Source organism: Nocardioides okcheonensis, from assembly GCF_020991065.1.
GTDB classification, from domain to species: Bacteria; Actinomycetota; Actinomycetes; order Propionibacteriales; family Nocardioidaceae; genus Nocardioides; species Nocardioides okcheonensis.
The window spans coordinates 1081549-1536451 of record NZ_CP087710.1 but is presented as its reverse complement, the minus strand read 5'-3'; the positions used below and the strand labels follow the sequence as shown (position 1 = coordinate 1536451).

The window sequence follows — 454903 nt, the reverse complement described above, 5'->3', positions numbered from 1 at the left end:
CCATCGACACCCGCAAGGCCGGCTGGTGGGCGATGACGATGAAGGAGTCGCAGGACGACACCGCCATCGCCCCGCCGTCGCAGGTCTTCGACCCGGCCGTCACCCCGCCGAGCCAGTGCAAGCGGGCCTGACCCCGAGCTGACCGGGGCATGATGCTCCCGTGCCCGCCTACGTCGCCTTCCTCCGCGCGATCAACCTCGGCGCGACCCGGAAGTTCCCGAAGGCCGCGATCGTCGCCGCGACCGAGGCCGCCGGCGGTCGCGACGTCGAGACCTACATCAACACCGGAAACGTCCGGCTGACCCACTCCGCGCGCTCGGTGGCGAAGGTGCAGGCCGCGCTCGAGGAGGCCTACGCCGCCGAGGCCGGCTTCGAGGTCCCGACGGTCGTCTTCACGACGTCGGACCTCGCGGCTCTCACCGCGCGCGCCGAGGAGCTGCACGCCGAGCACGAGCCGTCGGGCCAGCACTACGTCACCCTCTACGCCACCGCGCCGACCGCCGCGGCCGCGGAGGCCGTGCACGCGCTCGCGCACCCCGGCGAGACCGCGGTGGTCGACGGACGCGCCGCCCACGCCCTGCTCGACGGCGACATCCACACCTCGCGGCTCCTGTCGGGCAAGGAGTTCAAGGCGCTCGGCCAGGGCACCGCGCGCACCGTCAAGGTGCTGCGGACGGTCACCGGGAAGTGGTGCTGAGGCCGCCGACCGTCAGGCGATCTCCACGCCCGCACCGGTCATCTCGGTGATCGCGGCCGCGGTCGTCTCCTGCGCGACGCCCGCGCACAGCGCCGTCAGCACCCGCGTGTCGAAGCCCTCCCGGACGGCGTCGAGCGCGGTCGCCCGGACGCAGTGGTCGGTGGCGATCCCGCAGACGTCGACCTCGTCGACCCCACGACGGCGCAGCCACGCCGCCAACGCCTCGCCGGACTGGGTGTGCCCCTCGAACCCCGAGTAGGCCGCCGCGTGGGCGCCCTTGTAGAAGACCTCGGCGAACGGCTGCGGGTCGAGGTTGGGGTGGAAGGCCGCGCCCTCGGTGCCGACCTTGCAGTGCACCGGCCAGGAGTCGACGAAGTCGGGCTTGAACGACCAGTGGTCGCCGGGGTCGACGTGGTGGTCCTTGGTCGCGACGACGACGTCGTAGGCCGGCGCGCCGTCCGCCCCGGACGACCACCGGTGCAGCACCTCGTTGATGTCCGCCGCCACGCGGGCGCCACCGGCCACCGCGAGGGACCCGCCCTCGCAGAAGTCGTTCTGGACGTCGACCACGATCAGTGCCCGTGCCATGGCCTCAGGCTAGCGGTGCGGGCCCCGCCGTCTCAGCCCTCGACGTCCGGGCCCTCGACGAAGCGGGTCGGGACGACCGGCTCGCCGGCCGACATCATCGTCACCGCCCGGGGCAGCTCGGCGACGGACGCGCGGTGCCGCGCGCGGGCCGCGTCGAGCGGCTCGCGGCCGACGACCTCGCCGCCCTCGACCAGCCGGACCAGCAGCGCCCGGTCGTCCCCGTCGTCGGCGGGCGGGGTGCCGATGCCGACCACCTCCGCCTCGGCGACCCCCGCCGCGCTGCGCCGGCGCAGGGCGTACTTCCGGCCGCCGACGGACACCTTGTCGGTCGACCGCTTGGCGACCGAGACCATCTCTCCGTCGTCGCCCTCGCGCGCCACCAGCTTGTAGACGAACCCGCACGTCGGGTGGCCGGAGCCGGTGACGAGCTGGGTGCCGACGCCGTAGGCGTCGACCGGGGCGGCCGCCAGCGCGGCGATCGCGTGCTCGTCGAGGTCGCTGGTGACCACGATCCGGGTCGCGGTCGCGCCGAGGTCGTCGAGCTGGCGGCGCACCTCGCGGGCGACCAGCCCGAGGTCGCCGGAGTCCAGGCGCACCGCGCCCAGCGACGTGCCGGCGACCTCGACGGCGAGCCGGACCGCCTCGGCGACGTCGTAGGTGTCGACGAGCAGGGTGGTGCCGACGCCGAGGGTCTCGACCTGGGCGGTGAACGCCTGGCGCTCGGAGTCGTGCAGCAGGGTGAAGGAGTGGGCCGCGGTGCCGGTGCTCGGCACGCCGTGCAGCCGGCGCGCGGCCAGGTTGCTGGTGGCGTCGAACCCGGCGACGTACGCCGCCCGCGCCGCCGCGACCGCCGCCTGCTCGTGGGTGCGGCGCGAGCCCATCTCGATGCACGGGCGACCGGCGGCGGCCAGCACCATCCGGGACGCGGCCGAGGCGATCGCCGAGTCGTGGTTGTAGATCGACAGCAGCACGGTCTCCAGCAGCACCGCCTCGGCGAACGTGCCCTCGACGACCAGCACGGGGGAGTGGGGGAGGTAGACCTCGCCCTCGGGGTAGCCCCAGACGTCGCCGGAGAAGCGGTACGACGCGAGCCACTCGAGCGTGTCGGGGCCGACCACGCCCTCCAGCGAGGCCACCGCTGCGGGGTCGAACCGGAAGGACTCGATCGCGTCGAGCGCCCGGCCGACGCCCGCGACGACGCCGTAGCGGCGCCCTTCGGGGAGCCGGCGCGGGAACAGCTCGAAGACCGAGCGTCGCCCGGCCGTGCCGGCGTGCAGCGCGGCCTGCACCATGGTGAGCTCGTAGTGGTCGGTCAGCAGCGCCGTCGAGGGACGCGAGGGGCTCGTCACGACCGACACTGTGCCACCATGGCCCCGTGTCAGCGCCCAGCCCCGTCGAGGTCGAACCGACCCGTGCGCCGGACGAGATCACCTTCTTGTCCAAGCCCTGGGTGACCCTGGTCTGGGACGACCCGGTCAACCTCATGTCCTACGTCTCCTACGTCTTCCAGAAGTACTTCGGCTACGACAAGGCCAAGGCCGAGAAGCTGATGCTCGAGGTGCACACCGAGGGCAGGTCGGTGGTGTCCACCGGCACCCGCGAGGAGATGGAGCGCGACGTGCAGGCGATGCACGAGTACGGGTTGTGGGCCACGATGGAGAAGGCGTCCTGACGATGAGCGGGTTCGAGCGCGACACGCGGACCGCCCGCGTGGTCGCCACCTTCACGGGCTTCGAGGCCGACCTCCTGCGGTCGCTGGCCTCGCAGATGGTCGAGCTCCTGCGCAACGAGCGCGCCGAGCCCGCCGCGCCGGCCGACGACCCGTTCGAGGCGATGATGTCGGAGTTCTCCGGAGCGACGACCATCCCCGAGGACCCGGTCCTGGCCCGGCTCTTCCCGACCGCCTACACCGACGACGAGGAGGCGGCCGGCGACTTCCGGCGGTTCACCGAGAGCCGGCTGCGCGACGGCAAGGCGGCAGCCGCCGGCCTGGTCATCGACACCCTCGAGGATGGCGGGCTCCCGCCCGAGCTCACCGAGGACGGGCTGGTGATCGACGTCGAGCTCGACGCCGCGTCCGCCGAGACGTGGATGCGCGCGTTCACCGACATCCGCCTCGCCCTCGCGACCCGGCTCGGCGTCGAGGCCGACGACGAGCACTACTGGCACTCGCTGCCCGACGAGGACCCGCGGGCGCAGGCCCACGACATCTACGAGTGGGTCGGCTACCTCCAGGAGACGCTGGTCGAGGCCCTGATGCGATGACGCCGGTCCCCGACTTCGTCCTCGCCCTGCGCGACAAGGTCGGCCCCGACCACCTGCTCTGGCTCCCGGGCGTGACCGCCGTGGTGCGCCGCGGCGACCAGGTCCTGCTGGTGCGGCGCTCGGACGACGGGCAGTGGACGCCCGTCACCGGCATCGTCGACCCCGGCGAGGAGCCGGCCGTCGCCGCGGCCCGGGAGGCGCTGGAGGAGGCCGGTGTCCGGATCCGCGTCGACCGGCTGGTCTCGACCTCCGCCCACGGCGAGGTGGTCCACGCCAACGGCGACCGCGCGGCGTACCTCGACCTCACCTTCGCCTGCACGTGGGTCGACGGCGACGCCCACGTCGCCGACGACGAGTCCACCGACGTGCGGTGGTTCCCGGCGGGGTCGCTGCCGCCGATGAGCGCGGTGATGGTCTCCCGGGTCGAGGCCGCGCTGCGCGACGAGCCGGCCGCCCGCTTCGTGGCCCCTCCCGACGACCTCCCCGAGCCGCCGCCCGTGCTCGTCCCGCCCGCCCCCGTGCTCGGGGTCGACGCGTGCCCCGCCGGGTGGGTGGGCGTCGTGCTCGACACCGACCTGCGGCCGTCGGTGCACGTCGCCCCCGACATCGTCGGCCTGGTCGGGCTGGTCCGCGAGCGGCACGCGGTCCCGGTGGTCGCGATCGACATCCCGATCGGCCTCCCCGACGCGGGGGGCCGCCGCGCCGACGCCGAGGCCCGCCGCGAGCTGGTGGGCAAGGCGTCGTCCCTCTTCTCCACCCCCACCCGCGCGGCGCTCGAGGCGGAGACCTACGCCGACGCCCGCGAGGCCAACCTGGCCGCGACCGGCGGCCGGACCAGCGTCAGCGCGCAGGCCTACGCCCTGCGGGCGAAGGTGCTGCAGGTCGACGCGTGGGTGCGCGGTCGTCCGGGCACGACGGTGATCGAGGTGCACCCCGAGCTGTGCTTCGCCCGGATGACCGGCGCGCCCGTCGCCGCGTCGAAGAAGGACCCCGCCGGAGCCGCCGCCCGCCGCGAGGCGCTCGCCGCGCACGGCATCGTCGCACCGCCGTGGTTCCGCGGCGCCGGCTTCGGCGAGGACGACCTCCTCGACGCCTGCGCCGCCGCCTGGTCGGCCGTGCGGCACGCGCTCGGCCGCACCGAGGCGTACCCCGCGGAGCCCGAGGTCTTCTCCGACGGCATCCCGGCCGCGATCCGCGTCTGACCCGGCCCGCCCCGCCCTCGCGCCCTCCGCCCCTTCGTCCACACCCCCCTTCGTCCACACCCCCCTCCGTCCACACCCCTCCAGGTAGTCCGCTGCGAACGGCCGGTCGGCGGGCGCGGATCACCGGCCGATCGCAGCGGACTATCGGGGAAGGTGTGGACGGAGGAGGAGTCAGCCGGAGTGGGTGAGCACGCCGTAGCGCTCGCGGCTGGCGAGCGCCCAGCGCGAGACCGGCACCGACGCGAGCGCGATGGTGAGCATCAGCCCGGCCAGCACCAGCCAGCCGGCCTCGCCGAGGTCGACGCAGAGGTAGGTCACGACGGGCGGGCCGATCACCGCGACGACGCTGAAGCCGAGTCCGGCGAAGCCCTGGTACTGGCCCTGCTTCTCGTGCGGGGCCAGGCCCATCTGCAGGCCCCACTGGCCGCCGGACCCGATCATCTCGCCGACGACGTGGACCAGCGAGCCGATCACCAGCACGACGATGGCGAAGGTGGCGTCGCCGCGGTCGGCGAGCGCGACGATGGCGAAGCCGGCGGCGATCCAGACGGCGCCGCGCACGAGGGCCTTCGCGCCCGCCTCGACCGAGTCCGCGCGCTGCGAGAGCCGGACCTGGAAGAGCGCGACCACCGCGGTGTTCACGATGAGCAGGATCGCGACCATCACCGGGGGCGCCTCGGTGCGCTGGGAGATGTAGAGCGCGAGACCGATGTCCATGACGAAGAAGTGCAGGGCGAACAGGCCGGTGATCGCGGTCACCACGACGTAGGGCACGTCGCGGAGCACGGCGAGGCGGGGCTCGCCCTCGATCCGCACGTACGGCGGCAGCTCGGGCAGCCGTGTGGTGTTCCAGGCGGCGAAGGCGGTGAAGACCGCGTTGAGCACGAAGACCGAGACGTAGGCCCACGGCTCGTCGATCACCAGGGCCGCGCCACCGAAGACCGACCCTAGGCCGATCGCGGTGTTGGTGACCGCGCGCAGGTACGCCTTGAACAGCACGCCGCGCCCGCCGGTCGCGAGCTGGGCGATGACGCCCTGCTGCACCGATCCTGCCGACCGCTCGAACAGCGCGAGCAGGCCCAGCAGCAGCGCGAGCTGCCACGGCGAGCGGGCCAGCACCGGCAGTGCGCTGGTCGCCGCGGCGCCGACCATGCACCACGTCAGCACCCGCCGGGGGCCGCGCGTGTCGCCGAGGTGCCCGGCGGGCACCTGGACCACGATCCCCACGATCGCGGCCACCGACATCGCGAGCGCCACCTCGGCGGCGGAGAACCCGACCTGGCGGGTGAAGTAGAGCGCGCTGGTGGTCATCACCGCCCCGGCGCCGAACCGGTTGGCGAAGGACCCGAGCGCCAGCACCCGGAGGTCGCGCTCGAGCGGGATGCCACGCCGGGTCAGGGGCGGAGGCGGGACGACGGACATGCATACCCCCAGATCTCTTGATGTCGAGATTTATCCCGTGGGACGGGGCCGGGTCAAGTCGGTGTCGCGACCTACACTCGCCGCGTGCTGACCATCCCCCAGGACATCCACGACGCCATCGTGGCGCACGCCCGCCGCGACCACCCCGACGAGGCCTGCGGCGTCGTCGCGGGCCCCGAGGGCAGCGACCGTCCCGAGCGCTTCATCCCCATGGTCAACGCCGCCGGCAGCCCGACGTTCTACGAGTTCGACTCCACCGAGCTGCTCGCGCTCTACAAGGAGATGGACGCGCGCGACGAGGAGCCGGTCGTGGTCTACCACTCCCACACCGCCACCGAGGCCTACCCGAGCCGCACCGACATCGGCCTGGCCAGCGAGCCCCACGCGCACTACGTGCTCGTCAGCACACGCGAGCACGGGAATAGTGAGGGCCCGGTGGAGTTCAGGTCCTACAGAATCATCGACGGAGTCGTGACCGAAGAGGACGTCACGATCACGCCTACAGAGAAGAGCACCCCCTGATGGCCATCGAGGTCCGCATCCCCACCATCCTCCGCACCTACACCGACGGCGCGAAGTCGGTCGAGGCGTCGGGCGCGACCCTGACCGCCCTGATCGACGACCTGGACGGCAACCACCCCGGCATCAAGGACCGCCTCGTCGACAACGGCGACCTGCGCCGGTTCGTCAACGTCTACGTCAACGACGAGGACGTCCGCTTCATCGGCGGCCTCGACGCCGAGCTCAGCGACGGTGACCAGGTCGTCGTGCTCCCGGCGGTTGCCGGCGGGGCGTGACCCCCGTCCGATGACCCGCTACGACAGCCTCCTCGCCTCGGTCGGTGGCACGCCGCTCGTCGGACTGCCGCGGCTCTCGCCGAGCCCGGACGTACGCCTGTGGGCCAAGCTCGAGGACCGCAACCCCACCGGCTCCATCAAGGACCGCCCGGCGCTGAGGATGATCGAGCAGGCGGAGAAGGACGGCACGCTCCGTCCCGGCTGCACCATCCTCGAGCCGACCAGCGGCAACACCGGCATCTCGCTGGCGATGGCCGCCAAGCTCAAGGGCTACCGCATCGTGTGCGTGATGCCGGAGAACACCTCCGAGGAGCGGCGCCAGCTGCTGCGGATGTGGGGCGCCGAGATCGTCTCCTCGCCCGCGGCGGGCGGGTCCAACGAAGCGGTCCGGGTGGCCAAGAAGATCGCCGGTGAGCACCCCGACTGGGTGATGCTCTACCAGTACGGCAACGAGGCCAACGCCCTCGCGCACGAGGAGGGCACCGGCCCCGAGCTGCTCGCCGACCTCCCCGGGATCACCCACTTCGTCGCCGGCCTCGGCACCACCGGCACCCTCATGGGCGTCTCGCGCTTCTTCCGCCGGGCCAGGCCTGAGGTGCGGATCGTGGCGGCCGAGCCGCGCTACGGCGAGCTGGTCTACGGCCTGCGCAACCTCGACGAGGGGTTCGTCCCCGAGCTCTACGACGCCTCGCTCATCGACTCGCGCTTCAGCGTCGGCCCGCGCGACGCCGTGCGCCGGGTGCGCGAGCTGCTCGAGCTCGAGGGCATCTTCGCCGGCATCTCCACCGGCGCGATCCTCCACGCCGCGCTCGGCCAGGCCGCGAAGGCGGTCAAGGCCGGCGAGCGGGCCGACATCGCGTTCGTCGTCTGCGACGGCGGGTGGAAGTACCTCTCCACCGGCGCCTACGAGGGCACCGTCGACGACGCCGAGGACCGTCTCGACGGCCAGCTCTGGGCCTAGGAGCCGACCGCCCCGACCCCTACGCTCGCCCCATGACCCGCGCTCCCCGGGCGGTCCTGGTGCTGGCCGCGCTCGTCCTGTCCGTCCTGTCCGTCCTGTCCACCCTCCCGGGCGCCGCCGTGGCCGGCGCGTCCGACCAGCGCGGCGCGTCCGACCGGCGTACGACCGTGGAGGAGCCGCACAGCGGCGAGGGATACGGCCAGCCGGTCCGCCGCCGGGTGACCTACTCCGTGACCACGCGCGGGCGGATCACCACCTCGCTCGCGGAGTTCCGGCGCCAGGCCCAGCAGACCTTCGACGACCCGCGCGGCTGGCGGTGGGCGGGCGTCGAGTTCCGCCGCGTGCCGCGCGGCGGCGACTTCACGCTCGTGCTGTCGGCGGCGGCGCTCGTGCCGTCGTTCTCGTCGGGCTGCTCGTCGACCTGGTCGTGCCGGGTCGGCCGCTTCGTGATCATCAACCAGGAGCGCTGGAAGCACGCCTCACCGGCGTGGAACGCCGCACGCCGCTCGTTGCGCGACTACCGCCACATGGTCGTCAACCACGAGACCGGTCACTGGCTCGGTCGCGGGCACGCGTCCTGCCCGCCCGGGGGCGGGCCCGCACCGGTGATGATGCAGCAGTCGAAGGGCACCGGCGCCTGCCGGTTCAACCCCTGGCCGCTGGACGGGGAGGCGGCGGCCGTCAGGGGGCGGCGGTGAGCCGCAGGTCCTGGTCGACGTCGTGCTCGCTGTCGGGCACGGGCGGCAGGTCGAGCAGGTCGAGGGCGAGGTTGGCGACCATCCCGTTGCGCACCGGCTGGCGGCGCTGGGCGTAGGTCGTGCGACGCTTGCCGGGGTTCTTGTAGGCCGGGTTGATCTGGTAGAGGTCGACGCCCCGGTCGACGGCGGAGCCGCGCGCCATGAAGACGATGCGGTAGTTGTCGGGCTCGCGCACGTCGCTGTGCGACGGACCGTGGCCGCCGTGGTCGCTGGTCAGGATGATCGTGGTTCCGGCCCTGCGGTCGGGGTCGGCGTTGACGGCCTTCACGACGCGGCCCACGAGCCTGTCGGACCGGCGTACGGCGCGGAGGTACTGCGGGGACATCCAGCCGTGGTCGTGGCCCGCGGCGTCGGGCGGGGAGAGGTGCAGGAACCGGAAGTCGCGCTCGGTGGCGAGGTCGTCGACGAGCTGGTCGACCAGGGCCGAGTTGTCGAGGTCGATGACGGTGCGGTCGATCGCGTCCGGCCACGAGCGCTGCCACAGGCTGAACTTCGTCTTGGCCGCGAACAGCGCGGTGGAGCCGCCCGCGTCGTGGACGGCGGTGAAGACCGACCCGACGTCGTGCCCGGCCGCGGCCTGCACGGTCGCCGGGGTGAGGCGGTCGTCGTTCCAGGTCACGCCGTGGCCCCCGGTGGCCGCCTCGATGCGACGGCCGGTGACCATGCCGGTGTGGTTGGGCAGGGTGACGGTCATCTCCCGCTCGGTGCGGGCGTTCGTCGTCGACGCACCGGCGCGCATGAAGCGGTAGAGGTTGGGCAGCTGCTTGCGCCCGAGCTTCTGGACCGCGGCCACGCTCATGCCGTCGATGGAGATCGCGAGCACCGAGTCGGAGTCGCCGACCAGGTCGCGCGGGGCCGGCTGGCCCGCGCTCACGGCGGGTCGGTGCTCGGCCCGGTCGTCGGCGTCGCTGGAGGCGGGACCGCCCACCAGGACGACGCCGGCTCCGGCCAGCAGGGAGAGGGCGGTCGTGGCCACGAGGTGTCGACGGTTCACCGTTCGACCCTAACCCGACGCCGCCCCCGCCTCGCGCGATGTGACCGGACCGACGCCCGTGACTGCGTGACCGGGGCCCGGCCGTTCGCCTAGCCTCTGACCTGTGCCGACCGCCCCTGCCGATGCCGACGCCCCGATCGGCATCTTCGACTCCGGGTTCGGCGGCCTGACGGTCGCCCGCTCCGTGATCGACCAGCTGCCCCACGAGTCGGTGGTCTACCTCGGCGACACCGCGCGCCAGCCCTACGGCCAGAAGCCGATCGGCGAGGTGCGCGAGTACGCGCTCGAGTGCCTCGACCACCTCTACGACCAGGGCGTCAAGGCGCTCGTGATCGCCTGCAACTCCGCCAGCGCCGCGATGCTCCGCGACGCCCGCGAGCGCTACGACGTGCCGGTCGTCGAGGTGATCCTCCCCGCCGCCCGGCGCGCCGCCGCCGCGACCCGCACCAGCCGGGTCGGGGTGATCTGCACCCGCGCGACCGCCAGCTCGATGGCCTACGACGACGCGTTCGCCGCCGCGCCCCAGATCGACCTCCACATCCGGGCCTGCCCGAGCTTCGTGGACTTCGTCGAGCAGGGCGTGACCGGCGGTGACGAGCTGCTGGCCGCCGCCCACGAGTACCTCGACCCGCTGGTCGAGGCCGGCGTGGACACCCTGGTCCTCGGCTGCACCCACTACCCGCTGCTCACCGGCGTCATCTCCTACGTGATGGGCGACTCGGTCACGCTCGTCAGCTCGGCCGAGGAGAGCGCCAAGGACGTCTACAAGATGCTCGTCCGGACGGGTCTGATGCGCGAGGGCGGCGACCCGGCCTACACCTTCTCCACCACCGGCAGCCCGGAGGACTTCGCCACCATCGGACGCCGCTTCCTGGGCTCCGAGCTGCTGAGCGCCACGCAGTTCGCCGGGGGGCTGCGGTGAGCGCGCCCGGGCTCCGGCTGACCGTGGTCGGCTGCTCCGGCTCCTACCCCGGCCCGGAGTCGCCGGCGAGCTGCTACCTGCTGGAGGCCGACCACACCGACGCCGCGGGGGAGACCCGGACCTGGCGGGTGCTGGTCGACCTCGGCAACGGCGCGCTGGGCCAGCTGCACCGCTACGTCGACCCGCTCGTCGTCGACGCCGTGCTCGTGAGCCACCTGCACGCCGACCACTGCCTCGACCTCTGCGGCTACTACGTGATGCGCAAGTACCACCCCACCGGCCCGCAGCCGCGGATCCCGGTCTGGGGCCCCGCGGGCACCGCGGAGCGGATGGCGCGGGCCTACGACCTGCCGGTCGACCCCGGCATGACCGAGGAGTTCGACTTCCGCGACCACCCCGACGCCTCGACGGGCGTCGAGATCGGTCCGTTCCGCGTCGAGGCCCACGAGGTGGTGCACCCGGTGACGGCGTACGCCCTGCGGATCAGCGCGAACGGCCGCACCCTCACCTACTCCGGCGACACCGGTCCGTGCCCCGCGCTCGACCGCGCCGCCCGGGGCGCCGACCTGCTGCTGGCCGAGGCGTCCTTCGAGTCGCGCGCCGACAACCCGCCCGACCTGCACCTGACGGGGACGGACTGCGGGCGGACCGCCGCCGCGGCGGGAGTCGGACGCCTGGTGCTGACCCACGTGCCGCCGTGGCACGACCCCGCGGTCGCCGAGGCCGAGGCGAGCGCCGCCTGGGACGGCCCGGTCGGGCTGGCCAGCGCGGGCGCGACGTACGACGTGTGAGGGCGCGCCGGCTCAGACCAGGCCGGCGTCGTGGACCACCATCGCCACCTGCACCCGGTTGGTGCAGTCGAGCTTGGTGAGCAGCCGCGAGACGTGCGACTTGACCGTGGGGATCGACAGGTAGAGCTCCGTCGCGATCTCGGAGTTGCTGAGCCCGCGGCCCACGCACACCGCCACCTCGAGCTCGCGCTCGGTGAGGACGGTCAGACGCTGGGCCGCGGCCGCCGACCGGTCGGTGGACGAGCCACGCCGCAGCCGGGAGACCAGGCTGCGGGTGGCCGACGGCGACATCATCGCGTCACCGGCGGCGACGGTCCGGATCGCGCCGACGATGTCGCCCGGCGGGGTGTCCTTGAGCAGGAAGCCGTCGGCCCCCGAGGCGACGGCACTGACCACGTGCTCGTCGGCGTCGAACGTCGTGAGCACCACGACCGACGGCGGCGACTCGCGCGCGTGGATGTGCCGGGTCGCCTCCAGCCCGTCCATGCCGGGCATCCGGATGTCCATCAGCACGACGTCCGGGTCGAGCGCGGCCACCAGGTCGACGCCGGTCTGGCCGTCGCCGGCCTCGCCGACGACCTCGATGTCCGACTGGCCGCCCAGCATCAGGGACAGCGCCGAGCGCACGAGGGGGTCGTCGTCGACGAGCAGGACCCGGATCACGCCGCCCACGGTAACCACGCCTCCAGCACGAAGGTGGACCCGTCGGAGTGCTGGTCGAGCCGGCCGCCGCGCAGCTCGGCCCGCTCGCGCAGCCCGACCAGGCCGAGCCCGGCCCCCGGGGCGGCGGAGGTGCGGTGCGCGACGGCGTTGGCCAGCCGCACCGTGATCCCCGACCGGGGGTCGCCGCTGGACCGGATCGCGACCACGCTGCCCGGTGCGTGCTTGCGGGCGTTGGTGATGCCCTCCTGCACGATCCGGTAGACCGTGCGCCCGGTGGCGGGCGGCACCGGCGTGGACGGGTCGACGTCGTCGGCGAAGTCGACGTCGAGGCCGAGCGTCCGCGCCTCCGCGACGAGCGCCGTGATGTCGCAGTACGTCGGCTGCGGCTGGGCGGGCTGCGAGCCGTGGCCGTCCTCGCGCAGCACGCCGAGCACGTCGCGCAGCTCGCGCAGGGCGTCGTTGGCCTGGCCCTGGATCTGCTCGAGGCCGGCCCGGAGGCGGGTGCCGTCGAGGTCGTCGCGGAACGCCAGCGCGCCGGCGTGCATCGACACCTGCGTGATCCGGTGGGCCAGCACGTCGTGCATCTCGCGCGCGATCCGCGCGCGCTCGGTGGTCCGCGCCTGCGCGAGCCGCAGGTCCTGCTCGGTCTCGGCCCGCTCGGCGCGGCTGCGCAGGTTCCACATGAGCTCGCGCCGCGAGCCGAGGTAGAGGCCCCAGCCCATCATCGCGGCGTTGACCGCGAGCACGACGAGCACGCTGATGGTGGGGTCGACCCGCGCGAAGGGCGCGACCATGGCGTAGGTCTGCGCGGCGACCACGTTGACCACGCCCACGAGGGCGACCTGCCACACCACGCGGCGGGTGGCCACGGACACCGCGGCGAGGGTGGCCGGGCCCGCGGCGATGCCGGACAGGGCGCTCATCACCGCGACCGCCACCGCGACCGGCACCGGGGCGCTGCGCCGGAACCAGACGGCGACGTAGGCGGCGACGCCGAGGGCGACCTCGACGGTGAACAGGCCGGGCTGCTCGCGCCACTCGACCGCCGCGACCGGCCCCCACACGACGCCCGAGATCACCAGGCACGACGCGTAGCGCCAGGCGTGCGACAGAGCGGTCAGCTCGGGCTGCGTCTCGGTCGGTCCGGGGCGGGGGTCCACCGCGAAAGCGTAACCATCGGATTTCCTACTTTCGTCTGATCCGTCCGCATCGCAAGGACGATGCGCGCCGGCCGGGGCGCGGCGCAGGGTGGGAGGCACCGCGTGGGAGGGAGCTCGCGCGGCGTGGGGCCGCGCACCTCTGGTCCCGCACGGGGTAGGGACCTGCAGCGCCGGGTCCGGTGGCTCACGGGGGTTACCGGGCCCGGTCGGCTGCCCGGCAACCTCTAGGGTCGTGCCATGACCTCCGGACCCGCCCCCACCCCCCGCGCCGACGGTCGTGCCGACGACGAGCTGCGGCCGATCACCCTCACCCGCCACTGGCTCGACCACGCCGCGGGCTCGGTCCTCGTGGAGTTCGGCGGCACCAAGGTGCTGTGCGCCGCCTCGGCGTCCGAGGGCGTGCCGCGGTGGCGCAAGGGCTCGGGCCTGGGCTGGGTCACCGCCGAGTACGCGATGCTCCCCGCCGCCACCAACACCCGCTCCGACCGCGAGTCGGTCAAGGGCCGCATCGGCGGCCGCACCCACGAGATCTCCCGGCTGATCGGCCGCTCGCTGCGCGCCGTGATCGACTACCAGGCGCTCGGCGAGAACACGATCGTGCTCGACTGCGACGTGCTGCAGGCCGACGGCGGCACCCGCACCGCGGCCATCACCGGGGCGTACGTCGCGCTCGCCGACGCGGTCGCCCACCTCCGCTCGACCGGAGCGCTCGCCGGCGAGCCGCTCACCGGGTCGGTGGCCGCGGTCAGCGTCGGCATCATCGACGGCACTCCGCGCCTCGACCTGCCCTACGTCGAGGACGTGCGGGCCGAGACCGACATGAACGTCGTGATGACCGGCGACGGCAAGTTCGTCGAGGTGCAGGGCACCGCCGAGGGCGCCGCGTTCGACCGCACCGAGCTCGACGCGCTGCTCGCCCTGGCCGAGAAGGGCTGCGCCGACCTCACCCGGATGCAGCAGGAGGCGCTCGCGCGATGAAGGTGTTCCTCGCCTCCGGCAACGCCAAGAAGATCGGCGAGATGCAGCGGATCCTCGCCGAGCACGTCCCCGACGTCGAGGTCCTCGGCGTCCGCGACGTCGAGGGCTACGTCGAGCCGGTCGAGGACCAGCCCACCTTCGAGGGCAACGCCCTGCTCAAGGCCCGGGCCGGGGTCGCTGCGACCGGCCTGCCGTCGGTCGCCGACGACAGCGGGCTGTGCGTCGACGCGCTCAACGGCATGCCGGGCGTGCTGTCGGCCCGCTGGTCGGGCCAACCCACCCTTCGAGACGGCTCGTCCCTCGCCTCCTCAGGGACCGAGGGGGTCTCGCTCCGCTCGAGCCAGGACGAGCGCAACAACGCGCTGCTGCTCGACCAGCTCCACGACGTCCCCGACGAGCGTCGCGGCGCGCACTTCACGTGCGCGATCGCGTGGGTGATGCCGGACGGGCGCGAGCGCGTCGTGGAGGGCCGGATGGACGGCCGGATCATCCGTGAGGTGCGGGGGAGCGGCGGTTTCGGCTACGACGTGCTCTTCGTGGCCGACGAGCACGCCGCCGACAACAACGGGCTGGGCCTCACGTCCGCCGAGCTCGACCCGGCCGAGAAGGACCGGATCTCGCACCGCGGCCGCGCGCTGCGCGAGCTCGCGCCGCACGTCGCGGCCGACCTGTCAGCCGGCTGACACCGGCTCGCGCTCGGTGACCCGGCGCGAGACCCAGGAGCCCCACAGGGCCGCGAAGGCGAACATGATCAGCGAGTAGACCGCCGCCGGCACGGAGACCTCCACCTCGTCGAGCACCTCGACGGCGACGAAGATGGCGAGCGTCGCGTTGTGCACCCCGACCTCCATCGAGGAGGCGATCGCCTGCGGCCCGGTCACCCCGAACGCCTTCGGGACGACGTAGCCCACGACGAGGCTGATCGCGCAGAAGAGGGCCGCGATCAGGCCCACGTCGGCGAGGTAGTCGCCCGCGTTCTCGCGCTGGTCGAGCAGGATGCCGAGCACCAGGACGGCGAGGATCACCGCCGAACCGATCCGCACGGGCCTGTCCATCCGCCGCGCGAACGACGGCGCGCGCCGGTTGACGAGCATGCCGATGCCGACCGGCAGCAGGATCAGCGCGAAGACCTTGACGATCTCCACCAGCGGCATCGAGACGTCGTCGCTGCGGTCGTACCAGGCGATCGCCAGCCCGGTGATGAGCGGCAGCGTCACGACGGCGATCACCGTGTTGATCGCCGTGAGGGTGATGTTGAGCGCGACGTCGCCGCGGAACAGGTGGCTGAAGAGGTTGGCGGTGGTGCCGCCCGGCGAGGCGGCCAGCAGCAGCATGCCGATGCCGAGCAGCGAGGGGAGGTCGAAGAGCAGCACCAGGCCGAAGCAGACGGCCGGCAGCAGCACGACCTGGCAGGCCAGGGCGACGGCGACGGCCCGGGGCGCGCGACCCACGCGCCGGAAGTCGGCGACGGTCAGGTCGAGGCCCAGGCCGAACATGATGATCGCGAGGGCGAGCGGCAGTCCGACGGTGGTCAGCGCGGAGTCCATGCGCGGACCCTAGTGGTGACCGGCGTCACACGGGAGGGACGCGCGGGGCGACTGCGTGCGCTCGGAGAGATTCGAACTCTCACTGGCCGCGACCTAAACGCGGTGCCTCTGCCGTTGGGCTACGAGCGCGGAGGGCCCATCCTCACACGTGCGGCGGTCGTGGCCCTCGCGACGTACGTCCCGGGGGCCAGGTCCGCCGCACGTGCGGGCGGGTGGTTCGGGGGCGTCAGTCGAGCCCGAGGTCGCGGCGCAGCTTGGCGACGTGGCCGGTGGCCTTGACGTTGTACTGCGCGAGCTCGACGGCGCCGTCCTCGCCGATGACGAACGTCGAGCGGATCACGCCCTCGACCTCCTTGCCGTAGAGCTTCTTCGTCCCGAAGGCGCCGTAGGCGCGGTGCACCGCGAGGTCCTCGTCGGAGAGCAGCGTCAGCGTCAGGGCGTCACGCTCGCGGAACTTCGCCAGCTTGGCGGGCTTGTCCTTCGACACCCCGAGCACCTCGAAGCCCGCGCCCCGGAGCGAGTCGAGCGACTCGGAGAAGTCGCAGGCCTGCTTGGTGCAGCCGGGGGTCATCGCCGCCGGGTAGAAGTACACGATCACCTTCTTGCCGCGCAGGTCGGAGAGGCTGACCTGCTCCTCGGTGTCGCTGGTGAGCGTGAAGTCGGGGGCGGCGTCGCCGGGGGAGAGGCGCTCGGACATGCGGTGCTCCTTCCCGGCCCTCGTGCTGGGCCGGAGTGGTTGTTGCAAGACGGTTGCAATAGTCTGGTGGTCGCGCCGGCCCGCTTCGGGGGATCCGGGTCGGCCACCAGACATCCAACCAGTCCCTGCCAGCCCCAGGAGATGACGACGTGCACGTGCCCGACGGCTTCCTCGACGCACCGACCTCGGTCGCGACCGGCGTCGTCGCGGCGGCGGCGGTGGCGGTGTCGCTGCGGGCCGCCCGCCGCGAGCTCGACGACCGGACCGCGCCCATGGCGGGGCTCGTCGCGACCTTCGTGTTCGCCGCCCAGATGATCAACTTCCCCGTGGGCGCCGGCACCAGCGGGCACCTCATGGGCGGTGCCCTCGCCGCCGTGCTGGTCGGGCCCTGGACCGCGGTGCTGTGCCTGTCGGTGGTGCTGCTCGTCCAGGCGCTGCTGATGGCCGACGGAGGCATCACCGCGCTCGGCACCAACGTCACGCTGATCGGGATCACGACGGTCGTGGTCGGCTGGGGCGTCTTCGTGCTGCTGCGCCGCGTGCTGCCGTCGCGGGCCTCGATGGTGGCGCCCGCCGCCGCCGTCGGCGCGTTCGTCAGCGTCCCGGCGGCCGCCCTGGTCTTCACCGGCCTGTTCGCGGTCGGCGGCCAGGCGCCGGTCGACCTCGGCGCGGTGCTGACCGCGATGCTCGGCTGGCACGTGCTCATCGGCCTCGGCGAGGCCGCCGTCACCGGCCTGGTCGTGGGCAGCGTCGTCGCCTCGCGACCCGACCTCGTCCACGGCGCCCGCCCGCTGCTCGCCCGCCGCGAGCTCGAGACCCGGAAGGTCGTCCCGCAGTGACCACCCGCCGCTTCTTCGCCGTCGCCCTGCTGGTGAGCCTGCTCGTCGCGGGCGTCGCCAGCTACTACGCCAGCTCCCACCCCGACGGCCTGGAGTACGTCGCCGGCAAGACCGGCTTCATCGACTCCGCCGAGGACTCCGCCACCGCCGACAGCCCGCTCGCCGACTACCAGACCTCGGGCATCGACGACGCCCGGCTCAGCGGCGGTGTCGCCGGGGTGGTCGGTGTCGTGGTGATGCTCGCGCTGAGCACCGGCCTGTTCTGGGTGCTCCGACGCCGCGGTGAGGGTGACGCCGCCGAGCCACGCGAGCGCCACGACGCGGAGGTCTGATGGGAGCCGGGCACGGCCACCGGCTCCACTTCCACGGGCACAGCCCCGTCCACCGGGCGCCGGCCCACCTCAAGCTGCTGGGTCTGCTGGTCTTCATGCTGGTCGTCGTCGCGACCCCGCGCCAGGCGTACGCCGTCCTCGCCGCCGAGGCGGCCGCGCTGCTCGGCGTCGTGCTGCTGTCGCGGGTGCCGCTGCGCTACCTGCTGCCCCGCATGGTGGTCGAGGTGCCGTTCGCGGTCTTCGCGCTGCTGATGCCCTTCATCTCCCACGGCCCGCGCACCGAGGTGCTGGGGCTGACGGTGTCCGAGCCCGGCCTGCACGCGGGCGTCGCGCTGCTGGTCAAGGGCAGCATCGGCGTGCTCGCCTCGCTGACCCTCGCCGCCACCACCGAGCCGCAGGACCTGCTCCGCGGGCTCCAGCGGCTGCGGATGCCGGAGCTGGTCGTCCAGATCATGGGCTTCATGATCCGCTACCTCGACGTCGTGACCGGCGAGCTCGCCCGGATGCTGACGGCGATGCGCTCGCGCGGCTTCGACCCGCGCTCGCCGCGGCACTGGCCGGTGCTGGCGCGCTCGCTGGGCGCGCTGTTCATCCGCTCCTACGAGCGTGGCGAGCGGGTCCACCTGGCGATGCTGTCGCGCGGCTACGACGGTAGGTTGCCCGGGTGAGCGACCCCGTGCTGGACGTCCGCGACCTGGCGTACGCCTACCCCGACGGGCACCAGGCGCTCTTCGGCGTCGACCTGCACGTCCATCGCGGCGAGCGCGTCGCGCTGCTCGGGCCGAACGGCGCCGGCAAGACGACGCTGGTCCTGCACCTCAACGGGATCCTCGGTGCCGGATCGGGTGGGGCGGGTCGCGGGTCGGTCGCCGTCAGTGGGCTGCCCGTGGACAAGAAGAACATGTTGGAGGTCCGCCGACGGGTCGGCGTGGTCTTCCAGGACCCCGACGACCAGCTCTTCCTCGGCACCGTGCGCCAGGACGTCGCCTTCGGGCCGGCCAACATGGGCGTGAAGGGGGCCGAGCTCGACCGTCGGGTCATGGCCGCGCTCGACCGGGTCGGCATGGCCGACTTCGCTGACCGGCCGCCGCACCACCTGTCCTACGGCCAGCGCCGCCGCGTCGCGGTCGCCACCGTGCTGGCGATGGAGCCAGAGGTGCTGGTGCTCGACGAGCCGTCGTCGAACCTCGACCCGGCCTCGCGCCGCGAGCTCGCCGACATCCTGCGCAGCCTCGACGTGACGGTGCTGATGGTCACCCACGACCTGCCCTACGCCCTCGAGCTGTGCCCGCGCAGCGTCGTGCTCAGCGAGGGAGTCGTGGTCGCCGACCGACCCACCTTCGACGTCCTCACCGACGAGCCGCTGATGGCCGCCCACCGCCTCGAGCTGCCGTGGGGGTTCGACCCGCGGCGCATTGATAGCCTTCCGGCGTGACCCAGGACATGAGCGCGCTCGAGCGCGAGATCGAGGAGACCCGCCAGCGGCTCGCCTCGACCATCGACCAGCTCGCCCACCGCGCCCACCCCAAGACCATCGTCGGGCGGCAGGTGGAGAGCGTGAAGTCGCACTTCGTCGAGCTGGAGTCCGGCGAGCCGCGCACCGACAACATCCTCAAGGCCGCCGGCGCGGTCGTGGGCGTCCTCGTGCTGCTCGCCGTCGTCCGCAAGGTCGCGCGCTGAGCGCCGTGCCTGGCATGACCGGGGGCAGCGCCCCCATCAAGATGCTGCACGACCGGCTCCTGGTCGAGGTCGACAAGGAGGCCGGCGAGCGTCGCTCCACCGGAGGCATCGTGATCCCGGCGACCGCGGCGATGGGCGCACGCCGGCTCGCCTGGTCGCGGGTCATCGCCGTCGGCCCGCACGCCCGGGCCGTCGAGGTCGGCGACCGGGTGCTGTTCGACCCCGAGGACAAGGCGGAGGTCGAGGTGCACGGCGAGGTCTACGTCGTGATGCGCGAGCGCGACGTCCACGCGGTCGCCGCCGAGCGCCTCGCGGCCGGCTCCACCGGGCTCTACCTCTGAGTCACGACCGGCAGCGACAGGGGACACGACCGATGGGATACCTCGTCAGGCAGTCCGACCGCGTCGCGCCGGTGACCGCACCCGTCCCGGTCGACGAGTCGCTGCCGCGGGCGTGCGTGATCGGGGCCGGGTCGTCCGGGATCGCCGCCGCCAAGCACCTGTTCCTCGCCGGGGTGCCGTTCGACTGCTTCGAGATGGGGCACGACATCGGTGGCACGTGGGTGATGGACAACTCCAACGGCCGCTCCGCCTGCTACGACACCCTCGAGATCAACACCTCCTGCCCGCGGATGGCGTACTCGGACTTCCCGATGCCGGATGACTACCCGCCCTACGCGCGCCACGACCAGGTCGCGGCCTACTTCCAGCAGTACGTCGACCACTTCGGCTTCCGCGACGCGATCACCTTCGACACCACCGTCGAGCGCGTCACCCCGACCGGCGACGGCCGGTGGGACGTGACGGTCACCGGTCCCGGGGGGACCGAGACCCGCACCTACGACGCGGTGCTGGTCGCCAACGGCCACCACTGGGACCCGCGCTGGCCGGACCCGGCCTACCCGGGCACCTTCGACGGCGAGCAGGTCCACTCCCACGACTACCGCTCCGCGGACCAGCTCGAGGGACGTGACGTCGTGGTCGTCGGCGCCGGGAACTCCGCCATGGACATCGCGGTGGAGGCGTCACTGCGGGCCCGCACGACCACCTGGTCGGTGCGTCGCCCGGAGTGGGTGCTGCGCAAGTTCTTCCTCGGCAAGCCCTCCGACCAGGGCCTGCTCCCGCCCGGCTGGGTGCCGTGGTGGGTGACCGCGCTGCGCCTGCGGATCGGGGCGACAGCCGCCGGCGGGAGCCTCACGGCGTACGGCCTGCCTGCCCCGGCCCACCGGCCCGGCCAGTCCCACCCCGTCCAGTCCGAGCGGATCCGCGAGCGGCTGGCGGCCGGGGCGGTCACCGCACGACCCGGGATCCAGCGGCTCGACGGCGACCGGGTGGTCTTCGTCGACGGCAGCTCGGCGCCTGCCGACCTCATCGTGTGGGCCACCGGCTACCACGTCAGCTTCCCGTTCCTCGACGCCGCGCTCGTCGCAGCGCCCGGCAACGACCTGCCGCTGTGGAAGCGGACCGTGCACCCGGACCTGCCGGGGCTGTACTTCCTCGGCCTGCTCCAGCCGCTCGGGGCGGTGATGCCGCTCGCGGAGGCGCAGGCGGCATGGATCACCGAGACCCTCACCGGGGCCTACGCCCCGCCACCGGACACCGTGGTCCGTCGCCAGATGGCGGCCGAGCACGCGCGCGACACGAGGCGGTTCTACGCCTCGCCTCGCCACACCATGGAGGTCGACTTCGACCGCTACCTCTGGGACCTCGCGCGCGAGCGCAGGAAGGGACGTGCCCGTGCTGCGACCTAGGATCGCCGGCCTCGTGCTCCGTGCCGTGCGCTGGAAGACCGTCGGGGAGGTGCCGCAGCGCGGCGTCCTCGTCGGCGCCCCGCACACGTCGAACTGGGACTGGGTGCTGACCATGCTCCTGGCGTGGCGCTACGGCATCACGATCCGCCTGCTGGTCAAGCAGGAGCTGTTCGTCGGGCCGCTGGGCTGGCTGCTGCGCCGCACCGGCGCCGTCGAGCTCGACCGCCGCAACCCGGCGGCGACCATCAAGGAGCTCCTCGTCGAGTCCGAGGGCGACGCCCCCTGGCTGATCGGCATCGCCGCCGAGGGCACCCGCTCGCGGGGGGAGTACTGGAAGTCCGGGTTCTACCGGATCGCCCAGCAGACCGGGCTCCCGGTCACCCTGGCGTTCCTCGACGCACCGTCGCGCACCGTCGGCTGGGGCCCGACCTTCCACCCCAGCGGCGACGTCAGCGCCGACATGGACGTGCTGCGCGAGTTCTACGCCGACAAGACCGGCTTCAAGCCGGAGAACTTCACCCCGCCGCGCCTGCGCGAGGAGGGCTGAGCCGGCCTGAGCCGGGCACGTCGTGAAACGCCGAGAGCCGGTCCCGAAGGACCGGCTCTCGGCTTCTGTACGCCATCAGGGACTCGAACCCCGAACCCGCTGATTAAGAGTCAGCTGCTCTGCCAATTGAGCTAATGGCGCGTGCGGTGAAGCGAGTAGAACTCTACCGCGTCACCTCCGACAGGCGAAATCGAGGTCACAGCTCGGCCAGGACCGCCTGCGCCGCGTTGTGGCCACCGAGCCCGGACACCGCGCCACCGCGGCGCGCACCGGAGCCGCAGACCAGCACGGAGTCGTGCTCGGTCTGCACGCCCCACTGCTGGGCGGGGGTGTCGAGGCGGGCCCGGTTGGGCGCCCACGGCCACTCGAGGTCGCCGTGGAAGATGTGGCCGCCGGGCATCGCGAGGTCGCGCTCGACGTCCTGGGGGACCTTGGCCTCGATGCAGGGACGGCCCTCGGCGTCGGTCGCCAGGCAGCCCTCGACCGGCTCGGCGAGCACGGCGTCGAGGGAGGCGATCGCGCGCTCGACCGCGCGGTCCTTCGCGGACGGGTCGGCGTCGAAGAGACCGGCCGGCGTGTGCAGCCCGAAGTAGGTGAGCGTGTGGGCCGCCCCGGCCCGGTCGCCGAGGATCGAGGGGTCGGTGAGGCTGTGGCAGTAGACCTCGCCCGGCATCGGGTCGGGCACCTCGCCGCTCGCCGCGGCGTCGTAGGCCCGCTCGAGCTGCGTGTAGTCCTCGGCGAGGTGCAGCGTGCCCGCGAAGGCCACCTCGGGGTCCGCGCCGGAGCGGAGCGCGGGCAGCCGGTCGAGCAGGAAGTTGATCTTCAGCTGCGAGCCCGACGGCTTGGTCTCGGGGTCCTCGCCCTCGCCGAGCAGGATCCGCAGCACCCACGGCGCCACGCCGGACAGGACCCGTCGCCCGGTCACCGAGCGCTCCCGGGACCCGTCGTGGAAGCGCACCTCGGCGCCGTCGGCACCCGGCACGATCGCGCTCACGCCCGCGCCGGTGACGATCTCCGCCCCGGCCTCGACGGCCGCGCGGGCGAGCGCGTCGGTGACGGCACCCATGCCGCCTACCGGCACCCGCCACTCGCCCGTCCCGTTGCCGATCAGGTGGTAGAGGAAGCAGCGGTTCTGCACCAGGGACGGGTCGTCGAGGGAGGCGAACGTCCCGATCAGCGCGTCGGTGGCGACGACCCCGCGGACCGTGTCGTCGGCGAAGCGCGCGGTGATCGCGCGCCCCAGCGGCTCGGCGACGACCTCCGACCAGATGCGCTCGTCGACCAGCGCGCGGACGTCGCGCTCGAGGGGGAGCGGCTGCATGAGCGTGGGGGAGACGGCCTCGGCGAGCCGGCCGACCTCGGCGTAGAACGCCTGCCACGCGGCGTACTCGTCGTCGCCGCCGGTCAGGTCGCGGAAGGACGCGCGCGTGGCCTCGCCCTCGGGGCGCTCGACCAGCAGGCCGCCGGAGCGGTCGCCGCGCACCCACGGGGTGTACGACGCGGTGGTCCGCGAGGCGAGCCGGACGTCGAGGCCCAGGTCGGCCATCAGCTGCTCGGGCATCAGGCTGACCAGGTAGGAGTAGCGCGACAGGCGGGCCGGCTGGCCGGCGAAGGGCTCCACCGAGACGGCGGCGCCCCCGGTGCGGTCGAGCCGCTCGAGCACGACGACGCTGAGCCCGGCGCGCGCGAGATAGGCCGCGCTCACCAGGGCGTTGTGCCCGCCGCCGACCACGACGACGTCATAGCTGCTGCTGCCGGGAGTCATCCGGACAAGGTAGACCCTGGCCCGGTGCCGGGGGCCGCCCGGCGCGCCACCGCGGGCCGAGGGCTGCGGCTGCGGGCCGGCATCAGGGGTCGCTCGGCGCGCCACCCCGGGCCGTTGGTCCCTATGGCGTACGTCACGCCGGGGCGCAGCGTTGGCGCCGAGGCCCCACACGGGGGGCACCACAGCCAGGAGGCCGTCATGATCGAGCAAGCCGTCCACGAGCCGTTCCCCGCGGCCCCTCCCGTCGTCGTCGGCGTCGGCACCGAGACGGTCGACGCGGCCCTGAGGTACGCCGTCGACGAGGCGTTGCGGGCCGGGTGCGCCCTGCACCTCGTGCACGTGGTCCCGGTCGTGCCGCTGGGGTCGGAGTCCGCCCTCGCGTCGGCCGAGGAGCTCGACAAGATCGGGGCCGAGACCCTCGCCCTGGCGGCCGAGCGCGCCGAGGAGCTGGCGGACGGCTGCCTGGCCGTCGTCGAGGAGCTGCGCCGCGGGTCCGTCGTCAGCGGCCTGGTCGCCGCGGCGCGCTCGGCCCGGATGGTCGTGCTCGAGCACGGGCACCCGGTCGCCGACGGACGCCCCGTCACCCGGACGGTCGCCGGAGGCGTGGCGGCCCAGACGCTGGCTCCCGTCGTGGCGGTCCCGAGCGGGTGGGTGGCCGCGGACGCCGAGCAGGTCGTGGTCGCCGGGGTCGACGCCCCGATCCGGGCCGGCGAGGTGCTGCGCGCCGCGGTCGCCCGCGCGCGCGAGCTCCGGGCGGGGCTGCGGGTGATCCACGCGTGGTCGCTGCCCGAGCCCTACGAGAGCCTGCACGCCGACACCGCGGAGGACCGGCGGTGGGGGCAGCGTGCACGGGCCGAGATCCGGGCCGCCCTGGAGGAGATCGCCGACGGTGGGCCGTCGGTGCCCGCCGACGTCCTGGCCCACCGCGGCCGCGAGATCGACGCGCTGCTCGCGGCCAGCGAGGGTGCCGCGCTGCTGGTGATCGGTCGTCACGACCCGGTCGTGCCGGTCGGGTCGCACATCGGCCCGGTGGCCCGGGAGGTGCTGCGCCAGGCGACCTGCCCGGTGCTGCTCGCCGCGCCCCGCGGCCGGCGCTGAGGCCCGCCCCCGGGGCCGTCGTCCCTCGAGGGTGGCCCGGCCTCGAGGGGTGGTCCGGCCTCGAGGGGTGGTCCGGGCGGGGCGGGACGCCCGTAGGGTCGACCGGGTGTGGCAGGACATGAGGACCCGGATCGACGACCGCCTCGGTGACCCGATCTGGTGGAACGAGGTGCTCCAGCTCGCCAAGACGGTGCTGGCCGCCGTCATCGCGTGGGTGGTGGCGGACAGCCTCCTCGACCTGCCGCAGCCGTTCCTCGCGCCGTGGGCCGCGCTCCTGGTGGTGCACGCCACCGTCTACCGCACCTTCTCCCGCGGCGCCCAGCAGGTCGCGGCGACGTTCGTCGCCGTGCTCCTCGCGACCGGGGTGGGCGAGGCGTTCGGGCTCACCACCGCGTCGATCGCCCTGCTGCTGGTCGTCGCGCTGGTCCTGGGCGCCCTCCCGTGGCTGGGCATCGAGGCCACCACGATCGCGACGACCGGTCTGGTGGTGCTGACCACCGGCTTCGAGGACGACGTGGTGCTGGTCTCGCGCCTCGTCGACACGGCCATCGGCGTCGCGGTCGGACTGGCCGTCAACGTCCTGGTCTGGCCGCCGCTGCGCCGGAGCACCGCCGTGGAGGCGATGGACCGCATCGACGACGCGATCGGCGAGCTGCTCGTCGACATCGCCGGTGGCCTCGGCGACGGGTGCCAGGACGAGGACGTGCGGGCCTGGATCGATCGCACCCGCGACCTCGACGGCGACCTCGACCGGGCCTGGGGGCTGGTGCGCCAGGCGCAGGAGAGCGCCCGGATGAACCCCCGCCGCTCGGCCCGGTCGTTGCGCGACCCGCAGGAGTGGCACGGGCTGCTGCGCCGGATGGAGCAGGCGGTGGCCGAGGCCCGGAGCCTGGCCCGCACGCTCGGCGGCCAGAGCGCCCACCGCGAGACGTGGGGCCCGCAGTTCGCCGACGCGTGGATCGAGATGCTGGCCGACGCCGGTCGCGCGGCGAGCGCGGCGGACCCGGAGGCCATGGACGACGTACGCCGTCGGCTCACGACGTTGAGCGACGACCTGCGGGCCACGGAGCGGTCGGCGGAGTGGCCCGTCTACGGCGCGCTGATCATCAACCTGCGCAACATCGTCGACGCGATGTCACAGGTCGCCGCGGCCAACCCCCTGGGCGGCAACCGGCTGCCGCTGCGGCTGCCGTCGAGGGCCGTCCGGGCCGAGTGACGCCCCGGCCGGCGGCGCTGTCGGCGGCGCTGTCGGTGGCCGTCGGCACGATCGACCGCATGGGATGGATCGGCGAGCGGGTGCGGGACGTGGGCGTGCGGGACGCCTACGCCGAGGTCGAGGGCCTGGCGTCGTGGTCGGACTGGGTGCCGCTCGCCGACGCGGCCGTGGGCGCGCCGCGCGAGCCGGGTGTGTACCTCTTCCGCGAGCCCGCGACGCAGCGGATCGTGCACGCGGCCGTGGCGGGGGAGCGGGCCGGGACCGGGGTGGTCCCGGGGTTGCGCGGGCGGCTGGCGGGGTTCCGGAGGCCGGCCGGGGCGCTCGGCGGGTTCGGCGAGGCCGCGCTCGACCGTGCGCTGGCCGATCCGGCGTGGGTGGAGGGCCAGCTCGACCGGCTGCGCCGCGACGGGCCGCGACGCGCGCGGGACTGGGCGGTCGACGCCGTGGCGCGGCTCGCCCCCGAGGTGTCGTGGGCGGTCCGCCCGGAGCGGGCCGACGCGGTGCACCTCGAGCAGCGCGTGCTGCTGGTGCTGGCCCCGTGCGACCTCTGGGTCCGCTGAGGGGGGTGGAGACGGACCGAGCCCCCGACCTGGTCCAGGTCGGGGGCTCGGTCTGCTTGGGGTGAGTAACGGGACTTGAACCCGCGACATCCGCCACCACAAGGCGGCGCTCTACCAGCTGAGCTATACCCACCATGTCTGCTCGCCGTGTCAGCGAGGACGACGAGAAGTGTAGGGCACTCAGTGCGTGGAGTCGGAATCGGCACCCGTGTCGGGCCCGAGGCCGGTCAGGGTGCCGCCGTGGCGGGCGGCGATGTCGCGCGCGCGGGCGCTGTCCGGGCCGGGGTGCGGGACGAAGACGGCCTCGCGGTAGTAGCGCAGCTCCTCGATGCTCTCCTGGATGTCGGCCAGGGCGCGGTGGTTCCCGCGCTTGGTGGGCGCGGCGAAGTAGGCGCGCGGGTACCAGCGACGCGAGAGCTCCTTGATCGAGGAGACGTCGACGATGCGGTAGTGGAGGAACGACTCGAGGTCGGGCATGTCGCGGGCCAGGAACGCGCGGTCCGTGGCCACCGTGTTGCCGGCGAGCGGCGGGCGGCTGCCGTCGGGGCAGTGCTCCTTGATGTAGGCCAGCACCTGCTCCTCGGCGTCCGCCAGGGTGGTGCCGCCGTCGAGCTCCTCGAGCAGCCCGGACTTCTCGTGCATGTCACGGACGAACTCGACCATCTGGTCGAGCGCCTCCTGCGACGGCTTGACGACGATGTCGACGCCCTCGCCGAGCACGTTCAGCTCGAAGTCGGTGACGAGGGCCGCCACCTCGATCAGCGCGTCCGCACCGAGGTCGAGGCCGGTCATCTCGCAGTCGATCCACACCAGTCTGTCGTTCACGACCGGCCACCCTACCGAGCCGCCGGGACGGCGCACCCGCGGCGGTCCGTGCGGCTCTCTCAGGCACGACTCAGGCTCGTCTCCTAGGGTCGTGACCGTGAAGGACTGGATCGGCCTCCTCGCGCGGCTCGTCACCGGGAGCGTGTGGATCGTCGCGGGGGTGCTCAAGCTCCCCGACCCCAGTGAGAGCGTGCGCGCCGTGCGGGCCTACGACCTGCTCCCGGAGGCGGTGGTCCCGACCGTCGGGCACCTGCTCCCGGTGCTGGAGGTCGTCGTCGGGCTGCTGCTGGTGCTCGGCGTGCTGACCCGGCCGGTCGCCGTGGTGTCGTCGCTGCTCTTCGTCGCCTTCATCGTCGGCATCTCCTCCGCCTGGGCCCGCGGGCTGCAGATCGACTGCGGCTGCTTCGGCGGTGGTGGCTACGACGCCGACGCCACGTCCACGTACCCCTGGGAGATCGCCCGCGACGCGGGGCTTCTGGCCCTGTCTGCCTGGCTGGTCGTCAGGCCACGCTCGCGTTGGGCGCTCGACCCTGTGCTGTTCGGCAGCAGCCACACCACCGACTCTGCCGAGACGAACGAGAGGAACCCGCATGTCGAAGAACACGCCTGAGCGGCGCGAGGCCCGCAAGCAGAGGGCAGCCGAGGCGTTGCGCCAGAAGCAGGCCGAGGAGCGCCGCCGCCGGCTCGTGACGATCGGCGCGGTGGTGGCGGCCGTGGTGGTGATCGTCGGTGGCCTGACCTGGTGGCAGAGCACCCGCGACACGACCGGAGAGGCCGCGGACGTCGTGCCCTCCGTCGCGGCCGGCGCGGAGGCCGACGGCACCCCCGGCGAGATCGACGGCTACGGCATCGTCATCGGCCAGGCGGACGCCCCGACCACCGTGACCATCTACGAGGACCTCCAGTGCCCCGCGTGCGCCAACCTCGAGGCCCAGCTCGGTGAGCCGCTCGCCGCTGCGGTCGACGCCGGCGACGTGCGCCTGGACTACCGGATGATCTCGTTCCTCGACCGCGCCTCCACCAACGAGTACTCCTCGCGTGCGCTCAACGCGGCGCTCGCGGTGCTCGACACCGCCGGCGTCGACGCGTTCCGGGCCTTCCACGACGACCTCTACGCCAACCAGCCCGAGGAGGGCGGTCCGGGCTTCGAGGACGACGAGCTGATCGACCGCGCCGTCGCGGCCGGCGCGACCGAGTCCGAGATCCGCCCGCAGGTCGAGGACAAGGTCTACGAGCAGTGGATCGAGAACGCCACCGACGAGATGTCCCAGGCCGGCTACAACAGCACGCCGACGATCCTCATCGACGGCGAGGACGCCGACGCCCAGCAGCTCGCCGAGCTGCTCCAGTAGGCCGCTCCGGCGGCCCGGTCCGGACCGGGCCGCCGGGAATTGGTCCGGCCGAGCGTGGCGCTGCCACACTCGGCCGGATGAGCCTCCAGAACTTCGTCGCCGGCCTGCCCAAGGCCGAGCTGCACGTGCACCACGTGGGGTCCGCCTCCCCGCGGATCGTCTCCGAGCTCGCCGCCCGGCACCCCGACGCGGGGGTGCCGAGCGACCTGGAGGGGCTCCGCGAGTTCTTCACCTTCCGCGACTTCGCCCACTTCGTGGAGGTCTACCTCTCGGTGGTCGACCTGATCCGCACGCCGGAGGACATCCGGCTGCTGACCTACGAGGTCGCCCGCGAGATGGCCGAGGGCCAGAACCTGCGCTACGCCGAGCTGACCTGCACGCCGTACACGTCGGTCATCCGCGGGATCCCGATCCAGGCCTACACGGAGGCCATCGAGGACGCCCGCGTGGCGGCCGAGCGCGACTTCGGCCTCGTCCTCCGCTGGATCTACGACATCCCGGGAGAGTCCGGGCTGCCCGCCGCCGACGCGACGCTGGAGTACGCCCTGCAGCACCGCACCGACGCCCTGGTCGGCTTCGGGCTCGGGGGCCCGGAGATCGGCGTCCCGCGCCCGCAGTTCCAGCCGCACTTCGAGGCCGCCCGCGCGGCGGGCCTGCACTCGGTGCCGCACGCGGGTGAGACGACCGGCCCCGAGACCGTGTGGGACTCGCTGCGCCTGCTCGGCGCCGAGCGGATCGGGCACGGCACGTCGAGCGCCCAGGACCCGGACCTGCTCGCGCACCTCGCCGACACCGGCGTCGTGCTCGAGGTCTGCCCGACCTCCAACGTCGCCACCCGCGCGGTCGACCGGATCGAGGAGCACCCGCTGCGCGCGTTCGTCGAGGCGGGCGTCACGGTGACGATCAACTCCGACGACCCGCCCATGTTCGCCACGACGCTCAACCACGACTACGAGGTGGCCGCGGGCCTGCTCGGCCTCGACGAGCGCGGCGTGGCGGACCTGGCCAAGGTCGCGGTCACCGCGTCCTACGCCCCCGACGACGTCAAGGCACGGGTCACCGCCGAGATCGACGCCTACGCCGCCGGCGCCTGAGAAGCGTTCGGCCCCGTCACCTCATACGTGGCGGGGCCTGGCACGATCTTCGCGGGTGGGGCCGGCTCGCTCGGGGAGGCCGGACGGCGTGTCGTGGCGCCCCCGGCAGGACTCGAACCTGCAACCCACGGATTAGAAGGCCGTTGCGCTATCCGTTGCGCCACGGGGGCCTGCGGCCAGTATCCCAGCCGCGCACCGACACGCGGCACGGTCCCCAGGGTGCGGCCGGCGCCCGACGGGCAGGATGTGCCGCGTGAGCGACCACGGATCCGCGCCCCCACCCGGTGTCACCGTGCTCGACGGCGGGGGAGCGCCCGACGTGCGCACCGTGCTGGGCCGGGTACGCACGGTGGTGTCCGGCCTGCTCGGGCTCGGGGCGGCGCTCGGGATCGCGGCGTCGGCGGTCGTCGCCCTGTCGGTCCAGCACGCCTTCGACGACGAGCACCCGTGGGCGTGGGCGAGCGTGGTGCTCACGGTCCCGCAGGTCCGCGAGGAGATCGCCGACGAGGTCCTGGGCGACCTCGAGGAGGAGTCCGCCGTCCCGTTCTCGCCGGCCGAGCGGGCCGGGCTGCAGCGCTCGCTCGAGGACGTGCTGGGGTCCACCGGACTGCGCCGGGAGCTGGCGGACCTGGCGGTCGTCGACGGCCGCGTCGACGGCGACCGCGTCATCGACGCGGCCGTCCGCGGGCTGGAGGACCGTGCCGCCAGCGGGTCGCCCCGCGAGCGAGAGGTCCTGACGCAGTACGCCGCGAGCCTGCGCGAGGCGACCGAGCGGGAGGGCACGGTGGCGGACGTCGAGGACGAGGGGACCGCGCTGCGCGACGTGCGCGGCTTCGGGCGGCTCGTGGCCGGCCTGCTGCTGGTGCCCGCCGCGGTGTGTGGCGCGATCGCGCTGGCGGTCGCCAGGCGTCGTGGCGTGACCGCGGTGGCGATGGTGTCGGGCGGGCTGGTGCTGGCGGCGGTGCTGCTGTCGCCGGGGCGCTTCGTGCTCGACCACCTCGGCGGGCCGCTGGCGCTCCCCGGTGCGGTGCTGTCCGCGCTCGGTGCGCTGGTGGGCGCCGGCTGGCTGTGGACGCTCGTGCTGCTGGCGCTCGTCCCGCCCGCCGTGTGGTGGGCGGTGCGCTCGGTGCGCGGTGCCGGGAACGCCGACGAGGGCGCCGGGCCCCACTGGGTGCCCTGACGCCCTCGTCGGTGTCAGTCGGTCAGGCCTGCGCGCTCATCGGCGAGCGCGGGGGTCTGCCTTGGTGCGCTGGAAGGCGGTGATCCGGTCGCCGACCAGCGGCGAGTAGGCACCGGCGGTGCTGTTCCAGGCGAGGCCGAACCACAGCTCGGGCGTCGACAGGATCGACTCGCCGGCCTCGGCCACGGCCTGCGCGGTGTGGCCGTTGTACTCACCGAGCCCGAGGGGCTTGTTCGGGTGGCCGACCGAGTCCATCCACGAGGCGAGCAGCGGGACGGCGCGGGCCGGCAGCAGGTCGCCGGGCGCTGCGGCGGTGCCGTTCTGGTACGAGTCCACCGCGACGAACTCCCACTTGTTGAGCAGCGTGGCGTCGGTGAAGGCGGCGAAGTCGCTGACCCGACGGTCGAGCAGCCAGCCGTTCAGGATCGGGCCCACCGCGATCGACGGCGCGTCGACCAGGTTGAAGAACTTCAGGCTGGCGGCGCGGAACACGGCCGGGTCCATGTCGCCGTTGGGCTCGTGCCAGAAGGTCGCGGTCACGGGGGCGCCGAGGCCGGTGAGCTGCGAGCGCAGCGTGGACAGCCAGGTGTCGTAGGAGCCGTTGGCCAGGGCGGCCGGGTCCGGCACCTTGTAGGAGATGACCGGCATCATGCCGTCGGCGATGGTCTCGCGGATCAGCGGCAGCTGGCTGGAGCCGCTGGCCGAGAGGTCGGCGAAGATGCGGCGGGCGGTCACGCCCTGCGCGCCGACCTCCTGGATCCGCTGCGCCCACAGGTTGGTCGGGGCGCTCATGCCGATGACCTTCGGCATCACCGGCGTGGCCGGCGGGAAGGAGGTCGGGTTCGGCGTCGGGGTGGGCGTCGGCGTCGGGGTGGGCCTGCTGGCCGTGCTCACCCGGAGCTCCGGGCGGGACGAGGCCGTGCGGGCCTCGCTCGAGGAGAAGGTGAGCGCCTTCCTGGCCGAGGTCTCGATGCGCACGCTCAGCACCTCGCCGGGCGTCAGCTTGGACGCGTCGAGCGCGATCGACTCGACGGTCCCGGCGGCGAGCGCACCGGAGGTGCCGAGCCTGACGGTGGTCGAGGGACGCGAGGACCAGGTGACGTTGCCCTCGGTCCAGCCGTTGCCGGCACGGACGACGGTGACCCCGGTGGAGGAGTCCACGGTCGGCCGGAGCCGCAGGGTGACGGAGTCCAGCGTCTCGCCGGCGGCGACGTCGGGGACGGTGAACTTGAGGAACGCCTGCTGGGTGCGGTTGGTCCGGCCGTCGACCGTCAGGGTCGAGCTCGAGCCGAAGTTGGTGCCGGGCTGCGCGGAGCTGACGGAGGAGTCGACCGTCGCAGTCGTGTCGGTGGTGGTGGCGCCGGCGGGCGAGGAAGCGATCGCGACGCCTGCCAGGCCGGTGACGAAGACCAGCGCGGACGCCGTTCTCGTGATCGTGTGTGACATTGTTCTGAGCTTTCCTGTGGGGGGTGCTGGCCGTGCGGGGGTTCACGGCCAGGTGCACCTCACGCCGGGGTTCGTCCGACGTCGGGGCGCGCGGTCCCGTCGGACGACGCAGCGTCCGGGAGACCGAGACCTCCGGAGGGCCCGAGACGCTCCGGAGGAACGGACGGCGTCGGCGTCACCCGGGTGAGGGGAGCTCGGTCGCGTCCGTTGTGGAGTTGTTCGCGATCAAGGATCACAGTGGTCTCATCGGCCGTACTGCGACGTACCTTCGATCTTTCTTGACGGTAACTTGATGAAAGATCGATGTACCAATCGGCGCGAATCGGGGCCGAACGGCCCTGGACGGAAGCGGCGCCGATGTGCATCGGGGCCCCGGGACGCGACGAACGGCCGGGCGCTGGGAGCGCCCGGCCGTCCGGGTGGGGTGGTGCGGCGGTGTGGCTCAGCCGCGGAGGGGGTGTCGCCGGGTCAGGCGGCGGCTCCCGCGGGCTCGCGGTCCGCGGCCGGCTCGGCCTCCTCGCGCCACGGCGTACGACCCCGCGGGGCGTCGTAGGTCTCGCGGTCGAGGATGCCCTCGCGCTTCGCGACGATCGTCGGGACCAGGGCCTGGCCGGTCACGTTGACCGCGGTGCGGCCCATGTCGAGGATCGGGTCGATCGCCAGCAGCAGGCCGACGCCCTCGAGCGGGAGGCCCAGCGTGGACAGGGTGAGCGTCAGCATCACGGTCGCGCCGGTGACGCCGGCGGTGGCCGCCGAGCCGATGACCGACACGAAGGCGATCAGCACGTAGTCGGTGACGGAGAGGTCCAGCCCGAAGAACTGGGCGACGAAGATCGCGGAGATCGCCGGGTAGATCGAGGCGCAGCCGTCCATCTTGGTCGTCGCACCCAGCGGCACGGCGAACGAGGCGTAGGACCGGGGGACGCCGAGGTTGCGCTCGGTCACGCTCTGGGTGAGCGGCATGGTGCCGACCGAGGAGCGGGAGACGAAGGCCAGCGACATGGCCGGCCACGCGCCGGAGAAGAACTGGCGCACCGAGAGCCCGTTGAGCTTGAGCAGCGCCGGGTAGACCCCCAGCAGCACGATCGCCAGGCCGGCGTAGATCGCGACCGTGAAGGTGCCGAGCGAGCCCAGCGCGTCCCAGCCGTAGCTGGCCACGGCGTTGCCGAGCAGGCCGACGGTCGCGATCGGGGCGAGCAGGATGATCCACCACAGCACCTTCTGGACCACGGCGAGCGCGGAGCGGACGAAGGCGAGGAACGGGTCGGCCGCCTCGCCGACCTTGAGGGTGGCGATGCCGACGGCGATCGCGACCACGAGGATCTGCAGCACGTTGAAGGAGAAGCCGACGCTGCCGTCACCGTTGTCGTAGCCCTCGAGGCCGAGCACGTTGGCCGGGACCAGGCCGGTGAGGAAGTCGAGCCACGAGCCGCTCGACGACGGCGCGGACGCGGCGTCCGACGTCACGCTGGTGTGGTCGCCCGGCTGGAGGACCAGGCCGAGCGCGATGCCGATCGTCACCGCGATCAGGGCGGTGATGGCGAACCACGAGAGCGTCTTCCAGGCCAGGCGGGCGGCGTTCGTGACCTCGCGCAGGTTCGCGATCGAGGCGACGATCGCGAGGAACACCAGCGGCGGGACGACCGCGCGCAGCAGCGTGACGAACGTGCCGCCGACGGTGCTGAGCGTCTCGGTCAGCCAGTTCGGGTCGACCTCGCCGGTCGCGGAGTCGACGCCGTCCGCGCCCATCGAGCGCGCGACGAGGCCGAGGACCACGCCGAGCACCAGGCCGGTCAGGACCTGGACGCCGAACGACGGGAGCCGGAGGCGCGAGCGCTTTGCCGGCGCCTCAACTGAAGTATTCATACTGAAAAGATAACCTTTCGGAGCGGCACCTCGACCACGCGGGTGCCGAGGACGCAACGGGGTCAGTCGGCGGTCGGGCGACGACACAGCGCGCTGCCGGTGCGCACGAGGTCCACCGCGCGGCGCTGCGTCAGCAGGTCGCCGACGGTCGCGGGGGCGGACTCGGAAAGGTGCACGACAGGCCCAACCGACCCGTCCGGCCGCTGATTCCGTGGTTCGCCTCACACGTCAGGAGCGGCCTGACTAGGGTTCCGCCCATGTCACTGCGACCCGTCGCGCGGCTCGTCGCCGCCCTCGTCCCTGCCCTCCTCCTCCTGCCCGCAGTCGCCCACGCCGAGACCGTGACGGTCGAGGACGGCGCCGGCGACGCTCGGGCGCTCAACTTCGGCTCCGACCTCGGCGGGTTCCTGTTCGGCGAGAGCAGCGAGGAGGAGCAGCCGCTGTTCCTCCACGCGCCGGCCGAGGTGGCCACCGACGTCGTCCGCACCACCGTGCAGCACGCGAGGCGCATCACGGTCACGACGCAGTTCCGTGACCTGGTCGACACGATGGACCACTCGCTGGACATGCTCGTGGTCACGCCCGACGGTCGCTTCTCCCTCCTGGCCGACAAGGGACCGGACGGGACCGGCTACGGGCTGCTCATGCCTCCGCGGTTCTCCGGGGAGGGCAAGCGTCCGCGCTTCTGCCGCACCGTGCGCGTGCGCTACGACTACGTCGCCGACACGGTCACGGCCTCGTTCCCCGCCGCGTGTGTCGGGGACCCGCGCTGGATCCAGCTCGGCTCCTATGCCACGAGGCTGCAGGTCACTCCCCTCGGTGACGGATCGGTCAACGTCGCCGGCTGGGTCGACGACGCCTTCCGCGCCCACGTCAGCGAGCGCAGCCGCGGCAAGAGCCCGCGCGTGCACCGCGGCTGACGAGACCGACCCCTCCGACCGGAACAGGAACCGACATGTCCTCCCTCCGTCGCGCGCGCGTCGTCGCCGCGCTCGTACCCGCCGTCCTCCTGCTCGCCGCTCCGGCGCACGCCGAGAAGGTGGTGACCGACGACGCCGTGGGAGACGTGCAGCAGGCCGACCTGTTCGCCGACGACCTCGAGTTCCTCCCCGCCCCCGACGAGGGGTCCACCGACATCGTGCGCACGGTCGCCGCGTACGGGACGACCCGCGTGGCGGTCACGGTCCACTTCCGAGACCTGCTCAACACGCGGTACCAGGAGACCATCGTCGAGCTTCGCACCCCGCGCGACGCCTTCTACGTGGTCGCCTCGAAGGAGCCCGGATCGCGGGTCCGGACCCTGATGGCGCACCGTCGGGGCGAAGACGCCTACTGCCGTGGGCTGCGCGTCCGCTTCGACGGTGGCGCCGACACGGTCTCGCTCTCGATCCCCGCCGCGTGCCTCGACGACCCGCGCTGGGTGCAGCTCGGCGTCGCGGCGGCCGGTTTCGCGCTGTTCCCGCAGGAGGCCACCACCGCTCCGTTCTACGGCGACGACGGCCACCGCGGGACGATCCGCGACACGAGCCTGGGCAAGGGCCCGCGTATCCACCGCGGCTGACCGACGACGCACGCACGACTGGAGACCCGATGACCCGCCACCTCGGCCGCACCCTGCTGCCCCTCCTGCTGTCCGCCGTCCTCCTGCTCGCCGCCCCGGCCCACGCCGAGCGTGCAGCGGTCGACGACGTCGCCGGTGACGTCGTGGCGTTCCCCGGCTATGCCGGGCCGTCCGACAGCGAGCTCGTCGTCCCGGCACCGGACCAGACGACCGTCGACGTCCTGGGGACCGTGGTCGTCCACCGTCGCAGCGCCGTCTCCGTGACGGTGTCGGTCCGTGACCTGGACCGCACGGACCTCTCCCAGCAGCTGCTCGCACGGATTCGCACCCCGCGGACCTCGTGGATGCTGATGGCCGAGCGCGCCAACGGCCAGGTGGTCTCCCGGCTGGAGGGCCGGCGCTCGGCGCCCGCCTGCCCGGGCCTGCGGACCACGTTCGACGGGCCCACGGACGTGATCGTCCTCCGCGTGCCCACCCGGTGCATCGGCGACCCGGCATGGGTGCAGGTCGGGCTCGCCCTGGTCGCGCTCGACGTCGTGCACGACCCGGCCACCGGGGACAGCCCGACGGCCCACGTCGACGTGGCCGGCACCGACGGCTACTCCGACCGTCCCCTCGTCCTCGGGCCGCGCGTGCACCGCGGCTGAACCCCACCATCCCGCCCCTAGATCGGACCTCACTCGTGCCCTCCTCCGCACCCGCGCGCCTGCTCGGCGCACTCCTGTCCGCCGGGCTGCTCGTCGCCGTCGCCGGCCCGGCCGCCCACGCGGAGCGGGAGGTGGTGCGCGACGCGTCCCGCGACGCGGTCTCCTTCGACCTGGAGGCGTCGGACGCCACCGGCCAGGAGGTCGTCGTGCCGGCCCGCGGCGACGCCACGACCGACATCACACGCGTCGTGGTCGACCACCGCGCCGACGCGCTCCGGGTGGTCGTCCACGTGCGGTCGCTGCGTGACGCGCACATCGACCGGACGTTTGTGGCGCTGCGTTCGAAGCAGCGGCTCTGGGGCGTCATGGTGGGACGCTCCGGTCGCGAGACCTTCACGAGCCTCACCCGCGGACACCGTGAGACGCCGCGCCAGTGCGGGGGACTGATCTCCGAGGTCAACCCGGCCGCCGACCGCCTGACGATCACCGTCCCCACCGTGTGCATCGAGGACCCCCGGTGGGTCCGCGTCGGCGTCGCCCGGCTGACCGGCCGGGTCCCCGGTGGGTCCGGCACGGAGGACGACCTCGTGCTGGCGTGGGACGAGGCGGGCGTGACCGGCTACGAGGACGACAGCGTCGAGGTCCGCGGCCCGAAGGTCCACCGCGGCTGAGCGCAGGTCGCGACTCAGCGCGCGAGCAGCACCATCACCTCGTAGTGGGTGGTGTGCGGGAACATGTCGAGCACCCGCGCCTCGACGGGCCGCAGCGACGGCATCAGCGCGAGGTCGCGGGCGAGCGACTCGGCGTTGCACGACGAGTAGACGACGTGGCGCACACCCGACGTCTCGAGCCAGCCAGCGAGGTCCGCGCCGATCCCGCGCCGCGGCGGGTTGACCACGACCAGGTCCGGTGCGCCCGGCTGGGCGAGCGCCCAGGCCGTCGCGTCGGCGGCGACGAAGCGGGCGGCCACGCCGAGCCCGGCAGCCGTCGCGCCTGCGGCGGCGATCGCGTCGGGGGAGACCTCCACGCCGAGCACGTCGCGCCCCGGCGCCGCGAGGTGCAGCGCGAAGCCGCCCACCCCGCAGTAGAGGTCCCACGCGGAACGCACCTCGTCGAGCGCGCCGACCCACGTGCGCGCCTGCTCGTAGAGCGCCTCGGCCACCCTCGTGTTGGTCTGGAAGAACGACCGCGGCCCCAGCCGCAGGGTGACGCCGGTGGCGAGGCGCATCGGCAGCGTCGCCTCGTCGGTGAGCACGACCTCGCGCTCTCCCTCCAGCACCGCCTTGTGCTCGGGCTGGACGTTGATCGTCGCGACCCGTAGCGCCGGCAGGGTCTCGTGCAGGGCGGGCAGCCGCGACCGCACGCGGGCCTCCAGCGCCGTCGACCGCATCACCAGCCGCAGCATCAGCTCGTCGTCGGGTGACTCGGTCAGCAGCACGTGCTTGAGCTCGCCGGCCCGCGCGCGTACGTCGTAGGGCGTGAGGCCGGCCTCGCCGACCCAGCCGGAGACCCGGTCGAGGGCCGCGCGCAGCCCGGGGGAGTGCAGGCCGCAGTCGCGCAGGTCGATCCCCGCGAGGCCGCGGTCGAGGATCCCGAGGGTCGGCACCGCGACGGTGCCGCCGACGACCATCTTCGCCTTGTTGCGGAACCCGGCGTCAGCGCCGGCGACCGTCGGCAGCCACACGGGCGCGTCGACGAGCGAGCGGGCGTGCGCCTCCTTGTCGGCGACCTGTCGCACGCGCGGCACCTCGAGGAGCGTGCAGGAGCGGCACCGCCCGGCGTCGAAGTGGTGGCAGCGCAGGTCGCCGCCCTCGACGGTGAGGCTGGACGCCGGCGACGCGTCAGGCACCGATGCGGGACCCCATCCACTCCTCGACGTCGGCGGACGTGCGCGGGAGCGAGGCCGAGAGGTTCCGGTGGCCGTCGGCGGTGACGAGGATGTCGTCCTCGATCCGGATGCCGATGCCGCGGAGCTCCTCGGGGACGAGCAGGTCGTCCTCCTGGAAGTACAGACCGGGCTCGACGGTCAGCACCATGCCCTCGGCGAGGTCGCCCTTGGGGTAGATGTCGACCGACGTGCGACCACAGTCGTGGACGTCCATGCCGAGCATGTGCGAGGTGCCGTGCAGGGTCCAGCGGGCGTAGACCTTCGACTCAGGGTCGAGCGCCTCCTGCGCGGAGACCGGCAGCAGGCCGAGGTCCTCGAGGCCGTGGGCCAGCACCTCCATCGCGGCGTTGTGGGCGGCGAGGAACGCGGCGCCGGGACGCACGGCCTGGATCCCCGCTTCCTGCGCCTGCTGGACCAGGTCGTAGAGGTCGCGCTGCAGCGGGGTGAACCGGCCGTCGACCGGGAGGGTGCGGGTGACGTCGGCGGTGTAGAGGTTGCGGCCCTCGACGCCCATGTCGAGCAGGACCAGCTTGCCGGGCTCGATCGGCCCGGTGTTGTCGATCCAGTGCAGCGTGGTCGCGTGCGACCCGCCGGCGCAGATCGAGTCGTAGCCGATGTCGTTGCCCATCGCACGGGCGCGACGGAAGAAGGTGCCCTCGATCCAGCGCTCGCCGAACTCCCGCACGCGGTCCCACTCGCGCACGGAGTCCTCGAAGCCGAGCGCGGTGATGTCGCACGCCTCTTGAAGCTCGCCGACCTCCCACTCGTCCTTGACCAGGCGCAGCTCGTCGGCCACCCGCGCGAGGTCCTCGTCGCGGGTCAGGTCGCGGGTCTTGCGGTCGTCGTCGAAGGACGGGAGGTCCTTGACGTGGCGCACCTCGATGCCGAGGGAGTCCGAGATCTCCTGGGCCGACGGCCGGCGGCCGGCCCACAGCTCGCCGTACTGCCGGTCGCGGAAGAACTCGTCGGTGTCGCGCTCGGAGCGGGGCCGGGCGTAGAGGACCGCCTCGCCGTCGTCGAGCACCAGCACCGCGTCGGAGGTCTGGTTGCCGGTGAAGTAGGTGTGGGCGGTGTCGGGGCGGAAGCGGTAGTCGGTGTCGTTGGAGCGCACCTTGAAGGTCCCGGCGGGCAGCACCAGGCGCTCGCCCGGGAACGCCTCGGCCAGCTTGGCGCGCCGCGCCGCTGCGCGGTCGGCGACCGGGTGGCGGGGCAGGTCGAGGTCGCGGTTGCCCCAGCCCTCGCGCATGAAGGCGGCGTAGGCCGCGGGCACCGCCGGGTCGTGCGACTCGGTCTTCGGCTGGGCGTCCTCGGTGCCCTCGGGGGCTCCGGCGGCGGTCTCGGCAGGGGTCTCGGCAGTCGGCTCGCTCACGCGGTCACTCTACGACGGTGGTCGACCGGCCGCCTGTGCGAGCGGCCTCGTTCACCGACCGTACGGTGCCGGTTCATCCGTCACGTGTGGGGTTCGACCATGCCGTCCGTCAGGTCGTTCTTGACCCCTGCCCTCCGTGGCCTCGCACCCGCCGTCCTCGCTGCCGGAGCCGCGCTCCTCGCCTCTCCGGCCCACTCCGAGCCGGCCGCGCCGGCGCCGCCGGCCGTCTTCGTGTCGGAGGTGCTGCCGGACAACGGCACCCACACCTTCACCGACCCGGGCGGCGTGACCCGCACCAGCACGCAGGACAACTTCGAGTTCATCGAGGTCGCCAACCCGACCGACGCCGACGTCGACCTCGCCGACGTCACGCTCGTCTACCACGGCACGGCCACGCTCACGCTCGGCGCGGGCTCGCCCCGCACCGTCCCCGCGGGCGGCGCCCTCGCACTCTGGCTGCAGTACGGCACGGGCGACGGGTGGAGCGCCAGCAGCCCCAACTCGTCACTCTTCACCGATGCCGACTTCCGGCGCCACCACGGCATGGACCCAGACACGCCGGTCGGCCACGTCACCGGCCAGGCCGGGCTGGCCAACAGCGGCACGAGGAACGTGGAGGTCCGCGACGCGTCGGGGGTGCTCAGCCGCTCGACCTACGTCGCGTCGAGCGACGTCGGGCCCGGGCAGGCGGCGCACTACGCGACGCCAGCCGTCGGTGCGGTCGACGCGCCCGTGTTCGCCTCCAAGGCCGCGCCGAGCCCCGGTCGACTCGACCCGGGCCAGGGCGTCACGGCACCTCCGCCGGACACCGGCGTCCCGACCCAGCCGCCGGCGCCCCCGACCGACCCGGACCTGCGAGCCCCGATCCTGCAGGTCACGGAGGTCGCGCCGGACACAGCCAACGTCGACGGGAGCGACGCCTACGAGTTCGTCGAGGTGTACAACGCCTCCGACCGGCCGGTGGACTTCCGCGACTTCACCCTCTCCTACCTCTACATCGACGCCAACGCAGTCGTCACCAACCAGGCGTTGTGGCCCGCCACGCCGCGTGACCCCGTCATCGAGCCCGGTCGGACCCTGGTGCTGTGGGTCCGCAACGCGGCCAACCAGGCGCTCGGCCAAGACGACTTCAACGCCGCCTACGACGCCGACCTGACCCTGGGCGAGGACCTCGTCGGGGTGCGCTCCTCCGGCATGGCCAACGGCGGGCTGCGCGGCATCCAGGTGATGACGAACACCGGGATCGACACGAGCACCACCTACTACTTCGACGACGCCCAGACGACGGCGACGACCGCCCTGCAGTACGCCTGGAACCCCGCGGCGTCCCCTGACCACCTGTGGGTCCCGCAGCCGAGCGACGGAACGGTGCAGACCCTCACCGGGCTGGCGACGCCGACCCCCGGCTACACCCGTCCCGCGCAGGTGCCGGACGGCCTGGTGCAGACGCCCACCGTCGACGCGGCCCCGGTCATCGACGACCTGACCGGCGGCCCCCTGCTGCCGCAGACCGACGACCTCACCCTGGGCTTCGACGTGCAGGACGACCACCAGGTCCGCACGGCGGAGCTCACCCTCGCGACCGACGTCGGGGACCCGGTCACCCGGTCCCTCCGCTTCGAGTCCCCGGGCCGGTTCGTCCACACGGTCGCGTCGGTCGACCTCTACGGCAAGCGATGGGTCGACTACACCCTCGAGGTGTCCGACGGCACCCACACCACGACCCTCGGACCGGTGCGGGTCGACCTCGCCCCGGGGCCGCAGGCGCCGGTGCGGCTGAACCACGCCGACGGCGACTTCCTGGTCGGGACCGCGCCGCTCACCGCGACCACGGACGGCGACCCGGCGGACCTTTCGCTGGCCGTCGACGGCGAGGCGATCGGCGACGCGGTGCCGTCGCTCGAGGCGTCGCCGCGCTTCGCCTTCGAGGCGACCAACACCGACGCGTTCTTCCGCAACGGCGTGAAGATCGGCGACGAGGTCCTCGGGATCTTCGACGAGGGCTTCTACGAGCGCACCGAGACCGTCGCCGCCGACGTACCGCTCGAGGACGTGGCGCGCGGACGGCAGGTGACCGTGGGCATCTACGCGGGCACCAAGGCGTGGCCGGACCCCGACCCGGACGAGAACAACGACGACTTCACCGCCATGGACCCGCGCCTCGCGCTGCCCGACGGGCGCGTCCTGCGCCCGGTCGCGTGCGCCGCCGCGGGCGAGGGCCAGGACCCCAGCCCGCGGGCGTGCCCGGACCCGGGGACCGGGATCGCGTTCTCCGACGCCTCGCAGGTCTACTTCCTCGCGACCTTCGACGTCCCGGACGACGCGTTCGACTCCGTGCTGCACCAGTGGGACACCGCGGCCGTCGCCGACGGTCCGCACGAGGTGACCGCGACCTCGGCCGCGGGTGCGGCCCGTCGCACCGTCGTGGTCGACAACTCCGCCCCGGAGATCACCTCGTCGATCGCGGACGGCGCGAAGATGCGCGGGTCCTTCGACGTCGACGCCTCGGCGACCGACGCGGGCTCGGGCCTGGAGTCGCTGGTCGCCACGCTGGACGGCGAGGAGGTGACCCTCCCGCACCCGACCTCCTCGGTCGACCTCGAGCCGGGCGCCCACGTCGTCGAGCTCACCGCGGTGGACGCGCTCGGCAACGCCCGCACCCGCACGATCGGCTTCACCACGCCCGAGGAGCAGCCGTCGGCCGCGCTGATCGCCCCCGCGGACGGCGCCGAGCTCGAGACGGGGGACGTCACGCTCGAGGCCACGCCGACCGACCCCGAGGGTGACGTCCTCGACGTGGAGCTGCGTCGCGGTTTCCACCTCGATGCCGACGACGAGGGCGTGACCGCCAGCGCGGGCACCACCCACGACGCAGGCAGCGTCGTCCGCGACGGTGCCACGCTCCTCACGGCCGAGGAGCTCGAGGCGATCGGCACCGCCGATGGGCTCGCGGCGACGACCAGGTCCGACGACCTCTTCCCCTTCCAGCTCTACACCGTGGAGGTGCCCGAGGATGCGGGCGACGACTTCACCGCCCGCATCCACTGGTCCGGCTCGGCCAACGCCGAGGCGCGGATCGGGCTCCACGTGCTGGACGTCACCCGGGGCGTGTGGGACGAGGTGGACGAGCACCTCACGACGGGTGGGGCGCCGACCGAGTTCGTGCTCGAGGCACTCGTGCCGGCCGCGGACCACGTCGAGGACGGGCGGATCACCGTGCTGGTGCAGCACTCCGAGGGCTTCACGACTCCCGGCCAGAGCGACCGCGGCGACCAGGTGACGCCCTACTCCGCCAAGGGCGTGACGCCCCGCGGCCAGTACGACTTCACGGTCGCCTGGGAGTCGGACACGCAGTACTACAACCAGAACCCGGACTTCCACCGGCACCAGAGGGCGATCCACGACTTCCTCGTGCGCCAGCGGTCCGGCCTCGACCTGCAGTACCTCATGCACACCGGCGACATCGTCAACGACTGGGACCAGCCGGCCCAGTGGGAGCGCGCCGACGCGGCCTACCGCGACCTCGACGAGGCCGCGATCCCCTACGGCGTCCTCGCCGGCAACCACGACGTCGGGAACCAGCGCAACGACTACGGCCCCTACGGTCGGTGGTTCGGCGAGGCCCGCTACGCCGCGAACCCCTGGTACGGCGGATCGCACGAGGACAACCGTGGCCACTACGACCTCGTCAGCGCGGACGGTGTCGACCTGATGGTCGTGTCGATGGGATGGGGCGCCGGCGACCCGCAGGTCCGCTGGATGAACCGGGTGATCCGCGAGCACCCCGAGCGCAAGGTGATCCTCAACCTGCACGAGTTCATGCTGACCACCGGTGGGCTCGGGCCCGTGCCCCAGCGGATCATGGACGAGGTGGTCGCGCCGAACCCCAACGTCATCGCCGTCGGCTCCGGTCACTACCACGACGCCTACACCCGCACCGACGAGATGGACGACGACGGCGACGGCGTCGCGGACCGCACGGTCTACTCGATGCTGTTCGACTACCAGGGGCTGCCCGAGGGCGGTCTCGGCTACCTCCGCCTCCTGCACTTCGACAACGAGGGCGGCCGCATCGTCGTCCGCACCTACTCGCCGTCCCTCGACGACTTCGACTCCGACGACCCGTCCCTCGACCAGGTGCACCAGGAGTTCGAGATCCCCTACGCGGCCTCGGGCCTGCAGGCGCGGACGAAGCAGCTCGCGACCGACGAGCTCAGCATCGACATCCTCACTGCGGAGCCGGTCGCGTCCTTCGACGACGTCGCGAGCGGCACCCCGCTCGAGACGACGTGGAACGTCGAGGCGGGCCGCCACGGCTGGTACGTCCGGACGGCCGACCCGCACGGCGCCGTCGACCACTCGGCCGTCCACTCGTTCACGGTCGCGGAGCCGACCGTCCCGACCCCGACCCCGACGCCGACCCCGACGCCGACCCCGGTGCCGACGGCCACCCCGACCCCGGTGCCGGGAGCCGTGGTGCCGGGGACCCCTCGGCTGTCCGGCACGGCCCGGGTGGGCGAGACCCTGACCGTCGACCCCGGCTCCTGGGCACCCGGCACCACGTTGGCGTACGCCTGGTACGCGGACGGCGAACTGCTGGCCGGGGAGCGCGCTCAGACGCTCGACCTGCGCGCGCGGCACCGTGACCTGCAGATCAGCGTGACCGTCAGCGGAGCGGCCGCCGGGCTCTCGTCGAGCGCTGCCTCCGTGGTCGACGACCGGCGCGTGCGGCCGGGGCGGCTCGCGGCGAGCAGGCCGCGGATCACCGGCGTGCCGGTGGTCGGTCGGGTGCTGCGGGTCGATGTGGGGGAGTGGACCGACGGGGCCCGGCTACGCGTCGTCTGGCTCACTGCCGACGGGAGGAGGGTCGGCGCCGGTGCACGGCTCGCCCTGCGCCCCGCGCTGAGGGACGAGCGGATCAGGGTGCGGGTCGTCGGTCGCCTGCGCGGGCACACGACCGTGAGGCGGACGAGCGCCCCCACGCCCGAGGTGCGTGCTCGCTGAGGAGAGGCGCCCTGCCACCCCTCCGAGGGTGGCAGGGGTGCGCCGATCGCGGGGGCGTCGGCCCTGCTCCGTTAGGGTCGGGGCCATGCACCGGGCCCGCCGCGACAGTGTCGCCTTCACCATCCTGGTGGGCACGCTCGTGCTGCTCGGCGGCATCGCGATGGCCATCGTGGTCGGGCTCTCCGGCGCACCCGGTTCACTCGCGCTCGCGGCGGTGCTGGCGGCGGTGCCGGTCGGCCCGCTGGTCGGCTGCTTCATGTGGCTCGACCGCTACGAGCCCGAGCCCCGGAGCCTGCTGGTCGCGGGCCTGCTGTGGGGCGCGTTCGTGGCCACGGCCGCGGCCCTCGTCTTCCAGGGCATCGGCATCGCCGGCGGCACGAGCGAGCGCGACAGCCTCGCGGTCGTCGCCCCGGTCACCGAGGAGGCCACCAAGGGTGCGTTCCTGCTGCTGCTCCTGTGGTGGCGGCGCCACGAGCTCGACGGGGTGCTCGACGGCATCGTCTACGCCGGCATGGTGGGCGTCGGCTTCGCCTTCACCGAGAACATCCTCTACCTCGCGGCCGCCTACGACGGCACCGACGGGCTCGGCCCGGGCGGCACCACCGCGCTCACCGTCACCTTCGTGCTGCGCTGCCTGATCAGCCCGTTCGCGCACCCCTTCTTCACCGCGTTCATCGGCATCGGCGTCGGCCTCGCGATCGCGTCGAGGCGCACCTGGGTGCGCCTGCTCGCCCCGCCCGCCGGCTTCGCCGCGGCGGCCGGGCTGCACTCGGCGTGGAACACCTCGACGCTCTCCGGCACCGGTCACTTCTTCGTCGTCTACGGCACCCTGATGCTGCCCGCGTTCGTCGCCGTCGTGGCGTTCGCGGTCTACCGGCGCCGCTCGGAGCGCCCGCTGCTCGCCGCCGCGCTCCAGGACGCCGCGGACCGCGGCCTGCTGCCGGCCACCGACATCCCCTGGCTGGTCGACCTGCGCGCCCGGCGCCACGCCCGTCGGTGGGCCCGGCACCAGGGTGGCCCCCAGGCCGAGCGCGCGATGCGCGCCTACCAGGCCGCGGCGATCGAGCTCGGCTACCTCCACCACCGCTACCTCCGCGGCACCGCCCCCTCCGACTTCGCGGTCCGGGGCCAGGAGCACGTCGTGGAGCTGCGGACCATCCGCCCCTACATCTCCTTCCCCGGACAGGTGGTTCCGACCCGATGAGCGACTCCGACGCGGACCAGACCTCCGACCAGACCCCGTTCCCCGGTCGCCGCACGCCCGACTCGACGACCGCGATGGTGACCGCGCTGGTGCGGCTGCGCGGCTCGCTGCAGGAGGCCCGGCTGCCGCTCGACCTGCCGGGCGCCGAGGAGCAGCGCACGGCCCGCGCCGAGATGGTCGACCAGCTCGAGGACTACGTGATCCCGCGCCTGATGACGCTGGACGCGCCGTTGCTCGCGGTGGTCGGCGGCTCCACCGGCGCCGGCAAGTCGACCCTGGTGAACTCGCTGGTCGGCACCCGCGTGACCATCCCCGGCGTGCTCCGGCCCACCACCCGCTCGCCCGTCCTGGTGCACCACCCCGACGACGCCAAGTGGTTCGGCCAGGACCGGCTGCTCCCCGAGCTCGAGCGGGTCACCCGCCAGACCAACGACCCCGACGCGCTCCAGCTGGTCGCGTCCCCGGCGATGACGCCCGGCCTCGCGATCCTCGACGCCCCCGACATCGACTCGGTGGAGGAGCGCAACCGGATCCTGGCCGCCCAGCTCCTCGCAGCCGCCGACCTGTGGCTGTTCGTGACCTCCGCCGCCCGCTACGCCGACCAGGTCCCGTGGGAGTTCCTGCGCAAGGCCGCCGAGCGGTCCGCGGCGGTCGCGATCGTGCTCGACCGGACGCCGCCCGAGGCGGTCGACACCGTCGCCGCCCACCTCGCCCGGATGCTCGCCAGCCGCGGGCTCAAGGACTCGCCGCTCTTCACCGTGCGCGAGGGCGAGGTCTCCGAGATGGGCCTGCTCCCGTCGTCCGCGGTCGTGGAGATCCGCTCCTGGCTGCAGGCGCTCGCCGACGACCAGGACGCCCGCGCCGCGGTGGTGCAGCAGACCCTCGACGGCGCGGTCCGCACGCTCGCACGGCGTACGCACTCGGTCGCCGACGCCGCGACCGAGCAGACGGACGCGGTCCGCCGGCTCCGCGAGGACGCCAACGCGGCCTACGACCGCGCCGTGGCCGCGATCACCGAGGCCTCCGCCGACGGCACCCTGCTGCGCGGCGAGGTGCTCGCGCGCTGGCAGGAGTTCGTCGGCACCGGTGAGCTGCTGAAGTCGCTGGAGACCCGGGTCGGCTGGATCCGCGACCGGGTCGTCAACGCCGTCAAGGGCAAGCCGCAGCAGGCCGAGCGGGTCACCGTCGCGGTCGAGTCCGGCCTCGAGACGCTGGTCCTCGAGCACGCCGAGGCGGCCGCCGAGCGGGCCGAGGCGTCGTGGCGCTCGACCGCCGCCGGCCAGGCGCTGCTCGCGGACGCGGGCGAGGACCTCGGCCGCGCCTCGCGCGACTTCCGCCGCCGGACCGAGCGCGCCGTGCGCGACTGGCAGGGCGACGTGCTGGAGATGGTGCGCGCCGAGGGCTCCGACAAGCGGTCCACGGCCCGATTCCTCGCCTTCGGCGTCAACGGCCTCGCGGTGGCCCTCATGGTGGTGGTCTTCGCCCACACCGGTGGCGTGCTCGTGGGCGCCGAGGCCGGCATCGCGGGCGGGTCGGCCGTCCTGGGCCAGAAGCTGCTGGAGGCCGTCTTCGGCGACCAGGCGGTGCGCTCGCTCGCCGAGCGGGCACGGCAGCGGCTGGAGGCGTCGGTGACCGACCTGCTCGACGCCGAGCGGCGCCGCTACACCGACCTCCTCGACAGCCTGGACGTCCAGCCGGAGGCGCCGGAGCGGATGCGTTCGGCCGCCCGCAAGGTCGACGACCTGCGCTATGCCGCAACCCACACCCCCTCGGGTTCGGACACGGGTGGCGACGCCCCCTAGGGTTGAGGGAAGCAAAGTCCACCGGGTGCAGTGAGGGAGTCATGACGTCGTTGCTCGAAGGGGCCAAGAAGCTGGTCACCAGGAGCTCGGACGTCGGCGCCCGGGTCGACGGGCTCGAGCGCGCCGCCGCCGCCTCCCGCGGGCGCGTGGACGACGCCGTCGTCGACGCCGCGCAGGCGGTCGCGGACCGTGCGGCCAGCCGGCTGCGGCTCTCCGCCGACCACACGGTCGTGGCGCTGGCCGGGGCCACCGGGTCCGGCAAGTCCTCGACCTTCAACGCGCTCACCCAGCTCGAGCTCTCCGCGGTCGGCGTCCGTCGCCCGACGACCTCCTGGGCCACCGCCTGCGTGTGGGGCAAGGAGGGCGCCGAGGAGCTCCTGGAGTGGCTCGGCATCCCCGCCCGACACCAGGTCACCCGCGACTCGATGCTGTCGAAGGCCGACGAGGACGTCGAGATGCGCGGGGTGGTCCTGCTCGACCTCCCCGACCACGACTCCACCGAGGTCTCGCACCACCTCGAGGTCGAGCGGCTGGTCCAGCTCGCCGACCTGATGGTCTGGGTCCTCGACCCGCAGAAGTACGCCGACGCCGCCATCCACGACCGGTTCCTCAAGCCCCTCGCCGGGCACAGCGAGGTGATGCTGGTGGTGCTCAACCACATCGACACCGTCCCGGAGGACCGTCGCCCGTCGATGGTCGAGGACGTACGCCGCCTGCTCGAGGCCGACGGCCTCGCCGGCGTGCCGGTCGTCCCGGTGAGCGCGCGCAACGGCTGGGGCGTCGACGAGCTCCGCGCGATGATCGTCAAGCGGGTGGCGGAGAAGAAGGTCACCCGGTCGCGCCTCGAGGCCGACGTCCGCACCGCCGCCGAGCGGCTCCAGGAGGCCGTCGGCACGGGCAAGCCGCCGACCCTGTCGAAGGAGCGCGTCGCGGCGCTCGACGACGCGCTCAGCGAGGCCGCGGGCGTGCCCACGGTCGTCCGGGCCGTCGCCGACTCCACCCGCCTGCGCGCCAACCGCGCCACCGGCTGGCCGGTGACCGCCTGGTTCTCGCGGCTCAAGCCCGACCCGCTCAAGCGGCTCCACCTCGACCTCGGGTCCGCCGGCAAGGAGCTGACCGGCGCGGCGCGCACGTCGGTGCCGAAGGCCACCGGCGTCCAGCGCGCCCGGGTCGACACCGAGGTGCGGGCGCTCGCCGACCAGGTGGGCGAGGGGATGGCGCCGTCGTGGGCGAACGCGGTGCGCTCGGCGTCCGTGTCGCGCCTGCCCGACCTCACCGACCGCCTCGACCGGGCGGTGGCCTCCACCGACCTCGGGGCCGACCGGATCCCGGCGTGGGCCGGCGCGGTGCGGGTCCTGCAGTACGTCCTGATCCTGTCGGCGATCGTCGGGGCCGGCTGGCTGGCGCTGCTGTCCCTCGGCTCCTACGCGCGCCTCCCCGAGCCGCCGACCCCCGACGTGGGTGCCTTCCCGCTGCCCACCCTGCTGCTCGTCGGCGGCATCGTGCTGGGGCTGCTGCTCGCGCTGGTCTGCCGCTGGCTGGTGTCGCTGACCGCGCGTGCGCGGGCCCGCGCCGCCGACAAGCGGCTGCGCGACGCGATCTCGGCCGTGTCGGACGAGGTCGTCGTCGCGCCGGTCCGGGCCGAGCTGGCGTCCTACGCCGAGGTGCGCGAGGCGCTGGCCACCGCGCTGCGCTGACGCGGCTGCGCGGCCGTCGTCCCGGACGCCGCGGTCCCGGCCTGCGCTGTCGGCCTGCGCTGCTGGCCTGCGCTGCTGGCCTGCTCTCCCTGCCTGCTCTCCCTGCCGGCGCTCTCTGCCTGCTCCCAGAGAACTGCGGCCGGACGACACCCTCGGACCGGCCTGGGTGGTCGTACCGCCGCAGTTCTCCTCGCGCCCCCGTCGCTGGCCAGGGCGCGCGACCGAGGTGAGCGTGCGCCGGCGCCGACGCGGGGCGGGCCGCGGGCCGGGCCACCGGGCGTCCACAGCCGCGCCTCCGGACACCCTGTCCACAGGCGGTAGGCCCTCCGCCCACCCCGTGTCGGCGAGCGCGGCCAACCTTGTCCCATCGCGGCGGACCGGCCGCCGCCGAGACGAGGAGACCGCCCATGTTCGACGACACCCAGATCACCCTCACCGGCCTGGTGGGAGGTCACGTCACGCTGCACGAGCTCTCCGGGGACCGCTGCGTGGCGTCGTTCCGGGTCGCGTGCACGCCCTCCTACTTCCGCGACGGGGCGTGGGTGCGCGGCGCCGTGACGTGGCACACCGTCAAGGCCTGGAACCGGCTCGCCCGCAACGTCGCCGCGTCGGTGCGCAGCGGTGAGCCGGTGATCGTCCACGGCCGCCTGGTCGCCGACTCCTGGGAGCGCGAGGGCCGGCCGCAGACGTCCGTCGAGGTCGTCGCCACCTCCGTCGGCCACGACCTCACCCAGGGGACGACGGTCCTCGTGCGGCCCGGGCAGCAGGCCGCCACCGCACCGACCTCCCAGGAGACCTCCCAGGAGACCTCCGAGGAGGCCTCGCAGGAGATGTCCGCAGGGGCGGACGAGCCCCGGGCTGCCTGACGCGTCGGCCCGCGGGTCGTGCAGGTCTCAGCCGGCGGTCGGGGGTCGCGGTGCGATTGTCGGTGCGGGTGCGCCGCACCGTAGGCTCGCCCGCATGGCTGAGTACGTCTTCACGCTGCGCAACGTGCGCAAGGCCCACGGTGACAAGGTCGTCCTCGACAACGTCACCCTCTCCTTCCTCCACGGCGCCAAGATCGGCGTCGTCGGACCCAACGGTGCCGGAAAGTCCACGCTCTTCAAGATCATGGCGGGCCTCGAGCACGCCAACAACGGCGACGCGATCAAGGACCCCGAGGCCACGGTCGGCATGCTCCAGCAGGAGCCGCCGCTGACCGAGGGCAAGACCGTCCTCGAGAACGTCGAGGAGGCCGTCTCCGAGCTCAAGGGCAAGATGAAGCGCCTCGAGGAGGCGTACATGGAGATGGGCGAGCCCGACGCCGACCAGGACGCCCTGATGCAGGAGACCGGCGACCTCCAGACCGAGCTCGACAACGCCAACGCGTGGGACCTCGACAGCCGCCTCGACCAGGCCATGGACGCGCTTCGCTGCCCGCCGCCGGACGTGCTCGTCGACAACCTCTCCGGTGGTGAGCGCCGCCGCGTCGCGCTCTGCAAGCTGCTGCTCGAGCAGCCCGACCTGCTGCTCCTCGACGAGCCCACCAACCACCTCGACGCCGAGTCGGTCCAGTGGCTCGAGGGCCACCTCAAGACCTACCCCGGCGCCGTCATGGCGATCACCCACGACCGGTACTTCCTCGACAACGTCGCCGAGTGGATCGCCGAGGTCGACCGCGGCCAGATCCACGGCTACGAGGGCAACTACTCCACCTACCTCGAGACCAAGCGCGACCGGCTCAAGGTCGAGGGGCAGAAGGACGCCAAGCGCGCCAAGATGCTCGAGAAGGAGCTGGAGTGGGTCCGCTCCAACGCCAAGGCCCGCCAGACCAAGAGCCGCTCGCGACTCGCGCGCTACGAGGAGATGGCGGCCGAGGCCGACCGGATGCGCAAGATCGACACCTCCGAGATCAACATCCCCGCGGGCCCGCGACTCGGTGACATCGTGCTCGAGGCCGACGACCTGGAGAAGGGCTTCGAGGGCCGCACCCTCATGCACGACCTGTCGTTCAAGCTCCCGCGCGCCGGCATCGTCGGCGTGATCGGCCCCAACGGTGTCGGCAAGACCACGCTCTTCCGGATGATCACCGGCCAGGAGGAGCCCGACGCGGGCGACCTCAAGGTCGGCCAGACCGTGAAGATCTCCTACGTCGACCAGACCCGCGGCGGCATCGACCCCAACAAGAACGTCTGGGAGGTCGTCTCCGACGGCCTCGACTTCATCAAGGTCGCCAACTTCGAGATGAACAGCCGCGCCTACGTCGCGTCGTTCGGCTTCAAGGGCCCCGACCAGCAGAAGAAGGCCGGCGTGCTCTCCGGTGGTGAGCGCAACCGCCTCAACCTCGCGCTGACGCTGAAGATGGGCGGCAACATGCTGCTCCTCGACGAGCCCACCAACGACCTCGACGTGGAGACGCTGTCCTCGCTCGAGGACGCGCTGCTCGACTTCCCCGGCTGCGCCGTGGTCACCTCCCACGACCGGTGGTTCCTCGACCGGGTCGCGACCCACATCCTCGCGTGGGAGGGCGACGACCAGGACCCCGCCAAGTGGTTCTGGTTCGAGGGCAACTTCGCGTCCTACGAGGAGAACAAGATCGAGCGACTCGGCATCGACGCCGCGCGGCCGCACCGGGTCACGCACCGCCGCCTGACCCGCGACTGACGCACGCGGACGACCGCCCGAGAAGAACTGCGGCCGCACGACACCTCCGAGCCTGGCTCGGACGTCGTGCGGCCGCAGTTCTCTCCCCGTCGGTCGAGGAGGGACGAAGTCCCGGGGACCGGCTAGCGGATCTCCGACTCGGGGTGCCGGGCGACGAGGTGGTCGGCGATCCGGTCGAAGACCCGGCCCACGGCGGCGAAGTCCTCGCCCGGCACCAGGTCGACGACGTTGCGGCGCACGCTCTCCACGTGGCACGGCGCGGCGCGGACCAGCAGGTCGTAGCCCGCCTCGGTCATCGTGGCCACGACGCCGCGACCGTCCTCGGGCGTCGTGCCCCGGGTGACGTAGCCGGCGCCCTCCATCCGCGCGATCGTGTGGGTCACGCGGCTGCGGGAGTGGGCCATCGCGTCGGCCAGCTGGGCCATCCGCATCGCCCGCCCGGGACGCTCGGAGAGCCGGACGAGCACCTCGTACTCGGTCAGCGACATCCCGAACTCCCGGCTCAGGTCGTCGTCGAGACGCTCCATCAGCAGCGTCATCCCCATCATCAGCGCACGCCACGAGCGCTGCTGGTCGGCGTCGAGCCAGCGGGGCTCACCCTCGGAGGTCATGCGTCCGAGCCTAGTGTCAGGACATGCGCTCGAGGATGAGCGCCATGCCCTGGCCGCCGCCGACGCACATCGTGATGAGGCCGGTGGACTTGTCGTGCCAGTCGAGGCTGTTGAGCATCGTGTTCTGCAGGCGGGCGCCGGTCATGCCGAACGGGTGGCCGACCGCGATGGCGCCACCGTTGACGTTGAGCCGGTCGAGGTCGATGCCGAGGTCCTGGTAGGACGGCACGACCTGGGCGGCGAAGGCCTCGTTGATCTCGACGAGGTCGATGTCGCCGATGCTCATGCCGGCGTGCTTGAGGGCGTTCCTCGTCGCCTCGACCGGACCGAGGCCCATGATCTCCGGCGAGAGGCCGGAGACGCCGGTCGACACGATGCGCGCCAGCGGGGTGAGGCCGAGCTCGGCGGCCTTGGTGTCGGACATGACCACGACGGCGGCGGCGCCGTCGTTGAGGGCGCAGCAGTTGCCGGCGGTGACGACGCCGTCGGGGCGGAAGACGGGGTCGAGGCCGGCGATGCCCTCGTAGGTCACGCCCGCGCGGGGGCCGTCGTCCTTCGACACGACCGTGCCGTCGGGCGTCGTGACCGGGGTGATCTCGCGGGCCCAGAAGCCGTCGGCGATGGCCTTCTCGGCGAGGTTCTGCGACCGCACGGCGAACTCGTCGAGCTCCTTGCGGTCGAGGCCGCGCAGGCGGGCGACGTTCTCGGCCGTCTGGCCCATCGCGATGTAGATGTCGGGGAGGTTGCCGTCCTCGCGGGGGTCGTGCCAGTCCTGGCCGCCCCGGGCGAGCTCGTCCGTACGGGCGCCGGCGGCCTCGAAGAGCGGGTTGCGGGTGCCGGGGAGGTGGTCGGAGGTGCCCTTGGCGAAGCGGGACACCGTCTCGACGCCGGCCGAGACGAAGATGTCGCCCTCGCCGGCCTTGATGGCGTGGAAGGCCATCCGGGTGGTCTGCACCGAGGAGGAGCAGTAGCGGGTGACGGTGGCGCCGGGGACCTCGAGGCCGAGGAGGGTGGTCACGACGCGGGCCATGTTGTTGCCGGACTCGCCGCCGGGCAGGCCGCAGCCGAGGAGCAGGTCCTCGATGGTGGTGGGGTCGAGCGCGGGGATCTTGTCGAGCGCGGCCTGCACCACGAGCGCGGTGAGGTCGTCGGGCCGGAAGTCCTTCAGCGAGCCCTTGTTGGCGCGGCCGATGGGGGAGCGCGCTGCGGAAACGATCACTGCCTCGGGCATGGGGAACTCCGGTTACTGGTCGGTCGGGAACGGTCCTCCCGGCACCCTAGTCCGCGATCCCGCACGCGGGGACGCGCCCCCGTGTGGCCGATCTCACGTCGCCGCTGCGTCGCCGCCCAGGCCCGTCAGCAGCTGCTCGACGCTGTCGTCGACGAAGGCCCGTCGGTGCGACGCCGGCTGCAGCAGCGAGGCCAGCAGCACCCCGTCGAGCGCGGCCACGAGGGTCTCGGCGGACGCCGGGCCCTCCTTGCCGGCCTCCGCCATCACCGCGTCCACCGTGCGGACCAGGTCGGCGCGCCACACGGCGAACCGCTCGGCCAGGCCCGGGTCGCGGATCGCGGCGACGCTCAGCTCGAGCCGTGCGGCGAGCAGGTCGGGCTGGTCGAGCCACCGGGAGAACAGCTGCGAGACCTCGACCACGGCACGCTCGTGCTCGCCCGGACAGCCCGCGAGCCGGGCGCCGAGCGCCTCGACGTCGGCGGCGAGCCGGTCGGCGACGAAGTCGCCCAGGGCGTTGACCAGCGCCTCGCGGGTGCGGAAGTACGACGACGAGCTGCCTTCGGGTAGCCCCGCCTCGCGGTCCACCGCGCGGTGCGTCAGCCCGCGGTTGCCCTGCCGGGCCAGCACGGTCGTGGCAGCGGCGAGGATCTCGCGCCGGCGGGGCGTCAGCCGGTCGGTGGCGGGACTCATCGGCTCCTCGGGACGGGGTGGGTCGGTCGTGGCGCAGGACACTACCGCCGCGACTTGCCCTACAGGCGTAGAAGAGTACGCTTCTACATAAGTAGTAACTACATCCGTAGAAAGGAACCGATCATGCAGCTCATCGACCCCGCCGCAGCCATCACCCTCCTCGTCGTCGTCGGCATCGCCGCCGTGGCCGCCATCGCGATGGCCGCGGTCGTCCTTCCCGCCACGCTCCGCGTCACCCGCGAGGACCGTCGCGCCCGTCGCGAGTCCATCCCGGCCTACTACGGCCGGCTGCACTTCGCCCACTGATCCCCGGCCGGCCGGTCGACCCGTGTCCACCGACCGCCCTCCCGACCCACGCCCCGGTCCGCACTCTGCGACGATCGGGGCGTGCGTCATCTCTACCGCTGTCCGCTGAGGTGGGCCGACCTCGACCTGCTCGGCCACGTCAACAACGTCACCTACGTCGACTACCTCCAGGAGGCGCGGGTCGACCTGTTCCGCACCCACGCGCCGGACAGTCGTGCCGACGACCTGGCCGAGGGCGTCGTCGTGGTGCGCCACGAGGTCACCTACGTGTCCTCGCTGACCTTCAGCCCGGAGCCGGTCTCGGTCGAGTGCTGGGTCACCGAGATCCGCGCGGCGAGCTTCACCATGGCCTACGAGGTCTTCACCGAGGACCCCGCGGGTGAGCGCACGGTCTACCTCCGTGCCCGCACCGTCCTCACGCCGTACGTCTTCGCCACCGAGCGTCCCCGTCGGCTGCACGACTCCGAGCGCGCGTCCCTCGGCAGGCTGCTGGAGCCCGACGAGCCGGTGCGGCCGACGCCGGTCCCGGAGGTCGTCGACGTGCCCGGCGGCCACTACCCGGTGCAGGTGCGGTTCAGCGACGTCGACGTCTACGGCCACGTCAACAACGTGAAGTACTTCGAGTACTTCCAGGAGGCGCGGATCCAGCTGCTGACCGCGCGCGGCGGCGACCTGGGGGAGGGGTTCCACCTGGTCGTGGCGCAGACCGACGTCGACTACCGGCGCCCGATCCTGTTCCGGCCCGAGCCCTACGACTGCCGGACGTGGGTCTCGCGCATCGGCACCACGTCGCTGGTGTTCGAGTCGGTCGTCCGCGACGGTGAGGAGCTGCTCGCCCGCGCCCGCGTCGTCGGCGTCTGCATCGACAACGCGACCGGACGCCCGGCGCCGGTCCCCGAGGAGTTCCGGGCCGTCACTCCAGGGTGTTGACCATGAACTGCGCGGCGTGCGTGACGTAGTCCCAGAAGCGCTCGTCCTGCTCCGGGGTCAGGTCGGCCGCGTCGAGGCCGGCGCGGAAGTGCACCAGCCAGCGCTCGGCGGCCGCGGGCGTGACCCGGAACGGCGCGTGCCGCATCCGCAGGCGCGGGTGCCCCCGCGTGTCGGAGTACGTCGTGGGGCCGCCCCAGTACTGCTGGAGGAACAGCCGGAAGCGCTCCTCGGCCGGACCGAGGTCCTCCTCGGGGTACAGCGGCCGCAGCACGTCGTCGGTCGCGACCCCCTCGTAGAACCGGTGGACGATCGTGCGGATCGTCTCCTCGCCGCCGATCTCCTCGAAGAACGTGGTGGTCACAGGTCTCCCTCCGCCTGCGCGGGCCCGGAGGCCGCCGGCTGCTGGTCCTCGGCCGAGCGCTGCCGGTCCGGCCGCTCGTCGTCACGCATCCACACCACCTGCTGGGCGAAGGGGACCTCGAAGCCCTCGAGGTCGAAGCGCGCCTTGATCCGCTGGCGCATCTCGCGGGCGACCGCCCACTGCTCCAGCGGCGCGGTCTTGAGCGCGACCCGCACCACGACCGAGTCGGGCGCCAGCTCCTGCACGCCCCACACCGAGGGCTCCTCGATCACGCGCCCCCGGAAGTCCTCGTCCTCCCACAGGTCGTGGGCGATGTCGGCGAGCACCCGCTGGACGCGGGCCAGGTCCTCGCCGTAGGCGACCCGCACGTCGAGCACGGTCCGCGCCCAGTTCTGGCTCATGTTGCCGACGCGCAGGATCTCGCCGTTGCGGACGTACCAGACCGTGCCGTTGACGTCGCGCAGCCGCGTCACCCGCAGGCTCACGGCCTCGACGGTGCCGCTGGCCTCGCCGAGGTCGACCTCGTCGCCCACGCCGTACTGGTCCTCGAAGATCATGAAGATGCCGGACAGGAAGTCCTTGACCAGCGCCTGCGAGCCGAAGCCGATCGCGACGCCGATGATGCCGGCGCTCGCGATCAGGGGAGCGATGTCGTAGCCGAGCTCGGCGATGAACATCAGCGCGACGACGGTGATGACGACCCCGGTGACGATGCTCTTGAGCAGGGTCCCCATCGTCGCCGCCCGCTGCACGCGCCGGGTGTACGCCGGGTCCTCGCGCAGGTTGAGCGCGGCGCCCATCTTGCCGCCGGTGATCGCCCGGCTGACCCGGTTGGGCAGCATGCCGACCTCGGCACGCTTGATCACCCGGTCGATGAGCCGGTGGAGCACCCAGCGGACGACCAGCCCGATCAGGATCAGCCCGACGAGGGCGCTCGGCTTGCCGACGACCCAGTCGGCCGCGTCTGCCAGCCCGGAGTTGGAGGTCTGCTCGAACACCCAGTCACAGATGTTCTCGCCGTCCTCGCAGGGACTGGACGCCGCGGAGGTGACGGCGCTCCCGGAGCTCTCGGCCGCGGCGATGGTCGTGGTCGTGAGGGGGTGAGGCATGCCCGCCAGTATGGGCGATACCCTTCTACCCGTGAGCACCCCCGTCAGCCCCTCCCGTCCCGCAGGACGCCGCGGCCACCGCCGCGCCGGCCGTCTGGTCGCCCTCGCCGCCGCGCCCGCGCTGGCGCTGCTGGCGTTCCCCGCGCAGGCCGACGTGCCCGAGGGCTGGGACGGCCAGACGTCGGAGTTCCAGATCGACGGGCTGAACGCGCTGCTGCTGCTGCTCGGTGCCCCGCTGCTGCTGTTCGTGGTGATCGCACTGCTCGTCTTCCTGCCCGCGATGGTGCGCGGCGAGAAGCTCCTTCCGGACCACTCCGGTGTCGAGGGCCAGTGGATCGGCGGCCCGCGTCAGGGCGTCGCCGAGCTGCCCGCCCCCGACGGCGAGGACTCCCGAGCGGGTGGCGCCAGTGGCGGCTGGTGAGCTGCTGAGCGAGGCCGACCGCCTCGCCCTGGACCGTTCGATCCGGCTCGCCGAGCAGTCCTGCCGCTTCGAGTTCTCGGTCTACGTCGGCCCCAGTGAGGGCGACGACACCCGGGCGTGGGCCACGCGCCTGCACAACCGCCTGGTCGCGCCCGCACGCAGCGTGCTGGTGCTGGTCGACCCGCGCCGCCGCGTGGTCGAGGTCGTCACCGGCGGCGAGGTGCGCCGCCACCTCACCGACGCCGAGGTCGAGCTCGCCGTCCTGGCGATGTCGTCGGAGTTCGCCTCCGGCAGCCTGCTCGCCGGCCTGCAGCGCGGCATCGCGATGCTCGCCGACCACGCGCGCCCGCAGAACACCCTCCACGCCTGAGCCTCGACCCGCAGCGAGCCGCACCCGGCCCGCTTGGTCCCGGCCGGTCCCGGCAGCGAAGAGCCCCCCACCGCCGCAGCGGTGAGGGGCTCTCGTGCCTCGGTCAGCGGGCGTCGCAGGCCTGGGCGGTGAGGGCCCGGGCGATCTCCGCGCGCGCCTCGCCGATGTAGCGCTGCGCGCCCTTGGGGGCGTCGTTGTCGACGAGCCAGGCGTCGAGCCGGGCGAGCGTGGCCTCGGACCCCAGCGGCTTCGGGAAGCCGTACTCCAGGACGGTCGAGGCCTTGTGGAAGCCCAGCGTGTCGATCAGCGTGCTCGCGGCGTCGAGGAACTTCTCGAGGTAGGGCTCGAGGACGTCCTCCTGGCCGAAGCGGAAGATCGACATCGCCATCTCGCGCGAGGTCTCGTTGGGGGTGGCGGGGTCGACGATCGCGGCCCAGCCGGCCTCCTTGGCCTCGGCGGTCGGCTGCGCGACGCGCGCGGCGGCTGCCTGCTCCTTGCCGGAGATGGTCCGGTCGACCTCGAGCTCGGCGTCGATCTCGGCGTCACCGAAGCGGCCCGACTTCGCGAGCGCGGTGATCAGGCCCCAGCGCAGGTCCTGGTCGACCGCGAGCCCCTCGACGACGAACGAGCCGTCGAGCAGCCCGATCAGGTCGTCGAGCGCGTCGTCGCGGTGGGCGGCGCCGGCGTAGGTCCGGGCGAAGGTGAGCTGGTGGTCGCTGCCCGGCTCGGCGGCCAGCAGCAGCTCGCGCAGCCCCGACTCCCACGTCGCGCGCAGCTCGGAGCGGTGGGCGGGGTCGGAGTAGAAGTTGACCGCCAGCGCCGTCGACGCCGGGATCCGGGTGACGGCCCACGCGTCGGTCTCGTGACCGATGTTGGCCAGCACCAGGTCGACCCAGTCGCGGGTGCGCATCTCGCCGTCGCGGGTCATGTCCCAGGCCGCACCCCACACGAGGGCGCGGGGGAGGGAGTCCTCGAAGGAGGCGAGCGAGGAGATCGCCGTCGCCATCGAGCGCTCGTCGAGGCGGATCTTGGCGTAGGCGTGGTCCTCGTCGTTGAGCAGCAGCAGCGCGGGCTGCGCGACACCCACGAGCTCGGGCACCTCGGTCGAGGCCCCCTCGACGTCGATCTCGACGTACTGGCGGCGCACCAGGCGGCCGTCGACGGAGTCGTAGAGGCCGATGCCGAGGCGGTGGCGACGCAGGGTCGGCCAGTCGGGGTGGGCGCTCTGGGCGACCGAGAAGGAGGAGTACGTGCCGTCCTCGGCCAGCTCGAAGGCCGGGGCGAGGGTGTTGACGCCGGCGGTCTGCAGCCACTCCTGGGCCCAGCCCTGCAGGTCGCGGCCGGACTCCTTCTCGAGGGTGGCGAGCAGGTCCTTGAACTCCGGGTTGCCGTACTCCCACTCCTTGAAGTAGGCGCGCAGGCCCTGGAGGAACGGCTCGATGCCGACCCACGCGACGAGCTGCTTGAGCACCGAGGCGCCCTTGGCGTAGGTGATCATGTCGAAGTTGACCTCGACCGCGTGCAGGTCGACGTTGTCGGCCGCGATCGGGTGGGTCGAGGGCAGCTGGTCGGCGCGGTAGCCGGTCTGCTTGCGGGCGTTGGCGAAGCCGGTCCAGGCGTCGTCGAACTCGGTGGCGTTGGCCTCGCACCAGTAGCAGGCCCACTCCGCGAACGACTCGTTGAGCCAGAGGTCGTCCCACCACTTCATCGTGACGAGGTCGCCGAACCACATGTGCGCCATCTCGTGGGTGATGACGGAGGCGCGGAACTCGAAGAACGAGCGCGGCTGGCGGCTGCGGGGGAGGTACTCGTCGCGCAGCGTCACGCAGCCGGCGTTCTCCATCGCGCCGGCGTTGTACTCCGGGACGTAGAGCTGGTCGTACTTGCCGAACGGGTACGGGTAGTCGAACTGCTCCTCGAACCACGCGAAGCTCTGCTTGGTCAGCTTGACCAGCTCGGCGGTGTCCATGTGCTCCTTGAGCGACTGGCGGCAGTAGTGGCCCAGCGGGATGGTGCCGAACTTGCCCTCGTAGGTGTCGAACTCGCCGTGGTACTCGCCGGCGACGATCGCGGTGATGTAGGTCGACATCCGCTTCGTGGTCGGGAAGCTCCAGGTCGCGACGCCGTCAGCCACGGGGGTGGGCTCCGGGGTCGCGGCGTTCGAGACCACGACCCAGTGCGAGGGCGCGGTGACGGTGAAGGTGAAGACCGACTTGAGGTCGGGCTGCTCGAAGGTGGTGAACACGCGACGCGCGTCCGGGACCTCGAACTGGCTGTAGAGGTAGACCTTGTCGTCGACCGGGTCGACGAAGCGGTGCAGGCCCTCGCCGGTGTTGGAGTAGGCGCAGTCGGCGACGACGACGAGCGTGTTGGTCGCCTCGAGGTCGTCGAGGGCGATCCGGCTGTCGGCGTAGGCCGTCGCGGGGTCCAGGGAGCGTCCGTTGAGGGTGATCTCGCGGACGGTGGGCGCGACCAGGTCGGCGAAGGTGCTCGACCCCGGCTCCCGGCAGGTGAACTCCAGGGTGGTGGTGGAGGCGAAGGTCGTGTCGCCGGTCGTGAGGTCCAGGGTGACGGCGTACGACGTGACGTCCAGGAGGGCGGCGCGGGTGGCGGCTTCGTCCCGGGTGAGGTTGGTTCCAGGCATGAGCGCATCCTGCCACCGGGATGTGTCCCGCCCCACACCGGCCGGGAATAGCCCGGGCGCCTCCGGGATTGGGGTGGACATGGCTACCGCTGACCTCTGGTTCGACCCGCTCTGCCCGTTCGCCTGGATCACCTCGCGCTGGATCCGCGAGGTCGAGCAGGTGCGTGACATCGACGTGCAGTGGCACGTGATGTCCCTGGCGTACCTCAACAAGGACAAGGACATCCCCGCGGAGTACCGCGAGATGCTCCAGGGCACCGAGAAGCCCGTCCGCGTGGCGATCAGGATCGCCCAGGAGCACGACAACGCGACCCTCGGCGACTGGTACACCGCCGTCGGCACCCGACGCCACAACAACGGCGAGGAGCTCACCCGGGAGACCGTGGCCGCGTCGCTGGCCGACGTCGGGCTGCCGGCCGAGCTGATCGAGGCGTGGGACGACGCGTCGCTCGACGAGGCGGTGGCGAAGAGCCACCACGAGGGGATGGACCCGGTCGGCGACGACGTCGGCACCCCGACGATCCACATCAACGGGTCGGCGTTCTTCGGTCCCGTGCTCTCGAAGATCCCGCGCGGCGAGGAAGCCGGCGAGCTGTGGGACGGCGCGGTCGCCGTCGCGAAGTTCCCGTACTTCTACGAGCTCAAGCGCTCGCGCACCGGGGACCTGGACTTCTCCTGAGCCTCCCCGACGCCGCCGGTGTCCGTGGCCGCCACCCGGGGAAACCGGGTGGCGGCCGGTCACTAGGCTTGCGCCCATGACTCGTGTCCTGTCCGCCGTCGCCTGGCCGTACACCAACGGCCCGCGCCACATCGGCCACGTGGCCGGTTTCGGCGTGCCCTCCGACGTGTTCAGCCGGTACATGCGGATGGCGGGCCACGACGTGCTCATGGTCAGCGGCACCGACGAGCACGGCACCCCGATCCTCGTGCTCGCCGACAACGAGGGGCTGCCCCCGCGCGAGCTGGTCGACAAGTACAACCAGGTGATCGTCGACGACCTCGTCGGCCTGGGCCTGTCCTACGACCTCTTCACCCGCACCACGACCGGCAACCACTACGCGGTCGTGCAGGAGATGTTCGAGACCTGCCGCCGCAACGGCTACATGGTCGAGGAGACCACGAAGACCGCGATCAGCCCGTCCACGGGCCGCACGCTGCCGGACCGCTACATCGAGGGCACCTGCCCGATCTGCAAGTACGCCGACGCGCGCGGCGACCAGTGCGACAACTGCGGCAACCAGCTCGACCCGACCGACCTGATCGACCCGCGGTCGAAGATCAACGGCGAGACGCCCGAGTTCCGCGACACCCAGCACTGGTTCCTCGACCTGCCTGCGCTCGCCGACGCCCTCGGCGCGTGGCTCGACCAGCGCGAGGCCACCGGCCTGTGGCGCCCCAACGTCATCAAGTTCAGCCAGAACATCCTCAAGGAGATCCGGCCGCGCGCGATGACGCGCGACATCGACTGGGGCATCCCGGTGCCGGGCTGGGAGGACCAGCCGACCAAGCGGCTCTACGTCTGGTTCGACGCGGTCATCGGCTACCTCTCGTCCTCGATCGAGTGGGCGCGGCGCCTCGGCGAGCCCGAGAAGTGGCGCGAGTGGTGGAACGACTCGGACGCGGAGTCCTACTACTTCATGGGCAAGGACAACATCGTCTTCCACTCCCAGATCTGGCCCGCGGAGCTGCTGGCCTACAACGGCGCGGGGGAGCGGGGCGGCGAGCCCGGCACGTTCGGCACGCTCAACCTGCCGACCGAGGTCGTCTCCAGCGAGTTCCTCACCTTCGGCGACTCGCAGTTCTCCAGCAGCCGCGGCAACGTGATCTACGTCGGCGACTTCCTCGCCCGCTACGGCGCCGACGCGCTGCGCTACTACATCTGCGCGGCCGGCCCGGAGACCTCCGACGCCGCCTTCACCTGGGCCGACTTCGTGACCCGCAACAACTCCGAGCTCGTGGCCGGCTGGGGCAACCTGGTCAACCGCACCGCCACGATGGTCGCCAAGAGCTTCGGCGAGGTCCCCGCGGCCGGCGAGCTCGAGGACGTCGACCAGCAGGTGCTGGCCGCCGTCCGCGACGGGTTCACCTCCGTCGGAGGGCTGATCGAGAAGCACCGCCTGCGCGCCGCGGTCGCCGAGGCGATGCGCGTCGTCGGCGAGGTGAACAAGTACCTCACCGTCACCGAGCCCTACAAGATGAAGGACGAGTCGCAGCGCGAGCGCCTCGCCACCGTCCTGCACGTGGCGGTCCAGTGCGTGAGCGACTGCAACACGCTGCTCTCGCCGTTCCTCCCGCACGCCGCCAACGCGGTCCACGCCGTGCTCGGCGGCGAGGGCACCTTCATGCCGATGCCGCGCGTCGAGCAGGTCGACGAGCTCGAGCCCGGCAACGGTGCCGGGCACGTGTCGTACTCGGTGATCACCGGCGAGTACTCCACCACCCCGCGCTGGGAGTCGCGCCCGGTGACCGTCGGTGCCCCCGTCGCGAAGCCGACCCCCGTGTTCACCAAGCTGGACCCGTCGATCATCGAGGAGGAGCTCGCGCGATGAGTGCCGAGATGTACGTGCCGCACTTCGTGGTGAAGCAGAAGCTCACCATGATGGTCAACCGCTACGAGGTGTCGGAGGCCGACGCCTCCGGCAACCCGACGCGGCTGATGGCGTTCGCGGAGCAGAAGCGGATGGCGTTCAAGGAGCAGGTCACCTTCTTCACCGACGCCAGCCGGTCGCGGCCGGTCTTCGGCTTCAAGGCGCGCAAGACCATCGACCTCAGCTCGGGCTACGACATCACCGACGAGGCCGGCGCCCAGATCGGCTTCTTCCGCAAGGACTTCGGGGCCTCCCTGCTGCGCTCGACCTTCCACGTGGAGGGCCCGGGCTACGCCGGCACCGGCCAGGAGCGCAACCAGGTCGTCGGCCTGCTGCGCCGCTTCACCGACCTGGCCTTCCTGCCGGTCCACTTCGACTTCGTCGACGCGTCGGGGCAGCCGCTGTTCTCCGTCCAGCGGGCCATGTCGCTGGGCGACCGCTACACCGTCGACGTCCCCGACCCGCGCGTCGACTTCCGGGTCGCCGCAGCGATCGCCGTCGGCCTCGACGCACTCATGTCACGCTGACGCAGGAGGGACCGACCATGCAGATCGCAGTCCTCGGCACCGGGACGGTCGGTCGTGCGCTCGCGGCCCGCCTCGCCGAGCTCGGGCACCACGTGGTGCTCGGCACCCGCGACCCGGCCGCCACGCGGTCCCGCGAGGACTGGGCCGAGGTGCCCGGCGTCGAGCTGGGGACCTTCGCGGCCGCGGCCGAGGGCGCCGAGGTCGTCGTCCACGCCGGCAACGGCGCCGCCGCGCTCGACCTGCTGGGCGCCGCGGGCGACCTCGCCGGGAAGGTGCTGGTCGACGTCTCCAACCCCCTCGACTTCTCCGCCGGCTTCCCGCCCACCCTCTCGGTCAAGGACACCGACTCGCTGGGCGAGCAGGTCCAGCGCGCCTTCCCCGACGCGCGGGTCGTCAAGACGCTCAACACCCTCACGGCCGACCTGATGGTGCACCCCGAGCGGCTGCCGGAGCCGACCAGCGTGTTCGTCAGCGGCGACGACGCCGCTGCCAAGGACGTGGTCACCGGGCTGCTCACCGCCATGGGGCACCGCGACGTCATCGACCTCGGCGGGATCGAGACGTCCCGCGGCGTCGAGATGTGGCTGCCGCTCTGGCTGCGGCTGATGGGCACGTTCGGCACCGCTGACTTCAACCTCAAGGTGGTGCGCGGCTCGTGATGTACCCCGAGGTGCGGGCCGCCGTGGCCGCCGACACCAGCCCCGTGCTCAGCGCGCCGGGCTTCGACGTCGCGGCCCACCGCGAGGAGGTGCGGCAGGCCAACCTGGCGCTGCCGCGCGAGGACGTCGCGGCCGTCGAGGAGGTCGACGCCGACGGCGTGCGCTGTCGGCTCTTCACGCCGGCCGACGCGCTGCCCGGTCTGGTCGTCCACGCCCACGGCGGCGGCTTCGTGCTCAACGACATCGACGTGCACGACGCGATCTGCCGCCGGATGGCCAACCGCGGGAGGCGCGCGGTGCTGAGCGTGGACTACCGCCGTCCGCCCGAGCACCCGTTCCCTGCCGCGCCCGACGACCTCGACACGGTCGTGGCGTGGCTGCGCCGCGAGGGACCCGGCGACCGCGGCCTGGCCGGGCCGTACGCCGCGCACGGTGACTCCGCGGGCGCCAACCTCGCCCTGGTCGCGGCGCTCCGCAACCCCGGCTTCTTCGCCGTCGTCGGCCTGGTCTACCCCTTCCTCGACCCGCGCGGGACCTTCCCGTCCTACGCCGAGGGCGCGCCGTCGGGCTTCGACCCGGCCGAGGCCCGGTGGTACTGGGCGCAGTACGCCCGCACCGACGCCGACCTCGACGACCCGGACCTCGCCCCGCTGCGCTCCGACCGGCTGCACACCCTGCCGCCGACCTTCGTCGCCACCGCCGAGCACGATCCGCTGCGCGACGAGGGCGAGGAGCTCGCCCGGCTGGTCGCGGAGACCGGCGTGGAGACCGTCGGCGTGCGCTGCCTCGGCCAGACCCACGGCTTCTGGCGGCACGCCGCCTTCGCCGCCTCCGAGCCGCTGGTGCGCCAGGTGGCCGGCTGGTTCGACCAGCACCTGGCCTGACCCGGCCCAGACCGGTTGACCGGCCGCCCGGCCCGCTCTGGGAGACTTGTCCCATGCGCGTTCACCTGGGATCCGACCACGCCGGCCTCGAGCTCAAGGACCACCTGATGGCCTGGCTGGTCGACCACGAGCACGAGGTCGTGGACCACGGACCGTTCGTCCACGACCCGCTCGACGACTACCCCGTCTTCTGCCTGCGGGCCGCCGAGGGCGTGGCGCAGGACCGCGCCGAGGGGCTGGACAGCCTCGGCGTCGTCATCGGCGGCTCGGGCAACGGCGAGCAGATCGCGGCCAACAAGGTCACGGGCATCCGGTGCGCGCTGGCGTGGTCGGAGGAGACCGCGTCGCTGGCCCGCGAGCACAACGACGCCAACGTCGTCTCGGTCGGCGGCCGGATGCACCCGGTCGAGGACATGACCCGCTTCGTGGAGGTCTTCCTGACCACCCCGTTCTCCGGCGACGAGCGCCACGTGCGCCGCATCGGGCAGCTGTCGACCTACGACGAGACCCGCGAGCTCCCGCCGCTCCCCGAGTCGGCCCTGCGCGGACCGGCGGATGCCTGAGGGGCACACCCTCCGCAAGCTGGCCGACGACCTCGCCGCGGGGTTCGCCGGCCGCCGTGTCCGCGCGACCTCGCCGCAGGGCCGGTTCGGCGCCGACGCGGCGCTGCTCGACGGCTCGCGGGTCGTGGGCGCCGACTCCGCCGGCAAGCACCTGTTCCTCGCCTTCGAGGGCGAGGTGTTCGTGCACGTCCACCTCGGGCTGATCGGGCAGTTCGACGTCCACACCGGGCTCGCCGGGCCCGCCGACGTGCCCGTGCCGGTGGGTGCGGTGCGGCTGCGCCTGGTGACCGCCGACGACGACCCGCGCGGCACGGCGTACGCCGACCTGCGGGGCGCCATCGTGTGCGACCTCATCGGGCCGGAGAAGCGTGACGCGGTGCTCGCCGGGCTCGGGCCCGACCCGCTGCGGCCCGACGCCGACCCCGACCGGGCGTGGCGGCGGATCCAGCGCAGCGACCGCTCGATCGGCGACCTGCTGATGGACCAGAAGGTGCTCGCGGGCGTGGGCAACGTCTACCGGGCCGAGGTGCTCTTCCGCCACCGCATCCACCCGCTGCGCCCCGGGCGCACGCTCCGGGTGGGCCAGTGGCGCGCGATGTGGGCCGACCTGGTCGAGCTGATGGGGGAGGGCGTGCGGTCCGGCCGGATCGACACGGTGCGCCCCGAGCACACGCCGGAGGCGATGGGCCGCGACCCGCGCCGCGACGACCACGGGGGCGAGGTCTACGTCTACCGGCGCACCGCGCAGCCCTGCCACGTCTGCGGGGCGGGGGTCCGCACCGCCGACCTCGCCGGACGAAACGTGTTCTGGTGCCCGAAGTGTCAGCCGGTGTTTCGCTCGCGCGCGGCCGTACGCTCGGCCCACCAGCACACCGACCCGTCGCGAGGAGCTCGACCATGAGTTCTTCCGGTGAGCGCCGACCCGGCCCCCGCGCACTGCTGTCGGACGTCCTCGGACGGCTGGTGCCGCGCGGCAGCCGGCTGCTCGTCACGCTCGGCGCGGTCACGGTGGCCCTCGGCGCCGCGATCCTGGCGTTCCAGGACACCGTCCCGCTGGTCTCGCTGCTCGTCCCGCTGGTGGTCTCCAGCCTGATGCTCAGCCCGCGGCAGCTGCCGTGGTTCGTGGTCTTCCTGCTCCTCGTGCTCGCGCTGGTGGTGCCGGCGCAGGACGACCTCAACGTCCGCATCGGCGTCACCGTGGTGATCATGTACGGCCTGGGATTCCTGGTCCTGCTCTCGTCGTTCCGTCGCTCGCGGCTCGGCGTGGCCGGCCTGCAGGGCGAGCAGATGTTCGTCGACCTGCGGGACCGGATCCTGCGCCAGGGCGGCATCCCGGCGCTCCCGCCGGAGTGGTACGTCGCGGCCGAGCTCCGGTCCGCCGGCGGCACCCCGTTCGCCGGCGACTTCGTGGTCGCGGCCCGGGTCGGGGAACGGCTCGAGGTCGCCGTCGTCGACGTGTCGGGCAAGGGCGAGGGCGCCGGCACCCGCGCGCTCCTGCTCTCGGGCGCCCTCGGCGGGCTGCTCAGCGCCCTGCCGCCGAGCGAGTTCCTCGACGCGGCGAACACCTACCTGCTCCGCCAGGAGTGGGACGAGGGCTTCGCGACCGCGATCCACCTGTCGCTCGACCTGACGACCGGCCACTACGAGCTGCGGTGCGCCGGCCACCCCCCGGCCGCGCTGCGGCACGCGGGCTCCGGCCGCTGGGAGGTGATCGAGGCGGAGGGCCCGATCCTGGGCGTGCTCGACGCCGCGCACTACGCCGCCACGGCCGGCGAGATGCGTCCCGGCGACGCCCTGCTGCTCTACACCGACGGCATGGTCGAGACCCGCACCCGCGACATCAGCCTCGGCATCGACAAGATGCTCGGCCAGGCCGAGCGGCTGCTGCGCGGCGACTTCGAGGGCGGCGCCGCGCGGCTGGTCGACGCCATCGGCTCGCGCAACGACGACCGCGCGCTGCTGCTGGTCCACCGGCGCTGAGCCGGTTGCGGCGGGGGCCGCGCGGTGTGGCACCATGACTCCCGCACCGGCGGCGAGAGCCGACCGGGACGCGCGGATGTAGCTCAATGGTAGAGCCCCAGTCTTCCAAACTGGCTACGCGGGTTCGATTCCCGTCATCCGCTCCCAGCAGGTCCCCGCTCCGCCGTCCCGCACCGGGGCGACGGGCGCGGAGCCCCGTTGGGCGGGGCGTAGCGTAGTGGCTAGCGCGCCTGCTTTGGGAGCAGGAGACCGCAGGTTCGAGTCCTGTCGCCCCGACGTGGACCACCGAGCCGACCCCTTCGCGCGCTGGGCGCGCGCGGGCGTGCTCGCGGCGGTGGTGGTGCTCGTCGGCTCCCTCGCCCACGCCTCCGCGGGCGGGTTGCTGCCCGGTGCCGCGTCGATGCTCGCCCTCCTGGCCGCGGTCGCCGCCGGGTGCGCGCTGCTGCTCGGGCGCGTGGCGTCCGCCCCGCTCCTGGTGACCCTCACGGTCGCCGGCCAGCTCGTCGTCCACGGCGCCCTGTCGGCGATGGCCGGCCACCAGCCGCCCGCGTCGCACGGCGCGATGTCGGACCTGCACCACGCGGCCGACGCCCCGGCGGCGCCCGGGTGGGCCGTCCACGCGCTCCAGGACCTCGTCGAGCGACCGGGTATGGCCGCGGCCCACCTCGCGGCGTCCGCGCTGGTGGGTCTCTGGCTCGCGCTCGGTGAGCGGGCGCTCTGGTCCCTCGTGGCGCTCGCCCGCTGCGGCGCGAGGCGCGCCCTGCGCCACGCCGTCGCGGCGCTGCGGGTCGTGGCGAGCCTGGTCCACGTCGTGCGGCGCGCCGTCGTCGTACGCCCCTCGCGCGACGAGCCGCTGCCCCAGCTCCCGCTGTGGTCGCGGGGGCCGGCCCGGCGCGGGCCACCGGCGGTGCAGCCGACCCGCTGAGCCGTCCGCGCGCGCGTGGACCCCTCGGCGGGCACCGTCCTGCCTGCACCGCCCGGTCGTCGACCCGGGGCGGTGCGGGTCGTCCCGTCTGCTCGAGGAGAACACCATGAGCACCCTCACCGACGACGCCGCTGCCGGCGACGGGGCGTCCGCGACGCCCCCCGCCCGCGCCGGCTCGAGGAACCCCCGAGGCCGGCCGGTGCCGGCCGGCCTGTTCCGCGCCTTCTGGCGCTGGCACTTCTACGCATCCTTCGTGGTGATCCCGGTCTTCGCCGTGCTGGCGGTGACCGGGCTCATCTACCTGTTCCGCTTCCAGGTCGAGCCGCTGCTGCACGCCGACGTCATGCGCGTCGAGCAGCCGGCCGGCCAGGAGCTCCCGTACGTCCTCTCCGACCAGCTCGCGCTGGTCGAGGAGGCCTACCCCGACGCCGAGGTCGGTCTGGTCCGCGAGGGCCGCGAGGCCGACGACGCCACCGCGTTCGCCGTGACGAAGGACGACGGCAGCGTCGTCGACGTGTTCGTCGATCCGTGGCGCGGCGAGGTCCTCGGCGAGCTCGACCCCGACACCACCCTGTCGGGCTACGCCGTCCGCCTGCACGCCGACCTGATGGGCGGCGTGCTGGGGGACCGGTTCATCGAGGTCGCCGTGTGCTGGGCGATCGTCATGGCCCTGACCGGCTACTACCTCTTCTTCTCCGGTCGCCGGGCGCGGGTGCGACGACGGCAGAAGCGGGCGTCGGGCGCACGCCTGCGGAGCACGCACGCCCTCGTCGGCTCGGTCGCCGGCGTGGGGCTGCTGATGATGGTGGTCACGGGGCTGCCGTGGACCGGCTTCTGGGGCGCGAAGGTCCAGGAGCTCGCGACCGCGCAGGGCACGTCCCTGTGGAGCCTGGACCACGGCGCGGAGTCGAAGCCCGGCTCACGCCTCGACGAGTCGCTGCCGCACAGCCACGCCGAGCGCGAGGTCCCGTGGGCCCAGGGCGCCACCGAGGTGCCGTCGTCCGACCCGGACGGGGAGGACCGTACGTCGGTGGCGAACCTCGACACGGCGGTGTTCGTCGCCGAGCGGGAGGGCCTCGCCCACCCGATGACGATCGCCCTGCCCGGCGACGACGGCGGCGTCTTCTCGGTGATCGGGGACGCGTTCCACGACCCGAGCCGGGAGCGGACCGTCCACGTCGACCAGTACTCGGGCGAGGTCCGCTCGCAGTACGGCTTCGAGGACTACCCGCTCGCGGCCAAGGCCGTCGCCCAGGGCATCGGCCTGCACGAGGGACGCAGCCTCGGGCTGGTCAGCTTCTGGGGCGCCGCGCTGTTCTGCGTGGCGATCCTCTTCCTGTGCGCCACCGGCCCGCTGATGTGGTGGCGCCGGCGGCCGTCGGGATCGGGATCGGTCGGCGCGCCGCGGGGACGCATGCCCGTACGGGCGACGTGGTGGCTGGCCGGCGCGCTCGTCGTGCTCGGCGTGGTCCTGCCGCTGTTCGGGATCACGCTGCTCGCGGTGCTGCTGCTCGACCGGTTCGTGCTGCGCCGGGTGCCCCGCCTGCGCGCGGCGTTCGACACGGTGGACTGACCGGGAGGGGGCCGGCGGTCGGTCGGCGGCGTGGGCGTGATTCGGCATGCGTCCACGCCGTCGATAGACTGGTCGGGTTTGCGGGGGCGGCGCATGGCGCGCCCCCGTACGACGTACCCATGACCTTCAGCATCAGGAGACATTTGTGAAGAGCGCCGTCGAGACCTTGAGCCCCACCCGGGCCAAGCTGACCGTCGAGGTGCCCTTCGAGGAGCTCAAGCCGAGCCTCGACGCGGCCTACCAGAAGATCGCGAAGCAGATCAACGTCCCGGGCTTCCGTCGGGGCAAGGTCCCGCCGGCCGTCATCGACCGCCAGATCGGCCGGGGTCCGGTGCTCGACGAGGCGATCAACGCCGTCGTCCCGCAGCAGTACATGGCCGCCCTGCAGGAGCACGACCTCGAGCCGCTCGCGCAGCCCGAGATCGAGGTGACCAAGTTCGAGGACAACGAGTCGCTCGAGTTCACCGCCGAGGTCGACGTCAAGCCCGACTTCGAGCTGCCCGCCTACGACGGCCTCGAGGCCAGCGTCGAGGACATCGAGATCACCGACGCCGACGTCGACGAGCAGGTCGAGGCGCTGCGCGAGCGCTTCGGCACCCTCGTCCCGGTCGAGCGCGCGGCCGCCGACGGCGACTTCGTGACCATCGACCTGGTGGCTGCCAAGGACGGCGAGGCCGTCGAGGGCGGCGAGGTCACGGGCATGTCCTACAAGGTCGGCCGCGGCGGCATGATCGACGGCCTCGACGAGGCGCTCGTCGGCCTGTCCGCCGACGAGGAGAAGACCTTCGACTCCGAGCTCGTCGGTGGCGACCTGGTCGGCGAGCCGGTCCAGGTGACCGTCAAGGTGACCGCCGTCCAGGAGCAGCAGCTCCCCGACTACGACGACGAGTTCGCCCAGCTCGCCTCCGAGTTCGACACCGCGGAGGAGCTCACCGCCGACGTGCGCGAGCGCCTCGGCCGCGGCAAGCGCCTCGAGCAGGCCGCCGCCGCGCGCGACGCCGTGCTCGAGGCCCTGCTGGAGAAGGTGACGATCCCGCTGCCCGAGGTCATGGTGACCGACGAGCTCAACGCCCGCCGCCAGAACGTCGAGCAGCAGCTCGGCTTCGCCGGCATCACCATGGAGAAGTACCTCGAGGACGAGGGCCAGACCCAGGAGGAGTTCGAGGCCGACCTCGAGCGCCGGGTCCGCGACGCCGTCGCCGCCCAGTTCATCCTCGACAAGATCGCGAAGAAGGAGGAGTTCGGCATCGACCAGGCCGAGCTCTCCGAGCACCTCGTGCGCCGCGCCCAGCAGTCCGGGCAGGACCCGCAGGAGTTCGCGAACCACATGTTCGAGCACAACCACATCCCCGAGCTCGTGCAGGAGATCCTGCGCGGCAAGGCGCTCGCCACCATCGTGGAGGCCGCGACCGTCAAGGACGCCTCGGGCAACGTGGTGGAGCTGAAGAACCTGCGCCCCGACGGCACCATCGGCGAGCCGGTCGACGAGACCGCTGCCGAGGAGTCCGGCGAGGCCGAGGCCGCCGAGGAGACCGAGGACTCCGAGAAGGCCTGACCCCCAGCACCACGCGCGACGGCGCCCGTCCCTCCGGGGCGGGCGCCGTTCGTCGTCGGGGGACGGCTCGTCAGCCGTCCGTCGCGGCCAGGACGTCGAGGGAGTAGCGCGCGATCCCGGCGCGCTGACGGGCCCAGTGGTCGAGGGTGGCGAGGGAGTCGGCGTCGACGCCGCCGGCCTCCTCGCGGGCGGCGTGCTCCCAGAGCATCTCGGTCGGCAGGGCGGTCAGTCCGTTGAACAGCATCAGGCTCAGCGCGTGGCCGCGCCGGACCTCCTCGAACGGCACGTCGAGGCCCTCGTCGGCGAGGCCGGCGGCGTACGCCTCGAGGCAGGCCGCGGCGCGCTCGGGCAGGTCGGCGACGTCCTGGCGTCCGACCTGGATGTCGCCCACGAGCAGCTGTGAGAGGTCGAAGCCCACCGGCTGCGGCCGCCAGAAGCCGAAGTCGATCAGCGTGAAGGCCTCCTCGCCCTCGCGGCGCAGCAGGTTGTTGGGGCAGGCGTCGCCGTGGGCGGCGAGGTGGCGGCACGCGGCGAACTCGGCGGCCAGCGCGTCGACCCGGCGCACCGCGTCCTCGAGGTCGGACCGGAGCGCACCGAAGTGCTCGGCCACCACCGGGTGCTGCCAGGTCGCGTCGTCGCGGACCTGCGGCAGCACGGTGTGGCCGAGGCGACCGGCCACGAAGCTGTCGACGTGCCACGGCTGCGGGTCGATCGCGGCCAGCGGTGCCACCCGCTCGCTGGCGGCGAGCCGGCCGAGCAGCCGCGCGGCCCGCGCGCTGTCGGTCGGGGTCCAGGGGACGGGGTCGCACACGACCTCCTCCAGCCAGAGCACGGCCGTCTCGTCGGGCCGCACCTCGACCCGCAGCGCGCGCGGCATGGTCAGGCCGTCGGGGAGCCGGGTGGCGAGGTCGGAGCCGTAGACGAGCGGCTCGGCCCGCCACGGCACGGTCGAGGCCGCCCAGTCGCGGACCTCGGCGGGCACGAAGGCGAACGCGGGGGAGTGCCGCCACGCGTGCACCCGCTTGACGAAGAGGGTGAACGCGCGGGGCCCCTCGCCCGCGTCCGCCTCGCCGTGCACCCACGTGCGTGCGCCGGTGAGGATCGAGGGGACGTCGTAGTCGACCGGCTCGGCCCAGGAGTCGACCAGCGTCGCCCCGGGCACTCGCCAGAGGTCGGCGACCATGGTGGCGAGCGCGGCGTCGTCGACGTCGTCGGCCCCGAGCAGGTCGCCGCGGGGCACCCTCTCCGACGTCGCGAAAGCCGCTTTCATGCATGACAAGGTAAGTTGCTTTCATGACTGACGTCAAGGGTCGACGCCCCGTCGTCGAGCCCCACCTGCCGATGCTGATGGGCCTGGTCTTCGGGCAGCTGCGCGAGCAGCTCGCGCTGGACGTGCCCGAGCTGCGCCCCTCGCAGCTGCGGGTGCTGGAGTGGCTCCCGCCGGAGGGGCTCACCATCAGCGAGCTCGCGGAGTGCGTGGACATGACCACCCAGGGGTGCGGGCAGTTCGTGCGCCAGCTCGAGGGCCTGGGCATGGTCGAGGTGGCGGTCGCCGACCACGACGCCCGCGCCCGGGTCGTCCGGGCCACCGACCGGGGGAGCGAGGCGGTGGCGCGCTCGGCCGCCGTGCTGGCCCGCTGCGACGCGACGTGGGCCGAGCGCGTCGGCCCGGAGCGCTACCGCGTGTTCCGGGAGGTGCTGGGGGAGCTCGCGCTCGGGTGATCGACGAGGCGGCGTGACCTCACCCCGCGCCGCTAGGGTGCTGGGCATGCTGGAGCCCTCCGCCGACCGCGAGCTGCGGGCCGAGCGCCTCGTCGCGGCACCACCGTCCGTGGTCTGGGCGGCCCTGACCGATCTGACGCGGATGCCGGACTGGAGCCCCGAGCTGGTCCGGATGGTGGCGCTGCGACCCGGCGGCCTCCGCGTCGGGCAGCAGTACCTCGGCATCAACCGGCGCAAGGGCGTCGTGTGGCCCACCCGCAGCGTGGTCGCCGTGCTCGAGGAGGGCGTGACCCTCGCGTGGGACACCCGGACGAGCGGGTCTCGGTGGATCTACGAGCTGGTGCCGGAGGGTCACGGCACCCGCGTGGTGCACCGACGCCCGGTCCCGCGGCGGCTCACCCGTTCGGGTCGGGTGTTCGCCGCGCTGGCCCTCGGTGGTGCCGGGCCGCACGCCGGCGAGCTCGAGGCGGGCATGGCCCGGACCCTGGCGGGCCTCGCCGCCGCCGTGGAGCGCTGAGTCTGCTGTGGGCGAACAGAGGGGGTCTTCGCGTGGAAGTGTCCGTCCTTGCGGCTAGTGTCGCCAGCGTGAACCAGAACTCCAGCCCAGCCCTCTCGCCGGAGATGAACGGCGCCGGTGGGATGTATGGCCTCGACGACCACATCTACCAGCGCCTCCTCCGCGAGCGCATCGTCTTCCTCGGCTCGGAGGTGCGCGACCAGAACGCCAACGCGATCTGCGCCCAGCTCCTCCTGCTGTCGGCGGAGGACCCGGAGGCGGACATCTTCCTCCACATCAACAGCCCCGGCGGCTCGGTGGACGCCGGCATGGCGATCTACGACACGATGAACTACATCCCCAACGACGTGGCGACCGTCGGCATGGGCCTGGCGGCCTCGATGGGCCAGTTCCTGCTGTGCGCCGGCACCAAGGGCAAGCGCTACGCCCTGCCGCACGCGCGGATCATGATGCACCAGCCCTCCTCGGGCATGGGCGGCTCCGCCTCGGACATCAAGATCCAGGCGCAGCAGTCGCTCCACATCAAGAAGGTGCTGCTCGACCTCATCGCCGAGCACACCGGCCAGAGCGTCGAGCAGGTCGTCGCCGACGCCGACCGTGACCGCTGGTTCACCGCGGACCAGGCGGTCGAGTACGGCCTGGTCGACCTGGTGATCACCAGTGCCCGCGAGGCAGCCGACGAGGGTCGCCCGGCCCGCCACTCCGGTTCGACCCAGAAGGACTGACCATGAACTACTACATTCCCCAGTGGGAAGAGCGGACCTCCTACGGCTTCCGCCGCATCGACCCCTACGCCAAGCTGTTCGAGGAGCGCATCATCTACCTCGGCACGCCGATCAGCGACGACGTGGCCAACGCGGTCATCGCCCAGCTGATGTGCCTGGAGACGATGAACCCCGACACCGACATCAGCATCTACATCAACAGCCCCGGCGGCTCCTTCACGGCGCTCACCGCGATCTACGACACGATGCGGTTCATCAAGCCCGACGTGCAGACCGTGTGCCTGGGCCAGGCGGCCTCGGCGGCGGCGATCCTGCTCGGCGCCGGCGCGAAGGGCAAGCGGATGGCGCTGCCCAACAGCCGCATCCTGATCCACCAGCCCTACACCGAGGGCACCTTCGGCCAGACCTCGGACATCGAGATCCAGGCCAACGAGATCCTGCGGATGCGCGAGCTGCTCGAGCGGATGATCGCCGACTCCAGCGGCAAGGACATCGACCAGGTGAGCGCCGACATCGAGCGTGACAAGATCCTGACCGCGGAGCAGGCCGTCGAGTACGGCCTGATCGATGCGGTCATCGAGTCCCGCAAGGGTGCTCCCGCGCTCGTCTGAGCGCACAATTGCGGCTCACGACATCCCGTGTCCGGCCCCCGTCGGGGGCCGGCACGGGGTACCGTCGAGGAGCCTGATTTCCAAGGTGTGGAAGGCCGGGAACCTCCCGGTGGGACTGGAGGACACGACTCGTGGCACGTATCGGTGACGGCGGCGACCTGCTGAAGTGCAACTTCTGTGGCAAGAGCCAGAAGCAGGTCAAGAAGCTCATCGCTGGCCCCAACGTCTACATCTGCGACGAGTGCATCGAGCTCTGCAACGAGATCATCGAGGAGGAGCTGGCCGAGGGCGCCGAGGTCAACCTCGAGGAGCTCCCCAAGCCGCGCGAGATCTTCGAGTTCCTCAACTCCTACGTCATCGGCCAGGAGCACGCGAAGAAGTCGCTCGCGGTGGCGGTCTACAACCACTACAAGCGCGTGCAGGCCGGCCTCCAGCCGGTCAGCGGCAAGGTCAAGGACGACGTCGTCGAGGTCGCCAAGTCCAACATCCTGGTCATCGGCCCGACGGGCTGCGGCAAGACCTACCTCGCCCAGACGCTCGCGCGGATGCTCAACGTGCCGTTCGCCATCGCCGACGCCACCGCCCTCACCGAGGCCGGCTACGTCGGCGAGGACGTCGAGAACATCCTCCTCAAGCTGATCCAGGCCGCCGACTACGACGTCAAGAAGGCCGAGACCGGGATCATCTACATCGACGAGATCGACAAGGTGGCCCGCAAGGCGGAGAACCCCTCGATCACGCGCGACGTCTCCGGCGAGGGCGTCCAGCAGGCGCTGCTGAAGATGCTCGAGGGGACCACCGCGTCGGTGCCCCCGCAGGGCGGGCGCAAGCACCCGCACCAGGAGTTCATCCAGATCGACACCACCAACATCCTGTTCATCGTCGGCGGGGCCTTCGCCGGGCTCGAGCAGATCATCGAGCAGCGGGTGGGCAAGAAGTCGCTGGGCTTCACCGCCGAGGTGCGCGGCGCGGCCGAGCGCGAGGCCGACGACCTGCTCGCGCAGGTCCGTCCCGAGGACCTCACCAAGTTCGGCCTGATCCCCGAGTTCATCGGTCGCCTGCCGCTGATCGCCAGCGTGAGCAAGCTCGACCGCGAGGCGCTCGTCCAGATCCTCACCGAGCCGCGCAACGCGCTCGTCAAGCAGTACCAGAAGCTCTTCGACCTCGACGGCGTCGAGCTCGAGTTCACCGAGGAGGCCATCGACTCGATCGCCGACGCGGCGCTCGAGCGCGGCACCGGTGCGCGCGGTCTCCGCGCGATCATCGAGGAGGTCCTCCTCTACGTGATGTACGACGTCCCGTCGCGCGGCGACGTCGCCAAGGTCGTGGTGACCCGCGAGGTCGTCGAGGACGACGTCGCGCCCACCCTCGTCCTGCGCGAGCCCGAGGCGAAGAAGAAGAAGTCGGCCTGACCGACCGGCCGACGTAGTCCGAACGGACTACGTCGCCCTGGTCCTCCCGGGTGGTCCCGGGCCATCGAGGGTGGCCCGACCGTCCGGTCCCACGAGAATCCACGCGACAGCCTGCGTGGAGAGGGGACCGGTGAAGAGCGAGCAGTGGCGACCGCTCGTCGCGTTCGCGTTCGTGTCGGTGCTGTGCGCCGTGCTGATGACGGTGTCCGCGACCGGCGGCTTCGGTGCCGACCTCTTCCGCCCCGGCCGGCCGATCGCCGCGCCGCGCGTCGCCGAAGCGCCCGCGGCCCGCGCGACCCCCGCGACCCGCGCGCCGATCATGGTGCCCGCCGAGCTGAGCGCCGTCGCGCCGAGCGTCGGTGCGTCGACCCGCGAGGCCCCGCAGCAGCCCTCCTCCGGGGCGTCCTGGACGGCCGCGGGCGCGGTCGACACCCCGGAGTCGGGCGGCCGTGGCAGCGCGGCCCAGCCGACGTCGCCGACCCCCACCACCGAGCCCACCACGGAACCGACGGCCGTGCCCACCGTCGAGCCGACCACCGAACCGACCGCCGTGCCCACCGCCGAGCCGGGCCGCGACGCGGAGAAGGCCCAGCGCGAGGCGGAGCGGGAGGCCGCGAAGGCAGCACGGGACGCCGAGCGGGAGGCGGAGAAGGCGCAGCGCGAGGCCGAGCGGGCGGCCGCGGAGGCGGCGCGGGAGGCGGAGAAGGCGCAGCGCGAGGCCGAGCGAGCGGCCGCGAAGGCGGCGCGGGAGGCGGAGAAGGCGCAGCGCGAGGCGGAGCGGGACGCGGCGCAGGCGGCTCGCGAGGCGGAGAAGGCGCAGCGAGAGGCCGAGCGGGACGCCGCGAAGGGCGGTTCCGGGGGCGACCGGGGCTGACCGACCGGCACCCTCGGACGGGGCCGCGCAGCGCCGGTCGGAGCCGGTCCAGACCAGGTCCGGTCGTTCGGCGTCATGACCCGCGGGGTGCGCCGTCTCTCAGGTGTGTGGGATGCAGACCAGGCCGGCGTCGACCGGGTGCGGCCGTTCGTGGGGTTCGCCCTGGCGGCCGTGCTGTGCGCGGTGCTGACCGGGGCCGCGGCCAACGGCGTCAGCCTCGGGGACCTGTTCCACCCGGCTCGGCCGATCGCTGGTGCGGATGGGGCACCGGCAGGACGCGCGGACCGGGTCGTCGGGGACCTCGACGACGCACCGAGCGTGGTGCGGCTGCCGGCCGAGCTCGCCGCACGCCAGCCGGGGACGACGGTCCCCGACGCCGACCGGGAGTCCACAGGGGAGTCCGCCCGGTCGGTGCGCGCGTGGTCGACCTCCTCGCGGCGGGACCTCCCGCCGCGAGGGGCCGACCTCGTCAGTCCTCGGTCGGGGCCAGCTCGGCGCTGACCCGCAGGTCGCCGGCCGACTCGTCGGCGACGAACTCGAGGTCACCCACGATGGTGCCCACCGCGCGCAGGTCGTCCTGCGCCTCGCGGGCGGCGTCGACGAGCGCTTGCGGGCCCGTGACGACCACGCGCGACAGCGGGGCGCGCATCTTGGCCTTGGCCTGCGACTTGGCGCCGCGGATGCCGGTCAGCGCGGCCGCGACCGCGTCGAGGACCAGCGGCTGGGACGCCGCGGCCGAGCCGAGGTCCGCGGCCGTCGGCCACGACGCGTGGTGGATCGAGCCCTCCTGCCACCACGACCAGACCTCCTCGGTCGCGTAGGGCAGGAAGGGCGCGAGCAGCCGCAGCTGGACGTGCAGCGCGATCGCCAGCGTGGCGCGGGCGGAGGCGGTGCCGGCGCCGCCCTCGGTGGCGTACGCCCGCTCCTTGACCAGCTCGAGGTAGTCGTCGCAGAACTCCCAGAAGAACTTCTCGGTGACCTCGAGCGCGGTGGTGTAGTCGTAGGCGTCGAACGCCTCCGTCGCGCGGCGCACGACGACCTCGAGGCGGCCGAGCAGCGCGCAGTCGACCGGCGCGCTGACCGACGCCGGGCTGAGCTCGGTGGCGCCCACGTTGCCGAGGACGAACTTCGAGGCGTTGAGGACCTTCATCGCCAGCCGGCGGCCGACCTTCATCTGCGACTCGTCGAACGGCGAGTCCAGGCCCGGGCGGCCGATCGCGGCGCGCCAGCGGACGGCGTCGGCGCCGTACTTGTCGAGGATGTCGGTCGGCACGACGACGTTGCCCTTCGACTTCGACATCTTCTTGCGGTCGGGGTCGACGATGAAGCCGGAGATCATCGCGTGCGACCACGGCACGACCTGGTGCTCGTAGTCGGCGCGGACCACGCGGGAGAACAGCCAGGTGCGGATGATGTCGTGCGCCTGGGTGGCGAGGTCGTAGGGGAAGACCCGCGAGAACAGGTCGTCGTCGACCTCCCACTGGCCCGCGATCTGCGGGGTGAGGGACGAGGTCGCCCAGGTGTCCATGACGTCCGGGTCACCGATGAAGCCGCCGGGCTTGCCGCGCTGGTCCTCGGTGTAGCCCTCCGGCGCTTGCGTGGACGGGTCGACCGGCAGCTGCGCCTCGGCCGGCATCAGCGGGTGGTCGTGGTCGGGCTCGCCGTCGGCGTCGAGCGGGTACCAGACCGGGAACGGGATGCCGAAGAACCGCTGGCGCGAGATCAGCCAGTCGCCGTTGAGGCCACCGACCCAGTTGTCGTAGCGGTGCTTCATGTGGGCGGGGATCCAGGTGATCTCCTCGCCGCGGACCAGCATCTCCTTGCGGAGCGCGGCATCGCGCCCGCCGTTCTTGATGTACCACTGGCGGGTGGCGATGATCTCGAGCGGCTTGTCGCCCTTCTCGTAGAAGTTCGCCATCCGCTGCGTCGGCTTCGGCTCGCCGTCGAGGTCGCCGGACTCCCGCAGCAGCGCGACCATCGCCTCGCGGGCGCTGAACGTCGTCTTGCCGGCGAGGTCGGCGTAGGCCGTCGCGGCGGCCTCGGCCGACAGCCACTCGGGCGTCTCGCGGGTGAGCCGGCCGTCGCGGCCGACGACCGTGCGGACCGGGAGGTCGAGCTCGCGCCACCACATGACGTCGGTGAGGTCACCGAAGGTGCAGCACATCGCGATGCCGGCGCCCTTGTCGGGCTCGGCGGCGGGGTGGGCGAGGACCGGGATCTCGACGCCGAAGACCGGCGAGGTGACCGTGGTCCCGAAGACGTCCTGGTAGCGCTCGTCGTCGGGGTGCGCGATCAGCGCGACCACGCTCGGGATCAGCTCGGGGCGGGTGGTCTCGATGTGGATCGGGGAGCCGTCCGGGCGGTGGAAGGCCACGCGGTGGTAGGCGCCCGGGTAGTCGCGCGCCTCGAGCTCGGCCTGTGCGACGGCGGTCTGGAACGTGACGTCCCACAGGGTCGGCGCCTCGGAGAGGTACGCCTCGCCGCGGGCGAAGTTGCGCAGGAACGCGCGCTGGCTGACGGTGCGGGAGTGGTCGCCGATCGTGGTGTAGGTCGGGTTCCACTGCACCGACAGGCCGAGCTGGCGCCAGAGCGCCTCGAAGGCCTTCTCGTCCTCGACGACGAGCTGCTCGCACAGCTCGATGAAGTTCGGCCGGCTGACCGGGACCTGCTTCTTCGCGTCGGGCTTCTCGGGCGGCGTGAAGTCCGGGTCGTAGGGCAGGGTCGGGTCGCAGCGCACGCCGAAGTAGTTCTGGACGCGGCGCTCGGTCGGCAGGCCGTTGTCGTCCCAGCCGATCGGGTAGAAGACGGCCTTGCCCTGCATCCGCTGGTAGCGCGCGATCAGGTCGGTGTGGCTGTAGGAGTAGACGTGGCCGACGTGCAGCGACCCGCTGACGGTCGGCGGCGGGGTGTCGATGGAGTAGACGTTCTCCCGCGGCTGCGTGCGGTCGAAGGCGTAGGTGTCGTTGTCGGCCCACGCGCGCGACCACTTCTCCTCCAGGCCCTCCAGCGCCGGGCGGTCCGGTACGACGACGGCACGCTGGTCGGTGCTCGTCGTCGTGACCGGGTCGGTGCCCGGGACCTGGGTGCTGGGGTTCTCAGTCATGCCGGAAGTCTATTGAGGGCACTCCTGCCTGCGAAAACGAGTATCGCTCCGGCGCGTGCGAACTACCGTGGCGCCATGGACGACCTCGGCGCCGGCCCCTTCGCCCTCGAGTTCTTCGACGAGCCCGAGGCCTTCCTCCTCTCCGCCGAGGAGGTGCTCGCCCGTGAGCCCGTGCTGGGCAGCGTGATCGCCTCCGTCACGACCCGCACCGCGCGCGAGCTCGCCGACGGGCAGGACTCGTGGGCCGAGGTCGGCGCGCCCTTCGACCGGTGGTGGCTCGTCGTGCGCGACGACGCCGGCCGGGTGGTCAGCGCGGCGATGCGGACCGCGCCGTTCCGGCCCCACCCGACCTTCGCGATGCCGATGCCGGAGGCCGCCGCCCGTGAGCTCGCGGTCGTCCTCCACGCCCGTGGCGAGCTGCTCGGGGGTGCGAACGGCGCCCTGCCGGGCGCCGAGGTGCTGGCCCGCGAGACCGCCCGGCTGTGGGGCGGTGAGCTGGTCGTCGCGAAGGGCAGCCGGCTGTGGGAGGCGGTGTCGGTCGAGGTGCCGCCCGCCCCCGAGGGGCGACTGCGCCGGGCGACCGAGGACGACGCCGCGACCGTGCTCGCCTGGTTCCGCGAGTTCCACGTCGAGGCCGACCAGCAGGCCGGGCGCGAGCCCGACCCGGCGTCGGGGGAGCACAACACCATGGACAGCGTCCTGGGGCGGATCCGCGAGGGCGTCGAGTGGGTGTGGGAGCTGCCCGACGGGACGCTCGCCCACCTCAGCGGGTCGGGCGTCCCGGCCTACGGCGTCGCCCGGGTCGGCCCGGTCTACACCCCGCAGGAGTTCCGCGGCCGCGGCATCGCGTCGTACGTCGTGGGCGAGCTGACCCGGCGCGGGCTCGACGCGGGCGTGCGGATGTGCCTGTTCACCGACACCGCCAACCCGACGTCGAACAAGATCTACGCCGGGCTCGGCTACCGCCCGGTGGTCGACATGGCCGAGCACCTCGTCAGGCTGCCGGCCAGCCCCTAGGCTCCCGGGGGTGCGGCGCCTCCTCGTCCTGCTCCTGTCCCTCGTGGCCACCGCGACCGCCTCGGCCCCGGTCGTGGCCGGCGCCGTGCCGACGGGGGAGCGGCGCGCGGCGGTGCACACCGTCGGCGGCTGCGCGGTGTTCCCGGCCGACAACCCGTGGAACCGACGCATCGACCACCGACCGGTCTGGCGGTGGTCGCAGGCGATCGTGCGACGCCAGGCCGCCGGGCACGACCTGCACCTCGACCTCGGCACCACCGAGGAGTACTACGGCATCCCGGTCACCGTCGTCGACGCCGACCAGCCGCTCCTGCCCCTGCAGTTCGGCACCGACGGCGAGGACTACGGCGACGAGAGCGACCGCGGGCCCGTGCCGGTCCCGGCCGACGCCGCGATCGAGGGAGGCAGCACCGTCGACCCCGACCCCGCCGAGGGCGACCGCCACGTGATCACCGTGCGGCGCGGCACCTGCGACCTCGTCGAGCTCTACGCCGCCGAGCGGGTCCGCGACGCGTCCGGGGCCGTGGTGGGGTGGCGCGCCGCGGCGGCCGCCCGCTGGGACCTCTCCTCCAACCGGCTGCGCCCCGCCGGATGGACCTCCGCCGACGCCGCCGGCCTGCCGATCCTCCCCGGCCTGCTGTCCTACGACGAGGCCGCGTCGGGCCGGATCACCCACGCGCTGCGCTTCACGCTGCCCGTCGCCCGCAGCGCGTACACGTGGCCGGCCCGGCACTGCGGCCCGCGCGGCAACACGGCCCGCACGCTCCCGGCGTACGGGATGCGGTTCCGGCTCCCGCGGTCGTTCCCGGCCCGGCGCTACACGGGCGTCGCGCGGACCATCGTGGTGGCGATGAAGCGCTACGGGCTGGTCTACGCCGACCAGGGGTCGTCGATGTTCGTCACCGGCACCGCCGACCCGCGGTGGGAGGACGCGCTCGACCAGTTCCGCGCGCGACCGCTGGACGGGCGCTCGCTGCAGGTCGTGGAGCCCTGGCGGCGGGTCGTCTCCTGCGGGTGACCCCTCAGGGGCAGCGGGTCAGGGGCGCAGGGCGAGCTTGCCGCCGGGGTGCCCGGCCATGAGGAACCGGGCCGCCTCGACGGCCTCGGTGAGGGCGAAGGTGCGCGCGACCGGCACCACGAGCCGGCCCTCGGCGGCCAGCCGGACCAGGCCGGCGCGCGCCGCGTCGCGGAACGCGGCGCTCGCGGGCATCGCCCCGGCGATGGCGCGGAAGCCCTCGGCCCGCGCCCGGTCGGCGGCGGCGATGGTGACGACGCGGTCGCGGTCGGCGACCAGCGCGAGCGAGGTGTCGACGGCCTCGTCGGTGCCGACGCAGTCCAGCGCCGCGACGACGCCGCCGGGCGCGAGGTCGCGGACCCGCTGCTCCAGCCCCGGGCCGTACGCCACCGGCGTGCCGCCGAAGCGCGCCACCGAGTCGAAGCTGTGCGGCCCGGCCGTGCCGACGACCCGGGCGCCCAGGAGGGCGGCCTGCTGCAGCAGGCTCACGCCCACTGCGCCGGAGGCGCCGTGCACGAGGACGGTGTCGCCCTCGGCCACACCGGTCACGTGGAGCATCTCGGCGGCGGTGGTGCCGGCCAGGAGCAGGTTGGCCGCCTCGTCGAAGGACAGCGCCTCGGGCTTGGCGAACACGTCGCCCGCGGGCACGGTGAGCTCGCTGGCCCAGCCGCCGACGACCCGGAAGGCGAGGACCTCGTCGCCCACGGCGACGTCGCCCGAGGCGATGGTCGTCCCGGGTCCGACCGCGGACACGACACCGGCCACCTCGTAGCCGACCGGTCGCGGGAAGTCCTCGGCCCGCCCGCGCGACACGTGCTTGGCGTCGGCCGGGTTCATCCCCGCCGCACGCACCTCGATGGTCACCTCGCCGGCTGCGGGCGCGGGCACGTCGCGCTCCTCCAGCACCAGCACGTCGAGGTCTCCGGGACGGGTCGCGATCCACTGCAGGGCCATGCGTCCCAGCCTGCCAGCCGCTCGTCTGGGACTCCTCGCCCCGGGTCAATAGACTCGGGGCGCCATGACTGACGCCCCCGCAGACTCCCCGCGCCTCGCGCAGACCTTCGACGAGGTCGAGGACGCCCTCCTGTCCCGCTGGCCCGAGACCCGGCTCGAGCCGAGCCTCGACCGGATCGAGGCCTTCACCGAGCTGCTGGGGGAGCCACAGCGCTCGTTCCGTGCGATCCACCTGACCGGCACCAACGGCAAGACCAGCACCAGCCGGATGATCGAGACCCTGCTGCGGGCGCTCGACCTGCGCACCGGGCGCTTCACCTCGCCGCACCTCGAGCGGATGAGCGAGCGGATCTCCGTCGACGGTGAACCGCTCGACGACGAGGCCTTCGTGCGTGCCTTCAACGACGTCGCGCCCTACACGCACCTCGTCGACGCCGAGCAGGACCACCCGCTGAGCTTCTTCGAGACGATGGTCGGCATGGCCTACGCCGCCTTCGCGGACGCCCCGGTCGACGTGGCGGTCGTCGAGGTCGGCATGGGCGGCAGCTGGGACGCGACCAACGTCCTCGACGCCGACGTCGCGGTGGTGCTGCCGATCGCGGTCGACCACGCGAAGTACCTCGGCGACGACCCGGCCACGATCGCGGTCGAGAAGGCCGGGATCATCAAGCCCGGGTCGGTGGCCGTGCTGGCCGAGCAGACCCCCGAGGTCGCCGCCGTGCTGCTCGAGCGCGCCACCGAGGTGGGCGCCACCGTCGCCCGCGAGGGCATGGAGTTCGGCGTCGTCTCGCGCACCCCCGCCGTCGGCGGCCAGGTCGTGACGCTGCGCGGGTTGCGGGCGACGTACGAGGACGTGTTCCTGCCGCTCTACGGTGCCCACCAGGCGCAGAACGCCGCCGCTGCGCTCGCCGCCGTCGAGGCCTTCGGCAGCGGTGAGCTCGACGACGCCCTGGTGCGGGCCGCGTTCGCCGAGGTCACCTCGCCCGGTCGCCTCGAGATCATCCGGCGCAGCCCGACCATCGTGCTCGACGCGGCCCACAACCCGCACGGCGCCGAGGCCGTCGGCGCGGCGCTCGACGACTCGTTCTCCTTCAGCCCGCTGGTGGGGGTCGTCGGCGTGATGGAGGACAAGGACGCCGACGGCCTGCTGTCGGTGCTGGAGCCGCACCTCGCCCACGTCGTCTGCACCCAGAACTCCACCCCGCGGTCGATGTCGGCCGCTGCGCTGGGTCGGGTGGCCGCCGAGGTGTTCGGCGAGGACCGCGTGTCCGTGGTCGCCGACCTCGCCGAAGCGATCGACCGCGCCGCGACCCTGGCCGAGGCGCAGGAGGCGATCGACGTCTCGATCGGCGCCGGTGCCGTGCTGGTCACCGGTTCGGTGGTGACCGTCGGCGAGGCCCGCTCGCTGCTGAAGGGACGGCGATGAGCGAGGAGCAGCCCACCGCGGACGTCCCCGCGGCCCCTGCCGAGCGCTCGCCGCGGCGCGGGATGGCGGCCGCGGTGCTGAGCCTGGAGGCGATCACGCTCGGCCTCACGACCCCGGTGATGATCACCATCGCCGACGTCGACACCGGCCTCGCGCTGGCCGTCGGGCTCGGGCTCGCGGTGGTCTGCGTGCTGCTCGCCGGGATGCTGCGCGCGGAGTGGGCCTACACCGCCGGCTACGTCGTGCAGGTCGCCGCGGTCGCGCTCGGCTTCGTCCTGCCGGTGATGTTCGGGCTCGGCGCGATCTTCGCCGTGCTCTGGACCACCGCCGACCTGCTCGGGCGCCGGATCGAGCGCGAGCGTGCCGCCGCGTGGGCGGCCTGGCGAGAGGAGCAGCAGTGACCTTCACGACCACCGTCGGCGAGGGCGACCCGGCGCTCGACCAGCGGCTGTCCGATGAGCTCGACGCCGTCAACGCCGCCGCCATGGCGCACGCGGGGGAGCAGCGCGAGCTCACCGTCCGGATCGAGGACGGCGAGGGCCTCGCCGCCGGCATCAGCGGCTGGACGTGGGGCCAGGCGGCCGGGATCGCGATGACGTGGGCGCGCGCCGACGTCCGCGGCGCCGGCCTCGGGGCCCGGCTGCTGGAGGCCTTCGAGGCGGAGGCGGCGCGCCGCGGCGTACGGCACGTGTTCGTCACGTCGTTCACCTTCCAGGCGCCCGCGTTCTACGAGCGCCACGGCTACGTCGAGCTGGCCCGCTGGGAGTCGCTCCCGGTGCCCGGCGAGGCCGACGTGCACCTGCGCAAGGAGCTCGCCGGCCCCGCTCGCTAGGCTGCGGTCATGACCGACGTCCAGCGCTCCCTCGTCCTCGTCAAGCCCGACGGCGTCCGCCGCGGCCTGTCCGGCGAGATCCTCCGGCGGATCGAGGCCAAGGGCTACGGGCTCGTGGCCGTCGAGCTGCGCACCGCGACCGCCGAGGTCCTCGCCGAGCACTACGCCGAGCACGAGGGCAAGCCGTTCTACGGCCCGCTCGTCGACTTCATGCTCTCCGGCCCGGTCCTCGCCGTCGTGATCGAGGGCGAGCGCTGCATCGAGGGCTTCCGCTCCCTCGCCGGCGCCACGGACCCGACCGTCGCCGCCCCGGGCACCATCCGCGGCGACCTCGGCCGCGACTGGGGCCTGTCCGTCCAGCAGAACCTGGTCCACGGCTCCGACGCCCCCGAGTCCGCCGCGCGCGAGATCGGCATCTGGTTCCCCGAGCTCGCGGACTGACGCGAGCTCGCTCGCGGTCAGTTCGCGAGCGAGGCATCTTTCACCTCAGCGCCAAGCGTGCGCGCGCCACGCGCTGAGCGAGGCATCCTTCACCCCAGCCCGAGCAGGCGCGGTCAGTCCGCGAGCGAGGCATCTCCCACCCCAGACCCGAGCAGGCGGACGCGCCCACCGGACGTACTTGTCAGGCTCTCGCTGAACTTGTCGGCCCGTGCATGCCCTGACAAGTTCAGCGATCCCCGGTCAGCCGGGGATCACTGGAGCGACATCGAGTTCACCCCAGTCACACACGCCCCGCGCGTGTCCTGCCGGGATCGCCCGCCCGCGCTCCTTAACCTGAGCGTGGGTCGGCTGGGACAGGTCGGCCCGTCTTCCCCACCACCCGACCTGCAAGGGCTCCAGCGGCATGGCACTGAATGGCAAGACAGCGGGCCTCGTCGGCCGCGACATGGCCGTCGACCTCGGCACCGCCAACACGCTGGTCTACGTCCGCGGCAGGGGCGTGGTGCTCGACGAGCCGTCGGTCGTCGCGATGAACACCACCACCGGCGAGGTGCTCGCGGTCGGCCACGAGGCCAAGCGGATGATCGGCCGCACGCCCGACAACATCGTCGCCATCCGGCCGCTCAAGGACGGCGTGATCGCCGACTTCGAGGCGACCGAGCAGATGCTGCGCTACTTCATCCACCAGGTGCACCGTCGCCGCTACTTCGCCAAGCCGCGGATGGTCATCTGCGTGCCGAGCGGGATCACCGCGGTCGAGCAGCGCGCGGTCAAGGAGGCCGGCTACCAGGCCGGCGCCCGCAAGGTCTACATCGTCGAGGAGCCGATGGCCGCGGCGATCGGCGCCGGGCTCCCGGTGCACGAGGCGACCGGCAACATGGTCGTCGACGTCGGCGGCGGCACCACCGAGGTGGCGGTGATCAGCCTCGGCGGCATCGTCACCAGCCTGTCGATCCGCACGGCGGGCGACGACCTCGACCAGGCGATCATCGCGTGGATGAAGAAGGAGTACTCCCTCATGCTGGGGGAGCGCACCGCCGAGGAGATGAAGATGACCCTCGGGTCGGCCTTCCCGCTGCCCACCGAGCCCGACGCCGAGATCCGCGGCCGCGACATGGTCTCCGGCCTGCCCCGCACCGTCGTGGTGTCGAGCGCCGAGCTGCGCCAGGCGCTCGAGGAGCCGCTGCACAACATCATCGACGCGGTCCGGACGACGCTCGACCAGACCCCGCCCGAGCTCGCCGGCGACATCATGGACCGCGGCATCGTCCTCACCGGCGGCGGTGCCATGCTGCGCGGCCTCGACGAGCGGCTGCGCCACGAGACCGGCATGCCGGTCCACGTCGCCGAGGAGCCGCTCTCGTCGGTCGCCTACGGCGCCGGCAAGTGCGTCGAGGAGTTCGAGGCCCTCCAGCAGGTCCTCGTCTCGGACCCGCGGCGGTTCTGATGGCCGGTCTGGGGGGACACGACGGACGCGAGCGCCGTTGGCGCGGCACCGCCGAGCTCGAGTCGCGCAACCGTCCGCCGCGCTCGCTGCTCGTCGCGCTGGTGCTCGCCAGCATCACGCTGGTGACGCTCGACGTGTCGGGCGGGGGGTCGTCGCCGCTGGAGCCCGCGCGCCGTGCCGTCGGCGAGGCGTTCGGGCCCGCCGAGTCGGCCGCGGCGGCCGCCGTGCGCCCGTTCACCGCGGTGCCCGACTGGTTCCGCTCCAAGGACGACCTGTCCGACCGGGTCCGCGCGCTCGAGGCCAGCAACGCCGAGCTCCGCGGCCAGGTCGAGCTCGCCGGGTTCGACCGCAACCGGCTCGAGCAGTACGACGGCCTGACCTCCGCCGCCGAGGACCTCGGCTCCGCGCTGGTCCCGGCCCGCGTCGTCGCGATCGGCCCGCGGCAGTCGCAGAGCTTCACCGTCACCATCGACGCCGGCTCGGAGGCCGGCGTCGGTCCCGACATGACTGTGGTCAACAACGACGGACTGGTCGGCCGGGTGCTGCGGGTGACCCGCGGCACCGCGACCGTGCTGCTGGTGATCGACCCCGACTCGACCGTGGGCGGACGGGTCGGCTCGAGCATGGAGATCGGCTTCGTCACCGGCAGCGGCTCGCTCGACCAGGACGCCGGGCTCGACCTGCGGCTGGTCGACGACACGACGGTGCCGGCCCGGGACGACACGGTCGTCACCTGGGGCAGCGACACCGGCCCGTACGCCCCCGGCGTGCCGATCGGCACGATCACCGAGGTCTACAGCTCGGTGCGCGAGGCTACCCAGCGCGCGGTCGTGAAGCCGTTCGTCGACTTCTCCGCGCTCGACGTCGTGGGCGTGATGGTGCCGAGCGGCACGGAGAGCGACCGCGCGGTCGTCGAGGCCGACGGGAGCCTCCGGTGAAGGGCCTGCGCACCGGCGTCGCGGTGCTCGCCGTCGTCGTCGCCCTCGTTGTGCAGGTGTCGCTGTTCCCGCACCTGGCGTGGCACGGCATCGTGCCGAACCTGTGCCTGCTGGTCGTGGTCGCGGCCGCGCTGACCGTCGAGGCGCCGTTCGCGATGGTGCTCGGCTTCACCGCCGGCCTCGCCCTCGACCTCGCCCCGCCCGCCGACCACGTCGCCGGCCGCTGGGCACTGGCGCTGACGGTCGTTGCGTTCCTGGCCGCGCGGGTGCGGCAGGACCAGAAGCCGAGCGCACTCGCGGTCGTCGGCACGGTCGCCGCGGCGTCGTTCGTCGCGACCTCGCTCTTCGCCCTCACCGGCGTGCTCCTCCAGGACCCCGCGATGTCGGTGTCGGGCCTGCTCGAGGTGGTCCTGGTCGCGGTCGTGTGGGACGTGCTGCTGACGCCGTTCGTGCTGCCGCCCCTCATGCGGCTCTTCACCCGCCTCAGCCCGCAGTGGGCGACCTCGTGAGGCGCCCGTCGACCACCGGGCGGATGCGCCTGGTCGTGGTCCAGGTGCTGGCGTTCTCGCTGTTCGCGACGCTGTTCGTCCGGCTCTACTACCTCCAGGTGATCGGCGGTGACGCCTACCAGGCGCAGGCCGCCAACCAGTCGGTGCGCGACATCGTCGTCCAGCCCCAGCGCGGCCTGATCGTCGACAGCCAGGGCCGGCCGCTGGTCGCCAACCGCACGTCGTGGGTGATCTCGGTCGACCGGACCCTGCTCGGCAAGCTCGGCGAGGGCCAGCGCACCGAGCTGGTCCGCCGGGTCGCCGACGTGGTCAGCGCGACGCCCGAGGACGTCGAGGCCCGCCTGGTCACCTGCGGCGACCCGGGCAGCGTGCGCGACGTGTGCTGGAACGGCTCGCCCTACCAGCCGGTGCCGGTGGCGACCGACGTCCCGAAGAAGGTCGCGCTGCGGGTGCTGGAGCAGCCGGAGGACTACCCCGGCGTGCTCGCCGAGCAGCAGAACGTCCGGTCCTACCCCCGCCCGTTCGGCATCAACCTCGCCCACGTGCTCGGCTACCTCAGCCCGGTCACCGAGGACGAGTACGACGCAGCCGCCGCGCGCGACGACCGCTCGCTCAACGGCGCCTCCGTCGTCGGCCGGGCCGGCGTGGAGAAGCAGTACGACGAGTGGCTGCGCGGGCTCCCCGGCTACCGCCGCGTCGCGGTCGACTCGATGGGCCGCGTGCTCGGCGACGACTCGATGGTCGAGAGCACCCCCGGCGACACCCTCGTCACCTCCATCGACGCCAAGGTGCAGGCGGTGGTGGAGCGGCAGCTCGCCGAGCGGATCAAGGTCCAGCGGGCCACGTTCGACAAGGTCACTGGGCGCAACTACGAGGCCGACTCGGGCGCCGCCGTGGTGCTCGACGCGAAGACCGGCCGGGTGATCGCGATGGCGAGCCAGCCGACCTACGACCCCGACGTGTGGACCGGTGGCATCAGCGAGGACCAGCTCGCCCGGCTCTACTCCGAGAAGGCCGGCACGCCGCTGCTCTCGCGTGCCACCCAGGGCCAGTTCGCGCCCGGCTCGACGTGGAAGCCGTTCATGACCGCGGGTGCGCTCACCAACGGGTACTCGATGGACACCACGCTGCCGTGCTCCTCGGGCTTCCAGGTCGGCAACCGGGTCTTCCGCAACCACGAGTCCGGCGCCTACGGCACGATCGGCTTCGCCCAGGCGCTCGAGGTCTCGTGCAACACGTTCTTCTACCGGATCGGCTACGACTTCTGGCAGCGCTTCGGCAGCGACCCGGCTGACATCGACGCCAGGGACCCGCTGGTCGAGGAGGCCAAGGACTTCGGCTTCGGCTCGCGCACCGGCGTCGACCTGCCCGGCGAGGCGCCCGGCCGGATCGCCGACCGGCACTGGAAGCAGGCCTACTACGAGTCGCAGAAGGACTACTACTGCGACCTGGCCGGCAAGCCGCAGACGGCCGACACCAGCGACTTCGTCTACACGTTCGCGCGCGAGTTCTGCCTCGAGGGCAACCTGTACCGCGCCGGCGACGCCGTGAACTTCTCGATCGGCCAGGGCGACACCATCGTCACGCCGCTCCAGCTGGCCCGTGCCTATGCGGCGCTCTCCAACGGAGGCACGCTGTTCGCGCCGACGGTCGCGAAGGCGCTGGTCAGCCCCGAGGGCGAGGTGCTGCGTCGGATCACCCCGAAGAAGGTCGCCCACGTCGACGTCCCGCAGAAGTACCTCGACTTCATCGACCAGGCGCTCCAGGGCGTCACGCGCACGGGCACGATGGCGTGGAAGATGATCGACTTCCCGCTCGACCAGGTCACGGTCCGCGCCAAGACCGGCTCGGCGGAGGTCTACGGCAAGCAGTCGACCGGCTGGGTCGCGTCCTACACCGAGGACTACGTCGTGGTGATGATGATCAGCCAGGCCGGCACCGGCTCCGGGTCGACCGGCGACGGCATCCGCAAGATCTGGGAGGCGCTCTACGGCATCGACGGCACCGACGTCCGCGCGGCGAACGCGGCCACGCCCGGCACCGTGCCTCCGGCGTCGCTGCCGCAGTTCCTCGACGACGGCTCGATCATGCCGCCCGTCGTGAAGGCAGGGGAGTGACCCGGTGACCGTGCTGTCCGTACGCCCCTCGCGGCAGTCCCGCCCGACCCGCCCGGGGCAGCCGACCAGCCTCCGCGCACCCGGTCTCGACTGGCTGCTGCTGCTCGCCGCGCTCGGGCTCGTCGTCCTCGGCACGCTGCTGGTGTGGTCCGCGACGTCGACCCGCGCCGACCTGACCGGCGACGACCCCGACGCCTACCTGCGCAAGCAGCTCGTCAACGTCGCGATCGGGCTGGTGCTGATGGTCGCGGTGCTCGCCACCGACCACCGCTGGGTCCGCATCCTGGCGCCGGTGGCCTACCTCGCGAGCGTCGCCGGGCTGGTCATGGTGCTCGTCGCCGGTTCGACGATCAACGGCTCCCGCTCCTGGATCCAGCTCGGCGGGATGTCGATCCAGCCCTCGGAGCTGGCCAAGCTCGCCGTGGTGATCGGGATGGCGCTCGTCGTCGCCGAACGCACCGAGCGCCGGTGGGGCCGCAGGGTGGGCAGCCTGGAGGTGCTGGCGATGCTCGCCATCGCGGGCGTGCCGGCCGTGCTGATCCTGCTGCAGCCCGACCTCGGGACCATGCTCGTGCTGTCCGCGACGGTCTTCGGCGTGCTGGCCGTCGCCGGTGCCGGGAGGCGCTGGCTCCTCGGCCTGACGCTCGGGGCCGTCGTCGGTGCGGCCGGCGCCGTCGCGATGGGCGTGCTGAAGCCCTACCAGGTCGACCGGTTCATGGCCTTCACCAACCCCGGCCTCGACCCCCGCGGCGCGGGCTACAACACCGAGCAGGCGCGCATCGCCGTCGGCAACGGCGGGCTCTTCGGCCAGGGCCTCTTCGGCGGCTCGCAGACCCGCTCGGGCTTCGTGCCCGAGCAGCACACCGACTTCATCTTCACCGTCGCCGGCGAGGAGCTCGGCCTGGTCGGCGCGGGCGTGCTGATCGCGCTGGTCGCGGTCGTGGTGTGGCGCGCCCTGGCGATCTCCGCGGCCGCGGGCGACCTGTTCGGCCGCGTCGCCGCCGCCGGCATCGCCTGCTGGTGGGGATTCCAGGCCTTCCAGAACATCGGCATGTGCCTGGGCATCATGCCGGTCACCGGCGTGCCGCTGCCGTTCGTGTCCTACGGCGGCAGCTCGATGTTCGCCGGGATGCTCGCGCTGGGCCTGCTGCAGAACATCCACCTGCGCTCGCCCCGCGGCCCGCTCTCACGGTGACGGGGTCGCCGAGCCGCAGGTGTCGGGCGGCGTGAGCCGCAGGTCGGCCCAGAGCCGGTCGTGGTCCGAGGCGCCGGACTCCTCGACCCGGCTCACCAGCGGGCGCAGGCCGCGGGCGAAGAGGTAGTCGATCTTCCGCCCGCCCCGGCTCGTGGCGGCCCGCCCCTCTCCGGCGGCCTGCCAGGTGTCGGTGAGCTCGCTGCCGATCGCGGCGACGGCGGCCGAGCCGGGCCAGGCGTTGAGGTCACCGCCGAGCACGGTGGGGACGTCGTCGCCGGCGACCACGCCCGCGACCTGCCGCGCCTGCGCGAGGCGTACGTCCGGGCGCGTGGCGTCGAGGTGGGTGTTGTAGACCCGCAGCGCCTGGCCCGAGACCTCCAGCGTCACCCACTGCAGGCCCCGGCCCTCGGCGCGCGGGCTGCGGACGAGCTGGATCCGGCCCTGCTGCACGATCGGGAAGCGGCTGAGGATGAGGGTGCCGTAGCCGCCCGTCCCGCGGACCAGGTTGGTGCTGAAGGAACCGTCCATGCCGACGGCCTCCGCGAGCAGCTCGGCCTGGTCGACGCCGCCGGTGCGGATCATCTCGCGGTCGACCTCCTGGAGCAGCACGACGTCGGGGTCGACCTCGAGGATCTCGCGGGCGACGGCGTCGAGGCTGCCGGTGGAGCGGTGGGTGTTGAACGACAGCACGCGCAGCCGCACCGACTGCCGGAACTGCTCGCACACCAGCTCGTCGAGGCCCGGGGGCGGCGACGGGACGGTCTCGGACGCGCCGGCGGTGGGAGAGGGCGTGCCCGCCGAGGTCACGTCGCGGACGTCGTCGGTCGCGGTCGGCACCGACGGCCCGGGGTCGTCGACCCGTTCGGGCCCGTCCTGCTGGTCGCGCAGGAACAGCACCGCGATGACCGCGACCAGGACGACCACGACGCCGATGCGCAGCCACTCCTCGCGTCGACCCATCCCGCGTCCCCCTCGCTGGATCCGTCGCCGGTGCGGTGGCCGGATCCGTGGTTAGGCCGCACCGGTCGCGGCGGCGTACCCTTGATGATCGCGCACCGGGCCAACGGCCCGCCCGTCCGGCCCCTCCACACCCGGCTCCCCGCCGGTCGTCGATCTCCCTCAGGTAGGTGTTCCCCAGCATGTCCGTCGCGTCGGTGTTCCCGCGCCTGGAGGCCAGGCTTCCGTCGGTGCAGAAGCCCATCCAGTACGTCGGTGGCGAGCTGAACTCGGTCGTCAAGGACTGGGACTGCGCCGAGACGTCCGAGACCGGCGGCCCGACGGTCCGCTGGGCGCTGATGTACCCCGACGCCTACGAGGTCGGCCTGCCCAACCAGGGCGTGCAGATCCTGTACGAGGTGCTCAACGAGCGCGACTGGATCCTGGCCGAGCGCACCTACTCGGTGTGGCCGGACATGGAGCAGGTGATGCGTGCCGGCGACGAGCACGGCCCGATCCCGCAGTTCACCGTCGACAGCCACCGCCCGGTCGGCGCGTTCGACCTGTTCGGCCTGAGCTTCTCCACCGAGCTCGGCTACACCAACATGCTCAACGCCCTCGACCTGGCCGGCATCCCGCTGCACGCGGCCGACCGCGGCGAGGACGACCCGGTCGTGATCGCCGGCGGCCACGCGGCCTTCAACCCCGAGCCGATCGCCGACTTCGTCGACGCGGCCGTGCTCGGCGACGGCGAGGAGGTCGTGCTCGCGATCTCCGACGTGGTCCGCGAGTGGAAGTCCGAGGACCGCCCCGGCGGCCGCGAGGAGCTGCTGCGCCGGCTCGCCGTCACCGGCAACATCTACGTCCCGCGCTTCTACGACGTCGCCTACGCCGCCGACGGCTCGATCGAGGCGGTCGTGCCGAACCGGCCCGGCATCCCGTTCCGGGTGCGCAAGCACACCCTGATGGACCTCGACCAGTGGCCGTACCCGCAGAACCCGCTGGTGCCGCTCGCCGAGACCGTCCACGAGCGCTTCTCCGTCGAGATCTTCCGCGGCTGCACCCGCGGCTGCCGCTTCTGCCAGGCCGGCATGATCACCCGCCCGGTCCGCGAGCGCTCGATCAAGACGATCGGCGACATGGTCGAGAACGGCATCCGCAAGTCGGGCTTCGAGGAGGTCGGCCTGCTCTCGCTCTCCAGCGCCGACCACACCGAGATCGGCGAGGTCGCCAAGGGGCTCGCCGACCGCTACGAGGGCTCCAACGTGTCGCTGTCGCTGCCCAGCACGCGCGTCGACGCCTTCAACATCACCCTCGCCAACGAGTTCTCCCGCAACGGTCGCCGCTCGGGCCTGACGTTCGCGCCCGAGGGCGGCTCCGAGCGGATGCGCAAGGTCATCAACAAGATGGTCAGCGAGGACGACCTGATCCGCACCGTCGCGACGGCGTACTCCCACGGCTGGCGCCAGGTGAAGCTCTACTTCATGGTCGGCCTGCCCACCGAGACCGACGAGGACGTGCTGCAGGTCGCCGACCTCGCCAAGCGCGTGATCGCGAAGGGCCGCGAGGTCACCGGGCGCAACGACATCCGCTGCACGGTGTCGATCGGCGGCTTCGTGCCGAAGCCGCACACGCCGTTCCAGTGGGCCGCACAGCTCGACCACGAGGCCACCGACGACCGGCTCAAGAAGCTGCGCGACGTGGTGCGCGAGGACAAGAAGTTCGCTCGCGCGATCGGCTTCCGCTACCACGACGGCAAGCCCGGCATCGTCGAGGGACTGCTCTCGCGCGGCGACCGCCGCGTCGGCCGGGTCATCGAGGAGGTGTGGCGCGACGGCGGTCGGTTCGACGGCTGGAGCGAGCACTTCTCCTACGACCGCTGGATGGAGTCCGCCGAGCGCGGCCTCGCCGGCACCGGGGTCGACGTCGACTGGTACACCACGCGCGAGCGCGACTACGACGAGGTGCTGCCGTGGGAGCACCTCGACTCCGGCCTCGACAAGGACTGGCTGTGGGGTGACTGGGAGGACGCCCTCGCGGCCGCCGACGGCGCCGACATCGAGATCGAGGACTGCCGCTGGACGCCGTGCTACGACTGCGGCGTGTGCCCGGAGATGGGCACCGAGATCCAGGTCGGCCCGACCGGGCAGAAGCTGCTCCCGCTCTCGGTGGTCTGACCGGCCGCGAACGCCGGTGCGGCGGCGCGCGCCGTGGCATAGTCGCGGCTCGTGCTGCACCTCCTCGACCTCGGGACCCGGAAGTTCTGGCGGCTGACCGGACGTCCGGTCGACCTCGACGGGGCCGAGCGGTGGCTGGACGCCCCGATGAGCGGGTCGTCGCGGGTCGGCGCGGGCTGGGTCGCGGACGAGTCGGCCCGGCACGGCGGCCCACCCGCCGTGGTCGAGGACGGCGCCGGCCTGCTGCCGTCGATGTCCGCGCTCGACGGCCCGGGCTTCGACGCGTCCCGCCTGCGCCCGGAGGTCCGTGACTTCTACGAGCACACGTCCGCGTGGCAGATGGAGGTGTGGACCGGCTGGTCGCCGCTGTTCTGGCCGGGCGGCGAGGTCGTCTCCCGGCTCTGGGGGCGCCGGGTGGAGCAGCTCGCGCTGCCGATGCGCCCGCTCGACGTGGCGCGCGGCATGGACAGCCGGATCACGCCGATCCGCGACGCGGCCGGCACGCAGGTCGCCGCCGCGTGGACGCGTACGCTGCGCGCCGACGGGCGACCGGTCTTCAGCGGGGCCTACTCCGCCGGCTCCGTCCCTGGGTCGCCCGGCCCGAGCGTGCACGTCGCGTTCCCGCTCGAGTCCGGCAACGTGCAGGTGTTCCTCCGACCGACGGTCACCGACGACGGCGGCCTCCTCCTCGAGTCGCCGTCCGGCCGGTTCGGCGACGACGGCGCCTACGTCGTGGTCCGCGACGGGGGCGGCACCCACGCCGCGCGGGTGCCGCTGCACGAGACCTTCCACGTCTTCCCCGACGACCACGGCGTGCTGCGCACCGACCACGAGCTGCGGCTCTGGGGTGCGTCCGCGGTCCGCCTGCACTACCGGCTGGACCGCGCCCGGTGAGCGTCCACTCCTTCCACCTCGCGGAGGTGCCGCGGCACGTCGGTGCGCGGGCGCTGCTGGGTCCGGCGCCGGGCGTCGCCGGGCTCGACCACGCGGAGTGCCTGTCGCTGATGCGGCTCGGCGCGCCCACCGTGTCGCCCGACCGGCTCCAGCTGAGCCGGCTCGCGGTCTTCGCCCAGTGGCGCGACGAGGACGCCCTCGACGCCTTCCTCGACCGCGACCCGCTCGGGCGGCGGCTCGCGGGCGGCTGGCACGTACGCCTCGAGTTCCTGCGCCGCTGGTCGACGCTCGAGGCGCTGCCGGGTCTGCCGGTGCGCGCCGGTGCGTGGGACCAGGACGAGCCCGTCGTGGCCGTGACGCTGGCGCGGATGCGGCTGCCCGAGGTGCCGCGGTTCCTGCGCCACGGCAAGCCGGTCGAGCGGCTGGTGCGCGACCACCCGGGCACCACGCTGGCGCTCGCGGCCGCACGCCCGCCGCGCACGATCTCGACCTTCTCGGTGTGGCGCAGCGTGCAGGAGATGGAGGACATGGTCCACGGCCGCTCGCGGGTGGCCGCGCCGGCGCGCCACGCGTCGGCGATGGCCGAACGCGAGCGGCGCGACTTCCACCACGAGTTCGCGACCTACCGGTTCCGCCCGCTGGCCGAGCACGGGGAGTGGCAGGGCCGCAGGGGCATCGTCCCGGGTCGATAGAGTGCGGCGCGTGAGCGAGCCGGACCCCGAGACCCTGCGCGACGAGGTGGAGCTGCTGCGCCGCGAGCTCGCCGCGGCGCGCGCCGACCAGGAGACCTGGGGCGAGCGCGAGGCGCGGCTGCGCAAGTCGCGCGACCGTGCGGCGAAGGCCGCCGACGTGCTGTCCGAGCTGCTCGCCGAGCGGCTGCGCGGCGAGACCGCGGTCGCCGGCGCGGGGGAGCGCTCGTGGTGGCGCCGCGGGTCGACGTCCGTGACGGCCGAGGAGGCCGGCCAGCTCGAGCTGATCCGCCAGTCGCCGCTCTTCGACGCGGCGTTCTACCTGCGCACCCACCTCGACGTCGCCCGCCGCGGCGAGGACCCGGGCGTGCACTTCCTGCGCCACTGGGACCACCCGTTCCGCAAGCCCAGCGAGTCCTTCGACATCGCGCAGTACGTCCTCGACCACCCCGAGGTGATCGTCGAGCGGGTCAACCCACTGGTGCACTTCTTGGCCTCGGACGAGGCCGAGGGCGCTGACTCCTACCCCCCGGCCAGCCGGTGACCGGCGCGTCGACGCCGGGGCTCGACGCGCGGCTGCAGGAGCGACGCGACCGCCTCGCCGACTTCCACGCCCGCTGGGCGGCGTTCGCGCGCCGCTGGCGACGCGCCGCCAGCGAGGGGCCGGAGGCCGCCGCCGCGCTGGTCGAGCAGGCGCTGCGCGAGGGCCTGCCCGAGGCGTCGGGTGACGCGGCCGCCCCGGCGGAGCGGGTGTCGCTCGCCGCGGCCCGCGCGGTCGTCGCGGCCAGCGGTTACCTCGACGCCGACGCGTACGCCGTCCGCCACCGGCTCAAGCGCGGCACCGACCCCTACCGCCACCACGTCGAGACCGGCTGGCGGCTGCTGCAGAACCCCAGCCCCCGCTTCGACCTGTGGAGCTACTGGGCCGACCACCTCGACCCGACGCAGGAGGGCGCCGACCCGCTGCTGCACTGGCTGGTGGTGGGTCGCCACGACGGCCTCCCGCCCGTGCCGCCGTCCGTGCCGGTGCGCCCGGCTCAGGGCCTCGGCGCCTCGCCCCGCCGGATCTGCCTGTTCGCGGCCCACGACAAGGACGGGATCGTCGACGACTACGTCGTGACCTACCTGCGCGAGCTGTCCCGGCACGCCGACGTCCACTACCTCGCCGACGGCGTCCTCGAGCCGGGCGAGCTCGACAAGCTGGCCGACGTGACCGTCGGCGCGTGGAGCGTCCCGCACGGCGGCTACGACTTCGGGTCGTTCTCGATGCTGGCGCGCGACCTCGTCGGCTGGGACGTGGTGGACACCTACGACGAGCTGCTGCTGGCCAACGACTCCTGCTTCCTGCTGCACCCGCTCGACGAGGTGTTCGCGACGATGGACGCCCGTGCGTGCGACTGGTGGAGCCTGCAGGCCACCTCGATGGAGCACGACGAGAACTACTTCCGCGACGACTCGCCGATCCCGCTGGCCGAGGCCAAGCGGCGCTTCGTGGGGCAGCGGCACTTCAGCGACGTGCGCTACCTCCACCTCAGCTCGTACTTCCTCGCCTTCCGGCGGCCGGTGGTCGGCGACCCCGGCTTCCGCTGGCGCCTCGACACGGTGGTGCCGCAGGAGGCGAAGGGCCTGGTCGTGCACAAGTACGAGGTCGGGCTCAGCCGCCACCTGACCGACCTCGGGTTCGACTTCGACACCTGGCTGCCGGACCTCCAGCCGTTCCACCCGCTCTACTCCCGGCACGTGTTCGACCTCGTGGGGCAGGGGTTCCCGCTCGCCAAGCGCAACTTCCTCGGCGAGAACCCGCGCCGGGCGCCGGGTGTGGGGGAGTGGCGCGAGCGCCTCGCGACCCTCGCGCCCTCGGCGCGCACCGACGAGATGGCCGCCAACATCGCGCGGGTCACCGACCCCGCGCGGATCCACGACGCGTACGACGTGGTGCTCGACGAGGCGACCGGGAGGCGCACGGTGCGGACCTCCGCGCTGGCCGGCCACCCCTTCCGCCGGATGGACCGCGAGACGCCGTCGTTCGGCCACTGGTGGGCCTTCGCCGCCGGTCCGAGCGGCCGGCTCGACCCGGGCGTGCGCGCGGTCCTCGAGGCCGTGCGCCACGACCCGAGCATCCGTAAGGTCTTGCTGACCCGCGCCCGCCCGCTGCTCGACGACGTCGCCGGCGACGGCGTGACGGTGGTCCCCGTCGCCACCCTGGAGGGACAGGAGACGCTGGTGCGCTGCGGCGTGCTGGTCGTCGCCGACCCGCTCGACGCGGCGCTGCCGCACGCGCCGCTGCCGGCCCGCCACCGGATCCTCCACGTCGGCGCCCCCTTCGACGACGCCCGCCCCGCACCGGACCTCGGGGCCGTCGACGCGGTCGCGGTCGCGTCGCGCTGCGAGGCCGCGAGCCGCCGCGTCGCGAACCCGACGCTGGGCGAGGACGACGTGTGGCTCTCGGGCCTGCCACGGCACGACCTGCTGCTGCCCGGTGCGGTGCTGCCGCCCGACCTCGCCGCGGCCGAGGCGTCCCTGCGGGAGCGGCTCGACGCTCGCGCGCTCGTCCTGGTGACCGGCTCGGCCTCGGCCTGGTCGGCCGACGACGCCGTGCGCCTGCACGAGTGGGCGAGCGGCGCCGGTGCGGTGCTGGGAGTGCGCGAGGCGCGACCCGACGCGCCCGGCGGGCTCACCCGCCTGTTCGCGCCGGTGGCGCCGTTGGGGCTGAGCGACCGCTCGGTCGTGTCCGAGGCGGTCGTCCTGCGCGCCGCGTCCGTGGTGGTCTCCGACACGACCGCGCTGGCCCTCGACGCCCGCGCCGCCGGCCGTGCCCACCTCGTGCACGCTCCGGGTGGCACCGTCGACGACCTGCTCGCTCGGCTCGGTGCCCTCGCGGGCGCGGGCTGGTCGGCTCCCTCCGACGCCCCCGAGGGGACGGTCCCGCTCGACGGCGGTGCCGCGCGCCGGTTCGTGCGGCGCGTGCGGCTGCGCGAGCTCGCCCGGGGCTGAGCCCTCAGCGCCGGCGGCGTACACGTGTCCGAGATGCTGCCCTCGAGCTGGTGGGCGGAGGGCGACACGCCGGACACGTGTGGCCGAACGGCCAGCAGGCAGTGCCGGAGCACCTAGGATCCACCGAATGCTGACCCGCCACAGCCTCCGGCTCGCCATCGTCGCCCTTCCCCTCGTCGCCCTCCTGCCGTCGACGGCTCACGCCGATCGGATCGTGACCCGTGACCCGGCAGGCGACGCCCTCGTCACGTCCGAGGTGGACGGAGTGGAGCAGTCGGCCGTGGCGGCGGACCATCGCACCGTCGACATCGTCCGGACGGTGGTCGTCCACGACGCCGAGGTCGTGCGGGTGCGCACGCAGTTCCGGAGGCTCGCCTCGGATCCCCTCGTGTTCATCGGCGCCAGGCTGAAGCTGCCGAAGGGCAAGGTCGACGTGCTCGTCGAGCATCTCGGCGGCACGCCGATCGTGAGCGGTACGGCCGGCGGAGGCCGAGAGCTCGACTGCCCGGGGTTGGAGGCCCGCGTCCAGCGCACCACCCGGTCGATCACCCTCTCCGTGCCGACGTCGTGCCTGCGCGACCCACGCTGGGTCCGGGTCGGAGTGGTCGCCTTCGGCGGTGACCTGGACCAGGAGGACTCGACGACGGACGGGATCTACTCCGACGACGCGCACCGCGATGGCACGTTCGACGCGGACAAGCCGGCTCTCGGCCCACGGGTCCGCCGCGGGTGAGTGAGCGCGGGCTTCTCGAGCTCGCGGTCGCAGGCGTTCCTCTCCTCGGCCACCTGAGCGGCTTGTCGAAGCGATGACGACGCGAACGCGCAGGACGCTCCAGGTCGCGGTGGTGGCCCTTGGCGCCTTCTTCCTGATCGCGGAGCTGGCGGTTGACGGCGTGTCGCCGTGGGACTTCGTCCCGGTCGTCGGCGTCCTGCTCGGGCTGGTCGCCATCGAACAGGTGCACCGGAATCACGAGCGCCGGCTGTAGGTCGCACGGCATGGAGGGCACCCGGGGATCCGGGGATCCGGAGACCGGGATGGACGGGCACGTCGACCGAGGGGGAGGACGACGATGGGTCGAAGGTCGACCGCGAAGGCGGACACGCCGGCAGCGGGAGCAGTCTCGGGCAGTGGCAAGCGGCTCATTCCGCGGTGGTGGTCGACGACGGTGATCGTCGTGCTGACGGTCTTCACGCTGGTGATCGGACTGATCTCGGCCGTGGCCGGTGACGGGCTGGTGGACCTGTCGATGTTCGGGCTGGCCGTCGTCAGCGGACTCGTCCTGGTCTCCGCGATGTCGGCGTTCGTGCGTCCGCGTCGCCGGCGCGAGCCGAAGGTCCTCGCCGACGGGTCCCGGGTGTTCCGGGCGCCCGCGTTGACGACATGGCCACTCGTGGCCGCGTGGATCGTCGTGCTCGGGGTCGCGGCGGTGTGGGGGTGGGTGGTGGTCACCGACATCGGCGAGCTGGAGTCACCCGGGTTCTCGCTGGTCATGGTCGTCGGCGCGCTCGGGTCGCTGCCGGACTTCGCGCGCCTGGTGACCGGTCGGCTGCACCGCTGGACGCTCACCGTGGGGCCGGACGCGTTGACGTACCGCGGCTACCGCACCGACGTGACCGTCCCGTGGCGTGACGTGCGGGGAGCGCACGTCCACGAGCGCGGGCCGGCAGGGGTGCGCATCGACATGCGTGGCGCGCAGGCCAAGGACCCGATCGTCCCGATCGCGGCGTTCGACGTGCCGGCCGAGCAGCTGGTCGAAGAGGTCGCGGAGGCACGCAAGAACGCCCGCCGCTGAGACCGACCGGGCGTGAGCTCCTCGGCGCCGCCACCGGGCAGGACCAGCGGACCGCGGCAACATCCGGATCTGCCACAACGAGTGGTTGCCGCGATCACCGCGCCCTTCAGGTGCGAGCCGTCGTGAGCGGGGCCGCAGTCAGTCCGGCGGCGCTACTTCTTGGCCGTACGCGTTGCGCGACACCACACGGCGCGGGCCTCGTCGCAACCGCGGGGACTTGGCCGCAAAGAGCACGGCTGCCACGCCAACGACCAGGTGTACGACCTGAGGTCCGGCAGGATCCGGGTGCAAGGGGTTGACCGGCTCCCACGTCATCACCCCCCGATAGAAGAGCGGGAGCACGGGACTCGTGAAGCCCACGATGAACAGCACCGCGCGGGTGAAGGCACGCTCCCAGACGGACGCGACGAGGACCACCACGCTCAGCAGGCCGAGCAGGAGGAACGGGAAGCCCGGCTGCCACGTGCCCGCGCAGAAGGCGGGGTCGAAGTCCGGGTGTCCGTCACTGCAGTTCGCGGCGAAGCCCCGCAGGTAGATCGCGTTGAGCCAGAAGGTGCACCACAGCGCGGCGCAGGCCGCCACGAAGGCGACAGCGGACCGCAGCACCATCCACGCGTCACTGGAGAACCTCGTTGGCGAACCCTGACTCGGCATGGCGTACACAGTGTCGGGCTCGCAGGTGCGACGCGTGAGCGCTCGTACTCAGACCGTCTCGCCCGGAGCGTGGGGTGAGACCTGACCCGCATCTGCAGGCGCACTCACGGGCCGAGGTCGCTTCGAAGCTCGTCAATCGCTTCCAACGACACCGTTCGACCCCGAAGTGGCGGTGGCGTGTCGGCTCGCTCGAATGCTCCGTACTCCATCGACGGATGGTGGTGTGTGACCGTTGCCGAAGGACGTGTGCAGTTGATGGACCCGAGCGTCCGGACATGCGGCGTCGGGTGCGCGGATCTGGCGACGAGACGATCCGTGGAAGCTCGCGATCGGTTCGCCTCAGCCAGACGACAGCTCGCCGATGGGAGACGAATCTGCACCGACAGGGCAAGCCCAGACCGCGCGACCGTGTTCGATGACGGCTTGCCGGGGGTGGTTGTCAGGGTGGGCCGCGCAGATCGGCCAGTTGGTGGGTCGGCCGATCCTGGCGAGTTCCTCGACCACCCATTCCTGGACCTGGTCGGCCAGGTGGGCGAGAGCCTGATCGTCGGACAGCGTGAGGTCCAACCACACACCCGTTCCGCTGCTGTCGGCCCCGAGCAGCATCACGGACTCCGACGGTTCCCAGGTCTGCCACGTCGTCGGTTCGACGCGGGGCAGCGGCACGCCTCCGGCTGCCAGGTCGTCGAGAATGAGGTCGAGCACCTCGTCGATCGAACGCGTCACCCGGCCAGTGTTCCTCGAACGCGACCCACTCCGCCCGGATCTGCTGCGATGAGCGAACGTCCGCCGGTACCCCCGCCTACAGTCTGCTCATGTTCGACATCGGCGCACTGGAGCTGCTGGTCATCGCTGTGATCCTCGCCGCCTTGGTGGTGTATCTGCTCAGGAGTCGTCGAGGTCACTGACATCCGGGTCTGCCGCGACCCGTGCGTCCGCACCGACGAGCGTCCGTTCGTCGAGATGGCGGCGGCAGTGCTGTCGCCGGCGGATGCAGCCTTGGAGCGCACGTGCGGCGGATGTTGCCCCGCTTCGGCGCTTGGGTTCAGTGGGTGATCGCAACACCTGATCATCGAGGTGTTGGTGTGCAGGCACGTGGAGGGCGGCCGAGGCCGCCGGCCGAGACGGTTGCCCGGTTCTGGGCTGAGATTCGTCGAGGTTCGTCGCACGAAGATGCTGCGGTGGCTGTGGATGTGACGCGCAGGACGGGCAACAGGTGGTTCAACGAGCGTGGCGGCGTGATGCCCCCGATCGGCTCGGGTCGTCGCTCGAGGAGCTTGTCGTTCGCCGAGCGCGAGGAGATCGCGCTGCTACGCGTGCGCGGTGCGGGAGTGCGAGAGATCGCCCGAGAGCTCGATCGCTCGCCCTCGACGATCAGTCGCGAGCTGCGACGCGTCCAGCACCATGGCAAACGCCCCGCCCGACGTCGGCTGGAGTACCGGGCATCGACGGCACAGGCCGATGCCGATCGCTAGGCTCTGCGCCCGAAACAGGCGCGGCTGGCGACCAACGACCGGCTGCGCGACGAGGTGCAGTCCAGACTGGTCGATGACCACAGTCCCGAGCAGATCGCCCGACGACTGCGCGAGGACTTCCCCGACGATCCGGAGATGTGGGTGTCGCACGAGACGATCTACCAGTCGCTCTACGTCCAGAGCCGTGGTGCGCTCAAGCGCGAGCTGGCCAAGCACCTGCGCACCGGCAGGACTGTACGCAAGCCCCACCGCAAGAGTGACCTGCGGCGCGAACGGTTCGCCGAGATGGTGATGATCAGCGAACGCCCCGCCGAGGTCGAGGACCGCGCTGTGCCCGGGCACTGGGAAGGCGACCTGATCCTCGGCTCGGCCCAGTCGGGGTCGGCGGTGGGCACGCTGGTCGAACGGGCAACCCGGTTCGTGATGCTGCTCCACCTGCCTGGCGGCCACAGCGCCGACATCGTGCAGGAAGCGATGGTCGCGAAGATGGCGACGCTGCCTGAGCAGCTGCGAGTCTCGCTGACCTGGGACCAGGGCAGCGAGATGGCCAACCACGTCCAGATCGCCGAGGCGACCGGACTCGACATCTACTTCTGCGACCCACACTCGCCCTGGCAGCGAGGCAGCAACGAGAACACCAACGGGCTCCTGCGTCAGTACCTGCCCAAGGGCGCCGACCTGAGTTTCTACGGCCCCGGGATGCTCGACAACATCGCCGCTCAACTGAACCGCCGACCACGCAAGACCCTGAAGTGGCGCACTCCTGCCGAAACCCTCGACGCGCTACTGTCCGGAGAGTCCGAACCGCCTGGTGTTGCGACCACCGGCTGAATCCGCCGCGCCTGGACGGGCCAGAACCGCCACACGTGCGGACGCGCCCGGATCCGACCGGCCGACCTGCCGCGTCGGAGCAGCCGCACGGCTCGGGGAACGACACGCCGCCGGCCCAGGTCATGGCGCGAGACCAGGACCTCCGACGTCGTCCGGGTGCGCCCGAGCCACCTCGTACCGCGCCCAGGTGCTGCCGGCGTCGCCCCGGACGAGCCCGAACGGGCGGAGCGCCACCGCCCGGCCGCCCGGCCCCAGCGGGTCGCCGTCGAGGAACGACGGCGTGCCCAGGCCGCCGACCAGGGCGGGGAACATGACCACGTGGAGCTCGTCGACCAGCCCGGCGCGCAGCAGCGCGCCGTTGATCCCGCCGCCACCGTCGGCGACGACGACCGTGGCACCGAACGTCGCCGCGAGGCGCTGGAGGGCGAGCGCGAGGTCCACGGTCCGGTCGCCGACGACGAGATGGCCGATGCCCCGCTCCTCGAGGTCGTCGAGGTACGCCGCCGGGGTGGCCCGACAGGCGAGGACCACCAGCGACGTCTCGTCGTCACCGGTGTGGGTCCAGTCGACCCGACCGCGGCCGTCGACCACCGCGAAGACGCGCGGGGTCGACCTCGGCACGTGGTCGGGTCGCTCGGCTCCTGCCGGAGGGCCGGTCCACCGCGAGACGGCGTCGCGGCCCACGAAGGTGCCGCTGCCCTCGAGCACGACCGTCGGCGCGTGGTGTTCCCGGATCCAGCGCTCGCGCTGCTCGAGCAGCCCCTCGACGTCGGGCGGCCACGCGTCGCGCCAGCGCCGGGCGACGTCGGGCTGCAGCAGCCGCTCGGCCGGCGACAGCGTCACCCGACCATCGACGCTCGCCGTGGTGGTCATCACGACCCGGGGCCGGCTCCACAGGGGTGTGCTCATCGCTCGACCGTAGGGCGGACGACCGACAGCCCGGCGGGCTAGAGGGGACCGGTGACGGGCCCCAGCCCCCGCTCCTCGCGGGCGCGGTTGACGACCTCGGTCACGAACGCGCCCTTGCGTGCGGTGTAGTCGCCGGCCTCCCACGCCCCGTCGCGCAGGAGGCGGGCCTTCAGCGCCCCGTAGGCGTCGCGGTCCGCCGGGTGTCGGCGCAGCCAGTCCGGGAACAGGCGCACGTGCGCCTCGGGCCACTGCGCGGCGGTGAAGAGGTGCGCGATCGCCCGGCGTACGTCGCCGTCGAGCAGGAAGGTCGCGGCGTGGTCCCCCAGCGGTCGCGGCGCCGTCCAGCCCGCGGCGACGAACCGTGCGTCGTACGCGGCCGGGTCGGCGCCCTCGGGCGCCCGGATCGCGACGTCGATCACGGGCTTGGCGGCCAGCCCCGGCACCGACGTCGAGCCGACGTGCTCCAGCTCCCACCCCGGCCCCAGCCCGCGGCGCAGGTCGGTGGCGAGCGCCTCGTAGTCCTCGGCCCACCCGGCGGTCGACGGCACCAGCCCATCGGACGGGTACCGCGAGGACCAGGTCACCCGAGGTCCGCCGGGGCACGGTCCGGCGCAGGTACGCCGACGGGGTCCTGCCGCCGCAGCAGCATCCGTCGCTGCACCTCCCGCTCGGGGGACCCGTCGTCGGTGGTGTCGTTGCCGTCCGTCCCGACCAGCCACACCAGCCCGCGGCCGTGGCCCGGGTTCAGGAGCTCCTGCGCCGGGTCGTCGCGCACGAGCGCCACGGCGTAGGTCAGGGTGTCGCCCGCCCGTCGCTGGGCCCAGTCGATCACCTGGAGCACGTCGGCGCCGGTGATGTCGTAGGTGTCGGTCGACCCGGGCGTCGAGTCCGGGCCGCTGCCGTGCAGGTAGACCCGGAACCGGGGTGCGGGGTCCTCCCACGAGCTGTCCCGCTCGTCGACCTGCCGCACCTCCATCGACCGCCCCTGCGTGCTCATCGCGCCACCGTGGCGTCAGGCCCCCGCGCCGCCCTCCAGCGCGGCCTCCTCGGCCAGCCAGTCGTCGACCGGCTGGTAGGTGCGCTTGATCGCCAGCACCACGCGCTCGGCGGCGTGCCCGTCGCTGTGGACGTGCAGCGCGCGCCCCCACGACACGTAGGCCGGGTCGGGGCCGGCGCCGAGCGCCGCGTCGAGCGCCGCGACGAGGCCGTCGGAGCCGGTGGCCGGCAGCGGCACGTGCGCCGCGTCGTCCCCGGCCAGCAGGCTGACCGCGGGACGCTCGAGGACGGCCCAGTCGGCGAGGTCCGCCGCCGAGCCGGAGACCAGCGCGTCGGCGAGGCGCCACGCGGTCTCGGGGTGGACCGGCATCGGGGTCTGCGAGGTCCCCGACAGCAGCCGGTCGTCGGCGAGGTCGAGCAGCGGGTCGGGCAGGGGGGAGGTCTCGGCGGCCCCGCGGCGCAGGCCGACCGCGACGTCGGGGTGCGCCGCCGCCCACCGGGCGAGGCCGGACAGGTCGATCCGGGCGCCCCAGGGCTCGACGACGACCAGGCGGCGCCCGGCCAGCACCCGCCGCAGCCGGGCCAGCTCGCCGACGTGGGCCTTCGCCAGGTCTGCCTCGTCGCGGACGAGCAGGTCGATGCGCGGCGAGCCGAGGGCCCAGACCCCGCCGTCGTCGAGGCGCGGCAGGTCCGCGGCCGCGGCGGCGCCCTCCGGTCCCGCCACGACGGCGACCCGGGTGAGGGAGTCGTCGAGCCGTACGGCGCTGGTGTCGCGGGTGCCCCACGCGTCGCCGTCGCCGTCGAGCGCGACGGCCGGCGCCGCCAGACCGGTCGGGCGGCCGAGCTGGACGAAGCGGTGGTGGCGCTGCGAGAGCGGGTGGTTGACGTCGGAGCGCGGCCCGACGTGGGTGAGGATCGTGCCCATCCGCAGGGCGTACATCTGACCGGGCGGGCTCTCGGTGGGCGTCCGGACGACGTTCTGCCCCGACGCGTCGAGCCGGCGGGCTCCCTCGAGCACGATCTTCTTCACCGACGCGTCGTCGCGCACCGCGTCGAAGACCGCGCGGACGGCGCCGCTGAGCATCCCGGTGCGGGGGTCGGCGGGGAAGCCCCACCAGTGGTCGAACGACGGCACCCACCGGTCCTCGTCGGCGAAGGTCTGCGACCCCAGCGGCTGGGGCAGGTCGATCGTGCCGTCGGGGCGGGTGGTGATGGCGAAGCTGCGGTGCAGGCTCCACGCCGGCGCCACGCGCCGCAGGTTGCGCTCCATCGCCTCGACGTCGGCGCCGGGCGCCTTGTCCAGCACCCGCTGCTTCCAGTGCTTGAGGTCTGGCGCGGAGAACGGGTTCTCGTAGAGGAACTGCCGCTTCAGCAGCGGGAACCCGTCGTCCATCAGGTCGAACGCCGACTCCCGATAGACCGGGTGGTAGGGGAGGATCCCGTCGACGAAGGTGCCGAGGTGGAAGCCGCTCAGCACCAGGTGGCGGGAGAAGCCGATCTCGTACTTGAGGATGATGGCGGTCTTGTCGCGCTGCTTGGCGACCGTCTCGAGGCGGCGGCGGAAGCCGGCGTCCTGCACGACGCGGCGCCGGTAGACCAGGAAGTACGACCCGACGTGCAGGAAGTCGGAGTAGCGCCACAGGTCGGGCCGGCGCATCTGCTCCTCGAGCTCGTCGAGGTCGAGCCGACGCCCGAGCCGCTCGTGGTCGAGGACGGTGAAGTCCTCGTAGGTCGCCTGGAGGCCCCACCAGTCGCACGTGGTGGCGTCCATCTTGGCGAACACGCGGTCCAGCGGCTGCACGAGCCAGGCCGAGTCGTTGGCCAGCATCATCTCGTCGTACTGGTCGATCACGTCCCAGCCGACGAGCTCGGTGGCGAGCATCGCGTAGGAGCCGAAGTCGTAGCGTCCGTGCCGGATCGCCCAGGCGCCCTCGGTGTACGGCGCGAGCTTCTCCAGCTCGCCGTCCTCGAGCTCGCAGTCGGCGAGGTAGTAGACGTCGGCGAAGCGGCTGAGGTCGGCGAGGTAGGTCACGACGGTCGGGTCGATGATCCCGTCGACGTCGAAGCCCGCGAACAGGCACACCCGCCGCGGCGCGGCGACCGGCGGCTCCGGCGGCTCGAGCTCGTGGACGTCGGGCTGCACCGACAGGCCGTGGCGGCGCCCCTCGAGGGTGTGGTGGACCAGCGGGTTGACCTCGTCGGTCTCGGGGTCGAGGTGGGTGTAGGTGTAGTGCCAGAGGTCGAAGCCGGGGGAGGGGTGGCGCATCTCGTGCCAGCCGCGCTCGACGAAGTGGATCGCCTGCTCGGGGCTGAGGCAGAGGTTCCAGTGCAGGTCGGGGTTGTGCACGAGGTAGCCGAGCTCGTCGAACAGCCCGCTCGCGCGGACGACCGCGACCTCCGCCGCCACCACGTCGTCGGGGTCCGGCGGGTCGGCGTCGGCCGCGCCGGGACCGAGCGGCGGCAGGCCGTGCTCGATCACCTCGGCGAGCATCCGCTCCCGCTCCTCCGGGGATGCGGCGGCCCAGCCGGGCACGAAGGCGCGCCACCGCGCCGTGAACTCGGCCAGCGGCAGGGGCGTCCCCGGGGCGGTCGGTGCGGTCACAGGTGGACGTCGTGGGCCGGGGACGACGCGCCGTCGGCGTCGTCGGCGCGGTCGTGGAGGTGGCCGTGGCGCGCCGCGTGCAGCAGCGGCGGCAGGTCGCTCCCGGCGGCCTCGGGGTGCTCCTCGAGGTAGCGCTTGGTGGAGAACCGCGGCCCCGGGTCGAGGCGGGCGGCGTGGCGGACGTAGTGCAGCGCCGGGCTCAGGCCCGACCGGGCTGCCTTCGGGTGGGTGCGGACGTACCAGGCGCCGTCGAAGCGGTCGCTGGCCTCGACCTCGCGGACCAGGTCGGCCTCGGGGTCGGCGGACGCGCCGCGGCCGAGCAGCCGGCCCACGCCGGACGCGGACGGCCGCGAGGACCAGTACGCCTCGGACAGCGAGGTCGCGAGCGCCTCGGAGAGGACGTCGACCTGCTCGCGGAGCCGGGCCCGCTGGCGACGGGCGCGCTGGAGGTCCTCGGTGGTGTGCTCGAGCTCGATCTGCCACCACTTGAGCTCGCGCCCGGACTGGCGCAGCGCCTTCTCGGCCCGTGCCAGCCGGAGGCCGTCGTCGCCCTGGTCTCCCCGCTCGTCCACGGGGCAGCACCTTACCCGCAGCCCACCCCCGCCCCGGCCGGTACCTATGCTGTCGCCCGACCTCGCACCACCACGACCCACCGCGCCGGAGGACCCCCAGTGGCCGACACCTTTGACCACGTCGTCGTCGGCGGAGGCATCGTCGGCGCGGCGACCGCCTGGACGCTGAGCCGGCGCCACCCCGACCGCAGCGTGCTGCTGCTCGACAAGGAGCCCGAGTTCGGCCGGCACCAGACCGGCCACAACAGCGGCGTCATCCACTCGGGGATCTACTACCAGCCGGGCAGCCTCAAGGCCGAGCTGTGCCGGGCCGGCGCTGCCGCCACCGAGGCCTTCGCGGAGGAGCACGGCATCCCGTGGCGGCGCATCGGCAAGCTGCTCGTCGCGACCGACGAGCGCGAGCTCGCGGGGATGCGCGCGCTCGCCGAGCGGGCCGAGGTCAACCGGATCGACGCGACCGTGCTGTCGGCCGCCGAGCTGCGCGAGCGCGAGCCGCACGTGGCCGGCCTCGGCGCGCTGTTCGTCTCCGCCACCGGCATCACCGACTACGGCATGATCAACCGGCGCCTCGCGGAGCTGGTCGAGGCGTCCGGCGGGACCCTGATGCGCGACACCCGGGTGCTCGGCATCCGGGAGACCGCGCAGGAGGTCGTGCTGACCACCAGCCGCGGCGAGGTCCGCGGCGCGCACGTGGTGTTCTGCGCCGGCGTGCAGGCCGACCGGGTCGCGGCGATGGCCGGGATCGAGGTCGACTTCGCGATGGTCCCGTTCCGCGGCGAGTACTACGACGTGCGCCCCGAGCGCGCCGACCTGGTCGACACCCTCGTCTACCCGATCCCCGACCCGGAGCTGCCGTTCCTCGGCGTGCACCTGACGCCCACCGTCGACGGCGGGCTCAACGTCGGCCCGAACGCGGTGCTCGGGCTCGCCCGCGAGGGCTACCCGAAGTTCTCCTTCGACCGCCGCGACTTCCGCGACATCGTCACGTTCCCCGGCATGTGGCACGTCGCACGAGCCAACGTCCGCACCGGCGTGCGCGAGATGCGCAACTCGCTGTCCAAGCGCGGCTACCTGCGCCTGTGCCAGAAGTACTGCCCCGACCTGCGCCTCGAGGACCTGACGCCGCGCGAGGCGGGGATCCGGGCCCAGGCGGTCATGCGCGACGGGTCGTTCGTCCACGACTTCCTGCTGCGCGACACCCCGCGCACGCTGCACGTCGTCAACGCGCCGTCGCCGGCCGCGACGTCGGCGCTGCCGATCGCCGGGCTGATCGTGGACCGGGTCGACGGCATCGAGCGGCCGGACCTCGCGGGGGCCTGAGCCCGGGTCGACCGGCGTGCCTGGAGCGGGGCTCAGACCTCGTCGTCGTCGACGCCCTGGTCGTGCGGGATCGGGCCGAAGTGGCGCCGCTCCCACCAGCCCAGACCGGCGGCGGTCGCGGCCGTGACCACGTCGGCCACGATGATCAGCACCCGGGAGACCGCGGCGAGGGCGATGGCCTCGCCCGACCCGATCGTCGGGGCGAGGGCCGTCACGATGACCAGCTCGCGGACGCCGGCGCCCGAGGGGAGCAGGAAGAAGAACAGCCCCGAGATCATCGCGATCGCCATCGTCCCGATGCACACGAGCAGGAACGACGCGCTGCCGTCGACGTCGGAGACGCCGCGGACCAGCAGCCACAGGTGGACGCCGAAGAAGCAGTACGACGCCACGGCCGCCAGCAGGGACAGCGCGATCGCGCGCATCCGCACCGGGTGGTCGGGCTGAGGACGGCGCAGCACCTTGAACCCCACCGACACGATCCACTGCAGGATCCGCGGGTGGAGGCACACCAGGCCGACGGGCAGCAGCAGGTAGAGCCAGACCAGCCCGCGCAGCGCCTCGTAGTCGCGGACGAAGCCCGGCAGCACGAGCGAGCCGGCGAGCAGCGCGGCGACCACCGCCACCGCCAGGGAGAACAGCGTCGCCGTGAAGATCCGGGCGCGGGCGAGCCCGGCGCGCCGGCCGAGCTCGATCTGGAGGAGGTAGGCCCACACCGAGCCGGGGAGGTACTTGCCGAGCTGGCCGACCAGGAAGATCTGCGCGCCGCGCGCGACGCCGATCGGCTCGCCGAGCTCGTCGACGAGGAGCTGCCAGCTCCAGGTGGACAGCAGGATCGCCACCGGCAGGGCGACGAAGGAGGGCAGCCAGTCGTGCCAGGAGAGCTCCGCGAGCGTCTCCTGGACGACCTCGTGGTTGGACCACAGCGCGTAGCCGGCGGCCAGCACGACCGCGACCACGAGGAGGATGCGCGCCCAGTGGATCAGCCGGCCGCGCAGGGTGTGCGCGGACTGGACTTCGGCGGACGTGGCGGATCCTTTCGTCGGGCGGCCGCTCCCCGAGGGCTCACCGGTGGCGGACGCACGCGCGCAGGAGGCGGCGTCCGGACCGCCATCTTGCCCCACGGGGGCGCGATGCGGCCAAAACGAGGGCCGTCGATAAGGTGCGGGCCATGTCTGGAGCACTGCGCATCGCACTCGTCGGATCCGGGTCCATGGGACGCAACCACGCGCGGGTCATCGCCACCGGTCCCCGGACCGAGCTCGCCGCGGTCATCGACCCGCACGAGGAGAGCGGCCTCGCCGTCGCCGAGCAGTACGGCTCCGCCTGGCAGCCCGACCTCGACGGCGTCGGCGGCTTCGACGCCGTGGTCGTCGCCGCGGCCACGGAGGCCCACCACGACATCGCCGCCGAGGTCATCGCCGCCGGGCGGCCGCTGCTCGTCGAGAAGCCGCTGTGCCCGTCGCTGGAGCAGTCCGAGGACCTCGTGCGCGCCTCGGAGGCCGCCGGGACGCCGCTGATGTGCGGCTTCCTCGAGCGCTTCAACCCCGCGGTGATGACCGCGATGAAGATGATCGAGGCGCCGGTCTACGTCCGCGCCCAGCGGCACTCGCCCTACGCGCCGCGCATCAAGACCGGCGTCGCCTGGGACCTGCTGGTCCACGACGTCGACCTGGTCGTGCGGGCTTTCGGCGAGCAGCAGCCCGAGTCGTTCGACGTCAGCGTGGGCCAGTTCCACCCCAGCAGCGTGCCGGGCGCCGAGGACGTCGTCGAGGCGGGCGTGCGGTTCACCGGCGGCGGCATCGCGTCGGTGTCGGCCAGCCGGCTCGGCCAGGTCAAGGTCCGCTCGATGGTGATCCAGGAGCTCGACCGGATGATCGAGATCGACCTGCTGCGCCGCGGTCTCACCAGCTACCGCCACTCCAGCATCGAGCCCGACGACGCCTTCGTCGGCTTCCGCCAGTTCACCGAGATCGAGGTCCCGGAGATCGGTGGCGCCGAGCCGCTGGTCTCCCAGCTCGCGCACTTCGTCGACCTCGTCGACGGCACGGTCGACGCCGACACCGAGCGGGCGAGCATCCTGCCGGCCCACCGCGTGGTGGACGAGGTCCTCAGGACCCGGTGACGAACCTCGGGTCGGTCGGGTCGTCGAGGTCGACCCGACCGATCTGACGCGCCGGTACGCCGCCGACGATCGCCCGGGCGGGCACGTCGGCCGTGACGACCGCGCCGGCGCCCACGACGGCCTCGTCGCCGATCGTGACGCCCATGTTGACCACGGCACCGGCGCCGATGAAGACCCGGTCGCCGATCGTCACCGGCTGCCGCTCCACCTCGGCGAAGCGGCGTCCCGAGACGCACCGCTTCGCCGAGGAGTGGGTGTAGATGTGCACGCCGGAGGAGATGTCGCACCCCCGGCCGATCGTGAGGCCGCCGGACGCGTCGATCACCGTGAAGGCACCGATCCAGGTGCCCTCTCCGACGCTCGGCTCGCCCACCACCCAGGCGTGCTCGTTCCAGGGGTTGGGCGGCAGTCCGGCGCTCACGACGGGCTCACTGGCCCCGGATGAGCTCGGTCATGCCCGAGCGCACGTCGATCGTCGGCTCGAAGCCGAGGACCTCCTTGGCGCGGGTGGTGTCGGCCGCGCGGCGGCTCACCAGCACGTCGCGGGGGTTGAACTGGGGCTCCACGTCGGCGCCGACCGCGTCGATGAGGATCCGCGCGAGGTCGGCGATCGAGGTGTCGATGCCGGTGCCGATGTTGACCGGCACGTTGGCCTGCTCCGACTCCAGCGCCAGCACGACCGAGCGCGCGATGTCGTGGACGTGGATGAAGTCCATCGACTGCTCGCCCTTGCCGTCGATGACCGGCGGCTCGCCGTTCTTGATCCGGTTGACGAAGTGGTTGATCACCGAGGTGTAGTACGCGGTGGTCTTCTGGCCGGGGCCGTAGACGTTGAAGAACCGCAGCGCGACCCACGAGAGGTTCGCCCGACGCTGGTAGTAGGCCAGCAGGTCCTCGCCGGCACGCTTGGCGATGCAGTAGGGCGTGATCGGGAGGAGCTTGTCGTCCTCGTGCATCGGCAGCCGCTCCGGGTCGCCGTAGACCGACGCGGAGGAGCAGTAGACGAGGCGGTCCACGCCGTGGTCGGCCGCGGCCGCGAACACGTTGTGGTTGCCGATCATGTTGATGTCCATGGACTCGTACGGGTCGGCCTGGCTCTTGTTGATCGACACCGCTGCCGCGTGGATGACCTTGGAGCAGCCCTTCATCGCGGCGTGCACGGCACCGCCGTAGCGCACGTCCTGGTCGATGAGCTCGACGTCGTCACCGAGCTTGGCGACGGCGTCGCGGTCGCCGCGGAACATGTTGTCGAAGATGCGGACCTTGTAGTCCTTCTCGAGCAGCATGGGGACGACGTGCATGCCGATGAAGCCGGCACCGCCGGTGAAGAAGACGGTTTCCTTCGAGCTCATCTGGTGGTTCTCCTCAGGTGGGTGGTGCGGTGGGTTCTGGACGTGGGGTGCCGGTCAGCGGCGGGCGGCCTGGGGGGCCGGCGTCGCGCACAGCTCCTCCAGCACCTCGAGGTGGCGGTCGAGCACCCGCTCGAGCGCGAAGTGCTCGTCGACGATCGCCGCCGCCTTCTCGCCGACCACGCGGGTCGCCTCGGGGTCGTCGAGCGCCAGCGTGATCCGCTCGGCGAGGCCGGCGACGTCGCCGGGGCGGCACATGAAGATGTCGTCGCCGTCGACCATCGGGACGCCGGGGAAGTTGTCGATGCGGCCCCAGGCGACCACGGGGGTGCCGGCGGCCATCGACTCCAGGGTGGCGGTGCCGAGGCCGAGGCCCTGCTCGTGGGTCTCGACGGTCGCCGCGGCGAGCAGGTGCGGGATGTCGGCCTTGGGCATCGCGCCGAGGGCGGTCACGGCGTGCGCGACGCCGAGCTCCTCCGCGCGCTGCTGGAACAGGTCGTAGTAGACCCGGCCGACGACGACCAGCTTGGCATCGGGGTGGCGCTCCAGGACGGCGGGCAGCGCCTCGACGACGCCGAGCCGGTCCCGGACCGGGATCACGTGCCCGATGGAGAGGATGATCGGCGCGTCCGGCCCGACGCCCGCGAGCTCGCGGCCCCGTGCGGCGTCGCCGGCGCGCACCCACGCGGGGTCGACGCCGACGGGGATCGCCACCAGGTCGCGGTAGCGGCCGGCGTAGCGCTCCTTGATGTAGTCGTCCATGTAGGAGTCCATGACGACCAGCGAGGGGCGGTAGCGGCGCAGGCGCGGCGCGACGAGGGTGGCGTCGAGGAACCGGAACGCGTGCCGGTAGGCGGCCGCGGGGTTCTCGAGGCGGGTGTGGATGCTGAGCAGCACCGGGACGTCGTGGCGCCGGGCCCAGGCGCCGGTGGCCCAGGTGAGGTCCATGAACTGCCCGTGCTGGTGGATCACGTCGGGGCGGAACTCGTCGAGCAGGCGGGACAGGCGGCGGCGCAGGCTCGGGCGGGTGGCGAAGGAGATGTCGAACGACACCGCGAGCCGGCTCTCGGGGAGCACGAACGCGGGGAAGCGGACGACGCGGACGCCGTCGCGCCACTCCTCGGCCGGTGCGTCCTGGTAGGCCGCGGTGACGACGAGCACCTCGTGCCCGCGCGCCGCGTAGCCCCGGGCGAGGGCGTCGCTGAGGTGGGCGCTGCCCCCCACGCGCGGCGGGTAGAAGTTGTTGACCACGACGATGCGCACTCAAGGACCCCGATCGATTTTCTGCGCCGACAAACCGAACCACCATAACGAGGTCCGACACCCTCCTCCCAATCCGTCGGGGCGCGTCCCGGAGGCCGGGCGGGCCGTCCCCGTGCAGTAGCCTGACCGCCGCTCGGACGCAGACACGGGGAGGCCGTCATCACCAGCACGACATCGGAGCCGTCGGCTCCGCCCGAGCCGTCCGCGGATCCCGTCGCGACCACGGCGCCGTGGCGCCTGCGCGGTTCCTGGGCCGACCGGCTCGAGGTGCTGCTGCCGCTGCTCGCGTACGTCGTGATCACCCTCGGCGGGCTCACCACCTCCTCGCTCGGCCTGCTGTCCGTCGCCGGCGACGGCAGCGGCGCCGACCAGTGGGGCGACTCGCTGCCGATCCGCAGCGACGAGTGGCTGACCCAGGCGCCCATCGACCTCTCGGTGCTCGCCAACGGCTCGTCGAGCGCGCCCGCGCTCTCCCAGGACCCGGACCTGATCTACCAGATCTCCTCCGGCCAGGTCGTCGAGTCGGTGCTGTTCCACGAGGGCAACCTGCTGCGGCTGGGGGAGTGGCTGCCCGACACGATGCTCTTCGCGGCGTTCCGGGCCTGGCCGTGGCTGCTCCTCGTGCTCGCCCTGCCGCCCCTCCTGCGCCGCCTGGGTGCGTCCCGGCCGATGTCGTGGCTCGGCCTGGTGCTGGTCTTCCTCGCCCCGGCGTCGCTGTGGTGGTCGTTCATGCCGGTGCGGATCATGGCCTTCGCGGCCGCCGGCAGCTATGTCCTGTGGCTCGCGCGCGACCGGATGGTCGCCGGCAGACGGGTCACCGCGGTGCTCCAGGCCGCCGTCGCCGGGATCCTGCTGGCCCGCCTGGTGACCTACTACGTGCCGTGGTCGCTGACCCTCGGCGTGCCGCTCGTCGTGGCGACCGGCGTGTACCTCGTCGCCGACCGGCTGACCCGACGTCAGGCGCTGGTGACGGTCGGCGCCGGAGCCCTGGTCTCCCTCGCCGTCCTGGCGGGCACGCTGCTGGAGAACGCCGCCTCGCTGTCGGCCGAGCTCAACACCGTCTACCCCGGCCTGCGCCGGGTCACCGGCGCCACCCAGACCCCCGCCCAGCTGCTCGGCGGGCCGGGGCTGTTCGAGATGGAGACGGCCGGCAGCCCGACCATCCTCAACCAGAGCGAGATCTCCTCGGCGTTCCTGGTCTGCGGGCTGTGGGCCGTCGTGGTCTGGCGACGGGCGTGGTCGCGCGCGACCACCGCCCAGCGCGGCGCGATCGTCACCCTCGCGGCCGCCACCGGGCTGTGGAGCTCGTGGGCGATGTTCCCGTGGGGTGCCCTCGGCGAGCACCTGCCGTTGCTGAGCTCGGTGCTCCCGGTGCGGGCCGCCCAGACCGTCGGCTACCCCGCGGCCCTGCTGCTCGTCCTGCTCGCCTCCCGCCTCGAGGGCCCGACGGCGCGGCTGGCCGCGGGCTCGGCCGCCGTCACCGCGGCCGCGACGGCGTTCGGCGTGGGCGACCTGCAGCGGGTGCTGCCGACCGTGCCGACGTGGCAGGTCTGGGTGTCGGTCCTCGCCGTGGCCGCGGTGACCTACGCCGTGACCCGGTGGCCGGCCCGGGCGTGGCCGGTCGTCGGCACCCTGGTGGTGTGCCTGCTCGCCGGCGCCGACACCAACCCGGTCGTCCACGGTGTCGGCCAGCTGCGGACCAGCCCCGCCGCCGACGCCGCCCGTGCGCTGGTGGCGCGTGCCGAGGACGAGGGCGTGCTGGTCGCCGCGAGCTCGCCGGCCGGCAACGCGATCCTCGTCGCCAACGGCGCGCCGATGCTCAGCGGCTACCAGGTCACCGGCCCGGTCGAGTCCGCGTGGCGCGAGGTCGACCCCGACGGGCAGTACGAGGAGATCTGGAACCGCGGGGCGAGCTACCTCCTCGTCGCGGGCGACGGTCCCCGCGAGGAGCCGACCATCGAGGCGACGGCACCCGACGTCATCGTGGTCCACGCCCACCCCTGCTGGCTCGCGGCCAGCGACCTCGACGTCGGCTACCTGGTGTCGACCACCGAGCTCACCGGCCCGTGCGTCCGGGAGGTCCGCTCGTTCGCGTGGAGCGGCGGCCCGCAGTACGTCTACGCCCTCCGCGACCGCGGCTGACCCACCCGGGGGCCGCGGCGGCCGGACGCGACGAGCGGCCGGCACCCGCAGGGCGCCGGCCGCTCGGCCGAGGTGCTGGCGGGCGCTCAGGCGCCGGCGCGGACCGTGGTGTTGACCGCGGTCACGATCCGCTCGAGGTCGGCCTCGGTGAGCGAGGGGTGGACGGGGAGCGAGATGACCTCGCGCGCGACCTGCTGGGTCACCGGCAGCTCGAGGCCCTCGGCGTAGCGGGTCAGCGACGCGAGCTGGTGGTTCGGGATCGGGTAGTAGACGCCCGAGCCGACCTGGTGCTCCTCGCGCATCGCGGCGACGATCCGGTCGCGCTCGTCACCGTCGACCTTGATCGTGTACTGGTGGTAGACGTGGGTCGCGTCGGCGGCGACCGGCGGCACCACGACGCCCTCGAGGTGGCGGTCGAGGTAGGCCGCGTTGTCCTGGCGGACCTTGGTCCAGCCCTCGACCTTGGTGAGCTGGACCCGGCCGATGGCGGCGTGGATGTCGGTCATCCGGGCGTTGAACCCGACGACCTCGTTGGCGTACTGGCGCTCCATGCCCTGGTTGCGCAGCAGCCGCACCATGCGGGCGATCTCCTCGGTGGCGCAGGAGACCATGCCGCCCTCGCCCGAGGTCATGTTCTTGGTGGGGTAGAGGCTGAACATCGCGAAGTCGCCGAAGGTGCCGACCTGGGCGCCCTTCCACGTCGCGAGGTGCGCCTGCGCGGCGTCCTCGAAGAGGCGCAGGTCGTGCTCGTCGGCGACCGCCTTCAGCGCGTCGACGTCGGCCGGGTGGCCGTAGAGGTGCACCGGCATGATCGCAGCGGTGTTCTCGGTGACGGCGGCGCGGACGCTGTCGGCGTCGAGGCAGAAGAAGTCGGGCTCGACGTCCGCGAAGACCGGGGTGGCGCCGGTGAGCGCGACCGAGTTCGCGGTGGCCGCGAAGGTGAACGACGGCACGATGACCTCGTCGCCCGGGCCGATGCCCGCGGCCAGCAGCCCGAGGTGGAGCGCGGAGGTGCCGGAGTTGACCGCCACCGCCGTACGACCGCCGGTGACCGCGGCGCCGAACTCCTGCTCGAACGCGGCGACCTCGGGGCCCTGCGCGATCATGCCGGAGCGCATCACGCGGTCCACGGCGGCGCGCTCGTCGTCGCCGACGATCGGCTTGGCGGGCGGGATGAACGGGAGGGAGTCGGCGGACATGGGTTGCCTTTCGGTGCTGGCGTCTGCTGTCGGTGCGGGGGACTGGGGGCCGGCGTCAGCCGGAGGTGCGCTCGAGCCACGCCTCGACGGGCGCGCGCAGGGGCTCCTGGAGCCCCGAGGTGTCGCGCGAGCCCTCGAGCACGACGGCCGCGAGCGGCGCGTGCTGCTCGGCCGGAACGCCGAGGCGGTCGAGGCGGTAGGTGTTCAGGCGGGCGGGACGGGCCGGCACGCCCATGCTCACCACGAAGGGCGGCAGCTCGCGGGTGACGGCCGACTGCATGCCGATCATCGAGCCCTCGGGGACGGTCAGCCGCTGGTGGACGACGGTGCCGAGGCCCAGGTTGGCGCCGTCGCCGATCGTGACGTGGCCGGCGGCGACCACCATCGCGGAGAGCGTGACCTCGTCGCCGAGCCGGCAGTCGTGGTTGACGTGGGCCTTCGACATGAGGAACCCGTCGTCGCCGAGGGACGTCTCGTGCGCCCACCCGCCGCTGACGGTCACCATCTCCTTGAGCACGTTGCGCGAGCCGATGACGACCGGGTTGCCGTCGAACGGCTCCTCCCACGAGGCGGTCATGTCGTGGCCGCGGACCTCCGCTGCGCCGCCGACGACGACGTGGGAGGCGAGGTAGTTGCCGTCACCGAGGGTGACCCGGCCCTGCAGCACGCAGAAGGGTCCGACGACGTTGTCCTCACCGAGGGTGACCTCGGGGCCGATGACCGCGGTGGGGTGGATCCGGTTGCTCACGTCCGTGGTGCTCCTGTGCCCGCCGGTCAGCGGCGCACGGCCGGGTCGGCGAGGACGGCGCGCAGCTGCTCGGCGACGTAGTCGAGGTCGTCCTCGACCAGGTTGGCGTGCATCGGCAGCGCGAACTGCGAGGTGAACAGCCGCGCCGACACCGGGCACACGTCCGACGTGCCGTAGACCGGCTGGACGTGCGAGGCGTACGTGCCGAAGTTGCTGCCGACGCCGCGCTCGCGCAGCGCGACCACGACGGCGTCGCGGTCGACCGAGTCGTGGGTGGTGACCAGGTAGGACTGGTACGGGTGGGTGCGGTCGGCGCCGACGACCGGGAGGTCGATGCCCTCGACGTCGCCGAGCCGCTCGGCGTAGCCGGCGGCCGCGGCGACCCGCGCCGCGACCAGGTCCGGGAGCCGCTTGAGCTGCACGCGCATCATCGCGGCCTGCACGTCCGACATCCGGTAGTTGTAGCCCGCGGTGTCGAAGGACGGGACCGCCAGCGCGGCCGAGCCCTCGCGGCTCACGGCCGGCGCGATGCCGTAGGTGTGCAGCTTGCGGGCGAGGTCCATCTTCGCGGTGTCGTCGCCGACCAGCGCGCCGCCCTCGCCGGCGGTGATGCCCTTGCGGCCGTGGAAGCTGAAGGCGGCCAGGTCGGCCAGGCTGCCCGCGGGCCGGCCCTTGTAGGTCGCGCCCGCGGAGCACGCGGCGTCCTCGACGACCCACAGGCCGTGGCGGCGGGCGAGGGCGTTGAGCTCGTCGTAGTCGGCCGGCTGGCCGACCATGTCGACCGCGATGATGCCGACGGTGCGCTCGTTGACCAGCGCGGCGGCGGCGTCGACGTCGATGGTGCCGGTGTCGGGGCGCACGTCGGCGAAGCGCGGCGTCGCGCCGGTCCACACGACCGAGTGGCCGGTCGCGGGGAAGGTGTAGTCGGCGACGATCACCTCGTCGCCGGGGCCCGCGCCGAGCACCTGCAGCGCGAGGTGGAGGGAGGACCCGCAGTTGGAGGTGGCCAGCGCGTGCGCCGTGCCGGCGCTCGCCGCGAGCTCGCCCTCGAAGGCCACGCAGGTCGGACCGGCGCCGGAGAGCCAGCCGCTCGCGAACACCTCGCGGAGCGCCTCGATCTCCTCCTCGCCCACCGTGGGCTGTCCGAGTGCGACCTGACGGGTGGCGTTCATGCGGGACCTTCCGGGTTCGTGGCCGCGGGTGCGGGCCGGGTCTGGCGGACGTCCCAACCTAGACGCTCGCGAAGGGGGTTCGGAAAACGACGGGAGGTCACCACGCGGTCACGCACCAGGCGACGACGGCCACCGTGCTGACCGTCCCCAGGACGCGGGCGAACCACGGGTGGTCGCGCGCCAGCAGCAGCACCACGAGCACGAACAGCGGGGCGAGGGAGATCGAGTAGCGCGACACGACGGGGAAGTCGATGCCGACGTTGATCGCGTTGAGCAGGCGCAGCAGCGGCGGGTAGGCGAGCAGGCCCAGCACGGTCGAGACCGCCGCCAGCTGCAGCACCCGCACCGGGGCCGTCGCGGGTGCGGCGGCGGGGGAGCGACGGGCCGGGGCCGGGTCGCGGCGCCGGAGCACGCCGGTGGCGGCGGCCACCAGGCCGCCGGTGACGATCGCGGTGACCAGCAGCGGCATCCCGACGCCGGCCGAGCGGATCCACACGCGGACCGTCCCGAGGTCGGGTCGCACCAGGCTGCCGTCCTCGACCCACGGCAGGTGCGAGGCGAAGACCTCGGCCCAGACGCCGAGGGCGATCTTGTCCCAGCCGGTGGCGGCGTAGGCGGCGTAGATGACGTCGTTGCCGACGGTCGCCCGGGCGCTGATGAAGAACCCGAAGGCGAGGATCGGGCCGACGAGGAGGGCGGCCAGGACGCCCGCGTGCCACCAGCGGGGGTCCCACGCGCTGTTGAAGCGGCGTCCGCGCGCCTTGAGCACGAGGCCGAGCAGCACGGCGAGGAGGAACACGCCCGCCGGCAGGGACGCGGTCACCGCGACCGCGGCGCTCGCGGCGGTGGCGCCCGCGAGCCAGCCGAAGCCGCGGCCGGTCATCATCCAGCGCAGCCCCGCGCCGGCGACGAGGGCACCGCACAGCACCGCCGCCGACATCGGGTTGACCATGGTCGAGTAGACGAGCACCGACGGGGCGGCGACGGGGGTGAAGGCGGCGGCCACCTGGCCGGCCGGCCCGAGCCCGAGGCGGCGAGCGACCCACGCGCAGAGCGCCATGCCGGCCGCGGCGACGACCGCGGCGAACTGCCGGTAGGTGTCGATGTCCCAGCGCGGGTCCGGGGCGACGAGGTCGACCCCCCTGCGGAAGACCTCGCCAGCGACGAAGTAGGTCGGGTAGTGGATGTAGCCGGTGGTGAGGGCGCCGGACGACATCGGCAGCCGGTCGGCGCGGGCCTTCGGCGAGCCGCAGGGGGCCTTGAAGGTGATGCTCTGGTGGCCGGTGTAGCAGGTCCAGGTGTCGACCAGCGGCCGTCCGAACTCGGCGCCGCGGTACGGGTAGCTGCCGCGGTGCACCTTGAACGCGGTGTCGGCGTGGGCGACCTCGTCGACGGGGGAGAGCGGCTTGCCCTCGCTGGCGAGGCGCCAGGTGGTCACCAGGGTCAGCAGCAGCCCGGCGACGAGGACCCCGACCCCGAGGGCGGACGCCACGCGGGAGCGGAGCCGCCCGCGGGCGGAGGTGGCCGGCGCGCTCACCAGACCGCCAGTGCCACGCCGAGGACGCCGCCCACGCCGAGCAGCGCCAGCCCGCGCGCGAGCACGGGCCGGGTGGGCGACGTCAGCAGCACCAGCCACACGAGCAGCGGCGTGAAGGGCATCGCGTAGCGGGAGACGATCGGGTAGTCGAAGCCGACGTTGAGGGCGTTGCTGATCCGCATGGCGGGCGGGAACAGCAGCAGCGCGACGAGGGCGGAGATGACCAGGAGCGGCACGACCGCGATCGTACGAGCGCCGGTCCGCGGGGCGCGCGGCGCGGTCACCCCACGCGCCGCGGCGACGACGAGGCAGGCGAAGACGGCCAGCGTCAGCCACAGCGGGACGCCCTGCACCGCGGCGCGCAGCACGTGCTGCACCAGGGGCGCGTCCTCGGCCGCGGACAGCGAGGTCGTCTCGTACCACGGGGTGTGCAGGATCGAGAGCTCCCAGACCCCGCCCGCGATGATGTTGGAGAGGCCGTCGAGCGAGGCGAAGGCGTAGAGCTCGTCGTTGCTGATGGTGGCGCGCGAGGAGATGAACGCGCCGTAGCCGATGACGGGGCCGACCACGAGCACGCCGAGGACCGCCAGCTGCCACCAGCGCGGCTGCCACGTGCCGGCGACCTGCCAGCCGAGGCGGCGCAGCACCAGGACGGCGGCCATCGCGACCATGAACGCACCGGCGGGGAGGGAGTCGACCACGGCGAGGGACGCCCCGAGCGCGGTCGCCGCCGCCAGCGGCCAGAACCCGCCGCGACCCAGCGCCCAGCGCAGGCCGGCCCAGGCGATCAGCGCGCCGGTGAGGACGGCCGTCGACTGCGGGTTGGCGATGGTGCCGTAGAGCAGGATCCCGGCCGTCGCGGACGGGACGAAGGTCGCCGCCACCAGCGCTGCCCCGCGGAACCCGAGCCGTCGGCCGGCGAGGAGGCACGCCGCGACGCCGAGGACGCTCAGCAGTGTCGCGAAGTGGCGGTAGGTGTCGACGAAGGAGTCCGCGTCGTCGGTGCTGCTGACGGCGTCGACCGCCGTGCGATAGCCCTCGGCGGCGACGAAGTAGGTGGGGTAGTGGATGTAGCCGGAGCTGTGGATGCCCGACGGCAGCGAGTTCGGGCCGAGGTCGGGGTGGTCGCACGGCGCCATGGCGGCGCCCGCCTCGTGCCCGACGCCGCAGGCCCACTCGCGCACGACCTCCATGGTCATCAACGACCCGCGGTGCGGGAAGTCGCCGCGGTGCACGTGGGCGTGGGTGTCGAGGTGCATGTGCTCGTCGACGGCGCTCATCGGCCGGTCCGACCCGGCCTCGCGCCACAGCGCGGTCAGCAGCACCAACAAGGTCCCCGCCAGCACCACCGGCACCAGCCACGGGCGCGACGGTGTGTCCTTGCGCACGGATCTCTCCCCCTTCAGCGTCCGGCGACGGGCAGCACCTAACCACAGACCGCGGGCGACTACCGTTTCCCCTCGTGCCCCAGCAGCAGCCCGAGCAGCAGGCCCCGCCCGTCCAGCGCCTCCGCGTGCGCTACGCCAAGCGGGGTCGGCTTCGTTTCACCAGCCACCGCGACTTCAGCCGCGCGTTCGAGCGCGCGGTGTTCCGCGCCCGGGTGCCGATGGCGTACTCGTCGGGCTTCAACCCGCACCCGCGGATCTCCTACGCCGGCGCGGCGCCGACGGGGTCCGCGAGCGAGGCGGAGTACCTCGAGCTCGCGCTCGCCGAGGTGGTCGACCCGGCCGCGATCCACGCGGTGCTCGACGAGGCGCTCCCGCCCGGCCTCGACGTGCTCGAGGTCGTGGAGTCGCCCGGCGGGTCGCTCGCCGACCTGCTCGAGGCCAGCCGCTGGCGCATCGACGTGGCGGCCACCCCGGACGTCGCGTCCGCGGCGGCGGAGCGGTTCCTCGCCGCGGACGAGGCGCTCGTGGAGCGGATGACGAAGAAGGGGATGCGCGAGTTCGACGCGCGCGGTGCGGTGGTCGCGCTGGCGGTCCTGCCCGAGGCCCCCGCGAGCGGGCGTACGTCCCTCGACGTCGTGCTGCGCCACGGCACCCCGGCCGTCCGGCCCGACGACGTGCTGCGCGGCCTGGCGACGGTCGCGGGGCTCGACGCGGGGGAGGCACCGCTGATGACCCGCCTGGCCCAGGGGCCGCTGCTGGACTCCGGCGAGGTCGGCGACCCGCTGGCGGCTCGCGCATAGGGCGAGCCGGCCACGCGTGTGCGATACTCGCCACGTTCGACGCCCTGACGACCGTCAGGACCACGTCGAGCCGACGACGTTCTCGCCGGCCGCACCACGTGGCCGGCACCCCGGACGGGTGGACGTCACCGGACCGCGACGCGGCCCCAGGAGTCGGTGACAGCGACTCCCCCCGGGCCCGGCGACCGCGGCGGGTGGCGGAAGGCCTTCGGAGACGCATCCCGCGGAGGGGGTCGCCGCCACAGAAGCTTTGCGTCCCCGGGATCGCCGTGCGAGAGCGGTGGGCGCCGTATCGGCACCGTGAGGGTGCCCGAGGAGCACCGCATGCTCGATTCCGACCAGCCCGACAGCACCACCGAGACGCAGGCCGGCGAGGTGAGCGCGGCGCAGGACACGCCCGCGGCGCCGGTCGTGACCCGCCGGACCCGCGCCTCGCGTGCGAGGAAGTCCGCCCCCGCCGCGGCCGACGCCCGGCCGACGCTCCGGCCGACGCCGCCGAGGCCGCCGAGGCGGCCCCGGCGAAGAAGGCCGCCGCCAAGCGCGCGCCGGCCAAGAAGACGGCCGCCAAGCGGACCGCCAAGAAGAAGGCCCCGGCGCCAGCCCGCGACCGGGCCCGACGACGCCGCGGACGGCACCCCGGCCGACGCTCCGGCCGACGCCGCCGAGGCCGCCGAGGCGGCCCCGGCGAAGAAGGCCGCCGCCAAGCGCGCGCCGGCCAGGAAGACGGCCGCCAAGCGCACCACCAAGAAGGCGGCGGCCGCGCCGGCCGTCGACGACGCGCCCGCGGCCGACGCCCCCGACGAGGACTCCGAGACCGGGCACGCCGTGCTGTTCCAGGCGCCGGTCGTGACCACGACCCGACGCACCCGCAAGAAGGCCGCCCCCGCTCCCGCCGCGGTCGACGCCGGCGCGGACGCCGCGACCGACCCGGCGGACACCCCGGCGGACACCCCTGCCGCGGACGGGGCCTCCGGCGCCACGAAGCCCGGTGCGAAGTCCGGTGCCAGGAAGTCCGGCGGCAGGAAGTCGGGTGCGAAGAAGGCCGCCGCGGAGACCACCGCCGACGCCGCAGCCGGGACGACCGCGGGCGACACCGACCAGCAGGCGGCGTCCGGCCAGGAGCCCGCCGACGGCGCGGCCCCGCGCAGCCGCAAGCGGGGTGGCCGCAAGGCTGCCGCCGCGGCGGAGGCCACGGAGGTCGAGGAGGTCGAGGAGGTCGAGGCGACCGACGAGGACGAGACCGCCACCGACGCGGACGCCGTCGACGGGGACGCCACCGACGCGGACGCCGACGCGCAGGCCGACACCGACACCGACACCGACGCCGAGGACGGCGAGCAGTCCGACGACGCCACCGACGGCGAGGGCGGCTCGCCGCGCCGGCGCCGCCGCCGCGGCGGCCGCAGGCGCCGCAAGTCCTCCGACGCGTCCGGCGAGGGGTCCGAGGACGGCGACGGCGACGGCGGTGACGCCGAGGCGTCGGCCGGCTCCGACGACGCGTCCGAGGCCGGCTCGACCGGCCCCGACCAGTCCGACGCCGCCGACGGGTCCGGCGAGGGCTCCTCGCGCCGCCGCCGGCGCCGGCGCCGCGCCGGCGACGACGGAGGGGGCGACGACGACGACCCGAACACCGTCACGCGGGTCCGCAAGGGTCGCAGCGCCGAGGACCAGATCACCGCCGTGGCGGGGTCGACGCGCCTCGAGGCCAAGAAGCAGCGTCGCCGCGAGGGTCGCGAGGCCGGTCGCCGGCGCGCGCCGATCGTGAGCGAGGCCGAGTTCCTCGCCCGCCGCGAGTCGGTCGACCGCGTGATGGTCATCCGCCAGCGCGAGGACCTCACCCAGATCGGCGTCCTCGAGGACCGGGTGCTCGTCGAGCACTACGTGGCCCGCGAGTCGCAGACCTCCCTCATCGGCAACGTCTACCTCGGCCGGGTGCAGAACGTCCTCCCGTCGATGGAGGCCGCGTTCATCGACATCGGCAAGGGTCGCAACGCGGTCCTCTACGCCGGCGAGGTCAACTGGTCGGCGCTCGGCCACAAGGACGGCCAGCCCCGCAAGATCGAGTCGGTCCTCACCAGCGGCCAGATGGTGCTGGTGCAGGTCACCAAGGACCCGATCGGCCACAAGGGCGCCCGCCTGACCAGCCAGGTCAGCCTGGCCGGCCGGTTCCTCGTCTACGTGCCGGACGGCACCACGTCCGGGATCTCGCGCAAGCTGCCCGACACCGAGCGCAACCGGCTCAAGACCCTGCTCAAGGAGATCGTCCCCGACACGGCCGGCGTCATCGTGCGCACCGCGGCCGAGGGCGCGAGCGAGGAGGAGCTGACGCGCGACGTCGAGCGCCTCAAGTCGCGCTGGGAGGAGATCGAGAAGAAGGCGACCCACAAGGGCTCGGGCCCGCAGCTGCTCTACGGCGAGCCGGACCTCACGCTGAAGGTCGTCCGCGACCTGTTCACCGAGGACTTCTCCAAGCTCGTCATCGAGGGTGACGACGCCTGGGACACCGTCCGCGGCTACGTCGAGCAGGTCGCCCCCGACCTCGCCGAGCGCGTCGAGAAGTACCAGCGCAACGGCGCCGGCGACGTGTTCGCGACCTACCGGGTCGAGGAGCAGATCAGCAAGGGCCTCGACCGCAAGGTGTGGCTGCCCTCGGGTGGCTCGCTGATCATCGACCGCACCGAGGCGATGACGGTCGTCGACGTCAACACGGGCAAGTTCACCGGGTCCGGCGGCAACCTCGAGGAGACCGTCACCAAGAACAACCTGGAGGCCGCGGAGGAGATCGTCCGCCAGCTCCGGCTGCGCGACATCGGCGGCATCATCGTCGTCGACTTCATCGACATGGTCCTGGAGTCCAACCGCGACCTGGTGGTGCGCCGCCTCGTCGAGTGCCTGGGCCGCGACCGCACCCGGCACCAGGTCGCCGAGGTGACCTCGCTCGGCCTGGTCCAGATGACCCGCAAGCGGATCGGCACCGGGCTGCTCGAGGCGTTCAGCGAGAACTGCGAGCACTGCCACGGCCGCGGCGTCGTGGTCCGCGACCAGCCGGTCGACCCGCACCAGAAGGCCGAGGAGGGCGAGGGCCGTCGGGGCAGCCGCCGTCGCGGCCGTCGCGGCGCCGCCGGCGACAACGGCGACAACGGTGGCGAGCAGCGTCCGGCCGAGCAGTCGTCGGCCGCCCCGTCGCCCAAGGACGTCGCAGCCATGGCGCGCCACGAGAAGCCGGCCGACGAGCCGGCTGCCGAGGAGCCCACCGCAGACGTCGTCGAGCCCGTCGAGGCCGAGCCGGAGCAGTCCGAGCCCGCCCCGGCCGAGCTTGAGCAGGTGGAGCCGGAGCAGGTGGAGCCGGAGCAGTCCGAGCCGGAGCAGTCCGAGGCCGCCCCGGCCGAGCCCGAGCTGGTCGAGCCCGAGCGGCCGGAGCCCGAGCCGGCTCCGCAGGCCACCGAGCCCGAGCAGGCGCCCGGGCCGGAGAAGCCGCGGGTGGTGACGCGTACGCGCCGCCGCTCCGCGAGCCGACCGGCCGGCCCGCCGGCCGCGCTGCCCCTGGCGACGGCGACCTCCGGGGTCGCCGGCACCCTCCCGGAGTCCGGCCTGGTCGAGCCCGGCACCGCCGAGGTGGAGCCCGGCGCCACCACCGCGACCGACGGCTCCGTGGCGCCGGCCGCCGAGGCGTCGACGGTCGAGCACGTCCCGATCAAGCGGAAGGGTTCGCGCAAGCGCTGACCCCGGGCGGCGGCCGGGCCTCGTTTTGCCCGGTCGCCACCCGATCCCGTAGTCTTGTCCCTCGGTGTTCGACACACCGATTCTGCGCGCCCGTCACGTGGCGTACTCGCCCGGATTCCAGGCGGTGTCGTGCGCAGTCCCGCAATTTTCATCACCTGTAGTTCTGAGGAGAGTGACTCGCCGTGTACGCAGTCGTGCGCAGTGGCAGCAAGCAGCAGAAGGTTGCCGTCGGCGACGTCATCGAGATCGACGCGATGGCTGCCACCGGCGACACCCTGACCCTTCCGGTGGTCATGGTCGTCGACGGCGAGAAGGTCACCGCGACCGGTCTCGACAAGGCGAGCGTGACCGTCGAGGTCACCGGCCGCACCAAGGGCCCGAAGATCATCATCCAGAAGTACAAGAACAAGACCGGCTACAAGAAGCGCCAGGGTCACCGCCAGAAGTACACCCAGGTCAAGGTCACCGACATCTCCCTCTGAGCGCTCGCTCGAGGTCGACCAAGTCTCTTCAGAAGGACTGAACAATGGCTCACAAGAAGGGTGCCGCGAGCACCAAGAACGGTCGTGACTCCAACGCCCAGCGCCTCGGTGTGAAGCGCTTCGGCGGCCAGGTCGTGGGTGCCGGCGAGATCATCGTCCGCCAGCGCGGCACGCACTTCCACCCGGGCACCGGCGTGGGTCGCGGTGGCGACGACACGCTGTTCGCCCTGCAGGCCGGCGCCGTCGAGTTCGGCACCCGCCGCGGTCGTCGCGTGATCAACGTCGTTCCCGGCGAGTGACGCTCCCGCGACACTGAACGTCTTCACCGAAGGGCGCCCCTAGACTCGGGGCGCCCTTCGCCATTTCTGCAGCAGAAGGATTCGTCATGGCCATCCCCACGTTCGTCGACCAGGCCACGCTCCACCTCGCGGCCGGACGGGGTGGCAACGGCGTCGCCTCGGTCAAGCGGGAGAAGTTCAAGCCGCTCGGTGGCCCCGACGGCGGCAACGGCGGCCAGGGCGGATCGATCATCCTGCAGGTCGACACCAGCGTCACGACGCTCGTCGACTACCACCACAGCCCCAAGCGCCGCGCCGAGAACGGCGGCCAGGGCGCGGGCGACCACAAGAACGGCGGCAACGGCAAGGACCTCGTCCTGACCGTCCCCGACGGCACGCTGGTCAAGGACCAGGATGGCGAGGTCCTCGCCGACATGGTCGGCCACGGCACGACCCTCGTGGTCGCGCAGGGTGGTCGCGGCGGCCTCGGCAACGCCGCGCTCGCCTCGTCGAAGCGCAAGGCGCCCGGCTTCGCGCTGCTCGGCGAGCCCGGTGACGAGCTCGTCGTGCGCCTCGAGCTGAAGGTCGTCGCCGACATCGGCCTCGTCGGCTTCCCGAGCGCCGGCAAGTCGTCGCTGATCGCCGCGATCTCGCGGGCCCGGCCCAAGATCGCCGACTACCCCTTCACGACCCTGATCCCCAACCTCGGCGTGGTCACGGCCGGCGAGACCACCTTCGTGGTCGCCGACGTGCCCGGGCTGATCGAGGGCGCGGCCGACGGCCGCGGGCTCGGCCACGACTTCCTGCGCCACGTCGAGCGGTGCGCGGCGATCGTCCACGTGGTCGACACCGCGTCCATCGAGCCGGGCCGCAACCCCCTCGACGACCTCGAGGTCATCGAGCGCGAGCTGGCCCGCTACGGCGGCCTCGAGGACCGCCCGCGCCTGGTCGCGCTCAACAAGGTCGACGTCCCCGACGGCCAGGACATCGCGGACATGGTGGTCGAGGAGCTGCGCGGCCGCGGCCTGCGGGTCTTCGAGGTGAGCGCGGCGTCCGGCGCCGGCCTGCGCGAGCTCACCTTCGCGATGGCCGAGATCGTGGTCGCGGCTCGGGCCACCGCGCCGGCGGTCGAGCCCGAGCGGATCGTGATCCGCCCGCGGTCCGTCGACGGCGGCGACGACTTCGAGGTCGTCGGCACCGAGGACGGCTGGCGGGTGCGCGGCACGAAGCCCGAGCGGTGGGTGCGCCAGACCGACTTCAGCAACGAGGAGGCCGTCGGCTTCCTCGCCGACCGGCTCAACCGGCTGGGCGTCGAGGTCAGGCTCGCCCAGATGGGCGCCCAGGAGGGCGACACGGTCATCATCGGCCCCGAGCACAACTCGGTCGTCTTCGACTTCAAGCCCAGCATCGAGGCCGGTGCCGAGATGCTCGGCCGGCGCGGCGAGGACGAGCGGCTGCGCGAGGCCCGTCCGGCCCGCGACCGCCGCCGCGAGATCGCGGAGGGCATGGAGACCAAGGCCGAGGAGGAGGCCCGCGCGGACGTCGCGCGCCGCCTCGACGCCGAGCGCGCCAAGAAGGGCCCCAACCGCAGCACCGGCAGCTCCGGCGTCGGTCCGATGGCCTACGAGATCGGCACGAAGGACGACCCCGACTGGGACGGCAGTGACGACTGACGCCCCGACCGCCCGGGCCGACCTGGTGTCGGCCGCGCGGCGGATCGTGGTCAAGGTCGGCTCGTCGTCGCTCACCACCGCTGCCGGCGGCATCGACCCCGCGCGCGTACGCCGCCTCGTCGAGGTGCTCGCGGCCGCGCGCGACGGCGGCGCCGAGGTCGTCCTGGTGTCGTCCGGCGCGATCGCCGCGGGGCTGGCTCCGCTGGGCCTGTTCTCGCGGCCGCGTGCCCTCGCCGCCCAGCAGGCCGCCGCGTCGGTCGGCCAGGGCCTGCTGGCCCACCGCTACCAGGAGGAGTTCGCCCGGCACGGGATCGTCACCGGCCAGGTGCTGCTCACCGTCGACGACGTGATGCGGCGGGCGAGCTATCGCAACGCCCACCAGACCTTCGCCAAGCTGATCGAGCTCGGCGTGGTGCCGATCGTCAACGAGAACGACACGGTCGCCACCTCCGAGATCCGCTTCGGCGACAACGACCGGCTCGCGGCGCTCGTCGCCCACCTGGTCCACGCCGACCTGCTGGTCCTGCTCTCCGACGTCGACGGCCTCTACGACGGGCCGCCCTCGCGCCCGGGCTCGCGCCTGGTCCCGCTCGTGCGGTCGGAGGCCGACCTCGCCGCGGTGACCATCGGCGCGGCGGGCGCCGCCGGCGTCGGCACCGGAGGCATGACGACCAAGGTCGACGCCGCCAGCATCGCCACCGGCGCCGGCATCGACGTCCTGCTCACCTCCGCCGACCAGGCCGCCGCCGCGCTGGCCGGCACAGAGGTCGGGACGCTCTTCGAGGCCACCGGCAAGCGGCGCCCGACCCGGCTGCTGTGGCTGGCCCACGCCACGTCGGGGCAGGGCAGCCTGACCCTCGACGCCGGCGCGGTCCGAGCGGTCGTCGAGCGCGGCGCCTCGCTGCTGCCGGCCGGCATCACCGCCGTCGAGGGCTCGTTCGTGGCCGGCGACGCGGTCGACCTGCTCGGTCCGGACGGCGCGCTCGTCGGGCGCGGGCTGGTCGCCTTCGACGCCGACGAGGTGCCCGCGCTCCTCGGCCGGTCGACCGGTGAGCTCAAGGCGTCGCTCGGCGCGGCCTACGAGCGCGAGGTCGTGCACCGCGACGACCTGGTGCTGCTCTAGCCGGAGGATCCGCTCCCGCCGCACGTGCGGCCGCTCAGTCCTCCGCGGCGAGCGAGGCGTCGAGCTCGTCCATGGTCGAGGTGAAGGCCGCGGCGAGGTCGACGTCGTAGGCGTCGGCCAGCGTCATCACGCACCAAAGGCAGTCGGCCAGCTCGTGGGCGAGCGCCTCGTCGAGGTCCTCGCGCGGACGGACGCCGGCCTTGCCCTGCACGAGCTTGGCGAGGTCGCCCACGTCGCCGACGAAGCCGAGCATCACCTCCTCGGTCGTCCACGACCGGCCGTAGGCCGACGCCTCCACCTCGGCGTACCTCGCCCGGATGGCGCGCGCCCGCTCCCGCATCTGCTCGAAGTCCATGGGCCGATCCTGTCCCACGCGGGGCCGGAGGGCCTGAACCCAGCGACACAGTCGCGGGACGCGGCGTGTCGCGCCGGGAGCACGTGTCGCGGGCGGTTCCGGCGGGGAGCGGCCCCGACTAGCCTGCGGGGGTGCACTGGACGCCGAGCGAGGACGACGAGGCGGAGCAGGCCGCGTTCGAGCGGCTGTGGGGCGCGTGGCGGGCGCTGGACCCGGCGGGGCTGAAGGACTTCATGGCCGACTACGACCGGGAGTGGTGGGTGGTCGGCGGCTGGGCCATCGACGCCTTCACCGGGCAGCACCGCCCGCACGACGACATCGACGCGGTCATCTGGCGCCGCGACCTGCCCCGGCTGCGCGAGCTGGTGGGGGAGCGGCACCACGTCTGGGCGGCCGGCAGCGGGATGATCCGGCCCGTCACCGACGAGTGGCCGGAGCCGCACCCCGGGGCCGGGCAGGTGTGGCTGCGCGACCACGCGCTCGCGCCGTGGTTCCTCGACTGCCTGCTGTCCGAGGACATGGACGGCCTGTGGGTCTCGCGCCGCGACCCCGACCACGTGGCGCCGCTCGCGGACGTCACGTGGGTCGCCGACGACGGGATCCGCTACATGCGGCCCGAGGTGGTGCTGCACCACAAGGCACGGCCGTCGCGGACCAAGGACGCCGCCGACCTCGCCGTCGCCTGGCCCCTGCTGGGCGCGACCGAGCAGGACTGGCTGCGCGAGGCCGTGCGCCGCGAGCGCGCTGACCACCCGTGGCTGGAGCGGATGGCGTTGGCCGGCTAGGCCGAGCGGGCCCAGGCGAGGGCCTCGGCGACGAGGTCCCGGGTCGTGAGCCCGACCTCGGCGCGGACCAGGTCCTCCACGTCGCCGGGGAACAGCGCCTCCTGCCGGCGGAAGCTCTCCACGAGGTCCCACAGCACGTCCTCGCCGCGCGTGGCGGCGAGGTACGCGCAGGCGAGGTGGGCGAGGTCGTAGTTGAGCCGCGGGTCGCGCTGGTAGAAGTCGCGGCCGGTGGCGAGGCTGCGCGGCGTGGCCCCTGCGAGCGCTTCCGCGAGGACCCGGCGGCGGGTGACCTCGTCGTAGGCGGCGGCGTGGGCGACGTGCTCTGCCGCGCCCTCGGTCAGCCAGGTCGGGCTGCGGTCGTCGGCGTCCCCGAGGGCGACGTGGACCAGCTCGTGGCGGAACAGGATGCCGCGCCACTCCTCGCCCGCGGTGTGGACCGGGTTGACGGCGAAGCGGTAGGCGACGGACCGCTTGCTGCCCGGCCGGCGGGTCACCGGGAAGGCGACGCCGGCGGTGTCGTCGACCGTCATCGCGCTCATCTGGTCGATGGCGTCGACGTCGGAGATGTCGTAGGCGACCACCCGGCCGGACCACGGCGGGAGGAGCGGGCGGATGGCGTCGCGGGCGGCGACGACGTCGGCGTGCACCGGACCGGCGTCGGCCCGCGTCTCGTCGTCGAAGACGGCGAGGACGCCGTCGGACTCCTCGACCGTGATCGCGGTGACGTCCCACGGCGCCGGCACCCAGCCGGTGAACGCGTCGCTCTGGACGTTGCGGTCGCTGGTGAGGAGGACCTCGTCCTCGTCCCCGACGAACGTGTAGACCAGCGGCTGCGTGACGGCGCCCTCGTCGTAGCCGTCGAGGCGCATGGTGAAGTCGACCGGCAGCTGGAGGTCGCCGGCGCCCGAGATGCGCGTCATCACGCCCTCGTCCCCGAGCTCGAGCGCGAAGTCGGTCGCCGGGAGCTGGGCGACGTTGTCCCACCAGCGGGCCTGGGTGCGGGCGAAGTCCTCGGCCGCGGGGTCGACGGTGGCGAGGAACGCGTCGCGGTCGCCGTCGACCAGCGCCTGCTCGCGCCGCTCGACGAGGTCGAGCGCGGCGTCGCGCAGCGACTCGTCCATCCCCGCCGGCGCGGTGCGCTCGGGGGCGGGCGTCGGCTCGTCGCCGCCGGCCCGGCAGCCGGCGAGCGGGAGCAGCACGAGGGAGGCGAGCCAGGCCCGGGACGCACGCATGCGCCGGAGCCTAGGTGCTCGGCGGGGCACGCGGGGCGGGATCGCCGAGGTCACCCGCGTAGGCTTGGCAGGTCATGAGCGAGCGCATCGTCTACCTCGACCACGCCGCGACCACGCCGATGCTGCCGGTCGCGGTCGAGGCCATGACGCGCCACCTCTCCGGGGTCGGCAACGCCAGCTCGCTGCACGCCTCGGGCCGCGGCGCCCGACGGGTCGTGGAGGAGTCGCGCGAGGCGATCGCAGGAGTCGTCGGAGCCCGCCCCGGCGACATCGTCTTCACCTCGGGCGGCACCGAGTCCGACAACCTCGCGCTGAAGGGGATCTTCTGGGCGCGTCGCGCCGAGGACCCCCGTCGCACCCGCATCCTGTCCACCGCCGTCGAGCACCACGCCGTGCTCGACCCGCTGCACTGGCTGGCAGACAACGACCACGCCGAGGTCGAGCTGCTGCCCGTGTCGGGCGAGGGCGTGCTCGAGGTCGACGCGCTGCGGGCCTCGATCGAGCGCGACCCCGCCTCCGTCGCGCTGGTGTCGGTGATGTGGGCCAACAACGAGGTGGGCTCGCTCCAGCCGCTCGAGGAGGTCGTCGCGCTCGCCGCCGAGCACCGGATCCCGGTGCACACCGACGCTGTGCAGGCGCTCGGCCAGGTGCCGGTCGACTTCGCCGCCTCCGGCGTCGACGCGCTGACCTTCACCGGCCACAAGGTGGGCGGCCCGTACGGCGTCGGCGCGCTCGTGGTGCGCCGCGACCTGCCGGTCAGCGCGCTGGTGCACGGCGGCGGCCAGGAGCGCGACATCCGCAGCGGCACCCTCGACGTCCCGGCCATCGCGGGCCTCGCGGCCGCCGTCGAGGCGTCGGTCAAGGGCCAGCACGACCACGCGGCGCGCGTCGCGGCCCTGCGCGACGACCTCGTGCGCCGGGTGCTGGCGGCCGTGCCCGACGCGCACCTGCACGGTGCCCCCGTCGGACCCCGGCGGCTGCCCGGCAACGCCCACATCGGCTTCCCCGGCTGCGAGGGCGACTCGCTGCTGATGCTGCTCGACGCCCGCGGCATCGAGTGCTCGACCGGGTCGGCGTGCTCGGCCGGGGTGCCGCAGCCGTCCCACGTGCTGCTGGCGATGGGCTGCGACCCGGACCAGGCGCGGCACTCGCTGCGCTTCTCGCTCGGCCACACCACCACCCCCGCCGACGTCGACGCCCTCGTCGAGGCCATCGGTCCCGTCGTGGAGCGCGCCCGCTCCGCGCGGGCCCGCTGAGGGGGCGACCGGTGAGGGTGGTCGCCGCCATGTCGGGCGGGGTGGACTCGGCCGTGGCCGCCGCACGCGCGGTCGAGGCCGGGCACGACGTGACCGGCGTGCACCTCGCGCTCAGCCGCAACCCCGCGTCGTACCGCACCGGCGCCCGCGGCTGCTGCACCATCGAGGACAGCAACGACGCCCGCCGCGCCGCGGACGTCATCGGCATCCCGTTCTACGTCTGGGACCTCTCCGACCGCTTCCACTCCGACGTGGTCGAGGACTTCATGGACGAGTACGCCGCCGGCCGCACGCCGAACCCGTGCCTGCGGTGCAACGAGAAGATCAAGTTCGCCGCGGTGCTCGACCGCGCGCTCGCGCTGGGTTTCGACGCCGTGGCGACCGGGCACTACGCGCAGCTGCGGACCGGGGCCGACGGGCTGATCGAGATGCACCGCGCGGTGGACCACGGCAAGGACCAGTCCTACGTGCTCGGCGTCCTCGACCAGTCGCAGCTGCGCCACTCGCTCTTCCCGCTGGGCGACACCGACAAGCCGTCCGTGCGCCGTGAGGCCGAGGCGCGCGGCCTGCTGGTCGCCGACAAGCCCGACTCCCACGACATCTGCTTCGTCGCCGACGGCGACAACGCGGGCTGGCTGCGCGAGAAGCTCGGCGACCGCGCCCCCAACCACGGCGGCGAGATCGTCGACGTGACGACGGGGGAGACGGTCGGCAGCCACACCGGGACCTACGGCTTCACCATCGGCCAGCGTCGCGGGCTGCGCCTCGGCGTCCCCGCGCCGGACGGCAAGCCGCGGTTCGTCCTCGACATCGAGCCGGTCAGCGGCACCGTGACGGTCGGCCCGCGCGAGCGCCTCGCGGTCGACCACGTCTCCGGCATCCGGCCGCGCTGGTGCGGCACCGTCCCCGAGCGGGTCGACGGCACGGTCCAGCTGCGCGCCCACGGCGCCGAGCACCGCGCGGTGGTCGTGGTCGACGGCGACCGGGTGTCGATCGACCTGCTCGACCCCGCCGAGGGCATCGCGCCCGGCCAGGCCGCGGTGATCTACGACGGCACCCGCGTGGTCGGCTCCGCGACGATCGCGTCGACCCGCCCGGTGGTCGCCCCGTGACCGCGGCCACCGGCGTCGGGTCGATGCCCGGCACGACCGACGCCGAGCACGCCGAGGCCGTACGCCTCGTGCTGGGCGAGCTGCCCGACCTGCCGCACGTCCCCGAGCTGCCGGGACGAGGGGTGACCGCCGCGATGACCGGGCGGACGCTGGGCCTCGTCGACGGCATCGGGGCTGACCTGCAGCCCGCCGGCTGGCGGCTCACCGACACCAGCGGCGTCGACCACCGGCGGGCCCGGTCGCTCCTCGCGCAGGACCTCGACACCGTCGAGGAGGTCGCCCAGGGGTGGACCGGTGCCTTCAAGACCCAGGTCACCGGACCGTGGACGCTGGCCGCGACGGTCGAGAAGCCCCGGGGCGACAAGGTGCTGAGCGACCACGGCGCCCGCCGGGAGCTCGCCCAGGCGCTCGCGGAGGGGGTGCGCGACCACGTCGCGGACCTGCGGCGTCGCCTGCGCGGCGTCGACCGGCTCGTCGTCCAGGTCGACGAGCCGGCGCTGGCGGCCGTCCTCGCCGGCCAGGTGCCGACCGCGAGCGGCTTCGGCCGCCACCGCAGTGTCGACCTCCCCGAGGCCTCGGCCCACCTGGAGTGGGTGGTCGCCGCGATCACCGGTGCGGGGGCCGAGGCGTGGGTGCACTCCTGCGCCCCGCAGACCCCCTGGTCGCTGGTGGCCGGCACGGGCGTCACCGGTCTCTCGGCGGACCTCGCGATGCTCGGTCCCGCCGACCTCGACACCTTCGCCGAGGTGCTGGAGCAGGGACGCACGGCGGCGCTCGGCGTCGTGCCCTCGACCGACCCCGGCTCCCCGGTCTCCGACGCGCGCGTCGTGGAGCGGGTGCAGCGCTGGCTCGACATGCTCGGCCTCGACCCCGAGGAGGTGGGCGACCGCCTCGTGGTCACCCCGACCTGCGGGCTGGCGGGCGCGGGGTCGGCGTGGGCGTCACAGGCGCTGCGGCTCGCGACGGTGGTGGCGCGGAACCTGTGACCGGGCGGTCCGCGCGGTCGAGCCACACGGCGACCCGGGCGTCGCGCAGCACCCGCGCCGCGAGCAGGGTGGTGACCGCGACGACCACGGCCAGGGGCAGCACGTGGCCCGGCCGGTGCACGACGGCGTCGACGAACGCGTGGCGCCACCACACGTCGCGCACGGGGGAGTAGAGGTCGTCGGTGATCGCCCCGGTCGCGATCACCGTGACCTGCACGACGACCGCGGGCAGCACCCACCGGCGGGCTCGCGCGGAGAGGTGGGGCGTGGCCAGCGCGAGGGCCGGGGCCAGGCTGACGACCAGCTCGAGGCTGGTCCGGTAGCCGTAGAAGTGGTCGCCGCCGCTGAACCGGTTGAGCACGGCCTGGGTCACCGCGTAGGTCGCGCCGCCGGCGGCGAGCCAGCGGCTCCAGTCGGGGAGCGCGTGCCGGACCCGCCAGGCGGTCGGGCCGAGCACCACGAGGAGCGGGGCCCACCACAGCAGGCCCCGGTCGGCGGACACCACGAAGCCGAGCCAGTTGAGCGGGTCGAGCGCGTGGTCGAGGACGCCGCCGGTGAAGTCGCCGGCGCGGTAGCCCGACGACGGGTCCCACGAGCCGTACATCCACCGGGTCCAGGCCGACGACAGCGCGAGTGCGGCCGCCGCCGCCGCGCCCACGCGCAGCGCGATCCCCGGCTGCCGGCGCGTGCGGGCCAGGCCGAGGCCGACGACGGCGCAGATCACCGCCGCGTGCAGCCGGCCCCACAGCATCACGCCGCCGAACACCCCCACCAGCCACCACCGGCGGCGGTCGGCGGCCCACGCGGTGCCGAGGATGCCCAGGGTGGTGAGCGTGTGCGGCCAGACGGCGTCGGCCGCGACCGACCACACGGGCGTGCCGAGCGCGACGACCGCGGTCGCCGCGAGGGCGGTGCGGGTGCCGAGGTGGCGGCGCAGCACGAGGAGGAGCAGGACCATGGCCACGGCGGTGAGCAGCGCGGCCGTCAGCCCGCCCGGCAGCGGGTCGACCGTGCCGGGCCGGGCCAGGGCGTAGGCCGGCACGACGGCGGCGATCACGCCCGGCGCCCGTCCGACGGCCTCGCGCCCGTCGGCGGTCTCGACGATCCACGTCCCCCGGATGATGTTGTCGTCGAGGTAGGGGAACGACGCGATGTCCGGCACCGGGTCGCCGGTGAGCGCGACGTGGCGCGCGGCGAAGGCGGCGGTGCGGGCGTCGGGGCTCGGATCCGGGTTGCTGGTCGCGCCGTAGAGGGCGGCCAGCACGCCGAGCACGGCGAGCGGGACCAGCCACCGGGACATGCGCGCCATTGTCGTCGCGCCACCCGCGCGGGGCGAGGTCCGTGGCCGAGCGCTCTCCCAGCGTTCGCCCGCCGGACACCTGCCCGACCGTCCTGCGCCCCGGCGCGACCCTAGCGTCGCCGGCGTGAAGCTCGTGGTGCAGGTGCCGTGCCTCAACGAGGAGGAGACCCTCCCCCTCGTGCTGTCCTCGATCCCGGACCGGATCCCCGGGATCGACGAGATCGTCGTCGTCGTCGTCGACGACGGCAGCTCGGACCGGACCGTGGCGGTCGCGCGGTCCCACGGGGTGCGCGAGATCGTGCGCCACCATCGCAACCAGGGGCTGGCCCGCTCGTTCACCGACGGCGTCAACCACGCCCTCGCCATCGGCGCGGACATCGTGGTCAACACCGACGGCGACAACCAGTACCCGCAGGAGCGGATCGCGGACCTGGTCCAGCCGATCCTCCGGGGCGAGGCGGACATCGTGGTCGCCGACCGCCAGGTCCGCTCGATCGCGCACTTCTCGCCGGCGAAGAAGGCGCTCCAGCGCTGGGGCTCGCAGGTGGTCAACGTGGCGGCGCGCACCGAGCTGCCGGACGCGGCGAGCGGGTTCCGGGCGTACTCGCGCGAGTCGCTGATGCGGCTCAACACGGTGACCCGCTTCTCCTACTGCATGGAGACGATCATCCAGGCCGGCAACAAGAACCTCGCGATCACCAGCATCCCGGTCGTGACCAACGCGAAGACCCGCGAGTCGCGGCTGTTCTCCTCGACCCGCCAGCACGTCTTCCGCTCGGCGGCGGCGATCGTGCGGGCCTACGTGATGTACCGCCCGTACGTGATCTTCGGCGTGATGGCGCTGCTCTTCGGCCTGCTCGGGCTGGTGCCGTTCCTGCGCTACGCCGTCCTCGCCGCGACCGGCAACGGAGGCGGGCACGTGCAGTCGCTGCTGGTGGGCGCCGCGCTGGTCGTGGTGTCCTCGCTCTGCGTGATGCTGGGCATCGTCTCCGACCTGATCCGCACCAACCGGGCGCTCATCGAGGCCAACCTCGAGCACACCAAGCGGGCCCGCTACGACATCCTCCGGGTGCCGCCGGTGCCGGTCCTCGAGGCGCCGCCCGGGCCCCGGACCCCGCAGCGCGGGAGCGTCCGGTGAAGGGGCTCTACGTCCGGGCCGTCCGGCTGGTCGCGGCCCCGCTGCGCGCCCTCGGCGTCCTCGACCGGCTGCAGCGCCGCCACCCGCGCTCGCGGGCGGCGACCTGGGCGCTGTCGCTCCTCGCGATCCACGACGTCGACGGCCTGCACCGCCTCGACGTGCCGTGGTGGACCTTCGACTCCGCCGACCGGGTCGACGCCTGGCTGGGCGAGCACCCCGGCGCCCGGGTCTTCGAGTGGGGCTCCGGCGCCTCCACCCTGTGGCTCGCCGCCCGCGCCGCGTCCGTCCACTCGGTGGAGCACCACGCCGGCTGGGCGGACGTCATCGCGCCGCGCCTGCCCGACAACGTCACGCTCCGGGTCGTCGAGGCGCCGCGGGCCGCGGCGCCGGTCGTGCCGTCGGCGAAGCCCGGTCACGACGGCATGGACTTCGCCGACTACGTCGCCGCCATCGACGCGGTGCCCGGGGAGTTCGACGTCGTCGTCATCGACGGCCGGGCGCGCGAGGCCTGCCTGGCACGGGCCGTCGAGCGGCTCGCGCCCGGCGGCGTGATCGTCTTCGACAACGTCGACCGCCAGCGCTACCGGGAGGCCATCGACGCCGCCGTCGTCGCCACGGGCGACCGGATCGCGGTCACCATGACGCGCGGGCTCACGCCGGCCCTGCCGTACCCGACCCGCACCGCCCTGCTGCACGCGTCGCGGGTGCGCCCCGAGGTGGCGTGACCCGGCGCCGGGCGCTGGGCGCCGCCCGTCTCGTTTTCGTCCTGCTCACCCTGGCCTTCGCCTGGTGGGGCTTCCGCGGCCGGTGGGGCGAGATCGGTGCCGCCGCGTCGACGACCGGCCCGCTCCGGCTGGCCGGCGCCGTGGCCTGCGCTACCGCCGGGCTGGTGCTCACCGGCCTGCTGTGGCGGCTGCTGCTGCGCTGGCTCGGGTCGGACGTCGGCGTGCGCGACGCCGCGTCCGTCTTCTTCGTGGGCCAGCTCGGCAAGTACGTCCCCGGGTCGGTGTGGAGCATCGCCGTGCAGGCCCGGCTGGGCCGACGCCACGGCGTGCCCGCCCGATCCAGCGCCACCGCCTCGCTGGTCTTCCTGCTCGTCCACACCGCGACCGGCCTGCTGGCGGGCGGGTTGCTGGTGCTGCTGGGCGCGATCGACCTCGGCGCTCCTGGCCTGGACTACCCAGGTCCTCGCTGGCACCGCGCCCCGCCGCTGCTGACGGGTCGCCGACCGGCTGGCCGGACGAGGCGTGACGCGGTCCTCGGCGGGCCCGAGCTGGTGCGCGCCCTCGGGCTGATGGCCGCGGTGTGGGCGCTCCACGGCGCGTCGCTGCTGCTCCTCGTGCCGGGTGGCGGCGGCTCGCCCGGCCTCGCCGGCGCGGTGGCCGCCTTCGCGCTGGCCCACGCCGTCGGGGTGCTCGTCGTCCTCGCGCCGGCGGGCGTCGGCGCCCGCGAGGCGGTCCTGGTCGCGCTGCTCTCGCCGGTGGTCGGGGTGCCGGGTGCCGCCGCGGTCGCGCTCCTGTCGCGGGTCGCGCAGGCCCTCGCGGACTTCCTGGTCGCGGCGGGGGCCATCGGGTGTGCCCGGATCGGCCGGGTCCGCCCCGCCGCAGGGGCCGGGGCACGCGCATGAACGACCACCGTCCCTCCCGGGTCGGCGTGAGGCACCTGGTCGTGCTGGCCGTCGTGGTCGCGGTGGCGCTCGGCGTCCGGCTGGTCGGGATCCGGCACGGGCTGCCGTTCGCCTACAACCCCGACGAGGAGCTGCACTTCGTCCCCCCGGCGGCCCGCGCCGCCGAGGGCGACCTGGACCCGGGGTACTTCGAGAACCCGAGCGGCTTCACCTACGTCGTCGCCGTGGTGCTGCGTGCCGCGTTCCCCGGGCAGGACCTGCCGGCCCTCCTCGCGGACGACCCCGGGGCGGTGTTCCTCGTCGCCCGGGTCGTCTCCGCGGTGCTCGGCGCGCTCACCGTCGTCGCCGTCCACGCGGTCGGGCGCCGCGTCCTCGACCCCGCCGCCGGCCTGTGGGCCGCGGCCCTCCTCGCCGTCGCCTACCTCCCGGTCTTCTACGGCCACCAGGCGCTCAACGATGCGGCGACGCTGCTGCCGGTGGTCCTCGCGACCGGCGCCTGCGTCAGCCTCCACCGACGGGGCCGGTGGCGCGACGCCCTCGCCGCCGGGGCGCTCGTCGGGCTCGCGGCCGGGACCAAGTACCTCGCCGCGCCCATGGCGCTCGTGGTGGCCCTCGCCGTGGCGCTGCGGGTGGTCGCGGGCCGGCAGCCGGTCGGCCCGGCGCTCGCCCGCCTCGGCGGCGCGGCCGTCGCCTGCCTGGCCGGGGTGCTCGTGCTCAATCCCTACATCGCCCTCGCCGCGTCGCGGTTCTGGAGCGAGTTCCGCGGCCAGACCGGTCAGGCCTCGTCGGCCAAGCTCGGCCAGGACGGTTCGGCGTGGCTGGACTACCCGGTGTCGCTGCTGTGGGGCCTCGGCCTGGTGCCGGTCGTCCTGGCCGCGGCCGGCTTCGTGCTGCTCCTGCGCCGCGACCGGGGCACCGCCGTGCTGCTCGTGTGCTTCCCGGTGGTGCTCTACGTCAGCATGGCGGTCCAGGGCCGGTGGTTCGGCCGGTGGCTGCTGCCGGCCTACCCGGCGCTCGTCCTGCTCGCGGCCGTCGCGGCCCGCGAGCTCGCCGCGGTGGTGGCCCGCCGGGTCCCGGCCCCCGTCGCGACGGGTGTCGTGGGCCTGCTCGTCCTCGCCCAGCCGCTCGTCGACGTCGCCCGCAGCGACGTGCTGCTCACCCGCACCGACACCCGCCAGGTCGCGCTCGACGCCCTCCTCGCGCAGGTGCCGCCGGACAGCCGGCTCGTCGTCGAGCCCGCCCTGCCCCGGTCGTGGCTCGCCACCCTGCGCGACGCCCGGCTGGAGGTCCGCCCGGTCCCGCGGCCCCACCAGGCCTACGAGGCCCGGCTGGAGCCCGGCCTGCTCGACACCTACCGGTCCGAGGGCTGGTGCTGGGTGGTCGTGTCGGGCCAGCAGCGCGAGCGCGGCCTCGCCGCGGGGCTGCCGGGTGCGCTCGCCTACTACCGCGACCTCGAGGCGGAGGGGGACACGGTCGTGACGTCGTCGCCGTACGCCGACGGCGACCGCCCGCCGTTCTCCTTCGACTTCAGCTTCAACTACTACCCGCCCGCGCACCACCGACCGGGTCCGGTGATGGAGGTGCACCGCCTCCATGACTGCTGAGCCCGGCCACGTCCACGAGAGGGAGACCGTGATCACCACCATCCGTCGCAGCGCACGGTGGGTCGCCGACCGCCCGGACGCGGTGCCGCTGCTCATGGCCGGCCTGCTCCTCCTCGTCGGCGTGCAGGTCGCGCTGGTGTCCACGGTGCCGAGCTGGGCCAACGACGAGCCCGCCCACGTCGGCTACGTCGCCGCGCTCGCGGAGGGTCGGCTGCCGACCATCGAGACCGACATCGTCGACGACCCCGCCCGGTTCCCGCTGACGGCCGAGGAGTTCGCCGGTCGCGACGAGGAGCACGGCGACATCTGGACGGCCAACCACCCGCCGCTGTTCCACCTCGCGATGGTGCCGGTCTGGTGGGCCCTGTCCGACGTCAACCAGAGCGGCATGGTCATCACGATGCGGGTCGCGAACACGGCCGGCTTCGCGGTCTGGCTCTACCTCGTCGGCCTCCTCGCGCGGCAGCTCGTGCCCGGCCGGCCGGCCGTCGCGGCGCTGGCCGCGGTCGTCGCCGCCGCGCCGACCCTGGTGCTGCGCTCGTCCTACGCCCAGAACGACGGCTGGGCCGCCGCCTCCGCGGCGCTCCTGCTGCTGATGACGGTGCGTGTCCTGCGGGACGGGGCGACGTCCCACCGGGTCGTCGTCGCCGCGCTGGCGGGGACCGTGGCCGCCGGCACCCGCGCGCAGGGGGTGCTCCTGGTGGCCCTGTGCTCCGTGGTGCTGCTCGTGGTGCTGGTCCGCCGGTCGGGCTGGTCCGGGGCTGCGTGGCGGCGGGCCCTGGCGGTCGCCGCGCCGGTGGGTGGCCTGCCGGCCGCCGCCTGGGGCTGGTTCTACGTCCGCAACTACCGGCTCTACGGGGACTTCACGGGGCAGGACGCGCTGCTCGACAAGTTCGACCGGACCCCGGTCGCGCTCGACCGCCTCGGTGCGGTCCGGACGCTCGACCAGCCCGTGCTGGCCACCTCGCTGGTGCTGGTCGCGGCGCTGGTGCTGGTCCCGGTCGCCGTGATCGGCTCGGCCCGGCGCCACGGCGTCCGCTTCGACGCGGTGTGGATCCTGCTGTCCCTGCACACGCTGCTCACCGTGGTCAGCCTGGTCGGCTTCATGCGCGCCGGCGGCGGGTTCCACGACCGCTACCTCATGCAGGCGATGCCGCTGCTCGCCACCGTGACGGCGATCGGGATGGCCGGGGCCGGGCACTGGTGGCGGTCCGCCCCCCGGGGCACGCCGGCGGCCGACCGCCGGGACTGGTGGACCGCGACGGCGTGGGCCGTCGTGCTGCTCGCCTGGCTCGCCCGGACCCTCGTCTGGCTGGAGTACCGCCACGTCTTCGGCCACCAGGAGTTCTCGCCCGTCAACGGCCCGGTGCCGGACCTGCTCGCGACGATGGCCGCCGCGCTGGGGGTCGCGGTCGTCGGCGTGCTCGTGCGTCGCGCGCGGTCGGTGCACCGCCTCGACGACCTCGCCCACGAGGCGGCCCGGCTCGAGCCGGTCGACCGGCCGGGTCCGGTCGCCGACCGGGAGCTCGTCACTCGACGGGGTTGACCACCGGCGCGAGCACCTCGAGGGTCAGCCCGACGGCGACGTCGTGCCAGCGCTGCGACCCGCTGAGCATGTAGTGGCCGAGCGCGCCCATGTCGCGCAGGTCAGCGCTGTCGGCGACGCGGCGCGCGCGCTCGACGTAGCGCGTCGTCTCCTTGAATGAGGTGATCCGGTCGCGGCGGCCGTGGGCGGCGCGCAGCGTCCGACCGGCGAGCGTCGACACCGGGTCGTCGGCCGACCACCAGGGGGCGAGCCCGACGACGCCCACCACCGACGGGTCGTCGGCGACGTGGACCGCGACCCGGGCGCCCATGGAGTGACCGAGGAGCACCACCGGTACGTCGCCGTGCGCGGCGCGGAGCTCGTCGAGCGCCCGGCGGGCGTCCGCCACCCGGCCGTCCCCACCGTTCCAGCCGCGCTCGTCATAGCGGACCAGCCAGACGCCCGCGCCGGCGTCGGCCGCCCGGGGCGCCACCGACCGCGCGAGCCACGCAGCCCGGCGCCAGGACGCGCTGCGGCCGTCGACGGGCTGGCGCGAGCGGGGCTTGCCGCCGTGCAGGACGAGCACCATCGCGCTCGGGCGCTCGGGGCCGTCGTAGGTCGTCACGTGGAGGTCGGGCACGTCGGTCCTTCGGAGCCGGGGTCGTGGTGGATGGGATGCGGCGAGGGAGGACCCCGGCGTACCGGTGATCCTCCCTCGCGGCTGGTGAGCGGGTCAGTGGGCGACGACGCCCTCCGGGCCGTCGGTCGCGAGCTCCTCGTGCGGGACGTCGAGGAAGACCCAGATCACGATCGACGCGGCCAGCATGAGGAACGCGCCGACGAGGAACGCCTGCGTCGAGCCCTCGGTGAAGATCTGGTGCTGGGCGATGAGCTGGAGCTGCTGCACCTGCTCCGGGGGCGGCTGCGGTCCGCCGGCCTGGGCCGCGGCGGCGCCCGCCTCGGCGAACTCCTTGCCCCGGTCGGTGAACGTCTGCGTCGCCACGGTGGCCAGCACCGCGAGGCCGAGCGCGCCGCCGACCTGCTGGGCGGTGTTGAGCACGCCCGAGCCGATGCCCGACTCCTCGGAGCGCAGGTGGTGGACGGCGGTCAGGGTGACCGGGACGAACGTCAGGCCCATGCCGAAGGACATCATGACGATGAAGGGCAGGATGTCGGTGACGTAGGAGCCCGTCACCTCCCGGGCAGGGAACGTCGTGTCGTAGGGCAGCGTGGAGAACCCGAACAGCGCGCCCGCGGCGAACAGGGTGCCGACGCCGGAGATGAAGCGCGGGTCGATGCGGTTGACCAGGTTCGACGCCAGCCCGGCGCCCACGACGATGCCGACGGTGAAGGGGAGGAACGCCACGCCCGCCTTGAGCGGGCTGTAGCCCATCACGTTCTGGATGTACTGGCTGAGGAAGTAGAACATCGCGAACATCGCCGCCGGGGCGAGGAACATCGCGACGAAGCTCGACGCGCGGGTCCGGCTGGTGAAGATCCGGAACGGCAGGAGCGGGTGCTCGACCCGGCTCTCGACCAGGCCGAACACGACCAGGACGACGACGCCGACGACCAGGCTCGCGATGGTGAGCCCGTCGCCCCAGCCCTCGGTGCCGGCGCGCGAGAGGCCGTAGACCACACCGAGCAGACCCAGCGTGCCGGTGACGGCTCCGGGCAGGTCCAGCTGTCCGGGGTGTGACTCCGACTCGTTGAGGAAGCGGGGGGCGAGGGCCGCGGCGGCCAGGCCGATCGGCACGTTGATGAGGAACGTCAGGCGCCAGCCGTCGACGACGACGCCGAGCACCTCGGGGGAGGTGCCGGTGAGCCAGCCGCCGAGGATGAGGCCGACGGCGGCGCCGGCCCCGGACATCGCGGCGTAGACCGCGAACGCGCGGTTGCGGGCGGGACCCGCGGGGAAGGTGGTGGTGATCAGGGCCAGCGCCGCGGGCGAGGCGAGCGCGGCGCCGAGGCCCTGGAGGCCCCGGGCGGCGAGGAGCAGCGGCTCGGTGGTCGCCATGCCGCCGAGCAGCGAGGCGACGGCGAAGATGCCGAGGCCGGCCATGAACACCTTGCGGCGGCCGTAGAGGTCGCCCAGGCGGCCACCGAGCAGCAGCAGGCTGCCGAACGCGAGGGCGTAGCCGGTGACGACCCACTGGAGGTTGGCCTGGCTGATGGCCAGGTCCTTCTGGATGTAGGGCAGCGCGATGTTGGCGATGGTGGCGTCGAGCACCACCATCAGCTGGGCGATGGAGATGAGGACGAGCGCCCAGGTGAGGTTGAGCTCGCGAGGGGGAGTGGCCACCGCCTCGGGTGGCTGCGCGTTGCGGGAGACGTCGGTCATGGGAGGTCCTTCTCGGAGGTGTGGGTCGAGTCGAGCAGAGGGGTCTGACAGTGGGCGCGGGGGAGCGCGCCCGTGGACGGGCCGTGGAGGGCGGCGGGGAGGATCACCTCGTCGAGCACGCGCCCGACCAGGTGGGGGGTGACCTGCTCGCCGAGCAGGAAGGCGCGGTGCAGGACGATCCCGGCGAGGGACGGCGCGAGGACGTCGAGGTCGACGTCGGGGTGCACCTCGCCGCGGGCGCGGGCACGCTCGTAGATCGCGCGCGACGCGGCGACCTTGGGGCCGATGAACTCGCGTCGGTAGACCTCGGCGAACTCGGGGTCGCGGCCCATGGCGGTGACGACCGCGGCGAGCACCGACTGGGCGAGCGGGTCGTCGATGCCGCCCGCACCGCAGTACGCCTCCACCAGGTCGCCGCGCAGGGTGCCGGTGTCGGGGACGGTGGCCTCGCCCTTGTGCGCCATGATCGCGGCCACCACGAGCTCGGGCTTGCCGCGCCAGCGCCGGTAGAGCGTCGCCTTCGACGCCTTGGCGCGGGTCGCGACCGCGTCCATCGTGAGCAGGTCGTAGCCCACGTCGGCGAGCACCTCGAGGGTCGCCTCGAAGATCTCCATCTCGCGCTCGCCCACCACGCGGGGGCGGGTGCCGGCCTCGGTCGGGGTCATGGTGCCTCTCGGATCGATGAAACGAAACGGTTTCGTTTCGACCAACCGCGAGCATCGCAGGTCCATTCCCGACCTGCCGCATCTTTTCCGGACCGGTCCAGACCACCCGCCCCGGCGCGGCCGCGGAGCGTCGGCCACGGGTGTCGGCGGCAACCGGCAGACTGTGCCCCATGAGCACGACCGACGGGCCGCCCTCCTCCACGACCTCCTCCGCAGACGTCGCACCCGCGCCGCCCGAGGCGCGCGAGCGCCACCGCGCGCTCAGCGAGCAGGTGGAGGACGCCCGCTGGCGCTACTACGTGCTCGACGACCCGACCCTGTCGGACGCCGACTTCGACGTCCGGCTGCGCGAGATCGAGGCGCTGGAGGAGGAGTTCCCCGAGCTCCGCACCCCCGACTCGCCGACCCAGAAGGTCGGCGGCGCCGTCTCCACCGAGTTCACCGCCGTCGACCACCTCCAGCGGATGGAGTCGCTCGACAACGCCTTCTCCTTCGAGGAGCTCGGCGCCTGGCACGCCCGGATCCTGCGCGAGGGCATCGAGGCGCCGGCGCTGCTGTGCGAGCTCAAGGTCGACGGCCTCGCGATCAACCTGCTCTACGAGGACGGCCGCCTGGTCCGCGCGCTGACCCGCGGCGACGGCCGCACCGGCGAGGACGTCACCCCCAACGTCAAGACCATCGCGTCGGTCCCGCACCGGCTCACCGGCACCGACGAGCACCCGGTGCCCGCGCTGGTCGAGGTGCGCGGCGAGGTCTTCCTCACCACCGACGCCTTCGAGCGGCTCAACGCCTCGATGGCCGACGCCGGCAAGCCGATGTTCGCCAACCCCCGCAACGCCGCGGCGGGCTCCCTGCGCCAGAAGGACCCGCGCGTCACCGCCACCCGCGACCTCGGGATGGTCTGCCACGGCATCGGGGCGCGCGAGGGGTTCGACCCGCCGGCGCAGAGCGCGGCCTACGACGCCCTGCGGGCCTGGGGGCTCCCGACCTCCGAGGAGGTCCGCGTGGTCGACACCCTCGCCGAGGTCGAGGCGCGCATCGAGCACGTCGGCGCGCACCGCCACACCATCGTCGGCCACGAGATCGACGGCCTCGTCGTGAAGGTCGACGACGTCTCGCTCCAGCGCCGGCTCGGCTCCACCAGCCGGGCGCCCCGCTGGGCGATCGCCTACAAGTACCCGCCCGAGGAGGTCAACACCCTCCTGAGGTCGATCGAGGTCAACGTCGGCCGCACCGGCCGGGTCACCCCCTACGGCGTCATGGAGCCCACCAAGGTCGCCGGGTCCACCGTCGAGAACGCCACCCTCCACAACGCCCACGAGGTCCGCCGCAAGGACGTCCGCCCGGGCGACACGGTCATCCTCCGCAAGGCCGGCGACGTGATCCCGGAGATCCTCGGGCCGGTCCTCGCGCTGCGCCCTGAGGGCCTCGCGGAGTGGGTGATGCCGACCGAGTGCCCGGCCTGCGGCACGGCTCTCGCCCAGCAGAAGGAGGGCGACAAGGACCTGCGGTGCCCCAACCACGAGCGGTGCCCCGCCCAGGTGCGCGAGCGGGTCTTCCACGTCGCGGGCCGCGGCGCGTTCGACATCGAGGGCCTCGGCTACGAGGCGGCCGTCGCGCTCCTCGAGGCCGGTGTGATCGCCAACGAGGGCGACCTGTTCGACCTCGACGAGGCGGCCCTGCTGCGGGTGCCGCTGTTCACCCGGGCGCCGAAGAAGGACGAGAGCGGTCCGCAGCTCAGCGCCAACGGTGCCCGGCTCCTGGCCAACCTCCACGAGCGCAAGACGAAGGTGCCGCTGTGGCGGGTCCTGGTCGCGCTGTCGATCCGCCACGTCGGTCCGACCGCGGCGCGCGCCCTCGCGACCGAGCTCGGCTCGATGCAGGCGGTGCGGGAGGCCGACGAGGAGACGCTCGCGGCCACCGAGGGCGTCGGCCCGACGATCGCGGCCTCGGTGCGCGAGTGGTTCCACGGCTCCAGCGAGGGCGACGCCGAGACCGAGGAGATCGGCGACAACGCCGCCTGGCACGGCGAGATCGTCCGCAAGTGGGAGGCCGCGGGCGTCGCGATGGCCGACGAGCGCGACGAGTCGGTGCCGCGCACCCTCGAGGGCCTCACGATCGTCGCGACCGGGTCGCTCGACGGCTTCACCCGGGACTCGGTCAAGGAGGCGATCATCGTGCGCGGCGGCAAGGCGTCGGGCTCGGTGTCGAAGAAGACCGACTACGTCGTGGTCGGGGACAACGCCGGGTCCAAGGCCGACAAGGCCGAGCAGCTCGGGGTTCCGGTCCTCGACGAGGCGCAGTTCGTCCGCCTCCTCGAGGGCGGCCCCGACGCGCTGTCCTGACGCCCGGGACCACGCTCACGACCACAGCGGGGCCGGAGCCGACCGGCTCCGGCCCCGCTGCCGGGTGGTGCGTGGTCAGCCGTTCCAGGACGGCTGGGACTGCGGGTTGAGCTCACCCAGGCGGACCTTCTTCGCCTTCTTCGTCACCTTGTCGGTGAGGTCGATGACGTCGAGGCCCTTCTGGATGTCGTTGGAGTAGATGTAGCCGTTGTAGTAGTACGCCGACCACGAGCCGCCGACGAGGAGCCGGTCGGCGGCGACGGCGCCCCGGTCGAACCACGCGATCTCGCGCGGGTTGGCCGAGTCGGTGAAGTCGAACACCGAGATGCCGCCCTGGTACCACGCCTGGACCATGATGTCCTTGCCCTTCACCGGGATGAGCGAGCCGTTGTGGGCGACGCAGTTCTCGGTGTTGGCCTGGGTGCGGCTGATCTTGTAGTAGCTGCGGTGGACGAGCTTGCCGCCGACGATGTCGTAGATGCCGTCGGCGCCCTTGGTGTCACCCACGGTCGGGTTGCAGGTCGGCGCGCCGCCTCCGCCGAGCTCGTCGGTGAAGACCACCTTGCGGCCGTCGTTGTTGAAGGTGGCGGAGTGCCAGAACGCGAAGTTCTCGTTGTCGCGCACCCGCTCGGTCACGACCGGGTTCTCGCGGTCCGAGATGTCCATCAGGATGCCGTCGCCCATGCAGGCGCCCGCCGCGACGTCGCGCGAGGGGTAGGCGGTGATGTCGTGGCAGCCACTGGTGGTCGAGGAGTAGCCACCGCCCGGCTCGCCGCCGTCGGGGAAGAGGACCGGGGAGGACTTGAGGAACGCGGCGTCCGGCGAGCTGCGCGGCACCTTCACGATGCTGATCCGGTCGTGCGGGGGCTGGCAGTCCGGGTACTCCGCGCGCGGCGAGTACGACGAGACGTAGACGTAGAGGTTCTTCTGGTCCCGGCTCGGGGCGAGGGTGTGGGTGTGCGACCCGCACGGCGTCTCCACCGCGGCGACGTACTGCGGGGACGCGGGGTTGCTGATGTCGAAGACCCGCACGCCCTCCCACGACTCCTTGACCGTCGCGGACTGCGCGGTGCTGCTGCACGAGTCGTCGCTGCGGCTGGAGTCGACGCTCAGGACCAGCAGGTCCTTCCAGACCGACACGTCGTTCTGCGAGCCGGGGCACACGACCTGCGTGACGACCTTCGGCTGCGTGGGCTGGCTGATGTCGTAGACCATGAAGCCCTCGTAGTTGCCGGCGAAGGCGTAGTCGCCCTTGAACGCCAGGTCGCTGTTGAGGGCCGACTCGGTGTTGAACGCTCCCTGCTTGGGGATGTTCGCGACCAGGCCGATGTTGCCGCTGCTGGCCACGCCGCCCGGGGGCAGCACGGTGTCGCTGTCGTCGAGCGCGGCGAACCCGCCGCCGGCGACGTCGCAGCCGGTGCCGAAGCGGTCCTCGAGCGCGTCGAGCTGGGCCTGGAGCTCCGGCGGGCACTCCGCGGCCCGGCGCTCCGAGGTGGTGTCCTTCGCGCCCGACCCGTGGGCGTGCCCGCCCGTGTCGTGGGCGGAGGCGGGGACGAGGACGGCCGACAGGCCGACCGAGGTGGTGAGGGCCGCGGCGAGCGCGACCAGGGTGCGGGCGCGGGTGCGCCGGCGCAGGGGTTTCCGAGACATGCACGTGTCCTTCCGAGAACAGGGCGGTGCGAGGTGGCAGGTCACTGCCGTACGGTCATCACACCATGACTGTGAACTCTCGGGACAGTGTCCATCGTGGTGTCGGCCCGGCCGGCGCCCTGCGCGCGTGCGGCCTGCTGCTGGCCTGCCTCGCCCTCACCTCGTGCAGCGGCGGTGACGACGGTGCCGGACCTCCGGCCGCCGACGCGTCCGGCTCGCCGTCGCCGTCGGTCACCGTGCTCCAGCCCGGCTCGCCGGGCGAGGCGGCGACCACGGGCGGACCCGTGGAGCTGCCCGAGGGCAGCTTCAACCACTCCGACGTGGCGTTCGTGCAGATGATGGTCCCGCACCACGCGCAGGCGCTGGAGATGGCCGACCTCGCCGCCGACCGCGCGTCCAGCCGCCCGGTGCGGGTGCTCGCGTCGCGCATCCGGGCGGCCCAGGGCCCGGAGATCGTGATGATGTCGTCGTGGCTCGAGGAGCACGACCTCGACGTCCCGGCCCCCGACGACGACCCGATGGAGTTCGACCACTCCGCGCACGGCCACGACCCGATGATGGGGATGCTGACGCCGGCCCAGATGGACGACCTCGCCCAGGCGAGCGGGGCGCGCTTCGACCGGCTCTTCCTGCGCGGCATGGTCCAGCACCACCAGGGCGCGCTCGACATGGCCCAGACGGTCGCGGTCGACGGCGAGGACCTGCGGGTGGCCGAGATGGCCGCCGACATCGACGTGACCCAGCGGGTGGAGATCCAGCGGATGCAGGACCTGCTGGCCGGCTCGCGCTAGCCGTCGTCTGGACGGGTCCACGTCTGGCCCGGGCCGCATCGGGTAGGGGAGGGGCGGAACCTCGCGACAACCAACCGGCCGCCCGCGTGGTCCCACTGACGAGGTGCCGTCTCGGGCACTCACCACCGAAAGGTCGTCCGATGTCCCCCAGCGCACGCAGGTTGCTCTCCGTCACCGCCGTCGCGGTGGTGCTCGCCCCGCTCACCGGGCTCGTCGCGCCCGCCGAGGCGGCCCGTCCGACGTGCGGCGGCCTGCGGGCCACCATCGTCGGCAACGACCGGGCCAACACGATCACCGGCACCCCGCGGCGCGACGTCGTCGTCGCGCGCGGCGGCAACGACACCATCCGGGGGCTCGCCGGCAACGACGTCATCTGCGGAGGGGACGGCGCCGACCGGATCTTCGGCGGCGACGGCAACGACCGCCTCGACGGCGGCGCCGACCTGGTGCGCCTGGACCGGTTCGGCCGGGTGGTGAAGAAGGGCGACACCCTCACCGGCGGCGCCGGCAACGACACCATCGAGCTCGGCTACGACCCGCGCCCCGCGACGGCCGGCACCGCGACGATGCTCGACGGCGTGTCCTACGCCGACGCCCCCGCGCCGGTCGTCGTCGACTTCAGCTCGGGGCAGACCGTGGCGATCGCCGCCGACGGCAGCGACACCGTCTCCGGCGTGCTGGGCGGCATCCGGGTGGTCGGATCGGCGCTGGCCGACACGATCAAGGGCACCAACAAGGCCGACGTCCTCCTCGCCCGCGGCGGCGACGACACGATCTTCGGTCGCGGGGGCGACGACCAGGTCGCCAGCGACTCCGCGGGCGCGCCCGGCAACGACCGCGTCTACGGCGACGCCGGCGACGACCGGATCACCGGCAGCCTCGGCTCCGACCTGCTGGTGGGCGGCAGCGGGAGCGACGTGCTCACCTCCAGCTCGGAGCTGCACCAGTCCTTCCGCGGCGGCAGTGGCGCCGACACGATCACCTTCCCGCTGCCGATCGACTCCGGGTTCGTCGCCAAGGGACACGGCGGCCAGGACCGGCTGCGGCTGCTCCCGAGCTCCAACCCCGCGCTGAAGCCGTCGGTGCGCATCGACCAGCTGGGCCGGACGAAGATCCGCGACCTCCAGCCCTACACCCTCGAGGGCAGGATCACCGGCTTCAGCGACGTGCTGCTGCCGGCCCGGGCGACGTCGGTCTTCAAGGGCAGCAACGACTCCGAGGTCGTCACGGCGAACCCCGACTACCGCGCCGAGATCTACGGCCGCGGCGGCGCCGACGTCCTCACCGGCTCCGACGAGCCCGACCGGCTCGACGGCGGCAAGGGCTTCGACATCGTCCGGGGCCGCGGCGGCAACGACACGTGCAAGAACGCGGAGAAGCGCTCGAGCTGCTGATCCGCACCCGGTCCGGGGGGCGGGCGCGCCGACACTAGGATCAACCCCATGCCCGAGATCTCCCGCGACGAGGTGGCGCACCTGGCCACCCTCGCCCGCATCGACCTCTCCGACGCCGAGCTCGACCACCTCGCCCCGCAGCTGAGCGTGATCCTCGAGTCCGTCGCCTCCATCAACGGCGTGGCCGGGGACGACGTGCCGCCGACCTCGCACGCGCTGCCGCTGACCAACGTGTTCCGCGAGGACGTGGTGGTGCCCGGCCTGACCGCCGAGGAGGCGCTGTCCGGCGCCCCGGCGGTGGAGGAGCAGCGCTTCTCCGTCCCGCGGATCCTGGGCGAGGAGGCGTGATGAGCGACCTGACCCGACGCACCGCCGCCGACCTCGCGGACGCGCTCGCCTCCGGCGACGTGACCTCGGTCGAGCTGACCGAGGCCCACCTCGACCGCATCGCCGCGGTCGACACGGACGTCCACGCCTTCCTGCACGTCGACCGCGACGGCGCGCTGGCCGCCGCCGCCGAGTCCGACGCCCGCCGCGCCCGGGGCGAGGCCCGCGGTGCGCTCGACGGCGTGCCGATCGCGGTCAAGGACGTGCTCACCACCCGCGGCCTGCCCACCACCTGCGGCTCGAAGATCCTCGAGGGCTGGATCCCGCCCTACGACGCCACGGTGGTGACCCGCCTGCGCGAGGCCGGGCTGCCGATCCTCGGCAAGACCAACATGGACGAGTTCGCGATGGGCTCCTCCACCGAGCACTCGGCCTACGGCCCCACCCGCAACCCGTGGGACCTCGACCGGATCCCCGGCGGCTCCGGCGGCGGCTCGGCCGCGGCCGTCGCCGCGTTCGAGGCGCCGCTCGCCATCGGCACCGACACGGGCGGCTCGATCCGCCAGCCCGGCGCGGTGACCGGCACCGTCGGCGTGAAGCCGACCTACGGCGGCGTCTCGCGCTACGGCCTCGTCGCGCTCGCCAACAGCCTGGACCAGGCCGGCCCGGTGACCCGCACGGTCCTCGACTCGGCGATGCTGCACGACGTGATCGGCGGGCACGACCCGCGCGACTCGACGTCCATCGCGCAGGAGTGGCCCTCCTTCACCGAGGCGGCCCGCGCCGGCTCGACCGGCGACCTGTCCGGCGTGAAGATCGGCGTCATCACCGAGCTCGCGGGCAAGGGTTGGCAGCCGGGCGTGATGTCCCGCTTCCAGGAGTCCGTCGACCTCATGGTCCAGGCGGGCGCCGAGGTCGTCGAGGTCTCCTGCCCGTCGTTCGTGCACGCGCTGGCCGCCTACTACCTGATCCTCCCGGCGGAGGCGTCGAGCAACCTCGCGAAGTTCGACGCGATGCGCTTCGGCCTGCGGGTCACCCCCGAGGGCAGCCCGAGCGCCGAGGACGTCATGCGCGCGACCCGCGACGCCGGCTTCGGCGACGAGGTCAAGCGCCGGATCATCCTCGGCACCTACGCCCTGTCCTCCGGCTACTACGACGCCTACTACGGCCAGGCCCAGAAGATCCGCACGCTCATCAGCCGCGACTTCGACGCCGCGTTCGCCCAGGTCGACGTGCTGGTCTCGCCGACCGCGCCCACGACGGCCTTCCGGCTGGGGGAGAAGCTCGACGACCCGATGGCGATGTACCTCAACGACCTCGCCACCATCCCGGCCAACCTGGCCGGCGTCCCGGGCATCTCGGTGCCCAACGGCCTCGCCGCCGAGGACGGCCTGCCGGTCGGCCTCCAGGTCCTCGCCCCGGCGCTCGCCGACGACCGCGTCTACCGCGTCGGCGCCGCCCTGGAGGCCCTGCACGAGAAGACGTGGGGAGCCCCCCTCATCGAGAAGGCGCCCGCCCTGCCCACGAAGGAGTCGGACCGATGACCTCCGCCGCCACCAGCCACACCGACGCGGCCCTGGTGCCGTTCGACGACGTGCTCGCGTCCTACGACCCCGCGCTGGGCCTCGAGGTGCACGTCGAGCTCAACACGGCCTCGAAGATGTTCTGCGGCTGCCCGGCCGTCTTCGGCGGCGAGCCCAACGCGGGCGTGTGCCCGACCTGCCTCGGCCTGCCCGGCGCGATGCCCGTGGTCAACGCCAAGGCCGTCGAGTCGGCCATCCGGATCGGTCTCGCGCTCAACTGCGACATCGCGGAGTGGTGCCGGTTCGCCCGGAAGAACTACTTCTACCCGGACATGCCGAAGAACTTCCAGACCTCGCAGTACGACGAGCCGATCTGCTTCGACGGCTGGATGGACGTCGAGGTGGAGGGGGAGACCTTCCGCGTCGAGATCGAGCGCGCGCACATGGAGGAGGACACCGGCAAGTCGCTGCACGTCGGCGGCGCCACCGGTCGCATCCACGGTGCCGACTACTCGCTGGTCGACTACAACCGCGCCGGCATCCCGCTGATCGAGATCGTCACGCGGCCGATCGTCGGTGCCGGGGCGAAGGCACCCGAGGTCGCGAAGGCGTACGTCGCGCAGCTGCGCGAGCTGATCGTCGCGCTCGGTGTCTCCGAGGCGCGGATGGACCAGGGCAACCTGCGTGCCGACGTGAACCTGTCGCTCTCGCCGAAGGGCAGCGGCGTGCTCGGCACCCGCACCGAGACCAAGAACGTCAACTCCTTCCGCTCCGTGGAGCGGGCCGTGCGCTACGAGATGCAGCGCCACGCCGCGATCCTGGACGGCGGCGGCTCGATCCTCCAGGAGACCCGCCACTGGCACGAGGACACCGGCATCACCACGAGCGGCCGGGAGAAGTCCGACGCGGAGGACTACCGCTACTTCCCCGAGCCGGACCTCGTCCCCGTCGCGCCGAGCCGCGAGTGGGTGGAGGAGCTGCGCGGCACGCTGCCGGAGAACCCGACCGCACGCCGCGCCCGGCTGCAGGCCGAGTGGGGCTTCAGCGACATGGAGATGCGCGACACCGTCGGTGCCGGCGCGCTCGGGCTCGTCGAGGAGACCATCGCCGAGGGCGCGGCGCCGCAGGCCGCGCGGAAGTGGTGGCTCGGCGAGCTGGCGCGGCGCAGCAACGAGGACGGCGTCGACCTCGTCGACCTGCCGATCACGCCCGCCCAGGTCGCCCGGATCCAGGCGCTCGTCGAGGAGAAGGTCGTCAACGACAAGCTCGCCCGGCAGGTCTTCGAGGGCGTGCTGGCCGGCGAGGGCAGCCCCGACGAGGTCGTGGAGAAGCGCGGGCTCGCGGTCGTCTCGGACGACGGAGCCCTCGGCGCGGCCGTCGACAACGCCATCGCCGCCAACCCCGACGTGGCCGACAAGATCCGCGACGGGAAGGTCGCGGCGGCCGGCGCGCTCATCGGCGCGGTGATGAAGGAGATGCGCGGCCAGGCCGACGCGGGCCGGGTGCGCGAGCTGATCCTGGAAAAGTTGGCTGTCTAGACAACTTGTTAGGGTGCAAGCGAGTCACACAGGTCACATCACCAACCAACGCTCGCACCACGTGGGGGAGCGCAGGCGCCGGACCCGGCACCTGCTCCCGGCGAGCGGGAAGGAAAGCATGCGTCATCGCAACCGACCTCTCCGGACGGCCACCGCCGTCCTCGCGACCGCCGCCCTGGGGGCCGGCGTGCTCGGCACGTCGCCCGCCTCGGCGGACCCGTCGCCCGCACTCCGCTCGGCCAAGGCCGCGGTCAGCACCGACAGCACCCCGTCGACCATCGCCGCCGAGTGGATGGCCGGCGAGCTCGAGAACGGCCTGCTGATCAGCGGGACCAACCCCGACTTCGGCCTCACCATCGACACCGGCATGGCCCTGTCCACCGTGTCCAGCCAGGGCGGCACCGTCACGGCGATCAACAACACCCTCGAGCCCCGCATCGCCGAGTACGTCGGCAACGGGACAGCGGAGTCCTACGCCGGGGCGCTGGGCAAGGCCGCGGCGTTCGCCCGCGTCGCCAAGAAGAACCCGACGAGCTACGGCGGCATCAACCTGATCGCCCGCCTCGAGGAGCGCACGGCCGACGTCCCGGCGGACCCGGCCGCGGAGCCGCAGAAGGCCGCCATCGCCGGCCGGATCTTCGACAAGTCGGCGTCCGGCAACTTCGCCAACGTCGTCGGCCAGTCCTACGCCGTGCGCGCCCTCACCCTCGCGCAGTCGACCGAGGCGGCCACCGCCCGCGACTTCCTGCTCAAGCAGCAGTGCGCGTCGGGTGCGTTCCGCGCCGACTTCGCCAACGCCGACCTGCCGAACCAGTCGTGCACCGACGGCGTGGCCGGCAGCGAGGTCGACCCGGACGCCACCGCGCTCGCCGTGATCAACCTCGTCGAGTCGGGCGACAAGAGCGCCGCCGTCGTCGGCGCGCTGGCCAAGGCCGGCACCTGGCTCGCCGACCGCCAGCGCAACAGCGGGGCGTTCCGCGCCGCCGCGCCGGTGAGCAAGATCAACACCAACACCACGGCCCTCAGCGGCTACGCCCTCGGCCTGCTGAAGAACCGCGAGGCGTCCCAGAAGGCCGCGCTGTGGGTGCGCAAGAACCAGCCGGTCGACAAGTACAAGTGCCGCACCGCGCTGACCAAGGACACCGGCGCCGTCGCCTACCGCAAGGACCGGGTCAAGGCGTCCACCACGTCCGGCATCCCGGCCGAGGCCCGCGACGAGTGGCGCCGCGCCACCGCCCAGGCGATCCTCGGCCTGCAGTTCGCCCCCGCGAGCAAGGACAAGCTGCGCATCGTCTCGGTGCGCAAGCAGGCCCGCTCGGGCGAGCGCGTGCAGTTCCGCGTGTTCGGTCTCGCGCCCAGCGAGAGCGCCTGCATGCAGGTCAAGGGCGACTTCCTGCGCGTGAAGGGCAAGAAGTCCGGCGACAAGATCGTCCGCAAGCTCCAGCTTCCCGCCGGCAACCAGCGCCGGGTCGGCCTGGTGAAGACCTCGGACGACGAGGCCCGCACCTCGCTGCGCGTCTCGAACTGACGCACCGCACCACCTGAGCACCACCACCTCGGCCCGGCGTCCCGCACGCCGGGCCGAGGTGCGTCCGGGCGGGTGAGGGGGTTACGCTTCGCGAGCCGCGCCCGACCGGGTTCGGCACCACACACGCCCGAGCTGGGGAAAGCCGGTCCGAAACCGGCGCTGACCCGCAACCGTGGGCACGGGAGCGATCCCGTGCGAGCCGGAACACCCGCCTCGACGCGTCTTGACCACCATCGCTGTCGAGGAATGCAGCGGGGCTGGACCGGCGTACGGCCGTCTCCCTTCCCGTTGTTGCAGCGAGGAAGGAACCATGAAGCTCTCCCTGTCCCGCAGTGTCGTGCTCGGGGTGGCGGTCTCGCTCGGCACCTCCGTGCTCGCCCAGCCGCTCCTGTCCGCGCCGGCCACGGCCGCCCCCGCCGACCCGGCCTCCTCCGCGGCCCGCTCGGCCACCGGGTGGCTGGCCACCCAGCTCACCGACGGCCTGGTCATCAACCCGAACTACCCGGACTTCCCGGACTACGGCCTCACCGCGGACATCGCGCTGAGCATGGACGAGGTCGGCGGCGACCAGGCGCTCGTCCGCCAGATCCGCCAGGCGATGTCGTCGCGGGTCGCGAGCTACGCCACCGGTGTCGACTACGGCGTCCCCGGCGACCTCTACTCCGGGTCCTTCGCCAAGGCCCTCGTCTTCGCGCAGGTGTCCGGGGCCGACGCCCGCGCCTACGGTGGGTTCGACCTGGTCCAGCAGGTCGAGGACCGGGTCATCGCGTCCGGCCCCACCGCCGGGCGCCTCGCCGACCAGGTCGACGGGGGTGCCGACTACGCGAACACCTTCGGCCAGGTCTTCGCCGCCCGGGGCCTGTCCGCAGCCGGGTCGGCGAAGGCCGCGCCGGTGACCGACTTCCTGCTCCGGCAGCAGTGCACCTCGGGCTACTTCCGGGTGTTCTTCAGCGCCGCCGACGCCGCCGAGCAGTCGTGCGTCGAGGGCACCGACCCGACCGACACCGACACCACCGCCCTCGTGGTCTCCCAGCTGTCCGCGATCTCCCCGCGACCCGCGCGGGTCCAGGCCGCGATCGACCGCGCGGTCGCGTGGCTGGTCGCCAACCAGCGCACCGACGGCTCGTTCGTCGGCAGCGCGTTCACGCCCGACCCGAACTCCAACAGCACCGGTCTCGCGGCCGCCGCCCTCGCGTCGGCGGGTCGCTGCGAGCAGGCCGGCCGAGCCGCCGAGTGGGTCGAGGGCCGCCAGGTCGCCCCCGGTGCCGCCGCCCCGCTCGCCGGGGAGGACGGCGCGATCGCCTACGCCGACGACGCCCTCACCGCGGCCCGCGCCGACGGCATCACCGACGCCACCCGCGACCAGTGGTGGCGCGCGACGGTCCAGGCCGTCGCCGGCCTGACCCAGGCCCGCGGCGCGGTCTCCGGCCTCACCCTCACCACCACGCCCGCCGAGCCCGGCTCGGCCTCCACCCTCACGATCGCCGGCGGCCGCACGGGTGACCGCTACTGCCTCTCCGGTCCGGGCGTCACCGGCACCCGGACGCTCGTCGTCGGCGCCGACGGCACCACCACGGCGCGCGTCACGGTCCCGACCTCGGGCCAGCCCACCTGGACCGTGAGCGGTCGCGACGGCTCCCGCACCACCACCGTGGGCTCCGCCCGCGGCGCCGTCGGCGGGGTCCGCCTCGCCGGCCCGACCGGCTTCCACCGCGCGGGCGGCAGGGTGTCGCTCGACGTCACCGGCGCCGCCGCCGGCGCCCGCTACGTGCTCGAGGGCCCGGGCCTCACCGGGGTCACCGTCTACGCCGGCTCCGACGGCACGCTGACCCGCTCGGTCACCCTGCCCTCCGGCACGGGCGCCGCGACCTACACCCTCGTCGGTGCGGACGGCCGGGTCTCCGACGTCACCGACGTGCTCGGCAAGCGCCGGCTCAAGGTGACCACGCCGCGCGGCAAGGGCCCCCGTGCGCGGGTCCTGGTCCGGCGCCTGGCCGCCGGCGAGAAGGTGCGGCTGCTGGTCGGGGGCACCGTCGTCGCCAAGGGCCGCGCCAACGACAAGGGCCGCTTCGTCGGTCGCGTCGCCGTCCCGCAGGGTCGCGCCAAGGTCCGGGTGCGTGCGGTCGGCCAGTTCGCCGACCTCCGCTCGGGCTCGACCGTGCTGAAGGCGAAGACGCAGCGATGACGTCGGCCCGCGTCGTACGCCGCCTCGCCGCGGCCCTCGCCGTGCTGGTGGCCGGCCCGGGGCTCGCCCTCGGGTCGGCCCCGGCCGCGACCGCCGCGACCTGCACGTCGGCCGGCGGTGTCAGCGTGGTCGTCGACTACCGCGAGCTCGGCGGGGGCACCGTCACGGCCTGCGCCGCCGACGGCGGCGGCAGGAGCGCCGCCGCGATCTTCGCGTCCGTCGGCGTCTCCATCACCTACGCCACCCGCCAGCCGGGCTTCGTGTGCCGGGTCAACGGCGCCCCCACCAGCGACCCCTGCGTCAACACCTCGCCGGCCAACGCCTACTGGGGACTGTGGTGGGCCGACGGCAGCCGCGCGTCGTGGACCTACTCCAGCTATGGCGTCGGCAGCCTGACGGTCCCGGCCGGCGGCTCGGTCGGCTGGTCCTGGCAGCAGGACCGCACCGCCGGCACGAGCGTCCCCGGCCGTCGCGCCGCCGGCCACCGCCTCGGCCACGCCGAGCCCCACGCCGACCTCCGAGCCGGCGCCGAGCTCGTCGCCGAGCGCGACGCCGACGTCGGGCGGCGGCTCCGGCGGCGGCTCCGGCGGTGGCACGACCGGCGGCTCGCAGCCGTCCGGCGGCGGCTCCACCGGCTCCGGCGGCTCGGGCGGCTCGGGCGGTGGCGAGAACGGCGGCACGGGCGGCTCGACCTCACCGCAGCCGAGCCCGTCCTCCACCCCGTCGTCCGGATCGTCGGCGACGTCGTCGCCCTCCGCGAGCCCGTCCGGGGACGCCGGGTCCACGCCCGGCACGACCGAGGCCGCTCGCGGTCCGGCTCCGGCACGAAGGCGGACCCCAAGGCCGGCTCGGAGAAGGGCTCGAGGTCCGGCGGGCGCGACGACCGCGCCGGCGACCCGACCGACGACCCGACCGACGCGACCGACGCGACCGACGACCCGACGGTCGACCCGGCCGGGTCGGCCGACGCGGGGCGCCCACCTCCGGGACCCCGACGGCCGCCGCACCCGACCGCGTGCCCGCGGCCGTGACCTGGGGCGTCGTCGGGCTGCTCGCGACGGCGCTCGCCGGCGCCGCCCTGGTCGCGCGTCGGCGACGGGGGGCCTGACGCGCCGTGACCGGACCGGCCCTGCCGCGTGACCTGCACCCGATCGCCTGGTGGACCTGGGCGATCGGGCTGGCCACCGCGGCGTCGCTCACCACCAACCCGCTGCTGCTCCTCCTCGTGATGGGCACGGCGTCGGTGGTGGTCGTGGCACGCCGGTCCGGTCACCCCTTCGGCCGCTCGTTCCGCCTCTACGTCGCCCTCGCCGTCCTGACGGTCGTGCTGCGCGTCGTCTTCCGGATCGTCTTCGGTGGTCAGGAGGTCGGGCACGTGCTGCTCGACCTGCCCGAGGTGCCGCTGCCGGACTGGGCGGCGGGCATCCGCCTGCTCGGCCCGGTCACCAGCGAGGCACTGCTGGCCGGCCTCTACGACGGGATGCGGCTCGCCGCGATCATCGTGTGCGTGGGCGCCGCCAACTCGCTGGCCAACCCCAAGCGGCTGCTGGCCTCGGTGCCGCCCGCGCTCTACGAGATCGGCACCGCCCTCGTCGTCGCCGTGACGATCTTCCCCCAGCTCGCCGACAGCGCCCGACGGGTCCGGGCGGCACAGGCCCTGCGCGGGGGAGCGACCAAGGGGGTCGCCCGGCTGCGCCGCTTCCTGGTGCCGGTCCTCGAGGACGCGCTGGAGCGCTCCCTGGCGCTCGCCGCAGGGATGGACACCCGCGGCTACGGCCGCTCCGGGGGAGCGACCCCGCGCCAGCGGTGGACCACCGGCGCGCTGCTCATGCTCGCCCTCACCGGCATCTGCGTCGGGACCTACGCCTGGCTCGACCCGACCGCGCCGCGGGTGCTGGCGCTGCCGATGCTCGGGGCGGGCGTCCTGGTCGCGGTGGTCGGGCTGGTCAGCGCCGGCCGCCGGGTCGAGCGCACCCGCTACCGCCCCGACCCGTGGAACCCGCCCGAGCTGCTGACCGTCGGCGTCGGCGTCGCGGTCGCGGTGCTCGGCTGGCACCTCGGCCGCACCCAGGTGGTGGTCGCCTACCCGACCGTCGACGTGATGCCCTACCTCTCGCCGCTCGCGCTCGCCGTCGGCCTGCTCGGCCTGGTGCCCGCGGTCGCCACCCCGCTGCCCGCGACGACCCCGGTGCGGGCCGCGCGGGAGCCGGAGGCCGCGCCGGCCCCGGACCGCGTCGACCGGGAGGTGGCCGCATGATCGGGCGCGAGGTGGTCGAGCTGCGCGGGATCGGGCTGCGCTACGACCGTCACCACGTGCTGCGCAACGTCGACCTCACCCTCGAGGAGGGCGAGCTGGTCGTGGTCTCCGGGCGCACCGGCGTGGGGAAGTCGTCCCTGCTCGGGGTGGTCACCGGCCTCGTGCCGCGGTTCACCGGCGGCGAGCTGACCGGCGACGTGCTGCTCGACGGCCGCAGCATCCTCGACCAGCCGCCGCGGGAGCGGGCCCACCTCGTCGGCTACGTCGGCCAGGACCCGCTCGCCGGGTTCGTGACCGACACGGTCGAGGAGGAGCTCGCCTACGGCATGGAACAGCTCGGCGTGCCGCCGGAGACGATGCGCCGCCGGGTCGAGGAGACGCTCGACCTGCTCGGCATCGCCGACCTGCGCGCCCGTGACCTCCGCACGCTCTCGGGCGGGCAGCAGCAGCGGGTCGCGATCGGCTCGGTGCTGACCACCCACCCGCGCGTGCTGGTGCTGGACGAGCCCACCTCGGCGCTCGACCCCACGGCGGCCGAGGACGTCCTCGCCACGATCACCCGGCTGGTGCACGACCTCGGGCTGACCGTCCTGCTCGCCGAGCACCGCCTCGAGCGGGTGGTGCCGTTCGCCGACCGGATCTGCCTGGTGACCGGCGACGGCGGGATCCGCACGGCCGCGCCCGAGGTGGTGCTGGCCGACTCGCCCGTCGCCCCGCCGCTGGTCGACCTCGGTCGCCTCGCCGGGTGGGACCCGCTGCCGCTCACCGTCCGCGACGCCCGGCGCCACGCCCGGTCCCTGCCGGACCTGCCGCCGCCGGTGGACGTCGCGCTGCCCGCGACCGCCCCGCTGGTGCAGGCGCGCGACGTGAGCGTCGTGCACGGACGGACCGTGGCGGTGCGCGAGGTCGACCTGACCCTGTCGACCGGTCGGGTGACGGTGCTGATGGGCCGCAACGGCTCCGGCAAGTCCAGCCTGATCTGGGCGCTGCAGGGATCCGGCCGGCGACGCTCGGGGACCCTGTCGGTGGGTGGCGACGACCCCGCCACCCTGTCGGCCGCCGAGCGACGCGCCCACGTCGGGCTGGTGCCGCAGACCGCCGCCGACCTGCTCTACCTGGAGTCGGTGGCCGACGAGTGCGCCGCCGCCGACACCGGCGCCGACGCGGACCCGGGCACCTGCCGAGGCCTGCTCGGGCGGCTCGCGCCCGGCATCGACCCCACGACCCACCCCCGCGACCTCTCCGAGGGCCAGCGGCTCGCGCTCGCGCTCGCGGTCGTGCTGACCGCGCGGCCGCCCGTCGTGCTGCTCGACGAGCCGACGCGCGGCCTCGACTACGCCGGCAAGGCCGAGCTGGCGCGGATCGTCGCCGACCTCGCCGCCGACGGGCACGCCGTCCTGCTGGCCACCCACGACGTCGAGTTCGCCGCCCACGTCGCCGACGACGTGGTCGTCATGGCCGAGGGCGAGGTGGTCTCCAGCGGGCCGCCGCGGCGGGTGCTCGCCGAGTCGCCGTCGTTCGCCCCGCAGGTCACCAAGGTCCTCGGCGCGCCGTGGCTGGTCGTGGAGGAAGTCGCCGACGCCCTCGCCGGGGTGGCGCGATGAGCCTCCTGGAGCGCGCGACCTCCGCCCGGGCGCGTACCGTCCGCGACGACCGTCCCGGTGTCGCCCTGCCGATCGGGCCGCGCACGGCCGCGGTGCTCGTCCTCGCCTCGGTGGCCGGTCTGATGATGCTGTGCTGGCCGCTGCTGCTCGACGCCCAGCCGGGCCAGCGGGTCGAGCCGCCGTTCCTCTTCCTCGCCCTGCTGCCGCTGGTGATGGTCGTGGTCCTGGCCGAGATGGGCGAGGGCGGGATGGACTCCCGGGTGCTGGCGGTGCTCGGCGTGCTGTCCGCGATCAACGCCGTGATGCGCGGCCTCGGCGCCGGGACGGCCGGCATCGAGATGGTGTTCTTCCTGCTGGTGCTCGGCGGCCGCGTGTTCGGCGCGGGCTTCGGCTTCGTGCTCGGCTGCACCTCGCTCTTCGCCTCGGCGCTGCTCACCGCCGGCGTCGGTCCGTGGCTGCCGTTCCAGATGATCTGCGCCGCGTGGGTCGGCATGGGCGCCGGCCTGCTCCCGCGCCGCGTCGGCGGCCGCGCGGAGATCGCGATGCTGGTCGCCTACGCCGTCGTCGCGTCCTACCTCTACGGCCTGCTGATGAACCTCAGCTTCTGGCCCTTCACCCTCGGCATCGTGGTGCCGGGGCACGAGGGGTCGCTGGCCTACGTCGCGGGGGCGCCGGTGCTGGAGAACGCGCACCGCTTCCTCGTCTACACCCTGCTCACCTCGACCGGCGGCTGGGACACCGGCCGGGCGATCACGACGGGTGTGGCGATCGTGGTCCTCGGGCCGGCGATCCTCACCACGCTGCGTCGCGCGGCCCGGCGCGCGGTGGTCCGGCCGGCGCCCGCCCGGGGCTGACGCAACCGCTCACCTGCGGGCAGCCGGGACGTCACCCCGGCGACGCGCTCCGGTCAGGGACGCACGACAGCGTCGTCCCCCGTGGAGACCTCTCGGCGGGTGCTGCTGAAGGGTGGCTTCCTCGCCACCGGCGTCACGTTCCTCCCCGGCACGACCGGGCCCTCGCTCGACCTGCGGCCGTCCGCGGCGGCGCAGGTGCCGCACGACAACCCGTTCTCGCTCGGGGTCGCGAGCGGCGACCCGTCGCCCGACGGGTTCGTGCTCTGGACCCGCCTGGCCCGGCTGCCCCTCGACGACGACGGCCACGGCGGGATGGGCGACCGTGTCCACGAGGTCCGGTGGCAGGTCGCCACGGACCCGTCGTTCGCGCGGGTGGTGCGGCACGGGACGGTTCCGGTCGGGCCGGCGACGGGCCACTCGGTGCACCTCGAGCCCTCCGGGCTGGAGCCGGACCGCGACCACTGGTACCGCTTCCGGCTCGGGCGCCACCTCTCGCCCGTGGGGCGTACGCGCACCGCGCCGCGGCCCGCGTCGACCCCGGCGGCCCTCAGCGTGGCCGTCGCGTCCTGCGCGCAGTGGGAGCACGGCCACTTCACCGCCTACCGGCGCATCGCCGAGGACGAGCCGGACCTGGTCCTCCACCTCGGCGACTACCTCTACGAGTACGACCCCGGGTTCGAGCCGGCTCGGTCGGGCAACGTACGCGCGCACGAGGGTCCGGAGACGGTGACGCTCGCCGACTACCGGCGGCGCCACGCCCAGTACAAGACGGACCCCGACCTGCAGCGGCTGCACGCGGCGGCGCCGTGGGTCGCGGTCTTCGACGACCACGAGGTGAGCGACAACTGGGCCGACGACCGTCGCGGCACGACGACGGTGGGCGGCGACTTCGGGCTGCGCCGGGCCTCGGCGCTGCGGGCGTACTGGGAGAACATGCCGCTGCGCCGCTCGGCCTACCCGCAGGGCGCGGAGATGCGCGCGTTCCGGCGCTTCGGCTGGGGTCGGCTGGCGACGTTCCACATGCTCGACACCCGCCAGCACCGCGACCCGCAGGCGTGCGGTCCGGCCGCGATGGGCGCGTGCGACGAGACGTGGGAGCCCGACCGGACGATCCTCGGCACCGCGCAGGAGGCGTGGCTGGACCGGGGGCTGCGCGGGTCGGGCGCCACCTGGGACGTGCTGGGCCAGCAGGTGCCGATGGGCAGCCTCGAGCTGTCGCCGGTCGACGTCGGCCGGCAGTCGATGGACGGCTGGGACGGCTACCCGGCCTGCCGCGAGCGCGTGCTCGCCTCCCTGGCGGCCGCGGCGAACCCGGTGGTGCTGACCGGCGACGTGCACGACGCGTTCGCGACCGAGGTGTGGGCCGACCCCGACGACCCCGCCTCCGTCGTCGCCCCCGAGCTGATCTGCACGTCCGTCACGTCCAACGGCGACGGCGCCGACTCGCCCGACGGCAGCTATCGCTGGCAGGCAACCAACCCGCAGGTCCGGTTCTGGAACGACCTGCGCGGCTACGTGCGGGTCACGCTCACCCCGGGCGAGCTGAGCGCCGACTTCCGGAGCCTGCCGTTCGTGCGCGAGCCCGGCGCGCCGGCCTTCACGCGCGCGTCGTTCGCGGTGGCCGCCGGGTCGCCTGAGCTCCACCAGACCGGCGCGCTGCCGCTGGCCGAGCTGTGAGACGTCAGGGGCGCAGCACGACGACCCGGTCGTCGGCCGGGGTCGGCTGGCCGCGGCCGTCGCGGTTCGAGGTGGTCAGCCAGAGCCGTCCGTCGGGTGCGGCGACGACGGTGCGCAGCCGCCCGTAGTCCCCGGTGAGGAAGGCCTTCGGGGCCGACGCGGTGCCGTCGGCGGAGACGTCGATGCGCCACAGCCGCTGCCCGCGCAGCCCGGCCATCCAGAGCCGCCCGTCGGCGTACGCGAGTCCGCTGGGCGAGGCCTCCTCGACCGGCCAGACCAGCTGCGGGTCGATGAAGCGCCGACCGCCCCCGGCGCCCTCCACCTCGGGCCAGCCGTAGTTGCCGCCCTTCTCCACCAGGTTGAGCTCGTCCCACTCGGAGTCGCCGAACTCCGAGGCCCACAGCCGACCCTCGTCGTCCCAGGCGAGGCCCTGCACGTTGCGGTGCCCGAGCGACCAGACCGGCGACCCGGGGTCGGGGTTGCCGGGCGCGGGGTCGCCGTCGGCGGTGATCCGCAGGATCTTGCCGGCGAGGCTGTCGGGGTCCTGCGCGAGCGCGGGGTCGCCCGTCTCGCCGGTGGTGACGTAGAGGAAGCCGTCGGGCCCGAACGCGATCCGGCCGCCGTCGTGGATGAAGCCGCGGGGGATCCCCTGCAGCACGACCTGCGGCTCGCCCAGCGTGGTGCCGTCGAGGCGGGCGCGGACGACCCGGTTGTCGGTGCCGGTCGTGACGTAGAGGAACAGCGTCCGGTCGCGGTCGAAGTCCGGCGACACGGCCACGCCGAGCAGCCCGGCCTCGCCCTCGGGGACCGTCGCCGCGACGCCACCGAGCCGGCTCACCGCACCGTCGGCGTCGACGCCGAGGACCCGGCCGCTGATCCGCTCGGTGACCACGGCGCTGCCGTCGGGCAGGAAGGCCAGGCCCCACGGGACCTCGAGCTGGTCGACCAGCGTGCGCACCACCCGCGGCCCGCGCTGCGCGCCGCCGGGACCCTGCGACGACCCGCCCGTGGACTCGTCGTCCGGGGACGCCGTCGGCTGGCTCGGGAGGTCGGTGGGCTGGGTGACCCGCGGGATCGGCTGCTGCTCGTTGCCGGCGCACCCGGTGGCGGCGCCGAGCACGACCGCGAGCGAGGTGAGGGCGAGGCGCGATCTCATGCCGCGATTGTGCCGGGTGCGTCCTGACGCGCGGCCGGTCCGGACCCGGTGCGCGTGGCGCCGACCGACGCGGCGACGACGCACGCCACGGCGAGCCACTGGACCGGCGTCAGGGTCTCGTGGAGGACCACGATCGCGGCGAGCGCGGCGGCGGCCGGCTCCAGGCTCATCAGGATGCCGAAGACGGCCGGGCGCAGCGACCGCAGCGCGACCAGCTCGCAGCTGTAGGGGATCACCGAGCTCAGCAGGCCGACCAGCGCGCCCAGCAGCAGCACCCGCCCGTCGAACAGGCCCGACCCGGCGCTGACCAGCGCCGGGAGCGTCATCGCGACGGCCGCGACCAGGCTGGCGACGGCCAGCCCGTCGAACCCGGCCCAGCGTCGTCCGGTGCTGGAGGCGAGCAGGATGTAGGCCGCCCAGGCTGCGCCCGCGAGCAGGGCGAACAGCACGCCGGCGACGTCGAGGTCGGTGCGCTCGAGGCCGAGGAGGACGACGCCGACCGCGGCGAGCAGCACCCACACCAGGTCGCGGGCGCGCCGCGAGCCGAGCACCGCGAGGGTGAGCGGGCCGATGAACTCGATGGTGACCGCGATGCCGAGCGGGATGCGGGCGAAGGACTGGTAGATCGCCCAGTTCATCGTGGCCAGGCTCGCGCCGAAGCCGAGGACGACCAGCCAGTCGTGCCGCGTACGACCACCCAGCCGCGGCCGGGCGAGCGCCACCAGCACCACGGCGCTGGTGACCAGCCGCAGCCAGACCATCGCGGTCGGGGACACCTCGTCGAACAGCGCCTTGGCGATCGCCGCGCCCAGCTGGACCGACGCGATGCCGACCAGCACGAGGCCGACGGGGCCGAGCGCGGCACGGCTCGGTCGGTCGGTCACCGGGCCACCCTATGCAGTCGGCGGCCCGACCTCCGGTGCCGTCCCGTGCTCCGACAGGCTGTCGAGCGCGCGGCGGGTGTGCCGCTGCTCGGCGGCGAAGTAGTCGAGGCCCCAGTCCGCGACGATCGAGGGGAACCGGAACGGCTCGCCGGGCGCGTCCGCCCCGCGCAGGGCGTCGCGCACGTGGGTGAGGTCGGCGAGCGCGGTGTCGAGGTCGGCGAGGTAGTCGCGCAGCATCCGCCGGGTGTGGTCGGGCTCGGTGGCGTGGCCGACCAGCAGCCGCAGCAGGACGGTGTGCTTCAGCACGGGGAAGCCGGCCGGGGTCGCGTCCATCCACGTCCGCAGGGCCCGCTGGCCGGCCTCGGTGATGGCGTACGTCGTCACCTCGCGGCCGCCGTCGGCGCTGGTCGACCCCCGCACCAGCCCGTGGTCGGTGAGCCGGCGCAGCTCCGTGTAGACCTGGCTCATCGCGGGGGCGACCCAGTAGAAGCGCAGCGTCATGTCGGCGCGCTGCTTGACCTCGTAGCCGGTCAGCTCGTCGCCGAACGTGAGCAGCCCGAGGATCGCGTAGCCCGTGACGGGAAGGTCTTGACTCATCTCGCCACCAGAGTAGTGTTCCTAATCGGAATAGTCACGGAGGGGGACGCGGAGTGGCAGCAGAGCACGCGATCGAGGCCGAGGGCCTCGTCAAGCAGTTCGGGGAGACCCTCGCGGTCGACGACGTCAGCTTCGTCGTGCCCCGGGGCTCGGTGCTGGGGCTGCTCGGCCCCAACGGCGCCGGCAAGACGACCACCGTGCGGATGATGACGACGCTGACGCGTCCCACCCGCGGGACGGCCCGGGTGGCCGGGCACGACGTGCTGCGGGACCCGGCGGCCGTACGCCGCTCGATGGGGCTGACCGGGCAGTCCGCCACGGTCGACGAGCTGCTCACCGGGCGCGAGAACCTCTGGCTGGTCGGCAGCCTCTACGGCCTCGACCGGCGCACCATCGCCCGGGTCAGCGACGAGCTGCTCGAGCGGTTCTCCCTCACCGACGCCGCCGGCCGGGTCGTCAAGACGTACTCCGGGGGCATGCGCCGCCGGCTCGACCTCGCCGTGAGCCTGATCGCCACCCCGCCGGTGCTGTTCCTCGACGAGCCGACCACCGGCCTCGACCCGCGCAGCCGGGTCGAGCTGTGGGAGGTGCTGCGCGACCTCGTCGACGACGGCACCACGCTGCTGCTCACCACGCAGTACCTCGAGGAGGCCGACCAGCTCGCCGACGACATCGTCGTCATCGACCGCGGCACCGTGATCGCCCAGGGCACGCCGCTGCAGCTCAAGGACGCCTCCGGCAAGGCCTCCCTCGTCGTGACCGTCTCCCGCGCCGACGACCTCGCGGCCGCGGCGGAGCGGATCCGCGGCGCCGGGCTCGAGGTCCACGTGGAGACCTCCGCACGCAGGATCACCGCCCCCGCCGAGGGCCTGTCCGACATCACCCGGATCGCGGCGCTCTTCGACGGGAGCGGCATCGAGATCGACGACCTCGGGCTCCAGCGCCCCAGCCTCGACGACGTGTTCCTCAACCTCACCGGCCACCGGGCCGAGGAGGGCGGGGCCGCCGACCGGGACCCCGACGACGACCAGACCCTCGCGGAGGTGCGGGCATGAGCCAGCTCGACGAGACCAGCCGGACCGGCCACCACACCCACGGCGCCCTCGAACGGCCCGAGATCCGGCACACGTCCCTGTGGCACCAGTCGGTCACGATCTTCCGGCGCAACCTGATCCACATCAAGCGGATGCCGGAGATGCTGCTCGACGTCACCATCCAGCCGGTGATGTTCGTGCTGCTCTTCGCCTTCGTCTTCGGCGGGGCGATCACCGTGTCGTCGACCACCGGCTACCGCGAGTGGCTGCTCGGCGGGATCATGGGCCAGACCATCGCGTTCGCCTCGTTCATCGTCGCCATCGGGCTCACCGCCGACATCGACAAGGGGATCGTCGACCGGTTCCGGTCGCTGCCGATCAACCCCGCCGCCATCCTCGTCGGACGCAGCATGTCGAGCATCACCCACTCCTTCATCGGCATCATCGTGATGTCGCTGACCGGCCTGGTCGTCGGCTGGCGGATCCGTGGGTCGGTCCTCGAGGCGCTCGCGGCCTACGGCCTGCTGCTGCTCTGGGGCTTCGCGATGATCTGGGTCGGCATCCTCGTCGGCTCGGCGATGCGGTCGGTCGAGGCGGTCAACGGCGTCATGTTCACCACGATGTTCCCGCTGACGTTCCTCTCCAACGCGTTCGCGCCGTCCGAGGCGATGAGCCCGGTGCTGCGGGCGATCGCCGAGTGGAACCCGATCTCCGCGCTCGTCCAGGCCGTGCGCGAACTGTGGGGCAACACCGGGCCCGCGCCGGCCGACTCGCACCTGCCCATGCAGCACCCGGTGCTCTTCACGGTGCTCTGGACGGTCGCGATCACGGCCGTGATCGCGCCGCTCGCGCTCAAGGTCTTCCGCAACCGCACGCTGCAGTGACCGTCGCTGCCGGTCGAGCCCACGCCCAGGAGGAGAAGTCATGTCACGCACGCTGCTGATGGTCGGCACCCGCAAGGGCCTGTGGCTGGGGACCTCCGACGAGGGCCGCTCCGCGTGGTCCTGGACGGGCCCGCACTTCCCGATGGAGGAGGTCTACTCCGTCATGCTCGACACCCGCGTTGACGCGCCCCGGCTGCTGGCCGGCGCGTCGTCGAGCTGGCTCGGCCCGCAGGTGTGGCGCTCCGACGACCTCGGCGCCACCTGGGACGAGACCCCCAACGGCGCCGCCCGCTTCCCCGAGGACGCCGGCGCCACCCTGGCCCGCGTGTGGCAGCTGCAGCCCGGCCCGTCCGCGGACGGGGGCGACGGCGTCGTCTGGGCCGGCACCGAGCCCGGCGCGGTCTTCCGCTCGACCGACCGCGGCGAGACGTTCTCCCTCGTGCGCGGGCTCTGGGACCACCCGCACCGACCGGAGTGGAACGAGGGCTTCGGCGGGCAGGCGTTCCACACCGTCCTGCCACACCCGAGCGACCCGTCGCGGGTGCTCGCCGCGCTCTCGACCGGCGGCGTCTACGTCACCTCCGACGGCGGTGACACGTGGGCGCCGTCCAACACCGGCGTGAAGGCCGAGTTCTTCCCCGGCGACCGCCGCTACCCGGAGTTCGGCCAGTGCGTGCACAAGGTCGCCCGCGACGCCACCGACCCCGAGCGGCTCTACCTGCAGAACCACGGCGGGGTCTACCGCTCCGACGACGGTGGCGCGTCCTGGCAGGACATCGCCCCCGGGCTGCCCACCGAGTTCGGCTTCGCGATGGTGGCCCACCCGCACCGCGCGCAGACGGCGTACAGCTTCCCGATCACCGGCGCCGACGCCCGCTGGCCGGTCGACGGGAAGGCGCGGGTGTTCCGCACGACCGACGCGGGGGCGTCGTGGGAGCCGCTCGGCGAGGGGGCGCTGCCCGACGGCTACTTCACCGCGGTGATGCGCGACGCGATGTGCACCGACGACCACGAGCAGGCCGGGCTCTACTTCGGCGGGCGCAACGGCGGCGTGTGGGCCTCGCCCGACGAGGGCGCCACGTGGGCCGAGGTCCACAAGGACCTCCCCGACGTGCTGGTCGTCCGCGCGGCCCGGATCGACTGACGGCGCCGCGTCCCGGGTCTAGGGTGCCGCCATGGCTCGCTTCTCGCTCTCCCGCACCACCCGCGTCGAGGCCGGCCCGGTCCGGGTCCACGCGCTCGTCGACGACTTCCGCGAGTGGCAGAAGTGGTCGCCGTGGGAGGGCCTCGACCCCGCCCTGCACCGCGAGTACTCCGGCCCCGACCACGGCGTCGGCGCGACCTACCGCTGGTCGGGCAACAAGAAGGCGGGGGAGGGCCGGATGGAGGTCACCGGCTCCACGCCGACCTCCGTCGTGGTCGACCTCGAGTTCCTCAAGCCGTTCAGGGCCACCAACGTCACCACCTTCGCGCTCACACCGCTCGGTGACGCCACCGAGGTCACCTGGACGATGACGGGCGAGCGCAACGCCGCGATGTCGCTGCTGGGCCGGCTGTTCTTCGACAAGGCGGTCGGCCGGGACTTCGAGAAGGGCCTGGCCTCCCTCAAGGCCGAGGCCGAGCGACGCTGAGCCGGCCCGACGGCGAGCCGTCGCCGAGCGTTCACCCCGCGTCCGGACGGGGTTGTCCGCGGGCGGCTCCACTGCCGGCATGGAACTTTCTCGGACTCCTGTCTCCCGGCGCGCCCTCGCGCTGACCGCGGCCGCCACCGGCGCCGTCGCCGGCGCGACCTCCCTCGCCCTCCCGGACACCCGCGCGCACGCCGCGCCCCCGCTGCGCTCGGACCCGTTCACCCTCGGCGTCGCGTCCGGCGACCCGCTGCCCGACGGCTTCGTCATCTGGACCCGGCTCGCGCCCGACCCGCTCGCCGACGACGGCCTCGGCGGCATGCCCGGTCGCCGGTACGACGTCTCGTGGCAGGTCGCGACCGACCCCGGCTTCCGGCGGGTCGAGCAGGCGGGCCGGGTGCGGGCCGTCCCGGACGCCGCGCACGCCGTCCACGTCGAGGTCGCCGGCCTGCGCCCGGGCCGCGAGTACTGGTACCGCTTCCGCCTCGGCCGGCACGTCTCTCCGGTCGGCCGCGCGCTCACGGCTCCCGAGCCGTGGCGCACGCCCGCCGCGCTCGCGATGAGCTTCGTGTCGTGCTCCCAGCTCGAGCACGGCTTCTTCACCGCCTACCGCCGGCTCGCCGAGGACCACCCCGACCTGGTGCTGCACCTGGGCGACTACCAGTACGAGTACCGCGCCGGCGACTACACGGCGCCGGGCGGCAACGTGCGCGACCACCGGGGTCCCGAGACCACGACACTGGCCGGCTACCGCCAGCGGCACGCGCAGTACAAGACCGACGCCGACCTCCAGGCCGCCCACGCGGCCGCTCCCTGGGTCGTCGTGTGGGACGACCACGAGCTGGACAACAACTGGGCGGACGAGGTGCCGGAGAACCCGGCCGAGGCCGGGGCCGGCTTCCTCGCCCGGCGGGTCGCGGCGTTCCAGGCGTACTGGGAGAACATGCCGCTGCGGCGCACCTCGGTCCCGCGCGGGCTCGACATGCAGCTCTACCGGCGGGTCCACTGGGGCCAGCTGGCGACCTTCCACGTGCTCGACACCCGGCAGTACCGCGACGACCAGGCGTGCGGCGACGGCTACGACGACTGCCCGGCCGCCGACGACCCGGCCCGGACGCTGATGGGCGCCGAGCAGGAGGCGTGGCTGCAGGACGGCTTCCGCACCTCGACCGCCCGCTGGGACCTGCTCGGCCAGCAGGTCTTCTTCGCCCAGCGCGACTCCACGCCGACGCCCGACCTCACCGTGTCCATGGACGCGTGGGACGGCTACCGCGCCAACCGGCAGCGGGTGACCCAGGGATGGGTGGACGCAGGGGTGCGCAACCCCGTCGTGCTGACCGGCGACGTCCACACCCACTGGGCCTCGGAGATCAAGCTGGACCACGCCGACCCCGATGCCCCGTCGGTCGGCACCGAGCTGGTGTGCAGCTCGATCACCTCCGGGGGCAACGGTGCGGACTCCGCCGACGGGGTGCACCCGTGGTTCGCCCAGAACCCGCACCTGAAGTTCTGGAACAACCTGCGCGGCTACGTCAACACCCGCATCCAGCCCGACCGGGTCGACGTCGACTTCCGCTCGCTCGAGCGGGTGTCGGAGCCGGGACGCCCGGCGTTCACCCGGCGGTCCTACACGATCGTCGACGGCGACCGGCGCCTCCACCAGACGGCCGACAGCCCGACGGTGACCACCAGCGCGCTGCGCGGGACCAGTCCGGAGGAGCTGTCGCGGGAGACGATCCGCACCGAGACCGAGCGCCCGTGAGCGCGGCGGGCCGGTCGGGCGGGGAGTGAGACGTCGTACGGGCGGCGGCGGGGCGCGGACTAGCCTGCAGCCATGACCCATGCAGCCGACGGACCCGACATCAAGCCCCGCAGCCGCGACGTCACGGACGGCCTCGAGAAGGCCGCCGCGCGCGGCATGCTCCGCGCGGTGGGCATGGGCGACGACGACTGGGAGAAGCCGCAGATCGGCGTCGCGTCGAGCTGGAACGAGATCACGCCCTGCAACCTCTCGCTCGACCGGCTCGCCAAGGCGGTCAAGAACGGCGTGCACGCCGCCGGCGGCTACCCGCTCGAGTTCGGCACCATCTCGGTCTCGGACGGCATCTCGATGGGCCACGAGGGGATGCACTTCTCGCTGGTCAGCCGGGAGGTCATCGCCGACTCGGTCGAGACCGTGATGATGGCCGAGCGGCTCGACGGCTCGGTGCTGCTCGCCGGCTGCGACAAGTCGCTGCCCGGCATGCTGATGGCCGCGGCCCGGCTCGACCTGGCCAGCGTCTTCCTCTACGCCGGCTCGATCATGCCCGGCCAGGTCGATGGCCAGGACGTCACGATCATCGACGCCTTCGAGGCGGTCGGCGCGTGCCTCGCCGGCCGGATCACCGAGGACGAGGTGACCCGCATCGAGAAGGCGATCTGTCCCGGCGAGGGCGCGTGCGGCGGCATGTACACCGCCAACACGATGGCCAGCGTCGCCGAGGCGCTCGGCATGAGCCTGCCCGGCTCCGCGGCGCCGCCGGCCGTCGACCGGCGCCGCGACGGGTTCGCGCACCGCTCCGGCGAGGCGGTCGTCGGGATGCTGCGCAACGGCATCACCGCCCGCCAGATCATGACCAAGCCCGCCTTCGAGAACGCGATCGCCGTCGTGATGGCGCTCGGCGGCTCCACCAACGCCGTGCTCCACCTGCTCGCGATCGCCCGCGAGGCCGAGGTCGACCTCACCCTCGACGACTTCAACCGGATCGGCGAGAAGGTGCCGCACATCGGCGACCTGAAGCCGTTCGGGCGCTACGTGATGAACGACGTCGACAAGATCGGCGGCATCCCGGTGGTGATGAAGGCACTGCTCGACGCGGGCCTGATGCACGGCGACACCCTGACCGTCACCGGCCGCACCATGGCCGAGAACCTCGAGGCGCTCGCCCCCCAGCACGTCGACGGCGACGTCCTGCGCAACCTCGACGCCCCCATCCACGCCACCGGCGGCCTCACCATCCTCAAGGGCTCGATGGCCCCCGAGGGCGCGGTCGTCAAGAGCGCCGGCTTCGACGACTCGACCTTCACCGGCACCGCGCGGGTCTTCGACGGCGAGCGCGCGGCGCTCGACGCGCTCGCCGCGGGCGCCATCACCGCGGGTGACGTCGTGGTCATCCGCTACGAGGGCCCCAAGGGCGGTCCCGGCATGCGCGAGATGCTCGCCATCACCGGCGCGATCAAGGGCGCCGGGCTCGGCAAGGACGTCCTGCTGATCACCGACGGCCGGTTCTCCGGCGGAACCACCGGCCTCTGCGTCGGCCACATCGCGCCCGAGGCCGTCGACGCCGGGCCGATCGCGTTCGTCCGCGACGGCGACCCGATCACCCTCGACGTCGCCCACCGGACGCTGTCGCTCGACGTCGACCCCGCCGAGCTGGAGGCCCGCAAGGACGGCTGGGAGCCGCTGCCGCCGAAGTACACCCGCGGCGTGCTCGGCAAGTACGCCAAGGTCGTGCAGTCGGCGGCCCACGGCGCGGTCTGCGGCTGACCGGTAGGTTGCGGTCGTGACGACCGCAGCAGACCTCGACGCCGCCGACCCGCTCGCCCACCTCCGCGACCGCTTCGTCGGCGCCACCTCCGACCTCGTCTACTTCGACGGCAACTCGCTCGGTCGGCCCCTGCGCGCCACGGCCGAGCGGATCCGCTCGTTCGTCGAGGACGAGTGGGGCGGCCGGCTGATCCGCGGCTGGGACGAGCGGTGGTACGAGCAGCCGCTGGTGCTCGGCGACGAGATCGCGCGCGTGTGCCTCGGCGCCGCGGCCGGCCAGACCTTCGTCGGCGACTCCACCACGGTCCTGCTCTACAAGCTGATCCGCGCCGCGGTCGACGGAGCGCCCGGGGGCCGCGACGAGATCGTCATCGACGACGACAGCTTCCCCACCGACCGGTACCTCGTGGAGGGCATCGCCGCCGAGCGCGGGCTCACCGTCCGCTGGCTCGAGGTCGACCGCGCCGGCGGCCCGTCGCCCGAGGCCGTCGCCGCCGTGGTGGGGGAGCGGACCGCGCTCGTCGTGCTGTGCCACGTCGCGTACCGCTCGGGCTTCCTCGCCGACGTCCCGGCGATCACCCGAGTCGTCCACGACGCGGGCGGCCTGGTCCTGTGGGACCTGTGCCACTCCGCCGGCTCGGTGCCGACCGAGCTCGACGCGTGGGACGTCGACCTCGCCGTGGGCTGCACCTACAAGTACCTCAACGGCGGCCCCGGCTCGCCCGCCTTCGGCTACGTCGCCACCCGCCACCAGCACCTGCGCCAGCCGGTCCAGGGGTGGATGGGGCACGCCGACCCGTTCCTCATGGGCCCGGGCTACACGCCCGCCGACGGCGTGCGCCGCTACATCTCCGGCACCCCGCCGATCAGCGCGATGCTCGCGATGGCCGACATGGTGGCGCTCGTCGACGAGGCAGGGATCGACGCGGTCCGCGCCAAGTCCGTCGCGCTCACGTCGTACGCCGTCGAGCTGGCCGACGAGCTGCTCGCCGACCTCGGGGTCACCGTCGCCTCGCCGCGCGACCCCGAGCGCCGCGGTGGACACGTCACGCTGCACCACCCGCGGATGAAGGAGGTGGTCGCGGCGCTGTGGGAGCGCGACGTGATCCCCGACTACCGCGACCCCGGCGGCCTGCGGGTCGGGCTCTCGCCGCTGTCCACCTCGTTCGACGAGGTGCACCGCGGGATGGAGGCGATCCGGGACGCGCTCGCCGGCCTCGGGAGCGGCTCCTCGTAGGGTTGCCGGCGTGACGGTGAACCTCCCCTTCCCGAGCGCGCAGCGCCAGACCCCGCACGGCCAGCGCATCGGACGCGCCGTCGACTGGCACGGCGCCACCGCGCCGGCCCGGGACACGGTGCTCGAGGGCAAGGGCGTCCGGCTCGAGCCGATCAGGGCGCAGCACGTCGACGACCTGTTCGCCGCGCTGTGCCGGGAGTCCGACGACGCGCTGTGGACCTACTTCGTCTGGGAGCGCCCGCGCACGCGCGACGAGCTCGCCGCCATCGTCGACGACATGGTCGCGGCGCCCGGCGTCGTGTCGTTCGCCATCGTGCCCGTCGAGACCGGCCGCGCGGCGGGCTTCTGCTCCTACCTGCGCATCGACCCCGCGATGGGCTCGGTCGAGGTCGGCGGCATCCTGCTCGGCCGCCAGCTCCAGCGCAGCCGCGCCGCCACCGAGGCGATGGCGCTGCTGCTGCGCCACGCCTTCGACGACCTCGGCTACCGGCGCTACGAGTGGAAGTGCGACAGCCTCAACGCGCCCTCGCGCCGCGCCGCGATCCGCCTCGGCTTCATCTGGGAGGGCCGGTTCCGCAACGCGCTGGTCTACAAGGGCCGCAACCGCGACACCGACTGGTTCTCGATCACCGACCGCGAGTGGCCGCGGGTGCGGCGCGCGCTCGACGACTGGCTCGACGACGCCAACTTCGACGACGCCGGCCGCCAGCGCACCCGGCTGGCCGCCCGCCCGCCCGAGACCGCCCGGGAGCAGTGACGTGGACCAGCGCGTCAGCTTCGTCACCCTCGTCGTCACCGACCTCGAGGCCACGCGTCGCTTCTACGTCGACGGGCTCGGCTGGGAGCCCGAGGTGCACGTCACGGGCGAGGTGCTGATGTTCCGCGTCGCCGACAAGGTCGTGCTGAGCCTGTGGGCGGAGGCCGGCTTCGTCGCCGAGGTCGGGCACGCGCCGACGCGCGGCGGCACGCCGCCGATCACGCTGTCGCACAACCTCGCCACCACCGACGGCGTCGACACCGTGCTCGAGCAGGCCCGGGCCGCCGGGGCGTCGGAGGTGCTCGCCGCCGAGCAGCGCGAGTGGGGCGGCTACTCCGGCTACTTCGCCGACCCCGACGGCTTCCGGTGGGAAGTGGCCGTCAACCCCGGCGAGATCGGGCAGTCTGTGCTCCCGTGAGCACCGACCTGCCGACCGTCCCGGGCTGGGACGACTACTTCCTGGGCATCGCGACCGCCGTCGCCGCGCGCGCCAAGTGCACCCGCCGTCGCGTCGGGGCCGTGCTCACCATCGACCACCGGATCATCGCCACCGGCTACAACGGTGCCGCGCCCGGCGAGGACGACTGCCTCTCGGGCGCCTGCCCGCGCGGCCAGCTCGGCTACGACGAGGTGCCCGGGCTCGGCGACTACGACCGGCCCGGCGCACCCGGCTTCTGCATCGCCATCCACGCCGAGGTCAACGCGCTGCTGTTCGCGACCCGCGACACCAAGGGCGCGACGGCCTACATCACCGACCCGCCGTGCCCCGGCTGCCGCAAGGCGCTGGCCGCCGCCGGGGTGGTCCGCGCGGTGTGGCCCGACGGCGAGCACGACCGGGTCGGCCTCACCGCCTGGTAGGCCCTCAGCGGTCGGCGGACGCGTCCGCTGCCTGCTCGTCCGCGCTCCGGCGGCGCTCCTCGTCGGCCCGGCGGGCCTCCTCGGCCCTCCGGCGGCGCCTGACCTCGCCGCGCGCCACGACGAACGCGATCAGCACCGGCAGCGCGAGCTTGCGCACCGGCTCCACCCAGCCGGGGAGGTCGGGGAGGTCCGGCCAGGGGATCGACGGCAGCTGGACGTCCGGCCACGGGATCGCGGGCAGGTCGGGCCAGGGGATGGACGGCAGGTCCGGCCAGGGGACCGACGGCAGGTCGACGCTGGGCCACGGGACCCGGGCGAGCAGCCACAGCAGCAGGACCGGCACCGCGACACCGGCGGCGGCGAGCGCGGTCTGCCGCGCCGTGTGCAGGTGCGGGTGCGCGCCGATCCACTCGGCCCGTCGCGCCGCCCGCGACCCCGCCTCGGGCTCGAGGTCGGTGCCGCCGAGGCCGGTGTGCGCCTCGGCCTCCGAGCGGTGCAGCGTCACCCGCCGCACCGGCCCGACCAGGCCGCAGACCACGCGCACGGCGCCGTCGGCGCCGTCCGGGGCGAGGACCACCTTCTCGTCGGACGTCCGCTTGCGGCCGACCTCCACGCCGTCGCGCGACCACACGACCGTCCGGGTCAGCGCGGCGGGCTCGACGACGACCTCGTGGTCGACGTCCGCCACCACGAGGTGCCACCGTTCCGCCTCAGCCATGCGTGCAATACTAGAGCACGCACTCCATCAATGGAACGAGGACCATGGCGCGCACCGTCGACCCCGAGCGGCACCGCGAGCGTCGGCTGGTCATCATCGACGCGGCGCTCACCTGCTTCGCGGCCACCGGCTACGCCGGCACGTCGACCGCGGCGATCTGCCGGCAGGCCGGCATCGGGTCGGGCACCTTCTTCCACTACTTCCCGACCAAGCAGCAGCTGCTGCTCGCCATCCTCGAGCTCGGCACGACCGAGACCCGCGAGTGGTTCGCCGCGCGCCCGGCCGACGACGACCCGTTCGGGGTGGTCGAGGCCTACGTCGCCCACGCCGCGGACGAGATGTCGGACCCCAGGATGGCGGGGTTCGTCCGCGCGGTCGGAGCGGTGATGGGCGAGCCAGAGGTGGAGGCGGCGCTGGGGGCCGACACCCGTGCGCTGGAGGAGGGCCTCGCGCCCTGGCTGGCCCGCGCCAGGGAGGCCGGACAGGTCCGCGACGACGTGTCGGCCGCCGACCTCACCCAGTGGGTGATCGCCGTCGTCGACGGCTTCCTCGGCCGGCTGGCCGTCGAGGAGCGGTTCACCGCGGCGGGACAGCGCGCGATGCTGCTCGACGTGGTGCGTCGCCTGCTCGCTCCCGGCTGAGCCCGTCGCTCAGTGCGGCCGGACCCACACCAGCTCGTCGGCGTCCCACTTCGCCAGCGCCACCGGCACCAGCCGGGCCACCAGGTCGGCGGGGGAGAGGCCGGTGAGCTCGTCGGCGTGCCGGGTCCCGTACTCCTGCCCGACGGCGTTGTTGTGCTCGTCGACGCGCGAGTCCCGGGCGTTCGGGGTGCCCGACTCCTGGGCAGCGGCGATCGTGCGCGCGGCGTCGGTGCCGAAGCGAGCGGTGAGCGCGGCCTGCCACGTGAAGTGCCGCACCGCGTTGGTCCGGCCCGGCACCCCGCGGCCGTGCGTGGCCGCGGCGGCCAGCGAGGCCTGCGAGATGCGCAGCACCTCGAACGCCTCGGCGGGGGAGAGCCCCGCCCGCGTCGCGGCGACGTAGAGCCGGGGGACGCCGGTCCCCGCGTGGATGGCCTGGCGGGCGAGGTCGCCCCACCCCGATGACACAGAGCCCATGGACACAGCCTGACAGACTCGGCGCATGTCCACGCCCGTGCCTCCGACCCGCTACCCGCGCCTGTTGCGCCCCGGTGACCGGATCGGGGTGACCTCGCCGTCGGCCGGGGTGGTCGGCGCGGGGGCCGAGCGGATCGACTTCAGCGTCGAGTGGCTGCGCGCCCGCGGGTACGACGTCGTGGTGGGGGCGTGCATGGACGGCTCCGGCCTCACCTCCGCCCCCGCCGAGGTCCGCGCGGCCGAGCTGACCGGCATGCTGGCCGACCCCGACATCGCCTGCGTCGTGCCCCCGTGGGGCGGCGAGACCGCGATCGACCTCGTCGACCTGATCGACTGGGACCTGCTGGCCGCGAGCGAGCCGACCTGGCTGGTCGGCTTCTCGGACCTGTCGACCGTCCTGCTGCCGATCACGACCCGCCTCGGCTGGGCGACCGTGCACGGCGACAACCTCGCCGACACCCCCTACGCCGTGCCCGACGGCCTGCTGCACTGGCTCGACCTGGTGAGCGGCCCGGGTCCCTTCGTGCAGCGCGACTCCGGGGTGGTGACCGACTGGTGGCGCTTCGAGGAGGACACCCGCGCCACCACGTGGAAGCACGTCGGGCCGGGCGGCTGGGAGCTGCGCGGCGGCGGGACGCTCGACGTGACGGGCCGACTGGTCGGCGGGTGCATCGAGACGGTCGGGCCCCTCGCCGGCACGCCCTACGGCGACGTCCGGACCTGGGCCGAGCGCTTCGACGAGCCGACGGTCGTCTACCTCGAGGCCTGCGAGTCCGACGCCGTCGACATCTGCCGCCACCTCCACTCGATGCGGCTGGCCGGCTGGTTCGACCGCGCCGCTGCCGTGCTCATGGGGAGCACGCGCGCCCCGGACACCCCCGACCTCACCCAGCGCGGGGCCGTGGAGGACGCCCTCGGCCGCCTCGACCTGCCGGTCGTGTGGGACCTCGAGATCGGCCACGTCCCGCCCCACCTGCCGCTGGTCAACGGCGCGCTGGCGCGGGTGGTCGTCGACGGCGACCGCCACGAGGTCACCCAGACCCTGGCGTGAGCGGGTCGCGCCCGCCCGGAGGGGGTGGCCGCTGTCGGTGGGGCGTGGCAGGGTCGCCGGCATGAGCGACGCAGCCGCAGACCCGAAGAGGAAGCTCTCCGCCGAGGAGGTCCGCGAGGCCCCCGGCCTCGACGACTGGCGCCACCTCGCGAGCGGGATCCGGGCCCGCTTCCGCACCGGTGACTTCGCCACCGGGCTCGCCCTGGTCGACCGGATCGGTGCCGCCGCCGAGGAGGCGGACCACCACCCGGACATCACGCTGACCTACCCCGCCGTCGTCGTCACCCTTGCCAGCCACGACGTCGGCGGCATCACCAGCCGCGACCTCGACCTCGCGCGCCTGGTCAGCGGCTTCGCGGCCGAGGCCGGCGTCGGGGCCGACACCTCCGGGCTCGTCGAGCTCGAGGCGGCGCTCGACTCCACCGCGCCGCAGCACCTCGGCGACTTCTACGCAGCCCTGCTCGGCGGCGAGGTCGGCGAGAGCCGCGACTGGGTCGAGGCGACCGACCAGGTGCCGAGCCTGTGGTTCCAGTCCCCGCCCGGCCCGGACGACGAGCCCGGTGCCGAGCTCCCGCCGACCAACCCCGAGCAGCGCTGGCACCTCGACGTCTGGGTGCCCCACGACGAGGGCGAGCGCCGGCTGCAGGCCGTGCTCGACGCCGGGGGCACGCTGGTCAGCGACGCCGAGGCCCCGTCCTACTGGGTGGTCGCCGACGCCGACGGCAACCGTTCCTGCATCTGCACCCGGCTCGGCCGCTGACCCCGCAGATGGCTTCCCCGGACGAGGCCGGCGACCGCGCCCCGCTCACCTTCACCCAGGTGCAGGCCGAGGCGGGGCTCGACGACTGGCGGATGATGTTCCAGACCCTCGAGACCCGCTTCGCCACCGGCCGCTTCGAGGCCGGGCTCGCGCTGGTCGCCCGCATCGGCGAGGCCGCCGCCCGGGTGGGGCACGCCCCCGAGCTCGACCTGCGCCCGACCACCCTCCACGTCCGGCTGATCAGCCGTGACGTCTTCGGCGTCACCGGTCGCGACCTCGCCCTCGCCCGGGCGATCAGCGCCGTGGCGGCCGAGGCAGGCGTCGCGGCCGATCCCGGCGCCGTCGAGGTCGTCGAGATCGCCCTCGACACCCCCGACCACGCCGAGGTGAAGGCGTTCTGGCGCGCGGTGCTGGGCTACGACGACCACCCGCTCCACGACGGTGAGGTCCGCGACCTCGGCGGCACCGGTCCCGCCCTGTGGTTCCAGCGCACCGACCCGCACGACGTGCCCCGCCAGCGGTTCCACCTCGACGTCCGGGTCCCGCCGGAGGTCGTCGCGCCACGGGTGGAGGCCGCGCTCGCCGCCGGGGGCCGGCTGGTGAGCGACGCCCACGCGCCGGCGTTCACCGTCCTGGCCGACCCGCAGGGCAACCAGGTGTGCCTGACCACGGGGCTGGGCCGCGACAAAGGTGGGGCAAGCGGCCACATCGCGAGACTTCCGTTCCACATGTTGGGACGAGTGTCACACTTGCTTGACGCCGGCAGGGGCCGGCGACGACGGTTGTCGCATGCGCACCGAGATTCTTGTACGCACGCGACGCGTGGACTGAGGCCGACCGGCCGCAGGCACACGCGTCATCCCCTCGTCGCCCACCGGGCCGGGGGGTTTTTTGTTGGGCAGGCACCACTCGCTGGGAAGAGCAGGGAAGAGACGGACATGACGGAGCAGGGCGCACAGGTCGGCGGCACGGTCACGGGAGCCCAGAGCCTGGTGACGTCCCTCGAGGCAGCCGGCGTCACGGACATCTTCGGCATCCCGGGCGGGGCGATCCTCCCGGCCTACGACCCGCTGATGGACTCCACGCGGATCCGGCACATCCTGGTGCGCCACGAGCAGGCCGCCGGGCACGCGGCGCAGGGCTACGCCGCTGCGACCGGTCGGGTCGGTGTCTGCATGGCGACCTCGGGACCCGGCGCGACCAACCTGGTCACCCCGATCGCCGACGCCCACATGGACTCCGTGCCGATGGTCGCGGTCACCGGACAGGTCGGCGCCTCGATGATCGGCACCGACGCCTTCCAGGAGGCCGACATCCGCGGCATCACGATGCCGATCACCAAGCACAACTTCCTGGTCACCGACCCGGCCGACATCCCGCGCACCATCGCCGAGGCGTTCCACATCGCCTCCACCGGCCGGCCCGGCCCGGTGCTGGTCGACGTCGCCAAGTCCGCCCTGCAGGCCCAGACCACGTTCGCGTGGCCGAGCGAGCTGCACCTGCCGGGCTACCGCCCGGTGACCACGCCGCACGGCAAGCAGATCAAGGAGGCCGTGCGCCTCATCCGCGACGCGAAGCGACCGGTGCTCTACGTCGGCGGCGGCGTGATCCGCGCCGGCGCGTCGCGCGAGCTGGCCCGCCTCGCGGCGCTGACCGGCATCCCGGTCGTCACCACCCTGATGGCCCGCGGCGCGTTCCCCGACAGCAACCCGCAGCACCTCGGCATGCCCGGCATGCACGGCACCGTCGCCGCGGTCGCGGGCCTGCAGAAGAGCGACCTGATCATCAGCCTCGGCGCCCGCTTCGACGACCGCGTCACCGGCAACCTCGACTCGTTCGCCCCGAACGCGCTGGTCATCCACGCCGACATCGACCCGGCCGAGATCGGCAAGAACCGCCACGCCGACGTCCCGATCGTGGGCGACGCCAGGGAGGTCATCACCCAGCTGGTGGCGCGGCTCGAGGCCGAGGGCGCCGACGGCGACTACGAGGCGTGGGTGGCCTTCCTGGCGGGGCTCAAGAAGACCTACCCGCTGGGATACGACACGCCCGCCGACGGCTCGCTCGCCCCGCAGTACGTCATCGAGCGGCTCAGCGCGATCGCCGGGCCCGAGGCGATCTACTGCTCCGGCGTCGGGCAGCACCAGATGTGGGCCGCCCACTTCGTCGACTACGAGCACCCGGGCACGTGGATCAACTCCGGCGGCCTCGGCACGATGGGCTTCTCTGTCCCGGCCGCGATGGGCGCCAAGGTCGGCAAGCCGGACAGCACCGTGTGGTCCATCGACGGCGACGGGTGCTTCCAGATGACCAACCAGGAGCTCGCCACCTGCGCGATCAACGACATCCCGATCAAGGTCGCGGTGATCAACAACGAGTCGCTCGGCATGGTGCGCCAGTGGCAGACGCTGTTCTACAACGAGCGCTACTCCAACACCGACCTGCACTCCAAGCGCATCCCCGACTTCGTCAAGCTCGCCGACGCCTACGGCTGCGTCGGCCTGGCGTGCGACTCGCCCGACGAGGTGGACGCCACGATCGAGAAGGCGATGGCGATCGACGACCAGCCGGTGGTCATCGACTTCCGGGTCCACCGCGACGCGATGGTGTGGCCGATGGTGGCCGCCGGCAGCAGCAACGACGAGATCAAGTACGCGCGCGACCTCGCGCCCCAGTTCGACGAGGACGACATCTAGTGGACGAGCGAAGCGAGACCACCATCATGAACAGTGCCATGGGAGCCTCGTCGGCGCCCGGAGCGAAGCGAGGACGTCGATGAGCAGCGTCTCCCACAAGCACACGCTGAGCGTCCTGGTGGAGAACAAGCCCGGCGTCCTGGCCCGCATCGCCGGCCTGTTCTCCCGGCGCGGGTTCAACATCGACAGCCTCGCCGTCGGCCCGACCGAGCACCCCGAGGTCTCCCGGATGACCATCGTGGTCAACGTCGAGGAGTCCCCGCTCGAGCAGGTCACCAAGCAGCTCAACAAGCTGGTCGAGGTGATCAAGATCGTCGAGCTCGACGGTCCGGGCTCGGTCAACCGCGAGCTGCTGCTCGTCAAGGTCCGCGCCGACGCCGGCACGCGGGGCGCGGTGCTCGACGCCGTCCAGCTCTTCCGCGCCAAGGTGGTCGACGTGGCCCCCGACGCGATCACGGTCCAGGCCGTCGGCAACTCCGACAAGCTGGCCGACCTGCTGCGCGTGCTCGAGCCGTTCGGGATCCGCGAGCTCGTCCAGTCCGGCATGGTCGCGATCGGGCGCGGCTCGCGCTCGATCAGCGAGCGCTCGCAGCGTCCGGTCGCCGTGCCCGCCCCCGCGTCCGCCATCGCCTGACCCGCACCACCCGTTTTGCCCCACCGATTTCCAGCAGCACCAACCATGAAGGAGAGCCCCCGTGGCTGAGATGTTCTACGACGACGACGCCGACCTGAGCCTGATCCAGGGCAAGAACGTCGCGGTGATCGGCTACGGCAGCCAGGGCCACGCCCACGCGCTGTCGCTGCGCGACTCCGGCGTCGACGTCCGCATCGGCCTGCAGCCCGGCTCGAAGAGCCGCGACAAGGCCGAGGCCGAGGGCCTGCGCGTCCTCACCCCGCGCGAGGCGGCGGAGGAGTCCGACCTGATCGTGATCCTCGCCCCGGACCAGCACCAGAGGAAGCTCTACGCCGAGGAGATCGAGCCCGCGCTCACCCCCGGCGACACCCTCGTCTTCGGCCACGGTTTCAACATCCGCTTCGGCTACATCACCCCGCCCGAGGGCGTCGACGTCTTCATGGTCGCGCCCAAGGGCCCCGGCCACCTCGTGCGCCGCGAGTACGTCGACGGCCGCGGCGTCCCGGTCCTGGTCGCGGTGGAGAAGGACGAGTCCGGCAAGGCCTGGGACCTCGCGCTGTCCTACGCCAAGGCGATCGGCGGCCTGCGTGCCGGCGGCATCAAGACCACCTTCACCGAGGAGACCGAGACCGACCTGTTCGGCGAGCAGGCCGTGCTCTGCGGCGGCGCCTCGCAGCTCGTCCAGTACGGCTTCGAGGTGCTCACCGAGGCCGGCTACCAGCCGGAGGTGGCCTACTTCGAGTGCCTCCACGAGCTCAAGCTGATCGTCGACCTGATGTACGAGGGCGGCATCGCCAAGCAGCGCTGGTCGGTCTCCGACACCGCCGAGTTCGGCGACTACGTCTCCGGCCCCCGCGTGATCACTCCGGAGGTGAAGAAGAACATGGAGGACGTGCTCGCCGACATCAAGAACGGCGCGTTTGCCGAGCGCTTCATCACCGACATGGACAACGGCTCCCCGGAGTTCACCGCGTTCCGCCAGAAGGCGGAGTCGCACCCCATCGAGCAGACCGGTCGCGAGCTGCGCAAGCTGATGGCGTGGGTCAAGTCCCACGACACCGACTACGTCGAGGGCTCCTCGGCCCGCTGACCCACTCCGATCGCAAGGACGGCCTCGACGTGACGACGTACACCCACGGTCACGCCGAGGCCGTCCTGCGCTCGCACCGCTGGCGCACGGCCGCGAACTCCGCCGCCCACCTGCTGCCCCACCTGCGGGCGGGCCAGCGGCTGCTCGACGTCGGGTCGGGGCCGGGCACGATCACCGCAGACCTCGCCCGCCTGGTCGGGGAGGCCGGTGAGGTCGTGGCCCTCGAGGTCACCGAGGAGGCCGCCGCCCTGACCCGTGCCGAGCTGGACCGGCAGGGGATCGTCGCGCGGGTGGTGGTGGGCGACGTGCGCGCGCTCGACCTCGACGCGCTCGGCGGTCCGTTCGACGTGGTCCACGCCCACCAGGTGCTGCAGCACGTCGCGGACCCGGTCGGCGCCCTGCGGGAGATGCTCCGTGCCACCCGTCCCGGCGGCCTCGTGGCGGTGCGCGACAGCGACTACGGGCACTTCTCGTGGCACCCCGCGTCGGCGGGGCTCGACCGCTGGCTCGCGCTCTACGCCGCCGCCGCCCGCGCCAACGGGGGCGAGCCGGACGCCGGGCGGATGCTGCTGGCGTGGGCGCACGCCGCCGGCGCCACCGAGGTCGAGGCAGGCTCCTCGACCTGGTGCTTCGCCACGCCCGAGGACCGCGCCTGGTGGGGCGGCCTGTGGGCCGACCGGCTCACCTCGACCGCCCTGGCCCGCCAGCTGGTGGCGGAGGGCCGGGCGACCGAGGCGGACCTGGCCGAGGTCGCCGACGCCTGGCGCGCCTGGGCCGCGGACCCCGACGGCTGGTTCTCCGTCCTGCACGGCGAGGTGCTCCTCCGCGCCTGAGCGGTGTCCCACCCACACTTCCCGCGCACGAAAGGTGGCTGGCGCACCGCTCGTCCGCGCGCCGGCCCACGCCGCGCCCACTGGCGTACGCCGCGCCCACCGGCGGTGGCCCACCCACAGTTCCGGCTCGCAGAAGGTGGCTGGGACACCGCTGCCCCGGGTGCCCCGGTCGCCCTCAGCCGTGCGGTGCTTGGTGCGGAGCCGGTCGTGCGCGACGATGCGGGTATGACACAGCAGCAGACGCTCGAGCAGACCCGGCGGCTCGGCGTCGAGACCACGGGCATCGAGATCATCGAGGAGTCCGCGCGCACCGCCCGCCCGCGCGACCTGTTCTGGCCGTGGTTCGCGGCGAACGTGTCGGTCTTCGGGATCAGCTACGGCTCGTTCGTGCTCGGCTTCGGGATCTCGTTCCGGCAGGCGCTGGTCGTGTCGGTGGTCGGCATCGTCGTGTCGTTCGCGCTGTGCGGGATCATCGCGATCGCCGGCAAGCGGGGATCGGCGCCCACCATGGTGCTCAGCCGCGCGGCCTTCGGCGTCAACGGCCAGAAGCTGCCGGGCGTGATCTCCTGGCTGGTCTCGATCGGCTGGGAGACGTTCCTCGCCATCCTGGCCGTGCTCGCGACCGCCACGATCTTCGACCAGCTCGGCTGGGCCTCCGGCACCGGCACGAAGGTCGTCGCGACGCTCGTCGTGGCCGCGCTGATCGTCTCGGCGAGCGTCGCCGGCTACCACGTCATCATGCGGCTGCAGTCCTGGCTGACCTGGATCACCGGCATCGCCACCCTCGTCTACGTCGCGCTCACCCTCGACGAGATCGACTGGTCCGCGGTCAGCGCCGTCCCGGACGGGAGCGTGCAGCAGATGGTCGGTGCCCTCGTCATGGTGATGACCGGCTTCGGCCTCGGCTGGATCAACATCGCCGCCGACTGGTCGCGCTACCAGCGTCGTGACGCCGACGGCTCGGCGATCGTCCGCTGGAACACCTTCGGCGGCGCGGTGGCACCGGTCCTGCTCGTTGTCTTCGGCCTGCTGCTGGCCGGCTCGTCGCAGACCCTGTCTGCGGGCATCGTCGCCGACCCGATCGGCATGCTCGGCACGCTGCTGCCGACCTGGTTCCTGGTGCCGTTCCTGCTGGCCGCGATCCTGGCGCTGGTGAGCGGCGCCGTCCTCGGCATCTACTCCTCGGGCCTCACCCTGCTCTCGCTCGGCGTCCGGATCCCGCGGCCGGCGGCGGCCGGGGTCGACGGCACGATCCTCACCCTCGGCACGATCTGGGTGGTCTTCTTCGCCCAGGACTTCCTCGGCCCGTTCCAGAGCTTCCTCATCACGCTCGGCGTCCCGCTGGCGGCGTGGGCCGGGATCATGATCGCCGACATCGCGCTGCGCAGGCGCGACTACGACGACGAGGCGCTGTTCGACCCTGCCGGGCGCTACGGCTCCGTCGACAAGGTCTCGGTCGCCACCATGGTGGGCGCCTCGGTGCTGGGCTGGGGCCTGGTGGTCAACTCCTTCGCCGCCGACGCGTCGTGGAACAACTGGCAGGGCTTCCTCATCGAGCCGCTCGGCCTCGGCACCTTCGTCGACGACCCGCTGGGGGCCTACTGGGAGGGCCCGTGGGCCTACGCCAACCTCGGCGTGCTGCTCGCGCTCGTGCTCGGCTTCGGCGTCACCTACGCCGCGCGACGCGGCACGGTCCGCCGCCAGGAGTCCTGACCGGGAACACGACGGCCGGCCCCGGCGTTGGGGCGCACGTGAAGATCGAGATCTGGTCCGACGTCGTCTGCCCCTGGTGCTACATCGGCAAGCGCCGCATCGAGGAGGCGCTGGCCGCGTTCCCGCACGCCGACGAGGTCGAGGTGCACTGGCGCGCCTACCAGCTCGACCCGGGCGCGCCCACCGAGCCCACCACCGGCACCGCCGAGATGCTGGCGAAGAAGTACGGCCAGTCGCCCGCCGGCGTCCAGCAGATGCAGGACCGGGTCGAGGCGGTCGCGGCGGAGGTCGGGCTGGTCTACCGGCTCTCCGAGACCCTCCACCTCAACACCGTCGACGCCCACCGGCTGATCCACCTCGCCCACGAGCAGGGCGGCCACGACCTGCAGGGCCGGGTCAAGGAGGCGCTGCTCGCGGCCTACTTCACCGAGGCGCGCAACGTCGCCGACCACGCCGTCCTCCGCGACGTCGCGGTCGCGGCCGGCCTCGACGCCGACCGGGTCGACGCCGTGCTGGCGAGCCGCGAGTACGCCGCGGACGTGCAGGCCGACATCGACCAGGCGCAGGCCTACGGCGCCACCGGTGTGCCGTTCTTCGTCGTGGACCAGAAGTACGGCGTCTCCGGCGCCCAGCCCACCGAGGTCTTCACCCAGCTGCTCGAGCGGGCCTGGGCCGAGTCGCACCCCGGCCTGGAGATGGTGGACAGCGCGGTGCCGGCCGCCGGCGACGGGGACGTGTGCGGCCCCGACGGCTGCGCCGTCTGAGCCCCGACCTCACCGCGCCTTCTCGCCCCGCGCGGCCTTCTCGGCGCTCGCGAGGACCCGCGCCGCGCGGGTCTCGGGCCGCTTGGCCAGCACGATCCAGGTGAGGATCATCTTCTGCGCCGACGGCGACCACGAGTCCCAGTGCTCGCGGGAGCCGGGGTGGGCGTGGAACGCGGCCGCGAGGTCGTCGGGGACGACGCAGTCCTCGACGTCGTCCATCAGCGTCCACATCCCGGTCTCCTGCGCGAGCGCCACGGCGGCCGCACCAGCCGGCTCCATCAGCCCGGCGTCCTCGAGCCGGGCGACGCGACCCTTGTTGATGCGCGTCCACATGCTGCCGGGGCGACGCGGGGCGAACCACATCATCGTCCGGCGCTCGTCGACCGGTCGCACCGTGGAGTCGACCCACCCGAAGCGCAGCGCCTCGAGCACCGCCTCCTCGTAGGAGAACGGGCGCTCGGCGGCGCGACGGGGGCTGACCAGCCACACGCCGGTCGGTCGCCCGTGGTGCTCGCGCAGCCACGCGCTCCACTCCAGCACGGTCGCCGGGTCGAGCCGCTCCGCGTCGTCCATCACGCCCACCGGCCCAGCGTAGGCCCGGGCACCGACACCGCACGTCCACATGCGGGGACCGCGTCCCGGTCGCACGACCCGCGGGTACAGTGGGCGTCGCACAGCGTCGTGCAGTCCCGGACACATCCCCAGAACTTCTCGAGGACCCCGCTGTGAACGCTCCTGCCAAGCCTGTCGTGCTCATCGCCGAAGAGCTGAGCCCCGCCACCATCGAGGCGCTCGGGCCCGACTTCGAGATCCGCCACTGCAACGGCGCCGACCGTGCCGAGCTGATCCCGGCGATCGCCGACGTCGACGCGATCCTGGTCCGCTCCGCCACCAAGGTCGACGCCGAGGCGCTCGCCGCGGCCCAGCGGCTCAAGGTGGTCGCCCGCGCGGGTGTCGGCCTCGACAACGTCGACGTCAAGGCCGCGACCCAGGCCGGTGTGATGGTCGTCAACGCGCCGACCTCCAACATCGTCAGCGCCGCCGAGCTCGCCGTCGCGCTGATGCTCGCCGCCGCGCGCCACATCAGCCCCGCCCACGCCGCCCTGCGCGGCGGGGAGTGGAAGCGCTCGAAGTACACCGGCATCGAGCTCTACGAGAAGACCGTCGGCATCGTCGGCCTCGGCCGCATCGGCGTGCTCGTCGCCCAGCGGCTGAGCGCCTTCGGTATGAAGGTCATCGCCTACGACCCCTACGTCCAGGCCGGCCGCGCCGCGCAGATGGGCGTGCGCCTCGTCGACCTCGACACCCTGCTCGCCGAGTCCGACTTCATGAGCGTGCACCTGCCCAAGACGCCCGAGACCGTGGGCCTGATCGGCGCCGACCAGCTCGCCGCCGCCAAGCAGAGCCTGGTGCTCGTCAACGCCGCGCGCGGCGGCATCGTCGACGAGGCGGCGCTCCACGACGCCCTCAAGCGCGGCGAGATCGCCGCTGCCGGCCTCGACGTCTTCGCGAGCGAGCCGTGCACCGACAGCCCGCTGTTCGAGCTCGAGAACGTCGTCGCCACGCCCCACCTCGGCGCGTCGACCGACGAGGCCCAGGAGAAGGCCGGCATCGCCGTCGCGCGGTCGGTGCGCCTGGCGCTGAGCGGCGAGCTCGTCCCGGACGCGGTCAACGTCCAGGGCGGCGTGATCGCCGAGGACGTGCGTCCCGGCATCCCGCTCACCGAGAAGCTCGGCCGCGTCTTCACGGCCCTCGCCGGCGAGGTCGCGAGCGCGCTCGACGTCGAGGTGCGCGGCGAGATCACCGAGTACGACGTCAAGGTGCTCGAGCTCGCGGCGCTCAAGGGCGTCTTCGCCGACATCGTCGAGGAGCAGGTGTCCTACGTGAACGCGCCGCTGCTCGCGGCCGAGCGCGGCACCGAGGTGCGGCTGGTGACCGAGCCCGAGAGCCCCGACCACCGCAACCTGATCACGCTGCGCGGCACCCTGGCCGACGGCACCCAGGTCTCGGTCAGCGGCACCCTCATCGGCCTCTCCCAGAAGGAGCGGCTGGTCGAGGTCAACGGCTTCGACGTCGACATCGAGCCCACCACCCACCTCGCGTTCCTCACCTACGAGGACCGGCCGGGCATGGTCGGCACGGTCGGCGGCATCCTCGGCGACGCCCAGGTCAACATCGCCGGCATGCAGGTCTCGCGCCGCGAGCAGGGCGGTGCGGCGCTCGTGGCGCTCAGCGTCGACTCCGCCATCCCGGCCGAGACGCTCGCCGAGATCGAGTCCGCGATGCGGGCCACGGTGCGCGCGGTCGACCTGACCTGACCGACCCGACCCGGCCGGCCCGGCCCGGCCCGGGTCAGGCCACCATCACCCGGCCGGCGCCGGTCGACCCCCGTCGACCCGGCGTCGGCCGATCGGTGTCGGCCACGTGCTCCCAGGCGGCGGCGAGGCGTCGTACGGCCTCGGTGAGCGACTCCGGCGAGGACGTCCAGGGGATCCGGACGAAGCGGTCGAGGCCGCCCTCGACCGCGAAGACCGGCCCGGGAGCGAGGACCACGCCCCGCCGGGCCGCCTCCTCGGTGACGGCGGTCCCCAGCGGCGCGGGCAGCTCGCACCAGAGCGCCAGGCCTCCCTCGGGGACCCGGAAGCGCCACGACGGCAGGTGCTGGCGGACCGCCGCCACCACCGCCTCGCGCCCGGCGGCGAGCCGCGCCCGGTGCACGGGGAGCACCTCGTCCGCGTGGTCGAGCAGGTCGGCCAGCACCAGCTGCTCGAACACCGGGGCGCCCAGGTCGACGCCGACGCGGGCACGCAGCAGGCGGTCGACCTGGTCGAGCGGCGCGCGCACCCACCCGAGCCGCAGGCCGCCCCAGAACGACTTGCTGGCGCTGCCGATGGTGATCGCGTCACGCGCGTGGGCCGCGAACGGGCGCGGCATCGACGCGGCGAGCGCGGGGCTGTGCGCGAGCGCCTGGTGCGCCTCGTCGGCCACCGCCAGGGTCCGGGTCCGCGCCAGCGCCGCGGCGAGCTCCTCGCGCTGGGCGTCGTCCATCAGGTGCCCGGTGGGGTTCTGGAAGTCGGGGATCAGGTAGGCCAGCCGCGGCGCGCTCTGCCGCACCGTGGCCGCGAGGGCGTCGACGTCCCACCCGTCGGGGTCGACCGTCGCCGGGACCAGCCGCGCGCCGGAGCCGCGGAGCGCCTCGGTCGCGTTGGGATAGGTCGGTGACTCCACGAGCACCCGGTCGCCGGCGGCGGTGAACGCGCGGGCCACCACCGAGGCCGCGGCCAGCGCGCCCGCCGTCACCATCACCTGCTCCGGGGCGGTCGGCAGCCCCCGGGCGTCGTAGGTCGCGGCGATCCGGGCCTGCAGCGCGGGCATCCCCAGCGGGAAGTAGCCCGGGCCGCCGAGGTAGGCCGGGAGCTGCTCGGTGGCGCGCTGGTAGGCCTCGGCCAGGCCGGGCGGGGCCGAGTGCGCGGCGCAGTTGAGGTCGATGACGTCCTCGCCGCCGGCGCCGGGCATGAGCGCCTTGTCGTGCGCGCGCCGACGACCGCCCGGCACCCGGGTGAACGTGCCGGACCCGCGGCGGGCCTCGGCGTACCCGCTCTCCCGGAGCACGTCGTAGGCGCGGGTGACCGTCGTGCGCGAGACGTCGAGCGCGGCGGTGAGCTCGCGCTCACTGGGCAGGCGCACGCCCAGGCCGATCCGGCCGTCGCCGACGAGCACGCGGAGCCGGTCGGCGAGACCGGCGTAGGCGGGGGAGCGCGGGAAGTCGCCGACGAGGGTGGCCACGCGCTGGGCGCTGACGGTGCGGCTCATGGTGGCCACTGTCGCACGATTGGCTATGTCGGACAATGCCAATCTCCGGCAGCATGGTCGCCATGTCCAGCCGCACCTCCCTCGACCCGGCCGCGCCGCGCGGCGTCCTCGTCGACCTCGGCCCGATCGCCCAGCTGCGGGCGGGACGCCTCGCCCGGCGCCTGCCGCAGCTCTACGTCGGCCTGTTCCTCTACGGGGTGTCGCTGGCGATGATGGTCCGCGGTGCGCTCGGCCTCGCGCCCTGGGACGTGCTCCACTCCGGCTTCATCCGGCACGTCCCGATGACGCTCGGCCAGGCGGTGGTGCTGTTCAGCTTCGTCGTCCTGCTGCTGTGGATCCCGCTGCGCGAGATGCCCGGCCTCGGCACGATCAGCAACGCGGTGGTGGTCGGCCTCTCCGCCGACGCCACCCTGGCCGTCCTCGAGCGCCCCGACGCGCTCGCGCTGCGCCTGGGCCTGATGGTCGGCGGCGTGGTCCTGTGCGGGCTGGCCAGCGCGCTCTACATCGGTGCCCAGCTCGGCCGCGGTCCGCGGGACGGCCTGATGACCGGGCTGGCGCGCCGCACCGGCCTCTCGCTGCGCCTGGTCCGCACCGGGCTCGAGGTGGCGGTCGTGGTGATCGGTCTCGTGCTCGGCGGGGTGCTCGGCGTCGGGACGGTCGTCTACGCCCTCGCCATCGGCCCGCTGACCCAGCTGATGCTGCCGTGGTTCACCGTCGACGTGATGGCCCCCGACGGCCGCTGAGCGTTCACCGCGCCCGCGGCTCGGGGGATGCCGGGGCGGGCGGTTGCTGGAGCCCGTCGGAGGTCAGGAAGGCGATCACGCCGACGCTGAGGAGCGACGAGAGCAGCATGCCGCCCTGGCCGAACATGAGCGGCAGGGCGGTGATCGCCCACACGTCGAAGCCGCGCAGGACGCTGAAGATGACGCCGGTCGGTGCACCGCCGGCGGGAGTGCTCACCATCGGAGCCGCGTAGTTCGGCGGCTTCCCGGTGATCCACCGCAGGGTCGCCGCGACGGAGGAGAGGCCGCACGCGATCGCGAGGTTGACCGCCCCGCCGTCGTCGACCACCCGCACGAGCGTCGGCGTGGTCGCCAGCGCGAAGAGCATCAGCGCGGTGCCCGGCACGACGAGGTGGGCCAGCAGCAGCGTCTGCCGCTTGAACGGCATCATCCGCGCCAGCCCCTCGGTCCGCACGACGACCCGCAGCCCCGAGCAGAGCGCGGGCCCGCCGAGCAGCCCGGCGAGCGTCGTCGCCAGCACGACGGCGCGGCCGGCGTCGGCCTCCGCGGCGGCGTAGGGCACCAGCACCAGCCCGGCGAGCAGGACGTACGGCTGGGGAGCGCGCCGGGCGCGCAGCAGGTCGCGGTGGGCGAGCGCCGACCAGCCGACCGGGCCGCCGCGGCGGCTCCGCACGTGGGCCCCGCGTCCCCAGCGACGGGCCAGCAGGACGTCGTACATCAGGCCGAGGTCGACCGACGACAGCGCACCCGACAGGCTGGGGGAGAGGTGCTCGGTCTGGCCGAGCACGCGACGCGACACCGATCCGAGCACCACGGCGGCGCGCCAGGCCGTCAGCACGGCGACGACCGCCAGGGCGACGGCGACGACCGCGACCGTGCCCGGCGGCACCTCCGGGAGCCTCCCGAGCTCCTCGGTCGCGGCGAGGCCGAGCACCGCCCACAGCGCCAGGGTCACCAGCCAGGTGAGCCGGCGGGACGCGGCGCCCTCGCGCACCTGGGACAGGGCGGCGACCCCGACGCACGCCAGCGCGGCGGTGCTGCCGGCGACGAGGTAGCCGACGGCGTCGGGCCAGGCGAGCCCGCCGAGGACGGCGGGGGCGAGCAGCAGGAGGGCGGCCCCCACGACCGTCAGGGCGACGGTCCGCATCCACCCCGGCCGCAGCAGCGCCCCGCGGTCGACGGGCGAGGTCAGCACCCAGCTGTTGGCGGCGGGCGGGCTGAAGACCGGCCCGAGGAGGCGCGCCATGCCGAGCGCCAGCAGCGCCACGGCGAGCGCGACCAGCCACGGCGCGGCCGAGCGGACCTCGCTGCAGCTCCCGGCGCAGGTCTCGTCGGCCAGCCGCCGGAGGCGGAGCACGACGTTGCCGGCCATCGCGCCGACCATCACGACGCAGAAGAGCCCGACGTAGGCGTCGGACAGGACCTCGCCCCACCGGAGCTCCGCCCGGCCGCGCCGCCAGTCGCGGATCTCCTGGCGCACCTCCCGCGCGGTGGTGACCTCGGGTCCGGCGGGCCGGGCGGGGTGGGCCTCAGCCGGCATCGGGCGCCGCCCGGTCGGGACCGAGGCGGACGACGCGGTCGCACACGCGGGCCACGAGACCGGCGTCGTGGCTGACGAGCAGGACCCCGCGACCGGCCCGCTTCTCCGCCACGAGCTTCTCGCCGAGCCAGGCGACGCCCTCCACGTCGAGCCGGGCCTCCGGCTCGTCGAGCACGAGCAGCCTGCGCGGCCGGACGAACGCGCTGGCCAGCGCGAGGCGTCGCCGCTGCCCGGACGAGAGCGTCGACGGCAGCTGGCCCGAGACCTCCATCAGGCCGACCTCGCCCAGCACGAGGTCGACGACCTCCTCGGCGTCCGGCGTCGAGTGCGCCCGCGCGACGAGGTCGAGGTGCTCGACCACGGAGAGGTCGGGGAAGAAGTCGATGTCGTCCATGACGATGGCCAGGTCGGCGCGGATCCCCGGACGGCGCTCGTCGAGCAGCTGGCCCGCCAGCGTCGACTCGCCCGCGTCCGCGTCGTCGGCGCCGACGATGCAGCGCAGGAGCGTCGACTTGCCGCTGCCGTTGGGGCCGACCACGCCGACCGCCTCGCCGGCGCGGACGTCGAGGTCCACGCCGTCGAGGATGGTGCGGTCGCCGAACGTCCGGGTGATCCCACGGACCTCGAGCAGCGCCGGCTCCGCCGGGGCCGCCTTCTTCTTGGCCATGCCGTCAATCCAAGCAGCCGCCCCCCGGGTCAGCCCACCACCCGCCCGACGCCCTCGCGCCGGGGGTCGGCCACCGCCTCGAGGTGGCCGTCGGCCGTGGTGAGGGCCGCGCCGACCCCGCCGAAGTACATCGACGGCTCGTCCTCGACCCGCACCTCCTCGTCGGGCAGCCCCGCCCGGTGCACGTGCACGCGCGGGTGGGCGACGGCGTCCGCGAGGCCGAGACCGCCGGCGAACCCGGCGAGCGCGCACACGATCGCGGTGGTGATCCGGTCGGCGCCGGGCGAGCCGATCGCGAGGGTCGCGCCGTCGTCGTGGCGGCCCACCGTCGGGGCCATGTTGGACAGCAGACGCGCGCCCGGGGCGACGCTACGTCCCGGCGGGTTGAGCTCCTGCTCACCGAGGCAGTTGTTGAGCCAGATGCCCGTCCCGGCGGCGATCATGCCGGCGCCGTAGCCCGACGACACCGTGATCGAGCACGCGGCCCCGTCGGCGTCGGTGACCGAGACGTGGGCGGTCGACCCCGACTCGAGCACGCTGCGGTGGTCGGCGTCGACCCGGTCCAGCCAGTCGCGGGCCGCCGCGTCGAGGTCGCCAGCGGTCTCCAGCACCTCGCGCCGGTGACCCAGGACGGCGCGCTGCACGCGGACGAGGTGCTCGACGTCGTCGGCGTCCCAGCCGCCCACCGGGCGCCCGTCGAGCAGGCGCAGCATCGACGCGACGACCACGCCGCCGACCGACGGCGGGGGAGTGGTGGCGAGGCGCCACGGCCCGACCCGGGTCGTGAGGGGCGCGCGGACGACCGGCTCGTACGCCGCGAGGTCGGCCGCCGACAGCACGCCGCCGCGCGCCTGGAGGTCGTCGACGAGCAGGCGGGCGAGGTCGCCCTCGTGCATCGCCCGCGGTCCCGCGGCGGCGACGTGCTCGAGCGTCGCGGCGAGGTCGGGCACCACGACCCGGTCCTCGGTCACCCGCCCGGACGCGTCGTGCAGCGCGGCCCGGCTGGCGTCGTCCCAGCCGAAGACCGACTCGTGGACGTGGTCGAGGTAGTAGCGCGACGCCGACCCGAGGGCGAACCCGTCGCGCGCCACCGCGACCGCGGGCGCGAGCAGGTCGCGCCACGGCAGCCGGCCGTCGCGCGCGTGGGCCTCGCCGAAGGCGGCGAGCGAGCCGTGCGTGGCGACCGACCCGGGGCCGATCGTGATGGTGACCCCACCGCCGTAGGCGGTCGAGACGTCCCAGGTGCGGGGCGCCGGCGCCCCCGGGTCACGGCCCCTCCCGGGCCGGTCGACCCAGCCGTCCACGGTGTACGCGTCGCCGCGGGCCGGCTGCACCGCGACGAACCCGCCCGAGCTCAGCGAGACCAGGCCGACCTCGTTGACCATCGCGACCAGCGCCGCGGCGATGGCGGCGTCGACCGCCGAGCCGCCCGCCCGGGCGACCTGCTCGGCGGCGTCCGCCGCGGCCGGGTTGGGCGCGGCGACGGCGAGCGCGCTCATCGGCGGCTCAGCGGCGGGTGGCGATGACGGCGGACGCGTCGGTCGCGACCATCACCTCGACGGCGGTGAACCGCTCGTCGGTGAGCCACTGCTCGCGCAGCGAGTCGACCCGCCCGTAGGTGATCGGCGGCCACGACTCGCACGGCGCGAAGTCGTCGAGCACGACGATGCCGCCCGGCTCGACGAGGTCGATGATGGTGTCGACGCCGACCTCCGACGGGGTGCCGGAGTCGAGGAAGAGCAGCGAGAACGGGCCGCGGTCGCGCAGCACGTTCCAGTCCGCCGCCAGCACCTCGACCTTGTCGTCGGTCTCGAAGATCCGCGACGCGGCGCCGGCCAGCGACTCGTCGAGCTCGGCGGTGAGGATCCGCGCCCCGTTGCGCACGCCGCTGCGCAGCCACGCGGTGCCGACGCCGCAGCCGGTGCCGAACTCGGCCATGGTGCCGCCGCGGGTCGCCGCGAGGGTCGCGAGCAGGCGGCCGGTCTCGTTGCGGCAGAAGGCGACGTAGCCGGCCTGGCGGCACACGTCGAAGGCGCGCTGGACGACGTCGGGGAGATCCGGGGGAGCAGACATGAGGTCGCCGAGTCTGTCATCCCTCGCGCCGTATCCCATTCGCTGGTCTGACATCTCACGATCTGACACGTTTGCGCAAACCCGGTGCGGAACGCCGACCCGCGGTCGTACAGTCGTCGCACCATGCGGAGCGTCTTCGTACTTATCGATCGCCGCGGCGAGGCCTGACAGAGAGGCCACCTCGTCGCGGTGTTCGGCGTTGACGAGGTGAGACGCCCCCGGCCTTTCGACTCGCACCCTGGGCTCGACCCAGGTGCTCGAAGTCGCCGCCTCCGTGGCGGGTCCTCGCAGTCACTGCGCGATCCGCACACGCCAGGCCGGGAGCCGGACCGGGCGATCCCCGCACTCCTCGCTCCTCCACCCGCCGCGGTGTCGGTGGCTTCGGGCAGCAGTACCCGACCAGCCACCCGATCCGCCACCCCCGAGGAGTGATCTCGATGTACGACCTGTATCCCGACAGCTGGGGCCCCGCCGCGCACGACCCGGAGAACCCGCGCAGCAACGAGAACGTCACGGCCGCCCTGCAGACCGCGCTTGACCTGCGAGACAACGGCGCCGAGCGCCCCGACGACAACTAGCCTCGCCGGCATGTCCGACACCCAGCAGCACGCGTCCGCACCGGCCTCCGGGTCCTACGCCCTCGCCGTCATCCCCGGCGACGGCATCGGCCCCGAGGTGACCGCCGAGGCCCTCAAGGTCCTCGAGGTCGCCTCGCCGGTGAAGCTCGAGCCCACGCGCTACGACCTCGGCGCGGAGCGCTACCTCGCCACCGGCGAGGTGCTGCCGGACTCGGTGCTCGCGGAGATCCGCGGGCACGACGCGATCCTGCTGGGAGCGGTCGGCGGCAAGCCCAACGACCCGAACCTGCCGCCCGGCATCCTCGAGCGGGGACTGCTGCTGCGGCTGCGCTTCGAGCTCGACCACTACGTCAACCTCCGCCCCTCGCGCCTGTTCCCGGGCACGGCCTCACCCCTGGCCGACGACGTGCTGGCGAAGGGCGACATCGACTTCGTGGTGGTCCGCGAGGGCACCGAGGGCCCCTACACCGGCAACGGCGGCGCCCTGCGCGTCGGCACCCCGGCGGAGGTCGCGACCGAGGTCTCGGTCAACACCGCCTTCGGCGTGGAGCGGGTCGTCCGTGACGCGTTCGCCCGCGCCGCGAAGCGACCCCGCAAGAAGCTGACGCTGATCCACAAGACCAACGTGCTGGTCCACGCCGGCTCGCTGTGGTGGCGCACCTTCGAGGCCGGGGCCGCCGAGCACCCGGACGTCACGACCGACTACATGCACGTCGACGCGGCCATGATCTTCCTGGCCACCGACCCCGCCCGCTTCGACGTCGTCGTCACCGACAACCTCTTCGGCGACATCGTCACCGACCTCGCCGCCGCCATCACCGGCGGCATCGGTCTGGCCGCCTCCGGCAACGTCAACCCCGACCGGACGGCACCCTCCATGTTCGAGCCGGTCCACGGCTCCGCCCCCGACATCGCCGGCCAGCAGAAGGCCGACCCGACCGCCGCGATCCTCTCCGGAGCGCTGCTGCTCGACCACCTCGGCCACGCCGACGCGGCCGCCGCGATCGAGGCGGCCGTGCTGGCCGACCTGCGCGAGCGCACGCCCGGCGCGACCCGTCGTACGAGCGAGGTCGGGGACGCCATCGCCGCCAGGGTCGGCTGAGGCGTGGCCGCCCTGCCCGCGTGGTCGCAGGTCCCCGTCGAGGGGCGCCTGACCGGCTTCAACTGGCAGGGCGAGGCGGTCGCCTTCGGCGGTCGTGGTGACCGGCCCCTGGCCGTGCGGCTCGGTGCTGCCGGGGTCGTCGCCGAGGCGGTCCCGGTCGGCCGCGGACCCATCACGTCGGCCTGCTGCTACAGCGCGTACGACTTCGTCGTCGGTCGCGTGCGTCCATGGCTGACCACGCACGACTTCGACTCCTACCAGCACCTGCCAGGCTGCGCGTGCAACGAGCGCCTCGAGGACGCCACCACCCTCGACGCCGAGCGGCTGTGGACCTTCTGCGTGCAGGACAGCGACGTCTTCGTGCTCACCGTCCGGGCCGACGGGTGGCTGGTGCCCGGCCAGATGGTCGACGGCGCCTTCCCGACGCCGCGCGGCGTCCGGGTCGTGGGCGACGTCGCCGCCGCCGAGCTGGTCGTCCGAGCCCCGGCCGACGAGGTGCTCGTGGTGGCCGGCCCGCTCGAGGGCGCCGACGGGTCGACCTCGCCGGTGTGGCGCTGGACTTCGCTGGACGGATGGGAGGCCCGGCCCCTCGGCCAGCCCCTCGACCTCGTGACCGACCTCTGGGAGGGCGGCTGGGCGGCCGGGCACCGCGAGTTTCGGCCGGTGCTGCAGCGCTTCTCGGGCACCCGCCACGGCGCGTACGACCCGGCCGCCTCCTTCGCGCTGCCCGTCGACCTCGACCCCGACCACCCCGTGGTCCTCGTCGTCGGCTCGCCCGACCTGGTGGCCCTCCAGTCCGCCGACGGACCCCAGCTGTGGGTCCGGGGCGAGGACGGCTGGGGCCACCATCCGCTGCCGTCGGGGAGCCTCGACGCGGCCATCCACGTCCACCCCGAGGAATGGCGCGACGGCGACGACGTCGTGCTGGCCGACGACCGTGTCTTCGTCGCCGTCGACGGCCGGATCTGGCACTCCCCGCACCCGATAGGTTGACCCCATGCAGATCAGCACCACCGCCAACCCCACGCCCGTCGACGACGCCCGGCTCGCCGAGATCCTCGCGAACCCCGGCTTCGGGACGTACTTCACCGACCACATGCTCACGGTCGAGTGGACGCCGGAGGAGGGGTGGCACGACGCGCGGATCACGCCGTACGGCCCGCTCACGCTCGACCCGGCGACCGCGGTGCTGCACTACGCCCAGGAGACCTTCGAGGGGATGAAGGCCTACCGCCACGACGACGGCTCGGTCTGGACCTTCCGGCCCGAGCAGAACGCGGCGCGGATGGTCCGCTCCTCGCAGCGGCTGGCCTTCCCGGAGCTGCCGGTCGACGACTTCGTCGCGTGCGTCGACGCGCTGGTCGAGGCCGACCAGCGCTGGGTGCCCGACAACGCCGCGTCCGGCGGCGGCGAGAAGTCGCTCTACCTGCGTCCGTTCATGTTCGCGTCCGAGACCTTCCTCGGCGTGCGCCCCGCGCAGCACGTGACCTTCATGGTGATCGCCTCGCCCGCCGGTGCCTACTTCAAGGGCGGCATCAAGCCGGTCAACCTCTGGCTCTCGGAGACCTTCACCCGCGCCGGCCGCGGCGGCATGGGCGCGGCCAAGACGGGCGGCAACTACGCCGCGTCGCTGGCCGCCCAGCGCGAGGCGATCGAGAAGGGCTGCGACCAGGTCGTCTTCCTCGACGACCAGGAGTTCCGCTACATCGAGGAGCTCGGCGGGATGAACCTGTTCTTCGTGCACCGCGACGGGAGCATCGTCACTCCCGAGACCGGCACCATCCTCGAGGGCATCACCCGCGCCTCGATCATCGAGCTCGCCGGCAAGCTCGGCCACGCCGTCGAGGAGCGCAAGTTCTCCATCGACGAGTGGCGCGACGGCGTCGCCTCCGGCGAGATCACCGAGGTCTTCGCCTGCGGCACCGCCGCGGTCGTCACCCCGGTCGGTGAGCTGCGCTCGCCCCAGGGCGTGACCCCGGCCCCGGCCAGCACCGAGCTCACCATGCGGATCCGCGAGGCGCTGGTCGGCATGCAGTTCGGCCGCAACGAGGACACGTTCGGCTGGATGCACCGGGTGGTCTGACCCCGGCCTCCACCCCGGCCTCCACCCCGGCCTCCACCCCGGCCTCCACCCCGGCCTCCACCCCGACCTCCACCCCGACCTCCACCTCGGCCGAACGGCCGAGGAGGTCGGGCCCGCGGGACGATCCGGCGCGCGCCGCGCGCGACGAGGCTCGTCCCATGACGACCACCGCACCCGCCACCTCCCCGCCCGCGACCCGCACCCGCCGTGACTGGTGGATCCCGGCGAGCCTGCTCGCGCTCGCGCTCGTCCCGTCCGCGGGAGGCGTCTTCCGCGTGGTCGACCTGTCGAGCGGCCGCACGGCGGAGAACGCCCGCTTCTTCGACCTGCCCGTGCCGATCCTGGTGCACATCTTCGGGGCGACGACCTTCCTGGTCCTGGGTGCCCTGCAGCTGTGGCCGTCGTTCCGGCGCAGGCGGCCGGCGTGGCACCGCTGGAGCGGTCGCGTGCTGGTGCCGGCGGGTGTCGCCGGCGGCCTCAGCGGGATGTGGATGGCGGCCTTCTCCGACGTCCCCGCCCACGACAACGCTGCGCTGATGTGGCTGCGGCTGCTCTTCGGCGCCGTCATGGTCGCCGGGCTGGTGCTCGGGCTGGTCGCGATCCGGCGCCGTGACGTCGTCACCCACCAGCGGTGGATGGCCCGCGCCTACGCGGTCGGCCAGGGTGCCGGGACCCAGGCGCTGTTCCTGGGGCCGTACGTCGCGCTCGTCGGCCAGCCGTCCGGGAACCCCAAGGCCGTCGTGATGGGCCTGGCCTGGGCGGTCAACCTGGTGCTCGCCGAGTGGCTGGTGCGACGGTCTCAGTCGAGGCGACGGGTCTGATAGGCCCAGAGCGCGAGCTCGACGCGGTTGCGCACCGCCAGCTTGAGCATCAGCGACCCGAGGTGGGTCTTCACGGTGCTCAGCGAGACGTGCAGCTCCGCCGCGACCTCGTGGTTGGTCAGGCCACGGGCGACCGCGAGCAGCACGTCCTCCTCCCGCTCGGTGAGCGGGGACGTCGGGGACCGCGGGTCGTCCCGGGTGGCGTACGCCCGGAGCAGCCGGGTCGTCACCGTGGGCGCGACGAGCGAGCCGCCGTCGGCGGCGGCGCGCACCGCGTGCGCCAGCACCTGCGGCCCGCAGTCCTTGAGCAGGAAGCCGCGGGCGCCGGCCTGCAGCGCGCCGTAGACGTAGTCGTCGAGGTCGAAGGTCGTCACCACGACGACCGCCATCGGGTCGGCGACGTCGGGTCCGGCGAGCAGCCGGGTCGCCTCGATGCCGTCCATCCGCGGCATCCGGACGTCGAGCAGGCACACGTCGGGGCGCAGCCGCCGGGCCTGCTCGACGGCGTCGCGACCGTCGACCGCCTCGGCGACGACCTCGATGCCGTCCTGGGCGCCGAGGATGGTGGCCAGGCCGGTGCGGACGATCTCCTGGTCGTCGGCGACCAGCACCCGCAGCGTCATCGGGCGTCCACCGTCCCCGCCGGCAGCACCGCGCGGACCGTCCAACCGCCGTCGGGCGCCGACCCCGCGGTGAGGGTGCCGCCGAGCAGCGTCGCGCGCTCGGTCATGCCGACGATCCCGTAGCCCTCGCCGTGGGTGGGCTGGCCGCGCCCGTCGTCGTGCACGGTCAGCTCGACGTCGGCGCCGCGGCGGGCGACGCGGACGTCCACGCGGGTCGCGTGGAGCGCGTGCCGTCGGGCGTTGGACACGGCCTCCTGCGCGATCCGGTGCAGGGCCGCGGCGGTGGTCGGGGACAGGTCGTCGACCCCGTCGAGGCGGACGTCGACCGCCGGTCCGTCGTCGCCCGTGCGGGCGAGCCCGGCCAGGTCGTCGAGGGGCCGGTCGGGCGCGGCCGCGTCGTCGCGCAGCGCGCGGACGACGGTGCGGGTCTCCGCCAGCGTCCGGCTGGCCTCCTCGTCGATGCGCCGCAGGGCCTTCTTGGCGGCCTCCGGGTCGGAGTCGGCGACCGCGAGCCCGGCCTGCGCACTGATCGCGATGGCCGTGAGGTGGTGGGCGACCGTGTCGTGCAGGTCGCGCGCGAGCCGGTCGCGCTCGTCACGGCGTACGTCGACGAGCCGGCGCGCCTGCAGCAGGGCGCGGGAGCGGAGCAGCGCCCCGAGCGCCACCGCGGTGACCACCACCGCCGACCCGCCGAGCCGGTCACCGGTCGGGAGGTCCTGCACCACCAGCGAGGTGCCGGCGACGAGGGCGAAGAGCCCGAGACCGATGACGGCCTCGCGTCCGGGCGCCCACCGGGCGAGGGAGTACGGGATCACCAGCGCGACCACGGCCGCGCTGAGGTCCCCGGGCTGCGTGCCGGACACCTGCCCGACCGCGGCGGTCACCACGGCGCCCGCGGTGAACACCACGACCGGCACCAGCGGACGCGTCCGCCGGACGAACAGCGTGGGCAGCCAGACCAGCAGCGCGCCCAGCGATACCCAGCGCCACGCGGGCGCGGGCGTCGTGAGGAGCGCCTCGAGGACGCCGGCGACCGCGAAGTAGACGACCAGCCCGAGCTCGAGGCGGGCCGCCCTGGCGTCGTCGGTCGGCGCGGGCGCAGGGAGGTGCCAGAGCTGGCGCAGGACGGTGGGCACGCCTGAACCGTAGTGGCGGTGACGGCCCTCGCGGATCGGCCGGATGACCGAGGCGTCAGCCGGACACCTCGCGCGTGGTGCCGTCGACGAGGGTCACCGTGTAGGTCGACACGCCGTCGGAGTCCGGGTGCTCGCTGCTCGGCTTCGGGGCGGGCCACCACGCCGCGAACCTGCCGCCCGCGACGGACGCCTCCACGTCGGTGCCGGCGCGGGTGTGCACGGTGACCCCCGTGACGTCGACCCCCACGTAGCCCTCGACCTGGTTGATCCACTCCTCGGCGTCGGTGAAGGGCCACCACCCGTCGACGGGCATGGCGCCGACGGCGCCGTAGCCCTTGATGCCGCTCCGGGAGACGTCCGGCGGACGGCCGGCGCCCTGCCCGTAGCTCCCCATGAACCCGACGTCCCCGGTCGCCCCGCGTCGACCCACGAGGTCCTCGTCCATGAGGCAGGACAGCTCGGCTCGGGCGCCGGTCAGCAGCACGTAGGTCCACTCGCCCCGCCGGTCCGCGATCACGACCTGCTGTGCCCGGTCCGTCACGCCGAAGCTCGCGCGGCACGTCGCGGCGGCCTCGGCCCGCGCCGAGCCGGTCAGGGTCTCGGGCGTCGAGGTCCACGAGCCGAAGGCCGAGCCGCCCAGCAGCGAGGGCCCGGCGACACCGAGGACGCCGGCCAGCGCCACCGGCACGAGCAGCCGCCTCAGTCGCCGACGCGGTCGGCCGCGTGGCTCCGCGGCCGGCTCGCGGGCGGGGGTGGCCAGGATGCGGGCCAGCGTCGCGTCGGCGCGCTCCCGCTCGGCCCGGGTGAGAGCGGTCGCGTGAGCCGGGTCGAGGTCGCGCAGGGCAGCGTCGGGGGTGGGCCTGGTCATCGGGGGCTCCCGTCGTGTGTGAGGCGGCCGGACGGGCGGTCGTCGGTGGGGATGGGGTCGACGAGGCGCCTGAGCACGCGCCTGGCCCGCGACAGCCGCAGCCGGAACGCGGTGGGAGAGATGCCCAGCACCGTGGCCGCCTCGGGCGCGCTCAGCCCGTCGAGGACGGACAGCGCGATCGCCTCCTGGTGCAGCGCGCTCAGGAGCGGCCAGGCCGCCGCGATGTCGGCCCGGTGGGCGACCAGGTCGGGGTGGTCGCCGACGTCGGCGAGGTCGTGGCGGACCTCGGCGAGACGGACGGCGACGGCGTCGTGGCGGTCGTCGCGTCGCCTGGCGTTCTGCAGGGTGTGGCGCGCCACGCCGAACAGCCACGCGCGCGCGGACGACAGGTCGGCAGGGACGTCGTCGAGGCGGCGCCAGGCGACGAGCATGACGTCGCCCACCACGTCCTCGGCACGGGTCGGGTGGACGCGCCGTCGCACGAAGCGGAGCAGGTCGACGTACGACGCGTCGTAGACCTCCCGGAAGCGCTGCTCGCGCTCCTGCGGCGAGGACGTGGTGGAGTCCATACCCCTCACCTGTCCGAGAACCTGCACGTGTGTCGCAGACGATCGCACACGCCCCTCACGTCCGCCTGGCGAACCTGACGTCGCCGTTCGCGAGCCTCTCGGTGGAGTAGCCGGGGTCGTGGACGCGATGGTGGTGGTGCGAGCAGAGCAGGACGCCGTTGGCGAGGTCGGTGGGGCCGTCGGCGGACCACGGCACCCAGTGGTGCGCCTCCGCCCAGGTGCCCGGGACGTCGCACCCCTCGGCGCGGCAGGTGCGGTCGCGCAGCAGCAGCGCCCGTCGCTGGACCGCGGTGAAGAGTCGCTGTGCGCGGCCCACGTCCAGGACCTCGGACGCGCCGCCGAGGACGGCGGGGACGATCCGGGCGTTGCACGCCAGGCGACGGATCTCTCCCGCGCTCAGGTGCTCGCCCGCGCAGGGGTCGTGGTGGGCGTCGCTCGGGACGGTCCCCGCGCCGAGCAGGTCTCCCGACCCGAGCGCGGACCTCAGGGCGTCGAGGGAGACGGTGACGACGATCGTGGTGGCGTCGCCGCCGTGGACCGGGAGCCGGCCGGGATCGAGGTTCTCGAGCAGCTGGCAGAACGCCTCGCCCAGCCGGCGGGGGTAGGTGAGCCGGGCGACGGGGTCGTGGGCGGTCGCCCCGTCGCCGGCCTCGGAGCGGGCGCCGTCGGCGTCGGATCCGGGACCGTCCGTGTCGCTGCGCGCGTCGGGGTTCGCGGGGGCGCCGAAGGGGGAGTCGTCGCGGCGCGGGTTGGCGTAGGCCTCGAGGTAGTGGGCGAGGCGCGTGGCGACGGCGTCGGGGAGCAGCGCGGACAGGCGGGTGGTGCCGTCGCCCTGGCGGCGCAGCGAGACGCGGGTGCGGCGGCGCGCCTCCTGCTCCTGCGCGGCGAGGCGCTGCGCCTCGGCCTCGTCGGCGACGTGCGGGGCGACGACCGCGAGGACGTGGCGCCCGATCCGGGCGAGCTGCTTCGGCGCGAACCGCGCCGCGTGCGCGACCAGCGCGCGCTCGGCCTCGTCGACCACCTCGGTCGGCACCACGTCGGGCAGGTCCTCGAGGGCGCGGACGACCACCCGTGCCTGCGCCGGCGTCACGTCACCTGCGCGGAGCGCGGCACCCACCTCGGGACGGTTCCGGTCGAGGGCGGTTGCGAGCCGGAGGTCGGCGCGGGCGTCCTCCGGGCGGAGGCGGCACGCGTGGGCGAGCCAGTCGGCGACGTCGCGGGCACCGGTCCCGGCCGCCACGTCGGTGGCGTCGGCCATCACCCTGAGCCGGAGCTCGGTGACGCGCGACTCGAGGCGTACGAGCTCACGCAGGGCGTGGGCCTTCTCGTCGGTCGACATGAAGGTCGGGTTGGAGTCGACGACTGCCTTCAGCACGTCGTCCAGGAGGCCGGCAGCAGCGACGATCGGGTGGGTCATGGCGGCCTCCTCTCGACGACGGTCGACCGTGCGCGTGCACGGTCGAATCACGGTCGTCGCTCCTGGAGGCCCCCAGCTGGGGAGGCAATTACATGACCCTCGCGGCTCGCCTCCCTCCACCCCGGCATTCGACTACCCGGAAGTCTCGGAGACGTGGGACCTACGCTACGCCGGTAGCATACTTTTCGCAAGCATGTTCGTACATCTGTGGACAGGCGGAAGGTGTCCTCGCGAGCCGGCCGTGCCGGACGTGTGCCGCGGTCCCGCTGCCCGGCCGGCCCTAGCGAGGAGACGGGGTGGCCAGGCCGTCGCGCCAGGGCGTCAGGTCGAGGCCGGGGTAGCGCTGCGCCACGCCGGCGAGGGTCTCCGCGGTCCAGAACGGGTGACCCGGGCCGGGGAACCCGAAGGGGGCGAGCTGGCGCGGCCCGGCCTGCTCGACGAAGGCGTACCAGTCGTCGTCGTGGCTGCGGTCGGCCCACGCGTGGCGCTGCGCCCACTCCGCGGCGGCCGGGCGGTAGTTGAGGTGCATGGTGAACCGCGCGCCGCGCGGCCGGGTGATCGCCGACCCGCGGTGCACGGTCTGCGGCTGGAACGCGACCACCGTGCCCGGCGGTCCGGCGGCCGGGACCTCGTGCTCGTAGAGGTCCGGGCGGCCCGGCGAGAGGAACCCGCCGCCGTCGTCGGGCCCGGTGCGCGGGAAGAAGTTGGGGCGCGCCGGAAGGGCGTCGGTCGCCGCGCTGCGCGGGACCATCCGCGGGGCGCCGAGGTCGGCCGTCACCTCCGAGAGGAAGACGAAGACCTCGAGCTGGCGGAACTCCGGGGCGCTCGACGGCGCCAGGATCGTGTGGTTGAGGTAGTCGCGATGCAGGTCCTGGTCGTAGTCGGCCGCGCCCTCGTACTTGCCCCACGCCTCCGCCGAGTAGAGGCGGACGTCCGGGGTGGCGAGCAGCGTCGTCGCGAGGTCGAGCATGGCGTCGCTGACCGGCAGCCGGCTGAGCGCGAGGCTCGCGAACGGGAAGCCGTCGATGCCGTCGAACTCGTCGCCGACGAACCGGGCGTTGCGCTCCGGGTCGACGCCGTCGTGGAAGTCGTCCGCCGACGGGAAGAGCTCGCCGAGCCCGGCGACGGCCGGCTCGAGGACCTCGGGCGGGAGGTACGCCGGCAGCACGACGTAGCCGTCGTCGAGCCAGGTCTGACGCGCGTGGTCGAGGTCCATGCATCGGTTCTACGCGTCGCGCACCGGGGGACGCACCTGGTTATGGCTACTGCCCGCTGGTCGGGGACTTCGAGAACAGGCCGATCAGCCCTGCGACGATTGCTGTGACAACGCCGATCGCCATCGCGCTGTCCTTGTCCTTGGCGACGAGCACGCCCGCCGTGATGAGAGCGATGATGGCAACGACGATCAGACCCACGATCAGCGTCAACCACAGCTGCGTTCGGTACTTGTCGCCGCCCGGGAAGAGATCAGCGTTCGCCTGGCGAAAGGCGTCGGTAGCTGCCTTCTTCTCCTGAGCGGGAAGAGCCCGGACAGTGTCCATCGCCTGACTCGCCTGGTCGACTGCCGCGACCGCCTGGTTCGAGAGAGCTGCCATGGTGACCCCCGTCGTGATCAGGACTAGGAATTCACTGTAGGAGCGAGACGCGCGATTGGGAACAGGTCGGACGCCGCCACCCCCGCCACACCCGCGGCGATCAACCCCTGCCCGGCGGTGTAGGTCGCCATCACGAACACGTCGATCGCGGGCCGCGGGCGGGCGAGCAGGAAGGCCTGCGTCGCGAGCGCGGTATCGGAGACGACGAAGAGCGCGGTGCCGGCCTGGATCGCCCGCCGCGACGCGCGGGGGAGCGACCGGTCGACCAGCCGCGAGGTCGCGAACATGGCGCTCAGGACGGTGGCGTACGCCGCGACCGGCGCGCGCAGCGTCGGATCCTCCCGGCCGGCGGCGACGGCCATCACCGGCGCCGAGGCCAGCCAGAGGCCGAGCGGGAGGCGGAGGTCGGACCACCGGGGGTCGGGGTCGCGGACCGACAGGAAGCCGGCGACGTACGCCACCTGCGCGCCGAAGAACGACCCGACACCCGTCAGGAAGGCGCGCTCCCCGGAGCCGAGCAGCGCGACGTCCCCGCCCCACGAGAACACCTGGGCGGTCGTGGTGCTCCGAGCCAGGCGGGAGCCGTCCGCGTGCTCGGCGGAGGCCCACGCCAGCGCGGGCATCAGCGCCGGCTTGGTGGCCCACCGCAGCCGGCGCGCCCGGGTGCCCGGCCGGCCCGCGGCGACGCTGTCGGCGACCGCGAGCGCGGCGTACGCGGCGGGGCGGAGGAACGAACGGGCGCGGGGCACGCCCACATCATGGGGCCCGACCCGTCGCGCGACCAGACGCGCGGGTGCGGGGTGCGGGGGAGCGGCGGCCGTACGATCGTCCCGTGACGACGTCCCCGAAGGCGCCGCCGCCCGGTCTCACCGTCGGCGGCTACGCGCTGCGTGCCCGCCTCGGCGAGGGCGGCATGGGCGTGGTCCACCTCGGCCAGCGGCCGGGGGAGCGACCGGTCGCGATCAAGGTGCTGCGCCCCCACGTCGTCGGCGACGACGAGGCGCGGCGCCGGCTGGCGCGCGAGGTGAGCTCGCTGAGCCGGATCCGCAGCCGCCGGATCGCCGAGATCGTCGACGCCGACCCGTGGGGCGAGATCCCGTTCGTCGCCACCCGCTACGTCCCCGGCCTGTCGCTGCACGACCACGTGCAGGAGGAGGGACCGCTCGACGGTGACGACCTGCTCTGGTTCGCCGACTGCCTCGCCGAGGCGCTCGACGCGGTGCACTCCGTCGGGGTGCTGCACCGCGACATCAAGCCGTCCAACGTGATCATGGAGGGCCGCACGCCGATCCTCATCGACTTCGGGCTCGCCCGCGTCGCGGAGGACTCCCGGATCACGATGAACGGGTGGCTGCTCGGCACGCCCGGCTACCTCGCGCCCGAGATCCTGCACGGTGAGGACGCCACCGCCGCCTCCGACGTGCACGCCTGGGCCGCCACGGTGGCCTACGCCGGCACCGGGCGCGCGCCGTTCGGCCGCGGGCCGTCCGTGGCGATCATGGACCGCGTCCGCCGCGGCGAGCACGACCTGTCCGACCTCGACCCGGTCGTCCTGCCGCTCGTCGAGGACGCCCTCGCGCCCGAGGCGGCCGACCGGCCCACGCTCGAGGAGGTCCGCGACTGGCTCGAGGAGCTGCGCCACGGCGACGCGCCCCGGCCCCCGCGCACCGCGCCCCACCCGGTCACGCTGCCCTACGTCGCAGCCGCCCACCAGGCCGCCGCCGCGCCCACCGACCTCGCCGCTCCCGCGACCGTCGCGGCGACGACCGGCACGATGCCCGGCGTCGTGGGCGGTCCCGGTGTCGTGGACGAGCCGGTGCACTGGTCGTCGGACTGGAGCGAGCCCGACCACCGGGAGGACCCGTACGGACCGCCCACCCAGGGCTGGGGCGAGGCGGGCACGCTGCCGCACCGCCAGACCCGCGTGCTGCCCGACGGCTCGACCGAGTGGGTCACCGACTACGGCGCCCCTGCCCCCGAGCCGGTCCCGGCCGGCGAGCGGCTGCGCCGCGGGCTGTCGCTGCTCGCCCTCGGCGGCGTGGTCGCCGGCGGGATCACCTACGCCCCCTACCTCGCGCTCGTGGTCGTCCTCCTCGCCGCCTGGCTCCTGCGCAGCGGGTCGCTCGCCGCCAGCTCGGTCGGCAACCGCCGCAACCGCCGCGGGGCGAAGTGGTACGACGGCATCCAGCTGCTGCTCGCGGCGCCATGGCACGTGGTCGCCGGCCTCGGCGGCACGATCATCCTGCTGCTGTGGTGCGTCGGCATCGCGACGGCGGTGGGCCTGCTGTGCTTCGCGGCGTCGGTCTCGCTCACCACCTCGCTCGGCGTCGTCGGAGGCGGGTTCGCGCTCGGCCTCTGGTGGGGTCCCGGCTCCGAACGGCTCCGCTCACCGGTCCACCGGGTCGTCGACCCGCTCGCCCGGCGCGGCGTCGCGTGGCTGCTGGTCACGCTGCTCGTCGGCGCCCTCGGCTCCGGGCTCGCCGCGGCGGCCGCCGCGCAGGGCCCGCGCTGGACGCCCTACGACGACGCGCCGCTCTCCGACGTGTCGCTGCCGCGCTGGCTCTGACGGTCGTTCACGCCCGCGGTCGCCCCGCGCACGCGATGCAGGTCCGCGCGGCCGGGAGCGCGTCGAGGCGTACGCCACCGATCGGCCCGCCGCACGACTCGCACGTGCCGTAGGCGCCGGCGTCGACGCGGTCGAGGGCGGCGTCGAGCTCCGCGAGGTGGTGGCGCACCTGGGTGACGATGGCGCCGATCTGGGAGCGCTCGAAGGCGATGGTGTGGCCCTCGGGGTCGTGCTCGTCGTCGGCGTTGGAGTCGAGCGACGCGGCGACCACGGCGTCGAAGTCGCCGGTCAGGCTCGCCAGCCGGGCGAGCGCCGACTCGCGCTCGTCGCCCAGGCGGCGCCTCACGTCGGCGGCGTCGGCGTCGGGTGCAGGGGTGTCCACGACAGCATCATGGGGCGACCCACCGACAGTGGGCCGCCCCACGAGCATCATCGTCGCGTCCTCACGCCGGGTCGGACGCGAGGTGCGGGTAGTACTCCCGGCTGCGACCGTCGCGGTCGAGCAGCGTGGCGAGCCGCAGGCCCGCCGCCTCGACGGTCTTCGAGCTGACCCAGGCCAGGGCGATGGTCGGCACCGCCACCAGCACCGCGAGGGCCAGGAACGCCGGCCCCTGCTGGGGCTCGGGGGCCAGGCCGAGGTGCTTGACCAGGCGCAGCACCGGCTCGTGGATCAGGTAGATGCCGTAGCCCAGCCCGCCCAGCCAGGCGAGGGTCGGCTCGCTCAGCACGCGGGCCCACGGGCCGCGGTGCAGCACGATCGCGGCGAGCGCGCCGCCCAGCGCGACGGCGTACAGCGTCGGCCACCAGTGGGTGACCGCGGTCTCCGGGCGGGCGACGACCAGGGCGAGCAGCGCGCTCATGCCGATGGCGGCGGTCATCCGCCGCGCGACGGTGGGCAGGGTGACCTCGCGGGCGCTGAGCACCGCGAGCAGCATCCCGACCGCGAAGCTCGCGGCCCGCGAGACCGGGGAGAACCACGCGGACCAGTCGGTCATCTCGGGGTGGACGACGTGGATCATCAGCGCGTTGTAGGCCACGCCCACGACGGCCAGCAGGGCCGGCGGGACGACCAGCACGGCCGTCCGGGCGTCCGGCCAGCGACGCAGCGCCCACCGGACCACCGGGAACGACAGCGCGACCAGCAGGTAGAAGTGGAACTCCACGGCCAGGCTCCACGCCGGGCCGGCGGTCCAGAAGATGTAGTCGTCGCTGTAGACGTGGGTGAACGTCAGGTGCAGCAGCAGGTCCTGCCAGTGGCCGGGCACCGAGTGGTTGGTCAGGGACCACACCACCAGCACCACCGTGAAGTAGAGCGGGACCAGCCGCGCCGTGCGGCGCAGCAGCATCGCCCGGCCCGAGCGGGTCTCACCGCCCGCGGTGACGGCGCGCGCGACCGGCAGCCACAGCACCAGGCCCGACAGCACGAAGAACATCTCGACGAACAGGTCGGTGCCGGTCATCAGCCGGTGGGCCAGGCCGTCCCACGGCCACGCGGAGTCGGGTCCGCTGCGCGAGGACTGGTAGGCGTGGAAGGTCACCACGCTCAGCGCCGCGAGGGCGCGCAGGGTGTTGAGGGGGAAGACCCGCCGGTCGTTCGAGGCCGACCCCGACCCGGAGGGGCCGGTGTCGCGCTCGGGGGCGGGACGGGGACGTACGGTCAGGGTGCTCATGCGGCCACCTCCGGGGTGTCGGCGTCGGCAGAGGTCGAGGGGGAGTCGGGGGCGTCGGAGGACGAGGAGCCGGTGCTCGACGCCGTCCGCGGGGTGACGACCCACTGGTGCTCACCGCGCAGCTGCTTGAGGTGCGCGACGCGGTTCACCAGGTTCTTCGCCTCGGTGTAGACGAGCAGGTTGAGGATCGCGGCGGTGACGAACCAGCGCTTGTGCGCCCGCACGCTCGGCTCGGCCAGGCGGTAGGCCGCGAGCGTCTGGACGGGGCCGGAGACCGTCACGAACAGCGTGATCAGGACGAACAGCGGGGTCGTCATGTCGAGGCCGCCGTCGCGCCAGGCGAGGAAGCCCAGCAGCGGCCACGCGGCGAGCGAGACCCACGGGTAGACCTCGCGCCAGCCGAGCAGGTAGGTGAGGCCGACGCGCTGGCGCACCGACAGCTGCTTGTTGCGCAGCAGGGTCCACAGGTGCCGGACCGAGACCTGGAACCAGCCCTGCGCCCAGCGCATCCGCTGCTTCCACAGCGCGCCGACGCGGTCGGGGGCCAGCTCGTAGGACACCAGGCCGGGGTCGTTGACGATGCTGCCGCCGGCGTCGAGGGTCCGCATGGACGCCTCGATGTCCTCGGTGAGGAACGAGCCGCGCAGCCGGATCCGCTCGAGGGCGGTGGCGCGCCAGTAGCCGTTGGAGCCACCGAAGATGCCGAAGCCGTGCAGCGACGCGCGGCCCGGGTGGGCGACGGCGTAGATCTGCTCGAACTCGACCGCGACCAGGCGGGCGAGCGCGGAGTCCTCGCCGTTGCGGATCACGCAGTGGCCCTGGACCACGTCGTGGCCGTCGGCGATCCAGCGCCAGGCCCGCTCGAAGGAGCCGTCGGCCGGGTGGTGGTCGGCGTCGAAGATGCCGACGAACTCGCCGGTCGCGACGCGCAGCGCGGCGTTGACGTTCTGCGCCTTCGAGGTCGAGTCCGGCACGCGGAGCACGACGAGGTGGCCGTGGCGCTCCTCGAGCGCCGCCAGCTCGGCCTCGACCGGCAGGTCGACCGGGGTGTTGTAGGCCAGCACGACCTGCAGCCCGCCCTCGTAGTCGTGGGCGACGAAGTGCTCGACCGTCTCGACGATCGTGTCGCTCTCGTTGGGCAGGTACGCCGCGATCACCGCGGTCGCCCGGGGTGCCGGGCCCTCGGGCCGGGCCGGGAGCTTCGGCGGGGTGAAGGCGTGCGACACCTCGGCCCAGATCGTCAGCGCGGTGATGCCGAGCGCGACGACGAGGGTCCAGTAGAGCGGGGTGCTGACGTCGATGCCGACGCGGTAGAGCGCCACCATCGCGAGGAACGGCAGCGCGACGCTGCCGACGGTGGCCCACACGCCCTGGCGCCAGGCCGTCCAGCCGGAGATGCGCGGGTTGCGGGCCTTGACGTGCGCGCCGTCCTGGCGCGGCTGGAGGTCGCGCTGGCGCAGCGACTCGCTGGCCGCCTCCGCGGCGGCCTCGGCGGCCGCCTCGGGGCCCTGCTTGCGGGTGATCGGGGCCCAGCCGACGCCGAGGTCGACGACGCCGTCGGTCCGGTGCAGGCGGTCGAGGACCTCGAGCGCGAAGTACGCCATCTCCTGCAGGCGCACCGGGCGGGCGGCGCGGTCCTCGCGGCGCAGCTGCAGCAGCAGCCGGCCGTTGGGCGTCGCCGAGATCAGCTCGCCCGGCTTGAGGCGGGCGGTGAGCAGCTCGGCGGCGCGCTCGATGACCTCGCGCGGGGCGCGGGTGTGGTCGGTCGGGTCGTCGTTGTCGGTGCTCCAGACCGGGTCGATCACCGCGACGATGCGGCGCCGGGTGGCCCGGTCCAGGCGGGAGGGCGGGGTCAGGATCTCGCGCCGCCCGACGACGGCGCCCGTGCTGCGGGGCCGGTCGAAGGGCGTGCTCGGAAGACTGCGGGGGAGGGTGGTCACGGAAGTCCTTCTCATCGAGATGGTCGGTGAGTGCGTCTGCGTGAGCCGCGGTCCGGTCGGGATCTACCGCCGAACGAAGCCCTCGACTGTTCCGAAGTCACCGGGGTGCTCGCAACTCGAGGGCCGCCTCTCGGCGGTGAGGCTGCTCACGGGACCGATATCCGTGCGCCGGCGTCCTCTCCCCGCGCTCCGGCTCGTGGCGCCGGCGGTCGTGGAACCGGGGTACGGTGGGTCCACAACTGCAACGCCCGGCGCACGCCCCGGTTCCGGGGCCCACGGGCACGGGCGCGGCAGCCACGACAGGTGGTGCGAGTTGACCTCGCCGCACAGCACGACACGGTCCACCCACCCGACCACCACCCGCGGGACGTCGGCGTCCACGTCCGGCTCACGGTGATCTCCTTCGTGTGGTCGCCCGGTGAGGGACTCCCGGCCGGCACCGGGGGCTCCGAGAACTTCACCGTCGGCCACGTCCGCGAGCTCGCCCGCCGGGGCATCGGTGCGCGCGTCGTGACCGTCGGCCTCGGCGCCGACGACGGGCGCGACGACTTCGACGACGTCGCGTTCCACTCGGTCGCCACGCTCGACGACCTCAGCGACCTCGACGACACCCTCGTCTTCGTCAGCGAGGCGCCGCCGGTGGCGACGCGGCACCCGGCCTTCCAGGTCCTGCACGTGCCGCCCCCGCTGCGGGAGGCGCAGCAGGCGCGGGTGACCGCCTCCACCCTCGACCGGACGCTGATGGCCACGAGCCGGTACGCCGCCGGGCTGTGGTCGCAGTTCCTCGACGTCAGCCTCGAGACCGTCCGCGTGGTCTACCCGTTCGCCGAGCCGGAGTTCGCCCGGGTGCCGCGCCGCCACGACGGCGGCGAGGTCACCCGCGTGCTCTACGCGGGGCGGCTGACGCCGGAGAAGGGCGTCTACACGCTGCTGTCGATGCTCCACACCGACCTGTTCGACGACGAGCAGGTGACCTTCACCATCACGACCGCCGGCAACGACAAGGCGCAGGGTGCGGTGATCGAGACCATGCTCCGGACCCACCCGGGCATCGACCTGGTGCCGGCCCGCCGGACGCCGCAGGGGATGGCGGCGCTGGTCGCCGAGCACGACGTCGTCGTCATGCCGTCCAACAGCCAGTACTGGCACGAGACCTTCGGCATCCTGTCCATCGAGGCGCAGCACGCGGGCTGCCGCGTCGTCGCCTCCGACGACGGCGGCCTCCCCGAGACCGACTGCGGCGCCCTGCTGCTGGTGGCACCCGACGATGCCGAGGCGCTCGCCCAGGGCATCCTCGCCGCCCGACGACTGGGGCCGGTGCCGCCGGACGTACGTCGCCGTGCGGGCCTGGCGTTCACCGCGGCCGCCTCGGTCGACACCCTCCTCGACGTCCTCGCCACCCCTCCGCCGCCCACCCCGTGGGCGGTCGTCCAGGAGCTCGAGGCGCTGGTCCAGCTGCCGGCCGTCGTGCCGGTCAGGACCCGCCCGGTGCCCCCGACCCCGCCGCTGACGGGACTGCCGTCGTGAGGCCGCCGACCGTGCCCGGACCCCGCCCCGCCGGGCCCGGGGCGGCCCGGCGCCGCGACGGCAACGACGAGGACGTCCGCTACCTCCTCGAGGCACGCGCGGCGCTGTTCCCGATCATGGCCGCGAGCCGGGCGGCGGCCACCCTCGCCGGCAGCCCGCACGTCCGGTCCCTGGCCCGGGCCGCGCTGGCCGAGCAGGGCGACCAGCTCGCCGCGATCACCGCGTGCCTGCACGACTGGGGCCACACCGACCCCGCCGACCCGGCCCCGGCGCGCGCCGGGGCGCTCGCCGACGTGCTCACCGGCCTGCGTGGCCCGGAGGTCGACCGGGTCTTCGTGCTCGTGCTGACCGACCACGCCCGGGCGTCGCTGGTCCGCGCCAGGGTCGAGATGGTGGCGGGCGCCAGCCCGCTCGTGCGGCCGATCGCCGAGGCCGCGATCCACGAGCACGACCGCCGGCTCGCGGCCCTCCAGCACCTCGGCGCGGCGACCGGATCGCGAGACGTGCGTCTCATCGGCGGGTGATCGGTGGCACCATCGTCCTCGTGAGCACCACCACGATCATCATTGCCTAGCGCGACGGGACCACCCGCCGCGCCGACCTCCTGCACCCCAGGAGGTTTTTTCATATCCACCGAAGACCGACCCGGCCAGACACGAGAGAAGACCGATGGACCTCCACGGCGCGTTCCACGTCTACGACACCACCCTGCGCGACGGCGCGCAGCAGGAGGGCCTCAACCTCTCCGTCGCCGACAAGCTCGCCATCGCGCGCCAGCTCGACGGCCTCGGCGTCGGCTTCATCGAGGGCGGCTGGCCGGGCTCGAACCCGAAGGACACGGAGTTCTTCCGTCGCGCCGCGACCGAGCTCGACCTGCGCCACGCGCGGCTCGCGGCCTTCGGCGCCACCCGGCGCGCGGGCGTACGGGCCGCCGACGACCCGCTGGTCGCCGCGCTGCGCGACTCGGGAGCGGGGGTCGTCACGCTCGTCGCGAAGTCGCACGACCGGCACGTCGAGCTCGCGCTGCGCACCACGCTGGAGGAGAACCTCGCGATGGTCCGCGACACGGTCACCCACCTGCGCGAGGAGGGGCAGACGGTGTTCCTCGACGCCGAGCACTTCTTCGACGGCTACCGCGCGAACCGGGCGTACGCCCTCGAGGTGCTGCGGACGGCCGCCGAGGCCGGTGCGGAGGTGGTCGCGCTGTGCGACACCAACGGCGGGATGCTGCCCGACTGGGTGTCCGACGTCGTCCTCGACGTCATCGAGACCACGGGCACCCGTGTCGGGATCCACGCCCACAACGACTCCGGCTGCGCCGTCGCCAACTCGCTGGCCGCCGTCGCCGCGGGCGCGAGCCACGTCCAGGGCTGCATCAACGGCTACGGCGAGCGCACCGGCAACGCCGACCTGGTGACGGTCGTCGCCAACCTCGAGACCAAGCTCGACCGCTCCGTCCTGCCCGCCGGGCTGCTGCGCGAGGCGACCCGCATCGCGCACGCGGTCGCCGAGGTGACCAACGTGCCGCCGGCCTCGCGCCAGCCCTACGTCGGCACGTCGGCGTTCGCCCACAAGGCCGGGCTGCACGCCAGCGCGATCAAGGTCGACCCCGACCTCTACCAGCACCTCGACCCGCTGGTCGTCGGCAACGACATGCGACTCCTCGTCTCCGACATGGCTGGGCGCGCGTCGATCGAGCTCAAGGGCCGCGAGCTCGGCTACGACCTGTCCGACGACAGGGAGCTCGTCACGCGCGTGACCGACCGGGTCAAGCAGATGGAGCAGCGCGGCTACACCTTCGAGGCCGCCGACGCCTCCTTCGAGCTGCTGCTGGCCGAGGAGGTCGAGGGCGCGCGCCCGTCCTACTTCGACGTCGAGTCGTGGCGGGTGATCACCGAGACGCGCGTCGACGGCGAGGCGATCTCCGAGGCGACGGTGAAGCTGCGAGCTCCTGGCGCCGAGCTTGCGAGGCGACAGGAAGAGGCGAGCAGGTCGAGGGGGCTCGGCTCGGACGCGCCAGCGGACGAGCGACCCGTCTCGAGACCGGCGACGGAGGGCGTGCGCTACGTCGTGACCGGGGAGGGCAACGGCCCGGTCAACGCCCTCGACGCCGCGCTGCGCGAGGCGATCGGCCAGGCGTTCCCGGAGGTCGCGAAGTTCGAGCTGATCGACTACAAGGTCCGCATCCTCGACCCGTCACTGCCCGGCGGCCACGGCACCGACGCGATCACCCGGGTGCTGATCGAGACCAGCGACGGCGAGTCGTCGTGGGTGACCGTCGGCGTGGGCGCCAACGTCATCGAGGCGTCGTGGGGTGCGCTCGTCGACGGGCTGACCTTCGGATTGCGCCGCCACCACCGCTGATCTCGTCTATCTTTCGACCGTGAGCGACACCGCGTACGCACCTGCAGCCCGCTCCGTCTCGCCCGCCGACCGGGTGGTGACGGTGCTGCTGATGGTCGGCCTTGCCGTGCTGGTCTTCATCGGCTCGGTCTTCGGGCTGCTCACCGCGATGGCCTCCGACGGCTGCACGGACGACAGCTGCAACACGACGCTCATCGGCGTCGGGGTGATCACGTCCGCCGGTGCGCCGGTCGTGGCGTTCCTCGTCGCGCTGGTGTGGCTGATCGTCCGGTGGGCGCGCGGACGCCGGACGTGGTGGGTGCCGCTGGCGGGCCTGGCGCTGGGTGTCGCCGGCTGGTTCGCCGGTGCGCTGGTGACCTTCTCCGCCGTCGGCTGAGCCCGCTCAGTTGCCGACGACGCGGCGTACGAGGTCGTCCCAGCCCGCCTCGATCCGCTCGAGCGGCAGGTGCTCGTGGGTGACCTGCTGGTCGAGCACCACCATCTCCAGCGGCGCGAGCAGCGCGGTCGCCAGCATCAGCAGGTCGCCGCGGACCTCGAGCGCGCCGAGCAGGTGGCGCACGTGCATGTTGGCGAACGACAGCGCTGCCGTCGACCTGGCGCCGGGCCGCCCCGCGGCGGCGATCAGGTCGGCGTGGGTGAGGTTGGTCCGCAGCCGGGAGTGGCCGAAGGCGAGCAGCCGCTCCATCGGGGGAGCACCGGGGCCGAGCGGCGGCGGGCCGGAGATCACGCTGGCCTGCCACGCCGTCTCGGACTCGTTGAGCACCGCGGCCATCAGGCCCTCCCGGGTCTCGAACCGGCGGAACACGGTGCCCTTGCCGACGCCCGCCTCGGCCGCGACCGTGTCCATCGTCACGCAGCCGACCCCCCGGGTGCGGACCAACCGGAGCGCTGCGGCGAGGATGGCCTCACGGTTGCGCGCCGCGTCCGCACGCTCCGGGGCCGGGTCGTCGGCCAGCGGGAGCAGTCGGGTCACGCGCTCCAGCCTAGGCGCCGAGAAAGTTGGACAGCACGGGAATAGAAACGGACCACGGTCCGTTTGAGCCGTCATGACTACTGACAAGCAGACCCGTGTCGCCGTCCTCCTCGGCTCCACCCGCGCCGGCTCCCTCAACCGTCGCATCGCCGAGCACCTGCGCGACAACGCCCCCGCGGGTGTGACCGTCGACGTCGTCGAGGGCCTCGACACCGTCCCGTTCTACAACGAGGAGATCGACGGCGACACCGTGCCCGCCAGCGCCTCCTCGCTGCGCCAGGCCGTCGCCTCGGCCGACCGCGTCCTCGCCGTGACCCCGGAGTACAACGGCACCATGCCGGCCGTGCTCAACAACGCCATCGACTGGCTCTCCCGCCCCTACGGCCAGGGTGCGATCAGCGGCAAGCCGTTCGCCGCGATCGGCGCCACGCCCACGCCGTACGGCGGCAAGTGGTCGCACGAGCACGCCCGCCACTCCGCGTCGATCGCCGGCGCGGTCGTCGTCGACGGCATCGTCGTCGACGTCGCCGCGGTCGAGGGCGACCCGCTGACCGACGAGGCCAAGGTCCAGGAGCTGCTCGGCGCGCTCGACGCCCTCGTCGCGCACGAGGCCGAGGCCGCCGCCTGAGTGACCCGGCGGGTGCTTCGCACCCGTCCCTCGTGGTTCGCGCCCGAGATCTCGGGTGCGAACCACGAAAGTCCCCGGATATCCAGGGACTCCAGGAGCCGATAGCGTCGCCAGCATGGAGCTCCACGACCTGACCGCGCTCGAGCAGGGCGATGCCGTATGCCGCGGCGAGGTGTCGCCGCTCGAGCTGGTCGAGCACTACGCGGCCCGCGCCGACGCGGTCGGCGCGTTCGTCACGACCACCCACGAGCAGGCGCGCGACCACGCGCGCCGGCTCGCCGGGGCGGGCCGGCCCGACGGGGCCGGCCCGCTCTGGGGCGTCCCCACCGGCATCAAGGACCTCCACCCGACCGCGGGCGTCCGCACCACCTTCGGCTCGGCGGCCTACGACGACTTTGTGCCGGACGCCTCCGACGACCTCGTCCTGACGATCGAGGCCGCCGGGATGCCGAGCCTGGGCAAGACGAGCTCCCCCGAGTTCGGCTCGCCCTGCTACACCGAGCCCGACGTCGCCCCGCCGTCGGTGACGCCGTGGGACACCACCCGCACCGCGGGCGGCTCGTCGGGCGGGGCCGGCGCCGCGGTCGCCGCCGGCCTGCTCCCGGTCGCGCCGGGCTCCGACGGCGGCGGCTCGATCCGGATCCCCGCCTCCTGCTGCGGGCTGGTCGGGCTCAAGCCCACCCGCGGGCGGGTCAGCGGCGCGCCGATGTACGGCGACCCCACCGGGCTCGCCACCCCCGGCACCCTCGCCCGCACGGTCCGCGACGCGGCCGCCCTCCTCGACGTGCTGGAGGGCCGTCGCGTCGGTGACCCCTTCTGGGCGCCCCCGCCGACCACCTCCTTCGTCGACGCGTGCGACCGCGAGCCGGGCCGGCTCCGCGTCGCGCGGTTCGTCGCACCGGTCATCGCCGACGTCGACGTCCACGCCTCCAGCGTCACCGCGTGGGAGGACGCCTCGCGGCTGCTCGAGTCGCTCGGCCACGACGTCGAGGACGTCCCGGTCCCGATCCCGCGCGACGCGGTGGCCGACTTCGAGACCTGCTGGTCGGTCCTGACCGCGCTGTCGCCCGCACCGCCCGGCCGCGAGGACCGGCTGCGCCCGCTGACCCGCTGGCTCGGCGACCTCGGCCGCCAGGTGAGCGGTCCCGACTTCGGCCTGGCCATCGGCCGGATGCGCCGGCACGCCGCCGCCGCGCTCGCCGCGCTCGCGCCCTACGACGTCGTCCTCACGCCCACCCTCGCCCGCCCGCCGGCGCTGGTCGGCGAGCTGCGCGACGACGCCGACCCGGCACGCGACTTCGCGAACCAGAAGGCGTTCACGCCCTGGACCAGCGCGTGGAACGTCACCGGCATGCCGGCCGTCTCGCTGCCGCTGCACTGGACCGACGGCGGGCTGCCCGTCGGCGTGATGCTCGCGGCGCGGCCCGCGGAGGAGGAGCTGCTGCTGGCGCTGGCCGCGCAGGTCGAGCAGGCGGCTCCGTGGCACGCGAGGCGTCCGCCCGGCTGGTGATCAGTCGTCGCCGATGCCCCGCGCGTGCAGGGCGTCGCCGGACTCGTGGGCCCGGGCGACCACCCGGATGACGAAGGGGGAGAGGTACGCCCGCGGGTTGCGCTCGAGCCCGCGCGCGCGGGCCGCGTCGCGCGTCTCGTGGGCGACCGCGATGGTGCCCGGCAGTGCGCCGATCGTGAGCGCCACCGCGAGGGCGACCCGGTCGGGGTCGACCCCGAGGACGCGCAGCGGCCGGGCCCACCGGGCCAGGGCGTCAACCATCTCGTTGACCGAGGTGGTCGCGGTGAGCGACAGGGCCGCCAGGCCGAGGCTGAGCAGGTCGAGGAACGTCTCGGCCGCCTTGGCGCCGCCGTACCACCACCACTGGAAAGCGCTCGCGACCGCCGCGAGCACCAGCACGCCCCGCGCCGCCCGCCAGACCGACCGCAGCGGCACCCGCGCGAGCGCGGCGAGGAGCAGCGTGGCCAGCAGGAACACGGGCGCTGCGCGCACGTCGCGGACCACGACGATCGCCAGGCTCAGCACGGCCAGGCCGAGCACCTTGGCGCCGACCGGCGCGCGGTGCAGGACGGTGTCGCCGGGCTGGTGGAGCCCGGCCATCAGGTCGCTCATCGGGCGTCGACCAGGTCGGTGTAGTGCACGATCGCCTCGTCGGGACGACCGTCCGCGACCACCCGGCCGCCGTCGACCACCAGCACCCGGTCGCAGCGTGACGCGAGGTCGAGGTCGTGGGTGACCAGCACCAGCTGCTGCTCGAGCCCGAGCAGCACGTCGCCGATGCGGCGGGTGTTCGCGCGGTCGAGCAGGGTCGTCGGCTCGTCGGCGACCACGACGTCCGGGGAGGTGGCGAGCACGCCGGCGAGGGCGAGCAGCTGGCGCTGGCCGCCGGAGAGCGAGTGGACCGAGTCGTGCGCGTGGTCGGCGAGGCCGTGCGCGGCGAGCACCTCGAGGGCGCGCTCGCGGCGCTCGCCCGCGTCGCGGACCGAGCGCCGCAACGAGAGCTCGACGTCCTCGACGCAGGTGGGCATGACCAGCTGGGCGGCGGGGTCGGTGAAGCAGAACCCGACGCGACGGCGTACGGCCGCACCGTCGCGGACCACGTCGAGCCCGTCGACGAGCACCCGGCCCGACGAGGGACGGACCAGGCCGTTGACCATCCGCGCGAGCGTGGACTTCCCCGAACCGTTGGCCCCGATCACGCCGACGCGCCACTCGGTCAGGTCGAGCGTGGCCGGGGCGAGCACCTCGCGCTCGCCGCGGCCGGGCAGCGGGACGCGGAGTCCCGCGCCCTCGAAGCGGATCGAGGTCACCTCAGTCGCGGCGCAGGAGCTGCGGGAACGCGCGGTGCACCTCGGCGGCGATCATCGCGACCAGCGAGGTCTTGACCAGGTCTCCGATCCAGAACGGCATGTCCCACGTCGCCGCCTGGCGCCACGAGACGTCGGCGTAGAGCTTCATCCCGGCGATGCCCATCGTGTGGATGACCAGCACGCTCGCGGTGAGCGAGCAGAAGAAGACGACGATCGCGCGGGTGCGACGCTCGCGGGCGACGTACTGCACGAGGAAGCCGCCGAGCGCGGCCGCCAGCGGGAACGACAGCAGGTAGCCGCCGCTGATGCCGGTGAAGACGCCGATGCCCGAGGAGTGCTCCGCGAAGACGGGCAGCCCGACGGCGCCGAGCGCGAGGTAGAGCGTGACGGCAGCGAAGCCGCGGACCGGGCCGAGCACGCAGCCGGCCAGCATCACGGTGAGGGTCTGCAGCGTGATCGGCACGCCGGCACTGCCGATCGGGATGGCGCCGACGTAGGCGCTGGCCGAGATGAGGGCGGCGAACGCCGCGACCAGGGCGACGTCGCGCGACGGGGAGGACGACCCGCTCCCCGGAGAGGCACCGGTTCCGGGCGACGTCTCGGACTGGGTGGTGGCGGTCATCGGCATTCCTCGCGGGGGATCGGACCTGAACGCTGTTCAGGCTGAACGGTGTTCAGGTTAGGGTGGCGGCGAGCACCGCGTCAACGCGGTCCGGAGTGCGGGAGGTGGGACGGTGGCGCACCGGCGCAGGGACGTCCTCGACCACGCCGTCGAGCTGCTCGACACCCACGGCCTCGCGGCGCTCACCATGCGCCGCCTCGGCTCCGAGCTGGGGGTGCAGCCGAGCGCGATCTACCACCACTTCGCGAGCAAGCAGGAGCTCCTCGCCGCCGTCGCCGACGAGGTCCTCGCCCGCGGCGGGCGCCCGCGCACGGCCGTCGAGTGGGACGACCGGCTCCGCGAGGTCTGCACCGAGCTGCGCCTGGCCATGCTGGCCTGCACCGACGGCGCCGACGTGGTCGCGACGGTCTGGGCCTTCGGGCTCGGCGCCGCCGGGCCGGTGACCGAGCTCGAGAAGGTGCTCACCGACGCCGGAGCGCCCGAGGAGCTGGCGGCGGTCGCCGCGCGCACGCTGCTGCACTACGTCTTCGGCCACGCCTTCGAGGAGCAGACCGCCCGGCAGGCCGTCGGCCTCGGCGCCGTCGAGCGGTCGCTGGAGTCGCTGCCCGACTTCGACCTCGGGCTCGACCTGGTCGTCGACGGGCTCCGCGCGCGCCTCGCCTGAGCACGCGGTACGACCGTGCCCCGCCGGCGGGGTATCTGCGGACGTTCTGGTGGGTCGGAGGGCACTTTCACCCACCAGAACGTCCTCAGATAGCGGGCCGGGTCAGGCGGACGGGTCGACGTCGGCCCCGTGCAGCTCGGCGAGCAGCACCGCGCCGGCCACGTCGAGGCGGGTCCTGCGCAGCGTCGCCGCCGCCAGGTCGACGCCGTCGAGGCTGGCGCCGCGCAGGTCGGTGCGGTCGAGGTTCGCCTCCCGCAGCACGGCCCGGTCGAGGCGGGCGCCGGCGAGGACGGTGAGGGTCAGGTCGGACATCGACAGGTCGGCCTCGCGCAGGTCGACGCCGGTCAGGTCGAGCCGGGCCAGGTTGCCGCCGCGGATGGTGACGCCGAGCCACGACCCGCCGGTGACGGTGAGCGGGCGCAGCGTGCAGTCGGCGAACGTCGAGCCGACCAGCTTGCAGCCGTCGAGGGTCGCGTCGAAGAAGGACGTGCGCCGGAAGTCGCAGCCCACGAAGGCGGTCGCGGTGTGGGTCGAGGCGTTGAGCCGGCCGCCGTGGAACGTGCAGCGCTCGAAGACCGCCCCGGTCGTGGTGGCCTCGGAGAGGTCGACGTCGGTGAAGGTGCAGTCGGTGAACCGGGCGGCGCCGAGGTCGTCGCCGTACCAGTCCTCCCCGCGGAAGTGCCGGTCGGCGTGGGACTGGTCGCTGGTCGGCTGGGGCTCGGTCACGGCAGCCACCGTATCCGCGCCGCGACGGCTAGGGTCTTCCCCGTGATCGCGTCCCACCTCCACCGCTTCATCTTCCTGAAGACCCGCAAGACGGCGGGCACGAGCGTGGAGATCGCGCTGTCGCAGGTGTGCGGGCCCGACGACATCATCACCGAGATCAGCCCGGAGGACGAGGCGCTCCGCACCGCCGCCGGCGGGCGCGGTCCGCAGAACTTCGAGTCGCCGCCGCTGCCGCGCAAGGCCTACAACCACATGGGCGCCAAGGCCACCCGCGACCTGGTCGGCACGGAGGCGTGGCGGGACTACTTCACCTTCGCGATCGAGCGGAACCCGTGGGACGCGGTCGTGTCGCTGTACTTCTGGAAGTACAAGGACCGTCCCGAGCTCCCCGACTTCGAGACCTACGTCCAGGAGATCTGGATCGAGCAGCTGTCCAACAACCGCCGGCTCTACCGGATCCGCGGCAAGATGGCCCTCGACCGGGTCCTGCGCTACGAGCACCTCGACACCGAGCTCGCCGAGGTCTGGCAGCAGCTCGGCCTCCCCGGCGAGCCGGACCTGCCGCGCGCGAAGGGCAACGCCCGCCCCGCCGGCCACTACCGCGAGCTCTACACCGACGTCTCCCGCCAGCGGGTCGCCGACGTCTTCGCCGACACCATCGAGGCGTTCGGCTACGAGTTCTAGCCCGTCCGACCTCCAGGAGACCGGGATGAAGCACCGCGACGACATGACCGACCAGGAGATGGCGGACGAGATCGACGTGCCCGTGGCGCTCGTCGCGTGGGTGCGGGCGAAGGACATCTCGGTGCCACCGCCGCCCATCGACCCGGACCACGACGTGCCGCTGCAGCAGAACCTCATCGTGAACCAGAACCGCGTCTACGACGTCTACGGACTGATCGACGGCACCCGCCCGCGGTGACCCGCGAGCAGCCGCTCGCACTCGGCGACCAGCCGAGCCCGCAGCGGCGCGCCGCGCTCGGCGAAGCCCCGCTGCGCCGCGACGTACGCCGCCTTGCCGGCGGCCGTCTCGATCGGCACCGGCTCGAAGCCGAGGTCGGCGAGGTCGTACGGCGACGCCCGCATGTCCAGCACCCGGATGTCGCGGGCGAGCTCGAAGCAGTCGGCGACCAGCTCGCTGGGGACCATCGGCGTGAGCCGGAAGGCGTGCTTGTAGAGGTCCATCCCGACGTGCAGGCAGCCGGGCTGCTCGAAGGCCGGCCGGTCGTCGCGGCCGGGCTGGAGGGTGTTGAGCGGGCGGGCCGTCGGGGTGAAGAAGCGGAACGCGTCGAAGTGCGAGCAGCCGATCCGGTGCGACTCGACGACCTCGTCGGTGCCGGCCGCGCCGAGCCGCAGCGGCCAGTCGTGGCGGGTGCCGTGCTCGACGGAGCGGTGGACCATCGCCCACTCGTGCAGGCCGAAGCAGCCGAGCTGCGGCGCCCGCGCCGCGGTGGCGCTCAGCAGGCCGTGCAGCTGGCGCAGCAGCCGCTGCTGGGACGCGACGTACGCCTCGGTGACGGCGACGGGGTCTCGTGACGGGTGCGGGGCGCCCCCCTCGACCAGCGACACCGGGCCGTAGCCCTTGAGGCCGGCGTGGTCGGGCGCGTCCTCGAGCGCGACGCCGAAGCCGGGGTGCCAGCGCCGCAGCTGGGCCGGGCGCTGGGAGTAGTAGGTGAAGAGGAAGTCGTGGACCGGGTGCTTCACCTGGTCGGCGCGCCGGGCGAGGTGGGGCGCGACGAGCGCGTCGACCCGCGAGGTGTGCGCCTCGTCACGAGCGCGCCACGAAACGCGCGAGAGCACCTCCATGGCGCACGACTCTAGATACGATCCCGGCCGAGCACCGACCTGGGGGAGTGTGTGTCAGAACACGGGGGACGGTACGACGAGCTCGTACGGCGGCTGGTCGCGCTGCGCGCGGACGCGGGGGCGCCGTCCTTCGGCGAGCTGGCGACGCGGGTCAGCCGGCTGCGACGCGAGCGCGGCATGTCCGCCGAGGCCGCGCGGGTCGGGCGGACCACGGTCTACGACGCGTTCCGGCTGGGGCGCCAGCGCATCGACGCCGACCTGATCGGCGACCTCGCCCGCGCCCTGGGGGCCGACGACGACCGCGCGCGCGAGTGGGCGGCGAGAGCCCGGCGCGTCCGGGGCGGCGCCGCGGCCCCGGCGGTCGCCGCACCCGCTCCCGAGCCGGAGCCCGAGCCGGAGCCGGAGCCTGAGCCCGAGCCGGAGCCTGAGCCTGAGCCCGAGCCCGTGCCCCGCGTCGCCCGGTTCCCGAGGCGCTGGCTGGTCGCCGTGCTGGTCGGCGGCTTCGTGATGAACATGCTGGGCCGCGGGCTCGTCGAGCTGCTCGACCTCCCGGTCTACCTCGACATGACCGGCACCGCCTGCACCGCCGTCGTCCTCGGTCCCTGGTGGGGCGCCCTCGTCGGGCTGGCCACCAACACCGCCGGCATGGCGGTGAGTGGTCCGACGTCGCTGCTGTTCGCGCCGGTCAACGTGGCGGGCGCGCTGATCTGGGGCTACGGCGCGCGCCGCTTCGCCATGGCCCGCAGCATCCCGCGCTTCTTCCTCCTCAACCTGGTGGTCGCGCTCGCCTGCTCGAGCATGGCGGTGCCGCTGATCGTGACCGTGGAGCAGGGCTTCTCCGACCACGGCACCGACGTGATCACGGCGAGCGCGCTGGTCTTCTTCAGCTCGTTGTGGGCCTCGGTCACCGTGTCCAACCTGCTGACCTCGGTGGTCGACAAGCTGATCTCCGGCTTCGTGGTCCTCGCGGTCGTGGAGTCCCTGCCGGCACGCGTGCGCGCGGCGATGTCCGCCGGCTGGCTCCGCCCGGGAGCGCGTCAGGCGTGATCCCTGTTCGGGGTTGTTCGGGAACCGGACGAGTGGTCCGGACGGCCCCGGACGCGGGGCAGGATGGGGCGTACGCGCCGGTCGGGGGACCGGTCGCGGCGGCCCGGTCACGGGGGTGCCTGGCCGCAGGCGCAGGTGGGAGGTCCCGGGACGGGGGCGGGACCTCCCCCTGACGTCCGCAGCGCCCTCGACGCCGCGCCCGCCGCCGCCCACACTGGCGGGATGGACCGCACCTCCGGGCTCGACCGGGCCCACGCCCACGCCGTCGGGTGGCTCGCCTCCCTGGCCGAGCGACCCGTGCCGCCCCGGCTCGGGGTCGACGAGGTGGCGCAGCGCCTCGACCCGGTCCTGCAGGACGGTCGCCGTGACCCGGCCGCGGTCGTCGACGAGCTCGCCGCGGCCTGCGACCCCGGCCTGACCGCGATGCCCGGCGGCCGGTTCTTCGGCTTCGTCATCGGCGGCACGCACCCCGCCGCGCTGGCCGCCGACTGGCTGGTCAGCGCGTGGGACCAGAACAGCGGCCTGCGGGTCCTGACCCCGGCCCACTCCGCCGTGGAGGACCTCGCCGAGGCGTGGCTCCTCGACCTGCTCGGCCTGCCACCGGAGTCGGCCGTCGGCTTCGTCACCGGCGGGACGACCGCGAACTTCACGTGCCTCGCGGCCGGGCGCGACGCCGTGCTGCGGCGGGCGGGGTGGGACGTCGCCCAGCGCGGTCTCGTCGGGTCACCGGGCGTCCGGGTGCTCGTCGGGGCGGAGCGGCACGACACGATCGACCTCAGCCTGCGCTACCTCGGCCTCGGAGCCCCGGAGCCGGTCGCGGTCGACGACCAGGGCCGGATCGAGGCGGCGGCGCTGGCCGCGGCGCTCGAGGCCGGCGACGGGACGCCCACGGTGGTGTGCCTCCAGGCCGGCAACGTCCACTCCGGCGCCTTCGACCCGTTCGCCGCCGCGATCACCGCCGCGCACGACGCCGGCGCGTGGGTGCACGTGGACGGGGCGTTCGGGCTGTTCGCGGGAGCCTCGCGCCGGCACCGGCACCTCGTCGACGGGGTCGCCGCCGCCGACTCGTGGGCGACCGACGCGCACAAGACGCTCAACGTGCCCTACGACTGCGGGCTGGCGATCGTCCGCGACCGGCCGGCGCTGCGCGCGGCGATGGGCATGCACGGCGACTACCTGATCCACGACGCGGCGGGGGAACCCTTCGACAAGGTCCCCGAGATCAGCCGGCGCGGGCGGGCGTTCCCGGTCTGGGCGGTCCTGCGCGCGCTGGGCCGCGACGGGGTGGCCGAGCTCGTCGACGGGTTCTGCGACCACGCCACCGCGTTCGCCGACGGCATCGCGGCCATCGAGGGCGCCCGGGTGCTCAACGACGTCGTCTTCACCCAGGTCTGCGCGAGCTTCGGCGACGACGACCGCACCCGCGCCGTGGTCGAGGCGATGCTCGCCGACGGCACGGCCTGGACGACCGGCTCGCGCTGGCACGACCGGGCCGTGCTGCGGGTGAGCGTGAGCAACTGGTCGACCACCGGCGACGACGTCCGCGCCGCTCTCGATGCGCTGGGGCGTGCCGCGGCTCGATAGTCTCGGTGCATGCGCATCTGCAGGTTCAGCACGGGCGAGGAGCCACGCTTCGGCGTCGTGACCGGCGAGGTCGACGAGCACGGCCAGCCGGCCGAGGACTCGGTGGTCGTCGCGCTGGCGGGCGACCCCCTCTACGTCGGGATCAAGCTGCTCGAGGAGCAGCACCGGCTCGCCGACGTACGCCTGCTCGCACCGGTGATCCCGCGCAGCAAGGTCGTCGGGATCGGGCGCAACTACGCCGCCCACGCCGCCGAGCTCGGCCACGACCTGCCGTCGGAGCCCCTGATGTTCCTCAAGCCCAACACCACCGTGGTGGGCCCGGGCGACCCGATCCACTACCCGTCGCAGACGAGCGACCTGCACTACGAGGGCGAGCTCGCCGTCGTGATCGGCCGGATCTGCCGCGACGTGCCGGCCGAGCAGGCGACCGACGTGATCTTCGGCTACACGATCGCCAACGACGTCACCGCGCGCGACCTGCAGAAGTCGGACGTGCAGTTCACCCGGGCGAAGGGCTTCGACTCCTTCTGCCCGCTCGGCCCCTGGATCGAGACCGACCTCGACCCGCAGGCCTTCGCCGACGGCCGCGAGGTGCAGACCTACCTCAACGGTGACCTGGTCCAGGACGGCACCACGTCCGACATGATCTTCGACGTGCCGACCCTGGTCGCCCACGTCTCCTCCGTGATGACGCTGCTGCCGGGCGACGTCATCCTCACCGGCACCCCCGAGGGTGTCGGTCCGATGCAGGTCGGCGACGAGGTCGAGATCTCGGTCGCCGGCATCGGATCCCTGGCCAACCCCGTCGCGAAGAGGAACTGAGCACCTGATGAGCACCCCCGTCCGCGTCCGCTTCTGCCCGTCCCCGACCGGCTCGCCCCACGTCGGCCTGGTCCGCACGGCCCTGTTCAACTGGGCCTTCGCGCGCCACCACGGCGGCCAGATCGTCTTCCGGATGGAGGACACCGACAAGGAGCGCAGCACCCGCGAGTCCTACGACGCGATCCTGGAGCTGTGGCGCTGGCTCGGCCTCGACTGGGACGAGGGCATCGAGGTCGGCGGCCCGCACGGCCCGTACCTGCAGAGCGAGCGCGGCGACATCTACCGCGACGTGCTCGACCGCCTGCGCGCGTCGTCGTACACCTACGACTGCTACTGCCGCAACGAGGAGGTCGACGCGCGCCGCAAGGCCGCCGGCTCCAAGGTGCAGGGCTACGACGGGTTCTGCCGCGCGCTCTCCGACGAGCAGCGCGACGCGTTCGTGGCGGAGGGCCGTGCACCGATCGTCCGGTTCCGGATGCCGGACGGCTCGATCACGTGGGACGACGCGGTCCGCGGCGACATCACGTTCGAGACGGAGAACGTCCCCGACTACGCGCTCTCGCGCGCCAACGGGGACCCGCTCTACACGCTGGTCAACCCGGTCGACGACGCGATGATGCAGATCACCCACGTCCTGCGCGGCGAGGACCTGCTCTCCAGCACGCCCCGCCAGCTCGCGCTGTTCGAGGCGCTCGTCGAGCTCGGGATCGCGACCACCGTGCCGGTCTACGGGCACCTGCCCTACGTCATGGGCCAGGGCAACAAGAAGCTCTCCAAGCGCGACCCCGAGGCGCACGCGCTGGCCTACCGCGAGCAGGGCTTCATCCCCGAGGGCCTGCTCAACTACCTCGCGCTGCTCGGGTGGTCGATCTCCGGCGACCGCGACGTGTTCTCCATGGCCGAGATGGTGGAGGCGTTCGACATCAAGGACGTCAACCCCAACCCGGCGCGCTTCGACCTGAAGAAGGCCGAGGCGATCAACACCGCGCAGATGCGGCTGCTGCCGCTCGACGAGATCACCCACCGCGCCCTGCCGTTCCTCAAGGAGGCCGGTGTCGTCGGCGACCCCGTCTCCGACGCGGACGCGCAGCTGCTCGAGCTCGCGATGCCGCTGGTCGGCGAGCGGATCAACAAGCTCGCCGAGGCGGTGCCGATGCTGGGCTTCCTCTTCGTCGACGAGGCCGACTTCGAGCGCGACCCCGACGACGCCGCCAAGGCGTTCGACGAGCAGGGCCTCGCCGTGGTGCAGGCGGCCCACGACGCGCTCTCCGGCGTCCACGAGTGGTCGACGGCCTCGATCGAGGAGGCGCTGCGCGTCGCGCTGATCGAGGGCATGGAGCTCAAGCCGCGCGTCGCGTTCGGCGCGGTGCGCGTCGCGGTCAGCGGCAAGCGGGTCAGCCCGCCGCTGTTCGAGTCCATGGAGCTGCTGGGCCGCGAGCGGAGCCTGGCGCGGCTCCGCTCCGTGCTGGCCTGAGGGGAGGACGTCGTGGCCGCGCCGCTGAGTCCCGACTTCCGACCGCAGTACCACCAGCTGCACCGCGTCGGTCGACCCGGCGTGTGGCGCTCGCTGGTCGGGTCGGTCCTCGTCCTGGTCCTGGTCTTCGCCCTGGTCCCGCTCGTGGCGGGGCTGGTGGCGTTCGCGCTGCTGATGGCGGCGGGCCGCGACGCCGACAGCGCCCAGGCGGCGCTCGACGTGACCCAGGAGGCCACGCCCACCGGGCTGGCGCTGCTCAACGTGGTCATCGCGATGGCGATCCCGGTGACCTTCCTCGTCACGTGGTGGCTCCACCGGCTCAAGCCGCGGTGGGTGTCGTCGGTCATGCCGCGCCTGCGCTGGCGCTACCTCCTCGCCTGCCTGGGCGTGTCGTGCGTCGCGCTCCTCGCCTCGCTGCTGGTGGGCCTGCTGCTGCCGCTCGCGCCCGGCGAGACGCCGGTCGGCGGGGTCAACGAGTTCACCACCCGCACCCGCGACTTCCTGATCGTCATCCTGCTGCTCACCCCGCTGCAGGCGGCGGGGGAGGAGTACCTCTTCCGCGGCTACCTCACCCAGGCGTTCGGCTCGCTGGTGTGGGGACGTCGCGCCTCGCAGGCCCTGGCGGTCCTCGGCCCCGCGCTCATCTTCGCGCTGTTCCACGGCCTCTCGCAGGACGTCCCGGTGTTCTTCGACCGGTTCGCCTTCGGTGTCGTCGCGGGCATCCTGGTGATCCGTACGGGCGGGCTCGAGGCCGGCATCGCGATGCACGTGCTCAACAACTTCCTCGCCTTCGGGCTCGCGCTCGCCTTCGGCGACCTCACCTCCGCGCTCAACGCGACGGGCGGCAGCAGCTGGTGGATGATCCTGTCCACGCTGACCCAGTCGCTGGTCTACCTCGCGCTCGCCTCGTGGGTGGCCAGGGCGATGGGCCTGGTCAACGAGGGACCGCCGGTCGGGGGCGTGCTGCCGCTGCCGACGGGTCACCCCGAGTTGGTCGGTCAGCCCCCTCGCGTGTAACGTTCGGGTCCGGTTCCTGCGGGGACCGCGCGGGTGGTCGGAAGCGATTCCGATACCCCCATGGGGTATGGTGTAATTGGCAACACGGCTGATTCTGGTTCAGTTGTTCTAGGTTCGAGTCCTAGTACCCCAGCAAGATCCCGGCCCTCGGGCCAGGATTTGGAGCAGCACTCCGGCAGCAGCTAGAGTTTCGCTCCGTTGCTCGCCAGAGCAGCACTGCAAGCCCCCGTTGTGTAGCGGCCTAGCACGTCGCCCTCTCAAGGCGGTAGCGCCGGTTCGAATCCGGTCGGGGGTACAGCACAGCGAAGGGCCCGGTCTCCAGACCGGGCCCTTCGTCGTGGGTGCTCAGGCCGGCTCGACCACCCGCCCGTCCGCGAGGTGGACCACCCGGTCGGCCGTGGCGAGCAGCGTCGGATCGTGCGTCGCGACCAGCACCGCCGTGCCGGTGGCAGCGGCGGAGCGCAGCGCCGCCATCAGCTGGTCGAGGTGCGCCTCGTCCTGGTGCGCCGAGGGCTCGTCGAGGACGAGCGCCCGAGGTGCCCCGGCCAGCGCGCGGGCCACGGCGACGCGCTGCTGCTCGCCGAGGGAGAGCGCCTCGACGGCCCGGTCCGACATCGCGGCGACGTCGAGGGCCTGCATGGCGGCCACGGCGTCGGCGGCGGCGGTCGAGCGCCTGCGGGCGAGGGCGGGCAGCCGGACGTTCTCCGCGACGGTCAGCCCCCTCAGCAGGCCGTGCTGCTGCGGCACCACCGACAGGACCGTCCAGTCGCGGATCGTCGAGGGGGCACGACCCAGGACCGTCACGTCCCCCTCCTGGACGGCGTCGAGCCCGGCCACGAGGTGCACCAGGCTCGACTTGCCCGAGCCGGAGGGCCCGGCCAGCGCGAGCAGCTCCCCGACCCCCACCGTGAGGCTCACCCGGTCGAGGGCCGTCGACCGTCCGTAGCGGTGGGTCACCCGCTGCACCTCGATCACGTCCACTCTCCCTCCGGTGGCGGCCGGAGTACGACGTGGTCCCCGGCGTCCTCGACCAGCACGCGTCGTGCCGGGAAGCGGGCGAGGGCCTCGTCGGGCAGCTGGAGCCGCCCGCTCGAGTCGATGACCGCCGTCGCCCTGCTGCTGCGCGACCGGTCGGTCGACAGCACCCCGTGCTGCAGGCGCAGGAGCCGGTCCGCACGCTCGACCACGCGCTGGTCGTGGCTGCTCACCAGCACGGCGGCACCGCGTTCGGCGGCGTCGTGCATCGCGTCCAGCACCCGGTGGGCGTTCTCGGTGTCGAGCTCCGCGGTGGGCTCGTCGGCCACCACGAGCCGCGGGCGTCCCACGAGGGCGAGCCCCACGGCGAGGCGCTGCTGCTCGCCGCCGGAGAGCGCTGCCGGCAGGTGGTCGGACCGGCTGGTCAGCCCGAGCAGGTCCAGGAGCGCCGGTGCGTCGACCGAGGTGCCCCGCAGGGCACCGACCTGGGCCACGTGCTGGGCCACGGTGAGGGTGGGCAGCAGGCCGCGTGCCGCCCGCTGCGGGACGTACGTCAGCTGCGTGCGTCGCAGCGACCTCAGCTGGCGCAGGGACGCGCTGCCCGTCTCGACGCCGAGCACCTCGAGGCGGCCGGCGGTGGCCCGGTCCTGCGCCGCGGCCAACCGCAGCAGGCTGGTCTTGCCGCTGCCGGACGGGCCGGCGACGACCGTGACGAGGCCCGCGTGCAGCGTCAGGTCGATGCCGCGCAGGGCCGTGGTCTCCTGCTCGCCCTGCCCGAAGACGCGGACGACCCCGTGGCAGGCGGCCGCGACCGGCCCGACCTCACCGCTGGTCACGGAGCACCTCCGCGGCGCGGCGGCTCCCGCCGAGGGCCAGGGCGACCGCACCACCGATCGCGACCGACCCCCACGACGCCAGCCACCAGCCCAGGCCGTCACCGGTCAGGACGGGACGGGCGAGGGGAGGGAGCTGGGCCGAGGTCTCCACGACCGTGGGCCCCGCGAGCAGCGCAGTGGTCGCGACGGCGGCAGCGACCGCCGCGACCACGAGCGTGGCGACCAGCTCGATCGCGCGGGAGGCGGTGAGCGCGCGCCACGTCCAGCCCATGTGGCGCAGCAGCACGTCGGAGACGCGGTCGCGGTCCAGCAGCCGGCGTGCCAGCACCAGTCCGGTGCCGAGGACGAGGGACAGGGCGGCCAGGCCGAGGGGCAGCAGGTAGCCCACGGCCCAGTCGGCCGACAGCAGCTCCGGACGCGCGCGCTCCTCGGCCAGCAGCGCCACCTCCTGCGACTCCAGCCCCGCGTCGGTCAGTCGTTGCTGGACCGCTGCGGGTGACGCGGAGGACCAGACCGCGGCGGAGAAGACCCCCGCACCGAGGGTCTGGTCGAACGGCGTGCTCGGTCGGAAGGGACGCGGCAGCGCCCTCACGAGCGGGCGGGTCGGGGCCACCACGGTGACCGTGCCGTCCTCCGACTCCGAGCCCGGGAACGCCTCGACGACGGCGACCACGACGGCTTCGACGTCCGTGGCGCTGTTGAAGGTCAGGGTCAGCTCGTCGCCGGCGCGGGCGTCGGTCGTGCCGGCCAGCACCACCGGCACCGGCTCGCCCTCACCCGGGTCGACGGCGAGGTCGCGCAGGGCCTCGCGCCCGGGGGCGTCCAGCGTGGCACCCCACGACACGGCGGCGGCGAGCGCGCGGGGGTCGGCCATCAGCAGGGGCTGCTCGCCGAACGCCGGCGGCAGGGTTACCCCGCGCCGGTAGACCACCGCGGCATCCGGACCGGCCAGCGCCGATGCCTCCGCGACCCGTCGGCCGACCAGCTGCACCCCGAGGTCGACGCGGGTCTGCGCCCCGGCGAGCGCCGCTGCCTTGTCGGTGACGGCCAGGCTCACCCCGTCCCGGACGGCGAGGCCGTAGCCCAGGACGGTCAGGCCGATGGCGAGCACCGCGGTCGCCGCGGTGGTGCTCGACGCCGACCGGCGCGACGCGAGCCAGAGGACGCCTCCCTCCCTCCCCGCCCTCGGACGGGGCAGCAGCGCCGCGAGCCACATCACCGCGACGGCGACGCCTGCCGCCATCGCGAGCGGGAACGCCGCGGCGAGCGGGCTCGTGGCGCGTTCGTCGACGTCGAGCGTGAGGACGGCCGTGCCCACGACGACCGCGGCCGCGACCCAGACGAGCCCCCACGGCACCCGCACCGGTGGGTGGCGCGGACCGCGCGCGGCCTCCCGCTCCTGCTGCACCGCTCCCACCGCGGCGAGCACGGCGGCCCCGAGCACCACGACGAGCACCGACGCCAGGCAGGCCGTGGCGGTGGCAGCCGCCGTGTCCCGCACGCCGAGCCTCCCGGGCGGGCCCGCCAGCGTGACGCCGGCCACCGCCAGCGCCGCACCGACCGGTGCGGCGAGCACCGCCGACGGCAGCACCTCGAGAGCGGCGACCGCGCCGCGACGGACCGGCGAGAGCCCCCAGCCGGTGAGCGTCCAGCTCTCGGGCGCACGCGTGCGCGTCCACAGCACGAAGACGGCGAGCAGCAGCAGGAGCGACATCGCCTGCGTCGCCCTCAGGAACGGCACCACCGCGGCCCGGGAGGTCGTGGTCACCGTGTCGGCGTCGTCGAGCACCTCGGGGAGGTCGGTCGCCAGCTGGAGCTGCGTGGCCACCGGGCGGGCCTGCGAGAGGTCGATGGCGAGCGGGGAGCCGACCCGGAACGCCTCTCGCTGCAGCGCTGCCTGCGCGTCGGACGCGCGGCGTGCGGCGTCCGGACCCAGGCCCGGCGCGAGCGCGAGGTCCGCCACCTGGTGGGGGACGTCGCCGATCCGGAGGCTGGTCCGGCCCAGGGTGTCGTGGTCGGTGATCAGCAGGGCGGAGGAACCGGCGTCGGGGTCGCCCAGGGGGAGGTCCACCGGACGCACGCCGAGGTCGAGCACCTCCTGGGGGAGCGGCGAGCCCGGAGCGGCGTCGTAGGTCCCACGGACCACCAGCGGGGCTGCGCGTCCGACGGAGCCGTCGAGCAGTCGCCGCGTCACGATCTCGACCGCGTCGCCGGCGCGGACCCCCAGCTCGTCGGCCACCTCGGTGGGGATCCAGACGCCGGGACCCGCGGATCCGGGGCCGGCACCGCCGAGGGCCTCCAGGGCGCCGTCGCGTGCCCACAGCGTCCCGACCGCCGACCGTCCACCGGCCACGAGGACCGGCTCGCGGACCCGGTTGGGAGCGGAGCCGAAGGAGGTGACGGTCGCGGGGGCGAAGCCCGGCAGCGCGTCCAGCCGGGCCCGGAGGTCGGCTGCCTCCCCTCGCGGCAGGCGACCGCCCCACGCGGCCCGCAGGTCGACCGCCGCGACGCGGAACGTGTCCTGCTCGGCGACGGCGCGCAGGCGCTGCAGCGCGGCGTCGTGCGCCGCGTTGGAGAAGTAGACCGGTGCCGCGAGCGAGGCCACGAACAGGGCGCCGGCCAGGGCGAGCAGCCCCGTCCAGACGGGAGCCCGCAGCCAGCGCGCCAGCGCCCCGCGCACGATCGGGGCCGGTGCCATCACCGCCCCAGTGTCGCAGGAGCGGCCGGTCGGCGGGAGCCTCCGGACGGCGGCGCCGACCGCCTGTCCGGGCTGCGACGCGGATCAGGCGGGCGGCTTCACCGCCAGCACGGCGCAGTCGGCGCCGAGCAGGATCCGCTGCGCGACGCTGCCCATCAGCAGCTTGCCGACCGGCGAGCGGCGGCGCAGGCCGATGACCACGAGGTCGGCGTCGACGTCGCGGGCGACCTCGAGGACCTGGTCGCCGACGTCGGCGCCCATCGAGCGGCGCACGTCGACCTCAAGCCCGCTGCCGGCGAGCTCGCCGGTCAGCCGGGCCAGCTGGTCGTCGTCGGCGTAGCGCTCGTCGACGAGGGCGTCGCCGCGGGTGGCGTTGACCACCACGACCCGGCCCTCGCGCAGCCGCGCCTCCTCGACGGCGCGCCGCAGCGCGGTCTCGCCGTACTCGTCGGGGCTCCAGCCCACCACGATCGTCGTGCCGCTCATCGCACTCCCTCCTCTTCCTTCTCACGGACGTCCTGGTCGACGGCCACCGCGGCGGGCGCGGGGCGCACCCTGCGCAGCACGATCGGTGCCAGCACGGCGAGGGCCACGACCACGTAGATCACCACCGCGAGCGGCTCGCTCCACAGGCCGGAGACCTCGCCGCCGGAGATCGCCATCGCCTGGCGCAGCTGGACCTCCATGAGCGGGCCGAGGATGACGCCGAGGATCAGCGGCAGCACCGGCAGGGCGAAGCGCCGCATGGCCAGGCCCAGCAGGCCGAGCAGCACCAGCAGGAACAGGTCGAAGGCCTGCAGGTTGGTGGCGTACGCCCCGAGCGCGGCGAAGAACAGGATGCCGGCGTAGAGCTGGGGGCGGGGGATCCGCAGCAGCTTGGCCCAGAGCGGCGCGAGCGGCAGGTTGAGCACCAGCAGCAGGGCGTTGCCGATCAGCAGGCTGGCGAGGAGCGCCCACACCAGCTCGGGCTGGTCGGTCATCAGGCTGGGACCCGGCTCGATGCCGTAGCCCTGGAGCGCCGCGAGCATGACCGCCGACGTCGCCGTGACCGGCAGGCCGAGCGCGAGCAGCGGCACGAAGGTGCCGGCGGCCGAGGCGTTGTTGGCCGCCTCCGGCCCGGCCACGCCCTCGATGGCTCCCCGGCCGAACTCGTCGCGACCCTTGCGGGCGGCGAGCCGCTTCTCGGTGATGTAGGACAGGAACGTCGGGATCTCCGCGCCGCCGGCCGGGACCGCGCCGAACGGGAAGCCGTACGCCGTGCCGCGCAGCCATGGGCCCCACGACCGGCGGAGGTCGGCACGGTCCATCCAGGGACGACCGACCGGGATCACCCGGACCGGGCTGCGGCGCAGGTGGGCGGCGACCCAGAGGGCCTCGCCGAGGGCGAAGATGCCGACCGCCACCACGACCACGTCGATCCGGTCGGCGAGCAGCGGCTGGTCGAAGCTGAGCCGCGGCTGGCCGGTGTTGAGGTCGAGTCCGACGAGGCCGATGGTGAGGCCGAGGAAGAGCGCGATGAAGCCGCGCAGCGGGGAGCCGCCCAGCACGCTGGTCACCGACACCATCGCCAGGACCATCAGCGCGAAGTAGGACGGCGCGCCGATCGCGACGGCCACCGACGCGAGGGCAGGGGCGAAGAACACCACGAGCATCGTGCCGATCGTGCCGGCGATGAAGGAGCCGATGGCGGCCGTCGCGAGGGCCTGGGCGGCCCTGCCCGCGCGTGCCATCAGGTTGCCCTCGAGCGCGGTCATCACCGAGGCCGACTCACCAGGGGTGTTGAGCAGGATCGCGGTCGTCGAGCCGCCGTACATGCCGCCGTAGTAGATGCCGGCGAACATGATGAACGCCGGGATCGGGTCGAGGCCGTAGGTCACGGGCAGCAGCAGCGCCACCGCCATCGCCGGGCCGATGCCGGGCAGCACGCCGACGAAGGTGCCGAGCAGCACGCCGATCGCGGCGAACAGCAGGTTCTGCGGGGTGAGGACGGAGCCGAAGCCGTCCATCAGCAGCGAGAGGTTCTCCATCACAGCACCCCGTCCAGGATCCCGGCCGGCAGGATCACGCCGAGGCCCTCGTGGAAGGCGTACCAGCTGGTCACGGACAGCACCACGCCGACGATGACGTCACGGACGAGGGTGCGGCTGCCGAGCGACCACGCGGACCCGGCGAACAGGATCGCGCCGGTGATCGCCCAGCCGAGGAAGGAGATCGTGAGCACGGTGACCATCAGCACGCCGACGAGCTTGAGGACGGTGAGCCAGTCGGCCGGCTGCCGCAGGTCGACGTCCTCGCCGCCCTCGGCCTCGGGGACGTCGCCGCGCAGGGTCGCGAGGGCGAGCAGGACGCCGAGCAGCACGGTGACCGTGCCGATGACGTAGGGGAAGACGCGCGGGCCCACCGGGTCGCCGAAGCCGATCCGCAGGGTGGTGGCGTCGTAGAAGGTGTACGCGCCGACCAGCACGAGCGCGCCGGCGAGGCCCAGCTGTGCCAGGTCGCGCCCGGGGGCGGCCGGCTCCGCGGCGGCGCCCGGGGTGTCGGGGTGGGTGTCGAGTGGTGTGCTCACAGCAGGTCCAGCTCCTCGAGGGTGGTGGCGACGCGCTCGTCCTGCTCCACGAGGAACTGGGTGAAGTCGTCGCCGGTCTTGAACTCGTCGATCCAGCCGTTGTCCTCGAGGGCCTGCTGCCACTCGGGGGTCTCGTGCATCTCCTCGAGCATCGCGATCAGCTCGGCGCGACGCTCCTCGGAGATGCCGGGCGGCGCGAAGACGCCGCGCCAGTTGGTGAAGACCAAGTCGATGCCCGACTCGGTCAGGGTCGGGGCGTCGCCGATCCCCTCGCCGGTCAGCCGCTCCTCGCCCGAGACGGCCAGCAGCCGCAGCTCGCCGCTGGACAGCTGTCCGGTGAACTCGCCGACGCCGGAGAAGCCGACGTCGATCTTGTTGCCGAGCAGGGCGCTGGTGAGGGGGCCTCCGCCGTCGTACGGCACGTACTGCACGTCGCGGGGCTCGACACCGACCGCGCTGGCCAGCTGCATCGGGAAGAGGTGGTCCGGCCCGCCGGGGGACGAGCCGCCGCCGACGACGATGGACGACGGGTCGTCGTTCCAGGCCGCAACCAGGTCGTCGATGGTCTCGAAGGGCGAGTCCGACGGGACGAGCACGCCCTCCTGGTCCTCGATCAGCTGGGCCAGCGGCGTGGCGTCGTCGAGCTTGTAGGGAGCGCCGAAGGAGTAGAGCGACCCGACGACGCCGAGCCCGGCGGTCATCATGGTGCGCTCGTCGCCCTCGGCGTTCATCAGCCGCGTCATCGCCACCGACCCGCCGGCGCCGATCACGTTGGTGACCTCGAAGGAGCCGCCGGTGATGTCACCGTGGTCCATGACCGCCACCGCCGCGCGGCCGGTCTGGTCGTAGCCACCGCCGGGGCTGTTCGGGATCAGCATCGTGAGGTCCCGGCTCTGGTCGCCGCGGGTCACCCCGCAGCCGGTCGCCAGCACCAGCGCGCTGCCGAGCGCCACCGCCGTGGCGATGGCCCTCGTCGTCCTTCGGCGCCTCATGCGCACTCCGATCTCTTGGGGATCTCTCGGGGGTTCGTGGACCGGTCCGCGCACGGACCCGTCCCGACGATGGTGGAGACTGCCTGTGGTGCTCGTCACGCTTGGGAAAGCAATGGAGGTTGTGGAACTTGTGGTCACGCGTGCGGTGGTGGCCGGCGACGCTCGCCGGCCAGTTCCTGGTGCTGCAGGTGAGCGTGATGCTGGTCGTCGTGGTGGTGGCCAGCGTGGTGTCGGTGCAGCAGAGCGACGCCGACTTCCGCGCCACGCGCGGCGCCGCGATGCGCGACGCGGCGGAGAGCCTCGCCAACGACAGGTTCGTGCGGCTGACCTTCCGCACCGACGAGGTGGAGGCCAGGCGCGCGGCGCTGGCGACGATCACCCAGGACGTGCGCTACCGCTACCGGGCCAGCGGGGTCTACCTCGCCTCGCCCGACGCGACGGTGCTGGTCAGCAGCGACTTCGCCGGTCGTGACCAGCGCCTCGACCTGCTGGGGAGCCCCGCGGAGCGCAAGCGGAGCTGGACCGGGGACGTCGACGACCTCGGCACGCCGTCGATCGCGGCGCAGGCGCCGATCATCAACCGTCGCCTCGAGCTGGTCGGCATCGCGATGGTCACGGAGGAGTACCCCACCTGGGGCGAGCGCGCCCGCAGCGTGCTGCCCGACCTCGTGCCCGTCGCCGGGCTCGGCCTCGGGCTGGGCATGGCCGGGTCGTTGCTGCTGTCGCGCCTGATCCGGCGGCGTACGCGCGGCCTCGAGCCGGCGGCCATCGCCGCGCTGGCCGACCAGCGCGAGGCGCTGCTGCACTCGATCCGCGAGGGGGTGGTGGCGGTCTCCGAGGACGGCACGGTCACCGTGCTGAGCGACAGCGCCCGCGAGCTGCTGTCGCTGTCCGGCGAGGTGGAGGGGCGGCGGGTCGACGACCTCGGGCTCGCCCCGGTCGTCCGCGACCTGCTGGCCGACCCGAGGGAGATCCGCGACCAGGTGGTCGTCCTCGGCGAACGGGTGCTGGTGGTCAACCGCAACCCCGTCCTCGAGCGCGGGCGGCACGTCGCGTCCGTCACGACGCTGCGCGACCGCACCGAGCTGCTGGCGCTGCAGAGCGAGCTCAGCGCGCGGCAGTCGATCACCAACACCCTGCGCGCGCAGACCCACGAGTTCCACAACCAGCTGCACACCATCTCCGGGCTGGTGCAGCTCGGGGAGTACGACGAGGTGTCCCGGCTGGTCGGCACGCTGAGCAAGCGGCGTCGCGAGATCTCCGACGCCGTCCTGGCCCGCGTCGAGGACCCCGCGGTCGCGGCGCTGCTGATCGCCAAGACCAGCCTGGCGGCCGAGCGCGGCATCGACCTGCGCATCACCACCGACAGCCTCCTGCCCCGGCTGGACCCCGAGGCGTCGACCGACGTCGGCACGGTGCTGGGCAACCTGGTCGACAACGCGGTCGACGCGTCCGTCTCCGTGGGCGGCACGACCGTGGACGTGTCGCTGGTGCTCGAGGACGGCAGCGTCCGGCTCGCCGTCACCGACACCGGCCCCGGCGTGCCGCCCGAGCGCGTCGGCGACATCTTCCGCCGCGGGTGGAGCACCAAGGCCTCGACCGCCGAGGGACGGGGTGTCGGACTGGCGCTGGTGCAGGTCGTCTGCGAACGTCGGGGCGGCGCGGTGACGGTCGGTCACGCCGCCGGCGGCGGAGCGGTCTTCGAGGCGCTCCTGCCGCGTGTCGAGGTCGGTCCGGAGCCGGTGGCGGGGAGGGAGAGCAGGTGAGCGAGCTCGCGGTGCTCGTCGTCGACGACGACTTCATGGTGGCCCGCATCCACACGCAGTTCGTCGAGCGCACGCCGGGCTTCCGCGTCGTCGGCGTCGCCAGCACCGGCCAGGCCGCGCTCGACGACGTCGCGCGGCTGCGCCCCGACCTGGTCCTGCTCGACGTGCACCTGCCCGACGTCACCGGCATCGAGGTGCTGCGCCGGCTCCGCGCCGGTGGCGACGACGTCGGCGTGCTGGTCGTCACCGCCGCCCGCGAGGCCGACACGGTGCGCGCCGCGGCCGCCGGGGGAGCGGCCCACTACCTCGTCAAGCCGTTCGACTACGACGACCTGCGGGTGCGGCTGGAGTCCTTCCGCGCGGCCCACGCCGCGCTCGCGTCGGGCGCCCCGCGCCAGGACGACATCGACGCCGTGTTCGGGGCGGCCGCCCCCGTCGCCCCGGCGGCCCCGGTGCCGCTGCCCAAGGGGCTGAGCCCGGAGACCGCCGACGCCGTCGAGTCGGCGCTGCTCGAGCGCGGCGAGCTCTCGGCGACCGAGTGCGCGGAGGCGGTCGGCATCTCCCGCGTCTCCGCGCGGCGCTACCTCGAGCACTTCGTCGCCCGCGGCAGCGTCAGCGTACGGCTGCAGTACGGCGGCGCCGGGCGGCCCGAGCGCCGCTACCGCCGGGCGTGACGGACCCGGTCAGGTCCGGCGCGGGTCGCCCACGACGACGTCGCTGACGGTCACGTCGACCACCGGCCGGGTGCCGGCGCCCAGCAGGTCCACCGCGACCGACTCGACCGCCGCGCGCGCCTCGTCGGCTGCCGAAGGGAGCACGGTGCCGTAGGCGCAGACGATGTCGACCGCGACCTGCGCCAGCCGGTCCTCGTCGTCGATGGTGAGGTCGATCCGCTCGGCCGTCAGGTCGGGGCGGGTGCGCAGCGCCTCGCGCAGCGCACCGCGCAGGACGCGGGACGCGACGTAGGTGCGCGAGCCGTGCACGTCCTGGTCCGTGCTGCCGTCGACCCCCACGACCACGACGGGTCGCGAGGGCGTGACGGTGGCGCGCACCTTCTCCTTCACCGACTCCGCCACGCTGGGCCAGTCGTCCGGCTCCTCCGCGCGCGCGGCGTCGGCGGCCCGCTCGAGGGGGCCGGTCTGGGTCATCGCCATCGTGCCATCCTCTCTGCAAGTTGACGTCGGCCACGGTGCAGCTGTCCCCGCACGCTGCCGACGGTGGTGCCCAGTGCCTGGGCGATCTCGTCGTACCCCAGCCCCTCCACCTCGCGGAGGAGCCACACGGCACGCTGGTTCCACGGTAGTTCATCGAGCGCCTGCTGCAAGGCCTCGAGCAGCTCGCCGTCCAGGACGTCCTGCAACGGGTTGTCGTCAGCCTCGTGCACCATCCGCGAGAGCAGCTCGTCGTCGATGGGGGTCGGACGACGGTGGCGGTTGAGGTCCACGGCCCGCCGGTGCACCAGCCGGAAGAGCCAGGTGCGCAGGCTCGACTCGCCGCGGAAGGTCTCCAGTCCGCGCCACGCGGAGATGAACGCCTCCTGCACCGCCTCGGCGGCGTCGGCGTCGCTGCCGCCCACCAGGCGGCGGGCGTAGCGCAGCATGCCGGGGCCGTGGCGGTCGACGATCTCGCCGAACGCGTCCTCGTCGCCCAGCCGCGCGGCGCGTACGAGCGCGGCGTCGGTGGTCGGGTCGAGGTCGTCGGACGGCATGTCGGCGAGTCTGCCCGAGCGTCGCAAGCCCGCTCACCCCCACGGGTGCGCCGTCGAAGACGGTGACCCGTGTCACACGAATGGGGCGTGACGATCGGGTCGGCGCGCACGACCAACTCACGAACCGGCCCACAGCGGGTCGGCAGGCCACGAGCCAGATGACGAACGGAGTGACCATGTCCGAGAAGCAGCAGACGCCCACCAAGACCCCCGCCACCACCACCGGCGCGCTCGTCACCGAGCAGGGCAAGACCTCGATCGCCGACACCGTCGTCTCCAAGATCGCCGGCATCGCCGCCCGCGAGATCAGCGGCGTCCACGACCTGGGTGGCGGCGCCGCCCGCGCCGTCGGCGCGATCCGCGAGCGCATCCCGGGCTCGCGCACCAACCTGAGCCAGGGTGTCGCGGTCGAGGTCGGCGAGCACCAGGCCGCGGTCGACCTCGACATCGTCGCCGAGTACGGCGTCGCGATCGCCGACCTCGCCGCCGCCATCCGCCGCAACGTCGTCGACGCGGTCGAGCGGATGACCGGCCTGGAGGTGACCGAGGTCAACATCACCGTCCACGACGTGTTCCTCGAGTCCGACGAGGACGAGGCCGAGGAGCAGACGACGCGTGTCCAGTGACGCGAGGGACCTGACGACCCAGGTGCCGATCGACGCGGAGGCCGGCACGGCGGCGGAGCCCGTCGAGCTGGCCGACCGCGTGGCGGCCGCCGTCCTGGCGGTCCCGGGGGTCCACGACCTCCACGGCGGCGTGCTGGGCGAGGTCGCCACCTACCTGCCCGGCCGCCGGGTCAACGGGGTCCGCCTGCGTGACGAGGAGACCCAGATCCACCTCGTGCTGTCCTGGGACGCGCCCGTGGCGATCACCACCGCCGCGGTGCGCGACCAGGTCGCCGGCATCGCGCCCGGCCCCGTGCACGTGACCGTGGAGGACGTCGCCCGTCCGTCCGAGCCCGCGCCCCAGGCCGAGCTCGACCCCGTGACGGTGCCCACCCCCAGGAGCTGAACCACGATGCACCCGACCACCACCGATGACCGCGAGCGTCGCGCCGCCCGGCGTGCTGCGCTGCGGGCCACCCACCCCGACCTCGGCGGTGACGTGGACGACTTCATCGCGGTGATGCGCGCCTTCGAGCGCAGGGACGCACCCCAGGCCGCCGCGGTGCCCGCTGGGGGTGCGGGCACCGCGGTCAGGGCTCCACGGCCGACCATCACGACCACCCGCCGCTCGCGGGCGGTCCGCAGTGCCCGGCGCACCCGCCGCCGGTTCGCCTCGCTGGCACGGGGCCGCCTCCGCGGCTGGCCCGTCCGGCAGTACGCCCACCTGATCGAGGAGACCTCATGACCACCTCCACCGTCGGCCTCATCGCCGGCCTCCTGCTCACCATCGCCATCACCACCGGCGGCTTCACCGGGCTCCTGCTCGCGGTCGTCCTCGGTGCCGTCGGCTACCTCGTCGGCGGCCACGTCGACGGCGAGATCGACGTCCGCTCCCTGCTGCGGGGCCGTCGTGAGTGACCTCGTCGCCACCGACGCACCGGTCGCCCTCGCGGAGCCGGAGGCGCGCGGCCAGCTGCACGTGCGCGCCCACGCCCTGCGCCACATCGTGGAGGCGGCCGCACGCGAGGTGCCGGGCGTGCGCCCGACCGACAGCAGCCTGGCCGGGGTCCGCTCCGGCACGCCCCACGCCAACGTCACCGTCCGCGGCGCCACGGCGCGGGTCGACCTCGAGGTCGCCTGCGCCTGGCCCGCCCCGGTGAGCACCATCGCCGCCCGGGTCCGCGACCAGGTCCTGGCCCGTGCCGCCGAGCTCAGCGGCGTACGCATCGCCTCCGTCGACGTCACCGTGACGGTGGCCGGAACCGACGACAGGAGGACCTCGTGACGAACCGCACCGACCGGGCCCTCGCGCGCCCGCCCGCCCTGCGCCACCGCTCCGTCCCGCTCGCCGTGCTCTACGGCCTGCTGCTCGTGGGCGTCGCCGTGGTCGCCGTGCGCGACCTCGCCGTCAGCCAGGGCTGGGCCCAGGGAGACCCGTGGCTCGCCGCCGTCATCCGCTCGCTCGACGGGCTGGAGGCCGGCACCGCAACGCTGGCCGTCGCGACGGTCGCCGGGGTCGTCGGCCTCCTGCTCCTGGTCGTCGGGCTCAGCCCGGCCCAGCGCCGCTACGTCCGCGCGACCGAGGCCACCCAGCTCTGGTCGACGCCCGCGGCCATCGCCGAGGTGTCGCGCACCGCGGCCGACCGCGCCCCCGGCGTGCTCGCCGCCCGGGTCACCCGGGCCGGACGCCGCCGCATCGTGCTGCACGTGACGACCCGCGGCGACGCCGCCAGCGACGACGCGAGCCTCTCGGGCGCCCGCGACGTCGCCACGGCACCCGCCACGGCGCTCGGCGCCCGCCGCATCGACGTACGACTCGCCGAGGAGGACGCATGACCACCCGTCGCACCCGCTCGATCGACCGCCTCGTCACCATCGTGGTGGGACTGGCGCTCGTCGCCGCAGCCCTGCTCGCCTGGGACTGGCGCCTCGACCTGACCGGCTGGTTCCAGCAGACGTTGCGCACCGACGGTGCCGACACCGTGCTCGACAGCAGCTGGTGGCCGTGGGCCTGGGCCGTCGTCGGCGTCGCGCTCGGCGTGGTCGGGCTGCTCTGGCTGCTCGCCCACCTGCCCCGCCCGACGCGTGGCACCAGCCGGATCGACGGCTCGGACGCGACCGGCCGGCTCGAGGTCGACGTGGCCTCGCTGGCCCGCACCCTGGCCGACCGCTGGGCCGAGCTGGCCCCGGTCACCGGCGTGCGGGGGCGCACCGCGCCCGACGCCCACGACCTGGTCGAGCTGATCGGCCACGTGGACGTCGAGGCCGAGGCCGACGCGCTCCTCGAGGGCACCGAGCGCCTCGAGACCGAGGTGGAGCAGGCGTTCCCCGACGGCAGCGTCCGCGTCCGCTTCCTGCTCCAGGGGCCCGGCCGCCAGCCGCGCACCCGCCGCACCACCGACATCGCGGTCGACGCCTGACCGCACCGCACCACCGCCCGGTCGTCGTGTCCGTTTTCCGCTGGTACGACGACCGGGCGGGCGTCATGATCGGAGCATGACGCCGACCGGACACCTCGACCCGGACTCCTGCTACCGGGCCGTCCAGAGCCGGGACCGACGCTTCGACGGCGTGTTCTACACCGCCGTCAGCACCACCGGCATCTACTGCCGCCCCTCGTGCCCGGCCCGCACGCCGGCCGCCCGCAACGTGACGTTCCACGCCACCGCGGCCAGCGCGCACGCCGCCGGCTACCGCGCGTGCAAGCGCTGCCTGCCCGACGCCACGCCCGGCAGCCCCGAGTGGGACGTCGCCGCCGACGCCGCCGGGCGTGCGATGCGGCTGATCGCCGACGGGCTCGTCGACCGCGAGGGCGTCGACGGCCTGGCCCGCCGAGTCGGCTACACGCCGCGCCACCTCGGCCGGCTGCTCACCCAGGAGCTCGGCGCCGCTCCGCTCGCACTGGCCCGCGCCCGCCGGGCGCAGAGCGCACGCGTCCTCATCGAGACGACCGACCTGCCGCTGACCGACGTCGCCTTCGCCGCCGGCTTCACGAGCGTGCGTCAGTTCAACGAGACGTTGCGCGAGATCTACGCCGCCTCCCCGACCGAGCTGCGCGGGCGCCGCGGCGGCGCCGACTCCCACGGGACGGTCACGATGCGGCTCCCGGTCCGCACGCCGTTCGCCGGGGCCCGCCTCCTCGACTTCCTCGCCTTCCACGTCGTGCCGGGCGTGGAGGCCGCGGGACCCGGGTGGTACGCCCGCACCCTCGACCTGCCGCACGCCCCCGGGACGGTGCACGTCGAGCTCGCGGACCTGCCGGCCGGCACCGGGACCGGCTTCGTGGTGGCGCGGTTCCGGCTCCAGGACCTGCGCGACACCGCCGCCGCGAGCGAGCGGGTGCGCCGGCTGCTCGACGCCGACTGCGACCCCCGTGCGGTCGACGAGCACCTGCGCGACGACCCGGTCATCGGGTCCCTCGTCCGGGCCACCCCCGGCCTGCGGGTCCCGGGACAGGTCGACGGTGACGAGACGGCGTTCCGCACGGTCGTCGGCCAGCAGGTCAGCGTCACCGGGGCGCGCACCGTCGGCGGACGCATCGTCGCCGCGCACGGACGCCCCGTCGAGACCGGCGTCCCCGGCCTCACCCACCTCTTCCCCGACGCGGCGACCCTGGCCGAGGTCGACCCGGAGACGCTGCCGATGCCCCGCGCACGCGGGCGGGCCCTCGTCGGGCTCGCCGCCGCCCTCGTCGCGGAACGGGTCGTGCTCGACCGCGGGCCGGACCGCGACGACGTACGCCGCTCGCTGCTCGAGCTGCCGGGCATCGGCCCGTGGACGGCCGACTACGTCGCGATGCGTGCCCTCGGGCACCCCGACGCCTTCCTGCCGACCGACCTCGCGGTGAAGAAGGTGCTGGCCGGCCTCGGCGGCACGGCCGACGACGCCGAGCGCTGGCGGCCGTGGCGCTCGTACGCCCTCATGCACCTGTGGAACACACTGATGCCCGCGACCGGGCCGACGGAGGATGACTGACATGTGGACCGTGATGCCCTCGCCCATCGGCGACCTGCGGATCGTCGAGCGCGACGGCGCGATCGTCGCGATCGAGTTCTCGCCGTTCCGCCCGCCGGCCGACGGGCGGCCGCTGGGGGAGCGCACCGACGACGCGCCGGTGCTGGGCGAGGCGGTGCGCCAGCTGACGGCGTACTTCTCCGGCGAGCTCACCGACTTCAACCTGCCGCTCGCGCCGGTGGGTACCGACTTCCAGCAGCGGGTCTGGCACCAGCTCGCGCAGATCGGCTACGGCGAGACCGCGTCCTACGGCGAGATCGCCGGCCGGCTCGGCATGACCAACGCGGCGTCGCGCGCCGTCGGCCTGGCCAACGGCCGCAACCCGATCCCGATCGTGGTGCCCTGCCACCGGGTCATCGGGGCGAACGGGACGCTGACCGGTTACGCCGGCGGGCTCGAGCGCAAGCAGCAGCTGCTCGAGCTGGAGCAGGACGCCTTGTTCTGACCAGGTGAGCGGGCACTTCCTCGCGCTGGATCGGGGTGAGCGGGCACTTCCTCGCGCTGGAGCCGGCCCGCAGCGCGAGGAAGTGCCCGGTCGGCGTCCCGCAGCGCGAGGAAGTGCCCGGTCAGTCGGCCGCAGCCCGGCGCAGCGACTCCGACAGGCGGTCGGCGGCGGCGAGGACGGCGGGCGCGTGCATCCGGCCGGGCTGGCGCGAGAGCCGCTCGAGCGGGCCGGAGACCGACACCGCGGCGATCACCTTGCCGCCGGGGGAGCGGACGGGGGCGGACACCGACGCCACGCCCTGCTCGCGCTCGCCGACCGACTGCGACCAGCCGCGGCGGCGGATGCCGGACAGGGCGGTCGCGGAGAACGCGGCGTTCTGCAGGCCGCGGTGCATGCGCTCCGGGTCCTCCCAGGCGAGCAGGATCTGCGCGGCGGAGCCGGCGTTCATGGTGAGCTGCGAGCCGACCGGGATGGTGTCGCGCAGGCCCGACGGGCGCTCGGCGGCGGCGACGCAGACGCGGTGCTCGCCCTGGCGACGCCACAGCTGTGCGGACTCGCCGGTGATGTCGCGCAGCCGCGCGAGCACGGGCCCGGCGGCGGCGAGCAGCCGGTCCTCGCCGGCGGCGGCCGACAGCTCGGCGAGGCGGGGGCCGAGCACGAAGCGGCCCTGCATGTCGCGGGCGACGAGGCGGTGGTGCTCGAGGGCGACGGCGAGGCGGTGCGCGGTGGGCCGCGCGAGGCCGGTCCCCGCGACGAGTCCGGCCAGCGTGGCCGGTCCCGCCTCCAGAGCGGCGAGCACCAGGGCCGCCTTGTCGAGCACGCCGACGCCAGATCCGTTGTCCATATGCCGATATTCTCATCTCAGCCAGTGGGATGCAAGATGTACCGTCGTGCCACCGCCCGAAGTGAAGGAGAGTGCGTGATGGGCAAGACCCTGTCGGAGAAGGTGTGGGACGAGCACGTCGTCCGCAGCGCGGCCGGAGAGCCCGACCTGCTCTACATCGACCTCCACCTGCTGCACGAGGTCACCTCGCCGCAGGCCTTCGACGGGCTCCGCCTCGCCCACCGCACCGTGCGCCGGCCGGACCTCACGCTCGCCACCGAGGACCACAACGTCCCGACGATCGACTGGGACAAGCCGATCGCCGACCCCGTGAGCCGCACGCAGGTCGAGACGCTGCGCAAGAACACCGCCGAGTTCGGCGTCCGGCTGCACCCGCTCGGTGACGTCGAGCAGGGCATCGTGCACGTCGTCGGACCCCAGCTCGGGCTCACGCAGCCCGGCATGACGATCGTCTGCGGCGACTCGCACACCTCGACCCACGGGGCGTTCGGCGCCATCGCCTTCGGCATCGGCACGTCCGAGGTCGAGCACGTGCTCGCCACCCAGACGCTCACCCAGGCGCGGCCGAGGACGATGGCCGTCACGGTCAACGGGAGCCTGCCCGACGGCGTCACCGCCAAGGACCTCGTGCTGACCCTGATCACCCACACCGGCACGGGTGGCGGCCAGGGCTACATCGTGGAGTACCGCGGCCAGGCCATCGAGGAGCTCTCGATGGAGGGCCGGATGACGGTCTGCAACATGTCGATCGAGTGGGGCGCCAAGGCCGGGTTGATCGCCCCCGACCAGACGACCTTCGACTACATCGAGGGCAAGCCCGAGGCGCCGAAGGGCGCCGACTGGGACGCCGCGGTCGCGCACTGGAAGACGCTGCGCACCGACGACGACGCGGTCTTCGACGCCGAGATCGTCCTCGACGCCTCGACGATGACGCCGTTCGTCACGTGGGGCACCAACCCGGGGCAGGGCGCGCCCCTCGGCGCCACCGTCCCGAGCCCGGACGACTTCGACGAGCCCAACGACAAGGTGGCGACCGAGAAGGCCCTGCAGTACATGGGTCTCGAGGCCGGCACGCCGCTGCGCGAGGTCAAGGTCGACACCGTCTTCGTGGGCTCGTGCACCAACGGCCGCATCGAGGACCTCCGTCTCGCCGCGTCGATCCTCGAGGGTCGCCACGTCGCCGACGACACCCGCCTGCTCGTGGTGCCCGGCTCGGTGCGCGTACGTCTCCAGGCCGAGGCGGAGGGGCTCGACCAGGTCTTCCTCGCCGCCGGCGCCGAGTGGCGCGGTGCGGGCTGCTCGATGTGCCTGGGCATGAACCCCGACCAGCTCGCGCCCGGCGAGCGCAGCGCGTCGACGTCGAACCGCAACTTCGAGGGCCGGCAGGGCAAGGGCGGTCGTACGCACCTGGTGTCCGTGCCGGTCGCCGCCGCCACCGCGGTGCGCGGCACCCTCTCGTCCCCGGCCGACCTGGCCCCCGTCGCCGACCTGCAGGAGGTCTGACCCATGGATGCGTTCACCACCCACACCGGCGTCGGCGTCCCGCTGAAGCGCAGCAACGTCGACACCGACCAGATCATCCCCGCGGTCTACCTCAAGCGGGTGACCCGCACCGGCTTCGAGGACGGGCTGTTCGCGGCGTGGCGCGGCGATCCGGACTTCGTGCTCAACGACCCGACCTACGCCGGCGGCTCGGTGCTCGTCGCCGGTCCCGACTTCGGCACCGGCAGCTCGCGCGAGCACGCCGTCTGGGCCTTGCAGAACTACGGCTTCAGGGTCGTCATCTCCTCGCGCTTCGCCGACATCTTCCGCGGCAACTCCGGCAAGGCCGGTCTGCTCGCCGCCCAGGTGGACGAGAAGGTCGTGCAGCGGCTGTGGGACTGGCTCGAGGACCACCCCGGCGGGGAGATCACGGTCGACCTGGAGAGCCGCACGGTCCGCGCGGGCGCCGGTGACGACGCGGTCGAGGACTCCTTCGACATCGACGACTACACGCGCTGGCGGCTGCTCGAGGGCCTCGACGACATCGGGATCACCCTCGGCCACGAGGACGACATCGTCGCGTTCGAGTCGTCGCGACCTGCGTGGAAGCCCGTCACAGCCTGAAAAAACCCCGACAAATAGGGGCGATGGTGATTGTCCTCACCCTTCCATGTGCCTAGCGTGCCCAGCAGAGGGTCGAGCACGAGCTCGGCGTCCAGGGTTCATTGGAAGGGAAGCTAGTGAACAAGTCAGAGCTCATCGACGCGCTCGCCGCGCGTTACGAGGGGAACCGCAAGCAGGCGGCCCACGCACTGGAGTCGGTGCTCGACACCATCACCCGCGAGGTGGCCAAGGGGGAGAAGGTCGCCATCACGGGCTTCGGCTCGTTCGAGAAGGCGGTGCGCAACGCGCGCTGGGTCCGCAACCCGCAGACCGGCGAGCGGATGAAGTCCAAGAAGAAGTCCGTGCCGAAGTTCTCCGCCGGCAAGGAGCTCAAGGACGTCATCTCGGGTGCGAAGAAGCTGCCCAAGCTGACCGCCGCGACGATGCCCAAGCCGCCCGCCAGCGTGCGCGCTGCCGCGGCCGCGGTGACCGGTGCGACCACCAAGTCCGCCGCCCCGGCGAAGAAGACGACGGCGACGAAGTCCGCGCCGGCGAAGAAGTCCAGCGCGAAGAAGGCGGCCCCGGCCAAGAAGACGGCGACGAAGTCGACGGCTGCGAAGAAGACGACGGCGACGAAGTCCGCGCCGGCGAAGAAGTCCAGCGCGAAGAAGGCCGCCCCGGCCAAGAAGACGTCGGCTGCCAAGACGACCGCTGCCAAGACCACTGCCGCCAAGACGACCGCCGCCAAGAAGGCGCCTGCCAAGAAGGCTCCGGCCAAGAAGGCTCCGGTGAAGAAGGCGACGGCCACGAAGGCCCCGGCCAAGAAGGCCGCGAAGAAGTCCTGACCGGCAGCGCTGCTGCGCCACCCGGTCGAGGAGGCGGGTCACCCCGGGTGGGTGGCCCGCCTTCCGCTTGCCCGGGCGGTGTGCTCGCCCAGGCCCAGCACCATGGCCACGCCGAGGTCGGCGACGTCGTCGACGTCCGCGCGGACGCTCGCGTGCGCGACGCCCACCTCCACGGCGCCGTCGGCGGCGTGCCGTCCCGCGGAGCCGGAGCCGAACCGGGGCTCGAAACCCGCGTGCGGTGCGGCGTAGAGCGTGGTCCCGGTGCCGACGCGGTCGCGTACGAACGCAGCGCGCCCCTGCGTCACCTCGACGACCACCTCGGCCAGCACCGCACCCAGGTCGTCGGAGCGCAGCGCCGGCAGGTCCGCGCACAGGGCGACCGGGATCGCGCCCGGCCAGCGGCGCACGGCCTCGGCGGCGCCCTGCACCAGGGTGGCGTTGAGGTCCTCGGTCACGCCGTCGGGCACGACGTCGCAGCCCAGTGCGCGCAGCGGGGCGGCCAGCCGGAAGTCGTCGGTGACCACCAGCACGGCACGGACGCCCGCGGCGGCGCGCGCGGCCGTGACGGTGTCGAGCGCGAAGGCCTCGGCCAGCGCGCGGCGCTGCTCGTCGTCGACGCCGAGCAGGCGGGACTTGCCGTGCGTGGGCGGCTTCACGGGCACGACGACGACGCAGGGCGGGGGTGCAGGGTCCGGACTCATCGCGCCGATCCTCCCACCGGCCACCAGCGCGCCGGTGTCGTCGCGGCAGCGGTGGGACCGAGTAGCCTGCTCGCGACGCACGGCGCGTCGCGGGCTCAGCCCGGAGGTGGACCGACCACGGCGGTCCGGGAGGGGTGACGGGTGCGCGTCCGCAAGCTCGAGCAGAAACGCGGCTGGGCCATGACGGTCGCGGCGGTCATCCTCAAGCCGACGCTCCTCTCGGCGACGTCCCGCACGTGGATCGACGGCGAGAAGATCCCCGCCTCCGGCGGGTGCATCGTCGCGATCAACCACATCTCCCACGTCGACCCGCTGCTCTCCGCGCACTTCCTCTACGACCACGGCCGGCTGCCGCGCTACCTCGCGAAGTCGGGCCTGTTCGCCAACAAGTACCTCGGCGGCTTCCTGACCTCCGCCGGCCAGATCCCGGTCGAGCGGCTCAGCCGCAACGCGGTCGGCGCGTACGACGCCGCGGTCCGCGCCATCGAGCGCGGCGAGTGCATCGTGATCTACCCGGAGGGCACGCTCACGCGCGACCCCGACCTGTGGCCGATGAAGGGCAAGACGGGCGCGGCGCGCATCGCCCTCGCCACCGGCTGCCCCGTGATCCCGGTCGGCCAGTGGGGCGCGCAGGAGGTGCTGCCGCCGTACACGAAGAAGCCGCTGCTGGTGCCGCGCAAGAACATCGTGATGAAGGCGGGCGACCCCGTCGACCTGGGCGACCTGCTCGCGGCGCCCCAGGGCGCGGCGACGACCGCCGCCGCGACCGACCGGATCATGGCCGCGATCACCGGCCTGGTCGAGGACCTGCGCGGCGAGACCGCGCCCGCCGAGCGGTTCGACCCGCGCCGGCGCGGTCTCCGCGAGACCGGCAACCCGAACGACGATGCCCGCCGGGCGAGGAGGAAGCGCACCCGATGACCAAGATCGCCGTGTTCAGTGCCGGGTCGTGGGGCACCGCGTTCTCGCTGGTGCTCGCCGACGCCGGCAACGAGGTGGTGCTGTGGGGTCGCCGCGACGACGTCGTCGACGCCATCAACACGCGCCGCGAGAACACCGACTACCTCCCGGGCATCGAGCTGCCGCCGTCGGTCAGCGCGTCGACCGACCCCGAGCAGGTCGCCGCCGACGCCGACGTCGTGGTGCTGACCGTCCCGTCCCAGACGCTGCGGGAGAACCTCACCGCGTGGGCGCCCGTCCTGCCGGAGAAGGCGACCATCGTGTCGCTGATGAAGGGCGTCGAGCTCGGCACCCTGATGCGGATGAGCGAGGTGATCCACGAGGTCACCGATGCCGACCCCCGTCGGATCGCCGTCGTCAGCGGCCCGAACCTCGCCCGCGAGATCGCCCGACGGGAGCCGGCCGCCTCGGTGGTGGCGTGCGCGGACGAGGAGCGCGCCAAGCAGCTCCAGGCGATCACCCACGGCCCGTCGTTCCGTCCCTACACGTCGCTCGACGTGCTGGGCTGCGAGATCGGCGGCGCCTACAAGAACGTCGTCGGCCTCGCCGTCGGCATGGCCGTCGGGCTGGGCTTCGGCGACAACACCACCGCGTCGGTCATCACCCGCGGCCTCGCCGAGACCGCCAGGCTCGCGACCGCCCAGGGCGCGAACCCGCTGACCCTCATGGGTCTCGCCGGCCTCGGCGACCTGGTCGCCACCTGCTCCTCGCCGCTCTCGCGCAACCGCACCTTCGGCGAGCGGCTCGGCCAGGGCATGACGACCGAGGAGATCTACGCCAGCACGCGGCAGGTGGCCGAGGGCGCGAAGTCCTGCAAGTCGCTGCTCGCGCTCGCCGAACGCGAGGGTGTCGACGCCCCGATCGCCCACCACGTCGACGCCGTCGTCGACGGCCGGATGACGGCGCAGGACATGATGAGCTCGTTCATCGCCCGCGACACCAAGCCCGAGCTGCACTGACGAGCTGACGCGTCTGCGCGCGCCCGAGGCGCCGACCTGTCGCGTCTGCACGCGGCTGGGGTGTCGAGCTGTCGCATCTGCACGCCAGGGCCCGCGGGACCGCGGCGTGGCACCGCGTCAGCCGACGCAGCCATCGAGCGCGGTGCGCAGGTCGTCCCAGAGGTCCTCGACGTCCTCGATGCCGACCGAGAGCCGGACCAGGCCGTCGGGGATGGTGGCCGCCTCACTCTTCCAGCGCCGGCGCCGCTCGAGGGTCGACTCGACGCCGCCGAGGGACGTGGCGTGGACCCACAGGCGGGTCTTGCGGCACAGCAGGTCGGCGGCCATCTCGCCCTGCGCCAGCACGATGCTGACGATCCCGCCGAAGCCGGGGTAGCGGACGTCGGACAGCGCGGGGTGCTCGCCCAGGCGGCGCACGAGCTCCTGCGCGTTGGCCTGCGCGCGCTCGACGCGCAGGTGCAGGGTGCGCAGCCCGCGCAGGGTCAGCCACGCCTCGAACGGACCGGGGATCGCGCCGACGAGGTCGCGGCGGCCCTTCAGCACGGCGTAGAGGTCGTCGTCGCGCGTCAGGATCGCGCCCATCTGCACGTCGGAGTGGCCGGCGAGGTACTTGGTCGCGGAGTGCACGACGAGGTCGACCCCGTCCTCGAGCGGACGCTGGAGCAGGGGAGTGGCGAAGGTGTTGTCGACCACGACGTAGGCCCCGGCCTCGTGCGCCGCGGCGGTGATCGCCGGGATGTCGGCCACCTCGAGCGCCGGGTTGGTCGGCGACTCCAGCCACACCAGGGCCGCGTCCGCGCACGCCGCCACCATCGCCTCGGTGTCGGTGACGTCGACCAGCTCGGCGCGCAGCCGACCGCGGGCCTCGAGGTCGGCGAGCTGCATGATCGTGCCGGTGTAGGCGTGCCGCGGGACGACGACCTTGGCGTCGGCGCCGACCAGGTCGAGCACCGTCGCCACGGCCGCGAGACCGGAGGCGAAGGTGAGGCACCGACCGCCCTCGAGGGCGCCGAGCGCGTCCTCCAGCGCCGTCCACGTCGGGTTGCCGTAGCGCCCGTACTCGACGTCTCCGCCCGCGACGTAGGTGGCGGCCATCGTGATCGGCGTGTTGAAGGGCGCGTCCGGGGTCTTCTCCGGGCGCCCCGCGGTCACCGCGAGGGTGCTGAGCCGGAGGGACGAGCCGTGCGTCGGGTCTGCAGCCATGGGCGCCAGCGTAGGTGGATAGGGTCGTGCCGATGAACGACACCTCCCCTGCCGGTCCTGCCAGCACCCCGCGCAAGCCCCGCGTCGCCGTCGTGTTCGGCGGGCGCTCCTCCGAGCACGGCATCTCGTGCGTGACGGCGGGCAGCGTGCTGGCCGCCATCGACCGCGACGCCTACGACGTCGTGCCGGTCGGCATCGCCACCGACGGGCGGTGGGTCCTCGAGGCCGACGAGCCCACCCGGCTCGCGATCCGCGGCGCCGAGCTGCCGACGGTCGACCCGGACCGCTCGCCCGTCGCGCTGATGTCGGCGAGCACCGGCACCGACCTCGTGGTCGCCGAGCCGACCGCGGTGCCGTCGGTGATCGGCGAGGTCGACGTGGTCTTCCCGCTGCTGCACGGCCCGTGGGGCGAGGACGGCACCCTGCAGGGGATGCTGGAGATGGCGGGCGTGCGCTACGTCGGCTCCGGCGTCCTCGCGTCGGCCGTCGGCATGGACAAGGCCTACATGAAGGTCGTCCTGCAGGCCGCCGGCCTGCCCGTCACCCCCGGCGTCACCGTCACCCGCGCGCAGTGGGAGCAGGACCCGGTCGGGGTGCGGGCGCGCGTCGAGGATCTTGGGTTCCCGTCGTTCGCCAAGCCGGCGCGCGCCGGGTCGAGCATGGGCATCAGCAAGGTGCACGACGCCTCGGAGGTCGAGGAGGCGCTCGAGGAGGCCTTCCGCCACGACCCGAAGGTGCTCGTCGAGCAGTCGATGGAGGGCGCCCGCGAGGTCGAGTGCGGCGTGCTCGGCACCTTCGAGGGACCGCCGGAGACGTCGCGGCCCGGCGAGGTCCGCACCGGCGGCGACCACGAGTTCTACGACTTCGAGGCCAAGTACCTCGCCGACCAGCACACCGAGATCGACATCCCGGCCGACCTGCCCGCGGCGACCGAGCAGGAGCTGCGCGCGATGGCCGTACGCGCCTTCGAGGCGCTGTCGTGCGAGGGCCTGGCCCGCGTCGACTTCTTCGTGATGCCCGACGGGTCGCTGGTGATCAACGAGCTCAACACGATGCCGGGCTTCACGCCGACGTCGATGTACCCGCAGATGTGGGCTGCCTACGGCCTCGCCTACCCCGAGCTCGTCGACCGGCTCGTGCAGCTCGCGCTGCGCCGTGACACCGGCCTGCGCTGATCCCCGGCGGACCGCTCCGGTGGGCTAGAGGCAGTCGAGGCCCTCGCCGAGGTGCTCGCGCAGCAGCGGGCCGAGCTCGGCGAGCGCGCGGTCGATGCCGGCAAGTCTGCGCTCGGCCGGCACCTGCAGGGCGACGAACGGCGAGCGGCTCAGCGCGACCGTGGTCGCGTCCTCCTCGGGGTCGGACTGCTGGTCCGCGGGGATGTACCAGCCCACGCCCTTGACGATGCTGCACTCGGCCGTCGGCTCGTAGTCGTCGGGCTCGGGCACGCCGCAGGTCAGGACGTACGCGGGGTCGCCCCACGCGGCGCCGAGGGCGTCGGCCGGCTCGACGTCGCGGCGGTCCTCGCCGGCGAGCGTGTCCGGGAGGTCGGCCACCAGCGCCTCGCAGGCGTCGCGGTCGGCCGCCGAGAGGTCGTGGCTCCCCACGTCGGGGTCGCCGGCCGAGCAGGCAGCCAGCAGCAGGCAGGCGGCCACGGACGCGACGACGCCCCGGGCCATGGGGGGACCGGGGCGTCGGCGGTGGTTCACAGGTGGTGCGTGCGAGCGCGGTGGCTCAGATGTGGACGACCGGGCAGGTCAGCGTGCGGGTGATGCCCTCGAGGTTCTGGACCTTCGACACCACGAGCTTGCCGAGCTCGTCGACGTTCTTCGCCTCGGCGCGCACGATCACGTCGTAGGGACCGGTGACGTCCTCGGCGAGGGTGACGCCGTTGACCTGGGCGATCTCGCGGGCAACTTCGGCAGCCTTGCCGACGTCGGTCTGGATCAGGATGTAGGCCTGGACGACCATCGTGGACTCCTCGGTCTCGTTCTGCGGGTCTGACCGGATCAACCTACCGCGCCGCGCGGGCGGCCCGACAGGGGATGGGTGACAGTGGTCACCGAGCGCGTCTGGTGGGATGGGGGCATGGCGACGACACCGGAGGCAACGCTTGGCGACACGGGCGAGTTCGGCCTGATCTCCCAGCTCGTCGAGCTCTTCGACGGCGACGAGCACGTGCTCGTCGGACCCGGCGACGACGCCGCCGTGCTGCGGATCAGGCACGGGCACGTGGTGGTGTCCACCGACCTGATGGTCGAGGGCCGCCACTTCCGTCGCGACTGGGCCGACGCGGTCGACGTCGGGCACCGCGCGGCCGCCCAGAACCTCTCCGACATCAACGCCATGGGCGGCACCGCGCGCCACCTCACCATCGGCCTCGCCGCCCCGGCCGACCTCCCGGTCGCGTGGGCGCTCGACCTCGCCCGCGGCTTCGCCGAGGAGTGCGCGAAGGTCGGGGCGACGGTCGTCGGGGGAGACGTCACCCGCGCCGACCAGGTCGTCATCGCGGTCACCGTCATCGGCCAGTGCACGCAGGCGCCGGTGCTGCGCTCCGGCGCCCGGCCCGGCGACGTGCTGGCGCTCACCGGGCGCCAGGGCTGGGCCGCCGGGGGTCTCGCGGTGCTCGGTCGGGGCTTCCGGTCGCCGCGGGCGCTGGTCGAGGCCTACCGCCGCCCCGAGCCGCCCTACGCCGCGGGGCGCGAGGCCGCCGAGGCCGGGGCCACCTCGCTCATCGACGTCTCCGACGGCCTCCTCGCGGAGGCCGGCCACCTCGCCGACGCGAGCCGGGTGGCGATCGACGTGCGCACCAGCGCCTTCGAGGTCCCCGAGCCGCTCCTGGCCGTGGGCGCGGCGCTCGGCGCCGACCCGATGCAGTTCATCCTGTCCGGCGGCGACGACCACGCCCTGCTCGCCACCTTCCCCGACGCGGCGAGCGTGCCGGCGGGCTGGCAGGTCGTGGGCGAGGTGCGCGAGGGCGAGGGCGTCACCGTCGACGGTGCGGCCCACGACGGCCCGACCGGGTGGACGCACTTCTGAGCGGTCCCCGTCCCGACCCCGGGAACGACGAAGCCCCCGCCGCATCAGCGACGGGGGCGACGTACGAGGTCTGGATCAGGTCAGCGGGAGACCTTGCCGGCCTTGAGGCAGCCGGTGCAGACGTTGAGGCGCTTGGGCGTGCCGTTCACGGTCGCCCGGACGCGCTGGATGTTGGGGTTGAAGCGACGCTTCGTGATCTTGCGCGACCAGGGACGGTTGTTTCCGAAGCCCGGCTTCTTGGCGCAGATGTCGCAGACGGCAGCCACCGTGCACTCCGATCCGTTCGAGGTTAGATGTCTTGGATGCTCCACGGACGGCACGAGGCCGGCCGAAGGCAACCGCGCCAGACTAGCCGAGGTCCGACGAGGAGATGAAATCGGAAGGGTGTCCCCGGCGGGCACTACCCTGTGGCGCGCACCACACCGTACGCCGCACGACCCTGCAGACGCACCTGCACCGACCCCGGGAGCACACCGACTCGATGGAGCCAGTCACCCACGGCATCACCCTGGACGGCGTCGCCCGGTTCGTCGACATCGCCACCGACGCGCTGTCGGCGGCGCGCGAGGAGATCGACGCGCTCAACGTCTACCCGGTGCCCGACGGCGACACCGGCACCAACATGTTCCTCACCGTCTCCGCGGCCCGCGACGCGCTGCGCGAGGCCCGCGCCGACGACCCCGACCTCGACCTCGCCGCGGGCATGTCGCTGCTCGCCCGGGCGGCGCTGATGGGGGCGCGCGGCAACTCGGGCGTGATCCTGAGCCAGATGCTCCGGGCCTACGTCGGCCACCTCGCCGCCGCGGGGCTCGACGACCGCCGCGCGCAGACGGTCGCGGAGGCGCTCGCCGCCGCGACCGACGCGAGCTACGCCGCCGTCGGCACCCCGGTCGAGGGCACCATCCTCACCGTCTCGCGCGCCGCGTCGGACGCCGCGCTCGCCGCCGCCGCCCGGCCCGGCGCGCGGGCCCGCGACGTCTTCACCACCGCTGCCGCGGCAGCGCGCACCGCCCTCGCCCGGACGCCCGAGCAGCTCCCCGTCCTCGCGCAGGCCGGGGTGGTCGACGCGGGGGGCCGCGGCCTGACCGTCGTGCTGGACGCGGTCGAGACCACGGCCACGGGGCGCCGGCCCGCGCCGTACACCGCCCCGATCGGCACCCACGCGATCCCGCAGCCACTGCACGCCGCGCCCGGCGAGGACCTCACGGCCGACGGTCCCGCCTACGAGGTGATGTACCTCCTCGACACGACGGCGTCGCCGGACCCCGCCGCCGAGGCGGCCGCCGTCGACGCGCTGCGTGCCGCGCTCGGCCCGCTCGGCGACAGCCTCGTCGTCGTCGGCGGCGACGGGCTGTGGAACGTCCACGTGCACGTCGACGACGTCGGTGCGGCCGTCGAGGCGGGCATCGCCGCCGGTCGACCGCACCGCATCCGGGTCACCCACTTCGCCGAGCAGGTCGCGGCCTCCCGTCAGCGGGTCCCGACCCGCGACGGCCGGCGCGTGGTCGCGGTCGCCGCCGGCCCGGGCCTCGCCGACCTGTTCGCGTCCGCGGGGGCGACCGTGGTGCCGGGCGGCCCCGGCCAGCGCCCCTCCACCGGCCAGCTGCTCGAGGCGATCGTCGACTGCGGCGCCCGCGAGGTCGTGGTGCTGCCCAACGACGCCGACACCGTGCGGGCCGCCGAGATCGCGGCGCGCACCGCGGAGGCCGAGCACGACGTCGTCGTCGAGGTGATCCCGACCCAGGCGCAGGTGCAGGGCCTGGCCGCGATCTCCGTGCACGAGCCGGGCCGCGCCTTCGACGCCGACGTGCGCGAGATGACCGCGACCGCCCGCCACGCCCGCCACGGCGCGGTGACCGTCGCGGCGCGACGGGCGATCACGATGGCCGGCCCGTGCGAGCCGGGCGACGCGCTCGGCGTGATCGCCGGTGACTTCGCGGTCGTCGGCTCCGACCTCCACGACGTCGCCTGCGACGTCCTCGAGCGGCTCCTCGCCGGCGGCGGCGAGCTGGTCACCGTCGTCGCGGGGGAGGGCGGGACGGACCTCGCCGCGCGTCTCGCCGCCCACGTCGAGGAGCGGCACCCGCACGTCGACGTCGCGGTCCACGAGGGAGGCCAGCCCCGCTACCCGCTGCTGGTCAGCGTGGAGTGAGCAGGTAGGTATCTGCCATGGTCGCGATCACCCCGGACAGCCCGGTCGCCGCTGTCTTCGGCAACCACCACAAGAAGCGCAAGCTCGCCGAGGAGGGCCTCGGGCTGCACACGGTCGGCGACCTGCTGCGCCACTTCCCGCGCCGCTACGTCGAGGCCACCGAGCTGTCCGAGGTCGCGACGCCGGCGGTCGGCGACCAGCTGACCATCGTGGGGGAGGTGCGGTCGTGCTCGAGCGCACCGTTCACCGCCGGCAACCGCCGCCAGTGGCGCACGACCATCCGGCTGCGCACCGACGGCCCTGACTTCTCGGTGACGCTCTTCAGCCCCTACCAGGCCCTCGCCGAGCGGCACGAGGGCGAGTTCCGCTCCGGCAGCCGCGCGATCTTCACCGGCAAGGCCAAGCTGTTCCGGGAGAGCTGGCAGCTCGAGCAGGCCCACGGCTTCGCCCTCGACGGCGAGGAGGGCGTGATGCTGAGCAAGCTCATCCCGGTCTACCCGCTCACCGCCAAGCTCTACACCTGGGACCTGCAGAAGGTCGTCTCCGTCGCCCTCGACCTGGTGAGCGGCGTCCCCGACGTCTTCACCCCCGAGCTGCGCGAGCGCTTCGACCTGCTGGGGATCATGCAGGCGCTGCGCTGGATCCACGCGCCCGACGAGTGGGGGCAGCTCGGCGCGGCGCAGAAGCGCTTCCGCTTCGAGGAGGCGCTGGTGCTGCAGCTGGTGCTCGCCCGCCGTCGCGCCGCCCACCGCGCCCAGGGCGCGCAGTCGCGGCCCGCCCGCGACGGCGGCATCCTCGATGCCTTCGACGCGCGGCTGCCCTTCGAGCTCACCGACGGGCAGCGTCAGGTCGGCGCAGAGGTGGCGGCCGGGCTCGCGCTGGACCACCCGATGAACCGGCTGCTGCAGGGAGAGGTCGGCTCCGGCAAGACGCTGGTCGCCCTGCGCGCCATGCTCCAGGTCGTCGACGCCGGCGGGCAGGCCGCGCTGCTCGCCCCGACCGAGGTGCTCGCCCAGCAGCACCACCGCTCGATCAGCGCGATGCTCGGTGACCTCGCGCAGGGCGGGATGCTCGGCGGCGCGCCGGAGGCGACGGGCGTCGTGCTGCTCACCGGCTCGATGGGCAAGGCCGCCCGGCAGGAGGCGATGCTGCGCATCGTCACCGGCGAGGCCGGGATCGTGATCGGCACCCACGCCCTGCTCGAGGACCGCGTCGAGTTCGCCGACCTCGGCCTCGTCGTCGTCGACGAGCAGCACCGCTTCGGCGTCGAGCAGCGCGCCGCGCTCACCGACAAGGCCGGGTCGCCCCCGCACGTCCTCGTGATGACCGCGACACCGATCCCGCGCACCGTCGCCATGACCGTCTTCGGCGACCTCGAGACCTCCGTCCTCACCGAGCTCCCCGCCGGCCGCGCCCCGATCCAGACCTCCGTCGTGCCGCTGGCCGACCAGCCGGCCTGGATCGACCGGGTGTGGCAGCGCGCCCGCGAGGAGGTGGAGAAGGGTCACCAGGTCTACGTCGTGTGCCCCCGCATCTCCGGCGACGCGGGGGAGGAGGGCGAGCGCGACCAGGTCGACCTCGACGAGGACGGCAAGGAGGTGCCGCCGAAGCGGGCGCTCGCCGCGGTCGAGGAGGTGCACGCCGAGCTGTCGTCCGGGCCGCTCGCCGGGCTGCGCACCGCGGTCCTGCACGGTCGGCTGGCGCCCGACGACAAGGACCGCACGATGCGGGCCTTCGCGGCGGGCGACATCGACGTGCTGGTCTCCACCACCGTGATCGAGGTCGGCGTCGACGTGCCCAACGCGACCACGATGGTGCTCCTCGACGCCGACCGGTTCGGTGTGTCCCAGCTCCACCAGCTCCGCGGCCGGGTCGGTCGTGGCGGCCTGCCCGGGCTGTGCCTGCTGGTCTCGCACGCCGAGATCGGCACGCCCGCCCGTGAGCGGCTCGACGCGGTCGCCGCGACCACCGACGGCTTCGAGCTCAGCCGCGTCGACCTCGAGCAGCGCCGCGAGGGGGACGTCCTCGGAGCCAGCCAGTCCGGCTTCCGGTCGGGGCTGGTGTCGCTGCGCGTGCTGCGCGACGAGAAGACCATCGAGCGTGCCAGGGAGGCTGCGGAGGCACTACTCTCCGAGGACCCCGGCCTGGGGAAGGCGCCCGACCTGGCCGCGGCGGTCGCCGAGGTGGAACGATCCGCGGCATCGGGCTTCATGGAGAAGGGCTGAGCGCGACGAGATGACTCGCATCATCGGGGGAACGGCGGGGGGTCGCCGTCTGGAGACGCCGCGCGGCCAGACGACGCGTCCCACGAGCGACCGGGTGCGCGAGGCACTCTTCTCGGCGATCGAGTCACGCACCGGCTCCCTCGACGGGCTGCGCTTCCTCGACCTCTACGCCGGGTCGGGGGCGGTGGGCCTCGAGGCGTGGTCGCGCGGTGCCGGCGTGGTGACGCTGGTCGAGCAGGACCGCCGCACGGCGGCGCTCATCAGCCGCAACGCCGCCGCGCTCGGCTTCAGCCGGGCCGACGTGGTCGCGGGCGCGGTCGCGGGCGTGCTGCAGCGCCCGCCGACCGCGCCGTACGACGTGGTGTTCCTCGACCCGCCCTACCCCCTCGCCGACGCCGAGGTGGGCGCCGACCTGACCGCCCTGATCGCCCACGGCTGGCTGGTGCCGGGGGCGCTCGTGGTCGTCGAGCGGGCGGCCAAGCGCAGCGAGGTCACGTGGCCCGACGGCATCGAGGCCGACCGGACGAAGCGCTACGGCGAGACCGCCCTTTGGTACGGTCACGCCACCTCCGCCCCCTGACGTCCACCCGGACCGTCGCGGGTCCGGACCTCGCCCGAACCCCGCCCCGCAGCCCGGAAGGAACGCCCGTGCGTCGCGCTGTCTGTCCCGGCTCCTTCGACCCGGTCACCACCGGCCACCTCGACATCATCGGCCGGGCCGCGCGCCTGTTCGACGAGGTCGTCGTCGCGATCGGCGTCAACATGAGCAAGAACCGGCTGTTCACGCCCGACGAGCGGATCGCGATGCTCGAGGAGGCGACCGCCGACCTGCCGAACGTCCGGGTCGCGGGCTTCGACGGCCTGATCGTCGACTTCTGCCGTCGCATCGACGCCGTCGCGATCGTCAAGGGCCTGCGCGGCGCCGGCGACTACGAGTACGAGCTGCCGATGGCGCAGATGAACTCCCACCTGACGTCGGTGGAGACGGTGTTCCTGCCCGGCGCGGTCGGCAACGCGTTCGTGTCGTCGAGCCTGATCAAGGAGGTCGCGGCCCTCGGCGGCGACGTCCACGGGCTGGTGCCGGACGCGGTGCGCGAGCAGCTGGTGCGTCGCCTCGCCGAGCGGGGCGACTGATGCGGAGGGGAGTCGTTTTGCCCCTCCGGTGGCGTGCCGGATACGATTCCGAGGTTGTGTTGGTGTCCAGACGTGGGAGTTCGCAGTGAACAGCCTGGACCCGAGGGCGCCGCTCGTGCTTGACACTCGCGAGCTCGGCCGCCGCCCGGGGTCCCAGCGTGAGCTCGAGCTCTCCGTACCGGCGCCGGCACAGCTGGGTATCGAGGTCCTCTCCGTCCCCGAAGGTTCGCCGGTCGAGCTCGACCTGCGGCTGGAGGCGGTCATGGAGGGGGTGCTGCTCACGGGTACGGCCACGGCCGCGCTCGAGGGGGAGTGCGTGCGGTGCCTGGAGCCGATCGAGGACGAGGTCCACGTGACGCTGCAGGAGCTCTACGTCTACCCCGACCAGCACGACCGGGCCGCGGAGCACGACGACCGTGACCTGGACGACGAGACCAGCCGGCTCGAGGACGACGACCTGCTCGACCTCGAGCCACTGCTGCGGGACGCGGTGGTGCTCGCACTGCCCTTCCAGCCGCTCTGCATGGACGACTGTCCCGGGTTGTGCACCGAGTGTGGTGCGCGGCTCGCGGACGACCCGGACCACGCGCACGACGCACCGATCGACCCCCGCTGGGCGGGCCTGCAGCAGCTCTCGCAGGACCCCCAGGACTGACCACCTCACCGGCACCGCCGGTGGACGCAAGCAACAGGAGACAACCATGGCTGTTCCGAAGCGGAAGATGTCGCGCAGCAACACGCGTCACCGCCGTTCGCAGTGGAAGGCCGTCGCGCCGACCCTCGCGACGTGCGCCAACCCCGCCTGCGGCTCCAAGCACCTCCCGCACCGTGCGTGCGGCGCGTGCGGCCAGTACGGCGCCAAGGCCGACCGTCGCCAGGTCCTCTGACCACCGACGAGCTCCGCGCAGCGCTCGGTGATCCGGTCCTGGATCCCGAGCTGCTGCAGCGTGCCCTGACGCACCGCTCGTACGCCTACGAGAACGGTCAGATCCCGACCAACGAGCGCCTGGAGTTCCTGGGCGACTCGGTGCTCGGGGTCGTGGTCACCGAGACGCTCTACCTCGCCCACCCGGACTTCTCCGAGGGCCGGCTGGCGAAGCTGCGTGCGGCGGTGGTCAACGCGCGCGCCCTGGCCGGAGTCGCGCGCGAGATCGGCCTGGGCCAGCACATCATGCTGGGCCGGGGCGAGGAGACGACCGGCGGCCGCGACAAGGCATCGATCCTGTCCGACACGGTCGAGGCCGTGATCGGCGCGATCCACCTCAGCGGGGGGATGGGCGAGGCCGCCAAGGTGGTCCACCGCCTCTTCGACCCGGTGATGGAGGCCGCCGCGTCCATGGGCGCCGGCCTCGACTGGAAGACGTCGCTGCAGGAGCTGTCGGCCAACCTCGGGCTCGGCGTGCCGGAGTACCTCATCGAGGACGACGGCCCCGACCACATGAAGACCTTCGTGGCGCGGGTCCGCGTCGGCGAGCTCGTGCTCGGCAACGGCAAGGGCCGCTCCAAGAAGGAGGCCGAGCAGGGCGCCGCCGAGACGGCCTACCGCGAGATCAAGGCCGCGCACGCCGCGCCGGCCGCCGGTGCGGCAGCGGCGGCCGACGGTGCTGCCGCCCGCGGCACCGACGCCTGAGCCGTGCCCGAGCTCCCGGAGGTCGAGGTCGTCCGTGCCGGCCTCGAGCGGCACGTCGTGGCGAGCACCATCACCGACGTCGAGGTCCTGCACCCGCGGCCGGTGCGTCGCGACCCCCGTGGCCCGGAGGGCTTCGCGGCGGCGTTGACCGGCCAGCGGATCGAGGCCGTGCGGCGCCGCGGCAAGTACTTCTGGCTGGCCCTGGCCAACGGGGACGCGCTGCTCGGCCACCTCGGCATGAGCGGGCAGATGCTGCTGCACGAGCCCGGCGCCGACGACGAGCGGCACCTGCGGGTCCGCTTCGGCCTCGCCGTGCCGACGCCCCACGCCGAGGGCGCACCGGCCGCGCCCGCCGGCCGGCTCGAGATGCGCTTCGTCGACCAGCGCATGTTCGGCGGGCTCGCGGTCTCGGCGGGCGGTGCGGACCTGCCGTCCGAGATCGCCCACATCGCCCGCGACCCGCTCGACCCGGACTTCGACGACGCGGAGTTCGTGCGGCGGGCCCGACGGCGTACGTCCGGGATCAAGCGGCTGCTGCTCGACCAGGGCCTCGTGTCCGGGGTCGGCAACATCTACGCCGACGAGTCGCTGTGGCGGGCGCGGCTGCACGGCGAGCGGCCCGGTGACCGGCTGTCCGGGCCGGTGCTGCGCGGGCTGCTCGGCCACGTCCGCGACGTCATGGGACAGGCGCTCGCCCAGGGCGGGACGTCGTTCGACGCGCTCTACGTCAACGTCAACGGCGAGTCGGGCTACTTCGACCGCTCCCTCGACGCCTACGGCCGGGAGGGCGAGCCCTGCCGGCGCTGCGGCACCCCGATCCGTCGGGTCGCGTTCATGAACCGCTCCTCCTACTTCTGCCCCACCTGCCAGCGCCCGCCCCGCGGCGGACGACGCGCCGGCCCCCGTTGACCGCCCGCCACCTCGGTGGGACTCTTGGAGACGGGCCTCGTGGCCCGCTCCCCGTTCGGAAAGGCTCCCCATGGCCAAGGCGCTGTTGGGTCATGTCAACCACGACGCACGGACCCCCTCGGTCCTCGCCGTCGAGAACAGTCGGCTCCGTCGGCGGGTCGCCGACCTCGAGTCGCTGGTGCTGCGGCTCCAGGCCGACAACGACCGGCTCGCGGCCGCCGTGCGCGAGACGCGGGTCGCCGAGGACCTGCAGCCCGCCTGACTGACCGACCCTCCCGCCGCCGCTGTCGTCGGCGGCGGTGCTAATCGGGTGCGCGGCCCTGCTCGCGGCGCCTAGGCTCTGGTGCTCGTGACCGCCCTCGTCGAGACCCTCCTGCCCAGCCGTCTCGGCCACGGCTTCCGGTGGCTCGTCGGGTCGTCGTGGGTGACCAACCTGGGCGACGGGATGCTGATCGCGGCCGGGCCGCTGCTGGTGGCCTCGCAGACCCGCAACCCGATCCTCGTCTCGGCGTCGATGCTCGCGCTCACGGTGCCGTGGCTGCTCTTCGGTCTCCTCGCCGGGGCCCTGGCCGACCGCCTCGACCGCCGACTGGTGATCATGACCGCCAACGCCGTGCGCGGCGTCGTCCTCGCCGGGCTGTGCGTCGCCATCGTCACCGACCACGTCGACATCACGGTCGTGCTCGTCGCCATGGTAGCGATGGGCACCGCGGAGACGTTCGTGGACGCCACGGCCGGCACGCTGACCCCGATGCTGGTCGCCAAGGAGGACCTCGGCGTCGCCAACGCCCGGCTGATGGCGGGGATGATCACCGGCAACCAGCTCGTCGGGCCGGCGGTCGGCGCGCTGCTGTTCGCGGCCGGCATGGCGTGGCCGTTCGTCCTCACCGTGGTGTGCATCGCGGCGGGCATCGCGCTCGTCGCGCGGATCGGCACCCCGCCGGGAGCGGTGCGCGAGCAGGTCGACACCCACATCCGCCAGGACATCGCCGACGGCGTGCGCTGGCTCCTGGGCAACCCCCCGGTCCGCACCCTCGCCATCATCATCGTGGTCTTCAACGTCACCTGGGCGGCGCCCTGGGCGGTCCTCGTCCTGTGGGCGCTCGAGCGCGTCGGGATCGGCGAGGCCGGCTTCGGGCTGCTCACGACCGCGTCGGCGCTGGGGAGCCTGCTCGGCACCTTCGCCTACGGCCGGCTGGAGCGGGCGGTCCCGCTCGCCGTGCTGATGCGGACCGTGCTGCTGGCGGAGGTGCTGTTCCACCTCGCGATGGCGCTGACCACCTCGCCGTGGGCCGCGTACCCGCTGATGTTCTTCTTCGGGGCGTACGCCTTCGTGTGGGGCACGCTGTCGCAGGCCGTCCGGCAGCGGGCGGTGCCGGCCGAGCTGCAGGGGCGGGTGGGCTCGGTCTACATGATCTGCGTGATGGGCGGCATGCTGCTCGGCTCGCTGCTCGGCGGGCTGATCGCCCACGGGTGGGGCGTCGCGGCGCCGTGGTGGTTCGCGTTCGTCGGGTCGGGCGTGACGCTGGTGCTCGTGTGGCGCTCGCTGGGCCTGATCGCGCACGCCGACGAGCAGGTCGCGGTCGGCACCTGAGCGGCGGGTGTCGCCCCGGGATGGTTCGATGGGCTGATGGACGCCCTCGCCGAGCTCGTCGACGCACTGCCCGAAGGGGTCGTGGTCACCGACCCGGTCCGCGCCGAGAAGTACCGCTGGGACCGGTCGCAGGACCCGGGCGCCGGCACCCCCGTCGCGGTCGTGCGCGCCGAGGACGCCGCCCAGGTGCAGGCGACGGTCCGATGGGCCGCACGACACGGCGTCCCCGTCGTGCCGCGGGGCGCGGGGACCGGCCTCTCCGGCGGGGCGAGCGCGGTCGACGGCGGGATCGTGCTCAGCCTGGAGCGGATGACCGCGATCCGGATCGACCCGGACACCCAGGTCGCGGTCGTCGAGCCCGGCGCCCTCAACGCGGCGGTGAAGGCGGCCGCCGCCGAGCACGGCCTCTGGTACCCACCGGACCCGTCGTCCTACGAGATCTGCTCCATCGGCGGCAACGTCGCCACCAACGCGGGCGGCCTGTGCTGCGTGAAGTACGGCGTCACCACCGACTACGTGCTGGGCCTCGACGTGGTGCTCGCCGACGGCACGCTCGTGACCCTCGGCGGCAGCCGGATCAAGGACGTCGCCGGGCTCTCGCTGCTCAAGCTCTTCGTCGGCAGCGAGGGCACCCTCGGCGTCGTCACCCGCGCGGTGATGCGCCTGGTCCCCGCCCAGGTCGTGGGCGCGACGCTCGTGGCGGCGTTCCCGACGATGACGGCCGCCGCGGAGGCGGTCGTGGCGATCCGTCGCTCGCTGCGGCCGTCGATGCTGGAGCTGATGGACCAGCCGTCGATCCGGGCGGTCGAGGACCACCGGGCGATGGGCCTCGACACCTCGGCCGGCGCCCTGCTCGTGGCGCAGAGCGACGCGCCCGGCTCGGCGTGCACGGCGGAGGTCGCGGCGATGCAGGCGGCGTGCGAGGCCGCCGGCGCCGGCGACGTGTTCGTCACCGACGACGCGGAGGAGGGCGAGCTGTTCGTCCGGGCGCGCCGGATGGTCATCCCGGCCGTCGAGGAGCTCGGCGAGCTGATGCTGGAGGACGTCGGCGTCCCGGTGCCGCGGCTGCCGGAGCTGGTGGCGGCGGTCGCCGGCATCGCCGAGCGCCACGACCTGCTGATCCCGGTCGTCGCCCACGCCGGCGACGGCAACACCCACCCGCTGGTCGTCGTGCCGCGGGGTGACGACGCCGCGAAGGTGCGGGCGCTGGAGGCGTTCGAGGAGATCATGCGGGTCGCGATCTCGCTGGACGGCACCATCACCGGCGAGCACGGCGTGGGGCGGACCAAGAAGTCGGCGCTGCCCGAGCAGCTCGGCGACGACGTGATGGCGCTGACCCGCCGGGTCAAGGACGCCCTCGACCCCGCCGGGATCCTCAACCCCGGCGCCGTGCTGTGAGCCGTACGCCCCCGGACCGGCTGGCGGGGGAGCGCGACGCGCTGACCCAGCACCTGGCCTTCCAGCGCGCCACGCTGCTGGAGAAGCTCGACGGCCTCGGCGACGCCGACCTGCGCCGCCCGATGACGGCCTCCGGGCTCACCCTGCTCGGCCTCGTGCGACACCTGACCGTCACCGAGCACGGCTGGTTCCTCGTGATCTTCGCGGGCGAGCCCGACCCCTACGCCGACCTCGTCGACGACGCCGAGTTCCACGTCGGCGACGACGAGGACACCGACGAGGTGCTCGCCCGCTACCGCGAGACCTGCGCGCGTGCCGACGCCGTGGTCGCCGCGGCGGGCCTCGACGACGTCGCGACCACGCCGTGGGGGGCCGAGGTCAACCTGCGTGCGATCCTGACGCACATGGTCCAGGAGACGGCGCGTCACAACGGCCACGCCGACCTGATGAGGGAATCCATCGACGGGACGACCGGCTCGTGACCGGTCGCAGACAGGAGAACCGCATGATCCACGAGCGCCACCTCTTCGGCCCCGGCCCGTCCAACCCCTACGCCGAGGCCACCCAGGCGCTCGCCGCCCCGCTGCTCGGGCACCTCGACCCCGAGTTCCTGCGGGTGATGGACGAGACGTGCGACCGGCTCCGCACGGTCTGGGGCACCGACAACGCGCGGACGCTCCCGCTCAGCGCCACCGGCTCGGCCGGCATGGAGGCGGCCTTCGTCAACACCGTCCACCCCGGCGACGTCGTGGTCGTCGCCGTCAACGGGCTCTTCGGCCAGCGGATGACCGACGTCGCCGCCCGGTGCGGGGCGGAGGTCGTCGCCGTCGAGCACGAGTGGGGCCGGCCGGTCGACGTCGACCGCGTCCTGTCGGCGCATCCCAGCCCCGCCATCATCGCGGCCGTCCACGCCGAGACCTCGACCGGCGTGCGCTCCGACATCGCCGCGCTCGGGGCCGGCAAGGGCGACGCGCTGCTGCTCACCGACGCCGTGACCTCCATCGGCGGCATCGAGCTGCGCGCCGACGACTGGGGCGTCGACCTCGGCTATGCCGGCACCCAGAAGTGCCTCGGCGTGGCCCCCGGGCTCGCCCCGTTCACCATCAACGACCGTGCCTTCGAGCGGCGGGTGGAGACGCCGCGCTCGTGGTACCTCGACCTCGGGATGCTCGGCGGCTACGTCGGGGAGGCCGGGGTGCGCGGGGGCCAGCGCACCTACCACCACACCGCGCCGACCGCGATGGTCGCGAGCCTGCACGCCGGCCTCGGGCGGATCCTCGACGAGGGCCTCGACGCCGTGTGGGCGCGGCACCAGGCGGCCGGCGACGCCCTCCAGGCCGGGCTGCAGGCGATGGGGCTCGAGCTGTTCGCCGAGGAGGGCAGCCGGCTGCCCGAGCTCACCACCGTCAAGGTGCCCGACGGCGTCGACTCCGCCGCGGTACGCGCCCGGCTGCTGGAGCGGCACGGCATCGAGATCGGCGCGGGCGCGGGGGCGTACGCCTCGACCGTGTGGCGCATCGGACTGATGGGTCGCAACGCGCGCCCGGACGCCGTGCTGCTGGTGCTCGCCGCCCTCGAGGACGCGCTGGCCGCCTGAGGCTGGACCGCGCGGTCTACCAAAATGTGGCGATAGCCGCTCCGCCCGGCCGGTGGCCGTGACCCGGGCGGCGAAGGTCGGTGCATGAACCTCCGTGCGCTGCGCCCCAGGTCCCGCCGACGTGGCCCCGCCCTCGGCGGGATCGGCACCTCGGTCGCGCTCGCGGCCGCCGGGCTCGCGGTCGTGGGGCTCCCCGTCACGGCCGCGTCGGGAGCGGTCACGATGGACACGCCGACCGGCGCACGCGCCGGCACCGTGCAGCTCACCGGGACGGTGGGAGCCGAGCCCGGTGCGACCACGTCGGTGCTCTACGTCATCGACGCGACCAGCTCGACCGGCAGCGTCTCGGGGCTCGACTGCTCCGGCGACGGCGTGGTCGGTCCCGAGGACGACCTCAACGGCGACACCAGCACCGGCGACGTCCTCGACTGCGAGGTCGCCGGAGTGCTGGCCCTCAACCGCAGCCTCGCCGGCACCAGCCGCGTGCAGGCCGGAGTGGTCGCCTTCGCGAACCAGGCCGCCACCGCGGACCTCGACCCGGTGGGCTCCGCGGCGTTCGTGCCGCCGGCCTACACCGGCGGGGACGCCGCGCCCCGGATCGAGACCGTCGTGCGCAGCGTGCAGCGCAGCCGCATCGGCCTCTACGACCCGCGCGACCTGGGCGCCAGCGGCTCCGGCACCGCCTTCAGCGGCGCCGTGTCGGCCGCCCTCAACGCGCTCGCCGCCGCCCCGGCCGGGCCGAAGTGGATCATGTTCGTCTCCGACGGCCGGTCCGGCATCGATGACTACCAGCTCGCCGCGCTGGGACGTTCGGGGGTCCGGATGCGGACCTTCGGCATCGGCTCGGACGCCACGTGCGACCCGCGCGGCAGCCTGTTCAAGATGGCCGCGGCGACGGGGGAGACCTGCACCCTGGAGCCCGACCCGGCCGGCCTGGCCGCCCAGCTCACCGACACGCAGCCCGACGCGGTCAGCGGCGTCACCGTCACCATCGGCTCGACCGCGGTCGCCGCCACCGTCGACGCGGTCGGCGGGTGGCGGGCCGGGTTCGTCCTCGGTGCCGGCACCTACACCGCGCTGGTGCGGGCCACCCTGGCCTCCGGCGCGGTCCAGACGACCCAGCGCACCTTCACGGTCGCCGCGGGCGACGGCACCGGACCCGCGCCCGGCACCGTCACGGTCGCACCCGGCTCGCTCCGGGCGACCGCGCTGCGCGTCACCCGTCCCGCCCCGACCCGGCTGGCCCTGCCGGTGAGGGTGAGTGGTCGCGTCGGCCGACCGGTCGACGGGTTCTCCACCTCGGCGGCCCTCTCCGGTTCCCGGGTCGAGCTCCAGGCCCGCACCGCCGCGGGTGCGTCGTGGACCACGGTCGCCACGACGCGCGCCAAGCGCTCCGGGGCCTTCACGCTCCGCTGGAAGCCCCGTGCCCGCTGGCAGGTCCTGCGCGTCGCGCTGCGGCCGCCGTCGGGCTTCGCGGAGAGCTTCGCCGCCGTCGCGCGGCCGGCGATCTCGTCCTGCAAGGTCGTCGGCAAGCAGCGCTGGACGGTCTCGTGCCGCACCACGGCGAAGGCGCGCACGACGGTCCGTCTCGTGGACGCAGGCGCGGTCCTCGACCGGTCGCGGGTCCGCGGCGGGACGCTGCGGCTGGAGGGCAGGGGGCTGGTGGCCGGCACCCGGATCGTCCTCGGCACGGGCCGTCGGACCGTACGCCTCACGCTCTGAGCGCCGCTCGCGCCGTAGCCTCGCCCGCATGGCAGGGACGCTGCGGCTGCGGCCGATGACCGACGACGAGCACGACGCCTACCGCGAGCGCTCCGAGCGCGACTACGCCGTGGACATCGCCGAGGCGGGAGGGCTCGACGCCGACAGCGCCGCTGCGCGTTCCGCCGAGGAGTTCGCCCGGCTGCTCCCGGACGGCACCCGCAGCCCCGGCATGCACCTCTGGACCGCCGAGGTCGACGGCGAGCCGGTCGGGATCGGGTGGATCGAGCTGCGGCAGCGTCCGAACGGGACCTCCGCCTGGGTCTTCGACATCCGGGTGGACGACGCCCAGAGGGGCAAGGGGCTGGGGCGCGCACTGATGGAGGCGCTGCACGCCGCAGCCCGCGACCTCGGGGCGACGTCCGTCGGGCTCAACGTCTTCGGGCACAACACCGCCGCGGTCCGGCTGTACGAGTCACTCGGCTACCGGGTGACCGCCCAGCAGATGCGCGTGGAGATCTGAGCCTGCGCTGCAGGGCGCCCCGCCACGGGTAGGGTGAGCGCGCTGAGCTTCCCCACGCACCCAGTGGCCCGTCGACCCACCGGTCGCCACAGGCCTCGACCAGTCCCGGCAGGAGCCCGCGTTGTACCTGAAGAGCCTGACCCTCAAGGGGTTCAAGTCCTTCGCGTCCTCGACGACCTTGCAGCTCGAGCCGGGCATCACCTGCATCGTCGGCCCCAACGGGTCGGGCAAGTCCAACGTCGTCGACGCCCTCGCCTGGGTGATGGGCGAGCAGGGCGCCAAGAGCCTGCGCGGCGGCAAGATGGAGGACGTCATCTTCGCCGGCACGTCCGGCCGGCCGCCGCTGGGCCGGGCCGAGGTGCAGCTCACCATCGACAACTCCGACGGCGCGCTCCCGATCGACTACGCCGAGGTCACCATCAGCCGGACGATGTTCCGCAACGGCGGCTCGGAGTACGCCATCAACGGCAGCGGGTGCCGCCTCCTCGACGTCCAGGAGCTGCTCAGCGACTCCGGCATCGGCCGCGAGATGCACGTCATCGTCGGGCAGGGCCAGCTCGACTCGATCCTGCACGCCACCCCCGAGGACCGCCGCGGGTTCATCGAGGAGGCCGCCGGCGTCCTCAAGCACCGCAAGCGCAAGGAGAAGGCGCTCCGCAAGCTCGACGCCACGGACGGCAACCTCACCCGGCTCGCCGACCTGCTCTCCGAGATCCGGCGCCAGCTCAAGCCACTGGGCCGGCAGGCCGAGGTGGCGCGCAAGGCGCAGACCGTGCAGGCCGACGTCCGCGACGCCCGCGCCCGGCTGCTCGCCGACGACCTGGTCACCGCCCGCACCGCGCTCGACCAGGAGATGGCCGACGAGACGATCCTCCTCCAGCGTCGCGAGGAGGTCGAGAAGCAGATCGCCACCGGTCGCGACCACGAGGCCCGCCTCGAGGCGACGCTGCGCGAGGACCTGCCGCGGCTGGCCGCAGCGCAGGAGACCTGGTTCGCGCTGTCCGGGCTCAAGGAACGGCTCCGCGGCACCGCCTCGCTCGCCGACGAGCGGATCCGCAACGCCGCCGGCGTGGCCGACGCCGACTCCGTCGACTCCGGTCGCGACCCCGACGACCTCGAGGCGCAGGCCGAGCGGGTGCGCCGGCAGGAGCAGGAGATCGGCGAGCAGGTCGAGCAGCACCGGACGGCCCTCGACGCCGCCGTGACCGCGAAGCGGGCGGCGGAGGACGCCGCGGCCGAGGAGGACAAGCGGGTCGCCGCGCTCCAGCGCGCCGCCGCCGACCGGCGCGAGGGGCTGGCCCGGCTGGCCGGGCAGGTCAACGCGATCACGTCGCGCGCGGAGGCGGCCGACGCCGAGATCGCGCGGCTCACCGAGGCCCGCGAGGAGGCGGTGGCCCGGGCCGACCGCGCCCAGCGCGACTTCACCGCCCTCGAGACGCAGGTCGCCGGGCTCGACGCCGGCGAGGAGGGGCTCGACTCCGAGCACGAGGAGGCGGTCGCAGTCCTCGACGAGGTCGAGGAGCAGCTCGCGGCCGCGCGCGAGGCGGCCCAGCAGGCCGACCGCGACCGGGCCGGCCTGGTCGCGCGCCGCGACGCCCTCGAGCTCGGGCTCAACCGCAAGGACGGTGCGGGTGCCCTGCTCGCGGCGGGCGACGCGGTCAGTGGGCTGCGGGGCTCGGTCGCCGCCCTGCTCGACGTCGACCACGGCTACGAGACGGCCGTCGCGGCCGCCCTCGGCGCCGCCGCCGACGCGGTCGTCGTCACCGGCACCGACGCCGCGCTCGACGCGATCGGGCACCTCAAGGACGACGACCTCGGCCGCGCCGGGCTGGTGCTCGGCTCGGCCGACGGCGCGGGGCACGACTGGCCGGACCTGCCGGCGGGCGGCAGGTGGGCCGTCGACGTGGTGTCCGCGCCCGACGACGTACGCCCCGCGCTGGTGCGCCTGCTCGACCGGGTCGCCGTCGTCGACGACCTCGACGCCGCCCGCCGCCTCGTCGCCGAGCGCGCCGACGTGGTGGCGGTGACCCGCGACGGGGACCTGCTCTCCACCCACTTCGCCGCCGGCGGCTCCGGCAGCCAGCCCAGCCTGATCGAGGTCCAGGCGGCCGTCGACGACGCCACCGCCCGCCTCGCCGAGGCGACGGCCGCCACGGAGCGGCTCGGCTTCGAGATCTCCCGGCTCGAGGCCGCGCGCCACGACGCCCTCAAGCGGGTCGACGTCGCCCTCGCGAAGCTGCACGAGTCCGACGCGACCCTCGCCGCCGTCGCCGAGGAGCTCGGCCAGCACGGCTCGCAGGCCCGCGCCGCCCGCGGCGAGGCCGAGCGGCTCGAGCGCTCGCTCGCGACGGCGACCGCGGCGCGCGAGGCCGACCTCGCCGGCCTCGCCGAGCTGGAGGCGCGGCTCGCCGCCGCCGAGGACGTCACCGACGAGGAGCCCGACACGGCCGAGCGCGAGCGGCTCGCCGAGGCCGCCCGCGAGGCCCGGCAGGCGGAGATGGACGCCCGGCTGGCCCTGCGGACCGCGGAGGAGCGGGCGCGGGCGCTGCACGGGCGCGCCGACTCGCTGCTGCGCGCTGCGCAGGCCGAGCGCGAGTCCCGCGCCCGCGCCGCCGAGCGGCGCGAGCGGCTGCTGCGGGAGGGCCGCGCCGCGCAGGCCGTCGCCACCGCCGTGCGCCAGGTGCTCCACCGGCTCGAGCGCTCGGTGATGCTCGCGGCCGACGAGCGCGCCGCCGTGGAGGAGTCGCGGCGGGGGAGCGAGCAGGAGCTGATGACCGTGCGCGCCACCCTCCGCGACCTCGGGCGCGAGCACGACGAGCTGGTCAGCTCGGTGCACCGCGACGAGATGGCCCGCACCCAGCAGCGGATGCGCATCGAGCAGCTCGAGGAGCGCGCCCTCGACGAGCTCGGCCTCGACCCCGAGGGGCTGGTCGCCGACTACGGTCCGCAGACCCTCGTCCCGCACACCGCCGAGGTGCCCGACGGCGAGGAGCCGCCCGAGCCGGTCCCGTTCGTGCGCGAGGAGCAGGTCAAGCGGCTCCGCGCCGCCGAGCGGGCGCTCTCCATGCTCGGCCGGGTCAACCCGCTCGCCCTCGAGGAGTTCTCCGCGATGGAGGAGCGGCACAAGTTCCTCACCGAGCAGCTCGAGGACCTCAAGCGGACCCGCAAGGACCTCCTCGACATCGTCCGTGAGGTCGACGCGCGCGTCGAGCAGGTCTTCACCGAGGCCTACGCCGACGTCGAGAAGGCCTTCGACCAGACGTTCTCGCGGCTGTTCCCCGGCGGCGAGGGCCGGCTCGTCCTCACCGACCCGGGCGACATGCTCACCACCGGCGTCGAGGTCGAGGCCCGGCCGCCGGGCAAGAAGGTCAAGCGGCTCTCGCTGCTCTCCGGCGGCGAGCGGTCCCTGGTCGCGGTGGCGTTCCTCGTCGCGCTCTTCAAGGCCCGTCCCTCGCCGTTCTACATCCTCGACGAGGTCGAGGCGGCGCTCGACGACACGAACCTCGGGCGGCTCCTGCAGATCTACGAGGAGCTGCGCGAGAACTCCCAGCTCCTCGTGATCACCCACCAGAAGCGCACCATGGAGGTCGGGGACGCGCTCTACGGCGTCACCATGCGCGGCGACGGGGTCTCCGCGGTGATCAGCCAGCGCCTGCGCGACGCCGAGCCGGCATGAGCGCACCCACCTCCGCGCGTCCGCCCCGGCCGACCCGCGACGACTACGTCGCGTGGCGCACCGCCACCACCCGGTGGCGCGACGACGACGCCTACGGTCACCTCAACAACGCGACCTACTACGAGCTGTTCGACACCGCGGTCAACGCCTACCTCTACGAGGCGACCGGAGTCGACGTCCGCGCGCTGCCGCAGATCGGCGTGGTCGCCGAGACCGGCTGCCGCTACTTCCGCGAGATCGGCTTCCCCGAGCCGATCGAGATGGGGCTGGTGGTCGACCGGGTCGGCACCAGCTCGGTCGTCTACCGCATCGGGCTCTTCCAGGGGCCGTCCGGCGAGGCCGCCGCCGAGGGCCGCTTCGTCCACGTCTACGTCGACAACACCCACGGGGCCGGCAACCGGCCGGTCGCGCCGCTGCCCGACGTCGTACGCGCCGCGGTGACGCCGCTGCTGCGGACGTGACGGGTCCCACAACGACCCGCCCGGCACCCTCACCGGTGAGCCGGCCCCGCCGACGGTGTGTGAGGCTGGTCGGGACCTGCCCGGCCCACCTTCGGAGGAACCCCGCGTGCTCGCCATCGTCTCGGTGATGATCCTCGGCCTGCTGGTCGCCGCCGGCGTCGCCGTCTACGTCGCGTACCCGCACCGCGGCGAGCCGATGCCGGTCGTGCCGCAGCTCGGTGACGCGATGCGCAAGGGCGTCGACTCGCTGCCCACCCTCGAGGACTCCGAGTCGCGGGTCTGACCCGACCGCCGGCCCGACACGCGGGCCACGGCGCGTCACCACGACCGGGGGCTCCGCGGGGCTAGCCTGCGACAGGTGTCCACGACGCGCGAGCACGCCTCCCGGACCTACTGCACCGTGTGCGGGACCATGGTCTCGCGCCGCTTCCGGCCGGGCCCGGACGGTCGTCCCGACGCGACCTGCCCGCGCTGCCGCAGCCTCGAGCGGCACCGCTTCCTCGCGCTGCTGCTCGGCATGCTGGCGCCCGACCTGCGCGACCTCGACCTGGTCGTCGAGATCGCGCCGTCGCGCCAGACCACCCCGATGCTCGACCGGCTCGGCGCCCGCCGGCGGATCAGCCTGGACGCCGGCTACGACAGCCGCGACGTCGACGCCCTGGCCAGCGTCTGCCGGCTGCCGCTGCGCGACGCGTCGGTCGACCTGCTGGTCTGCTACCACGTGCTCGAGCACGTCCCCGACGACTGCGCGGCCATGCGCGAGATCGCGCGGGTGCTCAGCCCGGACGGGATCGCGCTGCTCGAGGTCCCGATCAGGGTCGGGGTCGGCACCGACGAGGACGTCGACGCGCCGGAGGAGGAGCGGCTGCGCCGCTTCGGCCAGCGCGACCACGTCCGGTGGTACGGCGACGACATCGACGACCGGCTCTCCGCGGCCGGGCTGGCGACCGTGCGGGTCACGCCGCCGGCGCTCCTCGGCGACGCCGCGGTCCGGTGGTTCGGCCTGATGGCGGGCGAGGTGGTGTGGATCGCCCGGCACGGCTCCGGCGCGGCGCCCGCGATGCTGGCGGGAGGTCCGGGGACGGGCCTGTCGGTCGCCCTCGACGCGCTCATCACCGACCTCGACCACACCCGCGAGCGGCTCGACCGTGCCCGGGCGCGCGCCGACCGCGTGGCGGCCCAGCGCGACGCGCTGCGGGCGCGGCTGGACCGCACGCGCGAGGAGCTCGCGGTCGCGCGGCGCGGCGGGGTGCTCACCCGGCTTCGCCGTGCGGTGCACCTCTGATTGGATTGACCCATGGGTGACTGGATCTACCTGATCGTCGCGATCGCCGTCGTCGGGGTGCTGACGCTCGCGGGGCTGCTGACCGCCGGGCGGCGTCGCCGCGAGCTGCCGCCGACCGGAGGCACCGACGTCGTCGCGCCGCCGCCGGCCGCGCCCGACACCGCGACCGGCACCGCGACCGAGGCGCCTCCCGCGCCGGAGGTCGAGGCGGCGCCCGAGGCGCCGGCGGCGCCGGTCGTCGAGAAGCCCGAGGGCACCGCGTCACGCCTGGTGCGGCTGCGCCAGCGGCTGTCGCGCTCGCAGGGTGGGCTCGGCCAGGGCCTGCTCGCGCTGCTCAGCCGCGACCGCCTCGACGAGGACACCTGGGAGGAGATCGAGGACCTCCTGCTCACCGCCGACATCGGCGTGGCGCCCACGCAGGCGCTCGTCGACAAGCTCCGCACCCGACTGCGCGTCGAGGGTGGCCAGCCGGGCGACGTCCGCGCGGTGCTGCGCGAGGAGCTGATCGAGCTCGTCGGCACCGACATGGACCGCCGCGTGCAGGTCACCGGGGCCGACGGCAAGCCCGGCGTCGTGCTCGTGGTCGGCGTCAACGGCGCCGGCAAGACCACCACGGTCGGCAAGATCGCCCGCATCCTCGTGGCCGAGGACCTCACCGTGACGCTCGGTGCGGCCGACACGTTCCGCGCCGCGGCCGTCGACCAGCTCGCCACGTGGGGCGAGCGCGTCGGCGTCGAGGTGGTGCGCGGCCCCGAGGGCGGTGACCCGGCCAGCGTCGCCTTCGACGCGGTCAAGCGCGGCACCGACGAGGGCGTCGACACGGTCCTGGTCGACACGGCGGGCCGGCTGCAGAACAAGGCTGGCCTGATGGACGAGCTGGGCAAGGTCAAGCGGGTCATCGAGAAGCAGGCCCCGGTCACCGAGGTGCTGCTGGTGCTCGACGCCACCACCGGGCAGAACGGCCTGATCCAGGCCCGGGTGTTCAGCGAGATCGTCGACGTCACCGGCATCGTGCTCACCAAGCTCGACGGCTCCGCCAAGGGCGGCATCGTGGTGCAGGTCCAGCGCGAGCTCGGCGTCCCGGTCAAGCTGGTCGGCCTCGGCGAGGGCGCCGACGACATGGCCCCGTTCGACGCCGCCGCCTTCGTGGACGCCCTCCTCGGCTGACGCGTCCGCCGTTTCAGCGATCCCCGGCTGGCCGGGGATCGCTGAACATGTCAGGCCTTGCACGGGCCGACAAGTTCAGCGAGAGCCTGACAAGTCGGCGTCGAGACCCGGTGCAGATCGTCAGGAGCGGGCGAGGAGGGCCCGGACCGCGTCGTCGATGAGCGTCTCCGCACGCTTGTCGAAGCTGTGCTCGGCGATGATGCGCGTCGCGATCCGGCGCCGGGTGGCGTCGTCCGGGAACGCGTCGTAGGGCGGCGCGGCGAGGCGGGCGAGCTCGCGCTCGTTGTCGAAGGGCAGGACCAGGCCGGAGAAGATCTCCTGCAGGCCGTCGATGCGGTCGCTGAGGATCCGTGCCCCGCAGGCGGCCGCGTCGAAGAGGCGGTTGGAGGCGAAGCTGTCGCGCCGCATGTCGAGGTGGTGGTCGTTGAGCACGACGCCGGCCGAGGCGTAGAGCGCGCCGACCTCCTCGTTGGCCACCCCGCCCGAGGCGATCTGGTCCCGGTCGACGAACTCGGTCCAGTCGTTGCCGTGGAGGGTGAGGTCGGCACCGATGGCGAGCGCGCTGCGCACGGCGTAGCGGTAGACGCCGCGCGAGTTGCCGACGAACAGCAGCGCGGGCCCGGTGTCGGGCTCGGCGCGGTCGGGGTGGAACCAGCGGGTGTCGGTGCACTGCAGCAGCGGTGCGACGGGGACGCCCCACTCGCGCGACACGCGCGCCGACCAGCTGGTGCTGGCCGCGTAGACGAGGTCGAACCCGGCGACCTCGTCGGGTGTGATCATGTCGGGGTGGCTGATGATCCACTCGACGTTGAGCAGCCCGGGACGCGGCGTGACCCGGTCGAGGCCGCGCAGCACGAGCAGCACGTCGTCGTGGTCGCGGGAGTCGCGGTCGCGGGCGTCGCGGCGGTCGATGGCGACGTGCTGGCCGCGGCGCTCGAGGGCGTCGGCGAGGGAGCGGGCGAAGTAGGTGTCGCCCCAGCGGTCGCCGCGCGCGGCGGCGGGTGCGGCGATGTCGACCGCCCACCGCAGCCGCGGCGGTGACTCGTGGATGCCCAGGACGCGGCGCAGCACCAGCTCCGGCACCAGCACCGCGGGGGCCTGGCGGTCGTCGGGGTCGAGGGTCACCCGGCGGTTGCGCGCGTCGGTGATCTCGAGGCCGGCCGCCGCGAGGAGGTCGGCCGACGGGTCGTCCGGCGGGCGGTGCGAGGAGCCGCGGAGCGACGCCATCGCGCCGATCAGCTCGTCGGGGGTGGCGTACGGGGTGCGCGAGGTGACCACCGCGTCCGGCACCACGACCGTGTCGCCCAGTCCGGCCGCGCGGGCCCGCAGCCCGAGGTCGGTCTCGGCGAGCACCGAGTGGAACCGCGCGGCCAGCCCGCCGAGCGCGACGGCCGTCGAGGTCCGCAGCGCGACGACGGGGGAGGCCGGCGCCGCGACGCGACAGGTCCCGATCCGCAGCGCGTCGCTCGTGGGCAGCCCGGCGAGGAACAGGTCGGGGTGCGGGTTGCCGGGCGCGAACCGCGCACCGGCGCTCAGCGTCACGCCGTCGAGGTCGACGACCAGGGGCTGGGCCACGGCGACGCCGGGCTCGGCGAGCGCGGAGCGCAGCCGCTCGGCGATCGGCTGGCGCGGGGGCATGGCCTCGGGACGCACCAGCAGGACGGTGCTGCCCTCGGCGTGGGCGATGCCGACGTTGGTGGCGGCGGAGGTGGAGACGGGCGCGGGGACGGAGACGAACCGGGCGCCGGAGATCACCGCCGCGATCGACGCCGCCAGCACGTGGTGGGCGCGGCGCAGGCGTACGCCGACGAGGATCAGCTCGGAGCCCTCGCGCGGGAGGGCGCCCAGCCACTCCACGGTCCGACGGGGCTCGGCGCCCAGCGGCAGCACGTGGCTGACCAGGTCGTCGTCGGTGCGGCGGGCGGCGGCCGCGTCCCAGTCGACCAGCTGGCGCTCGAGGACCGCCGACGCCCAGTCGTCGCCGGTGTCGCGCGGCGGCTGCTCCGGCCGCCTCAGCACCGCCACGTCGACGGGGAGCGGCTCGTGCTCACGGGTCAGGCGCAGCACCAGGTCGCGCTCGGCGGCGCCGCCGAGGCCCTCGTCGAAGCCCCCGACGTCCTTGACCGCCGCGCGGCGCAGCAGCGTCGTCGCGAGGTCGACCGGTCGGCCGGCCAGGAGCTCCTGGCGGCTCCGGCCGACCGAGCCGGCCCCCGACAGCACGACCGCGGAGCCGGAGTGGTGGGCGTGCGCGAGGAGCTCGGCGAGCTGGTCGGGCAGCCACTCGCGACCCAGCGGCAGGAAGGCGACGTGCTCCGCCGTGCCGTGCTCGAGCGCGACGTTGAGCGCGCGGGCGTGGCTGCAGCGCGACTCGCGCACGAGGGTCACGCGGTCGTCGAACGCCGCCACGCCCTGCAGCACCGCCGCGGTGTCGTCGACCGAGCCGCGGTCGACCGCCACGAGGTGCCAGTCGGTGAAGGTCTGCGCCTGCAGCGAGGCCACGGTGGCGTGCACCAGCGGACCGGCGTCCTGGGCCGCCATCACGACCGTCACGGTGGGGGAGCCGCCCATGGTCGCGGGCAGCGGGCCGGCAGGACCGACGAGGGCGGGGCGCTCGACCACGACCTCCTCGCGCCACACGGCGGCGGCCTCGATCGCCGCGGCGCGGTAGGTGCCCCACGAGACCTTGCGCGGCAGCACCCGGGTGGGGAGCGGCGTGCTCGGCACGGCGACCGAGAGCCAGTGCGACAGGGCGCCGAACGGGTTCAGCCGCGCCTCGGGCGTCGAGGCGAAGACGATCCGCGGGTCGACGAGCGGGTGCGGGCTGATCCGATTGCGGCGCCGGCGCTCGGAGAGGTACCAGACGGCGGGGTGCTGGCCGGCGCGCTGCCACGACCGGCGGCGACCGATCCAGTGCGCCTCGAACAGCGGGTGCGGCGACAGGTCGCCGGCCTCGACGACGGCGCGGGCCGCCTCGTGGGGCGAGGTGAAGCCGCGCCCGAGCTGGGCGGCGACGTAGTCGACGTCGACCAGGCCGGACTCGACCAGCGCGTCGACGGGGTCGTCGAGGCGTACCTGCCCCGGGCGGCGGCGCTCACCGCGCATCGGAGTACCTCACGCGGGGGAAGAGCGGCTCCAGTGCGAGCGGCGTGGGGAGCAGGCGCTCGGTGTCGCGGACGGGGTAGTAGGAGGCGGTGTCGGCCAGGAACTGACGTACGCCCTCGAAGCGCTCCGGGAACCGCTTCTCGCACAGGTCGAGCAGCCGGTCGGCGTCGAGGTTGTAGGGGTCGTAGCGCAGGGTGTCGATCTTGACGTAGGGCAGCCGGGCGTCGTCGAGCACCCGGTCGGCCAGGCTGCGGGCGGGGTTCCACGGCTCGTTGGCCCGCTCGCGCCACTCGCGCACCTCCGCGCGCGTGCGCGGGAAGGAGGAGCGGTGGGCGGCCCACCAGCGCATCCGCTCGCGGGCGATGCGACGGTCCTCGGGCGTCTCGACGAAGTAGGTGTCGGAGACGAAGCCGGCGTCGTAGAGGCGCCGGGACATGCCGATCTCGTAGCGGCGGATCACCTGGCGCCGCCGCGAGATCGGCTCCATCTGCTCCCAGAACTCGGTGAACGCGTGGGACGACACCACCCACGGGCGGAAGGCGATGAAGAAGGACTGGATGTGGGGGGCGAGCCGCTCGGCGCCGGTGAGGCCCCAGAAGTCGCACGGACGGGTCGCCATCTCGTCGAACACGGGGGTGTAGGAGTCGAGCGCGAAGACGTAGGTGTCGTTGCAGACCACGACCTCGTCGTAGCCCGTCAGGTCGCCGGCGGCGTCGAGGCCGACCTTGTAGCTGAAGAAGTCGTAGCCGTAGTTGGCGCGCTCGACGAGCTCGGCGCGCTCGGACAGCCAGGTGCGGGCCGAGTCCTGCAGGGAGGCCGTCGTGCAGACCAGCAGCCGGTCGACCGACGCGGCGAGTGCCTCGACCTGGCCGCGCACGTGGGGCCGCAGCTCCCCGGCGACGTCGAAGTGCGCCATCACGGCCAGTCTGGACACGGCCGAACACTAACAAGGGGCGCGGGTCGTCGACCGGGCGCCGCGGCGTTCACACACCCGTAACACAACGGGGCGATCCGTTGCGTGCCCGCAACATCCGCCGACGCCCGGCGTCACATCGCGCCCGCACGCTCTGGATGAACATGTGGACCCCTGCATGACACCGGCGTCATGAGCCCGGCGGACCACTTGCCCGAACGTTTCCTGGAGGTTCTGTGGACGGCTATTACGCCTTCATGCTGGTGGCGACCGCCTTCGTCCTGATGATGACGGTGCCCGCGCTGGCCCTGTTCTACGGCGGCATGTCCCGGTCGAAGTCCGTGCTCAACATGATGATGATGTCCTACGTCGCGGCAGCGATCGTCGGCATCCTCTACGTCGCCGTCGGCTGGTCGATGGGCTTCGGCGGCGACGGCACGCTCTTCGCCAACCCGCTCGAGCTGCTGTGGCTCGACGGCGTCTCGACCGGGGACTACGTCTTCGTGATGTTCCAGATGACCTTCGCGATCATCACGGCCGCGCTGATCAGCGGCGCGGTCGCGGACCGGATGAAGTTCTCCGCCTGGGTGCTGTTCGTGCCGCTCTGGGCCGTCATCGTCTACTTCCCGATGGCCCACATGGTCTTCAGCTGCACCGACGACTCCCTCATCTGCGGCCGGATCGGTGCCCAGGACTACGCGGGCGGCACGGCGGTCCACATCAACGCCGGTGTCGCGGCGCTCGTGCTGGTGCTGCTGCTCGGCAAGCGGATCGGCTGGCCGAAGGAGCAGATGCGTCCGCACAACCTGACGCTCACCATGCTCGGCGCGGGCCTGCTGTGGATGGGCTGGTACGGCTTCAACGTCGGGTCGATCGTCTTCGGCGACGACCCGGAGACCCAGTTCCCGCTCGAGACCGGCCGCACCTTCGCGACCACCACGCTCGCCACGATGGCCGCGATCCTCGGCTGGCTGCTCGTCGAGCGGGTGCTGCACAAGAAGGCCACCTCGCTCGGTGCGGCCTCGGGCATCGTCGCCGGCCTCGTCGCGATCACCCCCGCCGCCGGCGCGGTCAACCTCTCCGGCGCCGTCGCGATCGGCGCGATCGCCGGCGGTGTCTGCGCCTGGGCCGTCGGCCTGAAGTACAAGCTGGGCTACGACGACTCGCTCGACGTGGTCGGCGTGCACCTCGTCGGTGGCATCATCGGCACCGTGCTGATCGGGGTGTTCTCCACCTCCGAGGGCGCCGGTGGCGTCGACGGACTCGTCTACGGCGGCGGCTTCGGCTCCCTCCGTGACCAGGTCCTCGGCGTGCTCGTCGCGGTCGCCTACTCCGGCGTGCTCACCACCGTCATCGCCCTCGTGGTGAAGTACACGATCGGGCTGCGCCTCGACGAGGAGGACGAGGTGGCCGGCATCGACCTCGCCGCCCACGGCGAGTCGGCCTACGACCTGCACACCGGCACCAGCGGCGGCCGCTCCAGCGTCCTCGCCCCCGCCGCCGCCCCCGTCTCCAGCGAAGGAGCCAACGCATGAAGCTCGTGACCGCGGTCATCAAGCCGCACAAGTGGGAGGACGTCCGCGAGGCGCTCGAGACCTTCGGGGTCGCCGGGATGACGGTCTCCGAGGTGAGCGGCTACGGCCGCCAGAAGGGCCACACCGAGGTCTACCGCGGCGCGGAGTACGACATCGCGCTCGTGCCCAAGATCCGCATCGAGATCGTCGTCGACGACGCCGACGCCGACGACGTGGTCGGGATCGTGGTGAAGACCGCGCAGACCGGTCGCATCGGCGACGGGAAGGTCTGGGTCAGCCCGGTCGAGACCGTCGTGCGGGTCCGGACCGGCGAGCAGGACGCGTCCGCGCTCTGATGGCTGCACGTCTCGGGGTCGTCCGCACGGGCACTTCCGTGGGGGAGGTCTCGTGAGCGCCGCGGACCGCCAGGCCAGGGCCGCCTCGGCCGACGAGCTCTGCCGGCAGGCGTACGCCGCCTCCGCAGGGCCGGACGCCGGCGTGGCCCTGGTCGCGGTCGGGGGCTACGGCCGCGGAGAGCTGGCGCCCCACTCCGACCTCGACGTGGTGCTGGTCCACGAGGACGGCGTCGACCTCGGTGACCTGGGCTCGACCCTGTGGTACCCGTTGTGGGACTCGGGGCGGAGGCTGGACCACGCGGTCCGGTCGATGGGCCAGGTCCACGAGGCCGCCGCCGACCTGCGGGTCGCGCTCGGGCTCCTGGACGTGCGCCACGTCGCCGGTGACCCGGGCCTCGCGCTCCGGCTGCGCACCACGATGCTGGCCGACTGGCGCAGGCAGGCCCGCTCCCGTCTGCCGGAGCTGCAGGCGATGACCCGCAAGCGCCACGAGGTCACCGGCGAGCTCGCCCACGCCTCGGTCCCCGACGTCAAGGAGGCCGAGGGCGGCCTGCGCGACGCGGGCGTCCTCAAGGCGGTCGAGGCGAGCTGGCTGGTCGACGCCTCCACCCACGACCTCGAGTCCGCGCGGCTCCAGCTGCTCGACGTGCGCGACGAGGTGCAGGACCTGGCCGGACGTCCGGTCGACCGGATCGCCCCCGAGGCGTGGGGGCCCCTGGCCGAGCGCCTCGGCCTCCCGGACGCCGCCGCCGCGCAGCGCCACGTCCGGTCGCTGGGGCGCCGGATCTCCCACCTGTCCCGCCTCGCCTGGCGGCGGACCGACGCCGTGCTGGCCCGGCCGACGGGGGAGCGCGGACGGCGTACGCCCGCGCTGGAGCGGGTGGCGCCCGGCCTGGCCCTGTCGCGCGGCGAGGTCGTCCTCGACGCGGGCACCAGCCCGGCGGACGACCCGACCCTGCTGCTGCGCGCGGCCGCCGAGGCAGCGAGCCGCGACGTGGTGCTCGCGCCCACCACCGCCGCCCGCCTGGTCCGCGAGGGGGCCGAGCTGCCGGTGCCGTGGCCGGCCTCGGCACGCGACGCGCTCGTCCGGCTGCTGGCCAGCGGCCCGGGGCTGCTGCCGGTGTGGGAGACCCTCGACGAGGTCGACGGGATCGAGACGTTCCTGCCGGAGTGGGAGCAGATCCGGCTGCTGCCGCACGCCTCGGCGATCCACCGCTTCACCGTCGACCGCCACGTCGTCGAGACCTGCGCCGAGGCCGGGGCGCTGATCCGCGGCGTCCGCCGGCCCGACCTGCTGCTGGTGGCCGCGCTGCTCCACGACATCGGCAAGGGGTCCCTGCAGGACCACTCCGTCGCCGGGGAGCCGGTGGCCCGCAAGATCGTGACCAGGATGGGGTTCACCGACCTCGACGCCGAGGTGGTCGCCTCGCTCGTGCGCTGGCACCTGCTGCTGGCCACCCTCGCCACCACCCGCGACCCGGACGACCCCGCGACGTCCTCCGAGCTGCTCACCCACGTGCCCGACGCGGCGAGCCTCGAGCTGCTGCGGGCGCTCACCGAGGCCGACGCCCGGGCGACCGCGCCCGCGGCGTGGACCTCGTGGCGTGCCTCCCTCGTCGACCAGCTGGTCGCGCGCGCCGGGGCCGCCCTCGGCGCCGCGATCGCGCCGGTCGTGCCGGTCGAGCAGCTGCCCGTGCCCGACGTCGTGCGCCGTGACCCGGCGGCGGTGTCGGTCACCGTCACGCCGCACGACGTCGGCGCCACCGTCAGCGTGGTCGCCGCCGACCGGGTCGGCCTGCTCGCCGACGTCGCCGGGGGACTCGCGGCCCTGCGCGTCCCGGTGAAGGCGGCACGGGCCTGGTCGCAGGTCGACGAGGACGGCGAGTGGGCGGTGAGCGCCTGGGAGGTGCCCGACGCCTACCTCGACGCAGCGGTGGTGCGCGAGCGGATCCGCCGCGTCGCCGACGGGTCGCAGGCCCAGCCCGTGCTGCCGGCGCGTGGCGCGGACGAGCTGCCGCCGATCGTCGAGGTGCGTCCCGACGCCTCGCGCGCCTCGCTGGTGCTCGAGATCCGGACGTCGGACCGGCCGGGCGTCGTGCACCGCGTGCTCACCACCCTCGCCGACCTCGGGCTCACGGTCGCCTCCGCACACGTCTCGACGCTCGGCCCGCAGGCGGTCGACGTGTTCTACGTGCAGGAGGTCGGCGGCGTGCGCCCCACCGAGGAGCGCGCCGCCGCGGCCGCGCACGCCGTCCGGGCCGCGCTGGGCGGCTGAGCGGTCCCGGGCCGCCCGTACGCCGAATCGTTCGCACCCTGCCCCGTCCGGATACGCTGGTGGCCGTACGACCCTGACTCAAGTCACCGATGCGAGGGACAGACCCACACCGTGTTCGCCACACTCTCCGACCGCCTTGCCGACACCTTCAAGAACCTCCGGGGCAAGGGCCGGCTCTCCGAGGCCGACATCGACGCCACCGCGCGCGAGATCCGGATCGCGCTGCTCGAGGCCGACGTCGCCCTCCCGGTCGTGAAGGAGTTCGTCGGGGCCGTCAAGGAGCGGGCCCGCGGCGAGGAGGTCAGCGGCGCGCTGAACCCGGCCCAGCAGATCATCAAGATCGTCCACGAGGAGCTCGTGACGATCCTCGGCGGCGAGACCCGCCGGCTGCGCTACGCCAAGTCCGGGCCCACCGTCATCATGCTCGCCGGCCTCCAGGGCGCCGGCAAGACGACCCTCGCGGCCAAGCTCGCGCTCTGGCTCAAGGAGCAGGACAAGACCCCGATGCTGGTCGCGGCCGACCTGCAGCGCCCCAACGCGGTGCAGCAGCTGCAGGTCAACGGCGAGCGCGTCGGCGTGCCGGTCTTCGCCCCCGAGCCGGGCAACGGCACGGGCAACCCCGTCGACGTGGCCCGCGCGTCCATCGAGGAGGCGAAGCGCCGCCTGCACGACGTGGTCATCATCGACACCGCCGGCCGCCTCGGTGTCGACGCCGAGCTGATGCAGCAGGCCAGCGACATCCGCGACGCCGTGCAGCCCGACGAGGTGCTCTTCGTCGTCGACGCGATGATCGGCCAGGACGCGGTCACCACGGCGCAGGCGTTCCTCGACGGGGTCGGCTACGACGGCGTCGTCCTCACCAAGCTCGACGGCGACGCCCGCGGTGGCGCGGCGCTCTCGATCCGTCAGATCACCGGCAAGCCGGTCATGTTCGCCTCCAGCGGCGAGAAGATGACCGACTTCGACCTCTTCCACCCCGACCGGATGGCCTCGCGCATCCTCGACATGGGCGACATGCTCACCCTGATCGAGCAGGCGGAGAAGGCGTTCGACTCCGACCAGGCCATGAAGGCCGCGGAGAAGCTCGGCACCAAGGGCGGCTTCACCCTGGAGGACTTCCTCCAGCAGATGCAGCAGATCCGCAAGCTCGGCTCGATGACCAAGATCATGGGCATGCTGCCCGGGATGGGCCAGTTCCGCGACCAGCTGGAGAACTTTGACGAGCGGGAGATCGACCGGATCCAGGCGATCATCCAGTCGATGACGCCGGCCGAGCGGGCCAACCCGAAGATCATCGACGGCTCGCGCCGGGCCCGCATCGCGAAGGGCTCGGGTCGCCAGGTCTCCGACGTCAACCAGCTCGTCGACCGCTTCTTCGAGGCGCGCAAGATGATGGAGTCGATGGCGCGCGGCGGCGGGATGCCGGGGATGCCCGGGATGCCCGGGATGCCGGGCGTCGGTGGCGGCAAGCGCACCGGTGCGAAGCAGGCCCCGAAGGGCAAGAAGGGCAAGAAGCGCGTCTCGGGCAACCCCGCCAAGGCGGCGCAGCAGAAGGCGGCCGACAAGGCCGCCGCGGCGGAGAAGGCCGGCAACCCCTTCGGCAACCCCGACGGCGCCGAGGTCGACTACGAGAAGGCCGCCGAGCAGCTCAACCTCCCCAAGGACTTCTCGCAGTTCCTGAAGTGAGACGAGCAGCAGGGACCGAGCGAAGCGAGGTCCCTGCGTGGGCTCGGCCAGGTTGAGCGAGCGACACGACCGAGGAACGAGGTCGTACGAGCGCGTCGAAACCCACGTCAGGGCCAGGCTGCTCCGAGGCGAAGCGAGGTCCCTGCGTGGGCTCGGCCAGGTTGAGCGAGTGACACGACCGGGGAACGAGGTCGTACGAGCGCGTCGAAACCGACGTCAGGGCCAGGCTGCTCCGAGGCGAAGCGAGGTCTGGCGGCCGTGGGCGCCGCGGTGGTTGGGTGGACGGCGTACGCCGGACCATCGAGGGGGAGCCATGACCGAGCCGTTCGACCACCTGCTGGAGAAGTACGCCCGACTCGTCGTGCGGGTGGGCGCCAACGTCCAGCCCGGCCAGGAGGTCGTGGTCAACGCGCTGCCCGAGCAGGCCGACGCCGCGCGCGCGATCACCGCGGAGGCCTACCGCGTCGGCGCGTCGAAGGTCACCCTGCAGTACCGCGACCCCTTCGAGAAGCGCGCCGCCGTCGAGCACGGGCCGGAGGAGCTCCTCGGCACCTCCCAGGAGCACGAGTTCGTCCAGGTCCGCGGTTGGCAGCAGACCCGCCCCGCGATGATCTCGCTCACCGGCAACCCGCACCCCACGCTCATGGACGGGCTCGACCCGGCCCGGCTCGCCAAGGCGGTCCCGGTCGACCTGATCCAGGAGCTGATGCCGCTGATGACGACCAACCAGGTGGCGTGGACGGTCGCGGGCGCGCCCACCAAGGGCTGGGCCGACAGCGTCGGGGTGAGCGACGTCGCCGCCCTGTGGGACGCGGTCGCGACCAGCATGCGCCTCGACCAGGCCGACCCCGTGGCGGCGTGGCAGTCCCACATCGCCAAGCTCAAGGCCCGCGCCGCGGTCCTCAACGCCCACGGCTTCGACAAGATCCGCTACCGCGGACCCGGCACCGACCTCACCCTCGGCCTCACCTCGCGCTCGCGCTGGGTCGGCGGGTCGGTGGAGAACGAGGCCGGCGTGGAGTTCGTGCCCAACATGCCCACCGAGGAGGTCTTCGTCTCCCCGGACTGGCGCCGCGCGGAGGGCACCGTCCGGACCTCGGCACCGTTCTTCCTCGCCTCGATGGGGGCCCTCGTCGAGGGCCTGGCGCTCGAGGTCCGCGACGGCACGGTCACCGGCGCCACCGCCGAGCGCGGCGAGGAGGCGGTGCAGGCCCAGTTCGACCTGATCCCGCGCTCGCGCCACTTCGGCGAGGTCGCGATCGTCGACGCCGACTCCGCCGTCGCAGCCACCGGCCTGGTCTACAAGGACATGCTGTTCGACGAGAACGTCGGCTCCCACATCGCCTGGGGCATGGGCTACACGACCGCCATGGACGACACCGTCGGCCTCACCCCGGAGCAGCGCATCGACGAGGGCCTCAACCAGGCCAACACCCACGTCGACATCGTCATCGGGAGCCCGGAGGTGCAGATCGACGGGATCCACGCCGACGGGTCGTCGGTGGCCGTCACCCGCGGCAACGAATTCGTGCTCACCGACTGACACACTGGGACCGTGAGCACGGTCCTGGTCGTCGACGGCGCCAACGTCGTCGGGTCGGTCCCGGACGGCTGGTGGAAGGACCGTGCCGGCGCGGCCCGTCGCCTGCACGAGCGGCTGCTCGTCGGCGACACGTCGTACGACGAGATCGTGCTCGTGCTGGAGGGGCAGGCCAAGGGCGGGGTGCGCGCCGGGCGTGACGCCCACGTCCGCACCGTCCACGCCGCCCGCGACGGCGACGCCGAGATCCGCGAGCAGGCCCGCCGCGCGCTCGCCGACGGCAGTCGGGTCACCGTCGTGACGGCCGACCGGATGCTGGCCGCCAACGTCTCACCGGCCCAGGTCGTCAGCCCGTCGTGGCTGCTCGACCGGGTCTGACCGCGCTCAGTCGGCCGCGGTGGCCATCGCGACCGCCATCGCCACCGCGCCGACGATCCCGGCCCGTTCGCCCAGCTCGGCCGACCTGACCTCCACCGCCCGGGCGGTGGCGGGCTGGGCGTAGCGGTCCACCGCGCGGCGCACGCCGTCGACCAGCGTGGCCGCGCCCCCGAGCGGCCCGCCGAGCACGATCACCGAGGGGTTGAGGTGGTTGCTGAGGTCGGCGAGCGCCCGCCCGACCGTGGTGCCTGCGTCGGCGAGCACCCGGCGCACCCCGGCGTCGCCGGCCCGCTCGAGCTCCAGCACGCGACCCAGGTCGAGGTCCTCGTCGTGCGCGGGCTGGAGCACCGCCAGCAACCGGTGCGCCGACACGCGGGTCTCGAGGCAGCCGCGGTTGCCGCAGCGGCAGACGTCCCCGTCTTCGCCGATCTGCACGTGGCCGATCTCGCCTGCCATGCCGGTGGCGCCGCGGTGCACCCGGCCGCCCAGCACGAGCCCGGCCCCGACCCCGCTGGCGAGCTTCACGTAGACGGCGTCCTGGTGTCCACGTGCGGCGCCGTGGCGCACCTCGGCGAGCGCGCCGAGGTTGGCGTCGTTGTCGACGACGACCGGCGCCCCGATCCGGGTCGCCAGCTCCGCGGCCGGGTCGACGCCGCGCCAGCCCGGGAGGATGCCGGTGCTGACCCGGCTGGTCCCGCGGTCGATCGGCGCCGGGACGCACATCCCGGCGCCGTGCACGTCGTGCGGGTCGAGCGACGCCGCGGCCAGGACCTCGCGCACCATCGTCGCGGCCACGTCGAGGGTGCCCGGTCCGGCCTCGTCGACGTCGAGCACCCGCACGTCCTCGGCGAGGACGGCGCCGGTCGGCCCCGCGGCCGCGACCCGGACGTGCCCGTGTCCGATGTCCACCCCGACCACGCCGCCCGGGGGAGTGGCGAGCTCGACGAGCACCGGCGGTCGACCGGAACCGCCCTTGTGCGGACGCCCGGTGGTGGTCTCGCGCACCTGCCCCGACGCGACCATCTCGCTGACCAGGCTCGAGACGGTCGTGGCCGACAGCCCGGTGGCCCGGGCCAGCTCGGCGCGGCTGTGCGGTCCCGAGGCGACGAGGTGGCCCAGGACCAGCCGGCGGTTCGCGCGCCGCAGGTCCTCCAGCGACCCACCGCGCGGGCGCCACGGGAGGGGTGTGGACGCGCCTGCCTCATTCCTGCGGGACCCGGCGGAAAGATCCGCCTCGCGGGGAGGTTTCGACATTGACGCGCACGATAGCCGGTTCCTACGTTCGTTGTGACGGGCGTCACCCGACGCTCTCGACCTCGGGTAAGGGAGCACCCCCATGCAACGACCACTGCGACGACCCCTCCAACGTCCCCGGCTGCGCGCCGCGGTCGGCCTCCTCGCCACCGCCGCGCTCTCCACCTCGCTCCTCGCGGTGTCTGCGCCGTCCGGGGCCCAGGGGTCGGCCCCCGGCGCAGGCCGCGAGCCTGCGGCGGCCCCCGCCGACGCCGCCTACCGCAACCCCCGGCTGCCCACGGCCAGGCGCGTCGCCGACCTGCTCGCACGGATGACGCTCGCGGAGAAGATCGGCCAGATGGCGCAGGCCGAGCGCCTCGACGTCGACGCCGACACCTCGCTGATCACCACCTACGGCCTCGGCAGCCTGCTGTCCGGCGGCGGCTCGACCCCGACGCCGAACACGGCGGAGGCGTGGGCCGACATGGTCGACCGCTACCAGCGCGCCGCGCTCGCGTCCCGGCTCGGCATCCCGCTGCTCTACGGCGTCGACTCCGTCCACGGGCACTCGAACCTCGTGGGCGCGACGATCTTCCCGCACAACATCGGGCTGGGCGCGACGCGCGACCCGCGGCTGGTCGAGCGGATCGGTGAGATCACCGCGCAGGAGACCCGGGCCACCGGCCCGCAGTGGGCCTTCGCCCCGTGCCTGTGCGTCGCCCGCGACGACCGCTGGGGCCGCACGTACGAGTCGTTCGGCGAGGACCCCGACCTGGTCACGTCGATGACCACCGCGATCCGGGGTCTGCAGGGGCGTCCGGGCCAGCTCGACGACCCCGACCACGTGCTCGCCTCGGCCAAGCACTTCGCCGGTGACGGGCTGACCACCTACGACGCGTCCGCCGCCGGCACCGGGGCGTACCCGATCGACCAGGGCGTCACCCAGGTCGACCGCGAGACCTTCGACGAGCTCGCGCTGGCGCCGTACTGGCCGGCCATCCGCAAGTACGACGTCGGCTCGGTGATGCCGTCCTTCTCCAGCGTCGACTGGACCGAGGACGGCCTCGGCAACCCGACCAAGATGCACGCCAACGGCGACCTGCTGACCGGCACGCTGAAGGGCGACATGCGCTTCGACGGCATCGTGATCTCCGACTGGCGCGCCATCCGGCAGCTGCCCGGCAGCTACCGCGACCAGGTGAAGGCGTCGGTGCTCGCCGGCGTCGACATGTTCATGGAGCCGATCCAGGCGCCGAACAACCCGTCGGGCTGGGACGAGTTCATCCCGACGCTCACCGGGCTCGTCGACAGCGGCGAGGTGCCGGTGTCGAGGATCGACGACGCGGTCACCCGCATCCTGACCAAGAAGTTCGAGCTCGGCCTCTTCGAGCACCCGTTCACCGACCGGCGCCACATCGACGACATCGGCAGCCCGCAGCACCGCAAGGTCGCCCGCCGGGCCGTCGCGCAGTCGCAGGTGCTGCTCAAGAACGAGCGTCGCGCCGTGCCGCTCGCCCGCCGCGCGCCGGTCTACGTCGCGGGCGCCAAGGCCGACAGCATCGGCGACCAGGCCGGCGGCTGGACCGTGACCTGGCAGGGCGGCTCGACCAACGAGATCCCCGGCAACACGATCCTCGACGGCGTGCGCGGCGAGGCGACCCGGGTGACCTGGAGCCCCGACGGCACCAAGCCGGTGCCGGCCGGAGCGTCGGCCGTGGTCGTCGTCGGCGAGACGCCCTACGCGGAGGGCTTCGGCGACGTGGGCGGTCCGCAGTGGGCCTACGACCCGGGTGACAACGGCGTGCCGCGACCCGCGCAGACCATGGAGCTGTCGGCGTCCGACCAGGACCTCGTCCGCTCGGTCTGCTCGAAGGTCGAGACGTGCGTGGTCGTGCTGCTCTCGGGGCGCCCGATCGTCATCGAGCCCTCGCTGCTCGCGTCGATCGACGCGCTGCAGGCCGCCTGGCTGCCCGGCAGCCAGGGTGAGGGCGTGACCGACGTGCTCTTCGGCCGCAGGCCCTACACGGGTCGCCTCCCGGTGAGCTGGCCGCGCAGCGTGGCCCAGGAGCCGATCAACGTCGGGGACGCCGACTACGACCCGCTCCACGCCTACGGGTTCGGCCTCCGCGCCCGCCGCTGAGCGCCCACCCGCGACGACCCCGGTCGGCCGGCCCGTGCACGGGCCGGGCGACCGGGGCCCTCGCTAGGGTCGGTCCATGCCCCTCGAGCCAGCCCAGCGCTTCCGCGGCCCGGTCCTGCCCGACGGTGAGCCGCGCGACCTCTACGTCGTCGACGGCCGGATCACCTACGAGGCCCAGCCGGGCGCCGACACGGTCGCCGAGGGCTGGATCGTGCCCGGACTGGTCGACGCCCACTGCCACCTCGGCCTCGACGACTTCGGACCGACCGACGACGCCGCCACCGAGGAGCAGGCCGTCGCCGACCGCGACGGTGGCGCGCTGCTCATCCGGGACGCGGGCTCGGCCGCTGACACCCGGTGGATCCACGACCGCGACGACCTGCCCCGCCTGATCCGCTGCGGGCGCCACATCGCGGCCACGAAGCGCTACATCCGCAACTACGCGCACGAGGTCGAGCCGGAGGACCTCGCCGCGTACGCCGCGCTGGAGGCACGCAACGGCGACGGGTGGATCAAGCTGGTGGGGGACTGGATCTCCCGTGAGGAGGGCGACCTGGCCCCGTCCTTCCCGGCGGAGGCGTTCGCGGCGGCCATCGACGCCGCCCACGCCGAGGGGGCGAAGGTCACCGCCCACTGCTTCGGCCACGGCGTGCTGCCCGGCCTGATCGAGGCGGGCATCGACTGCATCGAGCACGGCACCGGCCTCACCGAGGACCTGATCGACGCGATGGTCGCGCACGGCACCCGCCTGGTGCCGACCGTGATGCAGCTCGACAAGTTCCCCGAGCACGCCGCCGCGGGCGCGGGGAAGTTCCCGGACTACGCCAACACCATGACCGACCTCTACGCCCGGATGCCGGCCACGATCATGGCCGCCCACGAGGCCGGCGTCCCGATCTACGCGGGCTCCGACGGCGGGGGGATCAGCCGGCACGGCAACATCGCCGGCGAGATCGAGGCGCTGGTCCGCATCGGCATGCCGGCCCACGACGCGCTCGGCGCGGCGAGCTGGCGGGCACGGGAGTGGCTGGGCGTCGACGGCCTCACCGAGGGCGCGTCGGCCGACTTCGTCGTCTACGACCGCAACCCGGTCGACGACCTGTCCGTGCTCCGCACCCCGACGTGCACCGTCCTGCGCGGGGTCACGCGACGTCGATGACCTCGACGCCCGACCGCCCGCGTCGGTGCCGGAAACCGATTGGTGCGCCACGGGCGACTCCGTGAGGATGGCGCCATGCTGAGCGCCACCGACGTGTACCCGCCCTTCGGCCTGCGGGTCGTCGCCGGCCCGATCGAGATGCGGGGGCTGACCGACGAGCTCATCCTCGAGCTGTGCGACGTGGCCGAGCGGGGCATCCACGACCCGGACGAGATGCCGTTCTACTTCCCGTGGTCGACCGCGCCCGCCGGCGAGCTCTCCCGCAACACCGCGGCCTACCACTGGAGCAAGCGGTCCACCTTCCGGGCGAACGACTTCTGCCTGGACCTCGCGGTGCTCGTCGACGGCCGGGTCGTGGGCTCGCAGGGGGTGGCGGCGAAGAACTTCCCCGTGACCCGCACCGGCGAGACCGGCTCGTGGCTCGGTCGGGAGCACCAGGGCCGCGGGATCGGCACCGCGATGCGCCGAGCGTTCTGCGCGCTGCTGTTCGACCACCTCGGCTTCGAGGAGATCACCTCGGCGGCGTTCCTCGACAACCCCGCCTCCCTCGGCGTCTCGCGCAAGGTCGGCTACGTCGAGACCGGGTTGACCAGGGTCAAGCGGCGCGAGGGCGAGCTCGCCCGCACCCGGGGGCTGCTGCTCACGCCCGAGACCTTCGTCCGCGACGACGTGCACCTCGAGGTCACCGGCGCGGAGGCGGTACGCGGGTTCATCGGGATCGGCGCGGGCTGAGCGCGGGCTGAGCGTGGGCCCCGTGCGCACCGGATTGGTCGGCGGCGGCACCGGTCTGGCAGAATCGTCGCTCGTGTCCTGCGTGCCCGGACCCTCTCATCCGTTCACGCAGCGCCCATCGAGCCGTACGGTCCCGGTGTCCCCACCCTCGGACCGTGCCCTCACCCACGACAATTTCTGAGGAGACACCACAAACGTGGCCGTCAAGATTCGCTTGAAGCGCCTGGGCAAGATCCGGGTGCCGCAGTACCGCATCGTCGTCGTCGACTCGCGCAAGAAGCGCGACGGCAGGGTCCTCGAGGAGATCGGCAAGTACCACCCCAAGGAGGAGCCGTCGCTCATCGACATCACCTCCGAGCGGGCGCAGTACTGGCTCGGCGTGGGCGCCCAGCCCACCGAGGCCGTCGAGGCCCTGCTCAAGGTGACCGGTGACTGGCAGAAGTTCAAGGGTCTGCCGGGCGCCGAGGGCACCCTGAAGGTCAAGGAGCCCAAGCGCTCCAAGCTCGACATCTTCAACGAGGCCCTCAAGGAGGCCGCCGCCGAGCCCAAGGGCGCCGCGGTGACCACCAAGAAGAAGGCCGAGAAGGTCGAGAAGACCGAGGAGCCCGCCGAGGTCCCCGCGTCGGAGACCCCCGAGGGTGCCGCTGACGCCGCCGAGGCCACGGAGACCGTGACCGCCGAGGACGCCGGCAAGAGCGAGGCGTGAGCGACGTGCTGGCCGAGGCTCTCGAGCACCTGGTGCGGGGCATCGTCGACCACCCCGACGACGTCGTCGTGCGCGACAAGCAGCTGCGTCGCGGCTCGATCCTCGAGGTCCGGGTCCACCCCGACGACCTCGGCAAGGTGATCGGCCGCAACGGCCGCACCGCGACGGCCTTCCGCACCGTCGTCTCGGCCCTCGCCGGCCGTGGCGGTGCGCGGGTCGACTTCGTCGACACCGACCGTCGCCGCTGACCTCAGCACAGCTCGATCGACGGGCGTCACCCCACCGGGGTGGCGCCCGTCGGCCATTTCGCGACGCCGCCGCCCCGGCGGTCCGAGTCGCTGGAGGACCCACCGGCCAGCCCCTCTACGCTGAGCCCCGTGAGCGAGGACATCGAGGTCGTGGTCGGCCGGATCGGCAAGCCCCACGGGATCCGTGGCGAGGTCACCCTCGACGTCCGCACCGACGAGCCCGAGCGGCGCTTCGCGCCCGGCACGGTCCTGCGCGCCCAGGCCCCCGCCGGCGCCGACCGCCGCCCCACGTCCCTCACCGTCGCGCGCGCACGCTGGCACCAGAGCACCCTGCTGGTGACCTTCGAGGAGCTCGCCGACCGCAACGCCGCCGAGGCCGTGCGCGGGACGCTGCTGCACGCGACCCTCGCCGCCGACGAGACGCCGGAGGACCCCGACGAGTTCTACGACCACCAGCTCGTCGGGCTGGCCGTGGTGGACCTCGACGGCACCGCGCTCGGTGAGGTGCGCGCGGTCGTGCACGGCTCCGCGCAGGACCTGCTGACCGTCCGCACGCCCGACGGGCGCGACGCGCTCGTGCCGTTCGTGAGCGCGCTGGTCCCCGAGGTCGACCTCGCCGCCGGCCGGGTCGTGGTCGCCGACCGTCCCGGGCTGGTGGCCCCCTTCCCTGACGAGCCGGGCCCTGCCGGGCAGGAGCCGGACGAGCAGGGTGCCCCGTGAGGATCGACGTCGTCACGATCTTCCCCGACTACCTCGCGCCGCTCGGTCTCAGCCTGCCCGGCAAGGCGCGCGACAAGGGGCTGCTCGACGTCCACGTCCACGACCTGCGGCGATGGACCACCGACCGGCACCGCACCGTCGACGACACGCCCTACGGCGGTGGCGCCGGGATGGTGATGAAGCCCGGGCCGTGGGGCGAGGCGCTGGACGAGGTGGCCCGCGGGGCGACGATCGTCTTCACCACCCCGAGCGGGGAGCCGTTCACCCAGCGGGTCGCGGAGGAGCTCAGCACCCACGAGCACCTCGTCTTCGCCTGCGGGCGCTACGAGGGCATCGACCAGCGGGTGCTGGAGCACGCCGCCACGGTCGGCACGGTGCGTGAGATCAGCCTCGGCGACTACGTCCTCAACGGCGGCGAGGTCGCCGCGCTGGCCATCACCGAGGCGGTGGTGCGACTGCTGCCCGGCTTCATGGGCAACGCCGAGTCCCTCGTGGAGGAGTCCCACGCCGACGGACTGCTGGAGTACCCCGTCTACACCAAGCCGGCGAGCTGGCGCGGCCGCGAGGTCCCCGACGTGCTGCTCTCCGGGGACCACGCGCGGATCGCCGCCTGGCGCCGCGACCAGGCCGAGCGGCGTACGGCCGAGCGGCGTCCCGACCTGCTGCCGCGCACCGGCGTCGTCGCCGCCCTCGCGGACCTCGACGTGCGCGCCGCCGTCCCCGCCGACGCCGGCGAGCTGCTCACCCTGCAGCGCGCCTGCTGGATGCAGGAGCAGCAGGCCAACCCCGGGGTGGAGATCCCGGCGCTGCACGAGTCGCTCGACGACGTGCGACGCGGCTTGGGGGAGTGGACCGTGATGGTGGCGCGCGACCCCTCGTCGGGCCGCCTGGTCGGTGCCGTGCGGGGCCGCGTCGACTCCCGCGGCGAGTGGGACATCGGCCGGATCATGGTGGCGCCCGACCTCCAGGGCCGCGGGCTGGGTCGCGCGCTGCTCGCGCTGGTCGAGGACCTGGCACCGGCCGGCGTGACGACCTACGTCCTGTTCACCGGCGAACGGTCGACGGACAACCAGCGGATGTACAAGAAGGCCGGCTTCCGGCTCCGCGCCGACCGGCGGGCACCGGCGGGCGCCGTGGTGATGACGAAGTCCCGGCGTCGGCGGGGCTAGCCGGATTTCACGCCGACCCGGCGTCTCTGGCAGACTTCACCACTGGTCTGCTCGAGGCCAGGGTCGCCCGGACGCATCTCGCGATGCACCGCCCCGGGGTCCCGCCGAACCGCACCTGCCACAGGGGGCGCGCCGGCCGGCCACACGAGCGTCCGTCCGACACACCACCATGTCCGCGGTTGACCTGTGGCACTCGCGAGGAGCACACCGATGAGCAACGTCATCGCCGATCTCGGCACCGCCATCAAGCGCGACGACGTCCCGGCCTTCCGCGCCGGCGACACCGTCAAGGTCCACGTCAAGGTCATCGAGGGCAGCCGCTCGCGTGTCCAGGTCTTCCAGGGCGTCGTGATCCGCGTCCACGGCTCGGGCATCGGCCGCACCTTCACCGTCCGCAAGGTCTCCTTCGGCGTCGGCGTCGAGCGCACCTTCCCGCTCAACTCCCCGATCTTCGAGACGATCGAGATCGTCACCCGCGGCGACGTGCGCCGCGCGAAGCTCTACTACCTGCGCAACCTGCGCGGCAAGGCTGCCAAGATCAAGGAGCGCCGCGAGGCGTGAGCAGCCGACCGGCGCCGGGTGGCGCTGGTCCGACCAGGGACTGGTTAGTCTCTGCGCGTGACTTCTGACGACCGCGGTTCCACGTCCGTGCCCATGGACGAGGAGCCGCGGTCGTCGCGTCCGGAGGAGGAGAAGGTGGACAGCCGCCACGAGGGCCGGCGTGGCCGTGGCAAGCGCAAGCAGCTGCCGCTGTGGCAGGAGACCGTCCTCCTGCTCGGGATCGCGCTCGTGCTCGCGATCGTCATCAAGAGCTTCTTCGTCCAGGCCTTCTACATCCCGTCGGAGTCGATGGAGCCCGGCCTGGTCCTCAACGACCGGATCCTGGTGGAGAAGCCCTCCTACTGGGGCGACGGCAGCCCCGAGCGCGGCGACGTCGTGGTGTTCAAGGACCCGGGCGGCTGGCTCAACCCCGCCGACGCCGCCGGCCCGACCAACCCGGTCGCCCGGGCGATGGCCAAGATCGGGCTGTACCCCACCGGCGGCCACCTGGTGAAGCGGGTGATCGGCGTCGCCGGCGACACGATCCGCTGCTGCGACGACCAGGGCCGTCTCGTGATCAACGGCAAGGCGATCGACGAGGCCGGGTTCGTCAAGCGCGGCGACGCCACCTGCGACGGTCCGATGGTCGACGAGTGCACCACCGACTGGGAGGTCGGACCGATCCCCGAGGGGCACGTGTTCGTGATGGGCGACAACCGGTCGCGCTCGGCCGACTCCTCCTTCCACATGTGCAAGCCAGGCCGGACCGAGTGCGTGCCGGGCGACGAGTTCGTCCCGGTCGACCTGGTGGTCGGCAAGGTGTTCGTGCTGCTCTGGCCGGCAGACCGGTTCCGCTGGAACTCGCGGCCGGGGGCGTTCGAGGACGTGCCGGAACCCTCGTCGTGACCTCCTCGCCCGTGACCCAGCCGCCGCTGCCGGTCCCGGGTGCGGTGACGGTGCGCCGCGACGCCGGGCTCTACGGCTACGAGCGCGCGCTGCGCCGCGCCGGGCTCGACCCCGTCGCCGGCGTCGACGAGGCCGGTCGCGGCGCGTGCGCCGGGCCGCTCGTGGCGGGCGCCGTCGTGCTGCCGCCCGGCAGGGCCGGGATCGTCCCCCGGGCTGGCGGACAGCAAGCTGCTCACCGAGGCGGCCCGCGAGCGGGTCTACGCCCAGGTCGTGCGCCGCGCGCTGGCCTGGTCGGTGGTCGTCGTCGAGCCCGAGGAGTGCGACCGCCTCGGCATGCACGTCGCCAACCTCGAGGCGCTGCGGCGCGCCGTGGCCCGGCTCGGCACGCGGCCGGCCTACGTGCTGACCGACGGGTTCCCCGTCGACGGGCTCGGGGTGCCCGGCCTCGCGGTGTGGAAGGGCGACCGGGTCGCCGCGTGCATCGCGGCCGCCTCGGTCGTGGCCAAGGTGACACGGGACCGGCTGATGGTCGGCCTCGACGGGCAGTGGCCGGCCTACGACTTCAAGACCCACAAGGGCTACGTCACCGACACCCACGAGGCCGCGCTGGCCGCCCACGGCCCGTCGCCGGTGCACCGGATGCGGTTCGTCAACGTGCGCCGCGCCGCGGGTCTCGAGCCGGGCGGGGACCGGCCCACTAGGGTCGGTGGCCAGGAGCACGAGCAGCGACCGGGTGCCGGCGAGCAGGAGGACCGATGAGCGCGGAGGATCTCGAGAAGTACGAGACCGAGATGGAGCTCACGCTCTACCGCGAGTACCGCGACGTGGTGGGCATCTTCAAGTACGTCGTGGAGACCGACCGCCGCTTCTACCTGTGCAACCAGGTCGACGTGAAGGCCCGCTCCGAGAGCGGTGACGTGTTCTTCGAGGTCTCGATGAGCGACGCGTGGGTGTGGGACATGTACCGCCCGGCGCGGTTCGCCAAGAACGTGAAGGTGCTGACGTTCAAGGACGTCAACGTCGAGGAGCTCGCGCCGCAGGACATCGACCCCCCGAAGGACTGACCGCGGGCCGCCGTCGGTGCGGTCCCCGGACCACCAGGTGTCCACAGCCCCTGGTCGGGCGGCGTCCTCCACAGGCGGCGGGCGATCGTCCTGCCCGTCGTCGGTCGGCCACGGTGTGCTGGTGCCTCCAGCCCGACCGGAAGGCACCCACCATGGCCCGACCCACCGTCCCGCTCGCCCCGCGCGACCCCGTCGCCGCGCACAACCGCCGTCTCGGCCGCCGCGGTGAGGAGCTCGCCGCCCGCCACCTCACGTCGCTCGGGATGGTGCTCCTCGACCGCAACTGGCGCTGCGCCGCCGGGGAGATCGACCTGGTGCTCCGTGACGGCCGGGTGCTGGTGATCTGCGAGGTCAAGACCCGGACCTCCACGTCCTTCGGCGCACCGCTCGAGGCCGTCGACGCCCGCAAGGCCGACCGGCTGCGCCGTCTCGGCGCCCGCTGGCTGCGGGCGCACGACTGCCACCCCGACGACGTCCGGGTGGACCTGGTCGGGGTGCTCGCCCCGCCCGGCGGGCCGGTGGAGATCGAGCACGTCGCCGGGGCCTGCTGATGGCGTTCGCGACGGCTCGCTCGCTCGCGCTGAGGGGCGCCGACGGCCACGTGATCGACGTGCAGGTCGACGTGTCGCCGGGGCTGGTCAGCACCACCGTCATCGGCCGGGTCGACAAGTCCCTCTCCGAGTCGCGCGACCGGGTGCGGATGGCGATCAACAACGACTGCGGCCGGTGGCCGGCCACCAAGCGGGTCACGATCCTGCTCGCGCCCGCCGACCTGCCCAAGTCCGGCACCCACTACGACCTCGCGATCGCGGTGGCGGTGCTGGCGGCCGACCTCCAGCACGAGGACCTGCTGCCCGAGCACCTCGCGGGCTGGGCGTTCATCGGCGAGCTGTCCGTGTCGGGCGCGCTGCGACCGGTGCCGGGCGTGCTGCCGATGGTGATCGCCGCGGCGGCCCACGACATCACCCGGGTCTTCGTGCCGGAGCCCCAGGCCGCCGAGGCGGCGCTGGTGCCCGGGATGACGGTCGTCGGCGTGCGCTCGCTGGCGCAGGTGTCGGCCGTGCTCCGCGGGGTGGAGGTGCCCGAGGCCGATCCCGTCGTCGCGGCGTCGGCCAGCCCGCTCGCGACCTGGCGGGGCGAGGACCGGATCGACGGCCTCGACCTGCGCGACCTCGACGGCCTCGAGGACGTCCGCTACGCCGTCGAGGTGGCGGCCGCGGGTGGTCACCCGACGATGCTGATCGGCCCCCGCGGGACCGGGAAGACGTCGATCGCCGAGCGGATCCCCTCGATCCTGCCCGACCTGACCACCGAGCAAGCGCTCGAGGTCACCGCCCTCCACTCCGTCGCGGGCGTCCTGCCGCAGGGAGCCGGCCTGCTGCGGCGGCCGCCGTGGTTCGCGCCGCACCACTCGGCGACGGCCGCCAGCGTGCTGGGCGGCGGGACCGGCCGGGTCCGTCCCGGCCAGGTGAGCCTGGCCCACCACGGGGTGCTCTTCCTCGACGAGTTCCCGCACTTCCGCGCCGACGTGATCGAGGCGATGCGGCAGCCGTTGGAGGCCGGCGAGGTCACCATCGCCCGCGGGGACGACTCCGCGACCTACCCCGCGCGGTCGCTGGTGGTGCTGGCCGCCAACCCGTGCCCCTGTGGCAACTTCCACGGCACCACCGGCGGCTCGTGCGAGTGCTCGGAGGTCCAGCGGCTCCACTACCGACGCAAGCTCACGGGCCCGATCCTCGACCGGGTCGACATCTGGATGGAGGTGCGCCCGCAGGGGCGGAGTCGGTCCCTCTTCGGCCCGGAGCGCGAGTCCTCCGACGACGTCCGCGCCAGGGTGGCGGAGGCACGCCAGCGCCAGGCCCACCGCTACCGCCACTGCCCGTGGCTGCTCAACGCGTCGTGCCCGGGCCCCGTGCTGGCCGAGCAGTGGCCGCTCGAGCCCGCCGCGCAGGCGCTCGTCGACGCGGACCTCGCCGCCGGCCGCCTCACCCGGCGCGGGCTGACCCGGGTCCAGCGCCTGGCCTGGACGGTCGCGGACCGCTCCGGCGTCGCCCGCCCGGGCGAGCCGGAGGCGACGATCGCCCTCGCGCTCCGCTCGGCCGATGCCGCGGGCACGCTGCCGGCCGCCGTGGTCGGGGTGGCGTCGTGAGCGACCTCGACGTCCGGCCCGCCGGGCCCGGCGGGCCGGACGCCGACGCCGACCGGCTGGCGCGGGTCACGCTGAGCTGCGCGGTCGAGCCCGGCGACGGCACGACGTCCTCGCTCGTGCAGCAGGTCGGGGCGGTCCGCGCCCTCGAGCAGTCCCTGACCTCGCGGAGCGACACCGGTGTCGCGGAGCGCCTCGCCGAGCGGCTCGCCGCCGTCGAGCCCGAGCGCGAGCTCGACCAGGCCGCCCGCTGCGGCATCCGGTTCCTGGTCCCGGGCGACCCGGAGTGGCCCCCGGGGCTCGACCGGCTCGACGACACGATCACCGACGACGGCTTCGGCGGGACGCCGCCGGGGCTGTGGGTGCGGGGACCGATGTCGCTGCGCGAGCTCGACTGCTCGGTCGCCGTCGTGGGGTCGCGGGCCGCCTCCTTCTACGGCGTCGAGATGACCCGGGCCGTGTGCGCCGACCTCGCCCACGCCGGCGTGCCGGTGGTGTCCGGCGGCGCGCTCGGCATCGACTTCGTCGCCCACGACTCCACGCTGGCGGCCGCGGGCACCACGGTCGCGGTGCTCGCCTGCGGCGTCGACCGGGTCTACCCCGCCCAGAACCGTCGGCTGCTCCAGCACCTCGCGGCGCACCTCGCCGTGTTGTCCGAGCAGCCGCCCGGGTCGACCCCGACCCGTCCGAGGTTCCTCGCCCGCAACCGACTGATCGCCGCGATGACCACCGGCACGGTGCTCGTGGAGGCCGCGCTGCGCAGCGGTGCCCTCAACACCGCTGGGTGGGCCGAGGGGCTCGGCCGGCAGGTCATGTGCGTGCCGGGGCCGGCCACCAGCGCCACGTCGCAGGGGGTCAACCACTTCCTGCGCGAGGGACGCGGCACCGTCGTGACCAGCGGGCGCGAGGTCCTCGAGCTCGTGGGCAGGTCGGGGGAGCACCTCCTCGACCCGCCCCGAGGCGAGACCCGGCCGCGCGACGACCTCACCCCGACCGAGCGGCAGGTGGTCGAGTGGGTGCCGGTGAGTCGCCCGGCCCTGGTCGACGCGATCTCCGTGCAGTGCGGTCTCCACGTGCGCACCACGGACGGTGCCCTGCGGCGGCTGCGGGCCAAGGGCCTGGTCCGGCTCGACGAGGAGGGCTGGCGGCTCGCGCCTGACGCGTGAGGCGGCTCCGCCCGCCTAGGCTCGGGTGCGTGAGCGACGAGCAGACCGCCGAGGAGCCTGGGCTCCCGGAGCCGATGGTCCGGCTGCTCGGCGACTACGAGCGACACCTGGTCTCCGAGCGCGACCTGACCCCGCACACCGTCCGGGCCTACCTCGGCGACGTGTCGAGCCTGCTCGACCACTGCGTGCGGCTCGGCCACGACGACGTCACCGACCTCGACCTCCGGACGCTGCGCAGCTGGCTGGCGCGGCTGCAGACGACCGGGCGCAGCCGGACCACGATCGCCCGGCGGGCGACGGCGGCCCGGGTCTTCACCGCCTGGCTGCACCGCACCGGCCGGCTCCCACTGGACCCGGGCGCCGCCCTCGGGTCGCCGAAGAAGCTCAAGACCCTGCCGCCGGTACTGCGCGCCGACGAGGCGGAGGCGCTGATCAGGTCGGCTGCCGGGCTCGCGGACGACGGCACCCCGGTGGGCGTGCGGGACGTGGCCATGCTCGAGCTGCTCTACGCCACCGGCATCCGGGTCGGCGAGCTGGTCGGCCTCGACGTCGACGACGTCGACGACGAGCGGCGCGTGGTCCGGGTGCTCGGCAAGGGCCGCAAGGAGCGGTCGGTGCCCTACGGCACACCCGCCGCTCGCGCCCTCGACCGCTGGCTCACCGCCGGCCGGCCGACGCTGCGGGGGGAGGGGGCGGGTGCGGCGCTGTTCCTCGGCGTCCGGGGTCGGCGCATCGACCAGCGTGCCGTCCGGGACCTCGTGCACCGGCGGATCGCCGACGTCCCTGGCGCGCCCGACATCGGCCCGCACGGCCTGCGGCACACCGCGGCGACCCACCTGCTCGAGGGCGGCGCGGACCTGCGCTCGGTGCAGGAGCTGCTCGGGCACGCCTCGCTCGCCACCACCCAGCTCTACACCCACGTCACCACCGACCGCCTCCGCCGGGCCTACCAGCAGGCCCACCCGCGCGCCTGATGGCCGCGTGGCCCTTGCGGCGGGTCGGGGAGTGGCGGGGTCAGCCCAGCCAGTTGAGCGGACGGCGCCACCCGGCGAGGGGAGCGGCCCAGGGCTCGCGGGCCGTCACCGGCTCGTCACGCCAGAGCGGGAGCAGCCGCACCGGTCCGCCGCCGACCAGGCTGAGCGGGTCGAGGTAGCGCCGTGAGGCGCCGGAGCCCTCGACCAGCCCCCAGTGCAGGCAGGCCGCGGGGAAGCAGTGCCCGCCGGCGACCGAGAGCCGGCCGACCACGTCGCCGGCGGCCACCACGGTGCCCACCTCGACGGTGGCGACGACCGGCTCGTAGGTCGTGCGACGGCCACCGTGCAGGACGGTCACCACGGGCTTGCCGCCGATCGACCCGGCGAACCCCACCGTGCCGGCGAGGGCGGCGCGCACGGCCTGACCGGGGCTCCCGGCGAGGTCGACGCCGCGGTGGCCGGGGGCGTACGGGGAGGTCGGCAGGGCGATGGCGTGCACCACCTCGGGCTGCGGGTCGAGCGGCCACACCCCGCCGGGGTCCTGCGCCGACGCGGACACGGGGGCGGGGACGCCGCCCGGGGAGGCCGCGGCCGCCGGGACAGCGCCCGGGAGCCGGGGGACGAGCGTGAGCGCGAGGACGACGACCACCGCGCGGACGCACGACCGGGACGGGAGCGGGCACGGCAGGACCATGCCCCGACGGTCGGTCATCGGCGGGCCCCCTGGCGACCCGTCCGGGGGCAGGCTGTGGACGGGCGCGCCGCGGCGCCGGTTGTGGACGCGGGCGGGCCCGGATGCCGGCCCTCCTGTGATTCGCTCCGCGGGGAGCGGCTGGCCTACGATGTGCGGAGCAGTCCACCCGGACTGACTTCGCACGCTCGCTGACCGTGCCGGGACGCTCCTCGGTCCCGGACCTTCCGCGGGCGGCGGCCCTCAGTTCCGCACCAGCACCACCGGCGCGGATCGGGCCTCCGCGCGAGCGTCAGGGCTCCCGGCACCCGCCGGGCGCAGCAACTGAAGACAACAGGAGCCACGCTCCCGGTCCGTCCTGCTTGAAGGTCGGGCACCACGTGAGCGCCTCCGTCACCACAGGAGAACCCATGGCAGTCGTCACCATGCGCCAGCTGCTCGAGAGCGGCGTCCACTTCGGTCACCAGACCCGTCGCTGGAACCCCAAGATGAAGCGCTTCATCATGACCGAGCGCAACGGCATCTACATCATCGACCTGCAGCAGTCGCTCGCCTACATCGACCGCTCGTACGCCTTCGTCAAGGAGACCGTCGCCAAGGGCGGCGTCATCATGTTCGTCGGCACGAAGAAGCAGGCCCAGGAGGCCATCGCCGAGCAGGCCACCCGCGTCGGGATGCCCTACGTCAACCAGCGCTGGCTGGGCGGCATGCTCACCAACTTCCAGACCGTGCACCAGCGGATCAACCGCCTCAAGGAGCTCGACGACGTCGACTTCGACACCGTCGCCGGCTCGGGTCGCACCAAGAAGGAGCTCCTGCAGATGAAGCGGGAGCACGCCAAGCTCGAGAAGACCCTCGGCGGCATCCGCGAGATGTCCAAGGTCCCCTCCGCGGTGTGGATCGTCGACACCAACAAGGAGCACCTGGCCGTCGAGGAGGCGCGCAAGCTCCGGATCCCGATCATCGGCATCCTGGACTCCAACTGCGACCCCGACCTCGTCGACTTCCCGATCCCGGGCAACGACGACGCCATCCGCGCGGTCGGCCTGCTGACCCGCGTGGTCGCCGACGCCGTCGCCGAGGGCCTCATCGCCCGCTCGGGCGCCAAGACCGCCGGCGAGGCCGTCGGCGCCGAGGAGCCGCTGGCCGAGTGGGAGCGCGAGCTGCTCCAGGGTGACGCCGACCAGGCCGCCGCTGCCGCCACGGGCGACGCCGCCGCCGAGACCCCGGCCTCCGAGGCCACCGGTGCCGCGTCCGAGGCCCCGCAGGCCGAGGCCGCCGCCGACGCCGCCACCGAGGCTCCGGCCGCCACCGAGGCCCCGGCCGAGGACGCCACCGAGGCCCCGGCCGAGGCCGCCGAGGCGAAGCAGGACTGATCGCACGACGCCGGTCGTGGGTTCGCCCACGACCGGCACCGTGCCGTCCACACCCACCCCCCGGCCTCGCCCCCACGGCGGGGCCGGTCACGACTGCAAGGAAGAAGGACCCATGGCCAACTTCACCGCTGCCGACGTCAAGAAGCTCCGTGAGCTGACCCAGGCCGGGATGATGGACTGCAAGAAGGCGCTCACCGAGACCGACGGCGACTTCGACAAGGCCGTCGAGCTGCTCCGCGTCAAGGGTGCCGCCAAGGCCGCCGCCCGCGGCGCCGAGCGCGAGACCGCCGCCGGCCTCGTCGCCACCTCCGGCAACGCGCTGGTCGAGCTCAAGAGCGAGACCGACTTCGTCGCCAAGAACGAGGAGTTCATCGCCAAGGCGCAGCAGATCGCCGACGTGGCCGACGCCGTCAAGGCCGCCGACACCGAGGCGCTCAAGGCCGCCGAGCTCGACGGCAAGACCGTCGGCGAGGTCGTCGAGGACCTGGCCATCACCATCGGCGAGAAGATCGAGCTGGGCGAGGTCGCCTACTTCGAGGGCACCACCGTCACCTACATGCACAAGCGTGCCGCCGACCTGCCGCCCGCCGTGGGCGTCCTGGTCGAGTTCGAGGGCGACGAGACCGCTGCCCGCGCCGCCGCGATGCAGATCGCCGCGATGAAGGCGCAGTACCTCACCCGCGACGAGGTCCCGGCCGACGTCGTGGCGTCCGAGCGCTCGATCGCCGAGCAGAAGACCCGCGAGGAGGGCAAGCCCGAGCAGGCGATCGCCAAGATCGTCGAGGGTCGCCTCGGTGGCTTCTTCAAGGAGATCGTCCTGCTCGAGCAGGAGTCGGTCACCGAGTCCAAGAAGACGGTCAAGGCCGTCCTGGACGAGGCCGGCACCACCGTGAAGCGTTTCGCGCGCTTCGAGGTCGGCGCCTGAGCCACGCTCCACCCGCACCGCCGACCGGGGCCCGTACGCAGCTGCGTACGGGCCCCGGTCGCGTCCTGGGGGTGCCCGGCCGGTCCCGGCAGCGGGTCGCCCCGCCCGCGCGGGCGTGCGGTTCGACCCACCGGGTCCCGGACCGGTAGGTTTCTCGACGAACCACCAAGCCGTGCGAAGGGATCGAAGTGACGGCATACCAGCGTGTCCTGCTCAAGCTCTCGGGTGAAGTGTTCGGCGGTGGGACCGTGGGGGTGGATCCCGACGTCGTCTCCAAGGTCGCGCGCGAGATCGCGACCGTCGTGCGCGAGGGCGTGGGCGTGTGCATCGTCGTCGGCGGTGGCAACTTCTTCCGCGGCGCCGAGATGCAGCAGCGCGGCATGGACCGCAGCCGCGCCGACTACATGGGCATGCTCGGCACGGTGATGAACTGCCTCGCGCTCCAGGACTTCCTCGAGAAGGAGGGCATCGAGACGCGGGTGCAGACCGCGATCGCGATGGGCCAGGTCGCCGAGCCCTACATCCCGCGACGCGCGATGCGCCACCTCGAGAAGGGTCGCGTCGTGATCTTCGGCGCCGGGGCCGGGATGCCGTACTTCTCGACCGACACGGTCGCCGCGCAGCGGGCCCTCGAGACCCACTGCGAAGTCGTGCTGATGGCCAAGCAGGGCGTCGACGGCGTCTACAGCGCCGACCCGAAGAAGGACCCCACCGCGACGCGGTACGACACGCTCAGCTTCGCCGACGCCCTCCAGCAGGGCCTCAAGATCGCCGACGCGACCGCGTTCGCGCTGTGCATGGAGAACGACATGCCGCTCGTGGTCTTCGGCGCGGACGACGAGGGCGCGATCCTGCGCATCGTCAAGGGTGAGAGAATCGGCACCCTGGTCAGCCGCGACGGCTGAGCACCCCACGCTTCCGCACCACCTCGGCCGCACGCGGCCGGCACCGACGAGAGAGAGAACGCGACCGTGATCAACGACGTCCTGAACGATGCCGACTCCAAGATGGGCAAGTCCGTCGAGGCGACCCGCGAGGAGTTCGCCGCGATCCGCGCCGGGCGCGCCAACCCCGCGATGTTCGCCAAGATCACGGCCGACTACTACGGCACCCAGACCCCGCTGCAGCAGCTGGCGAGCTTCTCGTCGCAGGACGCGCGCACCATCCTCATCCAGCCCTTCGACATCGGGGCGATGAACGCCATCGAGCGGGCCATCCGCGACTCCGACCTCGGCGTCAACCCCGCCAACGACGGCAAGGTGCTGCGCTGCGTCTTCCCCGAGCTGACCGAGGAGCGCCGCAAGGAGTTCATCAAGCTCGCCAAGGCGAAGGCCGAGGACGGCCGCGTGTCGGTGCGCAACGTGCGCCGCACGGCCAAGCAGTCGCTGGAGAAGATGGCCACCGACGGCGAGGTCGGCAAGGACGACGTCACGGGTGCGGAGAAGCGCCTCGACGCGGTCACCAAGACCCACACCGACAAGATCGACGAGATGCTCAAGCACAAGGAAGCCGAGCTGCTCGAGGTCTGAGGCACCCCATCGATGACGACGCCTGAGACCCCGGCCGCGCCGGCACCGAAGAAGGACCACGGCCGCGCCGGGCGGGACCTTCCTGCCGCCATCGGCTCGGCCGTGGTGCTCGTCGGGGCGATCCTGCTCTCGCTGTTCTTCTGGAAGACCGCCTTCATGGCGATCGTGGCCATCGCCGTCGTGGTGGCCATCTGGGAGCTGCACCGCGGGCTGTCCGCGAAGGACATCGACATCCCCGAGCAGCCGCTGATGCTCGGCGGCGCGGTGATGGTCGTCGTGGCCTACGTCTGGGGCGCGCCGGCACTGGTGACCGCCACCGCCGTCACCGCCCTGGTGATCATGCTCTGGCTGCTGCGCCGTGGCGTCGACGGCTACGTCAAGAACGCCACCGCCTCGGTCTTCACGCTCGTCTACGTCCCGTTCCTCGGGTCCTTCGTCGCGCTGCTGCTCGCCGAGGGCAGCCGGCTGCCCGGGTTCGGGCTGGACCTCGCCGACGACGGCGTGCGCGGGATCATCACCTTCATCGCCATCACGGTCGCCTCCGACACCGGCGGCTACATCGCCGGGGTGCTGTTCGGCCGGCACCCGATGGCCCCGGTGATCTCCCCGAAGAAGTCGTGGGAGGGCTTCGCCGGCTCGGCGGTGGCCTGCGTCGCCGCCGGCGTGTTCCTCGTCGCATCGTTCCTCGACGGCGACTGGTGGGTCGGGGTGCTGCTCGGCCTGATCACGGTCGTGATGGCCACCCTCGGCGACCTGTGCGAGTCGGTCATCAAGCGCGACCTCGGCATCAAGGACATGAGCCAGGTCATCCCGGGTCACGGCGGCCTGATGGACCGGCTCGACTCGCTGCTCGCCACGGTCGCCCCGATCTGGCTGGTCCTGCACTACCTCGTCTTCTGATGCGGCTGCTGGTCACCGGTGGCCGCACCGGCTACCTCGGTCGACACGTGGTCCGCGCGGCCACGGGCCACGACGTCGTCGCGGTCGGCTCGGCCGACGCCGACGTCCGCGACCCGGGCGCCGTCTCCGCGCTGCTGGAGCGGCACCGCCCGGACGCGGTGGTGCACACCGCGTACGTGCAGTCCGACCACGCGGTGACGGCGACCGGTGCCGCCCACGTCGCGGCCGCCGCGGCCGCCGTCGGCGCCCGGCTGGTGCTGGTGTCCAGCGACGTGGTGTTCGGCGGATCGCCGGAGCCCTACGCCGAGGACGCGCCGACCGACCCGGTCAGCGCCTACGGCGAGGCCAAGGTCGAGGCCGAGCGGGCCGCGCTCGGGTCGGGCCCGGACGTGGTGGTGGCCCGCACCTCGCTCATCCTCGGCGACGGACGGTCGAAGCACGAGGAGCTGTTCCGCGCGCTGGCCGGCGGGGCCGAGGGCTCGCTGTTCGAGGACGAGCGGCGCACCCCGGTGCACGTCGGCGACCTCGCGGCGGCGCTCGTCGAGCTCGCGGGCAACGACGTACGGGGAGTGCTGCACTGCGGCGGCGCCGACGCGATGAGCCGCCTCGACCTCGGGCGGCTGGTCGCGCGCCGCGACGGGCTCGACCCGGGCGCGCTGCGGCCCGGGCGTCGCGCCGACCTCCCGGACCCGGGACCGGTCGACGTACGCCTCGACTCCGCGCGGGCCGCGTCGGTGCTGTCCACCCGGCTCCGCGGGGCGGAGGAGTTCCTCCGACCGTGACCCTCCACCTCGTCCGCCACGGACGCCCGACCATGACGCCCGGCGTGCCCGCTGCCGAGTGGGACCTCGACCCCGCGGCCTACGACGACGTGTGGGCGCTCCGCTCCTCCGGACGGCTGCCCGCACGCGCGGCCTGGTTCACCTCGCCCGAGCCGAAAGCCGTGCAGACCGCCCAGCTGCTCACCGACGCGCGGGTCGGCGTGCTCCCCGACCTGCGCGAGCACGAGCGGTCGGCCGTGTGGGTCGACGACTTCCCGGACGTGGTGCGACGGGCGTTCGCCGCACCCGACGAGCCGGCCGTGCCGGGCTGGGAGCCGCTGGTCGCCTGCCGCGACCGGGTCGTCCCGGCCGTACGACGCGTCCTCGACGTGCACGGTGACGACGACGTGGTGCTCGTCGGGCACGGCACCGCGTGGACGCTGGTCGTCGCCGACCTCACCGGTGCGGCGCCGGACCTGGCGCGGTGGGCCGCCCTCGCGATGCCCGACGTGGTCGTCGTCGACGCCTGAGGCGACACGTTCTGCCTGCCACCCGTGCGGGCCCGCGTGCCCACCGCCGGACCGCGGCGGACAACGCCTAGGCTGGTCCCGTGGAGACAGAACAGGACCGACAGCCCGAGGTGGCGCCCGAGGAGCGCCTCGGGTGGTGGCACCACAGCCACCCCACGTTCGCCGGCATCACCGGCTTCTTCGCCGGGATGCTCTTCGTCACCGCCGTGCCCGGCTTCTTCGCCGGGGTGCTGCGCCTGCTGTTCAGCTACGAGACGGCCGAGAAGCTGTTCCCGTTCGTGCTGCTCGCGCTGGCGCTGCCGATCGCGATGCTGGTCAAGCGCAAGACCCGCCGGTTCGCGCAGTTCATGTTCGTCGGGATGGTCGTCACCGCGGCCGTCGTCCTCGGCGTGACCTCGCTGGTGCTCTACTTCATGGTCGACGCCTGACCCGCTGAATCGACCCGCCCACCGTCGGGATGGGAGACTCGGGGCGATGTCCGACTCCACTCCCGATGCGGCCCCCGAGCCGATCAAGACGCTGCCCCTCGTCTTCGACGAGCCCCGCGGGCGCAAGAAGCCGCCGCGCCACCTCGCCGACCTCGACGAGGCGGGCCGCAAGGCGCTCCTGGAGGAGATGGGGCTCCCGGGCTTCCGGGCCAGGCAGCTCTCCACCCACTACTTCTCGCGGCTGGTCGACGACCCGGCGCAGATGACCGACCTCCCGGCCGGCCAGCGCGACGAGCTCGTCTCCGCGCTGCTGCCCGACCTGATGACGCCGCTGCGGACCATGGAGGCCGATCGCGGCACCACCCGCAAGACGCTGTGGAAGCTCTTCGACGGCGCCCTCGTCGAGTCGGTGCTGATGCGCTACCCCGACCGCGCCACGATGTGCGTCTCCAGCCAGGCCGGCTGCGGCATGGCCTGCCCGTTCTGCGCCACCGGCATGGGCGGGCTCCAGCGCAACATGTCGACCGCCGAGATCGTCGAGCAGGTCGTCGCCGGTGCGCGCTCGCTCGCCCGCGGCGAGGTCCCCGGCGGTCCCGGCCGCGTCTCCAACGTCGTCTTCATGGGCATGGGGGAGCCGCTGGCCAACTACAAGGCCGTGATCGGCGCCGTCCGGCGCCTCACCGACCCCGCCCCGGGCGGCCTCGGGATGAGCGCGCGCGGCATCACCGTGTCGACGGTCGGCCTCGTGCCGCGGATCCGGCAGCTCACCGAGGAGGGCATCCCCGTCACCCTCGCGCTGAGCCTGCACGCCCCCGACGACGAGCTGCGCAACGAGCTGGTGCCGATCAACACCCGCTTCTCCGTCGCCGAGACCGTCGAGGCCGCGTGGGACTACGCCCGCGTGACCAAGCGCCGCGTGTCGATCGAGTACGCCATGATGCGCGGCATCAACGACCAGGCCCACCGCGCCGACCTGCTCGGCGACGTGCTCAACTCCTACGGCGACTGGGGGTGGGTCCACGTCAACCTGATCCCGCTCAACCCGGTCGAGGGGTCGAAGTGGACGGCGTCCGACCCGGCCGACGAGCGCGAGTTCGTCCGCCGGCTCGAGGCCAAGGGCATCCCGACGACGGTCCGCGACACCCGCGGTCGCGAGATCGACGGCGCCTGCGGCCAGCTCGCCGCCAAGGAGTGACCCGTGGCCGCGACCTGGACCGACGACCTGCGCGGCCGGATCGACGAGCTCATCGACGAGTACCGGGCGGCCCTGCGCGCGAGCCTCGACGGCCTCACCGAGGAGCAGGCGCGCGCCCGCCTCGTCCCGTCGAAGACCACCCTGCTCGGGCTGCTGAAGCACGTGACCTACGTCGAGGGGGTCTGGTTCGACCAGGCCGTCAGCGGTCGCACTCCGCAGGAGATCGGCATCGCCACCTCTCCCGACCGCTCGTTCACACTGACGAGGTCCGACACGGTCGAGTCTGTCCTGGCGGCCCACGCGGAGCGCTGTGAGGCCTCCCGGCAGGCGATGGCCGCCCTTGCGCTCGACGACACGGTGACCGGCCGCGGTGAGCGCGCGGTGTGGGCCCTCCAGCTCCAGGTGCTGCGAGAGCTGGCCCACCACGCGGGTCACGCCGACATCCTGCGCGAGCAGCTGCTGGCGGGCGCCGACCCCGGTTCCTGAGCGTCGGGGACCGTTCACGTGTCCTTCGCGTGGACCGGTGCGTCCGTTGCGCCACGATTCCTAGCGTCGCGGCCATGGACCTGCTCGAGAAGCGGCGTCGCAGCCGCACGGCACACCCCACCCCACGTCCCGTTGCGACCCTCTCCGTCGCCCGCCTCCCCGGCGCTCCGCGACCGGCGTCCGCGCCGCTGCGGGTGCTGGTGGTCACCGAGTCGTTCCTGCCCCAGGTCAACGGGGTCACCAACTCGGTGCGCCGGGTGCTCGAGCACCTCGCCGCCGAGGGTCACGACGCCGAGGTCGTCGCGCCCACCGGGCCGGAGACGTACGCCGGGTTCCCGGTCACCCACGCCCGCGGGGCGGCGCTGCCGTTCTACGCCGACTTCCGGATCGGGCTGGAGACCCGGCGGCGGCTGCGGGCCACGATGCAGCGCTTCGCCCCCGACGTCGTCCACCTCGCCTCCCCGGCTACCCTGGGCCACCAGGCGGCGCGCGCCGCCCGCCGCCTCGGCATCCCGACCGTGGCGATCTACCAGACGGACCTCGTCGGCTTCGCCGAGCGCTACCAGGTGCCGGGCGGGGCGCGGGCGATGGAGGGGCTCACCCGGCGCATCCACCTCGGCGTCGACCGGACGCTCGCCCCCTCCACGGCGAGCATCGACCAGCTGCGCCGGCTCGGGGTCCCGGAGGTGCACCGCTGGCCGCGCGGCGTCGACCAGGTCCTCTTCGACCCGGCGCGTCGCGACGAGGCGCTGCACGCCGAGCTGGCTCCCGGCGGCGAGGTGCTCGTGGGCTACGTCGGCCGCCTGGCGCCGGAGAAGGAGCTCGGGCTGCTGGCCCACGTCGACCGGCTGCCCGGCGTGCGACTGGTGCTGGTGGGCGGAGGTCCCGACGAGGCACGCCTGCGCGACCTGCTCCCGCGGGCGGCGTTCCTCGGCGTGCTGCACGGCGAGGAGCTGGCGCGGACGTACGCGACCCTCGACGTCTTCGTGCACACCGGTCGCCACGAGACCTACTGCCAGTCCGCGCAGGAGGCGCTCGCCAGCGGTGTGCCCGTGGTGGCCCCCCGTGCCGGCGGGCCGGTCGACGTCGTCACCGACACCGTCACCGGCTTCCTCCACGAGCCGGGGGACGCGGACGCGCTGGTGTCGTGCGTCGAGCGGCTCGTGACCCAGCCGCTGCTGCGTCGGCGGATGGCGCTGGCCGCCCGCGAGAGCGTGCGCGAGCGGACCTGGCAGGCGGTCAACGAGCTGCTGGTGGAGCACTACCGCGACGCCTGCGGCGCCGGGGTCAGCCGCCGTCGGGCCGGCTGAGCCCGCCGCGGCCGACCACCTCGACCGCCTCGTCCACGGTGTCGACGAGGTGGACGTGGGCCTCCATCGCGCGCCCGCGCGCCAGCGCCTGCAGCAGCGGCCACGCCGGCAGGTCCTCGGTCCAGTGCCGGCGACCGACGAGCACCATCGGCGCGACGGACGCCTCGTCGGCGTAGTAGTTCTCGCAGGCGTCCTGGAAGACCTCCTGGACGGTGCCTGCGGCGCCCGGCAGGAACACGATGCCGGCGTTGCAGATCTCCAGCAGGACGGCCTCGCGCGGCGCGTTGCGGAAGTACTTCGCGATCGCGGTGGCGAAGACGTTGGGCGGCTCGTGCCCGTAGTGCCAGGTGGGGATGCCCAGCGAGTCGCGACCGGGACCGTCGACCCGCTCGACCACGTCGAGGCCGGCCCGGGCCCACGCCCCGACGTCGGGGGTGAACGACGGCACCTGCGCCAGGTGTGCCAGCGACTCCTCGAGCAGGTCGGCCTGGCCACCGGGCACGAAGGCGCCGAGGTTGGCCGCCTCCATCGCGCCCGGCCCGCCGCCGGTGGCCACGGTCGCGCCGTCGCCGAGGCGGTGCCCGAGGCGCGCCGCGTCGGCGTACGCCGCGCTGCCGCGGGCCAGGGCGTGGCCACCCATCACCCCGACCAGGCGCCGCCCGACCACCCACGCCTCCAGCGCCTCGTCGACGTGGTGGTCGTGCAGGGCCATCGCCAGCGTGTCGTCGGGCGTCCACGGCCCGCGCGACCAGGCGTAGGCACGGGCGTCGACGGTGTCCGGGTAGCGCGGGGCGTCGTAGAGCTCGGCGGGGGAGTAGAGGCGCGAGCGGAACGGGTCGACCGGGCTGCCCGGGATCTCGTGCAGCACGACGCCGCCCGCGCGCCGCACGGCGTCGTCGTCGCCGTCGGCGAACTCGCAGCCGAGGAACAGCGACTGCGCCAGCGACCGCTCCAGCAGGACCGGCCCCCGGTCGGTGAGGTCGAGGCCCACCACCCGCCAGCCGGCGAGGGAGCGGGCACCGGCCGCGAGGCGGCGGTCGAGGTCGGCGAGGGTGGTGACGTCGAGGACGCGTCCGCGGGAGTGCTTCACGGCGCCCAACCTAGGGGGCGGGTCGTGGCAGGGTGGACGTCACCACGGGGGAGCGGGCGGCGGAGCGGCCGGTGCCCGACTTCCTCCTCAGCCGACCGGCCGGGCGTCGAGGTGCTCCGCTCGCGGGATCGCTGAGCCGTCGGCGCCAACCGGTCGCCGATCGTCCGCAACCCGGCCTAGCGTGCCGCTCATGAGCCCGGTCGCGGACATGAGCATGGACATCGACGGCCACGAGGTGGTGCCGCTCCTCCCGGAGACGTGGGACCTCTTCGCGGGGATGGCGGGTCGCACCGGCCTGTTCGGCGGCTGCTGGTGCGTCCACTTCCACTGCCTGCCCGACCCGCCCGAGCGCGAGGAGATGGGCAACCCGGCCTTCAAGCGGATGCTCGTGGAGCAGGGCGTCGCGCACGCGGCGCTCGTCCTCGACGACGGGGAGGCCGTCGCGTGGGCCGAGTACGGCACGCTCACCGAGCTGCCCAACATCCAGCACCGCAAGCAGTGGGAGGCCGAGACCGTCGTGCCGCCGGACTTCCGGATCACGTGCGTCCAGGTCCGCAAGGACCATCGACGCCGGGGCCTCGGGTCGGTCGCGGTGAAGGGTGCCGTGGCCCTGGTCGCCGCGGCCGGCGGGGGCCGTGTCGAGTCCTACCCGCACGACCTCCCGCCCGGCAAGAAGATGTCGGCGTCGTTCCTCTACAACCTCACGCGGACCACCTACGAGAACCTCGGGTTCACCTACGTCCGGCCCAAGGGGCAGGGCAACTGCGTGATGGAGCTGCAGGTGCCGCCCGCCTGAGTGCTCCGGCGCTCGTCAGAACGCGTGCGCCATCAGCTCGCCGAACAGCTCCTGCTCGTCGACCGGCAGGCCCCGCGACCGGAACCACCCGCACATGTTGGCGCAGTCGCGCAGCAGGAAGTCCATGCCCTGCGGGTTGCCGACCAGGTCGACGACCTGCGGCAGGTCGATGACGACCAGCCGGTCGCCGGCGGCGAGGGTGTTGTAGGGCGACAGGTCGCCGTGCACGAGGCCGGCCTGGACGAGCGCGGCGAGCGCGTCGCGCAGCTGCTCGTAGTAGCCCTCCAGCACCGGCCGCTCGGGCCGGACCTGGGCCAGGCGCGGCGCGGTCTCGCCGTCGTGGGTGATCCACTCCATCATGATCTCGGTCTCGTCGATCTGGACCGGGTAGGGGACCGGCAGGCCGAGCTCCCAGCAGCGGCGCAGCGCGTTCCACTCCGAGATCGCCCACTCGCCGGCCGCGACCTGCTTTCCCCAGGTGGACTTGCGCTTGACGGCGCGCTCGTCGCGCGAGCGCTTCATCGAGCGGCCCTCGGTGTAGGAGGCGGCGCGGTGGAAGGTGCGGTGGTCGGTGCTGCGGTAGCGCTTGGCGGCCATCACGACGGCCGAGCCGGGGCGGTGCGGGTCCTCGCGCTCGATGAGGAAGACGTCGGCCTCCTTGCCGGTCTTGAGGACGCCGAGCTCGGTGTCGATGGCGCCGCTGGACGTCACGACCCAGTCGGGTCGCGGCTCGGGGCCCTTCATCAGGGCCTCGAGGTCCTCCCAGCGCGACCAGCGCTGGTGCTCGCCGAGGTCGTCGGCGTAGGTGGCGTAGCTGAAGACGAACGCGTCGTCGATGCCCTCGAGGGGCGAGCGGTCGTCAGACCGGAGGAAGTCCTCCGGGAAGGGGTGCGTCACTGTGGGTGCTCCGTGGGTGCGAGAGGTGGTCGGCGGGCAGGCCGAGGACAGCGATGGACATGTCACGGCTCCTCTCACGACGGGGCACCTGCGCGCGGGCGCGGCAGGATCGGGCGTACGGGCTCATCGTCGGCGACCCTCGCGGGGCCGCGCAACGGGTTTTCGCCCGCGCGGTCAGCCGACCGGTGCGGCGACCGGCCCGCGCAGGCGCGGGGGGACGTGCTCGAGGACGTCGTCGACGTGCACCACCCGACGTCCGGCGCGGGTGAGCAGTCCGGCGGCGACCGCGGCGCGGTAGCCGCTGCGGCAGTGGATGGTGGTGCTTGGATGATAAAATCGAGTGTTTTACCCGAGTATCCCCGACGCGCTAGGTTCCTCCGGTGACCTCGACGCGACGTGTGACCCGTGCCCTCGGGGGCGTGCTGACCGCCTCCGCCCTGCTCCTCCCGACGATCGCCCCCGCCCAGGCCGGAGTGCCGGTCGACGGTGCCTCCGGCATCGGCGACGCCTACTGGCCGCTCGACGGCAACGGCGGCATCGACGTCTCCGCCTACCGGATCCACAACCGCTACGACCTCGGCGCCAAGCGGCTCGCCGGTCGCACGACCGTCGAGCTCACCGCCACGGCCGACCTCAGCAGCTTCTCCCTCGACTTCCTCCTCGACGTCTCGCGGGTGCGCGTCGACGGCGAGGACGCGACCTTCGCGAAGACCGACGGCGGCCACGAGCTGAGGATCACCCCGGCCTCGCCGCTGGTCGCCGGCACCCGCCACGACGTGACGGTGACCTACGCCGACAAGCCGGGGAGGTACTCCTACGCCGGCGAGTCCAACTGGCTGGCCAGCAGTCGCGAGGTCGTCGCGATGAACGAGCCGCACATGGCGCCGTGGTGGTTCCCGGCCAACGACCACCCCCTCGACAAGGCGATCGTCGACGTCCGCACGACCGTGCCGAAGGGCCGCGAGGTGATCTCCAACGGCGAGCTCAAGGGCCGCAGGACCGGCAAGCGGACCACGACCTGGCACTGGCGGGCCGACGAGCCGATGGCGCCCTACCTCGCCTTCTTCGCCGCCGGCGACTTCGCGGTCGCGAAGGGCAAGCACCGCGGCCTGCCGTGGCTGGTCGCCGTCTCGAAGGGCCTCGGCGACGCCGACGAGCGCGCCAGCATGCGGCTGATGAAGCAGACGCCGCGCGTGGTCAGCGGGCTCGAGAAGGACCTCGGCCGCTACCCGTTCTCGGTCGTCGGCGGTCTCACCACCTCCCTCGACGTCGGCTTCGCGCTGGAGAACCAGACCCGTCCGACCTACCCCGCCGTGGGTGGCGACGCGACGAGCCTGGTCGTCCACGAGCTGGCCCACCAGTGGTTCGGCGACGACATCGCCGTGCAGGGCTGGCGCGACATCTGGCTCAACGAGGGCTTCGCGTCGTTCATGGAGTGGCGCTGGGACGAGACCCACGGCGGACGCGACGCGGCCGCCACCTTGAAGAGCTACTACGCCAGCACCGAGGCCGACTCGCCGTTCTGGGAGGTCACGGTCGCCGATCCCGGCGCGGACAAGGTCTTCGACTCGGCCGTCTACGGTCGCGGCGCCATGACCCTGCAGGCCCTGCGCAACCGCGTCGGCGACGCGACCTTCTGGCGGATCATCCGCACCTGGGTCCGCGAGCAGCGCGGCGGCAACGGCTCGTCGGAGGAGTTCGAGGCGACGGCCGCCCGGGTGAGCGGCGTCGACCTCACCGCGTTCTTCACGGCCTGGCTGCGCACGCCGTCCAAGCCGGCGCGGACCGCCGACAACGGGCTGTCTTGAGCGCAGTGGCGGAGATCAGCTGGTTCCGCGCGCCCGCGGGCGACGACCCCGGAACCCTCAACGCCTGCTACCACGCCCTCGACCTGCCGGTGATCCGCGGACGCGCCGACGACCTCGCGCTGACGGTCGACGGCACCGACCTGACCTACGCCCGCCTGCTCACCGAGACGGCCGCCTGCGCCGGGGTGCTGCGGGCCTTCGGCGTGGGACCCGGCCAGCCGGTGGCGGTGGGTGCGCTGCCGCCGGAGGCCGCCGTCGTGGTGCCGCTCGCCGTGGCCCGTGTCGGCGGGGTCGCGACCTACGACGACGGCTCCGAGGCGGCGGTCGCCGTCCGGACCACCGCCGACGGGGTGGTCGTCAGCGCCGACGGCGAGGACCTGCCGTGGGACGTCGCGATGCGCGCCGGACGGACCGACCCGGCCGGCTGCGCCGACGTCCCGGGTGACGCGGTGCTCGCGCGCCGCGGCACGGACACGCTCACCGTGCTCGAGGCGGTCGGCGCGTCGGGCGACGTACGCGCCCCCGAGGGCGCCGGCCTCGTCGAGGTCGGCGGCGTGCACCTCTGGTCGTTCCCGCCCCTGCCCTGACGGGACCCGGTCAGCGCGACCGGCGCCCCTGGACGAGGTGGGCGACGAGCGCGGCCACGCCGACCACCAGCGCGAGCCGCAGCGCCAGCCCGGACGTCCGGGCCATCGCGTCGGCCGCGCCCGGCGGGGCGAACGCCGCGGCGACCACGCACGCACCGAAGGCCAGGAGCACGGCTCCCACCAGGCGCAGCGGCAGTGACAGCCGACCCAGCACCCCGCGGGCCCAGAACCGCATGCCTCGCGGCGCCTGCCGGGCGAACCAGCCCACGAGCAGCCCGACCACGGCGAGGTGGACGAGCCCCGTCACGGCCCGCGCCCACCACGGCGCCCCGGTGGCGAGCTGGAGGCGCACCACCGTCAGCGCCACCAGGGTGGGCCAGGCCAGTCGCACGCCGAACCGCAGCACGAGGGTGTCGAGGTTGCGGTGGACCACCTCCTCCTGCGGGATCCCGCTCGCCGCGGCGCGCAGGTGGCGGGCGGTGCGCCCGACCCGCAGGCCGCGGTCGAGGTCGATCTTGGCGAGGTTGTTGTGGAGGTAGGGGTCGTGCGGGTCGATCCGCAGGCCCTCGCGCAGCACCCGCCGGCCGGCGCGGCGCCGACCCGTCGCGGCGAGGGCGAGGCCGAGCACGCTGTGCGCCGAGGTGGCCCCCGGCGACAGCTCCAGCGCCCGCGTGGCCGCGTCCCGCGCCTCCTCGGCGCGGGGCGGGCTCACCCGCAGCAGGGCCCAGCCCAGGATGTGGTGGGTGGTCCAGTCGTGCGGCTCCAGGCCGACCGCGGACCGGGACGCCTCGACCGCCTCGTCGGCCCGGTCGTCCCCGACGAGCGCCCACGCCAGCGCGACGAACGCGTCGGCGCGCTCCGGGTCGGCCGCGACGGCGCCGCGGGCGGCGTCCACGGCCTCGGCCCACCGGCGCTGCCCGGTCAGCGCGTGCGACAGCGCCACCTGGGCGGCCGCCGAGGAGGGGTCGCCCGCCAGCGCCCGGCGGGCCTCGGCCTCGGCCTCGACGGGGCGGCCGAGCTCGAGCAGGGCCGTCGCCCGCTCGACGAGCGCCTCGGTGTCCATCGGGGTGCGCGTCGTCCTCAGCGCTGCTTGCGCAGCCACTTCGCCAGGTCGTCGTACTCCCCGGAGGCGTTGGCGTAGAGCGCGACGTTGCGCGCGGTCTCCATCCAGGGGCCGATCGACGGCCGGACCTCGGCGAGCGCGGCGTCGAAGTCGGCCATCTGGATCATCCGGACCTGCCCGGTCTCGACGGAGTCCATGAGCGCGTTCTCCGACGCCGACTCGCACAGGTGGGCCAGGTCGGCGCCGCTGAAGCCTGCGGTGGCCTTCGCCAGCCGGCGGGTGTCGATCCGCTCGACCGGGCGGTCGCGCAGGTGCGTGCGCAGGACCGCCTCGCGCGCGTCGCGGTCCGGCGGCAGCACCAGCAGGGTCCGGTCGAGGCGTCCGGGACGGCGCAGCGCGGGGTCGACGTCCCACGGGTGGTTGGTCGCGGCGAGGACGAAGACGCCCTCGTTGTCGGAGCCCACTCCGTCGAGCTCGGTGAGCAGCTGGTTGACGGTCGTCCGGGCGCCCGACGAGCGGTTGAGCGAGCGCTTGCCGCCGATGGCGTCGAGCTCGTCGAGGAAGAGCACGCACGGCGCCGAGCTGCGGGCGACCTCGAAGAGCTCCTTGACGTTGCGCTCGCTCTGACCGATGTACATGTCGAGCACGTCGGCCAGCGACACGTGCAGGAACGCCGCGCCGAGCTCGCCGGCCACGGCCTTGGCGAGGAACGTCTTGCCGCACCCGGGCGGGCCGTAGAGCAGCAGGCCGCCGCGCATCGACTTGCCGTAGAGCGTCCGCAGCTCGGGGTTGCGCAGCGGGGCCAGGAAGCCGGCCTCGAGCCGCTTCTTCACCTCGGTCAGGCCACCGACGTCGGCCAGCCGCACGCCGGCGCGCTCCACGTCGTACGCCGCCGGGCCGGGGTCCTCGGTCGTGCCGTCGACGAACATCGGTCCGACGCTCGCCCCGACGTCCGACTCGGCCGCGTGCCAGTCGAAGGGCTGCCGGTCGGTCGGCTGCGGGCGGCCCTCCCCGACGTCCCCGACGTCCCCGACGTCCCCGGCGGGGCCGGAGGCCGGCGCCGGGGGAGCGGGCGTGCCCATCGCGCGGCCCATCAGCGCGAGGGCCTCGGTGGACCCGGGGTCGGCGGCCAGCACGGTCGCGACGTGCGCCACGGCCTCCGGGCCCCGTCCCGCGTCGACGAGCAGCCCCGCGAGGTGCAGCCGGAGGGTGAGGTCGTCGGGTGCGGCGCGCACGGCGGCGGCCAGGCTGTCGATCAGGCGCTCGTCCACGCCGCCACCCTAGGTGCCGCTCAGCGACCGCGCGCCAGGCTCACCGCGGCGTAGCCGACCCACCCGACCACGGCGACGACGCCGACGACCTGCAGCAGGCCCACGAGCGCGAGCCCGGAGGCCACGGCGACCTGCTGCGGCGCGAACGCGAGGAGCAGCACGCCGGCGGTCAGCAGCGTGAGCAGGCCGAGCAGGTAGCGGCCCTGCCACCTCGTGCGCCACCACAGGCCCCGGCCCCACCGGGTGACACCGGCGGGGAGCCGGTCGCGCAGCCGTCCGGCCAGCACGGTGACCACTGCGAGGAACGCCGCGCCGCTGAGCGCGCGGCTCCACCACGGCGCCTCGTTGGCCAGGAGCACCCCCAGCACCACCGCCGCGCCGCACATCGCCCAGAGCAGGCGCCTGGCCAGGACGAGCAGCACCGTGTCCAGGTTCTGGCGCACCCGTCGTTCCTGGGGGTCGACGCCGACCGCGGTCCGCAGCAGACCCGCCGCGGAGCGCAGCCGGCCCCGGTCGAGCTCGGTCGCCGCGAGGTTGTTCTGGGCGAGCGTGTGCTGCGGGTCGAGGGCGAGCGCGTTGCGGAACGCGGTCCGCGCCGCCTCGTGGTCGCCGAGCCCGTCGAGGCAGAGGCCGACGAGGTTGTGGGCGTCCGGGCTGTGCGGTGCCAGGTCGACGGCCCGCAGCGCGGCGCCGTAGGCCTCGCGGGTGCGGGGGCGCCGCTGGACGAGCAGCGCGCGGGCGTGCTGGTAGTGGGAGGTGACGTCGTGCGGCTCGAGGCGTACGCCGTGCTCGGCGGCGGCGATCGCACCGGGGCCGTCGCGCCGGTCGACCAGCACGTCGACCAGCAGGTGGTGGGCCGTGCCGCGCTCGGGCGCCAGAGCGAGCGCGGCGCGGACCGCCTGCTCGGCCTCGTCCAGCCGGCCCTGACGCTGCAGCGCCCGGCCCAGCCCGAGCAGGGCTGTCACCGACTGCGGATCGGACGCGAGGACGTCGCGGAAGCGCTGCTCGGCCTCGGCGTCACGGCGCAGCTCGAGCAGCCTCTCGGCGTGCGCCAGTGCCCGCCAGTCCTCGTCCACGGCGCCCATCCTGACAAACTGGCGCGGTGACTGCCCGCGACATCGTGATCCTCGGCTCGACCGGCTCCATCGGCACCCAGGCGCTCGACCTGGTCCGCGCCCACCCCGACCGGTTCCGCGTGGTCGGCCTCACCGCCGGCGGCAGCAACCGCGAGCTCTTCGACGCGCAGGTCGCCGAGTTCCGCCCGGCCTTCTCCGGGCTGGGGGAGGAGGCGTCCACCGAGGCCGCCGGCCGGGAGTGCGACGTCGTGCTCAACGGCATCACCGGAGCCGTGGGCCTGCGGCCCACCCTCGCCGCCCTCGACGCCGGCACCACCCTCGCGCTGGCCAACAAGGAGTCGCTCATCATCGGCGGCCCGCTGGTCAAGGAGCGCGCCCGCCCCGGGCAGATCGTGCCGGTCGACTCCGAGCACAGCGCCATCGCGCAGAGCCTGCGGGCGGGGTCGGCCGAGGAGGTGCGCCGGCTGGTGCTGACGGCGTCGGGCGGGCCGTTCCGCGGCCGCACGGCCGCCGAGCTGGCCGGCGTGACGCCCGCGCAGGCGCTGGCCCACCCCAACTTCGCGATGGGCCGGGTCATCACCACCAACTCCGCGACCCTGGTCAACAAGGGCCTGGAGGTGATCGAGGCGCACCTGCTCTTCGACGTGCCGTTCGAGCGGATCGACGTCGTCGTGCACCCCCAGCAGCTGATCCACTCGATGGTCGAGTTCGTCGACGGCGCGGTCGTCGCCCAGCTCGGCCTGCCGACGATGCTGGTGCCGATCGCGCTGGGCATGGGATGGCCGGACCGGGTGCCGGACGCCGAGACGCCGATCGACTGGACGCGCGCCGCCGACTGGCGCTTCGAGCCGCTCGACGACGAGGTCTTCCCCGCCGTCACGCTGGCTCGCCGGGCGGGGGAGCGCGGCGGGACCGCCCCGGCCGTCTACAACGCCGCCAACGAGGTCGCCGTCGACGCCTTCCACGACGGCCGGCTGGCGTTCCCGGGGATCGTCGCCACAGTTGCCCGGGTGCTCGACCTCCACGACGTACCATCGAAGCAGCACCTCACCGTGGACGACGTCCTCGCCGCCGACGCCTGGGCGCGCGCCGAGGCCGCGGCCCTCATCACCTGACAAGGACCCCTCTCATGACAGCCCTGCTCTACACCCTGGGCGTCGTCACGTTCGTCGTGGCGATCCTGGCCTCGATCGGGTTGCACGAGTTCGGTCACCTGGTGCCGGCGAAGAAGTTCGGCTGCAAGGTGCCGCAGTGGTTCATCGGCTTCGGGCCGACGGTGTGGAGCAAGCAGATCGGCGACACCGAGTACGGCGTCAAGGCGATCCCGCTCGGCGGCTACGTCAAGATCGTCGGGATGCTGCCGCCGGGCGCCGAGGGACTGGTCGAGGAGACCACCTACGACGAGGACGGCGAGCCGGTCCACAAGGTGCGCCGCTCCAACACCGGGATGTTCACCCAGCTGATCTCCGACGCCCGCGCGGCCGAGTGGGAGTACGTCAAGCAGCACGACACCGACCGGCTGTTCTACCGGCTGCCGTGGTGGAAGAAGGTCGTCGTGATGGCCGGCGGCCCGATGGTCAACATCGCGATCGCCTTCGGCCTGTTCGTCATCCTCTTCGCCACCTACGGCAACCCGCGCGACGAGGTCGTCGAGCCCACCGTCGCCGCGGTCCCCGAGTGCGTGATCCCCGTCGCGGAGCAGCGCACCACCTGCACCGCCGACGACCCGGTGAGCCCGGCGGCCAAGGCGGGCATCGAGCCCGGCGACGAGATCGTCAGCTTCAACGGCACCCCCTACACCGACTGGCAGAGCCTGCAGGCGCAGATCCGCGACAACGCCGACGGCGACGCCGTGATCGAGGTCCGCCGCGACGGCGAGCTGCTCACCCTCGAGACCAGCACCACCGTCACGCTGCGCCAGACGTCGCTGGAGGACCAGACGCTGACCGAGGTCGGGTTCCTCGGCGTGCAGCCCGCCTCCCACCTGCAGACCGGTGGCGTGCTCTACACGGCGAAGCAGATGGAGTCGATGACCGTCGAGACGGTCCAGGCGCTGGTGCACCTCCCGGTGAAGGTCTACGAGGTCGGCCGCGCGGTGGTCGGGCTGCAGGAGCGCGACCCCGAGGGCCCGATCTCGATCGTCGGCGGCGGCCGGTTCGCCGGTGAGGCGGCGGCGAGCGAGGCGTTCCCGCTCACCGACAAGCTGGTGACGCTGCTCTTCCTGATCGCGAGCTTCAACTTCTTCATCGGCATGTTCAACTTCGTGCCGCTGCTGCCGCTCGACGGCGGCCACATCGCCGGGGCGCTCTACGAGGGCCTCAAGCGGGGCGTGGCCCGGCTGCGCGGCCGGCCCGACCCGGGCCACGTCGACGTCGCCCGCCTGCTCCCCGTCGCGTACGTCGTGGGCCTCGCCATGCTGGTGATGGGCGTGGTGCTGATCGTCGCGGACCTCGTGGTGCCGCTGCACATCACCTGACCCCACCAGTCCGCCGCCACCGCTCGGGGGATGCCCGCTCCGGCGGCGGCCCGCGGGGCGCCGGGCCGTACGATGGAGGCATGACCGTCGGCCTCGGCATGCCCGCCCTCCCGCCCCCCGTCCTCGCGCCCCGGCGCAAGACCCGCCAGATCCAGGTGGGGTCCGTGGGGGTCGGCAGCGACCACCCGATCTCGGTGCAGTCGATGACCACGACGCTGACCTCCGACGTCAACTCCACGCTCCAGCAGATCGCCGAGCTCACCGCCACCGGGTGCGACATCGTGCGCGTCGCCTGCCCGAGCCAGGACGACGCCGACGCGCTCCCCGAGATCGCCCAGCACTCGCAGATCCCGGTGATCGCCGACATCCACTTCCAGCCGAAGTACGTCTTCGCCGCGATCGACGCCGGGTGCGCGGCCGTCCGGGTCAACCCGGGCAACATCCGCAAGTTCGACGACCAGGTCAAGGAGATCGCGAAGGCCGCCAAGGACCGCGGCACGTCGATCCGGATCGGCGTCAACGCCGGCTCGCTGGACAAGCGGATCCTCGACAAGTACGGCAAGGCCACCCCCGAGGCGCTCGTCGAGTCCGCGGTGTGGGAGGCCAGCCTCTTCGAGGAGCACGACTTCCACGACTTCAAGATCTCGGTCAAGCACAACGACCCGGTCGTGATGGTGCGCGCCTACGAGCTGCTCGCCGAGGCCGGCGACTGGCCGCTGCACCTCGGCGTCACCGAGGCCGGACCGGCCTTCCAGGGCACCATCAAGTCGGCCGTGGCCTTCGGGCACCTGCTCAGCAAGGGCATCGGCGACACCATCCGCGTCTCGCTGTCGGCGCCGCCGGTCGAGGAGGTCAAGGTCGGCCTCCAGATCCTCGAGTCGCTCAACCTCAAGCCGCGCCGCCTCGAGATCGTGTCGTGCCCCAGCTGCGGGCGCGCGCAGGTCGACGTCTACAAGCTGGCCGAGGAGGTCACCGCCGGCCTCGACGGGCTCGAGGTGCCGCTGCGCGTCGCCGTCATGGGCTGCGTCGTCAACGGGCCGGGCGAGGCCCGCGAGGCCGACCTGGGCGTCGCGTCGGGCAACGGCAAGGGCCAGATCTTCGTCAAGGGCGAGGTGATCAAGACCGTTCCGGAGTCGAAGATCGTCGAGACCCTGATCGAGGAGGCGATGCGCATCGCCGAGGGCATGGAGGCCGTCGAGGGCGCGGAGGCGTCGGTCACCGTCAGCTGATCCCCGCGGGCGTCCCACGCCCGGGCCCCACGTGGGTAGGCTCCCCACGTGCTGAGGACCCGCGAGCTGGTGCGTGTGCTGGGCCCGGCCGACCGGGACCGCTTCATCGAGCTCGCCGAGCAGGACCCCGTGGTCAACGTGTTCGCCGACTACCGCGCCCGCCTCACCAACCTCGACGAGCGCTGGCTCGGCGGCCAGGTGTGGGGCCGGTTCGTCGGTGAGGACCTCGTCGCGGGCTGCCACCTCGGCGCCAACCTCGTGCCGGTGCAGTGCACGCCCGACGACGTGGGCGCGTTCGCCGACGTCGCGCTGCGCCGACGCGCCTCCGTGGGCACGATCGTCGGGCCTCACGACGTCGTCGCGGCCCTGTGGGAGGAGGTCGAGGCACGCTGGCAGCGCCCGCGCGAGGTCCGCCGGAACCAGCCCCACCTCGAGATGGCCCGCCTCCCGGACGTGGCCGCGGACCCCGACGTACGCCTCACCACCCCGCGCGACCTCGACGTGCTCTACCCCGCGTGCGTGGCGATGTACACCGAGGAGGTCGGGGTCTCGCCGGAGAACGACGCCGGCGGCGGCGACCTCTACCGCGCACGCGTCCAGCAGCTCATCGGGCGGGGCTGGTCGATGGCCAGCTTCGACGAGCAGGGCGTGGTGTTCAAGGCCGAGGTCGCGTGCGCCACCCCGCACGCCGCCCAGGTGCAGGGCGTGTGGGTCCGCCCGGACCGTCGCGGCGAGGGCCTCGCCACCCGCGGGATGGCCTCGGTGGTGCACCACGTCATCGGGGCGGGCGTCGCGCCGGTCGTGTCGCTCTACGTCAACGACTGGAACACCGCGGCTCGCGCGACCTACGCGCGCGTCGGCTTCGAGCAGACCGCGACCTTCGCGACCGTGATGTTCTAGCTGGGTCCTCCCCGCTCGTCGTGGGCACGAGGACGCACTCGAACGGCAGTCCGGATGTCGGGGCGCGTGCTGCCCGCTCGGGCACACGTGTCCGACCTGTCGCCCTTCGCCCAACAGCTCGAGGGCAAGATCTCGGACACGTGTACGACGCTCCGGCGCCGCACGTGCGGCGGTTCTCGCCCTCGAAGTTGCCGATGCGGGACCACATCCGCCGCACGTGCGCTCCCGGGTTGCGTCCGCCGGCGGCAGCACTACGGCCTCAACTTCGACGAAGGGACGCTGGGCAGTGCGGACGCACGGGTCGCGGCAGATCCGGACGTTGGCGTCAGTTGTCGAAGGCAGACCGTCCCCGGGCGATCTGGCTCGCCGTGTCGGCTCCTGACCATGTGAGCCATGGTTCGTCGCCGGACTTGGGGACGACGAGGGCACCGTTTCCGGTAAGCGCATGGGTTACCTCGCCTGCGTCGAGGAACGCGCGGCTGTTGTAGGAGAACGCCCATGCGGTGTCGTACTCGTCGACGCCCGAGATCATCCATTCGCCCGCGGCGAACTCGGGGTAGAGGGAATTGAGCAGCGAGACAGCCACTCGGCGCGCGTCATCCTCGGTCATGGGTTCGAGGCTACCGAGCGTCGACGCTCTGGGCGTTCGCTCATCTCGGCAGATCTGCGTACACCATCAGCGGCAGATCCGGACGTTCGTCGGGTGGGGGTCGAGAAGGCAGTCGCGGCTAGCATCACTTCATGAAGAGGACCGCAGCGGTCGTGGTGGCGCTGCTGGTCGCGCTGTCCGTCATTGCGTTGGGCTCGGCTCTGGCCAGGGACACTGGGCCGAGCGTGGGCTCTGGAAGCGGAGGTCCTGGTGAGCGCGCCCGTTACCTGCGTCTCGATGAAGGCCGCTCTGGCACCGTTGCGGTTTCTCCCGGAGACAAGGTCGAGGTGTGGTGGCGTGGCCCCGACGGATCGGACTGGTCAGCCCCTGAGGTGATCGACGGCGGGGCGGGCCATTACTTGATCGGGACGAGTGTCCGGCTGGCGGGGACCACCTTGGCGATCCGGGCGACGTACAACACCGTCGCTCCCTGGGAGGACGAGGTCGATGAACCGGGTGTCGCCACGAGCGTGTTCGTCGTGTGCCGGCCGGGTTCGTGCGTCGTTAGCGACCACTACGAGCACGTGCAGGAGCCTCCGTGCCGCGTCGGGTCGTGCCTGACCAGCCGGCCCACCAACAAGGGCGTCGTGCAGGTGCCCGAGCTCTCCTCCGATGGTGGTCAGGTGTTCTTCGGTGCCACCGAGCGCGGATACGTCGTGTGGACCCGTGACGGTGGCCTTCGCAACCTCGCGCCCGTGAACCTGCCCGCCGGGAGCGCGCCGGGTGCCCCGATGCTGGCTCCGGACGGCACCCTACGGGTGGTGGCTGGACGTGCGGAGGACGGCGCGTGCCGGTTGAAGCTGCTCACGACCCCACCGGTCGAGGCGTCCACGAGTGCCCTCCGCTTCACGGAGCAGGCAACAACGACGGCACCTACAGAATCGGGGAACTGCGCCACCACGTTGGAGGCCTTCACCAGCGACCAGCTGCTGGTGCACACCGATCGCGCGGAGCCGTCGTACCTGGTGCGCGTCGATGACCGGTGGGAGGCGACCACCAAGGACCCGACCGGGATGGTGCGCTACGTCCCTCGGCCCGGACGACAGGCCGCCGGCAGCACGGTCAGGACGGGGTACTGGCACTGGCGAGAAGTGCTCACAGCCTCCCCGGACGGACGGCGCCTCGTCGCCCAGGTGCACTTCCCCGGTCAAGCCCGTTGGACCGAGCCTGTGACTGTCGCGGTGGCACCCCGCGGACTCAGATGCTTCGAGATCGCCCCGACCTCGACCCCGGCCGACGAACCCTTCTACGTGTCCATGCGCTGCCGCTCGCGTCCCTCACCGCAGGCCGAGTGGACCTACGTCGGATTCCACGCAGTCACCGAGGACGGCCTGACATGGGCTTCAGCCTTCGGCGACCAGCTGCCCACCCGAGTCGGTGAGGATCTGTTCTTCGGTGGCTCACCCGCCAACCGCTGGACGCCCGAGGAAGGACTGCGCCAAGCGGGTCCAGCAGTGCCGGAAAACAGCCGGACGTTCCAGGTCGACGACGGCACCCTCGTCCTGGTTTCTGCCAAAGCGGACGGTAACCGGTGCCGGCTGGTGGTGCGAGTGGCAGAGCCTCCGGATACCGAGTGGTCTGCGCCTCTGCCTAACCCCGATCCGTTCGTGCCTGCAGGCGAGCAGTGTCGTCCGGTCGGCCAGTACGACGGGCGGGTGGTCAGTCTTTCCTTCCCCACAGCCGTCGAGTGGCTCCCCGCTCGGGTGACGAGAAGCAACGGCCACTGGGTGGTGACAGAACGCCGCAGAGCAGGGTGACGTGGCACAGCCCATCTGCAGTTCCGCGCGCTCATCGCGGCAGGTCCGGTCGTTCAGTGAGACTTCTCGTGCTCGCAAACCCAGGCTCGTGCAGTCTCCGGGTCTGGCGATGGCAGGGAGTCCGTAAGGCAAACGCCGCAGCGGGCGAAGTGTCGCCCCGACTCGCCCCAGTGATGGACGTCGCCCGCCTTGACCCAGTCCGGTGACCAGTCGACCTCGAAGGCGTGGAGAAGGTCCGAGGTTACGCCCTGCACGAGCAGGTCGATTGTCTCCTCGCTGAGTGCGAGGTCGAACATGCCGTTCGTGACCTGCAATTCGGTCTTCACGTTGTGTTCCACCAGTGGAACCACGCGCTGTGCTCGTTCTGCGGCCAGGCGATCTCCAGTCATAGCCGCATCGTGACACGACCGGACATCGGCAGATCCGCTCGAGCTGATCGCGGCAGATCCGGACGTTGACCGCGTCCAAGCCTGCGGCGCGGTGTGCCAGTATCGCGCGGAGATGCCTGACCGCGCCGCATGACGAGATCGTGAGATGACGATGGTCTACAACCCCACTGGCCGAACCACCAAGTACTTTGCTTGGTGGGCTGCGACCAATGCCATCGCAGCAGTGGTCATCGGGATGGTTGCCGCCGGAAGCGACGGGTCTACCAGGGTCATCGCACTGGTGGCAGCCGTGGGCTTCGCAGGGATCGCCGCCGCGAACCTCTTCGCTATCGCGAAGTTGCGACGATCACCCAACTAGACCTTGTGAATGGGTTGCCACGGGCATTTGCTCATCGGCAGATCCGCGCACCATCAGCGGCAGATCCGGATGTGACCACCCATGGTCTCGTCCGGGCTTAGAGTTCGACCGGTGGAGGACGAGACCCGTACGCCTACCGGTTGGCCGCAGGAGAACGATGCCACGGGTCCGCCGCCCAACACTGCGCCTCTCGCTGTGATGGGGCTCGCGTTCGGGGTGCTGAGCGCCATTCTCGCGCTGACTGTCTACCTGACCATGTTCGCTGTGCTCGGAGCCTTAGTGGCGCTGGTGCTGGGAGTGCTGGCTCTGGGTGACGAGCGGAGTCGAGGCCTCGGCATCGGCGCGATCGTGATGGCCGTCCTTGCGATGGTCTGCGCAGCTGTCGTCGTTGTTTCCCTGTGGTGATTCCTGACCTCCAGGCGACAGCGACGATGCGCACCTCGTCTGTGACGGGCGCGCTGATCGCGGCAGATCCGGACGCTTGGTGCAGCGTGATCGCTTACGCTGCCAGCCCAGTCCGCCAGAAGAGGGCAACCGCAAAGATGCTTCGGACCCGTGACTCAGTCGCGTACGTCGCTGTGTTGGTCGGTGCGCTGTGCGCGCTCTCGGGCTGTGCGGCCATTGGAGACGGCTCCGACGACGCTGCGGCTGTCCCCGATGCGGCTACCAAGACCGTGAACTGCTTGGTCAACAGTGGCAGCGTGTCTTCGAGCAAGCCCAACGATCCTTGCGCTGAGTTCGCCGAGGATGGCTCAGTCGAGGAGCAACCTTGCGACGAGATCTGGCAACTCGGCTCTAGCTTTCCCGCGCCCTACTACGGGTGCGCGACGGACGATGGTCACGAGGTGTTCGACCTCGGAGTCGAGTGCGAAGACCCGTCCTTGGACGGTTACTGGCTCTACGACGACATGATGGCAAGGCAGGGAGGGCCCGTCGTAGCGTCGAAGGTTGCACTGCTCGACAGTGGCCACCCCGCTTGCTAGCAGTGTTGGGCACGTCGCGGCCCATCCGGATCCTGGTAGATGCGGTCGCGCTGATGGCGGCATGAGCGGACGTTCGTCAGCCCCGGCGACGCACCCTGCTATCCAGGCTCACGAGTTCACGATCCGACGCGGTCCAGGCTGCTCTGGCCTCGGAGCGCGATCGTCCAGACGTCATCGGGACACCAGTCGCTGTCCAACGTGGCATAGACGTTCCCGCGCTCGTCGTGGGCACTCAGGCCCGGCCCTCCGCACTTCCCGCCGCTCGTCAGCACCACCTGACGACCGTTCTCAGGTACGACCTGACCTGACACGGTGAGCGGTTGCCCGGACTCATTGACGATGATCAGGCCGGACTCCAGTTGCTCTACGCAGCCAGACGACAACAACGCAACTGTCGCGACGGCAAGGGAGCGGACGGCAAACTTCGCCCTGCCGCGCACCGGTTCAGCTATCGACGCGGTCACCCCTGCATCCAAGCAGCGCGATGCCGAGCCGTCCTGACATCGGCAGATCCGTGCGCTCATCGCGGCAGATGAGTGATGCCCTAGCCGTTGCGCGTGAGAGGTTGTCGGTCGTGTTGTGGACCGTTGTGCAATGGGTGGGCGCTCTGGCCGGTATCGCGGCTCTGACGATTCAGGCTGTCGGCGCTTGGCGCTCGCGCCGCGATCCACACGACCTGAAGGGGACACGGGCGGTGTTGGACACGGCCTACGGCCACGTACTGCCGATCGCTCAGGGACCGAACGGCACTCCGTCACTCCGCATGGTGGACGGTGATGCTTGGCGGACGATGGTGGACCTGCCGCGATACTCGGAGCGACTGGCCGACCCCGTGCTTCGGCGGTCCTTGCATGACGCAGGACTCGCCTACCACTTGGCTTTCGCTCTGGGCACGAACCTCAACGGTGCCCAGGACACCTGGCCTGCGGACCTTGTGGACCGCCAGATGGCTGCGGCACGAGAGTGCATGGACTCCATCGAAAGTGCGCGCAGGCAACTCGACAGCATTGAACGTCGCAAGCCTGCACGCTGACCCTCGCCTCGGCAGAGGCGTGCACTCATCGCGGCATGAGCGGACGTTGCGCAAACCCCAGCGTTCATCGCCGAGGCTTCTTCCTCGACGGTCGTTCAGTGGGTTCTTGCCGCCTCATCAGTCGCACGCGATCAACTCCGTCGCGACCGCACACAACGTCGATCCGGAAGTCTTCGTCGCGGTGTTCCCGCAGGTCGGGGTGCTTGTCGCGCAGGTACCTACCCCAGTCTCGGTGCCGCGCATCTGGCCCGTCGAGCCATTCGATCTCGACCCATTCGTCGCGCTCCATCCCGACAGCATCGCAGCACGGCCCGGTGAAAAGCACCGAGCCCAAGCCTTCCGCTCATCGGCAGATCCGGTCGTTCGTGGTGTCGACAACCAGGTGACGTGCACCACCTAGCCGACCGGCACGGGGTCGGAGGCGTTCGCGCACCGCGAGGCGGAGCAGCGCACCATCGAGGTCTGCGTCGTCCCCACGAGGCGGAAGGTGACCCGTGTCGCCGACTCGAAGGTGACGTCCTCGATGCGAACCGCGCTCCACCGGCCCAGCACCCGACCGTCGGTGCGACGCAGCGTGATCTGCCGGACCGGCTGGAACGACGGCTCCACGCCGTTGTCGACGGTCACCATCCGGCGTCCTCCGGGGGCGAACGCCAGGACCCGCTCGGTGCACGAGCGCCAGGTCTGCCGACCGGGGCGAGACAGTGGCGCGACGAAGGTGCAGCGCTGCCCCGGAGCCGTCCAGCCGGCCGCGACGTCGTCGGCGAGGCTGCCCGCCTGCAGGTGCCACCGGTCGTCCTTGACGGTGCGGAGCCGGTCGCGCGGCCACTGCCACACCATCACCCGCCCGCCGCTACCGCCGAGGAGCACCCGGCGCCCGGCGACGTCGATCGGCGAGACGAAGCGACCGACGTTCTCGTCGATCCAGCTGCGGAACACCCGCGAGGCGACCCGGGTCCCGTCCCTGGTGCGGCGCACGGCGACCACGTTCTCGCCGTCCGAGACGAGGCCGGCGGTCGTGTAGAACCGTCCGTCCGCGCTCAGCACCGACTCGGTCGAGGCGCCGGGCAGCCGGCGCGCGGAGCCGTCGCGGTCGACGAGGAACGCCCGGGCGGTGCGGCGGTCAGCGACGACCCAGCCGCCGGGTCCGCGTCCGAGCAGCACCGGGCGCCGCAGGTCGACGGGCACGCGCAGGTCGCCGTCGACGACCACCTGCCCCTCGACGTAGGGCCGGACCAGGTCGGCGCCGCGGGCGAGCCGGTCGGGCTCGAGGCGGGTCGCGCCCGCCGCGGCCGCACCCCTGTGGCGGGCGCCGCGGACGTCGCGAGCAGGGCGGCGACGACGACGGTCGCGCGGACGAGGTGGCTCATGGTTCCTCCCGAGGGTCTCCCGGGCTCGAGTGTCCTCGCGGCGGACGCCCTCGGACAAGAAAAAAGTTCGTCAGCGTGTATCACCGCGCCGGGTGACGCCACCTGTACTGACATGGGGACAATGGTCACCATGTCGGAGAACCGAGGGGCTGAGGGGCAGCTCCATGAGTCGCCGTGGGAAACAGCCAGTGGGGCGTTCACGGCGTGGCGCGCAGGGGACGCCACGGCGGTGGACGATCTGGTGACCACGATGACGCCGGTGCTCTGGCACGTGGTGCGAGCCTACGGACACGATCGCCAGGCGACGGAGGACGTCGTCGCGGCGACGTGGTTGGGGTTCGTGAGGCTGCACCAGACCATCGAGGACCCGAAGGCGGTCGCGTCCTGGCTGATCACGTCGGCCAGGCGCGGCGCCGCCGACCACGCACGGAAGGCGCGACGCGCCACCCCCGTGCAGGACGAGGCGCTCGCCGCCCGGCTGCCCGACGAGGAGTCGGCCGAGGCGATCGCCGTGCTGGACGACGAGAGCGCCCGCCTGTGGCGGGCGGTCGCCTCCGTCGACGAGAGGTGCCGCAAGCTGCTGCGCGTGGTGGCCTTCATGGAACGACCCGACTACCGCTCACTGAGCCGGGAGCTGGACATGCCCGTGGGGAGCATCGGCCCCACGCGGGCCCGGTGCCTGGCGAAGGTGCGCACCGCGCTGACCGAGGGGGGACCCGCATGAGCGACGACGAGAGGCTGCTCGCCGACCTGCGCCGGATGTGGCAGGCCGCCGACCCGCCGCCGCCAGGGCTGGGCCCCATCATGGTCGCGACCGTCGCCGCGGCCGACCTCGACGAGGAGTGGGAGCTGCTGGTGCTGGTCCGCGACTCCGCCGACGAGGGCCTCGCCGCGGTCCGCGGACTGGGCACGGCCCGGATGCTGTCCTTCAGCGCCGCCGCCGGCTGGTCGCTGGAGGCCGAGATCGACGGCGAGCAGTTCAGCGGGCAGGTGCTCGACCTCGAGCCCGGCGCCGACCCGACGGACGTCGTGGTCGCCGTCGAGACCCGGGCGGGCGAGTCGTGGTCGACGCCGCTCGACGAGTTCGGCTTCTTCACCCTCCTCGCCCACGCCCGCGGCACGCTGCGGTTCACGGTGCGCTTCGGGGGAGTGGTCGCGAGCAGCCACTGGGTCGAGGTCTGACGCCCGGTCAGGCGTAGGGCTGGCGCAGCTCCTGGTGCGGGCCGATCACGGGGTCGGAGTCGTAGACGGCGCGGGCCAGGACGGCGTCGCGCGCGTCGGCGGCCGACGACCCGGTCTCGCTGATCTGGCGCGCGATGAGCCCCGCGACGACGGGTGCCGCGAACGACGTGCCGCTCCACCGCGCCAGGCCGGTGGAGAACACCCGCACGTCGCCCTTGTTCGGCGACTCGTGGCAGACGAACGTCCCGTCGGGGAAGGCGTTCACGATGTTGCGGCCGAGCGCGTAGACGTCGGCGGAGACGCCGTAGTTGGAGAAGCTCGACACCCGGCCGTCGCGGTCGAGCGACCCGACGCCGACGGCCCAGTCGAAGGCCGCGGGCCAGAACGGTGCCGCCCACCCGTCGTTGCCGGCGGCGGCCACGACCACGACGTCCTTGCCGCGCAGGTGCCGACGGTGGAAGCGGGCGAACGCCAGGGAAGGCAGGTCCAGGCGGGTGCGGCAGCCGGCCGACAGGTTGATGACCTGCGGATGGTGCGCCATCGCCTCCTCGAGCTGACCCACGATCTCCGACTCGAGGATGCCGCCCCCGCCGACCCCGCCGACCGCGAAGCCCTCGACGAAGACCTCCGTCCGCGGCGCCAGGCAGCGCACGACGCCCGCGATGAACGTGCCGTGGCCGGCGTAGGGGCGCAGGTCCGGGCCGTTGAGCTCGTCGTCGCCGTCGACGCCCTTGAGCCACGGCGTACGCCCGTCCGACCCCGACGGCGGGTTCCAGCCGGTGTCGACGACGACGACCTTCACCTCGCAGCCCTCGTCCTGCGGTGCCACCGGCGGCCACGGCTCGGTCAGGCCGGTCTCCTCGGGCTCCGTGGCGGGGCAGGCCTGGCCCCCGCCCCCGCCGCCCGGGCTGACGTGGACCCAGTGGTCGGGGGTGGCCGCGCCGAGCCTGAGGCCGTCACGCTCGAGCAGCGCGAGCACGTCGGGCACGCTCTCCCCGCCGGGCCGGGGCGCGAGGACGTAGCGGACGAGGTCGCCGCCGAGCAGGCGCACGTCGTCGCGCCGGGGCGGCTCGGCCAGCACGCCCTTGTCCAGCCGGGCCGCGAACGCCTCGAAGTCCTCGACGTCCTCGGCGCCGACGAGGACGTGGTCGGGATGGAAGAGGTAGGTGAAGTCGGCCGGGGCCTCCGTGTCCCAGAACACCTGGCCGTCGTTCGCGCGATCGAGGTCGCGGAGCTGGTCGGTGCTGCGTCGTCGTCGGTCGTCGCCGATCTTCCAGTCGCCCATGGTGGCGACGCTAGCCCCGCTTCGCCGCCGCGTGGAGTGGTTCGCGCCGACTTTCGTCGGGGATCGGCAAGGATGGTGCCGTGGAGAGGGCCGACGCGGAGGAGCTGCTGCGCACGCTGTTCTCCGACCCCGAGGAGTCGAGACGTCGGGCCGAGGCCGAGCTGGTCCCCGACCCCGACCCGGCCGTGGCCTCGATCGGCCACCAGGTGGCCGCCATCGTCCTGCGCGACGTCGGCCGGACCGACGACGCGCTGGCGCACCTGAAGCACGCGTTGCGCCTCGCGAAGGGGGTCGACGGCGACCGCGAGGCCGACGTGCGCGCGACGCTCGGCAGCACCCTCGTCCACGTCGGACGCACGAGGGCGGGCCTGGCCGAGCTCGACCGGGCCACCGCGGGACTCGAGGGCGTGCCGCTCGCCCGCGTGCTGGTCCGCCGCGCCCGGGTCCGCGCCTTCTACTTCGCCGAGCTCGAGGCGAGCCTCCACGACCTCCGCCGGGCCGTCGCGATCCTCGAGGACTCCGGCGACGAGATCTGGCTCGCGAGGGCGCTCAACCTGGTCGGCTGGACCTCGGCGGGGCTGGGCGACCTGGTCGCCGCGCGTCGAGCCTTCGACGACTCGCTGGCCATCCACGAGGCGCTCGGCCAGCAGTCGGCGGCGGCCATCAACGTGCACAACCACGGATGGCTGGCCTACCTCGAGGGCGACCTGCCTCGCGCGCTGGAGCTCTACGCCGACGCGGACGCCCGGTTCGACGCGGTGGGAGTCACGAGCCCCGAGCTGGTCTACGACCGCTGCACGGCCTACCTCGCCGGCGGGCTGGCCAGTGACGCGCTCGGCGTCGTCGAGCGAGCGCTCGTTGCCCGCCCGCTCCTGGCGGTCGAGCGGGCCGACCTGCTGATCGCGCTGGCGGGCGCGGCGCTCGACGCCGGCGACACCGACCGGGCCCGGTCGGCCGCGGACGAGGCGAGCAGGTTGCTCCGCGGGCAGGGGCGGCGACGGGAGTGGGTCGCCGCCGAGCTGCTGGCCGTCACGGCCCGTCGCGGGGCGACCGACCGGCCGGGCCGCCTGCTCGCCCGGATGGAGGAGGTCGTCGACGCGGCGCGGGAGGCAGGCGCGCCGGAGCTCCCGCAGGCGCTGCTCGTCGGCGCCGGGCTGGCCGCACGGGTGTCCTCGGACCGGGCGCGCGGCCTCGGTGACCGGTGGCTGGAGGAGGCCGCCGCGAACCGGCTGGCCCCGCTCGGCACCACCCGCGCGCTCGGCTGGCTCGCCCGGGCGCGCCAGGGAGCGGCGGTCGGCGACACGAGCGCCGTGCTGCGGGCGTGTGAGCGGGGGTTGACGGCTCTCGACCACCACCGGGCGACCCTCGGCAGCCAGGAGCTGCGAGCGCGTACGTCCGTGCACGGCTCGGACCTCGCCGAGCTCGGCACGCGCACCGCGCTCGCGTCCGGCGACGCGCGACAGCTCCTGCGCTGGGCGGAGCGCTGGCGGGCCACGACCATCGCGGTCCCTGCGGCGCGGGCCGGTCACGATCCCGACACCTCCACCGACCTGGCCGCGCTGCGGGCCCTGCACCAGCGGCTGGCCGAGGCGCACGCGGCAGGGGAGCCGACCGACCGGCTCCAGGCACGCGTCACCCGGCTCGAGCAGTCGGTGCGGCAGCGGCTGCTCCACGCGCGGGGGGCCGAGCAGTCGGCCCAGGGCGTCGACGTCGGAGCCCTGCTGGCGGCGCTGGCCGCCGACGACACCGTCCTCGTCGAGCTGACCGAGGTCGACGGCGTCCTGCACGCGCTGGTGGCGGGTCGCGGGCGCGTGCGGCACCGGGTCGGCGGCGACGCCGCGGCAGCCTCCCGCGCGGTCGACTTCTCCCTCTTCACGCTGCGCCAGGCCGCGCGCGGACGTCGCGCGCAGGTCGACGTGGCCGGACGCCGGCTGCAGGACGCGCTGCTCGGTCACGCCCTCGACGGGGTGGGTGACGCGCGCTTCGTGGTGTCGCCGACCACGGCGCTCCAGGGCGTCCCGTGGGGCGTGCTCCCCGACCTCGCCGACCGTCCGTTCACCACCGCTCCGTCGGCGCGGCTGTGGCTCCGGGCGCGCTCGGCGGCGCCGCACGGCGACCGACGGGTCATGGTCGTGGGTCCCGGGCTGGGCAGCGGCGGGGCCGAGGTGCCGGTCATCGCGGCCGACGACCCGTCCGCGGAGGTGCTGGACGGCGACGACGCCACGGCGGCAGCGACGCTCGCGGCCCTCGACGGTGCGTCCCTGGCCCACGTGGCGGCCCACGGCCGGTTCCGCGAGGACAGCCCGCTGTTCTCCTCGCTGTCGCTCGCCGACGGGCCGCTCCTGGTCCACGACCTGCAGCAGCTGCGCCACCCGCCGCACCGGGTCGTCCTCTCGGCGTGCGAGTCAGGGGTGCTGGCCCCCGTCGGCGACCAGGAGCTCCTGGGGCTCTCGGCCGCCCTGCTGTCGATGGGCACCGCCGGGGTGGTGTCCGCGCTCGCAGAGGTCGACGACGCCGCCACCGTCGAGGTGATGGTCGCGCTGCACACGGCGCTGCGGAAGGGCGTCGGCCTGGGAGAGGCCCTGCACGCCGCCCGGTCGGCCGCCGGCACCGACCCGGTGCTGACCGCCACGGCGGCGTCGTTCACCGCGATGGGGACCTGAGGCTCAGGGCACCTGCACCGGCTCCGGGTCGGTGGCGTTCTCGCACGCGTCGAGCATGCAGCGCACGACCGACGACCTCCGCTGCCCGTTGACCTGCAGCAGCACCGCGTCGGGCGTCTCCCACTGCCAGCCGCCGAACCAGTTCGTGGTCCACGTGGCCAACCGCTTGCCGCCGACCTCGCGCAGGTCGATCTCGCCGGGGCCGAGGCCGTCGACCAGGATCCCGAAGGTCAGCATCCGGGTGCCGTCGGGGGAGAGCGCCACCACCCGGTCGCTGCACGAGCGCCACACCGTCTGCGTGAGGTCGCTGAGCCGCACCATCCGGACACAGCCCCCGAGGTACGGGTCCTTGGTGTAGGTCTCGAGCAGGTCGTGCTCGATGCTGGCGAGGGCGGAGAGGCGGCGGGTCACGAGGCGGACCCGGTCGGGCCCGGTCCGCCACCGCACCAACCGCCCGTCGTGGCGCACCAGCACCTGCCGCGCGTCGGCGGTGACCACCTCGGGATAGCCGTCGAACGTGCGCTCCGGTCCGGCCGAGCCGTCGAGCGCCGAGAACGTCTGCACGGCGGTACGGCGGCGGGCCGAGTGGTCGAGCGTGACCAGCCGGCTGCCGTCCTCGCTCAGCGTGGTGAGGGTGACGTCGACCTTGCGCAGCAGCGTCAGGGTGCTGCCGTCGGGCCCGATGCGCACCACACGTCGGCGGTCGGTCCCCACGATCCAGCCGTCGCCGGAGGCGCCGATCACCCGGACCACCCGGCCGACGAGGTCCACCTTCAGGTCACCGGCGACGAAGTCGAAGTCCTCGACGTGCGCCACCGCCTGGTCGGGCCCCCGGTCGAGGCGCTGCGGCTGCAGCTCGGTGGTGGGCGCGGCGGCCCCGGCGGGCGCGACGAGCCCGAGGCCCGCGGCGAGGGCCGCGACGAGTGCGGCTGCGGTCGTACGACGCATGGTGGTTCCCCCTGGTGAGTGCTCTCCTGAGGGAGACGCGGTGCGCCCCCGCGGGGTTGCGCCGTCCGCGGGGGAATCTGGTTCGCGGCGTCCGGACGCCCGCACCTATGGTTGCGCCATGACTGGCCGCATCCTCCGCATGTCGACCCTGTTCGTGCGCACCCTGCGCGACGACCCGAACGACGCCGAGGTGCCGAGCCACAGGCTGCTCGTGCGCGCCGGCTACATCCGCCGCAACGCGCCCGGCATCTACACCTGGCTGCCGCTGGGGCTGCGCGTGCTGCGCCGGATCGAGGCCATCATCCGCGAGGAGATGGACGACATGGGCGCCCAGGAGCTGTCGTTCCCCGCGCTGCTGCCCAAGGAGCCCTACGAGGCGACCAACCGGTGGGTCGAGTACGGCCCCAACATCTTCCGGCTCCAGGACCGCAAGGGCGGCGACTACCTCCTCGGTCCCACCCACGAGGAGATGTTCACCCTCGTGGTGAAGGACCTCTACTCCTCCTACAAGGACCTGCCGCTCTCGATCTACCAGATCCAGACCAAGTACCGCGACGAGGCGCGTCCCCGCGCGGGGCTGCTGCGCGGCCGCGAGTTCGTGATGAAGGACTCCTACTCCTTCGACGTCGACGACGCCGGCCTCGCCGAGTCCTACGCCAAGCACCGCGACGCCTACATCCGGATCTTCGACCGGCTCGGCTTCGAGTACGTCATCGTCAAGGCGACCTCGGGCGCGATGGGCGGCTCGGCCAGCGAGGAGTTCCTCGCCAAGGCCGAGGTCGGAGAGGACACCTACGTCCGCTGCACCCACTGCGACTACGCCGCCAACGTCGAGGCGGTCGCGGTGCGCGCGCCGGCCGCGCTCCCGTACGACGACGCGCCCGCGGCGCACGCCGAGGACACCCCCGACACCCCCACCATCGACACCCTCGTCGACCACCTCAACACCGCGTTCCCCCGCGACGACCGGCCCTGGGCGGCCGGCGACACGCTGAAGAACGTGCTGGTGGTGCTCAAGCACCCCGACGGCACCCGCGAACCGCTCGCCATCGGCGTGCCCGGCGACCGCGAGGTCGACCAGAAGCGGCTCGAGGGGCAGCTCGAGCCGATCGAGGTCGAGCCCATGGACGAGGCCGAGCTCGCGAAGCACCCCGCGCTGGTCAAGGGCTACATCGGTCCCGAGGCGCTGGGGGAGGAGTCGAAGTCCGGCATCCGCTACCTCGTCGACCCCCGCGTGGTCGAGGGCACCCGCTGGGTGACCGGCGCCAACGTGCCCGGGTCCCACGTGGTCGACCTCGTCGTCGGACGGGACTTCACCCCCGACGGCACCATCGAGGCGGCCGACGTCCGCGACGGCGACGAGTGCCCGAACTGCGCCGAGGGCACGCTCGAGTCCGCCCGCGGCGTCGAGATGGGCCACATCTTCCAGCTCGGCCGCAAGTACGCCGAGGCGCTGGGCCTCAAGGTGCTGGACGAGAACGGCAAGCTCGTGACCGTCACGATGGGCTCCTACGGCATCGGCCCCTCGCGTGCCGTCGCCGCGATCGCCGAGGGCACCCTCGACGACATCGGCCTGTGCTGGCCGCGCAACGTCGCGCCCGCCGACGTCCACGTGGTGGCCGCCGGCAAGGACGAGGCGATCTTCAGGGCCGCCGAGGAGCTCGCGCGCGAGCTCAAGGAGGCCGGCCTCGAGGTGCTGCTCGACGACCGCACCGGCAAGGTCAGCCCCGGCGTGAAGTTCAAGGACGCCGAGCTGATCGGCGTGCCGACCATCGTCACCGTGGGCCGCGGCCTCGCCGACGGCGTCGTCGAGGTCCGCGACCGCAAGTCCGGCGACCGCGAGGACGTCGCGGTGGCCGAGGCCGCCACCCGGATCGCCGACACGGTCCTGCGGGGCTGACGTGCGCCGCCCGGGGGCGCGCCGCACCGAGCGCGACCTCGGGCGCTGGCGCGCCCACCTCACCACGATCCGCCCCGACGCTGACCCGGCCGAGGCGGACTGGTGGGACACCTCGTGGGACGGCGGCACTCCGGCCGCGGTCGGCTTCCTGGTGCCGGGCGACCTCGAGGCCTACGCCCGGGTGCTGCACCCGGCCCACGACCGCGAGCGGGACGCGGTGACCTGGGCGACCGTGGCCGCGGAGTGCGGCACGGTCCTGCACCCGCAGGCGCAGTGGCACGCGCTCGCCGGGCGGCGGTCCTCGCGTGACCACGGCCCCCCGACCGGCACGGGGTGGCCCGGCAACGAGCCCGACGTGGGGTGCCTCGACCGGACGTCGTTCGAGGCGCTCGCCGACGTGCTCGCCCGCCACACCGCGACGCCGGCCCGGACGCTCGTGGCGTTCTGGGTCGGCTACGGCCTGTGGCCGCGCGCGTGGGCCGACGCACCCACCACGCGGCGCCCGGTCCGCGAGTCGTACGTCTTCGAGCGCCCGCTCGACCAGGTCGCCACGCTGTGCGCGGAGGCGCCCGCCGTGAGGTGGGCCCTGGGCGAGACCGGCGGCGCCCTGTGGTTCCGCAGCGACGGTGTGACGGTGACGCCGTCCGCGGAGGAGCAGCTCGAGGTCATGGCCCCGCACCAGTGGCAGAGCCCGAGCGCGTGGTGGCCGGCCGACCGCGCGTGGGCGACGTCGAACGACACCGACCTCGACTCGACCCTGGTCGGCGGCAGCCGGGCGCTCGTCGACGACCTGCTGGCCGACGACCGCCTCGAGGTGCTGCCGTGGCCCGTCGACGGCTCGCTGTGGGACGACGCGGACACCGTCAACCGCTAGCCGGAGCGCCCGATAGGTTCGCGCCCATGGCGATCGAGGCAGTGATCTTCGACTGGGGCGGCACGCTGACGCGGTGGCACGACGTGGACTTCCACGCCGAGTCAGTGGCCCTCGCGGAGGCGGTGCGCCGGACCCCCAGCACCGAGGACGACCACCACGCCCACGCCGAGCGGCTGCACCGCGCCGGCGACGTCGTGTGGGGTCGCAGCCGCGACCACCAGCGCAGCGCGACGATCGCCGACCTGTTCACCGAGGCCGGCCTCGAGCACGACCCCGACCTGCTGCAGGCCTACTACGACTTCTGGGAGCCGCACACCCTGACCGACCCCGAGGCGGGGCCGATGCTCGCCGAGCTGCGGGCGGCCGGGCTGAGGGTCGGCGTGCTGTCCAACACGATCTGGCCGCGCGAGTGGCACGTGGGCTTCTTCGAGCGCGACGGGGTCTACGACCTGGTGGACGGCGACGTCTACACCAGCGAGATCCCCTGGACGAAGCCGTCACCGCTCGCCTTCCGGGCCGCGATGGACGCGGTCGGGGTCAGCGACCCCGCGACCTGCGTCTACGTCGGCGACCGGCTCTTCGACGACGTCTGGGGCGCCCAGCACGCCGGCATGCGGGCGATCCACGTCCCGCTCAGCACGATCCCGCCCGGCCAGGTCGGGCACACCGAGGGGCGGCCGGACGCGACCGTCCGCTCCCTCGCGGAGGTCCCCGACGTGGTCCGCCGCCTCGACGCGTCCTGACGGTGCAGGCGGCCGACTCCTGCAAGTTTGTGCGTTGCAGGAACATGCAGCCGGGATTCGGTTGGCCGGGACCCGGATCGAATGCATGATTGTGCATGCGGCTCCGGCCACCCCCACAGGTCGGGCCGCACGGGTGATGCTGACCAACCCCACTCCACGGTCCGCGTCCTCGGCCGTTGGGAAGGATCTCGGGACTTTCCCAATGGTTGAGGCCGCGGGCCGTGTCCCGTTTCCGGGGTCGTCGGCCCTGCGGCCCGCGCCGGGTGCAGCCCGCACGGGTCAGCCGAGCTCCGGTGCCCCCGGCCACGTGGAGGCGCTGCCGCCCAGCTCGACCTGCCAGGTGGCCGACCACACGGCCTCGTCCAGCGCCCACGACCGCACCTCGCCGGACGAGCGCGCGACGAGGGCCGTCAGGGCCTCGGTGCTGCGCCCCTCGACCTCGCGGGCCACGACCTGCACCTGCTCCACCCCCTGCGCGGGGGCGGGGACCTCGTAGGCCGGGGCGGCCGCCACCGGCTCCCCGGCCAGGTCCGCCACGAGCAGCCGCAGCCGGTCGCGGCGTGCGCGGTGGCGGCGGTAGGCCTCGGTGAGGACGTCGTAGAGCGCGGGCGTCGCGGACTGCGAGGTCCGCGCGCCGAGGACGCCGTAGGTGTAGAGCGCCGCGTGCTCGTCGGCGAGCACGTCCTGCAGGGCGTCGAGGACGCCGTCGGCGCTCACGACGTCACCTGCGTGGAGAGCGCCGCTGCGTGCTGGGAGGTCGAGGCGGCCACGCTGGCGAGCACCCGTGCGAGGTCGCCGCTCGCGGCGCCGGTGCACGCCTCGCGGACGGACCGGAGCAACCGCTGCTCGGAGCGCCCGACCGTGCGGAGCGCGGCGACGATCCGGGCGCCACGGTCACGGCGGGCGCCGTCGGCAGGGCCGCGTCGGGGACGGCGCCCGCGAGGACCTCGCGGTGGGCCGCGGTGGGCCGCCCCGACCGGGCCGAGCCGCTCGGCCAGGCCCGGGACGGCGGCGACGGCGGCCGCCACGACGGCCTCCGCCCGCACCAGCTCCGCGACGACGGAGGCCACCAGCGCGGAGTCCTCCGGTGGTGGCGTGCTCGCCCCCGGTGAAGGCTCGCCCCGCGGCGGGTCGAGGTCGCAGCCGCCGAGTGCGAGCGGCAGCAGGACGGGGGCCGCGAGCGCCGAGCCCAGCGTCGTACGACGGGAGACGAGCGGTGCGGCCACCCCCGAACCCTAGCCGCCGGCGGTGGCGGTCCGGACCGGGCGGCGGTGGGTGACGGGGCCGGTGCGCGGGCCGCTATCGTGATCCCTCGACAACAGCACAAGGAGGTCGCATCCCCATGAGCACCCCACGACAGGACGCCACGCGGGACCGCATCGAGGCGGAGCTGGTCGACCCCCTGCGCGTGCTCGACCTGGACGTCGAGGCCGTCGAGATCACGCCCGCCGGCAAGCGTCGCGTGCTGCGCGTCGCGGTCGACAAGGACGGCGGCGTGACGATGGACGACGTCGCCGACGCCACGCGCGAGGTGTCGCGGGTCCTCGACGAGTCGGACGTGATGGGGGAGATGCCCTACACGCTCGAGGTCACCTCCCGCGGCGTCGACCGGCCGCTGACGCTGCCGCGCCACTGGCGCCGCAACGTGGACCGCCTCGTGAAGGTGGCCCTCACCGACTCCTCGAGCGTGACGGGCCGCGTGCTCGCCTCGGGCGAGGACTCGGCCACGCTCGACGTGGCCGGCACGCACCGCGAGATCGCCTACGCCGACGTGGCGAAGGCGCTCGTGCAGATCGAGTTCAACCGCACGACAGAGAAGAAGGACGACTGATGGACATCGACCTGAGCATCCTGCGGATGCTGGAGCGCGAGAAGGAGATCTCCTTCGAGGTCCTGGCCGAGGCCATCGAGACGGCGCTGCTGACCGCCTACCAGCGCGCCACGGAGTCGCAGCACCCCGCGCGCGTCGAGCTCGACCGCAAGACCGGGCACGTCACCGTGTGGGCGCGCGAGGTCGACGAGGACGGCACCGCCGGCCCGGAGTACGACGACACCCCGCAGGGCTTCGGGCGGATCGCCGCGACCACCGCCAAGCAGGTGATGCTGCAGCGGCTGCGCGACGCCGAGGACGAGAAGACGTTCGGCGAGTTCTCCGGCCGCGAGGGCGACATCATCTCGGGCATCATCCAGCAGGGTCGCAACCCCGACGACGTGATGGTCGACCTGGGCAAGCTCGAGGCGATCCTGCCGGTCAGCGAGCGCGTGCCGGGGGAGGAGTACGTCCACGGCGAGCGGATCAAGTGCCTCGTGACGTCGGTCCGCAAGGGCATGCGCGGCCCCCAGGTCACGCTGTCGCGCTCGCACCCGACGCTGGTGAAGAAGCTCTTCGCCCTCGAGGTCCCGGAGATCGCCGACGGCACCGTCGAGATCGCCGGCATCGCCCGTGAGGCGGGCCACCGCACCAAGATCGCGGTCCACTCCACCGTGCCCGGCGTCAACGCCAAGGGCGCCTGCATCGGGCCGATGGGCCAGCGGGTGCGCAACGTGATGAGCGAGCTGCACGGCGAGAAGATCGACATCGTCGACTGGGCCGAGGACCCGGCCGAGCTCGTCGCCCACGCCCTGTCGCCCGCCCGCGTCACCTCCGTGGAGATCGTCGACCTGGCCGCACGCTCGTGCCGCGTCGTGGTCCCCGACTTCCAGCTCTCGCTGGCGATCGGCAAGGAGGGCCAGAACGCCCGCCTCGCCGCACGGCTCACCGGCTGGCGCATCGACATCCGCTCCGACGAGGCCCCGGCGCCCCAGGACTGAGCGCCCGCACGGCGCCCCGCGGGCGGCCGCGCGCCACGCCGCACGACCGCACCGAGCCGCATGGCGTGTCGTCCGGGGCCGCCGGTTCGTAAACCACTGGCGCCACCGGCTAGAGTGGACCTCAGTGGCCACCACGTCTGACACCCCTGCGCCCGGACCTGTCCGGACCTGTGTGGGTTGCCGGAAGAGGGCCGCTACGAACGAGCTGCTGCGCGTGGTCGCGGGCTCGGACGCCGAGGGCCGACCGGTCCTGGTGCCCGATCCGGACCGCCGGGCACCCGGTCGTGGGGCGCACGTCCACCCCACGCAGGAGTGTTGGCAGCTCGCGGTGCGACGCCGAGCCTTCTCCCGGGCCCTCCGCTCGGGGCAGGGGCTCGATCCCGCGCCGGTGGAGGACCACCTCCTCGCGCACGCACCACCGTCCGAACCACAGCACCACCGACCAGGAACTGGAGCACACAGCTCATGAGCACTCGATGAGTAACTCGTAATGAGTGTGCACACCCACTAGCTGGTCCGTTTTCTCCTTCTGGGGTCACGGACCAGAAGGAGTAGAAACCCACCGTGGCAAAGACCCGAGTCCACGAACTCGCCAAGGAGTTCGGAGTCGAGAGCAAGTTCGTTCTCGAGAAGCTCAAGGAGATGGGTGAGTTCGTCAAGTCGGCATCGTCGACCGTCGAGCCCCCCGTCGAGATGCGCTTCAAGAAGCAGTACGGCGAGGAGCTGAAGGCCGCATCGGCCGCCGTTCCCGCCGCCGACGCAGCGTCCGAGGCGCCGGCCGACAAGCCGGCCGCCAAGAAGGCCGCCCCCAAGCCCGGCCCCAAGCCGGCGCCCGTCGCCGAGACCCCGGCTCCCGCCGAGGCCCCGGCCGCACCGGCCGCTCCTGCCGCCGAGCAGCCGGCCGCCCCCGGCCCCTGCCGCGCGCCCCGGCCCGAAGCCCGGCCCGAAGCCCGCTGCCGAGCAGCCGGCTCCGCGCAGCGAGCCCGAGCCCGTCCGCCCCTGCCGCTCCCGCGGCCAAGGCGCCGTCCCCGGCGCCGCGTCCGGTCGGCAGGCCCGGCGCACCGCGCCCGGGCAACAACCCGTTCGCCTCGAGCCAGGGGATGGGCTCGCGCCCCGCCCCGCGCACCCCGAGCAGCGACGACAACCGTCCGCCGCGTCCGCCGGCCGGCGGCGGCGACGCACGCCCCGGCATGCCGCGCCCCAACCCGGCGATGATGCCCAAGTCGCCCGCTGCCTTCGGCAACGGTCCCGGCGCCCGTCCGGCCCGTGGTGGCCCCGGCGGCGGCCCCGGTCGTCCCGGTGCCCCCGGTCGCGGCGGCGCTCCGGGTCGCCCCGGAGCCGGCGCCCCCGGCGGCGCTCCCGGTCGTCCGGGTGGCTTCGGCCCCTCCGGCGGCGGTCGCCCCGGCGGCGGTCGTCCCGGCCAGCGTGGCCAGACCCAGGGTGCCTTCGGTCGCCCGGGTGGTCCGTCGCGCCGTGGCCGCAAGTCGAAGCGGGCGCGTCGTCAGGAGTTCGAGGCCATGGAGGCCCCGACCATCGGCGGCGTGCGCGTCCGCAAGGGCAACGGCGAGACCGTCCGGCTGCCCCGTGGCGCGTCCCTGACCGACTTCGCCGAGAAGATCAACGTCGACGCGGCGGCGCTCGTGCAGATGCTGTTCTCGCTCGGCGAGATGGTCACCTCGACCCAGTCCGTGGGCGACGAGACGTTCGAGCTGCTCGCCGAGGAGCTCAACTACGTCGTCCAGATCGTGTCCCCGGAGGACGAGGACCGCGAGCTGCTCGAGACGTTCGACCTCGAGTTCGGCGCCGACGAGGGCGAGGAGTCCGACCTCGTGGTCCGGCCCCCGGTCGTCACCGTCATGGGTCACGTCGACCACGGAAAGACCAAGCTCCTCGACGCGCTGCGCAACGCCAACGTCGTCGACAGGGAGGCCGGTGGCATCACCCAGCACATCGGTGCCTACCAGGTCCACACCGAGGTCGACGGCGACGACCGTCGCATCACCCTCATCGACACCCCCGGTCACGAGGCGTTCACCGCCATGCGTGCCCGTGGTGCCCAGGCCACCGACATCGCGATCCTGGTCGTCGCGGCCGACGACGGCGTCATGCCGCAGACGGTCGAGGCGCTCAACCACGCCAAGGCGGCCAACGTGCCGATCGTGGTGGCGGTCAACAAGATCGACAAGCCGGAGGCCGACTCGACCAAGGTCCGCGGCCAGCTCACCGAGTACGGCCTGATCCCCGAGGAGTACGGCGGCGACGCGATGTTCGTCGACGTCTCGGCCAAGGCCGGGCTCAACCTCGACAAGCTGCTCGAGGCCGTGGTCCTGACCGCGGACGCCTCGCTCGACCTGCGGGCCAACCCCGACCAGGACGCCCAGGGCCTCGTGGTCGAGGCGCACCTCGACCGCGGTCGCGGTCCGGTCGCCACGGTCCTCGTCCAGCGCGGCACGCTGCGCGTGGGCGACTCGATCGTCGCCGGTCCGGCCCACGGCCGTGTCCGCGCGATGCTCGACGAGCACGGCAACGAGATCACCGAGGCCGACCCGTCGCGTCCCGCGATGGTGCTGGGTCTCTCGGCGGTGCCGGGCGCGGGCCAGAACTTCATCGTGGTCGAGGACGACCGCATGGCCCGCCAGATCGCCGAGAAGCGCGAGGCGCGCGAGCGGGCGGCCATGCAGGCCAAGCGTCGCGTGCGTCGCAGCCTCGAGGACTTCATGGCCTCCATGGAGAAGGGCGAGAGCCAGGAGCTCAACCTCATCCTCAAGGGCGACGTGTCCGGTTCGGTCGAGGCCCTCGAGGACGCCCTGTCGCAGATCGACGTCGGCGACGAGGTCTCGCTCCGCGTCATCGACCGCGGTGTCGGTGCGATCACCGAGACCAACGTCGACCTGGCCGCCGCCTCCGACGCCATCATCATCGGCTTCAACGTCCGCCCGCAGGGCAAGGCGAGCCAGATGGCCGACAAGGAAGGTGTCGAGATCCGCTACTACTCGGTCATCTACCAGGCGATCGAGGAGATCGAGGCGGCGCTCAAGGGCATGCTCAAGCCGATCTACGAGGAGTCGACCCTCGGTCAGGCGGAGATCCGCGAGATCTTCCGCTCGTCCAAGGCCGGCAACATCGCAGGCTGCATGGTCACCTCGGGCGTCCTGCGCCGCAACGCCAAGGTCCGGATCCTGCGCGACGGATCGGTGGTGGCCGACAACCTCGACCTCGCCTCGCTCCGCCGCGAGAAGGACGACGCGTCCGAGGTCCGCGAGGGCTTCGAGTGCGGTCTCGTGCTCAGGAACTTCCAGGACATCAAGATCGGCGATGTCGTGGAGGCGTTCGAGATGCGCGAGATCGCGCGCACCTGATCCACCCGGGCCTCCCGGCCTGGCAGCGTCACCGACCGGGCACTTCCTCGCGCCACAGCGCGAGGAAGTGCCCGGTCAGCGCGTCCGGGCGCGAGGAAGTGCCCGGTCACCGAGTTCTGAGAGAGTGAGCACCATGAGCAACCCCCGCGTCCGCAAGATCGCCGACCGGATCCAGGTCGTCGTCGCCGAGATGCTCGAGCGCCGGATCAAGGACCCGCGCCTCGGCTTCGTGACCGTGACCGACGTCCGGGTCACCGGTGACTCCCAGCAGGCCTCGATCTTCTACACCGTCCTCGGCACCGAGGAGGAGCTCGCCAGCACGGCGGCCGCGCTGGAGTCGGCCAAGGGCGTGATCCGCTCCGAGGTCGCCAAGCAGCTCGGCATGCGGATCGTCCCGTCGCTGACCTTCATCCCCGACGCCCTCCCCGAGAGCGCCCGCGCGCTCGACGAGGTGCTGGCGCGCGCGAAGCAGCAGGACGAGGAGGTGGCCGCGCGCCGCGTCGAGGCCTACGCCGGCGAGCCCGACCCGTACAAGAAGCCGCGCGAGGTCGTCGACGAGGACGACGAGGACGACGAGGACGACGAGGACGACCTGGACGAGCTCGACACCCGGGACCTCGACGACTGATGGCCGAGTCCGGACTGGTCGTGGTCGACAAGTCCGCGGGCCTGACCTCCCACGACGTCGTCGCGCGGGTGCGCCGGCTCGCCGGCACCCGCAAGGTCGGCCACGCCGGCACCCTCGACCCGATGGCCACCGGCGTGCTGGTGCTCGGCGTCGAGCGCGCCACGCGGCTGCTCGGCCACCTGATGCTGACCGAGAAGGCCTACGACGCCACCATCCGCCTCGGCGCCTCGACCACGACCGACGACGCCGAGGGCGAGGTCACCGCGACCGCTGCGACGGACGGCGTCGACCCCGACGACGTACGCGACCGGCTCGCCCGCTTCGTCGGCGACATCGAGCAGGTGCCGACCGCGGTCTCGGCGATCAAGGTCGACGGCAAGCGGGCCTACGCCCGGGTGCGCGACGGTGAGCAGGTGGAGCTGAAGGCCCGCCCGGTCACCGTCCACGAGCTCGTGGTGCACGACGTCGCGCTGCCCGACGTCCGGATCTCGCTGCGCTGCTCGTCCGGGACCTACGTCCGTGCGATCGCGCGGGACCTGGGCGCGGCCCTCGGCGTCGGCGGCCACCTGACCGCGCTGCGGCGCACGGCGGTCGGACCGTTCGACCTCGCCGTGGCCCGCACCCTCGAGCAGCTCACCGACGACTTCGGGGTGGTGCCGATCGCGGACGCGGCGCGCGCGTCGTTCCCGGTCGTCGACCTCGACGACGAGCAGGCCGCCCACGTCCGGTTCGGGCGCGGGCTCGACCTCGCGCTCCCGGCAGCGGGGCCGCACGCGGTGTTCGCGCCGGACGGGACGTTCCTCGCGCTCTACGAGCAGCGCGGCGCCCAGGCGCGACCGGTGGCCGTCTTCGTCTGATCGCGCCAGTAGGCTGCCGCCGTGCAGATCTGGCGAGACGTCGACGACGTGCCGGCCGACCTCGGCCGCACGGTCGTCAGCATCGGCAACTTCGACGGTGTCCACCGCGGGCACGCCCACGTGCTGCGGCAGGCCCGCGAGACGGCGGCCCGACTGGGCGTCGACACGGTCGTCGCGGTGACGTTCGACCCGCACCCGATGGCGGTGCTGCGCCCGGAGCACGCCCCGCCGACGCTCACCTCGATCGAGACGCGTGCGCGGCTGCTCGAGGGCGCGGGGGTCGACGCGATCCTCGTGGTCGGCTTCGACCGCGGCATCGCGGCCTGGTCGCCCGAGGAGTTCATCGACCGCATCCTGGTCGACGGGCTCCACGCCGCGGCCGTCGTCGTGGGCGCCAACTTCCGCTTCGGCGCCAAGGCCGCCGGCGAGGTCGCGACGCTGGTCGCGGCCGGCGACACCCGCGGGTTCGAGACCGTCGGCGTCCCGCTCGACGGCGGCCCGCAGGTCTGGAGCTCGACCTACGTCCGCCAGTGCCTGGCCACCGGTGACGTCGCCGGAGCCTCCGAGGCGCTCGGCCGCCCGTTCACCGTCCGCGGCACCGTCGTCGAGGGCGACAAGCGCGGGCGCGAGCTCGGCTACCCGACCGCCAACGTCCCGGTCCCGCCGGTCGACGCCGCGCCCGCCGACGGGGTCTATGCCGGCTGGCTGACCCGCCTCGACACCGGTGAGCGCTACCCCGCGGCGATCTCGGTCGGCACCAACCCGACCTTCGAGGGCGAGCGCGAGCGCCGGGTCGAGTCCTACGTCCTCGACCGCGACGACCTCGAGCTCTACGGCGTCGAGGTCGAGGTGGCGTTCACCGAGCGGCTGCGCGGGATGGTGAAGTTCGACGGCATCGAGGCGCTCCTGGAGACGATGGCCGGCGACGTCGTCCGGGCGCGCGAGGTCCTGGGTGGCTGACCGGACGGAGGTCGAGGGCTGGTTCCTCGACCACGGTCTGCCCTACTTCGTCGCCGAGGAGCGCGCGGCCGCTCGCACCGGCCTGCGCCCGCGCCGGCTCGTCACGCTCGTGCTGGCGCTGCTGGTGCTGGCCGGCGCCGCCGGGCTGGCGGCCTACGCCTCCGACACCTACGCGGCGGGTCCCGCGCTCTGGTTGTCGGTCGCCGGCCTGGCGCTGCTCTGGTACGCCACGACCGCCCTGCGCGCGCGACCGATCGTCGGGTTCGCCGTGTCGCGCACGCTCGGCAGCCTGCGCTTCATCGCCCCGATGGCGACCCGCGCGCTGCCGCTGCTGCTGGTCTTCGTGACGTTCCTCTTCGTCAACGCCGAGGCCTGGCAGATGACCAGCAACCTCCCCTTCGGGCTGCTGTGGCTAACGGTCCTGCTGATGTTCGGGCTCGCGGTGCTCTTCCTGCTCGTCCGGCTGCCGGAGGAGGTGGACCGCGTCGACGACCAGGTCGACGACGACTTCGTGGTGCGGACCTGCGCCGGCACGCCGCTCGAGGCCGCCAGCCGGGAGGTCGCGGCCGACCCGTCGATCGACCCGCAGCAGCACGCCCAGGTGTCCGGGTTCGAGCGGTGGAACCTGATCCTGGTGCTGCTGGTGATCCAGTCGGTGCAGGTCCTGCTGCTCTCGACCACGGTCTTCGTGTTCTTCATGCTGTTCGGGTCGCTGGTCATGGAGACCGACACCCAGCTGGCCTGGACCCAGCTGGAGACGCTGCGGGAGGTGCCCGGCCTCTCCCACGTGACGTTCTCGCTGCTGAAGGTGTCACTGTTCCTGGCATCGTTCAGCGGCTTCTACTTCACGGTCTCGGCCGTCACGGACGACACCTACCGCCGGCAGTTCTTCTCCGTCGTGGAGAGCCAGCTCGAGCGCGCCGTGGGCATGCGCGCGGTCTACCTCGCCCTCCGCGCCCGCGACTGACCCCGGACGCGACCGTGGGCGGTGCGGGAGGAGGACTCCTGCAGCTCGGAATCCCCCTCGGGCACCGCCCACGGGTGGGACGGGGTGGATCAGTGACGGGTCAGGCGTCGAGGTCCTGCTCGACCAGCGCGGCGATCGCGTCGACCGCGGCCTGGTCGTCACCGGCGACCTCGACGGTGTCGCCGTGACCGGCGCCGAGGGTCATGATCATCAGCGACGAGCTCGCGTCGACGCCGTTGATGGTGACGTCGGAGCCGAGCTCACCGGCCTTCTCGGCGATGATCGCGGCGGGGCGGGCGTGGAGGCCGACGGCGGAGCCGACGACGACGGACTTGCTGGGCATGGTTCTCCTTGGGTGTGGTCGGTCCGGATGGTCAGACAGTAGCGACGTCGGCGTCGGTGGTGCGGGTGCTCTTCAGGAGCGTCACCAGGGCGGCTCCGACGACGACGCCGGCAACCAGCGAGATGAGGTAGCCGACGACGTTCGACACCGCGAAGAGCACGAAGATGCCGCCGTGCGGGGCCCGGACGCTGACGTCGAGGGCCATCGAGAGGCCGCCGGTCACCGCGCTGCCCGCCATGATCGCGGGGATCACCCGCAGCGGGTCGGCCGCGGCGAACGGGATGGCGCCCTCGGTGATGAACGAGGCGCCCAGCAGCCAGCCGGCCTTGCCGTTCTCCCGCTCGGCGGCCGTGTAGAGGCCCGGACGGACCACGGTCGACAGGGCCAGCGCGATCGGCGGCACCATGCCGGCGAGCATGACGGCGGCCATGATCTTGAGCTCGGGGGCGTCGGCGGACGCGGCGGCAGCCGTGCCGACGCCGGCGGCGGCGAAGCTGTAGGCGACCTTGTTGAGCGGTCCGCCCATGTCGAAGGCCATCATCAGCCCGAGGATCACGCCGAGCAGGATGGTGTAGTTGCCGCTCATGCCGTTGAGGCCGTCGGTCAGCTGGGTCATCAGCCAGGCGATCGGCTTGCCGAAGACCAGGATCATGAGCAGGCCGGCAACGATCGAGGTGACGAGCGGGATCACCAGGACGGGCATCAGGCCGCGGGCCCAGGTCGGGACCTTGCGCTGCTGGAGCCAGTGGGCGATCACACCGGCGAGGACACCGCCGACGATGGCGCCGAGGAAGCCCGTCTGGGCCAGACCGACCGGGTTGTCGCCACCGCTCTGGACGTTGAAGATGTTGGTGGCCAGGCCACCCATCACGAAGCCGGGCGCGATGCCGGGACGGTCGGCGATGGCGTACGCGATGTAGCCGGCGAGCGCGGGAACGAAGAACATGAACGCGGTCTTGCCGATGATGAAGAAGATCGCACCGATGTAGGCCATCACCCCGGAGCCGAACAGGGCGTGGTCGAGGCCGAGCGCAGCCGGGTCCGGCGGGTTGAGGAGGGTGTTGTTGACCGCGATGTCGCCGTAGGGGCCGACGATCTCGTAGCCGCCGAACAGGAAGCTGAGGGCGATCAGCAGGCCGCCCGCGGCGACGAACGGGATCATGTAGGAGACACCGGTCATCAGGACGCGGCGGGTACGCCCGCCCCACGACTCGTTGGCGGTGCCGCTGGATGCGCTGGCGGCGGACGCGTCGCCCTCGACCCTCGGGGAGCCTGCGGGGTCCGCGGCGTAGCGCAGGGCTTCGGCGATCATCGCGTCGGCGTCGTCGATCGGGCGCTTCACGCCGCTGCTGACCATCGGCTTGCCGGCGAAGCGGCCGCGGTCACGGACCCCCACGTCGACGGCGAAGATCACCGCGCCGGCGGCCGCGATCGTCTCGGGCGGCAGCGGCGTCGAGCCGGCCGACCCCTGGGTCTCGACCTGGAGGCGTACGCCGGCGCGCTCGGCAGCGGCCTCGAGCGCCTCGGCGGCCATGTAGGTGTGGGCGATGCCGGTCGGGCACGCGGTGACCGCGACGAGCGACGGCTTGTCCTGGGTGGCGGTCGCGGCGTGCGCGCCGGTCGCGGCCGGCGCGGTGGCCTCGCCGGCGGCCGGGGTCGCCGCGCCGGACGGGGCGGAGGCGGCGGCGTGCTTGGCGGGAGCGGGCTCGCCGAGCTCGTGGGTGATCAGGTCGACCACGTCGTCGTCCGTCTCGGCCGAGCGCAGGGCGTCGGTGAAGGCGGGCTTCACCAGCGCGCGGGCGAGCTTGGTGAGGATCGTGAGGTGGTCGGCGTCGCCGCCGGCGGGGGCGGCGATGAGGAACGCGATGTCGGCGGGACCGTCCTTCGCGCCGAAGTCGACCGCCGGCTCGAGGCGGGCGAAGGCCAGGGTCGGCACGTCGACGCCGGCGGTCCGGCAGTGCGGGATGGCGATGCCGCCGGGGAGACCGGTGGCGGAGGTGGACTCGCGGGCGAACGCGTCCTCGACGAGCTGGTCCTTGTCGGTGGCGCGGCCGGCGTCGTCGACGACGCCGGCGAGCGCCCTGATCACGTCGTGCTTGTCGGAGCCCCAGGCGGCTCCCAGCCGCACGAGGTCGGTGGTGATGAGGTCGGTCATGCGATGACTCCCAGTGCGGTGACGCCGACGAGCTCCGTGCGGAGCTGCGAGGGCAGGGGGATGGTGGTGCCGGGTAGGCCTGCGGCGGCGCTGCCGTAGGAGACTGCGAGGGCGAGCCGGTCCGGGGCGGGGAGCCCGCGGATGTCGCCGAGGAGGTAGCCGAAGAGGCTGGAGTCGCCCGCACCGACGGTGCTGACGACGGTGGTCGGGGGCGGGGTGGCGTGCCACGCGCCCTCGGCGGTGACCAGGACGGCGCCGTTGCCGCCGAGCGTGGCGAGGACGGCGCCCACGCCGCGGTCGATGAGCTGCCGGGCCGCCGCTGCGGCCGCGGCCGGGTCGGACTCCAGGGTCTCCGCGTCGCCGCCGGTGAAGGAGGCGAGCTCCTCGCCGTTGGGCTTCATCAGGTCGGGGGCGGCGTGGGGGAGCGCGTCGACGAGCGCCTGGAGCGGCGCCTCGGACGTGTCGACGGCGACGTGGCCGCCGGCCTCGCGCAGGCGGCGCACGAGGTCGGCGTAGAAGGTCGCGGGAGCACCGGCGGGAAGCGAGCCGGCCAGGACCGTCCAGGACGCGCTGGCCGCGCGGACCAGGACCGCCTGCGCCATCAGCTCGAGGTGGAGCGGCAGCACCTCGGCGCCGGGGGAGTTGAGCTTGGTCGTCGTGCCGTCGGGCTCGGTGATGGTGAGGTTGACCCGGACGTCCCCGGCCGGCCGCACCGGACGGCAGTCGATGCCGGCGCCGAGCAGCTCGAGGACGAACGGGTCGTCCTTGGCCGCGGGCACCACGGCGATGCTGGGGATGTCGGCGCTGACCGCGGCGCGGGAGATGTTGACGCCCTTGCCGCCGGCCTGCGAGGTCACCGAGGCGACCCGGTGGACCTGGCCGCGGACGAGCTCGCCGTCGAGCGCGACGGTGCGGTCGATGCTCGGGTTGGGGGTGAGGGTGAGGATCATGCGACCACCACCTCGATCCCGGCCTGCTCGAGCGCTCGTCGGTCGGCGGCGTCGGTGGCGCCGTCGGTGACCAGCGCGTCGAGGCTGTCCAGGGTCGCGAACCGGACGGCGGTCTCGACGCCGAACTTGGTGGAGTCGGCGAGCACCACCGTGCGCCGCGCGCAGGCGATGATGGCCCGCTTGGTGGCCGCCTCGTCGGCGTCGGGCGTCGTGAGGCCGTGCCCGACGGTGATCCCGTTGGTCGCGACGAACGCGACGTCGGCCCGCAGCTCGTGCAGCGCGGTGACCGTGTCGGCGCCGACCGCGGCGTGCGTGGTGGGGCGGACACGTCCGGGCAGCAGGTGCAGCTCGATCTGGGGGAGACCGGCGAGTCGGGTCGCCACCGGGACCGCGTGGGTGATGACCGTGAGCCGGTGGTCGCGGGGGAGGGCGGCGGCGAAGCGGGCGGTGGTGGTGCCGGCATCGATGACGACGACCGAGTCCGGTGGGGGCAGCAGCGCGACGGCCGCCGCGGCGATCGCCTCCTTCGCCTGCGGGTTGCTCTGGTCACGCTCGCCGATACCTGATTCGATGACGGTGAGCGAACCCGCGGGGACGGCCCCGCCGTGCACCCGTCGTACGAGGCCCATCCGGTCCAGCGTCGACAGGTCGCGACGGACGGTCTCGGTGGTGACCTCGAACTCCCCGGCGAGCTGCACGACCGACAACCGACCGCGACGACTGATCAGCTGGGCCATCGCCTGCTGGCGCTCCTCGGCGTACATCGGGCCTCCTTCCGCGGATCGGTGTATGTGTTGTTTTAGTCCCGAATGTGTTGCTTGTCAACCGTCGCGTGTTCTACGGTGTGTCCATGACCACACCCGCCAGCACCACCCTGAGCGGGACCCCGGTCGTGCCGGGTGTCGCCGCCGGACCCGTCCTCCACGTGCGCGGGGAGGTCTCGCCGGACGCGATCGCGCGCTTCGGTGAGGGCGACTTCGCCGACGCCGACGCCGCCCTCGCCGGCTACGACGAGGCGGCCGCCGCGGTCGCCGCCACCTTCTCCGAGAAGGCCGCGTCGGCGCAGGGGGCCGCGGCCGAGGTGCTCACCGCCAGCGCCGGCCTGGCGCGCGACAAGGGCCTGCGCTCGGCGGTGGCGAAGAACCTCCAGGCCGGGCAGGGCCCGGTGGCGGCCGTGCAGGGCGCCGTCGAGCAGTTCGTCACCATCTTCACCAACATGGGCGGCCTGATGGCCGAGCGGGTCACCGACCTGCGCGACATCGAGCGCCGCGTCGTCGCCCACCTCGTCGGCGAGCCCGCCCCCGGCGTCCCGACCCCCTCGGAGCCGTCGATCCTGGTGGCCGAGGACCTCGCCCCGAGCGACACGTCGGGCCTCGACCCGGCGCTGGTCACCGCGCTCGTCACCGAGCGGGGCGGCGCGACCAGCCACACCGCGATCATCGCCCGCCAGCTCGGCATCCCCTGCGTCGTGGGCGCGGCCGGCATCACCGCGCTGGCCGAGGGCACCTTCGTCGTCGTCGACGGGGAGGCCGGCACCATCGAGCAGGACGCCGACCCCGAGGACGCGCGCTCGCGCGTGGAGGAGAGCCGGCGGCTGCGCGAGGAGCTCGCGTCGTGGACCGGCCCGGCCGCCACCTCCGACGGGATGCCGGTCAAGCTGCTCGCCAACGTCGCGGACGGCCCGTCGGCCGAGTCGGCCGGCACCGAGCCCGTCCAGGGCGTCGGCCTCTTCCGCACCGAGCTGTGCTTCCTCAACCGCAAGGACGAGCCGGGAGTGGAGGAGCAGGCCGACATCTACGCCGGCGTGCTCGCGCCCTACGCCGACGGCCGCTACGTCGTCGTCCGCACCCTCGACGCGGGCTCGGACAAGCCGATCGCCTTCGCCACCCACGAGGGGGAGGAGAACCCCGCCCTCGGCGTCCGCGGGCTCCGGCTCAGCTTCGACAACCCCGGCCTGATGGAGCGCCAGCTCGACGGCATCGCCGCGGCGGCGGAGCGGACGGGCACCGAGACCTGGGTGATGGCGCCGATGGTGGCCACGGTCGCCGAGGCGGCCGACTTCGCCGGGAAGGTCCGCGCCCGCGGCCTGAAGGCCGGGATCATGGTCGAGATCCCGAGCGCGGCGCTGCTCGCCCACCGGATGCTCGAGGTCGTCGACTTCCTCTCCATCGGCACCAACGACCTCACCCAGTACGCCATGGCCGCCGACCGGATGGCCACCGACCTGGCCCACCTCACCGACCCGTGGCAGCCGGCGGTCCTCCAGCTCATCGCCATCACCGCCCACGCGGGCGCGGAGGCCGGCAAGCCCGTCGGCGTGTGCGGCGAGGCGGCCGCCGACCCGCTGCTGGCCACCGCCCTGATCGGCATGGGGATCTCCTCGCTGTCGATGGCCGCCCGCGCCGTCCGCCCGGTCGGCGCCCAGCTGGCCCGGGTCAGCTTCGAGACCTGCGAGGTCGCAGCGGAGGCCGCGCTCGGCGCCCCCGACCCGATGGCCGCCCGTGCGGCCGTACGCGAGGTGCTGGGCCACTGACGCCCGGCACCACCCCCTCACCCCCCTCACCCCGGAGGAAGCAATGACATCTGCCTACGACCAGTACCGCGCGGCCGACCTCGACGTGCCGGACACCGCCTGGGCCTGGCTCCTGCACGGCGCCGGCGAGGACAACATGGGCCGCGACAGCGCCCCCGAGCAGGTCCCCGTCACCGCGCCGGACGCCGACCACATGCTGGTGCGCATCGACAGCGTGGGCCTGTGCTTCTCGGACGTGAAGATCATGCGCCAGGGCGGCAGCCACCCCAAGCTCTACGACCGCGACCTCGCCCAGGACCCCACCCGGCTCGGGCACGAGGTGAGCCTGACCGTCATCGATGTCGGCGACAACCTCGCGGACCGCTACCACCCCGGCCAGCGGCTGGCCGTGCAGCCCGACATCTACCAGGACGGGAAGAGCACGGCCTACGGCTACACGATCCCCGGCGGGCTCATCCAGTACCACCTGATGGGCACCGAGATGCTCGACACCGACGACGGCGCCTGCCTGCTCCCGCTCCCGGACTCGATGGGCTACGCCGAGGCCTCCACGCTCGAGCCGTGGGGCTGCGTGATGGCGGCCTACACCCAGCGGCGCCGCCTCGAGCCGAAGGTGGGCGGGACGATGTGGATCGTCGGGCGTCCCGGCGACGAGCGGGACTACGCCTTCTCCGCCGGCCTGGACGCCCCGTCGACGATCGTGCTCACCGACGCGCCCGCGTCGGTGCGGGCGCTGGTGGAGGCCACGTCGGCCACCGTCGTCGTCCGCGACGGGCTCGGCACCGACGACTACCAGGCCCTGGTCGACGAGCTGACCGACGGCGCCGGTTTCGACGACATCGTCCTGCTCGACCCCCGCTCCGCCGCGACCGCGGGCGCCGTGGCCACCCACATCGCACGGCGCGGCACGCTCAACCTGGTCGGCGAGACCGCCCTGGACGGGCTGGTCGACCTCGACGTCGGCCGGCTGCACTACGACTACACCGCCTACCTCGGCGGACGGGGCCCGGACATCGCCGCCTCCTACGGCGAGGCCCGCAACCGCTGCGACCTGCGCCCGCGCGGCACGACCGTGTTCGTGGGCGCCGGCGGGCCGATGGGGCTGATGCACGTCCAGCGGGCCATCCAGCAGGCCGACGGCCCCCGCACGATCGTCGCCACGGAGGTCAGCGACGAGCGGCTGAAGAGCCTCGAGGACCGGCTGGGCCACCTCGCGGCGAGCAACGACTGCCAGCTGGTCACCTTCAACTCCCAGACCGCGGACCAGTCGCTGCGCGACTTCGTGATGGGGCTCACCGACGGGCGCGGCGCCGACGACGTCGTGGTCAGCGTCCCGATCTCCGGGGTGATGGCCGAGGCCGACACCCTGATGAACCCCGACGGCATGCTGGTCTTCTTCGCGGGCGTCCCCAACGGCACGCTGGCGCCGATGGACCTCAGCCGCGTCTACCTCGACAACGCGCAGTACACCGGGACGTCGGGCCTGACCATCCACGACCAGCAGCTGGTGGTGGACCTCGCCGAGGCCGGCGAGCTGTCGCCGGGGTCGATCGTCGGCGCCGTCGGTGGCATGCGGGCGGCCAAGGACGGTCTCGCGGCGCTGGTGGAGGGCCGCTACTCCGGCAAGGTGCTGATCTTCCCGCAGATCCACGACCTCCCCCTCATGGGGCTCGACGAGCTCGAGGAGAGGCTGCCGGAGGTCGCCGCCGCGCTCGGTCCCGGCGGGACCTGGAACGGCGACGTCGAGAAGGCGCTCTTCGACAGCCAGCTCGGCGGCTGAGCGGTCTACCCAAAACCAAGCATTCGGGCACAGATGGTGCCCGAATGCTTGGCAACGGGCCCGAGTGTGATGTTTACTGCAGACAACATGTGATCGGGGTCACCCCGACGTTCTTCTGGAGGACACACAGCATGGCGACGACAACATCCACTCCCGCGGGCGGCACGTCCGCACGGGTACGCGTGCAGCGGTTCGGCACCTTCCTCTCCAACATGATCATGCCCAACATCCCGGCGCTGATCGCGTGGGGACTCCTGACCGCCCTGTTCATCGACGTCGGGTGGCTGCCCAACGCCGACCTGGCCACGATGGTCGGACCGACCATCCACTACCTGCTCCCGATCCTCATCGCCGCGACCGGCGGCCGGATGGTCCACGGCGACCGCGGTGCCGTCGTCGGTGCCTTCGCCGTGATGGGCGCGATCGCGGGGTCCGACCTGCTGGTTGCGAACTTCAACGCCGACGCCCTCGCCGACTGGCTGGCGGCCGGCAACGCGGAGGGCGACTTCCGGTCCCTCGGCCAGGTCCACATGTTCATCGGCGCGATGATCCTGGGCCCGCTCGCGGCCTACGTCATGAAGCGGGCCGACGCCCTCTGGGACGGCAAGGTCAAGCCCGGCTTCGAGATGCTGGTCAACATGTTCTCGGCCGGCATCGTCGCCTTCGTGATGGCGATCGTGGGCTTCTGGGTCGTGGCGCCGGTCGTCAACGAGATCATGGACGTCCTCGGCAACGCCGTGGAGACCCTGGTCGACAACAACCTGCTGCCGCTGACCTCGCTGCTGATCGAGCCCGCGAAGGTCTTCTTCCTCAACAACGCGATCAACCACGGGGTGCTGACGCCCCTGGGCCTCACCGAGGCCGCGGAGAACGGCAAGTCCGTGCTCTTCCTCCTCGAGGCGAACCCCGGCCCGGGCCTCGGCCTGCTGCTGGCGTACTCGGTCTTCGGGCGCGGTGTCGCCAAGGCGACCGCTCCGGGCGCGGCGATCATCCACTTCCTCGGCGGCATCCACGAGATCTACTTCCCGTACGTGCTGATGAAGCCCAAGCTGATCCTGGCGATGATCGCCGGCGGCATGACCGGCGTCGCGATCAACGTGGCCTTCGACGTTGGCCTGCGTGCGCCGGCCGCTCCGGGATCGATCTTCGCGGTCTACGCGCAGACGGCCCGCGGCAGCTACCTCGGTGTGACGCTCGCGGTGTTCGGCTCCGCAGCGGTGGCCTTCGCGGTGGCCGCGGTGCTGCTCAAGCTCGACAAGTCCGAGGACGAGGGTGACCTCGTGGCCGCGACCTCCTCGATGGAGTCGATGAAGGGCAAGCAGTCGATCGCGTCGTCGGTGCTCGCCGGTGGCGGTGCCGCGACGGCCACGGCGACGCAGCAGATCCGCAGCATCGTCTTCGCCTGCGACGCCGGCATGGGCTCGTCGGCCATGGGCGCCTCGGTGCTCCGCAAGAAGATCCAGGCCGCCGGGCACGACGAGGTCACGGTCGTCAACAAGGCGATCGCCAACCTCGACGACGGCTACGACCTCGTGGTGACCCACCAGGACCTCACCGAACGCGCCCGGGAACGCACGCCGTCCGCCGTCCACGTGTCGGTCGACAACTTCATGGCGAGCCCGCGCTACGACGAGATCGTCACGATGATCGACGAGGGCAAGCGGACCTGACCCGCCCCCGCGCCAGACACCCCCGCACCAGGATCACCCCCGAAGGAAATCACCCCCGAACCGGCCCGGCCCTTCGCACGGAGGGCCGGGCCGCACCACCCCCACCCCCCTGCGCGCCGCGTGGTGGGATGGGGGCACGGACCGACACCGAGGCACACGGAAGAGGAGCGAGACGCACATGGGCGACGTACTGAGCAGGGACTCGATCGTGCTGGGCGGGCAGGCCCGCGACCGCGAGGCGGCGATCACCGAGGCGGGCCGGCTGCTCGTGGCCTCGGGAGCGGTCGACGCGTCCTACGTGGACGCGATGCACCAGCGGGAGGAGTCGGTCTCCACCTTCATGGGCAACGGACTGGCCATCCCGCACGGCACCAACGAGGCGAAGGCGCTGATCACCCGGACCGCGATCTCCTTCGTCCGCTACGACGAGCCGATCGACTGGAAGGGCAGCCCCGCGCGCTACGTCGTGGGGATCGCCGGCGCCGGCGACGACCACCTGACCGTGCTCCAGGCGCTCGCCGGTGCGTTCACCGACGACGACCAGATCGCCGCGCTCGACCGGGCGCAGACCCCGGACGACGTGCTCGCGGTCCTCGGCGACGTCAGCACCTGAGCCCACACCCACCGACCCGAGCGACGGGCCCCCGCCGGACGTCCGGCGGGGGCCCGTTCGCGTCCGGGGCTCAGCTGATCAGCGCGTCGATGTCGGCGAAGCCCGACGCGTCGCCGACCAGCACCTCGCTGCGCCGCCCGTCGACCGACACCGGCACGTCGCCGGCGACGGTGATCCGGCGGACCTCCCGCGGCTCCTCGCCGAAGTCGGCGACGGCGTAGTGCTGCGTGGCGCGGTTGTCCCAGATCGCGACGTCGCCCTCCGCCCAGGTCCAGCGGACGGTGTTCTCCAGTCGGGTCACCCGGTTCTGCAGCAGGTTGAACAGGATGCTCGACTCGAGCTGGTTGTGGCCGACGAGCTGCTTCACGAAGTGGCCGAGCAGCAGGGCCCGCTCACCGGTCTCGGGGTGCACGCGCACCACCGGGTGCGCCGTCTCGTAGCGGGTGCGTCGGAACTCCGCGCGCCGCGCCACCGCGACCGCGTCGTCGTGGTGCTCGGTCAGGTCGCGGTCGGCGTAGTCGTGGTCGTTGGTGTGCACGGCCCAGAGGTTCTCGACGAGCGCCTTCAGCGACTGAGGCAGCCGCTCGTAGGCGTCGACGGTGTTGGCCCAGACGGTGGTGCCGCCGTAGGGCGGGATGGTGACGCCGCGCAGCACGCTGAACGCCGGCACCCGGTCGACGAAGGTGACGTCGGTGTGCCAGCTGTTGGCCGCCATGCCCTTGTTGGCGCTCAGCGTGTAGATCCGCTCGCTGCCGGTGTTGACCGTCGGGTGCGCCGTGGTGAGGGTGCCGAGCCGCTCGGCGAAGGCGATGTGGCCCTCGTCGTCGAGGTGGTGCTGGCCGCGCAGGAAGACCACCTTGTGGCGCAGGATCGCGGCGCGGACCTGCTGCACCGTGGCGTCGTCGAGGTCGCCGGAGAGGCGTACGCCCTCGATGCGCGCGCCGATGCGACCGCCGACGCGGTGCACCTGGACGTCGCCCGGAGCGGAGGCGGTGGTGGGCTGCTGGTCGAGCTGGAGCGTCATGTCGTGGGTCCCCTCGTCAATGTGTAGTGAATCTGTAGACATTGATAGCAGGGAACGACGGCGGGGTGCTCCAGCCCGGCGACGGGTTCGCCCTGCCGCCCCTCGCGGCCACGCCTTGCGGCGGGACCGGGACGCGCGACCGGGGCACGGGCGTCCCGCCGACTCGGCAGGGTGGGGCTCAGCAGGCGGTGACCGCGACCGGTACGCCGTTGAGCGCGGCGTTGCCCGAGACGTCGAGCAGCTCGGGATCGGTGAGGTCGTTGACCGACACGCCGGGCACGGCGCGGCTGCGGCCCATCAGGACGCCGTCCTTCGCGTGGCCGTAGCCGTGGGGGAGCGACACCACGCCCGGCATCAGGTCGTCGGTGGCGGCGACCTCGACCTCGACCGACCCGACCCGCGAGGTCACCCGGACCCGCGCGCCGTCGCTGATCTCGCGCGAGGCCAGGTCGGCGGGGTTCATGAGGAGCTGGTGGCGCGGCCGGCCGCGGGTGAGCCGCTCGGAGTTGTGCATCCACGAGTTGCAGTCCTGCTGGTGCCGCCGCCCGATGAGGAGCAGGTCGTCGGTCGTGGGGACCTCGGCGGCGTCGAGGCGCCGGACGTCGGCGACGACCAGCGCGGGGGCGAGGTCGAGCCGCTCGTCCTTCGATCGCAGCCGACCCGGGAGCTGCCCGGCGCGCAGCGGGCCGAGGTCGATGCCCGACGGTCGGGCGCGCAGCATCTTCAGCGTCACGCCGCTCGACCCGCGCCGCAGCAGCTGCCCGACGAGGAAGGTCGGGCTCGCGGTGAGCCGGGCGCGCTGGACGAGCCGCTTGCGCAGCGGCGCCTTGCGGCTCAGTCGCGCCGCGGTGCGCAGGGTGAGCTCGCGGAAGATCTCCCAGTCGTGGCGCTGGTCGGCGTCCTTCTCGAACACCGCGGGGGTGAAGCGGGCGGTGTCGCGCACCGCGAGCAGGTGGAAGACCAGGTCGTAGTGGTCGCGCTCGAGCGCCGTGGTGGGCGGCAGGATCACGTCGGCGTGGCGCGTCGTCTCGTTGACGTAGATGTCGACCGCGGCCATGAAGTCGAGGCCCTCGAGCGCGGTGTCGAGGCGGGCGCCGTCCGGCGTGGAGAGCACCGGGTTGCCGGCCACGGTCAGCATCGCGCGGACCTGGCCCTCGCCGGGGGTCTCGATCTCCTCGCGCAGCGCCGAGACGGGCAGCTCGCCCGCGGTCTCCGGCAGGCCGCGCACCCGCGAGCGCCACGCGTCGTGGTGGCCGCGCCCGATCAGGCCCGTCCCGACCGCGTCGATGGCGGGGGAGGTGAACATCGCGCCGCCGACCCGGTCGAGGTTGCCGGCGAGGACGTTGAGGCAGTTCACCGCCCACTGGCAGACCGTGCCCCACGGCCCGGCCGAGACGCCGATCCGGCTGTAGGCGACGCCGCCCTCCGCGGCCGCGAGCTCGTGGGCGAGCCGGCGCACGACGTCGGCAGGGACGCCGCTGACCGCCTCGGCGCGCTCGGGGGTGAAGCCGGCGACGAGCTCGACCACCGTCGCGAGCCCGTCGGCGTACGCCGCCACGGTGGGCGCCTCGGGCGTCTCGGCCGTCAGCACGTGCAGCATCGCCAGCAGCACCCACGCGTCGGTGCCGGGCCGGACGAAGTGGTGCTCGTCGGCGACCTTCGCGGTCTCGGTGCGGCGCGGGTCGAGCACGACCATCCGCCCGCCGCGGGCACGCAGGGCGCGGACCCGCCGGGGGAAGTCGGGCACCGTCATCAGCGACCCGTTGGACGCCATCGGGTTGCCGCCAACGACGAGGAAGAACGACGTGCGGTCGACGTCCGGCACCGGCAGCAGCAGCTGGTGGCCGAACATCAGGTGCGCCACGAGCTGGTGGGGGAGCTGGTCGACGGACGTGGCCGAGTAGCGGTTGCGGGTGCGGAACGACTTGAACATCGCGGTGCCGTGGGTCATCGACCCGAGGCTGTGGGCGTTGGGGTTGCCGAGGTAGACGCCGAGCGCGTCGTCGCCGTGCTCCTCGATGACCCGCGCCAGGTTGTCCGCGACCAGGTCGAACGCCTCGTCCCAGCCGATCTCCTCCCAGCCGGACCCGACCCGCCGCACGGGCCGGCGCAGCCGGTCGGGGTCGGCGTAGACGTCCGCGATCGCGACCCCCTTGGGACACACGTGGCCGCGCGAGAGCGGGTCTGCAGGGTTGCCGCGCACGCCGACGACGTCACGCCCCTCGATCGTGAGCTCGAGGCCGCAGATCGCCTCGCACAGGTTGCACACGCCGATCCGCTTCACGCTCGTGCCCGTAGTCGCTTCGCTCCGCTCGCCCATGGCGCCGATCGTGCCACCCCGCGGGAGGTGGTGGGACCGCCCGCGCCGCGGCGACACTCCGGTCGGCTCGTCCCGACCGGGCGGCCGACTCGACAGAACGGAGCACGTCATGGGTTTCGGAGGGCCGATCGGCCTCATCGTCGTCGGACTGATCCTCGCGCTGGCCTTCAACGACCAGCAGGTCGGTCCGCTCCAGATCCCGACCATCGGCTGGATCCTGGTGCTGGCCGGTGCGCTGTGGCTGGTGCTGACGCTCGTCCAGCAGAACACCCGGCGCCGCCACACGACGACCGCCACGACGACCGACGCCCAGGGGCGCCAGGCCACCACCCAGCGCACCACCGAGGCGGACCCGCCGCCCCCGCCGGCCTGAGCCCAGCGCGCGGATTGGGCGGCTCCAGCGGCGCCTCGATATGCTGCACCGGTCACCCGACACGGGTGGCACGCCGTCACGACGGCCGCGGAACCAGAGTGCCCCGGTGAACAGGCCCGGGCGCGCCGCGCAACGAGAGCCGAAGGAGCCCCCATGTCGATTGGTACCGACGCGGAGACCAAGAAGAAGATCATCGCCGAGTACGCCCTGACCGAGGGTGACACCGGTTCGCCCGAGGTGCAGATCGCGCTGCTCAGCCACCGCATCTCGCACCTCACCGAGCACCTCAAGCAGCACAAGCACGACCACCACAGCCGTCGTGGCCTGCTCCTGCTCGTCGGCCAGCGCCGTCGCCTGCTGAACTACCTGCAGAAGACCGAGATCGAGCGCTACCGCTCGATCGTCGAGCGCCTCGGCCTCCGCCGCTGATCACGGATCGGGCGACCTCCCGGACACGGGGGGTCGCCCGAGCCGCATCCGGGGCCCGGCCGCGCTAGTGTCGGCCGTGACGCCCAGCGTCACGCACAACTGAACAACCACAGATCCAGGAGCGACCCGCGCACCCGGCTCGGTCCTCGGTAGTGGCTCTCAGGTGCCCCGCTCAGCGGGTGCCGCACCTGCGGGCCTCGATCGAAGACCGGCACCTCATGCGGCGTCACGGATCGCTCCGCGAAGAGAAAGCAGATCCTGCTTCCATGAGTGAACCCATCATCTCCGCTGTCGAGACCGTCATCGACAACGGCTCGTTCGGCAAGCGCACGGTCAAGTTCGAGACCGGCCTGCTCGCCCGCCAGGCGGCCGGCGCCGTCACGGCGTACCTCGACGACGAGACCATGCTCCTGTCGGCGACCACCGCGGGCAAGACGCCCAAGGACCACTTCGACTTCTTCCCCCTCACGATCGACGTCGAGGAGCGGATGTACGCCGTGGGCCAGATCCCCGGCTCGTTCTTCCGGTCCGAGGGCCGCCCGGGCGAGGACGCGATCCTCACCTGCCGCCTGATCGACCGCCCGCTGCGCCCGACCTTCAAGAAGGGCCTGCGCAACGAGGTCCAGGTCGTCATCACCGTCATGGCGCTCGACCCGAACATGCCCTACGACGTGCTGGCCATCAACGCCGCGTCGATGTCGACCCAGCTGTCCGGCCTGCCGTTCTCCGGCCCGGTCGGCGGCGTGCGCGTCGCGCTCATCGACGGCCAGTGGGTCGCGTTCCCGACCCACCAGCAGCTCGAGTCGGCCGTCTTCGACATGGTCGTCGCCGGTCGCGTCACCGAGTCCGGCGACGTCGCGATCATGATGGTCGAGGCGGAGGCCCCCGAGGACACCTTCACCCTCATCCAGGGCGGCGCCCAGGCGCCGACCGAGGAGGTCGTGGCCGGTGGCCTCGACGCCGCCAAGCCCTTCATCAAGCAGCTCTGCGAGGCCCAGTCGCAGCTCGCCGCCGAGGCCGCCAAGCCGGTCGAGGAGTTCCCGATCTTCCTCGACTACGAGGACGACGTCTACGCCGCGGTCGAGGAGTCGGCCAGCGCCGACCTCGCCGCCGCCATGCAGATCGGCGACAAGCAGGAGCGCGAGTCGCGTACCGACGAGCTCAAGGCCGCCCTGCTCGAGAAGCTCGGCGAGCGGTTCGAGGGTCGCGAGAAGGAGGTCGGCGCGGCGTTCCGCTCGCTGACCAAGGCGCTCGTGCGCCAGCGCGTGCTGCGCGACGAGGTCCGCATCGACGGTCGCGGCCTCGCCGACATCCGTCCGCTGCACGCCGAGGTCGGCGTGATCCCGCGCGTCCACGGCTCGTCGCTCTTCGAGCGCGGCGAGACCCAGATCCTCGGTGTCACCACCCTCGACATGCTCAAGATGGAGCAGCAGCTCGACACGCTGTCGCCGGAGAAGCACCGTCGCTACATGCACAAGTACGTCTTCCCGCCGTTCTCCACGGGCGAGACCGGCCGCGTCGGCTCGCCGAAGCGTCGCGAGGTCGGCCACGGCGCCCTCGCCCGCCGCGCGCTCCTGCCGGTGCTGCCCTCGCGCGAGGAGTTCCCCTACGCGATCCGCCAGCTCTCCGAGGCCATGGGCTCCAACGGCTCGACCTCGATGGGCTCGGTCTGCGCCTCGACCCTGGCGCTGCTGCAGGCCGGTGTCCCGCTGAAGGCGTCCGTCGCGGGCATCGCGATGGGCCTCATCTCCGACGAGGTCGACGGCGAGACCCGCTACGTCGCGCTCACCGACATCCTCGGCGCCGAGGACGCGTTCGGCGACATGGACTTCAAGGTCGCCGGCACCCGCGAGTTCGTCACCGCGCTCCAGCTCGACACCAAGCTCGACGGCATCCCCGCCGAGGTGCTCGCCGCCGCGCTGAACCAGGCCCGCGACGCGCGCCTGGCGATCCTCGACGTGATGGCCGAGGCCATCGACGCGCCGGAGGAGATGTCGGTCCACGCGCCGCGCATCATCACCGTCCGCGTGCCCGTCGACAAGATCGGCGAGGTGATCGGTCCCAAGGGCAAGGTCATCAACCAGATCCAGGACGACACGGGCGCGACGCTGTCCATCGAGGACGACGGCACGGTCTACATCGGCGCGACCAACGGCGAGGCCGCCGAGGCCGCGAAGGCCGCGGTCAACGCGATCGCCAACCCGACCATGCCCGAGGTCGGCGAGCGCTACCTCGGCACGGTCGTCAAGACGACCAACTTCGGTGCGTTCGTCTCGTTGATGCCCGGCAAGGACGGCCTGCTGCACATCAGCAAGCTGCGCGCCCTGGCCGGCGGCAAGCGCGTCGAGGCCGTCGAGGACGTCCTCTCGGTCGGCCAGAAGGTCCAGGTCTCGATCGCCGAGATCGACGACCGCGGCAAGCTCTCGCTGGTCCCCGTCGTCGAGGACGAGGGCGGCTCGGACGAGTCGGCCGAGGCCGAGGCGACCGACGCCGAGTGACCTGATCCACCCCGCTCCACCCGCGACCGGCCGGCCGTCCAGGCCGGCCGGTCGTGGCGTTCCACCGCTGTGCACCACCTTGTGCTCCACCCCGGAAGGACCTCCGTGCAGAAGAACGGCACCACCCGCACCCTCCACACCGTCAAGGACGACGACGGGACGGTGACCTCCCGCGTGCGGCGCACGGTCCTGCCGAGCGGCCTGCGCATCGTCACCGAGCAGATGGCCGGCTCCCGCTCGGCCAGCATCGGGGTGTGGGTCGACGTCGGCTCGCGTGACGAGTCGCCCACGCTGCACGGCTGCTCGCACTTCCTCGAGCACCTGCTCTTCAAGGGCACCCCCGAGCGTTCGGCGATGGAGATCTCGGTCGCCCTCGACGCGGTCGGCGGCGAGTTCAACGCCTTCACCACCAAGGAGTACACGGTCTTCCACGCCCGGGTCCTCGACGAGGACCTGCCGACGGCCGTCGACGTGCTCGGCGACATGGTGACCGCCTCGACCATCACCGAGGCCGACGTCGAGGCCGAGCGCGACGTGATCCTCGACGAGATCGCGATGCACGACGACGACCCCGACGACGTGGTGCACAACCTCTTCGCCGCCCAGGCCTGGGGCGACAGCCCGCTCGGGCGGCCCATCGCCGGCACCGAGGCGTCGATCACCGCGATGACCCGCGCGCAGATCCACCGCTTCTACCGCCGCCACTACCGCCCCGACACCATGGTCGTCTCGGTCGCCGGCAACGTCGAGCACACCGCCGTCGTGCGGCAGGTCGTCAAGGCGTTCGGGCGCGGCGGCTTCCTCGACACCGAGGCCGCGCCGTCGACCTCCCAGCAGTCGGAGAAGGCCCGCAAGGTGCAGCCGGGCGAGTCGCGCACGGTCCGCCCGCAGGAGCAGGTCAACCTGGTCCTCGGCGTCCGCGGCCTCACCCGCACCGACCCGCGCCGCTACGCCCTCGGCGTGCTCAACACCGCGCTCGGCGGCGGCACGTCCTCACGGCTCTTCCAGGAGGTCCGCGAGCACCGCGGGCTGGCCTACTCGGTGTACTCCTTCGCCACCCACCACGCCGACGCCGGCGTGGTCGGGGTCTCCGTGGGCTGCCTGCCCGGGAAGTACGACGCCGTGCTCGAGACCGTGCGCGCGGAGCTCGCCAAGGTGGCCGCCGACGGTCTCACCGCCGAGGAGCTCGAGCGGGGCAAGGGCCAGCTCAAGGGCGGGCTCGTGCTCGGCCTGGAGGACTCCGGGTCGCGGATGTCGCGCATCGGCAAGGCCGAGCTGGTCTTCGACGAGCTGCTGACCATCGACGAGGTGGTCCGGCGGATCGAGGCCGTCACTCTCGAGGACGTCGCCACGCTGGCGAAGGACCTGTTCACCCAGCCCGAGCTGCTGGCCGTGGTGGGTCCGACGGGCTGACGCTGCTCCTCGACCGCTCAGCGGCGGCCGATGAGGCCGATCACCGGGGGAGCCTTCTGCTCCACCACGCTCACCCGGAAGCCGCCGCGCAGCAGGTTCTCCGACGCCTTCTTCACGATGTTGGGGACCAGCTCGGGGCGCGCCGCCTCGTAGAACAGGTAGACCGCGCCGCCGGGCACCACACGCTCATGGAGCAGGGCGATCTCGTCGTCGCACGCGCGGACCCAGAACAGGTTCACGTTGAAGGCGAACACCTTGTTGAGCCGCTTGACCGGGACCCGCAGCGTGGCGAGGTCGATCTGGCGCACGACGAGCCGGCCGGCGTCGACGTACTGCTGGTTGCGCCGCTTGGTCCGGTCCACGCCGGACTCGGAGCGGTCGATCGCGAACAGCTTGCCCGTCTCCAGCTTGCTGCAGATCGCCTCGGCGCCGGCGCCCGGGCCGCAACCGATCTCCAGGACCTGGTCGCCCGGCTGGACGTCCATGAGGTCGACGGCCCACTTGATGCGCGGCGGGATGGTCGAGGTCGGCATGGCGTACAGCCTGCCAGACGGGGGGTGAGCCGTCAGCCACCGCCACCCTGCGATCCGGGTCGGCGATAGGTTGGTCGCCGTGAGCAGCGCTGAGCGACCCGATCCCGACACTGCCGGCCCGACCCGCGTGGGCGTGCTGGGCGCCCGCGGCAAGGTCGGCAGCGAGGTCTGCCGGGCCGTGGCGGCCGCCGCCGACCTCGAGCTCGCCGCGACCGTCGACGCGGGCGACGACGTCGAGGAGCTGGTCCGCGCCGGCGTCCAGGTCGTCGTCGACTTCACCCACCCCGACGTGGTGATGGACAACCTGCGCTTCTGCATCGAGCACGGCATCCACGCGGTCGTCGGCACCACCGGCTTCGACGACGAACGGCTCGCGCGCCTCGGCGAGTGGCTCGACGCGTCGCCCGGCACCGGGGTGCTGATCGCGCCCAACTTCTCGGTCGGCGCGATCTTGATGATGCGCTTCGCCGCGCAGGCGGCGCCGTTCTTCGAGTCCGTCGAGGTCGTCGAGCTGCACCACCCCGACAAGGCCGACGCCCCGTCCGGCACCGCGACCCGCACCGCCCGCCTCATCGCCGAGGCGCGGCGCGAGGCCGGCTGCGCGCCGATGCCCGACGCGACCTCCTCGGGCCTCGAGGGTGCGCGCGGCGCGGACGTGGAGGGCGTACGCGTCCACGGGCTGCGGGTGCGTGGCCTCGTCGCCCACCAGGAGGTCGTGCTCGGGGCGGCGGGGGAGACGCTCACCATCCGCCACGACTCGCTGGACCGGGTCTCCTTCACGCCCGGCGTGCTGGTGGGCGTGCGCGCGATCGGCGACCGGCCGGGCCTCACGGTGGGGCTCGACGGCTTCCTCGACATCGGCTGACCCTGAGGGGGAGTAACCCCGGTCACCGGTCCTCGTTGGACCGGTGACCGCCGCGGTCCGCTCGGGGACCCCGGCTTCCACTCTCGGGAAGGCCCCCACCATGCGCAGAACCGCAGGAATCGCCGCGCTCGCCGTCACCGCTGCCGCCGCCGCAGCGCTGCCGCTCACCACGGCCACGAGCGCCCAGGGCGCGCCGACCGCGGCCTCCGGGACGGCACTCGCCGCACCCGCCGACGCCGTCGCCGGCGCCCTCGCGGCGCTCGGCTCCCACGACGGCGCGGCCCGCGCCACCGAGGACCAGGACTTCGTGGCCCGCTCCACGGTGGTCGACCCCGACGGCACCACCCACGTCCGCCTCGACCGCACCCTCGACGGGCTCCGGGTCCTCGGCGGCGACCTCGTGGTCCACCAGGACGCGTCCAACGCCTGGGAGGGCGTGAGCCAGACGCTCGCCCGGCCGCTGACGCTCGACACCCGACCCGGGGTCGCCCGGTCCGCCGCCCAGCGCGCGGTGCTGGCGCGCAACGCCCGCACCTCGGCCGTCCGCGGCGATGCGAGGACCGAGGCCAGCGAGCTGGTCGTCGACGCGACCGGCGCGGTCCCACGCCTGGCGTGGGAGGTCCTCACCGGCGGCACCCAGGCCGACGGCACCCCGTCGCGCCTAGCGACCTACGTCGACGCCCGCACCGGCCTGGTGATCCGCAGCGAGCAGCAGATCGTCAACGTCGACGGCCAGGGCCAGACGCTCTACAGCGGCACGGTCCCGCTGCAGGTCAGCGACTCGGGGACGTCGTACACGCTGAAGGACGCCACGCGCGGCGGCACGTACACGACCGACATGAAGAACGCCGAGGACTCCCTCCTCTGCCAGGTCTTCGGAGCGGGCTGCAAGGCCGGCACCACGGTCACCTCGACCACCACGACGTTCGGCAACGGCGCCACCTCCGACCGCGCCAGCGCCGCCGCCGACGCGCAGTACGGCTCGAACGAGACGTGGGACTACTTCCAGTCCGTCCACGACCGCGACGGCATCTGGGGCGACGGACGCGGGTCCTTCAACCGCGTCCACTACGGCAACGGCTACGTCAACGCCTTCTGGGACGGCACGAAGATGACCTACGGCGACGGTGACGGGGTCAGCTTCGGCCCGCTGGTGTCCCTGGACGTGGCCGGGCACGAGATGTCGCACGGCGTGACGGAGAACTCCGCGGGCCTGACCTACTCGGGCGAGTCCGGCGGCCTCAACGAGGCGACGTCCGACATCTTCGGCACCGCGGTCGAGTTCTACGCCGCCAACGCCAACGACCCGGGCGACTACCTGATCGGCGAGGAGTTCGACCTCGCCCAGCACGCCGGCTTCCGCCGGATGGACCGCCCGTCGGCCGACGGCAGCTCGCTCGACTGCTGGAGCCCCACGGCGAAGGACGTCGACGTGCACTACTCCTCCGGCATCGGCAACCACTTCTTCTACCTGCTCGCCGAGGGCAGCGGCGCGAAGACGATCAACGGCGTCGCCCACAGCTCCTCGACCTGCGACGGCTCGACGGTGACCGGCATCGGCCGCGACGCCGCGGCGAAGATCTGGTACCGCGCGCTGACGGTCTACATGACCTCGGGCACGACCTACGCCGGTGCCCGCACCGCCACGCTCAGCGCCGCGCAGGACCTCTTCGGCGCCGGCAGCACCCAGCACGCCGCCGTCGCCGCGGCCTGGAGCGCCGTGTCGGTCGGCTGACCGGCTCCCAGGGGGTGGGGGCGTCAGACGAGGCGGGCCAGGGCCGCCACGACCGACGCCCCCACCACCACGACCAGGAACGGCGCCCGCAGCAGCAGCGCGACCACGGCGAAGCCGAGCCCCAGGACGCGGGCGTCCACGGTGAGCGACGTTCCGCCCGAGAACACCTGGACCGCCACCAGCGCCGCCAGCAGCGCCACCGGGATGAGGTCGGCGACGCGCTCGACCGTCGGGTGGCTCAGCACCCGCTCGGGCAACGAGAGCCCGGCGAGCTTGAGCAGGTAGCAGCCGACGCCGGCGACCAGGACCGCGGTCCACATCAGCGGTGACCTCCCGCCACGTCGTCCGGCCCGGGGACCTCGGTCGGGTCCCCGCCCGTGCCGAGCACGCCGACCAGCACCGCGACGCCGCCCGCCGCCAGCACCGGCACGCCGGGTGCGGTCAGCGGCACCACCGACAGCGCCACCGCGGCCGCCAGGACGCCCACGAGCACGTTGCGGCGGTCCGCGAGCCGGGGCCAGAGCAGGGCGAGGAAGGCCGCCCCCACCGCCGCGTCGAGCCCGAAGGTCCGCGGGTCGCCCACCGCCTCGCCGGCGAACGCGCCGATCGCGGTCGCGACGTTCCACAGCACGAAGACCGCCAGACCGGTGGTCAGGAAGCCGAGCCGGGCGGCCGCCGTGGTGCCGCGGTTGACCGCCATCGCGGTCGACTCGTCGATCAGCACGTGCGCGGCCGCGGCGCGCCGCCACCCGCGCCAGCGCAGCAGCGGCGCCATCCGCAGGCCGTAGAGCGTGTTGCGGGTGCCGAGCAGGAGCGCGGTCGCCGCTCCCGACAGGGGAGCGCCGCCGGCCGCGACGACGCCGGCCAGGGCGAACTGGCTGGCGCCGGTGAACATCAGCAGCGACAGCACGCACGTCTGGGCCACGCTCAGCCCGGAGGCGACCGACACCGCGCCGAAGCCGACGCCGTACGCGCCGGTCGCGATGCCGACGGCCAGCCCGTCTCGGACGATGCCCGCGCGCTCGTCGGGGGACAGGGGGGCGTCGCTCACCCCGCCGAGGCTAGTGCGTGGTCAGGGCGTACGCCGTCGCGCCCGGGCGGGGCGGGTCCGCCGCCGGTGGAAGTCGTGCACGAGGACGAACGCCGCGGCCGCGCCGGCGCTGCTCCCGGCCAGCAGGCCCGCCCGCAGGTTGAGCGGGACCTCGGGCATCACCCCGACCCAGAGGCCGATGCCGGTGCAGACGACGAGCGCCCCCACGACGAGCAAGAGACGGTGCAGGGCGGGAAGCGGTCCGAACATGTGGTGTGACCCCCGTGGCGGGCCGGCCGGTCGGCCAGCACCTCCCATGGTGACGCCCGTCACACCGAAATCAAGCACCCAAAGGGAGGATCTTCGTACGCCCCGGACGACCGGGTCGCGGTGCCGAGCGGGTCACCCGATCGCGGTGTGCAGCCGGACCTGCCGGACCCGGGTGGCGCCCGTGCCGTCCAGGTCGAGCTCGCGGTGCGCGGTGTCCGGGGCCCAGCCCGCGTCGGTGAGGAAGGTGCGCAGCGCGTCGTCGCCGGCGTTGACCCAGCTCACCGCACGGGTGAAGCGGTCGGCGGCGAGGGTGTCGACCGCCGCCTGCAGCAGCCGGGAGCCGTGGCCCTTGCCGCGCTCGTGGGGGTCGAGCGTCACCTCCGAGACCTCACCGTCGGCGAGCGGGTCGCAGTCGGGGTCGGCCGCCGGGGCGGTGAGCGCGAAGCCCACCACGCGGTTGCGCTCCAGCGCGACCAGCACCCGGTGGCGGGCGTCGGCCGGGCGCGACAGCGAGCGGTGCCACTGGGCGGCCACCGCGTCGACGTCGGTCGGGAACGCCTCGGCGGGCAGCACGCCGGCGTAGAGGTCGGGCCACGCCCGCACCTGGAGCGCGGCGATCGCGTCGGCGTCGTCGGACCACGCGACGCGCACCGACACGTCGGCGGTCGGGCCGCCGGAGGCAGGGGTCATCGGTAGGTCTCGGGGAGCTTCTGGCCGATCTTGACCTGCGGCTTGGGCAGCCGCAGGAACTTCATCTGCAGCGACCGCATCACGGCGTAGCCCGTCGCGCCCTTGGTGGGCTGCCCCGGGAAGCGGCGGGCGAGCTCGCGGCGCAGCCGGAAGCGCAGCATCACGATGTCGACGATGATCACCATGATGGTGGTGAACATGATCGTGTTGCCGATCTGCACCAGGCTCTGCCTGCCGGTCGTGCCGAGCACCAGGGAGAGCAGGAGCAGCGGGAGCATCAGCTCGATGAAGGAGAACCGCGAGTCGACGGAGTCGCGGATGAACCGGCGCACCGGACCGCGGTCGCGGGCGGGCAGGAAGCGGTCGTCGCCGGTCTTCATCGCCTCGCGCATCCGGCGCGAGGCGTCACCGCGCGCGGCGCTGCGGGCGGCGGCCTGCTCCTTGCGGGTCCGGGGCGTACGGGCGCGGGCGCGAGCGGCCGCCTCCGCCTCCTTGCGGGTCGGGGTGGGGCGACCCTTCCCGCCCGCCTTCTCGGGGGCGGCGGAGGTCTGGGGCTCGGAGCTGGAACGACGGAACAACGCTGCTGCCTTCACGTGGATCGGATGCTGGGCGCAGCCTATCCCGCGGCTGCGGCAGCGCGGCGCCCCGCCGACGTCAGGACAAGTCCCTACCTCGCGCTTGGCTTTGGTCCTAGGGTGAGGACAACGTCACGGCGGGTTCCACCAGCCATTCCACGCATGACCGAGAGAGGGTCCGCACCCCGATGAGTCTCATGAAGCGCGTCAGCCTGATCTTCCGCTCCAAGGCCAACACGGCCCTGGACAGGGCCGAGGACCCCCGCGAGACCCTGGACTACAGCTACCAGCGCCAGCTCGAGCTGCTCTCGAAGGTGCGCCGTGGCGTCGCCGACGTCGCGACCAGCCGCAAGCGGGTCGAGCTCCAGGTCAACCAGCTCGAGCAGCAGGCCGCCAAGCTGCAGGGGCAGGCCGAGAAGGCGATCGGCGCCGGACGCGAGGACCTCGCCCGCGAGGCGCTGACCCGCAAGTCCGGCCTCGCCCAGCAGATCACCAGCCTCAAGGAGCAGCAGGCCACGCTCCAGGGCGAGGAGGAGAAGCTGGTCCTCGCCCAGCAGCGCCTGCAGGCGAAGGTCGAGGCGTTCCGGACCCGCAAGGAGACGATCAAGGCCACCTACACCGCGGCCGAGGCCCAGACCCGCATCGGCGAGGCCATGTCCGGCATCGGCGAGGAGATGGGCGACGTCGGCCTGGCCATCCAGCGGGCCGAGGACAAGACCGCCCAGATGCAGGCCCGCGGTGCGGCGATCGACGAGCTCATCGCCTCCGGCGCGCTCGACGACGCCTCCTCGCTCAACGCCGGCGACGACATCGCCCGCGAGCTCGACGCGCTCAGCTCCAACACCGACGTCGAGGCCGAGCTGGCCCGGCTCAAGGCCGGCTCGTCCGCGCCGCAGGCCATCGAGGCCGCCGACGACGGCGGTGACATCCTCGAGGCCGCGCCCGAGCAGCAGGCGGCGCAGCGTCCCACCGAGGGCGGCCAGGCATGATCGTCCGGATCCTCGGCGAGGGGCAGTACGACCTCGACGACGGGGCGCTCGACGCCCTCAACGGCCTCGACCAGCAGGTCGAGAACGCCGTGGAGTCCGGCGACGAGGACATGTTCCGCACCGCGCTCCAGGGGCTGCTCGCCGCGGTCCGCTCGAGCGGCACCCACCACGCCGCGGACTCCCTCGACGAGTCCGACCTGATCCTGCCGCCGCCCGACGCGACGATCGACGAGGTCCGCGAGCTGCTGGGCGACGACGGCCTGATCCCGGGCTGAGCCGCCGGGTGGCGACGTCGCGCTTCGTCGGGGACTCCGGGCTGACCGCCCGGATGACCCTCACGATGTTCCTGCTCGGAGGGCTGTTCGTGGCGCTCGTGGTCGCCCTGATGGCGACCTTCCGCGGCTACTCCGTCCTGATCGCGGTGATCGCGGTCGCGGTCGCGTTCTACCAGTGGTGGACCTCCGACACGGTGGCGATGCGGGCGATGCGTGCCCGCGAGGTCACGCCGGAGCAGGCGCCGGAGCTGCACGGGATGATCGACCGGCTGTGCGCGCTGGCCGACATGCCGAAGCCGCGCGTCGGCATCGCCGACCTGGCGGTGCCCAACGCGTTCGCCACCGGCCGCTCGCCCGACCGGTCGGTGGTCTGCGTGACGACCGGGATCCTCGGGGTCCTCGACGCCGAGGAGCTCGAGGCCGTCCTCGCCCACGAGCTCAGCCACGTCGCGCACCGCGACGTGCTCGTCATGACCGTCGCGTCGTCGGCCGGGATCGCGGCGGGCCTGCTGCTGCGCTTCACGCAGTTCGGCGCGATGGGCCGCTCGCGCAACAGCAACGGCGCCCTGCCGGCCGTGCTCGTCGCGCTGGTCGTCAGCCTGGTGGTCTACGCCGTCAGCTTCGTGCTGCTCCGCCTGCTCTCGCGCTACCGCGAGCTCAGCGCCGACCGCGCGGGGGCGTACCTCACCCTCAAGCCGGCGTCGCTGGCCTCGGCCCTGCAGAAGATCAGCGGCGAGGTCGCCGCGACTCCGCGCCGGGACCTCCGGGCCGCCGGTGCCGCCAGCGCGCTGTGCATCGTGCCGGCCCTCAGCGGCGGGCTCAGCGGGCTCGCCGCCACGCACCCGCCGCTCCAGCAGCGCCTCGAGCAGCTGGCCCGGATCCAGGCCGAGCTGAGCAGGCCGACCGGATGACGGGGGAGCGCTGATGGGGCTGTGGGAGGCGGTCCGTGGCCGCGCGCGGCCCCGGCGCAACGACCTCGACGCGCTGTTCCACGTCCCGAGCGCGGCGATCACGCTGCAGACGGCGCTGGGCTTCGAGCCGACCGGGCAGGCGTCGGTCTGCTACCGACCGGCTGCGGGGGCCGCGTTCGCGCAGGCCCAGGCCGACCTCGAGGGGCTGCTGCGCGACGCCGCCGACGCGCCCGAGGTCACCGTCACGCGGGACGACTTCGGGTTCACCTGGTTGGTCGTCACGGGTGACCCCGCCGACGTCGCCGGCCTGTGCACGGACCTGCACGCGGTCAACACGACGCTGGAGCTCAACGGCTTCGCGGGCAGCCTGCTGTGCTCGCTGGTGCCGTTCGCCGACGCCGCGGGACGGCGCTTCGGCCTGACCTACCTCTACAAGCAGGGCACCTTCTACCCCTTCGCGCCGACCGGCGACCAGGAGCGTGACACGCTCCTCGAGCTCTCGGTGCGCGACCTCTTGGACAAGGAGCTTCCGATGGAGCCCGACCTGCAGCGCTGGCTCGCCGTGTGGAAGGCGCCGGGCCTGTGAGCCCCGACGAGACGCGCCCGGACGACGGCCCCCAGCGCGACGCCCGGCGCGACGCCCAGCGCGATCGCGCCATCGGCGCCTACCACGTGCTCGACTCCGAGCCCCGCCGCGAGCTCACCGCGCTCGTGGACCTGGCCGCCCAGGTCGCCGGCGTGCCCTACGCCACGATCAACCTGCTGACCAGCAGCCTCCAGCACCAGGTCGCCACCGCCGGCTTCGTCGGGTCGGACTCGCCGGCCGAGGAGTCGATGTGCCGCACGGTCGTCGACCTCGGCGAGCCGGTGATGGTCGCCGACGCCAGCCAGGACGACCGCTACGCCGACAGCCCGTGGACGACCGGCGAGGTCGCGGCCGTGAAGTTCTACGGCTCGCACCCGCTCCGGACGCCCGACGGCGTGGTGATCGGCACCCTGTGCGTCTTCGACGACGAGGCCCAGCGGGTGACCCCCGAGGCCACGGCGGGCCTGGCCCAGCTGGCCGACCGGGTGGTCGACGTCCTCGAGCTGGAGCTGGCCGGCCGGCGCCTGCGCGAGGCGAACGCCCGGCTGGCGCAGTCCAACGAGCGGCTGGCGCACTTCGCCGGCCAGGTGACGCACGACCTGAAGAACCCGCTCACCTCGATCTCGCTGTCGCTCGAGGCGCTCGAGATGGAGGTCACCGACCCCTACCAGGTCGACACGGTCGCGCGGGCGCGTCGCGGCGTGGACCGGATGACCGAGATGATCGCCAACCTGCTGGCCTTCGCCTCGCAGGGCTCGGCTCCCGGGCACGACGAGGTCGACCTCGCGGTGGAGATGCAGGCGGCGCTCGACGACGTGGCCGGCCGGGTCGACCGGTCCTGCGTCACGGTCGAGTCGCTGCCGGTCGTGCGGGGCGACGGAGTCCAGCTGCGCTCGGTCCTGATGAACCTCGTCGACAACGCCGCGAAGTTCACCCTCCTCGGCGAGCAGCCCGCCATCGAGGTGGTGGGGGTCGAGCTCGAGGACCGCCACCGCGTCGAGGTCCGCGACCGAGGTCGCGGGGTGCCGGCCGACAAGCGCGAGCGCGTCTTCGCGCCCCTCGCGCGCCTGGACAAGAGCGTCGAGGGGTCGGGCCTGGGGCTGGCGACCTGCCGGCGCATCGTCGAGGCCCACGGCGGGTCGATCGGCGTCGACGAGCGCGACGGTGGCGGCTCCGTCTTCTGGTTCGAGCTGCCGGTCCACTGAGCCGGCCGAGGGAGGCTGGGGGAGGCTGGTGGAGGTTAGGGGAGCCGCGCCTGCTTCATCTGGCGGGAGGCGTAGACGTTGCCGATGACGGTGCCGTCGAGCCACTGCGTCAGGCGGGCGGCCTCCCGCTCCAGCGCCGCCTCGCCCTCGGACCCCACGTCCTCGAGGAGCGAGAGGCGTACGACGCCCTCGTCGTCCTGCACCCAGCAGCCCACGACCCGGCCGTCCCACCACGCCGTCGTGCCGGCGTTGCCGTTGCTGTCGACGAGGAACGGGACGTGGGCGGGGTCGAGGTAGAAGCCGCGTGACTTCCACCCCATCACCGTCGGGTCGAGGGTCGGCAGCAGCGCTGCCCACGGCTCGACCGGACCCACGTCGTCGGTGTCGAGCGGGTGCAGCCAGCCCGTGGAGCCGTCGTCGAGGGTGACCTCGACCGCGCCGACGTCGGCCAGGGCGCGGGTGACCGCGGTCTTGGTGGACCCGAGCCACCACTGGACGTCGGCGGCGGTGCCCGGCCCGAAGGTGTGCAGCCACGACCCCACCAGCGCGGCGTAGCCCTCGGCCTCGCCGAGCGGCGCGGGGACCTCGCCGAGCCAGTCCTCGGCGGTCGTCCAGGTCGGTTTGTTCAACCTCCAGTGCCCGGCGTTGCGCCCGCGCAGCGCCCGGCCCTCGAGGCCGAGGGTGGTGAGCACCCACGGAGCGACGGGGACCGGTCGGTCCCACGTCTTGTCGGTGTCGCCGCCGATGGTGCCGGCGAGCTCCGGGAGCTCGGCCCGCAGCTGGGCCGTGGAGGCGGGCGCGACCGCGAGCCGGGCGAGGGTCGCCTCGTGGGCGGCGTCGAGCCACGCCGCCCCGTCGGGGGCGATCCCGGCGCCGGCGATCGCCTTGGCGATCCGCTTGCGCTCGGCGGTGGCGACCCGGGCCGAGGCGCTGCCCCAGGCGGCCGGGAGCAGGTCACGCGGGAAGACGAACAGGGTGCGCCGCATCGCGAGCTGCTTGACCACCTCGCGGGTGTCGTAGAGCGCCGCGTCGACGTCCTCGGGCGCCACGCCCTCGGCGCGTGCCGCGATCGCGAGGTGGACGGTGGCCGCCTCGGTGGCGTGGAGGACGGTCATCGCCCGGGTGACGGCAGTGACGTCGCTCGCGCGGTGGGCCGGCGCCAGCCGGTGGCGTACGGCGATCCGGCTGCGCCGCTCGGCGTCGGTGACGTGCCGCAGTGCCATCGTCGGGTCAGTCGCGGTGGGACTTGCCCGGGAGGTCGAGCATCCGCTGGAGCGCGACCAGCGCCTCGGCCTCGGTGTCCGGGTCGACGGTGACCTGGTTGACGACCGTGCCGGCGACGAGGCTCTCCAGTGCCCACACGAGGTGGGGCAGGTCGATGCGGTTCATCGTCGAGCAGTAGCAGACGTTGCGGTCGAGGAAGACGATCGACTTGTCGGGGTGGGCGTCGGCGAGGCGCTTGACCAGGTTGAGCTCCGTGCCGATCGCCCAGACGCTGCCGGGCTCGGCGGCCTCGATCGTCTTGATGATGAACTCGGTGGAGCCGACCAGGTCCGCCTTGAGCACCACCTCGTGCTTGCACTCGGGGTGGACGAGGACGTTGATGCCGGGGTGCTGGGCCCGCAGCTCGTCGACGACGTCCTCGGAGAAGCGCCCGTGGACCGAGCAGTGGCCCTTCCAGAGGATCATCCGGGCGCGGCGCAGCTCGTCGGCGGTGAGCCCGCCACCCGGCTGCAGCGGGTCCCAGACGACGCACTCGTCGAGGCCGATGCCCATCTCGAGGACCGCGGTGTTGCGGCCGAGGTGCTGGTCGGGGAGGAACAGCACCTTCGCGCCGCCGGCGGCGTCGGCCTTCTGCGCGAAGGCCCACTCCAGGGCCACCTCGGCGTTCGACGACGTGCAGACCACGCCGCCGTTGCGCCCGCAGAACGCCTTGATGTCGGCGCTGGAGTTCATGTAGGTCACCGGGACGACGCTGTCCTGCACGCCGGCGTCGGCGAGCGCGTCCCAGGCGTCCTCGACCTGGCGCAGCCGGGCCATGTCGGCCATCGAGCAGCCGGCCGCGAGGTCGGGCAGCACGACCTGCTGGGCCGGCGAGGTGAGGATGTCGGCCGACTCGGCCATGAAGTGCACGCCGCAGAAGACGATGAACTCCGCGTCGGGGCGGGCCGCGGCGTCCCGGGCGAGCTTGAAGGAGTCGCCCGTGACGTCGGCGAACTGGATGACCTCGTCGCGCTGGTAGTGGTGGCCGAGCACGAACACCCGCTCGCCGAGTGCCTCCTTGGCCGCGCGGGCGCGGGCGACCAGGTCGGGGTCGGACGCCGCGGGCAGGTCGCCGGGGCACTCCACGCCGCGCTCGGCGTCGAGGTCACGGCCCTTGCCGAGGGGGAGGAGCGGCAGGTCGACGAGGCTCATTCGGGGCCCCCGCGGCGTTGTCCGGGGGAGCGCAGCGGAGGAGAAGAACGCCGTGGGGTGACTCTCATGCGCTCATCCTAGGGAGGGTCGCCGACAGCCTCGCACCAGTGGGAGGGTGGCGCGCATGAGACGAGGCGACGTGCTCGCGCTGGTGCAGGCCGGCGGCCAGGGGTCCCGCATGGACGTCCTCACCCGCGAGCGGGCGAAGCCGGCGCTGCCCTACGGCGGCGTGCACCGGCTGATCGACTTCGCCCTGTCCGGGCTGCTGCACGCCGACCTCGCGGACGTCTGGGTGTCGCTGGAGTACCAGGTCACCTCGATCGACGAGTACCTCGCGGGCGGCCGGCCGTGGAGCCTGGACCGCAACCGCGGCGGCTTCCGCCGGATGGTCCCGCAGACCGGGACCGGCCCCGCGACCGAGAGCGGCTTCGCGCACGGCAACGGCGACCTGCTGCTGCGGATGTCGGCCGACATCGACACGTTCGGGGCCCGCACGCTCGTGGTCTGCTCGGCCGACCACGTCTTCAACGCCGACCTCGCGCCCGTCGTCGAGGAGCACGTCGCCGCGGGGCGCACGGCGACCGTGCTGACCAGCGAGGTCACCAAGTCGGACGCCTCCGACAACGTGGTGGTCCTCGCGCGCCGCGACGGCACCGTCACGGGTGTCGAGCACAAGCCGTCGCGGGCGTCCTCGGGGACGGTGGCGACCGAGATCTTCGTCTACGACACCGAGGCGCTGCTGGCGGCGCTCCACGAGCTGCGTGCCGAGCTGTCCGGCGACCCCGACCTCGCGGAGGGTGACAGCGGGATCGGCGACTTCGGCGAGCGGCTGCTGCCGCGGCTGGTCGAGGGCGGCGGGGTCGTGGCGGTCCCGCTCGAGGGCTACTGGCGCGACGTCGGCCAGCCCGGCCTCTACCTGCAGTCGCACCGCGACCTGCTCGCCGGCCGCGTCGACGTGTTCGACCACCCCTCGCGCCCGGTCGTGTCCCACTGGCCGGACCGACCGGCCGCACGGGTCCGCGGCACCGGCTCGTGCCACGACTCGCTGCTCTCCCCGGGCGCGGACGTGTCCGGCCTCGTGGTCGGCAGCGTGCTGGGGCCGGGAGTGGTCGTGGAGAAGGGCGCCGAGGTGCACGACAGCGTGCTGATGGAGGACTGCGTCGTCCGGGCGGGCTCGGTCGTGCGGACCGCGGTGCTCGACGAGCGCTGCGAGGTCGGTCCGCGGGTCCGGGTCGGTGCCGAGCCGACCGCCCGCCTGGCCCGCGACGAGGACCTGGTGCTCGCCGGGCGCGACTGCCGGATCGGCGGCGACGTGGCGGGCGGAGCCCGGCTCGAGCCGGGGTCGTTCCTCTAGCCAGGCCGGCCGGGGCTAGAGGAAGGTGCTGTGCGGGATGTAGGGCGCCGGCGGCTTGAGGTGGCGCGTGGCGAGGAAGTTGCGGGTGTGGATCCCGAGCCGTGCGGCGGTCGCGACGTCCAGCGCCCACTGGTTGGCCGAGGTCACGCGCGGGATCTCGACCGGGGTCGCGGGGTCGGAGGCGGCCAGCGACTCCCAGAGCAGCTCGCGCGCCGCCTTCCGGCTGTCGGCGGCGAGGCACTGCACGCCTCCCGACCGCGAGACGTAGGCGTACCCCTGGCCGGTCGAGTGGTCCATCACGATCAGCCGGAACTGCTCGGCGAGGAGCGCGTGGTCGGCGCCGTGGGCAGCCCCACGCGTACGCCGGTCGAGGCTGTCGCAGAGCTCGCGGTCGGCGGCCGTGCCCTCCCGCACGTGTGGCACGACGGGCAGCACCTGGCGCGACACCGGTCCCCACAGGACCATCTGCGGGTGCAGGTCGAAACCGGCCTTGCGGTAGCGGTGGAGCGCGCCCTGGTCCTGGCTCGCGACGAACATGCCGCGCAGGCAGCCGGCTCCGTAGCGGGTCGCCGCCTCGAGGAGCAGCGTCCCGAGCCCGCGACCCTGCGCCTCGGGCGCGACGGCGAAGGAGCACAGGATCCACATCAGCTCACGCCGCAGGGACGTGGCCAGGCCGACGACGACGCCGTCCTCCTCGGCCACCCAGCAGCCGCCGGGGTCCGTGGCGAGCTTGTGGCGCGACTTGGCCAGCCAGTCGGTGCGGCCGGCCTCGGACCGGGGCTCCGGGTCGGGCCACGACCGCTGGAAGGTGGCGCGGTCGACCTCGAAGTAGGCGGCGCGGGTGATGGACTCGCAGGCCGGGAGGTCGTCGACCTGCATCGGCCGGACTAGCAGGGTCACGAGACGTGCGCGGCGAAGCGGGCGAGCAGGTCGTCCCAGTGGGTGTACTTCTCGCGCAGCGCCTCGGTCTCGGCGGTCCAGCCGCTGTGCACCAGCCGCACGAGCGTGCTGCCCTCGCCGGTGTCGCTGAAGCGCACGTCGAGGACGGTCGCCTCCTCCTCGGGGTGGCCGAGCCAGAACTCCTGCGCGTACTCGCCGATCGGGTCCCACTTCATCACCCGGCCCCAGACGTACTCCTCGTCGCCGTGCACCATCGCGACGGGCCCGTTGGGGTCGATCGAGATGCCGGTGAACGTCGCGGAGTCGGGGGTCAGCAGCGGGTCCCACCACTCGCCCATCTGGGCGGTGAAGCCGACGAACGCCGCCCGCGGGCTCCCCGGGACGACGACCTCGGCCACGACGGGATCAGTGCTCATGCGCCCAGCATGCCCGACGGGTCCACTGCAAGGATGCAGCCATGCGCGTGCTGATCGCTCCCGACAAGTTCGCCGGCACCCTCACCGCGGTGGAGGCGGCCGAGGCCATCGCTGACGGCTGGCGCAGGCAGGCGCCCGACGACGACCTCGACCTCGCGCCGATGGCCGACGGCGGCCCCGGCTTCGTCGACGTGCTGCACGCCGCCCGCGGCGGCGAGCTCTCGGCCGTCACGGTCTCCGGACCGCACGGCTCGCCGGTCCCGGCCGTCGTGCTCCGCGTCGGGACCACGGCCTACGTCGAGTGCGCGCAGGCGGCGGGCCTGCACCTCGCCGACGGCGACCCCGAGGCCGCGACCAGCCGGGGCGTCGGCGAGCTCGTGCTCGCCGCGGTCGAGGGCGGGGCGACGACGGTCGTCGTCGGACTGGGCGGCTCGGGGACGACCGACGGCGGGGCAGGCGTGCTGGCGGCGCTGGGGGCGGAGGCCGACGCCGACCTGTCGTCCGGACCGGCGGGGCTGGCCGGTGTCACGCGGGTCGACCTCGGGCCGGCCCGGGACGGGCTCGCCGGGGTCACCCTGGTCGTGGCCAGCGACGTGGACAACCCGCTGACCGGTCTCTTCGGCGCTGCCAAGACCTTCGGACCCCAGAAGGGCATCGTCGAGGAGCGGATCGCCGTCGTCGACGGCTGGCTCGAGGCGTTCGCGGCCGCCACGGACCGGCGTACATCGCTCGAGAAGGGCGCCGGTGCCGCCGGCGGGATCGGCTACGCCCTGCTCGCCCTCGGCGCGACCCGCGAGCCCGGCATCGAGCTGGTCGCCGAGGCGGTGGACCTGGCCGCCCGCGCGCGGGCCGCGGACCTCGTCCTGACCGGCGAGGGTGCCTTCGACTTCTCCAGCCGAGCCGGCAAGGTGCCCTACGGCGTCGCGAGCGTGGCGGCCGAGGCGCTGCGCCCGTGCGTCGCCCTGGCCGGGCAGGTGCTCGTGGGCTCGCGGGAGATGCGTGCGCTCGGCATCGAGTCGGCGTACTCGCTGGTCGAGCTGGTGGGGGAGGAGCGCGCCCTCGGGGCCCCCGCGGACGCGCTGGCCGAGCTGGCCGAGCGGGTGGCCCGCACGTGGTCGCGGTGACGGCCGGGAATAACCTCGGGTGTGCGACCATTGGGACGAGCAAGACCCCGAGACTTGGAGTGATGAGATGACCGAGCAGGTCGAGACCACTGAGCGCCGCACCGACCAGATCAACCTCTCCGCTGTCGCCGCGGGCAAGGTGAAGAGCCTCCTCGAGCAGGAGGGCCGTGACGACCTGGCCCTGCGCATCTCCGTGCAGCCGGGTGGCTGCTCGGGCCTGCGCTACCAGCTGTTCTTCGACGAGCGCACCCTCGACGGCGACGTCACCACCGACTTCGACGGCGTGACCGTCGTCGTCGACCGGATGAGCGTCCCCTACCTCAACGGTGCCGAGATCGACTTCGTCGACACCATCGAGAAGCAGGGCTTCACCATCGACAACCCCAACGCCACCGGCTCGTGCGCCTGCGGCGACAGCTTCCACTGAGCTGACCACGACGAAGGGCCCCAGCCGCACGGCTGGGGCCCTTCGTCGTCCGCGGGTCAGTCCAGGTGCAGGTGGAGCGCGGCGGCGAGGCGCGCGGCGGCGTCCGACACGCGGATCTCGCGCTTGCCGACCTCGGCCGGGTAGTCCTCGAACCGGATGCTCGGGGGTGCCGACACCGCGGCTCGCGCCGCCCGCTCCAGCCGGGCCTCGAGACCGAGGTTGCGACCCGCGGCGCGGCAGTCGGCCGCCATCTCCTGCGGGGTCGCCAGCTCGTCGTGGACGAGGTGCGAGGGGCGCTGCGGACGCGGCGTCGAGGTCGTCATGGGGACGACGCTATTGGCTACTGATTGGTATCCGGAGACGTACCGAAAGGTAGTGTTCCGCGGCGTGTCCCTCCTCGTAGCCGGATCCATCGCGACCGACCACCTGATGTCCTTCCCGGGAAGGTTCTCCGACAGCCTGGTCGTCGACCAGCTCGACAAGCTGTCGGTGTCCTTCCTCGTCGAGGACCTCGAGGTCCGACGCGGCGGCTGCGCGGCCAACATCTGCTTCGGCCTGGGCAACCTCGGCCTCCGTCCGGTCCTCGTCGGCGCCGTCGGCGAGGACTTCGCCGAGTACCGCGCGTGGCTCGAGCGCCACAACGTCGACTGCGACTCGGTCCACGTCTCGCAGACGCGGCACACGGCGCGCTTCGTGTGCACCAACGACACCGCGCACGCGCAGATCGCGAGCTTCTACGCCGGTGCGATGAGCGAGTCGCGCGAGATCGAGCTCAAGCCGATCGTCGACCGGGTCGGCGAGCCGGACTACGTGATCATCGGCCCCGACGACCCGCAGGGGATGCTGCGCCACACCGAGGAGTGCCGCCAGCGCGGCTACCGCTTCCTGGCCGACCCGTCCCAGCAGCTCGCCTTCGGCGACGGCGACCTGATCCGCCCGCTCATCGACGGCGCGGAGATCCTGTTCTCCAACGAGTACGAGGCCAGCCTGATCACCCAGAAGACCGGCTGGAGCGCCGAGGAGGTGCTCTCGCGGGTCGGGACGTGGGTGGTGACCCTCGGCCCCGCCGGCGTCCGGATCGACCGCGCCGGCGAGGAGTCGGTCGTGGTGCCGGCCGTGCCCGAGATCGAGAAGGTCGAGCCGACCGGCGTGGGCGACGCGTTCCGCGCCGGTTTCATGGCCGCGCTCAGCTGGGGCCTCGGTCACGAGCGTGCCGCCCAGCTCGGATGCCTGCTCGCCGTCTACGTCGTCGAGCAGGTCGGCACCCAGGAGTACGAGATCTCCCGCGAGGCCTTCCTCGCCCGCTGCGCGGCCACCTACGGCGACGACGCCGTCGCGGACTTCGCGCCGCACCTGCAGACGATCCGGCCCTGACCCGGCCCTGACCCGGCCCTGACCCGGCCCTGACCCGGGCGCCGTGGCAGCGTCCGCGGCGGGTGTCGAGCGGACCAATGGCCGCTCGACGCCCGGCATGGCGTGCGTCTAGCGACCACGGCGTGCGTCTAGCGACCACGGCGTGCGTCAGGCGGCCATGGGTCCGCTCGAGTGCAGCCGTGGACGCTCAGGTGACCCGGCGGACGACGTAGCGCGGGCGCCCGTCGTCGGTGACGTCTGCGCCGACGTAGTCCTGCCCCTTCATCCGGCACCAGGCCGGGACGTCGACCGCAGCGGCGGCGTCCATCGCCACCACGGCGATGAGGTCCCCCACCTCGACGTCGGCGAGGTGCCGGGCGAGCTCGATGATGGGCATCGGGCAGGGGAGGGCGGTGCAGTCCAGCTCCAGGGCGACGGCGTGCGCGTCGTGCGGGGCGCTCACAGCCCCACCCTGGCCCGGATCCCGGCGACGACCTCGGGCAGGGCGTCGCACAGCGCGTCGACGTCGGCGCGGGTCGCGTCGCGCTGCAGCGAGAGCCGCACGTTGCCGTGGGTGAGCACGCCCATCGCCTCCAGCACGGCACTCGGGGTCAGCGTCGACGCCGTGCAGGCCGAGCCGCTCGCGACCCCGAAGCCGCGGCGGTCGAGCTCGGTGACCAGCGCCTCGCCGTCGACGTAGAGGCAGGAGAACGTCACGAGGTGGGGGAGCCGCCGCACCGGGTCGCCCAAGACCTCGACGTCGGGCACCTCCGCGGCCACCCGGCGGCGTACGACGTCGACGAGCCCGTGCTGGCGCGCGCCCACCTCGTCGCGCTCGGCCACCACCGCCTGCAGCGCGGCCGCCGCGGCGAGGACGGCGGGGACGTTCTCGAAGCCGGTCGAGCGCTCGTCGACGCGGTCGTCGTCGGGGAACGGGTTGCGCCAGCGGGCGCGCTTGCGCACCAGCAGCACGCCGACGCCCGCCGGACCGCCCCACTTGTGCGCCGAGCCGGCCGCCGCCGTCCAGCCGGCGGGCAGGGGCAGTCGCCCCATCGAGGCGCAGGCGTCGGTGAAGAGCGGTACGTCGTCGGGCAGGTCGAGGCCGTCGAGGTCCTGGAGCGTGCCCACCTCGTGGTTCGCCGTCTGCAGGGCCGCCACGCCGGTCCCGGGTGCGGTCGCGCCGCGGACGAGGTCGTCGGCGCGGACCCGGCCGTCCCGCTCCACGCCGACCTCGACGGTCCGGCCGCCCCACGCGACGGCGTGGCGCACGGCGGAGTGCTCGACGGCGGCGTGGACGACCCCGTCGCCGCGCCGCGAGCCCCTCAGCAGCCCCAGCAGCCCCAGGTGCACCGCGTGGGTGCCGCTCGGCGTGAACGTGACCTCGTCCGGCCGCACGCCGAGGGCGTCGGCGGTCGCTTCGCGGGCGTTGTCGAGCAGCAGGCGGGCGTCGCGCCCGGCCCGGTGCAGCCGCCGGGGGTCGGCCCAGCCCCGCTCCAGCGCGGCGAGGAGCACCTCGCGGGCCGCCGGGTGCAGCGGCGTCGACGACGCGCTGTCGAGGTCGGCGGGCCCGGTCACGCACCGAACTCTGCCACGGGGCGCCCGTCGGTCGCGGGGGCGCCGGTCGAGGTGGCCGCGGATCGGACGACACCCGACCCTGCCCGGCACGACCCTCCCCGTTGGGGATACTCTTTTCCTCGTCGAGAAGGACCGAGAGAGAGGCTCGTCAGTGGGTCTGCAAGTCCCCAACCTCACAGCCGTGCCCCGCCGCGTGCTGAGGGTCGCGCTGCTGGGCGTGACGATGCTGGTGCTGGCCGGTTGTTCCGAGGCCGACCAGCACCAGATCCGCAACCTCGCGATGCCCGACCGCGCGAGCGCCCAGGGTCCCTACACCTACGAGCTCTGGAAGTGGGCGTGGGTGGCCGCGATGGTCACCGGCGTCATCGTCTGGGGCCTCATCTTCTACGCCGTGGTGCGCTTCCGCCGTCGCAGCGACGACGAGGTGCCGCGCCAGACCCGCTACAACCTGCCCCTCGAGGTCTTCTACACGATCGCCCCGGTCCTCATGTGCGTGGTGTTCTTCTTCCACACCGTGCGCGTCCAGGACGAGGTCATCAAGATCGTCCCCGACCCCGACATGACCGTCGAGGTCACGGGCCAGCAGTGGTCCTGGACCTTCAACTACGGCGTCGGCGACCAGGACACCTCCGCGACCGGTGAGCCGGCCGCCAACGGCGAGGAGGGCGACTTCGCCTACGACGAGTACGTCTACACCTCGGGCACCGGCCGGGACATCCCGACGCTGGTCCTGCCGGTCGACCAGACCATCCAGTTCAACCTGCACTCGCCCGACGTGATCCACGACTTCGGCGTCCCGGCCTTCCTCGTGAAGATGGACGTCATCCCCGGTCGCGTCAACAAGCTCCAGGTCACCCCGACCGTCGAGGGCACCTACAAGGGCAAGTGCTACGAGCTCTGCGGCGTCTCGCACTCGCGGATGCTCTTCAACGTCGAGGTCGTCAGCCAGGAGGAGTACGACTCCTACCTGAGCGACCTGGCCGAGGCCGGCAACACCGCCGCCTCGCCCGTCCTCGGCGGCACCTACGTCAACGACCAGGTCGGTCTCGAGACCGCATCGGAAGGAGCCCAGGAGTGAGCGCCGCCACCGCAGCCACCCACCAGGGCACGGTCAAGGAGAAGACCCTCGGCCAGCAGGTGGTCCGCCTGCTCACGACGACGGACCACAAGCTCATCGGCAAGATGTACCTGGTCACCTCGTTCGCCTGGTTCCTCGCCGCCGGCCTGATGGCGATGCTGATCCGCGCCGAGCTGGCCTACCCCGGCATGCAGGTCGTCAACGACCAGCTCTACAACCAGCTGTTCACGATGCACGGCACGATCATGCTGCTGCTGTTCGCGACGCCGCTGTTCTTCGGCTTCGCCAACGTGATCATGCCGCTGCAGATCGGTGCGCCGGACGTCGCGTTCCCGCGCCTCAACATGTTCAGCTACTGGCTGTTCCTGTTCGGCGGCCTGATCGCCGGGTCCGGCTTCCTCACGCCGCAGGGCGCCGCCGACTTCGGCTGGTTCGCCTACACGCCGCTGTCGGACGCCGTCCGCAGCCCCGGCGTCGGCGGTGACCTCTGGATCATGGGCCTGTGGATGGCCGGTCTGGGCTCGATCCTCGGTGGCGTCAACTTCATCACCACCATCATCTGCATGCGTGCCCCCGGCATGACGCTGTTCCGGATGCCGATCTTCGTGTGGAACACGCTGATCACCAGCATGCTCGTGATCATGGTGTTCCCGATCCTCGCGGGCGCCCTGCTCTCGCTGGAGGCCGACCGGATCCTCGGGGCCCACGTCTTCGACCCGTCGCACGGCGGTCCGATCCTGTGGCAGCACCTGTTCTGGTTCTTCGGCCACCCCGAGGTCTACATCATCGCGCTGCCGTTCTTCGGCATCATCTCCGAGATCCTGCCGGTGTTCAGCCGCAAGCCGATCTTCGGCTACGTCGGCCTGGTCGCCGCGACCCTCGGCATCGCGATGCTGTCTGTCGCCGTGTGGGCCCACCACATGTACGTCACCGGTGCGGTCGACCTGCCGTTCTTCTCCGGCATGACGTTCCTGATCGCGGTGCCCACCGGCGTGAAGTTCTTCAACTGGATCGGCACGATGTGGGGCGGCTCGCTGTCGTTCGACACCCCGATGCTGTGGTCGGTCGGCTTCCTGACGACGTTCCTCTTCGGTGGCCTGACCGGTGTCATCCTGGCCAGCCCGCCGCTGGACTTCCACGTGTCGGACTCCTACTTCGTGGTCGCGCACTTCCACTACGTCGTCTTCGGCACCGTGGTGTTCGCGATGTTCGCCGGCTTCTACTTCTGGTGGCCGAAGATGACCGGCAAGATGCTCGACGAGCGTCTCGGCAAGGTGCACTTCTGGGTGCTGTTCATCGGCTTCCACGCCACGTTCCTCGTGCAGCACTGGCTGGGCGTCGAGGGCATGCCGCGCCGCTACGCCGACTACCTGCCGGGCGACGGGTTCACCACGCTCAACCAGATCTCCACGGTCGGGTCGTTCCTGCTCGGTGCCTCGATGCTGCCGTTCCTCTACAACGTCTACGTGTCCGCCAAGGGCCCGAAGGTCGAGGTGGACGACCCGTGGGGCTGGGGCCGCTCCCTGGAGTGGGCGACCAGCTCGCCCCCGCCGCGCCACAACTTCCACACGCTGCCGCGCATCCGCTCGGAGTCGCCGGCGTTCGACCTGCACCACCCCGAGGTCGCGCTGCGCGAGCTCGAGGAGCACGACGCGGAGCGCAACGGCGGCATCGCCGACGCCCCCGACGTGGACGGTCGTGAGGAGATGCTGCGCGAGCGCGCCGAGCGCGCCGACAACGAGGGAGACGAGCGATGAAGGCGGAAGCCTGGATCTTCGGGATCACCACGGTCTTCGTGGCCGTGGTCGCCCCGGTCTACTGGATGCTGGCCGAGGACCCCACGGGCACCTCCGCGCTGGTGATGACCGCGCTCCTGACGGCCATGATCACCCTCTACCTCGGCTTCCACGCCTCGCGGATGGACCCCCGTCCCGAGGACCGCAAGGAGGGCGAGATCGCCGACGGAGCCGGCGAGCTGGGCTTCTTCCCGCCCTACTCCTGGTGGCCGCTGTGGTGCGCGCTCGCGCTGACCGTGGTCGTCTACGGCACCGCGCTCGCCGCCTGGTGGCTGGTGATCATCGGCTTCGTGGTCGGGGCGATCGTGCTCTGCGGCTTCGTCTTCGAGTACTACCGCGGGGAGCACGCGCACTGAGCCACGCGCCTCCTCGACTTCGGCAGAGCCCGTCCAGCACGTACGCTGGACGGGTTCTTCCGTTTCACCTGTCTGCCTGTGCTGTCCTGGGGGGTCCTGTCGCATGCGTCCTGCTGCGTCCTCGTCCGCGTCACCGTCGCCGCTGCGTCGCCGTACGGCCGCCGTCGCCGCGACCCTGTGCCTGGTCGCGCTGGCCGGGTGCGACGACCGCACGGCCGGCGGGGCGGGCGACCCGCAGGGCGAGAGCCCCGGGGCCGTGGCGGAGACGACGAAGGCCGAGCCGGTCCGGATCACCACCAGCTTCACCGACGCCGCGTCCGTCCCGATCGACGCGCCCGTCACCGTCACCGCGAGCGGAGGCACCCTGGAGGGCGTCGAGGTCACCTCGGCCGAGGGCCGCCTCGCCGGCGACGTCGCCGACGGCACCTGGACCTCGTCGGCCGCGCTCGAGCCCGGCACCGACTACACGATCGCCGCGCGGGCCGCGCGTGCCGACGGCACCACCGTCGAGCGTTCGCGCACCTTCCACACCGTCGACCTCACCCTCGACCAGCAGACGTACCCGTCGATCGCGCCGCTGCAGGGCGAGACGGTGGGGGTGGGGATGCCGGTCGTCGTCACCTTCGACCTCCCCGTCACCGACCACGCGCTGTTCGAGAAGCACATGTCGGTCACCAGCACGCCCGCCCAGCAGGGGTCGTGGTACTGGCTGAACGACAAGGAGGTCCACTGGCGCCCGCACACCTACTGGAAGGCCGGGACGGACGTCACGGTCGACGTCGACGTCAACAGCCTGCCGGCGGGCAACGGCATCTACGGCCAGGAGGACCGCGAGGTCAGCTTCGAGGTGGGTGACGCCCACGTCTACAAGGTCGACGCGCAGACCCACCAGATGCAGGTCTTCAACAACGGCACGCTCCTGCGCACGCTCCCGATCACCACGGGCAAGCCCGGGTTCACCACCCGCTCCGGCACCAAGGTGATCATGGAGAAGTTCGCGGAGAGGCGGATGAACTCCGAGACCGTCGGCATCAACCGCGACAGCCCCGAGGCCTACGACATCGACGACGTGCAGTGGGCCATGCGCGTGACCTACTCCGGCGAGTTCATCCACGCGGCGCCGTGGTCGGTCGGCTCCCAGGGCCACGCCAACGTCTCGCACGGCTGCACCGGCCTGTCGACCGCCGACGCCGGCTGGCTCTACGCCATGAGCCGCCGCGGCGACGTGGTCGAGTACACCGGCACCGACCGTCAGATGACCCTCGAGAACGGCTACGGCGACTGGAATCTCTCCCGCGCCGACTGGAAGGCCGGCTCCGCGCTCTCCTGAGTCGGCGCACCCTGCCTTGCGCCGCCCGAGGGTGGCGGCACACGACATCCGCGCCCCCAAGGTGGCGGCACACGACACCGATCTGCGCGTCAGGTGTGTCGTCTGCCGCCACGATGGCGTGCAACGTGTCGTGTGCCGCCACGGTCAGGCGCCGCCGCAGGATGTCCGGATTCCGTCCACAGGTGAGGCCCGCGGACGGTCGTCCACAGGTCGTACGGGCGGCGGTCGCGCCACCGGCGCGTCGGGACCACCCTCGTCGCATGTCACGACGTCAGCCCGGCGAGCTCCCGACCGACCCAGCGCTGCGCGGGCACCCGCGCCTGAGGTCGTACGTCCGGGAGTCCTTCGCCGTGCACCGACGCCAGGACCTCGGCACGGACCTGGCCGCACAGCTGTGGGCCTGGCAGCTGCTGATGACGGACGCGGGCTGCTTCACCGCCCTCACCAGCGCCCAGGTGCGGGGGTGGTGGATGCCGCCGCTGCCCGGCGCCACGCCCGTCTTCATGGCCATGGAGATCGACGACCCGCGCCCGATGCGAGCCGGCGTCCGCACCAGCCGTCACACGCGGGCGGTCGGTCGCGAGGAGATCGCAGGTCTGAGGTGCGCGACTGCTGCGGAGACGCTGCTGGCGTGTGCTCGGTGGTTGTGCGTGGTCGACCTGGTGATCCTCATCGACTGCGCCCTCCATCGAGGCGACTGCGACGCCGACAGGATCCGCGAGGTGATCACTCCCCGTCGTCCGGGCGGTCGCGCGCTGGCTCGGGGCCTCGCCCTCGCGGACGGACGGTCGGAGTCTGCGTACGAGACGCTCCTGCGCCTGCTCCACGTGGTGTGCGGGATAGAGGTGGAACCGCAGTACGTCATCCTCGGACCGCACGGCAACGAGATCGCGCGGTCGGACCTCCGGATCGTCGGAACCACAGGGCTGCCGGAGTACGACGGGGACGACCACGAGAAGGGCCCCAGGCGGGTGAAGGACCGGAGGCGGGACCGCGCGCTGGAGAAGGCCGGTTACGTCCGCCGCGGCTACACGGCCGGGGACGTGCTGCACCGCGGGGTGACGATCCTCGAGGACGCGGACCGGTCGTTGGGGAGGCCGCACGACCTGAGCCGGATCCGGCCCTGGCACGAGCACCTGCGCCGCTCGCTGTTCACGCCTTCCGGGTCCGCTGACTTCCTCGCGCGAGCCGTCCCCAAGCTGCCGGTGCGAGATCGCCTGGCCAGCGCTGACGGTGACGACGCCGCCTGAACAGGTCGACGCCCCGACGTCGCTCGACCGGATGCCTGACCTCGTCGTCCCCGAAGGTGGCGGCAGATGACACGTCCGCAGTGAAGGTGGCGGCAGATGACATCTGATCCGTGTGGATGATTGTCGTGTGCCGCCACCGTGGGGCGATGACTGTCGTGTGCCGCCACTGTGGGGCGATGACTGTCGTGTGCCGCCACTGTGGGGCGATGACTGTCGTGTGCCGCCACCTTCGGGCGGGGGAGGGCGGCAGGTTGTGCCGACTCGGGACGCGAAAGGGCCCGCCGGACGGATCCGGCGGGCCCTTCGGTGTCTGCTACGACGCAGCGATCAGTGGTCGCCGCCGCGGAGCGGGACGTCCCCGGTGTCGCGCAGACGGTGGTCGTCGAACTGGTGACCGTCGACCGGGTGGTCGAGCCCGGCCTGCAGCTCCGCCTCGTGCGCGGCGTGGTGGTGCGCCTCCTCGAGCTCGGCGGCCGTGGGCTTCTGCACGTTGTGGACGTACATCCACCGCGACAGGCGGGCCCGCAGGCGCTCCGAGCGGGAGTTGGGTGCGGCCACGCCGGCCGCGTCGGTGTCGCCGTCGACGGTGAAGACCTCGTCACGATCACGCGCGGTGAGCGTGTAGGCGGCCGTCTCGCTGATCGGCAGGTGACGCTCGGAGTACTGGCCCTCGGGGGAGCGGGTGATGATGCCCGTCTCGTAGCCGTGGAGCAGCTTCTCGTTGTCGTGGCGCTGCAGGGAGATGCACCAGCGTCGCGTGATCCAGAACGCCAGGAGCGGGCCGAGGAAGATGGCCACGCGCATGAAGTAGGTGATCTGGTTGATGCTGGCGTGCAGCTTGATCGCGATGATGTCGTTGCCGCCGGCCGCCCAGGCGAGACCGTAGAAGGTCATCAGGGCGACGAGGACCGCGGTGCGCGTCGGCGCGTTGCGCGGGCGCTGCAACAGGTGGTGGTCGCGCTTGTCACCGGTGATCCAGCCCTCGAGGAAGGGCAGGAGCATCAGGACCACGAGCATGAGCGGCGGCACGATGAGGATCGGCAGCATCACGTTCCACGAGATGGTGTAGCCGAAGAGCACCGTCTCCCACCCGGTCGGGATGATGCGGAGCAGGCCGTCGGGCCAGCCCATGTACCAGTCGGGCTGCGAGCCCGCGGTCACCTTGGTCGGGTCGTACGGTCCGAACTTCCAGACCGGGTTGATCGACATCAGGCCGCCCATCAGGGCGATGACGCCGAAGACCATGAAGAAGAACCCGCCGGCCTTGGCGGCGTAGACCGGCAGCATCGGGTAGCCGACGACGTTCTGCTCGGTGCGGCCGGGGCCGGGCCACTGCGTGTGCTTGTGGTAGACGAGCAGCAGCATGTGGGCGGCGATCAGCGCGAGCAGGATGCCGGGGATCAGCAGCACGTGGATGATGTAGAGCCGCGGGATGATCGACTCGCCCGGGAACTCGCCACCGAAGAGCAGGAACGACATGTACGTCCCGACGACCGGGGTGGCCTTCAGGAAGCCGTCCGCGGCGCGGACGCCCGTGCCGGAGAGCAGGTCGTCGGGCAGCGAGTAGCCGGTGAAGCCCTCGAGCGTGCCCAGGAGCAGCAGCACGCAGCCGATGACCCAGTTGAGCTCACGGGGCTTGCGGTACGCGCCGGTGAAGGCGACGCGCAGCAGGTGCACCATCATCGAGGCGATGAAGATGGCCGCAGCCCAGTGGTGCATCTGGCGCATCAGCAGGCCGCCGCGCACGTCGAAGGAGATGTGCAGGGTCGAGGCCATCGACTCCGACATCCCGACGCCGCGCAGCTGGTCGTAGGAGCCCTCGTAGGTGATGTGTCCCATCGAGGGGTTGAACCACAGGGTGAGGAACACGCCCGTGAGGAGCAGGACCACGAAGCTCCACAGGGCGATCTCGCCCAGCATGAAGGACCAGTGGTCGGGGAAGACCTTGCGCAGGTTCTTCTTCATCGCCGAAGCCAGGCCGAGGCGGTCGTCGGCCCACGTGGCCAACGATCCCGCCTTGCCGGGCTTGGACGTGGTCGCGGCGTCGGTGCGGTTGCTCGTCGCGACCTTGCTGGTGTCCAGCCTCGCGTCGGTGCTCACTGCTTCTCACGCTCCCAGTAGCTGGCCCCGATGGGCTCGGTGAAGTCGCTCTGTGCGACCAGGTAGCCCTCGTCGTCGACTGCCAGGGGCAGCTGCGGAAGGGGGCGGGCAGCCGGACCGAAGACGACCTTGGCGGAGTCCGCGAGGTCGAAGGTCGACTGATGGCACGGGCACAGCACGTGGTGCGTGGTGCGCTCGTAGAGGGAGATCGGGCACCCGACGTGGGTGCAGATCTTGGAGTAGCAGATGATCCCGTCGACGGTCCACTTCTCGCGGCCCTTCGCAGGGATGATCTCGTCGGGGTTCATCCGGACGATGATGATCGCGCCCTTGGCCTTCTCGGACTGCTCCTCGGCACCTTCGAGCTCGGGGTAGCCGTTCTCCTCGGTCGGGAACATCGCCTCGGGGGCCGCGTTGACCAGGTCACCCATCTCGACCTCGCTGGCCAGGATCGGGGTGCCGACGACGTCGCGCACCAGGCGCATGCCCGGCTCCCAGATGGTGTGGGCGAGCTTGTCGATGTCGAGGGTGTCACCGGGCGCGAGGTCGCGCAGCAGGACGACGGCGGGGAGGCCGAGCACGCCGACGGCGCCGATCATGGTGTTGCGGACCAGCGGGCGCCGCCCGATGCCGGCCTCGTCGAGGCCCGCGTTGAGCGCCTCGATGGTGGCGTCGCGGTCCTCCTGCGGGGAGGCGGCCGGGTGGCGCATCTCCACCATCTCGACGTCGGCCATCAGCTTGCGCGCGAGGTGGATGATGCCGGTGCCGATGAGCAGCAGCGAGACGCCCAGCGTGACGCCGAGCGCCATGGTCGAGGCGCCCATGCCGAGGAAGGTGTCCCAGTTGTCGCCGACCTCGAGGGAGAAGTAGGCGACGACGAACAGCACGGCGCTGACCATCGCCAGGATGAACATCGCGGCGATCTGGCGCTCGGCGCGCTTCTCGGCCTTGGGGTCGACGTCGGTCGGGCGCCAGGTGTGCTCCGGCAGGCCGGGGTCCGCGATCGGCTCGGCCTCGCGGTGGGCCGGCACGTGCGAGTCGTACGGCTCGGGGGTGTGGTCGTTGCTCACGCGTTCACCTTGCTCTTCTTGCTGCGCGTCGTGTGCGAGGCGATCCAGACGGCGGCGCCGACGAGGCCGCCGATGCCGACGAGCCACGCGAACAGCCCCTCCGACACGGGGCCGAGGCCGCCGAGCGTGAAGCCGGCGTACTCCGGGGTGTCCTGGATGCTGTCGAGGTAGGCGATCACGTCGCGCTTCTCCTCGGGGGACAGGTTGCCGTTGCTGAAGTTCGGCATGTTCTGCGGACCGGTCAGCAGCGCCTCGTAGATGTACTTGCCCTCGACCCCGTGGAGGGTGGGGGCGTAGCCGCCGCGCGGCATCGCGCCGCCGGCGCCGTTGAAGTTGTGGCACGCGGTGCAGTTGGTGAGGAAGATCTGGCCACCACGGGTGATGGCCTCCTCGCGCTCCTCCTCGGAGAGGCCCTCGATCGAGTAGTCGGACTCGTCCGGGATGTCCGGGCCGGGGCCGAGAGACGCGACGAAGGCCGCGAGCGCCGCGACCTCCTCGTCGTTGAAGGCGACCGGCTTGCGCGGCGCCTGCGCGCCGGGGCTGGCCATCGGCATGCGGCCGGTGCCGACCTGGAAGTCGACCGCGGCGGCGCCGACGCCGACCAGCGACGGGCCGAGCTGGTAGCCCTCACGCACCGTGGGGACGCCCTCGCCGTTCTTGCCGTGGCAGAACGCGCAGCTGGTGAGGAACAGCTCCTTGCCCTGGGCGAGCTGCTCGGTCTCGCTGGCCTGGTCCTGCGCCTGCGCCGGAGCAAGAGCGGTGTAGAGGGAGCCGCTGATCACGAGGCCCAGCAGCAGCACGACGAGTCCCGCGAGAGGTCCCCGACGGTGCCGGGACAGGCGACCTGCGGTTCGGTTCAGCAAACGCACTTTTGAGTCCTTGCCGGTTGCGACGGTGTTGACTGTCGGGGGTGCTTACTTGATGACGTAGATCGTGAAGAACAGGCCGATCCAGACCACGTCGACGAAGTGCCAGTAGTAGGACACGACGATCGCGGTCACGGCCTGTTCGTGGGTGAAGCGCCGGGCGAGGTAGGTGCGACCCAGCACGAACAGGAAGGCGATCAGTCCACCGGTCACGTGCAGGCCGTGGAAGCCGGTGGTGAGGTAGAACATCGAGCCGTAGGCCGAGCTCGGGATGGTGACGCCCTCGTGGATCAGCTCGGCGTACTCCAGCGCCTGGCCGCCGATGAAGATCGCGCCCATGACGTAGGTGAGGATGAACCACTCGCGCAGGCCCCACTTGGTGAAGTTGAGCAGCCCGCCCGTGCGCCCGACCTGACCGCGCTCGGCCGCGAAGACGCCCCACTGGCACGCGAACGACGAGGCGACGAGGATCGCGGTGTTCGCCGTGGAGAACGGCACGTTGAGCTTCTCGGTCTCCTGCGCCCACAGCTCGGGGCTGACCGCGCGGATGGTGAAGTAGGCCGCGAACAGCGCGGCGAAGAACATCAGCTCGCTCGAGAGCCAGATGATGGTTCCCACGCTGACCATGCTCGGTCGGTCGTGGTGCCCGTGCAGACGGGAGGCCGGAATCGTCGCAGTTGCTGTCGCCACGTAGACATTATGGCCGCTGGGGGAAGCCGAGGGCACCCCGACCCCCTGTGTATGTCCGTCATAAAGTTCACAGCGTGCTGCTCCCCCTCTCCGCCGACCCCGAGGTCCTCCCCAGATTCACCCTCGGGAGCGTCCTCACCGACTGGGGGATCGACCCGATCCCGTTCATCGTCGTGGTCTGGGGGACGGGTCTGTACGCCCTCGGCGTGGCCGTGCTGCACCGCCGCGGCGACCGCTGGCCGGTCGGTCGCACGCTCGCCTTCGTGGGCCTCGGCATGGGGTCGTTCGCCCTCGCCACGCTCTCGGGCCTCGGTCGCTACGACAGCACCCTGCTGAGCGTCCACATGGTCCAGCACATGATCTTGTCGATGGTCGTGCCGCTGGCGCTCGCGCTCGGCGCCCCGATCACCCTCGCGCTGCGCACCCTGCCCGCCACCCCGCGCCGGTGGTTGCTGGCGGTGCTGCACTCGCGCCTGGCGAAGGTGCTGGCGTTCCCGCCGCTGGCGTTCGTGCTCTACGTCGTCTCGCCGTGGGCGCTCTACTTCAGCCCGTGGTACGACGCGAGCCTGGCCTCGTCGTTCGTCCACCAGGTGATGCACGTGCACCTCGTCCTGGTCGGGACGTTGTTCTTCTGGCCGCTGATGGGCATCGACCCGCTGCCCGGTCGGGTCGGCTACCCGTTCCGGGTGCTGCTGACGATCATGACGCTGCCGTTCCACGCGTTCCTGGGCGTCACGATCATGGGCCAGACGACGCTGATCGGCGCGGAGCACTACCTCGCGCTGCGCGAGGGGCCGATGGCGTCGTGGCTGCCGCCCGCGCTGGAGGACCAGCACCTCGCCGGCGGCATCCTGTGGGCGAGCGGTGACCTGGTCGGCGTGCTGTTCTTCGCGGTGCTGTTCACCCAGTGGGTGCGGTCGTCGATGAAGGAGGCGTCACGCGAGGACCGTCGCCTCGACCTCGCCGAGCGTCGCGGGGTCGGGACGCCCGGAGGCGGGGGATCGCGGCCAGCAGGGTGAGCGACCCGTTCCAGATGAACGGCGTGGCCACCACTATCGCCACCGGCAGCACCCACACCCGGTCGGTGCGCGCGGCCCAGACGACGAGCAGCAGCGCCAGCGGCACCCGGTAGAGAGGGCCGGGGATGAACGCCCAGCCCGCCGCGCCGTCGGAGAGCCGGGCCTGGTCGACGAGGAACCCGAGCCACTCGGCCCAGAGGCCGGGCGCGAGGAGCGCGGACACCGCGACCACCGCCGCGGTGGCGCCGAGGGCGCGCGCGAGGGCACCCCACTCGCCGCGCACGGCGAACCAGACCGGGCCCAGGCAGGGGGTGATCTTGGTGAGCGCGACGAACGCCCAGAGCTGGGGGAGCCGCATGCCGAGCACCGCGACGATCGCCATCGGCACGAACACGTTGCCGGAGAGCACCTCCTGCGAGCCGGCCACCCACAGCGGCACCGCGAGCACCAGCGGCAGCGGGCGCAGCAGCCACGCCAGCCCGACCGCGTTGACCACCACGAAGAAGCCGACGAACAGCGGCCAGGTCGTGTGGGCGAGCGGCCAGACGGCCTGGGCGAAGGCGGGGCTGTAGAGGTAGTGGCCCGGGTCGCCGACGGACCCGTCGTACATCTCCCCGCGCCAGGCGCCCCAGTACGCGGCGGCGTCCCAGCCCGGACCGGTGAGGTGCAGGTGGGCCGTCGTCTCGAACACCCCGACCACCGCCAGGAGGGTGCACAGGGCGACGAGCGACAGTCGCCTGAGCAGCGTGATCTCCACCGTCAGGAGCCTAGGCGACCACGGCGGCGGCGGCGGTGGATACGATGCATCCCGTGAGCGACTCCACGAAGACGTTGAAGGTCCTGGTCTACAGCGACGACGTCAACACCCGGCAGCAGGTGATCCTCGCGCTGGGGCGTCGTCCCCACCCCGACCTGCCCGAGGTCGAGTACGTGGAGGTCGCCACCGAGCCCGTGGTCCTGCAGAACATGGACCGCGGCGACATCGCGCTGGCCATCCTCGACGGCGAGGCCGTGCCCGCCGGCGGCATGGGCATCGCCAAGCAGCTCAAGGACGAGATCTACCAGTGCCCGCCCGTCGTGGTGCTCACCGGTCGTCCGCAGGACGCGTGGCTCGCCACCTGGTCGCGCGCCGAGGCGGCCGTCCCGCACCCGATCGACCCGATCCAGCTCGCCGAGCAGGTCGTCGGCCTGCTGCGCTCGTCGGTCCCGGCCACCACCTGAGCCGCTCGTCGAGGACGCGCCGACGGCCACTAGCCTGAGCGCATGTCCCACACCTGGCCCGACGTCCTCTCCACGCTGGTCGCCGGGAGCGACCTGACGCAGGAGCAGGCGCGCTGGGCCTCGGACGAGGTGTTCGCCGGCGCGGCGACCCCCGTCCAGGTCACAGCCTTCGTCGTGGCGCTGCGTGCCAAGGGGGAGACGGTCGACGAGGTGTCCGGCTTCGCGTCCGCGATGCTCGCGGCCGCCAACCCGATCTCGGTGCCCGGTCGGCTGCTCGACGTCGTCGGCACCGGCGGGGACCGGTCGATGTCGGTCAACATCTCCACCATGGCCGCGATCGTCGCCGCCGGCGCCGGGGCGCGGGTGGTCAAGCACGGCAACCGCTCCGCGTCGTCGAAGTCCGGCTCCGCCGACGTGCTCGAGGCGCTCGGCATCCGGCTCGACCTGCCGCCCGCGCGGGTCGCGCAGGTGGCCGAGGAGGCGGGCATCACGTTCTGCTTCTCCGCCGCCTTCCACCCGGCCATGCGGCACGCCGCCGTGCCGCGCCGCGAGCTCGGCATCGCCACGACGTTCAACATCCTCGGCCCGCTCACCAACCCGGCCCGGCCGCAGGCGCAGGCGATCGGCTGCGCCGACGCCCGGATGGCTCCGGTGATGGCCGGGGTGCTGGCCGAGCGCGGCGTCGACGCCTGGGTGTTCCGCGGTGACGACGGGCTCGACGAGCTGACCACCACCACGACGTCGACGGTCTGGCAGGTCCGTGGCGGCGACGTCGTCCAGACGTCGGTCGACCCGGCGGACCTCGGGATCGCCCGGTCGACCACCGAGGACCTCCGTGGCGGCGACGCGGCCCACAACGCCGACGTGGTCCGCCGGGTCCTCGACGGGGAGACCGGGCCGGTGCGCGACGCCGTGCTGCTCAACGCGGGAGCGGCGCTCGCCGTGCACGGCGACCCGGGCGCGGAGGTCGCCGTGTCGCTGCCGGAGGGCATCCGGCGCGCGGCCGGGTCGATCGACTCGGGTGCGGCCCGGGACGCGCTCGAGCGCTGGGTGGCGGCCAGCTCCACCGACCCCGCCTGAGCGGCACCGACCCCGACGGTCAGCTGCCGGCCGGCGGCGTCAGCAGGACGTAGTCGTCGTCGCCCTCGACCTCGGTCCACCCCAGCTGGTGCACGAGCGCGTAGCCCAGCGGGGAGTCCGGGTCGACGAAGGCGTAGTCGGCGTCGAGGTCGGCGACCGAGGTGTCCCACTCGGGGTCCAGCTTGGCGATCCGGAGGTTCCGCTCGAGCTCGTCCTCGGTGAACATGTCGACGTAGCCGTGCATCACGAGCTGCACCTGCGGATGGCGCGACATCGTGTAGTGCCCGAGCTCCCAGTCGTTGAGGACCGTGGTGCCCGTCGGCATCGCGTCGAGCCGGTCGTCCACCCACGCGGCGACCACGGGCTCGTCGTCGCGCTCGGCCGCGACCAGCGCCATCACCGCGCTGCCCAGCACTGCGGTCGCCGCGACGAGCGCGACCTCGCGCCGGCCGGGCCGCCCGACCGGGGGCACGAGGTGCTGGAGGGCGGCGGCGAGGAGGGGGGCGAGCATCACCGCGGCGACGATGGTGGTGCGCAGCGTGTAGACCCCCCAGGCCATCGCCAGGCCCAGCAGCATCAGGGTGGGCCAGTCCATGGCGCCGCCGCGCAGGCGTACGACGAGGACGACCACGATCATCAGCCCGAGGATCAGGCCGTTGGGGCTGGTGAGGTCGGGCGGGTCCCACTCGGTCAGCGCGCCGTTGCGTGAGCTCACGCCGGTGATCGAGTCGACGACGTGCAGCCCGATCGGCGTGGCGACCGTGACGAGGGTGGACAGCACGGGGACGGCGGCCAGTCGCAGGAGGACCCCGCGGCCGTGCTGGCGGGTGAGGGCCATGCCCACCACCGTGGCGACGCCGATGGTGATGCCGACGATCCACATCCCGTGGATCGGCACCCACACCCAGGTCAGGGCCACGAGCCACCACCGCGGCCGGGCGTCGCGGGCGGTCTCGAGCCAGGCGCCCATGACGACGGCGATCAGGACGTAGCTCACCACCTGCGGACGCGCCGAGAAGCCCGGCGCCGCCGCGCCGACGGCCAGCGCGACGGCCAGCACGGTGGGCAGGGGAGAGGCGTGGCGGCGGCAGACGAGGTAGAGCACGACCGGGACGAGCAGGATGACGGTGCCGGTCAGCCACATCACGCCGCCGATGCCGAGCCGGTCGTCGAACCAGGCCATCGCGACCTGGGAGGCCCACTGGGTGGGGTACCACGTCGCGCTGTCGTAGACGCCGAGGTGGCCCGGGTGCGACAGCGACCAGCCGTCGAGGAACTCCTGGCCGAGCCGCAGGTGCAGCCAGGCGTCGGCGCCGACGGCCGGCACCTCCTGCAGGTTGACCAGCACCGCGAGGATCGCGGCGAGCCCCACCAGCGGCGCGACGCGCCGCACGACGAAGGTGATCACTGGGTGACGTCCAGGACCCAGGACTCGCCCTCGCGCCGGAAGCCGAGGCGGTCGTAGTACGCGCCGACCATCGCCGGCGGCGTGACCACCCGGCGCACGCCCCGGTCGGCGAGCAGGCCGCTGCGGCGCCACACGAACTCGCCGGGGGAGAAGTCGCGGTAGCGCGGCGTCACGTAGTCGAGGAGCACGTGCGCCGTGTCGCCCTCCTCGCACAGCAGCACCACGCCGACGGTCTCGTCGCCCTTCTGGACGAGGAACGCGTCGTGCGCCTCGGCGGGGTCGTGGACGAAGTCCGGGTTGAAGCGCAGGATGTCCTCGCCGTGGACCCGCAGCACGTGCCGGAGGTACTCGTCGGCCGGGCCGACCTCGAGCACCTCGAACGCCGTCTCGTCGTGGCGGTCGCGCAGCATCCCGACGATGAACCACAGGTTGATGGCGACCAGCACCACGTTCATCGCGACCATCGGCCACACCGCGAGCAGGGCGTTGAAGACGATGAGGATCACGCACGCGACCGCGTTGAGCACCCGCAGCCGCAGGACGCTCGCCTGCAGCAGGGAGTAGACCAGCAGGACACTCCCGCCCCAGCCGAGGAGGTCGAGCCAGTGGTCAGCGAGCCAGGTCACGGCGGGAGCCTACTTCCGCCGTGACCGGCTCGTCGGACAGTGACGCGCGCGTCACTTGGTGATGTAGAGGGTGATCTTCTTCGACTTGGAGCCGAAGACCTGGGCGTTGCCCAGGTAGACGACCTGGAGCTTGTGCTTGCCCTTCTTGAGCTTGGGCAGCTTGATCGTCGCGGCGCCGTTCTTGTTCGGCGACAGCGTGATCTGCGCGATCTTCTTGCCCTTGTCGAGCACCTGCACGCCGCCGGTCGGACCGGAGAGGTTGGGCACGCTGACGGTGATGCCGAGCTTGGCGCGCTTCTTCCTCGAGACCCGGTCGGCCTGCAGGGCGCCGGTCACCGTGGACTTCATCCGCGCCACCGACACCGCGGCCGTGGTGGTCGCACCCTCACCGAAGCCCTGGGCCGAGGCGAAGACGGTCACGGACAGGTCCTTGCCCGCGTCGACGGCCTGGACCGTGTAGCCCGACCCGGTCGCGTCCGGGATCGGCGCGCCCTGGCGCAGCCACTGGTACCGGATCCGCGTGGCCCCGGGGGACCAGGCGCCGGCGGTGACCTGGAGCGAGCTCCCGACCGCGGCCGAGCCGGAGACGACCGGCTGGCCGACGTTCTGCAGCGCCCCGCCCGCGGTCACCGAGACGGCGTTGCTGGTGCTCGTGCCGTCGGTGTAGGACGGCTTGCGGCCGGTGACGCGGAGCGACACCACGCGCGTGTAGTCCTCGGTCGTGAGGGTGTACGTCGGACCGTTGGCGTTGCTGATCGCGTTGCCGTCGCGCAGCCACTGGTAGGTCATCTGCACGTCCGGCCGGCTCCAGGTCGGAGGGGTGCTGGTCAGCGTCTGGCCGACGGCGGACCCCAGCGGTGCCTGGATCTGCACCGGGGTCACCACGCGGACGGCGCCGTCGACCTCGAACCGTCGAGCGGGGCTGGATCCGATGCGGTTGCCGCGGGCGTCGTAGGCCGTGACGGTCCACGTGTAGGAGCCGGACGGCATCGACTGCACCGGCGTCCACGCCGTGGCGACCGTGCTGACGCCGCCGGGGTTGAACCCGACGCCACCGACAGGGTCGATGTCGAAGACGTAGCGCGAGGCCTGGGCGGACGAGCCGGCGGAGTACGGCGTCCAGGTGAACGCGGCGCCCGTCGGGTCGACGACCGCGCCGTCGGCCGGCGAGGCCAGCGAGATCGGGAGCGGGTCGACCCAGAACCGGCCGAAGTCGGACCAGCGACCGGGCTTGCCGCGGACGTCGGTGCGACGCACGCGCCAGCGGTAGGCCTCGGACGAGGGGTTGAGCGGCTCGGTCCAGGCAAAGGCCGCCTGGCGCACCGTCTCGGCGAACACACGGTTGGCGCCCGAGAGCGTGGTGTCGTCGTTCTTGTAGAGCTCGATGTCCCACGTGCCGTCGAAGGTCTCGGCCGACCACTGGAAGGTCACCGGCCCGGCGCTGACGTGGATGCCGAAGGTCGGCCGGGCCAGGGAGTCGACCGTCGGTCGCTCGACGGGCGCCGCCACGTTGGGGTCGAGGTTCGGGGCGGGCGTCGCCTTGACGATCTTGCGGGTCGCGGACCACGACAGCCGGTTGTCGCGGGCGTCGATCGCCTGCACGCGCCACCAGAGGTCACCCTCGGGATAGGTGTTCTCGAAGGCCGTGTAGGTCGCCTGGTCGACGAACCGGTCGTCGATGGCGTTCTGGTCGGTGATGGTCGCCGACTGGGCGACCTGGATCCGATAGCGCTTGCCCGACTGGTGGCTGGGCGTCGAGCCGCCGTAGGGGGACAGCGTGGCCTGGTTGGTGTCGTAGTAGTCCTGCCACGTGAAGGTGACCTCGTCGGCGAAGGACGCCCCGGCCGCGGGCTGGGTCAGGACGACCTCGGGGGACACCTTCCGGAACGCGTTGGTCCCGACGTCCTCGGAGCCGCTCGGGTCGGGGCCGCAGTTGAGGAAGGGCCTGATCCGCACGCAAGGCCGGACGAACCAGTAGTACGCCGGGCCTGACTCGTTGTCGTCGAACGCCGGGATGTTGTCGGAGAAGCTCGGGGTCCACCGGGAGTTCTGCGTCGACGTGCTCCGCGGGTCCATCAGGAGGTTGGTGAAGTCGGGGTCCTCCGAGAGGTAGACCATGTAGCCGCCGGCGCCGGGGATGGAGTCCCAGTCGAGCACGGGCGTCGAGGGGAGGCCCTGGCAGACGGTCTCCTCGTCGGGGACCTGGTCGACGAGCACGAGCCGGCGGTTGCAGGTGTTGCCGGCGTCGACGGCCTTGCCGTCGAGGGCCAGTCGCTGTCCGGTGACCTCGCCCTGGTCGGTGATCGTGAAGGTGCTCTTCGAGCCCTCCCCGAGGTAGAGGCCGGTGCTGGCGCTCCTGGCCTCCACCCACCAGTCGTAGCTCCCGGGCGAGAGGAAGAAGTCGTTCCAGTCGGTCACCGACGGGTAGGTGATGTTGGCCGAGAGCACCTCGGTCTCGTTGGTGCCGAAGACGTAGCCGGCCTGGCGCACCTTCAGGCGGTAGTAGATCGGGTTCTGCTCCGTCGAGGGCCACGCCTGCCACGACAGCGACGGGAACCGGGACGTGATCGTGTCGTGCGAGTTGGCGAGGGGTTCCAGGGGCTGTGCCCCGGCCTCGACAGGGCCCTCGGGCAGCACGAAGGAGCGGTTGGCGTAGACGGGTGCGGGTGAGTACTTGCCGTCGGCGTCCTTCGCCGACACCTTCCAGACGAAGGTGTCGGGCTGCTTGGCGGGGTCGGCCTGGTCGGAGTCGGACGGGAGGCGGTCCGTCGGCGTCCACGACAGCGCCGTGGTCTCGATGACGCGTTCCTCGCCCGTGGAGGCGTTGGTCACCGTGACCCGGTACCGCTCGGCGTCGACGCTCGGCTCCCACGCCATCGTCGGCACCGTGACGGTCGCACCGTCTGCCGGAGCGGTCAGCACCACCGCGCCGGAGTCGTAGACGAAGCGCCCGGTGGCCGACACGTTGCTCTCGATGCCGGGTTCACCGGTGTCCGGCGTGCCGAACGGGCCGGGGTTGTCATAGGCGAAGACCCGCCAGTAGACGAGGGACCCCTGCGACGGCATGCACGGGTCGCTACCCCGGTACCCGGGGGTGTACGTCGTGCTCGCGGTGTAGCACGTGTTGTACGAGCCCGGGGTGAAGTTGACGTCGCCGCCGACGTCGAGCCGGTAGCGCGTCGCGTGCTTGACCGGGCTCCACTGGAAGTACAGGTCGTCGTCCACGACCGGGGACGTGGCCACCGGCGGGTAGACGAGGGAGGGAGCCATCGGCCACCGGCGCTGGAAGACGTTCGGGTCCGTGGGCCACGGCGTGGGCTGGTCGGCCGCGTTGTAGGCGCGGACCTTCCAGAAGTAGTTGTTGTTGTCGTAGGTGGTCTGGGGCGAGTACCGCGTCGAGCTGACCGTGCGCTTCTCGACCTGGTTGTTGAAGTCGCGGTCGAGCGCGACCCAGATCTCGTACTGCTTGGCGCCCTTGACCGGGTCCCAGTCGAAGACGACGTCCTGGACCGTCCGGCTGCCGCGGACACCGGCGGCCGGGTCCGGCGCGCAGACCAGTCCGGTGGCGCAGGCGCTCGACGTGACGGGCGGCAGCTGGGCGACGTCGTAGCGGACCCACGCGGACCAGTCGCTCTGCAGGTCGAAGTCGAAGCGGGCGCGGACACGGACGAAGAAGTCCTCGGTGCCGGACCGCTCGCCGACGCCCTGGGGGTCGGACCAGACGTACGTCGTCGTGCGGATGTTGTCACGCAGCGTGCCGCCGACGCCGTCGCCCTCGGCGTCCATCTCGACCTGGTAGCTCGTGGCACCGGCGACCGGGGCCCAGGAGATGACCGGAGGAGCGACGGGCGGGAGCACGGTGCCGCCGGGAGCCGTCACGGCCACGTTCTGCGGTACGGCGGGGGGAGCGATGGTCACCTGCGAGGTGGCGAACGAGCTGCTGCCGGTCTGGTCGCTCGCCTGGACGCGCCAGTAGAGGGTGCCCGCCCGGAACGGCCGCGTCGGCGTGTAGCTGGTGCCCGAGGTCTCGTCGTTGAACAGCGTGTTCGCGAAGCTCGCGTCCTCCGAGCCCTGCACGCGGTAGCGGTCCGCGGTCGGGACCGCGCCCCACGACAGCGTGGGCACGGGTGAACCGGTGGCGCGGAGGTCCGCCGGGGTCGCCGCGGCGGCGCTGGCCGGCGGCGTCGTGACCGCCAGCGAGGCCCCGAGGGCCAGGGCAACGGCGAGGACGAGTCGCCCGATGAGTGAAGCTCGAGCAGGCACGGGCAAGGTCATGCGGATCCCCCAGAGTCGAAACGTGACACGGGCACGCTAGGGGCGGGTTCCGACCCATGGCTCACGAACGGACCCGCATAGTCCGAAATGACTAGCAACCCTGGCCGATCGGTCCTCGCTGCGCTCGGTGGCGCGACGGCGATACGGTGGCGCCATGATCACCGCCATCGTGTTCGTGAAGGCCGACGTCGCGCGCATCCCCGAGGTCGCCGAGGCGATCGCGGCGCTCGACGGGGTCAGCGAGGTCTACTCCGTCACCGGCCAGATCGACCTGATCGCGCTGGTGCGGGTGCGCGAGCACGAGGACGTGGCGTCCGTGGTCGCCGACCGGCTCAACAAGGTGCCCGGCGTCAACGAGACCGAGACCCACATCGCGTTCCGGACCTACTCGCGCCACGACCTCGAGTCGGCGTTCAGCATCGGGCTCGACTGAGGGGTCTCGTGACGGGCGCGGGGCGCCCTCCTCGACCAGCGGGGTACGGCGCGGGGCGCCCTCCTCGACCAGCGGGGCGGGTCAGCGCGCGGGTCGGTGGACCGGCGAGGGCAGCCGCTGCTCGTCGAACGGCGTGAGGGACAGGCGCGACTGGTTGACCGCGTCGTAGAGCGCGAGGTGGCGGGCGGCGCCCGCGACCGGGCACACCCAGTCGCCGTCGACGTCGACGAGCCGGATGCCGGGGGACTCCAGCCACCGCAGGACCTTCTCGGTCTCCTCGGCGCTGGCGGCCGGGACCGGGCCGGGTGCGGAGGCGACCGTCTCGGCGCTGGCCCGGAGCTCGCGGACGAACTGGTGGGCGTCGGCGCCGCGCGGGATCACCCCGGCCGCGGCCAGCCGCCCGAACCGCACCACGTGGACCGCCCAGTGCCCCGAGTCCTCCCGGCGCGCGGCCACCACCTCCGGGCAGCGGGTGAGGGCGGAGAGCCGCTGGGTGCGCGCGGCGGCGCGGACGAAGGTGGCGAGCCGGTCGCGGTGGACGCCCGCCTCCTCGAAGCGCTCGTGGTCGGCGAGCGCCTGCATCCGCTCGTTGATCACCTCGACGACCCGGTCGGGCCGGCGCAGGAGGGTGTCGCGCAGCTGGCGCACCAGGACGGCGTAGGTCGCGGAGTCGGCGCTGCCGTCGCAGGGCGACAGGCACCTCCCCATCTCGGCGAGCACGCACGGCGAGCCCGACGGCACCGCGGGCATCCGGCCGCTGCACTGGCGGACCGGGAACGTGTCGTGGAGCGCGGCCAGGCACTTCTCGGCCGTCTTGCGCGACGAGAACGGGCCGAGGTAGTCGGCGTCGTCGTCGAGGACGCGGCGCACCAGCGAGAGCCGTGGCCAGGCCTCGCGGGTGAGCTTGACGAAGTGCACCTTCTCCGGGAAGCGGGAGCGGCGGTTGTAGCGCGGCTTGTGCTCGGCGATCAGCCGCAGCTCGCGGACCTCGGCCTCGAGCGGCGTCGCGCACTCGATGCCGGTGACCGAGGCCGCCAGGCCGACCATCTCGCCCATCCGGCTCCGGGTCTCGGAGGCGGTGAAGTAGGTCCGGACGCGGGTGCGGAGGTCGCGCGAGGTGCCGATGTAGAGCACCCGGGAGCGCTCGTCGCGGAACAGGTAGACCCCGGGCGCGTGCGGGAGGCCCTCGGCGAGGTGGCGCTTGCGCCGCTGGGCGGTGGTGACGCGCGAGGAGAACGTCTGCAGCTCCTCGAGCGTGTGGACGCCCAGCCCGCCGAGGCGCTCCATCAGCCCGTGGAGGACGTCGACCGTCGCGCGGGCGTCGGACAGCGCGCGGTGGTTGGGGGTGGTGCTCGCGTTGAACACCTTCGCCAGCGAGGAGAGCTTGCAGTTGGGGGCGTCGTCGCGGGTGATGACCCGTCGGGCCAGCTTGGCCGTGTCGAGGACCTCGAAGCGGGGCCACGCGCGTCCCTGCTCCTTGGCGAAGTGCTGGAGGAAGCCGACGTCGAAGGGGGCGTTGTGGGCGACGAGCACGCAGCCGGCGGCGAACTCGAGGAACGCCGGCAGCGCCGACTCGATGGGGGGCGCGTCGCGGACCATCGAGTTCGTGATGCCGGTGAGCACGGCGATGAAGGCGGGGATCTCGGTGCGGGGGTCGACCAGCGTCTGGAACTCGCCGACCACCTCGCCGCCGCGGACCTTGACCGCGCCGATCTCGGTGATCATCGACCCCGCCGCGGCCGAGCCGCCGGTGGTCTCGAGGTCGACGACGCAGAACGTGACGTCGCGCAGCGGACGGCCGAGCTCGTCGAACGTGCGCTGCGCCTCCCAGCGCGAGCGCGGTCCTGCCGCTGTCCCGGTCGTGCTCATGGCGCCGACGGTAGACGTGGGATCCGACAGTGCCGGGGGTGACGCGCCCACTAGGCTTGCGGCGCCCGAGCGAGACGACGACCAGGAGACACCGTGACCGACCAGACCGCCGACCTGCGCGTGCCCGCCGAGGGTGAGCGGTGGCGCTGCGCCGGCTGCGGCAACCTGACCCGTTTCGACGTCACCCGCACCCGCCGCACCACCGAGTACTGGCACTTCGACCTCGCCGGCGACCACCGCGTCGAGGAGGAGGACGTCCGGTCCGAGGTCGTCGAGTCGGTCGCCTGCCGCTGGTGCGGTCGCAGCGACGCCATCGAGGTCGTCGACCGCGCCTCCGCCGACACCGCGCACGACCCGGCCGCGGACTGACGGTGCCCACGTGACCGAGGTGGACCAGCTGCCCGAGCGGCTCCGGGTCCGGGTCGTGGCGCTGGTGGCTGCCGTGCTGCCGTCGGTCACGCCCCTGCCCGCGACGCTGCGCAAGGTGGCCGGCTTCGCGCCCGCGCGCCGGGCGCGGCTGGGCGGCCAGCCGATCTGGGACGCCCTCGGCGACGACGACTTCCGGCAGCACGCGGCCGTGCAGGTCGCGGCCGTGCCGCCGCGCGACGACGACCGCCTCGACGCGGCCGCCCGGGCCTGGCTGGTCCGCGACGACGGCTGGCACGAGGTCGTGACCGCGGTGGTGGAGGACCTGGGCCGCGCCGAGGTGGACACCGGTGGGGGAGCCGCCGAGCTCGAGCGGCTGGAGGCCCGCGCCGCGGCGCTGCAGGCCGAGCTGGCCGCGACGCGCGAGGGCCACGCCGAGGCGCTCGAGGAGGCGCGCGCCGAGCACAAGGTGCTGCGCCAGCGCCCCGGCCGGGCGCGCGCCGACCTGCGGGCGGTCGAGGAGGAGCGCGACCACGCCGTCGCCGAGCGCGACCGGGCCGTCGCCGAGGCTGCGGCCGCGACCGCGCGGGCCGAGGCAGACGTCCGCCGGGCGCGGCAGCAGGCGGAGGAGGCCGAGCGCGCGCTGGCCGCGGCGCGCCGCGACGGACGTACGTCGCGCGACCAGGCGACCGTCCGCGCGCGCTACCTGCTCGACACGGTGCTCGAGGCGGCGACGGGCCTCCGGCGCGAGCTCGGCCTGCCCGCGGTCGAGGGTGCTCCCGGTGACGCCGTGGAAGCGGAGCTCTCCGGGGGCTCGGCTCCGGCCTCGAGCGCGCCGGCCACCGTCGACACCCTCGAGCAGACCCTGTCGCTGCCGCGGGCGCGGCTGCTCGTCGACGGCTACAACGTCAGCAAGCAGACCTGGGGCTCGGCCACCCTGGAGGCGCAGCGCAGCCGGCTGGTCACCGCCCTCGGCCCGCTGGTGGCGCGGACCGGCGCCGAGACCACCGTGGTGTTCGACGCCGCGGCGTCGACGGCGCGCACCGTCATGCCGGCGCCGCGCGGTGTGAAGGTGGCCTTCAGCCCCGAGGGCGTGATCGCCGACGACGTGATCCGCCAGCTCGTGGCCGCCGAGCCGCGGGGGCGGGTGGTCGTGGTGGTCACCAGCGACCGGGCGCTGGCCGCCGACGTGGCGCGCGAGGGGGCGCGGGTCGTCCCGTCGCCGGTGCTCGTGGGACTGCTGGGGTGAGCGGCACCCGGTCCCGGACGGCCGCGGCGCTGGTGTCCTGGCGCTGGACCGCGCTCGTCCTCGCGGCTGCGCTCGGCCTGCTCGCGTCGCTCGTCCGCGTCGGCGGGGACTGGGACTGGCTGGTGGCCGTGGGCGACCACGTACGACGCTCCGGCGCCGTCCCCGACGCGGTGCCCTTCGCCGCCGCCGACTCCTCCGGCTGGCACGACGTCCCGGTGCTCGCCCAGCTGGTCGCGTCGTGGTGGCACGACGCCGGGGCGACCACGGCCGTGCTCGTCCACCTCGTCCTCGTCACCGTCGCGCTGGTGGTGGCGGCGGGTGCCGCACGGTCCCGCGGCGCCTCGGACGCGGCGGTCGCGTGGGCGCTGGTCGCACTCGTGGTCGGGAGCCTGACCTCGCTCGGCCTGGTGCGCGCGCAGACGTTCTCCTTCGTCCCCTTCGCGGTCGTCCTCGCGATCCTCGTGCGCCAGCACGCCACGCCCGACCGCCGGATCTGGTGGGTCGTCCCCGTGGTCGCCGTGTGGGGCAACCTGCACGGCGCCGCGCTGCTCGGGACGTGCGTCGTGGGCGCCTACCTGCTGGTCGACCGGCTCCGGCTGCGGCCCGTGGAGACGGTGTGCGTGGGTGCCGCCACGCTGCTGGCCCTCTGCGCGACCCCGCAGGGCCGGCTCACGCCGGCGTACTACCTCGAGGTCTTCGACAACGTCTCGGCCCAGCGCGGTGAGGGGCTGTGGGCCCGTCCCTCGCCCACCAACCCCGTCGACCTGGTGATGCTGGTCGCCGCGCTGGCCCTCCTCGTCGTCGTGCTCCGCACCCGGCGCCCGGCGTGGGAGTACGTCGCGGTGGCCGGCCTGTGCCTGGCGACGGCGGACGCCGCGCGGCACGGCGTGTGGCTGCTGCTCCTGCTGACGGTCCTGGTCGCGCCCGACCGGTCACGGACCGGGCGTGGACCCGCCCCTGCACGGCAGGGGCAGGCCACCGGCGCGGTCGTCGCCGCGCTCGCCGCGGTGGTGGTCGCGCTGCCGGTCGCCGCGGTGCGCGGAGACGCGGTGCTCGGCGCGTCCCCCGACGACGTCGCCACGCTGGCCGCGATCGCCGGTGACCGCGTGGTGCTCGCACCGGCCCCGCTCTCCGAGGCGCTCGCCGTGGCCGGGGTCCGGCTGTGGGTCAGCAACCCGATCGACGCCTTCTCCCACGACGACCAGGCGGCCTACCTCGACTTCCTGGAGGGCCGCGACGGCGGACGCCGCGCGATCGCGTCGTCCGACCTGGTGGTGACCCGCGAGGGCACGGCACCCGACGACCTCGCCGCGTCCACCGACGGGCTCGGGGAGGTGGACTGCGCACCGGGCTGGTCCTGCTGGGTCCCCGAGGCGGCCGCGGGCTGAGCCGTCGGCTCGCGCAGGCGCGGCACGGCGGCGAGCATCGTGAAGGCGGCGGGCCCGGCGACGGGCGTGGCGAGGGCCATCGCCGCCGGCAGCGCCCAGCGGCGATCGGTGAGCGCGCCCCAGACCAGCACCGCGAGGGCGAGCGGCAACCGGACGACCAGGGGGCCGAAGGCCGCCGCCCCGACGATCCCGGTGCTCCGCTCGTGGCGGGTCAGGAAGTCGAGCCAGTCGGCCCACAGGGCGGGCGAGGCGACCACCGAGACCGCGACGACGACGAGCGTCGAGGCCACGGACCAGGCGAGGCTGCGCCACTCCCGGCGCAGGGCGTGCCACAGCGGGCCGAGGGCCGGCGTCACCTTGGTGAGGGCGACGAGGGCCCACGCGGCCGCGCCACCCGGCCGCGCGCCGGGACGGGCCGCCGCGACGACCACGAGCGCCATCAGCCAGAAGATGTTCCCGCTCAGGATCTCGGGCGTGCAGCAGAGCACGAGCGGCACGACGTAGCGCGGTCCGAGCGGCCAGAGCAGCCAGGTGAAGGCCGCGAGCGCGGCGAGCGCCCACCCGGTCGCGAACACCGGCCAGGGCAGCTGGGCGAGCGGCCACAGCACCTGCACAAACGCGGGGGAGTAGTTGAACGCGTCGCGCCCGCCGGGCGCGACGCCGTAGATGGACCCGTCCAGCGCACCCTGCGCGGCGCGCCAGTAGGCGTGCGAGTCGAAGCCGGGCCCGGTGTCGGCCATCACCAGCAGGGCGAACCACGTCAGCACCACCGCCCAGGCCCACGCGACGACGAGCGGCAGCAGCCTGCGGGGCGTCGACGTCGTCACCTGCCGCACCCTATGCACGCCGGGCCGCCGGCGCTGCCGGATCGGGCAGCCGGGCGCGCGACACGCCGCCGCGCGACACGCCGGGACCCGTTGTCGGTGGGCCCTGCCACCGTTGCGGACATGACGACACGGATCGATTGCGACACCTGCGTGGTGCGCGGACTGCACTGCCACGACTGCGTGGTGAGCGTGCTGCTCGGCCCACCGCCCGAGCTGACCGTCGACGACGACGAGATGGCCGCGCTCGCCGCGCTGGCCTCGGGCGGCCTGGTGCCGCCGCTGCGCCTGGTCGAGCCCGTGAGCGGGCCGGTCATCGAGTCGGCGTGAGGGACGGAGGTCCCGGAGTGCGGAGAAGATTGGCGAGGCATGGTGCAGCCGTCTAGGCTGTCGCCCGACGTCCGTGACAGTGGGTCACCCGGCTCGCGCGGGCGTCGCGCCGAGTCGTCGCACCACGCCCCCGCACCACTGTGGTCGACGAGCCGGGGAACCACACTTCCCCCTGGGGTGAATCCCCTGCGAGGCGTGTCGCGCGAGCGGCACGAGGAGCAGGGGTAGGACAGTCGTGCCGAACCCGTCAGCTCACCCGGTAGGCGTACGACACCCCGAGGAGTTCACCCGCTCGTGGCTCACCCCCGCAAGCGTGCTGGCGCGACCGCACTTGGTCTCTCCGCGATCGCTGCCATCGCCTTCGTGCCTGCGACGCCCGCCCAGGCCGACCCCGACATCAAGACCGTCAAGGCTCGCGTCGACCGCCTCTACCACGAGGCCGAGGCCGCGCAGGAGCGGCTCCACGACGCCCGTCTCGACCTCGCCGACCTGCGCCAGGACCTCGCCGGCCTGAAGGCCGACCAGGCCCGCCAGGACGAGCGCCTCGACGCCGTGCGGGACCAGGTCTCCGACGCCGTCGTGCGACAGCTCGAGGGCGAGGGCATCTCGACCGTCGGCCAGATCGTCGTCTCGGAGGACCCGGGCTCGTTCCTCGACACCCTCTCCACCATGTCGTCGTTCAACGACCTGCAGTCCTCGCTGCTGTCCGACTACGACACCGAGCTGCAGGCCTTGGAGATCCGCCAGGAGGCCACCGACGACCGCGCCGACGAGATCGCCGACCTCACCGAGGAGCTCAGCTCCGAGAAGGAGACCGTCGACGACAAGCTCGCCGAGGCCAAGGAGCTGCTCGCCGACCTCGAGGCCGAGGAGCGCGAGCGCCTGCTCGCCTCGCGCAGCGGCGTGAGCCGGATGCCGAGCGCGGTGCCCGCCTCGGGCCGCGCGGCCGCGGCGATCCAGTACGCGATGGCCCAGGTCGGTGACGCCTACGTCTACGGCGCCGCCGGCGAGAGCGCCTTCGACTGCAGCGGCCTGACGATGCGGGCCTGGGCCCAGGCCGGCGTCTCGCTGCCGCACTCGTCCTCGGCCCAGTACGGCTCCGGCCCGCACGTCGCCGCGAGCGACCTGCAGCCGGGCGACCTGGTCTTCTACTACAGCCCGATCAGCCACGTCGGCATGTACATCGGCAACGGCATGATCGTGCACGCCGCCAACCCCGGTGCGGGCGTCACGGTCTCGGGGCTCTACTCGATGCCGTACGTCGGCGCGGTCCGCCCTGGCTGACCCGCAGACCTCGAAGGCCGGCCACCCACGCGCGTGGGTGGCCGGCCTTTCGTCATGCGCGCTGCTGCTCGCCCTGGGCGCGGCAGGCGTGGCGGTCCTCGGTGACGACCGCCACGACGTGACGCCCGCGCGCGTGGAGCCCCGAGCGCCAGCCCGGCCGCCGCCACGCAGGCGCTGGCGGCCCTGTCGGGGGCGCTGGGGACCCGCGACCCCCGCGCGGTCGCCGCCCTCGCCCCCTCCGGGGACGACACGGCACGCACGGTCCTCACAGGCGTCGGGCGCAACGCCCGTGCCCTGGCCGTGGACCGGGTCGCCCTCCGCTACGTCGACCAGTCGGGCACCGTCGCGAGCGACGGGTCCTGGACGGCGGTGGCCGAGCTCGACTGGCGGCTGGGTCGCGACGACCCCGGGGTGTCGTCGGCGGAGGTGCTGGTCGGGCTGGTCCCCGACGGCGACCGTCTCGCGGTCACCGGCTTCCGGACGCCGACCGGGTCCGCTGGCGTACGGCTCCCGCTGTGGCTGCGCGGCGGCCTGTCCGTGGCGCGCGCCCCGGGCGTGCTGGTCCTCCTCGACGGCCCGCAGCGGCTGGCGGACGACGTGGCGCGCCGGGCCGTGGCGGGTGTCGGCGTGGTGCGCCGGGTGCTGCCGGCCTGGTCGGCACCCGTCGTGGTGGAGGTGCCGGCGAGCGCCGCGGACCTCGACGAGACCCTCGGCGCCGAGCCCGGGACGTACGCCGCGATCGCGGCGGTGACGACCGCCGCGGGCGACGGGACGGGCGCTGCGGCGCCGGTCCACGTCTTCGTCAACCCGGAGGTCACGGCGGGCCTGCGTCGTGCCGGCGCGCAGGTCGTGATGAGCCACGAGCTGGTCCACCTGGCCACCGACGCCACCCGCACGCCGATGGACACCTGGCTCCTCGAGGGCTTCGCCGACTACGTCGCGCTGCGCGACGTCCGGCTGCCCGACCGCACCACGCTCGGTCGCGCGATCGCCGCGGCGCGCGCCGACGGCGTGCCGGGGCGCCTGCCGGAGGCGGCGGACTTCGACACCCGCGCGGGCGACCTCCAGGCGCGCTACGAGCAGGCGTGGCTGGGCTGCCGCGTGGTGGCCGAGGCGCTGGGGGAGCAGGGGCTGGTCCGGCTCTACGAGGCCGCCGCCGCGGGTGAGCCGGTCGACGCGGCCCTGGCGCGCGCGGGCCTCCCGGTCGCCGAGCTCACCCGACGGTGGCGCTCCGGGCTGGCCGCCCTCGCCGGCTGACGACCCGGCACCGGACGCGGGCCCGGACGCCGGCCCCGGAAGCGACGAGGGCCGGCACCGTGGACGGTGCCGGCCCTCGCGGGACGGTCGATGGGACCGTGCTGGTCAGACCTTGCTGCCGGCGCTGTTGAAGAGGCTCTTCAGGTTGCCGCCGAGCAGGGTGACGGCGCCGATGATCACGATGGCGATGAGGGCGACCATCAGGCCGTACTCGACGGCCGTGGCGCCACGCTCGTCGCGCCTGGTGCGCGCGTCGTGGGCGATCTTGATCATCTGGAGGTGCAGGGCATCGAGCATGGGACGGATCCTTCCGAGGGAGGGTCGCGACGTGGGCGCGGGTCGGGTGGTGCGGCTGGCGCGGCGGGTCAGCGGCTGAAGACGCTGGCCGGCACCGAGAACAGCGAGCTGGCCGAGCGGCCGAACAGCGACACCGCGCCGACGATCACGACCGCGATGAGGGCGACCATGAGGCCGTACTCGACGGCGGTGGCGCCGCGCTCGTCGTCGGAGCGCTCAGCCGGGGTCAGGGCCGCGGTCAGGGTCGCGGTCAGGAAGGCCGCGAGGTGGTGCAGGGACATGGGGGTTCACCTCCTGGGTGGAATGACGGAGGGCCGGTGCCGTGGGAACACGACACCGGCCCTCGACAACCGCACGGGTGCGGATCGTCAGACGCTGCTCGCGGCGCTGTTGAAGAGGCTCTTCAGGTTGCCGCCCAGGAGGGTGACGGCGCCGATGATCACGATGGCGATCAGGGCGACCATCAGGCCGTACTCGACGGCGGTGGCGCCGCGCTCGTCGCGCTTGGCCTTGATGTCGTTGACGAGCATGATCGTCATGAACTGCAGCTTCTCAATCATGTGATTCCCCTTGAGGTAAGTCGTGTTGGTGGGTCCCGAGCCCTCCAGGACCCGTCGAGGATTACTCTGCTCCGATTCGCGGCCCGCCGGATCAGGTGAACGGCCGCACCTGCGTAGTCCGTTGGGACTATCCGTGGACCACCCGCGCGGCGCCGCGCCCGGGCCCCTCGGGGTCACCGCGTCAGATGACCCGACGCGACGCCGTCGAGCAGGCCCATCCGCATGGCCGTGACCAGCGCCTGGGCCCGGTTCGCGGCGCCCAGCTTCTGGTAGATGTGCGTGATGTGCGTCTTCGCGGTCGACTCGCTGAGGTAGAGCCGGCCGGCGATGTCGCTGGTCCCGAGACCCTCCGCGAGGAGGGCGAGGACTTCCTCCTCGCGGGTGGACAGGCGGGGCGCGGCGGGCGCGGTGGCGCGTCGCATCATCGCCGCGCTCAGGCCGGCGCACAGGAACGTGCGCGGTGCCACGGCGGCGTGCTTGGCGGCGCTCACCACCTCGGAGGACTTGCTGTCCTTGCCGACGAACGCCGAGGCGCCGGCCTCCATCGCCGCGAAGATCTGGTCGTCGCCCGCGTGCATGGTGAGCACGACCAGGCCCACCGTGTCGCTCTCGGCCCGCACCGCGCGCACGATCTCGAGGCCCTGCCCGTCCGGCAGCTGGAGGTCGGTGACCACGACGTCGGGGCGCAGCTCGCGGAACACCGCGAGCCCCTCGTGGACGCTGCCCGCCTGGCCGACGACGTGCATCGCGTCGTCGCGCTCGAACGCGCGCGCCAGTCCCTGGCGGATCAGCTCGTGGTCGTCGACCAGCATGACGGAGGTGTTCATGGGCGCAGGCTTCCTTCACGGGGGGAGGTGGTGCAGTGCGAGGTGGTCAGGTGGACGCGGGTGCCGCCGCCGTCGCGGTCGCAGACCTCGAGCGCGGCGCCGATGGCAGCGGCACGCTCGGCCATCGTCTGCAGGCCCCAGTGGAGGTCGCGCGGGGCGGCGTTGCCGATGCCGTCGTCCTCGATCCGCAGGTCGAGGGAGACGCCGTCGGTGCAGAAGGCCACCCAGAGGTTCTGGGCGCCGGCGTGCCGACGGACGTTGCTGATGGCCTCCTGCGCGATCCGCAGGAGCTCGGTCTCGGTGTGCGGGGGCAGCGGCTTGCCGGACTCGTCGAAGCTCAGGTGCACCTGCAGGTCCGTGCCGGTGCTGAGACCGCGCACGTGCTCGGTGAGCGCGCCGGACAGCCGGTGGTCGCTGAGCTGGTGGCGGAGGTCGAAGATCGAGTAGCGCAGCTCGCTCACCACCCGCGTGATCTCCTGGCGCAGCGAGGCCGCGAGCTCGCGGGTCTGGGGGTCGTCCGAGATCGACTCGATCTCGTCGACGACGTAGCCGAGGGCCACGATCTCCTGCGCGACGCCGTCGTGCATCTCGCGGGCCAGCCGGTTGCGCTCCTCCGACGTCGCCATCCGGCGGACCTCGTCGAAGAGCACGGCGGTGTCGATGCGCAGCGCGAAGTTGTCGGTCACCTCGGCGGCCTGCTCGGCGATCTCGTCGTTCCAGCGCAGCACGCCGGACAGCGCCACGAAGCCGAGCCCGCCGTCGGTGCCCTGGATGGCCAGCACCCGTACGCCCGGGGACCTCGCGTCGGCGTGCCGCCCGACCTGCTCGGCCAGCGAGCCGGCGTCCCCGTAGGACGACACCTGCACGAGCCCCTCGGCCACCGATCCCGTGTAGACCGCGGACGCCGTCGCCCCGGTCTGGCGGCGCAGGCGGGTCTCGAGGTCCGCGGCCAGCTGGGCGGTGTCGAGGCCGACCTGGTGGCGCCGGGCCAGCCCGTGCAGCTGGGCCACGAGCTGGTGGGCGGCCCGGTACGGCGCCCGGCGGGCGTCCTCGTCACGGATCGAGCGCGACTGCCAGCTCGCCAGCAGGCCCGCCCCGAGGCCGGTCAGCACCCAGGGGGCGGCGACCACGAGCTCGGGTCGGGGATCGGGCGTCGACGACCCGGCGACGGCGGCGAGCAGGCCCAGCCCACCCACGAACGCCGTGTTGACGACCGTCACGACGCCGTGGCGCACCCCGGCCACCACCGGGGGCGCGGCGAGGTAGGCGTAGAGGCCGGGCGAGGCGCCTGCGCTGGCGAGCATGATCGCCGCCAGCAGCATCTCGGCCAGCGGCACCCACGCGGCGCGGGTGGTGGCGCGTGACCAGTCGAGCACGGCGCTGCCGACGGCGACCACGACGAGCGCCGCCAGCAGCGGCGCGGTGACCCCGGACCGCTCGTCCGACAGCACGATGCCCGACGCCAGCGCCAGGCCGAAGACGCGCACCGCGGTGGTCACCCGCCACGTGTAGAGCGACCCCCCGTAGGAGGGGGTCACGTCCGAGGCGCTGGAGCTGAACATCAGGCCCTATTTGAACGTGTCGGCGATCTGGATGGCCGCCGGGCCCATGATCACGAGGAACAGGCACGGCAGGATGAAGAGCACCAGCGGGATCATCATCCGCACCGGCACCTGCTGGGCCTTCTCCTCCGCCCGCTGGCGGCGCTTGGTGCGCATCTCGGCGCTCTGGATCCGCAGCACGCGGCCGATCGGGATGCCGAGGCTGTCGGCCTGGACCATCGCGAGGCAGAAGGACTTGAGGTCGTCGAGCGAGGTCCGCTCGGCCATCGCGCGCATCGCGTCGGTCCGGCCGACACCGATGTTCATCTCCTGCAGCAGGCGGGCGAACTCGGAGGCCAGCGGGCCCTCGGTGTTGCGCGCCACCCGGTCGACCGCGGCGTCGAAGCCGAGGCCGGCCTCGACGGAGACCGTCAGGAGGTCGAGGGCGTCGGGCAACGCGTTGCGCATCAGCTTCTCGCGCTTCTGGCCCGCGTTGTAGAGCAGCACGTTGGGCAGGACGTAGCCGAAGGCCGCCACGAGGACGGTGGCGATCACGACCCGCGGGAACGGCCACCCCATCCCGGCGATGTAGAGGAAACCGAGGCCACCGAAGACGGCGAGGCCGAGCACCTTGAGGCCGATCAGCCGGTTGGCGTCCCAGCCGGGCGGGTTGCCGGCGACGTTGAGGCGGTACTCGAGCTTGTGGGCGGTGTCGGCACGCACCATCTTGCGGCCGGTCCCGACGAGCTGGTCGCCCAGCGGTCCGAGCACCCGCTCCGCGAAGGGACGCTCGAGCTCCGTGCGCAGCATGTCGGGGGTGGTCTGGCTCATCGCCTGGATGGCGGCGATCGAGCGGGCGACGCCGCGCCGCTCCTTGCTGACCACGCCGATCATCGCCATGGACAGGACGAGTGCCGAGAAGATCAGCCCGGCTCCGATCCACAGGATCACGTCACACCTCCACCGTGGCGAGCTTCGCCATCGCGAACGAACCGAGTCCCAGGAGGAAGAGTGCCATGCCCAGGATGATGTAGCCCGGGACCGTCGTGTACAGCAGGCGCACGTAGTCCGGGTTGGCGAACGTCATGTAGAAGAAGATCAGCGGCGGCAGGCCCGTCAGGATGTAGCCCGAGAGCCGGCCCTCGGCGCTGAGCGCCTTGACCTGGCGGCGCAGGTACTCCCGCTCGCGCAGCGTGTCGGCCACGGTGTGCAGGATCTCGGCCAGGTTGCCGCCGACCTCGCGCTGGATCCGGATGGCCATGACGACCCAGCTGAAGTCGTCGCTCTCCATCCGCTCGCCGACGCCCTCGAGCGCCTCGGTGATGTCGACGCCGAGGCGCTGCTCGACCAGTGCGCGGCGCAGCTCGCCGGCCATCGGCTCGTGCCCCTCCTTGACGACGGTGTCCACCGCCTGGGGGAGCGACAGGCCGGCCTGCAGGCCGCCGGCCATCAGGCCGAGGGTCTGGGCGAGCTGGGCGTTGAACGCGCTGAGCCGCCGTCCGTGCTTGAACTTCAGGTAGAGCCAGGGCAGCACCACGCCGAGGAGCAGGAACAGCAGGCTCATCGCGAAGCCGCCCATGACGAAGCCCACCAGCCCCGCGCCGAACGCGCAGCCCACGTGCACCAGCACCCACTCGGAGGCGGTGAGGGCCGACCCGGCGCCCGACAGGCGCTGGGAGATGCGGGTCTCCATGTCCTGGGAGACGACGCGGTTCGCCACCGACACCGCCGACCCCTTCAGGTCGCTCGAGGTCGACTTGCGCCGCTTCTTCGGGTCGGCGCCGCTGGTGCCGTTGAAGTAGGCCTCGAGCTGGCGCACCGACTGGGACCGGTTGTCGCCGGCGCCGAGCAGGGCGATCGCGAGGAGGCCGAACAGCCCGATCGCGAGCGCGCCCGCGCCGAGCAGCATCCCCGAGTCGCCGACGAGCGCCTTGCCGGACGTGACGACGTCGGGCACCTCGAAGCCGGGACCGAGCGTGGCGAAGGCGGTGTCGTGGTACTGCGTGCCGCCGGCCTCGACGACCACGTCGATGTTGGCGTCCTCGCCGCTGCCGTAGGGCGCCGTGAAGGTCACCAGCAGCTGCTGGTCGAGGGCCGCGGCGCGCTCGTTGAAGACCGACGTGAGCGCGGCGGGGTCGGCCGGGATGACCGAGCCGCCCGTCTCCGTCGCGACCGTGGCCAGGGCCTCGCTGTCGGCGCCCTGCGCGAGGGAGACCACGTCGACGACCACGCCGGCGGTCTTGGCGTCGTTGATGGCGACGTCGAGGGTGGTGGCGCTGCCGGTGTCGGCACCGTCCGAGAGGACGAGCAGGTTGCGCGAGCCCTCGTCGGTGAGGAGCGTGACACCCTCCTCGATGCCGTCGTAGACGCCGGTGCCGGCGGCGAGGGTCAGGTCGCCGAGGGCGGTGCGGACGTCGCCGTGGTCGATGGTCGGCGCGACCGTCGTGGTGACCTTGCCGGCGAAGGCGACCAGGCCGATGGCGACGTCCTCGGGTGCGCTGTCGAGGAACGCGTTGATCGCCGTGGTGGCGGCCTCGAACTTCCCCTGGCCGCGCATGCTCTTGCTGGCGTCGAGGACGATGACCGTCGTGCGGTCGATGTCGCCGGCGTCGACGAGCTTGGCCGTGGACTCCACGGCGCCGCCGTTGAGCTCGACGTAGACCTGGCTCGGCTCCACCGTGGTGCCGTCGGGCACGCCGTCGGTGGACACCAGCAGGCTGACGGTGCCGCGGTCGGTCTCGACGTGGTCGATCGTGACCTCGTCGTCGGCGAGTGCCGGCGATGCCGCCGACAGGGCGAGGAGCGCCGCGGCGAGCACGCCGGCGACGCCGCGGGTCGTCGACCTCATCGGGTCCCGCCGACGGTGAACACGGCCGGGTTGAGGTGCACGCCGTGGTCGGCCAGCCGCTCGAGGAACCGGGGCCGCAGGCCGGTCGACTCCAGGCCGCCCTTGAACTTGCCCTGCTCGTTCATGCCCGCGCTGTAGTCGAACAGGAACACGTCCTGGGTGGTGACGATGTCGCCCTCCATGCCGACGATCTCCGTGATCGCGGTGATCCGGCGGGTGCCGTCCTTGAGGCGGGTCTGCTGGATGATCAGGTCGACCGCGCTGGCCACCTGCTCGCGGATGGCACGCACCGGCAGGTCCATGCCCGCCATCAGCACCATCGTCTCGAGGCGGGAGAGCGCGTCGCGCGGGGTGTTCGCGTGGAGGGTCGAGATCGAGCCGTCGTGGCCGGTGTTCATCGCCTGCAGCATGTCGAGGGCCGCGGCGTCACGGATCTCACCGACGACGACGCGGTCGGGGCGCATGCGCAGGGAGTTCTTCACCAGGTCGCGGATCGTGACCGCGCCCTTGCCCTCGATGTTCGGCGGACGCGACTCCAGGCGCAGGACGTGGTCCTGCACGAGCCGGAGCTCGGCGGCGTCCTCGATGGTGACGATGCGCTCGTCCGTGGGGATGAAGGACGACAGCACGTTGAGGGTGGTCGTCTTGCCGGCGCCGGTGCCGCCGGACACGAGGATGTTCAGCCGGCCGCGCACGCAGGCCTCGAGCAGGTCGGCGGAGGCACGGCTGAGCGTGCCGAAGCCGATCAGGTCCTCGACGGTGTAGGGGTCCTCGGAGAACTTGCGGATGGTCAGCTTGGAGCCGTCCAGCGCCAGCGGCGGGATGATCGCGTTGACACGGCTGCCGTCGGGCAGGCGGGCGTCGACCATCGGGCTGGTCTCGTCGACGCGACGGCCGATCTTGCTGACGATCTTGTCGATGGTGCGCCGCAGGTGGGCCTCGTCGGCGAAGGTCGCCTCGACCTTGACCAGCTTGCCGCCGCGCTCGACGTAGATGTCCTCGAACGTGTTGACCATGACCTCGGACAGGTCCGGGTCGCGCAGGAGCGGCTCCAGCGGGCCGTAGCCCAGGATGTCGTCGGCGATCTCCTGGGAGATGCGGGACTTGTCGGCCGACGACATCGGCATGTCGACCTCGGCCAGCGTGGTCTGCAGCGCGAGCCGCACCTGCTGCTCGAGGTCCGACTGGGTCAGGTGGGCGTCGTACAGCGTCGGGCCGAGGCTGCTGACGAGCCGCCCGTGCACGATCCGCTTGAGGTCCTTGTGCGGGTCGCTGCCGGTGCGTGCGGCGGCCCGACGGCGGCTGGCCTCGCTGGACTCCTGGACCTTGGCCGGCGAGGTGCCGGGTGCGGGAGCGGCCGGAGCCTCGCTCCCCGGGGTGCTGGGCGCCGTGCGGGTGCGCGACGCCGCGGCGAGTCGGTCGGTGAGGCTCATGTCAGCCCTTCCTCTTGCGGAGACGGCCACCCTTGCGTTCCGTGGCGGGGGCGGGGGAGTCGGTGGTGGCGTGTGCCTGCGCGAGGGTGCCGGCGAACGCCGTGAGCGCCTTGCTGTTGACGTTGCCCGGGAAGGCGGTGACCAGTGCCTCCCCGCGGTTGACCGCGGCCAGCACCTCGCGGCTGGACACCATCGTGGCGTCGGCCTTCACGCCGAGCGTCGACTCGTACTCGGCCTGCGTCAGGCCGACCTTCGCGTCGGCACGGTTGAGCACGAACGACCACGAGCTGCGGGAGAAGTTGAGCAGGTCGAGCGTGCTGGCGGCGAGCTTGAGCCCCTTGAGGGCGGGGATGTCGAGGGTGCCGACCAGGATGATCGAGTCCGAGCGGTCGAGCGCGGCGAGCGCCTGGTCGTCGAAGACGCCGGACGTGTCGACGACCACGTACTCGAACAGTCCCTTGAGCCCGTCGAGCATCTGGCCGATCTCCTCGCCGGACGCCTGGTCGGGGGAGTCGAGGGTCACCGGCGCCGCCACCACGGACAGCCGCTCGGAGTGCTCCGTCAGGAGCGACTCGATCGCGCCCTGGTCGATCCCGCCGCGGAACGCGACGAGGTCGTTGACGTTCCGGCTGGGGGAGAGCTGCAGCATGATCGCGACGTCGCCGCTGTTGACGTCGAGGTCCACCAGGCAGACGCGGTGGCCCTTCTGCGACAGCGCGACCGCGGTGTTGACCGCGACCAGGCTCTTGCCGACCCCACCCTTGGTGGAGAAGACGGTGAACAGCCGGCCGGTCGGCGCCTCGGCGGCGGCCCGCTCGGCCTCCGCCTCCGCGACGAGGCGCGCCTTGGCCTCCTCGGCCGCGGCCTGCACCTCGCCGAGCATGGTCTGCCCGATGGCGCTGGCCACGGTCCGTGCGCGCTGCACCGCGGTGGTGATGCCCGCGAGGTCCTTGCTCTGGACGACCTCGCGCATCCCGCTGCGCAGGGCCATCGCGAGGGCGTTGGCGTCGACGGTGTCGCGCAGCAGGATCACGCCGAGGTCGGGCCGGTTGATCCGCGCCCACTCGGCGAACTCGGTGGCCTCGCCCGTGGTGATGCCGGGGCCGATCACGACCGCGAACTCGTGGGCGGCGCCCTGGACGTGGGAGTGGAGGTCGGCGACGCTGGCGACGGCGGTCGAGCCGTGCAGCATGGCCTGCAGGATGGACCGTTGTCCGGAGTCGGTCTCCAGGATGGTGGTCATGGTGGTCAGCCGACGATCGCCGGGAGACCGGGGACGACGATCGGGGCGTCGACGCCCTTCTCGTCGTTGACGGTGGTCTTGTCGCTCAGGAGCGCGAAGTTCAGGTCGCCGAAGCGGTCGGCCCAGATGAGCTTCTCGGTCTCCTTCTGGCTGAGCGCCAGGGTGAGGATCGTCTTGGGCACCTCCTCGATCGTCTGGGCGCCGGACTGGTCGGTCACGGTCCGCGACGTCGTCGTGGTCTGGCCGACACCGATCACCGTCACGCGGGTGAGCAGCACCCGGGTGTAGGACTTCGGGTCGCTCACGGTCACGAACACCGCGACCTCGGAGCCGGGGTTCACGAACCCGGCGACGCGCTCGGGGTCGGTGAGCTCGACCGACATGGCGAGCTTGTCGTCGGGGATGACCAGGCTCTGGGTGTCGCCGACGCTGCCGAACTTGTCGGCGATCAGCTGCTCACCCGGGTAGATGTTGCCGGTCGCGACGAGGCCGGTGACGCTCGTGGAGGAGGACAGGAAGCCCGGGACGAGGTCCTCGCGGCGCACCTGCTTCTTCTCGAACTTGCCGGCCTCCTCGGCAGCGGCGACGCTCTCGCCGGCGCTGACGACGTCCTTGGCGACCAGGACCTCGACGAGCTCCTGGCCCTTGGTGGCCCGGCTGTCGATGCCCTGGACGTAGAGGACGATCAGCATCGTGCCCACGAGGGCCGTGATGATGGCCAGGGTGAGGATTACGGAACGACGCGCCATCAGGCATTCCTTCGAGGTCAGTTCCACGGGGGTGGAAACGCTCAGATGTGTGCCGGGTGGGATGCCGACCGTCGAAGGTGGGGAGGTGCCGTCACCGTCGGGGTTCCGAAGGGCCCCGACGTCCCTTCGTGCACCGCCGACCATAGGACCGGCCGCGGGGCGGGGAGGGCTAAGCCGCACAAACCACCCGATGGTGGCCCCGACATGGCCCGAAAGGACTAGTCCCGCCTAGTCATGGTCTAGCCCGTCGCCGCGCGGGCTCAGGAGAGGTAGAGCGCCTCGATGTCGGCACGGGCCTCGCGGACCACGACGTTGCGCTTGAGCTTGAGGCTCGGGGTGAGCTGGCCGCCCTCCTCGGTCCACTCGCCCGGGAGGATCGTGAACTTGCGGATCGACTCGGCCTTCGAGACCGCCTTGTTGGCCTCGTCGACGGCGTCCTGCACGGCCGCGACCAGGTCGGGGTCGTCGAGCAGGTCGGCGATCGCGCCGGTCTTGCCGTGCTGCTCGGCCCACGCGGGGAACGTCTCGCGGTCGAGGGTGACGAGGGCGCCGATGAAGGGCTGGCCGTCGCCGACCACGAGGCACTGGTCGACGAGGGCGTGCGCGCGCAGCCGGTCCTCGAGCACGGCGGGCGCGACGTTCTTGCCGCCCGCGGTCACGAGGATCTCCTTCTTGCGGCCGGTGATCCGGACGAAGCCCTCGTCGTCGACCTCCCCGACGTCGCCGGTGTGGAACCAGCCGTCGCGGTCGATCGCCTCGTGGGTGGCCGCGTCGTTGCCCCAGTAGCCGGTGAAGACCTGGCCGCCGCGGAAGAGCAGCTCGCCGTCGTCACCGACGCGCACGGCGGTGCCGGGGATCGGGCGCCCCACCGTGCCGATCTTCTGCGCGCCGGGCAGGTTGACCGCGAGCGCGGCGGTCGTCTCCGTGAGGCCGTAGCCCTCGAGCACGCTGAGGCCGATGCCGCGGTAGAAGTGGCCGAGGCGGTCACCCAGCGGGGCGCCGCCCGACACGGCGTGGGCGCACCGACCGCCGAGGGCCTGGCGCAGCTTGCCGTAGACGAGGCGGTCGAACAGCGCGTGCTGCGCCCGCAGCCGCAGCGGGACCCGCGGGCCGTCGAGCGCCCGCGACCAGGCGATCGCGACGTCGGCCGCACGGTCGAAGATCGCGCCGCGCCCGTCGGCGGTCGCGCGCTGCGAGGCGCTGTTGAAGACCTTCTCGAAGACCCGCGGCACTGCGAGGATGAAGGTGGGCCGGAACTCGCCGAGGTCGGTGACGAGGTTCTTGATGTCCGCGCTGTGGCCCAGGCGGGTGCGGCTCTTGACCGCACCGATCTGGATGATCCGGGCGAAGACGTGCGCCAGGGGCAGGAACAGGAGGGTGGAGGACTCCTCGGTGTCGAAGAGGTCGGACAGCTCGTCGACGGCGACGCCCAGCTCGAACATGAAGTTGCCGTGGGTGAGCATGCAGCCCTTGGGGCGCCCGGTCGTGCCGCTGGTGTAGATCAGCGTGGCCAGGTCCTGCGGGGTGGCGGCGGTGCGGCGCTCCTCGAGGGCCTCGTCGGTGATGTCGGAGCCGAGGCGTCGGAGCACGTCGACCGCGTTGTCCTGGATCGACCACACGTGCTGCAGCTCGGGCAGGTCGGCGGCCTCGCGGGCCTCCCGCACCCGGGCGAGGTGGTCGGCGCCCTCGGCGACGACGGCGCGCGCGCCGGAGTCGGAGAGGATCCAGCCGATCTGCTCCGCGGAGGAGGTCTCGTAGATCGGCACGCCCACGGCGCCGGCGAACCAGGTCGCGTAGTCGAGCAGGGTCCACTCGTAGCGGGTCTTCGACAGCAGCGCGACCCGGTCGCCCACCTCGACGCCGGCGGCCACCAGGCCCTTGGCGACCGCGCGCACCTCGTCGTGGAACTCGGCCGCCGTGACGTCGGTCCACTCCTCGCCCACGCGGCGGCTGAAGACCACGGCGTCGGGAGCCTCGGCGGCGTTGGTGACGACGTCGTCGGTGAGGTTCCCGGTGGTCGGGACGGAGATGGAGAGCGCCGCTGCGAACTCACGCACGGGGGAACCTCCCGGGATCGGTGACGATGTGCGTAGCGCAGGCTATCCTCGCCCGTCCGTGAGCCTGCGCGCCGGGAGGTCCCGGGGCCGTGGGCTAGGCTCCGGCCATGGCCGAACAGACCTCCTCGTCGATCACGATCGACGCTCCTCCGGCCGACGTCATGGCCGTCATCGCCGACTTCGAGTCCTACCCCGAGTGGGCCAAGGGCGTGCAGGTCGCGGAGGTCACCGCCCCCGGTGCGGCGGGTCGCGCCGACCAGGTCCACTTCGCCCTCGACGTCTCGCCGATCAAGGACGAGTACACCCTCGCCTACGACTGGCACGGCGACCGCGAGGTCACCTGGTCCCTCGTCGAGGGCAACATGCTGAAGATGCTCGACGGCGCGTACACGCTCGAGGACCTCGGCAACGGGTCGACCGAGGTGACCTACCGCCTGGCCCTCGACGTCAGCATCCCGCTGATCGGGATGCTGAAGCGCAAGGGCGAGAAGATCCTCATCGACACCGCGCTGAAGGGGCTCAAGAAGCGCGTCGAGTCGCTCTGACCGGCGGGGTCCCGGGGTTGCGGATCCTGCTGTTCACCGGCAAGGGCGGCGTCGGCAAGTCGACCCTGGCCGCGGCCGTCGCGTGCGCGAGCGCCGACGCCGGCCACCGGACGCTGGTGATGTCCACCGACGCGGCCCACTCGCTGGCCGACGCGCTCGACGTCCCGGCCGGCGGCGAGCCCGTCGAGGTGGCGCCGGGGCTGTGGCTCCAGCACGTCGACGCGCAGCGGCGCTTCGAGCAGTCGTGGGGCGATGTCCAGCGCTACCTGCTGGACGTGATGGACGTCGCCGGCGTCGACCCGGTGGCGGCGGAGGAGCTCACGGTGCTCCCCGGCGCGGAGGAGGTGCTCGCGCTGCTCGAGGTGCGGGCACGGGCCCGCTCGGGCGAGTGGGACGTGATCGTCGTCGACTGCGCGCCGACCGCGGAGACGCTGCGGCTGCTCGCCCTGCCCGAGGCGCTGGGGTGGTACGTCGACCGGGTGCTGCCCGTCGAGCGGCGGGTCGTGCGGGCCCTCAAGCCGGTGCTCAGCCGGGCCGCGGGCGTGCCGATGCCCGGCTCTCCCGTGTTCGACGCGCTCGAGCGGCTGCACGCCGAGCTCGACGACGCCCGCACGGTGCTGACCGGTCCCGGGGCCTCTGTGCGCCTCGTCCTCACGCCCGAGACGGTGGTGCTCGCCGAGGCGCGCCGGGCCTACACGCACCTGTCGCTGTTCGGCTACGCCGTCGACTCCGCGGTGGTCAACCGGGTCTTCCCCGCCGACGGCGCGGACGAGTGGCGCACGACGTGGGTGGCGGCCCAGCGGCGGGTCCTCGCCGACGCCGCGGACTCCTTCGCCGGGCTCGACCTGCGCACCTCGCCCTACCGCGCCGTCGAGCCGGTCGGTCGCGACGAGCTGCTGGCGCTGGCGCACGACGTCTACGGAGACGCGGACCCGCTGGCCGGCGCCGGTGGGGCGCCCGTGATGTCCGTGCGCGAGGGAGCGGGGGGTCGGGTCCTGGCGCTCCCGGTCCCGCTCGCGACGCGCGACGACGTCCGTCTCGCGCGCAGGGGGGACGAGCTCGTCGTGTCGGTCGCGTCGTATCGTCGGCTCCTGACCCTCCCCCCGGGACTGGCGCGGCACCGCGTCGCGGGGGCGCGGGTGCGTGACGGGGAGCTGCAGGTCAGGTTCACCGGCCCGGACCACCGACCCGACCACCCATCCGACCGGCAGGAGACCACGTGAGCGAGGCGGGCGACGCCCCCGAGGTGGGCTCCCTCGGCGAGGAGGCGGTCAGGCTGCTCGGCGCGCTGTCCGGCTGGGCGCGCGACCACGCCGACGACGCGGGCGACGGCCTCGCCGGGCTCGCCGCCCAGGCGGCCGCGTCGGCGCGCGACCTCGACGACCACCTCGCGACCGGGGCGGCCGAGTGCACGGTGTGCCCGATCTGCCGGACGGTCCACGCGGTGCGCCAGCTCGGGCCCGAGGTCACCGGGCACCTCGCCGCGGCCGTCACCTCCCTGGCCCACGCCGCGAACGCCCTGCTGGCCACCCACGACGCCGGTCGCGGTGCGGCGCGGCGGCAGCCCGACGGGCGCGGCGACGTCGAGCACGTCGACCTCGACGACCCGGACCTCTCCGACGACTGGCCCGGGGACGAGTGAGCGCCGCGGGTCACGGCGTCGTCGTCGGCGTCGACATCGGGGGCACCAAGGTCCTGGCCGGCGTGGTCGGGCCCGACGGCCGGGTCGGCGCCACCGCGCGGCGCACCACCCCGGGACGGCGGGTGCTGACCCGGCAGGTCGAGGACGCGCTCGTCGCGGCCGTCCTCGAGGCGTCCGCCGACCGGCCGCTCGCGGCGGTCGGGGTGGCTGCGGCCGGCTTCGTCGACTCCGCGGGGGAGCGGGTCATGTTCGCGCCGCACCTGCCGTGGCAGGGCGAGCCGCTGCGCGCGCTGCTGGAGGAGCGGCTCGGGTGCCCCGTGGCGCTCGACAACGACGCCAACTGCGCGGCCCGGGCCGAGGCGCACCACGGCGTGGCCCGCGGCGCGTCGTCGGCCCTGATGGTCACGATGGGCACCGGCATCGGCGGGGCGCTGCTGCTCGACGGCCGGGTGCTGCGCGGTGCGAACGGCATGGCGGGGGAGTTCGGGCACATGCAGGTCGTCCCGGACGGACGGGCGTGCGAGTGCGGTCGGCAGGGCTGCTGGGAGCAGTACTCGTCGGGCAACGCCCTCGTGCGCGACGCGCGGGCCCTCATGGCCGAGCAGCCGTCGGTCCTCGCCGAGATGGCCGGCGGCCCCGACGGTGTCACCGGCCCGATGGTGAGCGCCGCGGCCGAGCAGGGCGACCTCGTCGCGCGTCGGGCCTTCGCGTCCGTCGGCGACTGGCTGGGCGTCGGCGCCGCCAACCTGGTCGCTGCCCTCGACCCCCAGCTCGTCGTGATCGGCGGCGGGGTGTCCGCGGCCGGCGACCGGCTGCTCGAGCCCGCCCGTGCGGCGCTGCGGCGCTCGCTGGTCGGCGGGGCGCACCGTCGCGTGCCCGACCTGGTGGCCGGGAGCCTGGGGCCGGAGTCGGGGATGGTGGGAGCGGCGCTGCTCGCCGCTCAGGCCCTGCGGTAGTCCGGCACGAGCTCGAGCGCGAGCTGCTCGAGGAACAGGCCGACGTCGGTGACGATGCCGCGCCCGTGGCTGGCCCCGCGGTCGGTGAGCTTGGTGACCGTGGCGGGGTTGATGTCGACGCAGACGAGCGGGACGCTCGCCGGCAGGATGTTGCCGGTCGCGACGGAGTGCAGCTGGGTGGCCATCATCAGGCAGAGGCCGACGTCCTGGATGTGTGCGCGCATGGCGCGCTGGCCCTCGAGCACGTCGGTGTGGACGTCCGGCAGCGGTCCGTCGTCGCGGACCGAGCCGACGAGGACGAAGTCCTTCCCGTGGACCACCAGCGCGTGCATGATCCCGCTCGTCACGGTGCCGTCGGCGACGGCCGCGGCGATCGAGCCCGCCCTGCGGACCGTGTTGAGCGCGCGGACGTGGTGCTCGTGCCCGTGCTCGATGCCCTGCGACATGGTCAGGCCGACGCCCAGGCTGGTGCCGTAGATCGCGGACTCGATGTCGTGGGTGGCGAGCGCGTTGCCAGCGAACAGCGTGTCGACGAACCCGGCCCCGATCAGCGCGACCAGCGCCGGCACGGCCCCGGTGTGCACCACGCCGGGTCCGGCCACCCACAGCAGCCGCTTGCCGTCGGCGCGGGTGCGGCGCATGCCGTCGGCCACCTGCCGCACGAGCACCGCCTGGGGCTTGTCGGTCGCACCGTCGTCGTCGGCACCGCCGGCCGGCTCGTGGCCGGGCTCGGGCGTCACCACCCGGATGCCGGAGGCGCCCACCACGACCTGCATGCCCGTCCGGACGTCGGCCATCGGCACGGTGCGCACCCGCCGGGTGCCGTCAGGCGCCTCGAGCACCGCGAGGCCGCAGTCCATCTCGGGGTTCTCGACGGTGTGCCACGCGCCGTCGAGGCGTACGCGGGTGTCGAGGTTGGTGGTGGAGTAGAAGCCCTCGGGCAGCACGCCGTCGCGCTCCACGGGCGCCGTCGCCGCCTCGCCGGGGGCGAGCGGGTTCACCCCGCGGGTCTGCAGGCGCATCAGCAGCCGCTGGAGGGACGAGTCGTCCTCGGCCTGGACGGTGATCCGGGCGCGGCTGGGGTCGTCGGCCTCGTGGCCCACGTCGAAGTGGTCGATGACGTAGTCGCCGCCGTAGTCGCGGATGTCGTCGAGGATCCGGGACAGGATCCCGCTGTCCATCAGGTGTCCGGTGACCTCGACGGTCTCGCTCGTCCCCACCGGCGAGACCCTAGTGCGTCGACCGAACTCGCGTACGCGGGACGCGAAGGATGGTTGACTCCTCGCCATGCCCGACCATGCCGCGCCCCGCGCTGCCGCGCCTCATGCGCCGTCGGGCGTCCCGCTGCCGCGTGCCGCTGCCGCCGTCCTGGCGGCGACGTGCACCCTGCAGTACTCGTCGGTGCGGCCCACGATCGTGATGCCGCTGGTCCTGCTGGTGCTCGCCCTGACCTGCCTGTGGTCGCTGGTCGCGCGGCGCACCGCCGAGCCGGTCCGGCCGGGCCTGGTCGTCGCCGTCGTGGCCGCTGTGTGCGCGCTCGGCGTCGCTGGGAACGCCTACCTCGCCGGCGACTCCGGCGTCCCGGCCTGGCTCGGCGTCGTCCTCGGTGCGCTGATGGCGGCCGGGGCGGCGGTCGCGGTGTGGGGTGGCCCGTCGCGGCGCCGGCTCGGGCTGTGGGTGCTGCTGGCGTCGTTCGCGGTGCTCGCGGGTGCCCGCATCCTGCTGGCCGAGGTCGAGATCGACGTGTCGGCGTTCCTGCGCGGCGGCCTGGACGCGTTGCTGCACGGCACGTCGCCCTACGCGATCACCATCGACAACCCCTACGGGCCGGTCGAGACCGGACTGTTCTACGGGCCCGGGGTGGTGGTGGACGGCGTCGTCCAGTGCGGGTTCCCCTACCTGCCGGCGCCCCTGCTGCTCGACGTCCCGGCCTACCTCCTCGGGGACGCGCGGTGGATGCACCTCGCGTGCCTGCTGGTCGCCACGGCCGTGGCGTGGCACCTCGCCACCGACGCGCTCGGCCGCGTCACCGCCCTGGTCGTGGTCTGCGGCAGCACCTCCTCGACGGTGGTGATCGGCTACTGGGTCGAGCCGGTCATGGTCGGGCTGCTGGCCCTGACCGTGGTCGGCATGCGGTCCGGGCGGTCGTGGGCGGCGGTGCCGCTCGGCCTGCTGTTCGCGTCGAAGCAGTACGCCGTGTCCTACGTCCCGGCGCTGCTCAGCGTCGCCCGGTCGGTCGGGTGGCGCACGGTCGTGGTGGCCGCGGCGGTCGGCTCCGTGGTGCTCGTGCCGTTCGTGGTGTGGGACCTCGGCGCCTTCGTGCGGTCGGCGGTCGAGTTCCAGTTCCGCCAGCCCTTCCGCGACGACGCGGTGTCGCTCCTGCCCGGGCTCAAGGCGGCCGTCGGCGAGCTGCCCGGGTGGGTGCTCTCCCTGTCACCGGTGCTGGGGCTGCTGACGTCGGCCCTGGTCGCCTGGCGCACCCGTCCCGGCGCGACCGCGGTCTCGCTCGGGATCGCGCTCAGCCTGCTCGTGACGGTGCTGACGTCCAAGTTCGGCTTCATGAACTACTACGCGTTCATCAGCGCCGCCTTCGTGCTGGCGGCCGTCACCTGGACCACCGACGACCCGGTGCGCGCGGGTGCGCGCGACGACGACGCTCAGACCCGTGAGCCGTCGTCCCAGGGGTCGCGCGGCGAGCGGGGCATCTCCCGCACGAGGTAGCCGAAGCCGCCCACGAACCACGCCAGCAGCGCCCACCCGACCAACGGGGTGACGTAGATCGAGAACAGCCCGATCACGAGCGCCAGGAGCGGGGCAACGAAGACGCCGGACCACGCCACGCCGCGCTGCCAGGTGCGGGGACGGGGGAGCGGCGGCGCCGGGGGCGGGCGGAACCGGTCGACCTCGGCCACCCGCGCGGCCTCGTCCGCCCGGTCGGGCACCTCGTCGTGCGCCACGTCGTCCGCCACGGCGTCCGGGTCGTCGCGTCCTGCGTCGTCGCGGTCCGGTGCAGGCCGCCGCGCGTCCTCGTCGGGCAGCACCGCCCGCTCGCCGTAGTTCTCGACGATGTCGCGCCACGCCTGCTCGGTGCGGCTGTCGTCGCCCGGGGTCGTCACGCGGTTCACGGTACCCGTGGCACCCCGGATGCGGCAGACTCCTCGGCGTGAGGATCCCCTTCCGCGGCGCACCCGACGCGCCCCTCGACCCCGCCCTGGTCGCCCCGATGTCGGTGTCGGCCCGCCCCGAGCTGACCGGTGGCCGCCGGGTCGGCGTGCTGGTCCAGCACGGCTTCACCGGCAACCCGTTCTCGATGCGGCCCTGGGCCGAGGACCTCGCCGCGCGGGGCTACGCCGTCGAGATGCCGCTGCTCCCCGGGCACGGCACGCGCTGGCAGGACCTCAACCGGGTGACGTGGGCCGACTGGGTGGCCACCGTGGAGGGCGCCTACGACAAGCTCGCCGCGGAGAACGACGCGGTGGTCGCGGTCGGCCTCTCCATGGGAGGTGCGCTGTGCCTCCGGCTCGCCGCCGACAAGGGCGACGGGCTCGCCGGCATCTGCCTGGTCAACCCGGCCGTCGACACGCTCCGCAAGGACGTCAAGGCGCTCCCCGTGCTCAAGCACGTCGTCCCGGCCATGCCCGGGATCGCCAACGACATCAAGAAGCCCGGCGCCGACGAGCACGGCTACCCGATGACCCCGCTGAAGGCGGCCGCGTCGATGTTCGCCGGCTACGCCGAGCTGCGCCGCGACCTCCCGCGGATCACCGTCCCGGTGCTCTACTTCCGCTCCGCGGAGGACCACGTCGTCGACATCTCGACCTCCCGGGCGCTCAACGCGGGCCTGTCCTCGAAGGACTTCGAGGAGCGGGTGCTCGAGGACAGCTACCACGTCGCGACCCTCGACAACGACGCGCCGCGGATCTTCTCGGAGTCGGCGGACTTCATCGCGCGCGTCACCGCCGAGCGGAGCTAGAGTCGACCCGTGCTCTATTGGTTCCTGAAGTGGATCGCCCTCGGGCCGGTGCTGCGACTCGTCTTCCGGCCCAAGGCCTTCGGCGTCGAGCACGTCCCGGCCGACGGTCCGGCCATCCTGGCCAGCAACCACCTGTCCTACGCCGACTGGCTCTTCATGCCGCTGACGCTCAACCGGCGGGTCACGTTCGTGGCCAAGGCGGAGTACTTCACCACCCCCGGCATCAAGGGCTGGTTCCAGAAGAAGTTCTTCACCGGAGCCGGGCAGGTCCCGATCGACCGGTCGGGCGCCAACGCCGCCGAGGGGGCGATGAAGTCGGCGATGAAGATCCTGGCCGAGGGTGACCTGTTCGGGATCTACCCCGAGGGCACCCGGTCGCACGACGGCCGGCTCTACCGCGGGAAGACCGGCGTGGCCCGTCTCGCGCTCGAGTCCGGCGCTCCGGTGATCCCCTGCGCGGTCGTCGGCACCGACGTGGTCGCCCCCACCGGCAAGGTCTACGGCACCTGGACGCGTCCGGTGGTCCGGTTCGGCAAGCCGCTCGACTTCTCCCGCTACGCCGGGATGGAGAACGACCGCTACATCCTGCGCTCGATCACCGACGAGATCATGTACGAGATCATGCGGCTGTCGGGGCAGGAGTACGTCGACCTCTACGCCGCCAAGGCCAAGGAGCTCGCCAAGGAGCAGGCCAAGCAGGCCGCCGCCGAGCAGGCCGAGCGGGAGAAGGCCGCCGCCGGGCCGGAGCAGAAGGCGTCCTGAGCGCCCCGACGACGCCGTCGGCCGCGGCTCCGCGCGCCGACTCGGCGCTCGCCGTCGAGGACCGGCTGCACGCGGCCCTCGCGATCGTGCGGGTGGTGGTGACGGTCAACATGGTGGGCCTCAACGCCTACCGCCGCGACAACTTCGACCACCCGACGGTCGGCCTGCTCGTGGTGGTGCTGCTCGCCGCGTGGACGGGCGCGGCGATCTGGCTCTACCGCGACCGGCCGCGCCGGACGCCGGCGCTGCTCGTGGCCGACCTGGCCGTGGTGCTGGCCGCGCTCGCCGTCACCCCGTGGGTGAAGTCGCCGGACTTCAACGCCACCGTCCCCGGGTTCTACGTGATGGGGGCCCTCTTCGCGTGGGCGATCCACTGGCACTGGCGCGGCGGGTTGGTGGCGTCGGCCCTCATCGCGGCGTTCGACCTGCTGCCGCGCTCGGACGTCGACCAGGGCAACTACGGCAACACGTTCCTCATCCTCATCGGCGGTCCGATCGTCGGCTTCATGTGCGAGTCGCTGCAGCGGATGGCGCGCGAGCGGGACGCCGCCGAGCGGGCGGCGGCGGCCGCCGAGGAGCGCACCCGGCTGGCGCGCGCCGTGCACGACGGGGTCCTGCAGGTGCTCGCGATGACCCAGCGCCGCGGCGCCGCGGCCGGTGGCGAGTGGGCCGAGCTCGCCCGGCTGGCCGGCGAGCAGGAGCGCGGGCTGCGCTCCCTCATCCGCCAGCAGGACACCGTTCCGGACGCGCCCGGCGGTCGGGTCGACCTCGCCGGTGCGCTGGAGGCGATGGCCACCGCGCACCCGGTGCGGGTCGACGTCGCCACGCCCGGCACGGCGGTGCTCGTCGACGCCCGGGTGGCCGGCGAGACGGTGGCCGCCGTGCGCGCGTGCCTCGACAACGTCCTGGCGCACGCCGGCCCCGACGCGTCGGCGTGGGTGCTGGCCCAGGCCGGCCCCGACGAGGTGACGGTCTCCGTGCGCGACGACGGTCCCGGCATCGCGCCCGGGCGGCTCGAGCGTGCGGCGGCGGACGGGCGCCTCGGGGTCGCCTCCTCGATCCGCGGCCGGGTCGAGGAGATCGGCGGGAGCGCGCGCGTCGACAGCGGGTCGTGGGGGACCGAGTGGGAGCTGACCGTCCCGGTCGGCGGACCGGCCTGAGGCGTCAGCGGAGCACGGAGAGGACCGAGGAGTAGTCGTCGGTCCACGTCACCGTGGGGGTGGTCGGCAGGGGCCGCCAACGGTCGCGTGCGAGCAGGTCGTCGGCCACCGCGTCCGACCGGGTCAGGACCACCCACTCGCTCCGCACCGCGCCGGGGCCCTCGCCGCCGGTGCCCATGACGGCGCGCAGGCCGAGGTCGCGGGCGTGCGCGGCGAGGACGGGACGCAGGTCGAAGACGCGGTTGCTGATGTGGACCGCGAGCGCGCCGTCGGGCCGGACCCGGTCGAGGAACACCTGCACCCCCTCGCGGGTCAGCACGTGGACGGGGATCGAGTCGGAGCTGAAGGCGTCCAGCGCCAGCAGGTCGTACGACCCCTCCGGCACCGACGCGGCGGCGAGCCGGCCGTCACCGACCACGACGTCGACGTCGGCGGCGGAGTCCTCGAGGTAGCCGAACCAGCGCTGGTCGCGCGCGATGTCGGCGACCACGGGGTCGATCTCGAAGAAGGTGACGCGGTCGACGTCGTAGGCCGCGATCGCCCCTGCGCCGAGCCCGACGACGCCAAGGTCCCGCGCGTCGCTCGCGGCCACCGCGTCGCCGAACGGCCCGTCGCTGGCGTAGTAGGTCGTGGGGGTCCCGGCGAGCCGGGGGTCGAGGAACTGGCTGCCGTGGACGGTCGTGCCGTGCAGCAGGCGGTGGGTGCCGTCCACCTCCTGCACGCGGTAGCTGCCGTAGAAGGTGCGCTCCGTGAGCAGCGACGCCCGTTCCTCCACCACGACGACCGCGAGCGAGGCGAGCAGGAGCGTCACGGTCAGCGCCGCCGGTGCACGGAGGGTGAGCCAGCCGACGACGACGGCGAGGACCACCGCGCCGACGAGGATCGCGCCGGTCGCGAGGTCGACCGTGCCCGGCACGACCAGGCGCGCCGCTGCGACGACCGCCACGCCGGCGACCGGCGTCGCGGCGACGGCGAGCACGCGTCGTCGGGTCCAGGTCGGCGGCAGCACGCCCACCGCGAGCACCGGGAGCAGGGCGACGGTCAGGAGGTGCTCCCAGGTGCCGTCGAACAGCAGCGGCGCCACCACCCCGTTGAGCAGCCCGCCGAGCGCCCCGCCCACCGAGACCACGAGGTAGAACAGCGTGAGGTGCTCGGGCTCCGGGCGGCTCGCGGCGAGCCGGGCGTGGGCGGCGAAGCCTGCGAGCGCCACCGACAGCACGTTGGCCACCACGACCAGCACGACCACCGGCGCGAGCCGGGAGCTGCCGAGGGCTGACGTGACCCCCGTGGTCACCGCGACCGTCACGCACGGCACGACCAGGCGGGCCGGGACGCTGCGCGCGGTCCGGGCGAAGGCGGCGACGAACGACGCGAGGTAGGCGGCGAGCGGCAGCACCCACAGCAGCGGGACCGCCGCGATGTCGGTCGACAGGTGGGCGGTCACGGAGAGCATCAGGCTCGAGGGCAGGAAGGCCCACAGGCACCAGCGGGCCAGCTGGCCCCTCGACGGAGGGGCCGGGCGCGGCGTGGCCGCGGCTCCGGGGACGCCGCGTCGCGGGCGGCGGACGGTCAGCGCGCACGCCGCCATCAGCACCAGGAAGCCGCCGAACGCGACCGACCAGCCGACGCGCTGCTGGGTCAGCGTGAGGTGCGGCTCGACGAGGAACGGGTAGGCGAGCAGCCCCGCGAAGCTGCCCAGGTTGCTGCCCGCGAACAGGAAGTACGGGTCGTCGGCTCGCGGACCGTCCGACCAGGCGTACCACCGCTGCACGAGCGGGCCGGTGGCCGAGAGGACCGCGAACGGGAGCCCCACCAGCAGCACCAGCGTGCGCAGCAGCCACAGGACGGGGCTGCCGTCGGCCGGGGGCGCGGCCTGCGCCGGCAGCGCGATCGGCAGCGCCAGCAGCGGCAGCGCCAGCAGCAGCAGGTGGGCCCGCGGCTGCCAGCGGGCGCCGAGGCGGCGCGTCGACACGTGGGCGTAGACGTAGCCGAGCAGGAGGAGGACCTGGAAGAGCAGCGAGCTCGTGCTCCACACCGTCGCCGATCCGCCGAAGGACGGCAGCACCAGCTTCGCGGCGAGCGGCTGGACCATGAACAGCAGCCCGGCCCCGAGGAAGGACGTCGACGCGAACAGCACCGCCACGGCCGGTCCGCGGCGGCCGGGGCCGACGTCGGTCGTGCGGCTGCCGGTCCGCCGGTCGGCGACCCGGTCGGTCGTCGTCTCTGTCACGCTCGGCCCCCTCGTCCCCCAGAGCGTAGGGGTGCGCGGGGTGCCGTGACCCCGCAACGGCGCAACTCGTCCTCCTGCGTGCGCCTCGCTAGCGTGGCGACGTGACGATCCACACCAGCCACCCGTTCCTCGAGCCCGAGGGCCAGCGCGATCCCGTACGCCGGCTGCGGGGTCGGCTGGCCGGCACGGTCTCGCTCTGGACCACCGGCACGGGCGCCGGCCGGGAGGGGCTCACGGTGTCGTCGTGGATGGTCGCCGGCGGCGAGCCCGGCCGCGTGCTCGGGCTGCTCGACCCCGACGCCGACCTGACCGAGGAGCTGGTGGCCTCCGGCCGCGGCGTCCTGCAGCTCCTCGACTGGGCGGACCGCGGGCTGGCCGAGGCGTTCGCCGGCACCGCGCCGGCCCCCGGCGGCCCGTGGCGTCTGGCGGGGTGGGTCGGGACCGACCACGGGCCACGGCTCGAGCACGCCCACACCTGGGCGCTCCTCTCGGTGGAGTCGGTGGCCGAGGTGGGCTGGTCGAGCCTGGTGACCTGCCGGATCGACGAGGTCGTCGTCGGCGACGACGGCGACCCGCTCGTGCACCGTCGCGGCCGGTTCGTCCCACCGGCCCGCGACGCGGTCTAGGATCGTCGCGACGTCGAGGACGGGGGTCACATGGTCAGCGTGATGGTGGTGGACGACCACCCGATGTGGCGCGACGCGGTCGAGCGCGACCTGCAGGCGGCCGGCCACGAGGTGGTCGCCGTGGCGTCCAACGGCCGCGAGGCGATGGCGAGGTTCCCGGCGGCGGCCCCGCGCGTGGTCGTCCTCGACCTCCAGCTCCCCGACCACAGCGGCGTGCAGGTGACCAGCATGATGCTGGAGCACGACCCGAGCGCGCGGGTGCTGATCCTGTCGGCGAGCGGCGAGCAGGGAGACGTCCTCGACGCGATCAAGGCCGGCGCCACCGGCTACCTCGTGAAGTCGGCCTCGAGCGCCGAGCTGATCGACGCCGTGGTCCGGGTGTCCGAGGGCGACACCGTCTTCACCCCGGGCCTGGCCGGCCTCGTGCTGGGGGAGTTCCGGCGGATCGCTGACGGGCCGGCCGACGACCCGCGCGACCAGCTCACGGAGCGGGAGACCGAGATCCTCCGGATGGTCGCCACCGGGATGAGCTACAAGCAGATCGCGGCCCGCCTGGTGCTCTCCCACCGCACCGTGCAGAACCACGTCCAGAACACCCTGCGCAAGCTCCAGATGAACAACCGGGTCCAGCTCACGCGGTGGGCGATCGAGCACGGGCTCGACGAGGGCCCCGAGGACTGACCCGGGCCGAAGCCGGCCTCAGCCCGCGGCGCCGCCGCCGAGTCCGGGCACGGTGAGCTGGGCCAGGACCCGCGAGCCGACGCCGTCGCCCTCGAGGTCGACGTGCCACGTGTCGTCGCCCCGCGCGATCCCGCACGGGACCGGCGGCTGGTCCGGTGACGGGGCGCAGGCCAGGGCCAGCACCCCGGGTGCCCGGACGACCCGGGTCTCCCGCTCGGGCGCGGGCGTCCAGCGCACGTCGAGCGCGGTCGCGAGGGCGAGCGCGCGCCCGGGGGCGGAGTCGCTGCCCCGCACGGCGCCCACGAGGCGGTAGCGGATGAGCAGGGAGGTGGCGCCGTCGAGGCTGACCTCCGCGGGCCGGTCTGTCACCCGGTCGGGCGCGGGGACGGTCTCGCCGTCGGCCACCACGCTGAGGTCGGTCGCGCGGACCGGGCCGCCTGCCCCGGCGTCGGCCCCGGCGTCGGTCCCGACGTCGGGCACGGCGAGCGAGAGGGTGCGCAGCGGGGTGCGCGAGGTGATCCGCTGGGTCACGACGATGTCGCCGCCGGGACGCACCGTCGCCTCCACGCGGGAGCCGCCGGGAGGCACGGGCACCGCGCTCGGCGTCGGCTCGCCGTCGAGTCGGGGAGCGGCCGCGTCGCGTCCACCGCTCCCGTCGAGCAGGCGGACCGCGAGCACGCCGCCCGCCACGACCACGGCGACCAGGACCAGCAGCACGGCCGCGGTGCGGGTGCGCGACGGAGCCCCGGAGTCCTCCTCCCAGAGCAGCGTGGCGCGGGGCGCGGGGCCCGGCGCGAGGACCGGCTGGGCCTCCGGTTCGGTGTCGGGCTCGGGCCGGCGCTCGGACTGCGGCGCGGGGTCCGGCTCGGGCTCGGGCTCCGGCGTCGGCGCCGGCTCCGGCGGCTCGGGTGCCGGCTCCGGCTCGGGTGCCGGCTCGGTCTCGGGCGCCGGCTCGGGCTCGGGCGCCGGCTCGGGCGGGACGGACTCCACCGCGGGCGCGGGGCGAGGGGCGGGCGGCAGCACCGTGGGCAGCCGGTTCTTGTACTGCTTCCTGCGGGTCACGGTGCCTCCGGTGGGCCGAGCGGCGTGGCGGTCAGGACGGCGAGGTTCTGGTAGCCGCCCCGCGAGGCGTCGTAGGGCGGGGCGCAGGTGACCAGCACCAGCCGTCGTCCGCCCGAGGCCTCGAAGAGCTCGGGGCGGTCGGTCAGCGGACCCTGCGGGACGAGCGTGCGTGTCCGCACCTCGAAGACCTGGCGCAACGCCCCGGCGCCGAGCTCGACGCGCGCCCCGCGACCGACGGTGAGCAGCTCCGCGAACGGCCCGAGCCCCTGGGTGCGCGAGTCCACGTGGGCGGCGACGAGCGTCACGCCGAACGGGTCGCCGACGCGGGAGCCCCCGCGCCACCACCCCGCGACCTCGATGTCGCGGGGGACCGCGAGCAGCCCGTCGGACGCCGTGCCCACCGCCCGCACCTCGACCGTGCGCCCGCTGGGCAGCACGGCGCGGTCGGGAGGGCGGGCCACGACGACGGACGGTGCACGCCGCGCGGGCGGCACCGGGGCCGCGCCGTCGGTCGGCGAGCCGCTGGCCGACGGGGAGGTCGGGGAGGTCGGGGAGGTCGGGGAGGTCGGGGAGGTCGGGGAGGTCGGGGAGGTCGGGGAGGCGGGCGGTGCCGACGCCGCGGAGCGCGCGGGAGCCGGGACGTCGTCCGCGCACCCTGCGACCGGCGCGACCACGGCGCTGGCGAGCACCGTCAGCAGCCCGCGGGTCACCCGGCCCGTGACCGGGACCACCGGGCCCCACCCGCGGCGACGGAGGCCGCCAGGACGAGCAGCAGCGCCACCGCGACCGGCGACCGCGACGGGTCGTGCGTCGCCGGGCTCGCGAACGTGGTGACCGCGTCGTCCACCATCCCCGCCGACCCGGTGTCGATCCGGGTGGGCACGACGCTCCCGTCGGGTGCGAGCTCCTCGGTGTGGGCGATGACGGCCATCGACCCGTCGCGCGGGTTGCCGTAGGCGTAGACCATCGACAGCGTCCCGGCGGCGAGCGACAGGTCCAGGGGGCCCAGGATCGGGTCGCCGCCGGCGCCGGAGGGCAGCAGGGCCACCTCGATCGAGCCCTCCGGGACGTCGGCGTCGGCGAACTCCCCGTTGGCGATGTTGGTGAAGACGGTCTCCCCGTCCACCTGGACGTCGGCGGGCGGCACTGTCGCGGTGTGCGCGAGCAGCACCCGCGCCTTGCCGGGCCCGATCGCCCCCGTGGGCGCGTCGTAGGAGTGGACGACCGGGTCGCCGTCGACCTCCGCCGGCAGGTGCAGGACGACGTCGCTCGCCTCCCCGCCGCCGACCTCGAGCGTGGAGTCGACGGTGAAGTCGGCGCCGGTGAAGGAGATGTCGTGACGCCCGGGCGTCAGGCCGAGCGGGCCGAGGACGTCGCCGACCGCGGCGTTGCGCGCGACCTGCCGTCCGTCGACGGCGACGGCGACGGTCGTGCCGGGCACGGCCTGGATGACGGTGACGAGCGCGGGCGTCGGAGCCGCGGTCGCCGGCGCCGCGAGCGGCAGCAGCACCAAGGTGGCGGCAAGCGTGGCCGGAACGATCCTGTGCATGTCGTACGTCCCCCCCGTGAGCAGCCCCCGAGCGGGGACCTCCCTCACCACAACACCGCCCCGGGCCCCGCTCAACCCCGATATCGGGTACGTCGGATCCGGCTCCGCACCCCTGGGGGTAGGTTGCGTGCGACCCGGGCTGGCACGGAGGAGGACGACGTGGACGACACACGACGCGTGCAGGGCTACCTCGCCCGCCTCGGGCTCGGCGACGCCCCCGCGCCCGACCTCGCCGGACTGCGCCGTCTGCACCGCGCGCAGGTCGCGCGGATCCCCTACGACAACCTCTCCACGATGCTGCGCCGGCCGGACCCCGCCGACCCCGTGGCCGCCGTCGACCGCGCGGCCGCGGGCGGCAGGGTCGGCTACTGCTTCCAGCAGAACGGCGCGCTGGAGTGGCTCCTCACCCGCCTCGGGTTCTCGGTCAGCAGGCGCCACGGACACGTGTGGTTCCGCCCCGAGGACGAGCTGGGCACGACGCTCAACCACCTGGTCCTGGTGGTGTCGGGCCTCCCCGACGAGGACAACCCCGGAGGCCACTGGTGGGCGGACGCGGGTCTGGGGGAGGGCTTCGCCGAGCCGCTCCCGCTGGTCCGCGGCGACCACCTCGTCGACGGCTGGTCCTTCGGCATCGGTGCCGGCTTCGGCGCCCAGGCCTCGGGCCGCCCCACGGGTCCGGCCGCCTGGACCTACCGGCACCTGCCGGGCGGGGTGCTCGGCGGCGTCGTCGTCACCTCGCGCGACCACGGTGCTCCGGCCGTCGAGTCCGCCCACGCGACCCTGAGCGGCAGCGACGACTCGCCATTCCGGCGGGTGCTCGTCGCCCAGCGCATCGACGGCCCCCGGCTGCTCACCGTCCGCGGGCTCGTCCACCAGGTCCTCACCCCGGACACCCGCGACCAGCAGGACCTGGCGTCGTACGACGAGTGGCGCGCCGCCCTGGTCGACGACCTGCTGCTGGCGGTCGGCGACGTCACCCCCGAGGAGTGGGAGTGGCTGTGGGACCGCACCCTCGCGGCGCACCGGGCGTGGGAGGAGGCGGGGCGGCCGTGACCGCCTGGCGCCCCGCGACCGCCGACGAGGCCGTGGCGCTGCGCGACCTCGAGCGCGCCGCCAGCCGCGCCGGGCTGGCCCACGTGTTCGGCGACCTGCCCTACCCCGACGACGACGTGCTGGCGCGGTGGGTGCTGCTGCTCGACGACCCGGGCGTCACCATCGAGGTGGTCGAGGACGACGGGGGACTGGTCGCGCTCACCGCGCACGACGGCGCGACGCTGCGGCACCTCGCGGTCCGTCCCGACCGCTGGGGCGGCGGGCTGGGACGGGAGGGGTTCGAGCGGGCCAGGGCCGCGGGTGCCCGCCGGCTGTGGGTCCTCGCGGACAACGACCGGGCCCGCACGCGCTACGCGGCCTGGGGGTGGCACCC

447 protein-coding genes, 8 tRNA genes, 4 pseudogenes and 1 riboswitch (2 of these 460 running past the window's edge) are annotated in these 454903 nt (G+C 73.4%); of the genes and pseudogenes, 301 read left to right on the top strand and 158 right to left on the bottom strand.

The annotated features are described in order from the left end of the window. Both LN652_RS07350 and LN652_RS07345 read left to right on the top strand, forming a co-directional pair. Nucleotides 1-131 carry the final stretch of a hypothetical protein gene (locus LN652_RS07350; RefSeq protein ID WP_230444017.1) on the top strand. Its footprint begins 676 nt before the window's first position, so the window shows 131 of its 807 coding nt (coding positions 677-807); its start codon lies beyond the left edge, outside the window; its stop codon occupies nt 129-131. A gap of 29 nt (nt 132-160) precedes the next feature. After that, nucleotides 161-697 carry a DUF1697 domain-containing protein gene (locus LN652_RS07345; RefSeq protein WP_230444016.1) on the top strand — a complete coding sequence of 179 codons (537 nt, stop codon included), beginning with the start codon at nt 161-163 and terminating at the stop codon, nt 695-697. Between the two features lie 12 nt (nt 698-709). Here LN652_RS07345 and LN652_RS07340 read toward each other — a convergent pair whose 3' ends face one another. After that, nucleotides 710-1285 (bottom strand): isochorismatase family protein, encoded by a 576-nt coding sequence (locus LN652_RS07340; RefSeq protein WP_230444015.1) that lies wholly within the window; start codon nt 1283-1285, stop codon nt 710-712. 32 nt (nt 1286-1317) lie between these two features. Further along, a complete protein-coding gene (locus tag LN652_RS07335) occupies nt 1318-2577 on the bottom strand; it encodes a nicotinate phosphoribosyltransferase (protein ID WP_230444703.1) in 1260 nt (419 codons plus the stop codon). Nucleotides 2578-2660: 83 nt separating this feature from the next. On the opposite strand from LN652_RS07335, the gene clpS reads away from it, so the two are divergent. From clpS to LN652_RS07320, 3 genes are read left to right on the top strand one after another with little or no spacing between them, the layout of a single operon-like run. Further along, nucleotides 2661-2957 (top strand): ATP-dependent Clp protease adapter ClpS, encoded by a 297-nt coding sequence (gene clpS, locus LN652_RS07330; protein WP_407941530.1) that lies wholly within the window; start codon nt 2661-2663, stop codon nt 2955-2957. Nucleotides 2958-2959: 2 nt separating this feature from the next. Next, on the top strand, nt 2960-3550 hold the full coding sequence (locus LN652_RS07325; protein WP_230444014.1) for a DUF2017 domain-containing protein: 591 nt from the start codon (nt 2960-2962) through the stop codon (nt 3548-3550). After that, nucleotides 3547-4752, top strand: coding sequence for a DUF429 domain-containing protein (locus LN652_RS07320; protein ID WP_230444013.1), 1206 nt, complete (start codon nt 3547-3549; stop codon nt 4750-4752). The genes LN652_RS07325 and LN652_RS07320 overlap by 4 nt, the downstream gene beginning before the upstream one ends. 171 nt (nt 4753-4923) lie before the next feature. Here LN652_RS07320 and LN652_RS07315 read toward each other — a convergent pair whose 3' ends face one another. Beyond that, on the bottom strand, nt 4924-6174 hold the full coding sequence (locus tag LN652_RS07315; RefSeq protein ID WP_230444012.1) for an MFS transporter: 1251 nt from the start codon (nt 6172-6174) through the stop codon (nt 4924-4926). Between the two features lie 84 nt (nt 6175-6258). On the opposite strand from LN652_RS07315, the gene LN652_RS07310 reads away from it, so the two are divergent. Genes LN652_RS07310 through LN652_RS07295 form a run of 4 tightly spaced genes read left to right on the top strand, consistent with a single transcriptional unit; the run spans nt 6259 to nt 8630 of the window. After that, nucleotides 6259-6696, top strand: coding sequence for a Mov34/MPN/PAD-1 family protein (locus LN652_RS07310; protein WP_230444011.1), 438 nt, complete (start codon nt 6259-6261; stop codon nt 6694-6696). Continuing rightward, entirely contained in the window at nt 6696-6971 is a 276-nt protein-coding gene (locus LN652_RS07305) for a MoaD/ThiS family protein (protein ID WP_121138580.1), read from the top strand. Before LN652_RS07310 ends, LN652_RS07305 begins: the two co-directional genes overlap by 1 nt. Before the next feature lie 10 nt (nt 6972-6981). Then, nucleotides 6982-7932 carry a PLP-dependent cysteine synthase family protein gene (locus LN652_RS07300; protein WP_230444010.1) on the top strand — a complete coding sequence of 317 codons (951 nt, stop codon included), beginning with the start codon at nt 6982-6984 and terminating at the stop codon, nt 7930-7932. Nucleotides 7933-7964: 32 nt separating this feature from the next. Continuing rightward, entirely contained in the window at nt 7965-8630 is a 666-nt protein-coding gene (locus tag LN652_RS07295; RefSeq protein WP_230444009.1) for a DUF3152 domain-containing protein, read from the top strand. On the opposite strand, the gene LN652_RS07290 is transcribed toward LN652_RS07295, so the two are convergent. Beyond that, on the bottom strand, nt 8614-9684 hold the full coding sequence (locus tag LN652_RS07290; protein WP_230444008.1) for an alkaline phosphatase family protein: 1071 nt from the start codon (nt 9682-9684) through the stop codon (nt 8614-8616). The two genes, LN652_RS07295 and LN652_RS07290, sit on opposite strands and share 17 nt — an antisense overlap. Before the next feature lie 103 nt (nt 9685-9787). On the opposite strand from LN652_RS07290, the gene murI reads away from it, so the two are divergent. After that, the gene (gene murI / locus LN652_RS07285) at nt 9788-10606 is read left to right on the top strand and encodes a glutamate racemase (protein WP_230444007.1); all 819 of its coding nucleotides are present in this window, start codon (nt 9788-9790) and stop codon (nt 10604-10606) included. After that, entirely contained in the window at nt 10603-11397 is a 795-nt protein-coding gene (locus LN652_RS07280; RefSeq protein ID WP_230444006.1) for an MBL fold metallo-hydrolase, read from the top strand. Before murI ends, LN652_RS07280 begins: the two co-directional genes overlap by 4 nt. A gap of 12 nt (nt 11398-11409) precedes the next feature. Here LN652_RS07280 and LN652_RS07275 read toward each other — a convergent pair whose 3' ends face one another. Continuing rightward, complete coding sequence (locus tag LN652_RS07275) at nt 11410-12060, bottom strand: response regulator (RefSeq protein WP_230444005.1); 651 nt, start codon at nt 12058-12060, stop codon at nt 11410-11412. Beyond that, on the bottom strand, nt 12057-13220 hold the full coding sequence (locus LN652_RS07270; RefSeq protein ID WP_230444004.1) for a sensor histidine kinase: 1164 nt from the start codon (nt 13218-13220) through the stop codon (nt 12057-12059). The genes LN652_RS07275 and LN652_RS07270 overlap by 4 nt, the downstream gene beginning before the upstream one ends. A gap of 237 nt (nt 13221-13457) precedes the next feature. Here LN652_RS07270 and rph point away from each other — a divergent pair, with 237 nt between their 5' ends. Both rph and LN652_RS07260 read left to right on the top strand, forming a co-directional pair. After that, entirely contained in the window at nt 13458-14198 is a 741-nt protein-coding gene (rph, locus tag LN652_RS07265; protein WP_230444003.1) for a ribonuclease PH, read from the top strand. Further along, nucleotides 14195-14881: a non-canonical purine NTP pyrophosphatase gene (locus LN652_RS07260; RefSeq protein ID WP_230444002.1), complete on the top strand. Its 687-nt coding sequence runs from the start codon at nt 14195-14197 to the stop codon at nt 14879-14881. The genes rph and LN652_RS07260 overlap by 4 nt, the downstream gene beginning before the upstream one ends. On the opposite strand, the gene LN652_RS07255 is transcribed toward LN652_RS07260, so the two are convergent. The 3 genes from LN652_RS07255 to bcp form a co-directional block, all read right to left on the bottom strand. Further along, nucleotides 14870-15745 (bottom strand): bile acid:sodium symporter family protein, encoded by an 876-nt coding sequence (locus tag LN652_RS07255; protein ID WP_230444001.1) that lies wholly within the window; start codon nt 15743-15745, stop codon nt 14870-14872. The two genes, LN652_RS07260 and LN652_RS07255, sit on opposite strands and share 12 nt — an antisense overlap. A gap of 56 nt (nt 15746-15801) precedes the next feature. Further along, nucleotides 15802-15874 (bottom strand) — tRNA-Leu (locus tag LN652_RS07250). Between the two features lie 97 nt (nt 15875-15971). Next, on the bottom strand, nt 15972-16442 hold the full coding sequence (bcp, locus tag LN652_RS07245; RefSeq protein ID WP_230444000.1) for a thioredoxin-dependent thiol peroxidase: 471 nt from the start codon (nt 16440-16442) through the stop codon (nt 15972-15974). A gap of 149 nt (nt 16443-16591) precedes the next feature. Between bcp and LN652_RS07240 the strand changes: the two genes are divergently transcribed. From LN652_RS07240 to LN652_RS07205, 8 genes are read left to right on the top strand one after another with little or no spacing between them, the layout of a single operon-like run. Next, complete coding sequence (locus LN652_RS07240) at nt 16592-17281, top strand: energy-coupling factor ABC transporter permease (protein ID WP_230443999.1); 690 nt, start codon at nt 16592-16594, stop codon at nt 17279-17281. Then, the gene (locus tag LN652_RS07235; RefSeq protein WP_230443998.1) at nt 17278-17613 is read left to right on the top strand and encodes a PDGLE domain-containing protein; all 336 of its coding nucleotides are present in this window, start codon (nt 17278-17280) and stop codon (nt 17611-17613) included. Before LN652_RS07240 ends, LN652_RS07235 begins: the two co-directional genes overlap by 4 nt. Then, entirely contained in the window at nt 17613-18281 is a 669-nt protein-coding gene (gene cbiQ / locus LN652_RS07230; protein ID WP_230443997.1) for a cobalt ECF transporter T component CbiQ, read from the top strand. The genes LN652_RS07235 and cbiQ overlap by 1 nt, the downstream gene beginning before the upstream one ends. Beyond that, nucleotides 18278-19048 carry an energy-coupling factor ABC transporter ATP-binding protein gene (locus tag LN652_RS07225; protein ID WP_230443996.1) on the top strand — a complete coding sequence of 257 codons (771 nt, stop codon included), beginning with the start codon at nt 18278-18280 and terminating at the stop codon, nt 19046-19048. Before cbiQ ends, LN652_RS07225 begins: the two co-directional genes overlap by 4 nt. Next, entirely contained in the window at nt 19045-19293 is a 249-nt protein-coding gene (locus LN652_RS07220) for a DUF3618 domain-containing protein (RefSeq protein ID WP_230443995.1), read from the top strand. The genes LN652_RS07225 and LN652_RS07220 overlap by 4 nt, the downstream gene beginning before the upstream one ends. A 14-nt stretch (nt 19294-19307) precedes the next feature. Then, complete coding sequence (locus tag LN652_RS07215) at nt 19308-19634, top strand: GroES family chaperonin (RefSeq protein WP_230443994.1); 327 nt, start codon at nt 19308-19310, stop codon at nt 19632-19634. Nucleotides 19635-19666: 32 nt separating this feature from the next. Then, nucleotides 19667-21043 carry a flavin-containing monooxygenase gene (locus tag LN652_RS07210; RefSeq protein ID WP_230443993.1) on the top strand — a complete coding sequence of 459 codons (1377 nt, stop codon included), beginning with the start codon at nt 19667-19669 and terminating at the stop codon, nt 21041-21043. Continuing rightward, nucleotides 21030-21590: a 1-acyl-sn-glycerol-3-phosphate acyltransferase gene (locus LN652_RS07205; RefSeq protein WP_230443992.1), complete on the top strand. Its 561-nt coding sequence runs from the start codon at nt 21030-21032 to the stop codon at nt 21588-21590. The genes LN652_RS07210 and LN652_RS07205 overlap by 14 nt, the downstream gene beginning before the upstream one ends. A gap of 68 nt (nt 21591-21658) precedes the next feature. Here the strand turns inward: LN652_RS07205 and LN652_RS07200 are convergent. Both LN652_RS07200 and LN652_RS07195 read right to left on the bottom strand, forming a co-directional pair. Next, nucleotides 21659-21731, bottom strand: a tRNA-Lys gene (locus LN652_RS07200). Between the two features lie 55 nt (nt 21732-21786). Next, nucleotides 21787-23355, bottom strand: a complete 1569-nt coding sequence (locus tag LN652_RS07195) for a phytoene desaturase family protein (protein ID WP_230443991.1) — start codon at nt 23353-23355, stop codon at nt 21787-21789. Between the two features lie 198 nt (nt 23356-23553). On the opposite strand from LN652_RS07195, the gene LN652_RS07190 reads away from it, so the two are divergent. The 3 genes from LN652_RS07190 (at nt 23554) to LN652_RS07180 (ending at nt 26229) form a co-directional block, all read left to right on the top strand. Next, nucleotides 23554-24453, top strand: a complete 900-nt coding sequence (locus LN652_RS07190; protein ID WP_230443990.1) for a universal stress protein — start codon at nt 23554-23556, stop codon at nt 24451-24453. A 106-nt stretch (nt 24454-24559) separates the two neighbouring features. Next, nucleotides 24560-25669 carry an FUSC family protein gene (locus LN652_RS07185; RefSeq protein ID WP_230443989.1) on the top strand — a complete coding sequence of 370 codons (1110 nt, stop codon included), beginning with the start codon at nt 24560-24562 and terminating at the stop codon, nt 25667-25669. Nucleotides 25670-25728: 59 nt separating this feature from the next. Next, entirely contained in the window at nt 25729-26229 is a 501-nt protein-coding gene (locus tag LN652_RS07180; protein WP_230443988.1) for a hypothetical protein, read from the top strand. A 57-nt stretch (nt 26230-26286) separates the two neighbouring features. On the opposite strand, the gene LN652_RS07175 is transcribed toward LN652_RS07180, so the two are convergent. Both LN652_RS07175 and orn read right to left on the bottom strand, forming a co-directional pair. Continuing rightward, a tRNA-His gene (locus LN652_RS07175) sits at nt 26287-26362 on the bottom strand. A 47-nt stretch (nt 26363-26409) separates the two neighbouring features. Next, nucleotides 26410-27021, bottom strand: coding sequence for an oligoribonuclease (gene orn / locus LN652_RS07170; RefSeq protein WP_230444701.1), 612 nt, complete (start codon nt 27019-27021; stop codon nt 26410-26412). A gap of 130 nt (nt 27022-27151) precedes the next feature. On the opposite strand from orn, the gene LN652_RS07165 reads away from it, so the two are divergent. The 3 genes from LN652_RS07165 to LN652_RS07155 all read left to right on the top strand — a co-directional run bounded on the left by LN652_RS07165 (nt 27152) and on the right by LN652_RS07155 (nt 29500). Continuing rightward, the gene (locus LN652_RS07165) at nt 27152-27664 is read left to right on the top strand and encodes a MauE/DoxX family redox-associated membrane protein (RefSeq protein ID WP_230443987.1); all 513 of its coding nucleotides are present in this window, start codon (nt 27152-27154) and stop codon (nt 27662-27664) included. Further along, nucleotides 27645-28406 carry a DsbA family protein gene (locus tag LN652_RS07160; RefSeq protein WP_230443986.1) on the top strand — a complete coding sequence of 254 codons (762 nt, stop codon included), beginning with the start codon at nt 27645-27647 and terminating at the stop codon, nt 28404-28406. The genes LN652_RS07165 and LN652_RS07160 overlap by 20 nt, the downstream gene beginning before the upstream one ends. Before the next feature lie 77 nt (nt 28407-28483). Continuing rightward, nucleotides 28484-29500, top strand: coding sequence for an adenosine deaminase (locus tag LN652_RS07155; protein ID WP_230443985.1), 1017 nt, complete (start codon nt 28484-28486; stop codon nt 29498-29500). Nucleotides 29501-29594: 94 nt separating this feature from the next. On the opposite strand, the gene LN652_RS07150 is transcribed toward LN652_RS07155, so the two are convergent. Then, a tRNA-Arg gene (locus tag LN652_RS07150) sits at nt 29595-29670 on the bottom strand. 83 nt (nt 29671-29753) lie between these two features. Between LN652_RS07150 and LN652_RS07145 the strand changes: the two genes are divergently transcribed. Then, nucleotides 29754-30680: a hypothetical protein gene (locus LN652_RS07145; RefSeq protein WP_230443984.1), complete on the top strand. Its 927-nt coding sequence runs from the start codon at nt 29754-29756 to the stop codon at nt 30678-30680. A 36-nt stretch (nt 30681-30716) separates the two neighbouring features. On the opposite strand, the gene LN652_RS07140 is transcribed toward LN652_RS07145, so the two are convergent. The 3 genes from LN652_RS07140 to LN652_RS22020 all read right to left on the bottom strand — a co-directional run bounded on the left by LN652_RS07140 (nt 30717) and on the right by LN652_RS22020 (nt 34168). Next, nucleotides 30717-32126 carry a DNRLRE domain-containing protein gene (locus LN652_RS07140; RefSeq protein ID WP_230443983.1) on the bottom strand — a complete coding sequence of 470 codons (1410 nt, stop codon included), beginning with the start codon at nt 32124-32126 and terminating at the stop codon, nt 30717-30719. A 468-nt stretch (nt 32127-32594) separates the two neighbouring features. Further along, entirely contained in the window at nt 32595-33992 is a 1398-nt protein-coding gene (locus LN652_RS07135) for a dicarboxylate/amino acid:cation symporter (protein WP_230443982.1), read from the bottom strand. A 62-nt stretch (nt 33993-34054) separates the two neighbouring features. Continuing rightward, nucleotides 34055-34168, bottom strand: coding sequence for a putative leader peptide (locus tag LN652_RS22020; protein ID WP_329958469.1), 114 nt, complete (start codon nt 34166-34168; stop codon nt 34055-34057). 81 nt (nt 34169-34249) lie between these two features. Here LN652_RS22020 and LN652_RS07130 point away from each other — a divergent pair, with 81 nt between their 5' ends. Genes LN652_RS07130 through LN652_RS07115 form a run of 4 tightly spaced genes read left to right on the top strand, consistent with a single transcriptional unit; the run spans nt 34250 to nt 36871 of the window. Then, nucleotides 34250-34912 (top strand): hypothetical protein, encoded by a 663-nt coding sequence (locus tag LN652_RS07130; RefSeq protein WP_230443981.1) that lies wholly within the window; start codon nt 34250-34252, stop codon nt 34910-34912. Nucleotides 34913-34947: 35 nt separating this feature from the next. Further along, nucleotides 34948-35553 carry a hypothetical protein gene (locus tag LN652_RS07125; protein ID WP_230443980.1) on the top strand — a complete coding sequence of 202 codons (606 nt, stop codon included), beginning with the start codon at nt 34948-34950 and terminating at the stop codon, nt 35551-35553. A gap of 29 nt (nt 35554-35582) precedes the next feature. After that, on the top strand, nt 35583-36200 hold the full coding sequence (locus tag LN652_RS07120; protein WP_230443979.1) for a hypothetical protein: 618 nt from the start codon (nt 35583-35585) through the stop codon (nt 36198-36200). Nucleotides 36201-36235: 35 nt separating this feature from the next. Beyond that, entirely contained in the window at nt 36236-36871 is a 636-nt protein-coding gene (locus tag LN652_RS07115; protein WP_230443978.1) for a hypothetical protein, read from the top strand. 14 nt (nt 36872-36885) lie between these two features. On the opposite strand, the gene LN652_RS07110 is transcribed toward LN652_RS07115, so the two are convergent. Then, complete coding sequence (locus LN652_RS07110; RefSeq protein WP_230443977.1) at nt 36886-38049, bottom strand: methyltransferase domain-containing protein; 1164 nt, start codon at nt 38047-38049, stop codon at nt 36886-36888. Then, entirely contained in the window at nt 38042-39457 is a 1416-nt protein-coding gene (locus LN652_RS07105; protein WP_230443976.1) for an aminopeptidase P family protein, read from the bottom strand. Before LN652_RS07105 ends, LN652_RS07110 begins: the two co-directional genes overlap by 8 nt. Before the next feature lie 99 nt (nt 39458-39556). Between LN652_RS07105 and LN652_RS07100 the strand changes: the two genes are divergently transcribed. The 6 genes from LN652_RS07100 to ettA all read left to right on the top strand — a co-directional run bounded on the left by LN652_RS07100 (nt 39557) and on the right by ettA (nt 51807). Then, nucleotides 39557-44461, top strand: coding sequence for a metallophosphoesterase (locus LN652_RS07100; RefSeq protein ID WP_230443975.1), 4905 nt, complete (start codon nt 39557-39559; stop codon nt 44459-44461). Nucleotides 44462-44546: 85 nt separating this feature from the next. Further along, a complete protein-coding gene (locus tag LN652_RS07095) occupies nt 44547-45665 on the top strand; it encodes a PrsW family intramembrane metalloprotease (protein ID WP_230443974.1) in 1119 nt (372 codons plus the stop codon). After that, nucleotides 45662-47467: a dynamin family protein gene (locus tag LN652_RS07090; protein WP_230443973.1), complete on the top strand. Its 1806-nt coding sequence runs from the start codon at nt 45662-45664 to the stop codon at nt 47465-47467. Before LN652_RS07095 ends, LN652_RS07090 begins: the two co-directional genes overlap by 4 nt. A gap of 41 nt (nt 47468-47508) precedes the next feature. Then, nucleotides 47509-49164, top strand: coding sequence for a YfjP family GTPase (locus LN652_RS07085; RefSeq protein ID WP_230443972.1), 1656 nt, complete (start codon nt 47509-47511; stop codon nt 49162-49164). 407 nt (nt 49165-49571) lie between these two features. Continuing rightward, the gene (locus LN652_RS07080; RefSeq protein ID WP_230443971.1) at nt 49572-50030 is read left to right on the top strand and encodes a single-stranded DNA-binding protein; all 459 of its coding nucleotides are present in this window, start codon (nt 49572-49574) and stop codon (nt 50028-50030) included. 94 nt (nt 50031-50124) lie between these two features. Continuing rightward, nucleotides 50125-51807, top strand: a complete 1683-nt coding sequence (gene ettA, locus LN652_RS07075; RefSeq protein WP_230443970.1) for an energy-dependent translational throttle protein EttA — start codon at nt 50125-50127, stop codon at nt 51805-51807. A 122-nt stretch (nt 51808-51929) separates the two neighbouring features. Here the strand turns inward: ettA and LN652_RS07070 are convergent, their stop codons facing one another. From LN652_RS07070 to LN652_RS07060, 3 genes are all read right to left on the bottom strand, one after another. After that, entirely contained in the window at nt 51930-52418 is a 489-nt protein-coding gene (locus LN652_RS07070; protein ID WP_230443969.1) for a MarR family winged helix-turn-helix transcriptional regulator, read from the bottom strand. Between the two features lie 16 nt (nt 52419-52434). Further along, nucleotides 52435-53649 (bottom strand): acetyl-CoA C-acetyltransferase, encoded by a 1215-nt coding sequence (locus tag LN652_RS07065; protein ID WP_230443968.1) that lies wholly within the window; start codon nt 53647-53649, stop codon nt 52435-52437. Nucleotides 53650-53742: 93 nt separating this feature from the next. Next, nucleotides 53743-54339 carry a TetR/AcrR family transcriptional regulator gene (locus LN652_RS07060; RefSeq protein WP_230443967.1) on the bottom strand — a complete coding sequence of 199 codons (597 nt, stop codon included), beginning with the start codon at nt 54337-54339 and terminating at the stop codon, nt 53743-53745. A 123-nt stretch (nt 54340-54462) separates the two neighbouring features. Here LN652_RS07060 and LN652_RS07055 point away from each other — a divergent pair, with 123 nt between their 5' ends. Beyond that, a complete protein-coding gene (locus LN652_RS07055) occupies nt 54463-54645 on the top strand; it encodes a hypothetical protein (RefSeq protein WP_230443966.1) in 183 nt (60 codons plus the stop codon). An 81-nt stretch (nt 54646-54726) separates the two neighbouring features. Next, nucleotides 54727-55575 carry an acyl-CoA thioesterase gene (locus tag LN652_RS07050; RefSeq protein ID WP_230443965.1) on the top strand — a complete coding sequence of 283 codons (849 nt, stop codon included), beginning with the start codon at nt 54727-54729 and terminating at the stop codon, nt 55573-55575. Here the strand turns inward: LN652_RS07050 and LN652_RS07045 are convergent. Together LN652_RS07045 and LN652_RS07040 are read right to left on the bottom strand one after the other, a co-directional pair. Then, nucleotides 55559-55936 (bottom strand): globin, encoded by a 378-nt coding sequence (locus LN652_RS07045; RefSeq protein WP_230443964.1) that lies wholly within the window; start codon nt 55934-55936, stop codon nt 55559-55561. The two genes, LN652_RS07050 and LN652_RS07045, sit on opposite strands and share 17 nt — an antisense overlap. Beyond that, entirely contained in the window at nt 55933-57045 is a 1113-nt protein-coding gene (locus tag LN652_RS07040; protein WP_230443963.1) for a mechanosensitive ion channel family protein, read from the bottom strand. The genes LN652_RS07045 and LN652_RS07040 overlap by 4 nt, the downstream gene beginning before the upstream one ends. Before the next feature lie 31 nt (nt 57046-57076). On the opposite strand from LN652_RS07040, the gene LN652_RS07035 reads away from it, so the two are divergent. Together LN652_RS07035 and LN652_RS07030 are read left to right on the top strand one after the other, a co-directional pair. Continuing rightward, complete coding sequence (locus LN652_RS07035) at nt 57077-57466, top strand: hypothetical protein (RefSeq protein ID WP_230443962.1); 390 nt, start codon at nt 57077-57079, stop codon at nt 57464-57466. Further along, nucleotides 57453-57836, top strand: a complete 384-nt coding sequence (locus tag LN652_RS07030) for a DUF5130 family protein (RefSeq protein WP_230443961.1) — start codon at nt 57453-57455, stop codon at nt 57834-57836. Before LN652_RS07035 ends, LN652_RS07030 begins: the two co-directional genes overlap by 14 nt. 103 nt (nt 57837-57939) lie before the next feature. Here the strand turns inward: LN652_RS07030 and pepN are convergent, their stop codons facing one another. Then, nucleotides 57940-60480, bottom strand: coding sequence for an aminopeptidase N (gene pepN / locus LN652_RS07025; RefSeq protein WP_230443960.1), 2541 nt, complete (start codon nt 60478-60480; stop codon nt 57940-57942). 79 nt (nt 60481-60559) lie between these two features. Here pepN and LN652_RS07020 point away from each other — a divergent pair, with 79 nt between their 5' ends. The 13 genes from LN652_RS07020 (at nt 60560) to tig (ending at nt 71734) form a co-directional block, all read left to right on the top strand. Further along, on the top strand, nt 60560-61159 hold the full coding sequence (locus LN652_RS07020) for a mycothiol-dependent nitroreductase Rv2466c family protein (protein ID WP_230443959.1): 600 nt from the start codon (nt 60560-60562) through the stop codon (nt 61157-61159). Nucleotides 61160-61235: 76 nt separating this feature from the next. Further along, entirely contained in the window at nt 61236-63029 is a 1794-nt protein-coding gene (metG, locus tag LN652_RS07015; RefSeq protein ID WP_230443958.1) for a methionine--tRNA ligase, read from the top strand. Continuing rightward, nucleotides 63026-63595: an LURP-one-related/scramblase family protein gene (locus LN652_RS07010; RefSeq protein WP_230443957.1), complete on the top strand. Its 570-nt coding sequence runs from the start codon at nt 63026-63028 to the stop codon at nt 63593-63595. Before metG ends, LN652_RS07010 begins: the two co-directional genes overlap by 4 nt. 17 nt (nt 63596-63612) lie before the next feature. Beyond that, entirely contained in the window at nt 63613-64254 is a 642-nt protein-coding gene (locus tag LN652_RS07005) for an NADPH-dependent F420 reductase (protein ID WP_230443956.1), read from the top strand. Further along, nucleotides 64254-65138, top strand: coding sequence for an alpha/beta hydrolase (locus tag LN652_RS07000; RefSeq protein WP_230444700.1), 885 nt, complete (start codon nt 64254-64256; stop codon nt 65136-65138). The genes LN652_RS07005 and LN652_RS07000 overlap by 1 nt, the downstream gene beginning before the upstream one ends. A gap of 53 nt (nt 65139-65191) precedes the next feature. Beyond that, nucleotides 65192-65701 carry a ribose-5-phosphate isomerase gene (locus tag LN652_RS06995; protein WP_230443955.1) on the top strand — a complete coding sequence of 170 codons (510 nt, stop codon included), beginning with the start codon at nt 65192-65194 and terminating at the stop codon, nt 65699-65701. Further along, nucleotides 65694-66602 (top strand): Fpg/Nei family DNA glycosylase, encoded by a 909-nt coding sequence (locus LN652_RS06990; RefSeq protein ID WP_230443954.1) that lies wholly within the window; start codon nt 65694-65696, stop codon nt 66600-66602. The genes LN652_RS06995 and LN652_RS06990 overlap by 8 nt, the downstream gene beginning before the upstream one ends. Next, nucleotides 66599-67681, top strand: coding sequence for a PP2C family protein-serine/threonine phosphatase (locus tag LN652_RS06985; protein ID WP_230443953.1), 1083 nt, complete (start codon nt 66599-66601; stop codon nt 67679-67681). Before LN652_RS06990 ends, LN652_RS06985 begins: the two co-directional genes overlap by 4 nt. A gap of 72 nt (nt 67682-67753) precedes the next feature. Next, nucleotides 67754-67824 (top strand) — tRNA-Gly (locus tag LN652_RS06980). Nucleotides 67825-67884: 60 nt separating this feature from the next. Beyond that, nucleotides 67885-67957, top strand: a tRNA-Pro gene (locus LN652_RS06975). Nucleotide 67958: 1 nt separating this feature from the next. Beyond that, entirely contained in the window at nt 67959-68606 is a 648-nt protein-coding gene (locus LN652_RS06970) for a hypothetical protein (protein ID WP_230443952.1), read from the top strand. 106 nt (nt 68607-68712) lie between these two features. After that, nucleotides 68713-70179: a PepSY-associated TM helix domain-containing protein gene (locus LN652_RS06965; RefSeq protein ID WP_230443951.1), complete on the top strand. Its 1467-nt coding sequence runs from the start codon at nt 68713-68715 to the stop codon at nt 70177-70179. 145 nt (nt 70180-70324) lie between these two features. Further along, nucleotides 70325-71734 (top strand): trigger factor, encoded by a 1410-nt coding sequence (gene tig, locus LN652_RS06960; protein ID WP_230443950.1) that lies wholly within the window; start codon nt 70325-70327, stop codon nt 71732-71734. Nucleotides 71735-71804: 70 nt separating this feature from the next. On the opposite strand, the gene LN652_RS06955 is transcribed toward tig, so the two are convergent. Beyond that, nucleotides 71805-73004, bottom strand: coding sequence for an aminoglycoside phosphotransferase family protein (locus LN652_RS06955; RefSeq protein ID WP_230443949.1), 1200 nt, complete (start codon nt 73002-73004; stop codon nt 71805-71807). 23 nt (nt 73005-73027) lie between these two features. Between LN652_RS06955 and LN652_RS06950 the strand changes: the two genes are divergently transcribed. The 7 genes from LN652_RS06950 (at nt 73028) to LN652_RS06920 (ending at nt 78096) form a co-directional block, all read left to right on the top strand. Next, on the top strand, nt 73028-73456 hold the full coding sequence (locus tag LN652_RS06950; protein ID WP_230443948.1) for a MarR family winged helix-turn-helix transcriptional regulator: 429 nt from the start codon (nt 73028-73030) through the stop codon (nt 73454-73456). 46 nt (nt 73457-73502) lie between these two features. After that, a complete protein-coding gene (locus LN652_RS06945) occupies nt 73503-73973 on the top strand; it encodes an SRPBCC family protein (RefSeq protein ID WP_230443947.1) in 471 nt (156 codons plus the stop codon). Nucleotides 73974-74077: 104 nt separating this feature from the next. Then, complete coding sequence (locus LN652_RS06940; protein WP_230444699.1) at nt 74078-74698, top strand: ATP-dependent Clp protease proteolytic subunit; 621 nt, start codon at nt 74078-74080, stop codon at nt 74696-74698. A gap of 2 nt (nt 74699-74700) precedes the next feature. Next, nucleotides 74701-75309 carry an ATP-dependent Clp protease proteolytic subunit gene (locus tag LN652_RS06935; protein WP_230443946.1) on the top strand — a complete coding sequence of 203 codons (609 nt, stop codon included), beginning with the start codon at nt 74701-74703 and terminating at the stop codon, nt 75307-75309. Nucleotides 75310-75440: 131 nt separating this feature from the next. After that, entirely contained in the window at nt 75441-76721 is a 1281-nt protein-coding gene (clpX, locus tag LN652_RS06930) for an ATP-dependent Clp protease ATP-binding subunit ClpX (protein ID WP_230443945.1), read from the top strand. A 130-nt stretch (nt 76722-76851) separates the two neighbouring features. After that, nucleotides 76852-77595, top strand: coding sequence for a hypothetical protein (locus LN652_RS06925; RefSeq protein ID WP_230443944.1), 744 nt, complete (start codon nt 76852-76854; stop codon nt 77593-77595). A 105-nt stretch (nt 77596-77700) separates the two neighbouring features. Next, nucleotides 77701-78096: a hypothetical protein gene (locus LN652_RS06920; protein WP_230443943.1), complete on the top strand. Its 396-nt coding sequence runs from the start codon at nt 77701-77703 to the stop codon at nt 78094-78096. On the opposite strand, the gene valS is transcribed toward LN652_RS06920, so the two are convergent. Then, nucleotides 78065-80698 carry a valine--tRNA ligase gene (gene valS, locus LN652_RS06915; RefSeq protein ID WP_230443942.1) on the bottom strand — a complete coding sequence of 878 codons (2634 nt, stop codon included), beginning with the start codon at nt 80696-80698 and terminating at the stop codon, nt 78065-78067. The genes LN652_RS06920 and valS overlap by 32 nt on opposite strands. A gap of 75 nt (nt 80699-80773) precedes the next feature. Here valS and LN652_RS06910 point away from each other — a divergent pair, with 75 nt between their 5' ends. Together LN652_RS06910 and LN652_RS06905 are read left to right on the top strand one after the other, a co-directional pair. After that, the gene (locus LN652_RS06910; RefSeq protein ID WP_230443941.1) at nt 80774-81715 is read left to right on the top strand and encodes a GNAT family N-acetyltransferase; all 942 of its coding nucleotides are present in this window, start codon (nt 80774-80776) and stop codon (nt 81713-81715) included. A 10-nt stretch (nt 81716-81725) separates the two neighbouring features. Further along, nucleotides 81726-82733: a hypothetical protein gene (locus LN652_RS06905; protein ID WP_230443940.1), complete on the top strand. Its 1008-nt coding sequence runs from the start codon at nt 81726-81728 to the stop codon at nt 82731-82733. An 18-nt stretch (nt 82734-82751) separates the two neighbouring features. Here LN652_RS06905 and LN652_RS06900 read toward each other — a convergent pair whose 3' ends face one another. After that, nucleotides 82752-83684 carry a quinone oxidoreductase family protein gene (locus LN652_RS06900; protein WP_230443939.1) on the bottom strand — a complete coding sequence of 311 codons (933 nt, stop codon included), beginning with the start codon at nt 83682-83684 and terminating at the stop codon, nt 82752-82754. Nucleotides 83685-83748: 64 nt separating this feature from the next. Between LN652_RS06900 and LN652_RS06895 the strand changes: the two genes are divergently transcribed. The 9 genes from LN652_RS06895 to rodA all read left to right on the top strand — a co-directional run bounded on the left by LN652_RS06895 (nt 83749) and on the right by rodA (nt 92589). Then, complete coding sequence (locus LN652_RS06895; protein ID WP_230443938.1) at nt 83749-85110, top strand: bifunctional folylpolyglutamate synthase/dihydrofolate synthase; 1362 nt, start codon at nt 83749-83751, stop codon at nt 85108-85110. Further along, nucleotides 85107-85511 carry a DUF4233 domain-containing protein gene (locus LN652_RS06890; RefSeq protein ID WP_230443937.1) on the top strand — a complete coding sequence of 135 codons (405 nt, stop codon included), beginning with the start codon at nt 85107-85109 and terminating at the stop codon, nt 85509-85511. Before LN652_RS06895 ends, LN652_RS06890 begins: the two co-directional genes overlap by 4 nt. Then, nucleotides 85508-85942 carry a GNAT family N-acetyltransferase gene (locus tag LN652_RS06885; RefSeq protein ID WP_230443936.1) on the top strand — a complete coding sequence of 145 codons (435 nt, stop codon included), beginning with the start codon at nt 85508-85510 and terminating at the stop codon, nt 85940-85942. Before LN652_RS06890 ends, LN652_RS06885 begins: the two co-directional genes overlap by 4 nt. A 9-nt stretch (nt 85943-85951) precedes the next feature. Next, nucleotides 85952-86383, top strand: a complete 432-nt coding sequence (gene ndk / locus LN652_RS06880; protein ID WP_230443935.1) for a nucleoside-diphosphate kinase — start codon at nt 85952-85954, stop codon at nt 86381-86383. A 403-nt stretch (nt 86384-86786) separates the two neighbouring features. Continuing rightward, nucleotides 86787-87830, top strand: coding sequence for a rod shape-determining protein (locus tag LN652_RS06875; protein ID WP_230443934.1), 1044 nt, complete (start codon nt 86787-86789; stop codon nt 87828-87830). Continuing rightward, nucleotides 87830-88768 (top strand): rod shape-determining protein MreC, encoded by a 939-nt coding sequence (gene mreC / locus LN652_RS06870; RefSeq protein WP_230443933.1) that lies wholly within the window; start codon nt 87830-87832, stop codon nt 88766-88768. Before LN652_RS06875 ends, mreC begins: the two co-directional genes overlap by 1 nt. Further along, on the top strand, nt 88765-89277 hold the full coding sequence (mreD, locus tag LN652_RS06865) for a rod shape-determining protein MreD (protein WP_230443932.1): 513 nt from the start codon (nt 88765-88767) through the stop codon (nt 89275-89277). The genes mreC and mreD overlap by 4 nt, the downstream gene beginning before the upstream one ends. Next, entirely contained in the window at nt 89274-91394 is a 2121-nt protein-coding gene (mrdA, locus tag LN652_RS06860; protein ID WP_230443931.1) for a penicillin-binding protein 2, read from the top strand. Before mreD ends, mrdA begins: the two co-directional genes overlap by 4 nt. Before the next feature lie 4 nt (nt 91395-91398). Further along, nucleotides 91399-92589, top strand: a complete 1191-nt coding sequence (gene rodA, locus LN652_RS06855; RefSeq protein ID WP_230443930.1) for a rod shape-determining protein RodA — start codon at nt 91399-91401, stop codon at nt 92587-92589. On the opposite strand, the gene LN652_RS06850 is transcribed toward rodA, so the two are convergent. Next, nucleotides 92581-93549, bottom strand: coding sequence for an endonuclease/exonuclease/phosphatase family protein (locus LN652_RS06850; RefSeq protein WP_230443929.1), 969 nt, complete (start codon nt 93547-93549; stop codon nt 92581-92583). The genes rodA and LN652_RS06850 overlap by 9 nt on opposite strands. A gap of 179 nt (nt 93550-93728) precedes the next feature. Between LN652_RS06850 and LN652_RS06845 the strand changes: the two genes are divergently transcribed. The 8 genes from LN652_RS06845 (at nt 93729) to LN652_RS06810 (ending at nt 102072) form a co-directional block, all read left to right on the top strand. Next, nucleotides 93729-95702, top strand: a complete 1974-nt coding sequence (locus LN652_RS06845) for a TIGR03960 family B12-binding radical SAM protein (protein WP_230443928.1) — start codon at nt 93729-93731, stop codon at nt 95700-95702. 51 nt (nt 95703-95753) lie between these two features. Beyond that, the gene (locus LN652_RS06840) at nt 95754-96596 is read left to right on the top strand and encodes a hypothetical protein (RefSeq protein ID WP_230443927.1); all 843 of its coding nucleotides are present in this window, start codon (nt 95754-95756) and stop codon (nt 96594-96596) included. Next, the gene (locus tag LN652_RS06835) at nt 96593-97288 is read left to right on the top strand and encodes a hypothetical protein (RefSeq protein WP_230443926.1); all 696 of its coding nucleotides are present in this window, start codon (nt 96593-96595) and stop codon (nt 97286-97288) included. The genes LN652_RS06840 and LN652_RS06835 overlap by 4 nt, the downstream gene beginning before the upstream one ends. A gap of 10 nt (nt 97289-97298) precedes the next feature. Continuing rightward, a complete protein-coding gene (locus tag LN652_RS06830; protein ID WP_230443925.1) occupies nt 97299-97829 on the top strand; it encodes a hypothetical protein in 531 nt (176 codons plus the stop codon). Continuing rightward, nucleotides 97826-100279: a rhamnan synthesis F family protein gene (locus LN652_RS06825; protein WP_230443924.1), complete on the top strand. Its 2454-nt coding sequence runs from the start codon at nt 97826-97828 to the stop codon at nt 100277-100279. The genes LN652_RS06830 and LN652_RS06825 overlap by 4 nt, the downstream gene beginning before the upstream one ends. 79 nt (nt 100280-100358) lie before the next feature. Then, nucleotides 100359-101012 carry a hypothetical protein gene (locus LN652_RS06820; protein WP_230443923.1) on the top strand — a complete coding sequence of 218 codons (654 nt, stop codon included), beginning with the start codon at nt 100359-100361 and terminating at the stop codon, nt 101010-101012. Nucleotides 101013-101085: 73 nt separating this feature from the next. Then, nucleotides 101086-101265 carry a hypothetical protein gene (locus LN652_RS06815; protein WP_230443922.1) on the top strand — a complete coding sequence of 60 codons (180 nt, stop codon included), beginning with the start codon at nt 101086-101088 and terminating at the stop codon, nt 101263-101265. A gap of 189 nt (nt 101266-101454) precedes the next feature. Then, nucleotides 101455-102072 carry a hypothetical protein gene (locus LN652_RS06810; protein WP_230443921.1) on the top strand — a complete coding sequence of 206 codons (618 nt, stop codon included), beginning with the start codon at nt 101455-101457 and terminating at the stop codon, nt 102070-102072. A 138-nt stretch (nt 102073-102210) separates the two neighbouring features. Here the strand turns inward: LN652_RS06810 and LN652_RS06805 are convergent, their stop codons facing one another. Together LN652_RS06805 and LN652_RS06800 are read right to left on the bottom strand one after the other, a co-directional pair. After that, nucleotides 102211-102681, bottom strand: a complete 471-nt coding sequence (locus tag LN652_RS06805; RefSeq protein WP_230443920.1) for a hypothetical protein — start codon at nt 102679-102681, stop codon at nt 102211-102213. Between the two features lie 384 nt (nt 102682-103065). Beyond that, the gene (locus LN652_RS06800; RefSeq protein WP_230443919.1) at nt 103066-103452 is read right to left on the bottom strand and encodes a hypothetical protein; all 387 of its coding nucleotides are present in this window, start codon (nt 103450-103452) and stop codon (nt 103066-103068) included. Nucleotides 103453-103745: 293 nt separating this feature from the next. Here LN652_RS06800 and LN652_RS06795 point away from each other — a divergent pair. Next, nucleotides 103746-105032: pseudogene (locus LN652_RS06795) on the top strand (IS30 family transposase). Nucleotides 105033-105152: 120 nt separating this feature from the next. Here the strand turns inward: LN652_RS06795 and LN652_RS06790 are convergent. The 5 genes from LN652_RS06790 to LN652_RS06770 are packed head-to-tail and all read right to left on the bottom strand — an operon-like array spanning nt 105153 to nt 110111. Then, a complete protein-coding gene (locus LN652_RS06790; RefSeq protein WP_230443918.1) occupies nt 105153-105941 on the bottom strand; it encodes a dihydrofolate reductase family protein in 789 nt (262 codons plus the stop codon). A 38-nt stretch (nt 105942-105979) separates the two neighbouring features. Further along, the gene (locus LN652_RS06785) at nt 105980-106489 is read right to left on the bottom strand and encodes a GrpB family protein (RefSeq protein ID WP_230443917.1); all 510 of its coding nucleotides are present in this window, start codon (nt 106487-106489) and stop codon (nt 105980-105982) included. 32 nt (nt 106490-106521) lie between these two features. Further along, the gene (locus LN652_RS06780) at nt 106522-106938 is read right to left on the bottom strand and encodes a hypothetical protein (protein ID WP_230443916.1); all 417 of its coding nucleotides are present in this window, start codon (nt 106936-106938) and stop codon (nt 106522-106524) included. A gap of 15 nt (nt 106939-106953) precedes the next feature. After that, complete coding sequence (locus LN652_RS06775; protein ID WP_230443915.1) at nt 106954-109539, bottom strand: rhamnan synthesis F family protein; 2586 nt, start codon at nt 109537-109539, stop codon at nt 106954-106956. After that, on the bottom strand, nt 109536-110111 hold the full coding sequence (locus LN652_RS06770; RefSeq protein WP_230443914.1) for a hypothetical protein: 576 nt from the start codon (nt 110109-110111) through the stop codon (nt 109536-109538). The genes LN652_RS06775 and LN652_RS06770 overlap by 4 nt, the downstream gene beginning before the upstream one ends. A 99-nt stretch (nt 110112-110210) precedes the next feature. On the opposite strand from LN652_RS06770, the gene lhgO reads away from it, so the two are divergent. Beyond that, nucleotides 110211-111431 carry an L-2-hydroxyglutarate oxidase gene (gene lhgO / locus LN652_RS06765; protein ID WP_230443913.1) on the top strand — a complete coding sequence of 407 codons (1221 nt, stop codon included), beginning with the start codon at nt 110211-110213 and terminating at the stop codon, nt 111429-111431. A gap of 32 nt (nt 111432-111463) precedes the next feature. Here lhgO and LN652_RS06760 read toward each other — a convergent pair whose 3' ends face one another. After that, on the bottom strand, nt 111464-112555 hold the full coding sequence (locus tag LN652_RS06760; RefSeq protein WP_230443912.1) for a lysylphosphatidylglycerol synthase transmembrane domain-containing protein: 1092 nt from the start codon (nt 112553-112555) through the stop codon (nt 111464-111466). A gap of 89 nt (nt 112556-112644) precedes the next feature. On the opposite strand from LN652_RS06760, the gene LN652_RS06755 reads away from it, so the two are divergent. Further along, entirely contained in the window at nt 112645-113556 is a 912-nt protein-coding gene (locus tag LN652_RS06755; protein WP_230443911.1) for a Gfo/Idh/MocA family protein, read from the top strand. Here LN652_RS06755 and LN652_RS22015 read toward each other — a convergent pair. The 3 genes from LN652_RS22015 to LN652_RS06735 are packed head-to-tail and all read right to left on the bottom strand — an operon-like array spanning nt 113543 to nt 116168. Continuing rightward, nucleotides 113543-113977 (bottom strand): acyltransferase, encoded by a 435-nt coding sequence (locus LN652_RS22015; RefSeq protein ID WP_329958468.1) that lies wholly within the window; start codon nt 113975-113977, stop codon nt 113543-113545. The two genes, LN652_RS06755 and LN652_RS22015, sit on opposite strands and share 14 nt — an antisense overlap. A gap of 7 nt (nt 113978-113984) precedes the next feature. Then, nucleotides 113985-114908: an NAD-dependent epimerase/dehydratase family protein gene (locus LN652_RS06740; RefSeq protein WP_230443910.1), complete on the bottom strand. Its 924-nt coding sequence runs from the start codon at nt 114906-114908 to the stop codon at nt 113985-113987. Between the two features lie 54 nt (nt 114909-114962). After that, the gene (locus LN652_RS06735; RefSeq protein WP_230443909.1) at nt 114963-116168 is read right to left on the bottom strand and encodes a glycosyltransferase family 4 protein; all 1206 of its coding nucleotides are present in this window, start codon (nt 116166-116168) and stop codon (nt 114963-114965) included. 267 nt (nt 116169-116435) lie between these two features. Here LN652_RS06735 and LN652_RS06730 point away from each other — a divergent pair, with 267 nt between their 5' ends. Further along, nucleotides 116436-118310: a DUF7657 domain-containing protein gene (locus tag LN652_RS06730; protein WP_230443908.1), complete on the top strand. Its 1875-nt coding sequence runs from the start codon at nt 116436-116438 to the stop codon at nt 118308-118310. Nucleotides 118311-118396: 86 nt separating this feature from the next. On the opposite strand, the gene LN652_RS06725 is transcribed toward LN652_RS06730, so the two are convergent. The 5 genes from LN652_RS06725 to LN652_RS06705 form a co-directional block, all read right to left on the bottom strand. Next, nucleotides 118397-119509: a DegT/DnrJ/EryC1/StrS family aminotransferase gene (locus LN652_RS06725; RefSeq protein ID WP_230443907.1), complete on the bottom strand. Its 1113-nt coding sequence runs from the start codon at nt 119507-119509 to the stop codon at nt 118397-118399. Between the two features lie 55 nt (nt 119510-119564). Beyond that, the gene (locus LN652_RS06720; RefSeq protein ID WP_230443906.1) at nt 119565-120257 is read right to left on the bottom strand and encodes an acyl-ACP--UDP-N-acetylglucosamine O-acyltransferase family protein; all 693 of its coding nucleotides are present in this window, start codon (nt 120255-120257) and stop codon (nt 119565-119567) included. Nucleotides 120258-120283: 26 nt separating this feature from the next. Beyond that, on the bottom strand, nt 120284-121429 hold the full coding sequence (locus LN652_RS06715; RefSeq protein ID WP_230443905.1) for a DegT/DnrJ/EryC1/StrS family aminotransferase: 1146 nt from the start codon (nt 121427-121429) through the stop codon (nt 120284-120286). 97 nt (nt 121430-121526) lie between these two features. Continuing rightward, nucleotides 121527-122966 carry a hypothetical protein gene (locus LN652_RS06710; RefSeq protein WP_230443904.1) on the bottom strand — a complete coding sequence of 480 codons (1440 nt, stop codon included), beginning with the start codon at nt 122964-122966 and terminating at the stop codon, nt 121527-121529. Beyond that, nucleotides 122963-124354, bottom strand: a complete 1392-nt coding sequence (locus LN652_RS06705; protein ID WP_230443903.1) for a hypothetical protein — start codon at nt 124352-124354, stop codon at nt 122963-122965. The genes LN652_RS06710 and LN652_RS06705 overlap by 4 nt, the downstream gene beginning before the upstream one ends. 74 nt (nt 124355-124428) lie before the next feature. Here LN652_RS06705 and LN652_RS06700 point away from each other — a divergent pair, with 74 nt between their 5' ends. From LN652_RS06700 to proB, 6 genes are all read left to right on the top strand, one after another. Further along, nucleotides 124429-125154 carry a TIGR03936 family radical SAM-associated protein gene (locus tag LN652_RS06700; RefSeq protein WP_230443902.1) on the top strand — a complete coding sequence of 242 codons (726 nt, stop codon included), beginning with the start codon at nt 124429-124431 and terminating at the stop codon, nt 125152-125154. 324 nt (nt 125155-125478) lie between these two features. After that, nucleotides 125479-128877 (top strand): Rne/Rng family ribonuclease, encoded by a 3399-nt coding sequence (locus LN652_RS06695; RefSeq protein WP_230443901.1) that lies wholly within the window; start codon nt 125479-125481, stop codon nt 128875-128877. A gap of 182 nt (nt 128878-129059) precedes the next feature. Further along, nucleotides 129060-129359: a 50S ribosomal protein L21 gene (gene rplU / locus LN652_RS06690; RefSeq protein WP_230443900.1), complete on the top strand. Its 300-nt coding sequence runs from the start codon at nt 129060-129062 to the stop codon at nt 129357-129359. Between the two features lie 44 nt (nt 129360-129403). Next, nucleotides 129404-129658 (top strand): 50S ribosomal protein L27, encoded by a 255-nt coding sequence (rpmA, locus tag LN652_RS06685; RefSeq protein WP_230443899.1) that lies wholly within the window; start codon nt 129404-129406, stop codon nt 129656-129658. Between the two features lie 86 nt (nt 129659-129744). Beyond that, the gene (obgE, locus tag LN652_RS06680; protein WP_230443898.1) at nt 129745-131310 is read left to right on the top strand and encodes a GTPase ObgE; all 1566 of its coding nucleotides are present in this window, start codon (nt 129745-129747) and stop codon (nt 131308-131310) included. Then, the gene (proB, locus tag LN652_RS06675; RefSeq protein ID WP_230443897.1) at nt 131300-132433 is read left to right on the top strand and encodes a glutamate 5-kinase; all 1134 of its coding nucleotides are present in this window, start codon (nt 131300-131302) and stop codon (nt 132431-132433) included. Before obgE ends, proB begins: the two co-directional genes overlap by 11 nt. Nucleotides 132434-132467: 34 nt before the next feature. Here the strand turns inward: proB and LN652_RS06670 are convergent, their stop codons facing one another. Next, the gene (locus LN652_RS06670) at nt 132468-132788 is read right to left on the bottom strand and encodes a nucleoside triphosphate pyrophosphohydrolase family protein (RefSeq protein WP_230443896.1); all 321 of its coding nucleotides are present in this window, start codon (nt 132786-132788) and stop codon (nt 132468-132470) included. Nucleotides 132789-132919: 131 nt separating this feature from the next. Between LN652_RS06670 and LN652_RS06665 the strand changes: the two genes are divergently transcribed. After that, nucleotides 132920-133573, top strand: a complete 654-nt coding sequence (locus LN652_RS06665) for a nucleotidyltransferase domain-containing protein (protein ID WP_230443895.1) — start codon at nt 132920-132922, stop codon at nt 133571-133573. On the opposite strand, the gene LN652_RS06660 is transcribed toward LN652_RS06665, so the two are convergent. Further along, complete coding sequence (locus LN652_RS06660) at nt 133570-134805, bottom strand: hypothetical protein (protein ID WP_230443894.1); 1236 nt, start codon at nt 134803-134805, stop codon at nt 133570-133572. The two genes, LN652_RS06665 and LN652_RS06660, sit on opposite strands and share 4 nt — an antisense overlap. A gap of 74 nt (nt 134806-134879) precedes the next feature. Between LN652_RS06660 and LN652_RS06655 the strand changes: the two genes are divergently transcribed. Genes LN652_RS06655 through LN652_RS06645 form a run of 3 tightly spaced genes read left to right on the top strand, consistent with a single transcriptional unit; the run spans nt 134880 to nt 138159 of the window. Next, nucleotides 134880-136061, top strand: coding sequence for a cysteine desulfurase family protein (locus LN652_RS06655; RefSeq protein ID WP_230443893.1), 1182 nt, complete (start codon nt 134880-134882; stop codon nt 136059-136061). 11 nt (nt 136062-136072) lie between these two features. After that, nucleotides 136073-137173, top strand: a complete 1101-nt coding sequence (mnmA, locus tag LN652_RS06650) for a tRNA 2-thiouridine(34) synthase MnmA (protein ID WP_230443892.1) — start codon at nt 136073-136075, stop codon at nt 137171-137173. Beyond that, the gene (locus tag LN652_RS06645; RefSeq protein ID WP_230443891.1) at nt 137170-138159 is read left to right on the top strand and encodes a uroporphyrinogen decarboxylase/cobalamine-independent methonine synthase family protein; all 990 of its coding nucleotides are present in this window, start codon (nt 137170-137172) and stop codon (nt 138157-138159) included. Before mnmA ends, LN652_RS06645 begins: the two co-directional genes overlap by 4 nt. On the opposite strand, the gene LN652_RS06640 is transcribed toward LN652_RS06645, so the two are convergent. Further along, on the bottom strand, nt 138071-139459 hold the full coding sequence (locus tag LN652_RS06640; protein ID WP_230443890.1) for a hypothetical protein: 1389 nt from the start codon (nt 139457-139459) through the stop codon (nt 138071-138073). The genes LN652_RS06645 and LN652_RS06640 overlap by 89 nt on opposite strands. Before the next feature lie 124 nt (nt 139460-139583). On the opposite strand from LN652_RS06640, the gene LN652_RS06635 reads away from it, so the two are divergent. Genes LN652_RS06635 through LN652_RS06615 form a run of 5 tightly spaced genes read left to right on the top strand, consistent with a single transcriptional unit; the run spans nt 139584 to nt 145374 of the window. Beyond that, nucleotides 139584-140597, top strand: a complete 1014-nt coding sequence (locus tag LN652_RS06635; RefSeq protein ID WP_230443889.1) for a glycosyltransferase family 2 protein — start codon at nt 139584-139586, stop codon at nt 140595-140597. Continuing rightward, complete coding sequence (locus LN652_RS06630) at nt 140594-141322, top strand: class I SAM-dependent methyltransferase (RefSeq protein WP_230443888.1); 729 nt, start codon at nt 140594-140596, stop codon at nt 141320-141322. The genes LN652_RS06635 and LN652_RS06630 overlap by 4 nt, the downstream gene beginning before the upstream one ends. Further along, nucleotides 141319-142224, top strand: coding sequence for a lysylphosphatidylglycerol synthase domain-containing protein (locus LN652_RS06625; RefSeq protein WP_230443887.1), 906 nt, complete (start codon nt 141319-141321; stop codon nt 142222-142224). Before LN652_RS06630 ends, LN652_RS06625 begins: the two co-directional genes overlap by 4 nt. Further along, nucleotides 142221-143828: a glycosyltransferase family 39 protein gene (locus LN652_RS06620; protein ID WP_230443886.1), complete on the top strand. Its 1608-nt coding sequence runs from the start codon at nt 142221-142223 to the stop codon at nt 143826-143828. Before LN652_RS06625 ends, LN652_RS06620 begins: the two co-directional genes overlap by 4 nt. Beyond that, entirely contained in the window at nt 143818-145374 is a 1557-nt protein-coding gene (locus LN652_RS06615; RefSeq protein ID WP_230443885.1) for a hypothetical protein, read from the top strand. The genes LN652_RS06620 and LN652_RS06615 overlap by 11 nt, the downstream gene beginning before the upstream one ends. Here the strand turns inward: LN652_RS06615 and LN652_RS06610 are convergent. The 3 genes from LN652_RS06610 to LN652_RS06600 form a co-directional block, all read right to left on the bottom strand. Continuing rightward, entirely contained in the window at nt 145358-145993 is a 636-nt protein-coding gene (locus tag LN652_RS06610) for an alpha/beta hydrolase (RefSeq protein WP_230443884.1), read from the bottom strand. The genes LN652_RS06615 and LN652_RS06610 overlap by 17 nt on opposite strands. A 93-nt stretch (nt 145994-146086) precedes the next feature. Further along, nucleotides 146087-147694, bottom strand: a complete 1608-nt coding sequence (locus LN652_RS06605) for an MFS transporter (RefSeq protein ID WP_230443883.1) — start codon at nt 147692-147694, stop codon at nt 146087-146089. Beyond that, complete coding sequence (locus LN652_RS06600) at nt 147691-148359, bottom strand: TetR/AcrR family transcriptional regulator (RefSeq protein WP_230443882.1); 669 nt, start codon at nt 148357-148359, stop codon at nt 147691-147693. The genes LN652_RS06605 and LN652_RS06600 overlap by 4 nt, the downstream gene beginning before the upstream one ends. 170 nt (nt 148360-148529) lie before the next feature. On the opposite strand from LN652_RS06600, the gene ligA reads away from it, so the two are divergent. Continuing rightward, nucleotides 148530-150704: an NAD-dependent DNA ligase LigA gene (gene ligA / locus LN652_RS06595; RefSeq protein WP_230443881.1), complete on the top strand. Its 2175-nt coding sequence runs from the start codon at nt 148530-148532 to the stop codon at nt 150702-150704. Nucleotides 150705-150779: 75 nt separating this feature from the next. Here the strand turns inward: ligA and LN652_RS06590 are convergent, their stop codons facing one another. Beyond that, nucleotides 150780-152354 (bottom strand): LVIVD repeat-containing protein, encoded by a 1575-nt coding sequence (locus LN652_RS06590; protein ID WP_230443880.1) that lies wholly within the window; start codon nt 152352-152354, stop codon nt 150780-150782. A gap of 65 nt (nt 152355-152419) precedes the next feature. Here LN652_RS06590 and LN652_RS06585 point away from each other — a divergent pair, with 65 nt between their 5' ends. From LN652_RS06585 to LN652_RS06530, 12 genes are all read left to right on the top strand, one after another. Next, nucleotides 152420-153145: a DUF305 domain-containing protein gene (locus tag LN652_RS06585; protein WP_230443879.1), complete on the top strand. Its 726-nt coding sequence runs from the start codon at nt 152420-152422 to the stop codon at nt 153143-153145. 140 nt (nt 153146-153285) lie between these two features. Continuing rightward, on the top strand, nt 153286-154539 hold the full coding sequence (locus tag LN652_RS06580) for a calcium-binding protein (protein ID WP_230444809.1): 1254 nt from the start codon (nt 153286-153288) through the stop codon (nt 154537-154539). A 48-nt stretch (nt 154540-154587) separates the two neighbouring features. Further along, nucleotides 154588-154887: an Asp-tRNA(Asn)/Glu-tRNA(Gln) amidotransferase subunit GatC gene (gatC, locus tag LN652_RS06575; RefSeq protein WP_230443878.1), complete on the top strand. Its 300-nt coding sequence runs from the start codon at nt 154588-154590 to the stop codon at nt 154885-154887. Further along, entirely contained in the window at nt 154887-156410 is a 1524-nt protein-coding gene (gatA, locus tag LN652_RS06570) for an Asp-tRNA(Asn)/Glu-tRNA(Gln) amidotransferase subunit GatA (protein ID WP_230443877.1), read from the top strand. Before gatC ends, gatA begins: the two co-directional genes overlap by 1 nt. Further along, nucleotides 156407-157927, top strand: coding sequence for an Asp-tRNA(Asn)/Glu-tRNA(Gln) amidotransferase subunit GatB (gatB, locus tag LN652_RS06565; RefSeq protein WP_230443876.1), 1521 nt, complete (start codon nt 156407-156409; stop codon nt 157925-157927). Before gatA ends, gatB begins: the two co-directional genes overlap by 4 nt. Before the next feature lie 118 nt (nt 157928-158045). Then, a complete protein-coding gene (locus LN652_RS06560) occupies nt 158046-159455 on the top strand; it encodes a prenyltransferase/squalene oxidase repeat-containing protein (protein ID WP_230443875.1) in 1410 nt (469 codons plus the stop codon). Nucleotides 159456-159765: 310 nt separating this feature from the next. Further along, nucleotides 159766-161640, top strand: coding sequence for a hypothetical protein (locus LN652_RS06555; RefSeq protein WP_230443874.1), 1875 nt, complete (start codon nt 159766-159768; stop codon nt 161638-161640). Next, on the top strand, nt 161637-162671 hold the full coding sequence (locus LN652_RS06550; protein ID WP_230443873.1) for a hypothetical protein: 1035 nt from the start codon (nt 161637-161639) through the stop codon (nt 162669-162671). The genes LN652_RS06555 and LN652_RS06550 overlap by 4 nt, the downstream gene beginning before the upstream one ends. Nucleotides 162672-162754: 83 nt before the next feature. Continuing rightward, nucleotides 162755-163897: an energy-coupling factor transporter transmembrane component T family protein gene (locus LN652_RS06545; protein ID WP_230443872.1), complete on the top strand. Its 1143-nt coding sequence runs from the start codon at nt 162755-162757 to the stop codon at nt 163895-163897. Then, on the top strand, nt 163894-165501 hold the full coding sequence (locus tag LN652_RS06540; RefSeq protein WP_230443871.1) for an ABC transporter ATP-binding protein: 1608 nt from the start codon (nt 163894-163896) through the stop codon (nt 165499-165501). The genes LN652_RS06545 and LN652_RS06540 overlap by 4 nt, the downstream gene beginning before the upstream one ends. Next, nucleotides 165498-166355 carry an ECF transporter S component gene (locus LN652_RS06535; protein ID WP_329958467.1) on the top strand — a complete coding sequence of 286 codons (858 nt, stop codon included), beginning with the start codon at nt 165498-165500 and terminating at the stop codon, nt 166353-166355. Before LN652_RS06540 ends, LN652_RS06535 begins: the two co-directional genes overlap by 4 nt. An 81-nt stretch (nt 166356-166436) precedes the next feature. After that, nucleotides 166437-168032: an alkaline phosphatase D family protein gene (locus LN652_RS06530; protein WP_230443870.1), complete on the top strand. Its 1596-nt coding sequence runs from the start codon at nt 166437-166439 to the stop codon at nt 168030-168032. Between the two features lie 4 nt (nt 168033-168036). On the opposite strand, the gene LN652_RS06525 is transcribed toward LN652_RS06530, so the two are convergent. Genes LN652_RS06525 through LN652_RS06515 form a run of 3 tightly spaced genes read right to left on the bottom strand, consistent with a single transcriptional unit; the run spans nt 168037 to nt 170669 of the window. Then, nucleotides 168037-169188, bottom strand: a complete 1152-nt coding sequence (locus LN652_RS06525) for a PQQ-dependent sugar dehydrogenase (RefSeq protein ID WP_230443869.1) — start codon at nt 169186-169188, stop codon at nt 168037-168039. Then, nucleotides 169185-170072 (bottom strand): EamA family transporter, encoded by an 888-nt coding sequence (locus LN652_RS06520; RefSeq protein WP_230443868.1) that lies wholly within the window; start codon nt 170070-170072, stop codon nt 169185-169187. Before LN652_RS06520 ends, LN652_RS06525 begins: the two co-directional genes overlap by 4 nt. Before the next feature lie 9 nt (nt 170073-170081). After that, entirely contained in the window at nt 170082-170669 is a 588-nt protein-coding gene (locus LN652_RS06515; protein ID WP_230443867.1) for a PadR family transcriptional regulator, read from the bottom strand. A gap of 53 nt (nt 170670-170722) precedes the next feature. Between LN652_RS06515 and LN652_RS06510 the strand changes: the two genes are divergently transcribed. The 10 genes from LN652_RS06510 to LN652_RS06465 all read left to right on the top strand — a co-directional run bounded on the left by LN652_RS06510 (nt 170723) and on the right by LN652_RS06465 (nt 180593). Then, nucleotides 170723-171724 carry an ATP-binding cassette domain-containing protein gene (locus LN652_RS06510; protein WP_230443866.1) on the top strand — a complete coding sequence of 334 codons (1002 nt, stop codon included), beginning with the start codon at nt 170723-170725 and terminating at the stop codon, nt 171722-171724. After that, nucleotides 171721-172587, top strand: coding sequence for an ABC transporter permease (locus tag LN652_RS06505; RefSeq protein ID WP_230443865.1), 867 nt, complete (start codon nt 171721-171723; stop codon nt 172585-172587). The genes LN652_RS06510 and LN652_RS06505 overlap by 4 nt, the downstream gene beginning before the upstream one ends. Nucleotides 172588-172627: 40 nt before the next feature. Further along, nucleotides 172628-173731: a sialidase family protein gene (locus tag LN652_RS06500; RefSeq protein WP_230443864.1), complete on the top strand. Its 1104-nt coding sequence runs from the start codon at nt 172628-172630 to the stop codon at nt 173729-173731. 31 nt (nt 173732-173762) lie between these two features. Beyond that, on the top strand, nt 173763-174218 hold the full coding sequence (locus LN652_RS06495) for an SRPBCC family protein (protein ID WP_230443863.1): 456 nt from the start codon (nt 173763-173765) through the stop codon (nt 174216-174218). A gap of 79 nt (nt 174219-174297) precedes the next feature. Then, on the top strand, nt 174298-175977 hold the full coding sequence (locus LN652_RS06490; RefSeq protein WP_230443862.1) for an alkaline phosphatase D family protein: 1680 nt from the start codon (nt 174298-174300) through the stop codon (nt 175975-175977). Nucleotides 175978-176049: 72 nt separating this feature from the next. After that, nucleotides 176050-177741 (top strand): dihydroxy-acid dehydratase, encoded by a 1692-nt coding sequence (gene ilvD / locus LN652_RS06485; RefSeq protein ID WP_230443861.1) that lies wholly within the window; start codon nt 176050-176052, stop codon nt 177739-177741. A 16-nt stretch (nt 177742-177757) separates the two neighbouring features. Further along, nucleotides 177758-178978, top strand: a complete 1221-nt coding sequence (locus LN652_RS06480; protein WP_230443860.1) for a kynureninase — start codon at nt 177758-177760, stop codon at nt 178976-178978. Nucleotides 178979-178988: 10 nt separating this feature from the next. After that, on the top strand, nt 178989-179735 hold the full coding sequence (locus LN652_RS06475) for a GNAT family N-acetyltransferase (protein WP_230443859.1): 747 nt from the start codon (nt 178989-178991) through the stop codon (nt 179733-179735). A 1-nt stretch (nt 179736) separates the two neighbouring features. Continuing rightward, on the top strand, nt 179737-180153 hold the full coding sequence (locus LN652_RS06470) for a VOC family protein (RefSeq protein ID WP_230443858.1): 417 nt from the start codon (nt 179737-179739) through the stop codon (nt 180151-180153). Next, nucleotides 180150-180593 (top strand): deoxycytidylate deaminase, encoded by a 444-nt coding sequence (locus LN652_RS06465; RefSeq protein ID WP_230443857.1) that lies wholly within the window; start codon nt 180150-180152, stop codon nt 180591-180593. Before LN652_RS06470 ends, LN652_RS06465 begins: the two co-directional genes overlap by 4 nt. A 4-nt stretch (nt 180594-180597) precedes the next feature. Here LN652_RS06465 and LN652_RS06460 read toward each other — a convergent pair whose 3' ends face one another. Then, nucleotides 180598-181311 (bottom strand): hypothetical protein, encoded by a 714-nt coding sequence (locus LN652_RS06460; RefSeq protein ID WP_230443856.1) that lies wholly within the window; start codon nt 181309-181311, stop codon nt 180598-180600. Nucleotides 181312-181355: 44 nt separating this feature from the next. On the opposite strand from LN652_RS06460, the gene LN652_RS06455 reads away from it, so the two are divergent. Further along, entirely contained in the window at nt 181356-181952 is a 597-nt protein-coding gene (locus tag LN652_RS06455) for a TetR/AcrR family transcriptional regulator (RefSeq protein WP_230443855.1), read from the top strand. Nucleotides 181953-181961: 9 nt separating this feature from the next. Here the strand turns inward: LN652_RS06455 and LN652_RS06450 are convergent, their stop codons facing one another. Further along, entirely contained in the window at nt 181962-182426 is a 465-nt protein-coding gene (locus tag LN652_RS06450) for a DUF6973 domain-containing protein (protein WP_230443854.1), read from the bottom strand. A gap of 25 nt (nt 182427-182451) precedes the next feature. On the opposite strand from LN652_RS06450, the gene LN652_RS06445 reads away from it, so the two are divergent. The 9 genes and pseudogenes from LN652_RS06445 (at nt 182452) to LN652_RS06405 (ending at nt 191967) form a co-directional block, all read left to right on the top strand. Further along, nucleotides 182452-183477 (top strand): S66 family peptidase, encoded by a 1026-nt coding sequence (locus tag LN652_RS06445; RefSeq protein WP_230443853.1) that lies wholly within the window; start codon nt 182452-182454, stop codon nt 183475-183477. A gap of 61 nt (nt 183478-183538) precedes the next feature. Next, a complete protein-coding gene (locus LN652_RS06440) occupies nt 183539-184237 on the top strand; it encodes a 4a-hydroxytetrahydrobiopterin dehydratase (RefSeq protein WP_230443852.1) in 699 nt (232 codons plus the stop codon). An 8-nt stretch (nt 184238-184245) separates the two neighbouring features. Next, a pseudogene (locus LN652_RS06435) lies at nt 184246-184845 on the top strand (4a-hydroxytetrahydrobiopterin dehydratase); the annotation flags it as partial. A 330-nt stretch (nt 184846-185175) separates the two neighbouring features. Next, a complete protein-coding gene (locus LN652_RS06430; protein ID WP_230444697.1) occupies nt 185176-186933 on the top strand; it encodes an acetolactate synthase large subunit in 1758 nt (585 codons plus the stop codon). A 79-nt stretch (nt 186934-187012) separates the two neighbouring features. Then, nucleotides 187013-187567: an acetolactate synthase small subunit gene (ilvN, locus tag LN652_RS06425; protein WP_230443851.1), complete on the top strand. Its 555-nt coding sequence runs from the start codon at nt 187013-187015 to the stop codon at nt 187565-187567. A 61-nt stretch (nt 187568-187628) separates the two neighbouring features. Then, the gene (ilvC, locus tag LN652_RS06420) at nt 187629-188657 is read left to right on the top strand and encodes a ketol-acid reductoisomerase (RefSeq protein WP_329958466.1); all 1029 of its coding nucleotides are present in this window, start codon (nt 187629-187631) and stop codon (nt 188655-188657) included. A gap of 29 nt (nt 188658-188686) precedes the next feature. Next, complete coding sequence (locus tag LN652_RS06415; protein ID WP_230443850.1) at nt 188687-189490, top strand: methyltransferase domain-containing protein; 804 nt, start codon at nt 188687-188689, stop codon at nt 189488-189490. A 225-nt stretch (nt 189491-189715) separates the two neighbouring features. Then, nucleotides 189716-191203 (top strand): purine-cytosine permease family protein, encoded by a 1488-nt coding sequence (locus LN652_RS06410; RefSeq protein WP_230443849.1) that lies wholly within the window; start codon nt 189716-189718, stop codon nt 191201-191203. A 38-nt stretch (nt 191204-191241) separates the two neighbouring features. Then, nucleotides 191242-191967, top strand: a complete 726-nt coding sequence (locus LN652_RS06405) for a DsbA family oxidoreductase (protein WP_230443848.1) — start codon at nt 191242-191244, stop codon at nt 191965-191967. A 9-nt stretch (nt 191968-191976) separates the two neighbouring features. Here the strand turns inward: LN652_RS06405 and LN652_RS06400 are convergent, their stop codons facing one another. Beyond that, the gene (locus LN652_RS06400) at nt 191977-192540 is read right to left on the bottom strand and encodes a YdeI/OmpD-associated family protein (RefSeq protein WP_230444695.1); all 564 of its coding nucleotides are present in this window, start codon (nt 192538-192540) and stop codon (nt 191977-191979) included. A 152-nt stretch (nt 192541-192692) separates the two neighbouring features. On the opposite strand from LN652_RS06400, the gene serA reads away from it, so the two are divergent. After that, on the top strand, nt 192693-194285 hold the full coding sequence (serA, locus tag LN652_RS06395; protein ID WP_230443847.1) for a phosphoglycerate dehydrogenase: 1593 nt from the start codon (nt 192693-192695) through the stop codon (nt 194283-194285). A 34-nt stretch (nt 194286-194319) separates the two neighbouring features. Here the strand turns inward: serA and yczR are convergent, their stop codons facing one another. Continuing rightward, nucleotides 194320-195780, bottom strand: a complete 1461-nt coding sequence (gene yczR / locus LN652_RS06390; RefSeq protein ID WP_230443846.1) for a MocR-like transcription factor YczR — start codon at nt 195778-195780, stop codon at nt 194320-194322. A 62-nt stretch (nt 195781-195842) separates the two neighbouring features. On the opposite strand from yczR, the gene yczE reads away from it, so the two are divergent. Then, nucleotides 195843-196523, top strand: coding sequence for a membrane protein YczE (yczE, locus tag LN652_RS06385; RefSeq protein WP_230443845.1), 681 nt, complete (start codon nt 195843-195845; stop codon nt 196521-196523). A 4-nt stretch (nt 196524-196527) separates the two neighbouring features. Here the strand turns inward: yczE and LN652_RS06380 are convergent, their stop codons facing one another. The 4 genes from LN652_RS06380 to LN652_RS06365 are packed head-to-tail and all read right to left on the bottom strand — an operon-like array spanning nt 196528 to nt 200803. After that, the gene (locus tag LN652_RS06380; RefSeq protein WP_230443844.1) at nt 196528-198063 is read right to left on the bottom strand and encodes a DUF6297 family protein; all 1536 of its coding nucleotides are present in this window, start codon (nt 198061-198063) and stop codon (nt 196528-196530) included. After that, nucleotides 198053-198730, bottom strand: a complete 678-nt coding sequence (locus LN652_RS06375) for an ABC transporter ATP-binding protein (RefSeq protein WP_230443843.1) — start codon at nt 198728-198730, stop codon at nt 198053-198055. Before LN652_RS06375 ends, LN652_RS06380 begins: the two co-directional genes overlap by 11 nt. Before the next feature lie 29 nt (nt 198731-198759). Continuing rightward, nucleotides 198760-200229: a gamma-glutamyltransferase gene (locus tag LN652_RS06370; RefSeq protein ID WP_230443842.1), complete on the bottom strand. Its 1470-nt coding sequence runs from the start codon at nt 200227-200229 to the stop codon at nt 198760-198762. A 7-nt stretch (nt 200230-200236) separates the two neighbouring features. Beyond that, nucleotides 200237-200803, bottom strand: coding sequence for an O-methyltransferase (locus LN652_RS06365; protein WP_230443841.1), 567 nt, complete (start codon nt 200801-200803; stop codon nt 200237-200239). A gap of 437 nt (nt 200804-201240) precedes the next feature. Here LN652_RS06365 and LN652_RS06360 point away from each other — a divergent pair, with 437 nt between their 5' ends. The 5 genes from LN652_RS06360 to LN652_RS06340 all read left to right on the top strand — a co-directional run bounded on the left by LN652_RS06360 (nt 201241) and on the right by LN652_RS06340 (nt 205387). Continuing rightward, a complete protein-coding gene (locus tag LN652_RS06360) occupies nt 201241-201381 on the top strand; it encodes a hypothetical protein (RefSeq protein ID WP_230443840.1) in 141 nt (46 codons plus the stop codon). A 10-nt stretch (nt 201382-201391) separates the two neighbouring features. Further along, nucleotides 201392-202483: a 3-isopropylmalate dehydrogenase gene (locus LN652_RS06355; protein WP_230443839.1), complete on the top strand. Its 1092-nt coding sequence runs from the start codon at nt 201392-201394 to the stop codon at nt 202481-202483. 3 nt (nt 202484-202486) lie between these two features. Then, the gene (locus LN652_RS06350) at nt 202487-203476 is read left to right on the top strand and encodes a hypothetical protein (RefSeq protein ID WP_230443838.1); all 990 of its coding nucleotides are present in this window, start codon (nt 202487-202489) and stop codon (nt 203474-203476) included. 4 nt (nt 203477-203480) lie between these two features. Beyond that, on the top strand, nt 203481-204566 hold the full coding sequence (locus LN652_RS06345; RefSeq protein WP_230443837.1) for a branched-chain amino acid aminotransferase: 1086 nt from the start codon (nt 203481-203483) through the stop codon (nt 204564-204566). A gap of 158 nt (nt 204567-204724) precedes the next feature. Further along, a complete protein-coding gene (locus tag LN652_RS06340; protein ID WP_230443836.1) occupies nt 204725-205387 on the top strand; it encodes a DUF2306 domain-containing protein in 663 nt (220 codons plus the stop codon). Here the strand turns inward: LN652_RS06340 and LN652_RS06335 are convergent. The 8 genes from LN652_RS06335 to LN652_RS06300 form a co-directional block, all read right to left on the bottom strand. Then, the gene (locus LN652_RS06335) at nt 205366-206010 is read right to left on the bottom strand and encodes a response regulator (RefSeq protein ID WP_230443835.1); all 645 of its coding nucleotides are present in this window, start codon (nt 206008-206010) and stop codon (nt 205366-205368) included. The two genes, LN652_RS06340 and LN652_RS06335, sit on opposite strands and share 22 nt — an antisense overlap. Then, complete coding sequence (locus tag LN652_RS06330; RefSeq protein WP_230443834.1) at nt 206007-207146, bottom strand: sensor histidine kinase; 1140 nt, start codon at nt 207144-207146, stop codon at nt 206007-206009. Before LN652_RS06330 ends, LN652_RS06335 begins: the two co-directional genes overlap by 4 nt. A gap of 55 nt (nt 207147-207201) precedes the next feature. Beyond that, nucleotides 207202-208014: a hypothetical protein gene (locus tag LN652_RS06325; RefSeq protein WP_230443833.1), complete on the bottom strand. Its 813-nt coding sequence runs from the start codon at nt 208012-208014 to the stop codon at nt 207202-207204. Continuing rightward, on the bottom strand, nt 208011-208583 hold the full coding sequence (locus tag LN652_RS06320; protein WP_230443832.1) for an RNA polymerase sigma factor: 573 nt from the start codon (nt 208581-208583) through the stop codon (nt 208011-208013). Before LN652_RS06320 ends, LN652_RS06325 begins: the two co-directional genes overlap by 4 nt. A gap of 55 nt (nt 208584-208638) precedes the next feature. Further along, the gene (locus LN652_RS06315; RefSeq protein WP_230443831.1) at nt 208639-210000 is read right to left on the bottom strand and encodes an HNH endonuclease signature motif containing protein; all 1362 of its coding nucleotides are present in this window, start codon (nt 209998-210000) and stop codon (nt 208639-208641) included. A 280-nt stretch (nt 210001-210280) separates the two neighbouring features. Then, nucleotides 210281-211216 (bottom strand): phytanoyl-CoA dioxygenase family protein, encoded by a 936-nt coding sequence (locus LN652_RS06310; protein ID WP_230443830.1) that lies wholly within the window; start codon nt 211214-211216, stop codon nt 210281-210283. Nucleotides 211217-211262: 46 nt separating this feature from the next. Continuing rightward, complete coding sequence (locus tag LN652_RS06305) at nt 211263-211595, bottom strand: hypothetical protein (RefSeq protein WP_230443829.1); 333 nt, start codon at nt 211593-211595, stop codon at nt 211263-211265. Nucleotides 211596-211618: 23 nt separating this feature from the next. Beyond that, complete coding sequence (locus LN652_RS06300; protein WP_230443828.1) at nt 211619-212344, bottom strand: lysoplasmalogenase; 726 nt, start codon at nt 212342-212344, stop codon at nt 211619-211621. Nucleotides 212345-212427: 83 nt separating this feature from the next. Between LN652_RS06300 and LN652_RS06295 the strand changes: the two genes are divergently transcribed. Continuing rightward, a complete protein-coding gene (locus LN652_RS06295; protein ID WP_230443827.1) occupies nt 212428-214161 on the top strand; it encodes a serine/threonine protein kinase in 1734 nt (577 codons plus the stop codon). Nucleotides 214162-214168: 7 nt separating this feature from the next. On the opposite strand, the gene LN652_RS06290 is transcribed toward LN652_RS06295, so the two are convergent. The 3 genes from LN652_RS06290 to LN652_RS06280 all read right to left on the bottom strand — a co-directional run bounded on the left by LN652_RS06290 (nt 214169) and on the right by LN652_RS06280 (nt 217771). Then, nucleotides 214169-214543, bottom strand: coding sequence for a TraR/DksA family transcriptional regulator (locus tag LN652_RS06290; protein ID WP_230443826.1), 375 nt, complete (start codon nt 214541-214543; stop codon nt 214169-214171). Nucleotides 214544-214604: 61 nt separating this feature from the next. Then, the gene (locus LN652_RS06285) at nt 214605-215831 is read right to left on the bottom strand and encodes an acyltransferase family protein (protein WP_230443825.1); all 1227 of its coding nucleotides are present in this window, start codon (nt 215829-215831) and stop codon (nt 214605-214607) included. Next, on the bottom strand, nt 215828-217771 hold the full coding sequence (locus LN652_RS06280; protein ID WP_230443824.1) for a glycosyltransferase family 2 protein: 1944 nt from the start codon (nt 217769-217771) through the stop codon (nt 215828-215830). The genes LN652_RS06285 and LN652_RS06280 overlap by 4 nt, the downstream gene beginning before the upstream one ends. Before the next feature lie 303 nt (nt 217772-218074). On the opposite strand from LN652_RS06280, the gene LN652_RS06275 reads away from it, so the two are divergent. The 4 genes from LN652_RS06275 (at nt 218075) to LN652_RS06260 (ending at nt 222038) form a co-directional block, all read left to right on the top strand. Further along, nucleotides 218075-219298: a glycosyltransferase family 4 protein gene (locus tag LN652_RS06275; RefSeq protein ID WP_230443823.1), complete on the top strand. Its 1224-nt coding sequence runs from the start codon at nt 218075-218077 to the stop codon at nt 219296-219298. Between the two features lie 11 nt (nt 219299-219309). After that, a complete protein-coding gene (locus tag LN652_RS06270) occupies nt 219310-219822 on the top strand; it encodes a DUF305 domain-containing protein (protein WP_230443822.1) in 513 nt (170 codons plus the stop codon). Nucleotides 219823-219967: 145 nt separating this feature from the next. After that, nucleotides 219968-221662, top strand: a complete 1695-nt coding sequence (gene cimA, locus LN652_RS06265; protein WP_230443821.1) for a citramalate synthase — start codon at nt 219968-219970, stop codon at nt 221660-221662. A 19-nt stretch (nt 221663-221681) separates the two neighbouring features. Further along, on the top strand, nt 221682-222038 hold the full coding sequence (locus tag LN652_RS06260; RefSeq protein ID WP_230443820.1) for a DUF6264 family protein: 357 nt from the start codon (nt 221682-221684) through the stop codon (nt 222036-222038). A 6-nt stretch (nt 222039-222044) separates the two neighbouring features. On the opposite strand, the gene LN652_RS06255 is transcribed toward LN652_RS06260, so the two are convergent. Further along, nucleotides 222045-222635 (bottom strand): TetR/AcrR family transcriptional regulator, encoded by a 591-nt coding sequence (locus LN652_RS06255; protein ID WP_230443819.1) that lies wholly within the window; start codon nt 222633-222635, stop codon nt 222045-222047. 73 nt (nt 222636-222708) lie between these two features. Between LN652_RS06255 and LN652_RS06250 the strand changes: the two genes are divergently transcribed. After that, on the top strand, nt 222709-223263 hold the full coding sequence (locus LN652_RS06250; protein WP_230443818.1) for an NAD(P)H-dependent oxidoreductase: 555 nt from the start codon (nt 222709-222711) through the stop codon (nt 223261-223263). A gap of 115 nt (nt 223264-223378) precedes the next feature. Further along, nucleotides 223379-224773, top strand: coding sequence for an amidase (locus LN652_RS06245; RefSeq protein ID WP_230443817.1), 1395 nt, complete (start codon nt 223379-223381; stop codon nt 224771-224773). Here the strand turns inward: LN652_RS06245 and LN652_RS06240 are convergent, their stop codons facing one another. From LN652_RS06240 to LN652_RS06230, 3 genes are read right to left on the bottom strand one after another with little or no spacing between them, the layout of a single operon-like run. Then, nucleotides 224774-225385, bottom strand: a complete 612-nt coding sequence (locus LN652_RS06240; protein WP_230443816.1) for an energy-coupling factor transporter transmembrane component T family protein — start codon at nt 225383-225385, stop codon at nt 224774-224776. Further along, the gene (locus tag LN652_RS06235; RefSeq protein ID WP_230443815.1) at nt 225382-226083 is read right to left on the bottom strand and encodes an energy-coupling factor ABC transporter ATP-binding protein; all 702 of its coding nucleotides are present in this window, start codon (nt 226081-226083) and stop codon (nt 225382-225384) included. Before LN652_RS06235 ends, LN652_RS06240 begins: the two co-directional genes overlap by 4 nt. A 1-nt stretch (nt 226084) precedes the next feature. Further along, nucleotides 226085-226705 carry a biotin transporter BioY gene (locus LN652_RS06230; RefSeq protein WP_230443814.1) on the bottom strand — a complete coding sequence of 207 codons (621 nt, stop codon included), beginning with the start codon at nt 226703-226705 and terminating at the stop codon, nt 226085-226087. 112 nt (nt 226706-226817) lie between these two features. On the opposite strand from LN652_RS06230, the gene LN652_RS06225 reads away from it, so the two are divergent. After that, nucleotides 226818-227369 carry a TetR family transcriptional regulator gene (locus tag LN652_RS06225; protein WP_230443813.1) on the top strand — a complete coding sequence of 184 codons (552 nt, stop codon included), beginning with the start codon at nt 226818-226820 and terminating at the stop codon, nt 227367-227369. A 102-nt stretch (nt 227370-227471) separates the two neighbouring features. Here LN652_RS06225 and LN652_RS06220 read toward each other — a convergent pair whose 3' ends face one another. Further along, entirely contained in the window at nt 227472-228095 is a 624-nt protein-coding gene (locus tag LN652_RS06220) for a pentapeptide repeat-containing protein (RefSeq protein ID WP_230443812.1), read from the bottom strand. Nucleotides 228096-228137: 42 nt separating this feature from the next. On the opposite strand from LN652_RS06220, the gene LN652_RS06215 reads away from it, so the two are divergent. Continuing rightward, nucleotides 228138-228779, top strand: a complete 642-nt coding sequence (locus LN652_RS06215; protein WP_230443811.1) for a sulfotransferase family protein — start codon at nt 228138-228140, stop codon at nt 228777-228779. Nucleotides 228780-228804: 25 nt separating this feature from the next. Then, nucleotides 228805-229017, top strand: coding sequence for a hypothetical protein (locus tag LN652_RS06210; RefSeq protein WP_230443810.1), 213 nt, complete (start codon nt 228805-228807; stop codon nt 229015-229017). Here LN652_RS06210 and LN652_RS06205 read toward each other — a convergent pair. Next, entirely contained in the window at nt 228984-229901 is a 918-nt protein-coding gene (locus LN652_RS06205) for a 3-methyladenine DNA glycosylase (RefSeq protein ID WP_230443809.1), read from the bottom strand. The two genes, LN652_RS06210 and LN652_RS06205, sit on opposite strands and share 34 nt — an antisense overlap. A gap of 51 nt (nt 229902-229952) precedes the next feature. On the opposite strand from LN652_RS06205, the gene LN652_RS06200 reads away from it, so the two are divergent. From LN652_RS06200 to LN652_RS06170, 7 genes are all read left to right on the top strand, one after another. After that, complete coding sequence (locus LN652_RS06200) at nt 229953-230948, top strand: helix-turn-helix domain-containing protein (RefSeq protein ID WP_230443808.1); 996 nt, start codon at nt 229953-229955, stop codon at nt 230946-230948. A gap of 222 nt (nt 230949-231170) precedes the next feature. After that, the gene (locus tag LN652_RS06195) at nt 231171-232532 is read left to right on the top strand and encodes a pyridoxal phosphate-dependent decarboxylase family protein (protein WP_230443807.1); all 1362 of its coding nucleotides are present in this window, start codon (nt 231171-231173) and stop codon (nt 232530-232532) included. A gap of 9 nt (nt 232533-232541) precedes the next feature. Further along, the gene (locus tag LN652_RS06190) at nt 232542-233354 is read left to right on the top strand and encodes a fumarylacetoacetate hydrolase family protein (RefSeq protein WP_230443806.1); all 813 of its coding nucleotides are present in this window, start codon (nt 232542-232544) and stop codon (nt 233352-233354) included. A 7-nt stretch (nt 233355-233361) separates the two neighbouring features. After that, on the top strand, nt 233362-234828 hold the full coding sequence (gene gltX, locus LN652_RS06185) for a glutamate--tRNA ligase (RefSeq protein ID WP_230443805.1): 1467 nt from the start codon (nt 233362-233364) through the stop codon (nt 234826-234828). 12 nt (nt 234829-234840) lie between these two features. Next, a complete protein-coding gene (locus LN652_RS06180) occupies nt 234841-235845 on the top strand; it encodes a CPBP family intramembrane glutamic endopeptidase (protein WP_230443804.1) in 1005 nt (334 codons plus the stop codon). Nucleotides 235846-235906: 61 nt separating this feature from the next. Next, a tRNA-Gln gene (locus tag LN652_RS06175) sits at nt 235907-235978 on the top strand. A gap of 89 nt (nt 235979-236067) precedes the next feature. Continuing rightward, a tRNA-Glu gene (locus tag LN652_RS06170) sits at nt 236068-236140 on the top strand. Between the two features lie 50 nt (nt 236141-236190). Here the strand turns inward: LN652_RS06170 and LN652_RS06165 are convergent. The 7 genes from LN652_RS06165 to LN652_RS06135 all read right to left on the bottom strand — a co-directional run bounded on the left by LN652_RS06165 (nt 236191) and on the right by LN652_RS06135 (nt 243912). Further along, complete coding sequence (locus tag LN652_RS06165; RefSeq protein ID WP_230443803.1) at nt 236191-236820, bottom strand: ATP-binding cassette domain-containing protein; 630 nt, start codon at nt 236818-236820, stop codon at nt 236191-236193. Continuing rightward, complete coding sequence (locus tag LN652_RS06160; RefSeq protein ID WP_230443802.1) at nt 236817-237656, bottom strand: ABC transporter ATP-binding protein; 840 nt, start codon at nt 237654-237656, stop codon at nt 236817-236819. The genes LN652_RS06165 and LN652_RS06160 overlap by 4 nt, the downstream gene beginning before the upstream one ends. Beyond that, nucleotides 237643-240357 carry a hypothetical protein gene (locus tag LN652_RS06155; RefSeq protein WP_230443801.1) on the bottom strand — a complete coding sequence of 905 codons (2715 nt, stop codon included), beginning with the start codon at nt 240355-240357 and terminating at the stop codon, nt 237643-237645. The genes LN652_RS06160 and LN652_RS06155 overlap by 14 nt, the downstream gene beginning before the upstream one ends. Before the next feature lie 81 nt (nt 240358-240438). Beyond that, entirely contained in the window at nt 240439-240840 is a 402-nt protein-coding gene (locus LN652_RS06150; protein ID WP_230443800.1) for a universal stress protein, read from the bottom strand. Further along, on the bottom strand, nt 240837-242381 hold the full coding sequence (locus LN652_RS06145; protein ID WP_230443799.1) for a tripartite tricarboxylate transporter permease: 1545 nt from the start codon (nt 242379-242381) through the stop codon (nt 240837-240839). The genes LN652_RS06150 and LN652_RS06145 overlap by 4 nt, the downstream gene beginning before the upstream one ends. Next, complete coding sequence (locus tag LN652_RS06140) at nt 242381-242920, bottom strand: tripartite tricarboxylate transporter TctB family protein (protein ID WP_230443798.1); 540 nt, start codon at nt 242918-242920, stop codon at nt 242381-242383. The genes LN652_RS06145 and LN652_RS06140 overlap by 1 nt, the downstream gene beginning before the upstream one ends. Continuing rightward, a complete protein-coding gene (locus tag LN652_RS06135) occupies nt 242917-243912 on the bottom strand; it encodes a Bug family tripartite tricarboxylate transporter substrate binding protein (RefSeq protein WP_230443797.1) in 996 nt (331 codons plus the stop codon). The genes LN652_RS06140 and LN652_RS06135 overlap by 4 nt, the downstream gene beginning before the upstream one ends. Nucleotides 243913-244040: 128 nt before the next feature. Between LN652_RS06135 and LN652_RS06130 the strand changes: the two genes are divergently transcribed. Both LN652_RS06130 and LN652_RS06125 read left to right on the top strand, forming a co-directional pair. Further along, a complete protein-coding gene (locus LN652_RS06130) occupies nt 244041-245678 on the top strand; it encodes a sensor histidine kinase (protein ID WP_230443796.1) in 1638 nt (545 codons plus the stop codon). Beyond that, nucleotides 245675-246352 (top strand): response regulator, encoded by a 678-nt coding sequence (locus LN652_RS06125; protein ID WP_230443795.1) that lies wholly within the window; start codon nt 245675-245677, stop codon nt 246350-246352. The genes LN652_RS06130 and LN652_RS06125 overlap by 4 nt, the downstream gene beginning before the upstream one ends. A 9-nt stretch (nt 246353-246361) precedes the next feature. On the opposite strand, the gene LN652_RS06120 is transcribed toward LN652_RS06125, so the two are convergent. Together LN652_RS06120 and LN652_RS06115 are read right to left on the bottom strand one after the other, a co-directional pair. Then, a complete protein-coding gene (locus LN652_RS06120) occupies nt 246362-246832 on the bottom strand; it encodes a hypothetical protein (RefSeq protein WP_230443794.1) in 471 nt (156 codons plus the stop codon). Then, the gene (locus tag LN652_RS06115; RefSeq protein ID WP_230443793.1) at nt 246823-247386 is read right to left on the bottom strand and encodes an RNA polymerase sigma factor; all 564 of its coding nucleotides are present in this window, start codon (nt 247384-247386) and stop codon (nt 246823-246825) included. The genes LN652_RS06120 and LN652_RS06115 overlap by 10 nt, the downstream gene beginning before the upstream one ends. Nucleotides 247387-247562: 176 nt before the next feature. Between LN652_RS06115 and LN652_RS06110 the strand changes: the two genes are divergently transcribed. The 9 genes from LN652_RS06110 (at nt 247563) to LN652_RS06070 (ending at nt 252450) form a co-directional block, all read left to right on the top strand. Further along, nucleotides 247563-248012: an Asp23/Gls24 family envelope stress response protein gene (locus tag LN652_RS06110; RefSeq protein WP_230443792.1), complete on the top strand. Its 450-nt coding sequence runs from the start codon at nt 247563-247565 to the stop codon at nt 248010-248012. Further along, nucleotides 248002-248397 carry an Asp23/Gls24 family envelope stress response protein gene (locus LN652_RS06105; protein WP_230443791.1) on the top strand — a complete coding sequence of 132 codons (396 nt, stop codon included), beginning with the start codon at nt 248002-248004 and terminating at the stop codon, nt 248395-248397. The genes LN652_RS06110 and LN652_RS06105 overlap by 11 nt, the downstream gene beginning before the upstream one ends. A 6-nt stretch (nt 248398-248403) precedes the next feature. Beyond that, entirely contained in the window at nt 248404-248736 is a 333-nt protein-coding gene (locus LN652_RS06100; RefSeq protein WP_230443790.1) for a hypothetical protein, read from the top strand. Continuing rightward, nucleotides 248733-248909: a DUF2273 domain-containing protein gene (locus LN652_RS06095; protein WP_230443789.1), complete on the top strand. Its 177-nt coding sequence runs from the start codon at nt 248733-248735 to the stop codon at nt 248907-248909. The genes LN652_RS06100 and LN652_RS06095 overlap by 4 nt, the downstream gene beginning before the upstream one ends. Beyond that, nucleotides 248902-249276 (top strand): Asp23/Gls24 family envelope stress response protein, encoded by a 375-nt coding sequence (locus tag LN652_RS06090; protein WP_230443788.1) that lies wholly within the window; start codon nt 248902-248904, stop codon nt 249274-249276. The genes LN652_RS06095 and LN652_RS06090 overlap by 8 nt, the downstream gene beginning before the upstream one ends. Continuing rightward, a complete protein-coding gene (locus tag LN652_RS06085) occupies nt 249273-249827 on the top strand; it encodes a hypothetical protein (RefSeq protein ID WP_230443787.1) in 555 nt (184 codons plus the stop codon). Before LN652_RS06090 ends, LN652_RS06085 begins: the two co-directional genes overlap by 4 nt. Beyond that, nucleotides 249824-250411, top strand: a complete 588-nt coding sequence (locus LN652_RS06080; RefSeq protein ID WP_230443786.1) for a hypothetical protein — start codon at nt 249824-249826, stop codon at nt 250409-250411. The genes LN652_RS06085 and LN652_RS06080 overlap by 4 nt, the downstream gene beginning before the upstream one ends. A gap of 76 nt (nt 250412-250487) precedes the next feature. Next, complete coding sequence (locus LN652_RS06075) at nt 250488-251966, top strand: DNA-3-methyladenine glycosylase 2 family protein (protein ID WP_230443785.1); 1479 nt, start codon at nt 250488-250490, stop codon at nt 251964-251966. A gap of 1 nt (nt 251967) precedes the next feature. Then, a complete protein-coding gene (locus tag LN652_RS06070; protein ID WP_230443784.1) occupies nt 251968-252450 on the top strand; it encodes a methylated-DNA--[protein]-cysteine S-methyltransferase in 483 nt (160 codons plus the stop codon). 121 nt (nt 252451-252571) lie between these two features. On the opposite strand, the gene LN652_RS06065 is transcribed toward LN652_RS06070, so the two are convergent. Further along, complete coding sequence (locus LN652_RS06065) at nt 252572-253294, bottom strand: IclR family transcriptional regulator (RefSeq protein ID WP_230443783.1); 723 nt, start codon at nt 253292-253294, stop codon at nt 252572-252574. 78 nt (nt 253295-253372) lie between these two features. On the opposite strand from LN652_RS06065, the gene leuC reads away from it, so the two are divergent. From leuC to LN652_RS06050, 3 genes are all read left to right on the top strand, one after another. Beyond that, a complete protein-coding gene (leuC, locus tag LN652_RS06060; RefSeq protein WP_230443782.1) occupies nt 253373-254797 on the top strand; it encodes a 3-isopropylmalate dehydratase large subunit in 1425 nt (474 codons plus the stop codon). 3 nt (nt 254798-254800) lie between these two features. Then, a complete protein-coding gene (leuD, locus tag LN652_RS06055; RefSeq protein WP_230443781.1) occupies nt 254801-255400 on the top strand; it encodes a 3-isopropylmalate dehydratase small subunit in 600 nt (199 codons plus the stop codon). 116 nt (nt 255401-255516) lie between these two features. Next, complete coding sequence (locus LN652_RS06050; RefSeq protein WP_230443780.1) at nt 255517-256224, top strand: HU family DNA-binding protein; 708 nt, start codon at nt 255517-255519, stop codon at nt 256222-256224. A 38-nt stretch (nt 256225-256262) separates the two neighbouring features. On the opposite strand, the gene cofC is transcribed toward LN652_RS06050, so the two are convergent. Then, the gene (cofC, locus tag LN652_RS06045; RefSeq protein ID WP_230443779.1) at nt 256263-256925 is read right to left on the bottom strand and encodes a 2-phospho-L-lactate guanylyltransferase; all 663 of its coding nucleotides are present in this window, start codon (nt 256923-256925) and stop codon (nt 256263-256265) included. Between the two features lie 141 nt (nt 256926-257066). On the opposite strand from cofC, the gene LN652_RS06040 reads away from it, so the two are divergent. Then, nucleotides 257067-257846, top strand: coding sequence for a lysophospholipid acyltransferase family protein (locus LN652_RS06040; RefSeq protein ID WP_230443778.1), 780 nt, complete (start codon nt 257067-257069; stop codon nt 257844-257846). After that, on the top strand, nt 257843-258844 hold the full coding sequence (locus tag LN652_RS06035; RefSeq protein ID WP_230443777.1) for an NAD(P)H-dependent glycerol-3-phosphate dehydrogenase: 1002 nt from the start codon (nt 257843-257845) through the stop codon (nt 258842-258844). Before LN652_RS06040 ends, LN652_RS06035 begins: the two co-directional genes overlap by 4 nt. Nucleotides 258845-258961: 117 nt before the next feature. Here LN652_RS06035 and LN652_RS06030 read toward each other — a convergent pair whose 3' ends face one another. Next, nucleotides 258962-260047 (bottom strand): trans-sulfuration enzyme family protein, encoded by a 1086-nt coding sequence (locus tag LN652_RS06030; protein ID WP_230443776.1) that lies wholly within the window; start codon nt 260045-260047, stop codon nt 258962-258964. 32 nt (nt 260048-260079) lie between these two features. Between LN652_RS06030 and LN652_RS06025 the strand changes: the two genes are divergently transcribed. Then, nucleotides 260080-261222, top strand: coding sequence for a D-alanine--D-alanine ligase family protein (locus LN652_RS06025; RefSeq protein ID WP_230443775.1), 1143 nt, complete (start codon nt 260080-260082; stop codon nt 261220-261222). 24 nt (nt 261223-261246) lie between these two features. Here LN652_RS06025 and LN652_RS06020 read toward each other — a convergent pair whose 3' ends face one another. Both LN652_RS06020 and LN652_RS06015 read right to left on the bottom strand, forming a co-directional pair. Beyond that, nucleotides 261247-261723, bottom strand: coding sequence for a DUF3515 domain-containing protein (locus LN652_RS06020; protein WP_230443774.1), 477 nt, complete (start codon nt 261721-261723; stop codon nt 261247-261249). A gap of 55 nt (nt 261724-261778) precedes the next feature. Beyond that, nucleotides 261779-262015 carry an Lrp/AsnC family transcriptional regulator gene (locus LN652_RS06015; protein WP_211731239.1) on the bottom strand — a complete coding sequence of 79 codons (237 nt, stop codon included), beginning with the start codon at nt 262013-262015 and terminating at the stop codon, nt 261779-261781. Nucleotides 262016-262132: 117 nt separating this feature from the next. Here LN652_RS06015 and LN652_RS06010 point away from each other — a divergent pair, with 117 nt between their 5' ends. Then, nucleotides 262133-263083 carry a thiamine-phosphate kinase gene (locus tag LN652_RS06010; protein WP_230443773.1) on the top strand — a complete coding sequence of 317 codons (951 nt, stop codon included), beginning with the start codon at nt 262133-262135 and terminating at the stop codon, nt 263081-263083. 80 nt (nt 263084-263163) lie between these two features. Here LN652_RS06010 and rpmB read toward each other — a convergent pair whose 3' ends face one another. Then, nucleotides 263164-263349 carry a 50S ribosomal protein L28 gene (gene rpmB, locus LN652_RS06005; protein ID WP_056602600.1) on the bottom strand — a complete coding sequence of 62 codons (186 nt, stop codon included), beginning with the start codon at nt 263347-263349 and terminating at the stop codon, nt 263164-263166. Between the two features lie 215 nt (nt 263350-263564). Between rpmB and LN652_RS06000 the strand changes: the two genes are divergently transcribed. The 20 genes from LN652_RS06000 (at nt 263565) to ftsY (ending at nt 284535) form a co-directional block, all read left to right on the top strand. Continuing rightward, the gene (locus tag LN652_RS06000) at nt 263565-265235 is read left to right on the top strand and encodes a DAK2 domain-containing protein (RefSeq protein ID WP_230443772.1); all 1671 of its coding nucleotides are present in this window, start codon (nt 263565-263567) and stop codon (nt 265233-265235) included. A gap of 17 nt (nt 265236-265252) precedes the next feature. Then, nucleotides 265253-267460, top strand: a complete 2208-nt coding sequence (locus LN652_RS05995; protein WP_230443771.1) for an ATP-dependent DNA helicase RecG — start codon at nt 265253-265255, stop codon at nt 267458-267460. Nucleotides 267461-267470: 10 nt separating this feature from the next. Next, nucleotides 267471-268040: a 16S rRNA (guanine(966)-N(2))-methyltransferase RsmD gene (gene rsmD, locus LN652_RS05990; RefSeq protein WP_230443770.1), complete on the top strand. Its 570-nt coding sequence runs from the start codon at nt 267471-267473 to the stop codon at nt 268038-268040. Between the two features lie 68 nt (nt 268041-268108). After that, entirely contained in the window at nt 268109-268594 is a 486-nt protein-coding gene (coaD, locus tag LN652_RS05985; protein WP_230443769.1) for a pantetheine-phosphate adenylyltransferase, read from the top strand. 115 nt (nt 268595-268709) lie between these two features. Next, complete coding sequence (locus LN652_RS05980) at nt 268710-269249, top strand: YceD family protein (RefSeq protein ID WP_230443768.1); 540 nt, start codon at nt 268710-268712, stop codon at nt 269247-269249. A gap of 46 nt (nt 269250-269295) precedes the next feature. Beyond that, nucleotides 269296-269481, top strand: a complete 186-nt coding sequence (gene rpmF / locus LN652_RS05975) for a 50S ribosomal protein L32 (protein WP_230443767.1) — start codon at nt 269296-269298, stop codon at nt 269479-269481. Beyond that, complete coding sequence (gene rnc, locus LN652_RS05970) at nt 269436-270224, top strand: ribonuclease III (protein ID WP_268932234.1); 789 nt, start codon at nt 269436-269438, stop codon at nt 270222-270224. Before rpmF ends, rnc begins: the two co-directional genes overlap by 46 nt. A gap of 3 nt (nt 270225-270227) precedes the next feature. Continuing rightward, nucleotides 270228-271133, top strand: a complete 906-nt coding sequence (mutM, locus tag LN652_RS05965; RefSeq protein ID WP_230443766.1) for a bifunctional DNA-formamidopyrimidine glycosylase/DNA-(apurinic or apyrimidinic site) lyase — start codon at nt 270228-270230, stop codon at nt 271131-271133. 70 nt (nt 271134-271203) lie between these two features. After that, the gene (locus LN652_RS05960) at nt 271204-271395 is read left to right on the top strand and encodes a hypothetical protein (RefSeq protein ID WP_230443765.1); all 192 of its coding nucleotides are present in this window, start codon (nt 271204-271206) and stop codon (nt 271393-271395) included. 87 nt (nt 271396-271482) lie between these two features. Further along, complete coding sequence (locus LN652_RS05955; protein ID WP_230443764.1) at nt 271483-272727, top strand: MFS transporter; 1245 nt, start codon at nt 271483-271485, stop codon at nt 272725-272727. A 36-nt stretch (nt 272728-272763) separates the two neighbouring features. Then, complete coding sequence (locus LN652_RS05950; RefSeq protein WP_230443763.1) at nt 272764-274125, top strand: FAD-binding oxidoreductase; 1362 nt, start codon at nt 272764-272766, stop codon at nt 274123-274125. Next, on the top strand, nt 274122-274607 hold the full coding sequence (locus LN652_RS05945; RefSeq protein WP_230443762.1) for a DinB family protein: 486 nt from the start codon (nt 274122-274124) through the stop codon (nt 274605-274607). Before LN652_RS05950 ends, LN652_RS05945 begins: the two co-directional genes overlap by 4 nt. 23 nt (nt 274608-274630) lie before the next feature. Beyond that, complete coding sequence (locus tag LN652_RS05940; protein ID WP_230443761.1) at nt 274631-275722, top strand: pyridoxal-phosphate-dependent aminotransferase family protein; 1092 nt, start codon at nt 274631-274633, stop codon at nt 275720-275722. Nucleotides 275723-275806: 84 nt separating this feature from the next. After that, the gene (locus tag LN652_RS05935; protein WP_230443760.1) at nt 275807-277444 is read left to right on the top strand and encodes a hypothetical protein; all 1638 of its coding nucleotides are present in this window, start codon (nt 275807-275809) and stop codon (nt 277442-277444) included. Nucleotides 277445-277472: 28 nt separating this feature from the next. Then, nucleotides 277473-277946, top strand: coding sequence for a GNAT family N-acetyltransferase (locus LN652_RS05930; protein WP_230443759.1), 474 nt, complete (start codon nt 277473-277475; stop codon nt 277944-277946). 121 nt (nt 277947-278067) lie between these two features. After that, a complete protein-coding gene (gene smc, locus LN652_RS05925) occupies nt 278068-281622 on the top strand; it encodes a chromosome segregation protein SMC (protein WP_230443758.1) in 3555 nt (1184 codons plus the stop codon). After that, nucleotides 281619-282083: an acyl-CoA thioesterase gene (locus tag LN652_RS05920; RefSeq protein ID WP_230443757.1), complete on the top strand. Its 465-nt coding sequence runs from the start codon at nt 281619-281621 to the stop codon at nt 282081-282083. The genes smc and LN652_RS05920 overlap by 4 nt, the downstream gene beginning before the upstream one ends. A 106-nt stretch (nt 282084-282189) precedes the next feature. Next, nucleotides 282190-282366, top strand: coding sequence for a hypothetical protein (locus LN652_RS05915; protein ID WP_230443756.1), 177 nt, complete (start codon nt 282190-282192; stop codon nt 282364-282366). A 75-nt stretch (nt 282367-282441) separates the two neighbouring features. Beyond that, a complete protein-coding gene (locus tag LN652_RS05910) occupies nt 282442-283368 on the top strand; it encodes a methyltransferase domain-containing protein (RefSeq protein WP_230443755.1) in 927 nt (308 codons plus the stop codon). A gap of 12 nt (nt 283369-283380) precedes the next feature. Beyond that, nucleotides 283381-284535: a signal recognition particle-docking protein FtsY gene (gene ftsY, locus LN652_RS05905; RefSeq protein WP_230443754.1), complete on the top strand. Its 1155-nt coding sequence runs from the start codon at nt 283381-283383 to the stop codon at nt 284533-284535. Between the two features lie 120 nt (nt 284536-284655). Here ftsY and LN652_RS05900 read toward each other — a convergent pair whose 3' ends face one another. Both LN652_RS05900 and LN652_RS05895 read right to left on the bottom strand, forming a co-directional pair. Further along, nucleotides 284656-287637 (bottom strand): glycosyltransferase family protein, encoded by a 2982-nt coding sequence (locus LN652_RS05900; RefSeq protein WP_230443753.1) that lies wholly within the window; start codon nt 287635-287637, stop codon nt 284656-284658. Further along, nucleotides 287627-288571, bottom strand: a complete 945-nt coding sequence (locus LN652_RS05895) for a rhamnan synthesis F family protein (protein ID WP_230443752.1) — start codon at nt 288569-288571, stop codon at nt 287627-287629. Before LN652_RS05895 ends, LN652_RS05900 begins: the two co-directional genes overlap by 11 nt. Nucleotides 288572-288786: 215 nt before the next feature. Here LN652_RS05895 and LN652_RS05890 point away from each other — a divergent pair, with 215 nt between their 5' ends. The 6 genes from LN652_RS05890 (at nt 288787) to LN652_RS05865 (ending at nt 296299) form a co-directional block, all read left to right on the top strand. Further along, complete coding sequence (locus LN652_RS05890; RefSeq protein WP_230443751.1) at nt 288787-290085, top strand: ammonium transporter; 1299 nt, start codon at nt 288787-288789, stop codon at nt 290083-290085. Beyond that, nucleotides 290082-290420, top strand: a complete 339-nt coding sequence (locus LN652_RS05885; protein ID WP_210438240.1) for a P-II family nitrogen regulator — start codon at nt 290082-290084, stop codon at nt 290418-290420. Before LN652_RS05890 ends, LN652_RS05885 begins: the two co-directional genes overlap by 4 nt. Before the next feature lie 52 nt (nt 290421-290472). Then, nucleotides 290473-292695, top strand: coding sequence for a [protein-PII] uridylyltransferase (locus tag LN652_RS05880; protein ID WP_230443750.1), 2223 nt, complete (start codon nt 290473-290475; stop codon nt 292693-292695). Between the two features lie 111 nt (nt 292696-292806). Next, complete coding sequence (gene ffh / locus LN652_RS05875) at nt 292807-294381, top strand: signal recognition particle protein (protein WP_230443749.1); 1575 nt, start codon at nt 292807-292809, stop codon at nt 294379-294381. A gap of 313 nt (nt 294382-294694) precedes the next feature. Further along, entirely contained in the window at nt 294695-295924 is a 1230-nt protein-coding gene (locus tag LN652_RS05870; protein ID WP_230443748.1) for an aminopeptidase, read from the top strand. A 12-nt stretch (nt 295925-295936) separates the two neighbouring features. Next, complete coding sequence (locus LN652_RS05865) at nt 295937-296299, top strand: hypothetical protein (RefSeq protein WP_230443747.1); 363 nt, start codon at nt 295937-295939, stop codon at nt 296297-296299. Between the two features lie 6 nt (nt 296300-296305). On the opposite strand, the gene LN652_RS05860 is transcribed toward LN652_RS05865, so the two are convergent. Continuing rightward, on the bottom strand, nt 296306-297553 hold the full coding sequence (locus LN652_RS05860) for an ROK family transcriptional regulator (protein WP_230443746.1): 1248 nt from the start codon (nt 297551-297553) through the stop codon (nt 296306-296308). An 82-nt stretch (nt 297554-297635) separates the two neighbouring features. Here LN652_RS05860 and LN652_RS05855 point away from each other — a divergent pair, with 82 nt between their 5' ends. From LN652_RS05855 to LN652_RS05785, 16 genes and pseudogenes are all read left to right on the top strand, one after another. Then, on the top strand, nt 297636-299672 hold the full coding sequence (locus LN652_RS05855; RefSeq protein WP_230443745.1) for a glycoside hydrolase family 3 protein: 2037 nt from the start codon (nt 297636-297638) through the stop codon (nt 299670-299672). Nucleotides 299673-299748: 76 nt separating this feature from the next. Then, on the top strand, nt 299749-300831 hold the full coding sequence (locus LN652_RS05850) for an amidohydrolase family protein (RefSeq protein ID WP_230443744.1): 1083 nt from the start codon (nt 299749-299751) through the stop codon (nt 300829-300831). Nucleotides 300832-300906: 75 nt separating this feature from the next. Further along, on the top strand, nt 300907-301563 hold the full coding sequence (locus LN652_RS05845) for a GNAT family N-acetyltransferase (protein ID WP_230443743.1): 657 nt from the start codon (nt 300907-300909) through the stop codon (nt 301561-301563). A 196-nt stretch (nt 301564-301759) separates the two neighbouring features. After that, nucleotides 301760-302269, top strand: coding sequence for a 30S ribosomal protein S16 (rpsP, locus tag LN652_RS05840; RefSeq protein WP_230443742.1), 510 nt, complete (start codon nt 301760-301762; stop codon nt 302267-302269). Between the two features lie 5 nt (nt 302270-302274). After that, nucleotides 302275-302517 carry an RNA-binding protein gene (locus LN652_RS05835; protein ID WP_091196877.1) on the top strand — a complete coding sequence of 81 codons (243 nt, stop codon included), beginning with the start codon at nt 302275-302277 and terminating at the stop codon, nt 302515-302517. Between the two features lie 129 nt (nt 302518-302646). Next, the gene (rimM, locus tag LN652_RS05830; RefSeq protein WP_230443741.1) at nt 302647-303237 is read left to right on the top strand and encodes a ribosome maturation factor RimM; all 591 of its coding nucleotides are present in this window, start codon (nt 302647-302649) and stop codon (nt 303235-303237) included. Next, nucleotides 303234-303899 (top strand): annotated as a pseudogene (trmD, locus tag LN652_RS21875) (tRNA (guanosine(37)-N1)-methyltransferase TrmD); the annotation flags it as partial. The gene rimM and the pseudogene trmD, both read left to right, overlap by 4 nt. Before the next feature lie 102 nt (nt 303900-304001). Further along, on the top strand, nt 304002-304406 hold the full coding sequence (locus tag LN652_RS21870) for a GNAT family N-acetyltransferase (protein ID WP_329958487.1): 405 nt from the start codon (nt 304002-304004) through the stop codon (nt 304404-304406). Nucleotides 304407-304616: 210 nt separating this feature from the next. Further along, complete coding sequence (gene rplS / locus LN652_RS05820) at nt 304617-304967, top strand: 50S ribosomal protein L19 (protein ID WP_230443739.1); 351 nt, start codon at nt 304617-304619, stop codon at nt 304965-304967. A 57-nt stretch (nt 304968-305024) separates the two neighbouring features. Next, complete coding sequence (gene lepB, locus LN652_RS05815; RefSeq protein WP_230443738.1) at nt 305025-305852, top strand: signal peptidase I; 828 nt, start codon at nt 305025-305027, stop codon at nt 305850-305852. 44 nt (nt 305853-305896) lie between these two features. Then, nucleotides 305897-306611 (top strand): annotated as a pseudogene (locus LN652_RS05810) (ribonuclease HII). Continuing rightward, on the top strand, nt 306608-306916 hold the full coding sequence (locus LN652_RS05805; protein WP_211731276.1) for a DUF2469 domain-containing protein: 309 nt from the start codon (nt 306608-306610) through the stop codon (nt 306914-306916). Before LN652_RS05810 ends, LN652_RS05805 begins: the two are co-directional and overlap by 4 nt. A 152-nt stretch (nt 306917-307068) precedes the next feature. Then, on the top strand, nt 307069-307467 hold the full coding sequence (locus LN652_RS05800; RefSeq protein WP_230443737.1) for a YraN family protein: 399 nt from the start codon (nt 307069-307071) through the stop codon (nt 307465-307467). Next, nucleotides 307467-309065: a YifB family Mg chelatase-like AAA ATPase gene (locus LN652_RS05795; protein ID WP_230443736.1), complete on the top strand. Its 1599-nt coding sequence runs from the start codon at nt 307467-307469 to the stop codon at nt 309063-309065. Before LN652_RS05800 ends, LN652_RS05795 begins: the two co-directional genes overlap by 1 nt. Continuing rightward, a complete protein-coding gene (gene dprA / locus LN652_RS05790) occupies nt 309062-310228 on the top strand; it encodes a DNA-processing protein DprA (RefSeq protein WP_230443735.1) in 1167 nt (388 codons plus the stop codon). Before LN652_RS05795 ends, dprA begins: the two co-directional genes overlap by 4 nt. 74 nt (nt 310229-310302) lie before the next feature. Continuing rightward, on the top strand, nt 310303-311202 hold the full coding sequence (locus tag LN652_RS05785; protein WP_456238081.1) for a tyrosine recombinase XerC: 900 nt from the start codon (nt 310303-310305) through the stop codon (nt 311200-311202). 40 nt (nt 311203-311242) lie between these two features. On the opposite strand, the gene LN652_RS05780 is transcribed toward LN652_RS05785, so the two are convergent. Continuing rightward, complete coding sequence (locus LN652_RS05780) at nt 311243-311914, bottom strand: M23 family metallopeptidase (protein ID WP_230443733.1); 672 nt, start codon at nt 311912-311914, stop codon at nt 311243-311245. Nucleotides 311915-312303: 389 nt separating this feature from the next. On the opposite strand from LN652_RS05780, the gene rpsB reads away from it, so the two are divergent. The 11 genes from rpsB to LN652_RS05725 all read left to right on the top strand — a co-directional run bounded on the left by rpsB (nt 312304) and on the right by LN652_RS05725 (nt 321333). Further along, nucleotides 312304-313269, top strand: a complete 966-nt coding sequence (gene rpsB, locus LN652_RS05775; protein WP_230443732.1) for a 30S ribosomal protein S2 — start codon at nt 312304-312306, stop codon at nt 313267-313269. Nucleotides 313270-313381: 112 nt separating this feature from the next. Then, nucleotides 313382-314194 (top strand): translation elongation factor Ts, encoded by an 813-nt coding sequence (tsf, locus tag LN652_RS05770; protein ID WP_230443731.1) that lies wholly within the window; start codon nt 313382-313384, stop codon nt 314192-314194. A 188-nt stretch (nt 314195-314382) separates the two neighbouring features. Further along, nucleotides 314383-315099 (top strand): UMP kinase, encoded by a 717-nt coding sequence (gene pyrH / locus LN652_RS05765; RefSeq protein ID WP_230443730.1) that lies wholly within the window; start codon nt 314383-314385, stop codon nt 315097-315099. A gap of 69 nt (nt 315100-315168) precedes the next feature. Next, nucleotides 315169-315723 carry a ribosome recycling factor gene (gene frr / locus LN652_RS05760; RefSeq protein ID WP_230444693.1) on the top strand — a complete coding sequence of 185 codons (555 nt, stop codon included), beginning with the start codon at nt 315169-315171 and terminating at the stop codon, nt 315721-315723. Between the two features lie 12 nt (nt 315724-315735). Continuing rightward, nucleotides 315736-316623, top strand: a complete 888-nt coding sequence (locus LN652_RS05755; protein WP_230443729.1) for a phosphatidate cytidylyltransferase — start codon at nt 315736-315738, stop codon at nt 316621-316623. Beyond that, complete coding sequence (locus LN652_RS05750; RefSeq protein WP_230443728.1) at nt 316623-317405, top strand: SDR family oxidoreductase; 783 nt, start codon at nt 316623-316625, stop codon at nt 317403-317405. Before LN652_RS05755 ends, LN652_RS05750 begins: the two co-directional genes overlap by 1 nt. Further along, nucleotides 317402-317914, top strand: a complete 513-nt coding sequence (locus LN652_RS05745) for a histidine phosphatase family protein (RefSeq protein ID WP_230443727.1) — start codon at nt 317402-317404, stop codon at nt 317912-317914. The genes LN652_RS05750 and LN652_RS05745 overlap by 4 nt, the downstream gene beginning before the upstream one ends. Before the next feature lie 80 nt (nt 317915-317994). After that, nucleotides 317995-318342: a hypothetical protein gene (locus LN652_RS05740; protein ID WP_230443726.1), complete on the top strand. Its 348-nt coding sequence runs from the start codon at nt 317995-317997 to the stop codon at nt 318340-318342. 46 nt (nt 318343-318388) lie between these two features. Next, nucleotides 318389-319537 (top strand): 23S rRNA (adenine(2503)-C(2))-methyltransferase RlmN, encoded by a 1149-nt coding sequence (gene rlmN / locus LN652_RS05735; RefSeq protein WP_230443725.1) that lies wholly within the window; start codon nt 318389-318391, stop codon nt 319535-319537. Between the two features lie 3 nt (nt 319538-319540). Next, a complete protein-coding gene (locus LN652_RS05730) occupies nt 319541-320023 on the top strand; it encodes a DinB family protein (RefSeq protein WP_230443724.1) in 483 nt (160 codons plus the stop codon). A 74-nt stretch (nt 320024-320097) separates the two neighbouring features. Beyond that, nucleotides 320098-321333, top strand: coding sequence for a glycosyltransferase family 4 protein (locus tag LN652_RS05725; RefSeq protein WP_230443723.1), 1236 nt, complete (start codon nt 320098-320100; stop codon nt 321331-321333). On the opposite strand, the gene LN652_RS05720 is transcribed toward LN652_RS05725, so the two are convergent. After that, complete coding sequence (locus tag LN652_RS05720) at nt 321311-322423, bottom strand: LOG family protein (protein ID WP_230443722.1); 1113 nt, start codon at nt 322421-322423, stop codon at nt 321311-321313. The genes LN652_RS05725 and LN652_RS05720 overlap by 23 nt on opposite strands. Before the next feature lie 190 nt (nt 322424-322613). On the opposite strand from LN652_RS05720, the gene LN652_RS05715 reads away from it, so the two are divergent. Next, a complete protein-coding gene (locus tag LN652_RS05715) occupies nt 322614-323219 on the top strand; it encodes a GNAT family N-acetyltransferase (protein WP_230443721.1) in 606 nt (201 codons plus the stop codon). A 15-nt stretch (nt 323220-323234) separates the two neighbouring features. Here the strand turns inward: LN652_RS05715 and LN652_RS05710 are convergent, their stop codons facing one another. Further along, nucleotides 323235-324116 (bottom strand): serine protein kinase RIO, encoded by an 882-nt coding sequence (locus LN652_RS05710; RefSeq protein ID WP_230443720.1) that lies wholly within the window; start codon nt 324114-324116, stop codon nt 323235-323237. A 380-nt stretch (nt 324117-324496) separates the two neighbouring features. Between LN652_RS05710 and LN652_RS05705 the strand changes: the two genes are divergently transcribed. After that, nucleotides 324497-325924, top strand: a complete 1428-nt coding sequence (locus LN652_RS05705; protein WP_230443719.1) for a M1 family metallopeptidase — start codon at nt 324497-324499, stop codon at nt 325922-325924. After that, entirely contained in the window at nt 325921-326511 is a 591-nt protein-coding gene (locus LN652_RS05700) for an AMP-binding protein (RefSeq protein ID WP_230443718.1), read from the top strand. Before LN652_RS05705 ends, LN652_RS05700 begins: the two co-directional genes overlap by 4 nt. 10 nt (nt 326512-326521) lie before the next feature. Here LN652_RS05700 and LN652_RS05695 read toward each other — a convergent pair whose 3' ends face one another. The 3 genes from LN652_RS05695 to LN652_RS05685 are packed head-to-tail and all read right to left on the bottom strand — an operon-like array spanning nt 326522 to nt 329921. Then, nucleotides 326522-327574: a tetratricopeptide repeat protein gene (locus tag LN652_RS05695; RefSeq protein WP_230443717.1), complete on the bottom strand. Its 1053-nt coding sequence runs from the start codon at nt 327572-327574 to the stop codon at nt 326522-326524. 17 nt (nt 327575-327591) lie between these two features. After that, nucleotides 327592-328845 carry an AAA family ATPase gene (locus LN652_RS05690; RefSeq protein ID WP_230443716.1) on the bottom strand — a complete coding sequence of 418 codons (1254 nt, stop codon included), beginning with the start codon at nt 328843-328845 and terminating at the stop codon, nt 327592-327594. Between the two features lie 20 nt (nt 328846-328865). After that, entirely contained in the window at nt 328866-329921 is a 1056-nt protein-coding gene (locus LN652_RS05685; RefSeq protein WP_230443715.1) for a tetratricopeptide repeat protein, read from the bottom strand. Between the two features lie 26 nt (nt 329922-329947). On the opposite strand from LN652_RS05685, the gene dxr reads away from it, so the two are divergent. The 4 genes from dxr (at nt 329948) to LN652_RS05665 (ending at nt 334526) form a co-directional block, all read left to right on the top strand. After that, on the top strand, nt 329948-331036 hold the full coding sequence (dxr, locus tag LN652_RS05680; protein ID WP_230443714.1) for a 1-deoxy-D-xylulose-5-phosphate reductoisomerase: 1089 nt from the start codon (nt 329948-329950) through the stop codon (nt 331034-331036). A 14-nt stretch (nt 331037-331050) separates the two neighbouring features. Beyond that, nucleotides 331051-332397 (top strand): M50 family metallopeptidase, encoded by a 1347-nt coding sequence (locus tag LN652_RS05675; RefSeq protein WP_230443713.1) that lies wholly within the window; start codon nt 331051-331053, stop codon nt 332395-332397. An 80-nt stretch (nt 332398-332477) separates the two neighbouring features. Further along, a complete protein-coding gene (gene ispG, locus LN652_RS05670; RefSeq protein ID WP_230443712.1) occupies nt 332478-333626 on the top strand; it encodes a flavodoxin-dependent (E)-4-hydroxy-3-methylbut-2-enyl-diphosphate synthase in 1149 nt (382 codons plus the stop codon). Between the two features lie 48 nt (nt 333627-333674). Beyond that, complete coding sequence (locus tag LN652_RS05665) at nt 333675-334526, top strand: GNAT family N-acetyltransferase (RefSeq protein WP_230443711.1); 852 nt, start codon at nt 333675-333677, stop codon at nt 334524-334526. A gap of 325 nt (nt 334527-334851) precedes the next feature. Here the strand turns inward: LN652_RS05665 and LN652_RS05660 are convergent, their stop codons facing one another. Further along, nucleotides 334852-335136, bottom strand: coding sequence for a YrhB domain-containing protein (locus LN652_RS05660; protein WP_230443710.1), 285 nt, complete (start codon nt 335134-335136; stop codon nt 334852-334854). A gap of 131 nt (nt 335137-335267) precedes the next feature. Here LN652_RS05660 and LN652_RS05655 point away from each other — a divergent pair, with 131 nt between their 5' ends. After that, nucleotides 335268-336932: a hypothetical protein gene (locus LN652_RS05655; protein ID WP_230443709.1), complete on the top strand. Its 1665-nt coding sequence runs from the start codon at nt 335268-335270 to the stop codon at nt 336930-336932. 53 nt (nt 336933-336985) lie between these two features. On the opposite strand, the gene LN652_RS05650 is transcribed toward LN652_RS05655, so the two are convergent. Beyond that, nucleotides 336986-337270 carry a hypothetical protein gene (locus LN652_RS05650; protein WP_230443708.1) on the bottom strand — a complete coding sequence of 95 codons (285 nt, stop codon included), beginning with the start codon at nt 337268-337270 and terminating at the stop codon, nt 336986-336988. Nucleotides 337271-337466: 196 nt separating this feature from the next. Between LN652_RS05650 and LN652_RS05645 the strand changes: the two genes are divergently transcribed. The 3 genes from LN652_RS05645 to LN652_RS05635 all read left to right on the top strand — a co-directional run bounded on the left by LN652_RS05645 (nt 337467) and on the right by LN652_RS05635 (nt 338662). Next, nucleotides 337467-337679 carry a hypothetical protein gene (locus tag LN652_RS05645; RefSeq protein WP_230443707.1) on the top strand — a complete coding sequence of 71 codons (213 nt, stop codon included), beginning with the start codon at nt 337467-337469 and terminating at the stop codon, nt 337677-337679. Nucleotides 337680-337790: 111 nt separating this feature from the next. After that, nucleotides 337791-338084 (top strand): hypothetical protein, encoded by a 294-nt coding sequence (locus LN652_RS05640; RefSeq protein WP_230443706.1) that lies wholly within the window; start codon nt 337791-337793, stop codon nt 338082-338084. Continuing rightward, nucleotides 338081-338662, top strand: a complete 582-nt coding sequence (locus LN652_RS05635) for a hypothetical protein (RefSeq protein ID WP_230443705.1) — start codon at nt 338081-338083, stop codon at nt 338660-338662. Before LN652_RS05640 ends, LN652_RS05635 begins: the two co-directional genes overlap by 4 nt. A gap of 116 nt (nt 338663-338778) precedes the next feature. Here LN652_RS05635 and LN652_RS05630 read toward each other — a convergent pair whose 3' ends face one another. Next, nucleotides 338779-339186: a hypothetical protein gene (locus tag LN652_RS05630; RefSeq protein WP_230443704.1), complete on the bottom strand. Its 408-nt coding sequence runs from the start codon at nt 339184-339186 to the stop codon at nt 338779-338781. A 50-nt stretch (nt 339187-339236) separates the two neighbouring features. Between LN652_RS05630 and LN652_RS05625 the strand changes: the two genes are divergently transcribed. Both LN652_RS05625 and LN652_RS05620 read left to right on the top strand, forming a co-directional pair. Continuing rightward, nucleotides 339237-339695 (top strand): hypothetical protein, encoded by a 459-nt coding sequence (locus LN652_RS05625; protein ID WP_230443703.1) that lies wholly within the window; start codon nt 339237-339239, stop codon nt 339693-339695. Between the two features lie 106 nt (nt 339696-339801). Further along, nucleotides 339802-340095, top strand: coding sequence for a hypothetical protein (locus tag LN652_RS05620; RefSeq protein WP_230443702.1), 294 nt, complete (start codon nt 339802-339804; stop codon nt 340093-340095). Here the strand turns inward: LN652_RS05620 and LN652_RS05615 are convergent. Then, nucleotides 340092-341123: a hypothetical protein gene (locus tag LN652_RS05615; RefSeq protein WP_230443701.1), complete on the bottom strand. Its 1032-nt coding sequence runs from the start codon at nt 341121-341123 to the stop codon at nt 340092-340094. The two genes, LN652_RS05620 and LN652_RS05615, sit on opposite strands and share 4 nt — an antisense overlap. Here LN652_RS05615 and LN652_RS05610 point away from each other — a divergent pair. After that, nucleotides 341064-341789 carry an RNA polymerase sigma factor gene (locus LN652_RS05610; protein ID WP_329958465.1) on the top strand — a complete coding sequence of 242 codons (726 nt, stop codon included), beginning with the start codon at nt 341064-341066 and terminating at the stop codon, nt 341787-341789. The genes LN652_RS05615 and LN652_RS05610 overlap by 60 nt on opposite strands. Then, the gene (locus tag LN652_RS05605) at nt 341786-342247 is read left to right on the top strand and encodes a hypothetical protein (protein ID WP_230443700.1); all 462 of its coding nucleotides are present in this window, start codon (nt 341786-341788) and stop codon (nt 342245-342247) included. The genes LN652_RS05610 and LN652_RS05605 overlap by 4 nt, the downstream gene beginning before the upstream one ends. A 7-nt stretch (nt 342248-342254) precedes the next feature. Here the strand turns inward: LN652_RS05605 and LN652_RS05600 are convergent, their stop codons facing one another. Further along, nucleotides 342255-343532, bottom strand: coding sequence for a S8 family peptidase (locus LN652_RS05600; protein WP_230443699.1), 1278 nt, complete (start codon nt 343530-343532; stop codon nt 342255-342257). A gap of 80 nt (nt 343533-343612) precedes the next feature. Between LN652_RS05600 and LN652_RS05595 the strand changes: the two genes are divergently transcribed. Further along, a complete protein-coding gene (locus tag LN652_RS05595; protein ID WP_230443698.1) occupies nt 343613-346195 on the top strand; it encodes a CHAT domain-containing protein in 2583 nt (860 codons plus the stop codon). Nucleotides 346196-346198: 3 nt separating this feature from the next. On the opposite strand, the gene LN652_RS05590 is transcribed toward LN652_RS05595, so the two are convergent. Then, nucleotides 346199-347143 (bottom strand): DEAD/DEAH box helicase family protein, encoded by a 945-nt coding sequence (locus LN652_RS05590; RefSeq protein ID WP_230443697.1) that lies wholly within the window; start codon nt 347141-347143, stop codon nt 346199-346201. A gap of 118 nt (nt 347144-347261) precedes the next feature. Between LN652_RS05590 and LN652_RS05585 the strand changes: the two genes are divergently transcribed. From LN652_RS05585 to LN652_RS05575, 3 genes are read left to right on the top strand one after another with little or no spacing between them, the layout of a single operon-like run. Then, nucleotides 347262-349043, top strand: a complete 1782-nt coding sequence (locus LN652_RS05585; protein WP_230443696.1) for a proline--tRNA ligase — start codon at nt 347262-347264, stop codon at nt 349041-349043. Nucleotide 349044: 1 nt separating this feature from the next. Then, complete coding sequence (locus tag LN652_RS05580) at nt 349045-349917, top strand: hypothetical protein (RefSeq protein ID WP_230443695.1); 873 nt, start codon at nt 349045-349047, stop codon at nt 349915-349917. Nucleotides 349918-349943: 26 nt separating this feature from the next. Continuing rightward, nucleotides 349944-350660, top strand: coding sequence for an HAD family hydrolase (locus LN652_RS05575; RefSeq protein WP_230443694.1), 717 nt, complete (start codon nt 349944-349946; stop codon nt 350658-350660). Between the two features lie 279 nt (nt 350661-350939). Here LN652_RS05575 and LN652_RS05570 read toward each other — a convergent pair whose 3' ends face one another. Together LN652_RS05570 and LN652_RS05565 are read right to left on the bottom strand one after the other, a co-directional pair. Next, complete coding sequence (locus LN652_RS05570) at nt 350940-351377, bottom strand: DUF4439 domain-containing protein (RefSeq protein ID WP_230443693.1); 438 nt, start codon at nt 351375-351377, stop codon at nt 350940-350942. After that, the gene (locus LN652_RS05565) at nt 351374-351886 is read right to left on the bottom strand and encodes a hypothetical protein (RefSeq protein WP_230443692.1); all 513 of its coding nucleotides are present in this window, start codon (nt 351884-351886) and stop codon (nt 351374-351376) included. Before LN652_RS05565 ends, LN652_RS05570 begins: the two co-directional genes overlap by 4 nt. A gap of 116 nt (nt 351887-352002) precedes the next feature. Between LN652_RS05565 and rimP the strand changes: the two genes are divergently transcribed. The 9 genes from rimP (at nt 352003) to LN652_RS05520 (ending at nt 360242) form a co-directional block, all read left to right on the top strand. Further along, nucleotides 352003-352491, top strand: coding sequence for a ribosome maturation factor RimP (gene rimP, locus LN652_RS05560; RefSeq protein ID WP_230443691.1), 489 nt, complete (start codon nt 352003-352005; stop codon nt 352489-352491). Further along, nucleotides 352491-353471, top strand: coding sequence for a transcription termination factor NusA (gene nusA / locus LN652_RS05555; protein WP_230443690.1), 981 nt, complete (start codon nt 352491-352493; stop codon nt 353469-353471). The genes rimP and nusA overlap by 1 nt, the downstream gene beginning before the upstream one ends. Nucleotides 353472-353595: 124 nt before the next feature. Beyond that, the gene (locus LN652_RS05550; protein ID WP_329958464.1) at nt 353596-353940 is read left to right on the top strand and encodes a YlxR family protein; all 345 of its coding nucleotides are present in this window, start codon (nt 353596-353598) and stop codon (nt 353938-353940) included. A 95-nt stretch (nt 353941-354035) separates the two neighbouring features. Further along, the gene (locus LN652_RS21865; protein ID WP_268932233.1) at nt 354036-354686 is read left to right on the top strand and encodes a translation initiation factor IF-2 N-terminal domain-containing protein; all 651 of its coding nucleotides are present in this window, start codon (nt 354036-354038) and stop codon (nt 354684-354686) included. Then, nucleotides 354572-356830: a translation initiation factor IF-2 gene (gene infB / locus LN652_RS05540; protein WP_230443688.1), complete on the top strand. Its 2259-nt coding sequence runs from the start codon at nt 354572-354574 to the stop codon at nt 356828-356830. Before LN652_RS21865 ends, infB begins: the two co-directional genes overlap by 115 nt. Before the next feature lie 133 nt (nt 356831-356963). After that, complete coding sequence (rbfA, locus tag LN652_RS05535; protein WP_230443687.1) at nt 356964-357458, top strand: 30S ribosome-binding factor RbfA; 495 nt, start codon at nt 356964-356966, stop codon at nt 357456-357458. Then, nucleotides 357458-358315 (top strand): tRNA pseudouridine(55) synthase TruB, encoded by an 858-nt coding sequence (gene truB / locus LN652_RS05530; RefSeq protein ID WP_230443686.1) that lies wholly within the window; start codon nt 357458-357460, stop codon nt 358313-358315. Before rbfA ends, truB begins: the two co-directional genes overlap by 1 nt. Before the next feature lie 21 nt (nt 358316-358336). Then, a complete protein-coding gene (locus tag LN652_RS05525) occupies nt 358337-359275 on the top strand; it encodes a bifunctional riboflavin kinase/FAD synthetase (RefSeq protein ID WP_230443685.1) in 939 nt (312 codons plus the stop codon). Beyond that, nucleotides 359268-360242: a hypothetical protein gene (locus LN652_RS05520; RefSeq protein ID WP_230443684.1), complete on the top strand. Its 975-nt coding sequence runs from the start codon at nt 359268-359270 to the stop codon at nt 360240-360242. The genes LN652_RS05525 and LN652_RS05520 overlap by 8 nt, the downstream gene beginning before the upstream one ends. A 100-nt stretch (nt 360243-360342) precedes the next feature. On the opposite strand, the gene LN652_RS05515 is transcribed toward LN652_RS05520, so the two are convergent. Genes LN652_RS05515 through LN652_RS05500 form a run of 4 tightly spaced genes read right to left on the bottom strand, consistent with a single transcriptional unit; the run spans nt 360343 to nt 364454 of the window. After that, nucleotides 360343-360585 (bottom strand): HPr family phosphocarrier protein, encoded by a 243-nt coding sequence (locus LN652_RS05515; protein WP_230443683.1) that lies wholly within the window; start codon nt 360583-360585, stop codon nt 360343-360345. Between the two features lie 31 nt (nt 360586-360616). Further along, a complete protein-coding gene (locus LN652_RS05510; protein ID WP_230443682.1) occupies nt 360617-362740 on the bottom strand; it encodes a PTS fructose transporter subunit IIABC in 2124 nt (707 codons plus the stop codon). Further along, nucleotides 362737-363690 (bottom strand): 1-phosphofructokinase family hexose kinase, encoded by a 954-nt coding sequence (locus LN652_RS05505; protein WP_230443681.1) that lies wholly within the window; start codon nt 363688-363690, stop codon nt 362737-362739. The genes LN652_RS05510 and LN652_RS05505 overlap by 4 nt, the downstream gene beginning before the upstream one ends. Further along, the gene (locus tag LN652_RS05500; protein ID WP_230443680.1) at nt 363687-364454 is read right to left on the bottom strand and encodes a DeoR/GlpR family DNA-binding transcription regulator; all 768 of its coding nucleotides are present in this window, start codon (nt 364452-364454) and stop codon (nt 363687-363689) included. Before LN652_RS05500 ends, LN652_RS05505 begins: the two co-directional genes overlap by 4 nt. An 86-nt stretch (nt 364455-364540) precedes the next feature. Here LN652_RS05500 and ptsP point away from each other — a divergent pair, with 86 nt between their 5' ends. The 4 genes from ptsP to LN652_RS05480 all read left to right on the top strand — a co-directional run bounded on the left by ptsP (nt 364541) and on the right by LN652_RS05480 (nt 370286). After that, nucleotides 364541-366223 carry a phosphoenolpyruvate--protein phosphotransferase gene (gene ptsP / locus LN652_RS05495; RefSeq protein ID WP_230443679.1) on the top strand — a complete coding sequence of 561 codons (1683 nt, stop codon included), beginning with the start codon at nt 364541-364543 and terminating at the stop codon, nt 366221-366223. A 43-nt stretch (nt 366224-366266) separates the two neighbouring features. Next, nucleotides 366267-368003 (top strand): zinc-binding dehydrogenase, encoded by a 1737-nt coding sequence (locus tag LN652_RS05490; protein ID WP_230443678.1) that lies wholly within the window; start codon nt 366267-366269, stop codon nt 368001-368003. Between the two features lie 131 nt (nt 368004-368134). Beyond that, nucleotides 368135-369673: a PTS mannitol transporter subunit IICB gene (locus LN652_RS05485; RefSeq protein WP_230443677.1), complete on the top strand. Its 1539-nt coding sequence runs from the start codon at nt 368135-368137 to the stop codon at nt 369671-369673. A gap of 178 nt (nt 369674-369851) precedes the next feature. Then, complete coding sequence (locus LN652_RS05480; RefSeq protein WP_230443676.1) at nt 369852-370286, top strand: PTS sugar transporter subunit IIA; 435 nt, start codon at nt 369852-369854, stop codon at nt 370284-370286. Between the two features lie 70 nt (nt 370287-370356). On the opposite strand, the gene LN652_RS05475 is transcribed toward LN652_RS05480, so the two are convergent. Next, nucleotides 370357-371310, bottom strand: a complete 954-nt coding sequence (locus tag LN652_RS05475) for a TauD/TfdA dioxygenase family protein (RefSeq protein WP_230443675.1) — start codon at nt 371308-371310, stop codon at nt 370357-370359. A gap of 178 nt (nt 371311-371488) precedes the next feature. Beyond that, nucleotides 371489-373594, bottom strand: coding sequence for a molybdopterin-dependent oxidoreductase (locus LN652_RS05470; protein WP_230443674.1), 2106 nt, complete (start codon nt 373592-373594; stop codon nt 371489-371491). A gap of 145 nt (nt 373595-373739) precedes the next feature. Here LN652_RS05470 and LN652_RS05465 point away from each other — a divergent pair, with 145 nt between their 5' ends. The 4 genes from LN652_RS05465 to LN652_RS05450 all read left to right on the top strand — a co-directional run bounded on the left by LN652_RS05465 (nt 373740) and on the right by LN652_RS05450 (nt 378343). Beyond that, the gene (locus LN652_RS05465) at nt 373740-374003 is read left to right on the top strand and encodes a DUF6458 family protein (RefSeq protein WP_230443673.1); all 264 of its coding nucleotides are present in this window, start codon (nt 373740-373742) and stop codon (nt 374001-374003) included. 153 nt (nt 374004-374156) lie between these two features. Beyond that, complete coding sequence (gene rpsO / locus LN652_RS05460) at nt 374157-374432, top strand: 30S ribosomal protein S15 (RefSeq protein ID WP_186340976.1); 276 nt, start codon at nt 374157-374159, stop codon at nt 374430-374432. Nucleotides 374433-374698: 266 nt separating this feature from the next. Continuing rightward, nucleotides 374699-376930, top strand: a complete 2232-nt coding sequence (locus LN652_RS05455) for a polyribonucleotide nucleotidyltransferase (RefSeq protein WP_230443672.1) — start codon at nt 374699-374701, stop codon at nt 376928-376930. 105 nt (nt 376931-377035) lie between these two features. After that, on the top strand, nt 377036-378343 hold the full coding sequence (locus tag LN652_RS05450; protein WP_230443671.1) for a M16 family metallopeptidase: 1308 nt from the start codon (nt 377036-377038) through the stop codon (nt 378341-378343). A 17-nt stretch (nt 378344-378360) separates the two neighbouring features. Here LN652_RS05450 and LN652_RS05445 read toward each other — a convergent pair whose 3' ends face one another. Further along, the gene (locus tag LN652_RS05445) at nt 378361-378876 is read right to left on the bottom strand and encodes a class I SAM-dependent methyltransferase (RefSeq protein WP_211731329.1); all 516 of its coding nucleotides are present in this window, start codon (nt 378874-378876) and stop codon (nt 378361-378363) included. 79 nt (nt 378877-378955) lie between these two features. On the opposite strand from LN652_RS05445, the gene dapB reads away from it, so the two are divergent. Beyond that, nucleotides 378956-379741 (top strand): 4-hydroxy-tetrahydrodipicolinate reductase, encoded by a 786-nt coding sequence (gene dapB, locus LN652_RS05440; protein WP_230443670.1) that lies wholly within the window; start codon nt 378956-378958, stop codon nt 379739-379741. A 100-nt stretch (nt 379742-379841) separates the two neighbouring features. Next, nucleotides 379842-381476, top strand: coding sequence for a M4 family metallopeptidase (locus LN652_RS05435; RefSeq protein ID WP_230443669.1), 1635 nt, complete (start codon nt 379842-379844; stop codon nt 381474-381476). Nucleotides 381477-381499: 23 nt separating this feature from the next. On the opposite strand, the gene LN652_RS05430 is transcribed toward LN652_RS05435, so the two are convergent. The 5 genes from LN652_RS05430 to LN652_RS05410 all read right to left on the bottom strand — a co-directional run bounded on the left by LN652_RS05430 (nt 381500) and on the right by LN652_RS05410 (nt 384044). Next, nucleotides 381500-381796 carry an AzlD domain-containing protein gene (locus tag LN652_RS05430; RefSeq protein WP_230443668.1) on the bottom strand — a complete coding sequence of 99 codons (297 nt, stop codon included), beginning with the start codon at nt 381794-381796 and terminating at the stop codon, nt 381500-381502. Next, nucleotides 381796-382527, bottom strand: a complete 732-nt coding sequence (locus tag LN652_RS05425; RefSeq protein ID WP_230443667.1) for an AzlC family ABC transporter permease — start codon at nt 382525-382527, stop codon at nt 381796-381798. The genes LN652_RS05430 and LN652_RS05425 overlap by 1 nt, the downstream gene beginning before the upstream one ends. A gap of 21 nt (nt 382528-382548) precedes the next feature. After that, entirely contained in the window at nt 382549-382734 is a 186-nt protein-coding gene (locus LN652_RS05420) for a hypothetical protein (protein ID WP_230443666.1), read from the bottom strand. Between the two features lie 174 nt (nt 382735-382908). Next, nucleotides 382909-383466, bottom strand: a complete 558-nt coding sequence (locus LN652_RS05415) for a GNAT family N-acetyltransferase (protein WP_230443665.1) — start codon at nt 383464-383466, stop codon at nt 382909-382911. Next, nucleotides 383463-384044 carry a DUF3043 domain-containing protein gene (locus tag LN652_RS05410; protein WP_230443664.1) on the bottom strand — a complete coding sequence of 194 codons (582 nt, stop codon included), beginning with the start codon at nt 384042-384044 and terminating at the stop codon, nt 383463-383465. The genes LN652_RS05415 and LN652_RS05410 overlap by 4 nt, the downstream gene beginning before the upstream one ends. A gap of 185 nt (nt 384045-384229) precedes the next feature. Here LN652_RS05410 and LN652_RS05405 point away from each other — a divergent pair, with 185 nt between their 5' ends. From LN652_RS05405 to LN652_RS05385, 5 genes are read left to right on the top strand one after another with little or no spacing between them, the layout of a single operon-like run. Beyond that, entirely contained in the window at nt 384230-385030 is an 801-nt protein-coding gene (locus LN652_RS05405) for a PspA/IM30 family protein (RefSeq protein WP_230443663.1), read from the top strand. Further along, nucleotides 385027-385305: a PspA-associated protein PspAA gene (pspAA, locus tag LN652_RS05400; RefSeq protein ID WP_230443662.1), complete on the top strand. Its 279-nt coding sequence runs from the start codon at nt 385027-385029 to the stop codon at nt 385303-385305. Before LN652_RS05405 ends, pspAA begins: the two co-directional genes overlap by 4 nt. An 8-nt stretch (nt 385306-385313) precedes the next feature. Then, nucleotides 385314-386216: a zinc metalloprotease HtpX gene (htpX, locus tag LN652_RS05395; protein ID WP_230443661.1), complete on the top strand. Its 903-nt coding sequence runs from the start codon at nt 385314-385316 to the stop codon at nt 386214-386216. A gap of 13 nt (nt 386217-386229) precedes the next feature. Further along, nucleotides 386230-386802 carry a PspA-associated protein PspAB gene (gene pspAB / locus LN652_RS05390; protein WP_230443660.1) on the top strand — a complete coding sequence of 191 codons (573 nt, stop codon included), beginning with the start codon at nt 386230-386232 and terminating at the stop codon, nt 386800-386802. Beyond that, entirely contained in the window at nt 386799-388007 is a 1209-nt protein-coding gene (locus LN652_RS05385) for a sensor histidine kinase (protein ID WP_230443659.1), read from the top strand. The genes pspAB and LN652_RS05385 overlap by 4 nt, the downstream gene beginning before the upstream one ends. Before the next feature lie 35 nt (nt 388008-388042). Here the strand turns inward: LN652_RS05385 and LN652_RS05380 are convergent, their stop codons facing one another. Both LN652_RS05380 and nadA read right to left on the bottom strand, forming a co-directional pair. Next, the gene (locus LN652_RS05380) at nt 388043-389230 is read right to left on the bottom strand and encodes a winged helix DNA-binding domain-containing protein (protein ID WP_230443658.1); all 1188 of its coding nucleotides are present in this window, start codon (nt 389228-389230) and stop codon (nt 388043-388045) included. 7 nt (nt 389231-389237) lie between these two features. After that, nucleotides 389238-390422, bottom strand: coding sequence for a quinolinate synthase NadA (gene nadA / locus LN652_RS05375; RefSeq protein WP_230443657.1), 1185 nt, complete (start codon nt 390420-390422; stop codon nt 389238-389240). A gap of 124 nt (nt 390423-390546) precedes the next feature. Here nadA and LN652_RS05370 point away from each other — a divergent pair, with 124 nt between their 5' ends. After that, the gene (locus LN652_RS05370; protein WP_230443656.1) at nt 390547-391776 is read left to right on the top strand and encodes a glucose-1-phosphate adenylyltransferase family protein; all 1230 of its coding nucleotides are present in this window, start codon (nt 390547-390549) and stop codon (nt 391774-391776) included. A gap of 15 nt (nt 391777-391791) precedes the next feature. On the opposite strand, the gene LN652_RS05365 is transcribed toward LN652_RS05370, so the two are convergent. Further along, nucleotides 391792-392655 (bottom strand): GNAT family N-acetyltransferase, encoded by an 864-nt coding sequence (locus tag LN652_RS05365; RefSeq protein WP_230443655.1) that lies wholly within the window; start codon nt 392653-392655, stop codon nt 391792-391794. A 17-nt stretch (nt 392656-392672) separates the two neighbouring features. Then, the gene (locus LN652_RS05360; protein ID WP_230443654.1) at nt 392673-393092 is read right to left on the bottom strand and encodes an SRPBCC domain-containing protein; all 420 of its coding nucleotides are present in this window, start codon (nt 393090-393092) and stop codon (nt 392673-392675) included. 41 nt (nt 393093-393133) lie between these two features. Here LN652_RS05360 and LN652_RS05355 point away from each other — a divergent pair, with 41 nt between their 5' ends. Further along, complete coding sequence (locus LN652_RS05355; RefSeq protein ID WP_230443653.1) at nt 393134-394216, top strand: glycerate kinase family protein; 1083 nt, start codon at nt 393134-393136, stop codon at nt 394214-394216. Between the two features lie 67 nt (nt 394217-394283). Then, on the top strand, nt 394284-394643 hold the full coding sequence (gene erpA / locus LN652_RS05350) for an iron-sulfur cluster insertion protein ErpA (protein WP_090971856.1): 360 nt from the start codon (nt 394284-394286) through the stop codon (nt 394641-394643). 56 nt (nt 394644-394699) lie between these two features. On the opposite strand, the gene LN652_RS05345 is transcribed toward erpA, so the two are convergent. Then, entirely contained in the window at nt 394700-394966 is a 267-nt protein-coding gene (locus tag LN652_RS05345) for a hypothetical protein (RefSeq protein WP_230443652.1), read from the bottom strand. Nucleotides 394967-395030: 64 nt separating this feature from the next. Here LN652_RS05345 and LN652_RS05340 point away from each other — a divergent pair, with 64 nt between their 5' ends. After that, nucleotides 395031-396017 (top strand): carbohydrate kinase family protein, encoded by a 987-nt coding sequence (locus LN652_RS05340; RefSeq protein WP_230443651.1) that lies wholly within the window; start codon nt 395031-395033, stop codon nt 396015-396017. Nucleotides 396018-396204: 187 nt separating this feature from the next. Here LN652_RS05340 and LN652_RS05335 read toward each other — a convergent pair whose 3' ends face one another. Both LN652_RS05335 and LN652_RS05330 read right to left on the bottom strand, forming a co-directional pair. Then, the gene (locus tag LN652_RS05335; protein WP_230443650.1) at nt 396205-396459 is read right to left on the bottom strand and encodes a sulfurtransferase TusA family protein; all 255 of its coding nucleotides are present in this window, start codon (nt 396457-396459) and stop codon (nt 396205-396207) included. After that, complete coding sequence (locus LN652_RS05330; RefSeq protein WP_230443649.1) at nt 396456-397571, bottom strand: cysteine desulfurase family protein; 1116 nt, start codon at nt 397569-397571, stop codon at nt 396456-396458. The genes LN652_RS05335 and LN652_RS05330 overlap by 4 nt, the downstream gene beginning before the upstream one ends. Nucleotides 397572-397752: 181 nt before the next feature. Between LN652_RS05330 and ctaC the strand changes: the two genes are divergently transcribed. The 5 genes from ctaC (at nt 397753) to LN652_RS05305 (ending at nt 403381) form a co-directional block, all read left to right on the top strand. Next, nucleotides 397753-398649, top strand: a complete 897-nt coding sequence (ctaC, locus tag LN652_RS05325) for an aa3-type cytochrome oxidase subunit II (protein WP_230443648.1) — start codon at nt 397753-397755, stop codon at nt 398647-398649. Beyond that, on the top strand, nt 398646-400406 hold the full coding sequence (gene ctaD / locus LN652_RS05320) for an aa3-type cytochrome oxidase subunit I (protein ID WP_268932232.1): 1761 nt from the start codon (nt 398646-398648) through the stop codon (nt 400404-400406). The genes ctaC and ctaD overlap by 4 nt, the downstream gene beginning before the upstream one ends. Next, nucleotides 400403-400801, top strand: coding sequence for a cytochrome c oxidase subunit 4 (locus tag LN652_RS05315; RefSeq protein ID WP_230443647.1), 399 nt, complete (start codon nt 400403-400405; stop codon nt 400799-400801). The genes ctaD and LN652_RS05315 overlap by 4 nt, the downstream gene beginning before the upstream one ends. 103 nt (nt 400802-400904) lie before the next feature. Further along, nucleotides 400905-402131 (top strand): L,D-transpeptidase, encoded by a 1227-nt coding sequence (locus tag LN652_RS05310; protein WP_230443646.1) that lies wholly within the window; start codon nt 400905-400907, stop codon nt 402129-402131. A 260-nt stretch (nt 402132-402391) separates the two neighbouring features. Continuing rightward, nucleotides 402392-403381, top strand: coding sequence for a hypothetical protein (locus tag LN652_RS05305; RefSeq protein WP_230443645.1), 990 nt, complete (start codon nt 402392-402394; stop codon nt 403379-403381). 327 nt (nt 403382-403708) lie between these two features. Here LN652_RS05305 and qcrB read toward each other — a convergent pair whose 3' ends face one another. The 4 genes from qcrB to ctaE are packed head-to-tail and all read right to left on the bottom strand — an operon-like array spanning nt 403709 to nt 408044. Beyond that, complete coding sequence (qcrB, locus tag LN652_RS05300; RefSeq protein WP_407941527.1) at nt 403709-405481, bottom strand: cytochrome bc1 complex cytochrome b subunit; 1773 nt, start codon at nt 405479-405481, stop codon at nt 403709-403711. Then, entirely contained in the window at nt 405478-406551 is a 1074-nt protein-coding gene (gene qcrA / locus LN652_RS05295; RefSeq protein WP_230443644.1) for a cytochrome bc1 complex Rieske iron-sulfur subunit, read from the bottom strand. The genes qcrB and qcrA overlap by 4 nt, the downstream gene beginning before the upstream one ends. After that, the gene (qcrC, locus tag LN652_RS05290; RefSeq protein ID WP_230443643.1) at nt 406548-407420 is read right to left on the bottom strand and encodes a cytochrome bc1 complex diheme cytochrome c subunit; all 873 of its coding nucleotides are present in this window, start codon (nt 407418-407420) and stop codon (nt 406548-406550) included. Before qcrC ends, qcrA begins: the two co-directional genes overlap by 4 nt. A 45-nt stretch (nt 407421-407465) precedes the next feature. Continuing rightward, nucleotides 407466-408044, bottom strand: a complete 579-nt coding sequence (ctaE, locus tag LN652_RS05285; RefSeq protein WP_456238076.1) for an aa3-type cytochrome oxidase subunit III — start codon at nt 408042-408044, stop codon at nt 407466-407468. Between the two features lie 137 nt (nt 408045-408181). On the opposite strand from ctaE, the gene LN652_RS05280 reads away from it, so the two are divergent. After that, nucleotides 408182-409126 (top strand): cytochrome c oxidase assembly protein, encoded by a 945-nt coding sequence (locus LN652_RS05280; protein WP_230443641.1) that lies wholly within the window; start codon nt 408182-408184, stop codon nt 409124-409126. Here the strand turns inward: LN652_RS05280 and LN652_RS05275 are convergent. Further along, on the bottom strand, nt 409008-409883 hold the full coding sequence (locus LN652_RS05275) for a glycosyltransferase 87 family protein (RefSeq protein WP_230443640.1): 876 nt from the start codon (nt 409881-409883) through the stop codon (nt 409008-409010). The two genes, LN652_RS05280 and LN652_RS05275, sit on opposite strands and share 119 nt — an antisense overlap. A 53-nt stretch (nt 409884-409936) precedes the next feature. On the opposite strand from LN652_RS05275, the gene LN652_RS05270 reads away from it, so the two are divergent. Next, on the top strand, nt 409937-410347 hold the full coding sequence (locus LN652_RS05270) for an Rv3143 family two-component system response regulator (protein ID WP_230443639.1): 411 nt from the start codon (nt 409937-409939) through the stop codon (nt 410345-410347). A 42-nt stretch (nt 410348-410389) separates the two neighbouring features. Continuing rightward, nucleotides 410390-411427 carry an anthranilate phosphoribosyltransferase gene (trpD, locus tag LN652_RS05265; protein WP_230443638.1) on the top strand — a complete coding sequence of 346 codons (1038 nt, stop codon included), beginning with the start codon at nt 410390-410392 and terminating at the stop codon, nt 411425-411427. 19 nt (nt 411428-411446) lie between these two features. Here trpD and LN652_RS05260 read toward each other — a convergent pair whose 3' ends face one another. The 3 genes from LN652_RS05260 to LN652_RS05250 are packed head-to-tail and all read right to left on the bottom strand — an operon-like array spanning nt 411447 to nt 417736. Beyond that, on the bottom strand, nt 411447-412835 hold the full coding sequence (locus LN652_RS05260) for a hypothetical protein (protein ID WP_230443637.1): 1389 nt from the start codon (nt 412833-412835) through the stop codon (nt 411447-411449). Beyond that, complete coding sequence (locus LN652_RS05255) at nt 412832-413461, bottom strand: GNAT family N-acetyltransferase (protein ID WP_230443636.1); 630 nt, start codon at nt 413459-413461, stop codon at nt 412832-412834. Before LN652_RS05255 ends, LN652_RS05260 begins: the two co-directional genes overlap by 4 nt. Nucleotides 413462-413512: 51 nt before the next feature. Further along, nucleotides 413513-417736 carry an Ig-like domain repeat protein gene (locus LN652_RS05250; protein WP_230443635.1) on the bottom strand — a complete coding sequence of 1408 codons (4224 nt, stop codon included), beginning with the start codon at nt 417734-417736 and terminating at the stop codon, nt 413513-413515. A gap of 154 nt (nt 417737-417890) precedes the next feature. Here LN652_RS05250 and LN652_RS05245 point away from each other — a divergent pair, with 154 nt between their 5' ends. Next, nucleotides 417891-418169, top strand: coding sequence for an Lrp/AsnC family transcriptional regulator (locus LN652_RS05245; protein WP_230443634.1), 279 nt, complete (start codon nt 417891-417893; stop codon nt 418167-418169). Between the two features lie 81 nt (nt 418170-418250). Here LN652_RS05245 and LN652_RS05240 read toward each other — a convergent pair whose 3' ends face one another. After that, entirely contained in the window at nt 418251-420038 is a 1788-nt protein-coding gene (locus LN652_RS05240) for a DEDD exonuclease domain-containing protein (RefSeq protein ID WP_230443633.1), read from the bottom strand. A gap of 93 nt (nt 420039-420131) precedes the next feature. On the opposite strand from LN652_RS05240, the gene LN652_RS05235 reads away from it, so the two are divergent. Both LN652_RS05235 and LN652_RS05230 read left to right on the top strand, forming a co-directional pair. Further along, on the top strand, nt 420132-420407 hold the full coding sequence (locus LN652_RS05235) for a hypothetical protein (RefSeq protein ID WP_230443632.1): 276 nt from the start codon (nt 420132-420134) through the stop codon (nt 420405-420407). A 10-nt stretch (nt 420408-420417) separates the two neighbouring features. Further along, nucleotides 420418-421653, top strand: a complete 1236-nt coding sequence (locus tag LN652_RS05230) for an NYN domain-containing protein (RefSeq protein WP_230443631.1) — start codon at nt 420418-420420, stop codon at nt 421651-421653. 1210 nt (nt 421654-422863) lie between these two features. Here LN652_RS05230 and LN652_RS05225 read toward each other — a convergent pair. Then, entirely contained in the window at nt 422864-423868 is a 1005-nt protein-coding gene (locus LN652_RS05225; RefSeq protein ID WP_230443630.1) for a glycosyltransferase family 87 protein, read from the bottom strand. 120 nt (nt 423869-423988) lie between these two features. Here LN652_RS05225 and LN652_RS05220 point away from each other — a divergent pair, with 120 nt between their 5' ends. The 3 genes from LN652_RS05220 to LN652_RS05210 all read left to right on the top strand — a co-directional run bounded on the left by LN652_RS05220 (nt 423989) and on the right by LN652_RS05210 (nt 426736). Continuing rightward, nucleotides 423989-424195, top strand: coding sequence for a hypothetical protein (locus tag LN652_RS05220; RefSeq protein ID WP_230443629.1), 207 nt, complete (start codon nt 423989-423991; stop codon nt 424193-424195). A gap of 133 nt (nt 424196-424328) precedes the next feature. Further along, nucleotides 424329-424462: riboswitch (cyclic di-AMP (ydaO/yuaA leader) on the top strand. Between the two features lie 96 nt (nt 424463-424558). Beyond that, a complete protein-coding gene (locus LN652_RS05215) occupies nt 424559-425479 on the top strand; it encodes a C40 family peptidase (protein ID WP_230443628.1) in 921 nt (306 codons plus the stop codon). 300 nt (nt 425480-425779) lie between these two features. Next, on the top strand, nt 425780-426736 hold the full coding sequence (locus tag LN652_RS05210) for a hypothetical protein (protein WP_230443627.1): 957 nt from the start codon (nt 425780-425782) through the stop codon (nt 426734-426736). A 105-nt stretch (nt 426737-426841) separates the two neighbouring features. On the opposite strand, the gene LN652_RS05205 is transcribed toward LN652_RS05210, so the two are convergent. The 11 genes from LN652_RS05205 to LN652_RS05155 all read right to left on the bottom strand — a co-directional run bounded on the left by LN652_RS05205 (nt 426842) and on the right by LN652_RS05155 (nt 438291). Next, on the bottom strand, nt 426842-427033 hold the full coding sequence (locus LN652_RS05205; protein WP_230443626.1) for a Flp family type IVb pilin: 192 nt from the start codon (nt 427031-427033) through the stop codon (nt 426842-426844). Between the two features lie 68 nt (nt 427034-427101). After that, a complete protein-coding gene (locus LN652_RS05200) occupies nt 427102-427314 on the bottom strand; it encodes a Flp family type IVb pilin (protein ID WP_230443625.1) in 213 nt (70 codons plus the stop codon). Between the two features lie 87 nt (nt 427315-427401). Beyond that, a complete protein-coding gene (locus LN652_RS05195) occupies nt 427402-427593 on the bottom strand; it encodes a Flp family type IVb pilin (protein WP_211731367.1) in 192 nt (63 codons plus the stop codon). Nucleotides 427594-427766: 173 nt separating this feature from the next. Then, a complete protein-coding gene (locus tag LN652_RS05190; protein WP_230443624.1) occupies nt 427767-428420 on the bottom strand; it encodes a response regulator transcription factor in 654 nt (217 codons plus the stop codon). Next, nucleotides 428417-429982, bottom strand: coding sequence for a sensor histidine kinase (locus LN652_RS05185; RefSeq protein WP_230443623.1), 1566 nt, complete (start codon nt 429980-429982; stop codon nt 428417-428419). The genes LN652_RS05190 and LN652_RS05185 overlap by 4 nt, the downstream gene beginning before the upstream one ends. Before the next feature lie 6 nt (nt 429983-429988). Beyond that, the gene (locus LN652_RS05180) at nt 429989-430912 is read right to left on the bottom strand and encodes a type II secretion system F family protein (RefSeq protein WP_230443622.1); all 924 of its coding nucleotides are present in this window, start codon (nt 430910-430912) and stop codon (nt 429989-429991) included. 1 nt (nt 430913) lies between these two features. Then, nucleotides 430914-432809: a type II secretion system F family protein gene (locus tag LN652_RS05175; RefSeq protein WP_230443621.1), complete on the bottom strand. Its 1896-nt coding sequence runs from the start codon at nt 432807-432809 to the stop codon at nt 430914-430916. Next, nucleotides 432806-434242 carry a CpaF family protein gene (locus LN652_RS05170; protein ID WP_230443620.1) on the bottom strand — a complete coding sequence of 479 codons (1437 nt, stop codon included), beginning with the start codon at nt 434240-434242 and terminating at the stop codon, nt 432806-432808. The genes LN652_RS05175 and LN652_RS05170 overlap by 4 nt, the downstream gene beginning before the upstream one ends. A 1-nt stretch (nt 434243) precedes the next feature. Next, entirely contained in the window at nt 434244-435485 is a 1242-nt protein-coding gene (locus tag LN652_RS05165) for an AAA family ATPase (RefSeq protein ID WP_230443619.1), read from the bottom strand. A 5-nt stretch (nt 435486-435490) separates the two neighbouring features. Further along, nucleotides 435491-436234: a Flp pilus assembly protein CpaB gene (gene cpaB, locus LN652_RS05160; RefSeq protein WP_230443618.1), complete on the bottom strand. Its 744-nt coding sequence runs from the start codon at nt 436232-436234 to the stop codon at nt 435491-435493. A gap of 260 nt (nt 436235-436494) precedes the next feature. Then, nucleotides 436495-438291 carry an AMP-dependent synthetase/ligase gene (locus LN652_RS05155; RefSeq protein WP_230443617.1) on the bottom strand — a complete coding sequence of 599 codons (1797 nt, stop codon included), beginning with the start codon at nt 438289-438291 and terminating at the stop codon, nt 436495-436497. A gap of 107 nt (nt 438292-438398) precedes the next feature. On the opposite strand from LN652_RS05155, the gene LN652_RS05150 reads away from it, so the two are divergent. From LN652_RS05150 to LN652_RS05135, 4 genes are read left to right on the top strand one after another with little or no spacing between them, the layout of a single operon-like run. After that, a complete protein-coding gene (locus LN652_RS05150) occupies nt 438399-438836 on the top strand; it encodes an SRPBCC family protein (protein ID WP_230443616.1) in 438 nt (145 codons plus the stop codon). 17 nt (nt 438837-438853) lie between these two features. After that, entirely contained in the window at nt 438854-440059 is a 1206-nt protein-coding gene (locus LN652_RS05145) for an ArsA family ATPase (protein ID WP_230443615.1), read from the top strand. Further along, complete coding sequence (locus tag LN652_RS05140; RefSeq protein ID WP_230443614.1) at nt 440056-440478, top strand: hypothetical protein; 423 nt, start codon at nt 440056-440058, stop codon at nt 440476-440478. Before LN652_RS05145 ends, LN652_RS05140 begins: the two co-directional genes overlap by 4 nt. After that, complete coding sequence (locus LN652_RS05135; RefSeq protein ID WP_230443613.1) at nt 440475-441434, top strand: ROK family protein; 960 nt, start codon at nt 440475-440477, stop codon at nt 441432-441434. The genes LN652_RS05140 and LN652_RS05135 overlap by 4 nt, the downstream gene beginning before the upstream one ends. On the opposite strand, the gene LN652_RS05130 is transcribed toward LN652_RS05135, so the two are convergent. Then, nucleotides 441419-442654, bottom strand: a complete 1236-nt coding sequence (locus tag LN652_RS05130; protein ID WP_230443612.1) for an ornithine cyclodeaminase, nickel-pincer nucleotide-dependent — start codon at nt 442652-442654, stop codon at nt 441419-441421. The two genes, LN652_RS05135 and LN652_RS05130, sit on opposite strands and share 16 nt — an antisense overlap. Before the next feature lie 67 nt (nt 442655-442721). Here LN652_RS05130 and LN652_RS05125 point away from each other — a divergent pair, with 67 nt between their 5' ends. Beyond that, nucleotides 442722-444155, top strand: coding sequence for a hypothetical protein (locus tag LN652_RS05125; protein WP_230443611.1), 1434 nt, complete (start codon nt 442722-442724; stop codon nt 444153-444155). Here LN652_RS05125 and LN652_RS05120 read toward each other — a convergent pair. Beyond that, nucleotides 444092-444550, bottom strand: coding sequence for a hypothetical protein (locus tag LN652_RS05120; RefSeq protein WP_230443610.1), 459 nt, complete (start codon nt 444548-444550; stop codon nt 444092-444094). The two genes, LN652_RS05125 and LN652_RS05120, sit on opposite strands and share 64 nt — an antisense overlap. Nucleotides 444551-444597: 47 nt before the next feature. Between LN652_RS05120 and LN652_RS05115 the strand changes: the two genes are divergently transcribed. The 3 genes from LN652_RS05115 (at nt 444598) to macS (ending at nt 447329) form a co-directional block, all read left to right on the top strand. Next, complete coding sequence (locus LN652_RS05115; RefSeq protein WP_230443609.1) at nt 444598-445407, top strand: alpha/beta hydrolase; 810 nt, start codon at nt 444598-444600, stop codon at nt 445405-445407. A gap of 9 nt (nt 445408-445416) precedes the next feature. Continuing rightward, nucleotides 445417-446169, top strand: a complete 753-nt coding sequence (locus LN652_RS05110; protein ID WP_230443608.1) for a lysophospholipid acyltransferase family protein — start codon at nt 445417-445419, stop codon at nt 446167-446169. Between the two features lie 95 nt (nt 446170-446264). Further along, nucleotides 446265-447329 carry a MacS family sensor histidine kinase gene (gene macS / locus LN652_RS05105; RefSeq protein WP_230443607.1) on the top strand — a complete coding sequence of 355 codons (1065 nt, stop codon included), beginning with the start codon at nt 446265-446267 and terminating at the stop codon, nt 447327-447329. A gap of 4 nt (nt 447330-447333) precedes the next feature. On the opposite strand, the gene LN652_RS05100 is transcribed toward macS, so the two are convergent. Continuing rightward, nucleotides 447334-449559, bottom strand: coding sequence for a spermidine synthase (locus tag LN652_RS05100; RefSeq protein ID WP_230443606.1), 2226 nt, complete (start codon nt 449557-449559; stop codon nt 447334-447336). A gap of 101 nt (nt 449560-449660) precedes the next feature. Here LN652_RS05100 and LN652_RS05095 point away from each other — a divergent pair, with 101 nt between their 5' ends. After that, entirely contained in the window at nt 449661-450185 is a 525-nt protein-coding gene (locus tag LN652_RS05095; RefSeq protein WP_230443605.1) for a flavin reductase family protein, read from the top strand. A gap of 30 nt (nt 450186-450215) precedes the next feature. Beyond that, nucleotides 450216-450866, top strand: a complete 651-nt coding sequence (locus LN652_RS05090) for a response regulator (RefSeq protein WP_230443604.1) — start codon at nt 450216-450218, stop codon at nt 450864-450866. 18 nt (nt 450867-450884) lie between these two features. Here the strand turns inward: LN652_RS05090 and LN652_RS05085 are convergent, their stop codons facing one another. Genes LN652_RS05085 through LN652_RS05075 form a run of 3 tightly spaced genes read right to left on the bottom strand, consistent with a single transcriptional unit; the run spans nt 450885 to nt 453477 of the window. Continuing rightward, the gene (locus LN652_RS05085; protein WP_230443603.1) at nt 450885-451928 is read right to left on the bottom strand and encodes a hypothetical protein; all 1044 of its coding nucleotides are present in this window, start codon (nt 451926-451928) and stop codon (nt 450885-450887) included. After that, nucleotides 451925-452659: a class F sortase gene (locus LN652_RS05080; protein WP_230443602.1), complete on the bottom strand. Its 735-nt coding sequence runs from the start codon at nt 452657-452659 to the stop codon at nt 451925-451927. The genes LN652_RS05085 and LN652_RS05080 overlap by 4 nt, the downstream gene beginning before the upstream one ends. After that, entirely contained in the window at nt 452635-453477 is an 843-nt protein-coding gene (locus tag LN652_RS05075; RefSeq protein WP_230443601.1) for a DUF4397 domain-containing protein, read from the bottom strand. The genes LN652_RS05080 and LN652_RS05075 overlap by 25 nt, the downstream gene beginning before the upstream one ends. A gap of 159 nt (nt 453478-453636) precedes the next feature. Here LN652_RS05075 and LN652_RS05070 point away from each other — a divergent pair, with 159 nt between their 5' ends. Then, a complete protein-coding gene (locus LN652_RS05070) occupies nt 453637-454530 on the top strand; it encodes an arylamine N-acetyltransferase family protein (protein ID WP_230443600.1) in 894 nt (297 codons plus the stop codon). Next, on the top strand, nt 454527-454903 hold the 5' portion of the coding sequence (locus LN652_RS05065) for a GNAT family N-acetyltransferase (RefSeq protein WP_230443599.1). It continues 67 nt past the right edge of the window; the window shows 377 of its 444 coding nt (coding positions 1-377); its start codon is at nt 454527-454529; its stop codon lies off the right edge, out of view. The genes LN652_RS05070 and LN652_RS05065 overlap by 4 nt, the downstream gene beginning before the upstream one ends.

Coding starts and splice junctions, on each gene's coding strand:
- LN652_RS05505 (WP_230443681.1), bottom strand. CDS start 363,690: ATGATCCTCACCCTCACCCCCAACCCGAGCATCGACCGCACCGTCGCG.
- LN652_RS05445 (WP_211731329.1), bottom strand. CDS start 378,876: ATGCCGACCTCGACCATCCCGCCGCGCATCAAGTGGGCCGTCGACCTC.
- LN652_RS06525 (WP_230443869.1), bottom strand. CDS start 169,188: ATGAGATCGCGCCTCGCCCTCACCTCGCTCGCGGTCGTGCTCGGCGCC.
- LN652_RS06230 (WP_230443814.1), bottom strand. CDS start 226,705: ATGACCGCCACCACCCAGTCCGAGACGTCGCCCGGAACCGGTGCCTCT.
- LN652_RS06400 (WP_230444695.1), bottom strand. CDS start 192,540: ATGGACGACGCGGAGCGGCTCGACCCGGCGACCGTGCTGGAGTGGAGC.
- LN652_RS05245 (WP_230443634.1), top strand. CDS start 417,891: ATGATCACCGCCATCGTGTTCGTGAAGGCCGACGTCGCGCGCATCCCC.
- LN652_RS06315 (WP_230443831.1), bottom strand. CDS start 210,000: ATGACCCACCCGATCGTCGCTGCTGCCGGCCTCCTGGACGACGTGCTG.
- LN652_RS05860 (WP_230443746.1), bottom strand. CDS start 297,553: ATGTCGAAACCTCCCCGCGAGGCGGATCTTTCCGCCGGGTCCCGCAGG.
- LN652_RS06375 (WP_230443843.1), bottom strand. CDS start 198,730: ATGGCCAAGAAGAAGGCGGCCCCGGCGGAGCCGGCGCTGCTCGAGGTC.
- gatA (WP_230443877.1), top strand. CDS start 154,887: ATGAGCGACCTGACCCGACGCACCGCCGCCGACCTCGCGGACGCGCTC.
- LN652_RS06965 (WP_230443951.1), top strand. CDS start 68,713: ATGAGCACCCTCACCGACGACGCCGCTGCCGGCGACGGGGCGTCCGCG.
- LN652_RS06815 (WP_230443922.1), top strand. CDS start 101,086: ATGACGACGCGAACGCGCAGGACGCTCCAGGTCGCGGTGGTGGCCCTT.
- LN652_RS05370 (WP_230443656.1), top strand. CDS start 390,547: ATGAGACGAGGCGACGTGCTCGCGCTGGTGCAGGCCGGCGGCCAGGGG.
- rimP (WP_230443691.1), top strand. CDS start 352,003: ATGAGCACCCCACGACAGGACGCCACGCGGGACCGCATCGAGGCGGAG.
- LN652_RS07020 (WP_230443959.1), top strand. CDS start 60,560: ATGGCTACCGCTGACCTCTGGTTCGACCCGCTCTGCCCGTTCGCCTGG.
- LN652_RS06145 (WP_230443799.1), bottom strand. CDS start 242,381: ATGGAGAACCTCTCGCTGCTGATGGACGGCTTCGGCTCCGTCCTCACC.
- LN652_RS06070 (WP_230443784.1), top strand. CDS start 251,968: ATGTGGACCGTGATGCCCTCGCCCATCGGCGACCTGCGGATCGTCGAG.
- orn (WP_230444701.1), bottom strand. CDS start 27,021: ATGACCGGCCTCGACCTCGGTGCGGACGCGCTGATCGAGGTGGCGGCC.
- LN652_RS07295 (WP_230444009.1), top strand. CDS start 7,965: ATGACCCGCGCTCCCCGGGCGGTCCTGGTGCTGGCCGCGCTCGTCCTG.
- LN652_RS05845 (WP_230443743.1), top strand. CDS start 300,907: ATGCTGAGCGCCACCGACGTGTACCCGCCCTTCGGCCTGCGGGTCGTC.
- LN652_RS05380 (WP_230443658.1), bottom strand. CDS start 389,230: ATGGCACTGCGGCACGTCACCGACGCCGAGCGGCGCAGCCGGATCGCC.
- LN652_RS05725 (WP_230443723.1), top strand. CDS start 320,098: ATGGACCTGCTCGAGAAGCGGCGTCGCAGCCGCACGGCACACCCCACC.
- LN652_RS06010 (WP_230443773.1), top strand. CDS start 262,133: ATGGCGACGACACCGGAGGCAACGCTTGGCGACACGGGCGAGTTCGGC.
- LN652_RS06580 (WP_230444809.1), top strand. CDS start 153,286: ATGTCCCCCAGCGCACGCAGGTTGCTCTCCGTCACCGCCGTCGCGGTG.
- LN652_RS06655 (WP_230443893.1), top strand. CDS start 134,880: ATGAGCGAGCGCATCGTCTACCTCGACCACGCCGCGACCACGCCGATG.
- LN652_RS06640 (WP_230443890.1), bottom strand. CDS start 139,459: ATGTCCCGGTGGCTGGTCCCGCTCGCCGTGCTCGGCGTGCTGGCCGCC.
- LN652_RS06100 (WP_230443790.1), top strand. CDS start 248,404: ATGCACCCGACCACCACCGATGACCGCGAGCGTCGCGCCGCCCGGCGT.
- LN652_RS07125 (WP_230443980.1), top strand. CDS start 34,948: ATGTCCTCCCTCCGTCGCGCGCGCGTCGTCGCCGCGCTCGTACCCGCC.
- LN652_RS06110 (WP_230443792.1), top strand. CDS start 247,563: ATGTCCGAGAAGCAGCAGACGCCCACCAAGACCCCCGCCACCACCACC.
- tsf (WP_230443731.1), top strand. CDS start 313,382: ATGGCCAACTTCACCGCTGCCGACGTCAAGAAGCTCCGTGAGCTGACC.
- LN652_RS05190 (WP_230443624.1), bottom strand. CDS start 428,420: ATGAACACCTCCGTCATGCTGGTCGACGACCACGAGCTGATCCGCCAG.
- LN652_RS05695 (WP_230443717.1), bottom strand. CDS start 327,574: ATGGACACCGAGGCGCTCGTCGAGCGGGCGACGGCCCTGCTCGAGCTC.
- LN652_RS05805 (WP_211731276.1), top strand. CDS start 306,608: ATGAGCGCGGAGGATCTCGAGAAGTACGAGACCGAGATGGAGCTCACG.
- LN652_RS06310 (WP_230443830.1), bottom strand. CDS start 211,216: ATGGACCTCGACCACGCGCGTCAGACCTGGCTCGACGACGGCTACGTC.
- LN652_RS06380 (WP_230443844.1), bottom strand. CDS start 198,063: ATGCCGGCTGAGGCCCACCCCGCCCGGCCCGCCGGACCCGAGGTCACC.
- LN652_RS06370 (WP_230443842.1), bottom strand. CDS start 200,229: ATGAGCGCGCTCGCCGTCGCCGCGCCCAACCCGGCCGCGGCGGACGCC.
- LN652_RS06035 (WP_230443777.1), top strand. CDS start 257,843: ATGACCAAGATCGCCGTGTTCAGTGCCGGGTCGTGGGGCACCGCGTTC.
- LN652_RS05500 (WP_230443680.1), bottom strand. CDS start 364,454: ATGTACGCCGAGGAGCGCCAGCAGGCGATGGCCCAGCTGATCAGTCGT.
- LN652_RS06695 (WP_230443901.1), top strand. CDS start 125,479: ATGCTCGATTCCGACCAGCCCGACAGCACCACCGAGACGCAGGCCGGC.
- LN652_RS06150 (WP_230443800.1), bottom strand. CDS start 240,840: ATGAGCGGCACGACGATCGTGGTGGGCTGGAGCCCCGACGAGTACGGC.
- yczR (WP_230443846.1), bottom strand. CDS start 195,780: ATGAGCCGCACCGTCAGCGCCCAGCGCGTGGCCACCCTCGTCGGCGAC.
- pepN (WP_230443960.1), bottom strand. CDS start 60,480: ATGCCTGGAACCAACCTCACCCGGGACGAAGCCGCCACCCGCGCCGCC.
- LN652_RS06210 (WP_230443810.1), top strand. CDS start 228,805: ATGAAGCACCGCGACGACATGACCGACCAGGAGATGGCGGACGAGATC.
- LN652_RS07255 (WP_230444001.1), bottom strand. CDS start 15,745: ATGGACTCCGCGCTGACCACCGTCGGACTGCCGCTCGCCCTCGCGATC.
- LN652_RS05170 (WP_230443620.1), bottom strand. CDS start 434,242: ATGAGCCTCACCGACCGACTCGCCGCGGCGTCGCGCACCCGCACGGCG.
- rsmD (WP_230443770.1), top strand. CDS start 267,471: ATGACTCGCATCATCGGGGGAACGGCGGGGGGTCGCCGTCTGGAGACG.
- LN652_RS05310 (WP_230443646.1), top strand. CDS start 400,905: ATGCGTCCTGCTGCGTCCTCGTCCGCGTCACCGTCGCCGCTGCGTCGC.
- LN652_RS05675 (WP_230443713.1), top strand. CDS start 331,051: ATGACAGCCCTGCTCTACACCCTGGGCGTCGTCACGTTCGTCGTGGCG.
- LN652_RS06560 (WP_230443875.1), top strand. CDS start 158,046: ATGCGTCATCGCAACCGACCTCTCCGGACGGCCACCGCCGTCCTCGCG.
- LN652_RS06030 (WP_230443776.1), bottom strand. CDS start 260,047: ATGGCTGCAGACCCGACGCACGGCTCGTCCCTCCGGCTCAGCACCCTC.
- LN652_RS06990 (WP_230443954.1), top strand. CDS start 65,694: ATGCCTGAGGGGCACACCCTCCGCAAGCTGGCCGACGACCTCGCCGCG.
- ispG (WP_230443712.1), top strand. CDS start 332,478: ATGACCGTCGGCCTCGGCATGCCCGCCCTCCCGCCCCCCGTCCTCGCG.
- LN652_RS06875 (WP_230443934.1), top strand. CDS start 86,787: ATGGCACTGAATGGCAAGACAGCGGGCCTCGTCGGCCGCGACATGGCC.
- LN652_RS05590 (WP_230443697.1), bottom strand. CDS start 347,143: ATGCGTCGTACGACCGCAGCCGCACTCGTCGCGGCCCTCGCCGCGGGC.
- rpsO (WP_186340976.1), top strand. CDS start 374,157: ATGTCGATTGGTACCGACGCGGAGACCAAGAAGAAGATCATCGCCGAG.
- LN652_RS06020 (WP_230443774.1), bottom strand. CDS start 261,723: ATGGCCCGGGGCGTCGTCGCGTCCGTGGCCGCCTGCCTGCTGCTGGCT.
- LN652_RS05630 (WP_230443704.1), bottom strand. CDS start 339,186: ATGAGCGCACGGATCTGCCGATGTCAGGACGGCTCGGCATCGCGCTGC.
- LN652_RS06950 (WP_230443948.1), top strand. CDS start 73,028: ATGACTGACGTCAAGGGTCGACGCCCCGTCGTCGAGCCCCACCTGCCG.
- LN652_RS06115 (WP_230443793.1), bottom strand. CDS start 247,386: ATGCCGTCCGACGACCTCGACCCGACCACCGACGCCGCGCTCGTACGC.
- LN652_RS06490 (WP_230443862.1), top strand. CDS start 174,298: ATGGAACTTTCTCGGACTCCTGTCTCCCGGCGCGCCCTCGCGCTGACC.
- LN652_RS06895 (WP_230443938.1), top strand. CDS start 83,749: ATGACTGACGCCCCCGCAGACTCCCCGCGCCTCGCGCAGACCTTCGAC.
- LN652_RS06075 (WP_230443785.1), top strand. CDS start 250,488: ATGACGCCGACCGGACACCTCGACCCGGACTCCTGCTACCGGGCCGTC.
- LN652_RS05195 (WP_211731367.1), bottom strand. CDS start 427,593: ATGATTGAGAAGCTGCAGTTCATGACGATCATGCTCGTCAACGACATC.
- LN652_RS06195 (WP_230443807.1), top strand. CDS start 231,171: ATGGACCGCACCTCCGGGCTCGACCGGGCCCACGCCCACGCCGTCGGG.
- LN652_RS06240 (WP_230443816.1), bottom strand. CDS start 225,385: ATGAGCGACCTGATGGCCGGGCTCCACCAGCCCGGCGACACCGTCCTG.
- gatB (WP_230443876.1), top strand. CDS start 156,407: ATGACCTCCGCCGCCACCAGCCACACCGACGCGGCCCTGGTGCCGTTC.
- mreC (WP_230443933.1), top strand. CDS start 87,830: ATGGCCGGTCTGGGGGGACACGACGGACGCGAGCGCCGTTGGCGCGGC.
- LN652_RS06585 (WP_230443879.1), top strand. CDS start 152,420: ATGACTGTGAACTCTCGGGACAGTGTCCATCGTGGTGTCGGCCCGGCC.
- LN652_RS06340 (WP_230443836.1), top strand. CDS start 204,725: ATGACGACCACCGCACCCGCCACCTCCCCGCCCGCGACCCGCACCCGC.
- LN652_RS06715 (WP_230443905.1), bottom strand. CDS start 121,429: ATGAACGCCACCCGTCAGGTCGCACTCGGACAGCCCACGGTGGGCGAG.
- LN652_RS06945 (WP_230443947.1), top strand. CDS start 73,503: ATGCTGGAGCCCTCCGCCGACCGCGAGCTGCGGGCCGAGCGCCTCGTC.
- pspAA (WP_230443662.1), top strand. CDS start 385,027: ATGATCGTCCGGATCCTCGGCGAGGGGCAGTACGACCTCGACGACGGG.
- LN652_RS05205 (WP_230443626.1), bottom strand. CDS start 427,033: ATGCTCGATGCCCTGCACCTCCAGATGATCAAGATCGCCCACGACGCG.
- LN652_RS07055 (WP_230443966.1), top strand. CDS start 54,463: ATGCAGCTCATCGACCCCGCCGCAGCCATCACCCTCCTCGTCGTCGTC.
- LN652_RS05165 (WP_230443619.1), bottom strand. CDS start 435,485: ATGACCACCATCCTGGAGACCGACTCCGGACAACGGTCCATCCTGCAG.
- LN652_RS05605 (WP_230443700.1), top strand. CDS start 341,786: ATGAGCGACGACGAGAGGCTGCTCGCCGACCTGCGCCGGATGTGGCAG.
- LN652_RS06805 (WP_230443920.1), bottom strand. CDS start 102,681: ATGGTGCTGCGGTCCGCTGTCGCCTTCGTGGCGGCCTGCGCCGCGCTG.
- LN652_RS06540 (WP_230443871.1), top strand. CDS start 163,894: ATGATCGGGCGCGAGGTGGTCGAGCTGCGCGGGATCGGGCTGCGCTAC.
- LN652_RS06845 (WP_230443928.1), top strand. CDS start 93,729: ATGTCCGTCGCGTCGGTGTTCCCGCGCCTGGAGGCCAGGCTTCCGTCG.
- nadA (WP_230443657.1), bottom strand. CDS start 390,422: ATGAGCCTCGTCGACCTGCCGCTCCTCCCCCTCGGCAAGGGCCGTGAC.
- LN652_RS07135 (WP_230443982.1), bottom strand. CDS start 33,992: ATGAATACTTCAGTTGAGGCGCCGGCAAAGCGCTCGCGCCTCCGGCTC.
- LN652_RS05485 (WP_230443677.1), top strand. CDS start 368,135: ATGGCGACGACAACATCCACTCCCGCGGGCGGCACGTCCGCACGGGTA.
- obgE (WP_230443898.1), top strand. CDS start 129,745: ATGGCCATCCCCACGTTCGTCGACCAGGCCACGCTCCACCTCGCGGCC.
- LN652_RS05510 (WP_230443682.1), bottom strand. CDS start 362,740: ATGACCGACCTCATCACCACCGACCTCGTGCGGCTGGGAGCCGCCTGG.
- rpsB (WP_230443732.1), top strand. CDS start 312,304: ATGGCAGTCGTCACCATGCGCCAGCTGCTCGAGAGCGGCGTCCACTTC.
- LN652_RS05645 (WP_230443707.1), top strand. CDS start 337,467: ATGACGATGGTCTACAACCCCACTGGCCGAACCACCAAGTACTTTGCT.
- LN652_RS07085 (WP_230443972.1), top strand. CDS start 47,509: ATGACGTCGTTGCTCGAAGGGGCCAAGAAGCTGGTCACCAGGAGCTCG.
- LN652_RS07040 (WP_230443963.1), bottom strand. CDS start 57,045: ATGCCTCACCCCCTCACGACCACGACCATCGCCGCGGCCGAGAGCTCC.
- leuD (WP_230443781.1), top strand. CDS start 254,801: ATGGATGCGTTCACCACCCACACCGGCGTCGGCGTCCCGCTGAAGCGC.
- LN652_RS06620 (WP_230443886.1), top strand. CDS start 142,221: ATGAACGACCACCGTCCCTCCCGGGTCGGCGTGAGGCACCTGGTCGTG.
- erpA (WP_090971856.1), top strand. CDS start 394,284: ATGACCGAGCAGGTCGAGACCACTGAGCGCCGCACCGACCAGATCAAC.
- bcp (WP_230444000.1), bottom strand. CDS start 16,442: ATGTCCGAGCGCCTCTCCCCCGGCGACGCCGCCCCCGACTTCACGCTC.
- LN652_RS06740 (WP_230443910.1), bottom strand. CDS start 114,908: ATGAGCTCGAAGGAAACCGTCTTCTTCACCGGCGGTGCCGGCTTCATC.
- LN652_RS05930 (WP_230443759.1), top strand. CDS start 277,473: ATGGCAGGGACGCTGCGGCTGCGGCCGATGACCGACGACGAGCACGAC.
- LN652_RS05455 (WP_230443672.1), top strand. CDS start 374,699: ATGAGTGAACCCATCATCTCCGCTGTCGAGACCGTCATCGACAACGGC.
- LN652_RS05585 (WP_230443696.1), top strand. CDS start 347,262: ATGACTGGCCGCATCCTCCGCATGTCGACCCTGTTCGTGCGCACCCTG.
- LN652_RS06455 (WP_230443855.1), top strand. CDS start 181,356: ATGGCGCGCACCGTCGACCCCGAGCGGCACCGCGAGCGTCGGCTGGTC.
- rlmN (WP_230443725.1), top strand. CDS start 318,389: ATGTCCGACTCCACTCCCGATGCGGCCCCCGAGCCGATCAAGACGCTG.
- LN652_RS06015 (WP_211731239.1), bottom strand. CDS start 262,015: ATGGTCGTCCAGGCCTACATCCTGATCCAGACCGACGTCGGCAAGGCT.
- LN652_RS05795 (WP_230443736.1), top strand. CDS start 307,467: ATGGCGTTCGCGACGGCTCGCTCGCTCGCGCTGAGGGGCGCCGACGGC.
- rpmF (WP_230443767.1), top strand. CDS start 269,296: ATGGCTGTTCCGAAGCGGAAGATGTCGCGCAGCAACACGCGTCACCGC.
- LN652_RS06440 (WP_230443852.1), top strand. CDS start 183,539: ATGAGCGACGCAGCCGCAGACCCGAAGAGGAAGCTCTCCGCCGAGGAG.
- LN652_RS06120 (WP_230443794.1), bottom strand. CDS start 246,832: ATGGCGATGACCCAGACCGGCCCCCTCGAGCGGGCCGCCGACGCCGCG.
- LN652_RS06725 (WP_230443907.1), bottom strand. CDS start 119,509: ATGTCCGCCGACTCCCTCCCGTTCATCCCGCCCGCCAAGCCGATCGTC.
- rph (WP_230444003.1), top strand. CDS start 13,458: ATGACCTCCGGACCCGCCCCCACCCCCCGCGCCGACGGTCGTGCCGAC.
- LN652_RS06335 (WP_230443835.1), bottom strand. CDS start 206,010: ATGACGCTGCGGGTGCTGGTCGCCGACGACCAGGAGATCGTCCGCACC.
- LN652_RS06355 (WP_230443839.1), top strand. CDS start 201,392: ATGTCCGACACCCAGCAGCACGCGTCCGCACCGGCCTCCGGGTCCTAC.
- LN652_RS06505 (WP_230443865.1), top strand. CDS start 171,721: ATGAGCCAGCTCGACGAGACCAGCCGGACCGGCCACCACACCCACGGC.
- LN652_RS05600 (WP_230443699.1), bottom strand. CDS start 343,532: ATGGGCGACTGGAAGATCGGCGACGACCGACGACGACGCAGCACCGAC.
- LN652_RS05315 (WP_230443647.1), top strand. CDS start 400,403: ATGAAGGCGGAAGCCTGGATCTTCGGGATCACCACGGTCTTCGTGGCC.
- LN652_RS05435 (WP_230443669.1), top strand. CDS start 379,842: ATGCGCAGAACCGCAGGAATCGCCGCGCTCGCCGTCACCGCTGCCGCC.
- LN652_RS05850 (WP_230443744.1), top strand. CDS start 299,749: ATGCCCCTCGAGCCAGCCCAGCGCTTCCGCGGCCCGGTCCTGCCCGAC.
- LN652_RS06000 (WP_230443772.1), top strand. CDS start 263,565: ATGGAGCCAGTCACCCACGGCATCACCCTGGACGGCGTCGCCCGGTTC.
- LN652_RS06955 (WP_230443949.1), bottom strand. CDS start 73,004: ATGAAAGCGGCTTTCGCGACGTCGGAGAGGGTGCCCCGCGGCGACCTG.
- LN652_RS07160 (WP_230443986.1), top strand. CDS start 27,645: ATGTCGAAGAACACGCCTGAGCGGCGCGAGGCCCGCAAGCAGAGGGCA.
- ndk (WP_230443935.1), top strand. CDS start 85,952: ATGACCGACGTCCAGCGCTCCCTCGTCCTCGTCAAGCCCGACGGCGTC.
- LN652_RS06670 (WP_230443896.1), bottom strand. CDS start 132,788: ATGGACTTCGAGCAGATGCGGGAGCGGGCGCGCGCCATCCGGGCGAGG.
- LN652_RS07195 (WP_230443991.1), bottom strand. CDS start 23,355: ATGACTCCCGGCAGCAGCAGCTATGACGTCGTCGTGGTCGGCGGCGGG.
- LN652_RS05090 (WP_230443604.1), top strand. CDS start 450,216: ATGGTCAGCGTGATGGTGGTGGACGACCACCCGATGTGGCGCGACGCG.
- LN652_RS06615 (WP_230443885.1), top strand. CDS start 143,818: ATGACTGCTGAGCCCGGCCACGTCCACGAGAGGGAGACCGTGATCACC.
- LN652_RS05490 (WP_230443678.1), top strand. CDS start 366,267: ATGACATCTGCCTACGACCAGTACCGCGCGGCCGACCTCGACGTGCCG.
- LN652_RS06460 (WP_230443856.1), bottom strand. CDS start 181,311: ATGGCTGAGGCGGAACGGTGGCACCTCGTGGTGGCGGACGTCGACCAC.
- LN652_RS07180 (WP_230443988.1), top strand. CDS start 25,729: ATGGGATGGATCGGCGAGCGGGTGCGGGACGTGGGCGTGCGGGACGCC.
- LN652_RS05125 (WP_230443611.1), top strand. CDS start 442,722: ATGCCCGACCATGCCGCGCCCCGCGCTGCCGCGCCTCATGCGCCGTCG.
- LN652_RS07140 (WP_230443983.1), bottom strand. CDS start 32,126: ATGTCACACACGATCACGAGAACGGCGTCCGCGCTGGTCTTCGTCACC.
- LN652_RS05950 (WP_230443763.1), top strand. CDS start 272,764: ATGGACGCCCTCGCCGAGCTCGTCGACGCACTGCCCGAAGGGGTCGTG.
- LN652_RS06535 (WP_329958467.1), top strand. CDS start 165,498: ATGAGCCTCCTGGAGCGCGCGACCTCCGCCCGGGCGCGTACCGTCCGC.
- LN652_RS07090 (WP_230443973.1), top strand. CDS start 45,662: ATGAGCGACTCCGACGCGGACCAGACCTCCGACCAGACCCCGTTCCCC.
- LN652_RS05660 (WP_230443710.1), bottom strand. CDS start 335,136: ATGACCGAGGATGACGCGCGCCGAGTGGCTGTCTCGCTGCTCAATTCC.
- truB (WP_230443686.1), top strand. CDS start 357,458: ATGGCCGAGTCCGGACTGGTCGTGGTCGACAAGTCCGCGGGCCTGACC.
- LN652_RS05240 (WP_230443633.1), bottom strand. CDS start 420,038: ATGAGCACGACCGGGACAGCGGCAGGACCGCGCTCGCGCTGGGAGGCG.
- LN652_RS05750 (WP_230443728.1), top strand. CDS start 316,623: ATGCGGCTGCTGGTCACCGGTGGCCGCACCGGCTACCTCGGTCGACAC.
- cpaB (WP_230443618.1), bottom strand. CDS start 436,234: ATGGCGCGTCGTTCCGTAATCCTCACCCTGGCCATCATCACGGCCCTC.
- LN652_RS06345 (WP_230443837.1), top strand. CDS start 203,481: ATGCAGATCAGCACCACCGCCAACCCCACGCCCGTCGACGACGCCCGG.
- LN652_RS05360 (WP_230443654.1), bottom strand. CDS start 393,092: ATGAGCACTGATCCCGTCGTGGCCGAGGTCGTCGTCCCGGGGAGCCCG.
- LN652_RS05940 (WP_230443761.1), top strand. CDS start 274,631: ATGATCCACGAGCGCCACCTCTTCGGCCCCGGCCCGTCCAACCCCTAC.
- LN652_RS05430 (WP_230443668.1), bottom strand. CDS start 381,796: ATGTGGACCGCGGTCCTGGTCGCCGGCGTCGGCTGCTACCTGCTCAAG.
- LN652_RS05185 (WP_230443623.1), bottom strand. CDS start 429,982: ATGTTCAGCTCCAGCGCCTCGGACGTGACCCCCTCCTACGGGGGGTCG.
- LN652_RS06600 (WP_230443882.1), bottom strand. CDS start 148,359: ATGACCCCGACCGAGGCCGGCACCCGCCCCCGCGTGGTGGGCGAGCGC.
- LN652_RS07215 (WP_230443994.1), top strand. CDS start 19,308: ATGACCGGGGGCAGCGCCCCCATCAAGATGCTGCACGACCGGCTCCTG.
- LN652_RS05365 (WP_230443655.1), bottom strand. CDS start 392,655: ATGCAGGTCGACGACCTCCCGGCCTGCGAGTCCATCACCCGCGCCGCC.
- LN652_RS06205 (WP_230443809.1), bottom strand. CDS start 229,901: ATGGAGGTGCTCTCGCGCGTTTCGTGGCGCGCTCGTGACGAGGCGCAC.
- LN652_RS05305 (WP_230443645.1), top strand. CDS start 402,392: ATGTCACGACGTCAGCCCGGCGAGCTCCCGACCGACCCAGCGCTGCGC.
- LN652_RS05480 (WP_230443676.1), top strand. CDS start 369,852: ATGGGCGACGTACTGAGCAGGGACTCGATCGTGCTGGGCGGGCAGGCC.
- LN652_RS05250 (WP_230443635.1), bottom strand. CDS start 417,736: ATGACCTTGCCCGTGCCTGCTCGAGCTTCACTCATCGGGCGACTCGTC.
- LN652_RS05935 (WP_230443760.1), top strand. CDS start 275,807: ATGAACCTCCGTGCGCTGCGCCCCAGGTCCCGCCGACGTGGCCCCGCC.
- LN652_RS05960 (WP_230443765.1), top strand. CDS start 271,204: ATGGCCAAGGCGCTGTTGGGTCATGTCAACCACGACGCACGGACCCCC.
- LN652_RS06245 (WP_230443817.1), top strand. CDS start 223,379: ATGGAGCTCCACGACCTGACCGCGCTCGAGCAGGGCGATGCCGTATGC.
- rplS (WP_230443739.1), top strand. CDS start 304,617: ATGAGCAACGTCATCGCCGATCTCGGCACCGCCATCAAGCGCGACGAC.
- LN652_RS06590 (WP_230443880.1), bottom strand. CDS start 152,354: ATGTCTCGGAAACCCCTGCGCCGGCGCACCCGCGCCCGCACCCTGGTC.
- LN652_RS06095 (WP_230443789.1), top strand. CDS start 248,733: ATGACCACCTCCACCGTCGGCCTCATCGCCGGCCTCCTGCTCACCATC.
- LN652_RS05800 (WP_230443737.1), top strand. CDS start 307,069: ATGGCCCGACCCACCGTCCCGCTCGCCCCGCGCGACCCCGTCGCCGCG.
- LN652_RS06780 (WP_230443916.1), bottom strand. CDS start 106,938: ATGAGCACGCAGGGGCGGTCGATGGAGGTGCGGCAGGTCGACGAGCGG.
- LN652_RS05780 (WP_230443733.1), bottom strand. CDS start 311,914: ATGACCGACCGTCGGGGCATGGTCCTGCCGTGCCCGCTCCCGTCCCGG.
- LN652_RS07340 (WP_230444015.1), bottom strand. CDS start 1,285: ATGGCACGGGCACTGATCGTGGTCGACGTCCAGAACGACTTCTGCGAG.
- LN652_RS05200 (WP_230443625.1), bottom strand. CDS start 427,314: ATGTCCCTGCACCACCTCGCGGCCTTCCTGACCGCGACCCTGACCGCG.
- LN652_RS07155 (WP_230443985.1), top strand. CDS start 28,484: ATGAGCCTCCAGAACTTCGTCGCCGGCCTGCCCAAGGCCGAGCTGCAC.
- LN652_RS07300 (WP_230444010.1), top strand. CDS start 6,982: ATGACCCGCTACGACAGCCTCCTCGCCTCGGTCGGTGGCACGCCGCTC.
- LN652_RS06985 (WP_230443953.1), top strand. CDS start 66,599: ATGAGTTCTTCCGGTGAGCGCCGACCCGGCCCCCGCGCACTGCTGTCG.
- LN652_RS07260 (WP_230444002.1), top strand. CDS start 14,195: ATGAAGGTGTTCCTCGCCTCCGGCAACGCCAAGAAGATCGGCGAGATG.
- LN652_RS21870 (WP_329958487.1), top strand. CDS start 304,002: ATGCAGGAGCAGCAGGCCAACCCCGGGGTGGAGATCCCGGCGCTGCAC.
- LN652_RS06755 (WP_230443911.1), top strand. CDS start 112,645: ATGGGACGCAACCACGCGCGGGTCATCGCCACCGGTCCCCGGACCGAG.
- LN652_RS06135 (WP_230443797.1), bottom strand. CDS start 243,912: ATGAGGCGCCGAAGGACGACGAGGGCCATCGCCACGGCGGTGGCGCTC.
- LN652_RS05610 (WP_329958465.1), top strand. CDS start 341,064: ATGGTTCCTCCCGAGGGTCTCCCGGGCTCGAGTGTCCTCGCGGCGGAC.
- LN652_RS06190 (WP_230443806.1), top strand. CDS start 232,542: ATGCGCATCTGCAGGTTCAGCACGGGCGAGGAGCCACGCTTCGGCGTC.
- LN652_RS06445 (WP_230443853.1), top strand. CDS start 182,452: ATGTCCACGCCCGTGCCTCCGACCCGCTACCCGCGCCTGTTGCGCCCC.
- LN652_RS07060 (WP_230443967.1), bottom strand. CDS start 54,339: ATGAGTCCCGCCACCGACCGGCTGACGCCCCGCCGGCGCGAGATCCTC.
- LN652_RS05995 (WP_230443771.1), top strand. CDS start 265,253: ATGGTCGCGATCACCCCGGACAGCCCGGTCGCCGCTGTCTTCGGCAAC.
- LN652_RS06790 (WP_230443918.1), bottom strand. CDS start 105,941: ATGAGCACACCCCTGTGGAGCCGGCCCCGGGTCGTGATGACCACCACG.
- LN652_RS07190 (WP_230443990.1), top strand. CDS start 23,554: ATGATCGAGCAAGCCGTCCACGAGCCGTTCCCCGCGGCCCCTCCCGTC.
- gltX (WP_230443805.1), top strand. CDS start 233,362: ATGAGCACCCCCGTCCGCGTCCGCTTCTGCCCGTCCCCGACCGGCTCG.
- LN652_RS07210 (WP_230443993.1), top strand. CDS start 19,667: ATGGGATACCTCGTCAGGCAGTCCGACCGCGTCGCGCCGGTGACCGCA.
- LN652_RS05220 (WP_230443629.1), top strand. CDS start 423,989: ATGACGACACGGATCGATTGCGACACCTGCGTGGTGCGCGGACTGCAC.
- valS (WP_230443942.1), bottom strand. CDS start 80,698: ATGACTGAGAACCCCAGCACCCAGGTCCCGGGCACCGACCCGGTCACG.
- LN652_RS06605 (WP_230443883.1), bottom strand. CDS start 147,694: ATGACCGACGTCTCCCGCAACGCGCAGCCACCCGAGGCGGTGGCCACT.
- pspAB (WP_230443660.1), top strand. CDS start 386,230: ATGGGGCTGTGGGAGGCGGTCCGTGGCCGCGCGCGGCCCCGGCGCAAC.
- LN652_RS06250 (WP_230443818.1), top strand. CDS start 222,709: ATGACTACTGACAAGCAGACCCGTGTCGCCGTCCTCCTCGGCTCCACC.
- LN652_RS05785 (WP_456238081.1), top strand. CDS start 310,303: ATGGTCCGGCTGCTCGGCGACTACGAGCGACACCTGGTCTCCGAGCGC.
- LN652_RS07120 (WP_230443979.1), top strand. CDS start 35,583: ATGACCCGCCACCTCGGCCGCACCCTGCTGCCCCTCCTGCTGTCCGCC.
- ctaE (WP_456238076.1), bottom strand. CDS start 408,044: ATGGTCAGCGTGGGAACCATCATCTGGCTCTCGAGCGAGCTGATGTTC.
- LN652_RS07005 (WP_230443956.1), top strand. CDS start 63,613: ATGCAGATCGCAGTCCTCGGCACCGGGACGGTCGGTCGTGCGCTCGCG.
- LN652_RS05900 (WP_230443753.1), bottom strand. CDS start 287,637: ATGCGCGGTGAGCGCCGCCGCCCGGGGCAGGTACGCCTCGACGACCCC.
- LN652_RS06515 (WP_230443867.1), bottom strand. CDS start 170,669: ATGAGTCAAGACCTTCCCGTCACGGGCTACGCGATCCTCGGGCTGCTC.
- cbiQ (WP_230443997.1), top strand. CDS start 17,613: ATGGGAGCCGGGCACGGCCACCGGCTCCACTTCCACGGGCACAGCCCC.
- LN652_RS07320 (WP_230444013.1), top strand. CDS start 3,547: ATGACGCCGGTCCCCGACTTCGTCCTCGCCCTGCGCGACAAGGTCGGC.
- LN652_RS05465 (WP_230443673.1), top strand. CDS start 373,740: ATGGGTTTCGGAGGGCCGATCGGCCTCATCGTCGTCGGACTGATCCTC.
- LN652_RS07315 (WP_230444012.1), bottom strand. CDS start 6,174: ATGTCCGTCGTCCCGCCTCCGCCCCTGACCCGGCGTGGCATCCCGCTC.
- LN652_RS07080 (WP_230443971.1), top strand. CDS start 49,572: ATGTTCGACGACACCCAGATCACCCTCACCGGCCTGGTGGGAGGTCAC.
- cofC (WP_230443779.1), bottom strand. CDS start 256,925: ATGAGTCCGGACCCTGCACCCCCGCCCTGCGTCGTCGTCGTGCCCGTG.
- LN652_RS07000 (WP_230444700.1), top strand. CDS start 64,254: ATGTACCCCGAGGTGCGGGCCGCCGTGGCCGCCGACACCAGCCCCGTG.
- LN652_RS06555 (WP_230443874.1), top strand. CDS start 159,766: ATGAAGCTCTCCCTGTCCCGCAGTGTCGTGCTCGGGGTGGCGGTCTCG.
- LN652_RS06365 (WP_230443841.1), bottom strand. CDS start 200,803: ATGTCTGCTCCCCCGGATCTCCCCGACGTCGTCCAGCGCGCCTTCGAC.
- LN652_RS06550 (WP_230443873.1), top strand. CDS start 161,637: ATGACGTCGGCCCGCGTCGTACGCCGCCTCGCCGCGGCCCTCGCCGTG.
- LN652_RS06900 (WP_230443939.1), bottom strand. CDS start 83,684: ATGGCCCTGCAGTGGATCGCGACCCGTCCCGGAGACCTCGACGTGCTG.
- LN652_RS05655 (WP_230443709.1), top strand. CDS start 335,268: ATGAAGAGGACCGCAGCGGTCGTGGTGGCGCTGCTGGTCGCGCTGTCC.
- LN652_RS07065 (WP_230443968.1), bottom strand. CDS start 53,649: ATGCCCGAGGCAGTGATCGTTTCCGCAGCGCGCTCCCCCATCGGCCGC.
- trpD (WP_230443638.1), top strand. CDS start 410,390: ATGTCCCACACCTGGCCCGACGTCCTCTCCACGCTGGTCGCCGGGAGC.
- LN652_RS06430 (WP_230444697.1), top strand. CDS start 185,176: ATGACGGAGCAGGGCGCACAGGTCGGCGGCACGGTCACGGGAGCCCAG.
- LN652_RS06025 (WP_230443775.1), top strand. CDS start 260,080: ATGAACGACACCTCCCCTGCCGGTCCTGCCAGCACCCCGCGCAAGCCC.
- LN652_RS05870 (WP_230443748.1), top strand. CDS start 294,695: ATGACCGAGCCGTTCGACCACCTGCTGGAGAAGTACGCCCGACTCGTC.
- LN652_RS06450 (WP_230443854.1), bottom strand. CDS start 182,426: ATGGGCTCTGTGTCATCGGGGTGGGGCGACCTCGCCCGCCAGGCCATC.
- gatC (WP_230443878.1), top strand. CDS start 154,588: ATGCCCGAGATCTCCCGCGACGAGGTGGCGCACCTGGCCACCCTCGCC.
- rpmA (WP_230443899.1), top strand. CDS start 129,404: ATGGCTCACAAGAAGGGTGCCGCGAGCACCAAGAACGGTCGTGACTCC.
- LN652_RS07100 (WP_230443975.1), top strand. CDS start 39,557: ATGCCGTCCGTCAGGTCGTTCTTGACCCCTGCCCTCCGTGGCCTCGCA.
- LN652_RS06495 (WP_230443863.1), top strand. CDS start 173,763: ATGGCTCGCTTCTCGCTCTCCCGCACCACCCGCGTCGAGGCCGGCCCG.
- LN652_RS05920 (WP_230443757.1), top strand. CDS start 281,619: ATGAGCGCACCCACCTCCGCGCGTCCGCCCCGGCCGACCCGCGACGAC.
- ilvD (WP_230443861.1), top strand. CDS start 176,050: ATGACCCATGCAGCCGACGGACCCGACATCAAGCCCCGCAGCCGCGAC.
- LN652_RS05475 (WP_230443675.1), bottom strand. CDS start 371,310: ATGACGCTCCAGCTCGACCAGCAGCCCACCACCGCCTCCGCTCCGGGC.
- LN652_RS06305 (WP_230443829.1), bottom strand. CDS start 211,595: ATGGCAGCTCTCTCGAACCAGGCGGTCGCGGCAGTCGACCAGGCGAGT.
- LN652_RS05075 (WP_230443601.1), bottom strand. CDS start 453,477: ATGCACAGGATCGTTCCGGCCACGCTTGCCGCCACCTTGGTGCTGCTG.
- LN652_RS06065 (WP_230443783.1), bottom strand. CDS start 253,294: ATGGACAACGGATCTGGCGTCGGCGTGCTCGACAAGGCGGCCCTGGTG.
- cimA (WP_230443821.1), top strand. CDS start 219,968: ATGGACCTCCACGGCGCGTTCCACGTCTACGACACCACCCTGCGCGAC.
- LN652_RS07010 (WP_230443957.1), top strand. CDS start 63,026: ATGAGTGCCGAGATGTACGTGCCGCACTTCGTGGTGAAGCAGAAGCTC.
- LN652_RS07130 (WP_230443981.1), top strand. CDS start 34,250: ATGTCACTGCGACCCGTCGCGCGGCTCGTCGCCGCCCTCGTCCCTGCC.
- nusA (WP_230443690.1), top strand. CDS start 352,491: ATGGACATCGACCTGAGCATCCTGCGGATGCTGGAGCGCGAGAAGGAG.
- LN652_RS05415 (WP_230443665.1), bottom strand. CDS start 383,466: ATGACCCCTGCCTCCGGCGGCCCGACCGCCGACGTGTCGGTGCGCGTC.
- LN652_RS07305 (WP_121138580.1), top strand. CDS start 6,696: ATGGCCATCGAGGTCCGCATCCCCACCATCCTCCGCACCTACACCGAC.
- ilvN (WP_230443851.1), top strand. CDS start 187,013: ATGAGCAGCGTCTCCCACAAGCACACGCTGAGCGTCCTGGTGGAGAAC.
- LN652_RS06660 (WP_230443894.1), bottom strand. CDS start 134,805: ATGCGTGCGTCCCGGGCCTGGCTCGCCTCCCTCGTGCTGCTCCCGCTC.
- LN652_RS05175 (WP_230443621.1), bottom strand. CDS start 432,809: ATGAGGTCGACGACCCGCGGCGTCGCCGGCGTGCTCGCCGCGGCGCTC.
- ligA (WP_230443881.1), top strand. CDS start 148,530: ATGAGCACGACCGACGGGCCGCCCTCCTCCACGACCTCCTCCGCAGAC.
- LN652_RS05755 (WP_230443729.1), top strand. CDS start 315,736: ATGACGACGCCTGAGACCCCGGCCGCGCCGGCACCGAAGAAGGACCAC.
- LN652_RS06910 (WP_230443941.1), top strand. CDS start 80,774: ATGGACGACCTCGGCGCCGGCCCCTTCGCCCTCGAGTTCTTCGACGAG.
- ettA (WP_230443970.1), top strand. CDS start 50,125: ATGGCTGAGTACGTCTTCACGCTGCGCAACGTGCGCAAGGCCCACGGT.
- leuC (WP_230443782.1), top strand. CDS start 253,373: ATGGGCAAGACCCTGTCGGAGAAGGTGTGGGACGAGCACGTCGTCCGC.
- LN652_RS06360 (WP_230443840.1), top strand. CDS start 201,241: ATGTACGACCTGTATCCCGACAGCTGGGGCCCCGCCGCGCACGACCCG.
- LN652_RS05345 (WP_230443652.1), bottom strand. CDS start 394,966: ATGACGACCTCGACGCCGCGTCCGCAGCGCCCCTCGCACCTCGTCCAC.
- LN652_RS06890 (WP_230443937.1), top strand. CDS start 85,107: ATGAGCGAGGAGCAGCCCACCGCGGACGTCCCCGCGGCCCCTGCCGAG.
- LN652_RS06935 (WP_230443946.1), top strand. CDS start 74,701: ATGAACTACTACATTCCCCAGTGGGAAGAGCGGACCTCCTACGGCTTC.
- LN652_RS05855 (WP_230443745.1), top strand. CDS start 297,636: ATGCAACGACCACTGCGACGACCCCTCCAACGTCCCCGGCTGCGCGCC.
- LN652_RS06850 (WP_230443929.1), bottom strand. CDS start 93,549: ATGGGTCGACGCGAGGAGTGGCTGCGCATCGGCGTCGTGGTCGTCCTG.
- LN652_RS07070 (WP_230443969.1), bottom strand. CDS start 52,418: ATGACCTCCGAGGGTGAGCCCCGCTGGCTCGACGCCGACCAGCAGCGC.
- infB (WP_230443688.1), top strand. CDS start 354,572: ATGGGCTCGCGCCCCGCCCCGCGCACCCCGAGCAGCGACGACAACCGT.
- ptsP (WP_230443679.1), top strand. CDS start 364,541: ATGACCACACCCGCCAGCACCACCCTGAGCGGGACCCCGGTCGTGCCG.
- metG (WP_230443958.1), top strand. CDS start 61,236: ATGACTCGTGTCCTGTCCGCCGTCGCCTGGCCGTACACCAACGGCCCG.
- LN652_RS05150 (WP_230443616.1), top strand. CDS start 438,399: ATGGCCGAACAGACCTCCTCGTCGATCACGATCGACGCTCCTCCGGCC.
- LN652_RS07325 (WP_230444014.1), top strand. CDS start 2,960: ATGAGCGGGTTCGAGCGCGACACGCGGACCGCCCGCGTGGTCGCCACC.
- LN652_RS06080 (WP_230443786.1), top strand. CDS start 249,824: ATGACCACCCGTCGCACCCGCTCGATCGACCGCCTCGTCACCATCGTG.
- LN652_RS07095 (WP_230443974.1), top strand. CDS start 44,547: ATGCACCGGGCCCGCCGCGACAGTGTCGCCTTCACCATCCTGGTGGGC.
- ftsY (WP_230443754.1), top strand. CDS start 283,381: ATGGGTGACTGGATCTACCTGATCGTCGCGATCGCCGTCGTCGGGGTG.
- LN652_RS05405 (WP_230443663.1), top strand. CDS start 384,230: ATGAGTCTCATGAAGCGCGTCAGCCTGATCTTCCGCTCCAAGGCCAAC.
- LN652_RS06500 (WP_230443864.1), top strand. CDS start 172,628: ATGTCACGCACGCTGCTGATGGTCGGCACCCGCAAGGGCCTGTGGCTG.
- yczE (WP_230443845.1), top strand. CDS start 195,843: ATGTCCAGCCGCACCTCCCTCGACCCGGCCGCGCCGCGCGGCGTCCTC.
- rbfA (WP_230443687.1), top strand. CDS start 356,964: ATGAGCAACCCCCGCGTCCGCAAGATCGCCGACCGGATCCAGGTCGTC.
- LN652_RS06320 (WP_230443832.1), bottom strand. CDS start 208,583: ATGGACTCCACCACGTCCTCGCCGCAGGAGCGCGAGCAGCGCTTCCGG.
- LN652_RS06410 (WP_230443849.1), top strand. CDS start 189,716: ATGACACAGCAGCAGACGCTCGAGCAGACCCGGCGGCTCGGCGTCGAG.
- LN652_RS05575 (WP_230443694.1), top strand. CDS start 349,944: ATGGCGATCGAGGCAGTGATCTTCGACTGGGGCGGCACGCTGACGCGG.
- LN652_RS05355 (WP_230443653.1), top strand. CDS start 393,134: ATGCGCGTGCTGATCGCTCCCGACAAGTTCGCCGGCACCCTCACCGCG.
- LN652_RS06285 (WP_230443825.1), bottom strand. CDS start 215,831: ATGAGCACCCTGACCGTACGTCCCCGTCCCGCCCCCGAGCGCGACACC.
- LN652_RS06940 (WP_230444699.1), top strand. CDS start 74,078: ATGAACGGCGCCGGTGGGATGTATGGCCTCGACGACCACATCTACCAG.
- LN652_RS05515 (WP_230443683.1), bottom strand. CDS start 360,585: ATGCCCAGCAAGTCCGTCGTCGTCGGCTCCGCCGTCGGCCTCCACGCC.
- LN652_RS05885 (WP_210438240.1), top strand. CDS start 290,082: ATGAAGCTCGTGACCGCGGTCATCAAGCCGCACAAGTGGGAGGACGTC.
- LN652_RS07335 (WP_230444703.1), bottom strand. CDS start 2,577: ATGGTGCAGGCCGCGCTGCACGCCGGCACGGCCGGGCGACGCTCGGTC.
- LN652_RS06995 (WP_230443955.1), top strand. CDS start 65,192: ATGCGCGTTCACCTGGGATCCGACCACGCCGGCCTCGAGCTCAAGGAC.
- LN652_RS05715 (WP_230443721.1), top strand. CDS start 322,614: ATGAGCCCGGTCGCGGACATGAGCATGGACATCGACGGCCACGAGGTG.
- LN652_RS06325 (WP_230443833.1), bottom strand. CDS start 208,014: ATGACCAGGCCCACCCCCGACGCTGCCCTGCGCGACCTCGACCCGGCT.